The organism is Anoxybacillus sp. EFIL (assembly GCF_013096955.1).
Taxonomy (GTDB): Bacteria; Bacillota; Bacilli; order Bacillales; family Anoxybacillaceae; genus Anoxybacillus; species Anoxybacillus ayderensis.
In genome coordinates this window covers 1-461,373 of record NZ_SDLH01000001.1, presented here as the reverse complement: position 1 = coordinate 461,373, position 461,373 = coordinate 1, and the positions used below count along the sequence as shown (strand labels likewise).

Below are 461,373 nucleotides of genomic sequence, written 5' to 3'. Positions count from 1 at the left end.
TTGTACCTCTTTTCAATAACTTTCAAAGCTTCTTGAACAACTTTATTTTTCTCTTGCTCACTTATATTGTTATGGGCTAAAGTAGTAGAAAGAGGAAGAATGAAAAAGAAAAGCAAAACAGAGAGAGTTGAGATGAAAATATTTCTCATATAGAAACCTCCTTTTTTTCTGAAAAAAAATTTTATAAATCAAGAATAATTTTAACATGTAAGTAAAAATTATTTCAATAGGGATTATTTACCGTAATTATGGTAGTACGTCGTCTTATATGTGAGAGGAGACGAGATGTGAAAAACAATAGGGGAGGTGACAAAGTCTAAACCTCTCCTATTGTTCTGCAGAAAACATAAATTTTTGTGTGCGAGAACGGACGTTTAGGACGAGCCCAATCGCAAGCATGTATGTTGCGAGCGAGCTTCCACCGTAGCTGACGAACGGAAGCGGAAGTCCGGTAATTGGCAGCAATCCGATCGTCATGCCGACGTTTTGGAACACTTGGAACGTGATCATGCCGATGACGCCGGCGCATAAATAGCTTCCGAACGGATCATGGCACTCTAATGCGATTTGAATCATACGATAAATAAGCAAGAAAAAGAGGGAGACGACGAGGCTCGCTCCGATAAAGCCGAACTGTTCCCCGATAATGCTAAAAATGAAGTCGGTATGTGACTCAGGTAAGTACACGTCTAAGTTTTTATATCCTTTCCCATACAACTCTCCTGAGCCGATCGCAAGAAGCGATTTTATGAGCTGAAATCCTTGTTCGCTCGCATATTCATACGGATTAAGCCAACCGTAAAAACGGTTTAACTGGTATTGCTTGATTTTTAACACATCAGGGAAATATAAAAACGCTACGATAAAAGCTGTTGCCCCAAGTATAGCTACACCAGCAATTGACGCAATAATGCGCAAGCGAATACCTGAAACGAGAATGAGCGAGCCAGCAATCGCCATAAACACCATCGACATTCCCATATCTGGCTGACGGGCAAGCAAAAATAGCGGCGGCAGTAGCGCTAAGCCGATTTTTCCGAGCAACTTAAAGTCGTCTTGCACCGTTGGGTCGCTGTATTTTTCGCGATGGTTGACGATCATGCGGCTAATGACGATAATCATAAAAATTTTCATTAGCTCAGAAGGTTGGAAGTTACCTCCGGGAAGGCTGTACCAACTCGTTGCTCCTTTAATCGTTAATGTACCCGGAACGTTTAATTCTAATCCGAGCAAAAGGATGATGCCAAAGCCGTACAAATACCAAGCGATTTTAAACAACCGGTCATAATCGACAAGCATCGTCACCGCGATGACGACAGCACCGACGCCGTACCACATGAGCTGCTTTTGGGCGAAGTTAATATGTTGAAGTTTAGCAGGAAGCGTCTCTCGCGCACTTTCGATAGCGATGGCGCTCACGATCGCGATTAAAAATAAAATAAACAATAAGTGATAATCTATTTTCGTTTGTACTGTTTTTTCATTTTCCATTGCCGTTCCCCCTGTTTGGTGATGCATTATCATTTTACATGGTTGCTTGCAAGATGGCAAAGATTCACGCATAATAAAAAAAGCGACTTTTGTCGAAAGGAGGCGGGATCATATGGAACATATTGTACAAGCGTTGTACGATGAGCAGATGGAGTTATTTCGCCGACAGTTTTTAAAACTGCATCCGTACGATCGGGCTAAGTTTTACATTGAGCAAAGCCCGGAAGTAAGAAAGCGAATGTACGAATATTTATCGCCGGCTGAGATGGCAGAAATATTTGATCATCTTGACATTGAAGAAGAGGAATATAAAACGTATTTATCCGAAATGGATCCGCTTTTTGTTGCGCAAATGCTCGCGCACATGTACGCCGATAATGCTGCCGATATATTAAATGAACTTGATAAAAAAGAAGTCGCAAACTATTTAACGATTATGGACGATGAAGCAGCGAAAGATATTCAAGGGTTGCTTCATTATAAAGAATATACGGCCGGAAGCATTATGACAACGGAATATATCGCCATCCATGCGAATCAAACGGTGCGTTCGGCGATGCAAATTTTAAAAAAAGAAGCGGCGCATGCGGAAACGATTTATTACATTTATGTCGTCAATGAACAGCACCAGCTCGTCGGCGTGTTATCGTTGCGCGAATTGTTGACGTCTGACGACGATGCGATGATTGCCGACATGATGAACGATCGCGTCGTTTCGGTGTTCGTCGACGAAGACCAAGAGGAAGTTGCTAGAAAAATGCAAAATTACGACTTTTTAGCTCTTCCTGTCGTTGATGCAAACAATCATTTGCTCGGGATTATTACCGTTGATGATATCGTAGACGTCATTTCTGAGGAAGCGACAGACGACTATTCAAAGCTAGCAGGGGTTCCGGATGTCGACATTCAGTACAATCCGTTTGAAGCGGCGAAAAAGCGGTTGCCGTGGCTCATTATTTTATTGTTTTTAGGCATGATGACGGCCAATTTAATTAGCCGTTTTGAAGATACGTTGCAAAAAGTGGCGATTTTAGCTGTCTTTATTCCGCTCATTGCCGGTATGTCGGGAAATACAGGAACGCAGTCGTTAGCCGTTGCTGTGCGCCGCCTTGCGATGGGGGATTTAGAAAAAGAAGGAAAATGGAGTATGTTAGGGCGCGAAGCATTGACAGGTTTGTTGATCGGCTTATCGTGCGGCGTTGTGATTACCGTCGTCGTGTACGTATGGAAGCAACAGTTTTTTTTAGGGGTTCTCGTCGGATTAGCTTTATTTGCGACGTTAACGGTCGCGACAGTCGCCGGGGCGCTTATTCCGCTTTTTATGCATAAATTGCGCATCGATCCAGCGGTCGCTTCTGGGCCGTTTATTACGACGATTAACGATTTAATTAGCATTCTTATTTATTTCGGACTAGCGACAATGTTCATGGACTATTTATTATAAATTCCCTATTTCAAAGTAGGGAATTTTTTGTTATAATGATATTAATACTAGGTTCTAATAACAAATCACAAAAATAAGGGGATGAACGAATATGCAATTATCGTTACAAGGGAAAACGTACGTCGTCATGGGTGTCGCAAATAAACGAAGCATCGCTTGGGGCATTGCGCGTGCGCTTCATGCAGCCGGAGCGCGATTAATTTTTACATATGCAGGCGAGCGTTTTGAAAATGAAGTGAAAAAATTAGTCGCGACGTTAGAAGATGACAGAGCGCTTGTGCTACCGTGCGATGTGACGAAAGATGAAGAAATTGAAGCGTGCTTTGCGCAAATAAAAGAACAAGTAGGCGTCATTCACGGCGTTGCGCATTGTATCGCGTTTGCGAATAAAGAGCATTTAGAAGGCGAATATATGAACGTGGATCGCGAAGGATTTTTGCTGGCGCACAACATTAGCGCATATTCATTAACAGCTGTGGCGAAAGCGGCGAAAGAGTTAATGGCGGAAGGCGGAAGCATCGTCACGTTAACGTATTTAGGAGGCGAGCGCGTCGTACAAAACTATAACGTCATGGGTGTAGCGAAAGCGTCGCTGGAAGCGAGCGTCAAATATTTAGCAAACGACTTAGGCAAATACGGCATTCGCGTCAACGCCATTTCCGCCGGTCCGATTCGCACATTATCTGCCAAAGGCGTCGGCGACTTTAACTCGATTTTAAAAGAAATTGAAGAACGCGCACCGTTACGCCGTACAACGACACAAGAAGAAGTAGGCGATACTGCTCTATTTTTATTTAGCGACTTATCGCGCGGCGTCACAGGCGAAACGATTCACGTCGACTCAGGTTATCATATTTTAGCGCGGTAATGAAAAAGCTGTTTGGTCGATGCCAAACAGCTTTTTACGTATGATGGCATGCCCGTTTCTTTTTGCGCATATAGTAGTCGTAAAAAGGAGGGGTGTGGGAATGAAAAAGCATGTGGAAAATGCACCGTTGTTGTATATCGTTCAGCCGAATTTAGGGCCGAAAACGTGCTATATGCAACAGACGTTTCGGACAAAAAAAGAAAAGCCGTCGTATCCACCGCCATCGTTTGCGAACTTTCGCGACATGGATACGATCGAGCGCATTGAGTTTTTAGCGACGCTGCCAAATGAGCTTCGGCCGGTGACGTGCGAATTAAAAACGAAAAATCGAACGTATGAAGGAATCATTCAAAAATGTGATAGTAAAAAAGTGTTTTTTACATTCAGCGGGGAGGAAAAGACGATTACGATCCCGCTAGAACATATCGTATCCGTATCGCTTATTGGAAAATCTTAATATACACACGTTCTAGCTGCTCGGCTGTGTTAGCGAAGGAAAACATCGTTTCCGCCCGTTTTCGTCCTTCGTAAGCAAGTGCGAGCGCTTTTTCTTTATTCCCTAGCAATTCGCATATCGCATGGGCGAATGCTTTTGGTGACGCATAGTCGTCAATGACGAGACCATTTTTGTTATGTTCGATCACTTCGCGATTTCCACCGCGATTTGTCGTAATGATTGGCACGCCTGCTGCCATCGCTTCGTAATGCACGCGGGCGAGCGGCTCGTGCCATTGCGAACTGCAAACGAACACATCGCCTATCGTGAATACGTGTGGAATATGTTCAGACGGGATGTAGTTTGTAAATTGAATGCGATCTTTGTAAGGTTTGGCTAGTTGATGAAGAAAGCGCACGTAATCGTTTAAACGGTTGTCGCTAAACCATTTCCCGCCGACGATGACGAGCTTTGCGTTTCGATGTTTAGCTAATACGTGATTCATGCTTTCAATTAACACGTGTACCCCTTTTGTTTTGCTTAACCGCCCGATAAATAAAATAACGTCATCTTCTTCAACAAAAAACCGTTGGCGCATATCGGTGCGCATTTGTTTTCCTTCGTCTGTCCATGGCGGCATGTAGCGCGTTGCATCGACGCCGGAGTAGACGACTTGAACGAGATCGTCCGGCACATCGTATCGGTTCGTGACGGTGCGCTTCATGTACGCGCTGACGGTTGTGATGAGATCCACTTCAGCCAGCACGCGTTCAGCTACGTCACGTTTCATTTTTAGCGGCGAAAACATATCGTTATGCAAGCTTGTGACGAAGCGGCTTGCGTGAGCCACTTGTTTGTACTGTAAAACGTTTGCTGGGCGGTTAAACACATGAACGACGTCAAACGTTCGTTTGCTTAATTCGTTTGCGACATCGTGTTCGTACCGTTCGTTTGGCACGCGTACGTATTCGATGCCGTGACGCCGTTCGTATGTGGGAAGCGATGGGTCTGTAATCGAAAAAATAGTAAGATCATGTTTAGCGGCAAGAAATGGGGCGATGCCATCAATCATCAGTTGAATGGCTCCCCCTTTCACCGCTGGGGACGGTAGCTTTTCTGTACAAATGAATGCGATGCGCATTATGACCTCCCGTAAAGCGAGCGAATGTATTGGACTTCATGACGCAATCCTTCTTGCAATGGCGTCGCTGGATTGTATGAAAGCAGGCGTTCGGCTTTTGAAATGTCCGCCCACGTATGTTTCGGCTCGCCGATCGCTTTATTCATATATCGTTTGTTCGCTCGTTTTCCGATCATCTCTTCGAGCATAGCGATGACGTCGTTTAGCGAAGCTCGTTCTTTCCCGCCGATATTGAACGTTTCCCCGATCGCTTTTTCGTTGCCAAGCACAGCGAGCGTGCCGTTGACACAGTCGGAAATGTACGTAAAATCGCGCGTTTGCGTGCCATCGCCAAAAATAGTGATCGGCTCATCGAACAACATATGGCGAATGAAGCGATGAAAGGCCATATCTGGCCGTTGGCGCGGACCGTACACCGTAAAGTAGCGCAAAATGGTCGTCGGCACATGAAACTCCGAATGATATACGCGGCATAAATGTTCCCCAGCTAATTTCGTAATGCCGTATGGCGAAAGAGGGGTCGGGGGCATATGTTCGGCGACGCGCCCGTCTTTTTCACCGTAAACGGACGATGTGGACGTATAAATGAACTGTTTTGGTCGGTGTTGTTTGCACGCCTCAAGCAAACGTTGCGTCGCTACGATGTTGTTTGTCGTGTACAAATCAAACGTCGTTCCCCAGCTCGTGCGCACGCCTGGCATGCCAGCAAAATGATAAATGACATCGACTTGTTTTATGATGTCAACGAGCGGCAACGATAAAAGATCGCCTTCGATCCATGTAAAACGGTCGTGTTTGTTTAACGTGTCGATCGTTTTTTCTTTCCATTGTTTTGGCGTTGGACCGATGAACGAATCGACGCCGATGACGTGATGATGCGGCAGCAGCGCTTCGCATACGTGCGAGCCGATAAAGCCAGCCGCCCCTGTGACAAGTATATTCATCCGCGTCCCACCCCCACATAGTTCAGTCCTGCTTGAATAACATCGTTGCGCGGTAAGCTATTTCGCCCATCGACGACGACGTTTCCGCTCATCGTTTGTTTCACTTGTTTCCAGTTTAATTGTTTATACTCATCCCAATCGGTCGCGACGATGACCGCATCCGCTTGTTGGAGCGCTTCATCGATCGTTTTTGCTTGCTTCACGTCCATGCCGTTTGGGAGGACGGCTTTTGGGTCGTGCGCCACGACATGAGCGCCAAGGTTGTGCAATGCTTTGATGAGCGATACGGCAGGCGACTCGCGAATATCGTCTGTATTCGGTTTAAAGGCGATGCCAAGGACGGCTATACGTTTATTGGAAAGCGTGCCTAACGTCCGCTTTATTTTTTGAACGTACCAATAAAGCTGCGTGTCGTTAATCGTTTTTGTTGCTTCTATCATGTACGGGCGCACCGCTTTTTCATACGCCATTTGTTGCAGGGCGGCGACATCTTTCGGAAAACAAGATCCGCCATATCCGATGCCGGCTTGTAAAAAGTGAGGGCCGATTCGTCCATCAAGTCCGATGCCTTTCGCGACGTGAGCGACATCGACGCCGTACGCTTCGCAAAGGCGCGCCATTTCGTTTATGAACGAAATTTTCGTCGCTAAAAAGGCGTTGGCGGCGTATTTAATCATTTCCGCACCGCTTAAACTTGTCACGACGTATGGGGCATGAATACGTGCGTATAACGTCTGCATAACAGAAAGGGAACAATCATCATCGTCACGTAAACCGACGACGATCCGGTCGGGATAGAGGGAATCGAAAATGGCTGACCCTTCCCGTAAAAATTCGGGGTTAGAGACGACGCGTACGTTTTTTCCTTCTTTTGTTAGCCGCTCGTATATGCGTTCGTTCGTGCCGATCGGAACGGTGCTTTTTATGACGAGCGTTTGTTGGTCGCGTAAATGAGGAAGAAGCGCAGCGACGGCACGGTTGACGTATGACACGTCCGGTTTTCCGTTGTTGTCGGGCGGTGTGCCGACGCAAATAAATATGACATCGGCTTCGTGTATATATTTTTGTCCGTCACGATGAAAAAAAAGCCGACTTTTATGGTCGGTGAGCAGTTCGGCTAAACCAGGTTCATAAATAGGAACGTCTCCACGTGTTAAGGCGGCAATTTTTTGTTCATTTTCATCTACGCAATGGACGGTATGCCCAAGTTTGGCAAGCACTGCAGCTGTCGTTAGTCCAACATAGCCAGCGCCGATGATTAAGACGTTCATATGTTCACTTCCTTTATTCGTCTTCGTCGTCTATTTTCGTCGTTCCGATTGCTGTCGCCGTTTGTTCGCCCGCTGCGACGAGAGCATCGGAAGGAAACTCGATCGCTACAATATTGCGGCAATGAATCGTTATCGTTTCACCACCGTGTTCGTAAAAGCGGTCGATGTGGAGCGTCACTTCATTTGTCATTTTGTTTACTGCAGCGAGCTGGGCGTGATAATACGTTTGATTGTTCGTATGCACGTGCAGCTCTGTTCCTTCGGCAAGGGAAAGCAATGTCGAGCATATGTCGTTTATTTGTTTTCTTTTTGCTAAAAAGTCTTTGCTGAAAAAAATGCGATACATTCGTTCCACTCCTTTCTTCGTCTATCTCATTGCATTATATGTACGGAAAGGGAAAGGGGAATGGGCGGTTTGCCGACATTTTTTCATCGTATGTCACATACAGTAGAGCGAGGAGGCGAGAAAGATGGATGCGTTTCATTTTTTTCTTTTATGTATTGCTTCGTTTCGCTTGACGCGCCTCATTGTATATGACCGTATTACGTCGTTTTTGCGCGCGCCATTTCATGATGAAGTCGAACAAGATGGAGAAACGTATATCGTCATAAAAGGAATAGGAATACGGAAATGGATCGGAGAACTGTTAAGCTGTCATTGGTGTACAGGGGTATGGTGCGCAGCGGCGTTGTACGTTGGCGTGATGTTCGCCCCGTACATTGTCATGCCGTTTGTGTGGATATTAGCGATTGCGGGAGGTGCTTCGCTCATCGAAATCGTTGTCCAACAATGGAGCAAATAAAAAAGCGGGCAAATGCCTGCTTATTTATTGACAACGATATGATTGAAGGAGGCGATTCCTTGCTTGAGCTGCCGGAAATAAACGAACGCTTCTACAACGATCGTATGGAATATGCGCAATTCGAAAGAGGAAAAGCGCAGTTGTTCGTTCGGTAACAGCGTCGTTTGCTCGGTCGGTTTGAGCCAATATTGTCCGTCTTTCACTTTTTGCCGCCAATCGTCGATCGCAAACGTCCATCCGCCTTCTTCTTGCGTATGTCGAAAAGAAAATTTTCCGCTTAGTTGGGCGTGATCGGGAGGGCGGAGGCGAAGGCAAATGATCGGGTCATTTAGCGGCGTATTGCCGCTATTTTCGATGATGAGATCGCCGATCACCGTCACATGTTCGTCTTTTTCTTCAGGAATCATAGTGGCGTACGCAAAATAGGCATGGGCGAGCTCTTTCTTCTCCTCTTTTTTTCGCTTTTTCTCTTGCTCGAGCGCCACTTCGTAAAACAGAAGCTGTTGTTCGAGCTTTTCGATCGTTTGTTCACATTCATCCATTTGTTCAAGCTGTTTTTGCAAATAATGATTGCGCAGCTGCTCGCGCTTCAGCTCGGTTTCGACGCGCTGCAATAGTTGTTTATATTTCGCGACTTCTGAGCGATAATGAATCACTTTTTGTTGAAGTTGAATATGTTGGTCGTTCATCGCCTCCCTCCTATAAACGTTTTGAACATCCTTTCCATTCATTTGAAGTGATATGGGGCGGTTGAATCATAAAACATTCCACCTTTTTTTGATCGGTTCAATATTCATTTTATTTTGCAACATGTCATATATACCATAAAGAAAGGGAGAAGAACATAAAAAAGCAGGCTGTCTGTGAGCCTGCTTTAGTCATTAATGTGCTGGGAATACTTCAGGGCATTGCGGTGGGAATTTGTCTGTTGGGCAAAGCGTCGCTTCTAAAATTTCTTCGCGCGGCTGGCAGTAGCGTGCTTCGACTTCAAGTTTTACGTCGGCTTCCATTTGCACTTCTAAACATAATGTAATCGATACATCGAGCTGTGAGAAGTTGTCAGTGCAAATTAAGCTAGCGTCACATTCGAAAAATGAAATGTGGCAATCGAGCGTCGTTCCTTCTGGCGCACATAAAATAAACGTTTGCGCTGTCGCGAATGGAATTGGACTTGATTCACAAACAACGTGGCCGTTTGCGTTTACGACTTGCACAACGACGTGACCTTTCACAAGCACTTTCACTTTTTGCAATGTGACTGTATCGCCTGATGGAAGCGTGACGTGAACAGGTTGGCGTCCGTTTGGTTGCAAAATTTCTTGGCAAATAAGAGCATTGTTATCTACTGTTTGATCGATGCGGTTTCCTTCATCGTCTGTTAAGAAACAGCGAATCGAGAAATCGCCAGCGCTTAAGCCGTTAGATGCGAAGAAATCACAAACCGTTTGCCCATGGCGCGGACATTTGCTTTCTGGAAAGATCGCTTCCAAATCCCCATTTGAAAAACTACGCAACGGCACATCGATTTGACGAGTAACCCAGTCATACACTTTGCGTGTTTTAATACACACTTTTTCTTTACGCTCTTTATGATGCGTCATGCCTCGTTCCTCCTAATTTCAGTTTTTCCCGTCGCATGTATCGGGACTACTGTATAGTATGAGAAAGGTAGGTAAGTGTGCAGGGATAAGTGCGGAATTTTTTTTGTCATAAATAGGCGTGCGATTGAATTGTTATGTAATAGAGAGGGGGAGGCATATGCAAAACGAGTTAGACGTCTTGCGGGCGGAAAATGTGTTGTTAAAAGAATTGGCGGCGTTAAGTGAACAACGGTACGAGGAAGTGAAGCGGTTAAAAAAAGAGAATGAGGAGTTAAAAAAACAAATTGAGCAATTAACGAAACAGTTATTTCATCAACGGCCAGATTCGTGGTTCATGCATACGCTCCAACGGCAACAAGCGCTAAAACACGCCAAATTGCCGCTGTCGACTCCGTTTTCGTTTGCGGAAAAAGAGAAATAGGAAAAAGGCATAGTCACTCGCTCCATCTTTTTCATATGCTATTGTATCTTACATGTTGTGGAGGGTTACGAAATGGAAAAGAAAAAGACGATGGCGCTTCACGGAACACAGTCGGCAAAAGTATATACGTCTTCCCCAGCACCTGTCAAAAAAACGGGTGGCTGCGGATGTGGAAAAAAAATAAAAAAACAATAAGCATGGGGTGAGAAGAAGATGGAGCGCTTTAAAAACTATGGGCTATGGCTCGCGATCGGCGCTTTTATACCGCTTTTCTTGCAAACGTTTGGAGTCGATATTGATTTAGGAAAATATGAGCAATTATGGAACGCCTTTTTAAGTATTTTAGTCATGGCTGGAATCATCAATAACCCGTCGCTCGGAAACGGATTTCGCGATAAACGTTAGCTCCTTCGGGGGCTATTTTTTTGTATAACTTTACGAGATGTGCGCACGCTATGAGATGAAAAAGAAAAGGAGGTTTTTCAATATGACTGTCGCCAGTTCTGTGAAACAAACGTTAGCTGGATTAAAATCGGCGCAAGCAAGTTTTGAAATGTTCGCTCTGCAAACGGAAAATGAAAAGGCAAAACAATTGTATCAACAAGCGGCACAACAGACACAAGCGATCGTTGATTTGTTGTCCCCGCGCCTGCAAGAAATTGAACAAGAAGAGCCACAATATAAACAGTAAGTGAGTCGGGTGTCCAATCGGGGCGCCCTTTCGTTACATGAATAGAAAGGTGAATGTGATGAGACAATTGCTCGTAATGATCCTCTTTTTTTTCATCATAAGTTGTGCACATGAGCCAAAAGAACAAAAACAGTCGCTGCAAAACGGAAACATCACGAACGTAAGCCATGACGGGAGCGCAAGTCGAAGCGACCAACGGCACGCAAAAAAAGCGGTCGAGATGTTAAAAGCACGACGCGATGTGAAAGATGCGGTGGCGGTCGAAGCGAACGGACGGCTGCTTGTTGCGTATCAAGTGAAGCATATGCAACGATTTCGTATGAAAGCTATTGAAAAAAATATAGCGCGCACGTTAAACGATACGTTCGATAAACAAGTGATCGCTTCACACGATTTAAAAATTTTTTGGAAAACGAAAGCGTTAAAAGAAAAAATGGAAACGAAACGAATGAGTGAAAAAGAGATTGAAAAAGAGATGACGGTCATTCAGAAATTGAGCGAAGAACAGACGTAGCGAGGTGGGACGATGGCGAACGAAAAACGAAAAAATTTAACGCCTGTACAACAACAATATCATCAGTTTGAACAAGCGCGCGAAACGAAGCGTCCGGTGTTGAAAAATTGCGTGCGCGCCTTTTTTGTCGGCGGGCTCATTTGCGTCATCGGACAAGCCATTTCTTATTTTTACATGTACTTTTTCGATTTCACAGAAAAAACAGTCGGCAATCCGACCGTCGCAACGATGGTGTTTTTAGCGATGCTTTTGACCGGCTTTGGCGTATATGATCGATTGGCGCAGTTTGCCGGGGCGGGAAGCGCGGTGCCTGTCACCGGATTTGGAAACGCCGTCATTTCGGCTGCGATTGAGCATCGGACGGAAGGGTTTGTGCTCGGTGTCGGTGGAAATATGTTTAAGCTTGCCGGTTCAGTCATTTTGTTCGGCACGTTTTCTGCGTTCGTCGTGGCGCTCATTAAAACGATCGCGGTGAAATGGGGTGGTCTCGGATGATGAAAGGGCATCGCACGTGGGTGTTTGAAAACCGACCGGTCATCGTCGCCACCGCCACAGTCGGCGGACCGTTTGAAGCGAACGGAAACATCGCTAACGATTTTGACTTGCTGCATGAAGACCTTTGGCTCGGAGAAGATTCGTATGAAAAAGCGCATAAAGTGTTGTTTGAAGAAGCGTTTTTTCAAGCGATGAAAAAGGCGCGCATCGAAAAGGAACAAGTGCAGTTTATTATTTGTGGCGATTTAATTAATCAAATGACCCCTTCAAGCTTTGCGGCGCGCACGCTTAGCACCCCGTATCTCGGCGTATTTGGCGCATGTTCAACGTCGATGGAGGCACTCGCACTAAGCGCGTTTATCGTCAATTACGGCGGGGCGAAGTACATATTGACAGGAGCGGCAAGCCATAATGCAGCGGTCGAAAAACAGTTTCGCTATCCGACCGAATACGGAGGGCAAAAGCCGCCGACGGCACAATGGACGGTGACGGGCGCTGGTGTGGCGTTAGTTGGCAGCGAAGGTGATGGACCTCGCATTACGTCCGCAACGATCGGGCGCGTCGTCGATATGGGATTGACCGATCCGTTCAATATGGGGGGAGCGATGGCGCCAGCGGCTGTTGATACAATTGAGGCGCATTTGCGCGATATGCAAGTCGATGCGTCGCATTATGACTTAATCGTCACAGGTGATTTAGGAAAAATTGGCCGCACCGTCTCGCTCGATTTATTGCGGAAAAACGGAATGGAGCTGGAAGAAGAACGATATGAAGACTGCGGATTAATCATTTACCGCGAAGGACAGCCGGTGTTGTCAGGTGGAAGCGGGGCGGGATGTTCTGCGACGGTCGTCTATGGGCATTTATTTAACCGAATGAAGCGCGGGGAAATTCGGCGCATGCTCGTCGTTGCGACGGGCGCACTTTTGTCGCCGCTCACGTTTCAACAAGGGGAGACGATCCCGTGCATCGCACACGCGGTGGCGATTGAATATGGAGGCGATCATGGATGATGGCAATGTTTTTTTGGGCGTTTGTCGTCGGCGGGCTCATTTGTGTTATCGGGCAGTTAATGTTTGATGTATTCAAGCTTACCCCAGCCCATACGTTAAGCGCGCTCGTCGTCGCCGGAGCGATTTTAGACGGCTTCGGCTTATACGAGCCGCTCATTGATTTTGCCGGAGCGGGTGCGACCATTCCGATTACAAGCTTCGGTAACGCGCTCGTGCACGGGGCGATGCAAGAAGCGGAAAAGCATGGCATCGTCGGAGTGTTAACCGGCATGTTTGAAGTGACGAGCGCCGGCATTTCGGCGGCGATCGTGTTCGGTTTTATTGGCGCATTATTATTTAAACCGAAAGGATAGAGGAAGATGACCATTGGTTCACAAGTAAAGCAAAGTTTAGCGAACATGAAGGCCATTCATGCGACGTTGCAACAGTTGGCGCTCACTTCGACAAACGAGGAAGCGCAACGGGCGTTTCATGAAGCGATGCTTGAAACGGAACAAATGATTGCGGCGCTGAAAGGGCGAATATCGACGCTTGAACGCGAGGAGCCGCAATATAAGGGGATGTAAATATGCCAGCATGGTTAGAAGTTGCGATTCGCTCGATTTGCATTTTAATTGGACTGTTTGTCATTACAAAATTGTTAGGAAAAAAACAATTATCGAAGCTGTCGTTTTTTGAATATATCGCCGGCATTACGATCGGAGATATTGCCGGGTCGATGTCGATGGATTTAGACATTCGCTTAACGGAAGGGATAACGAGCATTTTAATTTGGTCGCTTTTTCCTGTCGCCATTTCGATCATTTCGCTGCGCAGTAAAAAATTTCGTGATTTCGTTGAAGGCAATTCCACCGTCTTTATTAAAAACGGCAAAATTTTAGAAGATAATTTGAAAAAAGAGAAATATACGGCGGACGAATTGCTTGAACAGTTGCGGAAAAAAGATGTGTTCCGCGTCGCCGATGTGGAATTTGCGACGCTTGAGGCGAACGGTGATTTAAGTATTTTATTAAAACGCGACAAACAGCCGTTGACGCTCGGAGACATCAAACCGTATGTGCCAGAAGAAAAAGAACCCCAAACGGTCATTATGGACGGCAAAATTTTAGACGAACCGCTCGCAACTGCGCGCTTAAACCGCGGCTGGTTAAAAAAACAGCTCGATCAAATGGGCGTCGCTATCGAAAACGTCTTTTTAGCGCAAGTCGATTCGTACGGCCAGCTTACTGTCGATCTATACGACGACCGCATTCAAGTACCAGCACCGCAACAAAAACAACTATTGCTTGCCTCGATGAAAAAAGCAGAAGCGGACTTTGAACTATTCGCCTTGCAAACGAATGACGATGACGCAAAGCAAATGTATGAACAACAAGCAAAACAAATGCAGCAGCTTATTCAAAAATTGCAGCCGTTTCTTATGTGAAAGATAAACACCGCTCTTATGTGAATAGGCATAGGGGCGGTATTTTTGTTTTTTAGGTAAACCCTCTCCATCTGGATTTTTTGCATACTCAAATATTGCAAAAAATATTTCTAAAATATACAATGTTAGACAAAGGAACAAAGAAAAAATTGGTTCTTCACCACAAGTTGTACTTGATCATTTAAGATAGGTGTGCATAGAGAAAATAGAGGGGACAAAAAATGCGAATTTTCCTGTATGGTAAAGGTGACCAAACCGAACTACTGGAGGAAAATTCGCATGTACTCTCAGTTTATCAAAGAACTCATCGATTTACCTACCAGATGTTTTGATTCAAAAGGTGCGAAAAGAAGGGAAACGTTGGATTTTCGAACTTTCTTTGCCCGAACAATACCCGTTATGTCCTGTCTGCTTGAAACGCACGATCAAAATGACAGGAAAAAAGAAGCAGTGGATGCATGGCTATGCTCAGCGAATCGGAATCTTTTGGATTGAACTTTCTGTCGAGCGCAGACGTTGTCGTACGTGTGGCGCGACGTTCAGCACGTCCTATCCAGGAATCCCTCCTCGAAGTGTGGCAACGAATGCTTTTCAGCGATGGGTCGCGCAATCTTGTATCGGGACATCTATACAGGCGGTAGCTCGTGCGCTCAAGCTTCCTTACACGACCGTGGAACGTTGGTTTTATACCCATGCCCCTTCCTTCCTATCGAATGATATCCAACCAAAGGCGGTTTGTGTCGATGAATTTGCGTTTCGAAAAGGGCATGACTACGGAGTGGCGATCATGGATGCCAAAACGGGGGAAGTGTATGCCATTGAAGCAGGAAAGAACGAGGAAGCCATTGGGCGTGCGTTGGCTCATGTGTCTCGTTCCGTTCAGTATGTCGTGAGTGATTTGGCACCAGCGATGAAAAAAGCGATTCAAGGGGCTTGCCCAGAAGCGACACATGTGGTGGATTATTTTCACGTCATTCAGCTGTTTACAGATGCTTTAGAGCGTTGCCGCAAATATTTAGACAAAGGAGGCAAGAAACACGGAAATGTTCGTTACGTTTGCCGTTTATTGAGCCAATGCCCAGAGAAATTAACGGAGGAAGAACGTCAAATCATACGAGAATGGTGTAATGAAAGCGATTACTTAAAGTCTGTTTACCAATCGCTTCAACATTTTCGCTATGTGTCCAAAAGCAAAAACGAGCAACAGGCGAAACGACGCCTGGAGGCTTGGATTCATCGGTATTTGTTTTGTCCTTGTTCCGCTGTTCGTGCCATCGCAAAATCACTCGTCAAGCGAACAGACGAAATGATATCGTGCATTTTATCCCATTATTCGAATGGGAAGATGGAGGGAACGAATAACAAGATCAAGCTGATCAAACGTCGAGGATACGGATACCGAAATATCCAGCGTTTTGCACTGCGGGTTCGGCTGGAAACAGCTAACATACTTTCATGACAGGTGCAAGTACATCTTTTGGTGATGAACCATTTTTATATTAACAACCCTAAGTTATGGTGATTAATAAAAAATAACATAATATAATAAATTCGGAATAAAAAAATTGGGGGGTAGCTCCGAAATGTTAAAAAAAATGAAGAAAAACTTGGGTAAAAAGTCGTTGTTAGTTGCAATGGCAGGTGCTTTAGGGTTAAATCTTGTCCCACTTTCAGCTGAAGCAGCACTAGAATATACAGTGTTAGGTGTTGGATCCTATGTCTCAAGTTCTTTAAGCGACTTAGATAATGGTGATGCTTATAAATTTCGTGATCGCTTAAGTGAAAAAAATTGGACAAGGACAGCTCAATGGTACGATTCAGCTGTTTATTATACTGATTTCACAAAGTATGGAAATGAATCCGATATTCTGTATTTTACAGGTCATGGAGGTTCTAGTGGAAATTTAGCGCTATCATACAGATATGTAGAGACTGGACTAAGGGACTTTGCTAATTGGTATCAAGTTGGTGGCGATATCAAAGGTACTGACCGCGCTTCAAATGAAGATGCAGAATGGATGATTTTTGCTGCTTGCGAAGCTTTGGATCAAGTATACTGGGGTAAACAACTTGCAAATGGTCTTCATCATATTTTTGGTTATCATGGTGTTTCAAACGATTATACAGATACCAAAATCATTGACAACTTTTTTAATAGAGCGCTTGGGGTAAATGGATATAGTGCATATACTTTATTTTCTGCTTGGATGCATGCAAATCGCACATATTCTGAATACGATTGGGCAATTATTGGCCACAACAATAACATATATGATTACTTGCATAATGTTGGAAGCGGAGCTACGGCAGATGTAACAGGTACAAGCGACGTTTACCGTTGGAAAGGAACTGGTCCTAACTCTATTATTGGTTATTACACAACAGAAAATATTAGTAGTTATTTAAAAACGGGCGATGAATTAACAACACCTACCACACAAGAGGAATTAGATGAACTAAATAATGAGTACAGAGTAAAATTTAAAGTGAAACCTGAAAAAATTAACTTAAAAATGATTCAATCAAATCTATTAGGTGAAAATTATACGGAATTTAATTATAAAGAAAATAAATCAAAAGTTTATAGTAGTCAAAGTGGCACACTTGAAGTATATAATGACAACTCATTTGTGTATAGTCGACAAATCGAATTCGATCCAATTACTAAATCAAGTGATGAAGTATTAAAAGATATAAATGCTTTTATCGAGAAAAACGGCGGTTTGCGTTCAGATCTCAAATTAAAGCATTTCCTACCAATGGTTGAACAAGATGATTTAGAAAATGATGTAATTGTAGGTTATACTGTTGTATTTGTTCAAAGTCTCAATGGAACATATTTAGATGGAGAAGCAGCAGAGGCAATCGTTGTTGGTTATGATAAAAATGGAGTTAACTTCTATAAACGGAACGTTAAAGAAGTTACACAAAAAATAAAAGTAAAGGACCTTTCAGTGAAAAAACTTGAAAAAGCTATGGAAACAGCAAAGGAAAAAGCGAATAGTCACTTTAAATTTGATGGAAATATTGATTTTACAAAGGCAGAAATTGTTTATTTTTCATCTCCAATTGGTTTAGGATTAGAAAAAGATGAATTAAGACCTGCATATAAGTTAAGTGTTAATGAAACGAATGCAATTTATATTGATGCACTCACAGGTGAACACTTAAATGGCGCAAAAATGCTAACAGAAAATGAAACATATATTGTTCCAGAAGAAGCATTTTCTCCTGAATATAAAGAAAAATATGAAAAGGAGCTAGAAAACCGAATCCAAGAGTCAATTAATGAGGAATAATAGGTCCAAAAGACAAGGGAAATTCTCCATTGTCTTTTGTTATAACAAGTTTATAATTGTATATAATTTTCGCAATTTACACCAATTAAATTCTAAATTGTATAATATTAAGATAGGTCAAAGGGGGATGGATTACATGAAAACGTTAAAAGTCGTTATTTGTTTATCATTTTTACTTTTATCTCTAGTAGGTTGCTCAGGACAACAAACAAACCCAAAGGAACAGGGAGCAAATCAAATGAATCAGTTTTATAAAGAAATGCAGGAAAAGGCTACAGAAATTTTAAGGGAAAACAAAAATGCTGATATACTTGCACATGGCGACTCTATTTATATGAATGCAAAGCACATAGAACAAATGGATAACTCCAATATAAAAACTGGGGAGAAGCTTTTTGATATTCACTTAACTTATAAAAAAGGAGAACCTTTTGAACAAGGAATGGCAACAAAGCTACCTGTTGGAACTGAAGTTTATCTTCCTGCCGAAAAGCAAGAACGTCCTATTTTAATAGCTGTTGTAAACGGAAAAGAAGAAGTATATTTCGAGATATTTAACCCGATAAACAACGATTCAAAATAATAATAAATGCTAAAACGTTTATGTTTGGCTTTAATTTTACCAATCGCTCCAACATGTTCGCTATGTGTTCAAAAGCAAAGATGAGCAACAGGCGAAACGACGCTTGAAGGCTTGGATTCATCGGTATTTGTTTTGTCCTTGTTCCGTTGTTCGTGCCATCGCAAAACCACCCGTCAAACGAACAGACGAAATGATATCGTGCATTTTATCCCATTATTCGAATGGGAAGATGGAGGGAACGAATAACAAGATCAAGCTGATGAAACGTCGGGGATATGGATACAGAAATATCCAGCGTTTTGCACTGCGGGTTTGGCTAGAAACAGCTAACATACTTTCATGACAGGTGCAAGTACATCTTTTGGTGATGAACCAAAAAATTTTATCAAAAAGTAAAGAATTGTAGTTAAACGTTTAGACAAGGGGAATCAAGTGGAAACTATGAAAAAATGTATTTTTTTTATCGCTATACTCATTTTGTTCGGTTGTCGTCAAGAAATGAACTTTCATTCTCCTTTGTATACAGGGAGTGAATTAAAGATCGGTGTTGTTGGAAAAGCACCAGATGTTCGAGAGACGAATGTGTCATTTACACCGTTATCTTTGGAAGATATTTTACAAAAAAAAATTCGGACAATTTGATGGCGTGCTTATTATGAAGGAACATTTGAAAGAGGCAGCTGAAAAACCGTATGCCGATATTTATTTACAATCTTCTGTTCCGTTTGTTTTTGTTGATTCCCAAAAAGTATATTTAGCGTTTGTGGATGGCAATCTCAGCTATGAGCATGCGCATGATATGAAATCGGGCGATTATCTTGTTGGATTTTACAAAGATACGTATGTTGGTTTTGGGCTATACAACAACATCAAAAATGAAAAAACGATTCAAGACTGTTATTCACGGTTGTCTACTGTATTAGAAAGAATAAAATATACAGGAAAAGTGGAGATTCGATAAAGAAGGGCTGACATCATTTGTCAGCCTTTAATCGTTTGCAGAAACTCCTCGACTTGTTCGCGTGTTTTTGCATTGGCGCTATGCAAGTGGGCGATTTTTTCGCCGTTTTGGAATACAAGTAAGCTCGGAATGCCCATAACGTTGTACGTTTCGGCGATGTCTGGCACATCGTCGCGATTGATGTCATACCATGTAAATTGTGGATAACTAGCGATCACTTCGCCGATAAATTGATCCATGCGCACGCAATCTGGGCACCATGTTGTAAAAAACTTTACGACAACGGGCGTGCTTGAGGCGATCGCTTGTTCAAATTGTTGTGCATCTTGTAGTCGTTCCATATGACACGTCCTTTCTTTTGATTTCGTCTTTTATTTTAGCACATTTTTACGTTCGTTACGTATGAAAAAGCAAGGGGGGGAAAGCGATGGATCGATTGGAAAAAGAACTGCAATCGTATACGCGCGCCAAACACCAAAAGCACGATGCATTAATGAAAGCGTTTGACACATGGGGAAAAGAGATGGAGATGACGCTAAGCAAACTTGAAAAAATAAATGGGGCGCTATTTCAACAGTTTCAAGCAAACATGAGCGATGCGGAAGCGTTTTTTGCGAAAAAAGAAAAGCAGTTTGCGCGCATGCGTCGTCAGTTTCGTGAATGAGGAGAAATTTGATGAGCGCCCATACCAAATCCATTTCGATGCATATGATGTAAGCGACAACGTTGAAGGAGGTGCAGTCTTATGGGTTACGGATATTGCGGATATGGTTACGGTGGCTACGGCTACGGCGGCGGATACGGTTCAACATTCGTGTTGATCGTTGTGTTGTTCATCTTGTTGATTATCGTTGGTGCAGCGTTCGTTCACTAAGAAGAGACGTTCCAAAGGGCATACCTTTGGAACGTTTTTTTATGTTTTTCATATGCTGAAAAAGAAAAGTGAAGGAGGTAGCGAAGATGGATCAACATTTTTTTAAAAACATTGAAAAGAAAACGGGTGTGAATATGCAAGATATTTTTGCGCTCGCCAATTCGTTGCAACATGCGAACTTTAAAGATGAAAAAACGGTGCGCGGCATCGTCAAGCGCGTCGCTCAAATTGCGAATCGTAACGTACCGAAAGAATTGGAAGATAAAATTGTGCAATCGATCGTCAATAACGGAAAACAGATCGATTTTAATACGATTGCGAATATGTTAAATAAAAAATAAGAAAAAAGCGAAAAGTCTTAGACGAGGCTTTTCGCTTTTGTTTGAAGAAAGGAAAGCAAGCGCGAGGCGTTTGCTTTTTTTAATCGGCGCATGGACGGAACGGAAATAAAAAGACGTTGTTTCGCGCGCGTGATCGCAACGTATAGAAGGCGACGTTCTTCTTCAAGCGGGGCGACATCGCCATTTCGGTACGCTTCAAGCGCATAGTCATGCGGCAATAGCCCGTCGACTGCCCCGATGATATAGACGATTGGAAATTCTAGCCCTTTTGAGCGATGAATCGTCATGAGTTGAACGCCGTCTGCGCACGTTTTGTTGGCGTATGCTTGAACGCGTTTGACGTGAGATAGAAACGCTTGAATCGTTTTAAATTTCCGCGCGACGACTTTCATATCGCGCACGTCGTCGGATCCTTTTTCAATCGCGTTGCCTTCGTTGCCGCGCTTTTTTAAAAATTCGCCTAGGCCCATCTCTTTTTCGATGAAATCGATCGCGTCAAACGGCTTCATTTCTTTCACTTTTGCAAATAGCGGAACGATCGTGCGCAATTTTTGTTGTTGAAACGGTGCGATACGATCGAGTTTAGCGAGCGCCTCCACGAGCGAACAGTCTTGTAAAATCGAGATCGCCTTTAAGTCGTTCATGACCGTTTGTTTTAAAAACAACACCGTCGCCACATCGGCAAGCGCTTGTTCGTTGTTCGGATCGATGCTTAATTGAAGAAAGCTTAACAAATAGCGCACGATGCGACGGGTGTAAAATGATTCTCCGTCCGTCGTCACCGGGAGGCGAAGTTGAGCGAGCCGTTCAAAGACGGCGCGCGACGCGGCGTTCGTTCGGCATAAAATGGCGATATCGCTCGGTTTCGCACCTTGTTTCATTCGCTCTTGTATGTCGCATACGATCATCGTCGCTTCTTCTTCCTCATCGTACGGAAAGAAACATATCGGCATATGTGCGCTATCCGTTTGGGCGTTCATTTGTTTCGGAATGCGCGTGCGACTTTTAGAAATAATGCTGTTGGCAAGCGATACGATCGGATGTGGCGAACGATAATTTTCCGTTAACTTTACGATTTTTGTATGTGGAAAATCTTGTTGAAATTGATGAATAAACGATGAATCAGAGCCGCGAAACGCATAAATGGCTTGATCGTCATCGCCGACGGCACATATATGGTGCGTATGTGACGCAAGCAACTTCATCGTTTCATATTGCACGTTGTTAATGTCTTGAAATTCATCGATGAGAAAATAATGAAACCGTTCGTGATATTGTTTCAGTCGCTTTTCATCTGTCCGCAACATGTCATAGCACGCATATAACATATCATCAAAATCAAATAAATCGTGTTGCCGCTTTTTTTCTTCATATTGCACGTACAACTGTACGACGCGCTCGTCCCATTCGTTTTCAATGGCGATATGATCGAGCGAGGTAAGCGTATTTTTCCAATACGAGATGCGTTGCATCGCTTCATCATACGGAAAATCGCGCTCATCGATGCCGAGTTCGCGCCCGATTTCTTTTATCATTCGCTCTTTTTGCCAATCGCGAATGAGCCGCTCATGCCGCCAGCGAAACGGATCGGCATGTTGCAACATGCGATAAAATAAGCTGTGAAACGTTCCGATAGTCGGCAACGCATCAAGGTTGTATGCATGAAGTCTTTCAGCGAGTTCTTTCGCGGCTTTTGTCGTAAAGGTGACGATCATCATGTTTGCCGCTTTGATGTGATAGTTAGTGATCATTGCAGCGGCGCGCGTCGTTAACGTGCGCGTCTTTCCGCTGCCAGCCCCCGCAAGCACAAGAAGGGGACCTTCAATGCGACGAACGGCTTCATACTGCTCGGCATCAAGCGACACGCCGCATACGGTCATTTGTTTTTTTTCTTTCGCTTGAAACGGTTGTTTTGGCGGAATGGCGATGATATTCGCTCGTTTTCGTTCTTCTCGGATACAAGGGTCGGAAACATGATAAAAGTGCGGGGCATGTTCAATCGCTAAATGAAAGCGAACGATTCCACCGCACATCGGACACGTCCATTTGTTTCGTAAACTTTGTTCATACACGAGCTCATATTTTTCTCGCGCTAACGTATGAATATCAAATAGCTTGCCGTTATATCGTGCTTTATTCATCGGTCAAACTCCTTCGTCTAACGTCAACGTCTATGTTAACAAATCATACAATAAGAGAAAAGGAGTTTTTTTATGGTTAGCGAATAAATAAAAAAAGGAGGCGACTTATATGCATATCCCACCGATTCGTCCAAACCCGCTTCATGTTCCCCGCGTGACAAACATACAACGAGCGACAAATGAGAAAAAAGAACAAACGGCACAAAAGAAAAAACGACCTCAAGATCGTTCAATGAAAAAACGTTAATATGCCTGCACGTGCATGCCTTTTCCGTCTTGCCATTCGGCGTATAAAATATCGTTATAGTTTTCAAAACCAGCGTGGCGAATATGTTTTTTTAACCATTGTTCGTCCCAACCGTTTTCTTGTAAATTGTCCCAAATGACTTCCCCGTCGATAATGACCGTCACAGGCAATGTCGCTTCAGATGCAGAAATGTTTTGATCTTGCCGCGTCGGCTGTTCGAACGGGGCTTTTTTCATGACGCTTACTGTGCCGTCTGTTTCTAAAATGGCGTATTCCACTTCACGTATGGAAAAGACGTTGCGCGCGCGCAGCAAATGTTGCAGTTGGTTTAAGTCAAGCTTCGTTTGTTTTAACGCTTCATACAAAATTTTTCCTTTCGAAATGACGATGATCGGTTTTCCTTCTAACAATTCGCGAAGTTCTTTTTTCTTTTGTGTAATCATTTCCGTTGTGTAAATAAGCAGTCCCCATAGCGCAATCGCAAACAATACTTTCGAGAGTCCGACTTCTGAATCGTATAAACCGTTGCCGACAAGTTCTCCAAGAACGAGGGCGGAAATAAAGTCAAACGGTGTAATTTGCGTAATTTGTGTCCGTCCAAGTATTTTTGCCATTATAAATAAGGCGATATAGCCGACAACTAATTCAATTGCGATTTGTCCAAATTCGCTCATAACGATATCCTTTCGTATGTAGCTTCTTTTGTTTAGTATGCCGAGTGAAAAAGAAAACATGCGACCGTTATGATCGCATGTTGATCGTTTTTATCATCGTTACATGTGGAATGCCTGCGTCCAAAAAGACGTCGGATACCGTTTCGTAGCCGAGCTGTTTGTAAAACGGTTCGGCATGCGTTTGGGCGTTTAGTTTCACCTTTGTGACGTACTGAGAAGCATATTGTTCGATCGCTTCCATGATGAGTTTGCCGATGCCGCGTCCGCGATATGCCGGAAGGACGCAAATGCGTTCCACTTTGCCAACGCCATCAATTGTGCGAAAACGTCCTGCGGCAATCGGTTTGTCGTCATCATATACAACGAAATGAACACATTGTTGTTCAAACGCGTCAATTTCTTCTTCTTCCGATACCCCTTGTTCGTCAATAAAGACGGCGCGGCGAACAAAAAGGGCATCGCGCCAAAGCGCTTCGTCTTGTCCTCGTTTGACGTACATGTTGTTATTCCTTTCCAAGATGAAATGTTTCGTACGCTGACCACGATCCGTTTTCAAGTTGATATAAAAGATGGAAGCGATCGACTTGTTCTTCAAAGTAGACGGACTGCATGTTGAAGCGGCCGAATACGTCCGAATATTCGTCGTTTGATAAGTCGCGTGCGATCGTAATGTGCGGCACGAACGCATAGTCCGTTTGCTCGACGAACGGTGGACGATGCAATTTTTCATGCAGCTGAGCGAGCGGCTCTGTTTTTTCCACTTTTAAATAAATGACGTTATTGACCGGATAAAACGAACTAAATTTTGTGACGCGCAACGGAAACGGTTCTGTTTCGCGCGCGACGTCGCGAAGCTGTTGAACGAGCTCATCAAGCTTGTCTTCCTCCACGTCAAACGCATATTTTAGCGTAATATGTGGCGGAATGAGGGCGTAATGAGAGTCGTACCGTTTCCGATACGAATTCGCAAAATCTTGAATTTTTTTTGATGGAAAAATCGCGATACCACATTTCATGCGACCTTCCTCCTTTCGTCATTATACCTATATATTATAACAAATTTTCGGAAAATACTGTTACATTTCAATCACTTTTTTTAATCCGATCGGCAAATTTGGTTGCCAGTATGTCCAAGAATGGTCGCCGTCAAACTCGTCATAATGATAGCGACTTTGTTTCGTTTGGAGAACGTGCGAAAGGGCGCGATTCGGCTCAATGAAGTTGCGCACCATTCCGTCTGTCGTTTTTACGTCCGTTTCTTGTTTGCCGACGGAATGATAAAGCGCAAGCAAATGCCAATCCGTAAATGATTGCACGTGCGCCATCACATCGTCGTTCACGTATGGCGACTGCATGACGACTTTGCCGAACGTATGTGGATATGTCATCGCAGTAAGAAGCGAAATAGTGCCTGCGAGCGAATCGCCAACGAGAATGCGCGTTGTCCCCATTTGATATGTCGAAAAATGTTCATCAACGAGCGGCGCCAGTTCGTTCGCAAGAAAGCGCATGTACGCTTCGCGTTTTTTTCCGTTCGGATGATATTTCTCATAGCGATCTGATACGTTGCGATACGGCACGCCGATGACGACCGCACGTATGCCAAGCTCGTCGATGACGCGTCCGATTTTTCCGAACATAAAATAATCTTGTCCATCTTGTGCGATAATGACGAGATGTTTATAAAGCGGTGTGATAGGTTTTGAGCAATATACAGGTAACGATAGCTCCTCGTCTAAATGTTGGCTGTGAAGTTTTAACTCTTGCATGTTCTCCCATCCTTTTTCGACGTTGTTCGTTCTTATCGTACCACATTTCTGCATTTTTTGTCGTTGCGTGATATAATGAGAGAACGAGAGGAGGATGAGGAATGAAGCGCGTATCTAGTCAAGAAGTATATGAAAGAACGTTGCAACTATTAACGGAACGTGGTGTGACGATTCCAGCGATTGCTGAGATTGTATATGAAATGCAAAGACCGTACAATAAACATTTAACGATGGCAGAATGTATTGAGAGCGTAGAAAAAGTGTTGCAAAAACGCGAAGTACAACATGCGATTTTAGTTGGGATTGAGCTTGATAAACTCGCAGAAAACGGCATGTTGTCAGAGCCGCTGCAAACGATTGTCGAAACGGATGAAGGGCTGTTTGGCGTCGATGAAACGTTGGCGTTAGGGGCGGTGCTCGGATACGGAAGCATCGCAGTGACAACGTTTGGACATTTGGACAAAAATAAAGTAGGAATCATTAAACAGCTTGATACAAAACGGGGCAAAGGTGTGCATACGTTTTTAGACGACTTAGTCGCAAGCGTTGCCGCAAGCGCCTCCGGTCGCCTTGCACACAACTTGCGCGATGAAGAAGAAGCCGCATTAAATGCGTAAAAAAAGCCGTAAATCCGTATGGGTTTACGGCTTTTTTAGGGAAGAGATGAGAACATCACATGCAGGAAAATGATCGATGTTGTCGAATAAAAACAGCGAGGTGAATGAAATGGAGACGAAAGAAAAAGAACAAGTGATGGAATTGATTATTTCGTATGAACAACAAGGAATGAAGCGCCTTGTACGAACGATGGCGAAAAAAGGGATGAGCGTAAAAGATATTGCGAACGTCACGGACCTTTCGGAAGAAGAAGTAAAGCAGTTCGTAGAGAAAGAATGAGTGGGAAGCCCCCAAAAAATTTTTGGGGCTATGTTGTTTCTTTTTGTTTTTTTAATAAATCGCGAATTTCTGTGAGCAGCTGTTGTTCTTTTGTGATCGTTGGTGCCGTTTCTTTCTTCTCTTCTTGTTTTTTGATTCGTTCGGATAAGTTGTTCAGCAGTTTGACGAATAGAAAGATAGAAAAGGCAATGACTAAAAAGTCAACGACGGTTTGAATAAAAGCCCCGTATTTTACTTCTGCTTCACCGACTTTCCAAGATAAACTGCTAAAATCAATACCCCCTAAAATGAGACCGACAAGCGGCATAATGATGTCATTGACGAGGGAAGAAACAATTTTTCCAAATGCTCCACCGATGATGACCCCGACAGCTAAGTCGATGACGTTGCCTCGCACAGCAAATTTCCTAAACTCGTTCCACATCGGCATTCCTCCCATTAAAATGATACAGCTAAAAGGCTTAAGTTTCCGTATTCGTATTCTCGGAATAAAACATGTGGCGAGCGATCGCCTGCTCCGTACGCAATCCAGTATGGTGCTAAATGTTCAGGTGTTGGAACGGCTTGTTTGGCATAAGGGGCTTTTTCTTCATAGTGAAACACGTCTTCACTATGGGCGGATGACTGGGCAAGCAACCAATCATCGAAGGCAACAGCCCAAGAATCTGCTTTCGTCTGTTCCTCCCAACGAAGCGCCATTAAATTATGCACTGTACCACCGCTACCGAGAATCATGACACCTTCGTCACGCAACGGACGTAATGCCTTACCAAGTTGAAAGAGCTGTTTTGGTGTCCGCCACGGAACGACGGATGCTTGGACAATGGGAATGTTTGCTTCTGGAAATAGTCGGCTTAACAATACCCATGAACCGTGGTCAAGTCCACGTGTCTCATCGATATGAACGATGGGGGAGACGTGTTTTAGATGTTGTTGAACGCGCTTTGCCCATTCGACTGAACCTTGTGCGGCATAGGTCACTTCATACAATTCACGTGGGAAGCCGGAAAAATCATAAATCATTTCATATGTTCCATCGATTGATGAAACGGTCGGTTGGCGTGTTGTCCAATGTGCCGTAAAGACGACGATTGCTTTTGGATGAATGTGTTTTCCGAACGTTGTTAAAAACGATGTATATGCGTTGTCTTCAATAGCTAACATGGGTGATCCGTGCGCAAGAAATAAAGCAGTCATCATATCCCTCCTTTTGTCCCCACTTTACCATATATCCGTTCTATTTGTCGATTTTTGCATGTGAGGCGCATAGCCGGGCAGTTGTGCATAACATGGCGATGAATATGAAAAAAGAGGTGAGAACATGTATTACTATCCGAATGTTGTGTATATGCCGATGTATCCATATCCGATCATGCCTTATCCGTTTCCACGAGAACATACGAAAGATTACGGACCGAACCCGTTTGTCGTACAAATCGAAGAAGCGACGAAACGAAACAACATGTTCCGTACGACGTTATGGACGGGACGTCATTTGCAAGTGACGCTGATGAGCCTTCGTGTCGGGGAGGATATCGGTTTAGAAATGCATCCGGGCGTGGATCAATTTTTACGTATTGAACAAGGAGAAGGAATTGTGCGGATGGGCAAAAAGAAAAACGAGCTGACGTTTGAAAGACGCGTGACGGATGGCTCTGCCATTTTTGTGCCTGCAGGAACGTGGCATAATGTGATCAACATAGGAAACGTTCCGCTTAAGCTGTACTCCATTTATGCGCCGCTACAACATCCAGCCGGCACCGTTCATCCGACAAAAGCGGATGCTCTTGCGGCGGAATGAAAGTTTGTTACAAGAAAATAAAAAATAGTTGAAATTTTTACGGAAATAAGGTACATTATTTAAAAATCAGAAAATTCAATATGCGTATGCATTCTTATCAAGAGAAGGGGAGGGACTGGCCCGATGAACCTTCAGCAACCAGCCGAAAGCGGTCAGGTGCTAAATCCAGCGAATTGGTGTTCAATTCGGAAGATAAGAAGAAGCGTTTGTCTATGGACAGAAAGCCTTCTTCTTAGAAGGCTTTTATTTTTTGAGAAAGGGAGAGAGCGAATGAGTCATGTGGAAACGGTATTAGCGCAAATCGGTAATCGAAGCGAGACGACGACAGGAACGGTGAATCCACCGGTATATTTTTCAACAGCGTATCGGCATGAAGGGATCGGACAGTCGACAGGGTACGATTACATTCGGACGGGAAACCCGACGAGACATATCGTCGAGGAGGCGATTGCGCAGTTAGAGGAAGGGGATCAAGGCTTCGCATGTAGTTCGGGCATGGCGGCAATTCAAACGGTGTTTGCGCTTTTTGAAAGCGGGGATCATTTTCTCGTTTCGGCCGATTTATATGGCGGAACGTATCGGCTGTTTGAAAAAGGGTGGAGAAAATACGGGCTGTCGTTTACATACGTCGATTTTCGCGACTTGGATGCAGTAAAAGCACATGTGACGGACAAAACGAAAGCGATTTTTTTAGAAACGCCGACAAATCCGCTTATGCAAGAAGCGGACATCGAAGCGGTTGCGGCGTTTGCGAAACAATATGAGCTGCTTCTTATTGTCGATAATACGTTTTACACCCCTGTGTTACAAAAGCCATTGACGAAAGGAGCCGACATCGTTATTCATAGCGCGACGAAATATTTAGGCGGACATAACGATGTGCTTGCCGGGCTCATTGTCGCCAAAGGAAAAGCGCTGTGCGAGCAATTGGCGATGTATCATAACGCGATCGGAGCGGTGTTGTCTCCGTTTGACTCATGGCTGTTAATTCGCGGCATGAAGACGCTTGCTCTTCGCATGCGCCAGCACGAACAAAACGCGAAAGCGATTTATGAATTTTTACGTGGACACGAAGACGTCACCGATGTGTTATATCCGGGGAGAGGAGGCATGTTGTCGTTTCGCGTGCGCGATGAAAAGTGGGTCAATCCGTTTTTGCGCAGTTTAACGCTCATTACGTTTGCGGAAAGTTTAGGCGGTGTCGAAAGTTTTATTACGTATCCAGCGACGCAAACGCATATGGATATTCCAGAGGATGTTCGCATCGCCAATGGCGTATGTAATCGACTGTTACGTTTTTCTGTCGGCATTGAACATCATGACGATTTAATTGCCGATTTAACACAAGCGTTTCAACGCATGAAAGAGGTGTAACAAATGGAGTGGCAAACGCAATTGCTTCACAATAAATGGCGAGTGGATGCACAAACAGGGGCAGTCAGCGTCCCGATTCATCATGCGTCGACGTTTCATCAGTTTGATTTTGATACGTTTGGAAAATATGATTATAGCCGCACAGGCAATCCGACGCGCGAGGCGCTTGAAGAAACGATCGCGGAGCTGGAAGGAGGAGTGAGCGGTTTTGCGTTCGCATCGGGCATGGCGGCCATTTCAACGGCGTTTTTGTTGTTGTCAAAAGGCGATCATGTGTTGATTACAGATGACGTATATGGCGGAACGTATCGCATTATCACGGATGTATTGAGCCGATTTGGCATTGAATATACGTTTGTCGATATGACCGATTTAGATGCGGTAGCGCGTCATATTCGCCCGAATACGAAAGTGATTTATATGGAAACGCCGTCAAATCCGCTGCTGAAAATTACGGACATTCGCGGAGTTGTGAAGCTTGCGAAAGCGCACGGTTGTTTGACGTTTCTAGACAATACGTTCGCAACACCTTTGTTGCAACGTCCGCTCGATCTCGGCGTCGATGTCGTGCTTCATAGCGCGACGAAATTTTTAGCCGGCCATAGCGATGTCGTCGCTGGACTTGCGGTTGTGAAAGATGAACGACTAGCGAAAGAGCTTCGGAAGTTGCAATATGCGTTCGGTGCGGTGCTCGGCGTGCAAGATGCGTGGCTTGTGCTGCGCGGGCTAAAAACGCTTCACGTTCGGCTCGATTACGCTTCTCGTTCAGCGATGCAGCTCGCGCAGTTTTTACATCGTCATCCGAAAGTAGCGCACGTGTATTATCCGGGGCTTTCGCATCACGAAGGACACGTCATTCATCGCGATCAAGCGCGTGGGTTTGGCGCGGTGTTGTCGTTTGAATTGGAAAATGAACAAGCGGTGCGGACGTTTGTCAAATATGCGCACATTCCGGTATTTGCGGTTAGTTTAGGAGCGGTAGAGTCGATTTTATCTTATCCGGCAAAAATGTCGCATGCGGCGATGCCGAAATCAGAACGCCTTCGTCGCGGCATTACGGACGGCTTGTTGCGCATAAGCGTCGGACTCGAAGCGATCGATGATTTAATCGCTGATTTTGAACAGGCGTTATCGTATGTATAGGCTAGGCATATCGCCTAGCCTTAGCTAATTTGATCGAGGGCATCGCGTTGTAGTTGTTGCTCGACCATGCGATCGAGTTGTTGAATTTTTTTCAAAGCGAGTTCGTCATCGATTTGGCGATAGTGATGTTTGCCACCTGGTTCTTCATCTGCTTCATCGGCAAGTTTAACGATCGTCTGAAGCGGTTTTCGTTTTAGCTCTCCTTCTGGAAGATACGAATCGGTATGAAGCAAAATGGCGAGGGCGATTTCTTTAGCATGTTGAGGATGTTCACCGAGTCGAATAAGCAATTTGTGCGCTCGCTCCGCCCCTTTAATCGCATGAATGTCGTTTTGTTTATATGTTTCATAGTCCCACGTTCCGTTTGAGTACCATTCATAATGCCCAATATCATGAAGCAGTGCCGCTTTTGTCGCTAAATCAACATTGACTCCATATTGCAGGGCAAGGCGATACGCATGGTATGCGGTAGCGATAGCGTGGGCGACGCCTGAACGTTTCAAATATTTTTGAGTAATGGGGTGAAGGAAGATGTCAGTTAATGTGACACGTCTCATCGTGCATGCCCCCTTTTTTGTTTTTCTAATTATCATACCATGTCTTATTTAAGGAAGGCAATACATATTTTTTCTTTTTTTCTTTCATACTAAGTGAAAAAAGTATGGAGGACGCGTATGTTTTTATCATTGTTATTATCGGTTATGACAGCGCTTTCGTTCAATGGACATGCTTGTACGAAAAAATTAGAGGAAGCAAACGTGCAACTATGCGGCAAAGAAGACGGAGATTGGGTGCGTCATTTTACGCTTCACGTCGGAAAAGCGACGTATGCTTTTCCAGAATGGGAACATATCAATGACCCGAAAGCGACTCCGCAATTGTATTCTGTTGATGTGACGGACGATGGAAAGGAAGATGTCGTCGTTTTTCTCGTGAAAGCACGCGGCAACGGCACGTATAAAAATGAAGTGCACGTATTTGCCCATCACGAAAACGGCATAGAAGAAATGATCGTCGAAGATCCGCGCGCCGTCGTTTTAAAAAGCATGAAAATGAAAGAGACGGACGAAGGAACAGAGCTAATCATTGATCACGTTCACGCTTTCATTCCGTACGCACGCGAAGGACAAAAAGGGGTAAAGACGACATTCGACCGCTTTTTAAAATACGCGCTCGATAAACAAAAGCTGAAAGCCGTTTTACTCCTCGAACGAAAAAAAGGCGAATACATCGGCAGCTTAATCGTCACATACGAATATAAAGACGGTTTTTTCCAAGGTACTCACATCGACTTTATCCGCCATTAGCCATTGCCTAGGCAATGGCTAAAAAATTTTTTAAAAAAGTATTTGACAATGTGAGAGGTGGTGAGTATAATAAAAAATGTGTTCGATAGGACAACATACGATTCCGTAGCTCAGCTGGGAGAGCGCCACCTTGACAGGGTGGAGGTCGCTGGTTCGAGCCCAGTCGGAATCATCACAACCCCGAGTTCTTTTAGAGAGCTCGGGGTTTTTCGTTGTATTTAACCTCTCCTCTCGACTGCCACAAATGTTTTCGTATGCAGGAAAATAGTCGATGTTGTCGAATAAAAACAGCGAAACGATTGTATGCGAGGTGAATGTATGTCCATTGACCACGATCGTCTGTTTAAAGAGTTGATCCAAACGTTTTTTGAGGAATTTATTGTTCTCTTTTTTCCTGCGATGCATGAGCATATCGACTTTCAACATTTGTCGTTTTTATCCGAGGAGCTGTTTACCGATGTGACGGCAGGGGAGAAGTACCGCGTTGATTTGCTTGTCGAAACGAAGTTAAAAGGGGAAGACGGGTTAGTGATTGTGCATATCGAAAATCAAAGCTATGTGCAACCATCGTTTCCTGAACGAATGTTTATTTATTTTAGCCGTTTGTTTGAAAAATACCGTAAAAACATTGTACCTATTGCTGTATTTAGCTACGATACGATCCGCGACGAACCATCGACATTTACCCTCCAATTTCCTTTTGGCCGCGTGCTTGATTTTCGTTTTTTCACTGTCGAATTGCGAAAACAAAACTGGCGGAATTACATTCGTCAAGACAATCCAATCGCTGCTGCACTGCTAAGCAAAATGGGATATACTGAAAGTGAACGGGTAGAACTGAAAAAACAATTTTTACGCATGCTTGTCCGATTGGAATTAGACGAAGCGAAACAACGATTACTGTTTGGCTTTTTTGAAACATATGTAAAATTATCTGATGAAGAAGAACGAAGACTACGAAGCGAGGTGAATGAAATGGAGACGAAAGAAAAGGACAAAGTGATGGAATTGATTATTTCGTATGAACAAAAGGCGTTAGAAAAAGGAAGAGAAGAAGGAATGAAGCAAGGAATAAAACAAGGAATGAAGCGCCTTGTACAAACGATGGCGAAAAAAGGGATGAGCGTAAAAGATATTGCGAACGTCACGGACCTTTCGGAAGAAGAAGTGGAGCGGTTGTTGGAGTAGGAGGGACTGTCGTCGGCCTTTTTGGCGACGGCAGTTTTTTGTTTTTACAATGAGTAAATACTATATTTGCTCGCTTGTTAAATGACAGTAGTTTACAATTGAAATTTTTGTTATGATTAAAGTTGTAAGAGATGAAAGAACAAGAAAAGACGGAGGCAGCACGATGAGCAAGTTAACGTTGCAGGAGCTTGAATCTCATTTATGGGAATCAGCAAACATATTGCGTGGTAGTATTGATTCTTCGGACTATAAGAACTATATTTTTGGCATGTTATTTTTGAAACGATTAAACGACGTGTTTGTGGAAACGGCTGAACGGATTGAAAGGGAAGAAGGGGAAGATTACGGTTGGTATGACCGTGATGAACATCAGTTTTTCGTTCCTGAAAAAGCACGTTGGAGCTATATTCAATCCCAATCCCAAGACGTTGGAGCAGTCATTAACAAAGCGTTTGAATTACTTGAAGATGAAAACCCTTCGCTCCAAGGGGTATTAGCGAACATTGATTTTAACGATAAAGAGAAGTTATCAGATAAAACGATTCTTCAATTAGTGCAGCACTTCTCGCAAATTGATTTACGTAACGAAAATTTATCAGAACCCGACATCCTTGGTCGTGCTTATGAGTACCTAATTAAGCAGTTTGCTGACGATGCAGGAAAAAAAGGTGGCGAGTTCTATACGCCAAGCCAAGTCGTTAAACTAATCGTCAAACTGATTAAACCTGAAGAAGGCATGCGTGTATGTGACCCAACCGCAGGGTCTGGAGGAATGCTCATTCAAGCGGTCGACTACATAAAAGAAAAAGGTGGCAACCCGCGCAACATTACATTGCACGGACAAGAGAAAAACTTAAATACGTGGGCAATTTGTAAAATGAACTTGTTGCTTCATGGTTTAAGCGACCATGAAATTAAAAAGGGCGATACGATTCGTGAACCAAAATTGTTAGACGAAAACGGCGAGCTTCTCTTATACGATCGTGTCATTGCGAATCCTCCGTTCAGCTTAAAAAACTGGGGACGTGAGGAGGCAGAAGCAGACGCCTTTCACCGTTTCCGCTTTGGTTTACCGCCAAAAAACGCAGGAGACTATGCGTTTATTCAGCATATGATCGCCACGCTCAATGATGAAGGAAAAGCGGGAGTCGTTATGCCGCATGGCGTTCTTTTCCGCGGCGGAGCAGAAGGGAAAATCCGTCAAGGCATTTTAGAAGAAGATTTAATCGAAGCGATTATCGGTTTACCAGCAAACCTTTTCTACGGAACAGGCATTCCAGCTTGTATTCTTATCATCAACAAAAACAAAGAAGAGCATAAAAAAGGAAAGGTTCTTTTCATTGACGCATCACACGATTATCAAGAAGGAAAAAATCAAAACGTTCTTCGTGATGAAGACATTGAAAAAATCGTCAGCACATACGATGCATGGAAAGATGTGGAGAAATACAGTCGTGTCGTGACACTTGAAGAAATAAAAGAAAACGACTACAACTTAAACATTGCCCGCTATATTGATACAATCGAAGAAGAAGAGGAAATTGATGTCGCAGAAGCACTTCGTCAACTCCGTCAACTTGAACAAGAACGGGATGAAATTGAAAAGGTGATGTATGGGTATTTAAGGGAGTTGGGGTATGGTGGGTGAATGGAAAAATTGCTTATTAGGTGAAGTTGTTGAATATGCTAATGGCTCATCTTTTCCAAACGAGTTTCAAGGAAAAAAGAACGGGAAATATGATTTTTATAAGGTAAGCGACATGAATAATCCTAAAAACTCTGTATTTATGATAGAAGCAGAAAATACGGTTGATGATGAAGCTGTTACAGAATTAAAAGCAAAAATTCATCCAAAGGACACTGTTATTTTTCCAAAAGTAGGGGCAGCACTTCTTACTAATAAGAGAAGAATTTTATCTAAACCTTCTCTTTTTGATAACAATATAATGGGACTAAAAGCAAAAAAAAGTATTCTACCAAAGTATCTATACTATTTCATGTATACTATTGACTTTGGAAAATTTGTTCAATCAGGGGCGGTTCCTTCCATTAATAAAACGATTGTAGACAATCTCTCAATCAAGTTACCACCTTTGTTCGAACAACGCAAAATCGCAGCCATTCTCTCATCCGTCGATGAAGCGATCGAGAAAACGGAAGCGATCATCGAGCAAACGGAGAAAGTGAAAAAGGGACTAATGCAACAGTTGTTTACGAAAGGAATCGGACATACGAAGTTCAAAAAGACAGAGATTGGGGAGATTCCTGAAGAGTGGGAAGTAAAGCAATTAGCTGAAGTATGTGTAGTCAATCCTACCTATCGAATTGAAAAGGGGACTATTTGTTCCTACGTAGAAATGGGTGCAGTTAATGAAAACTCCCCTCATATATCTTATTTTGGTAAAAGAGAAGCTGGACAAGGTGGCGGTTCGAGATTTAAAGAAAATGATGTGTTATTTGCGAGAATTACTCCTTGTACGGAAAATGGTAAAACTGCTTTGGTTCCAAAATTAGAGTCTGAAGTAGGACTTGGTTCAACAGAATTTATTGTATTATCTCCTTTAAAGCAAATTCTTGATCCAAAATTCTTATATTACTTTGTTAAGTCCGATAGAGTAAGAAATTACGCTATTAGTAGAATGACGGGAACAACAGGTCGCCAACGTGTTCCAAAAGAAGTATTTGAACAAGAGTTAATGATTGCTTTACCACCTATAGATGAACAAAAGAAAATAGGTGAAATTTTATACAATTATGATAAGAAGATTGACCACGAAAAAAAACGGAAGAATCAGCTTCAAACAATCAAAAAAGCCCTTATGCAAGTCCTATTAACAGGCAAAGTTCGTGTCAAAGTTGATAATGAGGTGATGTCACAGTGACCGCCGCAAGTGAATGGAATGAGTTAAATCTTGTAGAAAAACGTTTGATCGAGCAGCTTCAAGAGTTGGGCTATGAGCATGTCACAGGCTCAGCTCTTGAGTCTGAACGTGATTCATTAAGTGAAGTGATTTTAAAAGAACGGTTAAAGAAAGCGATTCAACGGTTAAATCCGTGGATCGATGAGAACAACCTTGCCCGCATCATTTACAACTTGACTCATATCGAAGCAACGGGGCTTATGCAAGCAAATGAAAAATTTCATGACATGCTTGTGAATTACATTTCCATCCAACAAGATGTAGGAAAAGGGAAAAAAAATCAAACGGTGAAACTCATTGATTTTGATAACCCTTATAACAATGAATTTCTTGTCGTTGACCAATTCCGCATTCAAGATGCAAGGGGTTCGATTCGTCCGGATGTTGTCATTTTTGTAAACGGATTGCCTTTGGTCGTCGTCGAATGTAAAAGCCCGACGCTACAAGAAGATGCGCAAATTTCAAAAGCGGTCAATCAACTGCGCCGCTATCAAGAGACGCATGAACAACTGTTTTACTATAACCAATTTATGATTGCGACAAGCAATTATCGGGCGAAAGCAGGGACGATTGGGGCGAAAGTGCAACATTACGGTGAATGGAAAGACCCATACCCAAGAACCGTTCCTGAACTTGGCGACTCGCCAATGAAACAAGATATTTTAGTGGCGGGGATGTTAGCGAAAGAAAACTTGCTTGATTTAATTCAAAACTTCATCGTTTTTGAGGTCGACGGCGGACGAGTAATAAAAAAAATTGCCCGTTATCAACAATTCCGTGCTGTCAATAAAGCGATTCAGCGCATTTTACATGCAAAAACACCAAAAGATCGCGGCGGGGTGATTTGGCATACACAAGGTTCAGGTAAATCGTTAACAATGTTATATTTAGCCGTCAAACTTCGCCGAGTGAAACAATTGCAAAACCCGACGATTGTCGTTGTGACCGACCGAAAAGACTTGGATGATCAAATTACAAAAACGTTCCGTAAGTGCGGCTTCCCGAATCCGCAACAAGCGGAAAGCGTTAAAGACCTTAAAAGGCTATTACAACAAGGTCCTGGTTCTACGATTATGACGCTTGTACAAAAATTCCAGCCAGATAAAGATCAAGACGAGTATCCAGAGCTTTCACGGTCGGAAAATATTTTCGTATTAGTCGACGAGTCGCACCGTACGCAATATAAAGGATTAGCGATGAACATGCGGAAAGGCTTACCGAATGCATGTTACCTTGGATTTACAGGAACACCGATCGATAAAGAAGATAAAAGTACAACACGAACGTTTGGCTCGTATATTGATAAATATACGATTGAACAGGCGGTCGATGATGGAGCTACTGTTCCAATTTTCTATGAAGCTCGAATGGTTAACCTTCATTTGCAAGGCGATTCACTTGATCGCTTATTTGATCGTAAATTTAGCGACTATAGCGAAGAAGACCGTGAGCGTATTAAAAAGAAATATGCAGATGAAGAAGCCATCTTAGCCGCTCCGAGCCGCATTAAGCAGATTGCTTTAGATATTGTAGAACACTTTGAAAATTATATCCTGCCAAACGGTTTTAAAGCGCAAGTGGTGGCGGTGAACCGTGAAGCGGCGGCGATTTATAAACGAAAGCTAGATGAACTCATTAATGGAAAATATGAAACAGCATTAATTATTTCAACAAGTCCCGAAGATAAAAACAATGAATTATTAAAAGACTACTCTCTATCCCGTGAGGAAGAAAAACAATTAATTGAGCGATTCAAAAAGCCGTTTGAAGAAGATAAACTAGCGATTTTAATTGTTTGTGATAAGCTTCTAACAGGTTTTGACGCACCAATCGAACAAGTGATGTACTTAGATAAACCGTTAAAAGAGCATAACCTACTTCAGGCCATTGCCCGTACAAATCGTACGTATGAGGGCAAAACGTATGGGCTTATTGTTGACTACTTTGGGGTATCCAAATTTTTAGAGAAGGCGCTCGCGATTTTCTCTAAACAAGATATTCAAGGAGCGTTGTTGCCGATTGAAAGCGAGTTGCCAAAGTTAAAACAAGCCCATCGAAAAGCGATGAGCTTTTTTGACTATATTAACCGAAGCGATGCCGATGCGTGCGTTCAAGTATTAGAGCCTGAAGATGTGCGTCATGAGTTTGAAAAAGCGTTTAAAGAGTTTTCCAAACGAATGGATATGATTTTACCGAATCCTGAAGCTTCTCCATATGTAGAAGACTTAACGTTTTTAGGAAAAGTTCGGCAAATGGCAAAAACGTTATATCGTGATGAACAAATGGATATTTCCGAGTGTGGCGAGAAGGTCAAACAATTAATTGCAGAGCATTTATATGCTGAGTCTGTCGAAGTCATCCATGAACCAATTGATATTTTGTCCAGTAAGTTTGATGAGCGGTTGGAAAAAGCCCCTTCAAAAGAAGCACAGGCGGCGGAAATGGAACATGCGATTCGTCATGAGATTAAAGTGAAGCTGGAAGAAAACCCTGTATACTACACGTCGTTAAGGGAAAAACTTGAACAATTAATCGAAGCAAGACGGAAAAAAATGATGGATATCGCTGAATTGGTAGAAAAGCTACGCAGCATGGTCAATGATATGCGTAATGTCAACCAACAAGCACAAAACCTCGGCTTTACACGGGAACAATATCCATTCTATCAATTGTTCCAACAGCTTCTTCCAGATGAACAACATCAAGATGCGATCGATGCGCTGACACATCTCGTAACAGACATGATTGCCGAGGAAAGTAAAGTCATTGATTGGGTAAACAAAGAAGATGTAAAACGAGAAATGCGGAAGAAAATTAAGAAGCAGTTGCGGGCAAGTGTTATCCCTAAAGATCAGATAGAAAACATCACACAACAAATTATGTCGTTAGCGATGGTTCATTATAAACGATAAACGTATGAAAGCCTCCTACCAATCTAGGGAGGCTTTCGTCATTTATAAAGTTAACGTTGGGCCATTTACACGCAACCATTCTTTTCTTTGTTCATAGTCCGACATCACAGATTTAACAAAATGCCAAAAATCATTGGAGTGATTCGGATATTTAATATGTGCTAATTCATGTACTAACAAATAATCGATAATCGGCACGGGTGCCATCATAATTCTCCAGTTTAAATATATGGCTCCTTCGTTTGTACATGTTCCCCAGCGCATTTTTTGTTCTTTTAATTTAATTTTAGTAGGGGTTACTCCCATTTTAGGGCAATAAATTTTTAAACGTTCTTGTAGTTTCATTTCTCCGTACAGAATATACCAATCTTTGAACGCTTGTTGAAAAAATGAGATTCTTTCTTCTTCTGTTAAATGCGGTGGCACCGTGGCAATAAATTTCCCTTGTTTAAACATAAGAACCGGCTTTGTAACTTCCTCGCTTTTATATACTTTTAATCGATAATTGCGCCCTAAATAAGCAAATTTCTCTCCGCTTACAAACTCTTTCGGAGCAGGGCAATCAGAAATTTGATTCAACGCCTGCCATTTATCAATAATCCATCCGGCTTTTTTATAAAGAATGGAATGTAATTGTGAATCCTCGATCCCCTCAGGAGCGACTACCTTCACTCCCTCGAACCACTCAACCGATATTGTCACATCCCGCTTTTCTGGCTTATACTCTATTGCATAATCTATCGTTGTTTTGCCGTATTGAAAGCTAGGCATACAATACATACTCCTTTAATCGTTTGATTGTCTCTCATTTTATCCTTGGGAAAGCAAAAGGTCAATCGTTGAGTTGTTCGTTTATGGGAAAGGGGTGACAAGACAAAATACTCATCAAGAATTATCAAAGAATGTTTGAGAGTTGATCAAGAAGCCATTTCAGCCGCATTTCGTATGCGTAATGGGTGCTTTTTAAATTTGGATGATGTGATGATTGAAAAGATTATATGTGGGGATGGAGGGGTTAATATTGTATGAAATAAATATTTTTTATGGTATAATCTCCTTAAAATAAGCATATAATAGCCTCTCAAGGAGGCGATTGTATGTGGCGGGAGGAGGAAAAGGAAATGGAAGCTGCTTTAAAGAAAAATTCATACAGAGGATTGTCATTAAAGTCTAAGAAAAATGTAATTAAGCCTAAAGTCAAAGACGGAAAACTATTGTTAGACAGAAAAAATCCTTTACACAGATATATTTTTAATGATGGGGAGAATTAATTAATTTATGGCTCATTTTGATTTTGGAGAGGTTTACTGGATTGAAAAATCTTTTGATGACGATCCTGAACAGTCTAAACTCAGACCTGCGATAATTGTTGGAAAAGAAAACGATGATTTAATTTTAGTTGCTACAACAACTCAAGGTCCAGAAGATCCTCCAAAACCATATGATCAATTTAAATTTCCTATTTTAAATTGGCGTAAAGCAGGTTTGACAGAGCCTTCATGGTGTTTATGTTTAGTGTTAATTGAATTACCAAAAGAAGCGTTACAGAAATGTATCGGGAAAATGGATGAAAGAGATTATGAGATATTGTTAGATTTTTTAGAAACTGTACATGGTTAGTTTGATCGATAAAAAATGAGATATATTTTTGATTAATCAGTCGTCATCAGATGACTTTTTATTTTTATATAACCCATGGTGCTAGTTGAGCGTTAGTACTCAACTAACACCACGAGTAAATTCTAATAAAAATAAAATAGAATGTGAAGTGGTTCCTCTTAAAAGTCGTCGAGCCACTTAGTGGAGGTCGCTGGTTCGAGCCCAGTCGGAATCATCACAACCCCTAGCGAACGGTGCCAGGCACTGTTGAGAAGCATCGTTTCCACACTGACGAAACACGAAAAAAACGTGTGGGATTCGTTATGTCTTCTGTTGGCAGGCGAAACGCTCGATCGTGTTCTTTCTACCACTTAGGGCATTTTCTATTACGGGGATGCCCTATTTGTGTTGCGCTTCTTTACATACTACTATCGGAGTGAATAGTTACAATAGAATTTTTTGATGTAGTTAATTAAATGAATCGCACGGTAAATATTGGGTTGATTTTTTTAAATTCCATTCTTTTTTTGTTTTTCATTCAAATAAATGTTTGAATAATAAAAGAAATGAGGTATAATATATTCAAACGGAAATTTGAATATGAAAGGGGGATAATGAATGAGTAAGAAAGATACATGTGAAATTTATTGTTATGACGAAGAAAAAGTCAATCGAATACATGGTGAATTGCAAAAAGAAGATATATCTAGTGTTGTCCAGTTGTTTAAAGCACTGGCAGATGAAAATAGGGCAAAAATTGCCTATTCACTTTGCCAAGACAAAGAGTTATGTGTATGTGATATTGCCAATATCATCGGGGCTTCTGTTGCAACCACTTCCCATCATTTACGCACCCTTTATAAACAAGGGATTGTAAAGTATCGAAAAGAAGGAAAGCTAGCATTTTATTCGCTGGATGATGACCATATTAAGCAGTTAATCATGATTGCGTTAGTACATGATAAACATGATAAAGAGGTGAAAGTCCGTGTCTGAACAACAAGCAAAATTATCTAAATCAGAAGCGAAAACCTACCGTGTTCAAGGATTTACTTGTGCAAACTGTGCGGCAAAGTTTGAAAATAATGTAAAATCATTGCCAGGTGTTCAAGATGCTAAAGTAAACTTTGGAGCGTCTAAAATTACCGTTTGGGGTACAACAACCATCGAAGAATTAGAAAAAGCAGGAGCTTTTGAAAACTTAAAGGTTCGGGAAGATAAAGAAAAATCAGTCAAGCGTGAACCTTTTTGGAAGCAAAAAGAGAACATTAAAGTGTATATTTCCGTCGTTTTGCTTGTGATTAGTTGGTTTTTAGGGAAGCAATACGGAGAAGAGCATATCTTTGCGGCAATTGGATATGCTGCAGCAATTTTAATCGGTGGATATTCGTTATTTATAAAAGGTTTCAAAAACCTAGTTCGATTGAATTTTGATATGAATACGCTGATGACAGTGGCGATTTTAGGAGCTGCAGCGATTGGTGAATGGGGAGAAGGTGCAACGGTTGTTATTCTATTCGCCATTAGTGAAGCCTTAGAGCGTTATTCCATGGATAAAGCTCGTCAATCCATTGAATCGTTGATGGATATTGCTCCAAAAGAAGCATTAATTCGTCGCGGAAATGAAGAAATGATGGTCCCTGTTGACGATATTCAAGTCGGAGATATTATGATCGTAAAGCCTGGTCAGAAATTAGCGATGGATGGAATCGTCATCAAGGGTACATCTACATTAAATCAGGCTGCCATTACGGGAGAAAGTGTTCCAGTAACCAAAACAGTCGGTGATGAAGTCTTTGCAGGAACATTGAATGAAGAAGGGTTATTGGAAGTAAAAGTGACAAAACGAGTGGAAGATACAACTCTTTCGAAAATCATCCATTTAGTGGAAGAAGCTCAGGCAGAACGAGCACCTTCTCAAGCGTTTGTAGATCGTTTTGCCAAATACTATACACCAGCCATTATCATTTTTGCTCTTTTACTAGCCGTTATTCCTCCATTATTTATGGGTGCTGATTGGAGCGAATGGATTTATCGAGGTCTAGCTGTATTAGTGGTTGGTTGTCCGTGTGCGTTGGTTATTTCCACGCCTGTTTCGATTGTAACTGCCATTGGAAATGCAGCGAAAAACGGTGTGTTAATTAAAGGTGGTATTTATTTAGAGGAAGCAGGATCTCTAAAAGTCATCGCTTTTGATAAAACAGGAACATTAACAAAAGGTGTTCCTTCCGTCACCGATGTGGTCACTTATAATGGCGATGAAAATGAACTAATGACCATTACAGCAGCCATTGAAAAAGGCTCACAACATCCACTTGCTTCCGCCATTATAAGAAAAGCAGAAGAAGATGGATTGAATTTTAATGATGTATCGGTTGAAGAATTCCAATCCATTACAGGTAAAGGGGTCAAAGCCAAAGTAAATAACGCAATGTATTATGTCGGAAGTCCAGGTCTTTTTGAAGAACTTCTTCCAAATGGCATCCAATCAGAAATAAAAGAACAAATTACAACCCTTCAAACACAAGGGAAAACGGTCATGGTATTAGGGACGGAAAAAGAAATTCTGGCGTTAATTGCCGTGGCAGACGAAATAAGAGAATCATCCAAAGAGGTTATTCGAAAACTTCATCAAGTCGGTATTGAAAAAACGGTAATGTTGACAGGGGATAACCAAAGAACAGCCGAAGCCATCGGAAAACAAGTCGGCGTTTCCGATATTAAAGCCGATTTACTTCCAGAAGATAAACTGAATTTCATCAAAGAGCTTCGTGACAAGCATCAAAGCGTGGCGATGGTTGGAGATGGTGTGAACGATGCACCAGCTCTTGCAGCTTCAACTGTTGGTGTGGCAATGGGTGGTGCTGGAACCGATACAGCCCTAGAAACAGCCGATATTGTCTTAATGTCTGATGATTTAAGCAAATTGCCATATACGATTAAATTGAGCCGCAAAGCTTTAGCGATTATTAAGCAAAACATTACTTTCTCTTTAGGGATTAAGGCATTGTCATTACTGTTAATTGTGCCTGGTTGGTTAACGCTATGGTTAGCGATATTTGCCGATATGGGAGCAACATTAATCGTAACATTAAACAGCATGCGATTGCTAAAAGTTAAAGAATAGGCTCTTCACCACAAGTTGTACTTGATCATTTAAGGTAGGTGTGCATAGAGGGTACAAAAAATGCGAATTTTCCTGTATGGTAAAGGTGACCAAACCAAACCATGGAGGGAAATTCGCATGTACTCTCAGTTTATCAAAGAACTCATCGATTTACCAGATGTTTTGATTCAAAAGGTGCGGAAAGAAGGGGAACGTTGGATTTTCGAACTTTCTCTACCCGAACAATGCCCGTTATGTCCTGTCTGCTTGAAGCGCACGATCAAAATGACAGACAAAAAGAAGCAATGGATGCATGGCTATGCTCAGCGAATCGGAATTTTTTGGATCGAACTTCCTGTCGAGCGCAGACGTTGTAGCACGTGTGGCGTGACGTTCAGCACGTCGTATCCAGCCATCTCTCCTCGAAGTGTGGCGACGGATGCGTTTCAGCGATGGGTCGCGCAATCTTGCATCGGAACATCCATTCAGGCGGTGGCTCGTATGCTCAAGCTTCCTTACACGACCGTTGAACGATGGTTTTATACCCATGCCCCTTCCTTCCTATCGAATGATATCCAACCAAAGGCGGTTTGTGTCGATGAGTTTGCGTTTCGAAAAGGGCACGACTATGGAGTGGCGATCATGGATGCCGAAACGGGAGAAGTGTATGCCATGGAAGCAGGAAAGAACGAGGAAGCCATTGGGCGTGCATTGGCTCATGTGTCTCGTTCCGTTCAGTATGTCGTGAGTGACTTGGCTCCAGCGATGAAAAAAGCGATTCAACGGGTTTGCCCAGAGGCGACACATGTCGTCGACTATTTCCATGTCATTCAGCTGTTTACCGATGCGTTAGAACGTTGTCACAAATATTTGGGCAAAGGAGGCAAGAAACACGGAAATGTTCGTTACGTTTGCCGTTTATTGAGCCAATGCCCAGAGAAATTGACGGAGGAAGAACGTCAAATCATACGAGAATGGTGTAATGAAAGCGATTACTTAAAGTCTGTTTACCAATCGCTCCAACATGTTCGCTATGTGTTCAAAAGCAAAGATGAGCAACAGGCGAAACGACGCTTGAAGGCTTGGATTCATCGGTATTTGTTTTGTCCTTGTTCCGTTGTTCGTGCCATCGCAAAATCACTCGTCAAACGAACAGACGAAATGATATCGTGCATTTTATCCCATTATTCGAATGGGAAGATGGAGGGAACGAATAACAAGATCAAGCTGATGAAACGTCGGGGATACGGATACCGAAATATCCAGCGTTTTGCACTGCGGGTTCGGCTGGAAACAGCTAACATACTTTCATGACAGGTGCAAGTACATCTTTTGGTGATGAACCAAATTTCCGATAATTTGGAAAAAAATAAAAAATGATTTGACATGTTTCTAGTAGTTTATGATATTATAGTGCTGTGACTTTTGAAATAGAAAAGAAGGGGTGGTTATGATGAGAAAGTTACGTAGTAGTATGTTGTTTGTCGTGTTGTTAGCGTTTACAATGATTGTCACGGCATGTAACGGGGGGAACGAGCAAGGAAGTAGCGGAGGAGAGAAAGAGAAAGTCAAAAGCATTAGCATTTTAACAGGTGGTACAGGTGGTACATATTATCCGCTCGGTGGAGCGATGGCGAGCATCATTCAAGAGGAGACAGGAATTAACGCGAACGCACAATCTTCAGGTGCTTCTGCGGAAAATATGAACACGTTAAAACAAGGAGAAGCGGAGGTGGCGTTTGCACAAACGGATATCGCCTCTTACGCATTGAATGGGGAATTAATGTTTGAAGGAAATAAAGTAGAAAACGTACAAGCGATCGGTACGCTTTATCCAGAAACAGTTCAAATCGTAACGACAAAAGACAGCGGCATCGAATCAGTTGAAGATTTAAAAGGAAAAACAGTATCCATCGGTGCGCCAGGTTCTGGAGTTAGCGCAAACGCACAACAAATTTTAGAAATTCACGGCATTTCTTTAAACGACATTAAAGTACAAAACTTATCTTTTGATGAGTCTGTCGACGGCATTCAATCAGGCAGCATCGATGCGGCGTTCGTTACAGCTGGTACGCCAACAGGTGCAGTTGAAGCGTTAGCTGCTCAAAAAGAAGTGAAGATTGTACCGATTTCTGCTGAGAAAGTGAAACAATTGATTGAAAAATATCCGTTCTACGCGGAAGATACAATTCCTGCTGGTACGTATGGAATTGATTCAGACGTTACAACTGTAGCAGTTAAAGCGATGCTTGTCGTTCGCAAAGACTTAGATGAAGAGACAGTATACAATATTACAAAAGCTATTTTTGAAAATACAGACAAAATTACGCATGCGAAAGGAAAGTTAATTAAAGCCGAAACAGCGCTCGATGGCATCGGCAACATTCCGTTGCATCCAGGAGCGGAAAAATACTTTGCTGAAAAAGGCGTAAAATAAAGAAATGTGATGATAGACCGACGTTGCTCGGTCTATCGTTTCGTTTTGTTTAAAGGTGAATGGTGATGTCTTTGCTGAAACGTTTCTTTTTTTTGCCCTTGTTCATCATCCTTGCTTGCTTGTTTTTCTTTCCTTATAAGCAAGTCGTGGCGTTTTATTTCGAAGATTCCGATCGTCTCATCGCATTTTTTCCGATCGCTGAATCGCAAACGTTTCAAATCGTTTATACACATTCGATTCATTTCACCGATGTTGTCGAAACATATACGATATTCGAAAAAGAACTCGTACTTACAGAGTTGATGTATGAGAACTTTGCGGTTGGAATGCCATCGAATGCGGAAGGAAATGAAGTGTTCGAACGAAAAAACGGGAAGTACGTCATTACAAATATGAACCGTCGCTTTCGAACGATTGATCTCCGCATCGGCCAAGTTCGGGCTAATCATCGCCTCATCTACAAAGAAAAAGAAGTTGTGCTCGGTGAGAAGATCGGTTATGGCAAGTGGGTGAGAATTGTTCCAACTCGAATCAGTTTATGGCAGCAGTTGAAAGGAGTGAACATCATTGACGAATGAAAAAGTTGACGTATTATCAGCTGAAGAACAACAAAAAATACTAGAAAAATACGATCCCGAATCGAATACGCGCAAATTGACAGGGGTTTTTCAAAAAGTTGTGTTTGTGGGATTGTTAGCTTTTTCATTGTTTCAGTTGTATACGGCTATTTTTGGCGTCTTTACTGCGCAAATTCAACGTTCCGTTCACTTAGGATTTGCGTTAGCCCTCATCTTTCTTTTATTTCCTGCTCGGCGCGGAAAAAGAAAGAGCGGAAAACTTCAAGTAGCATGGTACGACATCGTGCTCGCTTTATTAAGCATTTACGTCGGTTTATATTGGCCGCTTCATATTGATAAGATCGTCATGCGTGTCGGCATGCTATCTGATCAAGATTTTTACACAGGCGTTTTGGCAGTTTTGCTTGTGTTAGAGGCGACGCGTCGCGCGGTTGGTTTGCCGATTACCATTATCGCTATTTTATTTTTATCGTACGGTTACTTTGGCGAAATGATGCCGGGCTTTTTGCGTCATAGCGGTTTGAGCTTGCAACGTCTCGTACAAACGATGTTTTTTACGACGGAAGGAATTTTAGGAACGCCATTAGGTGTATCGTCGACATTTATTTTCCTCTTCTTATTGTTCGGTTCGTTTCTCGTGAAAACAGGTGTTGGGCAATATTTCAACGATTTAGCAGTGGCGATTGCCGGTCGAAGCACAGGAGGTCCGGCAAAAGTAGCCATCTTCTCTAGTGCGCTACAAGGAACGATTAGCGGAAGTTCTGTCGCAAACGTTGTGACGTCAGGATCTTTTACAATTCCGATGATGAAAAAGCTCGGCTATAAAAAAGAGTTTGCCGGAGCGGTCGAGGCTGCAGCGTCAACAGGTGGGCAGTTGATGCCGCCAATTATGGGAGCGGCAGCGTTTCTTATGGTCGAGTTTATCGGTGGCGGGCTCACTTATTGGGATATCGCAAAGGCAGCTGCGATTCCAGCCTTCTTATATTTCGCAGGCATTTGGATTATGACGCACTTTGAAGCGAAGCGCATCGGTTTAAGTGGACTGTCAAAAGAAGAAATGCCAAATCGAAAAGAAGTGTTTAAGAAAATTTATTTGCTTATTCCGATTATTGCGGTCATCGTCTTATTGACGGCTGGTGTGACTGTTACGCATGCGGCGTTATATTCCATCGCCATCGCCATCGTCGTCGGATTTATAAACCGCGACTCGAATATGAAACTTGTCGATATCGTTTATGCGCTTGTAGACGGAGCGCGGACAGCGTTAGGGGTCGCTGCCGCTACTGCAGCTGCCGGAATTATTGTCGGCATCGTGACGAAAACAGGATTAGGGTTAAAGCTCGCAAACGGATTGCTTGATATTGCAGGAGGGCATTTATTGCCAACGTTATTTTTAACGATGATTGCGGCGATCGTTTTAGGAATGGGATCGCCAACAACCGCGAACTACGTCATTACGTCAACGATTGCTGCGCCAGCCATTATTTTGCTTGGTGTTCCTGATTTATCGGCTCATTTATTCGTGTTTTACTTTGGGATTATTGCAGATATTACTCCTCCGGTGGCGCTCGCGGCTTTTGCCGCTGCTGGTGTATCAGGTGGGGAGCCGATTCGCACCGGAGTTCAATCGGCGAAGTTGGCGATTGCGGCGTTCATTATTCCGTACATGTTCGTCTTATCCCCACAGCTGCTTATGATTGATACAACTATAACGGAATTGCTTTGGGTCATCTTCACGGCCGTTACAGGAATGATTGCCATCGGTGCAGGGATGGTTGGATATTGGATGCGCAGTTTGCATTGGATTGAGCGAGTCGTTGCGGTTGGCGCCGGTGTGATGCTCATTAACCCGACTGTTTGGTCAGATGTCATCGGTCTTGGCAGTTTTGTAATTTTACTTGTTTTACAATTCGTTTGGAAACGAAAATAACTAGCTTACAACTGAAGAAAACAACAGAAAGTCAGCGTATGATACGCTGGCTTTTTCTATTGATTGGAAGTAACAAGAGTATATACATAAAATTCATTATTTTTAATCAAAAATATAATATATAACATAATAAAAATATCAATTATATGTTTCTTTTTATTTGATTTTTATTTCTTATTTAGTATAATTCTAAATGTATAATGATTTTCATTTTAAAGTGAATGGAGGAAAGGAACATGGAAAACAACAATCAAGCAAATGGAGGAAAATGTCCTTTTCATCACGGTGGAGCGACAAGTGTACAATCGAGTGGCACAGTAAATCAAAATTGGTGGCCCAATCAATTAAACTTAAATATTTTAAGACAGCATGATAAAAAGTCGAACCCGATGGGAGAGCAGTTCGACTATGCTGCGGAGTTTGAAAAATTAGACTATGAAGCTTTGAAACAAGATTTGCGCGACTTAATGAAAAACTCGCAAGATTGGTGGCCGGCAGATTACGGTCATTACGGCCCTTTGTTTATTCGTATGTCTTGGCATGCGGCAGGAACGTATCGCATTGGCGACGGCCGAGGCGGTGCTAATCGTGGCACGCAACGTTTTGCCCCTTTAAATAGTTGGCCTGACAATGCGAATTTAGATAAAGCGAGACGGCTACTATGGCCGATTAAGAAAAAATACGGGAATAAAATTTCTTGGGCGGACTTGCTCGTTTTAGCTGGTACAGTGGCGATTGAAGATATGGGTGGAAAAACGATTGGCTTTGGAGCTGGGCGCGAAGACGTTTGGCATCCTGAAGAAGATGTTTATTGGGGAAGCGAAAAAGAATGGCTAGGAGATGCACGCCATACGGATGATCGCCAGTTAGAAAATCCGCTTGCTGCCACGCAAATGGGGCTTATTTACGTCAATCCTGAAGGGCCAAACGGCAATCCGAATCCGCTCGCAAGCGCACGTGACATTCGTGAAACGTTTGCGCGCATGGGAATGAACGATGAAGAAACGGTCGCTCTCATCGCAGGCGGCCATACGTTCGGTAAAGCGCATGGAGCAGGGGATGCTTCTCATGTCGGTCCCGATCCAGAAGCGGCGCCGATTGAAGCGCAAGGATTAGGATGGCTTAGCACATATCGTTCTGGCAAAGGAAGCGACACGATTACGAGCGGGATAGAGGGGGCATGGACGCCTACACCGACGACATGGGATCATAGCTATTTTGATTTATTATTCGGGTACGAATGGGAGTTAACGAAAAGTCCTGCCGGGGCTTATCAGTGGAAGCCTGTGCAACCGAAAGAAGAACATCTTGCGCCCGATGCGGAAGATGCAACGAAAAAAGTGCCGACGATGATGACAACGGCCGATTTAGCTTTACGAATGGATCCAGCGTACGAAAAAATTGCTCGCCGTTTCCATCAACATCCTGAACAGTTTGCCGATGCTTTTGCGCGCGCTTGGTTTAAACTAACTCATCGCGACATGGGGCCAAAAACGAGATATTTAGGTCCAGAAGTGCCGGAAGAAGATTTTATTTGGCAAGATCCGATTCCTGCAGGAGATGTGGAATTGACGGAAGAAGAGATTGCACAATTAAAGGAAAACATTTTAAACTCGGGCTTAACTGTGAGCGAGCTCGTTGCGACAGCTTGGGCTTCAGCGAGCACGTTTCGCGTTACCGACTATCGGGGAGGAGCGAACGGAGCGCGCATCCGTCTTGCGCCACAAAAAGATTGGGAAGTGAACGAACCGGAGAAACTTCAAAACGTATTACGTGTATTCGAACGTATTCAAAGTCAGTTTCATAAACACGTGAGCCTCGCTGATCTGATCGTGCTTGGCGGCAGCGCAGCAGTAGAAAAAGCAGCCCGCGATGCCGGGTTTCATGTCACTGTTCCGTTTGCGCCAGGGCGCGGCGATGCGACGCAAGAACAAACTGATGTAGACAGCTTTGCGGTATTGGAGCCTATTGCTGATGGGTTCCGTAACTATCAAAAGAAACAATATCACGTCAGTCCAGAAGAGTTGCTAGTGGAAAAAGCATTTTTACTCGATTTAACAGCGCCTGAAATGACCGTATTAATTGGCGGGTTGCGCGTTCTCGGGGCGAATTATAGTAACGCGAAACATGGCGTATTTACTGATCGAGTAGGCGTGTTGACGAATGACTTTTTCGTCCATTTGCTTGATATGAACATCGAATGGAAGCGACAAGAAGGTGGCATTTATGAAGGGCGAGACCGAAAAACGGGCGAATTGCTTTACACAGCAACAAGAGTCGACCTTGTCTTTGGGGCAAATTCCATTTTACGTGCTATCGCAGAAGTGTATGCCCAAGATGACAATAAAGAAAAGTTCGTCAACGATTTTATTCAAGCTTGGGTCAAAGTGATGAACGCCGACCGCTTTGACTTAAAACGAAAAAAGCAAAACAAACAACAAACGATGTTTAAACGATCATGATATGTCAGCTGTCGTCGAAACAATCGGCGGCAGCTTTTTCTATGTGCCATATTCGGAAAGATGAAAATAATGAATACATTTTGATAAAATAAAAGATGAATAGAAGGTGGTAACGACTTGTAGAAAAAAGAAGGAGAAAGAAGGATGAGACAAACGTTTCTCGGTTCGTTGTATTTATCGCTCGCGGCTAGCATTTGGGGTGGGATGTATGTCGTGAGTAAATATGTGCTCGATTACGTTCCACCCTTTACGCTCGTATGGCTTCGTTATGCGATCGCTTTTTTTGTATTATGGATGATTTTACGGCTAAAGCGCATCCCGATGCCGAAAGGAAAGGACGATTGGAAGCAGATCATACGTATCGGCATCGTCGGATATGTTGTTTCAATTTCACTCCAGTTCGTCGGGACGAAATGGTCGGATGCGCACACCGCGTCGCTCATTACGTCAGCAACTCCTGCGTTTATCGTCATCTTCGCTCGTTGGCTGTTGAATGAAACGGTGACGCCGCGAAAACTAAGCGCCCTTTTACTAGCAACGATCGGGGTTGTTGTGATCGTTGGCTGGAGCGAGGGAGAGGCGACGTCGTTTTTCGGGAACGTGCTACTCGTCGGAGCTGCGGTGACGTGGGCGCTTTTGTCTGTGCTCGTCAAAATGGCATCTGCGCGCCTTTCCGTATTAGTGATGACGACATACGCGATTTTTGTCGCCCTCATTGGCACAACGCCGATGATGGTATGGGAATGGCTAGAACGGACGTCACAAACGTTTTCGTTTTCGGTCGTGCTCGGGATTTTTTATCTCGGGATCGTGTCGACGGCAGGAGCGTTTTTTCTTTGGAATAAAGGGATGGAAATGATGGATGCGGGCGTCGGTTCACTCTTTTTCTTTTTCCAGCCACTTGTCGGTTCTTTATTCGGTTGGCTTTTTTTACATGAACAATTGCGTCTATCTTTTTGGATTGGCGGGGTGTTCATTATCATTGGGGTCGTCATTGCTGTTTTCGAGAAAAAAGAAAGAAAAAGTCAGCGCCTCACACGCTGACTTTTTTTATGTCACACCATCGTATATACCGTTAGCACGAGGACGGATATTAAAACGACGCCCATGATGTTGACGCCGAGCCAAGAAGCAATGACAGCGCTGAAAAAGCCGAGAATGCCAAACAACCGATCGTCTTGGATAAAAAAAATGCCTGGGATAATTAATGCGCCGAGCGTGGCGTATGGAACGTTTCGCAATACACCGCGCCAAAACGGCGGCAATTCGATGCGATGAAATAGCGTCAATGGCAACATGCGCGGAATGTATGTCACAAGCCCCATGCCAAGAATGATGAGAAAAATGTTACTGTGCATATTCCGTCTCCTTTCCTTTTTCTACAACCCATTGAATACATATAGCGGAAATGATTGTAGAGATGACGATCGCCCATCCTTTCGGGACGTGAAGCCATAATAAAAGCACGCAGTTGATGGCACCGGCGCAAACGGCGAGCCATAGCGCTTTCCGTTCTGTTTTGACGGCAGGAACTAACAAGCCGATAAACATCGCATAAAGGGCAACGGATAAGCTTACTTGTACATTTTCGGGCAAGTGCGCGCCAACGATATGTCCGATTGCAGAATGGACGACCCAACTGCTGTAGGAAATGAAAATGAGTCCGAACATATACGAAGCAGAAACGGTACCTTGTTTCATCGAGGCGACCGAAAACGTTTCGTCCGTAATGCCGAATGCGTATAGCGCTTTTTTCCATAGCGAATCGTTTTCTGCTTTTTCATTGAGCGACGCCGACATTAAAAAATGCCGAATGTTTAAAATAAACGTCGTTAAAATGATTTCAAACGGACCGGTGCCAAGAGATAGTAAATTGAGCGAAATGTATTGCGCCGCCCCTGCAAATACAATCATGCTCATAAGCGTCGTGTCCATAAGCGACAGCCCTGTTGATTTCGCTAATAAACCGAACGTTAGCGCAACAGGCGCATATCCGATCGCAATAGCTACTCCTGATTTTATCCCATCTCGAAACATATGATCTCCCCCTTCTTATGTATTTTCTTAAAATTTTTTCTATTTCGCAAGGATATACTTTAAATATGAAACTTTTTTCTTATTTTTCCGTATAGTAAGCTATCCGTTATGAAGGGGATGATAACCATGCTGAAAAAATTGCTTGAGATGCTTTTACACAAAAATATGCACAAGCATCGTTACAGCAGCAGTGACCGTTATACGTACCGTCCGCATCGCCATCCGTCGCAATACGGCTATAAACATTATAAAAAGAAGCATCGTAGCCATAGCGTATTTTCTAGCTTTTTTGGCAGTTCATGATTTTTATTGAAAAGCCGTATCGGGAAGGAACGGTCGTAAACGGGCGATACACGATTGAAGCGCGGCTCGGTGAAGGAAGCTACGGGATAACATATGTGGCGCGCGATGAGGAGACGAACCAGCTTGTCGTTGTAAAGCAAATGAAGCGAACGAAAAAAAAGAAGCGAATCGCATCGTTTGAACGAGAAGCGCTCATGTTACGAAAGCTAAACCATCCGCAAATTCCAAAGCTATATGATATGTTCGATGCGCGCGGCATTCCGCATCTTGTCATGGAATATATTGAAGGGGATACGATAGAGACGCTTATTTTTGATAAAAATAAAACGTACGATGAAAAAGAAGCGTTTTCACTATTGGCCGATGTGTTGCGTGTCGTGCAATACATTCATGAGCACGGCATTGTACATCGCGACTTGCGCATCCCAAATATCGTTTTTCGCAACGGGATTGTATATGTGCTCGATTTTGGACTTGCGCGCTTTTTATACGAAAAAAATGAACGGTTGTTTACACTTGAACAGCGGCTTAGGCGAACGATTGATGTAAAAAGCGACATATATGCCCTCGGTCATTTTTTACTGTTTTTATTGTATTCTTCTTATGAGCCGACAGAGGACAAAGAGAAAAGTTGGGAAGACGAACTTTCCTTGTCAATAGAGGCGCGTTGCGTGTTGCGGCGCATGTTGCAGTTGGATCTGCCGTATGCATCTGTTGCGCAATTGGCGCGCGATGTTGCTGATGTGATTGGATAGGCGTTGCATGGCGCCTATTTTTTATTTTCGATGTCGCGTTTTGCGCGGATGAATGCGATGAGTTGAATGATTTCGTCTTCCGTCACGGCTTCACCGTCTACTGTCAGTCGAACCGTCGGGCGAGTGAGCTCAATCGACGGTTGTTCCTCGTCTGTTGCCCCGAGTAAGTAGTCTGTCGTTGTGCCAAACAACGTCGCCAGCTCCTTGACAGCTTCGAGCGACGGCTGGCGATAACCGGACTCATAGCCGGCGTATGTGCTTTTTGCGATATTGAGTTGATCGGCAATATATTGCAACGACCATTGCTTTCTCTTTCTTAATTCCGATAATCGTTTCGAAATCATCATGTTTCTCCCCCTTTTTTGCTGTTCGCGAAATGAATAAAAGCACTTGTTATTTTCTTTTTTTCTGAATATAATTGAAATGAAGGTACGCGAATCGCGAACGGATGTATTTATAGTTTACACTACATGACACAAAGAATACAATAGATGACTTAAAATCGCCATATTTGAGGTGACGATAATGAAAAACATTTTGTTGCTTGCGACAGGTGGTACGATTGCTTCCGTGCTGAGCGAAGAAGGGCTTACACCAAAGTTGACGGCACAGGAGCTGACGAGCTACATTACGATTGAAAATCAGCCGTATCATTTAGATAGCCAAATTTTAATGAACATCGACAGCACAAACATGCAGCCGGAGCATTGGCGTGACATTGCGGAGGCGATTTATGAGCAATACGATCGCTATGACGGCTTTGTCGTGACGCACGGAACGGATACGATGGCGTATACGGCAGCTGCGTTGTCATATATGCTTCAAAACGTGAATAAACCGATTGTATTGACCGGCTCTCAAGTGCCGATCGGCTTTCCGAAAACGGATGCGAAAAAAAATATACGCGATGCGCTTCGTTTTGCGTGCGAAGATGTGAGTGGGGTGTTCGTCGTTTTCGATGGGCGCGTTATTTTAGGTACGCGGGCAGTAAAAATGCGGACGAAAAGCTATGATGCGTTCGAAAGCATTAACCATCCGTACGTCGCTTACATTCATCACGATCGCATCGATTATCAATACGAACTGCCAAAGCCGATCGGCAAGTTGCAATTTGATCCGTCGCTTTGCCCGGACGTGTTTTTACTGAAGCTTCATCCGGGCACGAAGCCAGAAATATTTGATTACATTCGCCATTTATATCGCGGCGTCATTATCGAAAGTTTTGGAAGCGGCGGTGTGCCGTTTCAAGGGCGCAATTTGTTGCCGAAAATAAAGGAGCTAATTGATGATGGCATGGCCGTTGTCATTACGACGCAATGTTTAGAAGAAGGAGAAGATTTAACATTATATGAAGTTGGGCGAAAAGTGGCGCAAAATACCGTCATTTTATCAGGCGATATGAACACGGAAGCGATCGTGCCGAAGCTCATGTGGGCGTTAGGGAAAACGACGAATGTGCTTGACGTAAAAAAGATAATGGAAACGCCGATTGCCAATGACATGACAGAAAAAGAAGGGGAAAGTTGGGATGCATAAATGATGCAAACGAAAGCAGTACGAATCGAACGAGATTTGCTTGGTGAAAAAGAAATTCCGTACGATGCTTATTATGGTATTCAAACGATGCGTGCGGCCGAAAATTTTCCGATTACAGGGTATCGTCTTCACCGCGAGCTCATTCAAGCGATGGCGACCGTAAAAAAAGCGGCAGCGCTCGCGAATATGGAAACAGGTCAACTTCCGCGGCGCATCGGTGAAGCGATCGTGAAAGCAGCCGAGGAAGTGATCGACGGGCAATGGCACGATCAATTTATCGTCGACCCGATTCAAGGTGGCGCAGGAACGTCCATCAACATGAACACAAACGAAGTGATCGCGAATCGCGCACTTGAATGGCTGGGGGAGCGAAAAGGGAATTACGATGTCATTAGCCCAAACACGCACGTCAATATGTCGCAATCGACAAACGATGTGTTTCCGACTGCCATTCATATTGCGGTGTTGAAGATGATCGATCAACTGCTTCAAACGATGGAACATATGCATGACGTGTTCGCCGATCAGGCGAAACGGTTTGACCACATCATTAAAATGGGACGAACGCATTTACAAGATGCTGTTCCGATTCGGCTCGGGCAAGAGTTTGAAGCGTATCGCCGCGTCGTCGCTCGCGACATGAAGCGCATCGCTCAGTCGCGCCAACATTTGTATGAAGTGAATATCGGGGCGACGGCAGTCGGAACGGGCTTAAATGCTGATCCTGCCTATATTGAACGCGTCATTTTTCATCTCGTTCAGTTGACGCGCTTACCGCTCGTGCGTGCAGCACATCTCGTCGATGCGACGCAAAATACAGATGCTTATACGGAAGTATCAGCTGCGTTAAAAGTATGTATGATCAACATGTCGAAAATCGCGAACGATCTTCGTCTTATGGCGTCTGGCCCGCGCGCAGGGTTAGGGGAAATTACGTTGCCTGCCCGCCAGCCGGGGTCGTCCATTATGCCGGGGAAAGTGAATCCGGTCATGGCAGAAGTCGTCAATCAAGTGGCATTTCAAGTCATCGGAAACGATCATACAATTTGTTTAGCGTCAGAAGCTGGTCAGTTAGAATTAAACGTCATGGAGCCTGTGCTCGTCTTTAATTTGCTTCAGTCGCTTCATATGATGGACAACGTATTCCGCGTGTTTACAGACTACTGTTTAGCCGGCATTGAAGCGAATGAAGAACGGTTAAAACAACATGTCGAAAACAGCATCGGCGTCATTACGGCAGTCAATCCGTACATCGGTTATGAAGCGGCGTCGCGCGTGGCGAAAGAAGCGCTACAAACAGGGAAATCGGTGCGTGAATTATGTATCGAGTACGATTTGTTGAACGAAAAGCAATTAAATGATATTTTAGACCCGTATGCGATGACAAGTCCGGGTATCGCAGGTAAACATTGAAGAAAATGATGAAAAGGAAGGTAACGACATGGCAAGCGGAGCAAACATGCACATCACGGTTCGGTTACAATTTGCGAAAAACGTCGTCTCTTTTAGCGACATCGCCACGGCGATTGGACGAGCTGGCGGTGATATTGTCGGCATCGACGTCATTTCCTCCAGCAAAACGCATACAGTGCGCGATATTACAGTAAGCGTCCTCGACTCGAAACATGCGGATGTCGTCGTCGATACGTTGCGCAAAACGTCTGGCGTGAAAGTCATTCACGTTTCAGATCGGACGTTTTTAATGCATATCGGTGGAAAAATTGAAGTGAAATCGAAAATTCCGATTAAAACGCGCGATGATTTAGCGCGCGTGTACACGCCGGGGGTGGCGCGCATATGTACAGCGATCGCGGAAGATGCGACGAAAGCTTATTCATTGACGATTAAACGAAATACCGTTGCGGTCATTTCAGACGGCACGGCGGTGCTCGGTCTTGGGGATATTGGGCCGTATGCGGCGATGCCTGTCATGGAAGGAAAAGCGATGTTATTTAAACAGCTCGCCGGCGTTGATGCGTTCCCGATTTGTTTAGATACGAAAGATACGGATGAAATTGTTCAAATCGTAAAAGCGATTGCCCCAGCTTTTGGCGGCATTAATTTAGAAGATATCGCTGCGCCGCGTTGTTTTGAAATTGAGGAGCGGTTAAAACAAGAGTTAGATATTCCTGTATTTCATGATGACCAACACGGTACAGCCGTCGTCTTGCTTGCAGGTTTACTTAATGCGTTAAAAATTGTAGATAAAAAGATTGAGGATATTAAAGTCGTATTAACGGGCATCGGAGCAGCAGGAATCGCTTGCACGAAAATATTGTTGGCGGCCGGTGTGAAAAACATTATCGGCGTGGATCGACAAGGGGCGATTCATCGTGGCGTCCAATATGACAATCCGTATTGGAACGAATATGCGCACATGACGAATCCGGAAAATATAAGCGGCACGCTTTCAGACGTTATCGCCGGGGCGGACGTATTTATTGGCGTATCCGCACCAGGCATTTTAACGGTAGAAGATGTGAAAAAAATGGCGAAAGATCCGATCGTTTTTGCGATGGCCAACCCTGTTCCAGAAATTGATCCAGAAGTGGCGGAACCGTACGTTCGCGTCATGGCGACAGGTCGATCCGACTATCCAAACCAAATTAATAACGTTCTTTGCTTCCCGGGCATTTTCCGCGGGGCGCTAGATTGCCGCGCCATTGAAATCAATGAAGAAATGAAACTCGCTGCCGCTCAAGCGATCGCCTCGGTCGTCACAGACGAAGAACTAAGCGAAACATACATTATCCCGAGCGTGTTCAACAATAAAGTGGCAGAAAAAGTGCGCGAAGCCGTCATGAAAGCGGCATATCAAACAGGCGTTGCCCGCAAGGACGATATGATGTTCAAGTAAAACATGGCGTCATCACGCCATGTTTTTTACATTTTTTCACATCACATTCACATGTTTCAATCCGTTATACTTTGAATAGAATAGTGTAATTTCTCATTGCGTCTTGTCGCCGTTTGGCATAGAATGATGGGGTTAACTCAATTTATGTGATAGGTGAGTACATTTGATGAAACGATTATATGCGCTATACGCAACGTTCGTCGCTTTATCTGGATGCATGTTATTTTTGTATAGATGGCCTTTTGGGCATATCGAACAACAATGGTCGATGTTAGTTTTACTTTGTATCTCTGTCATTTTACTAAGCGTTTATATGATTCATCTTCCTCCGAAAGGAAACGGATTTTCGTTAGACTCTGCCGTCTATTTAGCAACCGTTTTTGTATATGGGTTAGAAATGGCGTTAATGGTTTTATTTTTAAGCATGCTTCCGACATATTTATTTCATGAGAAGAGCATGAAGTGGTGGAAGCATGTTTGTAATTTTGCTATGTATACGTGGATGATTGTCGGGGCTTACTATTCTTTTATTATGTTCGGAGGAGAAAGTGGTGCGTTTTCCATTTATTTTTTAGGGGCATATTTAGGCTCGCTTATTGTTTACTCTATGATAAATATACTATTGATGGCAGGTTTTTTCTCTCTTTCTTCCTCTTATCGTGTTAGCCATATTTTAATTAGCATGTTAAGTGAGTGGCTGTCTAGTTACGGTGTCACGTTGCTCGCATCGCTCGTGTTGGTCAGCCTTTTGACTTTACATGCACAATTTGGAATTATCCTTTTTACGTCTGTTATTTTGTTATTATCTTTTACACTTAGGAAGTACGGAACATTGTATGAGAAAGTGGCTCATGACAAAGCATATATTGAACAGTTATTGAATACGTTACCGATCGGAATTATTACGATGCATCATTCAAGTTCGCAACATTTTATTAACCATTCCGCAGTTACTTTGCTCGGTTTAGATAAAAAAGAAATAAAACAAATGATTGAACAAAAAAGGCAAAGTGAAACGAATGTTTCGTTTTGGGATCTTTTCGCTCGCCGTGATCCATTTCAACAAGTAAAAGTTTCATATGAACGTGCAGGGGAGAAAAAAATATTTTTAGTGTCACAATCGAATTTACTTAACTTGTACGGGGAGCATATTGGCCGTACAATTTTCTTTCTCGACATCACCGAAATCGAGGAGCTTACAAAACGCATTCATCAATCGGAAAAGTTGGCGGCAGTCGGGGAAATGGCGGCGAAAGCAGCGCATGAAATTCGCAATCCGCTTGCGGTCATTCATGGCTTTTTATCGTTTATGAATGAAAATATGGCACAAAGCGATCGCGAGCAATACCACATTCCGCTTTTATTAAAAGAAATTGACCGCATTAATGCGATTGTTGAAGATATGCTTTTGATCGCAAAACCGAGTGCGCCGATGTTGAAAGAGACGTATATGGAAACGATCGTTCAAGACTTGCTTTCGTTGTTGCAACATACGTTAGAGGCGAAACATATTCGCGTGCACGTCCGCCTTGACCGCGTTTTGTTGCGGCTTGATCCGAAACAAATGATGCAAGTGCTATACAATTTGTTTCATAACAGCATCGAATCGATCGAAGAAGACGGCACGATTTGCATATATTCCGATGTCGATGAGACGTACAATATGTACGTTTACGATTCTGGGAAAGGAATTCCACAAGACATGCAAGCGACGATGTTTGAACCGTTTATGACAACGAAACCGTCAGGGACAGGCTTAGGGTTAACGATCGTCAAACGAATCGTTGAAAACCATGGCGGAACTATTGCGCTTCATGACAGTTCGGAAAAAGGCACGACGTTTGTTATTAAGCTACCGATCGGATAATGATGAGAAAAGGAACGGATAAAACGACAAAAGGATAATCAATTTGTTCATCATTTCACAACTGTCGTCGACCTCCAATCTTGCAAAAAATCCGGGGGATCGACGACAGTTTAATTTTTGTCACTTTGTCAGACGTATCAAGCGACAAAGACCATTGACTGAATTTTCGGATGGATGTATAATGATGTTGTATAGCTTTTCCATGTGTTGATATATCAACACTTTTTTGGGGTTTGTATCGTACCTATGAGGAATTGAAACCCAGCAGTTTCTTCGACTGCTTCTGCGACATCAGACTCTGTTTGTATCGTACCTATGAGGAATTGAAACGCATATACAATCATCGCGATACCTGCCGAAAGAAGGTTTGTATCGTACCTATGAGGAATTGAAACAACAAATCAGAATAAAAAGCACCAAAAGAACAATTGTTTGTATCGTACCTACAAGAACCAGCATGTTAGAATCTGGATTTTTTTGTATATACCATTTTACTTTTTCTTCAACATTCGTTATTATATAGAGTAGAAACATCTTTCTTTCCGGCTATGGTGAAGTGAGATGTTTTTTTTCATGGAAATATTGATTTCACAAAGAAATGGAGGGATTTCTCGTGAAGAAATACGCCATTGTGTATTGTGAACATCAATTTGGTTCCATGGATGGAAAAACGGCGAATGGGCTTGTGCGTGATTCGGGGCTGTATGACATTGTTGCGGTCATTGATTCGACAAAAGCTGGTCAAGATGCTGGAGAAGTACTTGATCAAAAGAAAAATGGCATTCCGATTTGTAAAAACCTTCAAGATGCAATAGCCTCCGCAAAAGAAAAACCGAACTACTTCATCTTAGGAATTGCTCCAGCGAACGCTTTTCTCAAAAAAGAAGAACGTCAAGTGATTATCGAAGCAATGGAAGCAGGGATGCACATCGTGAATCCCCTTCAAGAGTTTTTAACAGAAGATGAAGAAATGATGACGATGGCGAAACGTTATGGCGTTACGATTCGCGACGTTCGCAAGCCGCGTCCGAAAAAAGAATGGACGTTGTTTACCGGACGCATTTTGCAAGTGAAAGCGCCGATTGTGGCGGTGCTTGGGACAGACGGTGCGTGCGGGAAGCGGACGACAGCGATGATTGTCGATCAAGCATTACAAAAGCGCGGCTATAAGACGGCATTTGTTGCCACAGGGCAAACGGGCTTAATTCAAGGAGCTTCATACGGCTTTGCGATGGATGCGTTTCCGCTTCAATACATGATTGGAGAGCTTGAACGAGAAGTTGTGCGCGCATATGAAACGGAGCAGCCGGATATCATCATCGTCGAAGGACAAGGGGCGCTTAGCCATCCAGCTTACGTCAGCTCGGCTGGCATTTTAAAAGGCGCGCGGCCGCAAGCCGTTATTTTACAACATCCACCGAAACGAAAAGTGCTCGGTGATTTCCCGTTTATCGACATGCCTACGGTCGAAAGCGAAATCGCATTAATTGAACATTTCGGAAAGACGAAAGTTGTAGCGATCACGTTAAACCATGAAGGAATGACAGATGACGAACTGAAGCGAACGATTGATGAATATGAACGAACATTCCATATGCCTGTAACAGACGTGCTGAAATATGGGGCAGATAAAGTTGTCGCACGCCTCATCGAATTTTTCCCATCGTTACAAAAGCGTGAGGTGGCGGTGTAATGACGGCGAAAGTCGAAATTGACTTACGGAAAATCCGTCATAATGCCGCAACATTGAAAAAATGGTGTGAGGAAAAAGGAATACAAGTGACAGCTGTCGTGAAAGGGATAAACGGTGATGTTGAAATTGCTCGCGCTCTTGTTGATAGCGGTATAACGAGTTTAGCTGATACGAAAGTGGAACGAATCGCAAAACTCAAATCGGCGCAAGTTCCAGCGACGTATATGCTCATTCGCACCCCGGCGTTGAGCGAAGTGAGTCAAGTCGTCCAACATGTCGATGTGAGCGTTCAATCGGAAATGGATGTCGTGCGTGCCATTTCGACAGAAGCGATGAAGCAAAACAAGACGCATGCGATTATCGTCATGGTCGAGATGGGCGATTTGCGCGAAGGTGTTATGCCGAGTGATTTGCCGTCATTTATTGAACAGGCGATGCAGTTGCCGAATATCGAAATTGTCGGCATTGGGGCGAACTTTGCCTGCTTTGGCGGCATTATTCCGACCGATCAAAAAATGCGTGAACTTTCCTCGCTCGTGAAGCATATTCAAAAACAATATTCGCTGTTTTTGCCGTACGTATCTGGTGGAAACTCCGCGAACTACTATTGGCTTAAACAGACGAAAGACGTCGGGTGTATTAACCATTTGCGATTAGGTGAGGCGATTTTTTTAGGACGGGAGACGATTCGTGGCGCTGCGATTCAAGGTTTATACGAAGATGCGTTTTGTTTCGTCGCAGAAGTGATTGAAGTAAAAACGAAGCCGTCTGTCCCATATGGTGTACAAAGCCGAAATGCATTTGGCGAAACGCCGATATTTCAAGAACGAGGCATGATGAAGCGCGCCATTGTCGGCATCGGTCGCCAAGATGTGTACGTCAACGGATTAACTCCTCTACAACCCGTTCAAATCATTGGCTCAAGCAGCGACCATATTATCGTTGACGCTACGTACACCGACATTCAAGTCGGTGACTTCATTCGCTTTGCGGTCGACTACGGCGCGATGATTTCCCTTATGACGTCTCCGCACGTTCAAAAAACATATGTACAAACAGATGAAAAAGACGGACGTTTCCCAACGAAAACATCAGCATAAAAAAGTCAGCGTGTTCAGAGCTGACTTCAGACTGTTGACAAAATGGTTGTAAGGCAACTGCCCCACAACCATTTTGTTCCATTTTGATATTTGTTTTCCTCGATGAACCGACGAAAATAACGACATACATAAGTGAAAAAGAGGGGAGATGCCCATTCTCCATAGGCAGTTTGCTAATTTCTTTAAATTCATCGCAGCACAAACAAGCATCGCCTGCATCTGGTTTCTTTCCAATCCACGGTAATTCGTCCAGCGCAGACCATGCCTCTCTTTCAAATCTGCAAAATTTCGTTCGATTGTCCCTTTTCTCCGCTCATACAATTCTCGATGCTCCGGCACATATCGTAAGTGCTCGTAATCTTGCCAAACATGGCGTGTGACCACTTTCGTGTGGCTTTTGCTTTCTGTGCATTTTTCTAGATAAGGACACGTCTTGCACACAGATGGATTGGATTTATATTCCCGATAGCCTTCCCGATTCGTTGTTGAATAAGATAACACTTGGTTATTGGGACAAAGGTAACAGTCAAAATGTTCGTCATATGCAAATTCAGATTTCCGAAAGAACCCCTCTTTTATAACCAAAAAGAAGGTTATATCTGTCCAAAATATTTTATATGTATATTTTCCATTTTTGCTACTTCAAACAATAATTTTTTATCAAACTCGTCTTCCAACGGTTTTTCAAGAAAGATAATATCGATTTCATTTAATGGGGAATTAAGTAATTCATAAAATTCATTTCTCTCGTTGAGATTATCTATAAATACTCCTTTTATAACATAGTTTGTTTCTAATTGTTGTATTAAGTTATTTATAAATTCAATTGCTTCTTCCGTCTTTTCTGTTTCTTTTGTTTGGTAATAAATTACGACGTTTGCCACTTGTATCAACCCTTTCTTTTAGGGTATTGTAAAAGGCAACTATGATATTTTATCATTTAAACGACCATTAAACAACAAAATTTGCTACAATTGAATTAGGACTAGTGTTCGAAGGAGGTGTCAAATTTGCTATATCGTTTTATTGATCTTTTTGCAGGAATTGGAGGTATGCGGCTTGCCTTCGAACCGTACGGTATTTGTGTGTTCTCATCTGAATGGGATGTAAAAGCACAGGAAACCTATATGGCTAACTTTGGTGAGAAACCACATGGTGATATTAGACAGATTGATGCTAAGGATATTCCCGATCATGATATTTTGCTCGCTGGCTTCCCATGTCAGCCATTTTCTATTGCAGGTGTAAGCAAAAAAAAATCTTTGGGAAGACCACATGGATTTCTCGACGAAACTCAAGGAACTTTATTCTTTGATATCGCTCGTATTTTAAAGGAAAAACAGCCACAGGCTTTCCTATTGGAAAATGTAAAAAACCTTAAAAGTCATGATAAAGGTAGAACATACAAAGTAATAAAAAATGTCTTGGAAAACGACTTAGGTTATACGGTTTACGATGCGATATTAAATGCAAAAGGGCTTGTTCCCCAAAATCGTGAGCGTATATATATTGTAGGCTTTAAAAAGCCCCTTAAATTTGAGTTTCCGAAAATACCTGAACAGGGACCACCACTAAGAAGCATCTTGGAAGAGAATGTAGATGATAAATACACATTAAGCGACAAACTTTGGGAATACCTACAAACATACAAAGAAAAACATGCTAAAAAAGGAAATGGTTTCGGTTATGGGTTAGCCAATTTAGATTCATATTCCCGTACTCTTTCTGCCAGATACTATAAGGACGGTTCAGAAATTCTGATCCCGCAAGAAGGGAAAAATCCGAGAAAATTAACTCCACGCGAATGTGCGCGCTTGCAAGGATTTCCAGATTCTTTTAAGATTGTAGTTAGTAACACTGCTGCATATAAGCAATTTGGCAACAGTGTTGCTGTTCCCGTTGTTAAATTGATAGCAGAAAAGATGATACAAGCCATAGAACGGGATGAAACAATTGAAGATAATCTGGAAGAGGGTCGGGCCGAGTATGCAACAAAATAATTCTGAAAAACTGACTAATGCTATTGAGGCGGCCAAGAAATTTGGTCGCTTTTATTGTAAGTTTATTTCTGCTAATGATGTTGATTTGACAGGAGCACATCAAGTAGGACTTTACATTGCAAAACAGGCTTGGAATATCTTTTTTGAGGAGAAAGGAGTAAAAGGGGAAAATAAAGATAAGTTTATAAAAGTACATATTGACGGTTATCATCCTTTTGAAAGCCGTGTGATTTATTATGGAAGAAGAACACGAAATGAATATCGAATTACTAGGTTTTGGAGTAATTCGCCTTTTGATAAAACAGAGCAGGTAGGAAACTTAATTATCTTTATTCCAATGGACATGGAGAATTATAAAGTTTATATCTTAGACACAGAAGAAGAGATTGAAATATTTATAGATACATTCTCTTTATCTCTTATGGATAATAATGCAGTATACAATGGAGGTAAAGTAAAAGATATTGACTTATCAGCAAAGTTGGAAAAAGAAATTGAAGATGTTGCTGCTCAATTTGATGATTTCCCTGAAACTATTCAACTTGCAGAAATAGCAAGAAGAATACATCAACATGTATACAAGAAAAAGCAATTTTCACCAGACAATATTATTTTAGAGTGGGTGAAAACAGAATATAGTGTATTTAGATCGATTGAAAGAAATGTTTATAAAGACTATCTAACAAAACCTTTGAATGATTTAGAGACATTAATTACTATTGCAAACAGTGTTATAAATAGAAGAAAAAGTCGTGCAGGAAAGTCTTTAGAACATCATGTTGATTTCTTGTTATCTTCATACAATATCCCATTTAGTCATCCCGGCAAATCTGAAGGAAATAAAAAACCAGATTTCTTGTTTCCTTCAAATGCTGCATATGCGGATATGTCATTTCCTGAAAACAATTTGATCTTTTTAGGAGTAAAGACCACCTGTAAGGACAGATGGAGACAGATACTTAATGAAGCAAACAGGATAAAAGAAAAGCACTTATTAACACTTCAACAAGGGATATCTCCAAACCAGTTGGATGAAATGGCTGAAGAAAAAGTTATTCTAGTTGTGCCAAAACCTTATCACTCATTGTATCCAGCAGAATATCAGGATAGATTATGGACCGTTGAAAAATTCATTCACTATGCAGAAGAAAAATATTCGTTGATATAAAAGACCTTTACGGGTCTCAGACTGTTGACAAAATGGTTGTAAGGCAACTGCCCCACAACCATTTTGTTCCATTTTGATATTTGTTTGGTTCATCACCACAAAATGTACTTGACAAGCAATACGGTTTCTTGTACAAAGATGTGCAAAAACCATTGATTTACTGATTTTTCCTCACAATCGTAAATAGGGTATGTTCAGAAAAAAATCAAGTACAACTTTTGGTGAAGAGCCATATTGTGTTTATTTTTACAATGTTAAGAATATAACCATATCTCTTCGCTGAACTCCGTTTCTTATTTGTGCATCATTTTTTTAAATATACTGTTAAAAAATGTTGTAAAACGCTTTCATTTTTGTGTATAATACTGCTAAACCGGTTTACTTACTAAATCGATTTAGTAAAGGAGAATGAATACGTTGCAGAAAGTGACGATGGCTGATGTAGCGAAGCTAGCAAACGTGTCGAAAAGTACAGTATCGCAATATTTAAACAAGAGATATGAGTACATGAGCGAGGAAACGAGAAGACGTATCGCGGAGGCAATTGAGCAACTACAATACCGCCCAAACGTCATTGCTCGAAGCTTAAAACAAAAATCAACAGCGACGATCGGCGTTATCGTTTTTAACATTTTACATATGTTGACGACACAAGTGTTGCGGGCGATTGAGGATATGTGTCAACAACATGATTTTCATGTCATCGTTTGTAATACAGATGACGATCCTGAAAAGGAAAAAAAATATATTGATATGCTATGGGCGAAGCAAGTGGATGGATTTATTATTTTTCCAACAGGAAAAAATGTCGATTTATATAAAAGAATGATTGAAGCAAGATTACCAGTTGTATTCGTTGACCGAACGGTTGAAGGAATCGATGTAGATGCTGTTTTATTAGATAACGAACGTGCTGTCCAATTAGGGGTGCATTATTTAATTGAGCAAGGATATAAACATATTGGACTCGTAGCACCACCATTTGCGCCACACGTCATTCCGCGCACAGAACGGATAAATGCATTTCGGTATGCGTTGCGTGAAGCAAATCTTCCAATCAAAGAAGAATGGATCATTACCGAGCAAGTAAAGCACATTTCGGGGCGACTAGATGCGCTTTTGCAACGGAACAAACTGCCTGAAGCGATATTCGCCATTAACGATTTAACATTGATGGAGGTGTTGACGTTTGTCAAAAGGCGTCAACTAACTATTCCACATGACATAGCACTTATCAGTATTGACGACGTTCCGTTTGCGTCCATTTATACTCCTTCACTAACAACAATTGCCCAACCAGCTTTTGAGATGGGGGAAAAAGCCACGGAACGGCTCTTTATGCAAATGGACGGCGAGATTTCTCCCCAAATGTTTCGGCTTGCTCCAAAGTTAATAGAAAGGGATTCAGCAAAGAAAAGAGGAGATAAAGGTGAATAGTAGCCAAGTCGTCATCGGAATAGATATTGGCACGACAAGTACAAAAGCGGTTATTTTCGAAGAGGATGGACGCATTCGAGCGATGCATGCGGTAGAATATCCGATGCTTCATCCCCAACCGGGATGGGCGGAACAAGACCCTCACGTCCTTTTTTCAGCGGTGATGCAAAGTATACAAGGGGCGATATACAAAGGGGGCGTTTCATCGGAACAAGTGAAGGCGGTCGGGCTGAGTGTAGCGATGCATTCGCTCATGCTAGTCGACGATCATCATCGCCCATTGACGAATTGTATCATTTGGACGGACAATCGCAGCAACAAGCAAGCTGAACAGTTGCGAGCAAGTGAAAAAGGGATGGACATATATAAAAAAACAGGAACACCTATTCATCCGATGTCGCCGCTTATGAAATTGATGTGGTTCAAAGAACATGAGCCACATGTATTCGAACGAGCCCATAAGTTTATTTCGATTAAAGAATATGTATTACATCAGTGGTTTCATCAGTATGTTGTCGATTATTCAATTGCCTCGGCAACCGGCCTATTTTCTTTACAGACGTTTGATTGGGACGAAGAAATTTTGCGACTGCTTCATATTGACCGCCAGCAACTATCTCAGCTTGTTCCGACGACATATACGTTACAAGGAATGGACAAAAAGTGGGCAGAACAGCTCAGTATTTCTACACATATCCCTGTCGTCATTGGAGCGAGTGATGGGGTGCTCGCAAATGTCGGGGTCGGCGCAGTTTTGCCGCATGAAGCTGCGATAACAATTGGCACAAGTGGAGCGGTACGAACAATTTCACCACTTCCAAAAACCGATGAACATGGGCGAACGTTTTGTTATGTGTTGACAGAAAATGAGTGGGTCATCGGAGGCCCGACAAACAATGGCGGCATTTTATTACGCTGGTTACGTGACGAATTTGGGGCACAAGAAAAAGAGGTGGCTAAACGACTAGGAATCGATCCATACGATTTACTGACACAATACGCTGCACGTGTTCCAGCAGGATCAGAGGGATTGTTATTTTTGCCGTTTTTATCTGGAGAGCGCGCACCGTATTGGGATGCACATGCGCGCGGCACATTTTTTGGGATTAGCTTGCAACATAGGCGCGAGCATTTTATTCGAGCCGTCATGGAAGGTGTTTGTATGAGCGTCTTTTCTGTTGCGCTCGCTGTTCGCGATGTGATCGGACCGTTATCAGAAATTCGAGTGTCTGGTGGATTTGCGAAGTCACCGTTTTGGCGCCAAATGTTGTGCGATATGATGGGGAAAGAATTGCTTGTCCCGGAGACGCATGAGGCCTCCGCGCTAGGGGCTGCAGCATTGGCTCTTTATGCGACGGGAGACATTGTTTCACTACAAGAAGTAAAGTCGTGGCTACGTATTTCATCACGTCATGAGCCAAATGGACAGCATACAGCGATTTATGCGGAACTATTTGATTTGTATATAAGATTGTATAGGCAACTAAAAGATGAATTTCAAATCATTTCTTCGTTTCAAAGTAAATATGTATAACGGAGGGGGTGATTCACTTCATTACTAAATCGGTTTAGTAAATGTAAGCGTTTGTTAAAATAAAAACAAGGGGGAGTGGGGAAGATGGCATCATCTTCGTTAATCGTTATTGTGATTGCTGGAATTAGCTTGTTGTTATTTCTTATTATTCGTTCGAAATTGCATGCGTTCGTTTCGTTATTGCTTGTTAGTTTACTTGTTGGAATTGCGGCAGGTATGCCACTAAAAAGTGTAATTGAGTCCATTCAAAACGGAATGGGAGGAACGCTTGGATTTGTAGCGGTTGTCGTTGGGTTAGGTGCAATGTTTGGTCAGATGCTTGAAGCATCAGGGGGAGCTGAACGTTTAGCACAGACGTTGATGAAGAAATTTGGGGAAAGTAAAGCGCAGTGGGCGCTTGGAATTACAGGATTTTTAGTCGCTATTCCTGTATTTTTTGACGTGGGATTTATTATTCTTGTACCGATTGTTTACGGTCTAGCGAAAAAGACAGGACGTTCTCTTTTATATTATGGTATTCCCCTTCTTGCCGGTCTGGCGGTAACGCATAGCTTTATTCCTCCGACGCCAGGCCCAATTGCAGTTGCCAATTTAATTGGTGCGGATTTAGGTTGGGTCATTTTATTTGGTTTTATTGCGGGTATTCCGGCGATGATTGTCGCTGGTCCGTTATTCGGAAAGTATATTTCAAAGAAAATTCACGCCTCTATTCCGACTTATATGGAATGGAAAGAACATGATAATGAACAAGATTTGCCGAGTTTCGGATTAATCGCAACGATCATTCTCATTCCTTTGTTGCTCATTTTAATGAATACGGTTTCAGGAGTTGTTTTGCCAGAGAAAAATATGCTTCGATCGCTGTTCACCTTTTTAGGTCATCCATTTGTCGCTTTAACGATTGCTACTTTACTCGCTTTTTACTTCTTAGGACGAAAGCGGGGACTTTCTAAACAACAAGTACAGGATATTGCAACGAAGGCACTAGAACCGGCAGGAATTATTATTCTTGTCACAGGTGCTGGCGGAGTATTTAAACAAATTTTAGTGGACTCAGGTGTTGGCAAGGTGCTTGCAGATATGATGTCGACATCATCGTTGCCGCCGATTGTTCTTGCATTTATTATTGCGGCGCTCGTTCGCGTTTCACAAGGTTCAGCTACAGTTGCGATGGTGACATCTGCAGGGTTAATGGCTCCATTTATAGAGACATTGCATCTGACAGGTCCAATATTGGGGCTAATTACTATTGCGATTGCGGCAGGAGCGACGATTCTTTCACATGTAAACGACTCAGGATTTTGGCTCGTGAATCGCTACTTTGGTTTAGAAGTGAAAGATACGTTGAAATCATGGACAGTAATGGAAACAATGATTGCGCTGGTCGGTTTTTCTGTTGTATTTGTAATTAGTTGGTTTATCTAACTGTACAAGAGATCGTCTGTTATTCAGCAAATATCGGCAGGGGTGAGACGAATAAAGCAGTACAGCCGATGCTTGAAGAGCTGTAAGAAGTATCGGGAGTTACTGAAGAAAAACTTACCTCTGGACTCGGCGAATGCTCTTAGGGAAATGGCTAAACATGTGAAAACAACATATTGCAGCAATAAAGGGGCGCCAAAAAGTCAGTTATTTTGACTTTCTGGACGCCCTGTTTGTTGTTAAAACTGTTTCGCTGCTTCTTTTGCTCGTTCGATCGCTTGTTGCTTAATGCTTTCTGCTTCGTTTGGAAAAGCGTTCATACCTTCGACCGCAATCGTTTGAACGTCTGTTATGCCGATAAAAGCGAGAACAGCTCTTAAATAGCGGTCACCAAACTCCATTTCTTTCGCCGGACCTTCAGAATATATACCTCCTCGCGCTTGAATGTGGAGCGCTTTTTTCCCTTTTAGTAGTCCAACAGACCCTTCTTCTGTATATTTAAACGTTTTTCCGGCGATACAAAGCGTATCGATATATGCCTTCAATTTTGGAGGGAAGCTAAAGTTCCACATCGGTGTGACGAATACATATTTGTCGGCTTCAATAAATTGGTCGCATAGTTCGTTGATACGTGCGATTTTTGCTTGCTCATCTCTGTTTAATTGGTCAAATGCTTGTCCTTGTTGAAGTTTGCCCCAACCGTTAAACACATCTCCATCAATATAAGGGATGTCCATGTCATATACGTGCAATTCAACGATTTCATCTTCGGGATGATGTTGTTTGTAGGCATTGACAAACGCGCGACCGACTGACAAGCTAAACGATTCATGTTCTTGTTTTGGATTTGCGGTAATATACAATACTTTTGCCATAACGGTTCCTCCTTGATACAAGTTGATACTTACTTATATTTTGCTTTGGTATAAAAAGCTATAACTATAATATAGTTTGTTACTTACTTTTGTAAAGTAAAAAGATTGCTGATTAGATGACAAACATCGAAAAAAAGGGTAAAATACGTATGTAGGTATAAAAACAAAAGGACGGATGATTCATGACAGGGCATGTATTTCATCATTCAAAAGCGGAGAAGCTGTTGAATCCAAAAAGAAGAGAGCTGATCGCTCCAGAAAAAGTGATTTCATTGCTGAACGTGAGCGAGCATGATATTGTCGCCGATTTAGGGGCGGGGAACGGATACTTTGCTGTGCCGATCGCCAAACGAGCAAAAACGGTGTACGCTGTTGATATGCAACAACAAATGCTCGATTTACTCCAACAACATGCTGAACGAGAAGGAGTAAAAAACATTTCTTACATCCTAAGCGATGTGGCAAAAACAACGATTTCACCGCAATCTGTCGATAAGGGACTGATGGCGTTTGTTTTGCATGAAGTGGACGATCGAGAAGCTGTTTTTGCAGAAATTGCTCGCATCATAAAGCCGAACGGTGCGTTTCTATTCATTGAGTGGGAGGCAGTAGAAAGTGAAATGGGTCCGCCGCTTCACGAACGCATTCCATCGCATCAGCTCATGGACGAGGCGAAAGCACATTTCACACATGTGGAGCTCGTTCATTTCCATCCGAGCGTGTATGGTGTGATTGTTAAACATGGTCATTAATGATGGCCATGTTGTTTGTTTTTAAGGAAGGTGAGTAAGATGGTGGTACGTTTAGGAATAAAGGAAAATACCGTTTCATTTTTATTATTAGTCGTCATTAACGTGTTTGTTGGGGCGATGGTCGGTTTAGAACGAACGATTTTGCCGATGATTGGTGAAAAGCAGTTTGGGCTTACATCGATGGGAGCGGCTATCTCGTTTATCGTTAGCTTCGGCTTGTCCAAAGCGGTTGTAAACTATTTTGCTGGTCAGCTTGCTGATCGGTTTGGTAGAAAAAACATATTGCTAGCAGGATGGGTAATCGGGCTATTCGTTCCAATATGTATGCTTACTGCACACGAATGGTCGGTTGTTGTGTTCGCGAACGTGCTGCTTGGAATTAACCAAGGATTGACGTGGTCGATGACTGTCAATATGAAAATTGACATCGCCAAGCCAACGGAACGAGGTACAGCGGTTGGTTTAAATGAGTTTGCTGGTTATTTTGGTGTCGCGATGATGGCGGCGTTATCGGGTTATCTCGCTTCGACATTTTCACTTGATCTTGAATTGTTTTACATTGGTATTGTGGTTGCACTTACTGGAATAGGCTTATCCATCGTCGTTAAAGATACGAAACATCATGTTCAACTGCATATGGAACGAAGAAAAAAGGAGCGAACAGAAACGTTATCCGCAAAAGATGTATTTCAGCAGACGACATGGAAAAATAAAACGCTATCTAGTTTTAGTTTGGCAGGACTTGTAACAAATTTGAAAGATGGTGTGGCATGGGGATTATTCCCTTTATATTTCACTTCCCTCGGGCTATCCGTCTCACAAACAGGGATGATCGTTGCGATTTACCCTGCTTCATGGGGGATATGTCAGCTTTTCACAGGTGCCATTAGCGATCGAGTCGACAGAAAAAGGATGATTGCATACGGCATGTGGCTACAGGCGTTGGCCATGTGGTTGATGCTTATCGTGGACGATGTCGTGTTATGGATGGTTGGCGCGATATTGTTAGGGCTCGGAACAGCGATGGTATATCCGACGTTGCAAGCGGCAATTAGCGATGTGACAGCGATATACTGGCGCGCTTCTGCGATGGGAGTATATCGATTTTGGCGCGATAGCGGCTATGCGATCGGTGCCGCGATGGCAGGGATCATTGCCGACTGGCTCGGATTCCGTTGGGCAATTGGGTTGACAGCGATATTGCCGGTACTTGCTGGATGGCGGGTATATACAAAAACGAAAAACTAGGGAACACGTCCCTAGTTTTTCTTGTAAATGAAAACGATCGGTTCGAACAAATAAAAAATAGGTACGAATCGCCACAACATATCATGCCGTAAAAGTTTGTATTTCATCATGGATCCTTTTTTACTTTAACAAGCGACAAGCCCTTGACACATACATTAATAAAAGAGCAAATGTGAAGGGGGCTGAGGGGTGAACATTTTAGTCATTTGGCGGTTGTTGACGGTTGGTGGGGTGAATGCCGGATGGCGCAATCGGGCGTTATATTTTAAAAAGCGTGGCATTACGACCGATTTTTTATATACGAAAGATTTGGGCGGCATGCATATGATGGAAGATGTCGCAAACGTGTATGTAGCGAAAAAGAAGCGAGATGTTCATGACATTTTACGAAAAGGGTATGATGCGATCATTGTTGTTGATACGAGCCAAGCGTACGAGTGGTTGAACGACGTTGGCTATGCAGGTCCGATTATTGTCGAGGCGCGCACGCCGGAGTTGTTGAAGTTAAAGCGGAACTTGCAAGGGGTTGAGACGATTTCCCCGCGTCAGTTTATCGTTCCGTCTTATTACCAAAAACGACTTCTTTCCGTCCTCGTTAACGATCAAGCGCCGATTACCGTCATTTATAACGGATTAGATGCGTCTTTTTTTCAGCCATCTGTATGCGATGATGTACCGAACAAAAAAATTATTGCTTATGTCGGACGGTTAGATGGAAGGAAAAATTGGCGGGCGTTTTTGCGCATCGTCTCGCTATTACAAAAAGAGCGGGATGATATCGAATGTTGGATGATCGGTGGGGCGCATAGTGTCGATAAACAAACGTTTGAAACGGAATGGAAAGAAAAAAAGCTCGACCCGTTCGTCAAATGGTTTCCCGTCGTTCCGTACCAACAAATGCCTCACATATACGCCCGCATTCGTCAATCAGGGGGATGCTTACTAGCGACAACGAAAGTCGAATCGTTCGGCAATACGTTTATTGAAGCGATGGCGTGTGGCGTGCCGGTCGTTGCCCCGCGCGTATCTGCCATGCCGGAAGTGATCGCTCACGGAAAAACAGGATACTTATTTCGCGAACATCATACGCGCGGTGCCGTTCGAGCGATTGAAGCGATCATCGACGATCAGGAGCGATATGAAGAGATGAGCGAAGCTGGCAGGGCGCGCGTGCTAGCGCAATTTACGATTGAACGTTGTGCCGAAACGTATGTCGATTTACTACAACATATTGTAGGTGAACAAACATGAACTATGAAATGACGTTCGCAAGCCATAAACATAACTCCCATCTCATCACGTTTCATGATGGGAAACGGTATGTCGTCAAATTTTATGACACGAAAAAGCCGAAAGCGCTCATTAACGAATGGCTCGCATACCAAATTGCGAAATATATGAACCTTCCGATTCCGCACGCCCGACTCGTTTCTTTACCCGACGCGCTCGTACCGATTCCAGATGACACAACGATTGTGAAAACGAAAACGCAGTTTGCTAGCGCGTATATTGACGGGAAAAACGCCCATGAAACGACGCTTTATCGCATCGCCAACGCCGATCAGCTTGCGGGGGTGATCGTTTTTGATTATTGGTTGTACAATTGCGACCGAACGAGAAAAAACGTGATTATCGAACAAAATGGTGAGCATCAGACGTTATGGATCATTGACCACGCTGACATATGCGGTTCATTTGCGTGGACGGTTGAACAGTTAAAACAGCTGCCGCAAACGCTTATCGAAAGCGCTACGCATCGCATGATGGCGTCGTTTGTGACCGTTCAACAATTGGAAGAAGCGATCGCCGTTATGCAAACGATGCCGACACTTTTACTTGAAGAAATGACGAAACATATGCCTGACGATTGGCCGATGACGGAAGAAGAACGAAAGCAACTCGTTCATACGCTCGTGTATCGACGTGATCATGTCGTTCCGCATCTCATCCGCAAATGTTGTAAACAGCTTTGGCCTGAGCTAGCATAGCTTAGGCTTTTTCCATGTGCGAGCGAAAGAAAAATAGATAAATAGGGAAAGGCCGTATCCTTTGTCCGAGATCATGTATATGTTATTAGCAGAGAAAAAATTTGTTAGAAAGGTGTGAGGATATGATGGTGAAAATTGTTTTAGATGCAGGGCATGGAGGGCGTGATCCGGGGGCGGTCGGAAACGGACTTCGTGAAAAAGATGTAACGTTAACGATTGTGACGAAAATAGGGGAGATGTTGAAAGAGTATGAACATGTCGATGTGCACTATACGCGGACAGACGACCAGTTTATTGAACTATCGGAACGGGCAGCGATGGCGAATCGGATCGGTGCGGACTTCTTTTTATCCGTTCATGTGAACGCAGGCGGTGGAACAGGATTTGAATCATATATATTCAATGGAAATGTGAGCAAAGAAACCGTTTCATATCAAAACATCATTCACGATGAAGTGATGAAAGCGATTGGAGATGTGCGCGATCGCGGAAAAAAACGTGCGAGCTATGCGGTGCTTCGTCAAACGAATATGCCAGCTTTATTGACGGAAAACTTATTTATCGACAACGCAGGCGATGCCGCGAAGCTGAAATCAGACGAATTTCTGTCGCAAATTGCCCGCGGTCATGTGGAAGGAATGGCGAAAGCGTTCGGATTGCAAAAGAAACCGCCTGCTCCACCGAAAGACGATGGAAAGTTATACCGCGTGCAAGTCGGAGCATTTCGCGATAAAAAAAATGCAGAACGTCTCGTCGAAGAGTTAAGAAAAAAAGGATACGATGCGATCATTGTTTAACCTCTGCGATTGGCAGGGGATTTTTTATGCATATTTTTCATTTGTTGTTAAAAAATAATAGCGAATGGAGGGGCGTTATGAGACTGTTCACATGTGGCATCATCATCGTTTGTTTACATGCCTTGCCGTATTTTTTACTTGGGGAAGATGCGCACATGCGCGTGCACGATAATTTAGACTCTAATATTGCTTGGTATCGCGTGCTCGTACAAAGTGGCGAGCTGTTCGGCTCCGTTCATGCGACAATTCCGCAAATCATCGGCGGCTTGCCGCGCAACGCGTACGGGACGGAGTTTAGCGGCATCGTTTGGCTTCATGCGCTCTTTCCGTCCGTTTACGCCTATGGATTGAGCCAGCTTCTTACGCGCCTGTTTGCGTTTATCGGCATGTATTTATTATTGAATACGCACGTATTAAAGGAAAAAGAAGCGGAGTGGATTCGCGTCGGGGTCGCGCTTGCGTTCGCCCTTACGCCGTTTTGGCCGTCAGGCATGCTTAGCACGCTCGGTATGCCGCTAGCGTTATGGGCGCTGTTAAACATTCGCGCCGGCGATCGCTCGTTGAAAAATTACGTCGTGCTGACGTTGTTGCCGTTCTACTCTAGCTTTGTGCTCGGCTTTTTCTTTTTTTTAAGCGCGATGTTTATATTTTGGGCGTTCGATGCGTGGCGACGCCGTCCGAACGTACCCCTTTTGTTGGCGCTCATATATATGACCGTTCTTTATTTAGCGATTGAATATCGGCTCGTTCATTCATTTTTATTTGCGACAGAGCCGACGAGCCGCGATGAATATGTGCATGCTCGCTTACCGTTATGGCGATCGCTTCGCCTGACGCTCAAAAACTATATGTTCGGTCATACGCATGTCATGACGATTCATACGCTCATTATTTTACCGATCACGTTGATCGCTTTATATATCGTATGGCGAAAAACATGGTGGCAACAAGAGCGGCTGTTTTGGCAGCTTCATATTGTGAACGTTGCGCTTTCCGCGTGGTATGCGTTTTGGTTTTACAAAGGATGGTTGCCTGCAACAGAAGCGTTTCCGTTTTTAGATCGGTTTAATTTTGCGCGCTATCATTTTTTGCGACCGATGGTCATTTATGTGCTGTTTGCGCTATCGCTTCGCATTATATGGCGCGCGTGGGATCGAGGAATCGTCTCGTTTGCGATTGCCTCTCAACTCGTTGTGGCGATGTTGTTTCATGAACAAATTGTATATCGCGACAAGCCGACGTTTCGCGCGTTTTATGCCGAAAAGCAGTTTGAACAAGTGAAGCGATACATCGGCAAGCCGCTTCATACGTATCGCGTCGTCAGCATCGGCATGCATCCGGCGATCGCGCAATATAACGGCTTTTATACGCTCGATACGTACAACAATTTTTATCCGCTGTCGTATAAGCATCAGTTTCGGAAAATTATTGCGAGTGAGCTTGCGAAAAATAAAAAACTAAAACAATATTTCGATGAATGGGGCGGTCGCTGTTACATATTTGTCGATGAGCTAGGAAAGCACTACATGTTTACGAAGCAATCGAACAAGCGCATACGCCATCTCAAGCTTCATACTGACGTATTGTACGACATGGGCGGACGATACGTGTTTTCCGCCTTGCCGATTGACAACGCAAAGGAAAACAACTTAAAGCTATTGCGCACGTTTGAACACGATGAATCCGCATGGAACATTTACTTATACGAAGTGGAAAGGGAGAAAACGACATGACCGTTTTAGCGATCGTTGTACCTTGTTATAACGAGCAAGATATATTGCCAGAAACGATTAAACAACTGCTTTCGTTAAGGCAGCAGCTCGTAGATGAACAACTTATTTCGAAAGAAAGCAAAATTGTATTTGTCGATGACGGAAGCCGCGATCAAACGTGGACGATCATTTATAAAGCATGTTTGCGACATGAAGAAGTGAAAGGAATAAAACTGGCAGGCAATGCAGGGCATCAAAACGCCCTTTTAGCAGGCATGTTTGCCGTCAAAGGCGCGGCGCATTGCATCGTAACGATGGATGCCGACTTGCAAGATGATATATATGTCGTGCGCGAGTTTGTACAAAAATTTCATGACGGATACGATATCGTTTATGGGGTGAGAAGAAAGCGCGACGTTGATTCGTACATGAAGCGGTGGACGGCCGAAACATTTTACCGCATGATGAATCGCATCGGGGTGAAGCTTATATACAATCATGCAGACTATCGTCTCATGAGCCGGCGCGCGGTAGAAGCGTTGCAGCAATTTCGCGAAGTAAACATGTTTTTGCGCGGAGTTGTCCCGCTCCTTGGTTTTCCTTCTACAACCGTATATTATGACCGAAAAGAGCGAAAAGCAGGCGTGACGAAATATCCGCTTATGAAAATGATACGCTTTGCATTCGATGGACTCACGTCATTCAGCATGATGCCCATTCGGTTCGTTTCCCTTCTCGGTTTTTGTTCATTTTTCATTAGCGTCTTGTTTGCGCTATACGTGCTTTTTTTAAAAATAACAGGACATACAGAAACGGGCTGGACGTCGCTCATCATGTCCATTTGGCTCGTCGGTGGGTTGCAGTTGATTGCGATCGGCTTAGTTGGCGAATACATCGGAAAAGTATATAAAGAAACGAAACAACGACCGCGCTACATCGTAGATATCGATTTGTTCAATTGGCCGGTCGTTGCCCGGCGCGATGAGGAACAAGTCATAAGCTAAGGCTCCGAACTAGACGGAGCCTTTTTGCATCATTGCTCGTTGAAACGACTGGAATAGGGCGAACGAAACGAACGTCAGCAATATGCCTGTCACATACGGCAAACTCGGTTTTAACGTAAATAGCCAACCTGCGATCGCCGGCCCGCCGATGCGCCCGAGCGAATCGAACGATGATAATACGCCTGTCGCGCTTCCTTGTCCGCCCGTTGTATATTTCGTAAGCAAGGACGATACACATGGGCGAATGACGCCGTTACCGATGCCGAAAATCGTTAAGTAAAGCGCCGCTGTCCAAAAATGATTGATGAACAAAATAAGAAAAAAGCCGAGCGCTGATAAAAATAAGCCGCCGCGAATGACCGTTCTTTCACCGAACGATGCGATCAGTTTTCCGAGCAGTCCTCCTTGAACGATCGCACCAGCAAGTCCCATCATCATGAAAATGTAGCCGAGCTCTTTTGACGTAAGACCTGCGCGTTTTGCGGCAAAATAAGCGAACGTCGCTTCAAGTCCAGCGAGGGAAAATGTGACGATCAGCTGCAACATATATAAGCGCGCCAAAGGTCCTTGAAGGGCGGAGGAAAGCGGCGGACGTTTCGCTTGTCCGACCGAACGTTTTTCTTTCGGAAGCGACTCATGTAAGAAAAAGAAAACGAACACGGCGGTCAAGAGCGATAAACAGCCGGCGATCCAAAACGGAACCGTTAAGCTTGTAGCGGAAAAGATGCCGCCGATCGCTGGTCCGAAAATAAATCCGAGTCCGACAGCCGCCCCGATCATACCCATTCCTTTTCCGCGGTTTTCTTCTGTCGTTACATCAGCCACATACGCCATCGCCGTTGGCATCGTCGCGGCAGATAGGAAGCCTCCAATGATGCGAGCTGCAAACAACATCCACAACTTCGTCGCCATGGCGAATAAGAAAAACGACAGCGCCAAGCCGGAAATACCGATAAGTATCATCGGTTTTCGCCCGTATCGGTCAGATAAGTTTCCCCACATCGGTGCGAATAAAAATTGCATAAAAGAGTACACGGCCATGAGCCAACCGAGCTCTGTTGGGGTTGCGCCGATGTTTTCAGCGAAAAACGGAAGGACGGGAATAATAATGCCAAACCCGACCATGACGAAAAACATCACAACAAATAAAAGCGGCAAGTAACGCCGTTCGTTCATTGTAACCATCTCCACTATGTAGTTTGCATTTTTATCATAATGGAAACGATACAATTTTTCAAAGATGTCGATGCGTTGACAATAGAAAAAATTTTAGCGAAACTGAACGTGTATGAATGACGGTGGGAGAGTTGAGAGATGACATATGTAAACGAGCACGTGTTAAACAATTTATTTTACATGCTAGTGAGCATTTTTTTCTTTTATTTTTTATACGATCACGTTCGGTTTTTCCAGCGAAAAAAGGCGCATCAACGATTGTTGCTTATCGCATGTTTAAGCGTTCCGATCATTTTATGTATGAAATATCCGATTTACATCGCCCCTGATTGCGTGCACGATTTGCGGCAAGTTCCGTTTTTACTTGGCACGTTTTACGGTGGATGGACGGTCAGTTTTCCCCTCTTGCTTATTTTGCTGCTCGCGCGCTGGGCGATGTACGGCTATCAATTCATTACCGTCGCTGTTTATGTCATGATGTTCGTTTTCGGCAGTTTGTTTTCTCCTATTTTCCAACGGTTGTCGAGAAAACAACGGTTATTCGCTTCGGCGGTGATGACGTTTATATTAGCGATTGTTGCTACGATTTTGGCGATCGTCATTTCTGATTTTCAAGTGACAGAGTCGTACGTCATTCACTTTATCCTTGTTCCTCCCTTTGCCGTATCGTTCGTTGTGCTCATCGTTGAAACGTTGCGTGAAGCGTTGCTCATTCGATCGAAAGCGATTAAGCTTGAAAAAATGGAAGTCGTCAGCCAGCTTGCCGCAAGCATTTCTCATGAAATACGCAATCCGTTAACCGTCGTCAAAGGATTTTTGCAGCTCATGAAATCAAAAGACATATTATCAGAAACGAGAGAGCAATATATCAATATCGCCCTTGAAGAATTAAACCGCGCCTGCGCCATTATTGACGATTATTTAACGTTTGCGAAGCCGTTTCCAGAAAAAATGGAGCCGCTTGACGTGCATCATGAGTTAACGAAAGTCATTGACATGTTGCGTCCGTTAGCGAACATGTCGGGGGTAGACATCGTGTCAACGCTCATGCCTGCGAAAGTAAGTGGCAACGCCCAATATTTTCGACAATGTTTTTTAAATATAATAAAAAATGGAATAGAAGCGATACAGCATGGCGGTGCGGTATATGTGCATATGCACGTCGATGAACGAACGGTGATGATCGTTGTACGCGATGAAGGAGCCGGCATGACGAAAGAGGAAATGGCGCGCTTCGGAGAACCGTATTTCAGCACGAAACAAAAAGGGACAGGTCTTGGGGCGATGGTGGCAGTTCGCATCATTGAAATGATGAACGGCACGTGGACGATAAAAAGCGAAGTCGGATCCGGAACGACGATGACGGTGACGCTTCCTTTGTTATTAGAAAAATAAAAATATTTCGAAATAATAAAAATGTATTGCCTTTAACGATTTTGGGCGTTAAAGTATAAAACAAGACGTTTATTTTTCAAAAGGGGAGTTTACAACGATGAGTTTGTTCAGGAAAAAGTCGATTGACGCGCTCATGAGCGAGTCAGGAAAAAGCGGCGCTGCACTAAAAAAAGAATTAGGCGCCTTTGATTTGACGATGCTTGGCATCGGAGCGATTATCGGGACGGGCATTTTCGTCTTGACGGGCGTAGCGGCGGCAGAGCATGCGGGACCAGCGCTTGTTCTTTCGTTTATTTTATCTGGATTAGCGTGCGTATTTGCGGCGCTTTGTTATGCGGAATTTGCATCGAGCGTGCCCGTATCGGGAAGCGCGTACACGTACAGCTATGCGACGTTTGGTGAGATCATCGCATGGATGCTTGGCTGGGATTTAATTTTAGAATACGGTGTGGCTGCATCGGCGGTAGCGGCCGGATGGTCGGGCTATTTCCAAGGGTTGCTTGCCGGTTTTGGCATTGAGCTTCCGCATGCGCTCACAAGCGCATACGATCCATCCAAAGGAACGTTTATTGATGTGCCAGCCATCGTTATTGTTTTACTTATTACGTTTTTATTGACGCAAGGTGTGAGAAAATCAGCGCGCTTTAATGCGGTGATGGTCGTCATTAAAGTGGCAGTCATTTTATTGTTTATCGCCGTTGGTGTATGGTATGTGAAGCCAGAAAACTGGACGCCGTTTATGCCGTTTGGCTTTTCTGGTGTTGCGGCAGGAGCGGCGACGGTGTTTTTCGCATATTTAGGGTTTGATGCGGTATCGACAGCGGCAGAGGAAGTGCGCAATCCGCAGCGCAACATGCCGATCGGTATTATCGCTTCGCTTGCTGTTTGTACGTTGTTGTATATTGCGGTGTCGCTCATTTTAACAGGAATTGTACCGTACGATCAATTAGGTGTGAAAAATCCAGTTGCTTTCGCGTTAAATTACATTAACCAAGATTGGGTTGCTGGATTTATTTCGCTTGGGGCGATTACAGGAATTACGACGGTGCTTCTCGTTATGCTTTATGCACAAACGCGCCTCTTTTATGCGATTAGTCGCGATGGCTTGCTTCCATCGTTATTTGCGAGAGTGAGCGAGCGCAAGCAAGTGCCGCTTGTGAACTCATGGGTAACAGGCATTGCCGTTTCCGTTTTTGCCGGTGTCATCCCGTTAAATAAATTGGCGCATTTAACGAATATCGGAACATTGTTTGCGTTTACGACTGTTGCGATCGGCATTTTAGTGTTGCGAAAAACGGAACCGAATTTAAAACGAAGCTTTATGGTGCCGTTTGTGCCGGTCATTCCGTTGCTTGCGGTAGCGTTTTGTACGTATTTAGCGCTTCAGCTTCCTGCGACGACATGGCTTAGCTTTGGCGGTTGGCTCGCGATCGGTCTCGTCATTTACTTCTTGTATGGTCGCAAGCATAGCAAGCTAAACGAGGCGCATGCGGAACAAAAACAAGTAAGTTGACGGGTTGACAAAATGCGTTCATGTTTTTATAATAAAATTACAGTTAAATTATAGTTTTCCTTTACAAAGGGGAGTAGCGTTCAGGCGTTCGCCTGAAAACAAAGTCGTCAATTCATGGCATCGTCCATCGGCTTTGTTGGCACAACATGTGTCTAGCGAGACCTTTGCCGTTCGGCAAAGGTCTTTTTTGCGTTTTTATAATTTTTGCCGACGGGCGAGGGAAAACTACATATTACAGGAGGGATCATTGATGGATGTATCATTGTTGTTAGAGTATGGTTGGGTGCTTCTCGTTTTAATCGGATTGGAGGGCATTTTAGCGGCCGATAACGCTGTCGTCATGGCGGTGATGGTCAAACATTTGCCGGAAAAACAACAAAAACGGGCGCTCTTCTACGGGCTTGCCGGGGCGTTTATTCTTCGCTTCGCTGCGCTTTTCGTCATTTCGTATTTAGTGAATATTTGGCAAATTCAAGCGCTCGGCGCGTTGTATTTAATGTTTATTGCCGTACATCATTTTATAAACAAAAATCGAGACGGTTCGCATAAAGAAGGGAAAAAGCAATCTGGTTTTTGGATGACTGTACTGAAAGTGGAGCTCGCTGACTTAGCGTTTGCGATCGATTCGATTTTAGCGGCGGTCGCTTTAGCGATGACGTTGCCAAATACGAACTTACCAACGATCGGAGGCATGGATGGCGGAAAGTTTTTAGTCATCTTCGCTGGTGGATTGATCGGTGTCATCATTATGCGTTTTGCGGCGAATGCGTTCGTCAAACTATTGCAAAAACGCCCAAGCCTAGAATCAGCTGCGTTTTTAATCGTCGGCTGGGTCGGTGTGAAGTTGGCAGTATATACGCTTGCGCATCCGAGCTTAGCTGTCGTTTCTGAACATTTCGCGCATTCGGCGTTATGGAAAGCGACGTTTTGGATTGTGTTGTTAGCGATTGCTGCTGGCGGCTGGTTTTTCTCCGGAAAAGAAACGAAACAACAAGAAGATGCGATTCAAACGTTGAAAAAAGCGCAAAACGAATAAGGGGAGGCACGTTCCTCCTCTTTTTGTTATAATAAAGAAAGAGAGGAGTGTTGATGTATGTTAAGTGAAAAATTGTTAAACGGACTGAACGATCAAATGAATTTTGAATTTTATTCTGCGCATGCGTACATGGCGATGGCTGCTTATTGCTCGGCGGAAGGATTGGACGGTTTTGCGAACTTCTTTTTAGTGCAAGCGGAAGAAGAACGTTTCCATGCGATGAAGTTTTACAACTTCATTAATGCGCTTGGCGAACGGGCGGTGATGGCCGGCTTTCCTTCGCCAAACAACGAATTTACGTCCGTTCGCGACTGCTTTGAAAAAGCGCTCGCCCATGAAAAAGAAGTGACGCGCCGCATTTATAAACTATCCGACTTAGCGTTAGACGAGCGCGAACATGCGACGATGAACTTTTTAAAATGGTTTATTGACGAACAAGTAGAAGAAGAGTCGATGTTTGATACGCTTATTCAAAAACTAAAACGCATCGAAGGCGACAGCAATTCGTTGTTTATGCTCGACAACGAACTTGCCCAGCGCACATTCACACCAGAACCATAAAGGGAATGCGAAGGCATTCTCTTTTTGTTTACCTCACATGAAAAAGGGCATAGTATATGTGTACAAATCATTTTTATAAATGTTATAATATTGGAAAAAGAATAGGGGGGATGGAAATGTCACAACAAACCCAAACGGTAACGTCTTCTCGAGTGAAAAAAAGTAAGCCAAATACTTCCCTTGTTGATTTTGGACAATTAAGAAAGAAGATTGCGAAACCTTCTCCTTTTGGAAGAAAGTTAGTGGATATGTATAAACAAGGAAGGTAGTAACGGATGCCCTTTGTGTTAACTTTTGAAGATGCGCAACATGAAAACTTCCAACAAGCGTCCATTTACATCGATGCTTGTTTTATTTTGGCTTACATGAACAGCGATGATCCACGTGGGGACAAGGTTTGTGAAATGTTGCAAAAATGGCAAAGAGAAGGTATCGCTCAATTAGGAATAAGCAGTCATGTATTTGGAGAAGTCATCCACCAGTTGTTTATTCAAGAAATATTGTTTCCGCTCGAAATATACCACAACATGCAGTTGCATCGAAAATTAAAATCCCGACCTGATGTTCAACTAGGACAGCTAGAAGAGCCTATTTCATTTCTTTATGACATATGGAAAAAAGAAATTTCACGTTTTTACAACAATAATATTGTTGTGAACGTATCTCGTCTTATTAAATCTGTGAAAAATCGTTATCCATCGCAAAGAAATAAGTTGCAAATTTTTTATAACCATGCGATTGATCGCTACAATGAGTTTATGGACGCATTGAGGAATGATTTTCACGTATCTTTTTTGGCAACAAACACCGATATTCAGCAGTTAACATTCGCTCAAATGAAATTATTACAACTAGAAGTGTACGATGCATTACATTATGCCATTGCTATGTATAACGGCTATGATTATTTCGCAACGCTCGATGGCGATTTTGCGCACCAGCTTTACTCTGAAAACAGTAAAACGAAAATTTTAAAGATTGCATAATGTCTACCCCTAACCAAATGTCGTGTATGAGGCGATAAATGGATATAGGGGGGATTGTGATGAAGAAGTGGTTAGTCGATGATGAGCCGTTGTTCGTTTTGCCGACGGTGGCGGTGAAGCTCGGATTGAACGAAAGTATTTTTTTACAGCAGCTTCATTATTGGCTCGGAAAAAGCACGCATACGCATGATGGACATGTATGGGTGTACAACACGTACGAAGGGTGGAAAAAGCAATTTCCGTTTTGGTCGGAAAGTACGATTCGACGCACGATCGTACGGCTTGAGAAAAAAGGGATCGTCGTCTCGCGCTATCGCTCACAGATGGATAAAACGAAATGGTATCGCATTGACTACGATGTGCTAGCGAACGTTATGAATGGCGAAGAAGAACGGCAACATGACGAAACGAGTGGGCAACATGACGTATCGCACATGTCCACTTGCCAAGACGCACATGGCTATATGAACAGACAAACAGAAATAGCAACAGATCATACATTACAACATATCATTTATTTTTATGAAAAAAACGGTTTCGGTACGATTAGTAGCTACGTTGCTGACCAGATGGCGCATTGGAGCAAGGAGACGTCAGAGGAATGGGTGATTGCAGCGCTGAACGTCGCCTTGCAGAACGGAGTGAGAACGTGGAAATATACAGAAGGCGTTTTACGAAACTGGAAGAAAAACGGATACGCGCGCTCGAAACGGCGGAAAGCGGTGCGGACGGAAAGTGTGCCGGAGTGGCTGCATATCGATTATTCCCGATATGAGCGAAAGGCGTGCAGTGAAGCGGAGCTCGAACAAAAACGGAACGAATTAGAAAAGCGTTTAAAAAAAAGGAAAAGGGCATGAACGTCCATACCCTTACCCTGTTTGTTCCACCGGCTCGTTTGCTTCTTTCGTCGCTTCTACCGCTTCTAAAAGCAGCTCGACAAGGTGAACGGCGCGCACGTTCGTCATTCCTTCTCGTTCAATGCCGAGCTTCATTTGCAGCAAACAGCCGGGATTGGCGGTTACAATTGTCGTCGCTTTCGTTTGTTTCACTTGTGCCATTTTGTAATCAAGCACTTGCATCGACATGTCTGGTTCGATGATGTTGTAAATGCCTGCTGAACCGCAGCACCGATCGGCATCTTTCATTTCGCGAAACTCGACGCCGGAAATGGATTGAAGCAACAGGCGCGGCTCGTTTGCTGTTTTCATGACGTTGCGTAAATGGCATGAATCTTGATACGTCACGATTTGCTCAGGCAAGCGCCATCCTTCGAGATGAAAGCCGAGTTCGACTAAAATGATGGAGACGTCTTTTATTTTGGCGACGAAAGATTTGGCGCGCTCCGCCCAAATCGGATCGTCTTTTAATAAATGGTCGTATTCGATTAAAAACGCCCCGCACCCGCCAGCGTTTGTGACGATATAGTCGACATCGAGCCGTTCAAACGCTTCAATGTTTTGTTTCGCGAGCGTTTTCGCGTCCGCTTTTTCGCCGCTATGCCCGTGAAGTGCACCGCAACACGTTTGGGTCGGTGGAATGACGATGTCGCAGCCGGCAAGCTGCAATAGTTTCATCGTCGCATCGTTCATGTCCATAAACATCGTATCCATTAAACAGCCGCTAAAAAAGGCGACCCGTTTTTTTCGTTTCGTTTCCGCTTCGATGTGCGTTGGTCGTTCGTTCATTTGTTTCCACGTCGGCACGTTCGGCAACACTTTTTCCATCATGGCTAAATGATTTGGCAACACGCGCAATAAGCCGAGTTTGCGAACGAGCGTCTGCAATCCGGAGCGTTGATACACGCCGATGAGGGCGGTCACCATTCGCATCCGCTTTGGATGAGGGAATAGTTGCTTAAATACGACGTGGCGAACGAGACGAACGAACCACGGATATCGTTTATGTTGCGCAATAATGTCGCGCGCTTCTTCTAGCAAATGGCCGTAGCGCACTCCAGAAGGGCAAACGGGCTCGCACGCTCGGCAGCCGAGGCACAATTGGAGCGAACGTTCGACGTCTTCATCCGGTTCAATGAGCCCGTCGACGACCGCTTTCATGAGCGCAATGCGTCCGCGCGGCGAGTGTGACTCTTGAAAGCCCGACTCAATATACGTCGGACATGTCGGCAAACAAAAGCCGCAGCGCATACAGTTTAATAGTTCGTCTTCGTTCATGCGCGCTTGAAATTGTTGTTGCATGATCTGTTCATTTTTCATCGCGTCACCACCACCCGTTTGCGCGTGCTTTTTGCGAACACTTTCCCCGGATTCATAATGTTGTTCGGATCGAGCGCTTGTTTAATCGCTTTCATAGCCGCGATTCCTTCTTTGCCGAGCTTCCATTCTAAATACGGCGCTTTCATGACGCCGACACCGTGTTCGCCTGTAATCGTGCCGCCAAGTTCAATTGCTTTCGCAAATATGTCTTCAAACGCTTGCTCGACGCGATGCAGTTCGTCTTTGTCGCGCACATCTGTCGGACATGTTGGGTGAAGGTTTCCATCTCCCGCATGGCCAAACGTGCAAATGGTGACGTTATATTTTTGCGCAATATCGTTAATCGCTTTCACCATATTGGCAATTTGCGAGCGCGGGACGGTCGCATCTTCTAAAATGGTCGTCGGCTTTAAGCGAGCGAGCGCCGATAAGGCAGAACGTCTTGCGGTGCGCAAATTGTTCGCTTCTTCTTCCGTTTTTGCGACTTGAACGGAAATGGCGCGTTGTTCGCGACAAATGCGCGCCATCGCTTCCATATCGCGGGCGACGACTTCTTTTGAACCGTCTTGTTCAATAAGCAATACCGCTTTTACGTCCGTCGGCAAGCCGATGTTGACGAACGATTCGACGACTTGCAGCGTCGGCTGATCTAAAAATTCAAGCGTCGTCGGAATGATTTTGTTGGCGATAATCGTTGAAACGGAACGGGCAGCCGCTTCTAAATCTTCATAAAGCGCGAGCATCGTTTGCTTCGTCTCCGGCATCGGAATGAGCTTTAACGTCGCTTCCGTAATGATTCCAAGCGTGCCTTCCGAGCCGACAAATAAACGGGTGAGGTCATAGCCGGCGACGTCTTTCGCAAGTTTTCCACCTGTGCGGATGATGTCGCCGCTAGCGAGCACAACTTCAAGCCCCATGACGTAATCGCGCGTCACCCCGTATTTTAAGCCGCGCAAACCGCCGGAGTTTTCGTTAATGTTGCCGCCGATCGTCGAAATTTTCATCGAGCTCGGATCCGGTGGGTAAAATAACCCTTTCGCTTCGACCGCTTGAATGAGGTCGAGCGTAATGACGCCCGGTTGAACAGTAACCGTTAAGTTTTCCTCATCGATTTCTAATATGCGATTCATATGTTTAAACAATAGGACGATGCCACCTTCTGTTGGGCACGTGCCAGCGCAAAGGTTCGTCCCTGAACCGCGCGGAACGATCGGAATGCGCTCTTCGTTACAAATTTTTACGATGTCGCTCACTTCTTTTGTGTTGCGCGGTGCGATGACCGCATCAGGAAGCGATTGAAAGTTTGGGGTTGCATCATATGAATAAACGAGCCGTCCGGCTTTCGAATCGTCGTAGTTTTCTGCACCAACAATGTCAATAAACTGTTGCTTCACTCGTTCAGTGATCATGTCATCCACCTTCTTTTTCAAAAGATAAGAAAGTATAAGATTTCAGATTTATGGAGCTGTCTAGCTCCAAGCGCCATCGGCTTGAGCCGCTCCGCCCCACACTGCGGCGGCGACAGCCTCCTCGGTGGGGCTTGTGCGCCCTTCGCCGATAGGCGGGCGCTTTTCGCTTTTCTTATTTGTACTATAAGCATAAAAAAAAGCGGGGAAACCCGCTATGGATGAACATATAAAAATAAAGCGTTTACAAGTTATTTTTTTGTTGTTTCATCTAAAAAACGAATGGCTAAATATAAAGTGATGACATGTTCCAGGTGGCGCACGTTTAAATTTGTATATTCTTGTATTTTTTTCAGTCGGTAATGAAGCGTATTAATATGAATGTGAAGCGCTTCGGCTGTTTGTTTGAGCGATAAGTCGTTAGCGAACAACGTCCGCAGCGTATGCAACAATTCTTCATCGTGTATGAGCGGTTCAATCGTTCGTTTAATCAGCTCTTGTTTTGTCGCAGGCGAAAGATCTTCGAAACACATCTCTAGCCGTAAATCCTCATCAAATACGATGTCGTTCGGTCGTTTGGCGACGCGAAGAGCGCGCTCCGCTTGTTGATAAGAACGATGCATATGTTGAGCATCGGTCATTTTGCCACAGCCGAAGCGAAACGTCATATTGTATTTTTGAGCGAGCATTCGCTGCAAGCGAGCGATTTGTGCAACGGTATGTTCTTTTTCTGTATTCGTTTGCAAAATAAGAAAGCGATCATCACCCCAACGAACGATGATGTCGTTTCGGTTTTCCCAACTTTCCTGAATGTATTTCCATAATTCAATCGTCATTGTCGCATGTTTTCCGGTGCGTTCTGCGATAATGACGCGCCGCGAGCAAGCGAGGTCGATATGAAACAGTTGGGCTCGTTCGTGCAAGGATGGCGACCATTCGCGCGCTTGCAGCCAATCGAAGACGAACGTTTCAAGCGCACGCGCTTCAAGTTGTAACTGTTCCGTATAGTAGTTTTCTTGAATGAGAAGCTCGGTCATTTTTTTTAATAGCTCGCCGTATGGTGATACGTTCGCTGGGTCTCCTGTAATGCCGATGACACCAATGACGTCACCGTGAAAAAAAACAGGTAAGTTGATGCCAGCTTTTACTCCTTTGAGCTTCCCTTCGTCTTCTTTCGTAATGATTCGTTTTTGTTTTTCTTGGCAAACGAGAAACGCGCCTTCATGAAATTGCCCGATGCGCGTCGGGTCGGTGCTGGCGATAATGATGCCATGCGTGTCGACGATAATGAGATCTTCATGAATGAGGCGGCGGACGTCCGACACAATTTTTTTCGCAAGGTGAGGGGAAAGCATGCGTCCACTTCCTTTCTGAGTGAATATAAACGAAGAAACCGTCCTTTTGATGATGCGAAAGGACGGTTATCTACTTGTTACATTTGAAAGCGTGCGACCGCCTGACGAAGTTGCTCCGCTGTGCTTGCGAGCTCTTGCGATGAAGCGAGCAGCTCTTGCATCGTTGCGTTTTGTTCTTCTGTCGTTGCGGCGACTTGTTCAATATTATGGGCGGATTGAGATGAAATATCAATAATTTGGTCAGCGAATGCCGTCATCGTTTTCACTTTTTCTTCTACGGAACGAATCGTATCGTGCACCGCATCGCTTTCAGCTTGGACGCGCGCCATATGAGTCGAAATCGAGCGGAAAATGTTTCCGACTTGTTCGACGAGCGAATGTCCAGCTTGGAACGATTCGCTGCTTTCATTCATCACTTTCACCGCATGGGCTGTTTGCGTTTGCGACTGTTCGGCAAGCGCGCGAATATTACCTGCAGCATGGGCCGTTTGTTCCGCGAGTTTGCGCACTTCTTCCGCAACGACGCCGAATCCTTTTCCGTGTTCTCCGGCGCGCGCCGCTTCAATGGCGGCGTTTAACGCAAGCAAATTCGTTTGATCGGAAATGTTTGTAATAAAGCCGACGATTTGATGAATTTCTTTCGATTTATCGTTTAGCGATTCAATAACTGTCGCAAGCCGTTCAATTTGTTCGCGAATGACTTTCATTTGTGCAACCGTTTGCTCTACTAAAGATGTTCCTTCGTTGACGCGCGCCGCCGCTTCTGTCGTTACTTTCGTTGTATTGGTTACTTTTTCTATTACGCTCGTTAATGCATTGGATACATCGTGCACCGCGTCGTTTGTTTTTTGTGAGACGTCAACTTGTTGTTCAGCACCTGAAGCGACTTGCAACATCGCTTGTGTAATTTGCTCGTTCGCTTCCGTCGTCGTTTCTGCATTCAATCGCAACGTTTGCGACATATCGTTTACATACTTCGCTGCCGCTTGAATTTGGGCGATAGATTGCGCTAGTCCGTCCATTAATTCATTCATCGCATGAGCGATTTGTCCGACTTCATCGTTGTTCGTATCCGTTAAACGCTCAACGCGCAAATTGCCGCGCGCAAGCTCATGGCAAATGTGCACGACTCGTTTTAACCGACTGCTTATTTTACGGCTAACGACGGTAAGGGAAACGATCGATAAGGCGATGGCGACAACGACCGTTATAACCATCATCAACACGTTTTTCGCGATCGCATTGTTCATTTGCGCGACGAGGTCATGCCGTTCGCGAATAATGAGCTGCTTTAATACGTCGAGCTTTTCAATGCTCATATCGCGAATCGTCGCCGCTTTATTTTGGAAGCTCATAATTTGAAAAATGTCTATAATTTCCCCACGGTCGCGGTATGATAAGACGGTCGGTTGGATCGTTTTATGAAGCAGTTCGTTCAGCTGGTTTTCGATAGAAATCGTTGATTGGTAAATCGTTTTCGCTTCTTCCGTTTGCATATACGGTTCGAGCTGCTTCATTTTATCGTTAAATTGCTTCGTTAAATCTTCATAGTTCCATAATGTTTCAGGGCGAGGATTTGTCATGTAGTCGGTGATGACAATATATTTTTGTTTAAATAAAGCGTTCAGATCGGTAATTAAAATAGCTTGGTCGCTTTTTTGCTCCACTTGTTTTACGACGTTCGTTAAGTTATGAACAAGCAAGGCGACAAAAATGAAAACGCTGACAAATAAAACGGTCGTAAAGCTAAAAACGATCCCGTACTTTCTCCCGATCGTCGTTTTGTTTTTCGGTTTTTTCTGAAAACTGAACTTTTTTCTAGCTGTTGTCGCGTTTTTCTGCTCATCTGTTTTCTGTTTTTTCTGAAAACGGCTCGTCCATCGACCTTTCATGAAGAAGCCTCCTTTACTTTTTGTATCATTATAGCACGACAGTTCGTGGGAAGGGGAGAACATTTTTGGACAAAATGCCACGAATTTTGTCACAAATTTTTTGTTGCAATCGGTTTCAAGTTCAGTTAAAATTCAAATCAACAAGGAATCCGAAACGTTTTGGAGGAAATGAAAGTGACGACAATTAAAGATATCGCAAAGGCGGCTGGCGTGTCTGTGACGACTGTTTCACGCGCGTTAAACGGCTATTCCGATGTAAGTGAAAAGACGCGGAAAAAAATTATGGACATCGCCAAGCAGCTCAATTACAGTCCGAATACGCTTGCGCGAAGCCTTGTCATGAACAAATCGAAAACGATTGGGTTGCTCGTTTCAGGCATGACGCGATCCGCGCTCAAAGACAATTTCACGTTTGAAGTGATGACGGGCGTCAACGACTACATTGCGAAAACGGACTATGACGTCATTTTGTTTAATACAAATTCGACGAAGCAAAGGGAAAAAACGTACTCGCAATTGTGCCGCGAACGGCGCGTGGACGGCGTCATTTTGCAAGGAATTAAAACGGACGATCCGTATTTAACGGAAGTTGTCGAAAGCGACATTCCGTGCGTCTTAATCGACATTCCGATTCAGTCTGATCGCGTCGGGTATGTGACGACCGATAACGTATACGGAGCGAAAAAAGCGGTGCAACATTTGCTTGAGCTCGGTCATCGGCGCATTGCGATGTTGAATGGACATGATTACGCTTTCGTCAGCAAACAACGTCTACAAGGGTTTTATGAGGCGATGGAAGAAGCGAACGTGCCGATTGAAAAAGAGTGGATTGTTAACGGCGACTTTTCCGAAGAGATGGCAGAAGCGAGAGCGTATGAATTGTTTGAGAAACATAACAACATTACCGCCATCTTTTGCGCAAGCGACTTAATGGCGCTCGGTGTCATGAAAGCGCTCAAACAGCTCGGTTTGCGCGTGCCTGAAGACGTATCGGTCATCGGATACGACGACATTTTATTAGCATCATACGTGTCTCCTGCGCTAACGACGATTGCGCAAAATAAATTTCAAATGGGATACGAAGCAGCTAGCATGCTCATTGATATGTTGGAAGGAAATGAAGCGAAAGTCGTGACGTTGCGAACGCAACTTGTCGTGCGCGAGTCAACAGCACCGGTGAAAAAAGGGTGACCTTTTTTCATACCTGAAATCCGAAACGTTTTGGAAAACGATATTCACACAAGGAAAGGAAGTTTACGATGCTGCAATACAACTTAGGAACAGGGGAGTATAAAAATTGGATCGTCTCCGAGGTCGCATTCAATCCGCATGCGCTCGGAAAATGCGAAGCGATTATGGCGCTTGGCAACGGATATATGGGGCTTCGTTCAGCGACGGAAGAATCGTACGTCGGGCAAGTGCGCAACTTGTTCGTTGCTGGAACGTTTAACAAGTTTGACGAATATGAAGTGACGGAACTGCCGAACGGACCAGATGTTGTTGAGTTAGACATTTGGTTAAACGGCGAAAAGTTTTCGCTCGAAAAAGGGAAAATCATTCATTACCGCCGCGATTTAAATATAAAAGATGCGGAACTTGTGCGCCACGTCGTATGGGAAAGCGCGCAAGGAGAGAAGTTTGAGCTGACGTTTCGTCGATTTGTATCGCTAAAAAACTTGCATTTGATCGGCATGAAAGTCGAGATCAAGCCGCTCGATGGCGATGCGCACATTCACATCACATCCGGCATTAACGGGCAAATGACAAATAGCGGTGCGCAACATTTTCATGAAGGTGAAAAGCGCATTTTCGATAAAACATATTTGCAGCTCATTCAAACGACAACGGAATCAAAAATTGATTTTGTCGTCAACGCTGTACATCGCTATATGATCGACGGAAAAGAAGTAGAAAAAGAGCCGCGCATGGCGATCGATCGCCGCAAAGTGTTCATTCAAGTGGCGTTTGATGTGAAACGAGGGGAGACGTTGACGTTTGAAAAGCTTGCTAACGTGTACACGAGCCGCGATCGAGCGTACGACCATGACGCATACAGTTTAGATGTCATGCGTGAAGATGCGCTAAACGACTTAAAAGAAGAAGCGAAGAAAGGGTATGATGCGCTCTTTTCCGAAAACGTTTCGGAATGGAAAAAACGTTGGGAGCAAATGAACATTACGATCGAAAGTGAAAATGAATTTGACCAGCTCGCCATCCGTTTTGCGCATTATCATTTAATCATTATGACGCCAGCACACGACGCACGTTTTGGTGTTGCGGCGAAAGGATTAACAGGGGAAGGATATAAAGGTCATTCGTTTTGGGATACGGAAATTTTCATTTTACCGTTTTTCACATACACGTTCCCGCATATTGCCCGCAGCTTGCTTGAATATCGTTACAACACGATTGAAGGGGCGCGTCGAAAAGCGAAAGAAAACGGATACGAAGGAGCGATGTATCCGTGGGAGTCGGCGTTTACAGGCGATGAAGAGACACCGGTATGGGGAGCGGTAGATATCGTTACAGGAAAAGCGACGAAAATTTGGTGCGGCTTTATTGAACAACATATTACGAGCGACATCGCATTTGCGGTATGGCAATATTACAAAATAACGGGCGATGAAGATTTTATGGAGCGCTACGGCTATGAAATGTTGTTTGATACGGCGACGTTTTGGGCGAGCCGGCTAGAGTGGAACGAAGAAAAGCAACAATATCATATTAACGACGTCATCGGCCCAGACGAATATAAAGAGCACGTCAACAACAACGCTTTTACGAACTATATGGCGCATTGGAATATCGAGACGGCCATTCGCTATTATGAAAGATTAAAAGAGACGAACCCGGCACTGCTTGATGCGCTAGCGGAAAAAATAAACGTTCATGAAGCGTATAAAAAATGGAAAGATAAAGTCGATCTCATTTACTTGCCGCAGCCGCGCGAAGAAGATCTCGTCATTCCGCAAGACGATACGTATTTATCGAAACAAATCATCGACTTAACGAAATATAAAAAGCAAACGCGCGTCGGTACGATTTTTGAAGACTACAATCTTGAACAAGTGAACAACATTCAAGTATCTAAACAAGCGGACATTATGGTGTTGTTTTACTTGCTAGAAAATAAGTTTCCGAACGAAGTGAAGCGAGCGAACTGGAATTACTATGAGCCAAAAACGTTGCACGATTCTTCGCTCAGCTTATCGACGCATTGCATTTTAGCGAGCGATATGGACGATCGTGAATTGGCGTATGCATTGTTTGAACAAGCGGCGCGCATCGACTTAGGACCAAATATGAAATCATCGGATCACGGCATGCATACCGCGTCGATCGGCGGCATATGGCAGTCCGTCGTATGCGGATTCGGCGGCGTGCGCATGCTTGATGGGAAATTGCGCATTCATCCAAAACTGCCGAAACAATGGAAAAAGTTATCGTTCCCGATATATTGGCGCGGCGATCGGTTAGAAGTAACGGTGACGCATGAGGAGCTTGTCGTGAAAAAAGTGACGAACGTTCACGATGTTGTGACGTTTGACGTGTTCGGGACACGATACGAAGTGAAAGACGAAGTAACGATTCCACTTGTATGAAAGGGTTTGACGAAATGAATAAAGAGTTGAAAGCAGTCATTTTTGATTTAGACGGCGTCATTACCGATACGGCAGAGCATCATTTTATCGCGTGGAAACAGCTCGCAGAAGAGTTAGGCATTGCGATTGACCGCACGTTTAACGAGCAATTAAAAGGGGTGAGCCGCATGGAGTCGCTCGAGCGCATTTTAGCGCTCGGCGGCCAAGCGGATCGCTACACGACCGAAGAAAAAGAAGCGCTTGCCTATAAAAAAAATGAACATTATAAACAGCTCATTGCGCGCATGACGCCAGACGATATACTTCCTGGAATTCTCGATTTGTTGCGCGAACTAAAGCGCAATCATATAAAAATCGGCTTAGCATCAGCAAGTAAAAACGCGTTTACCGTCATCGAACGATTACAAATTGGTGAGTATTTCGATACGATCGTCGATGCGGCGAACGTAAAACATAGCAAGCCGCACCCGGAAATTTTCTTGACGGCGGCCGAGCAGCTAAGTGTGCATCCGTCTATGTGCGTTGGGGTAGAAGATGCGCAAGCAGGGGTGGCGGCGATGAAAGCAGCACATATGTTTGCGATCGGCGTTGGCGATCGTGAAGCACTAAAAGAAGCAGATTATATCGTCGAAACGACAAAAGATTTAACATATGACGCCATCGTACGTGCATTTTATCGGGAATAAGGGAGCGCGTCTCCCTTCCATATATGAATCTAAATAAGAAAGGGGTCTTATGAATGAACAAAACATGGTTAACTGTCGGTATATCGACAATGCTTTTTGGAAGCGTTTTAGCGGGATGTGGCAACGACGAGAAAACAGCGAACAATGAAAACAAAGGAGAAACGAAAGAAGAACAAGTTGAAGTGACGCTCGCCGGCTGGGGCGGCAATCCGATGGAACAAAAATTGTTAAAGCAAACGTTAGATGAGTTTGAGAAAACATATCCGAATATTAAAGTAAAACATGAAGTGATTTCCGACCAATATATGGATGTCATTAAAACGCGGCTTATTGGTGGTGAAGGTCCAGACGTATTTTATTTAGATGCGTTTGAAGCGCCGGCGATGATTGAAACAGGCGTATTAGAGCCGCTCGATGACTATGTGACAGATGATTTTGATATCGATGACTTTGAAAAGCCGCTTCTTGATGCGTTCAAAGGCCCGGACGGCAAAATATACGGCTTCCCGAAAGACTATTCGACGTTAGCGCTTTTCTACAACAAAAAGATGTTTGAAGAAGCGGGGCTAGACGTACCGAAAACGTGGGATGAATTGCGCGAAGCGGCGAAAAAATTAACAAAGGGAACAGAAGTGTACGGTTTCGGGGTAGCACCGGAATTAGCGCGCCTATACTACATTGCGGAATCAAAAGGCGGCAAAGTCGTGACAGACAACAAAGCAAGCTTTGCCGATCCGAAAGTCGTTGAAGCGTTACAGCCAATCGTCGATATGCGCTTAAAAGATAAATCAGCAGCGCAACCAAATGAAGTTGGCGCCGGCTGGGGCGGCGAAATGTTCGGTCAACAAAAAGCAGCGATGGTCATTGAAGGAAACTGGGCGATTCCATTCCTACAAGAAACGTTCCCAAATACACCGTTCGGCACAGCAGAAGTGCCAACGATTGATGGCAAAAAAGGAACGATGGCTTATACAGTAGCGTACGTCATGAACAAAGATTCGCAAAAGAAAGAAGCGGCATGGAAACTTATTTCGTTTTTAACAGGAAAAGAAGGAATGAAAATTTGGACAAGTAAAGGATTTGCGTTGCCAACACGTAAATCGGTCGCATCTGAACTCGGATACGATAAAGATGAATTGCGCGCAGCGCTTGTTGCAGGAGCACCGTATGCGACCGTATGGCAAAACGGTACGAACTTGCCGATTATTATGAACAACTTTAACAACCAGTTTGTGAGCGCCTTTTTAGGTGAACAACCGCTTGCGGAAGCGCTCAAAAAAGCACAAGACATTGCGAATAAAGAAATTGAAGCGAAGTAACGGCTGAGGGGGATTCCCCCTCGCTGTTCCCTTCTTTCAAGTGAAGTGTTGCACAATCTTCACTTGAAAGAGGTGAATAGCAAGACAAAAGGAGATGAAAATATGTTTAGTCGTAAGCGATGGAAAGAAGCAGGAACGGCCTATACGTTATTGTCACCGACGTTATTTGTTCTTCTTTTATTCGTCATCGGTCCGATTTTATTTGCGATTTATTTATCGTTTCATAAAGTGCAGTTATTAGGAGGAGCAAGTTTTCAATTTGTCGGTTTCGACAACTTTACGCGCATATTAGACGATACGCGGGCAAAAATTGCGCTTTGGAATACGGCGAAATATGTGGCGATCGTCGTGCCGACGCAAACGATGTTGGCGCTCGTTTTAGCGGCAACGCTTAATGCGGGGTTAAAGGGAGAAAAGTTTTTCCGCATCGTTTACTTTTTGCCGACGTTAACATCATCGGCTGTTTTGACGCTTATTTTTATGTGGATGTACAACCAAAACGGTCTTGTCAACCACGTGCTTGCGTTTTTCGGCTTGCCGACGTACAACTGGCTTGGCGATCCGTCTGTCGCTTTAAACGCCATTATGATTATGAACATTTGGTCAACGGCACCGTTTTTTATGGTCATTTATTTAGCGGCATTGCAAGACATTCCCGATTCGTTATATGAAGCAGCGGAGCTAGACGGGGCGAACGCTTGGCATAAGTTTTGGTACGTCACTGTTCCGTATTTAAGACCTGTCACATCGTTCGTCGTCATTATGGGGTTAATCGGTACGTTCCAATTGTTCGACCAATCGTACATTTTCTCGGGCGGTTCAGGCGGACCGAACAATGCGACGTTAACGGTTGTTCTTCTTATTTATCAATATGCGTTTAAATCGCTCGGAACGATGGGATATGCGGCTGCGCTTGCGTTTGCGTTAGCGATCGTCATTTTACTTGCGACGTGGTTGCAGCGAAAATTTTCAAAAGAAGAGTCGCTTTACTAAAGGAGGGAAGGTCATGAGAATAGGCAAAGCATTGTTATATACAATTCTCGTCTTATATGCGATCGTGACGATGATTCCGTTTTTATGGGCGCTTTCGTCATCGTTTAAAACGCTTGAAGAAATTGTGAGCGGTTCGATTCGTTTTATTCCGGAAAATTTTACGCTTGATAACTATAAACAAATTTTTATCGAACAAGAGCTATTTCCTCGTTGGTTTATGAATAGCGTCATCATTGCGGTGACGGTGACGATCTTAAACTTAATGTTTAACTCGATGGCAGGCTATGCGCTCGCTCGCCTTCATTTCCGAGGAAAACAGACGATTTTTATGATCATTCTTGCCGTATTAATGATTCCAGCGCAAGTAACGATGATTCCGAACTATTTAATTTTAAAACAGCTCGGTTGGCTGAACTCGTATCAAGGAATGATTGTCCCAGCAATGATTAACGCGACATTCATTTTTATGATGCGTCAATTTTTCATTAACTTCCCGAAAGAGTTAGAAGAAGCCGCGGCGTTAGATGGGTTAAGCCGCATCGGCACATTTTTCCGCATCGTGTTGCCGCTCGCTCGCCCAGCGCTCGCCGCGCAAGCCATTTTCGTTTTTATGGGTTCGTGGAACGACTTTATGCGTCCGCTTATCATTTTATCCGATCCGAACTTGTTCACATTGCCGCTTGGGTTAAATAGCTTTAAAGGACAATACATTAGCTATTGGAACTACATTATGGCGGCATCGATGGTATTTACAATGCCTGTTTTACTCATTTATGCGTTTTTCAACCGTTACTTTATTAAAGGCATTTCATTTACAGGGGGAAAATAACCTCGTGCATGTCGCACGAGGTTATTTTAATCCGCCCCGTATCCGACATCTTTATCTGGATGGGTAAACGGCGCTTTTCCGCTTCGTTTTTCTTCTAATAAGGCGCGGTTTTCGGGCGTATTCCAACCGATGTCGTTCGTCGGATGCACCCATTCATCACCGGCCATGACGCTTGGATCGGTTTCATCGCTCCATTCATTGAGAGGGGAGTGTGGCGAATTGTATTTACTGTCGCCGATGACGACCCCATATTTGTTTATAAATGGCGGCTGCATGCGTATATTTGTCCCTTTAAACGACGGCGCATGAATTTGATGCGGTTGCGTCTCATCGAAAATGGGCGATTCGATTTCTTTATCCATTGTGATCACCTCAATTATTAATGTGGCTTAGTGACGTATAAAATATGTTGCTTTGCGCGACATTACTTGTGAGGGGGAATCAATATGCGCTTTCCAATTGCATCTTTAAATGAACGAGACATCGCCGAAGTGCAACAATTTGAGCGAAAGCTTCGTGAACAAACGGGCGAAGACATCATACTCATTGCGTACAAAAAAGAACAAACATATAGACGAGGTGAACGATCATGAAACGAAAAGTAACACATGATGCCGCGAAGACGAACAACCAAACACCGACGGAAAGCATGCCAAAAGACGAATTTGAAGCGCAATATGCCGGCGGAGAAGATATGAGTCGCGGCGCAAACCGAAATTCAAAAAAAGGACGGCAAGGAAAATGAAAAACAAACAAGCGGGCAAAACGGTTCCGATTCCAAGCGACATATTAAAGGAAGAATTCGGACACGAACAAGGTGACATCAATGCCTATAAAGTGATCGAGCTGTTAGAAGAAGCGAAAAAGGAAAAGAAAAATGGGTGAAGCTACGACATTTTTCCCTAGCTGTTGTACGACCTGTATGACTAAAAGCGCTAGCTCCTCATGCTAGCGCTTTTTTACATCATCTCTAAGCTATCGAATTCCGAACATTCGACAGCTATCTTCTCTAGCAAGGAACATCTCCGAATGATGTCCTTCTCACAACTTAAAGCTTCCTTATAGTTCAAATTATAAACTTCAATAAACGCTTTGTCAATTCGTGTCCATTTCCAAACTATACGTCTCCGCTTTCATTGTCGTTTGGTTAAAGTAAACGATCATCGCCATGTTGCATCGGCGAATACGTTTCGTTTGTAAATAATGCGGCAAGTCGAATGGGATCATTTCGACGACGGTATGTTTAAATAATTCTTTTTCGCTTAGCGAAAGAAGATGCGGTTGTTCGGACAGTTTTTCGTATACGCGCGCGCGTACATGTTTGTCCGTTTTTTCGTCCCACCACGGTTTGCGCGGTTTTTGTTTTTGATTGCGCAAATAGTCGTATTTCATTAACGCCTCGACGATCGGCAAGTCGTTCGTCTGTAACGTTTGTAAAAACGAATAAAGGCGGCGGAATAAATCTTCAAGTTGATGCCCGATGCGCGCCCAACCTTGTTCGTCCCAATACGTGCCGAACGATTGGAAAAAGTCAAACGGTGTATCAAACAAATGGGTGACGATATATTCAATCGTTTCGTCCATGCGATGATCGTTCCAATATTTTTCGAGCACATCTTCCACTTGTTTTAACCGAATGATGTCATCAAACGAAAGCACATTGTTGCGCAAAATTTCATACGGCGCGCGGTCCATAAAGACGTAGCCGTACTCATTTGCCTTGTGGCGAAGCCCTGTGCCGCGCAACATTTTTAAAAAGCCGAGCTGCAACTCTTCTGGGCGAAGTGCAAACACGTCGTTAAACGTTTTGCGAAACGATGTGTAATCTTCTTCTGGAAGCCCGGCAATTAAATCAAGATGTTGCGCAATTTTTCCGCCTTGTTTCACCATCGTGACGGTGCGCGTGAGCTTTTCAAAATTTTGCTTGCGCATGACGAGTTTGTTGACGTCATCGTTTGTCGATTGCACACCAATTTCAAACCGAAACAGCCCTGGGGGCGCTTCTTTATTTAAAAACTCAATGACTTCTGGCCGCATAATGTCAGCCGTAATTTCAAATTGAAACACGACGCCCGGCACATGTTCGTCAATTAAAAATTGAAACATATCCATCGCATAGCTGCGGCTAATGTTAAACGTGCGGTCGACAAATTTAATGACTTTTGCGCCTTGTTTCATTAAATAACGTAAATCTTCCTTTATTTTTTCACGGTCAAAATATCGAACGCCAACTTCAATCGACGATAAACAAAATTGGCAGCTAAACGGACAGCCGCGGCTCGTCTCGACATACGTCACGCGCTTCGACAAATGCGGAATATCTTCAGGAAAGCGAAACGGCGACGGTACGTTTGCTAAGTTGATTTTATTTCTTTGCGGGTTAATGATCGCTTTCCCGTCTCGATGAAACGCAAGCCCTGCGATGTTTGTCACATCTTCGCCACGTTCTAGTGCAGTAAGCAGCTGTTTAAACGTTTCTTCCCCTTCGCCGATGACGATATAATCAAACTCCGGCACGCGCTCAAGCCAATATGAAACATCGTATGACACCTCTGGTCCACCGACGACGATCGTGACGGTTGGATGCACTTTTTTCAACAGCTGAATGACTTCAATCGTCTGTTCGATGTTCCAAATGTAACAGCTAAACCCGACGACATCTGGTTTGCGACGATACAAATCGGTGACGATATTTAACACCGGGTCTTTAATCGTATATTCAACAAGCTCCACATGAAACTCTGGCTGGGCGTACGCTTTTAAATACCGAATCGCTAAGTTCGTATGAATATATTTTGCATTTAACGTTGTACAGATAATATGCACTGCAAACGACTCCTTTATATGTAGGTTGCAACGAACAATTATACCATATCCGAGGGGAAGGAAAAAGGGTGCCCTTTTTGTGAGGACACCCTTTGTATTATGCTGAAATTTGATTTTCCGCCCGTTTCGTTTTGCCGCGGTTCGATACCATAAAGAAAATGAATGCGACAACGACGACGGCATATAAGATGAACCAGATGTTGAAGCCGCCGACGATGAAGCCCATGCCGAGCATACCGGCCGCTAAAATGTAATATGTCATCGGAATGAGCGCTTTGCGAATTAAGCTTCCTTCTTGACCGACAAGACCGACTGTCGCGGAAGCCGCAACGACGTTATGAACACAAATCATATTTCCAGCTGCTCCACCAACAGCTTGCAACGCAACGACGACCGCAGCGCCTGAAGCAGATAAACCGATGCTTTCCGCTGTACCGAATTGGAAAAGCGAGAACATCATGTTGCTGAACGTGTTACTTCCAGCGATAAACGCTCCGAGCGCACCGATGAGCGGCGCAACGATCGGCCATGCGGAACCGACGATGTGCGACACGCCTTCCGCTAATACGAGCGGCATGCTTGCGAGTTCTTCTGTTTTTGAGTTAATAAAAATGTTGATCATCGGCACGGCGAAAATGAGCGCCGAACCTGCGCTTAATGCCGTTTTAAACGAATCGCTAAACGCTTTTTTGTAGCTTGCCGCATCCATTCGATGTAAAACGTATGTGACGAGCGAAACGATTAGGAAAATCGTACCCGGTAAATAAAGCGGTGTCGATTTAATCGCAATGCCGGAGTTAAACAAATTGTCGATTAAAATCGTGACGCTTTCCCCTGTTAAAAACGTTTTTACTTCCGTTACTGTGCGCGTAATGACGAGCAAAATCGCCACTAATACGTATGGGAACCATGCGTTTAAAAGCGAAATGCGCTTTTTCCCTTGCACAATGTTCGTTTGTTCGTTGTTTAAACGACCGATCCATTCTTGTTCCCAATTGTTGCGATGTTCGAAATCAAACGTATCTTTCGGCATAAATAACCCTGCTTTTGCCGCTGGCACGACGATGACGAGACCGATTAATGAACCGAGCAACGACGGAAACTCTGGACCGAGCACGTTCGCGATGATCGCATATGGAACCGTGAAAGCAAAGCCGGCGAGCATCGCAAACTTCCAGACGCGCAATCCTTCACGGAACGAACGGTTTTTGCCGAAAAAGCGCGTAAGCATTCCGACCATAATAAGCGGAATAAACGTTCCGACCATCGCATGAATAATGCCGACGTTTGCGGCAATTTGTAATAAGTAATCTGTAAACTCCATAACGCCAATTGCTTTCATGACTGCTTCTTGGTTCGCAAGACCGGTATTCACTCCGACGAGGATTGGTGTTCCAATCGCTCCGAAAGAAACAGGTGTACTTTGAATAATTAACGCAACTAACACAGCCGCCATCGCTGGAAAGCCGATCGCAACGAGAAGTGGTGCGGCGATCGCAGCTGGTGTACCGAATCCCGCAGCGCCTTCAATAAATGAACCGAACAACCAAGCGATAATGATCGCTTGAATGCGGCGGTCAGGTGAAATGTGAATAAACCCTTGGCGAATCGTTTCGATCGCGCCGCTTTCTTTCACCGTATTTAAAAGCAACACCGCTCCAAATACGATAAACATAATTTCAATCGCCGTTTTCATACCGTTGACGCTTGCGGCGGCGACAACGTTCATTTTCGTGCCCCAAACAAATAGGGCAATAGCGGCGGTGACGACGAGCGCAACAGGCATCGCGCGGCTCGCTGGCCATTTCAGCACGACGAGAAATAAGAAAACTGTTAAAATTGGCAATAGTGCGATAAATGATAACATACCGATACTCATATGCATCCCCCTTTGTTCAATATGATGATGTAATTCCTTATCCCCTTATCATAAGGTCATACAATCATCTGATGAGTATATCATAATGTAAGCGCAACCATTTTTCAATATGAATATTTAAAAATTTTTCACAGTTATTTTGTAGAAAAATATGGTTCTGTTTTTTTATTCAATCATAAAAATTTGATAAAATATATTTGAGATCCCACTTCTTTTGTGATTATCTTTACATCTTATTGCATGGCTCTCTGATGAACATATATAGTAAAAGAGAAAGCGAGGTGAACAACGATCATGATGGCGAATCGAGTGGAAAGGCATATGATTTGCGCCACTCATCCGTATTATCCGATGATCGACGAATATTGTTTTCGGTCAAAAAACTTGTACAACTTCGCCAACTATCAAGTCAGGCAAACGTTTTTCCAACACGGCACGTATCTTTCTTACAACAAGCTAGACAAGCTGCTGAAAACAGAAGGGATGGATACAGACTATCGAGCGATGCCAATGGCTCAATGTGCCAAACAAACGTTAAAGATGTTGCATCAAAATTGGAAGTCATTTTTTAAATCGATGAAAGATTGGGCAAAAAACAAAGACAAATATACAGGCAGACCGAAACCGCCCAAATATCTCAAAAAAGACGGACGGTATGTACTTGTGCTAACGAATCAATCATGCAAAGTCGTCGATGATCATATAACATTTCCTATCTGTTTTCAAGGATTTCGGTTAAAGACAAACATGAAAGGGAAGCTTCAACAAGTCCGATTCATTCCGAAACGCCGCCATATCATCATCGAAGTCGTTTACAAAATCCCTATTCCAGCGCAAAAACAAGATCACAACAGATACGTCAGTATTGATTTGGGTTTAGATAACTTCGCAACCATTGTGAATAACGTGGGCAAACAACCGATTGTCATCAATGGTAAAGGTCTAAAATCCGCCAATCAATACTATAACAAACAAATGAGCCACTACCGCAAAGTAGCGAAACAGATGAATGGACTTGATTGGACAAAACGAATGAGCAAAATGACAGAAAAACGAAACCGCATCGTAGAAAACTTTATGCACCAAGCGAGTGCCTTTGTCATCAAACATGCGTTGGCTTTAGACTGCGATACGATTGTGGTGGGGATAAATAAAGATTGGAAGCGTGAAGTCCATCTCGGAAAGCGCACGAATCAAGCGTTCGTTCACATTCCGTATCAAACGTTTCTTCATCAGTTGCAGTACAAAGCGGTACAGCATGGCATTCGCGTCGTCGTGACAGAAGAAAGCTATACATCCAAATGCAGTTTTTTAGACATGGAAGAAATGAAGAAACAAAAACAATACAAAGGAAAACGAATCAAGCGTGGGCTGTTTCAATCTGAAAACGGAACGCTCATCCACGCAGATGTCAATGGAGCATACAACATCATGAGAAAAGTATTCCCAAAGGCGTTCGCCAATGGGATAGTGGGTGTGGGGTTACACCCGATCCGAGTACATGTCGCTTAAACGACGTGGACGGATAAACAATTTTATTAAAATCTTTATCAGTATTCTATGATTTTAATAAAATTGATAACCTGATATGATATTCTATTCATGTGGGGGGAGCAAACAAGAAACAATGGGGTGGACAACGTGTACAAACAAATTAAACCGAAAAAAATATATGAAGAAGTAGCGGAAGCGATTTTACATATGATTCAAACGGGTCAGTTAAAGCCCGGCGATAAACTCGATTCCGTTCAACAGCTAGCAGAAAATTTCCAAGTTGGACGGGCGGCGATTCGCGAGGCGTTAACGGCGCTGCGGGCGATGGGGCTCATTGAAATGAAACAAGGGGAAGGCACATACGTGCGCGAGTTTGATCCAGCGATGTTATCGTTTCCGATTTCTGCTGCGGTGCTCATGAATAAAGAAGATGTCGCTCATTTATTAGAAGTAAGAAAGCTGCTTGAAGTTGGTGCCGCAGGCGTTGCAGCGAAACGAAGAACAGACGAAGATTTGCGCGCGATGCAAAGCGCCCTTACGCAAATGCGCGAAGCGATTGGCGACGAAGAGCTTGGCGAAAAAGCGGACTTTTTATTTCATATGGCAATTGCCTCAGCAACGAAAAATCCGCTATTAGTGAGTTTAATGAACAACGTCTCAGGCATGATGATGGAGACGATGCGCGAGACGCGCCGCATTTGGCTGTTTGCCAAACAAGCGACGACCGAACAGCTGCTTGAAGATCATATTGCTATTTTTGAGGCGATTCGCGAACAAAACGCCGAACTTGCCCAAGAGCGAATGAAAGACCATTTAGGGCATGTCGAAAAAGTGCTGTCCGACTATATTTCTTCATAACGGAGGGGCTTCCTCCGAACGTACTCATCAGATGACCGGTTGACTAATTTGGCAATTAGATGTAAAGTGAAAAAAAAGAAAACGTTTTCTTGGAGAGGGGATCGGGAATGAATGTTACATTATTTGTTACATGTTTAGTCGATTTGTTTCACGTCAACGTCGGAAAAGCGACAGTCGAGCTATTAGAGCGGCTTGGCTGTACGATTCATTTTCCCGAAGCGCAAACGTGCTGTGGACAGCCGGCGTACAATAGCGGCTATGTAAAAGAAGCGAAAGAAGCGATGAAACATATGATTCGCACGTTTGAACATGCCGAATATATCGTCACGCCATCTGGTTCGTGTGCGACGATGTTTAAAGAATATCCGCACATTTTTAAAGGCGACGGTGAATGGGAAGAGCGGGCGAAACGGGTGGCCGATAAAACGTATGAATTGACGCAATTTATCGTCGATGTGCTACAAGTGGAAGATGTCGGGGCGCGGTTAAAAGGAAAAGCGACGTATCATACGTCATGTCATATGACGCGCTTACTTGGCGTGAAAGATGCGCCGCTTGCGCTTTTGCAACATGTGAAAGACCTTGAAGTCGTGCCGCTTCCAAACGCGCACAATTGTTGCGGATTTGGCGGTACGTTTTCTGTCAAAATGGGACCGATTTCGGAACAAATGGTCGATGAAAAAATTCAATGTATCGAACAAGTGGAAGCGGATTATTTAATCGGGGCCGATTGTGGCTGTTTAATGAACATCGGCGGGCGCATCGAGCGAAAAGGCAAGCCGATTCGCGTCATGCACATCGCCGAAGTGTTAAATAGCCGATAAAGGGGGGATTCATATGGCGATGAAAATTAATACGGGACAATTTCACGAGCGAGTGGAAAAAGGCATTCATAATACGTTTATGCGCGGAGCGGTGGCAGGAGCGCAAGAGCGGCTGCGCACGCGCCGATTGGAAGCAGCAGCGGAGCTCGGCAATTGGGAACAATGGCGCGCGCTTGGGGAAGAAATTCGTCAACATACGCTCGAAAACTTAGATTATTATTTAATGCAATTAAGCGAAAATGTAAAAAAGCGCGGAGGGCATGTGTTTTTCGCGCAAACGGCAGAAGAAGCGAACGAATACATTTGCCGCGTCGTTGAAAGCAAGCAAGCGAAAAAAATTGTGAAATCAAAATCGATGGTGACCGAAGAAATTCATATGAACGCCGCCCTTGAAAAACTCGGCTGCGAAGTCATTGAAACGGACCTTGGCGAATACATTTTGCAAGTCGACGACCACGATCCACCATCGCACATCGTCGCGCCTGCGCTTCATAAAAATAAAGAACAAATTCGCGACGTATTTAAAGAAAAGCTGGCGTATACAAAAACAGAAAAGCCAGAAGAATTGGCGCTTCATGCGCGCCATATGCTTCGCCATGAATATATGACGGCAGATGTCGGCATTACCGGATGCAACTTTGCGGTTGCGGAAACAGGTTCGATCACGTTAGTCACGAACGAAGGAAACGCCGATTTAGTGACCGCTTTACCGAAAACACAAATTACGGTCATGGGAATGGAGCGCATCGTACCGACGTTTGAAGAAATGGAAGTGCTCGTCAGCTTGCTTACACGAAGCGCCGTCGGGCAAAAATTGACGAGCTACATTACGGTATTAACAGGTCCGCGCGATGAAGGGGAAGTAGACGGACCGAAAGAATTTCATCTCGTCATTGTCGATAACGGACGTTCCGATATTTTAGGAACGGAATTTCAACCGGTGTTGCAATGTATTCGTTGTGCGGCTTGCGTCAACGTTTGTCCGATATACCGTCATATCGGCGGTCATTCGTACGGTTCGATTTATTCCGGACCGATCGGCGCCGTCTTGTCGCCGCTTCTTGGTGGCTATGACGACTATAAAGAATTGCCGTATGCATCGACGTTATGTGCAGCTTGTACAGAAGCATGTCCGGTCAAAATTCCGCTCCATGAACTGTTGTTAAAACATCGGCAAACGATTGTTGAACGGGAAGGAAAAGCGCCGATTTCGGAAAAGTTAGCGATGAAAGCGTTCGGGCTTGGCGCGGCATCGTCCATGTTGTATAAACTTGGTTCAAAAATTGCACCGACGGCCGTCAATCCGTTTACAGTAAACGACCGCATTTCGAAAGGCCCAGGGCCGTTAAAAGCATGGACCGATATTCGCGAATTTCCAGCGCCAGAAAAAGAACGGTTCCGCGATTGGTTCAAACAAAGGGGGGAAGAGTAATGGAAGCTTTTTTACAACGTTTGTCTTCTCGTCTTGGACGTGATATGCCTGCATTTGTCGAACGTCCGCAATGGAAACATGCGCCGCAACAGACGGTATTTCAAGGGTATAGTCAAGACGAGTTACTTGATGAATTAAAAAAGCAATGTACCCGCATTCATACGACGCTCGTTGAAACGACAACAGATGGGCTCTATCACACGATCGAACAAGTCATTGACGCCCATGGCGGCGGACTGATCGTTGTCGCAAATGATGAGCGATATGAACAAGTCGGTTTATCTTCTTTTTTAAAAAGAGAAGATGTGCACGTATGGGACGTATCGCTCGGACGAGCAAACATTGAAGCAGCGGAAAAAGCGAACATCGGCATCACATTTAGCGACATGACGTTAGCGGAATCCGGAACGGTCGTGTTGCTTAATGATCGCAACCAAGGGCGGACGATTAGCTTTTTACCGAAAACGTACGTGGCGATCATTCCGAAAAGTACAATCGTTCCGCGCATGACGCAAGCGGCGCGCATCATTCGCGAACAAAAACATGTTCCGTCATGCATCAATTTCATTACAGGCCCAAGCAACTCGGCAGACATTGAAATGAATTTAGTCGTTGGGGTACACGGACCGATGAAAGCGACATATATCGTGATTACCGATTGTTGAGCAGCGAATGAGCTGCTCTTTTTTTAAAGATAAGAAAGTATAAAAATTCGGATTTAGGGAGCTGTCTAGCTCCAAGCGCCATCGGCTCGAGTCGCTCCGCCCCACACTGCGGCGGCGACAGCCTCCTCGGTGGGGCTTGTGCGCTCTTCGCCGATAGGCGGGCGCTTTGCGCTTTTCTTAATCCGATCAGATTAGTAAAATTTTCAGAATGTTAAGAAGGAATGAAAACAGATGTAGCGAATATACATGATAAATATGGAGAGGGAGTAACAAGGAGGGAAAGCGATTGAGTTCCAAAGAAAGCATAATGGAGGAATCCGTATTCGTTCAGCTTTCAAAACGAGAGAAAGAAGCGATCGATGAGCGAATGAGTCGGTATGATTTTATGTTGCAACAAGTGACAGATGCGATGATTATTGTGAAAGATGACGGGGCGTTCGTTGACGTCAACGATGCGGCGTGCCGTTTATTCCGTACGCCAAAAGAACAACTGTTGCGAAAAAAATTTCAAGAATATTTATACCTTGTCCCTGAACATATTTTTCAATTTCAAAAGCAAATGTTGCGCAAATTTGGGGCGTACGATGATGAACTCGTCATTCGTTTAGCCGATGGCGAATTGAAACATGTGCAACTATTTATGCGCCGCCATCAAAAGCAACAATTTGATTTATATATCATCCGCGACATTTCCTCGAAAAAAGCGCTTGAGCGTGAACGAACGATTAACGAAACGTTATTTAAAGATTTGTTTAATCGCGCCGGCGACGGCATCGTTATTTTTGATGGACAAGGTCGCTTCATTGACGCCAATCCTTCCTTTTGTGCAAGCGTCAACGTAAAAAAAGAAGATTTGTTCAAGCTTTCGATGCAAACATTTATTCCGATTGAATATCACGATTTATTTGAGCAACTGTTGCTGACGTTAAAACGAAACGGAACGGTATCAAGCGAGCTTCCGTTTATTTTAGGAGACGGCATGCAAAAGTTGTTTGAGGTGACGTTCACAGCAAACGTACATAGCGGCTTTTTTATGGCGATTATGCGCAACGTGACAGAAAAACGAAACATGGAAATGAACTTACAGCGAAGCGAAGAACGATTTCGCGCCATTTTTGAACAAGCGCACGAAGCGATTATTATTTGCGACGATTTCGGAAACATTTTGCGCGCCAATCCAGCCGCAAGCCGAACGTTTGAACTGCCGCTTCACGATCTCGTCCATGCGAACTTATTGCAGTTTATCGATGAAAAAAATAAAAAAGTGCGTCGCGTGTTGTGCCAATTTTTCCGCGACGGACAAATTCGTGATGAACTGACGTTTCATATGCCAAATGGCGAAACAAAACAGCTTGAATTTACATCGAAAAAAGGCGCCATTAACGGCTACCATTTAACGATTTTTCGCAACGTCAGCGAACGAAGAAAAATGGAGAAGCAGTTGCGCGAACAAGAACAAAAGTTTCGTAGCGTATTTAATCACGCGATGGACGGCATCGTGCTCATTGACGATAAACAGCGCATTTTTGATGCGAATCCTGCCGCCTGCCGCATTTTTGCCCTTCAAAAAGAACAGCTAATGAAAAAGAGCTTACATACGTTTATTGCAAGCAACGATTTAAATAAATTTCACATGTGGCTGAGAAATGAAGAAGAAGAAAAAGAGTTTGCGCTCATCGACGGAGAAGGAAAGAAAAAAATTGTGGAATTATCGTTTAAGCCAAACATTATTGAACATGTCGGGTTAATGATGGTGCGCGACATGACCGAGAAAAAAGAAATGGAAGAACAGTTGCGCAAATCAGATACGTTAAACGTCGTCGGGCAACTAGCAGCAGGCATCGCTCATGAAATTCGCAACCCGATGACAGCGTTAAAAGGATTTATTCAACTATTGCAAGGAAGCATCGGCAATGATTGCGAACAATATGATATGTACTTCCACGTCATTATGTCAGAATTAAAGCGCATTGAGTCAATTATTACTGAATTTCTCGTGTTGGCGAAACCGCAAGCCATTCATTATGAACGAGGCGACGTGGTGAAAATTATGCAAGAAACGGTCGATTTATTAAGCGTGCAGGCGACGATGCATAACATTCAAATTAAAGCGACGTATGAACAAGTGCCGCTTATTTATTGCGAACCGAAACAATTAAAACAAGTGTTTATTAACATATTAAAAAATGCGATTGAAGTGATGCCAAACGGCGGCACGATTACCGTTTCTGTTTCAAATATTGAAGAAGGCATACGCATCGCCATCCGCGATGAAGGAAGCGGCATTCCGAAAGAGAAAATAAAAAAATTAGGGGAGCCGTTTTATACGACGAAAGAGCGTGGAACGGGGCTCGGCTTAATGGTCAGCTATAAAATTATTGAAGAACATGACGGGCGCATTGATGTCGAGAGCGAAGTAGGCGTTGGCACGACGTTTTATATTACCTTGCCAATTACTAATGACATGCAGGAAAGAGATATAGTACAATAGACTTATATGTCAAGACAGCTAAAGAGGTGAATCGCATGTTATTTAAGCGCCTTCGTCCGTCATTAAACGAATTGCTTGAAAAAGGGACAGACTATTCGTTTCAAGGACGATTTATCGACACGTTATCATACAACCATTTTACGACAGAAGATTTCGCAAAGTTAAAACAAATTGATGAACTCATTGCACCGTACAAACAAGAGATGGTTCGTCTTTTTTATGAGGGACTGAAACAAGTGAAGCCAGAAGCGGCAAATGCGGTGACTGAAGCACGCATTGAAGCGTATATGAACGCCTTTTTTACGATGGAACGCAACCGCGCGTACGTCGATGAATCGCTTCGCTTTTTCCATTTGTTGCGCAAACAAAAAGTGAATGTCGGAAAATTGATCGTTGCCTTTAATCATTTGAATTTCTTTATTTTAACAACGTTGCTGTCGAAAACGGCGCTGGCGCCGAAACGTTGTTTAACATTGATGGAAACGTTGCAGCGGGCGATTAATATTGAGCAACAACTGCTCGTTGAAGTGTACACAGAAACGATGATGGAACAAATCGCAAGCGGAACAGAAATGTTGATGGAACAAAATGCGGAAATTATGTTTATTAAAGATTTACTACAAGCGCTCGACCAACAAAATAGCGATGTACAAATGGTGACGGCGGCGACGGAAGAAATGACGACGGCCGTTTCGGAAGTGGCGCACGCGGCGACCGTCATCGCCGAAAAAACGACGACATCCGTTGAACAGGCGGAAAAAGGGCAACAAATGATGACGGAAGCGTTTGAAGAAATTATGGAAACGTCCGAACAGTTTACGAACATGGTTGACCGTTTTGAACATTTACAACAACATTTAAGCGCGATTGAAAAAGTGATGCAGCTTGTCAACGGCATTGCGGATCAAACGAATTTACTTGCGTTAAACGCTTCGATTGAAGCGGCACGTGCAGGGGAATACGGAAAAGGATTTTCCGTCGTTGCGGAAGAAATTCGGAAGCTTGCCGATCATACAGTGCAATCGCTCGGCGAAGTGCAACGAAACGTCGGAGAGTTGCGGACGATTTCATCGGAAGTATCATCCGCGATTTACTCAACATCATCGACGATTCGCCAAGCGGTCCGTCAAGCGCAAGAAGCGATGCCTTTATTAAACGAAATCGTATCAGCGATGGGCGACATTCAAGATAGTACAAATACGAATGCTGCGGTTGCTGAACAGCAAGCGGCGGCTGTCGATGAAATCGCAAACCGAATGGCATCGATTGCAAAATTAACAGATGACATTCGCGAGCTTGGTGAAAAAACAGGAAAGACGGTTCATGCGTTAAGCAAAGCGATCGACCGTTTCCGCTTAAATTTAGTTAACGAAAACAATATTAAACTATCTGCGAAAGCGTTATTGCATTTAGCGAAAACGGATCACTTATTATGGAAATGGCGCATTTACAATATGATTGTCGGCTACGAGAACATTCGTCCGGAAGATGTCGCTTCTCACCATCAATGCCGATTAGGAAAATGGTACTTTGATGAACAAACGAAAAAACAACTGAAAGGCACGCCAGCGTATGAAAAGCTTGATGCCCCTCATGAACGTGTGCACGTCGCGGCGAAAAAAGCAGCGGAAGCGTACGCAAAAGGCGATATAAAAGGTGCCGAAGCGCAACTGCAAGAACTCGAACAAGCATCGACCGAAGTGATTCGTCTTATTGATGAACTAATGGAAAAAGTAGAAAAAGAACGGACGTTTGAAACCCACCTTGCGTAAGGTGGGTTACTTTTTTACAATATGGGACAACGCAAGTGCGAAAATTAAAATCGTTCCTTTTATGATATCTTGGGCGTAGTACGGGACGTTCATCATCGTCAGCCCGTTTAACAACACCCCGATTAAAATCGAACCAAGCAGCGTACCGATGACGTTCGGTTTACCTGCGCCAAAGACGGAAAAGCCGATAAAGGCAGCAGCGACGCCATCCATTAATAAGGAAGCCCCTGCCGATACTTGTCCGGTGCCGATGCGCGAAGCAAGAACAATGCCGCCTAAAGCAGCGAACAGTCCGCTAATCATATACGCAATCGTGCGGTAACGATCGACGGGAATGCCGGTGAGCCTTGCTGCTTCGCGATTTTCGCCCGTCATATAAAACAAGCGACCGAATTTCGTATACGTTAAAAAAAGATGAGCACAAACGACGACAAAAAGCATAAGCAACACAGAAAATGGGATGCCAAACAGCTCTCCTTGTCCGATAAATAAAAACGATGGAATAAATTTTCCTGGCGCCGTTCCGCCTTCTGGAAGCGGCATGTCGTTGTAAATCGAAAATCCTTTCGTATACGTCAATTGTACGCCGTTAATGATATACATGACCGCTAACGTCGCCAATAAATCGGGCAAGCGAAGGCGAATGATGAGAAAGGCGTTCAGCAATCCAACGAGCACGCCGAGAAGAAGTGGAACGATGAGCGCGACGAAAAGCTCTTGGCGATGTAAAACGAGCGCGGAGGCGCTTGCGATAGTCGCTAAACTGACGGTTGAGCCGACCGATAAATCAAATCCATCGACAATTAATGAAAACGTAATGCCGATCGCAACGAGCGTGACGATCGAAATCGAACGTAAAATGTCGCTAAAGTTCGCATACGTAAAAAACGAATCGAGCGTGATGCTGAAAAAACTAATGACGACAACGATGGCGATGATCGTTCCGTATTTGTATAAAAACTTCATCTCATGTCACCTCCTGTTGTATCATGGACGAGCTGTTCGTATGTCGCCTCTTGAGCGTCTATTTTTTTGATGAAACGACCGTCGACCATGACGTAAATCGTATGTGCAATGCGAAGCAACTCTTGAAACTCGCTCGTGAAATAAATGATCGCTTTTCCTTCTTCAGCAAGCGAGCGAATGATCGAAAATACTTCTTCTTTCGCGTGCACGTCAATGCCTTTTGTCGGCTCGTCAAAAAGAAATACGTCGCTATTCGTTTGTAGCCATTTGCCGATGACGACTTTTTGTTGATTGCCGCCGCTTAAGTTTTTCGCCAAGGCGGTCGGCGAGGATGGACGAATATGTAACGATGAAATGAGCGATGTCGCGATCGTGCGCTCGCGTCGTTTGTTTATCCATTGCCATTTCGAAATGTTCGACAATAGGCGCACCGTCAAATTTTTTTCTACTGTTTCGTTCATAAATAATCCTTGTTTTCGGCGCTCTTCTGGGATGAGGCAAACGCCTGCTTCGATCGCATCTTTTGGCGATGTCCACGTTTGTTTTTTCCCGCGCACGATGCGTTCCCCTATCGTGTTCACATGGGCGATGATGCTTTCTGCTAATTCCGTTTTTCCTGCGCCGACGATGCCGGCAATGCCGACAATTTCCCCGCGTCGTACAGCAAGGTCTACCGTCGTTTTCGTTTTTGGAATGTATAGTTGTTTCACTTCAAATATCGTTTCTTCACTTTTTTCCCGCGCAAAAGTGTTGCGCGTCTCCGGTTGCCGCCCGACCATATGGCGCACGATCTCCTCCGTCGGAAGCGATACATCACCTTCATATACAACTGTGCCGTCGCGCAAAATCGTCATCCGGTCGCAAATGCGTTTTACTTCGTGCAATTTATGCGAAATGTAAATAAACGACACGCCTTGTGCTTTTAATTGTTCAATCATCGCAAATAGCCGTTTCGTTTCTTCTTCGCTTAACGAGGCGGTCGGCTCGTCTAAAATAATGTAGCGAGCGGAAGAAGAAAGGACGCGAGCGAGTAAAATAAGCTGTTTTTCATGGAGCGAGCACGTTTGGACGGACGCATCAGGCGATACATGCGCCAAACCGACGCGCTCAAGAAGTTGTAACACAAACGCCCGCTTGTTCATTTTTGAAAACAACATGTTCGGTTGCTCGACAATTTGTTCAGCGAGCACATTTTCATATACGGATAGGGCAGGGAATAACGCTGCATCCACTTCTTGCACGACATGTCCGATGCCCGCTCGCTTCGCATCTCTTGGGGAAGAAAACGTATACGACCGTCCATCGATGTCAATCGCTCCGCTCGTTGCTTGCAGGTGACCAGCTAAAATGTTCATTAACGTGCTTTTTCCTGCGCCGTTCATACCTAAAAGGGCGTGAACTTCGCCCGGTTGGACATGGAAGTTCACGCCGTTTAATACGGTGACATCGCCAAACGAATGGACGATTTGTTTCATAGAAAGCCCGCTCATTGTTTTTTCACCTGTTGTTCGAGCGTTTTCATCCATGGAGAGACAGCGACATTTGATTGCCCCCAGCCCGAAATGTAGTTGTGCAGTTCGCCCATCGACACTTGTTGATCTGGTAAGTCAGAACGTTTCACTAAATGCGGTTCAAGTGAGTAAATGTTTGGCGTTTTTTCCCCTGCAATTTTTTGATACGCAAAGCGCACTTGCACGCGTCCGACTTCCGCTGGATCGGTTGCTGTCGTTGCGACCCATGGGCTATTCGGTTGTTGAATCATTTGTAAATCTTCATCGCTTAAGTCGATGCCGTACACTTTAATTTCTGTTCGACCTGCTTGTTGAATGGCGCGCGTTGCTCCTTTGGCAAACTCATCCCACGTCGCAAACACCGCATCAATATCGCCTTTGTTCGGATATTTTTTCAAAATCGCTTCCATTTGCGTTTGTGTATCTAAAGCGGTGTTTGCGCTCGCTGTGCCGAATTTGGCGACTTCTTTTATGTTCGGATATCGTTTTTGAAACGCTCCGTAAATGACGTGGCGCCGTTCCATCGGCGTAAAGCCGCCGACCCAAATCGTGACGATTTCGCCTTCACCATTTAAATCTTCCGCTAACGTTTTTAACGTTTTCCATGCTAAGCTGTAATCGTCTTGGTCAATGACAGTGACACCCGGAATGTTTAAATCGTTATCGAATGCGACGACGTGAATGCCTTTTGCTAGCGCTTTTTCCACAGGGGCTTTTAACGCATCCGCCCGTCCATGATCTAATAAAATCGCATCGACGTTTTGGTTAATCGCCGTTTCGACGTACGATGCCATTTTCGTTAAATCGTTATCCGCGTTATAAATTTGCACGTCGCCGCCAAATTTTGCGACTTGTTCTTTCACACCTGCGATATACTGCGATGAAAAGGTGCCGATCGACATTTGCATAATAGCGGCAATTTTAATCGGTTTGTTTAGTGCGGCTGGAATGTCCGCTCCTGTTGTTTCATTCGTTTGTTTCGTTTCTTCTTTCGGTTGTTGTGCCGGTTTAGAAACGGCATCTTGTTCGTTCGTGCATCCGGCTAATAGCACCAAAAGAAGCACGAAGGCAAGCCATAAATTTCTCATGCGAAAACCTCCCCAAATAATGTCAGTAGTTTTGTTTCGTAATCGCCAAAAATGATGCCTTTTTCGGTAATAATGCCGGTAATGAGTTCATGCGGTGTGACGTCAAAGGCAGGGTTGTAGACGTTCACATTCGGTGCGATACGCACGCCGCCGATATGCGTCACTTCTTCTTTAGCGCGTTCTTCAATCGGAATGTCGTCGCCTGTTTTCGTCTGTAAGTCGATCGTTGAGAGCGGGGCGGCGACGTAAAATGGGATGTTGAACGCTTTTGCTAAAATGGCTAGACCGAACGTGCCGATTTTGTTTGCTGTGTCGCCGTTTGCGGCGATGCGATCCGCGCCGACGATGACAGCGGAAATGCGTTTTGCTTTCATCGTTTGCGCGGCCATGTTGTCGGTAATAAGCGTCACATCGACGCCGGCTTGCGAAAGCTCCCAAGCGGTGAGCCGTGCCCCTTGCAAGACAGGCCGCGTTTCACACGCATACGCGTGAAGCGTCATTCCTTTTTCTTTCGCTAAATGAAACGGAGCAAGCGCCGTTCCGTAGCGCGCCGTCGCAATCGCCCCGGCATTGCAAATCGTCATGATGCGATCGCCGTCTTGAAAAAGGGAAAGGGCATGTTCGCCGATGCGGCGGCATACGTCTTCATCTTCTACTTGAATGCAAATCGCTTCATGAATGAGCGTCGTTTTCGCTTCGTTGACGGATTTTGCTTGCGCGACGCTTTTCATAAGCCGATCAAGCGCCCAAAATAAGTTGACAGCGGTCGGACGCGAGCTAGCTAAATAGTCGCGGTCGCGCTTTAACTCGGCGTGAAACTGCGCTAAGTCGTCCGTCTCATACGATTTTGCCGCAAGCGCTAAGCCGTAAGCGGCAGTCATGCCGATTGCCGGCGCCCCGCGCACTTTTAACGTCACGATCGCATCCCATACGTCTTTTATGTTTTTTAATTCTAAATATTCCGTCTTATGAGGCAACGCTTGTTGGTTTAAAATTGTGATATGTGTATCGTGCCATTGTACAGATTTCATTGTCTTCCTCCTAGCTGTTCACATGTACCGTTTGTTGCACAAGTTGTTTGATCGCCTGAATCGGCAATTGTTCACGCTGTACGATCAGCGCACGTCCGAGGCGAAGCGCGTGACGTTTCGCATCAAGTCGGCGCTCAAGCGGCAATTCGTCAACGTCTGCGACATGGGCTAAACCGATCGTTCGGCGAATGACTTCACAGCCAGCAAATCCAATCGCTTCGATCTTTGCATCGTGAAGCACGTCTTGAAGCACGCCAGAAATTTGCGCATACGGTTCATCGCTTTCACGCCAAAGTTCAGAAAATGTGCGAACAAACACGTTCCACGTTTTTTCGATATGATGAAAGAGCGGTTCGCGGTCACGTTCATCGCGAGCGAGAGCGTTTAACAGCAAATTAGCGAAAAATTGCCCGAGATCAAAGCCGATTGGACCGTAAAATGCAAATTCTGGGTCGATCACTTTCGTTTCATCGTCGCTTGCGAAAATGCTTCCTGTATGTAAATCGCCATGAAGCAAGACGTCCGCTTTCGTTAAAAAGCGCCGTTTCAATTTTGCGGTTTCGCGTTTTAATGCGTCATCTTGCCAAAGCTGCTCGACATCTGCGCGAAGTTCCGCTTCAAAGTTATTTGTGTCATGGTCAAAAAACGGGTCGGTAAATACGAGATCTTCTGTAATTTTACAAAGTTCAGGGTTTGTAAATTGTTGTGCGAGTTTCTTTTTTTGTTGTTGGTTCATGCCGAAATCAGACGTGTAAAACGCTGTTTTTGCGATAAATTCACCGATATGTTCCGAAAGTTTTGGAAACGTTTTTCCTTCGATCAGCCCGCGACGTGCAATTTGTAAATGCGATAAATCTTCCATCACTGTAATCGCTAAAGACTCATCAGAATAGTATACTTTCGGAACGTATTGAGGGACGTAGCTTGCGAAAGTGCGCAACGCTTGGCTTTCAATCGTCGCCCGTTTTAACGTGAGCGGCCAGCTTTCGCCGACGACTTTCGCATACGGTAACGCTTGTTTGATGATGATGCTGTCGTTTGTGCGCTCGTTGACGATACGAAACACGAGATTTAAGTTGCCATCGCCAATTTCTTTGCATGAAAGAAGCGCATCTTTTCCAAAAAGCCCCAACCGAACAGCAAGGGCGATCGCTTTTTGTTCTGTTAACGGTTCGTACATACAAATTCCTCCCTTGACATAAATAAAAAACCTCTTTCGCTGAACGAAAGAGGTTTGAAGTTTGCTTCGCACCTCTTATCTCTCAGCCTACTGCTGCAAGAATTAGCACCGTGCGTCATCGCCGGTTGCCGGGCTTCATCGGGCTCGTCCCTCCACCTGCTCTTGATAAGAGTGTTTATCGTTATTTGAATGTTTTTAACAGTGAAAAAGTTTCGTGAATTCGCTTGATTCGAATCATACATCGGTTCATGCTCGTTTGTCAATCCTTTTTTTCAAAAATTTTATACACGTCTGGGCGACGATCAGCAAAAATCGGGATGCGTCCGCGCACATGTTGCACTTCGTTTATGTCAATATTCGCCATAATGACCGTTTCTTGTTCGTCCCCTTCAGCGAGCACGTTTCCCCATGGATCGATGATCATCGAATGACCAGCAAATGTGTTGTTCGGGTCTTTTCCTGCGCGGTTGCAAGCGACGACGTAACATTGGTTTTCAATCGCTCTCGCCATTAATAACGTACGCCAATGATGAAGGCGAGCAAGCGGCCACTCCGCGACGACAAATAGCACTTCGGCTCCGTGAAGCGCATGAGTGCGAATCCATTCTGGAAAACGAATGTCATAACAAATGACGCCTGCGCACGTCGTGTGAGCGAGTTGAAAAACGTGTAACGTCTCCCCAGCTTGTAAATACATATGTTCATCCATCAATTTGAACAAATGAAGTTTACTATATTCGCTAACGACATGGCCGTTTCGGTCGACGACATACATCGTATTCGTCATTTGTTTGTCTGTTTTTTTCGCTACCGATCCGCCGACAATATGCACATCGTACGTGCGCGCAAGCGAGGAAAGAAACGTTTTTGTATCTTCGCCGTTTTCGTCGGCGATGTCTGTTAATCTCGTTAAATCGTATCCTGTCGTCCATAGTTCTGGCAATACGACGACGTCGACGTCACGCGCCATTTGTTCCATGTAGCGCACGATCGTTTGTTTATTTTTTTCAGGCGCTCCAAACGCAATGTCCATTTGTATACAAGCGATATTCATTTCATTCACCTCGAAAAATTTTCTTTACATTTTGATTTTTACGATATATGATACATGACTAGAATTTCAACCTTTTTGTGAAGTAGGTGTGCGAAAAATGAAAACATTTCCGCAATCGAACTTGTTACAGCAACTACCGAAGCAATTTTTTGCTTCGCTCGTTCAAAAAGTCAATACGGTCATTGCTGAAGGGCATGACGTCATTAATCTTGGGCAAGGAAATCCGGATCAGCCGACCCCTGCTCATATTGTAAACGCAATGCAACAGGCGGTAGCAAAGCCAGCGTACCATAAATATTCCCCGTTTCGCGGGTATTCGTTTTTGAAAGAAGCGGTAGCGACGTTTTACAAACGGGAGTATGGGGTAACCATTGATCCAGAAAAAGAAGTCGCCATTTTATTTGGCGGCAAAGCTGGGCTCGTTGAAATGCCGCTTTGTTTATTAAACCCCGGCGATGTCGTGCTCGTTCCCGATCCCGGTTATCCGGACTATTGGTCGGGCGTTGTGCTTGCGCGGGCGCGCATGGAAATGATGCCGCTGCGGGCGGAAAACGACTTTTTGCCCGATTATGAGGAGTTAAACAAAGACGTCGTTCGTCAAGCGAAATTGATGTTTTTAAACTATCCGAACAACCCGACAGGCGCGACAGCAACGGAATCGTTTTTTAAAAAAACCGTTTCGTTTGCTGAAACATACGGCATTGCTGTCGTGCACGATTTTGCGTATGGGGCGATCGGGTTTGACGGGAAAAAGCCGGTCAGCTTTTTACAAGTCGAAGGGGCGAAAGACGTTGGCATTGAAATTTATACGTTTTCAAAAACGTACAATATGGCAGGATGGCGCATCGGCTTTGCGGTCGGCAACGAAAGCATGATCGAAGCGATTAACGTTTTGCAAGATCATTTGTATGTGAGCATGTTCGGCGCCATTCAAGAAGCGGCAGCGGTTGCGCTTTTACAGTCGCAACAATGCGTCGATGAGCTTGTCGCCACGTATGAAGCAAGACGGAATACGTTTATTCGTGCATTAAACGACATCGGCTGGAACGTGCAAGCGCCAGCAGGTTCTTTTTTTGCGTGGCTTCCGGTGCCAAAAGGATATACGTCCGAAACGTTTGCCAATCTTTTACTTGAACAAGCACATGTCGCCGTTGCCCCAGGCATCGGCTTTGGAGAGCATGGGGAAGGATATGTGCGCACAGGGCTGTTGACAAGCGAAGAACGGCTGAAAGAAGCAGCAGAACGAATCGGACGATTGCAACTTTTTTAAAAAATCATTGACAAAATGAGAGACTGCTGTCATAATTCGAATTAAATTTATGAAAAACGAACCATTCAAAAAATTTCATACATTGCGAATTCTTATCAAGAGTAGGCGGAGGGACGAGCCCGATGAAGCCCGGCAACCGACTTAACGAACGTTAAGCACGGTGCTAATTCTCGCAGCAATCAGCTGAGAGATAAGAAGAGACGAACGATTAGCCTCTTCTTATGAAGAGGTTTTTTATTTGTAAAGGAGTGATACGATGATTACGGCAACATATTTGATTCATGATGACAAAGATTTGGCGAAAAAAGCGGAGGGGATTGCGCTTGGGCTTACGGTAGGATCGTGGACCGATTTGCCGCAACTTGAACAAGAACAGTTGAAAAAACATAAAGGGGTTGTAGAGTCGATTGAACAGCTTGAGGAAGATGAGCGGGTCAATACGTATTTCGGGAAGCGATTGAAACGGGCGCTCGTGCGCATTTCGTATCCGAGCGTCAATTTTAGTGCCGATTTTCCAGCGATTTTGACGACGACGTTTGGCAAATTGTCGCTTGATGGAACGATTAAACTTGTTGACCTGACGTTTTCTGACGAATTAAAACGAGCATTTCCTGGTCCGCGCTTTGGCATTGATGGCATTCGTGAAAAGCTTGGTGTTTTTGACCGTCCGCTTGTCATGAGCATTTTTAAAGCGGTGATCGGTCGCGATTTGCGATATGTGACCGAGCAATTAAAACTGCAAGCGCTCGGCGGTGTCGATCTCGTGAAAGACGATGAAATTTTGTTTGAAAACGACTTGACGCCGTTTGAAAAACGCATCGTCGCAGGAAAACAAGCGCTCAACGATGTGTACGAACAAACAGGGCATCGGACGTTATATGCGGTGAACTTAACAGGAAAAACGTTTGAACTAAAAGAAAAAGCAAAGCGCGCAGCGGAGTTAGGTGCGGACGTGTTGTTGTTTAACGTGTTTACATACGGGCTTGATGTATTGCAAGCGCTTCGCGAAGACGATGACATTCGTTTGCCGATCATGGCGCATCCGTCATTTAGCGGCGCGATCGCTTCATCGCACGTATATGGAGTGAGCTATGCGCTTCTTCTTGGCAAACTGTTGCGCATGGCAGGAGCGGACTTTTCGCTTTTCCCATCTCCGTACGGAAGCGTAGCGCTTGAAAAAGAACAGACGCTTGCGATTGCCGACGAACTGACGAAAGAAGAGCCGTTCGTCCGCGCGTTCCCTGTCCCATCGGCCGGCATTCATCCGGGACTTGTGCCGCTTTTAGTTCGCGATTTTGGCATCGATTCAGTCATTAACGCAGGCGGCGGGGTGCACGGTCATCCAGCCGGAGCGGTTGGCGGCGGGCAAGCGTTTCGAGCGGCAGTTGAAGCGGTGCTTTCAGGGCGTTCGCTTCATGAAGCGGCAAAAGAAAACGAACCGTTGCGACAAGCGCTTCATTTATGGGGGAGCGCATCATGAAGCCAGTCATTTTTTGCGACTTTGACGGGACGATTACGTTAAACGATAACATTATTGCGGTGATGAAACAGTTCGCCCCACCGGAGTGGGAAGCGATCAAAGACGATATACTTGCGCAAAGATGTTCCGTACAACAAGGCGTTGGGCGCATGTTTTCCCTTTTGCCGTCGTCATTGAAAGAAGAAATTGTGCAATTTTTGCTTGACACTGCCCGCATTCGCGACGGATTTTCCGAGTTTGTCGCATGGACGAAACAACAACATATGCCGCTTTATATCGTCAGCGGCGGCATCGATTTTTTCGTTTATCCGTTGTTAGACGGGTTCATTGAAAAAGAACGCATTTTTTGCAATCGCGCGGACTTTCGCGGCGAAACGATTCAAATTACATGGCCGTATGCATGCGATGAACATTGTCAAAATGAATGCGGCTGTTGCAAGCCGTCACTTCTTCGTAAACTTGCGCCAGAAGGGGCGAAAACGATCGTCATCGGCGATTCCATTACCGATTTAGCGGCAGCAAAACGAGCCGATCACGTCATCGCGCGCGACTTTTTGCTTGAAAAATGCCGTGAGCTTCACTTACCGCATACGCCGTTTACGACGTTTTATGATGTCATCGATGCGTTAAAAGAAAGCGAGGTGGTCGCATGAGGCAAAAAAAATGGGAAGAGCTCGCTGAGGTGAAACGGGAGCTAGCGGCGCGCGACTGGTTTATGGGAACAAGCGGCAATTTGTCGCTCAAAGTGAGCGATGAGCCGCTCACGTTTCTTGTGACCGCAAGCGGCAAAGATAAACGAAAAGAGACGGCAGAAGATTTTTTACTCGTCGGTGCGGACGGACAGCCAGCGGAAGCGACGTCTCTCAAACCGTCAGCGGAGACGCTTCTTCACGTCCGCATTTACAACAAAACGAACGCCGGCTGCGTCTTGCATGTGCATACCGTTGACAACAACGTCATTTCGGAATGGTACGGCGATGAAGGGGAAGTCGTTTTTACAAATCAAGAAATCATTAAAGCGTTCGGATTATGGGAAGAAGATGCGGTATTTCGCATTCCGATTATTCCGAATTTCGCACATATTCCGACGTTGGCGGATGAATTTGCGAAACATGTGCATGAAAGCACAGGGGCGGTACTTATTCGCAATCACGGCATTACCGTTTGGGGAAAAGATGCGTTTGAAGCGAAAAAATGGCTAGAAGCGTGCGAGTTTTTATGTCAGTACCACGTCAAATTATTACTTTTAAAACGATAAGGGGGAGTAAGTATGGCAGTGATTAAAGTGCGCAATACAGGAGAAGTGATTGAAGGAAAGGAAAACGTCGCTGCGTTTTTAAATAAGCAAGGTGTGTTGTACGAACATTGGGATGCAAGTAAACTTCCAACGCATCTTCAAAACAAATTTGTATTAACAGACGAAGAAAAAGCGGACATTTTAGCCGCGTTTCAATCGGAAATTGAACATTTAGCGAAGCGAAGAGGCTATCAAGCGTGGGACGTTGTCGCTCTCTGTGAGCAAACGCCAAATTTAGAAGAGCTATTGAAAAAATTTGAACAAGTGCATACGCACACGGAAGATGAAGTGCGTGCAATCGTCGCGGGGCACGGCATTTTCGTCATTAAAGGAGACGAAAACACAGGATATTTTGACGTACAACTCGAAGCAGGAGACGTCATTTCTGTGCCAGAAGGAAATCCGCATTTCTTTACATTAATGGACGATCGTCAAGTCGTTGCCGTTCGGTTATTTATCGATCCATCCGGTTGGGTTGCTCATCCATATGAAGAAAAAGAAGGGGAATAACGCCCCTTCTATTTTTTTGTAAACAATATGACGCCTGCAATGGTGACGAATGAACCGATCCATTGTGGTGGCGTTAACGTTTCTCCAAGAAGTATGTATGCAAACAAGGCAGTAAAAAGCGGATTAAAATTTAAAAACATGCCCGCTGTCGTCGCACCAACTCGTTTGACGCCGACGTTCCAAAGAAACATCGCGAGCACCGTCGCCCCAACGCTCGTATATAAAAGCGCAAGCGAAAAGGAGACGTTCACATCATGAACGGAAAAAGAAGAAAGAAACGGCAGCAATCCGATGACGCCAAATACGCCAGACCAAAACGTCGCCGCAAGCGGAGAGTACGATGTCATCACCGCTTTGGCGCAGGCTGAATAAACGCCCCAAATGATGACCGCTCCGATCATCCATACATCGCCGATGTTTACATCCGCTAGACGATGCAGTTGCCCGTGCGTCATGACGATGAGCACACCGATGAGCGAAACGATCATCGCCACCCATTGCCGAAGCGTCAGTTTGTCACGATAGACGACGTATGCAACGAGCGCAATCGCCATCGGGTTTAGCGTTGAAATTAAACCGACATGATCCGCTGATGTATAGCGAAGCGCTTGAAACATAAATACGTTAAACAACACGACGCCCGACATCCCCATCGCAATCAAAGGAACGATGCCGCGCGTTTGAAGACGGACGGATCGTTCTTTTTTTAACACGATCGGAAATAAAAAAAGGACGGCGATCGTCCAGCGAATAAACGTCAGCGTGAGCGGGGAGGCGTGGGCGACAAGCAATTTGCTTGCGACAAAGTTTCCTCCCCATAATGCGCTTGTCAATAAAAGAAGCATATAATATTTCGACATGTAGATCATCCTTTAAAATGTTTCAATTAAAAATACCATCACTAATAGTCCGATAATAAAAGAATACGTTGACGATTGTTCATTCCCATCGCCATGGCTTTCAGGAATTAATTCTTTATAAATAATAAACAACATCGCTCCAGCAGCAAACGCTAATCCGTACGGGACGAGCGCATCGACGATCGACGTTAAATAAAAGCCGATGACGGAAGCGACAAGTTCAATCAGTCCTGTCCCTGTTGCCATCAAAAACGCTTTTCCTTTTGAAATTTGTTGATTAAATAAAAAAAGCGCAACGAGCAATCCTTCAGGCGCGTTTTGGAAGCCGATCGCAAGCGCAATTAAATCACCCATATGGTTTTGTTCGCCGGAAGCGTAACTCACGCCGACAGATAGTCCTTCTGGGATGTTGTGAAGCGTAATCGCCGCAAGCACAAGCAACGCTTTTTGGTCAATTTTTATGCCGCTTTCGGTATGCGCTAAGTCGATGTGCGGCACCATTTTTTCAAGAAACGTTAACGCGAGCACACCGACGCACAATCCAACCGTTAAGGCAAGAAACGTTCCGGAAGAAAGCGCTTCTGGAATGAGTCCAAGCATGGATGCCGCCATCATAACACCAGCCGTAAAAGCGAGCAACATGTCGCGCCATTTGTGTGTTAACGAGCGCGACAAAAATAAAATCGGGACAGCGCCAGCTCCTGTGGCAAGTGCAGATAGCGTGCTTCCGATCAGCATGTCAACCATAATCACCCTCCTAACGGAAAACGAACGGTAATCGTCGTTCCTTTCTTTTCTATACTATGAATGTCAATCGTCCCTTCGTGCATGTCTATAATGCGTTTACATATGACGAGCCCAAGCCCTGTGCCTGTTTGTTTAGATGTGACAAACGGTTGGAATAGCTTGTCGCTCACATGTTTCGGAATGCCGCAACCTGTATCTTTGACGCGCAATATGCCGAAGCTTCCTTGTTTTTCAAGAGAAATCGTTAGCTCGCCACCGTGCGGCATCGCTTCTATCGCATTTTTTGCTAAATTTAAGACGACTTGTTTTAAATGGTCTTTCGAACAACGAATCGGAAGCGGTACATCGGCGCGTTGAAACGAATAAATAACATTATGTAAGTGTGCTTGCGACTCGATCATCGGGTGAATGCTTTGGACGATATGATTTAAATCGCACATTTCAAGCTTTTGTGCCGTCGGTTTGCCGAGAATTAAAAATTCATTGACGATATCGTTAATGCGTGTGATTTCGTTTTGAATGACCGAAAAATAAAGTTGCGATTCGTTATCTTTATGTTTTTCACTTAATAGTTGAATAAACCCTTTAATGCCCGCAAGCGGGTTGCGAATTTCGTGTGCCGTGCTTGCGGCTAGCGTACCGATTAACTCAAGCTTTTGCGCTTCCGTTTCCATTCGTTCGACGATCGTTTGCCGTTTTAATAGCGAATATTGAATGAACAACCAAATAATATGGATGATCACAATAAGCGACAAGATATAAGGAAGGGAAGCTTGTATATTTTGTTTCATATTTACGCGCGGCACGTTCGCTTCAATCGTCCACGGTGCGTGATTTAAATGGACGCTTACTTTTTGTTGTGATGCTTGACGTTTGTTTGTCGCAAGAAGAAGCGTTCCGTGTTCATCGTATAAGCGAAAGGATGCGTTTGGATCAATGATTTTCATGCGATGTTTCATGTACGCTGTGCGCAATTTTGCAACGAGAAAGCCAGCCGTTTGATTTGTTTGTTCATCGATAATTGGCGTGACGATCGTCGTCGTCTGATGGGTATCGATCATCGTTTGTTTCGTTATTTTTGCTATGTACATCGTTGAACTTGTCATGTCGGAAACGAACGAGATGCGTTCAAAGCGAACGTCTTGTTTTTGCATTTGTTGCAATATGTCGTTTATTTCTTCCTTTTTTAATGTCGCGATATGTTTGCTCAGGACGATCGCTAACGTTTCTAGCCGAGCCGTCGTCTCCGCAAGAAAACGGTCAAGGTCATTTTTATGTATATTCGCAAACGTTCGCGTTTCTTCAAGCAGTTGTTGTTGCTGCTGTTCGTCTTGCCAAAGCACAATCCATGCGCTCCCAACAAAGCACGGCAAAATAACAAGCGAGACGTACAACAACCACCGTCTCATTTTCTCTCTCCCCATATGTACTCCCTCGACAAAACGAAATTCAAGGAATATTATAACATAAACATGTGAAAAAAGGCTGAAAAAATCATTAGTGTAAGAAGGGGATTTTTGCTCGGGCAGGAAGGACGAAAACGAATGATGTCGAAATATGTTCTGTAAATGATAGAGGACGAAAAATAAAAAAGACCAAGGGAGTTACCTTAGTCATTAGTGTAAAAACAATTTGCAAAAAAAAAAATGATAAGATGGTTGAAAAGTTGAAAACAATAAGAAATTCTAGAGGTGAGCAAATTTGAGACGATTTACTTTTTTACTTATTATCATTTTATATTTAATCCCTAGTGTCAATGTTCATGCTTATGAACTGTTGGGAGGAAAATATAGAAGTCCAAACTCGTTAAAATATTGGATCGACTCATCGGTTATTCATGCCGGTTATGAAGCACGGGCAGCTTACGGATCAGAAGCGTTTGATAGTTCACCTTTAATTGGTACGACTAGGACATATGATGCTTCCCAAGCTAACTATAAATGGTGGGCTAGTACGAAAGATATGGGTTCCGTTGTCGCTGATTGTATTAACTATAACGTAAATTGGTTAGGACAAGTGACTGCTTGCTGGGATTGTACATATGATAAGTCTCAGTTAAGGATTTATTTGCCGGGTTTTCAAAAGTTATCTTGGGTACAAACGAGGGAAACGACAGCACATGAGATAGGTCATGCTCTGGGACTAGATCATGAGAATGATGTTCGTGCTATCATGCTTTCGGAAGGTTTCTTAAATGACGAGTACCCACAGAGTGATGATTGGAACGGAATAAATGCTATCTATTAGAGGGAAGGAAATGATCTAATGAAAAAAGATGTTCTTCTTTTTTTTACTATTTTGTTTTTAGCTGCTTGTAATCATACGACATCTGAACTAAGCAATGCACATACAAAATATGTTCATAGTGAATCAAAAATTATAGATCAGTATGATTATTTAGAAGAAATGGAGAATGATAGTGAAGTCATTTTAATCGGTACGAAGAAAAGTGGGGAGAGTCATTTTGATAAAGATGGCGATATGGTAACGGGCTTTTACACAATAAGTGACGTCGAGATCAAAAAAGTGTTCAAAAATGAAAAAGGATATAAGTTAGATAGGGGTAATGTTATCAAAGTTATGGAGAATGGAGCATTTGATAAAGAAACGAATACAATGTACGGTTCAGCAGGGTATCAATTGATGAAAAATGATAAGAGTTATCTTTTGTTTTTAAGAAAAAGCACTACACATGATGAGTATACAATCAAAGGGGTTTATTATGGGAAAGTTCCATTAGATAGTAATCAAATTGAGTATGATGGTCATTTGAACAGTAGCAAGCAAGCAAATAATAAACAGATCGAAAAATTAAATCAAATGTTTGAAAAAGCAAGAAAAAAATACAAAGAATAAAGATGAGAAAATGAGAAGATGTGTCCCCCGCCGAAATGACGGGGGATTTGTTATGCTGACTGTTTTTGTTTGTTCGTTTCGCCGTTTTGTTGTTTAACAACAAGTGGATAAAAAAGCAAGCTGCTTGCCAGCAAGGCGATGCCGAGTAAAAATGTTTTCATATCGGCCGTTCCTGCTTTCACAAGCCAAATGGAATAAATGGTCGCAAGCACGGCGATCGTTCCGTCTGTCATTCGTTCTTGCATCGTACGATACGTCTCTCCTGTCCAAACGAGCTTCAATTGGAAGACGGATGCGATGACGTACGGAACGAGATACGATAATGTCGCAATGTAAATGACGAAATCGAACGCTGCCGCCATCGAGTTTGAAATCGTTGAAAAAATGAATAGTTGCGCAATCATATTCGAGACGATTAAAGAAAAGCGCGGCATTCCGTTTTTATTTTCTTGCAAAAAGGTGCGCATAAACAATCCTTGTTTTGCAGCTTGGTACGGCACTTCTGCACTTAAAAAAATCCAGCCGAGCGTCGAACCGATTAAGCTAATTAAACCGAGCGCTGCAAGCAGTTGCGATCCGATCGGTCCTAACACTGTTCCGATCGCATCGACGAGCGGTTTTTCTGACTGCATGAGCACCTCTTGTTTTAACAATCCCATCACGAGCACGCTAATGCCGATGTAAATCGCTAAGGCGATAAATAAACCGACAATTGTCGCGCGTTTCACATCGCTTTGTTTGCGCGCGCGCGAAGCGAAGACGATCGCTGATTCAATGCCGATGAACGCCCAAAGCGTGCTTAATGCGACGTTGTTGATTTGTGAAAGAAGCCCGAGCGTATGACCTGCTTCATCGTAACGCGGAGCAACAAACGGTTGGATATAGCTTTTTTCAAAGGCGAACAGCCCGATGACGATAAATAAGAAAAAGCCAAGCACTTTCGTTGCGGTGGCAACAAAGTTTAATTTTCCAGCGTTTTCTGCTCCTTGTAAAATAATTGTATGCATCATCCATAAAAGCGCCGTACAAACGAGAAACGTCAGCAAATTGCCGAGCTTTAACGTCAATGAACCGGCGGAAAAGACGACATGTCCGCTCGTTAAAATAGGGAAAAACGTTGATAAGTAACTAGCAAACGTCGTAATAATGGCGACGTTTCCAGCGACGTTGCCGATCCAATATCCCCAAGATGACATAAAACCGGATAAGATCGACGCATTTGAACCTTTCGGAAACAGCTCTTTCGCATAAATTTGCGGTCCGCCGTTTAATTCTGGTTTTCGAATCGCTAAATTACCAAAAATAATCGCAATCATTAACACCCCAGCCCCCGTCAACAGCCATCCGAGCAATACGCCAGCCGGGCTTGCGGCTTCCGCAAGCGAACGAGGAAGCATAAAAATACCAGATCCGACCATGTTACCGACAACAAGCGCGGTCAATACCCAAAAGCCGAGTTTTTGTTGTTTCATGTTTTTCATCCTTTCGTTCATAAAATATACGGTGCGTACGGTAGAGCGCTGTTGTCGTGCACTTTTTTCAAATAAAAAAGTGCACCCTAAGTTTTCAACGGGTGCACAATATATGACACATCCGCATCAAACTTAAGATCGATAGCTCTCCACCGCATGTGCGATGACAGTCCTGCACCTATTCGGCAACAGGCCCAGCTTATAGCGCCAGAGCACGCTATAAACTTCGGCGACAAATCCTTTCATCTCACTTCAGCGACGTCTCTGCGTCTCCATGAAACTACTATTATTTGCCGCGACCTCTATCTCATCTTAGTTGACGAGAAAGATTTCATATGCAATTGACGTTACTATCGTACAAAAATCTTTTTATTTCGTCAATGAAAAATTTTGAAGCATGCATTTGAAAACGAATATGAACATGATGAGCAATTTGTGCGCGCCGTTTTTCAAAACCGATATGAATTTGTCAAAACGTATTTGCCCGCGATTCGTGTATTATGGCAAGAAATGGCGTTTCACGATGACATTAAAGCGCAGTTTCAAACGATTTTTATCAATCATGTGTACGAAAAGTTTAAACAAATTGTCGAGCATTTTCAACAAAAAGGGGAGCTTGCTCCACTTCCGCCAGAGACGATTATTCGTTTGACGATTACGACAATTGCGGGGTTTTTACTCACTCGCTTTCTCGTCATGCCCGACTATCCGTGGGATGATGAACGAGAGATAGAGCGGACGATTCAGTTTTTGATGAATGGGTTAAAGCGACCATGATAGGTTATCTTCCTATCATGTTTTTTTTTTATTTTTTTAAAAAAGGTCTTGAAAGTCAAAAAAGGTCAAATTATAATAAAGACAGAAAGGTCAAATATAGTCAAAGTCAAAAAGGAGGTTGGTGCCTATGATGTGCCAAGTATGTAAACAAAATGAAGCAAACATCTTTTTACATGTGCAAGTAAACAACGAAAAACAACAATTGCATCTTTGCGAGGCGTGCTATGCAAAACAAAAACAACAATTAAAAGTGCCAGCAGGATTCCACTTCGATCGTTTCGATCAATTGTTCTCCGACTTCTTCGCACCGCTTGCTGAACAAACTGTTTCCCACGCCCAACAACAAGAACAACAACCGAAACGAAACGGATTGCTTGACCAATTCGGTCGCAACTTAACGCAATTAGCGAAAGCAGGATTGATCGATCCTGTCATCGGACGCGATAAAGAAATTGAACGCGTCATTGAAATTTTAAATCGGCGCAATAAAAACAATCCGGTGTTAATCGGTGAACCGGGCGTTGGTAAAACGGCGATCGTCGAAGGATTAGCGCTTAAAATCGTCGAAGGATCTGTTCCAACAAAATTATTAAACAAAGAAGTGTACGTGCTCGATGTCGCTTCCTTAGTCGCAAACACAGGCATTCGCGGTCAATTTGAAGAGCGAATGAAACAACTCATTGCTGAATTACAGCAACGGAAAAATGTCATTTTATTCATCGATGAAATTCATTTACTTGTCGGTGCCGGATCGGCAGAAGGTTCGATGGACGCAAGCAACATATTAAAACCGACGCTTGCTCGCGGAGAATTGCAAATCATCGGCGCAACAACGTTAAAAGAATATCGTCAAATTGAAAAAGATGCAGCGCTTGAACGTCGCTTCCAACCGGTCATCGTTCATGAACCGACAATTGAACAAGCGATCGATATTTTAAAAGGCATTCAGCCAAAATACGAACAATTCCATCAAGTAAAATATACAGATGAAGCGATTCATGCATGCGTCACATTGTCGCATCGCTACATTCAAGATCGCTTCCTTCCTGATAAAGCGATTGACTTGTTAGACGAAGCGGGTTCAAAAGTAAGCTTAAAAGCGACACCGACAAATAAAGAAGCAATCGAACAACGTCTCGAACAATTAAGAAAAGAAAAAGAAAAAGCAGCGCAAGAAGAAAATTACGAACTCGCTGCCAAATTGCGCACAGAAGAATTGCAGCTTGAAAAACAATTAAAACAAAACGGACAAGCTGAGCCACCTGTTGTAGACGTCATGCACATTCAACAAATCATTGAAGAAAAAACAGGCATCCCAGTCGGCAAACTACAAGACGATGAACAAGCAAAAATGAAACATTTAGAAGAAAACTTAGCGAAAAAAGTCATCGGTCAAGAAGAAGCGGTGAAAAAAATCGCTAAAGCGATTCGCAGAAGTCGCGCCGGCTTAAAAGCGAAGAACCGTCCGATCGGTTCGTTCTTATTCGTCGGTCCGACTGGCGTCGGTAAAACAGAATTGTCGAAGACGCTCTCCGAACAATTGTTCGGTTCTAAAGATGCGATGATTCGCTTAGACATGAGCGAATATATGGAAAAACATGCAGTCGCCAAACTCATCGGTGCACCTCCTGGCTACGTTGGTCATGAAGAAGCCGGTCAATTAACGGAAAAAGTGCGCCGCAATCCTTACAGCATCATTTTGCTTGATGAAATGGAAAAAGCGCATCCGGACGTACAACATATGTTTTTGCAAATTTTAGAAGACGGTCGTTTAACAGATAGCCAAGGTCGTACCGTCAGCTTTAAAGATACAGTCATCATTATGACATCAAATGCAGGGACGAATGTCGAAGGCGACTTGCTCCAACGTCTCGGCCTATACTTTAAACCGGAATTTTTAAACCGTCTCGATGCGATCATCGAATTTAAACCGCTTGAAAAAGCGCACATGTTGCAAATTGTTGATCTCATGTTCGCTGAATTGCAACGCACGCTTTCTGAACAGCATGTAGCTGTTACAATGAGCGACAAAGCGAAAGAAAAATTAGCTGAACTTGGTTATCATCCGACATTTGGCGCCCGTCCACTCCGCCGCGTCATACAAGAACATGTCGAAGACCAAATTGCTGACGTGTTGCTTGATGAAGAACATGTACGTACGATCCACATTGATGTAGAAAACGATCGCATCGTTGTGAAACATGAAAGAGATGAATAAAACAAGAAGAAGGTGTCCCGAAAATCATGGGGACACCTTGTCTCTTATCAACTATGCACAAGCTTAGAATAAGTTTTGTTCATTCGTATATTGTTGAAGTAAAGCAGTCTTTGTTTTTTGAAATAAAAGTCAAGTAATCTTTCCTTTTAGTTGTATTGCCTTGCCTTTTTTCTTAGATGGATAAGTCCATTGAAAAGAAGTCCCCATCTGTCCTTCTACATTTTGTAATATATTCGCAATATAAACATCTATTTTTTCCATCTCAAGTGTTTTTGTATCATTTTTGAAGACAATGATATAATTTGCCCAGTGAATCTTTGGATCCCCGTATCCACCAATACCGGCATAAGCCCATTCTGCTAATTTTTTATTTAGAATAGGCAGTTCTTTCTCCATTACTTTATAAAGAGCATCATATCGTTTTTTCAGTTCGGTAAAGCCTCCGACTTCTTGTAACTTTAGGAAAGCTTCTTGTAATTTTTTATCTTTTATATCTAACACCTCTATAAAACTTTCTGCTGTGTACTCATGGATTGAAACATACTTCGCACTTGAGCGTTTGCAACTAAATGTGAACATTTCTTCCGAGCGTCTATCTGTCGTAATGGTAAGTAGAATATCTGTTTTTGGTTGTCCACCTGTTTCGAGTCTAGGAATTTTATCAGTTGCCTCTATTTTCAGTATTTTCTCATTTCTTGATAAGCCTATTAAACTCATGATTTGTTGAAATGTTGGATAAAAATAACCATCTTCTGTTGAACTTGATTGATTCCATTTTTTTATGTTTGAAGAGTGGTTTAGTATAGATACTAGTCGCTTTTCAAAATTTTTTCCTTCCGTTGCTTTTCTTTTTCCAATGTTTTCATTTTCCAAACTTTTTGATTCTAAGCATTGTTCAAGCTCACTTAAACTTAAAACATCATCAATAGCTGTATACATTTTTTTCTCTCTAATTTTTTTTTTGATAACTTAGCGCTTGATTTTTGTTGTAATGATCAAGCCCTTCAGGAAAAACTAAATATACTTTGCTCACATGTTGGTTAATTTTCTTAATATGGTAAGAATCCCATTGAATTTGTTTTGCACGATCTGTTCGAATGGTTGACGTAGTATGTATTCCCCAAACTTCGCCATCACGGAAGGTGATAAGATGGTCTAATTTAAATTGTTTTTCATCAAAATTGGGATAACCCGTTTTATAAGGTGATATATTTTCAGCAATATGTCCTTCCCGAGTGTATGTCTCGATTAGTGACTGAAGATTTTTTTTGTTTTTTTCACCATGTTCTTGTTTTCGGCGATTTTCTTGTGCCAAGTCTCGTCACTCCCCATACAGATTGTTCTGTATTTTACCTTACCACAAATTTACTTACAAAAAAAGAGCAGGAACTTGTCCTACTCTTTTAACATATATATTCAATATTGTTGTTTATTTGGTGATAGATCGTGTTTAACGTATTTACTACTTCTTGTCCTAATGCATAAGCTAGTAGCGGAGGAATAGCATCGCCGATCTGTTCGTATCGGTCTTGTTCCGGATCGGAATGAAACTTTACAAAAGGACCTTCGAAAATATACCAATCAGGAAAACTTTGAAGTCTTGCAGCTTCTCTCGGAGTTAATCCTCGATGCTGAACTGGGTGTATCATTTCATCTAAACAATGGGATGTGACTGTAAAACTTGGGGTATCTTCCCTTAATCTCCTGTTTCTCGCGCCATATAACTTGTTCGGAAAAAGTTCTCGTCGTAAGTCTTCTCTGTTTTCTGAAATTAAACGTTCAGCAGCAGTTCTCATATTTTCACCTTGGTGTATAAGCTCCATACGTTTAACCATTTTCTCACGATGATTTACTGCTTTGTGTGAAGTTAATGAGTTCTGATGAAATGCTAGGTGCTTTGGAACACTTAGTGTAACTCCACGCATTTTAAGTAAAAAATCACGTCTTTGCTCGCTAAGTGCGTGATCTGAAAAATTGAATGTATACTCTGTTACTTCTTCACCTGGACGAACTTCAGGTAAGTCTAATAAAGCATCTCCTACAGTAACATAAGGAAACATTCGATTAGGTCCGTGAGTTGGGAGTGGGTATCGAAAAGTTGCATTGTAGTTGCGATTAATCCCAACTAAAAAAATGCGTTCTCGATTTTGAGGGACACCGTAATGGCTTGCTGTTAGAAGAATTTGATGGGGATCACGGCTAGCTAAACAAAAGGACGTATCATAAGCAGTTGATTCAAATTCATCGCAAATATTTTTGAATACAGACTTACCATTTGAGCGTTTTGATAATAGTCCTTTTACATTCTCAAAAAGAACCATCTTACTTTTCACATGGCGAGCGATACGCAAAATGTTTAAAAACAAATCGTCTCGTTCATCTCCATCTTCCCTCTTCCCAGCCATAGAAAAACTTTCACACGGAGCCCCTCCTGTTACAATATCTACCGAATCCACACCAAAACGTTGTTTGAGAATTTTTGAAATAAGGTTATTGGAAACTTTATTAATGTCCCCATAGATGAGAAGGGTGCGTTCACTTTTTCTAAAAAACTTCTCTGGATTTTCCATTGTACCAGATAGGAAACTTTCTAAATCAAAAATTTCAGCATCGTGGGAAGCACTATACGTTTGAACTGTCCAATAACTCATTTCAACTGCAATTAAAGGTTTTATTCCACTCCACATAAAACCGGTTGCTAATCCGCCAGGTCCTGCAAATAAATCGATACTTGTATACATACAACCTCCTCCATTTATTAAAATTCTCATCAAATTCATTTTAACAAATATGACTGAAAAAATCTTTATTTTTTATTCGAAACGTTGAGCGATTGTATTATATGGCATGATAAATAAAAACTGCCGCAATGGGCAGTTATAAAAGTTTCGTCAATTTATCCGTAATTTTCACCATATGTTGTTGTACTTGATGAAGTTCGTCGATCGCTTCGGCGCTATCGTTTATTTTTTCCGCCACTTCTTGAAGCATATGAACCATCTCTAACACCGAGTTTGTAATATGATTCAGCTGTTCGGAAATATCTTCGGCGGAATGTTTGCTTTTTTCTGCCATTTTGCGTACTTCTTCTGCGACGATCGCAAAGCCACGTCCGTGTTCGCCAGCGCGAGCCGCTTCGATAGCGGCGTTTAATCCGAGCAAATTCGATTGCATCGCGATGTCTTTCACGAACGAAATGACGCCTTGAATTTCTTCTGTGCTTTTGCTTACTTTTTCCGCTTTTTCACTCAACTGTTTCACGTGATTGTTGATTAAGCGCGCCGTTTGTTGAATATCGCTCGTGCTCGCGTTCATTTCTTCAAGTAAACTAGCAAACTCTTCATTTAACGTCTGTTGCCGGTCGGTGACATCGGTGGCGATTTTAAAAACCGCTTGCAATTGCCCTTGTTCGTCTAACACCGGAGTATAGAGCGCTTCTAGCCATATATGTTTGCCGTGTCGGGTGACGCGTTGCACCGTGCCGTAAAACGGCTGTTTGTTTTTTAGGCGATTCCAAAATTGTGTATACTCGTAGCTGTTTGCGTATTCTGGAAGGCAAAATTGACGGTGGGATAAACCGAGCAATTGTTGCTCCGTGTAGCCCATCGCTTGAAGAAATACATCGTTTGCCCATAATACTGTTGTATCTGGGCGAAATAAAATCATCGCAAATGAGTGGCACATCGATTCAAATACGCGCTCTAAATCGAGCGGAATCGTATGTAACTTCATGTCATCCCTCCTAAACATATGATAGATCTATTGTACTATGATTCATCATATAACGGCAATTGAACGTACACAGTCGTTCCTTTTCCTTGTTCGCTTTCAAAGCGAATTGATCCGCCGTGTAGTTTTACAATTTGCTTGACGATCGCAATGCCGAGACCTGTGCCGCCATGTTCGCGCGAGCGGGAGCGGTCGGTTCGGAAAAATCGTTCGCCTAATCGTTCGATGTCTTGTTTCGACATTCCTTGTCCCGAATCGGAAATGACGAGCTCGCACATCGGATGTTTGTTTACGGTACATAACGATATGTTGCCGCCAGAAGGGGTGTAGCGCAACGCATTATCAAGCAAGTTTTGCAACACTTGTTCGATGCGATCGGGATCGCCATCGACGACTAAGTCATGATCGACATCGAGGGAAAGGTGAATGCGTTTTTCTTGTAAAAGCGGCTCGTATTTTTCAATCGTTTCTTCGATAAGCTGTGCGATTGAAAACGGAGTGCGCACGAGCGGATATGTGCCTTCTAGTTGCGCCAAATCGAGCAAATCGCGCACAAGACGTTGCATGCGGCTCGCTTCGCGGTGAATGAGTTTCATATATTTTTTTTGTTGTTGTTCGTCTTTTACCACGCCGTCTAATAACGCTTCGCTATATCCTTTCACATAGCTTAACGGCGTGCGCAATTCGTGGGAAACGTTCGCTAAAAATTCTTTTTTTCGTTCATCTTCTTTGGCGAGCGCATGCGCCATTTGATTGAACGCCTTCGCTAATTGTCCGATTTCATCTTCCGTTTCGACATTCACGTGGACAGAAAAATCGCCTTGTGAGACGCGATAGGCCGCTTGTTGCATATGTTGCAACGGTTTTGTGAAATGCATCGCAATTTTTCGTCCGACAAATACCGTAATGAATAAAAAAAGGCTGCCGCCGATCATGACGAACGTTTGAATGCGCTCGAGCACATCTTCAATAGATGCGAGCGGAACGTACAAATATAAAATGCCCATGAGGCGATGTTCGTCTAATAGCGGAATGATGATGCCGACAATTTGACGGTCAAACGTTTGTTCATATCCTTTTTTCGTCACTGTTTTCCCGGCAAGTAGTTGTTGCCGTTCCGCTTCGCTAATAATGGAGTGATGATCGACTTCAAACGGCAAGCATGCGCTTAATTCACGCGGATTGTTGACGAGCACAATTTCTGTATCGGATATGTCATTGATGAAGGAAACGGTGTCGCGAAACGAGTCTGTCAGCGCACCACCTTCATATTTTGCGGCGATGTTCATTCCTTCTTGCAATAAACGTTGTTCGACGTTTGAAATATAAATGTTTTCATATATATAAACGGCAACCGTATATAAAAGCAACACCGCCAGCACTAAAAAAGCGCTAATCGTCAGCCAAAGCTTTTGTTGTAGAGAAAGAGAATTAAACCGTTTCATCAAATTTATATCCCACTCCCCATACCGTTTGGATGAGTTGCCCTGCTTCGCCTAATTTAATGCGCAACGTTTTAATATGTGTATCGACCGTGCGCGTGCTGCCGACGTAATGAATGCCCCAGACGCGATCTAACAGCTGTTCACGCGTAAATACTTGACCGCGATGTTTTAAAAACAAGACGAGCAATTCGAATTCTTTTAACGTTAACAAAACAGGTTTTCCGTTGACCGTGACTTTTCGCGCTTTTTCATCGACAACGATCGGACCTGCTTCATATTGCGGAGTTGCATCAGCCCCTTTCGTTCGTCGAAGTACAGCATGAACGCGCGCCACGACTTCATTCGGGCTAAACGGTTTTACGATGTAGTCGTCTGCGCCAATTTTCAGCCCATATACACGATCCCATTCATCGCTTCGTGCCGTTAAAAAAATGATCGGCACTTGCGAACGTTCGCGCACGTGCATGCAAAAACGATAGCCGTCGAGTTTCGGCATCATAATATCAAGTAAAATTAAATCGACATGTCTTCGTCCGAATTGTGCAAGCCCTGCTTCGCCATCGTCCGCTTCGATGCACGTAAATCCTTCTGGCTCTAAATATAGGCGAAGTAGCTCGCGCATCTCTTTTTCATCGTCAATAATTAAAATCGTTGCCACGTTTATTCCCCCTTCGCATCACGGAAAAAGATGTAAAACGGTCCGTGTCCAACAGAAACAGTATTTGTTTGCTTGAATGTTTTTTCATCAACAAAAAGTAGTTCGTTGCTGTCGTAGCTTGCGATGACGAGATCGTTTTTCGCCTTTGTCATCGCAAACGGATTGGCGCCAATATTCAGCTCGCGAATCAATCGTTTTGTGTTCCGATCAAATGCGTATAACATGTTCGATCCGTGACAAAGAACGTATATTGCTTCGTTCGTTTGGGCGAATTGAATCGGCATCGTTTCTGCTTTTACACGTGTGATGAGACGCCCATCGACAAGCGAATGGACGTATGCTTCTTGTTGAATCGTTGCTCCGCTGCCATGCCCGCCGACCCATAGTTCATTCGTTTCAGGAACGACGAAGCCGCTGACGGCGGAATCGAGCGTATCGACCGTTCGTGTCACTCGTTTTGTCGTCTTGTCAATAAACGAAATCGCGCCATTTTTAAAATGAATAATAATCCATTGGTCATGCTTATCGTCTTCTATTACTGAAAAAGGGGACGGCGGAGTTGCGATCACATCTTTCACTTTTCCATCAAACGTCATGATTGACACCGTTCCTTTTTTTTCGTTGACGACGAGCAAGTCACGCTCAGTGACGAGCACATCCGTGACCCCTTTTTCAACGCTCCATCGCTTCGCTTCTCTTCCCGTCGATAACGTATAGGCGATCATTTCATCCATGTCTTGTCCGAATAAAACGATCGTATCGCCGTCCGGAAGAAGCGCTACTTTTGTGATCGGTTTTTTCACTTGCCATGTTGTTATGACTTGTTTCGTGTTATAATCAATAAATGACAAGCTTTGTTCTTTTATATTCACGACGCCGATGACCGCCTCGTCCCGTTTGATCGGGGGGTACGTTTGTGAGGTGCAGCTCGTTAATAACATGACGATCATTAGCCAAAGAAAGAAACGAACTTGCATTGTACGAGTCCTCCATCGCGTTTTAATACTATTGTAGCAAATAGTTGTGAATATTTTGTGAAACTATTGTAACATGGAAGGGGATAAACATGAAAAAATGGTTGTTGTTGTTTTCGTTCGTTTTGCTTGTTGTCGCCGGTTGTGCGAACAAGGCGGAAGAAGAAGAGTTGGCGTATTTAGACGTCAAAATGGCGGTCGAAGAAAAGCTTCCGGCTAATCAAGAAGTCGAGCTCGCATGTTTAGTAACATATGGCGATGAAAAAGTAACGGATGCATCAGAAGTGAAATTTGAAGTATGGAAACATGGCACAGAAGACCGACAAATGATTGAAGGAAAACATGTCGGCGACGGAAAATATGTCGCGCGCTATACGTTCGCAGCGAAAGGAACGTATTCCGTTGTGGCGCATGTGACGGCAAAAAATATGCATAATATGCCAAAAATCGATGTAGTTGTAGAATAAACGGCGGAAAATATTCGCCGTTTTTTTTCATATATATAGAAAAAATGGACGAGTGGGGGAGAGCGTATGTGGATGAGGGCGGTTCAAATTGCGTTTGTATATGTCGGAACGGTCGTTGGGGCTGGATTTGCGACCGGAAAAGAAATTGTGCAATTTTTTACGCAATACGGTGCGATTGGGTTTGTAACCATTGCAGCAAGCGGGGGGCTATTTATTTTTTTCGGGACGCGTTTAATGATGATGGCCGCTAGGCTTCATGCCCGTTCATATGAGCAGTTGAATAGTTATTTGTTTGGGAAATTCGGTTTTCTCGTCAATTTATTTATGTTTATTGTGTTATTTAGCGTGACATCGGTCATGTTGTCAGGGGCGGGGGCGGTGTTTGAAGAACAGCTTCATATGCCGGCATACGTCGGCCTTGTGCTCACGATCATCCTTGCGTTTGTGACGATGTTATTTGGCTTAAACGGCATTTTAAGCGTCAATATGATTGTCGTGCCGATGATGGTGATATTTAGTTTATGTATTGCGATAATGAACGGAAGCGACGTCGTATGGACGAAGCCGTCGCTTGCTGCTTTTTTTTCTCCGTTTTCGTATGTGGCGTTTAATTTAGCGATGGCGCAAGTCGTTCTCGTTCCGCTTGCAACGGAAATAAAAGATGAAAAAACGATTCGTCTCGGTGGTTGGCTCGGCGGCATGTTGCTTATGTTTATTTTATTTAGCAGTCATGTTGCCCTTTCGTTGTTGCCACAGTTGTCATCTTACAGCATTCCGATGGCGGAAGTGGTGAAACGTTCGCTTGCTTCGTTTTACGGGTTATACGTCGCGATCATTTATGGAGAAATTTTCACCTCGTTTATTGCAGGGGTATTCGGATTGCATCGAAAACTGGCGCTTTTTTTTCGCCAGCCTTTCTTTGTTCTCGTTGCGCTTTTGCTGGCGATGTATGCGTTTAGTTTAGTCGGATATGATGCGCTTCTTACTGTATTGTATCCTTTATTTGGATATATGAGCATCATTTTTATTTTCTTGCTATTCTATCGAAAAATGCCTAGCTAGAAAAAAAGAAGTGTAGTACATTGAATGTGGGGAGGTGAATTCATGCGGAAAACGGTCATCGCAATGTTCGTTTTACTTGTTTTCTTTACGCTTGAAACGTTCCATCTCATTCAATGGTACAATGCAAATGTATGGGCGCTTATTGTTTTTTCTTTTGGACTTATCGTTCATATATATGTGTTTAAGCGCGGTGTACGTGAGCATGACGCATTTCTTTTATTGCCAGCAGCCATTGCGTTATGGATGGGAGTTTTTTCATTATTTTTGCTTCATGGTGGAACGATGTACGTGTTGGCGTTTACGATCGGTTTATTTGAGTGGTGGCTATTTAGCAAGGAACAGTGGCTAGAAACACCGCTTCTCTTTTGTTTCGGATGTAGCGTTGTAGCTGGTTTAGAAGAAGGACATATGCTTTTGGTGCTTTTTGTTTCAACGATCGGTATGGGAGCATACGCATATCACACAAAAAGGGAGCGAGCCAATGCACATTAGGCTCGCTTTTTCATTTTATTCCAAATCGATGTAAAATTTGTTTTAGTTGATACACTTCCTCCGCCAATACCGCCGCTTCTTTTGCGAGTTGGTGGACGCTCATCGCTTGTTGTTCCAGTCCGCTTGCTGTTTCGTGAACGACTTTTGTAAAGTCGTTGGCGATCGTATAAATATCTGCAATCGCTTCGTGTAGTTCGTTTCCTTCTTTTGTCGTTTGTTGCATGAGCGTTCGGTTTCGTTGGCTTAGCGCGTTTAGCTCATGTGACATCGTTTGAAAATACGCAATACTGTCGGTCAGTTTTGTTAAGGAAGCGGTCGTTTCGTCGATCGTATTCGCTTGTTTCGTGACCGCATGTGCGACGTTTGATAGTTGATTGTACGTATTCGCAAGCGATGATAAAATTTCATGTGCGAAAGCGTTCGTATGTTCCGCAAGTTTCCGCACTTCTGAGGCGACGACAGCAAATCCTTTTCCAGCTTCTCCTGCTCGTGCCGCTTCAATGGAAGCGTTTAACGCCAACATGTTCGTTTGTTCTGCAATTGCCGTAATGGCGGACACTTTTTGGATGAGCGCATCCGCTTCTTTCGCGACCGTTTGAATTTGTTTGGCGGTGTCGTTCATTTGTTGTTTTGTGTCGTTCATTTGTTGTTCGATAGCTTGCATATGGGTATATCCTGTTTGGGCGGAGTGAAATGTCGTTTGCGCCCGTTCGACGACTTGTTCAATATCTGTTTGGACGGTACGCATGTAATCAAGCATCGTTTGAATGCGCTGTTTCGCTTCATCGACAAATGTCGTTTGTTTTTGCGCCCCTTCACGAAACGTTTCCATTGTTGCGGATACTTCATCGAACGCCTCGGCAATTCGTTTCGCTTCTTCTTTTTGTTCGTGGCTCACATGTTCAACGGAGTAGGTTGCCTTTGCGATTTGTTGTAAAATCATGCGCAAGCCGAGAATCACTTTGTTAATTTCATAGCCAATTTGATGAAAAGCGTTGCGCTTTCCGACCGTTTTCACTTCGGTATGAAGCTGTCCGGATGAGACGGCACGAGTGACATGATACCACGCGTGCAGGCGATTCATGATCGTGCGGTAAAATGAAAAAGAAACGAGAAAACCGATCAAACCGGTGACGCTCGTCAGAAGCAACGTTTGTTTGACAGGTAGATGCATTATAAACGCAACAATAAAAAGAGCGATAACGGGCAATAAGACGATCGTACTAAACCACATTTCTATATACGGCTGATGGATGAGACGTCCCATGCGCAAATTAAAGCGCTTTCCATTTTGTTCGAAAAGTGGACATGCCGCATCGATGAGCACTTCACCTGTATTTCGTTTATACAGTTGCAACAGTGGGGTAGTTGTTTTCGCAGATTTTTTTCCTACTTCGTCGTCAAATACCATCCCTTCGCGCAAACGGTTCGTATGCACAACACCTTTTCCGTCTTCATCGACGATGACGAAATATTCATCGCGTTCAAGATGGCGGTCTAATACGTCGCGCAACGAATCGAGTTGTTGAGCGAGCGGTTCATCTAATCGCATCGTTCGTTTTACTTCTTTCGCTACTCGTTGTACTTTTTGTAGTGCTTTTTTCGCTTGTTTCGATTGCAACAAAGTTCTCTCCCCCTTTTCCCCTTATTTCAAATATACACAATTTTCAGATGATGAAAAAGACATAAAAAAGGAAAATGAACAAATGATAAAAAGGGAGGTGAGACGAATGACCCAATCGAAAAGACAAAAAGAGCGACAATGGACCGTACGAAAGCAAGCGCAAAATGAACCGCACGGGAAAGTGAAGTCGTTTGAACAACTAGCAAAAGAGGAAAAATAAATGGAAAAGGCTGTCCAAAAGAAGTTTGTGACAGCCTTTTATCTCGAAAGATAAGAAAGTATAAAATTTGGAGTTGATGTCTAGCTCCAAGCGCCATCGGCTTGAGTCGCTCCGCCCCACACTGCGGCGGCAACAGCCTCCTCGGTGGGGCTTGTGCGCTCTTCGCCGATAGGCGGGCGCTTTGCGCTTTTCTTATTATCTCGCTTTTAACGCACGAATTTCGTTTTCATGTACAAGTGACCGAAGCGCAAGCGACTGAATAGCAAGTTCATGTCGCGCTTGGGTCGCGATGACATCATCTAGTTTTTGGGACATTTCAGCGAGGTTTTGCTTGATCGTTGATATTTCATTTACTGCTTCTAATGTTTCTAGCACGGCTTGTTTAATGAGAGGAATGTCTGGGACGTCATCTTTTGTAGCCATACGTTGTTCAATGCTAATGATGTCATCTTTCGTGGCCATGCGCTGTTCAATGCTTACGATATCATCTTTTGTCGCCATCGTTTGTTCGATGTGCTCGATGCGCTTATCCATGGCAGCGATATCGTCTTTTGTCGCCATCGTTTGCTCGATGTGTTCCATACGCTTGTCCATGGCAGCGATATCGTCTTTTGTGGCCATACGCTGTTCAATGCTTGCGATATCATCTTTCGTGGCCATGCGTTCACGCAACAATGCGAGCTCATCGAAAATACGTTTGAGCATATCATCCATATTTCCTCACCTCCCCCGACAAAATTATATCATCACATCAAAAAGAAATCGACAAAAAAAGGATGCCCCAAAACGATGGGAGGCACCCGAATGTTTAATAGTTTAAATCAATGCGAATTCCTTTGACGCTATATAAAATATTTTCAGCGATATTTGTCACATGGTCGCCAGCGCGCTCTAAGTTGCGCGTGATGAACGACAATTGTGTAATTTGGTTTGTAAACTCTGGCTTTTCGCTCATTAAATCAATTAATTCTTGAATAATTTTTCCTTGTAATTCGTCTACTCGATCGTCTTCAAGCGCAATGCGTTTCGCTTCTTCAACGTCGTCGTTATGGAACGCATGAAGCGCATGATCTAACATTTCGTTGACGATCGCCGCCATTTCAGGAATGTGGACGATTGGTTTTACATGCGGTTCTGTGCCGATAAATTTGACCGATTTTGCGATATTGACTGCAATGTCACCAATGCGCTCGACATCAGACGAAATTTTCAGCGCAACGATTAACCGACGTAAATCAGATGCGACCGGTTGTTGTTTTAAAATCGTCATAATCGCAAGCTCGTTAATTTCGCGCTCCAGTTCGTTAATTTTTTTATCGTTTTCGATAATGTCATCTGCTTTCGCGATATTTTGCGTTTTTAACGCTTCAATCGATTCATGTAGCGCTTGTTGCGAAGCAGATACCATCGTCATTAATTTTTCGCGCAGTTGTTGAAGCGCCGCATCAAAAGTTGAACGTTTTGTCATGTTGAATCACCTAACTTTTTTGTTGTTATTATATCCTGAAAACAGTTCACAAATAAAGCATAATTTTTTTATAGAATGAATATATGTTTTATGGTATATTGTTAGGCGTACAATTGAAGAAGAATTCTACGCTTTTTGCGTAGGAGAGGTTCTAGAACACCCTCTATAAAAAAACTAGGGATCGCTATGTCCTTAGGGGGTATAGCGTTTTTGTTTTAGAACGCTCTTTCTTCTCATTACGTAAGAAAGGGGAGCGAAAAATGAAAAAGGAAAAAGCAGTCGTCGTTTTTAGCGGCGGCCAAGACAGTACAACATGTTTATTTTGGGCGAAAAAACATTTTGCGGAAGTCGAAGCGGTGACGTTTGATTACAACCAACGCCATCGGCTCGAAATTGACGTCGCTGCATCGATCGCCAAAGAGCTTGACGTGCCACATACGGTGCTCGATATGTCGCTATTAAATCAGCTCGCACCAAATGCGCTGACAAGAAGCGATATAGCGATCGAACAAAAAGAAGGACAATTGCCGTCCACGTTTGTCGATGGGCGCAATTTATTGTTTTTATCGTTTGCGGCCGTGCTTGCGAAACAAAAAGGGGCACGTCATCTCGTGACGGGCGTATGTGAAACGGACTTTAGCGGTTATCCGGATTGCCGGGACGTATTTATTAAGTCGTTAAACGTGACGCTTAATTTAGCGATGGATTACGACTTTGTCATCCATACGCCGCTCATGTGGTTAAATAAAGCAGAAACGTGGAAGCTTGCTGATGAGTTGCATGCGCTTGAGTTCGTGCGCACGAAAACGCTCACGTGCTACAACGGCATCATCGCTGACGGTTGTGGCGAATGTCCAGCGTGCGTGTTGCGTAAACGAGGTCTTGATCAATATATGAGTGAAAAGAAAGGGGCGCATGTGCAATGATCCAACAAATTTATCCGCAAGTGATACACCCATTTCGCTATGAATTAAATAAAGATATGCAAATTGCGGCGGCGCACTTTATTCCGCATGAAGCAGCCGGGCAATGTGCGAACATGCACGGACATACGTATTTTATAAACATTACTGTTGCCGGTGACGAGCTAGATGATTCGGGCTTTTTAATTAACTTTCAACAGTTGAAAAAACTTGTGCACAACCGTTTTGATCATACGGTTATGAACGACCATAAAGACGTATTTAGCGATACAGCTGCTGAACATTTTCCGACGACAGAAGTGGTAGCGCGAAAAATTGCAGAAATTGTTCAAGAACATTTAGACACGTTGCCGAATAAACCGACATGCGTTCAAGTGTTTGTGCGGGAGTCCCCGACAAGCTACGTCGTATATCGTCCGAAAGCAGGGAAACAATAATGGAGCGCATTCCGGTCATTGAAATTTTCGGCCCGACGATTCAAGGTGAAGGTATGGTCATCGGGCAAAAAACGATGTTTGTCCGCACGGCAGGCTGCGACTATCGTTGCCGTTGGTGCGATTCGTCGTTTACGTGGGACGGTTCGGCGAAAGATGAAATAAAACAAATGACGGCTGAAGACATTTGGCAACAACTGAAACAGCTTGGCGGGGATCGTTTTAACCATGTGACCATTTCAGGCGGCAATCCTGCGCTGCTCAAAAGTTTGCATGCGCTCATTTCTTTACTGAAACAACATCGAATGCGCATCGGCTTAGAGACGCAAGGAAGCGTATGGCAAGACTGGTTTTACGATATCGACGATTTCACGATTTCACCAAAGCCGCCGAGCTCAAACATGGAAACAAACTTTGCGATGCTTGATACGATCATGGACCGATTAGCGAGCCATCGCGGACAAGTGAGTATAAAAGTCGTCGTATTTAACGATGAAGATTTTGCTTATGCCAAACATGTGCATCAACGCTACCCGACCGTTCCGTTTTACGTGCAAGTCGGCAATGATGATATACATGAAGGAGACGACGTCACGCTTCGCCTAAAGTTATTACAAAAACTTGAATGGCTCGTCGAACAAGTTGTGCAATCAAACGAGATGAACGACGTTCGCGTCTTGCCGCAACTACATACGTTATTATGGGGCAATCGTCGCGGCGTATAACTAAAGGAGGAGAAAGCGATGAGAAAAGATGAAGAACTACAAGGAGTCACGCTTCTTGGAAACCAAGGAACGAAATATGTATTCGAATACAGCCCAGACATTCTTGAAGTGTTTGATAACAAACATCCTGATCGCGACTACTTTGTAAAATTTAACTGTCCGGAGTTCACGAGCCTATGCCCTAAAACAAACCAACCAGATTTCGCCACAATTTACATTAGTTACATTCCTGATAAAAAATGTGTTGAAAGTAAGTCGTTGAAGTTATATTTATTTAGCTTCCGCAATCATGGCGATTTCCATGAAGATTGCGTCAATATTATTATGAACGATTTAATTCGCGTCATGGAGCCGCGTTACATTGAAGTTTGGGGAAAATTTACACCGCGTGGCGGCATTTCCATTGACCCGTATTGCAACTGGGGTCGCCCGGGAACGAAATATGAAAAAATGGCGGAATATCGCTTATTAAACCACGATTTATATCCGGAAAAAGTGGATAATCGCTAAAAAGGCTGGCTCATAAGTCAGCCTTAAAAAATTCATAAAAGAGAACTAGTTTTTTTTCGCAAACGGGTATATAATGACAAATTGTTACGAACCTTTTTTTGTTTGGGGGGTCTTCATTTGAGACAAAGAACAGCTCTTGTGATCGGAGCAAGCGGGTTAGTCGGAGGCGAGCTTCTCCAACGATTGCTTCGCTCAGAGCATTATGAACGAGTGACGGTGTTTGTTCGAAAGCAAATGACGTGCGAGCATGAAAAATTACAACAAGTTGTCGTTGATTTTGACAACATCGAACAATATGAACAATATTTTCATGTCGACGATGTATTTAGTTGTTTAGGGACGACGATGAAAAAAGCAAAAACAAAACAACAATTTATTAAAGTCGACTACGAATATACGTTGCGGGCGGCAAAACTAGCGGAAAAATGCCACGTCAAAACGTTTTTATTCGTTTCTGCGATCGGGGCGGATCCGCATTCGATGTTTTTTTACAATCGCGTCAAAGGGGAAACGGAAGAAGCGTTGCAGCGGCTTACGATTCGCTCGTTACACATTTTTCGCCCATCGTTATTAACAGGAGAGCGACAAGAATTTCGCCTCGGTGAAAAAACAGCGGAATGGCTTTCTCACGGTTTTTCGTTTGCGTTCGTCGGCAAATGGGAAAAATATAAGCCGATCGCTGCAAAACAAGTGGCGGAAGCGATGTATTATGCTGCGCTTTCCGAAAAACAAGGAGTATACATTTACGAATGTAGCGAAATAAAAGGTCAATGTGAACAACAAAGAGGGCTGTCTCATCAACAATAAGCAGCCCTCTTTTCGTTACTCTACAATTTTGTAGTTTTTATGGTTGACAACTGTTCGTTCTTGTAAGTCGAGTTCTTTGTAGTTATCCATGTACGTTAAGTCGACAATAACTGAATTTTCGTTTACTTTTTCAACGATTCCCCGCAGCCCATTTTTAAATTCAATGACATCGCCAATTTGCGCTTTTTTCATTGAAAATCCCCTTTACTTTTGAATTTTTAAACCTTTTTTCTATTTTGCATGATTTTTCCTCGTTCGTAAAGGGCATTTTCAACTATTTTTAACGCTGTGGCCCATACGGCATGTACGGCCACATTGGTGCCCCGAAACCGCCTGGCATCATTTGTTGCGGCATCATTTGCGGCATCATTTGTGGCATTGGCATTGGCTGCATTTGTTGTGGCATCATTTGTGGCATTCCTGGCCACATCGGTCCCATCGGCATCCCACAGCCACAATCCCCCGGCATCATTTGTGGCATCGGCATCGGCTGCATTTGTTGCGGCATCATTTGTGGCATTTGCTGGGGCATCATTTGTTGATCTAATCGGAAATCTTCATACATATTCCAGTCATTCATCGTTCATCTTCCTTTCTTTCATTTAGAATCCACCAACATTGTATGTGCATTTTTTATAGACGTGTGTCAATATAACAAAATTAGGCATTCACACATCGTATTGACATGTATCGTTCAGCGCGTTAAAACAAAGAGGGAGGGATGAACGTGACTGAACAAGAAGCAAAGCGACTAATTGAACAATTGCGCACGCGCGACGTTCCGCATGTGCTTGTAAAAAAAGAACATTTTTTAACGTTTCGTCATGTGCTCGTCCAGCAAGAAGATTTTAAACATTTTCGCGGCGTCGCCCAGCGCGGCGGCGATGTCGTGTATTACTATATGGATGAGCCGCGCAGTTAACGTAACGTTTTAGCTTTTTGACGGCGGATATGCGCCATTGTTTTACGGCATTTATACTTACTCCTTCTTCATCGGCAATTTGTTTTAACGTTTTTCCTTCGATCACATGACGAATAAGCCATATGCGCTCGCGCGGCGTTAAATATTGCAGCGCATCTTCCCATACGATGTTGGCAAAAAAATCGACATCTTCTTTTAGCACATATTCTTCTGGCAACGGAACATATACGTTTTTCGTTTCTTTGCGCAGCTGTGATACGATGCGCCACCGAATCATTTTAAATGCGAACGTACAAAAGGAGCCTTTCGTTTCGTCGTATCGCTCATATGCTTCCCAAAGCGCAATTAAACCGATTTGCATATATTCATCGACATGACGGCGAATATGCAACTTGCGAATCATATAAGAAATGAGCGGGCGATATTCGTCAACAATTTTTTCAAAAGACATATATATCCCTTTCTTGAAGGCGCGCCCTCAGTTATTCCGCGGTACATTTAGCCTAACAAAAACGCTTGTATGATGCGAAAGACAAAACGGAGAAAAATCGCCCATTTACGTCTCGCATATACACCATTTCCCTTAAGGAAATACAAAAAATCGGGGAGAAAACAGGCAGGAAATAAAGGATTTTCCGAAAAAAATGTTTTGAACAATGGAAAAATTTTGTGTTATGATAATAAAAAATGGAAAGGCATGAGCAAGATGAAAATTAGAAAAGCATGTATTGACCCACATTCTTCTCAACAAAACGTATACATTTACGAAAATAAAAAAGAACAATATATCGTTGTTGCGATTCCGTATTTGGAATGGTCCATTTATGTTAGCTATGATGATTTCGTTCATATCGAATCACGTTTACAACAATCGCTTGCGAACGTGTTAGAAGAAGAGCATGTTTCGCCGCTTGCGATGAAGCTTGCCCAATGGATGAGAGAAATGTAAGAAAGGTTTCGTTGCTAGATGAAATACGCTATTGTCATTTATGTAATTGTCAGCACCATTTGGATCGTATTGACTGATTTTTATGTAGAAAAGTTGCCGCTTCCGCAACAGATCGTCCCATATGTTCAAACGTTCAAAGGGTTTATGTTTGTCATTTTATCTGCCGTATTTATGTATATCGCTTTTAAAAAACATCGCGAATTAAAACAAATGAGCGAAAGCGAACAAGAGCTGTTGACGCTCATTCATGCGATGCCTGATTTCGTATCATTTAAAGATGGACAAGGACGTTGGCTCAGAGTAAACGAATTTGGCTTAAAGCTATACGGGCTTGAGCATGTCGATTATAAAGGAAAAACAGATGCCGAACTGGCGGAATATACTCCTCATTTTCGCGAAGCGTTACTTTATTGCATCGATTCGGACGAAGAAGCGTGGCGGGCAAAAACGGTGACGCGTGCGGAAGAATCGTTTCCGACGCCAAACGGTGAAGTGAAAACGTTTGACGTCATTAAAGTGCCGCTATTTTACGAAAACGGAAAACGAAAAGGGCTTGTCGTCATCGGGCGCGACATTACACAACAAAAAATTGCCGAGCAGCTATTGTTGAAAAAAGAAAAACTATCCGTTATCGGTGAGTTGGCAGCAGGCATCGCCCATGAAATTCGCAATCCGCTCACGTCCATTAAAGGCTTTTTGCAAATGATGAAAGAAACGAAAGAAGTAGATGAACGTTTCGTGCAAATTATGTTGGATGAAATTGAGCGCGTCAATCAAATCGTGAGCCAACTTCTCGTGCTTGCGAAACCGCAAATGAAATCGTATAAACCGTTCGCTTTACACGACGTTGTTGACTACGTGATCGGGCTGTTTACGTATGAAGCGATTTTACAAAATGTACAAATGAAATATGAACCGCGCACATCCGCAACCGTATATGGCGACAAAAGCGAGATCATTCAAGTGTTTGTCAACGTCATCAAAAACGCATTAGAAGCGATGCCAAAGGGAGGAACAATCACCATTTCTACGAAAGAAAAAGATGACCGCGTCCACGTCATCATCGAAGATACAGGAAAAGGGATTGAGCGAGAGCGTTTAAAACGAATTGGCGAACCGTTTTATACGTTAAAAGAAAAAGGAATGGGGCTTGGGTTAACGACAAGCATGAAAATCGTTCATGAACATAAAGGCACGATGCAAATTGAAAGCAAAGTTGGCAAAGGAACGCGGGTTGAAATCATCTTACCAACATATAAAAATGACCCGTCTTAAAACGGGTCATTTTTATTACTCTACCCATGTCGTGACTTCATCTACTGGTAAACGAAGAGAAGGATGGGCAGGTGCGCTCGCTTTACCGATTGTAATGAGCATCACCGGAATGTATCGGTCAGAAATGTGAAACTCTTTCATAAATGCTTGTGGGTCAAAGCCGCCGATCGCGCACGTATCAAACCCTTCAGCTTTTGCGACAAGCATGAGTTGCATCGCAGCTAACGAAGCGTTCGTTAACGCAGCATCGCGCGCATATTGTGCGTTTGTATACGCTCCTTCAATTTGTTTGGCGAGCGTTTCTTTCACTTCTTTTGTCATTTTTCCTTGTGCGACAAGCGGATCATATACGGCATCTATTTTTTTATTTGCTTGTAAATCGCCAAGTACCGCAACGACCGCCGATGCATCAACGATTTGTTGTTGGTTGTAAGCGATTGGAAGGAGTTTTTGTTGCGCTTCTTTTCCAGAGATGACGACGAAATGCCAATGTTGCAAATTCCAAGCAGAAGGCGCCTTCGTCGTTAATTGTAAAATTTTTGTTAGTTGTTCTTTCGAAATCGAAGCGTTCGGATCGTATTTCCGAACGGATTGTCGTTGTTCAATAATTGAAATCATATATATTTCCTCCTTAAATGTACAAAAATAAAATTACTTACTTTTTGTTAGTTACGATAATTATATTAATTTAGTTACAATAAGTTTGTCAAATTTCATGCATAGGGTGATGATTTATGGAACGTTCGCATGTTTGTCCGAAAATTGAAGCAGCGTTTCAACTGCTGGGAAAAAGATGGAATGGGTTAATTATTCACGTTTTATTTCGCGGACCGCTTCGTTTTAAAGATTTAGCGGAAAGCATCCCGGAAATTAGCCAAAAAATGTTAACAGAACGATTAAAAGAATTAGAAGAAGAACACATTGTCGTTCGCCACGTTTACCCTGAAAAGCCTGTGCGCATTGAATACGAATTAACGGAAAAAGGGAAAGATTTACACATTGTGATGGAAGCGGTGCAAGTGTGGGCAGAAAAATGGGTGTAGTCCCTAACCTTTCGCCATCGTCGTTGCGATAGTATAAGTGAAAGGAGGGGAAAGACATGCTTCAACGTTCACAACTTCGTTTAACGTTTGAAGTTGGCGTGACAGAAACGGGCAAACCGCTATACAAAAATAAAACGTATACGATCAAACCGAACGCAACGGAAAGCTCGCTCGTCTCTGTTGCCCAAGCGCTTGCATCTTTGCAAAGCGCGCCGCTCGTTCACGTATATCGCAATGATGTGCACGTATTAGGTGAATAGGAGGGATGAGAAATGAAAACGCTTGAATTGCAGTTTATGAATGAAGAAGGGAAGACGGTTCGTTTCAGCATCGATGCACCGCGTGAAGATGTGACAGAAGCGCAAATTAGTCAAGCGATGGATGTCATCATTGCCGCAAACGTCTTTCCATCGAGTGGAGGCGATCTCATCGCGAAAAAAGGAGCGCGCCTCATCGATACAACGGTGACACAATGGACGTTTGCATAAATGCTCAAGGTGTCCTGTGCGGCGGGACACCTTGTTATATATAAGCGAAAATCGAAGGGGTTGAGAAAGATGGAAGCGTATTTGTCGCTTCTTTCCGATGTCGGTTTTCCGATTGCGGTGACGTTTTATTTACTGCATCGGATCGAAGGCAAATTAGATGCGGTCATCGACTCGATTCGCATGTTAGGCGAACAATGGAAAGCACCCAACTAAATGGGTGTTTTCTTTTTGCATTCCTTTTGTTAACATAAACATGTAAGAAAGTTGGTTATGTGAGTTAAGGAGGGTTTTATTTTGTTTAAACGAAAACAAGAGGAGCGCGATTTACAGCTTGAAGCGATTTTACAAATGAAAGAAGAGCCGATTCGCCTCCATGAAGGAACGGTTGAACGACAGCTGGCGCTTATCGGGATGACAACGAAAGATATTGCGATTTTACAGCACGTCAAACCTTATATTGAAGCAAATATTGCTCGCATCGTTGACGCCTTTTATGGTGCGCTTCAAAAAGAAAGTCATTTGCTTTCAATCATTCAACAACATAGCACGATTGAGCGCTTAAAACAAACATTAACGACACATGTAAAAGAAATGTTTAACGGAAACATTGATGAAGCGTTTATTGAAAAAAGACGTCGCGTTGCTCAAGCACACGTCCGCATCGGTTTAGAGCCGAAATGGTACATCGCTTCGTTTCAACATTTGCTTGAGGAAATTTTAGCGGTCATGTTAGAACAATTACGTCAGCCATCGTATGTCATTGTCGTCATGAAATCCGTCTCTAAAATGTTAAATGTTGAACAACAGCTCGTGTTAGAACAATATGAACGAGAAAACGAAGAGCTTCGTTTACAAATGGAGACATTGAAACAACAAATGAAAGAACAAGTGAAAGCATCGATTCAACAGCTAAGTCATGCGTCCGATGAAGTAAGCGCTTCCGTCGCGGCGTTAAACGCGCAAACCGCTGGCATTTTGCAGGCGGCACAAGAAGCTTCTCATGTGGCTGTCGCAAGCGCTGAAAAATCAGCAAAAGGAAAACAACAATTGCAAGCGCAAGTGGAAAACATGCTACAAATGAATGAAAAAATGAAACAAATTGAAGCGAATATGGGCAAACTTCAACAAGCGATGAAAGAAATTGAACATATCGCTTCGCTTGTGACGTCTATTGCAGATCAGACGAATATGCTTTCACTGAACGCCTCGATTGAAGCGGCGCGCGCGGGAGAGCACGGAAAAGGCTTTGCTGTCGTTGCTGATGAAGTGCGCAAACTGGCGACGCAAACGAAACAATCGGTCGCTGATGTATCGCGCGTATTAAGCGATATTCATGATCATATTGTTGCGATGTCGCAATCGCTTGAACTTGCATCGCTTTCTGTGACCGAGAGTACAAATGGAATGGAAACGATTTATTCGTTTTTTGATGAATTTGCATCCGCGCTTGAACGCATTTGCCAATATAGCGTGCGCATTGACGACGAAATGAAAGCGTGCGCGGAAGCAGTAAGTGAAATTCATGAGGCGATGGAACATGTATCCGCATCTGCTGATGAATTAGAAGGGCTAGCGAGCGAATTGTAATCCGTCCTCTTTTTTCTCTACTTTTCGAATATATTGCCTCGGCTGAAACGGCTCACGATGCCTTTCGTTTACTGTCGAGTAAATGGAAGGCTCGATTTTTTTTCCTTCGACTTCATAGTCAGGAAAAAACATGGTAAACATAAGAAAAACAATCATAGACTTGCTCCTTTCTCGTTTTTACTATATATTTTGAAAAAAAGTGAAACTTTTTATACATATGATTCGTATAAAAAAGAGGATCGTTATGTCAGAAGGGGGTTGATTGTTTTGTCGACATTACATATCGCAATGTTCGCGCCGTTTTTGTTGGCGCTATTCGTTCCGTTGTTGTACAAATTCGTCCGCTCGCTGCACGTCGGGTGGTTTGTTTTACCGCTGCCGATTGCGTTATTTGTTTATTTTTTATCTTATGTGAACGACGTGCGCAACGATGAAGCGATTCGCGCAACGATGCCTTGGATTCCGTCGCTTCACATTTCTTTTGACGTATATGTCGATGGGTTAAGCTTATTGTTTGCATTGTTAATTACAGGGATCGGTACACTCGTTGTGCTATATTCCATTTATTATTTGCAAAAAGGAAAAGAACAGCTCGGTCATTTTTACGTATATTTGCTTTTATTTATGGGCGCTATGCTCGGTGTTGTCCTATCTGACCATCTCATTGCGCTATACGTCTTTTGGGAATTAACGTCTATTTCATCATTTTTATTAATCGCTTATTGGTATACGCGTGATCGTTCGCGCTATGGGGCACAAAAATCAATGCTTATTACGATGTTTGGCGGCTTGCTCATGCTTGGTGGGTTTGTTGCGCTTGCGATCGCAGGTGGAACGTATCACATTCGTGAACTCATCAGTACACCATTAACGGAACATCCGCTGTTTATCCCCGCTCTTTTCCTTATTTTGTTTGGTGCTTTTACGAAGTCAGCACAATTTCCGTTTTATATTTGGTTGCCTGATGCGATGGAAGCGCCAACGCCTGTTAGTGCGTATTTGCACTCCGCCACAATGGTGAAAGCAGGTATTTATTTAATCGCGCGCTTGACGCCGATTTTTGCCGTTTCGTCTTTTTGGGTGTGGACTGTGGCGCTCGTGGGGCTTGTGACGTTATGTTGGGCATCGTTTTTAGCGTCAAAACAGACGGATTTAAAGGCGATTTTAGCGTTCTCAACCGTCAGCCAGCTCGGTTTAATTACGTCGCTGTTAGGAGTCGGGGGATTGGCGTTTCATTACGATTGGATGGAAGAAAACATATTTATGGTTGCGGTGTTAGCTGCCATTTTCCATCTGTTTAACCATGCGACGTTTAAAGGAAGTTTATTTATGGTCGTCGGCATCGTTGACCATGAAACAGGAACGCGCGACATTCGCCGCCTCGGCGGTTTAATGACGGTGATGCCGATGACGTTTACGATCGCCCTCATTGGTTCGCTTTCGATGGCGGGACTGCCGCCGTTTAACGGTTTTTTAAGTAAAGAAATGTTTTTTACTGCGATGTTGCGCGCGAGAGAAGTGGCAGGATGGGCGGCTATTTTACCGATTGTTGCGTGGATTGCAAGCATATTTACGTTTTTATATAGCGCCCTTTTCGTGAGCCGCACGTTTTTTGGCACGTACAAGCCGCATTTATTGAAAAAAGAAGCGCATGAAGCTCCAATTGGTATGCTCATAGCGCCAATTGTGCTCGCGTTGCTCGTCATCTTCATCGGAATTGTGCCAAATGTATTGTCGGAATCTATATTAGCACCGGCCGTATATGCGGTGTTATACGGACTGTTTGCGCCAAATGAAGCGGTTGATGTGTATATTTCTCATTGGCATGGGTTTACGCCAGAATTGTTTATGACGATTGGCGTGTTATTGTTCGGTTTGTTGCTATACCGCACGTTTTCAAAATGGAAAAAGGTGTATGCTCGCCTTTCTGAACGGATGTCGTTAAACTTTTTGTACGATCAGTCGTTCGTTTGGATGGAAAGAGGGGCACGGGCGTTTACTTCACGCATCATGACAGGTTCGATGCGCACGTACTTGATGTACATTTTTGCCTCGCTTGTCGTCTTGCTTTTGTTTACGATCGGTTTAAGCGAGCAATGGAACATCAGTTTAAGCCACTTAGCGAGTGTTCGCGTGTATGAAGTTGTACTCGCTTTAGCTATGATCGCAGCGACGATCACGACGGTGATAGCGAAATCACGTTTAACAGCTATCGTTTCATTAGGGGCTGTCGGTTATTCGGTGGCGTTGTTTTTCGTGCTATTTCGCGCTCCGGATTTAGCGCTCACGCAACTTGTCATTGAAACGATTTCTGTGGCGCTCTTTTTGCTTTGTTTTTACCATTTGCCGAAATTTAGTCAAAAGCAAGAAAGCGTCGGTTTTAACGTAGGAAACGCGCTCATTTCTGTTGCGGTTGGCGTCACGGTGAGCGTCATTGCCTTTTTTGCGTATGCAGGAAAACATTTCGATTCCATTTCGCAATATTACGTAGACAATACGTATGAAAAAGCGGCTGGAAAAAATATGGTCAACGTCATTTTAGTCGATTTTCGCGGCTTTGATACGTTGTTTGAAATATGCGTGTTAGCGATTGCCGCCTTAGGCATTTATGCGATGGTGAAATTGCGGCTTGCGAAGGAGGAGGAACGATGAAGCGAAACGATGTCATTTTACGAACGACAACAGCGGTCGTCACGCCAATCATCGTGCTGTTTTCCGTTCAACTGTTTTTTGCAGGACATTATTATCCGGGTGGCGGTTTTATTGGCGGATTAATGACAGCTGGTGCGCTCGTTTTATTGCTTTTAGCGTTTGATATTGAAACGGTTCGCAACATGGTTCCGATCAATTATAAATGGCTTGTGGCGATTGGATTGCTGTTTGCGGTCGGAACAGGAATAAGCAGCCTATTTCTCGACCGACCGTTTTTAACGCATGCGTATCAATACGTTCATTTGCCGTTGCTTGACCATACGTCGCTTCATACCGCGGTGTTATTTGACTTAGGCGTTTATTTTGTCGTCGTCGGCGTGACGATGATTATTATTGAAACGATAGGGGAGAGCGACTAATGGAACTGCTTATGATTGTCGTCATCGGTTGTTTATTTACCGCCGCGACATATTTAATGCTAAGCAAAAGTTTGCTTCGCATCATTATCGGTACAGGTTTGCTTAGCCATGGCGCTCATTTGTTATTGTTGACAATGGGCGGATTAAAAGTAGGCGCCCCGCCGCTTTTAGGGGAAAAAGCGACGCGGTACGTCGATCCGCTGCCGCAAGCGCTCATTTTAACGGCGATTGTGATCAGTTTTGGGGTAACGGCATTTTTCTTAGTGTTAGCGTATCGTTCATATCAAGAAATTGGAACAGACCATATGGAAGGGATGGAAGGGAGATGAGTAACCTTCTACTTTTGCCGATTGTTATTCCGCTTGTGACGGCAATTATTCTTATTTTCTTTCCGAAGCACATCTTTTGGCAACGTGCCGTTTCAGCGGTAGCGACAAGTAGTTTAGTCGTCGCAAGTAGCGTGTTGCTTTATCGCGTCCATACAGACGGCATTCAAACGTTAAACGTCGGAAATTGGCCGGCGCCATTTGGCATTACGCTCGTATCCGATTCGTTATCTGCGCTTCTTGTGCTTACGGCAAGCATCATCGCGCTTGCCTGCTTAGTTTATTCGTTTTACGCCATTGGCGAAAAACGAGAAACGTTTTATTACTATTCGTTTTTTCAATTTTTGCTCGTCGGTGTGAACGGATCGTTTACGACAGGCGATTTATTTAACTTGTTCGTCTTTTTTGAAGTGATGCTTATGTCTTCATACGTGTTACTTGTGCTTGGCGGGACGAAAATGCAATTGCGTGAAACGATTAAATATACGCTTGTCAACGTCATTTCGTCCGCCTTATTCGTCGTTGCGGTGGCGTATTTATACGCGGTGACAGGAACGTTAAATATGGCGCATTTAGCTCAGCGCATTCATGACCTTGGTCCTTCTCCTATTTTAACGGTTATTGCGGTATTGTTTATCGTTGTATTCGGATTAAAAGGGGCGATTTTCCCGTTATACTTTTGGCTCCCGAGTGCGTATTATGCGCCGCCGACACCTGTGTTAGCGTTATTTGGAGGACTGCTGACAAAAGTAGGCGTATATGCGATATTGCGCACGTTTACGCTTTTATTTACGCATGATGTCGCCTACACGCATACGTTGCTCGCTTGGCTTGCGCTCGGTACGATCGCGATCGGCGTCATCGGAGCGGTGGCGTATCACGATATGCGTTACATCGTCATTTATAACATTATTGCCGCTGTTGGCGTCATGATCTTCGGCATTTCTATCATGACCCCAGAAAGTGTAGAAGGAACAATTTTTTACTTGTTGCAAGACATGGTCATGAAAACGACGCTCTTTTTGTTCGTTGGCATCATCTTTTCAATTACGCGTTCGAACGATATTCGTTCGTTTTCCGGGTTAATTGCGTCATACCCGCTTCTTGGTTGGTCGTTTTTTATCGCCGCGTTATCGCTTGCGGGCATTCCGCCATTTAGCGGATTTATCGGCAAGTTGCTCATTGTAAAAGCAAGCTTTGATGCACATCTCATATTTGAAGCGATCGTCATTTTATTGTCGAGTTTGCTTGTGTTATATTCCGTCATGAAAATATTTATGAACGGCTTTTGGGGGGAGAAAAAAGGATTTGAACAAAAGCGGCTTGATGGACGAATCGTTCCTGTGCTCGTGTTGCTTGTTTTATCCGTCGCATACGGCGTTGGCGTAGAATTTGTCCGCCCGTTCGTTGTGGATGCGGTGAACGTATTGACGGAACCGAATGTGTATATTCAAGCGGTGTTAAAGGAGTAGAAAGCGATGGCATTTCAAATTTTATTAAACGTCTGTTTAGCGTTCGTATGGATGTTTTTAACGGTTTCATTTAACGGAGCCTCGTTTGTTATCGGCTATATGATCGGGCTGTTTATTATTTTTATGTTGCGACGCTTTTTCCATTCGCGCTTTTATCTCTTTCCGGTGTTTGTCATTGTGAAGTTGCTGTTTATCTTTTTCAAAGAGCTCATTTTATCGAACATCGCAGTGGCAAAAGTCGTTATGAAACGTCCGTTAACGATTCAGCCTGCCATTTTCGCATTGCCGACAGAATTAAAAAAAGAGTGGGAAATTACGATTTTAGCGATGCTGATTACGCTCACACCGGGTACGCTCGTTTTAGACGTATCCGATGATGGAAGCACGTTGTATATTCATGCGTTAAATAGCCCAGATGTGCATGAAGCGATTGAAAGCATTAAACAATCGTTTGAAAAAACGATTATGGAGGTGAGCAAATGATTGCCAATATCGCCCTCGTCATTTTGTCATTAGCGATGATCGGTTTTTTATATCGCGTTGTGAAAGGGCCAAGTGTCGCTGATCGCATTATTGCGCTCGATGCGATGGGCATTACGCTCGCGGGGATGGTTGCGATCGTTTCGATGCTATTAAATACGAGCGCGTTTTTAGATGTCATTTTGCTCATCGGCATTTTAGCGTTTGTCGGGACGGCGGCGTTTGCGAAGTTTTTAGAGAAAGGGGTTGTCATCGAACGTGGGAACGATCGCTAATGTGATTGTCGCAATGCTTATTTTACTCGGGGCGGTGCTTACCCTTTTATCTGCTGTCGGCGCCATTCGTTTGCCGGATGTGTATACGCGTAGCCATGCGATTAGTAAAAGTACGACGCTCGGCATTATGTGCATTTTACTTGGGGCGTTTTTACATTTTTTGATTGAAAACAACCACTTTAACTCCCGTTTATTGCTTGGCATCGTTTTTATTTTTATGACATCTCCTGTGGCAGCGCATCTCATTAGCCGTGCGGCGTATTACGCGAACGTTGATCGGTGGGAAGGAACGGTCCGCGACGATTTAAAAGAAAAAGCTGGCGGAAAATAACCGTCAGCTTTTTTTACAAGATAAGAAAGTATAAAATTTCAGATTTGGGGAGCTGTCTAGCTCCAAGCGCCATCGGCTCGAGTCGCTCCGCCCCACACTGCGGCGGCGACAGCCTCCTCGGTGGGGCTTGTGCGCTCTTCGCCGATAGGCGGGCGCTTTGCGCTTTTCTTACGAAAAATATGAACGAATGATCAGATGGAGTTCAGCATCATGTTTTGTTGGAATTTGATGGCGTGCCCCATCGACATAGACGATGCGGACGTCGGGCGCATGTTGTTGAAATATACGCCCATACGCATGAACGTAATAGTCGCGCGCGCCGTATATAAGTAAAAGAGGACAGCGAAGCTCATGCAATCGGTCGGTAGAACGGTAATGAAGTCCTGACACGTACATTTCATACAATCGTTTTCGGTCGCTTAATCGAACGTAGTCAGCGATCATTTGTTGTTCTTCTTTCGTTATGCCGTGGGAACGACCGAGCACGTTTGCTAAAAAAGATAGTCCGTGCCATTTGACCGCATAAATGCCCATGAAAAATTCCCCATACAATAGCGGGGTACACACTTCCGAAAACCCACCAATTAATATAAGTGCTTTCACTTGATGTGGATATTGTAACGCAAAATGTTGTGCAATCGAGCCTCCGTTTGAATAGCCACAAACGATCGCCTCTTTGATTTGTAAATGATTAAACAGCTCATGTAAATCGCTCGCTAACATATCCATCGTGATCGGCTTATTTCCTTTTCCGCTTTTTCCATTTCCTCTTAAATCGTACGTGACGACTTGAAATGAAGAAGAAAGTTCGCGTTGCTGGCGATGAAACGTCACGCTTCCCATGCCGGGTGGATGAACGAATACAATCGGTGTCCCACTTCCTACCGTTTCATAGTACAAAGGAACGGAATGTTCGACAAATGTGTAAGCCATTTCGCATCTTCCTTTCGTTTTCATACGAATAGTATGCGAAAAAAGATCGATATTTTATGCTTGTTTCAATTTAATGGAAGAAAAGTTTAAAAGTATACGGTTAATAGAATTGTAGTTTCATGTTATCATATGAGCAGAGAAGCGCTTCAAAAAAAGAAAAAAGGAGTTTGGGACGATGAAAAAAACGATTGTAGCTGGAGCGGTATTATCGACGTTATTTTTAGGGGAAAAAGCGGTAGATGCCGCGCAATATACAGTCAAATCAGGCGATTCGTTATGGAAAATTGCCCAAACGTTCCGTACGTCAGTGACTGAATTAAAAACGTTAAATCAGCTAACGACAGATACGATTTTTATTGGACAAGTATTACAAGTGCCTGATGCACAAACAACTGTTCAAACAACTGCGCCAACAAATACAACGACAAATACAACGACAAATACAACAACTACGACATATACTATTCAAAGCGGCGATACGTTATCTACAATTGCGAGAAAATGGAATACAACCGTCACACGTCTTCTCGAACTGAATCCGACGATTACAGACGTGAATCGTATTTATGTTGGACAAGTATTACAAGTGCCGGCGGCAAGTACAACAAATACAACGACAAATCAATTGACGTCACCAACGCCAGCACCAACAACGATAACACCGCCAACAACGACAAATAGCGCAACAAAACGATATATCGTTCAACCGGGCGATACGTTATCTACGATTGCGAAAACATTTAATACAACAGTAAGCGATTTACTTGCGTTAAATCCAAGTATAACGAGCGCCGATTTCATTCGTGTCGGGCAAACAATTTACGTGCCGCTTTCTTGGGAAGAAAGAGCGAATGCAGTGATTGAAACAGGGAAAAAATATATCGGTGCAGCATATTTGTTCGGTGCACCGACGACGCGCACAGACGTGTTTGACTGCTCATCGTTTACGTATCGTGTATATAGCGAAAACGGCATCACGTTGCCGCGCACATCGCGCGAACAAGCGATGGTCGGAACTGAAGTGCCGCTTGCAAGCGTTCGAAAAGGCGACTTAATCTTTTTTGATACGACAGGAGACGGCGTCATTAACCACGTATCGATTGTCGTCGATAGTTCAACGTTGTTGCATGCCGCAACAAGCACGGGAGTCGCGTTTGCGAACATGAAACCGTATTGGGCACCGCGTGCAGTAAAAGCCGTTCGTCTTTTTTAATTGAAAGGAAGATGCCTCTTACGTTTGAGGCATCTTTTCGTTTATGCGAAGCACCGTTTCGATCGCCTCATGCACGGAGGAAACGACGTAGCGTGCTTCTTTTTTCACTTGCTCATGCGCGTGCGACATGACGAAACTATGCGGGGTGAGGCGAAACATCGGAATATCGTTGAACGAGTCGCCAAAGCAAGCGACTTGGTCCGGTTGAATGTGTAAATGATTCATTAACAGTTGAAGCGCTTCACCTTTGCTAATTCGTTTCGGCATAATGTCTAAACAACGCGGTTCAGAAATGAACGTATCGACATACGGTCCCCACGTTTCATTGACGACGTGTTCAAAATGGTTGACGACATGTTCTTCCGCAATGACCGTAATTTTTGACGGGTGGATGTCACGCCCGATCGCATGAAGCATCTCTCGCTTTTCAACAATATCGAAAAATAACCGAGCTCTCATTTGTTCGATTTGTTCCGTTTTCGTTTCGACAAAGCTCGTTTGTTCGTTACATACGAGCACGATCGCTTCCAGCGTGCGCGCTCGTTCATAAATGGAACGCGCAAGCGCGGGATCGAATGCGCGCTCATGAAGAAGGCGGTGATCGCTTGTGTACACAAATGCGCCGTTTTGGCTAATGCGATGCGCGTCATGACCGATTTCTTTTAACACTTCTAAAATTTCATTATCCATTCGCCCGGAAGCGACAGCAAACTGGATGCCGCTTGTTATGGCACGAACGACCGCTTCCCGATCTTCTTTTTTCACGCGTCGGTCGTAACCGAGCAATGTGCCGTCTAAATCGGTGACGATGAGTTGAATCATCATGGCAACTCCTTTCCATTTCGTGATGAACAAAAGTTTAATCGAACAAACGCATTTATGCAATTGAAATGGCTCATTGTAAAAAAACGTTCACAGCTGTCTTGACAAAAAACATCTCATTTCCATTGACGTTGCTTCGTTCGTTTCGTAACATTGAAAGTAATGTAAACGTTTTTAAAGGAGCGAACTAGACGTGGAACAATCGTTTCGCATTGAAAAAATATTAAACAACAACGTGCTCATTGCCTCGCATCCAACGTACGATGAAGTCGTGTTAATCGGGAAAGGCATTGGCTTTGGCAAAAAGAAAGGAGACGCCATTGAACAAAAACATGTTGAAAAATGGTTTATTTTAAAAAATGAGCGTGAACAAGAACAATATAAAAAGTTGTTGCCGCATGTCGATGAAGAATTTATCGGCTTAATGAACGACATCATTTACCACATCCGAAAACGAACGAACAGCCCATTAAACGAACATATTCACGTCGCATTAACGGACCATATTTTGTTCGCAATGAAGCGATTAGAACAAGGAATGGACATTAAAAATCCGTTTTTAGTGGAAACGAAAAGTTTATATCCGCTTGAATATGACGTCGCTACCGAAGTGGTAAACATGTTAAATGACCGATTGCACATTCAACTCCCTGAAGGAGAAATCGGCTTTATCGCTTTACACATTCATAGTGCGTTAACGAATCATCAATTATCGGAAGTGAATCAACATTCGCAACTCATTTCTCGCCTCGTTTCTGTCGTCGAAGAACAGCTCGACATTCGCATTGACCGCGAAAGCATTCATTATTTACGGTTTGTTCGTCATTTACGCTATGCGATTGAGCGAGTGAAAAAAGGAGAAAAAATTGAAGAGCCAAAAAAATTATCAAACATATTGAAAGAGACGTACCCACTATGCTATAATTTGTCGTGGAAGCTCATAAAAATTATGCAGCAAACGTTGCAGCTTCCGGTAGATGAAGCAGAAGCAGTATATTTAACGTTGCATTTGCAGCGGTTAACTGGAAAAAGTGAATAAATGGGCACTTATCTTTACGTGTTACTGATTCGATCAGGCATGAGTAAAGAAGGCAAGAAAAGTGGTGTAACGAAATATTCGTTACATAATACCCTTTTTCTGTCATTCTTTGCTCATGCCTTTTTGTTTTCTCTTATTTGCAAATGCTTACATTTGTTAGACGTCTAACGTTCCGCTTCATCTACTTTTCATGCATGAATATGCCGTTTGTTGCAAACGTTAACATGATGAAGGAGGGTTTTATATGAAAAAAGCGTTTGGTACGTTACAAAAAGTCGGTAAAGCGCTTATGCTTCCCGTTGCGATTTTACCGGCAGCAGGTATTTTGCTTGCGTTTGGTAACGCGTTACAAAACCCAGCTTTAATTGAAAAAATTCCAGCGTTAGAAACAGGCTGGGTCGAAATGGTTGCGAAAGTCATGGAGCAATCAGGTGGCATTGTATTTGCGAACTTGCCGCTTTTATTCGCCGTTGGGGTTGCCGTCGGATTAGCTGGCGGTGAAGGGGTTGCTGGTTTAGCAGCAATCATTGGCTACTTAGTCATGAATGTAACAATGAGCGTCATTTTAGGTGTCACATCCGATCAAATCGGCACAGACCCATCGTTTGCAAACGTCTTAGGTATTCCGACGTTGCAAACAGGGGTATTCGGCGGGATTATCGTCGGTATTTTAGCCGCGTATATGTACAACAAATACTTTAATATTGAATTGCCATCTTATTTAGGTTTCTTCGCAGGAAAGCGTTTCGTTCCGATTGTAACCGCTGCATCCGCGTTAATTCTCGGTATTGCGATGACGTGGTTATGGCCGCCTGTTCAACATGGCTTAAACGCATTTTCGCACAATATGATTGACGCAAACCGTACGTTAGCTGCATTTATTTTCGGTGTCATCGAGCGCGCATTAATTCCGTTCGGTTTACACCACATTTTCTACTCACCGTTCTGGTTTGAGTTCGGTCAATACGTAAACAAAGCAGGCGAGCTTGTACGCGGAGACCAACGCATTTTCTTCGAACAAATTAAAGACGGTGCCGAGCTAACAGCGGGTACGTTTATGACAGGAAAATTCCCGTTCATGATGTTCGGTTTACCAGCAGCGGCGCTTGCGATTTATCATGAAGCGCGTCCAGAAAATAAAAAAGTCGTTGCAGGGATTATGGCATCTGCCGCGTTAACATCGTTTTTAACAGGGATTACAGAACCGATTGAATTCTCATTCTTGTTCGTTGCGCCAGCATTGTTTGCGATTCATACGATTTTCGCAGGTTTATCATTTATGCTTATGCACATCTTAAACGTCAAAATCGGTATGACGTTCTCTGGTGGTGTGATCGACTACTTACTATTCGGTGTGTTGCCGGGCCGTACAGCATGGTGGCTCGTCATTCCAGTCGGTCTTGTGTTTGCGGTCATTTACTACTTCGGATTCCGTTTTGCGATTCGCAAATGGGATTTAGCAACACCAGGTCGTGAAAAAGAAACGACAGAAACGACAGCTTCAGCAGACGCAGGCGAACTTCCGCACGAAATTTTAGCGGCGCTTGGCGGAAAAGAAAATATCGCCCATTTAGATGCGTGCATCACGCGTTTACGTGTATCTGTCAACGACATTCAACATGTCGATAAAGATCGTTTAAAAGCGCTCGGCGCAGCAGGCGTATTAGAAGTCGGCAACAACATTCAAGCGATTTTCGGACCGAAATCAGACATTTTAAAAACACAAATTAAGGATATTATGGAAGGCCGCGTGCCGACAAAAGCAGTAGAAAAAGCAAAACCAGCGGTGCAAGCGACAGGAGAAACAGAACAAGTCGCATCGCCTTTAACAGGAAAAGTCGTTCCACTTTCTGAAGTGCCAGATCAAGTGTTTTCAACAAAAATGATGGGCGACGGTTTTGCGGTTGAGCCGACAGACGGGACAGTCGTATCGCCAGTAGACGGAACGATCGTGAACGTGTTCCCGACAAAACATGCGATCGGCATTCAATCAAACACAGGTCGTGAAGTGCTCATCCACTTCGGTATTGATACAGTGAAATTAAACGGTCAAGGATTTGAAGCGCTCGTATCAGAAGGTGCAGCAGTGAAAAAAGGACAACCAATTTTAAAAGTTGACCTTGCATACGTGAAACAACATGCTCCTTCTGTCGTCACGCCAATTATTTTCACGAACTTACAAGCAGGAGAAACAGTACAAATCGCGAAACAAGGAACAGTAACAAAAGGCGAAGACGTTGTCGTCGTTCAAAAATAATTTACTTGCAAAATGCGTCATTTTTCGGTAAAAAAACATAGAGGGTTTTCGCCCTCTATGTTTTCAAAATATAAAGTGAGGAGATGAGCAATATGCAAAAAACGTTTCAAGTAACAGCAGAATCTGGTATTCATGCCCGTCCAGCAACAATGTTAGTTCAAACAGCGAGCAAATTCGATAGCGACATTCAATTAGAGTACAACGGCAAAAAAGTGAACTTAAAATCGATTATGGGTGTTATGTCATTAGGCATTCCACAAGGTGCGCAAATTACAATTTCAGCTGAAGGTAGCGATGCAGCAGAAGCAATCAACGCATTAACAGAAACGTTAGCAAAAGAAGGATTAGCTCAATAATGAAAAAACTGCAAGGGATTGCTGCATCGAATGGCATTGCCATTGCGAAGGCGTACCGTTTAGAACATCCCGATTTAACGGTTGAAAAACAAACGATTGAAAACCCAGCTGAACAAGTAAGCCGTTTCCAACAAGCGCTCGCCAAAGCGAAAGAAGAGCTAAAAGCCATTCAAGCGCACGCATTAAAAGAGCTTGGCGAAGATAAAGCGGCTATTTTCTCCGCCCATTTACTCGTACTAAGCGACCCAGAACTCGTCCAAGCTGTTGAACAAAAAATTGAACAAGAACGCGTCAATGCAGAATTTGCTCTTCATGACGTCGCATCGATGTTTATTGCGATGTTTGAAGCGATGGACAACGAATATATGAAAGAGCGTGCTGCGGACATCCGCGATGTAACGAAACGCGTGCTTGCGCATTTATTAGGAGTAACGATTTCAAACCCAAGCATGGTTACCGAAGAAGTCGTCGTGATCGCTGAAGACTTAACGCCGTCCGATACAGCGCAATTAAACCGAAAATATGTGAAAGGTTTTACAACTGACATCGGCGGTCGCACATCTCACTCGGCGATTATGGCTCGTTCGATGGAAATTCCAGCTGTCGTCGGAACGAAAGAAGCGACAGCGACGATTCAAAACGGCGACATCGTCATTATTGACGGACTTGACGGTGAAGTCATCGTCAATCCGACAGGAGAAATCATCGCCCAATATGAACAAAAACGTGCCGCGTTTGCTGCGCAAAAAGCAGAATGGGCGAAGCTCGTTCACGAACAAACGACGACGAAAGACGGTCACCATGTCGAGCTTGCGGCAAACATCGGCACGCCAAACGATGTCGAAGGTGTGCTTGCGAATGGGGCAGAAGGCATCGGGCTATATCGTACAGAATTTTTATACATGGGACGCAACGAGTTGCCGACAGAAGAAGAACAGTTTGAAGCATATAAAACGGTATTAGAAAAAATGGAAGGAAAACCTGTTGTCGTTCGTACGCTCGATATTGGCGGCGACAAAGAATTGCCATATTTAGACCTTCCAAAAGAAATGAACCCGTTTTTAGGTTTTCGTGCTATTCGTCTTTGCTTAGATATGCAACAAATGTTCCGTACGCAACTTCGCGCGTTATTGCGCGCAAGCGTATACGGCAACTTAAAAGTGATGTTTCCGATGATTGCGACGTTAGACGAATTCCGTCAAGCGAAAGCGATTCTTTTAGAAGAAAAAGAAAAGCTCGTTGCGGAAGGCGTTCCGGTGTCTGATGAGATTGAAGTCGGCATGATGGTCGAAATCCCAGCTGCAGCCGTATTGGCGGATCAATTCGCAAAAGAAGTCGATTTCTTCAGCATCGGTACAAACGACTTGATTCAATATACGATGGCGTCCGACCGAATGAACGAGCGCGTCTCATATTTATACCAACCGTACAACCCAGCCATTTTGCGCCTCATTTATAACGTCATTGAAGCGGCGCATAAAGAAGGAAAATGGGTTGGCATGTGTGGAGAAATGGCAGGCGAGCAGCTTGCTGTGCCAATTTTACTAGCGTTTGGTTTAGATGAATTTAGCATGAGTGCCACATCAATTTTACGCGTTCGCTCACAATTAAAGAAATTGTCTAAACAAGAAGCAGAACAAGTGAAAAATCATATTTTATCGCTTGCTACAGCAGACGAAGTCGTTCGTTTCGTAAAAGAAACGTTTCACGTATAAGAACCGATTGCTTCGGTTCTTTTTTTATGGAAAAAAATCAGTACAAAACGGTCATAGACAGCGTGGCATGAACCTTTTATAATAAAACTACAACTGTGTTAATTTTTCGACAACGTTCGACACAACTAGGGGGGACTACTTTGTTTCGTTCATTAACGATGAAACTCACTGGTTTAATGGCCTTATTATTAGTCATTGCACTCGTTGCCTCGCAAACGGTCAACTACGTGCAAATGGCGTCTGTCATGAAAGATGATGCAAAAGTGCGTGCCGAGTCGCTCGTGACAGAGCTTGTTGACGATATCGAGCATAGCTTTGATAGCCAAGAAGATGCGTTAAAGCAATTTAGTGAAACGAAATCGTTTCAAACGTTTACAAAAACGGAAGACGCTACGTTATGGAATGAGATTAATCAACAATTTTCGACATTTTTAAACATTCATCAAAAAGTGCAACTTGCCTATATCGGTACGGCAAACGGCAACATGTACACGACACCATCTGTTGAGCTGCCGCCAGATTTTGATCCGACGACGCGCCCATGGTATAAAGCGGCTGTCGCTTCACCGGATAAAGTCATTTGGACGGAGTCGTACGTCGATGCGGTGACAAACGATTATATCGTCACGATCGCCAAAGCGATTGTTGAAAACGGACAAGTCATTGGTGTTATCGGCTTAGACGTATCTTTAAATACGCTCGCGGAAATGGTTGAGCAGTTTAAAGTTGGCTACAACGGATATCCGGTATTGTTCGATCAAAATAAATTTGCGATCGTTCATCCACAGTATAAAGGAAAAGATATGTCTGACCATCCGGTCGTCAAAACGATGTTTGCGAAAGAAAACGGTGCGTACGAATATGAGCAAGACGGCGAAAAGCGATTATTGTACTTTGCGACGATTCCAAAGTTAAATTGGAAAGTCGGAGCGGTATATAAAGAAAAAGATTTATTAGCGACGTTAACAGAGATCGGAAAAACGTCATGGACAGTTGTTGCCATCGCAACGATTCTCGCCTCGCTTCTTATTTATGCCGTATCGCGTTCGATCGTGAGACCAATTATTCAGCTCAATGAGCGTGTGCAACAAGTGGCGACAGGCGATTTAACGGTGCATGTCGAGCCGAAAGGAAACGATGAAATTGCTCAGCTAACAAGCCACTTTAACGATATGGTGTCGCATATGCGTTCATTAATTGGCGAAGTCGATCGCTCCGTTGCAGAACTTGGTAGCGCGGCAGACCATTTAAGCGCTGTCTCCGAAGAAACGATGGCAACGAGCGAGCAAGTGACAACGGCGGTAACAGATATCGCCAAAGGAGTATCCGAACAAGCGAGCAATTTAGATGCGATGAACGACCGCATGAACGACTTATCTGAAAAAATGGGTACGGTGACGCAATCGGCTGAACGAGTGAAACAACTTTCGGATGAAACGAAAGAAGCAAGCTATATGGGCATTGAAAAACTAAATGTGCTGCAAGCAAAATCGACGGAGTCGCAAAACGAATTGCGTTCAGTAGAAACGGTCATTACGGATTTAGGGGCGAAAATGCAGCAAATTGGCGCCATTATTCAAACGATTACTGACATTTCCGCCCAAACGAACTTGCTAGCGTTAAACGCTTCGATTGAAGCAGCAAGAGCAGGGGAGCACGGAAAAGGGTTTGCAGTCGTTGCCGAAGAAGTGCGTAAACTAGCAGAACAATCCGCGCAAGCGACAGAGCAAATTCGCCAAACGATTACGTCCATTCAACAACAAGCCGCACTGGCGACCGAAGCGGTTGACCATACAAAACAAATGAACGATCAACAACAAGTAGCGGTGAATGAAACAGCCGAATCGTTTATGCATATCGCAACGATGATGGAACAATTAACGTCAGCGATTGAACATATTTTTACGCAAATTCACGACGTCAACGAAAATAAAGAACAAATCGTTGCGGCGCTTCAAAACTTAGCGGCCATTTCCGAACAATCGGCTGCATCGGCTGAAGAAGTATCCGCTTCCTCAGAAGAACAATTAAAAGCGTTAAGCACGGTGACAGAAGCGGCAGAACGGCTAAACGATATGAGCCGCTCATTGCAACAACTCATTCACCGTTTCCACGTATAAAGCTAGGTATGATGCCTAGCTTTTTTTATATGTTTGTAACAATTTTTTTCCTTGATTTTTTTTTACATGAGAATTACGATAAATTTAGGAGAAAAGGCCTATATTTGTTTTTTTTGGAGGAGAGGGAGATGGATCAGTCGCTTATGGCGGCGTTAGAAAGTTTGCGCATTGCGCTTCATGTGACGCGCGTTGCTATTTTTCGCTTACATACAACCACTCAAACATATACGTTACAACGCATTCATCATATACAAACACCCTCTTCACGTCCTCTCATGCGTGATAACATCGTGCTTGCGACAGAACATGCCCATTGTTTTGCGCATTTGTATGACGGAAATGTGTTCGTTGGGCATACAGATGAATTAGAAGGTGATGTGCGCACCATTTTTGAAGAATGGGACATTCAATCGTTTATGATCGCTCCCATTTTTATTCACGATGAACGGTGGGGGTTTTTAAGCGTCGTCGATTGCGAACAAAAAAGGACGTTTCCCGCTCATGAACGCGCCATTTTTTTGGCGATCGCCCGCACGATTGGCGAGTCGATTAAACGGGAACAAACGTTACATGAACTGCAACGAATGAAACAAGAAATGGAACAAATGAATGCGACGTTGCAGCGAAAAGTAGAAGAAGAAGTGCGTAAAAACCGCGAAAAAGATTTTATGCTCATCGAGCAATCACGCTATGCGACGATGGGAGAAATGTTAAGAAACATCGCTCATCAATGGCGCCAACCGTTAAATGTGCTCGGCTTGCTTTTGCAAGATATACAAGAAGCGTATGCATATGGAGAACTAGACGAATTGTATTTGCGCACGTCCATTCAAAAATGTTTCATCCAAATTCAACATATGTCGCGAACGATTAACGACTTTCGCAACTTTTTTAAACCGCATAAAGAAGCGACATATTTTCGACCGATTCAAGCGATTCGCCAAGCGTTAAAAATTATTTCAGCGAGTTTAGATCATTACGGCGTTCACTTGCACGTCGAAAATCGCACGCGTGCGCATATGTACGGATTTCCGAACGAAATGAGCCAAGTGCTCATTAATTTGTTGACGAATGCGTGCGAGCAGTTTGTTGCGCGCGATATTGCACGACGAATCATTTGCGTGCGCACATATGCGGACGACTCGTTTATTTACATCCAAGTGAAAGATAATGCAGGCGGCATTGATGAAACAATACAAAAACATATGTTCGAACCGTATGTGACGACGAAAAAAGACGGAACAGGGCTCGGATTATATATGTCAAAAATGATTGTCACGAAAATGAACGGGGATGTATTCGTTTCATCATCGCAAAAAGGAGCGACGTTTACGATTCGCATGCCGCGATATGAAAGGGGAAGGGGATTATGATTACGGTACAAACAGATATTAAAGTATTGTATGTTGAAGATGAGCCGGGCGCGCGCGATATGTTAACGCGTTTATTAAAGCGGCGCATTCGCGATGTAAAAGTCGCGAAAAACGGTCAAGAAGCGCTCGAACTATTTATGACGTTTCGACCTGACATCGTCATTACAGATATTAAAATGCCTTTCTTGAATGGGTTAGAACTCATCCGCCATATTCGCACGATTGATGAGCATGTGCAAATTATTATTACGACTGCCTATGACGACAACGATTTTTTCATTCGCGCCATCGAATACGGGGTAAATCATTTTATTTTAAAGCCAATTGACCATGAAAAATTTTTGCAATCGTTGCAACATTCCATTTATCAACGTCAGCTCGAGCTTGAGCTTGAAAAACAAAAACAATATACGCGCACCATTATCGACTTTCAAGAAAACTTAATATGCATTTTAAACGATGAACGGTTGTTAGATTGCAATTTATCGTTTCAACGTTTTTTCGGGCAAGAACAAATGGAAAAACTTCGTGCCGGTCGGGCGCACGTATGCGATTATTTTCTTCATGAACCCGGCTATTTTTATATGAAAGGGGAAAGGCGTTGGATTCGTCCGCTTATTGACCGCACCATTCCGTTTTTAAAGGTAAAACTGATGTGTAAACAAGGGGAAGAGCACGTCTTTTTAGTGAAAGCGACGTCGTTTCCAGATGAATCGGAGTCGTATTTAGTCGTCTTTACCGACATTACCGCACTTGAAGAAGAAAGCAAGCGAAACGAGTTTTTAGCGACGAAAGACCCGCTCACAAAAACGTTTAACCGACTAAAATTTGATGAGTTTTTTACGCGTGAAATTCAGCGTGCAAAGCGATACAAACATACGTTTTCCATCATTTTATTTGACATTGATCATTTTAAAAAAGTGAACGATACGTATGGACATGACGTTGGTGATGCGGTGTTAGTGCGCATGTGTGAAGCCATTTCAAACCGTTTGCGCGATTGTGACATTTTGGCGCGTTGGGGTGGGGAAGAGTTTATTATTTTAGCCCCTGCAACATCGCGAACAGGCGCATATCGTTTAGCGGAATCGTTACGTCATTTAGTGGAAACCGTTCATTTCCCGAAAGTCGGGCATATTACGTGCAGCTTTGGCGTGTGCGAATATGAACAAGGAATGACGAAAGAGCAAATGGTGAAGCGAGCCGACGAAGCGCTATATGAAGCAAAGCGTGGAGGAAGGAATCGCGTCGTCGTTAGCGAATAGTATAGCGTGAGAGGAGGCGGATGAAATGAAAACAGCGATTGTTGCTGCGTCGAGCCAAGGGCTCGGTAAAGCGATTGCGACAAAACTCGTTTCGCAAGGCGTCCATGTCATGCTTGCGAGCCGCGATGAGCGAAAATTGCACGAAGTCGCTGAACAGTTAAATGCGCTCGGAAAAGGGAAGGCGGCATATACGGTGACGGATGTGACGAATCGAGAAATGATCGAGCAGCTAGTAGAAAAAACGGTGGAAACGTTCGGCGACATTCATTTGTTAGTCAATAACTCTGGGGGACCACCGACAGGGACGTTTGCGACGTTGACAGACGATGATTGGCAACGAGCGTTTGAGTTAAATGTGTTAAGCTACGTGCGTCTTATTCGCGCAGCGTTACCGCATTTGAAAAAGACGAAAGGAAAAATTGTAAATATCGCCTCATCGTCCATTAAAGAGCCGATTCCGGGACTGCTTCTTTCCAATACGTTTCGCCTCGGCATCGTCGGTTTGACGAAAACGCTCGCGCAAGAGCTTGCCCCGTATGGCATTTTAATTAATACCGTTGCACCGGGACGCATTGCGACAGAGCGTGTCGCCTATTTAGACGAACAAAATGCGAAAAAGCTCGGCATTCGCAAAGAAGAACTAGAAGCGCGCATGAAAGCGACGATTCCGCTCGGACGTTACGGCACGCCAGAAGAATTTGCGAACGTCGTCGCCTTTTTATTGTCCGATGAAAATACGTATATGACAGGACAGTCGCTTGTAGTGGATGGCGGCATGGTGAAAGCGATTTAAAATGAGGTGAAACATATGCAAACGATCGGTTTTATTGGGCTTGGTGTGATGGGAAAAAGCATGGCGCGAAATTTGCTTCGGGCAGGTTATTCGCTCGTCGTATATACGCGGACAAAAGAAAAAGCGGAAGATATATTGGCGGAAGGGGCAGTATGGAAAGATGCGGTAAAAGACGTCGCTAAAGCGGCAGACGTCGTCATGACGATGGTCGGCGAGCCGCACGATGTCGAGCACGTATACTTTGGCGATGACGGCATTCTTGCAAATGCAAAACGCGGGACGTATGTCATTGACTTTACGACGTCTAAGCCATCGCTTGCGGTACGCATTCACGAAGCGGCGAAAGAAAAAGGGATATTTGCCCTTGATGCCCCTGTATCGGGGGGGGATATTGGCGCGCGCGACGGCACGTTATCGATTATGGTTGGCGGCGATAAAGAGGCGTTTTCGGCATGCATGCCGCTTCTTTCTCATTTAGGAAAAAATATCGTTTGGCAAGGAGAAGCAGGGGCGGGACAACATACGAAAATGTGCAATCAAATTGCGATTGCGACAAATATGATTGGCGTATGTGAAGCGCTCGTGTATGCGGAAAAAGCAGGATTGGATCCGGAACGAGTGTTGCGCAGCATTTCACAAGGTGCAGCATCCAGCTGGTCGCTTTCCAACTTAGCCCCAAGAATGCTTGCGGGCGATTTTGCTCCCGGCTTTTATGTGAAACATTTTATTAAAGACATGGGCATTGCGCTTGCAGAAGCGGAAACGCTCGGCTTGTCGCTTCCGGGGTTAAAGCTTGCGAAACAGTTGTATGAATCGCTTGCTGAACGGGGAGAAGGACAGAGCGGGACGCAGGCGTTATATAAATGGTATAAAGAATGGTAAAAAGGTGCTTTTAGCGAGCACCTTTTTTTACGTATGACTCGATGCGATCGAGACCTTTTTGTAACGCATCGATCGAGCAAGCGTATGACAAGCGAATATATCCTTCGCCGTATGTAGAAAACGCACTTCCTGGCACGACCGCTACTTTCGCTTCTTTCGCAAGCTTGAGGGCGAACTCAAATGAGGAGTGATGAAACGTTGCGATCGATGGAAAAATGTAAAACGCTCCGTTCGGCTTTTGTACGTGAAAGCCTATGGTGCAAAGGCGGTCGTACACATATTCCATTCGTTCAGCATATTGCTTTTTCATCTCCTCGGCATCGTTTATTCCGACCGTTAACGCTTCTAGCGCTGCTTTTTGTGAAATGGACGTCGCGCATGAAACGTTATATTGATGCACTTTTAATATATGCTCAATGACCCATTGCCGCGCAAATAAAAGACCGATGCGAAATCCGGTCATCGCATGCGATTTGCTGACGCCGTTAATGACGATCGTTTGGTCAGGAAGCCATTTCGCAATCGATTCATGCGTCCCTGTAAACACAAGTTCACTATAAATTTCATCTGAAATGACCCAAATCGGTTTGTCTTTCACAAGTTGAGCGATTTGTTGCAATTCGTCGCTCGTTAACGTCATTCCTGTTGGATTGGACGGATACGGAAGCACGATACAGCGCGTTCGCTCAGTTATAAACGGCTCGATTTGTTCAGCTAACAGCTTAAAATTTGTCTGGCGCGTATCGACATAGACAGGCGTAGCACCACATAAACGAATAATCGGCTCGTACCCTGGATAAATCGGGGCAGGGAGAATGACTTCCGAGCCTTCTGTTAAAATGGTGCGAAACGCAATATCAAGCGCTTGGCTTGCTCCGACAGTGACGATTACTTCATCGGTTGTATAGCGCAGCCCGTATTTCGTTTCAACAAAACGGCAAGCCGCTTCCCGTAAAGGCAAGTATCCCGCATTATGCGTATAAGAAGTAAATTGCTCATCAAGCGCTCGCTTCGTTGCTTCTTTAATATGTTCCGGCGTCGGAAAATCAGGCTGTCCAATCGTTAACGAAATGATATCTTTTTCTTGTGCAACGAGATTAAAAAATTGGCGAATGCCAGATAACTGAATATGTTGCACACGTTCATTGATCGGAAGCATCATCGTTTTTCACCTTTCTTCATTTTCTTTTTATTAAACAATAAAAGGTGAACGTTTCGCAATGTGTTTTTGCGTCAAACGTTCACCTTATGTGCTGTTCTGTCGTTTCACAGTCGATCATGCGTGCACTTCCTCCAAATGACGATAGCGTTCTAGAAGCTCGTTGTATTGTTGTGCGAGGGTTAGAAACAACGCTTCATCCCGTTGCTCAAGCGCCTTGTCAATATCGCGCATGAGCCGATCTCTTTCGTAGCGAAACAACGCCTGTTCGATCACAAATTGTGCTGCTTGTTTGTAATCTGTGAGATCATACGGTTGAGATACGAGTGCCATATCATTGTACTTTTCAAACATGTTTCATTCCCCCTTAGAGAGAAGAATATTCTTCTCCTTTTCTACATTATAAAGAGTTTTTTGTAAATTGTAAATAAAATTTTGAAAAATGAAAACAAAAAAATAAAAGCTGACGAATGCCAGTTTTTTAAAAGATAAGAAAGTATAAAATTTCAGATTCATGTCTAGCTCCAAGCGCCATCGGCTCGAGTCGCTCCGTCCCACACTGCGGCGGCGACAGCCTCCTCGGTGGGACTCGTGCGCTCTTCGCCGATAGGCGGGCGCTTTTCGCTTTTCTTATATTAATAACCGTAATCCCAGTCGATTTCTTCATCATGCCAAAGAACCGCTTCTGTTTCTTCGTCTGCGACTTCTTCCAGTTGTTCTTTTTCTACATCTTCTAAAATCGTAACCGTATGATTTTCTTCAAAAAGAATGGCTAACCCTTTCATTTTGACACCTTCTCTTTTCGTGTTTTTCTTCACAAACATTGTAACGCCCTTCGCTTGTCCACGTCTATGATGTTCATAAAGATGTCAATGTTTTTGTTTTTTCTGAAAATACGAACACATTTATGTCCGTTAGCGAGTGTGCTACAATACAAAAGGAACAATGATCAGGAGGCATCACATGTTTAGCGCTGTGATTAAACCGCTCGTTGTCAATATTACTATTTTATTTTCACTCGTTTTTAATGCAAATTTATTTTTTCCATTTCGTCGAAAAATGGTGCTCACTTGGAAACAAAAAATGATGTACGGCGTTGCTGCATCGTTTACGGCTTTGTTATGTATGATGTATCCAATTCAGCCGTTAGCGAAAACGAACTTCGACTTTCGCATGATCGTCATTTTAGTGACGACATTATATATCGGAAAAACGGCTGGGCTGTTATGTACGTTCACCGTTGTTATCGCACGGTTCATCATTGGCGGTCCGTTCGCTTATGCAGGAGCGACCGTTTCTGTATTTGCATACGTTGTCGGCATATTGTTTCGCTCGTCTTTTTTTAACGTCAAAAGAAAAATGTTATATGGGCTTATGATCGTTTTCATTTATCTCATTTTATATATCGCAACGATTATATACGCCGTTCCGCCGCTTCCTTGGCGATTTTATGTCGTTTACTTCTCCTTTTTTATCGCCATGTTTTTAGCGCTTATTTACGTCATCGAGCGACTCATTCAATTTAACGAGCAGTTTGACGATATGATTTACCTCGATAAACTAGCGACGGTCAGCGAAATGGCGGCTTCATTTGCCCATGAAATTCGCAATCCGCTCACGACGGTGCGGGGCTTCGTCCAATTTTTAAGCAAAGATACGACCGATGAAAACGTAAAAAAGTTTGCCCCGATCATTTTAGAAGAATTAGACCGAACGAATGACATTATTACAGAATATTTAACGCTCGCTAAACCAGCATCCTTTCAACTGCAAAAAGTGAACATCGATGACATTTTACATACCTCTGTCCATTTATTAAGTCCGCTCGGTACGATGACGAACGTGTCGCTACATCTCTACACAGAAGGTAAAAGCGACGTGTATGGCGATGCGCATTATTTAAAACAAGCGCTCTTAAACGTGATGAAAAACGGGATTGAAGCGATTGAATACGGTGGGGCGGTGACGGTTCATAAAACGGTCGATGAAAAAGAAAAGGAAGTCATTATCACGATTCGCGATACAGGAAAAGGAATGACTGAAGATGAGCTGAAAAATATCGGCTTGCCGTACTATACGACAAAATCGAAAGGAACCGGGCTTGGAAGCATGATCGCCTCTCGGCTCATTCGCCAAATGGGAGGAACGATGGCGTACGAAAGCCGACTAAATGAAGGAACGACCGTTACGATTACATTACCGCTATATGAAGGGGATTAGTCCCCTTCTTTTTTCATATAGTCGATAAACATCGTGATCGTATCGATCGTAAAAGTCGACAGCGGTTCAGATAAGTGAGAAAACATCCATAGTTTTAATGCCCCAAAATATAGTTGAAGAGCGATTAACGAAAGCGTTTCGGAAGATCGTTTCGTTCGAATGTCTCCGCATCGTTTCCCTTCTTCAAATATGTTCGTCAACATATGAATAAAAGGAGTGAACGGAAGCGTCTCTTGTTGTTTTCCCGTATAAATATGTACCATGGATTTCGTCACTTCTTTTCCGAGTTTTTCGTGCATCGTTGTTAATTCATAAAACAACTGCTCGATTTGCTTATGCCACATTCGTTCCTCGCTTTCTTGCACCCTTTTACATATGCGTTCTACATGCGTGGAAAACACGCTTTGTAACACTTCTTCTTTCGTGCGAAAATAATTAAAAAACGTTCCTTTCGCGACACCCGCTTCATTTGTAATTTGTAAAACGGTCGTTTGCTCATACCCTTGTTTTTGAAATAATTGAAGGGCGGTTTGTTGGAGCAATATTCTCGTTTGCTTTTTTTGTCTCTCTCTTTTCATCATGAGTCCCCCATTATCATCGTCTACTTTTATTATAGTGATTTTTACCTAGGAATAAAGTAATATTTTAAAAGATGAAAGTTTTGTTTAGACATGTATCATTCGCATATATATGGAAAGAAACATGAAAAGGAGGAATGGACATGTGGGGTGTCGATTCAGCGGCAAAGGTGACGGAACCGTTGCTTGCGTGTGTAAGAAAAGAATACGGTTTTCCGCAATTTTGGGGAAGATATGTGACGACGGTGCCGAACGTATCGGATGGGTTGACGAAAGAAGAAATCGCGTTTATTCGTGGGCGCGGCATAAAAATCGCGCCGATTTACAATGCGTTTCGTGAGGCGACACAATACGAAAAAGGGAGAACGGCGGCGCGCAATGCGATTTTTCACGCGCGCAGATTAGGCATCCCGAAAAATAAAGTCATTTTTGCGAACATTGAAGATGAATTTCAAGTAGATGACGCATGGATTCAAGCATGGGTTGATACGTTTTATCCGAGCGGATATCGCCCAGGAATATACGCCAATCCGACGAAAGGGGCGTTTGGTGAAGCTTATTGTGAAGCGGTGAAAAACGATGAACGCATCGCCCAACAAACGATTATATGGAGCTCATACCCGCGCCCAGGGACGACGCCAGCGACCAAAGCGCCGACGTATCGACCGAACGTGCCGAATTGTCGCGCGAACGTTTGGATGTGGCAATATGGGCGCGATGCCGACCGTTGTGCGATCGATACGAACGTGGCAAACCGAAAAATAAGCGACTATTTATATTAAAAATTTTTTCTATGCCTATTAAAGAAGTATGATAAAATGAAGGTAAATGTTGTCGTAATGGAGGCTGTTTTATGGAAAATAAAAACGGAATTTTATTAGAAAGTGGGACGAATGAACTAGAAATTGTCGAATTTTTAATTGGTGAAAACCGATTTGCGATTAACGTCATTAAAGTAAAAGAAATTATTCATCCGATCACGCCGACAAAAGTGCCGCATGCGCATCCATACATCGAAGGCATTATTGAATTGCGCGGTGAGGTACTTCCGCTTATTGATTTAGCGAAAGCGCTCGGCTTTGGACCGTCAAATAACCCAGCGCAAGATAAATATATTGTTGCGGAGTTTAATCAACAAAAAGTTGTGTTTCACGTCCATAACGTTACACAAATTCATCGCATATCATGGAAGCAAATTGAAAAACCGTCGCAAATGTATCAAGGATTGGAAAGCCAAATTATTGGTGTTATAAAATTAAACGGAAATATGATTTTATTGCTTGACTTTGAAAAAATCGTCGTCGATATTAACCCGCAATCAGGCATTCACGTCGAGCGTGTGAAAAAACTTGGCAAACGTGAGCGGTCGAATAAAAAGCTGATCGTTGCGGAAGACTCACCGTTGTTACGTAAGCTCCTTCACGACACACTCGCAGAAGCCGGATACGTATATGTCGAGTTTTTTGAAAACGGCGAAGATGCGTTAAACTATTTACAATCGATCGTTGAAAAAGGAAAGCCAGTTGAAAGCGAAGTGCAGCTCGTTATTACCGATATTGAAATGCCGCAAATGGACGGCCATCATTTAACGAAACGCATTCGCGAAGATGAAACATTAAAACATTTACCTGTCATCATTTTCTCTTCTTTAATTACAGATGACCTTCGTCATAAAGGGGAGCGCGTTGGAGCGACGGCACAAGTAAGTAAACCGGAAATTGCCGAACTTGTGCAAATGATTGATCAACACATTTTGTAGTAGGGGATTGCTATGGACCGTTATGAAAAATATCGCCAACATTTTTTAAAAAATATTCGCAAACGGTTAGAAGAATGGGAAACGGTAGATGAAATTGCTCATCAAGACGTATATCGTCTGCTTCATTCCATTGCTGGTACAGCCGCGATGATCGGAATGACCGATATCGGAAATTATGCGCGTCAGTTAATGGAGCAATGGGGCGAAGATGAAGAAAAAACGTGGAAAGCGACAGATGTGAAAGAGCGGCTCGCCTCGCTTTTTCAACTTTGTTATGAACAACAAATTGGCGAAGTGACACAAGGGGAACAAGGAACGAAAAAGGGAGACGAACCGACCGTTTTACTTATTGATGATGATCCATCGTTTTTAATGTATGTGAAAGAGCATCTCGAACAAAGCGGATGGTACGTTGTCGCCATTGCCGATCCGATCAAAGCGGTCGCTTCGTTTTACGACGTTCGTCCGGATTGTGTCGTCATCGATATTCATATGGAAACGAAAACAGGGTTTGAAGTATTAACGTTTTTAAAACAAAAATTAAAACAACAATTCGTCCCGATGATTATGGTGAGCATTGATGATCGAAAAGAAACGCGCATGAAAAGTTACGAAATGGGCGCGGACGATTTTATTCCAAAACCGTTTGCGATCGATGAATTTATCGTGCGCATTCGTCGTCAGCTCCAAAGAAAGCAACTAATTGACGAACTGCTTCTTTTAGATGAATTGACGCACGTCTACAACCGGAAATATTTAAAACAAGCATATGAACAATTAAAAAGCGACTGGCATCGCACGCACGAACCGTTTTGTTTAGCGGTGCTCGATATTGACCATTTTAAACGAGTCAACGACCAATACGGACATTTAATGGGCGACGTCGTTTTAAAACAATTTGCGCAATTTTTAAAAACGAACGTCCGCGCACGCGATGTTGTCATTCGTTTCGGTGGAGAAGAATTTGTCGTGTTATTGCCGGCGACAGAAGCAACAGAAGCGTTTCTTGTGTTCGATCGTCTGCGCGAACAGTTTGAACAGATGACGTTTCAATGTGATGAAACGACGTTTTCATGCACGTTTTCGACAGGGATCGTTGAAGTGCTTGATCCAACGAAACCGATTGGTCATTGGATTGAGTTGGCTGATTCTGCCCTATATGAAGCGAAAAATACAGGAAGAAATTGCGTCGTGCTTGCGAAACAACAAGAAGCATCGTATCGCCGAACTATGAAAGTCGCGATTGTCGATGATGATGCGATTGTGCGCGCCATTGTGACAGACGTCGTGCAAAAAATGTTTACGAAAGAAAAAGTGACGCTCGATTTGCGGGCGTTTAAAGACGGCGAGCAGTTTATAGCGTCCGATTGGCATCGCGGAACAGAACCATGCCTCGTCATTTTAGACGGAGTCATGCCAAAAATGGATGGGCTTGAAGTGTTGCAGCAGTTGCGAAGCCAAAAAGATTCATCAAGATATAAAGTCATTATGTTAACAGCAAGAAAAAGCGAAAACGATATTGCTCGCGCGCTTGAGCTCGGTGCAGATGACTATATGACAAAACCGTTCAAGCTGCTTGAGCTTGAAGCAAGAATACGCCATATGTTAAAAAGGATGAATTAGTTGTGTCTAATCAACTTGTTTTGTTTACGGTCATCGTCATCACTTTATTCGCTGTTTTACTTGCGATTTTTCTTTATTTAGTTGTCCGAAAAAGAAAAGACGGCAAATGGAAGCGAGAAGTGGAAACGTATAAACAGTTGTATGAACCGGTGTTATTTCGCTATTTAGCCTACGGTGACGAACAAGTCCCTGCTCCGTCATCATCTGCGCAACATGTGGCGATGATGGAGCTACTCGATCATTTTATGCGCGTGCTTGCCAATGGGGACGTAAAAGAGAGGGCAACAGCGCTAGCAGAGATGTATTTTGTCGATTATTTACGAGCGCAACTTGTTCATCGTCGGCTCGGAAGAAGAATGAACGCCCTCTTTTTTATTGAAGATTTTTATCTTCGCTCGCTCGTCCATGAGTTAGAAGCGATGTACGAACAAAAACAGCTTACGACGATGGAAAAGCGCCAACTGTTAAAAATGTTTGCGCTTTTTCAGCATCCACACGTATATGAATATATGAAACAAACGGATGAATCGTTTACGCAATTTGATTATCGCCTCATTTTATCGCGCATGGACGATCGTATGTTTGCGAAAATGGTTGACCATTTTTTTGATTGGAATGAAAAAATACAATATGCGTTAATTGATATGATTGGCATTATGCAAAAGTTTGCGCACGTTTCATTTTTGCGTACATTGCTTCAACATGAGCAAAGCGAATATCGCATTCGCGCATTAAAAGCGTTAGCGGAAATTGCATTTCCGCTTGATTCCGAGCAACTTCTCATTCATTTACATTCACCTGTTTGGCCAGAGCGGCTCATGGCGCTTCGGCTATGTGCGCGTACACGTCAATATGAGCTCGTTGAGACGATGAAAGAGCTTGTCAAAGATCGGGTTTTCTCCGTGCGCTCGCAAGCGGCCGAAGCGTTGTTGCGTATGCCAAACGGCTTGGCGATTCTTGAACAAATCGCTCAAACATCAGATGACCGTTATGCGCGCGATATGGCGCTCGAATGGTTAGAAAGAGGGCGAGAAAATGATTAAACTTGCAACGATGCTCGTCTTTTTCTTTATGATTGCAATCATTTTATTTTATACGTTTTTACTCGTTGTTTCGCTTATTCAATTGCGCCGTATGTACGAATTAGACGAATGGGAGCCGTATGAAGAAATGCTCGATGTGAGTTATACGAAACCTGTTTCGATTTTAGTGCCTGCCTACAATGAAGAAGCTGGCATTTTTGCAACCGTTCGCTCGTTACTTAGCATCGAATACCCAGAGTATGAAATTGTCGTCATTAACGACGGTTCAACAGACGATACGCTTGCGCGGTTGAAGCGGGATTTCGATCTTATTCCGATGAAGCGCGTCATTCGTGAACAACTAAAAACGAAACGGGTGCGTGCCGTGTATCGTTCCCGCAAGTTCTCTCATTTATTTGTCATCGATAAAGAAAACGGTGGAAAAGCAGATGCATTAAATGCGGGCATTAATTTTTCAACGTATCCATACGTTTGTTCTATTGATGGCGACTCGGTCATTGAACGTCGCGCCTTTTTAAAAGTGATGAAGCCGATTGTGGACTCAGACGAAGACGTGATCGCCTCTGGCGGAAGCGTGCGCATCGCTAACGGTTGCGACATTGAAAAAGGGGAAGTGGTGCGCATTGGACTTTCCCGTCAACCGCTCGTCATTATGCAAGTCATTGAATATTTGCGCGCCTTTTTAATGGGACGTATCGGATTAAGCCGTCATAATTTATTATTAATTGTTTCAGGGGCTTTCGGTGTTTTTTCAAAACAATGGGTCATTCGTGCCGGCGGATATGCGCATACAGTTGGAGAAGATATGGAACTTGTCGTCCGACTTCATCGTCTCATTAAAGAAACGAACACAAATAAAAAAATTGTGTACGTGCCTGATCCGGTTTGTTGGACGGAAGCGCCAGAATCGATGACCGATTTGCGTAAACAGCGGCGGCGCTGGCATCGCGGATTGTTTGAAAGCCTTTGGCTTCATCGGCGCATGTGGTTTAACCCGCGTTACGGCTCCATCGGGCTCGTGTCGATGCCATATTTTTTACTCATTGAATTTTTAGGTCCTGTCGTTGAGCTGCTTGGTTATATCCTCATTATCGTTTCGCTCATATTAGGCGACATATATATTGAATTTGCGATTTTACTATTCCTCGTTTCCGTTTTGTACGGTTCACTTTTTTCAATGGCTGCCATATTGCTAGAAGAATGGACGGTGCGGAAATTTTCGAATGTTTCAGACGTTGTACGCCTCTTTTTTTATTCATTTACTGAAACGTTATGGTATCGTCCGTTGACGGTGTTATGGCGCTGTGAGGGAATTGTTGATGCGCTGTTAAAAAGAAAAGGATGGGGAGAAATGAAAAGAAAAGGTGTGTCGAAATGATGAACAAACAACGTTGGCTCGTTTTATATGTCGTCTTTATTTTTCTGATCATTTCTTCACCGTATTGGCTATGGAAAATGAAGCCATCCACCACGTTACACGTGTTGATTGTCAATAAAACGGTTCCAGATGATACGTATCGTGAACATGAAGGGCTCGTTTGGCTATTAAACCAACAAAAGTACGTGAAGCCAAACGGAGCGCGCTATGAGTTAAAAAAAGATTACGTTGGGTTTATCCCAACGACAAAAAAAGAGCGTCCATGGCCGACATCGTTACAATCGTACGATGTTATTTATGTGGCCGACACGTACGGTGTATATGAAAATGATTTGACGATAGAAAAGAAGAAAGGGAAGCGCTCTAAAAAAGTGTACGGTGGTCTGACAGAACAAGAAGTCGATCGGTTGCACGAGGCGATGTTTGAAGGAAACAAAACGCTCATCGCCGAGTTTAATTCGTTCGCAAGCCCGACCGATCCGTCTGTTCGCAACAAATTTTATGCTTTATTAAACGTCGAATGGACGGGCTGGATTGGCCGCTATTTCCCGAAGCTTGAAAATGACGAAGTGCCTGTTTGGGTAAAAGAAAATTACGAAAAACAATATAATGAACGATATGCATTTACCGGTCCGGGTTATGTGCTTGTTGATGAACACGATCGGCTCGTCATTTTAGATAAAAAAGAAATAGGAAAACGAGGGGTGCTTTTTACTCCGACGAAAAAAGGAGAAAAAAAGCTTGGGATCGACGGCTCTATTCCGTATTCGTATTGGTTTGATATCGTCAAGCCTATACATGTCGAGGAAGTGTTAGCGACATATACGCTGTCGTTATCGGAACGTGGAAAAGAAAAATTGCAAGCGCTCGGGCTGCCGATGACGTTTCCAGCCATCGTTCACCATCGAAATGCGCGGTATGAGGCGTATTACTTTTGTGGTGATTATGCGGATCAACCGGATGTGCCGGGCATATATCAAACGGTCGGCATCGACGTATGGCGCAAATGGACAGTGCGTCATGACCCGAATAGCACCGCATCGTTTTATTGGAAAGCATATGTTCCGATGATGAAAACGATTTTTCAATCTGTGCATCATGACGAAAAGCGTACGGTCGAACGAACGATTGCGAAAACAGAAGACGGTATTCAGCTCGCTGGACGCGTCGGAGAGCAATATATACAAATTTATAAAAACGGGAAATGGAAAAATGTGTTGTTAAAAGGGGTCAATATGGGAATCGCAAAACCGGGTCATTTCCCGGGTGAAACGGCGATTACGAAAGAAGAATATTTCCGTTGGTTTAAACAAATTGGGGCAATGCATGCGAATGCCGTTCGTGTGTATACGATTCACCCGCCTGCGTTTTATGAGGCGTTTTACGAATATAACGAAATCGCCGAGCAGCCTTTATATTTATTTCACGGGGTATGGGTGAATGAAGAAACGTTTTTGCGCACAAACGATGCATTTGCAAAAGAAAATACGGATGAATTTGTTGCGGAAATGAAACGAACGATCGATATCGTTCACGGGCGGGCAACGATCCCACCTCGCCCAGGGCATGCGAGCGGCATATATCGATATGACATTTCACCGTATGTGCTCGGCTGGATTTTCGGGGTCGAGTGGGAACCGACTGTCGTTCATGCGACAAATATGAAACATGCACGTTTACTAGATTACAAAGGGACGTATGTGTACACAAAAGGTGCGTCGCCGTTTGAAATTTGGCTTGCGCGCATAATGGATGAAGCGATTGCGTACGAAACGGAAACGTACGGCTGGCAACGTCCGGTCAGTTTCACAAACTGGGTGACGACCGATTTGTTAACACATCCGAGCGAACCGCTAGAAAAAGAAGATTTCGTATCGGTAAACCCGAACGTCATATATTCGACAAATAAAATGCATAGCGGCTTATTTGCGTCGTATCACATTTATCCATATTATCCGGACTTTTTAAACTATGAGCCGAAATATGTGAATTATATCGACCATCGTGGCGAGAAAAACAACTATGCAGGCTACTTACACGATATGAAACGCGTGCATCGCATGCCGATTGTCGTCGCTGAATTTGGCGTCCCGTCATCGCGCGGCATGACGCATCGCAACGTATACGGAATGAACCAAGGATTTCATTCCGAACAAGAACAAGGTGTAATCAACAAAAAATTGTTTGAAGACATCGTTCATGAACGCATGGCAGGCGGCTTTATTTTCACATGGCAAGATGAATGGTTTAAACGAACGTGGAACACGATGGATTACGACAACCCGGACCGCCGTCCGTTTTGGTCCAACGCGCAAACGAACGAACAACAATTCGGCTTACTCAGCTTTGATCCAGCAGAAAATGAAACGATGATGATCAAAGTCGATGGGCGAAAAGAAGATTGGGCATTCCAACAAATCGCTCCTGCCTTTCAACAAGACGGGCGCGCGCTCTATATGACGAGCGATGAACGGTACGTTTACATTCGTTACGACACAACCGTTAAGCAAGACAAAGACGTATATATATTGTTTGACACGATCCGAGATCAAGGGCAATCGACCGTTCTCGATGTGCCGAACGTACGAACAGAAGGCGTCGATTTCGTTCTCCATTTGCGCGGTGAAAAAGAAGGGCGATTATGGGTTGATAGTTATTACGATTCATTTTATTATCATTACGGACACGTCTTAAATATGATTGACCGTTTGCCGTATGCGAACAAAAAAAATAACGGCGTATATCATCCGATTCGTTTGACATTAAATAAAAAATTACAAATTAAAGGAAAAACGTATCCGTTCGATTTTTATGAAACAGGTGTTATGACGTTTGGTACCGCAAATCCGAACGATGAAGCATACAATTCTTTAACAGACGTAAGCGTCAGCAAACAAAAAGACGGGTATGAAATTCGCATCCCATGGGCGCTTTTAAATATGAAAGACCCGAGCATGCACGAAGCGATGGGAGATATGTGGCAAGGCGGATTAGCAAGCAGCCGAACGATGGACGGCATTCGCATCGGCGTGTATGAAAAAGGGTTTTCATATCCTGAACATTTAGATGCAAAACAATTTTATACGTACACATGGGACGGTTGGGAGAAACCGACATATCACGAACGGTTAAAACGTTCGTACACGATCGTGCAACAAATATATAAGAACGTTGAAGGAGAGAGAAAATAATGGCGAAAATTTTATTAGCGGAAGATGAAGAAGTGTTGCGTATGCTCGTTGTCGATACGTTAGAAGATGAAGGGCACGACATCGATGAAGCGTGCGATGGGGAAGAAGCGTTAGAGCTGATTAAACAAAATGACTACGATTTAATTTTACTTGATTATATGATGCCAATATATACCGGTTTAGAAGTCATTCAACAAGTGCGCCAAATGCCCGATAAAAAACATGTAAAGATTATGATGCTATCAGCAAAAAGTCAACAGGCGGATCAACAACGTGTATTAGATGCTGGCGCTGACTATTTTATGGCGAAACCGTACAGCCCGCTTGAATTAGTACAACGAATCGAGGCGATTTTACATGGAGAAGATGCGTAACTATTTTCGGCAAAGCTTAGCAAGACAATTTGTTGCGCTTGTCACGAGCTTTTTATTCATCTTTGTGATCGGCTCGGCATCCCTTTTTTCGTATCAATCGTCGTTAACGACGTCATTTGAACAAAAAAAGGAACAAATCGAAACAAAGATGAAATATGCGCAAGAAATTGAACGGGCGTTTAACCAAGCGTTTTCTGATGCGCGCGGTTATTTAGCATTTAATCGGAAAGAATTTAAACTAAGCATTTTTCGCGAACAAGAAAATGTGCAAACGGCGCTCGATGCGTTAGAGTTAGCTGCGACGACAAAAGACGATACGCAATATATTTTAAAGGCGCGCCAGTTTGCTAACTATTATTTCGGTACGCTCGTTCCGCAAGCGATTGAAGCGTTTGAAAACGGCAATATACAAAAAGTATTAAGCTTATCCGAAAACGGCGGAACGGCGTCAATTGAACAATTCCAATTTCAAATGAAAACGTACAAAAATACATTAAATGAACAGCTTGACTGGGAATTTCAACAGTTGCGCAATGATCAAACGACCGCGCAAACGGCGTTTATTTTATTCATTTTTACGATTTTGACGATTTTAATTACAATCGCGCGCATCATGATGCGAAAAATCGGCAAACCGCTCAATGAGCTTGCGAAAGTCGCTGAAAAAATTGCGAATGATGAACAAGTCGTCTATGACGTCCGTGGAGCGAAAAATCGCGAAGATGAAATTGGAAAATTGGCAAACGCCTTTAAAAAAATGTTAACGAGCATTCAAGAAAAAGAAGAAAGTTTAATGGCGCACAACGAAGAATTGATGGCGCAGCAAGATGAATTAGAGTTTCAACAAGCCGAGCTTGAACAAGCGTTGGAGACGATGCAAGCGCGCGAACAACAATTAAAACGGCGCAACGATTTCATTAACGGATTATCGAACTCACTTGATAAACAAGAAGTGTTAAATAGCATTGTAATGCATATGGCGCGTGTCATGGAAGCGGATCGCGGCATGATCGTTTTAATGAACGACGAAAAAACGCATGCCACATTCGGATTGTCGGAATACGGGGTTGAACAATTTTTAACATATATTTATAACGGCTTGCATCAACGACTGTTTGAGCAAAAAAAGCCGTTTATGTTAAAACGAGAAGTCGCAGCTTCTGAAAAAGGGTATCACGAAGAAACGATGTTCGTGCACGACGTCTTTTTGCCTGTCTTGTCAAACGAAAATGACGTGCAAGCCATTTTAGTATTTAGTCGCTTTGGCGGACCGTTTTCTGATGAAGATATTCAAGAATATGTCGGTTTAACGAAACAAATATCGATTTCACTACAAAAAATTGCGCTATACGAACAGTCAGAACGAGCGCGTGAAACGGTACAACATATTTTAAATACGGTGCAAGAAGGCATTCATTTCGTTGACCAGAATGGCAACAGCATGATCGTCAATAAACAAATGGTTGCACTGCTGCAAAAACAATCGATTGCTGAACTTGAAGGAGCAAGCTACGAACGATGGGTGCGCGACTTAGTTGAGCAATCAGACGCTGGCGAAAAGCTATGCGATTATTTACGCGCCATTATTTTTAACGGCGATGAAGAACGTGAGCCGTTTGTGTACCATTTACCGCAAAAACGAAAAGTCATTCAAGTGTACGCCAAGCCGTTATATCGCAATGGGGAGCGACAAGGAACGGTATTTGTTCATCGCGACATTACGAAAGAGTTTGAAGTCGACCAAATGAAATCAGAGTTTGTGAGCACCGTCAGCCACGAATTGCGCACGCCGTTATCGAGCGTACTCGGCTTTACGGAGCTCATGTTAACGAAAGAGTTGAAGCCAGAACGGCAGAAAAAATATTTAACGACGATTTACCAAGAAGCAAAACGATTAACGGCGTTGATTAACGACTTTTTAGATGTACAGCGAATGGAGTCTGGCAAACAAACGTACGACAAAAAATACGAAGATGTCGTTGCGATTATTGAAAGCGTCATTGAAACGCAAAAAGTAAATACAACGATCCATCAGTTTCATGTACAAAAAGAAACAAACAAAACGACGGTGCTCGGCGATCGCGATAAGCTCGCCCAAGTGTTTACAAACTTAATTAGCAACGCCATCAAATATTCACCAGAAGGCGGCAATATTACAGTGCGCATATACGAACGAGGCAATCGACTATGCGTCGATGTGCAAGACGAAGGGTTAGGCATTCCAGAAGAAGCGATCCCGAACTTATTTACGAAATTTTATCGCGTCGACAATTCCGACCGTCGCCGCATCGGTGGAACAGGGCTTGGACTAGCGATCGTAAAAGAAATTGTTAAAGCGCATGAAGGGGAAGTGAGCGTCACATCGGAATTGAAAAAAGGAAGTACGTTTACCGTCTCATTGCCGCTTGTCGTTATGGCGAATACGGGAGACGACGAACGCGAAACAGATGAAAAACAAGCGCATGCGCACGTTATTATTGTCGAAGATGATGAAAATTTAGCGGCGCTATTAGAAGCCGAACTAAAAGATAGCGGATTTCGCGTCAAACTCGTCAAAGAAGGGAAAGAAGCGATCGAGCTCATTCAAAAAGAAAAGCCGGATGCGGTCGTGTTAGACATTATGTTAGAAGAACATGACACGTCTGGTTGGGATGTATTAAAAGCGTTAAAGCAAAATGAAGAGCTCGCCCATATTCCTATTATCATTTCTTCGGCGTTAGAAGAACGGGAAAAAGGAATGGCGCTCGGCGCAAATAGTTATTTAGTGAAACCGTATCAACCGAGCCAACTATCAAAAACGATTTTGCAAATGTTGTTAAATAAAGAGCGACAAGGAGAAATTTTCGTCCCGCTGAACGAGGAAGCCAATTAAGGTTTCCTCTTTTTTTGTATAAAAAACGTTTGTCATTGCAAACTAGTAAAAAACGAAGCGGAAGAAAAAGGGGGCAAGATGATGTGGTTTTCGAAAAAAAATCGAGTTGACGAGGTTGTGAAACAGCTTGCCCATTCGCCAGATTTCATGTGCCGCCGCATCGAATGTAAAGGAAAAGCGGTATCCGTCCTTTTTTTAAGCAATTTAATTAATCACGCTCATCTTCAACAAAACGTCCTTGCCTTTATTCATGAACAAGAACATATATCCATTGAGCAATTAGCGCGCTGTTTGCCGCTTGGCGCAGTTCGTATATGTGAAACAGAACAAGAAATGGCGTCATATATACGCGACGGCTGGGCGGGCATTTATATTGAAAAAGAAAAGCGCGGTCTCGTCGTCAACATCGCAGAAAAAGTCGAACGGTCGCTTGAAAAAGCAGAAACGGAGTCACTCGTTCTCGGTCCGAAAATGTCATTTACCGAGTCGATTGATACAAATATTCGCATTTTGCGGCAAAATATTACCGATCAAAAATTAGTGACTGAAAAAATGACGATCGGGGTGCGCAACCCGCTCGATGTGCGCGTCGTATACATTGAAGACATTGCCGATCAAACAAACGTTCAAACGGTGAAGCAGCGGTTAGCGGAATTGCGTATTGATGAAGTGATCGATAGCTCCGTTTTAGCGCAACTATTAGACGACCATGCGTATACGATTTTTCCGCAATATTTATTGACGGAACTTCCTGACCGATTAGCGTATAGCTTAATGAAAGGGCGCATCGGCATTTTTGTTGATCGCAGCCCGACCGTCATCATTTGTCCGACGACGTTTTTCAGCTTTTTCGAAACGACGGAAGACATTTATTTACGCTGGACGATGAGCACTGTCTTACGCGCCATTCGCATGCTTGGCATTTTCGCGTCCATTTTTTTATCACCGTTATATGTTGCGGTTATTACATATCATTACGAAGTCATTCCGTCCGCTTTATTGTTAACGATTGGCGAATCACGTTCGCGCGTGCCATTTCCTCCTGTCATCGAAGCGTTATTTTTAGAATTTATGATCGAGCTATTGCGTGAAGCAGGGGCGCGCTTGCCGACAAAAGTCGGTCAAACGATGGGTATCGTTGGCGGTATCGTCCTCGGACAAGCGGCAGTGGATGCTGGATTTACGAGCAACGTCCTTATCATTATCGTCGCATTAAGCGCGCTCGGTTCGTTTACGGCGCCGAGTTATGAAATGGGGGCAACGATTCGCATTTTACGCTTCCCAATCATTTTACTCGCAGCGCTTTGGGGGCTCGTTGGCATATTTATTGGCGTCAGCCTATTGCTCATTCATTTATTGAAGCTGACATCGCTTGGTCGTCCGTATTTATCGCCAATATATCCGTTTCGTTTCACCGATATGAAATATGCGCTCATTCGCCTGCCGATCAAGTTTTATGACGAACGTCCGAAAACGAACCGCCCGCAAAACTCCCGCCGTTTTTCATGGCGCGAAGCGATGAAACGAAAGGATTTGGATGAATGATGAAAACGCCAAACGAACGGCTATCCGTGAATGCGTATCTCGTTTTTTTTCTCGTTCATACCGCGCAAATTGGGCTCGGCATCGTCGGCGTGCAGCGCGTCATTTTCGTTGAAGCGCGCCAAGATGCATGGATTGCCGTCCTCATTAGCGGTTTATGGATTCATCTCGTCGTTTTTGTCATTTGCCAAACGTTAAAATTGTCGGAACATGACAACATTTTTTCGCTTCATACGTTCGTGTATGGACGCGTGCTCGGTTGGATCGTAAATGCAGCGATTGTCGCTTATTTTTTAATGGCATATACGTCTATTTTACTCGGTTACGTGGAAATGGCGTTAACGTGGATGTACCCCGATTTTCCGCTTTGGGGCGGCGCGCTTATGTTAGTGCTTTTAACGGTATATGCCCTATATGGCGGCGGGTTTCGGCTCGTGGCTGGCGTTAGTTTTTTAACGTTTTTTATGACCATTTGGATCGTCGTTGTCGTTTTTCAACCGCTGAAATATGCGGAGTGGATTCATTTACTTCCGATACTGGAAGCGACGCCAAAACAAATGATGAACGGCGTATTAAAAACGTCTTACACGATGCTCGGCTTTGAAGTGTTATATATCATTTATCCGTTTGTAAAAGAAAAAGAGCGCGTCCATCGCTATGCGCAACTTGGCGTGTTATTGACGACGTTTCTCGTTGCCATAGTGACCGTCATTGCCATTGTCTTTTTTAGCCCGAAACAACTTGATGTCACCATTTGGGCGTCGTTATCGATGTTTACAATTGTGAAGTTTCCGTTCATTGAACGGTTTGAATATATCGTCATTCCGCTTTGGTTACTCGTTATTTTGCCGAATTTACTTCTGTTTATGTGGGCGATGACGCGCGGGGGAAAAGCGCTTTTTCATATAAAGCAAAAATACGGATTATTTATTTTCGCATGTTTATCTTTCTTCGTTGCGATGATGTTTGAAAAGCGAGGGACAATTAACGAGTTTATTGATCAAGTCGGATGGTATGGGTTTTGGTTGAGCTTCGTCTATCCGTTTTTCTTATATGTTTTTGTGCGCATGAAAACATGGGCAAAGGGGAGCGCAAAATGAAATGGTTTATCGTTGTCATGTTGTTGCTTAGCGGCTGTGTATCTCCGCGCGTATTAGAACGACAAGGCATTATTACAGCGGCGGGGTTTGATAAAAAAGGGAAGATGTACGAAGGGGGCTCCGTCATGTTGTCGTTTAAGAAGATGGGTTCATCGATGTCCGAAGTCATTGAAGCGACAAATAAAACGAGCAAAGGATTTCGTCAAGATTTAGAGGCGCAAACGAGTCATGATTTAGGTTCAGGACAAATTCGCGTCGTTGTATATGGAAAAGAATTAGCAGAGAAGGACGGGATTTTTGGGTTAACCGATACGTTACAACGCGATGCGAACATCGGCTCACTCGTTTATTTAGCTGTTGGGGAGCCGAGCGCAAAACAAGTCATAAAAAGTAAAAAACATGAAGATACGCCCGATATTGGCACGTATTTATATCGATTAATTGAAAAAAATTTGCGCAGTGAATCGCTATTAGCCGCGACGTTGCACGAGTTCATTCATAGTTATTACGACGTTGGAAAAGACGCTGTGTTACCTTGTTTATCAGTACGCGATGATAAACCGATTATCGAAAAAGTGGCGCTCTTTCGTGGGGATAAGTTTGTTGGAACAGTGCGGCTCGACGAAAGTTTTTACATTAAAATGTTATCCTCAGAGTATAACACCGGACTAAAAAATATGACCGTGTCGCGCGAAGATGTCGCGCCGTTGTTAATAAAGAAAAAGGGGAAAAAAGTAAATATAGTCATTAATGAAATTAAAACAAAACGAAAAATCAAGCTCATTAGCCAAAAGCCAACGCCCCATTTTCGCGTCACAGTAAACATGCAAACAGAAATTTTAGAAATATCTGATAAAACGAAACCGATTATGAAAGATAACGTCCATATACTTGAACGAGCCATTGAAAAGCAAATGAAAAAAGAAATCGATCAGTTATTGGTGAAATTAAAAAGGTATGAAACAGACCCGATCGGATTTGGACAAATATACGATCACTCGGTGCGCAAGTTACAGTTGACGGATAAACAATGGTTACAATTATACAAAGATGCGCGTATCGATGTCGATGTGAACGTATCGATTTTACGCACAGGAACAATTGACTAATTTTTGTTTCTTTATGAAAAATTATTTTCAATCGTTGTGCCATATGGTTTAATAAAAGAAGGAGGGACAATACAAAAAGCGAGGATTACAACATGAATGAACAGCAGTTTTTATTCCAACACCCTCCATTGATGAAATGGGAGGCCGTTGGGCAAAAGTTTGATCAATGTGCGATTTTTTTTGTTACGAACGAAGATGGCACAATTGTGTATATGGGCGAATCGTTTATGAGACAACTATCACGTCGCTATGGCGTCGTGCAACAACTCGTTGACCGTGCTCATGAAGCCATTTCTACATTACATACAAACAATATGTGGTGCGGACAAGCGATCGTCGATCATCGTCATGCATATGTGCACGTGTATTCGTTTCAATCGCATTTCATTTGGACCGGGTGCTTTTTGATAGACGATGACGATTCCGATACATTAACGGGCGTCTTGTCGTACGATTCGTTTCAACATATGCTTTGCGAGCGAATAAATCAAAACGAACCGTTTACGTTATTGTCGCTTAATTTAGACCGATTTAAGTTTATTAACGATTTAATTGGCTATGAACGTGGAAACGAATTGTTAAAACAAGTAGCGGAGCGATTGCGTCGCTATGAAAACGGCATCGTTGCACGACAACATCGCGATCAATTTTTTCTCGCTTTTTATACGATTGACCGAAATGAATTGCATCGTTTACTTGGCGAAATGATGCAATTATTTTCCGTCCCGTTTCAACTGACCGATCAAGAGTTGACGGTGACGCCAAGCATTGGAGTAAGCGTCTTTCCTCATGATGCAACCAATTGGACGACGCTCATGTCGTTTGCCGACTTGGCGCTTGAAATTGCGAAAGAAAACGGGGGAAATACGTACTGTTTTTATACGAACGAATTAAAAAAGACGAACGAAGAAAAATTGTACATTCAGCATAGCATTCGAAAAGCGTTAAAGCAAAATGAATTTATGCTCCATTATCAACCGATTGTCGATATTCAAACAGGCGATATTGTGGCGGTCGAAGCACTGTTGCGTTGGCATCATCCGAAACGCGGCTGGATTTCGCCGGCGACGTTTATTCCGATCGCGGAGGAAACGAATTTAATTCAAGCGATTGGCGATTGGGTGTTGCGACAAGTATGTGAACAAAGTAAAGTGTGGAGGAAAAAAGGGCTCCCACATGTGCAAATCGGCATTAACGTCTCGATTAAACAATTTTTGCAAGCGGATTTAGTGAAACATATTGAACACGTGTTGCGCACGTACGATTTAGATCCGTTTTGCTTAAAACTAGAAATTACAGAAAGTATGGCGATGCATCATATCGATTATGTGCTCGCTCAACTTCAATCGTTAAAAAGTTTAGGGCTTCAACTTGCCGTTGACGATTTTGGGACAGGCTATTCTTCGTTGAACTATTTAAAAAAGCTTCCGGTCGACATTATAAAAATTGACCGTTCGTTTGTGCAAGATATGGTGAAACATTCATACGACTTATCGATCGTTCGCGCCGTCATTGAAGTGGCGCACAGCTTACAAATGAAAGTCGTTGCCGAAGGGGTGGAAACGGAAGAGCAACTTGCGATTTTAAAACGAGAACGTTGCGACCGCGCCCAAGGCTACTATTTCAGCAAACCGCTCTCAGCTGAACAGTTTGAACAATTAGTCCAAAGTAAAAAAGGGCGATCTCATTAAGAGGCCGCCCTTTTGTGTAATATAATAAAGTATGATTGTTGAAGCTCGAAGCTTGTCCTTACCGAAATGTTTTCCCGAACCGATGCGGACGTGACCAGTCGTAACGTTTCGGCTTCGGTTGCACATCTTCTGGTGTGATGCCTGTATATGCTTGAAGTAAACGTTTCGCTTGAGACAACGGCATTTTAGCAACAGGGTTGCGATAAGAATCGTCCAACGTACCGAGATGAGGCAAATGCTTGAAGTCTTCTTTTGTTGGAGGTATGTGGAAGTAATATTGACCGATCGCCACAAGCACGTCCGACTTTTGTTGGCTGTACTTCGGATTTCGGGAAAAATGAAGCCCAACTTTTTTCGCTGTTCCTTCTTCGAGCATTTTTTCAATCGTTTTTTTCTTTAGCAAATACAAGTAAGAAGGATTTAACGCTGTTTTCGCATGACGGTTGACCGTAAACAGAGCGACCGATAAGTTTTCCACGGTGCATTCGACTGTTTCCATTGGCATTCCACTCCTTTTTGAAAGATAATATAAAATTTCAGATTTAGGGAGCTGTCTAGCTCCAAGCGCCATCGGCTCGAATCGCTCCGCCCCTTCTTTCGGCGGCGACACATTGAGACACTTCAGTGATGTTACCCACGCAGAACCGAGCGACCGCTTGGTTCGAGCTTTCCTCGGTGGGGCTTGTGCGCTCTTCGCCGATAAGCAGGCGCTTTTCGCTTTTCCTTTATACACTTTTATTATACACGATCGTCTATGTTTTTGGAAAATTTTTAATTCGTTTTTTACATAGAGGAGGGTAAACGTTGAAATACGGCATTATTGATATCGGCTCGAATACGATGCGCCTCGTCATTTACGAACGAAGCAAAAGCGGTCGGTTGCGCGAGCGGGAAAATGTAAAAATTGCAGCTCGCCTGCGCAACTATTTAACGGAAGACGGCTTTTTTACAGAGGAAGGATTGCACGTCCTTTTAGATGGACTACTCACATTTCAAGATGTGACGCGTTTTCATCACCTGCACGATGTCAAATGTGTGGCGACGGCAACGATTCGTCAAGCGCGCAATCGCGATGACATCGTTCGCTTTATTGCAGAAAAAACCGATTTTCGTATTCGTATTTTATCCGAATATGAAGAAGCATACTACGGCTTTTTAGCCGTCATTCAATCGACGTCATTTCATGAAGGGATTACGGTCGATATTGGCGGTGGAAGTACGGAAGTGACGTATTTTCATAACCGCGAACTTGTCGACTATCATAGCTTCCCGTTTGGGGCATTATCGCTAAAACGTCAGTTTGTCGCAGGCAACGTGCCGACAGATGAAGAACTACAAACGTTGCGTGCATACGTCGAAAAACAATTTCAATCGCTTCCGTGGCTAAAACAACGCCGTTTGCCGATCATTGCGATCGGAGGAAGCGCCCGAAACGTCGTGCAAGTGCATCAAATGTTACAAAACTATCCGATTGCGGGCATTCATCAATACGAAATGAAGCGGGACGACATTGTACAAGTAAAAAAATATTTGCGTTCGTTGACGTTTGAACAGCTGCAAAAAGTCGAATCATTATCGAAAGATCGAGCGGATTTAATTATTCCAGCGGTCGAAGTGTTTCAAACGTTATACGAAACAGTTGATGCGACGATGTTTATTTTAAGCCGAAAAGGATTGCGCGACGGCATTTTTTACGAACAGTTTGGGCCGATCGTCTTTCCCAGCGTATTAGATGAAAGTTTTTTTGAACTAGCCCAAGATTACGAAGTAAATACAAACCATGTACAACACGTATTAAAACTTGTCATTCAACTGTTTGAACAAATGCGCACGCTTTCGCTTTTTCCGCTAACGGGGGAAGATCTCGTCTTATTAAAGCGCGCCGCTCACGTGTTTTATTTAGGGCAATATGTCGATGAAGAAGCAAGCAGCCAACATACGTTTTATCTTTTAGCGAATCGAACGATTGACGGATTAAGCCATCGCGATCGTGTGCAGCTTGCGCTTGTCGCTTCGTTTAAAAATAAGACGTTGTTTAAACAATACATTCAGCCGTTTCATTCGTGGTTTACCCGCGCAGAACAAAAAAAGCTTCGTTTTCTCGGTGCGCTATTAAAATTTGCTTACAGCTTAAACGATACGAAGCGAAATATCGTTGAGCGGGTGCAGCTTGAGCTTCAAGGGGACACAGTCGTCATGTATCTTTTTTGCAGTCAATCGTTTAAAGCGGAAGAATATCAAGCGGAAAAACATAAAAAGCATGTCGAAAAAATGTTAAAACGCCCGATTCAATTACAGTTTCATTTGGAGGGATGAATATGGATTTAAGCCATCCGCGTTATTACAATAACCGCGAATTAAGTTGGCTAGCCTTTAACGAGCGCGTCTTGCAAGAAGCGATGGACGAACGCAATCCGTTATTAGAACGGCTGAAATTTTTAGCGATTTTTAGCTCGAATTTAGATGAGTTTTTTATGGTGCGCGTTGCAGGGTTAAAAGATCAAGTGAAAGCTGGATTTAATAAGCCGGAAAATAAAGCGGGATTAACGCCGAAAGAACAGTTGAAACAAATTGCGAAAAAAACGCATACGCTTGTAAAATGGCAGTACGACATGTACAACGAAACGCTGTTGCCGATGTTAAATAAAGAAGGGGTATATTTGCTTGCTCCAAACGAGTGGAGCGACGAACAGACGACATATTTACAGTCGTATTTTATGAAAAATATTTTTCCGGTGTTAACGCCGATGGCTGTCGATGCGTATCGTCCGTTTCCGATGTTGTTGAACAAAAGTTTAAATTTAGCGATCGTCCTTGACGATGAGGAAGATGAAGATGAACGGAAAAAATTAGCGATCGTGCAAGTGCCGGCGGTGTTAAATCGCTTCATTCCATTGCCAGCAAACAACGACATGCACGCTTATGCGCTGTTAGAAGATGTCATTACGACGTTTATTCATACGTTATTTAAAGGATACACCGTTTCGTCTGTGACGCAATTTCGCATTACGCGCAACGCCGATTTAACGATTCACGAAGAAGGGGCGCGCGATTTATTAAAAGAAATTGAAAAAGAGTTAAAAAAGAGAAAATGGGGCGCAGCTGTCCGGCTTGAAATGAGCAAAAAAGGGTTTGACGAATGGGTGCTCGATTATTTATTAGATGAGTTAGAAATTCATGAAAAAGATGTGTATCAAATTGACGGACCGATCGATTTAACGTTTTTCTTTTCGTTTTATTATGAAGTGGCGAAATATAAAGAACATCTCGTTTTTCAAACGCTCATTCCGCAACCCCCAAAAGATGTAGATGACGATGAAGATATATTTGAAAAAGCGAAAGAGCGCGATTTATTGTTTCATCACCCATATGAGTCGTTTGAGCCAGTCATTGATTTTATTTCCGATGCGGCAGACGATCCGGACGTGTTAGCGATCAAACAAACGCTGTATCGCGTCAGCGGAGATTCTCCGATCATTGAGGCGTTAAAACGAGCGGCGGAAAACGGCAAACAAGTGACCGTTCTCGTTGAATTGAAAGCGCGGTTTGATGAAGAAAATAACGTGCAGTGGGCGAAAGAGCTTGAAAAAGCAGGATGCCACGTCATTTATGGCATGACGCATTTAAAAACACATAGTAAAATTACGTTAATCGTTCGGCAAAAACATGGGAAAATTGAGCGGTTCGTTCATTTAGGAACAGGCAATTATAACGACGCGACCGCCAAAGTGTACACCGATTTTGGTTTGATTACGTCGAACGAACAATTTGGCGAAGATGCGACAAACTTTTTTAATTATTTAAGCGGCTATATGGAAAAACCGGAATTTCGCCATTTAGTCGTCGCCCCGTTTGATTTACGGCAACAATTTTTACAGCTCATCGACGAAGAAATTCGCTATCATAAACAATATGGCGATGGGCGCATCATCGCGAAAATGAACTCATTAACGGACAAACAGCTCATCATGAAGCTATACGAAGCGTCTCAAGCAGGGGTGCAAATTGATTTAATTGTGCGCGGCATTTGTTGTTTGCGCCCGCAAATGAAAGGGGTAAGCGAAAACATTCGCGTCCGCAGCATCGTCGGTCGCTTTTTAGAGCATAGCCGCGTATATTATTTTCATCACCATGGACAAGCGCGCGTCTTTTTATCATCTGCCGATTGGATGACGCGCAATATGGACCGCCGCATCGAAATTTTATTTCCGATTTTTAAAAACGAATTAAAACAGCGGCTTATTGACGTGTTGCACATTTTGCTTTCTGATAATGTAAAAGCGCGCGAGCAAAACGAACGAGGCGAATATCATTATGTAAAACGGGAAGAAGGAGAAGAAGAAATAGATAGCCAAATGGTTTTATTTCACATGGCATACGATGTCGCAGACGATGAAGAATAAGGAGATGATGATGTGAAAGAAAGCGGAGCGGTGGCCCTTGGCGGAGCGCTAGGGGCGCTATGTCGATACGGTGTAGCGATTGTATTCCCATTTCTCACATTTCCGTGGGGAACGTTGCTCGTTAATTATATCGGTTCGTTTTTACTTGGGGCACTTACGTCTTACGTCGGAAAGAAAAAAATGGCCGAATGGTTGCGTCTCGGCATCGGAACAGGATTTTGCGGCGGATTGACGACGATGTCGACGTTTAGTAAAGAGACGATCATGCTATGGCACGAACATGTTGGACTTGCGAATGCATATGTGCTCACATCTTTCGTTGGGGGCTTGCTTTTTTGTTATGCAGGCGTGTATGTGGGAGAGCGAATGGGTATGAAAAAAGTAGGTGAGGCGTCATGATTGCGGTCGCTCTTGGCGGAGCGTTTGGAGCGTGGTGCCGCTATCAGCTTGGCATATGGTTGTTGCGCTGGACGAGAAAATCACGTGTGCCGCTTTCCATTTTGTTCATTAATTGGCTCGGTTCGTTCGGGCTTGGCATCGTGCTTGCACACGACGTGCAAGCCGTCGGGATCACGGTTGGCTTTTTCGGAGCGTTTACGACGTTTTCGACATTTAGCGTTGAAGCGTTGCAACTATTATTAGGAAAGCGATATAAAGAAGCATCTCTTTACATCGTTGCCTCACTCATCGGAAGCATATGTATGTTTCAAGCCGGGTTTATGTTATGACCCGGCTTTTAATGTGAACAACGTTAATTCTGGTGGGGTTAAAAAGCGAAACGGCATGCGCGTCGTTCCAAGGCCGCGATTGACGTATAAGGTGAGTTGCTCGACGTCGTAAAACCCTTCGACATATTGTTTCGCTAGCGGAGGGGTGACGAGCGGTCCAATCCACGGCAGTTGAATTTGTCCCCCGTGGCTATGACCAGACAGCTGAAGATGAAACGGATAGACGCTCGCTTGTGTGACAAGATCAGGCTCATGAATAAGCGCAATCGTATACGTTTCCTTTGGCAACTGTTGCACCGTCTTTGCGAAATTTGGCTGACCGAGCATAAAATCGTCCAACCCCGCAATGACAATTTGTTCGTTCCCTTGACGAACACGTACCCATTCGTTCACGAGTAAACGAAACCCAGCGTTCTCCATCATGTCTTTGTATATATTTGTTCCGTATCCGCCGTGATCGTGGTTTCCATAAATACAATACTTCCCAAGCGGAGCATGAAGCGTTGTCAATAACGATGTAATCGCATCGACATGCTCATATTTGTTCGGTTCATCAAGCAAATCGCCTGTAAAACAAATGAGATGCGGATCGAGGTCGTTCATTCGTTTCACGACGCGTTGAAAATGGTCAACAGCATAATGATACCCTAAATGGACGTCGCTAAATTGAAGAAGCCGACAGCCATCAAAGCTTTTTGGAATAAGCGGATGCACGATCTCGTAACGCCGTACCGTCAACTGCCTCGGCTCAATATATTTGGCATACATATATCCCGCCGTGGAAAGCAACGCCCCTTTGACGAATAAAGAAAAAAACGTTTGTAAAAAATCTCGTCGTTTCATATTTTCAAACCTTACCACGCGAAAATGTTCTTCATTCATTATAAAAGAAAAAAGTTGATAAAAACAGCAAGAAAAATATTAAAAATTTTCTAAATATATAGTACAATAAAAATGAATGAACAACCATTCATAAAAGGGGATGAGAAGATGAAGGGGAAAGTTGTGATTGTGACAGGCGGTTCAAGCGGCATGGGAAAATATATGGCGAAGCGTTTTGCGGATGAAGGAGCGCATGTCGTCATTACCGGAAGAAGAAAGGAAGCGCTTGAAGAAGCGGCGAATGAGATCGGGGGAAGCGTGCTTCCGATCGTCATGGACGTCCGTCAACCAGAATTAGTCGCTGCGATGGTGAAAGAAACAGATGAACGGTTCGGAAAAATTGATGCGTTAATTAATAACGCCGCAGGCAACTTTATTTGTCCAGCAGAAAAGCTATCGATTAACGGTTGGAATAGCGTCATCGACATCGTTTTAAATGGAACGTTTTATTGCAGTCGAGAAGTCGGAAACTATTGGATTGAAAAAGAACAAAAAGGATCAATCATTAACATCGTTGCTACATATGCTTGGGGAGCGGGGGCAGGCGTCATTCATTCGGCATGCGCCAAAGCAGGCGTGCTAACGATGACGCGCACGTTAGCGGTCGAGTGGGGAAAAAAATACGGCTTTCGCGTCAACGCCATCGCTCCCGGTCCGATTGAGCGAACAGGTGGAGCAGAAAAGCTTATTTTATCAGAGGAGATGGAAAAGCGTGTGAAAGATAGCGTGCCGCTCGGTCGTTTCGGTACGCCAGAAGAAATTGCAGCAGTCGCCTCGTTTTTACTTTCTGATGCGGCCGCATACATTAATGGCGAGTGCATTACGGTCGACGGAGGGCAATGGCTCAATCAACATCCGTTTTAAAGCGACGTTTGCTGGCGTCGCTTTTCTTCTGTTTCCCGACAAGCACTTTTATTTTTCTTATGATATAATGAGTGAAAAAAACGGGGGAGGAAGCGTCGTTTTGGATGCGCTAGACATTTTAACACACATCGATCAAGTCGTTCCGTATTACCAACCGATTTTTAGCGCCGACGAGCAATGCATCGTCGGATATGAAGTGCTTGGGCGCTTTCAACAAGGAGATGAAGTAATGAGCCTCGGCCCATTTTTTCACGACGAAACGATTCCAGAGGAGTTTCGCATGGAAGTCGACTTGGCGGTAACGACAAAAGCGCTCGAACAGTTTGTTCACGAGCAGCCCGCATCGCTCATTTTCATTAATCGTGATGCGAACGTGTTAATGATCGATCGGGGAGAATCGTTTTTGCAACTTCTTCTTCAATATAAAGAAAAAGGACTGAAGTTAAACCAAGTCGTCCTTGAAATAACCGAGCATCATTTTAAAGGCGACATTCAACAGCTCGGGCACGTATTGACGTATTTGCGTACATACGGCATTCAAATTGCGGTTGATAATATTGGGAAAGAAAGCAGCAACTTAGATCGCATTCGGTTGTTAGCACCCGATTTATTAAAAATTGATTTGCGTGCGTTGCGCACGTCAGCGACAGCGGTATCGTACGATGATGTGCTTTATTCCATTTCGCTTTTAGCGCGGAAAATTGGGGCGACCCTTCTATATGAAGGGATAGAAAACGCCTTTCAACTTCAATATGCGTGGCGAAACGGCGGCCGATATTATCAAGGCTATTATTTGCACGAACCGTCACCGTCATTTCTTCCGCCACATTTATTAAAAGAAACGTTGCGCAATCAATTTCATACGTTCATTCAACATGAAAAAAAGAAACTGCAAACGTTATACGATATTTCCGAACAATTTCAAGCGCGCGTATCCGAGCTTGTAGCGAAACATAAAAAAGCTTCATCGTTTAACGAACTCATTTCCGCCCTAGCCAAACATTTAAGCGATTGTAGTTTTCGCATTTACGTATGCGATGAAGACGGATTTCAACAGTCCGCGAACATATTTAAACGAGGTGAAACGTGGGAGCTACAGCCGCAATACGAAATGAAAAATTGGAGCTGGCGTCCGTATTTTTTAGAAAATATTATTCGCATGCGCTCCCGCAAACGAGGCATTTTATCTGATTTGTACAGCGATATTGAAACAGGTGAAACGATTCGCACATACTCGTATCCGATTGATGAACATCATTATTTGTTTATCGATTTAACGTATGAATATTTATTTGAGCATAACGCCCATTTGTAATAAAATATCGTTCGCGGTGGAAAAGTAAGCATAAGGCGCAAACGTTGTGTCACGACAAGGCGATGTTTGCGCACCGTTTCCTAGAGAGGTGGGCGATGATGGATACATTTTCTTGGATGCTTTTACTTGTTGCTAGCGGGGTATTAGTGGGGGGACTTGTTTATACGTATCAAGTAGGAAAGCGACAAAAAGTGCAAGGTGAATACGATGCGCCCGTCAGCGAAAAAGTGGCTGCCCATCCGTATGTCCGCAATCCGATTTTTATTGCATACATCGTGTTTGTCGCTCTTTTGCTCGGGTATATCGCATACGTCGCCATTCAAACGTAAAAGCCCGCTTTTGTGGGCTTTCGTTTTTGTTTACTTTTTTCGTGAATCTTGGTACAGTAGTGAATAGTCGCTGAAATACGTATCGGAAAGGAATGAATGTCATGTCGCAATTATTAGGCATTATCCAACGGTTAATTAGCTTACAAGAACAAAAAACAGGAACGAACGAAGCGCCACAACGCAACTTTGAAATCAATGGTGAAAAAAAATGTAGCGTGACATATTATGAAAAAACGAACACGTTCGTATTAGAAGTGTACGAAAAAGGCGAGAAGCCGAAATCGTATCAATTCGACAACATTGATATGATCGCCATTGAAATCTTCGATTTGTTGAATTAAGTCTTCACATCGGTGAAGGCTTTTTTATTATACTTCTCGCTTTTCCATATCGAAACGAACATGATACAATGACAAATGGGGATTATATTGTGAAAGGCGGAATGACGATGCAACAACCATCGCTGACTGAACTGATGATTCCGTCCGATAAAGTGGCGCACGTGCAAGTGGGGAATCATTTACAACACGCGTTACTCGTCTTAACGCGCACAGGATACTCAGCTATCCCGGTATTAGATATGACGTATAAACTGCAAGGGCTCATTAGTATGACGATGATTATGGATGCCATTTTAGGTATTGAGCGCATCGAGTTCGAGCGGCTTGACACGATGAAAGTCGAACAAGTGATGCAGCGCAACATGCCGCGCCTACATATAAACGATTCATTTTTAAAGGCGTTGAAGTTGCTTATTGATTACCCATTTTTATGCGTAGAAAATGATGACGGTTATTTTGTAGGTATTGTGACGCGGCGTGAAATATTAAAGCGGTTTAATCGCTCGATGTACGAAAAGCGACGATAGGCTTGTCACCGTTTATTTCATTTGTTAAAGTAAAAAAATAAAACGATAAGGAGGAAGTTGCGATGATGATGGATGCAAATGAAATTATTTCCTTTATTCAAAACAGCAAAAAGAAAACACCTGTGAAAGTATACATAAAAGGGGACGTCGCTGACATCGATTTTGGCCCGAGCGCGAAAACATTTATTACAGGTCAGACAGGCGTCGTATTTGGCGAATGGGCAGACATTGAAGCAGCGCTTGAAGCGAACAAACATAAAATCGAAGACTACGTCGTGGAAAACGACCGTCGCAATTCTGCGATTCCACTTCTTGATTTAAAACATATAAAAGCGCGCATCGAGCCGGGAGCGATTATTCGCGATCAAGTGCAAATTGGCGACAATGCCGTCATTATGATGGGGGCGGTCATTAATATCGGCGCCGTTGTTGGTGAAGGAACGATGATCGACATGAACGCTGTGCTTGGCGGACGTGCGACAGTCGGGAAAAACTGCCACGTGGGTGCGGGAGCAGTACTTGCTGGTGTCATTGAGCCACCGTCAGCTAAACCGGTCATTGTAGAAGATGATGTGATGATCGGAGCAAACGCGGTCATTTTAGAAGGAGTAACGGTCGGAAAAGGTGCGGTCGTTGCCGCAGGTGCGATCGTGACAGAAGATGTGCCTCCATATACTGTTGTTGCAGGTGTTCCAGCGCGCGTCATTAAACAAATTGACGAAAAAACAAAAGCAAAAGTAGAAATTAAACAAGAACTTCGCCAACTATAAAGCGTGGAATGGATCCACGCTTTTTTCAAAAGGAGGATCGAAATGTTTATAAACATCCGCCGCGATTTGCATCAAATTCCTGAGCTCGGCTTTCAAGAGTGGAAAACACAACGATACATATTAGATTATTTAGCTCGTCTCCCACAAGAACGGTTGCAAATGAAAACGTGGCGCACAGGCATTTTCGTGCGTGTTCTCGGCATGGCACCGACGAAAACGATCGGCTATCGGGCGGATATGGACGGATTGCCGATTGACGAACAAACAGACGTGCCGTTTCGCTCGACGCATGAAGGACGCATGCATGCATGTGGGCACGATATGCATATGGCGATTGCGCTTGGTGTGCTTACTCATGTCGTCCATCATCCGATTGACGACGATATGCTTTTTATTTTTCAACCTGCGGAAGAAGGACCGGGCGGGGCGCTTCCGATGCTTGAAAGCGATGAAATGAAACAATGGATGCCCGATATGGTGATCGCTTTGCATATTGCTCCTGAATATCCGGTCGGAACGATTGCGACAAAAGAAGGGTTGTTGTTTGCGAATACGTCCGAGCTTTTTATTGATTTAATCGGCAAAGGAGGACATGCGGCGTTTCCGCATGAAACGAAAGATATGGTCGTTGCCGCCAGCGCCCTCATTATGCAGCTGCAAACGATCGTTTCGCGCAACGTCAATCCGCTAGATAGCGCGGTCATTACGATTGGCAAACTGACGAGCGGCACCGTACAAAACGTTGTCGCCGAGCGGGCAAGGCTAGAAGGGACGATTCGCACGTTATCTCCGGAAGCGATGGAAAAAGTAAAAGGGCGTATTGAAGCGATCGTGCGCGGCATCGAAGTCGCTTACGACTGCGAAGCGCATATTGATTACGGTTCGATGTATTACCAAGTGTATAACGATGAAGCGTTAACGAATGAATTTATGCAATTTGTGGAACAAAAAACAGATGTTCATCTCGTTCGTTGTCAAGAAGCGATGACGGGCGAAGATTTCGGCTACATGCTCGCGCGCATTCCCGGCTTTATGTTTTGGCTCGGCGTGCAATCTCCGTTCGGTTTGCATCATGCCAAATTAAATCCGAACGAAGAAGCGATCGGTGTCGCTATTGAACTTTTGACTCGCTATATCGCTTGGAAAGGAAATCATAAAGTAGAGGAAGAAGAATGATGAAATTACGAGAACCTATGCCATCATTAGACGGAGCAACAGTCGTACTAAACGAAAATGTCACTCGCGAACAGCTCATCGGCAAACCGACGCTCATTCATTTTTGGGCGGTGAGCTGCCATCTTTGTAAAGACGGAATGAAACAAGTGAACGTCTTTCGCGATCGTTATAAAGAGGAGTTACACGTCATTTCGATTCATATGCCGCGACGCGACGGTGATGAAAACGTTGAAGTCGTCAAACAGCTTGCGGAACAATATGGGATTACACATCCGCTTCTCATTGACAACGATCACCGGTTAAAAGAGGCGTTTGATAACCGGTGCGTACCGACGTATTACGTATTTGATGCCAACGGTATATTTCGCCATTACCAAGCAGGAAGCGGTGGAATGAATATGTTAGAAAAACGAATCATCCGCGTCATTGATGAATATCGAACAAGAGGGGATATGTCGTGAAGAAAAAAGAATTTGCTGTCATCGGTCTCGGGCGTTTTGGAGGTAGCGTATGTCGCACGTTAAGCGAGCAAGGAATGGAAGTGCTTGCGATTGATGTAGACGAAGAGAAAGTGAACGAATATGCATCGATTGCCTCACAAGCCGTCGTTGCCGATTCAACGGACGAAAACGTTTTGAAAAGTTTAGGCATTCGCAACTTTGACCACGTTATCGTTGCCATCGGTGACAACATTCAAGCGAGCATTTTAACAACGCTTATTTTAAAAGAGCTCGGCGTCGAAAAAATTACGGTAAAAGCGACGAACGATTATCATGAAAAAGTGTTGAAAAAAATTGGTGCCGACCATATCGTCCATCCTGAGCGAGATATGGGCGAAAGAATTGCGAACAATATGATTTCAAACAACGTGCTTGACTATTTAGAACTGTCCGATCGCCATAGCATCGTCGAAATTGTCGCAAACGAACGGCTCCATGGTCATTCGCTTCTTGAGTTAGACATTCGTGCCAAATACGGAATTAACATCGTTGCAATCAAACGAAACAACGACATTATCGTTTCACCGCTTGCCTCAGAAGTCATTTACGCAGGTGATATTTTAATCGTCATCGGTGCCGATCAAGACATTGACCGGTTCGAAAGCGAAGTCGTTGGAGAATAAAAAGAAGGTGTCCAAACGGGCACCTTCTTTTCAACAATCTGAAAGACAGAATATATTTCCGTCTTTTTCATTAGGTATGGTTATTTATGATATTTGTCCTTTCAAGAATTCTTTTTTCTTCTAGATATTTCAATTGGATTTCAAACACTTTTTCTCTTGGTACGTAATGAATGATTCCTTGTTTCAAAAGTGCATCCACTTTTTTTACTTTTTTCATTATTTCTCCCCGAAGCTTTGTGTTTTTAATTTCAAAAGGAACATCATTTAAAGTATATGGTTGGCCAATGAATTGTTTATGAATCACATACATATTTTGTATCAATAAATAACTATCATAACGATTTATTTTAATGGGGTGTATAAAATCTGGTCTTTTCATCGATAATGCTTTAATCTTTCCGTTTTTATCATCATCTTTTGTGATTGGAATACAAAAAAGCCCATCAGGGAATTCTTCTTTTTCAATGACTAAAATTAACGCAGGTCTTCTCTCTTTTATAGGTACTTTGTATTGTGTCCAATCGGTGATTGAAAAAAATTCTTCCTTGATGAAATAAATTTTAAAATGTTCAGACATATCATAATACCCCAATCCAAAAAAAGAAGCGGATACCCCGCTTCTTTTTCTGACAAGTTTTCGAGTCCGCCACTTATTAGTCGCCTGCGGATGAGCGACAAGTTTTCGAGTCCGCCACTTATTAGTCGCCTGCGGATGAGCGACAAGTTTTCAAATCATTTGTCCGATCTTTTGCCACCGCAATTTCTAATGGTGGCGAAAAGACAATCGTAGGTAACTAAAACACCCTACATTTATATTTTCATTATATTCAACGGAATTTATTCTGTCAATGAACATACTTGTTAAATTCCTTATTATACTAAACGAAGAACTTGTCTTTTTTCTCCTACAAACATTTCACTCATCCCAATAAAATATTTGAAAGTAAAGGAGAAAATGAAAGAAGGTGTCCAACCGGGCACCTTCTTTCCTATACTTCCATAATAATTGGTAAAATCATTGGCTTGCGTTTCGTTTTTTCGTATAAAAACGGTGCGAGCGTATCGGTAATTTCTGTTTTAATGTCCGACCATTGATTTGTTCCTTGTTCAAGCAGCTGTTGTAAATGTTTGGCGATCAGTTGTTGCGCATCGCTAATTAAGTTGCCGGATTCGCGCATATAAACGAATCCGCGCGAAATAATGTCTGGTCCGGAAGCGATTTTCATTTCTTTCATATTGATGCTTACAACGACGATCACTAATCCTTCTTCTGACAAAATGCGACGGTCGCGCAAGACGATGTTGCCGATATCACCAATGCCGCTTCCGTCGATATATACGGAACCGGACGGAATTTTGCCGACGATGCTTGCCCCTTCTTCACTAATGCCGAGCACATCCCCATTGTCCATAATAAAGCAGTTTTCTTCTGGGACACCGCAATCGACCGCAAGTTTCACATGCATTTTTTGCATGCGATATTCGCCATGAATCGGCATAAAATATTTCGGTTTCATTAAGCGAATCATTAATTTTTGTTCTTCTTGTCCGCCGTGACCAGACGTATGAATGTCGCTAAGCGGTCCGTGAATGACTTCCGCTCCTGCGCGCGCAAGCATATTAATAATGCGATTGACGCTTACGGTATTGCCCGGAATTGGCGAAGACGAAAAGACGACTGTATCGCCCGGCATAATTTGAATTTGACGATGCGACCCGTTAGCGATGCGCGACAACGCTGCCATCGGCTCGCCTTGACTTCCGGTACAAAGAATCGTGACGCGATGGGCAGGGAGGCGATTAATTTGCGCCGCATCGACAAACGTATCTTTCGGACATTTAATGTAGCCGAGCTGTTGGCCAATTTCAATAGCCGCTTCCATGCTTCGTCCGAATACGGCGATTTTTCGATTGTTTAATACAGCGGCTTCCGTCACTTGTTGCAAGCGGTGAATGTTCGAAGCGAACGTCGCAAAAATAATGCGTCCTTGCACTTTTCGGAAAATGTCGTGAATGCTTTCGCCGACGCGCCGTTCCGACATTGTAAAATGCGGGATTTCGCTATTTGTGCTATCAGACAATAAACAAAGGACGCCTTCTTTTCCGATTTCAGCCATTTTCGTTAAGTTCGCTGGCTCGCCAACAGGCGTAAAGTCGAATTTAAAATCGCCCGTATGCACGATTTGTCCGACCGGCGTTTTGACGACGATGCCGTAGCTATCTGGAATACTGTGCGTTGTACGGAAAAATGTAACCGCTGTTTTTCCGAACGAAAAGACGTCGTCTTCTTTTATTTCAATGAGCTTCGTTTGACGCAACAATCCGTGCTCTTCTAGTTTATTGCGAATGAGCCCAAGCGCCAATTTGCCGCCGTAAATTGGGACGTTCACTTGGCGAAGCAAATACGGAATGCCGCCAATATGGTCTTCATGTCCGTGCGTAATAAATAACCCTTTAATGTTTTCCGCATTTTTCACTAAATAGCTGTAATCAGGGATGACGTAATCAATGCCGAGCAATTCGTCTTCCGGAAATTTAATGCCGGCATCAATGATGATGATTTCATCTTCATATTGCACGCCATATGTATTTTTCCCAATTTCGCCTAGACCGCCGAGAGCGAAAACACCGACTTGCTTATTTTTTAACATGTTCATTGTTTAATCTCCAATACGTGAAAATGAGCGTTTTGTTGTTCGTACGCTAAATGCGCTCCCTCAAGCGGTTGAATGTATTCAATATTGATATGACGGTCTTGTAATTTTCGGCGCACATCTCGCTCGCTATCCGCTTCAATGTATAGCGTCTTCGTTTTTTCTCTTACAGGTACTTCATCGATCGTATCTTGGTAAAACACTTTAAAAATCAACGTTCATCTCTCCTTTTTGTCATTTGTTTAAAAATAAAGCGATATTTAGCTCCGGACGCTTTCCGCTTTTCTTATTATATATAAAAAGTGTGGAATGGGAAACAAAATTGAAAAGAAGCCCTTCAATAGAAGGGCTCGTACAACTACGCAATCGATTTTCTGCGCAAAAGTTCTTTCCATTGTTTGAGCAGCTTGCGTTTCAACTTTTTCAACATGACGCATCACTCCTCACTTTTATTGTATCCGATTTTGCAGGAAAGTAAATGTCTTCTCTATGATTTATTATAAGAAGATCATCGACAAATTTTGCATAGGAAAATATGCCATTGTTTAACCGATTCCGTTGACAAGGTGACGCAATTCCGTTACGGTAGGTTTGTGAACTTTTACACGAGGAGCGAGAAACATGGAGAGAAAGATCGTTTTTTTCGATATTGATGGAACGTTGTTAGATCATGAGAAACAGTTGCCGGCATCGACATATGAAGCGATACATGAATTAAAAAAGCAAGGGGTATATGTGGCGATTGCGACGGGGAGAGCGCCGTTTATGTTTGAATCGCTTCGGGAAAAGCTTGGCATCGAATCGTTTGTTAGCTTTAACGGACAATATGTCGTTTTTGAAAAAGAAGTGATTTACAATCAACCGCTTGATCGCGAAAGGCTTCACGCATTAAAACAAATGGCGCACGACAATGAACATCCGCTTATTTTCATGGACGCTGACACGATGCGTGCGAGTGTAGCTGATCATCCGTACATTCACGAAAGCATGGGAAGTTTAAAATTTGCCCATCCACCACACGATGAAACGTATTACGAACGAAACGACATTTATCAAGCGCTTTTGTTTTGTAAGCCGGAAGAAGAACAGCCGTACGTCACAGCGTTTCCGACGTTTCATTTTGTGCGCTGGCATGCGGTATCTACAGATATTTTACCGTATGGCGGCTCTAAAGCAGAAGGAATTAAAAAAATGATCGCGCAGCTCGGCATTGCGCGCGAAAACGTATATGCGTTCGGCGACGGGTTAAACGATACGGAAATGTTGAGCTTTGTCGGCACAGGGGTAGCGATGGGGAACGGACATGAAGAAGCGAAAAAAGTAGCCGATTTCGTTACAAAACCGGTCGATGAAGATGGCATTTTATTCGGTTTACGTCAGCTTGGGCTGTTGAAATAAAAGGTGTCCGCGATGGACACCTTTTTTGCGCTTTTCTTAACGTTCAATCGGAATGGCGCCAGCTGGCACGTCGTACGGATGTTGTTTATTTATATGATCATAAAACATAATGCCGTTTAAATGGTCAATTTCATGTTGAAACACGATGGCAGGCAATCCTTTTAAACGTAGCTTCAACGTTTCGCCTTCAAGCGTCGTCCCGGTGACGGTAATGCGCATATAGCGCGGAACGTAGCCGGGGATCGGCTCGTCGACGGATAAACATCCTTCTCCGCTCGTTAAATAACACATTTCAACGGAATGGCTTACAATTTTCGGATTAAATAACGCATAGCTATGTAACGTTCCTTTTTCGTCCGTCACATGCACCGCAATCATGCGCTTTGAAACGTTAATTTGCGGCGCAGCTAAGCCGATGCCCGGACGAAGTCCATACGTTTTCGCTAGCTCTGGATCTTGGCTCATTTTTACATATTCCAACAAGCTCGCTAAAATGCGGCGATCTTCTTCGGATGGGGGAAGCGGCACTTCTTCAGCTACTTTTCGTAACGTCGGATGACCGTCTTTAATAATATCTTTCATCGTAATCACGTTGTTTCACTCCCTACTCGCATTGTAAACCATTTTTATTATGAAGGATGGAATAAAAAAGTGCAATTGCGTGAGAAACATACATATCCACGTTGTAAAACAGAAATAATACAGATCGACAGAAAATAGTATAACAGATTCATAACACAGTTAAAATTTTCTAATTTTCATTTTTATATAGAACGTGGCAAGCAAACTGATTGACGAGCGTTGTCGAACGGTGTAAACTGAAAGATGTAAAAAAACAGTTGTATTAATCACACTTTCTTTTTTCATTAATACAGCTTTCAATACACAACGTGTGGTAAAAAGAAACCGTTTTTGGGCAAATTAAAAGGTGCATCATTTTACGTTTTGAAAAGAAAGGATGAGGTGAACAAAATGGGTAAAAAACCCCTATTTGATGTGAAAAAGCAGCTTGAAAAAGTCGCTGAGCAGTTCCCGACATTTCAAATTTTAAATGAAAAAGGCGAAGTCGTAAACGAAGCGGCGATGCCAAATTTAACAGATGAGCAATTGAAAGAATTAATGCGCCGCATGGTATACACGCGCGTGCTTGACCAACGTTGCATTTCATTAAACCGTCAAGGACGTCTCGGCTTCTATGCCCCAACAGCAGGACAAGAAGCGAGCCAATTAGCGAGCCATTTTGCGTTAGAAAAAGAAGATTTCATTTTACCGGGCTATCGTGACGTTCCACAAATGATTTGGCACGGTTTACCGCTTTACCAAGCATTTTTATTTTCACGCGGTCATTTCCACGGCAACCAAATTCCTGAAGGTGTCAACGTGTTGCCGCCACAAATCATTATCGGTGCCCAAATTATCCAAACAGCCGGCGTTGCGCTCGGTATGAAAAAACGTGGCAAAAAAGCGGTCGCAGTTACATATACAGGTGACGGCGGTGCATCGCAAGGGGACTTCTACGAAGGATTGAACTTTGCCGGTGCATTTAACGCGCCAGCGATCTTTATCGTTCAAAACAACCGTTTTGCGATTTCAACGCCAGTCGAAAAACAATCTGCCGCAAAAACAATCGCTCAAAAAGCGGTCGCTGCAGGTATTCCAGGTATTCAAGTAGACGGAATGGATCCGCTTGCGGTATATGTGGCGGTGCGTGACGCTCGCGAGCGCGCGATTAACGGCGAAGGTCCAACGTTAATTGAAACGCTTTGCTTCCGTTACGGTCCACATACGATGGCGGGAGACGACCCAACGCGCTATCGTTCAAAAGAGCTTGAAAACGAATGGGAGAAAAAAGATCCGCTCGTTCGCTTCCGCAAGTTTTTAGAAAATAAAGGATTATGGAGCGAAGAAGAAGAAAATCGCGTCATTGAACAAGCGAAAGAAGACATTAAAGAAGCGATTAAGAAAGCGGACGAAACACCAAAACAAAAAGTGACAGACTTAATGTCGATCATGTACGAAGAAATGCCAGCGTTCTTAAAAGAGCAATACGAAATTTATAAAGAAAAGGAGTCGAAGTAACCAATGGCGCAAATGACAATGATTCAAGCAATCACGGATGCGTTGCGCGTAGAAATGCGCAAAGACCCGAACGTTCTCGTGTTCGGTGAAGACGTCGGTGTAAACGGCGGGGTATTCCGCGCGACAGAAGGATTGCAAGCAGAGTTTGGCGAAGATCGCGTATTCGACACACCGCTTGCAGAATCAGGAATTGGCGGTTTAGCGATCGGTTTAGCATTACAAGGATTCCGCCCTGTGCCTGAAATTCAGTTTTTCGGATTCGTATATGAAGTGATGGACTCAATTTCTGGTCAAATGGCGCGCATGCGCTATCGTACTGGCGGTCGTTTCCATGCGCCAATTACTGTTCGTTCGCCATTTGGCGGTGGCGTACATACGCCAGAATTGCACGCAGATAGCTTAGAAGGGCTTGTCGCTCAACAACCGGGATTAAAAGTCGTCATCCCATCAACGCCATACGATGCGAAAGGATTATTAATTTCAGCGATTCGCGACAACGACCCTGTCATTTTCTTAGAGCATATGAAATTGTACCGCTCGTTCCGTCAAGAAGTGCCAGAAGGCGAATATACAATTCCGATCGGCAAGGCGGACATTAAACGTGAAGGAACAGACGTATCGGTCATCACATACGGTGCGATGGTACATGAATCGTTAAAAGCAGCATCGGAGCTTGAAAAAGAAGGCATCTCTGTTGAAGTCGTAGACTTGCGCACGGTTCAACCGTTAGATATTGAAACAATTATCGCATCGGTTGAAAAAACAGGCCGCGCAGTCGTTGTACAAGAAGCGCAAAAACAAGCAGGTATTGCGGCAAACGTTGTTGCAGAAATTAACGAACGTGCGATTCTTAGCCTTGAAGCGCCAGTATTGCGCGTAGCGGCACCTGATACAGTATATCCGTTCTCACAAGCAGAGCCAGTATGGTTACCGAACTTTAAAGATGTGATCGAAACAGTGAAAAAAGTCATGACGTTTTAATGGAGGGGAATGTCCCCTCCACATTTAAGAAATAGGAGGTTGAGATACATGGCATTTGAATTTAAATTACCGGACATCGGTGAAGGAATTCACGAAGGTGAAATTGTCAAATGGTTTGTAAAACCGGGCGATGAAGTAAACGAAGACGACGTACTTTGCGAAGTACAAAACGATAAAGCAGTTGTCGAAATTCCATCTCCAGTAAAAGGAAAAGTATTAGAAGTTTTAGTGAGCGAAGGAACAGTCGCAACCGTTGGTCAAACGTTAATTAAATTTGATGCGCCAGGATACGAAAACTTAAAGTTCAAAGGCGATCATGGCGATGAGCCAAAAGTAGAAGAAAAGAAAGAAGAAGTAAAACAAGAGCAAGCCGCGCCAGCACAGCCGAAAAAACGCGTCATCGCCATGCCATCTGTGCGCAAATATGCGCGTGAAAAAGGTGTCGACATTCGCCTCGTTCAAGGAACAGGAAAAAACGGTCGCGTGTTAAAACAAGATATTGATGCGTACTTAGCAGGCGGCACAGCGCCACAAACAGAAGCGAAAGCGCAAGCGGTAGAAGAAAAAGTTGAGCCAGCACAACAACAACAAAAAGCAGCACCAACAGCTCAACCAGTTGTATTAGAAGGCGAGTTCCCAGAAACACGCGAAAAAATGAGCGGCATTCGTCGCGCGATTGCAAAAGCGATGGTGAACTCGAAACATACAGCGCCGCACGTCACATTAATGGACGAAGTCGATGTGACAAAACTTGTTGCGCATCGTAAGAAATTTAAAGATGTGGCAGCGCAAAAAGGCATTAAGTTAACGTTCTTACCATATGTCGTTAAAGCGTTAACGTCTGCGCTTCGCGAATATCCAGCGCTTAACACATCCATTGACGATGCGACAGAAGAAATCGTTCATAAACATTACTACAACATCGGAATTGCGGCGGACACAGATAAAGGCTTGCTCGTTCCTGTTGTTAAACATGCGGACCGCAAATCAATTTTTGCGATCGCAAAAGAAATTAACGAACTCGCAACAAAAGCGCGTGAAGGTAAATTAATGCCAAACGAAATGAAAGGTGCCACATGCACAATTACAAACATCGGTTCCGCAGGCGGTCAATGGTTCACACCGGTCATTAACCATCCAGAAGTAGCGATTTTAGGCATCGGCCGCATTTCAGAAAAACCGATCGTGCGCGATGGTGAAATTGTCATCGCTCCAGTATTAGCGTTGTCGTTAAGCTTTGACCACCGTATGATCGACGGTGCAACAGCGCAAAACGCGTTAAATCACATGAAACGTTTATTAAACGATCCTGAATTATTATTAATGGAGGCGTAATGCGATGGTAGTAGGCGATTTCGCAATTGAAACAGAAACTCTCGTCGTCGGTGCAGGTCCTGGCGGTTACGTTGCAGCCATTCGTGCAGCGCAACTCGGTCAAAAAGTAACGATCGTTGAAAAAGGAAACCTCGGTGGAGTGTGCTTAAACGTCGGATGTATTCCATCCAAAGCGCTCATCTCTGCTGGTCACCGTTACGAAATTGCGACACATTCACAAGATATGGGTATTTTCGCAGAAAACGTAAAAGTTGACTTTGCGAAAGTGCAAGAGTGGAAAGCTGGTGTCGTGAAAAAATTAACGGGCGGTGTCGAAGGGTTATTGAAAGGAAATAAAGTTGAAATCGTGCGCGGAGAAGCGTATTTCGTGGATGAAAATACCGTTCGCGTCATGACAGAAAATAGCGCGCAAACGTACAAATTTAAAAACGCCATTATCGCAACAGGTTCTCGCCCAATCGAGTTGCCGACGTTTAAATTTTCGAAGCGCGTGCTTGATTCAACAGGTGCATTAAACTTATCTGACATTCCAAAATCGATGGTCGTCATCGGCGGCGGTTACATCGGTACAGAATTAGGAACAGCATACGCAAACTTTGGAACGAAAATTACGATTTTAGAAGGTGCGGATGAAATTTTATCTGGCTTTGAAAAGCAAATGAGCGCAGTCGTTCGTCGCCGCTTAAAGAAAAAAGGAGTAGACGTCTTTACAAACGCGCTTGCGAAAGGTGTCGAAGAGCGTGAAGACGGCGTAACGGTAACATTTGAAGTAAACGGCGAAACGAAAACGATTGACGCAGAATACGTGCTTGTCACAGTCGGTCGCCGTCCGAATACAGAAGAGATGGGACTTGAACAAATCGGCGTGAAAATGACAGAGCGCGGCTTAATTGAAATTGACAAACAATGCCGCACAAGCGTACCGAACATTTATGCGATCGGTGACGTCGTTGCAGGCCCACCGCTTGCGCATAAAGCATCATACGAAGGAAAAATTGCAGCTGAAGCGATCGCTGGTCATCCATCTGAAATTGACTACTTAGCCATTCCAGCTGTCGTCTTCTCTGACCCTGAATGCGCATCTGTCGGTTACTTTGAAAAACAAGCGATCGAAGAAGGAATTGACGTCATTACAGCGAAATTCCCGTTCGGCGCAAACGGCCGTGCCCTTGCGTTAAACGAAACAGACGGCTTCTTAAAGCTCGTCTTAACGAAAGACGATGGCGTCATTATCGGGGCGCAAATTGTCGGCCCGAACGCATCAGATATGATCGCCGAGCTCGGTTTAGCAATTGAAGCAGGCATGACAGCAGAAGACATTGCGATGACGATTCACGCGCATCCAACGCTTGGAGAAATTACAATGGAAGCAGCAGAAGTGGCGCTCGGCAGCCCAATTCATATTATTAACAAATAAAGAGGATGGCTTCGCCGTCCTCTTTTTCATGATTTTTTCAAGACGATCATATGATGTTCATAAGGGGTGTGTGAACATGTATATCGTCTTTTTACTTCAAATGATCATATGGAGTTTGTTTTCATTTATCGAATGGAGATCGGCGCACGATCATTTTATTTTCAAGGCGTTATTATTTGGCATATTCATATATATTGCTTTTTTGCTTGCGCTTCGGTTGCATTTAACGAAAAAGCGCGCATGTTGGACAACCTTATTGACGATTGCCGTCTATTTCGTTTGCCGCGAGCTTTTTTGGGTTTATCTTTTATAATAATACATGATGCGCCCGTTAAATAAATGCAGTTTTCCTGCCATTTGTTTGGCGAAAAATTTGCATAGTTCGTTCGCTTTTCCTTTATCGCCGTGCGTCGCTTGTTTTGGCAAGACGAACTGCACAGCACGGTCGTGCACGCAACATTCAATCATATGATAGCGATCATCTTTTCCGACTAACAAAATGCGGTCTTCTTTTGTGACGATATCATATGGAAAAGCGGATTGGGCATAGTCCCATGCGAGCTGTTCACCTGTTTTTTGCGCGATGTTTCGATATTGTTCAAGCAGTTGTTTGCATTGTTCTAACGTTACCGTCTCCCATGTTGATGCAGGGACAAGTTCAATGGTAGCTGTATGAGCCATTTTTTTCACCTCAAACGTTTTGAAATCACTTTCATTTTATCATGGATATATATGAAAAAACAAATAATTGCGAAAATATGAATAGTACGATATAATAAAGTTTAATACACAAGAAGGAGGGAACGATATGCACGTATTCGAAAAATTGTATGATGAGCATGAAAAAGTAAAAGTGAGGTTTGTCGGCTTTACGACAAAAGACGTCCGATACGACTTTGGCATCGTGTATACAAATATGTTTTTTGGTAAACCACTTGTCATCTGTATGCAAACAGGCCGCTCTGCTCTCCTCGACCCGAAAGACATCGAAGACCACGACTATTTACAACGAACGTTCCGCATTGACACGAAAGAACAAGCTGAAGATTTAGCGGAATTTTTCTCAGACATTTTACCATCGACACCTTATGCTGAACAATATGAGTAAGAGGCGTGAAATACGTCTCTTTTTTTGTTTAAATATGTCATATTAATTCCTATTGACAAAACAAATGTGACATATTATTATGAAATCAGTAAAACGTTTTCAAACATTCCAAAGGAAAAGGGGTTATCGGGGATGGGTACAATTGTATGCCAAACATGCAATGCGACAATCGATCATTTTGAGGACGAAAAAGTAACGGTATTGTACGGTCAATGTAGCGGTTGCGATTGTGAAGACGAGGAATAACATATAGAACGGAACAAACTTTGGGGGATGAGGAGATAATATAGAGAAGGGATCGGCATAGCCGGTCTCTTTTTGTTGACGAAAAAAGCGGAACTCGATGCGAGCCCCGCTTTTCTTATTTCTGATGCTCTTTAATAACGCGTAACGTTTGTAACGTGTCGTCTTCCGGACCTTGAACAGGCAAGCCGACTTCTATATTTTTGCGAATGTAGTTTAAATTTTCTTCCGTAATAATTTCACCCGGAATGAAAATGGGAATGCCAGGTGGATATACCATGACAAACTCAGCGATAATGCGCCCTGAAGATTCGTCAAACGGCACGACTTCCGTTTCCGAATAAAACGCATCGCGCGGCGTAAGCGCAAGGACAGGAATGTCTGGTAAAAGCACTTTCGGTTTTTTTCCGACTTCGGCTTGATGGCGAAATTCGTTTGATAAACGACGAAGCGCTTCGACTAATACGCCCGTCTCCCGTTCTGTATCGCCCGGTGTAATAATACATAAAATGTTGTATAAGTCGGACAACTCCACTTCAATGTTGTAATGTTCACGAAGCCATTTTTCCACTTCATAGCCCGTCAATCCGAGCTCTTTAACTGAAATGATAAGCTTCGTTGGGTCGTAGTCAAACGTCGCTTTTGTGCCGATAATTTCTTTTCCGACACAATATAAATAGTCGATGTCGTTAATTTGCTTGCGCGTTTCATTCGCGAGGCGAATCGCTTGTTCTGCTAGCTCATGTCCTTCTGTCGCAAGCCGTTTGCGCGCCACATCAAGCGAAGCAAGCAACAAGTAAGACGTCGATGTCGTCGTTAACATGCTTAAAATGGCCTGCACTCGTTTTGGCGACACAAGCCCTTCTTTCACGTTTAAAATCGAACTTTGCGTCATCGAACCGCCAAGTTTATGCACGCTCGTCGCCGACATATCCGCCCCTGCTTGCATCGCTGAAAGCGGCAAATCTTCATGAAAGTGAATGTGTACGCCATGCGCCTCATCGACAAGGACAGGGACGTTGTATGCGTGCGCAATGTCAACGATGCGTTTTAAATCGCCCGCAATGCCGAAATACGTCGGGTTAATGACGAGCACCCCTTTAGCGTCTGGATGTTGCTTTAACGCCGCTTCTACTGCTTCTGGTGTAATGCCGTGTGAAATACCAAGCTCTTTATCAATTTCAGGATGAACGAAAATCGGTGTCGCTCCCGAAAAGACAATCGCCGCCATGACCGATTTATGCACGTTTCGTGGGACGATAATTTTATCGCCAGGGCCTGCGACAGACATGACCATCGTCATAATGGCGCCGCTCGTTCCTTGCACGGAGAAAAACGTATAGTCCGCCCCGAACGCTTCCGCTGCTAACTGTTGGGCGCGTTTAATCATTCCTTTTGGCTGATGTAAATCATCAAGCGGACCGATATTAATTAAATCCATCGCTAACGCATTTTCTCCAATAAAGGAGCGAAACTGCTCGTCCATTCCTGCTCCTTTTTTATGACCAGGAATATGAAATTGAATCGGATTTTTCTTTATATGCTCTAACAGTCCGGTAAATAACGGTGTTTCATACTGTGACAATTTCGCTGTACACCTCTTTAACTTGGATTTACATAAAACAAAGTGAATTATAGCACTTCTTTATACGTTTGGAAAGATGATTTTTTTGCTTAAAAATCAAAACGATTGCATACTTCTTCATTTATTGTTTGTGAAGGACTTTTCTTTATAAGTGAAGAATGATAAAAAGTAAAGGGGGAATGATGTGTGAACTGGAACACGAGAGTAACCGAGCTGTTAGGCATTCGTTATCCGATTATTCAAGGTGGATTGGCGTATTTGGCGTATGCGGATTTAGCGGCGGCGGTATCGAATGCCGGGGGGCTAGGGCAAATTACGGCAATGTCGCTTGAGACGCCAGATGAGTTGCGAGAAGAAATTAAAAAAGTGCGCGAAAAAACGGACAAGCCGTTTGGAGTCAATTTTGCGATCGGACAACATGGACGCCCGTTTGCGCACATGCTCGATGTGGCAATTGAAGAAAACGTGCCGGTCATTTCGATGACGGGCGGAAATCCTGCGCCCATTTTTGAACAGTTAAAAGGAGTATCCGTGAAAAAGCTTGTGCTCGTGGCGGCAGTACGTCAAGCGGTGAAAGCGGAAGAGCTTGGGGCGGATGCGGTCATGGTTGTCGGTCAAGAAGGAGGCGGGCATCTCGGCAAACACGATATTGGGACGTTCGTATTAGTGCCGCGCGTCGTCGATTCCGTATCGATTCCTGTCATCGCTTCAGGGGGGATCGGAGATGGGCGCGGCTTGATGGCTGCGCTTGCGCTTGGAGCAGAAGGTATTGAAATGGGCACGCGCTTTATTGCGACAAAAGAATGCATTCATGCCCATCCCGTGTATAAACAAATGCTTGTGGAACGCACAGAAAGCGACACCGTCGTCATTAAACGTACGCTCGGTGCGCCTGCCCGCGCCTTGTTAAACGAATGGACGGAAAAAATTTTACAGTTTGAACAAGAAGGAAAAGGATACGAACAGTTAAAAGAGTACATTAGCGGAAAGGCGAACAAACGATTCATTTACGACGGTCGTACGGAAGAAGGATTTGCATGGGCGGGACAAGTGATCGGACTCATTCGTGACGTGCCGACAGTGAGTGAACTTTTTGCGCGCATGATTCAAGAGGCGGAACAAATTCGCGCACGTTGGGCAAACTAAAACAGACAGCGAAAAAGAAAGGTGAACATCATGAAATATGCATACCCGATTGATTACAGTTGGTCAACAGAAGAAATCATTGACGTCATTAAGTTTTACGAAGGCGTTGAACAAGCATACGAACGAGGCATTGAGCGAGAGCAGCTGATGAACTTATATCGTCGCTTTAAAGAAATTGTCCCAAGCAAAGCGGAAGAGCGAAAACTATGCGATGAATTTGAAAAAGTAAGCGGCTATTCACCGTACCAAACGATGAAAAAAGGAAAAGAGTTGTCCGCCGGAGATATTGTGAAAATGTAAAGTTGCATATCCCCTTTCCGTTACATAGTATGTAAAAAAGGAATTTTCAGAAAAAAGAATGTTTCAAACGGAAGGGGTGCACAATATGAAAAAAACAGCTGATGCATTTAAGAAAATGGACGGAGAACGACGAATAAAAGTATTAAAGCTTGAAGTCGATTACGAACTAGCCACCCTTTATGAAGCGATGTTAGAAAATAACGAAGCGAAAAAAAACGAATGCAAACGAAAATTAGAAAGACTACGCCAAGAACTTATTCGTCTGTCGAACTGAAAGGCGGCAAGCGCCGCCTTTTCTACATAAGTATATGCAGGAGGTCTTGTATGTGGAACGAAATTGATCAACATATGCAGCATTGGATTCGCGAAGCAGGGGAGCGCATACGCGATGCGTTTCAAACGAAACTAAAAATCGAAACGAAATCAAGCCCGTCCGACTTAGTGACAAACGTCGATCGGGAAATTGAGCAATTTTTTATTGAACGCATTCGCCAAACGTATCCGACGCATCGCATTTTAGGAGAAGAAGGATTTGGCGATACGCTTGAAGCGTTAGACGGCATCGTTTGGATCATTGACCCGATTGACGGAACGATGAATTTCGTTCATCAACAGCGTCATTTTGCGATTTCTGTCGGGGTGTTTCAAGATGGTGTCGGCATGCTTGGCTACATTTACGACGTCGCTTTTGATGAGCTATATTATGCCCAAAAAGGAAAAGGGGCGTTTGTAAACGGCACGCCGCTTCCCCCACTTGAAAAAACGTCGCTTGATTGTGCGATCATTTCACTAAACGCGACGTGGGTGACGGAAAATCGTCGCATCGACCCGAACGTTCTTGCCCCGCTTGTGAAAAAAGCGCGCGGCACTCGTTCATACGGCTCGGCTGCGTTAGAAATGGCATATATCGCTTCAGGCAAACTCGATGCGTATATCACGCTTCGTTTGTCGCCGTGGGATATTGCCGGCGGGATGGTTATCGTGCAAGAAGTAGGTGGGATGGTGACAAACTTGTACGGTGAGCCGCTCAATATGATTGAGAAAAGCTCCGTATTTGTCTCGAAGCCGGGGTTACATGAAGAAGTGCTTGCGATCATTCAGCGCTAACGAATCGTTAGCGCATTTTTTTCTTTCTTTTCAATGAAAATCCGACGCCCATGACGGCAAATAAAGCAACGACGGACGCGACGATCGCTGGAACATGTCGGTAAGCAATCGCAATGCCGATGCTAATCATCGCCGCCGTGGCAAGTAGTGCAATCATAAAAAAAAGCGGTTGAAATTTGTTCATTTTCTTCCTCCTCATCCTCTTTCCTTTTAGGTTACAACAAAACATTCCGCTTTTCTACTATGTTTATGCTATAATAGACGCGCAATGTTGAAAAATAGGAGTTGACATAAGTGAGAAACGATATTCGTAACATCGCGATTATTGCGCACGTTGACCACGGAAAAACGACGTTAGTCGACCAATTGCTTCGCCAATCTGGAACGTTTCGGGCGAACGAACAAGTGGAAGAACGCGCGCTTGATCGCAACGATTTAGAACGTGAACGAGGCATTACCATTTTAGCAAAAAATACAGCCATTCAATACAACGGCACGCGCATTAACATTTTAGATACGCCGGGCCACGCTGATTTTGGCGGGGAAGTGGAGCGCATTATGCGGCTTGTCGATGGCGTATTGCTCGTCGTCGATGCATATGAAGGATGCATGCCACAAACGCGCTTCGTCTTGAAAAAGGCGCTCGAGCAAAACTTAACGCCAATTGTCGTCGTCAATAAAATCGACCGTGAGTTTGCCCGTCCGCACGAAGTGGTCGATGAAGTGATCGATTTATTTATTGAGCTTGGCGCAACAGAAGATCAGCTTGAGTTTCCGGTCGTGTATGCTTCAGCGATTAACGGGACGGCAAGTTTAGATGCCGATAAACAAGATGATGATATGACAGCGCTATTTGAAACGATTATTGAACATATTCCTGCCCCGCCCGACAATAGCGATGAACCGCTGCAATTTCAAGTGGCGCTTCTCGATTATAACGACTACGTCGGTCGCATTGGGATTGGACGCATTTTCCGCGGGCGTATGCAAGTTGGACAACAAGTGGCGCTCATGAAGCTTGACGGCTCGGTGAAAACGTTTCGCGTGACAAAGCTGTTTGGCTTCCTCGGCTTAAAACGCATTGAAATTGAAGAAGCAAAAGCAGGCGATTTAGTTGCCGTTTCCGGTATGGAAGATATTAACGTTGGAGAAACGGTATGTCCGCTTGATGTGCAGGAACCGTTGCCGCCGCTTCGCATTGACGAACCGACGTTGCAAATGACGTTTCTCGTCAACAATAGCCCGTTTGCAGGACGGGAAGGAAAACATGTGACAGCGCGAAAAATTGAAGAGCGTCTTCGCTTACAGTTAGAAACAGACGTGTCGCTTCGCGTTGAGCCAACGGATTCGCCAGATGCATGGATCGTGTCAGGACGCGGAGAGCTTCATTTATCGATTTTAATTGAAAATATGCGCCGTGAAGGATTTGAGCTACAAGTATCCAAACCGGAAGTCATTATGAAAGAAATCGACGGCGTCATGTGCGAGCCTGTCGAGCGCGTGCAAATCGACATTCCTGAAGAATATACAGGAGCGATTATGGAGTCGCTTGGGGCGCGCAAAGGAGAAATGGTCGATATGATCAACAACGGAAACGGACAAGTCCGTCTTATTTTCCTCGTTCCTGCGCGCGGGTTAATTGGCTATCGGACAGAATTTATGTCGCTGACGCGCGGATACGGCATTTTAAACCATTCGTTCGACAGCTATCAACCAGCCATCCAAGGGCAAATTGGCGGCAGACATCAAGGTGTACTCATTTCGATGGAGACAGGAAAAGCGACTGCTTATGGCATTATGCAAGTCGAAGACCGCGGCGTCATTTTTATTGAACCGGGAACGGAAGTATATGAAGGGATGATCGTTGGCGAACATAGCCGCGACAACGATTTAGTCGTCAACGTATGCAAAATGAAACATGTGACAAATGTCCGCTCGTCAACGAAAGAACAAACGGTGACGATGAAAAAACCGCGCCTCATGACGTTAGAAGAAGCGCTCGAATATTTAAATGACGACGAATATTGCGAAGTGACGCCACAATCTATTCGCTTACGGAAAAAAATATTGGACAAAAACGAACGGGAAAAAATTGCGAAAAAGAAAAAACTTGCTGAGCAAAAGAAATAGGGGGAGTCGTCATGGATGTGATCGGTCGCCTGTCGTTTTTCGCTTCGCTATACAACGTGCATGAACAGCCGACGAAAGGGATGTGGCTGTTGTATGCGACGATTGTCGTCTTATCGATCATTGTGTATCGTCTTGGCTTTGCGCGCAAACTGCCGATGTTAAAAAACGTTATCATTTACTCGTTGCTTGTGCTCGGTTGTACTATTTTAACATTTTTCGCCGTCTTTTTACCTGTCGCAGAAGGATTGCTTGTTGCAGCGATCGTATTAATCATTTATAAATGGCGGCTTCGTCGTGAAGGAGAGAATACGGCATGAAACTACAAGATGCGGTGTACAATTGGTTGACGATTACGGTCGTTGCCCATGCGCGCCCAGATGATGCAGCAGCGCAAGAAACAGAACGATTTTTTGCCGATTTGTTGCGTGAAGATCATGCGGTTGAGCAAATCGCATATACAAAAGAAGACGACGTCTATACAGTTGCATTTACCGTAAACAACGAATCGCGCACGTTTCGCTTTCCAGCCGAGCTCGTCGAAACGATGCTCGATCAAATCAATCGCGAACCTGAAAAATATGTCAATTACGAATAAGCGCCCATGTTTTTTGCAGGGCGCTTTTTCATATGTTAACATTCTAACGTATGAAGGAAAAAAGATTTTTGTTGACGAATAAAGATGTCGAAAAAAGTATGCGAGGTGAATGTATGTCCATTGACCACGATCGTCTGTTTAAACAGTTGATTCAAACGTTTTTTGAGGAATTTATTGCTCTCTTTTTCCCGACAATGCACGAGCATATCGATTTTCGCCACGTCTCGTTTTTATCGGAGGAGCTGTTTACCGATGTGACGGCAGGGGAGAAGTACCGCGTCGATTTGCTTGTCGAAACGAAGCTGAAAGGGGAAGACGGGTTAGTGATTGTGCATATCGAAAATCAAAGCTATGTGCAACCATCATTTCCTGAACGAATGTTTATTTATTTTAGCCGCTTGTTAGAAAAGTACCGCAAACCCATCGTACCCATTGCTGTATTTAGCTACGATACGATCCGCAACGAACGATCTGCATTTACGCTCCAATTTCCGTTTGGCCACGTGCTTGACTTTCGCTTTTTCACTTTGGAACTTCGCAAACAAAACTGGCGAAATTACATTCGTCAAGACAATCCAATCGCTGCTGCACTGCTAAGCAAAATGGGATATACTGAAAGTGAACGGGTAGAACTGAAAAAACAATTTTTACGCATGCTTGTCCGAATGGAATTAGACGAAGCGAAACAACGATTACTGTTTGGCTTTTTTGAAACATATGTAAAACTATCAGACGAAGAAGAACAACAGTTGCGAAGAGAGGTGAGTGAGATGGAGACGAAAGAAAAAGAACAAGTGTTGGAACTCATTATTTCGTATGAACAAAGGGCGTTGGAGAGAGGGAGAGAGGAAGGAATGAAACAAGGGATGAAGCATATTGTACAAACGATGGCGCGAAAAGGGATGAGTATACAAAACATTGCGAGCATGACAGATCTTACGGAAGAAGAAGTGAAACAATTGCTGGAAAACAAATAAGTTGTTTGTTATGTCCCCTCCAATCGTGCAAGAGGGAGGGGACGATTACCATTCCGTTTCATGTTTGCTCGTGCGGAAAAAGCGAAACTTGCCGGTCGCTAGCCGCTCTTTCGTTTTTTGCGCAATGCGTTCATGGCACGTTTCACACATATATGTATGAATCGGGCGGTTGCGCAACCGTTTCGCAAGCAACGTTTCATCGTTTAACGTATCTATTTTTTCACAAAGAATGCATCGTACTCTCATCGTCTAACCTCGCATGTTTTTTTAAAAATTAGTATATCATATTGTTTGAAACTGTGTGAAAAAAAGGTATGATAAAAACAAGGAGGGATACATATGCCAAATGCGGTAGAACCGACATTAATTGAGCCGTTATTCCAAGCGCTACAAAAAGAACGATTTGTCGTCGTATGCACGATCGATCATGAAACAAGTGCACCAAATACAAGTGCGATTTCATGGGTGTACGCCCCGACGCCTGACCGATTGTATTTTGCCGTCGATCAACGTTCACGCATCGTCGCCAACGTGCAAGCTAATCCAGCGATTTCGATCGTTTTGATCGCCAACGAATCGACGTATTCCATTAGCGGAAAAGCGCATGTGAAAGTAGAAAAGCTAGAAAATGTTCCGCTAAAATTGGCTGCCATTCAAGTTGACATTGAAGAAGTGCGCGATGTCATGTTTTACGGTGCAAAAATTTCAGTCGAACCGAAATACGAAAAAACGTACGATGCGCAAGCTGCTGCCAAGCTCGATCAACAAGTGATGAGCGCATTAAAACAAGCATAAGCCGAGCGATACGCTCGGCTTATTTCATATGGTCGTTTGATTGCTTTTGTTGTTCGTTTTCTAACTGATTTTGCTCGTTTCGATTCAGCTGATCATCGTTTTGTCTTGTAGAGCGTGGATTTTTCGTTTGAATAAAATCGCTCGGAATTTCAGGCATAACCCGTCCGACAATGGCGGCGAGTTCATCCATAAATCCTTGAATCGGCTTTCCGTTTTCCACTTGTTTTTGAATCGCTTTCAGCCGCGCATTTAAATCCGCATCCGCAATGACAATTGCATTCGCCCCGTACGGATCTTTTTGCAAACTTTCTACAACGGAATATTTCACAGTCCCGACGCGCGACGGGTCAAGCTTGGCGTTCACATCGATGCCTACTAACGCATATTTCCCGACAACTAATACGGTCGCGTCGTTGACATTTGGGACGCTGCTAGCCAGATGCGCAAGATGGCGAGCAATTTGCTGACCGGATTTGTTCACGATTCGCTCATTTGTCGTATTTTTCACATGAACGAGCGAATCGCGATTATTCGGTTGCGCTTGTTGTCCGCAGGCGCTCATGAAAAGCAATATGAATACGATTATATATTTCAATTGTTCCACCCCTTTTCGTCTTTAACTTTATTTTGCAAAACTTCTTCTATCTTTATGCGTCCGTTCATATATATAAACAACAATCCCGTCCAACGACGGTCGTCAAGGGGGAAAAAGCGTGGGCAAAAAAATATACGTATTAGATACAAACGTGCTTTTACAAGATCCGTATTCTATTTTTTCATTTCAAGATAACGAAGTCGTCATTCCGGCTGTCGTATTAGAAGAAGTCGACTCAAAAAAACGGTATATGGACGAAGTAGGAAGAAATGCGCGCCAAGTGTCTAAAATTATCGATAACTTAAGACAAAGCGGAAAACTGCATGAAAAAATTCCGCTCGAAAACGGCGGCGTGTTGCGCATTGAATTAAACCACCGCTCGTTTCAACAACTGCAAGAAATTTTCGTTGAAAAAACGAACGACAACCGCATTTTAGCTGTGGCGAAAAATTTATTGCTTGAAGAACAAACGAAAGAAGACGGTCGCCCCGTCATTTTAGTTAGCAAAGATGCGCTCGTGCGCGTGAAGGCAGATGCGATTGGGCTAGAGGCAGAAGATTTTTTAAGCGATCGCGTCGTTGAAATTGATCATATTTACACCGGCTTTTTAGATTTGTACATAAGTCCAGAGCATTTAGGGCGCTTTTATGAAAAAGGTGAATTAGTGCTTTCGGAAATTACGAACCATCCGTTTTATCCGAATCAATTTATCGTCATGAAAGATGCGCTTGGCGGCTCTTCATCGGCGCTTGGCATCGTCGATCATACAGGAAAAAAAGTGCGCAAACTCGTCTTTCATTACGATCATATTTGGGGCATTCGTCCGCGCAACGTTCAGCAAACGATGGCGTTTGAATTGTTGCTGCGCACAGATATCCCGCTTGTGACGCTCATCGGAAAAGCAGGGACAGGAAAGACGTTGCTTGCGTTAGCGGCAGGGTTAATGCAGACGGAAGATTTGCGGCTATATAAAAAATTGCTCGTCGCCCGTCCGATTGTGCCGGTCGGAAAAGATATCGGCTATTTGCCGGGCGAGAAGCAAGAAAAATTGCGGCCGTGGATGCAACCAATTTTTGATAATTTACACTTTTTATTTGATACGAAAAAGCCGGGTGAGCTCGATGCGATTTTATCAGGCATGAGTTCGATTGAAGTGGAGGCGCTCACGTACATACGTGGTCGAAGCATTCCAGAGCAGTTTATTATTATTGACGAGGCGCAAAACTTAACGAAACATGAAGTGAAAACGATTTTAACGCGCGTCGGGGAACGAAGCAAAATTGTGTTAATGGGTGACCCAGCCCAAATCGATCACCCATATTTAGACGAATATAATAACGGGCTCACATACGTCGTTGAAAAATTTAAAGAACAAAAAGTCGCTGGGCATGTCCGATTAATTAAAGGAGAGCGATCATCGCTTGCGCAACTTGCCGCCGACCTTTTATAAAGAAAAGAGGCGAAAAGCCTCTTTTCACTCGACGATAAATGCCCGCACGTGCGTGATCGGATTGTCGCGATTTGAGCCGTCTCCGAAATAAATATGGACAGGCCCGTCTTCTTTTAGCGGTTTGCCGTCTTTTGCAAAACATAATAACAGCTCATAAGCTTCGGCAAGCGAAATGGTCGTATCGCCGTTTTCTGTGACGATGATGAAACGCTTGGCATCGTCGTTCGGTTCCGCGTTGCACAAAAACGGGGCAAACGGCATACCGAACGTACCAGATAATATTTTTTCTTTTTCAAACTGTTTTTCTGTTTGCAATGTTGGAGGAGACACCGCTCCTTCTTGAATTTCGCGATCCCAATACGCTGAAATTTTTTGAATGTCGTCTATGTCTTCTCGTTGTTCTGTTTGCACATGACGTGTAAAATAAGTATGTACATCTACTTTGCGATCGTCAAAAATCCATACGCTCGGATCGAGTGTAATCGTAAATTTAACGTTCCCTTTGATGACGATGACCATGTTCATTCCCCCTATCTGCCTTTCATTATATGATGAAAGCGCTTGTTTGTAAAATTGTTCGTCAAGACACGATGCTTGCATTTTTTTCGTATTCACGATAAGATGAAGAAACAGGAACGTACGGAACGGAGGGGTCAACGTGACGCCTGAAGTGGCGATAAATTTTCGAGAAAGAGCCTATTCGTTGTTGCAAGCGGATGCGGAAAAAATTGTGAAGCTGATCCAAGTGCAAATGGATCATTTAACGATGCCGCAATGCCCGCTATATGAAGAAGTGTTAGATACGCAAATGTTCGGTTTATCCCGTGAAATTGATTTTGCCGTCCGTTTAGGGCTTGTCGATGAAAAAGACGGCAAGGCGATTTTAGACCGACTAGAACGCGAACTTTCGGCATTGCATGAAGCGTGCACGAAAAAGAAGAAAAAATGACAAAAACTCAAACGAATTTCGTTTGGGTTTTTTCTGTTTTATAGTAAAATGCAAATAAGAAAGTGAAAAGGATGATGGAGCCGATGCGCTTGAAGACGTTCGTCAAATATCATGATTATCCATTAATCATCGCTGTCCTTTTATTATCGTTGTTCGGGCTTGTGATGGTATATAGCGCGAGCATGATTACAGCCGTTACTCGTTTTCATACGACGAGCGATTATTTTTTCCAAAAACAAAAATGGGCATGGATGATCGGTACAGTTGTTTTTGCATTTACGGCATTTGTTCCGTATAAACATTATGCGCGCAAAAAGTTTTTACAATTCGTTTTTTTCGCCATGCCTATGCCGCTCATTTACGTCCTTTTGTTTGGACATACCGTAAACAATGCGACAAGCTGGATTAAAGTCGGTCCGATTAACATTCAGCCAGCGGAGTTTGCGAAAATCGGCTTAATCGTATATTTAAGCGGAGTATTAGCAAACAAGCAAAAAAAATTACAAACATCGCCGCAAGACGTGCTGTTCCCAATCTACTATATGTTGTTTATTTGCTTATTAATTTTTCTTCAACCAGACGTCGGGACGATGTTAATTATCGGATTGATTTGTGCGGTCATCATCCTTTCTTCTGCCGCAAGCAAACGGTTATTGATGAAACAGTTGTTTCTGTTTGCTTTGATTTTCGGAGTTGTCGCGGCGATTTCCGGTCCGTTTATATACGATCGAGTATTTACGAAAGAGCGTTTATCGCGCATTGACGGTTTTTTGCATCCGTTTGAGCATGCGAAAGATGAAGGATACCAGCTCATTAACTCGTACATTGCGATCGGAAACGGGGGATTAAAAGGGCTCGGACTTGGACAAAGCATTCAAAAATACGGTTATTTGCCAGAAGCGCATACCGACTTTATTATGGCGGTCATCGCTGAAGAGCTCGGGCTATTTGGCGTTTCGTTCGTTCTCCTTTTGTTGTCGTTTATCGTCTTGCGCGGCTTTTTGATCGCAAGAAGGTGCCAAGATGCGTTCGGCAGTTTATTAGCGATCGGCATTTCAACGATGATCGGCATTCAATCGTTCGTCAATCTCGGTGGAATATCAGGACTCATCCCGCTAACAGGGGTCACATTGCCGTTTGTCAGCTACGGTGGTTCATCGCTCGTTTTACTTATGATGTGTGCCGGAGTGCTGACAAACATCGCAGCGGTAACAAATTACGAACAAAAACATAAAACAGAAAAACAAAGTAATATTCAAAAAAATCATATTTCTTTTTCGTAGGACTATTTACAAATACAGAAAATTCGTTATAGTTTTTATATGAAGGATAGGGGGAGGATGCATATGAGGCGTATTCAAAAAGTACTTGTCGCAAACCGTGGAGAAATTGCGATTCGCGTGTTCCGCGCCTGCAACGAACTAGGGATTCGCACCGTTGCCATTTATTCGCGCGAAGATGCAGGATCGTATCATCGCTACAAAGCGGATGAAGCATATTTAGTTGGAGAAGGAAAAAAACCGATTGAAGCATATTTAGACATTGAAGGCATTATCGAGATTGCGAAAATGCATGATGTCGATGCGATTCATCCGGGCTACGGCTTTTTATCGGAAAACATCGAATTTGCGAAACGATGTGAAGAAGAAGGCATTATTTTCATCGGACCGAAACAAGCGCATTTAGATATGTTTGGCGATAAAGTGAAAGCGCGCCACCAAGCGAAACGAGCGGGCATTCCGGTCATTCCGGGAAGCGACGGGCCTGTGCAAAGCTTGGAGGACGTCGTGCGCTTCGGCGAGACATACGGTTATCCGATGATCATTAAAGCGGCATTAGGCGGCGGGGGACGCGGAATGCGCATCGTTCGCTCGCAAGCGGAAGTGAAAGAAGCGTATGAGCGCGCGAAATCGGAAGCGAAAGCGGCATTTGGCAGCGATGAAGTATATGTCGAAAAATTAATCGAAAAACCAAAACATATTGAAGTGCAAATTTTAGGTGACGAATACGGCAACATCGTCCATTTATATGACCGAGATTGCTCGGTGCAGCGCCGCCATCAAAAAGTTGTCGAAGTGGCGCCAAGCGTATCGCTTTCAAAAGCGCTCCGCGAAGACATTTGCCAAGCGGCAGTGAAATTGATGAAAAACGTGCAATACGTGAACGCAGGAACGGTTGAGTTTCTCGTTTCTGGCGATGCGTTTTACTTCATCGAAGTGAACCCGCGCATTCAAGTCGAACATACGATTACAGAAATGATTACTGGCATTGATATCGTCCAATCGCAAATTTTAATTGCGGAAGGACATGCGCTACATAGCGAAAAAGTCGGCATTCCGAAACAAGAAGACATTCGCGTTCACGGATATGCGATTCAATCGCGCGTGACGACAGAAGATCCGCTAAACAACTTTATGCCAGATACAGGGAAAATTATGGCGTATCGTTCAGGCGGTGGCTTCGGCGTTCGTTTAGATGCAGGCAATAGCTTTCAAGGCGCCGTCATTACGCCGTACTACGATTCGTTGTTAGTAAAAGTGACGACGTGGGCGTTAACGTTTGAACAAGCGGCAGCGAAAATGTTGCGCAACTTGCGCGAGTTTCGTATTCGCGGCATTAAAACGAACATTCCGTTTTTAGAAAACGTCGTGCAACATCCGAAGTTTTTAACAGGCGAATACGATACGTCGTTTATTGATACGACGCCAGAGCTATTTGTGTTTCCGAAACGGAAAGACCGCGGGACGAAAATGTTATCGTATATCGGAACGGTTACTGTGAACGGTTTTCCGGGCATCGGGAAAAAGAAAAAGCCGGTATTTGACCCGCCGCGCATTCCGAAAGTGAATCATATTGAACCGATGCCAAAAGGGACGAAACAAATTTTAGATGAACGGGGGGCAGACGGACTCGTTCAATGGATAAAACAACAAAACCGCGTGTTGTTGACAGATACGACGTTTCGTGACGCCCATCAATCGCTTTTAGCGACACGCGTGCGCACAAACGACTTATTGCGCATTGCTGAGCCGACCGCGCGTTTATGGCCGCAACTATTTTCGATGGAAATGTGGGGCGGAGCGACGTTTGACGTAGCCTATCGCTTCTTAAAAGAAGATCCGTGGGATCGTTTAATTCAATTGCGAAAAAAAATTCCGAACGTTTTGTTTCAAATGTTGCTTCGTGCGTCGAATGCGGTCGGATATAAAAACTATCCAGATAACGTCATTCGGGAGTTTGTTGCGCAATCGGCGGAAGCAGGCATTGACGTATTCCGCATTTTCGATAGTTTAAACTGGGTAAAAGGAATGACGGTCGCCATTGATGCGGTACGTCAAACAGGAAAAGTGGCGGAAGCAACGATTTGTTATACGGGCGATATTTTCGACCCAACGCGCACAAAATACAATCTCAATTACTATAAACAGTTAGCAAAAGAGCTCGAGCAAACCGGTGCACACATTTTAGCGATTAAAGATATGGCGGGACTATTAAAGCCACAAGCGGCTTATACGTTTATTTCCGCTTTAAAAGAAGTCGTCGACATTCCGATTCATTTGCATACGCACGATACGAGCGGAAACGGCATTTATACGTACGCCAAAGCGATTGAAGCAGGAGTCGATATTGTTGACGTAGCGGTAAGCTCGATGGCCGGTTTAACGTCGCAACCGAGCGCAAACACGCTTTATTATGCGCTTGAAGGAACGGAACGTGCACCGGAAGTCGATATCGCATCGCTTGAAAAATTGTCGCGTTATTGGGAAGATGTGCGCAAATATTACGCCGACTTTGAAAGCGGCATGAACGCCCCGCATACGGAAATATATATGCACGAAATGCCGGGCGGACAATATAGCAATCTTCAACAACAAGCGAAAGCGGTCGGCTTAGGAGATCGTTGGGATGAAGTAAAAGAAATGTATCGTCGCGTCAACGATTTATTTGGCGACATCGTCAAAGTGACGCCATCATCGAAAGTCGTTGGCGATATGGCGCTATATATGGTGCAAAACAACTTAACCGAACAAGACATTTACGAGCGCGGTGAAACGCTTGATTTCCCAGATTCCGTCGTTGAACTGTTTGAAGGCTACCTCGGTCAGCCGCATGGCGGATTCCCAGAAACGTTGCAGCGCATCATTTTAAAAGGGCGTGAACCAATTACCGTTCGTCCGGGCGAACTGTTAGAGCCAGTCGACTTTGAGAAGTTGCGCGAAGAGTTATATCATATCGTCCAGCGTGAAGTGACCGACTATGATGTGTTAGCTTATGCGCTATATCCGAAAGTGTTTGTCGAATATGCTCGTACGGTCGAACAGTTCGGTGATTTATCTGTACTTGATACACCAACGTTTTTATACGGCATGCGTCTCGGTGAAGAAATTGAAATTGAAATCGAAAAAGGAAAAACGTTAATCGTCAAGCTCGTCTCGATCGGTCAGCCACAAGCGGACGGAACGAGAGTCGTATACTTTGAACTAAACGGTCAACCGCGTGAAATCGTCGTGAAAGACGAAAGCATTAAAACAACTGTCGTGGCGCGTGTGAAAGCGGATCGCAACAATCCGAACCATATTGCTGCGACGATGCCAGGGACAGTTGTCAAAGTGCTCGTTGAAAAAGGGGAAAAAGTGAAAAAAGGTGACCATTTAATGATTACCGAAGCGATGAAAATGGAAACGACCGTGCAAGCACCGTTTTCTGGTATTGTGAAAGACATTTACGTCAAAGGCGGCGACGCTATCCAAACGGGCGATTTATTGCTTGAATTAGCCGAAAAATAAAAAGAACGAGGGATTTCCTCGTTCTTTTTATTTTAATACGGCAGATGGAACGGCTTGATGCCCGACCTCTTTTTCTTTTTTGCTACGTGTCGCCAACAACACGAAGTAACTTAATACACCAAATAAACATGAAATAAAAAACGCGTGAGCTAAAGCGACGTATAAGTTTAATCCCGTAAAGACGACGAGCGCCCCCGTTGCGACTTGGCAGCTGACGAGAATGAGCGCAATGAGCCAGCCCCAATACATAATCGGCTGATGTTTATATCGTTTCATTGCATATATCGTTGCCCATAAAATCCAAAGAAACAATAATCCCGCTGCAAAACGGTGTCCCATTTGCACCCATTCATGTAGTTGTGTCGGGAATAAGCGTGTTTGTGCGCAAAACGGCCAACTTGGGCACGCTAAACTCGCTTGTTTATGGCGAACGAGCGCTCCAGTATAGACGACGATATAGCAATACACAATAATGCCGTAAATATGAAATGTCATCGTACGATCGAGCACAACGGATGCGGCATCAAATTTTTTATCTACTTCAAAAATAAACAACGTTAATAAAAAGACAGCCGCAAACGAAATGAGCGAGATACCAAAATGAAGCGCAAGCACGACGTCCGATTGCCCCCATACGACCGCAGCCGCCCCAATGAGCCCTTGCAAAACGAGAAACACGAACGAAACAATGGATAAAAATTTCGTTTCACGAATATGTCCGATCGCTTTCCATGACCAAATCGATAAAATGAGCACCATCAATCCGACGACGCCTGAGACGACGCGATGGCTTAATTCAATGAGCAACTCAGTTGTAATGTGAGATGGAATAAGTTGCCCGTGGCAGAGTGGCCACGAACGACCGCAGCCCATTCCTGATCCTGTTTTTGTCACAAGCGCCCCACCAATTAAAACGAAAAGCATGCCGATTGTCGTCGCTACCGCAAACCATTTTAAAAGCCGTTGCAATGTATTCACTTCCTTAACGCAAAATTTTATCTAGCAAATGCCTAGTAAAAACTGTATAATAAATGTGAAATACGTGTGAAGAAATGCTACTCTCATATTAGCGGAAAATGTCGAAAAGCGCAAAGTTTTATTATTTTACAATATAGCAAACGTTGTAAATATGGTTGAATATTTGTATAGAGTTTGCTAGAAATATAAGTGCAGTTATTTTTCAACTTTTTCATTGTCACAACATTGTTTTGACACAAATTCGACACAATTAAGACAAAAAAAGTTCACAATTTGACGGAGAAATGTGCTTTAATATACAGAGACGACATATCGTTATCGTGTATAGATTGGAAACGCCTTCAAAGGCATAAGAGAGGAGTGGCGGCAGATGGCGGATGTAGTCGAAGAGGTAAAAACGACAAAAATCCAATCAGGTGTACTAAAAGATGTATTAGCTGTCGTGAAAATCGGCATTGTCAATTCAAATTTAATTACGACGTTTACGGGACTTTGGTTAGCCCTTCATTTTACAGGAAAAGGATTTTTAAGTAATTTGCATACGGTTTTTTTCGCGCTTATCGGATCTGCGCTCGTCATTGCAGGTTCTTGCGCGTTAAATAATTTTATTGATCGCGATATTGATCATCTTATGGAGCGGACGAAAAGTCGCCCAACGGTGAGCGGAAGCGTAGAGCCGAAGCGCGTGCTTTGGTTCGGTGTACTTCTTGTCGCCATCGGTACGTTCAGTTTGCTTATGACAACGGTCACCGCCGCTATCACCGGACTTATCGGCATGGTGACGTACGTCTTTTTATATACGATGTGGTCTAAGCGGAGCAACACGCTCAATACGGTGATCGGCAGCATTTCTGGTGCCGTTCCACCGGTCATCGGTTGGACAGCGGTCGATGACGGATTTCATATCGTTCCAGTCATTTTGTTTTTGCTTATGTTTTTATGGCAACCGCCGCACTTTTTAGCGCTGGCGATGAAGCGATGTGAGGAGTATCGCGCAGCAGGCATTCCGATGCTTCCTGTCGTTCACGGATTTGCGATGACAAAACGGCAAATCGTCATTTGGATTGTGGCGCTTTTACCACTTCCGTTTTACTTATTTTCATTAGGCGTGCCGTTTTTAGTGATCGCGACGTTGTTGAACGTCGGTTGGTTAGCGCTCGGACTGGCGGGCTTTAAAATGAAAGACGATATGAAATGGGCGAAATGGATGTTCATTTATTCGCTCAACTATTTAACGATTTTATTTGTGACGATGGTAATTGTCACGATTGACTAATGAAGCGCCTGCAACGGCGCTTCGGAAAATAAAAAGGTTTACAATTCTTTCTTTTTGTAAAGAAAGAATGTATATATTTCACTTTATTTCATAATCGAAAGAGGGGTTTGATTAGGCTATGAAGAAGTGGCTACGAAATTGGCGCTTGGTTTCTCTTGTATCCGCCATGGCGCTTTTGCTAGCTGGTTGCGGTAAGCCGTTTTTATCGACGCTTCAACCAGCAGGAGAAGTAGCTGACATGCAGTACAAGCTTATGCTGCTCAGCACGGCCATTATGGTCATCGTCATTGCGGTTGTAACGATCATCTTCCTTTACGTTGTGACTCGCTTCCGTCGTCGTAAAGGGGAAGAAAACAAAATTCCAAAACAAGTCGAAGGAAGCCATACGCTTGAAATTATTTGGACAGTTATTCCGATTATTTTACTAATCATCTTAGCTGTTCCGACGGTTTTATACACGTTTAAATTGGCGGATGTAAAACCGATGAACAAAAAAGAACGCGACGTTGTTGTCGTCAACGTGCGCGCGAATTTGTACTGGTGGGAGTTTGAGTACCCAGATTACGGCATTATTACAAGCCAAGATTTAGTCGTTCCAACAAATGAACGCGTGTATTTTAACTTAAAAGCATCTGACGTAAAACACTCTTTCTGGATTCCTGCTGTTGGAGGAAAAATGGATACAAATACAGATAACACAAACCAATTTTTCCTCACATTTGATGACAAACGTGCCGAAGAAGCAGGACGTCTATTTTACGGAAAATGTGCGGAGCTTTGCGGTCCGTCACACGCATTAATGGACTTTAAAGTGAAGGCGCTTCCTCGTGCTGAATTTGATCAATGGGTAGAAAAAATGAAAAATGCAAAACCGGTTGCGGCAACAGACCCTGTTGTGAAGCGAGGAGAAGAAATTTTTAACAAAAGCTGTATTGGCTGTCACGCGGTCACACCGGTTGATGGTCGTCCAGAGCAAGCTCGCCTTGCGCCAAACTTAGCAGATTTTGCTGATCGCTCACGCATTGCCGGCATTTTAGAACATAACGAAGAAAACTTAAAAGCTTGGCTCAAAGATCCAGAGAAAATTAAGCCAGGCAACAAAATGACAGGTACTTATCCAGCATTATCTGATGAAGAACTTGAAGCATTAACAAAATACTTAATGACATTATCTGTTGAGTAAGGGGATTATCGATAAAGGGAGGTTAAACTGTGAGTACGTTAGCTCGGAAAAAAGGTGTCGGCGCAGTCATTTGGGACTACTTAACGACAGTAGACCATAAGAAGATTGCGATTTTGTATTTGATCGCCGGCGGATTTTTCTTCTTGCTTGGCGGTTTAGAAGCGATGATTATTCGCATTCAGCTCGCCGTGCCAAACAACGACTTCATTAGCGCTGGCTTTTACAATGAAGTGTTGACGATGCACGGAACGACGATGATTTTCCTTGCGGCGATGCCGCTCGTGTTTGCGATGATGAACGCCGTTGTACCGATTCAAATCGGTGCGCGCGACGTAGCGTTCCCGTTTTTAAACGCGCTTGGATTTTGGTTATTTTTCTTCGGTGGTGTATTTTTAAACTTATCGTGGTTTTTAGGTGGAGCACCTGATGCGGGTTGGACATCTTATGCATCATTATCACTTGCATCACCAACGCACGGCATTGACTTTTACGTGTTAGGTTTACAAATTTCTGGTTTCGGAACGTTAATTGGTGGAATTAACTTCCTCGTGACGATCATTAATATGCGCGCACCAGGAATGACATATATGCGCATGCCGATGTTTACATGGGCAACGTTTGTCACATCTGCGCTCATTTTATTCGCGTTCCCGCCATTAACAGTCGGTTTAATTTTCATGATGATGGATCGTTTGTTTGGTGGAAACTTTTTTGACCCAGCGCTTGGTGGAAATACGATCATTTGGGAGCACTTGTTCTGGATTTTCGGTCACCCAGAAGTATATATTCTCGTCTTACCAGCGTTCGGTATTTTCTCAGAAATTTTCGCGACATTCTCGCGTAAACGTTTATTCGGTTATTCATCGATGGTATTTGCGACGGTGTTAATCGGATTTTTAGGATTCATGGTATGGGCGCACCATATGTTTACGGTTGGTATGGGACCAATTGCAAACGCCATCTTTGCGGTTGCGACAATGGCGATTGCCGTTCCAACAGGAATTAAAATTTTCAACTGGTTATTTACGATGTGGGGCGGAAGCATTCGCTTCACGACGCCAATGATATATGCGGTAGCGTTCATTCCATCGTTCGTTATCGGTGGGGTTACAGGGGTAATGAACGCAACAGCTGCGGCAGACTATCAATATCACGATAGCTATTTCGTCGTTGCGCACTTCCACTACGTTATCGTCGGTGGGGTTGTATTCGCGCTACTTGCAGGGGCACATTATTGGTGGCCAAAAATGTTCGGTAAAATGTTAGATGAGAAATTAGGAAAAGTAACATTCTGGTTGTTCTTTATCGGTTTCCATTTAACGTTCTTTATTCAACATTTCCTTGGCTTAATGGGTATGCCGCGCCGCGTATTCACGTTCTTGCCTGGCCAAGGATTTGAAACAGGAAACATGATTAGTACAGTCGGTGCGTTTTTCATGGCAGCAGGTACAGTCGTATTATTAGCAAACGTTGTTATTACAACAGTAAAAGGAAAGCGCGTTGGCAACGACCCTTGGGAAGATGGACGCACATTGGAATGGGCAGTATCTTCGCCAGCGCCGGAGTACAACTTTGCGCAAACGCCACTTGTACGTGGTTTAGACGCGTATTGGATTGAAAAAATGGAAGGCAAAAAAGGATTAACACCAGCGGAGCCGCTTGGTGACATCCATATGCCGAATCCATCCATTTTACCGTTTGTTATTTCACTTGGCTTATTTGTAGCCGCATTCGGTTTCTTGTTCCATCAAGATTATGCATGGGGAACACCAGTTGGCGTAGTCGGTTTACTCATTACGCTCGGTGCGATGTTCTTCCGTTCAATTATTGATGACCACGGCTTCCATATTCATAAAGAAGAAGTGATGGAAGCGGAGAAGAAGGGGGCTGGGGCATAATGCATGTGGAAGAAAAATTAACGGCAGAGACGTTTCCGGCAGAGCCTGAAAAAGCGACCCTTGAAGGGAAAAATAAATTTTTAGGTTTCTGGTTTTTCCTCGGCGGAGAGACGGTGTTGTTCGCCTCTCTCTTCGCCACATATTTGGCGTTAAAAGATTCCGTTGCGGGCGGTCCGTCTGCGAAAGAATTATTCCAAATGCCAATCGTCTTTTTAGCGACGATGCTGTTACTAACGAGCAGCTTAACGAGCGTATATGCGATGCATCATATGCGCAACTTTGACTTCAAAAAAATGCAGCTTTGGCTTGGTATTACCGTTTTTCTTGGCGCAGCTTTCTTAGCGCTTGAAATTTACGAGTTTACAGAGTACGTACATGAAGGATTTAAATTTTCAACAAGCGCGTTTTCTTCAGCGTTTTACACGCTAGTTGGTACGCACGGTGGCCACGTGGCGTTCGGTTTACTTTGGATTTTAACGTTAATGATTCGCAACGCAAAACGTGGGTTAAACTTATATAACGCACCGAAGTTTTACGTCGCTAGCTTATATTGGCACTTTATCGACGTCGTGTGGGTGTTCATTTTCACGGTCGTATACTTAATGGGAATGGTGGGGTGATTGTATGGCAAATCATACACATGTACAAAACCCAAAAGTAGATGTACAATATCGCCGGAAAAAAAATGCAGAAGAAATGAAACATCAAATTGTTTCATTTACGTTAATGATTTTCTTAACGCTCATCGCCTTTTTTGCGGTTGGATATGAAGGATTTTCTGCTTGGTTTTCCGTACCGTTCATTTTATTGTTAGCGGTTGTGCAAGTTATTTTCCAACTGTATTACTTTATGCATATGAGCCATAAAGGACACGAATTGCCAGCACTTTTCCTCTATGGCGGTGCACTTGTTGCGTTCGTTACGATTTGGGCGTTTTTAACGATCGTTTGGATTTAAGAAGCTAGCGTTGGCTAGCTTCTTTTCTTTTCACGTTTGTTACGTTTGTAGTATAATAAAGTCGGAAAAAAAGCGAGGTGAATATGATGCCGTTAAGTATATTTGGTTTTGAAGCGATGTGGAGTCCGTACTTTTTCATTTTTTTAGTCGCTGTGACGATCGCTTATTTTTGGCTTGTTAACCGTGCAAAAGAACAAACGACGACAAAACAAAAAACGTTGTTTGTCACCGCGATCGTTTTACTTTACATTTGTAAAGGATCTCCAGTCGACTTGTTAGGGCATTTAATGTTTAGCGTCCATATGACGCAAATGGCTGTCCTTTATTTAATGGTGCCGCCGCTCCTTATTAAAGGCATTCCGTCATGGATGTTTGAAGCGCCTTTTCGCGTTCGCATCATCCGTTCGATGTTTACGTTTTTCACAAAACCGTTAATTGCGTTATTTTTGTTTAATGGTATTTTTTCGTTATACCACGTGCCTTTGATTTTTGATGTCGTGAAAACAAACATGTGGTTGCATGCGTTCATGACGATTGCTATTTTTATTGCAGCGATGATGATGTGGTGGCCGCTCGTCAATGAAGTGCGTGGTTTTCCGACACTATCTGGTTTAAAAAAAATGGGCTACATTTTTGCCGATGGGGTATTGCTGACACCCGCATGTGCGCTCATTATTTTCGCGGATACCCCACTATATGCGACGTATTACGATCCAGCTGCTTGGATAAACGCTTTAGCGCTTTGCGTCCCACAAACGACATTAGCGTCGCTTGAATTAAGCGGACCAGAAATGTTTAGCTCGATGTCGCTATTGCATGATCAGCAGCTTGGTGGCGTATTAATGAAAATCATTCAAGAAATTGTATATGGAGTCATGTTGTTTTTCATTTTTATTGAATGGTATCGAAAAGAACGAAATGAAGAACATGTCGCAGTTCAAACAACGAAATAAAGAGAGGGAGAAACGATGGTACCGATTTTACCTACAATTAGTACAAGCTTTATCGTCATTAGCGCCATTCTCGTTGCGGTTGGCTGGTATTTCATTCGTCAAAGGGAAATTGAGAAGCATGAAAAGACGATGTGGCTTGCGGCTGCTTTTGCGCTCGCGTTTTTCATCATTTACGTGTCGCGTACGATTTTTATCGGCAATACAAGCTTCGGTGGTCCAGACGATATAAAAATATATTATACGATCTTTTTGTTTTTCCACATTTTTTTAGCGACGGCTGGCGCCGTTTTCGGCATTGTCACGTTGCTTTCTGCTGTGAAAAAAAATTGGTTGCGCCATAAAAAAATTGGTCCGATCACGAGTATCGTATGGTTTTTTACCGCAACAACAGGAGTCGCTGTTTATTTATTGTTATATGTATTTTACCGTGGCGGGGAAACGACATCGGTTATTAAAGCGATTTTAGGATTTTAAAAAGAGGGTGAACATTCACCCTCTTTACAGTTTAAAGTTAAATTTAATAATTCCTGCCTCTTTCGCTGATTTGATCGCAATGAGTAAGAGCGGGAATAAAATGAGACCGAGTCCGCCCATCACTTTCACGCCTAAGTACATCGAAATGAGCGTCGCGAGCGGAGATAAACCGATATGCGCGCCCATCACTTTCGGCTCAATCGTTCGACGTAAAATTAACAAAATGACGCCGAGAATCGATAGTTTTGTCGCTAATACTGTATCGCCTGTGACGAAGTGGAAAATGGCCCAAGGCGCCATAATAACAATCGATCCGATAATCGGGATAAAGTCGATTACCCAAATAATAAATGCGGTAAATAACGCCACTTTCGGTGTAATGAGCAACAGTCCGACGAGGGATACCGCAAAAATAATTAAACTAACGAGAAATTGCGCTTTCCAAAAGCCAAACACGACATACGATAGACGCGACATCATAAAATGTACTTTTTCTTTCGTTTCCTCTGTTAAATGCGAAAAAATCGCTTCGCGTATTTTCGGTAAATCGTGCATAAATAAAAATAAAGTAATTAAATAAACGAGAAAGTTAATTAAAAACTTTGGAACGTTTGCGATAAGCGCGCTTACTTTATTAAAGCTTAATGAAGCGGTTAGTTGTGTTTTTAATTTTGTTAAAAACAAATCGACTTGGTGGCTTAATTCCGCGACAACAAACGGCGGCAATTTTTCTGTCTGCTTGTACCAGCGAGCGACAAGTTCATTCCAGCCTGCGATCATTTCATTCAAATATAGCGGCGAGTTTCTAAAAAAGTGAAACGCTTCCGTCACAATTTTTGTAATAATAAAGTAACCGCTTAAACACATAAATAGCGTAAATAAACTGAACACAAGAAGGGTAGCGGACTGTCGCTTAAACCCGAGCCGTTGCTGTGCTACTTTCACTGCTGGCTCTAAAAAAATGGCAGTAATTAATGCGAATAAAATCGGAACGGCAATAGGGGCGACCCAATATGTCAATAAGACGATTGCAAGTAAAATAACAATCATGTATATGGACCGCTTTGGAATTTTCTCAAACAACGAAACGACACCTGCTTTCATTTCATAAATCGTATGGAGGATGTATATGCATAAACCCATTATAACGATTGTTGCGATGAGTGTACAACCGTTTGATGATGTCATATTAGAAGATGTGAAAGTATACGAGCAACAAAAGCGACTGACGATTCATGTGACAGTTTCGTTCAAAATGAAACAAAATATGCTCGCTTTCTGTGAACATATTCAAAAACAAGTCATTGACGACATATACGAAATGACAGGAAAAGAAGTTTTTGCTGTGCATCTGTACGTTCGTCGGCTCGTTGACGGAAAAAACGCATGAGCGTGCTCATGCGTTTATGCTAGCAAGGCCTTCTTTTACTTTCGCTAAAATTGCTTCACATTGGCTCACTAATGACGAAGGGAAGCTTTCGCCCTCTCCATATTCTACACCATGTGGATAATAATGTTTGCCAAGTAGCGGCTTCATTAACTTAATGACTGCATGGCGACCGCCAACATCCCCTTCAATCGCATAGCCTTGCACACGTAAATAAAACACATCGCTTTTAATCTCGAATTTGCGGTCATATGTGACACGGTCGTAATCCCATTGACCTGCACGCACGAAGCCGAGGCTTTCCATGAGTTCGTCTAAACGTGTTAATGGCGCTGTTTGATTTTCAATACCTGTATTTTCAAAGCGCATCGTTCATATCCCCCTTATGTAAAATAAAACATTCCTCCATTAATAATAGTACGAAAGCGCATAACTTTCAATGACGAGCTTCATAATTGTTCCGATTTTGGTGAAACTAATGTGCGAAAGGAGAGATGCATATGCCAAAAGTAAAAGAGATGATGACGACAGAAGTCGAATGTTGCACGCCGCTCGACAATATGTACGAAGCAGCGGTCAAAATGCGCGATTATAACGTCGGTGCCATTCCAATTACAGATGGAAATCGGCTCATTGGTATTGTGACGGACCGCGATTTAGTCGTGCGCGGCATTGCCGAGAAAAAGCCCGGTTCAACAGCTGTCACAGAAGTGATGAGTGAACAGCTTGTGACGATTTCACCGGACGCTTCTGTCACCGAGGCGGCTCGTTTAATGGCGAAACATCAAATTCGCCGCTTACCTGTTGTCGAAGGGGATACGCTTGTCGGAATGATGTCGCTTGGTGATTTAGCGATCCATGAAGCAAGCGACGAACAAGCCGGCGAAGCATTAACAGAAATATCACAATACCATTAATAAGAAAAGCGCAAAGCGCCCCCATTTCGCCTAAAGGCAGCCCGCGTCCTGCGGGCAACGGCGAAATGTCGCCATCCTTGGCTCCACGAAGAGCGCATAAGCCCCACCGAGGAGAGCTCGAACCAAGCGATCGATTGGTTCTGCGTGGGTAACATCACTGAAGTATCTCAGTGTGTTGCCGCCGAAAGAAGGGGCGGAGCGACTCGAGCCGATGGCGCTTGGAGCTAGACAGCTGTCTGAATCCGAAACTTTACACTTCCTTAAATTATGCAAAAAAGAGGCTATGTTTTCGCATAGCCTTATTTTTTAGTGTTGCGACATAGGCAAGCTGTATATAATGGAAGTATATACAACAACTGAGGGAGAATGATGCATGCGTTGGATAGTGGCTCTTATATTTATTTTTATGATCATTTTTTATTTTTCACCAACAAACGAACAAGCCCCATTAAACGATACGTCGATCATGAGTGAACAAGCGAGCGAAAAAATCGTTTCAGAAGGGCTCGGTACATGGATTGGAAAAACAGAAGAAGAAGTAAAACAAACGTTCGGACAACCTGCTCGTATCGATCCGTCCGCTTACGGCTACGTCTGGTGGGTGTATAACGACCCGAAAACGTATATGCAAGTCGGTATACTTGATGGACGAGTCGTCACCATTTATGCGTGCGGACCTGAAGTAAACGTCGCTCCATTTCAATTAAATCGCTCCATTAACGACTTATTGCAAACGATGCCGCTCCACGATACAATTCATGTGCAACTTGACGATGGGGTATATCGCTTCCAACTCACTGAAGAAGATTTAATGATTCAACCGCTTCTTTCGTTTGGCGATGCATATGTACAGTTATATATTGACCGTTTTACCGGCCATTTATCAAGCGTTCGCTGGATCGATGGGGAGACGTTAGTGAAGCTTCACCCGTACGAATTGGAATATCGTGGACCGCTGCCGGAAGTAGCACTTGATGAAATGATGGAAAAACAAGTGGAACAAGCGAATGCGAAACAAATTTTTGATATAACGAACGTAATGCGTGCACGTCATGGTGTCCCCCCATTGACATGGGATGAGCGCGTGGCGCAAGTGGCATATGAACATAGTAAAGATATGGCAGAAAACAATTTTTTTGCGCACGAATCCCCAACAACCGGCGATTTACAAAAACGGCTTACAAAAGCAAACATTCCATTTGAAGTCGCAGGAGAAAACATTGCGGCAGAATATATTGATGCACCTGCTGTTGTCGAAGCGTGGTTAAATAGTCGAAGCCATCGCCAAACGTTGTTAAATGAAGAATTGACGCATTTAGGAGTAGGCGTGTATAAGCGGCATTATACACAAAACTTTATTCGTCCTTTTTTCCAACCAAAATAGGCGCACCTATTGGTCATTCGGTCGTAATATATGGTAGGCAAACAAACTAGAAAGGAGCGACCGATATGTCCATTGAACAATTTAAACAGTTTGTGAAAAAACATCCGAAACTCATTGAAGAGGTGCGCCAAGGAAAAAAAACGTGGAAAGAGCTATATAACGATTGGTACGTATTTGGAGAGGACGATGATATGTGGGATGAGTATCGGTTCACAGCGGAGAAAGATGAACAAGGAGCTCTCGTCCAAAAGTTAGCGAGCTATTTAAAACATCTTGACGTGAATGAGCTTCAAACGTACATTACAAACGTTCAACAAGCGATCGCGTCCATTCAAGAAGTCGTCCGTCAAATGCAACATACAAAAAAAGACCCGTTTTCGTTTCGAAAAGATTAAGGAGATCACGAATGAGAAAAGATGTGTACGAATATATTGCCGCAAAGCCGAAGCTTCATCAATTTTTGCGTGAACAGCCGTCATGGTATCGACGGCTAGCGAGACGACCGATGGATATAAAAGAAATGGAAAAAGAGGCACGCCAATATTATAAACAAACGTTGCCACATAAAGTCGAACAAGTCGTCCAAACGATTGAAATGGCAAAAATGATGATGGCGATGATGAAACTGATGAAGGACACTCATAATTAAACGAGAAACGCAAACACTATCACTACGAAAGGATGGTGAACGTGTTGCGCTTCTTTTTTTTATGTATCGCGCTATTGTTTTCCACGTATATGAACGATCATGATACCGTTTTTGCTGAACAAAAGCAAACGTTATTTGTCAAACATCATGTCAAAGGGAATAACGTATTTGTTGAATGTATCGTTGATCAATTTACGTTTACAAAAGGAACGCATCCGAAAAAAAGCGGACAAGGACGCATTCACATTTATGTGAATGGCAAAAGGGTGAGCGAAACGACAACGGCCGCGTTCGTTATTCGCGGTTTGCCTGTCGGGAAACATACGATTCGACTAGAACTTGTGCATAACGATGCAAGTAAGTACCACGTTTCGCACGAATTTACGGTAACGATTCCATAAGTCTGGGGCGACCAGACTTATTTGTTTTGTGGAGAAAATCGTGTTATGATACGGTTGTGGAGGTGTTGCTCGTGCTTGTAGCAACGATCGAACGATTGCAGTTGTTAGATGTTGCTGAACAACTTGGCAAAATGATTGTCGAATCAGACGTGGCGGAGGAATATCGTCGCTGTTTTTATCATATGCAACAAGATGAGAAAGCGCAGCAGCTCATTCATCGTTTCGTTCAATTAAAAGAACGATACGAAGACGTGCAGCGCTTTGGGAAATATCATCCAGACTACAAAGAAGTAACAAAACAAGTGCGCGAGGCAAAGCGTGAATTAGATGTATACGGTCCGATTGCCGCGTTTAAACGGGCGGAGAAAGAGATGCAGTCGCTTTTAGATGAAATTAGCACGATGATCGGTCGGGCGGTATCTGAAAACATTAAAGTGCCGACCGGAAATCCGTATTTTGACTCTTTATCTTGCGGTGGAGGATGCGGATCTGGCGGAGCGTGCGGCTGTCGGACGAAATGATAAAAGGGGGGATGGGCGCATGTTTCCAATGCGTCAAGGCATTATCGTTTGGCTTTATTCGTTAAAACATAGCAAACAATTACGAAAATACGGAAACGTTCATTACGTATCGAAACGATTAAAATATGCTGTTTTATATTGCAATATGGAAGAAGCGGAAGGCGTGATGAAAAAACTCGCTTCTTTACCGTTTGTGAAACGAGTGGAGCCGTCTTACCGCCCGTATGTCAAAGTCGAATTCGAATCGAAAGCAGATAAAGAAAAAGAATATGAATACGGAATATAAAAGGATGTCCACGCGTGACATCCTTTCGCTTTTCTTATTGTAGAGGCGGAATGAACCGATTCATGCGCATAATGCCGATTAAATGTTGATAGTACAATTGTAAGTCAGCAAAAAAAGTTGATGGCTTTACATCTAAATGAATAATTTCTTGATTCAATTCTTTCGCTAAATCGAGGAACAATTCATATCGTTTTGTCACTTTGACAGACGGATGTGGAATGCCTTCGCGGCAAATGTATAACGGTTGAAAATCACCTGGATCGGTCGGATGAAGCACAACGACGAACGATGTGAGCGCTTTCCCGTCTTTCATCGTATGAAAGGCGAACAAACCAGATAAGCGGTGACGGTTTGATTTCGCGATTTCGATGAGCTCATAAATATCAGAATATCCTTCTCCTAGTTCAATAAAACGTTGAATCATCTGTTCATTCCCTCACTTTATATGTATTCCATCATTACTTTATCACGTTCAACTTTTTTCGACAATTAGTGAAAACGGTGTATGACAACGGAATGAAATTTTGCTATTGTTATAATATAAACTGCTAATGAAGGAGCCATTGTATGTGGAGAATAGCTTTCATTTCAACGCTCCTTTTCCTTGGAGTTAGCGCAGGAGCTTTATATTATCAATGGGACGAATATCATACGGAAGCGACAAAACAATCGGTGCTCCAGCATGACATTGAAGCAAAATTTACCGGAAAAACGATTGAAGTCGTTCATCATATACGCGGGGCTGTCACGAACACATACGAAGTAACTGTGCCAAAAGAAGTGAAAAATGTTTCGTGTGTAAAACAAAAACAATGCGTGAAACAAAAAAACGGAAAGACGATCATCCATGTGCCAAATACACATACGATTTCCCTCACTTATCGTGTGACGGTTGCGCAAAAAGAGCCGCTTTTCATAAAAGAATGGCTCATTCGTTTTCATACGACACAACCGCAACAAATGAATATATCGCTCACCGATGTCGTTCATCCGAAAGGGATATGGGCGGCGGACGGAAAGCTCGTTGGCTACGTATATAAACCGTCTTTTTCGTTTTTTATGTGGGAGAAAAAAGGGGGACAAACCGTTCCCCTCTATTTTCAAACGAAGCCGTTGCGCACATCGTTTGATGAAAATGTTAGCATCTACACAACAAAGCCATTAAACGATGCCGAGCGATCATTTTGGAGGCAAAACGGTGTGCAGACGCTCGTCGTCACCCCATTTCGTCTTCAGTACATGACGCCGACGTTCGTCATTATATCGGAGACGTCTTCTTTTTCCGACGTGCAGCGCGCTTACGTTCGCGTGCAGCTAGAGCAACGGTTTCCAAATAGCGCTGTCCCCGAATGGATATGGGATTTGCTCGTTTCGTATATGACGAAAACAGAACCGGTCACAAAACAGGCAAAACGTGCGTCGCAACAATTGAAACAAACGTTAACGAAAGAAGAACAACAAACGTTTTGGACGCTCGTTCAAACGAGCGATGGTCAATCGTTAACGATGAAAAAGTTAGATGAATGGCTAGGAAAGGCGTATGGGGGGAATACGACGTTTTTCCAAAATGAGGAGCCGTACATGACATTTACGGAACGAAAAATGCTCGTCGTCAATGAAGTAAAATTGCCGACAGCTCATGTGTTATTAAAAGATGGTCAACAGCTGTTTCCGTTCGTTCCGATTATGCGCACGCTTGGCTATACTGTTCAACGTTCGGGAGAAGCCGTATTTATTGAAAAAGATGGAGCACGTTGGCGCTTTTTTATCAACGGCACGAAGACGGTCGTTCAACAGTGGAACGGAACGTTATACATGGAGCGAACTGAATTTCCAAAATGGTTTTCCGTCTACATTAGTGAAACGAGCGAAGAAATACGTGTGATTGGTCAATAAGGCAAAAAAAAATGCCCTGTGGCATATGCCGCAGGGACCCTTCCATTCTTTTTCGGACGAGCCGAAAAAGAGAAGGAAAAAAGGGAGAGGAGAAACCGGAGGAAGAACTTATGGGGAACGTAAGTCTTCTCCGTGGTTGGCAACAACATCATTAACGATGTTGTTACTATGAGTATAACCATTGTTTTGCATTGTATACGTAATTATCATATTTTTTCCTTCTATCGTTCATCTTTTGGACGGTTATGTTATGATCATAAAAGCGAGGTGAAAGATGATGCGAGTCATATCAGGGAAATGTAAAGGCAAACCGCTCCAAGCTGTGCCGGGGATGACGACGCGCCCGACGACAGATAAAGTAAAAGAAGCAATCTTTAATATGATCGGTCCGTATTTTTCAGGAGGGCTTGGGCTCGATTTATTCGGTGGAAGCGGTGGACTCGGTATTGAAGCGCTCAGTCGCGGTTTAGATCGCGTCATTTTCGTTGACCATGACGCGAAAGCCGTTCAAACGATAAAAAAGAACGTCACCGCTTGTCGCCTAACAGATCAAGCGGAAATTTATCGCAACGATGCTGAACGAGCATTAAAAGCAATCATAAAACGGGGCTTGACGTTTCATCTCATTTTTCTTGATCCACCTTATAAAAATAAGCAGCTTGAAGCGCTCATTGCGATCATCGATAGTCATCAACTGTTACAGAAAGATGGCTTTGTCGTCGCTGAGCACGGAGCGGAAGGACAACTCGCCAAACAAATTGGACGCTTAACGCAAGTAAAACATGAAACGTATGGCATCACCGCTGTATCGATTTACGCCTATGTCGATGAGGAAGGAGAATAAATATGGCAAGCATCGCAGTATGCCCAGGGAGTTTTGATCCTGTCACATACGGGCATTTAGATATTATTCGCCGCGGGGCAAAAGTGTTTGACAAAGTATATGTTGTCGTATTAAACAATTCATCGAAAAAACCGTTATTTTCCGCAGAAGAGCGGGTGCAACTGCTCAAGGAAGTGACGAAAGATTTACATAACGTCGTAGTCGACTCTTATCAAGGACTGCTTGTCGACTATGCGAAAAGTAAACAGGCGAGCGCGATTTTGCGCGGGTTGCGTGCCGTCTCCGATTTTGAATACGAAATGCAAATCACATCGATGAACCGCATCTTAAACGAACAAATCGAAACGTTTTTTATGATGACGAACAACCAATACTCTTTTTTAAGTTCAAGCATCGTAAAAGAAGTGGCGAAATATAACGGCAACATTTCCGAGCTCGTACCAAAAGTTGTGGAAGAAGCGCTTCGGAAAAAGTTTTCTGATGCAAAAAACCACCTTTAAGCAGGTGGTTTTTCACGTCGAAAAGCGATGGCGACATATAACAAACATGCTGTTGCGGTAATCATAAAGCCGTATTGCTCGATCCAATGTATGTATAATACAGGCCAATCGATCGTCGCTTTCGGAAGCCATACCGGTAACGTTTCTGCCGATTCAAGCGGCTGAACGTATAGCGGCTTCCAAAGCATTGAAGCGAAAAAAGCAGCAAATAACCCGTGAAATATGCGGGCGATGAAAAACGGTTGAAAGCGAATATTTGCTTCCGCTAAAATGCTCGCTACTTGTGCTTGTACCGAAAAACCGCCAAAAGCGAGAATAAAGCTTGTAATAATCACTTTTTCCAACAATGTCGCATTTGTTGCTTCGCTCGCCATTTGGCTGCCGAGCGTAATTTCAAACACCCCTGCGATGAATGGAACACTTAATTCGCGCGGCAAATGAAAAATGGCTAGCACGTATTGCACAACATGGGCAAGCATGTCGGTCATATTTGTCACATAAAGCAATCGATTGAAAACAGAAAATAAAATAATAAACCCGCCGATCATAAAAAGCGTTTGAATGGAAGAGCGGACGGCATCTCCGAGCAGTTTTCCGATCGCTTGGTTATTTTTTAAGCGCGTTTCATGCATCGCGCGGAACGCTTGACGGAAAATGCCCTTTTTTTGTTTTTGGACAACATATTCTTCGTCTTTTCCGTGAAAGCGCATGATCAATCCGACGCAAATGTTGCCAAGATAATGAGATAAAGCAAGAACGATACCGATGTTCGGATTATGAAAAAAACCGACCGAAATCGCACCAAAAATAAAGAGCGGATTAGACGAGTTTGTAAACGAAACGAGCCGTTCTGCTTCAATGGCGGAAAGTTGTTGTTGCTGTCTTAAGCGCGCGGTCAGCTTTGCGCCAGCAGGGTAGCCGGAAGCCATCCCCATCGCCCAAACGAACCCGCCGATGCCCGGCACTTTAAAAAGCGGACGCATGAATGGTTCAAGCAATACACCGAGAAAATGAACGACACCAAATCCAATTAAAATTTCTGATACAATAAAAAAAGGGAGAAGGGAAGGGAAGACGACATCCCACCACATATGCAATCCGCGCACTGCTGCTTCAAACGACTGTTGTGGATAGCGGAGCAATGCAATACATAAACAAATAATTATAGACGATAGCATCAACGTTTTCCATTTTTCTTTCATCGTTCGTTGGCCTCCTCATTCGCCGATCGTGCTCGTTTTAATATACGAGTATATGTGGACATTTTAGACCATAGTATTGAACAGGGAAGGGGGAACATGAATGAAAATCGGGTTAGCCTTAGGCTCCGGCGGGGCGCGCGGCTTTGCGCATGCGGGGGTCATTAAAGTGTTAGAAGAAGAAAATATCCCGATTCATATGATCGCAGGAAGCAGCATGGGCGCCCTCGTTGGAGCGTTATATGCATCGGGGATGTCAACGGAACGATTATATCGGTTAGCGACGGCTTTTCGACGCAACGATTATATTGATTGGACAGTGCCGAAAATGGGGTTAATTTCAGGGGCACATATTAAGCAGTTCATCGCTGTCGTGACAAAACAAATGCGAATCGAACATACTCGTATTCCGTTAGCGATTGTCGCAACGGATTTACAAAAAGGGGAAAAAGTTGTGTTTCGCGAAGGAAAAATAGCAGATGCGGTGCGGGCAAGCATTTCGATTCCCGGCATTTTTGTACCGGAGCGATGGAACGGACGGTTGCTCGTCGATGGCGGAGTGATCGACCGCGTGCCAGCCACCGTCGTTCGTGAAATGGGTGCTGACGTTGTCATCGCTGTCGATGTCGCTTCCGTCAAAAAGAACGATACGATTTCATCAATTTTCGATGTCATTTTACAAAGTTTAGACATTATTCAAGCTGAACTTGCTTCTCACCGCATCGCCCAAGCGGATATCGTCATTCGTCCGCAACTAGAACGTTATAGTTCGTATGCATTTACCCATGCAAAAGAAATGATTCAAATCGGTGAAGAAGCGGCGCGGCAACAGCTTCCAGCTATCCGTCAACTGCTTGCAGAGAAGGGGTTTGAGCAATGAAGAAAAAACGCTATATTGCAACGACAATCATGATCGCACTACTATTCGTTTTTGCTACGTTTTTCCACTTGCCGTATTACGTCACGATGCCTGGAACGGCTGAACCGTTGCGTCCGCTCGTTGAAGTCGAAGGCGGCTATAAAGAAAAAGGAAAATTTATGTTAACGACCGTTCGAATGGGGCAGGCAAACGTTTTTTCATTTGCGTTTGCGCACATCAGTAAATATAACGAACTATATCGGATGGATGAAGTGCGTCAAGAAGGGGAAAACGACGAAGAATATGCGCATCGGCAATTAAAAATGATGGAAAATTCAAAAGAAACGGCGATTGCTGTTGCATATAAAAAAGCAAATCGATCGTTTTCGTATCGAAATAAAGGAGTATACGTGCTTTACGTCGTTGACGGCATGCCCGCGGCAAACGTCTTGAAAAGCGGCGATCAATTAGTGGCCATTGACGGACAACGAATTGAAGAAGCCGATGCGTTTATTCAATACGTAAGCGGAAAGAAAAAAGGGGATCGCGTTCGTGTCACATATAAGCGAGCGGGGAAAGAAAAAACGGCGACATTGACGCTCGCACCGTTTCCGAAAGAAAAAAATCGCGTCGGTCTCGGTGTTTCGGTCATGACTGATCGCGATATTGTGACCGATCCACCTGTTCGCATTGAATCGGATGAAATTGGTGGACCGTCAGCTGGTTTGATGTTTGCGCTCGAAGTGTACAACCAACTCATTCCTGAAGATTTGACAAAAGGTTATCGCATTGCTGGGACAGGAACGATTAACATCGACGGAGAAGTCGGACCGATCGGCGGCATTTCTCAAAAAGTGATCGCAGCCCATAAAGCAGGCGCGGACATTTTTTTCGCTCCGAACGAACGCGGAGCGAAACATTCAAATTATAAAGAAGCGGTGAAAACGGCAAAAGACATCGGAACGAAGATGAAAATTGTCCCTGTCGATACGTTCGATGATGCTGTTCAATTTTTACAAAAGTTATCGTAACGGAGGTGTGGCGTATTCACGTTGCAACGCTTCCGTTCGAAGCGGCTCAGGCAATATACACATATATGCTTGCGCCGCTTTTTTTTCGATATGATATACAGCATCATTTTGTATATGTTTTACGTTTGTGACGATCGGCAATGTTGTTTGTTTTTTCACTTTTCGTACATACGCTCTCCCTATTTCATTCATCGCTAGTAGTCGAATGTACGTCGCACGCTTATTTTTATGCGCTTTTGCCATTTCTTTTTTCGTGACGTTCGTCAATATGTGCGTACATATGCGTTGCAACCGCGTCCACGTATATCGTTTCGTTTTGATCGCCGAAAGAAAACCGTGAAACGATGTCGCATGTGCAATCGCCTTTTGCAACCGATGTTCAATTCCTTCTTCGACTTCAGCGATGTAACGAATGTCATCTGGCTCCATCGTCAATAAACGATATTTGAGAAGCGGAAAATATGTTTCCCAATCGTGCCATGTCGTATATGTATGACGGTACGCTTGTAACGTGTCGTATGTCGTTTTAGGAACGTAGCGTGCGACATCGTCATGACCGGATTGTAAAAAACGGCGAATGCTTGTGGCGCTCGCAATGCTTTCATTTACAGGTAGCGTCTCATCGTGATAATGGGCTACCGTTCGTTGAATCGTCTCCGGTGTCATTTTGCTTTGTTGTTCGATAATTGCTTTGACGTAATGAAATCCTAAAATGTTGTTTGGTTGCGACATATCAAGTATATCGTGACCGATATCATTCAGCGCTAAAGCGCATGCTTTCGCATAGCTCATCCCTTGTTTCATATAATGTTTCACTTTTTCGTCATGTTGCTCTTTTTCATTTGTCAGCAATTGAGCGGTTTTGATAAACGCATCGATGTTTCCGTGTTCGCTCCCGAAACATACTTGTTCGCAAAAAAGCGCATCGAGAATCGAAATGGCACCATGAGCGAACGATTCGGCCGTTTGTACCGCAAACGGATAAGGAAGTTCGACGACGAGATCGACACCGCCTGCAAGCGCCATGCGAGCCCGTTCCCATTTTGGCACGATGGCTGGTTCTCCTCGTTGTGTAAACGAGCTGCTCATGACGGCGATGACGCAATCCGCCTTCGTTTTTTTTCGCGTTTGTTGCACATGATATAAATGCCCGTTATGAAACGGATTGTATTCTACCACGATGCCGACCGCTTTCATTTGTCGTCCACCTTTCTTTTTTGTTTAAAACGTGATACAGTGAGTATAAATCGATTATAATGGAAGTAGTGTAAAGAAAAAATATTGACAAAACGGGTGTTCAAACGTATAATTTTCTTTGTTGTCTTGAGGTGATTATCATTGAGATGGTCTATTCATCAACTTCATCAGTTGCAGCATAAAGGGCTGACGATTGACGAAATGGCCGATGTGTCCGAGTTAAAACAAGTGGACGCTTCCATTCGCGACATTTCTCCTGTTCATATTTCTGGACGGGCAGATATAAGCGCGAAAAAATTTACGTTCCACTTAACGATCGAGGGAACGATGAAGCTTCCTTGTTCCCGTACGCTCGTGGACGTATCGTATCCATTCGCGATCGAAAGCACAGAAACGTTTTTTCTAAACGACTATGACGCAACGGATGAAGAGTCGCACATTGTTCAAGGAGAAGCGATCGACTTAATGCCGATCATTAAAGAACTTATTCTTCTTGAAATTCCGATGCAAGTGTTTAGCGAGCAGCCGGATCATCCCGATGCCGTTCCGCAATCAGGAAAAGATTGGGCGGTCATTTCGGAAGAAGAACATGAAAATAAAATCGATCCGCGCCTTGCGAAGCTAGCGAAGTTTTTCGAAAACAAACACGAATCTTAAGGGAAGATCCGGAACTACACCGGCCTCCATATTCGCCTAAATCTCTTTAAGGAGGTGGAAATGATGGCAGTACCTTTTAGAAGAACATCGAAAATGAAAAAGAGACTACGTCGTACGCACTTCAAATTGCGCGTACCTGGTATGGTAGAATGCCCAAACTGCGGTGAAATGAAACTTGCTCATCGCGTATGTAAAGTTTGTGGAACATACAAAGGAAAAGACGTTGTAAACAAATAAGAGAAGCGTAAGGGTCGTTCCCTTGCGCTTTTCTTTTTTAAAAGGAAAAAAGCATAAAAAAGCGAATAAACATGATGTACATACAATAAAGGGGAGAGGGAAGATGATTGAAAAACAACATGGGATCGTTTGGTTTACGATTTGTCGTCCGACAAGACGAAATGCGATTGATTATGCGGTCATGGATGAACTTGAACAGGCGCTTCAGCTCGTCGAATGCGATGATGAAGCGAAAGTGCTCGTCATTACTGGCGAAGGGGAAGAAGCGTTTTGCGCTGGTGGGGACTTACAAGTATTTCATCAGCTGACGACAAAAGAGGAAGCGCATGCGATGCTATGGAAAATGGGAAACATTTTATATCGATTATTGACGTTACCGAAGCCAACGGTTGCGCTTATAAACGGTAAAGCGATCGGCGGAGGTTGTGAATTGGCGACAGCGTGTGATTTTCGCTTCGCCCGTGCCGGTGCCCGCCTTGGATTTGTCCAAGCGAATTTAGCCATTACAACAGGCTGGGGCGGCGCAGCAATGTTATTTGAAAAAATGGCGTACGACAAAGCGCTCGATTTATTGTTACATGCGCAAACGATCACAGCCGAGGAGGCAGAACGCATCGGTTTCGTTCACCGCATTTTTGCTGACTCGTTGCGCGAACGATGCGAAAAACAATTACGTTGTTATACGAATAAACCGACTGCGGTATTGCGCGCCTATAAAGAAGCAGCGGTCGGACGTTGGAAAACAGAGGAGTTTCGCCAACGCTTTTTCGCTGAAATTGAACGATGTGCGTATTTATGGGAAAGCGAAGAGCACGATCGAGCGGTGCAATCATTTTTAGCAAAACGAAACAAATAATCTTCTATCTTCTCTATTAGCTGCATACGCATATAGTAAATGCAGCGAGGAGGGATAGAAATGATGCGTCAAGATGCGTGGACAGAAGAAGAAGATATGTTGCTTGCAGAAACGGTGTTAGCTTTTGTGAGAGAAGGTGGCACACAATTACGAGCGTTTGAAGAAGTAGGGAAAAAACTATCGCGAACGGCAGCGGCTTGCGGATTTCGTTGGAACGCATACGTGCGCAAGCGATATGAAGAGGAACTAGAGCTTGCCAAACAGCAGCGGAAAAAGAAAAAAGAGCCGCAAACGCCCGAGCGCGATATGACGTTACAAGATGTCATTTCTTTTTTACAAACGTTGCAACAGCGTGGAGAAGGGCAACAAGAAATTGAACGATTGCGAGAGCAAGTATGGACGCTTCAAAAAGAAAAAGAAGCGCTTGAAAAACAACTGCAAGCGGTGCAACAAGAATATCAAGTCGTCATGCACATTTTAGAGCGCGCCCGCCAATTGTCTGTGTAGTAGCTGATAGACGACAGCTACTTTTTTTTATACAATAAAACATAGTAAGAAAAGAGGAGGACGTGCGGTGCGCATTGGAATTGTAGGGGGCGGAGCAGTTGGGTTGTTGACCGCAGCTTATTTTTGTGGCGACCATGACGTCACGATTTATACACGTCGAAATGAGCAAGCAGAAAAGCTATGCACCCATGGGCTGACGGTTATATGCGGAAACGAACGGACGACGCATCGCGTACATGCCGAACCGTTTGTTCGTGAAATCGAAGAAGAGATGTTGTTTATCGCAGTGAAACAATACGATTTAGCAAACATATTGCAAACGCGCATACATATGCTCCAAGCAAACGCGATCATGTTTTTACAAAACGGCATGGGACATGTGTCGTATTTGCCGCATGTGCCGCATCATCATATTGCGCTCGCTGTCGTCGAACATGGTGCCTTAAAAATCGATGATACGACCGTTTCTCATACCGGTGTCGGTCAAACGAAATGGAGCGTATGGCGTGGGGAAAAAGAAGCGTTTTCGTTTTTATCATCGACAAACAATCGCTTTCCGTTTCAATATGTCGACGATTGGGAAGCGATGTTGCTTGAAAAATTAATGGTAAACGTAGCGATTAATCCGCTCACCGCTTTATTGCGCGTCCCAAACGGCATGTTAGTGACACATGAGCCGTATCGACAAGCGATGAAGCAGTTGTTTCAAGAAGTGGCGTCCGTTTTTCAACTCGAACAACGAGAACGTATATGGAAACATATTGAAACGGTCTGTCGTCAAACAGCTGCCAATCGTTCATCGATGTTGCGTGACATCGAGTCAGGGCGAAAGACGGAATTAGATGCGATTTTACGTTATGTAATCGAGCGGGCGAACGAGCGAGGCGTCCCAGCGCCAATTAGTACATTTTTATATGCGCTTGTGAAAGGGAAACAATTAGAGGGGGAGAAGGAGAGATGAAAGATATACTCGCCTCTTTCATTGCGATCATGATTGTCATGCCGTTTTTTTCGTTTTTTTTTATATTTACGCTCGCAAAAACCGTGTTTAAGCGGAAAGGAAAGCGTGCGTTTCATCTCGCGGTGAACGGCTCGACCATTTTTTTTATTTTCGCTGTTCACGTCTTATTGCAAGCGATTTTTCAACGATCGTATATCGTTGAACTGCTTATTTTTTTTATCGTTACATTTATGATTGGGATCGTTTTATATTGGAAAAAAACTGGCGATGTATCGTTACAACGAACGTTTAAATTGTATTGGAAAATGCAATTTTTATTATTTACAACCGCTTATATTGGATTGTTCATATATGGGATTATTCATCGTGTCATGATCGCATTTTCATCATGAATGGGAAAGGAAGTTTACAATGGAAGTCATCGAGCTGTCGTTACCAGCAACAAACCGTTTAGCAACGGAATATATCGAGGGGAAGTCTCCAGTCAGCGAAGCGTTTCACTCTTATTCGTTTGAACAACGTTTGCGTGAATTGCAAAAACGAACGTATGCTCGTGAAGCGCTTGCGGATCATTTATTAACGTATCATCAAAAGTTTCAAGCAAGTCGTGAAACGATCGCAAACATTGAAAAACTACGTCAGCGAGAAAGTGTCGTTGTCATCGGCGGACAACAAGCAGGGCTTTTAACCGGACCGTTATATACGATATATAAAATCATTTCGATTATCGTATTAGCAAAGCAACAAGAGAAACAGCTTGGCGTTCCTGTCGTGCCAATATTTTGGGTGGCTTCTGAAGACCATGATATTTCAGAAATAAATTATGTACATATCGCTGAACATGGAAAAGTAAAAAAATATGTATATCCGCCATTAGCGAAAGAAAAGCGAATGGCTGCTCATATTGATATCGATGCGGATGCGTTGAAGCATTGGATTGACGATGTGTTAAAAACGTATGGCGAGACGGACGTGACAAACGAGTTGCGCGCATACATACATGAATGTATCACGCGATCCGATACGGTGACGGACTTTTTTGTGGCAATCATTTTAACGTTGTTTGCGAAAGAAGGCATCGTCGTCGTTGATGCCGCTCATCCGCAGCTTCGGGCGATCGAGCGCGAATGGTTTATGACGCTTGCTTATGAACATAAAGCGATTACAAACGCCCTTCAAACCCAACAACGACACCTTGCACAACTAGGCTATGCACGAGCCATTGATGTCTCGCCATTGTGCGCTCATTTGTTTTACGATGACGGTCAACGTCGGTTATTATATTACGACGATGACAAGCAACATTTTTACACGAAAGATGGGGCATATCGTTTTACGCCAGATGAATTAAGACAACGAATTGAAAGCGAACCGCAATCATTTAGCAACAACGTCGTCACACGACCGCTTATGCAAGAGTGGCTATTTCCGACGCTTGCTTTTATTGCTGGTCCGGGCGAAATCGCTTATTGGGCAGAGTTAAAACGCGTGTTTGAGCATTTTCATTGGCATATGCCGCCCATTGTACCGCGCCTTTCTTTCACGCTTGTTGAGCGCCATATTGCTACCGATTTAGCGGATGTGCGCATGACGGTAGAAGAGGCGTTAACAAAAGGGACGAAGGAGGCGCTAGACACATGGGTGCGCACAAATCAACCTGCCCCATTCGATGAAACGTTTGATGAAGCGAAAAAACAAATGGCGCACATTCATAAACAACTGCGTCAACTCGGCATGCAAATTGATCCTCACCTTGAGGGAGTGATGTTGAAAAATGCCGAACGGATCGAGACACAAATCGATTATCTTCAACAATTGATTACACGACGCATGTTGCAAAAACATAATGTGCACGTGCGCAAATATGAGCGCATTGAACTGTCGCTTCGCCCGAACAATATGCCACAAGAACGCGTCTGGAACATCACTTACTATATGAATCGCTATGGATTAGACTTTGTTTCCCGCCTTCTTCATGTCGATTATCGTTGGAACGGGATGCATAAAATTGTATATCTTTAACTATTTTCGTCGATAAAAAAATCCTGTCGCGCACAGGATTTTTTTTATGTACAATAGAATAGTTCGGAAGTAAGTAGTGAATTTAGTGAAATGATGGTACAATACAATTGTACTCATTTTCTTATAAAGCAAGTGGAATCGAGGTAGGTGACATCGTTGTTTCATCACGTAACGGTATTATTAAAAGAAACGGTTGACGGATTAAATATTAAAAAAGACGGTACATATGTAGATTGTACGCTCGGTGGAGCTGGACATAGCGAATATTTATTATCGCAATTATCGCCAGAAGGAAGATTGTTCGCCTTCGATCAAGACGATGTAGCGATCCGTCATGCACAACAAAAACTTGAACGATATAGCGGTCAGTTTACGATTATTAAAAGCAACTTTCGCTATATGAAACAACAGCTAGCCCTTTACGGTGTGCATGAAGTAGACGGCATTTTGTTTGATCTTGGCGTATCATCTCCGCAGTTAGATATGCCAGAGCGGGGATTTAGTTATCAACATGAAGCGCCGCTTGATATGCGCATGGACCGCGAGCAAACGTTAACGGCGTATGATGTCGTGAACACATGGCCGTATGAGCAGCTTGTAAAAATTTTTTTCCAATATGGCGAAGAAAAGTTTTCAAAAGCGATCGCTCGTAAAATTGAGCAAACGCGCAAGCAAAAGCCGATTGAAACGACGACCGAGCTCGCCGAAATCATTAAAGAAGCCATTCCGGCACCGGCGCGCCGAACGGGAGGACATCCGGCAAAACGGGTGTTTCAAGCGATTCGCATCGCGGTCAACGACGAGTTGCGCGCGTTTGAAGAAGCGATTGAACAAGCGATCGACTTACTCAAACCCGGAGGGCGAATTAGCGTCATTACGTTCCATTCGCTTGAAGACCGCATTTGTAAGGTTGCGTTTAAACAAGCAAGTGAAACGCCGCACTTGCCGCCGGGATTGCCGATCATTCCCGATGAATATAAGCCGAAATTAAAAATCATTACAAAAAAACCGATCGTCCCGTCAGAAGAAGAATTACAACATAATCATCGCGCACGATCTGCGAAGTTACGCATCGCTGAAAAACTGTAAAAAGGAGGAGAAAAAAGGATGGCTGCTGTTCGTATACAACAAAAAGTACAACAACGCGAACAACATGTGCAACGCGAGCCGAAGAAGAAAAAGGCACAGCGGGGCATACGTTGGACGTTCGGGGAAAAAATCGTGTTTGTTTCGTTTCTTGCCTTTGCGTTATATAGTAGCGTCACGATCATCTCTAACCAGTTCACGATTTATCATGTCAATAAAGAAGTGCAACAGTTGCAAGCGGACATTCAAGAGCAACAAAAACAAAACCGCGATTTATACGCACAAGTGCAAGAGTTAAGCACGTATGAGCGCATTTTAGCGAAAGCGAAAGAACTTGGTTTGACATTAAACGAAAACAACGTAAAAGTTGTGCAGGACTGATGCCAAATGAGAAAGCATAAACATACGCATAGAGGAGCAGCTATATGGTTCATTTTTTTTAGCTTGCTCTTTTTTACATTGTTTGGGCGTTTCGTTTATTTACAAGCAACAGGCGAAGTGGATGGAAGAGTGTTAGCTGATGAAGCGAAAAACCGTTATTTAAAAAAGCAAGCGCTTGAAGCGAAGCGAGGAACGATTTTTGATCGGCACGGTGAAGTGATCGCAGAAGACATTCCTTCTTACACGGTCGCTGCCGTTCTTGATCCGAACATGCCGCAACACGTGACCGACCCGGAAGAAACAGCCCGTAAACTAGCCCCGCTATTAAAGATGGATGTAGCAGATGTAGAGCGCATTTTGAAAAAAAAGGCGCATCAAGTCGAGTTCGGCCCGAACGGTCGCGGCATTAGCCAAACGCTTAAGCGGAAAATTGAGGCGTTGCAGCTTCCAGGCATTACGTTTGTACGCGATTCAAAACGATTTTATCCGAACGGTACGTTCGCATCATACGTTGTCGGTTATGCCCAAAAAGATGAGAAAAAGAAAGAAGTTGTCGGAAAAATGGGCATTGAAAAACAGTTCAATGAACAGTTAAAAGAAAAAGATGGCAAGGTCTATTATAAAGGTGACCAACAAGGGTTTAAGCTGCCTCATTCAGATGAAACCATCGTTCCACCGAAAAACGGAAAAGACGTATATTTGACGATTGATAAAAAAATCCAAACGTTTTTAGAAGATGCGATGAATGCGGTGGAAAAACAATATGCTCCGAAAAAAATGATCGCCATTGTGGCAGATGCGAAAACAGGGGCGATTTTGGCGATGAGCACTCGCCCAAGCTTTAATCCGAACAAACGAAATATTGAAAACTATTTAAACGATGCCATTGCATATCCGTACGAACCGGGATCGACAATGAAAATTTTTACGCTTGCTGCTGCGGTGAATGAAGGGGTGTTTCAAGCGAATGAGACGTATCAATCCGGTTCTTATCAAGTCGGAAGTCACCGCATTCGCGACCATAATAAAGTCGGTTGGGGGAAAATTACGTTTCTTGAAGGGGTGCAACGTTCATCAAACGTGGCATTCGCAAAAATTGTGCGCGAAAAACTAGGAGAAGATCGCTTTTTACAATATTTGCATCGCTTCCATTTTAACGAGCCGACAGGCATTGAATTGCCGGGCGAAAAAGTCGGAAACATTTTATATCGTTATCCGATTGAAAAAGTGACGACAGGTTTCGGCCAAGGAACATCGGTGACACCGATCCAACAAATTCAAGCGGCTACGGCGATCGCAAACGGCGGAAAAATGATGAAACCGTACGTTGTCGATCGCATCGTTGATCCAGACAGCGGGAAAACGGTTGTAAAACATGAACCGACCGTTGTCGATACACCGATTTCAAAAGAAACAGCGGAAAAAGTGTTAGATATTTTAGAAACGGTTGTCACATCTGAAAACGGAACAGGGCGCCCGTACCAAATTGAAGGATATCGCGTAGCAGGAAAAACAGGAACGGCGCAAATTCCAGATCCGAAAGGCGGATATTTAACAGGGCATCAAAACTATATCTTCTCGTTTTTAGGCATGGCACCGCGCGAAAATCCGCGTTTAATTATGTATGTCGCTGTGCAACAACCAAACATTTCATATACGGAAACGGGAGCGGCGCCCGTATCGATGATTTTTAATCCTGTCATGAAAAATAGTTTACAATATTTAAACATTCAACCGACTGTTCAGAAAAAGAGGGAGAAAAAAGATAAAAGCATCGCTCTTCCTTCGTATGTCGGTCAATCGGTTGAACAAGCGGCACAGTCGTTGAAAAAACAAGGATTCAATGTCACGATCATCGGCAAAGGAAAAGAAGTGCGTGCGCAGTTTCCGAAAGCAGGGGAACACGTCGTTGCGCCAGATCGCATTTTGTTGCAAACGGACGGACACGCTATGATGCCAGATGTGACTGGCTGGTCGTTGCGCGATGTCATGAAGCTAGCTGACTTGTTGCAGTTGAAGCCAAGCTTTATCGGAAGCGGCTACGTATTTCGCCAAAATATCGCTCCGGGAGCGGTTGTGAAACAACACGACTATATCATTGTCGAGCTTGCGAAGCCGTCACATATCGATGAAAAACAACAAGAAGACTCCGAACAACAAGTAGACGGTCCGGTCGATTAGTTCTATATAGAGCGGTACAAGCATATAGTGGAACGAGCTGAAACATAGTAAGGAGGTTCCGCTATATGCGTGCAGTGACCGTTCGAAAACGATTAACGGCCGTCTTGTTGATCGGATTTCTTATTTTTGCGATTATTGATATACGTCTCGGTTATGTGCAATTCGTTTTAGGAGATATGTTAACGGAACGAGCGAAAGATTTATGGAGCCGAAATATTCCGTTTGAGCCTGAGCGCGGAGAAATCGTCGATCGCAACGGGGTGCCGTTAGCGACAAACGTGAGCGCCCCGTCTGTGCTCGTCGTTCCAAGACAAATAGAAAATCCATCTGAAGTCGCGAATGAACTGGCACGCATATTAAATATGCCGGTCGAAAAAGCATATAAACATGTGACGAAAAAAACGTCCATTGAACGCATTCATCCAGAAGGGCGAAAAATTTCAAATGAGCAAGCCAAACAAATTCGCGATTTAGGGATGAAAGGGGTATACATTGCGGAAGACTCGAAACGTTACTATCCGTTTGGAAGCTATTTATCGCACGTACTCGGATTTGCAGGCATTGACAACCAAGGATTAATGGGTCTTGAACTATATTACGATAAACAACTAAGCGGCAAACCGGGGTCGGTCCAATTTTATTCCGATGCAAAAGGAAAGCGCATGCCGGGAATGGCGGATGCATACACGCCACCTGTGGACGGTCTCGATTTAAAATTAACGATCGATACGCGTGTCCAAACGATTTTAGAACGGGAGCTAAGCATCGCCGAAGCGACATATCGCCCAGATGGCATCATTGCGATTGCGATGAACCCGAACAACGGAGAAATTTTAGGGATGGCCAGCCGTCCGACGTTTGACCCTGCCGATTTTCAACACGTTCCTCCTGAAATTTTTAACCGCAATTTACCGATTTGGAGCACGTATGAACCGGGATCGACGTTTAAAATTATTACGCTTGCTGCGGCATTAGAAGAAAAAAAAGTTGATTTATTGAAAGAACATTTTTACGATCCGGGATATGTGAAAGTAGCTGGGGCGACGCTCCATTGTTGGAAGCGTGGTGGTCATGGCGATCAAACGTTTCTTGAAGTTGTGCAAAACTCGTGCAACCCGGGATTCGTTGAACTCGGCGATCGACTAGGCAAAGATAAACTATTTCAATATATTCGCGCGTTCGGTTTCGGTGAAAAAACAGGCATCGATTTGCAAGGAGAAGGGAAAGGCATTTTGTTTCCGCTCCATCGCGTCGGACCGGTCGAACAAGCGACGACAGCTTTCGGTCAAGGGGTAGCTGTTACACCGATTCAACAAGTGGCAGCGGTCGCAGCGGCAGTAAACGGTGGCATTTTATATCAACCGTACATTGCAAAAGAATGGCTCGATCCGGTCACAGGAGAGGTTGTGAGCCGTCAAACGCCGAAAGCAAAACGGAGAGTTATTTCCGAGGAAACGTCAAAGCAAATTCGTTATGCGCTCGAAAGCGTTGTCGCACAAGGAACAGGTAAGGGAGCGTTTGTCGATGGTTATCGCGTTGGCGGTAAAACAGGTACGGCACAAAAAGCGAAAGATGGTCAATATTTAAAAGATAACCATATCGTTTCATTTATCGGCTTTGCTCCGGCGGATGATCCGCAAATTGTTGTATATGTCGCTGTCGACAATCCGAAAGGAACGGTGCAGTTTGGGGGCGTCGTCGCCGCTCCGATTGTTGGAAATGTTATGGAAGATAGTTTACGTGCACTCGGGGTAAAACCGCGTAAACAACAAATTGAAAAAGAAACGACGTGGCTCGATGCGCGCTATGTCGAAGTGCCAAATTTAATCGGTTTAACAAAAAAAGATTTGCAACAACAGCTTTTTCACTTAAAATTAGATGGTAGTGGCGAAGGTGATACGGTCATTGAACAGGCGCCGAAGCCTGGAGTCAAAGTAAAAGAAGGAGCGACGATCCGGATTTATTTTGGAACGAAACGGTAAAGCCTAGAGGAAGTATCCTCATGGCTTCTTTTTCTGTTTATATAAGAAAAAAGAAAGGGACGATCGGCATGAAGTTACAAACGTTGCTTCAATATTTACATAACTTTACACCACGCGTAACAGAAAATCCAACGATTACATCCATTGAAATGGACTCAAGAGAAGTGCAACAAGGTTCGTTGTTTGTATGCATCAAAGGGTTTACCGTAGACGGTCACGATTTTGCTGAACAAGCCGTAGCGCGCGGAGCGGTGGCGATCATTGCGGAACGACCGCTCACATTGCCTGTGCCGGTCATTTATGTGAACGATAGCCGGCGAGCATTAGCGGTATTAGCCGATGCGTTTTACGATCAGCCGACACATCATCTGCATTTAATCGGTGTAACGGGAACGAACGGAAAAACGTCGACGACGTATTTCATTGAACGCATATGTCGTCACGCGGGAAAAAAAACCGGTCTCATTGGCACAATTCACATGAAAATAGGCGATGAAACGTATGATGTAAACAATACAACACCTGAATCGCTCGTTTTGCAAAAAATGTTTCGTAAAATGGTTGATGCCGATGTGGACGTCGCTGCGATGGAAGTCTCTTCACATGCGCTACATATGGGAAGGGTGCATGGTTGCGATTTTGATGTCGCTGTTTTCACCAATTTGACGCAAGACCATTTAGATTACCATCAAACGATGGACCATTATCGTTGGTCGAAAGGGCTATTGTTTGCACAACTCGGCAACCGTTTTGACCATCAACGGCCAAAATTTGCGATATTAAATGCAGACGATGCGGCTTCCGAAGAGTACAAAAAAAGTACGGCGGCCAATGTTGTTACGTACGGCATTCATCATGAAAGTGACATCATGGCGAAAAACATTGAAATAACAACGAGCGGCACGACGTTTCAGCTCGTTACACCAACCGAAACGGTGGAAGTAAAAACGAAACTCATCGGCATGTTTAACGTGTATAATATATTAGCGGCTGTGAGCGCTTGTCTCGTCTCGAACATTCCGCTTGCGACGATTGTTGAAGCGATCGCTCATATGGAAGGCGTTCCGGGCCGCTTTGAAGTCGTTGACGCTGGCCAGCCGTTTACGGTCATCGTCGATTACGCCCATACGCCAGATAGTTTAGAAAATGTGTTGCAAACGATTCGGCAGTTTGCGAAAAAGCGCGTATTTGTCGTCGTCGGCTGCGGCGGAGATCGCGATCGGACGAAGCGGCCATTGATGGCACAAATCGCCGTCCAATATAGCGATGTGCCGATTTTTACATCCGATAATCCGCGCTCAGAAGACCCGCTCGCCATTTTAAATGATATGAAACAAGGGGTAACAGAAGATGTCGTATGTATCGTAGATCGAAAAGAGGCGATTACATATGCGATTGAACAAGCTGAAGAAGGCGATGTCGTTTTAATTGCAGGAAAAGGACATGAAACGTATCAAATCATTGGCAAAGACGTGTTATATTTCGATGATCGTGTCGTCGCACGCGAAGCTATTCAACGAAGAAAAGAGAAATAGGAGATGAGGAAGGGGCAACGATCATGAACGAGAAAGTCATTTTGTTTACGGCAGGGCTTGCCTTTATCATTACCGTTGTGTTATCGCCCATTTTCATTCCGTTTTTAAGGCGATTAAAATTTGGGCAAAGCATTCGTGAAGAAGGGCCAAAATCACATCAAAAAAAATCAGGGACGCCAACGATGGGCGGACTAATGATTTTACTATCGCTTTCGATCACGACATTTGTCATGAGCGATCTATTTTTTGAACGGACAGCGCAAACGTACTTATTGTTGTTTGTGACGATAGGTTACGGATTGCTCGGCTTTGTTGACGATTTCATTAAAGTCGTTATGAAGCGCAACCTTGGTTTAACGAGCAAACAAAAACTAGCCGGACAATTATTCATTGCGCTCGTCTTTTACTTTTTCTTTCAACACTATAGCATTTCAACGGTCGTTTCGATTCCAGGTACAAACGTTTCGATCGATTTAGGCGCTGCGTATATTTTGCTTATTATTTTTATGCTCGTTGGCGGTTCAAACGCCGTCAATTTAACAGACGGCTTAGACGGCTTGCTTGCGGGAACAGCAGCGATCGCGTTTGGTGCATATGCTGTATTGGCGTGGAACCAAGGGCAGTACGATATCGCCATTTTTAGCGTTGCTGTCGTCGGTGCGGTGCTTGGATTTCTCGTATTTAACGCGCATCCTGCGAAAGTGTTTATGGGCGATACCGGCTCACTTGCGCTTGGCGGAGCCATTGTCACCGTTGCGATTTTAACGAAGCTTGAAATATTGTTAGTCATTATCGGCGGTGTATTTGTTATCGAAACGTTATCTGTTATTATTCAAGTCATTTCGTTTAAAACGACAGGAAAACGCGTCTTTCGTATGAGCCCGCTTCACCATCATTACGAATTAATCGGCTGGTCTGAATGGCGCGTCGTTGTGACGTTTTGGGCGGTTGGCTTACTGTTTGCCATCTTAGGAATTTATATTGAGGTGTGGGTATAATGTATAACGGAAAAAAAGTGTTCGTATTAGGTTTAGCAAAAAGCGGATGGGCAGCGGCAAAACGGCTTCGTGAGCTCGGTGCCGATGTCGTCGTCAATGATCGAAATGAACCGAGTGAACAACAAAAACGGGAGCTAGAAGCGCTTGGCATTCGTCTCGTATGCGGGGGACATCCGCTTGAACTGCTTGATGAGCCGTTTGATTTCGTTGTAAAAAATCCAGGTATTCCGTACACGAACGAGCTTGTACAAAAAGCGATTGACAAACATATCCCGATCATTACGGAAGTGGAAATTGCGTACGAAACGTCAGAAGCGCCGATTATCGGCATTACAGGTTCAAACGGAAAAACGACGACGACGACGCTCATTTTTCATATGTTGCAAGAAGCGAAACGGCGTCCTTTGATCGCCGGAAATATCGGAACGGTCGCGTGCGAAGTCGCGAAACAGGCGACAAAAGATGATGTGATCGTCATGGAATTATCTTCGTTTCAACTGCTTGGGACAATTCGTTTTCGTCCGCACATCGCGGTGTTGCTAAACATTTTCGATGCGCATTTAGACTACCATGGAACGAAAGAAGCGTATGCAGAAGCGAAAGGAAACATCTTTAAAAATCAAACAGAAACCGACTACGCCATCGTCAATGCCGATGATCCAATCGTTATGCAATTGGCGGAGAAAAGCCGCGCGCAAAAAGTGCCGTTTTCCGCTAAAACGCCATTATCATACGGGGCGACAGTGAAAGAAGGAGCCGTTTATTTTCACGACGAGCGCATCATCGATATCGCAGATGTGGCGTTGCGAGGAGCGCATAACATAGAAAATATATTAGCAGCTGTTGCGGCAGCAAAACTAGCAGGTGCAGACAACGACTCGATTCGCCGCGTATTGACGACGTTTACAGGCGTACCACATCGATTGCAATTCGTCGCTGAAATCAACGGGCGAAAATTTTATAACGACTCGAAAGCGACAAACATATTAGCGACACAAAAAGCGTTAAGCGCTTTTCATGAACCGGTCATTTTACTGGCGGGCGGCTTAGATCGCGGCAATGAATTTGATGAGCTATTGCCGTACTTAAACCATGTAAAAGCGGTCATTACGTTCGGACAGACGGCACCGAAAATTGAACGCGTTGCGCGCGAAGCAGGAATACAGCAAGTGAAACGTGTCGATAATGTGGAACAAGCAGCTTTTGCCGCATATGAATGGTCGTCACCGGGCGATGTCGTTTTACTCTCGCCAGCTTGTGCAAGTTGGGATCAATATAAAACTTTCGAACAGCGTGGGGACATGTTTGTACATGCGGTGCATAAGCTTAAATAAGACGAATTTTAAGTAAATTGAGGTGTTCCGCATTGCATGGAAAAAAGTCTGCACCTGATTTTTTGTTAATGATCATCACATTTTCGTTGTTGGCGATCGGGCTCATTATGGTGTATAGCGCAAGCGCCATTTGGGCGGACTACAAGTTTCACGATTCGTTTTTCTTTGCCAAGCGCCAGCTGTTGTTTGCAGGGGTTGGCATTGTAGCGATGTTTTTTTTCATGAACATCGACTATTGGACGTGGCGCACGTGGGCGAAAGTGTTGCTTATCGTTTGTTTCATTCTTCTCGTCCTCGTCTTAATTCCAGGCATCGGCATGGTGCGCAACGGTTCGCGAAGTTGGATCGGCGTCGGCGCGTTTTCCATTCAGCCATCTGAATTTATGAAAATGGCGATGATCGCGTTTTTAGCGAAATATTTATCTGAAAATCAAAAAAAAATCGCGTCGTTTAAACAAGGGTTACTCCCATCATTGACGCTCGTCTTTCTCGCTTTTGGCATGATTATGTTGCAGCCCGATTTAGGAACGGGAACGGTCATGGTCGGCACGTGTGTCGTCATGATTTTTGTCGCTGGCGCGCGCATGAGTCATTTTCTCGTTCTCGGTTTGCTTGGATTGGCAGGGTTTGCTGGTCTCGTGTTATCTGCTCCGTATCGCATCAAGCGCATTACGTCGTTTTTAAACCCGTGGGAAGATCCGTTAGGAAGTGGCTTCCAAATCATTCAATCGCTTTATGCGATCGGGCCGGGCGGGCTATTTGGACTCGGGCTAGGGCAAAGCCGACAAAAGTTTTTTTACTTACCTGAGCCCCAAACGGACTTTATTTTTGCTATTTTGGCGGAAGAACTCGGATTTATCGGCGGTTCGCTCGTTTTGCTTTTGTTTAGTTTATTGCTTTGGCGCGGCATTCGTATCGCTTTAGGGGCACCGGACTTGTACGGCAGTTTTTTAGCTGTCGGCATTATTGCGATGGTTGCGATCCAAGTGATGATTAATATCGGAGTGGTGACCGGATTAATGCCGGTGACAGGCATTACGTTGCCGTTTTTAAGCTATGGCGGATCGTCTTTGACGCTCATGCTTATGGCGATTGGCGTCTTGTTAAACATTAGTCGTTACGCGCGATATTAAAGGCTGACTTCCATGAAGTCAGCTTCTTCTGTTACTTTTGATGAGGGGGGAAAACAATGAAAATTGTAGTTAGTGGTGGCGGAACAGGCGGACATATTTATCCTGCTCTTTCATTCATTCATGAAGTAAAAAAACAACATCCAAACGTTGATGTATTATATATCGGAACGGAAAAAGGATTAGAAAGTACGATCGTTCCAAGAGAAAACATTCCGTTTTATGCGATTGACATTAGCGGATTCAAGCGTAGCTTATCTTTTGAAAACGTCAAAACAATCGCTCGCTTTATCAAAAGTGTACGCACGTGTCAAACACTGTTAAAACAATATAAGCCAGATGTTGTGCTCGGAACGGGCGGATACGTGTGCGGACCTGTCGTGTATGCGGCAGCTAAACTAGGTATCCCAACGATCATCCATGAACAAAATAGCATCCCGGGACTGACGAACAAATTTTTAAGCCGTTATGTTCATAAAGTTGCCATTTGCTTTGAAGAAACAAAACAATATTTTCCGCATGAAAAAGTCGTGTTAACTGGAAACCCGCGCGCTTCAGAAGTCGTAGGAAAAGATGGGCGAGAGGCGAAACGATCGCTCGGATTAGATGAGAAAAAAAAGACGGTGCTTATTGTTGGAGGCAGCCGTGGGGCGCGTCCAATAAACGAAGCATTTTTACAAGTGCTACAACAAGTCGAACAAAAACCGTACCAATTTTTATATGTTACAGGTGACGTTCATTATGATAAAGTAATAAAAGCGGTGAACGATGTCGGCAATCCTTCAAACGTCATCATTCGTCCGTTTATTCATAATATGCCACAAGTATTGGCCGGAGTCGATGTCATCGTCGCGCGCGCGGGCGCAACGACGCTAGCAGAAATTACGGCGCTCGGCATCCCGAGCATTTTAATTCCAAGCCCATATGTGACAAATAATCATCAAGAAAAAAATGCACGGGCGCTTGAAAAGAAAGGGGCAGCGATCGTCCGTTTAGAAAGTGAATTGACAGGTGTGCACTTACTGGAAGATATCGATCGCATTTTGCTAGACGAACAAACGTTGGCAAAGATGAAAGAAGCAGCATTTCAATTAGGCATTCGCGATGCGGCAGAACGTTTATATCGCGTCGTGGTGGAGATGATTTCATAAGTTGCATACGATATAGGAAAGAGGTAGAGGAGGTAGAACATTGGAAAAACTACGTGAAGAGCTGCTTGAAGCAAACGTTGGAACGGTGAAAGAGAACGAACGAATGGCAAATCATACGACAATGAAAATCGGCGGACCAGCTGACTTGTTTGTTGAGCCGAAAAATATAGATCGTTTAAAAAAGACGATGGAAATCGTGAAAAAATATAACGTCCGTTGGCGTGCGATCGGCCGCGGTTCGAACTTGCTCGTGCTAGACGAAGGCATTGAAGGCGTCGTCATTAAACTTGGCGAAGGATTAGACGACTTACAAATAAACGGGACAGAAGTGACGGTTGGCGGTGGCTATTCGCTTATTAAACTGGCGACAGTCATTAGTAAACAAGGATTGTCTGGACTTGAGTTTGCTGGCGGTATTCCGGGCTCGGTTGGCGGAGCGGTATATATGAATGCGGGCGCCCACGGTTCCGATATGTCGCGCATCGTCAAAAAAGCACAAATTTTATTTGAAGACGGGACGATCGAATGGTTGACGAATGAAGAAATGGAATTTTCGTATCGCACATCCGTTTTACAAACAAAGCGTAAAGGCATTTGTGTCGCAGCAACACTTGAAATGAAAAAAGGAAACCGCGACGAAATTGTCGCAGCGATGCAAAAAAATAAAGATTACCGCCGCGAAACACAACCGTGGAACTATCCGTGCGCCGGAAGCATTTTCCGCAATCCGCTCCCTCACTACGCCGGACAGTTAATTGAAAAAGCAGGATTAAAAGGCTATACGATCGGTGGAGCGAAAATTTCAGAACAACATGCGAATTTTATTGTAAATGCAGGCGGAGCGACGGCAAAAGATGTGCTCGAGCTCATCGATTACGTGAAAAAAACCATTTACGATTTATACGGTGTTTCGTTGCAAACAGAAGTTGAAATTGTTGGGCGGAAGTAATACATTTTCCCCATCCTAATTTTTTCTATATTATGCTATAATAAGTTTTGAAACAATGAACTAACGGTTGCTGACGTGCACCGTTAGTTTTCTTGTTATTTTGATTTGGTCCATCGACCGAGGTGGAGTGAATGGAAAAAGGAAAAGTTGTTGTTCTTGAAGAACGTGTACCGAAGTTGAAAGAGCAGCGAAGACAGCGCGCGAATCGCTTACTCATTGTATATATCGCTCTATTTTTTATGCTTTTGTTAGCTGTCATTTATGCCCAGTCGCCGCTTAGCAATGTCGCGGTCATCCACGTGGAAGGGAATCGGCATATCGCTTCTCAAGATGTCATTCAATTAAGCGGTGTGACGAAAAAAACAAGCTTTTGGAAAGTAAAAAAAGACGAAGTCGAACAGCGCATTCAACAACATCCAGAAGTGAAAGAAGTAAGCGTGAAAAAACGAATTCCGAATCGCATTGACATCGTGATCGTCGAACGAAAGCGCATCGCTTACATTTTGGACAAGCATTCGTTCCTGCCGATTTTAGAGAATGGAAAAGTGTTAACGGATGTCAAACGGGCGATTCCGAGCGATGCCCCCATCTTAATTGGATGGAAAGAAGGGGAGGCTATTCAAGACATGGCTGCCCAATTGGCACATACGCCAAGTTCGATTTTAAACCTCATTTCAGAAATTCATTACACCCCAAGCCCATCTGACCGAAGACATATTACCGTCTATATGAATGATGGCATAGAAGTGAGTGCGACGATTGATCGTTTTGCGGAAAAAATCGTTCACTATCCTTCGATTGTCAGCCAGTTGCAACCGGGGATAAAAGGTGTTCTTCATCTAGAGATGAGCACATATTTCAAGCCGTACGAAGCGGATGAAGGGAATGAAAAAGATGAAAATGAACGGTAACCACGTCGTTTTATCGTTCGTTTGCTTAGTTTTAGGCTTTATGTTAGTCCTCTCCTACCAAATGGCAAAAAAAGAAACAGCTAACCGTCAACTAGAACGCCAATGGAATAAAGAGTACGAATACCGCGAGCAGTTAATTGAGCAACAAGAACAAAATCGCAAACTGCAAGCGGAACTATTTAACAAACAACAACGCGTGCGTGAAATTGAAAAAGAGCTAGCAAACGAAGAACAATTGTATTTTAACCTCGTCGAAGATGCAGAACGATTGCGTATGTATCTCGGAAAAGTAAAGGTAAAAGGAAAAGGAGTGGAAGTGACGTTATCCGACGCGTCGTACATCCCTTCTGAAGCGAATGCGACAAACTATATTGTTCATGAGCAACACGTATTTCAAGTTGTAAACGAGCTATGGATTGCAGGGGCATCGGCGGTGGCGATTAACGGGCAGCGACTATCGCATCGTTCGTACATCGTTTGTAACGGTCCGGTCATTGAAATTGATGGGACACAGCATCCCGCTCCGTTTGTCATTCAAGCGATCGGCGATCCGAACGTGCTCATTCCAGCGTTAACGATTGCCGGTGGCGTCAAAGATCAATTGACGAGCGATCATATTGTTGTGGATATTGTAGAAAAGTCAGAAGTGACGATGGAACCGATGATGCAAAAATAAAAGGAGGGGCGCCGTTGACGCGAAAAACGATATGGCATTTTACGTTTGTTTCGCTTATTATCGGCTTTATGTTAGCGGTCCAATTTCAGACGAGCCAAGAGCCTGATGTGCGCGATACACGTGACATATGGGAAATACGACGAGATTTACAAAAAGAACAAGAGTTACATAAACAGCTGTTAAATGAAATTCGAAAATATGAAGAGACGTTAGAAAAATACGAACAGCAACGTTCAGAAAATAAAGGGGCTATTTTGCGCCAAACGGTAGAGGAGTTGAAAAAAGAAGCGGGACTGACAGAAGTTGTCGGTGAAGGGGTCGTGCTTTATATTGAGCAAATGTATGACGAATCATACGTCGGTCCGGTTAGCGATACGATATCCGCAGATTTACTGCGCCGGCTAATTAACGAATTAAATATGTACGGAGCTGAACATATATCGATTGCCGATCAACGCCTTGTTAACACAACGGTCATTCGCGACATTAACGGTGTGACGAAAGTTGATTCGTATCCGCTTCGTTCCTTTCCAATTGAAATAAAAGTGATTACCCCTGATGCTGAAAAAATGTACAACCGACTAAAAGCATCAACCATTGCCGATGACTTTGCGCTTGAAAATTTGCTCCTTACCGTTTCAGAGCCACAACAACGGGTCGTCATCTCTCCATACGATGGTGCGGTGCGTGTGAAACAAATGGAAGCGGTCGAAGAGGCTAGGAGGTGAAAAGGATGTGGCTTCCATTGCTCGGTTTACTGCTCGGCATACTGCTCGGATTGTTGACGGATTGGCGCATTCCGAGCGAATATTCGAGCTACTTATCTATCGCTGTGCTGGCGGCGTTCGATACGCTCATTGGCGGTATTCGTGCCCATTTACAAAATATTTACGATGAGCACGTATTTGTATCTGGATTTTTTTTTAATATTATTTTAGCAACAAGTTTAGCTTTTCTCGGTGTTCATCTTGGTGTAGACTTGTATTTAGCAGCTGTATTTGCGTTCGGTGTGCGCCTGTTTCAAAACATCGCTGTCATCCGCCGAATTTTGCTGACGAAATGGTTAGAAAACCGCCAAAAAAATCGCTTATAAAAAAGGGAATGCTGTTCGAATGTGGAATATAGTGTTGATATACATAGCAACGTTCATTTTGTAAAGGAGGTGCCACCAGAATGAACAGCAACGATTTTTATGTTAGTCTTGACATCGGTACATCTAGTGTAAAAGTGATCATTGGCGAAATGATCAATGATCAGTTAAACATTATCGGTGTCGGCAATGTGAAATCGCAAGGGCTGAAAAAAGGCTCTATTATTGATATAGATGAAACAGTACAATCAATTAAACGAGCGGTTGAACAAGCAGAACGGATGGTCGGCGTAACGATTAAAGGCGCGATTGTCGGAGTGAACGGCAATCATATTCAACTTCAGCCGTGCAACGGGATTGTTGCTGTATCAAGCGAAAATAAAGAAATTACAAATGAAGATGTGACGCGCGTCATTGAAGCGGCACAAGTCGTTTCCATTCCCCCAGAGCGCGAAATTATCGATGTCATTCCGAAACAGTTTATCGTCGATGGGCTTGACGGAATTAACGATCCGCGCGGCATGCTAGGCGTTCGCTTAGAAATGGAAGGCACGATGATTACCGCATCAAAAACGGCTTTACATAACGTGCTTCGTTGTGTAGAACGAGCGGGATTACAAGTGCTTGACGTATGTCTTCAACCGCTGGCGGCAGCGTCGATTGCGTTATCGAAAGATGAGAAAAATTTAGGTGTTGCGCTCGTTGATATCGGTGGCGGTTCGACGACAGTTGCCGTATTTGAACAAGGATTTTTACAGGCGACGACCGTGCTTCCGATCGGTGGCGAACATATTACAAAAGACTTATCGATCGGCATGCGCACGTCGACAGAAGATGCAGAACGCATTAAACTAAAACATGGACATGCGTTTTACGATCTCGCTTCTGATGAAGAAGTATTCAGCGTTCCGATTATCGGCACCGATCAACATCAACAATTTACTCAATTAGAAATTGCCGATATGATTGAGGCACGGGTAGAAGAAATTTTACAAATGGTACAAGCAGAAATTCGGAGACGCGGATTTCGCGACTTGCCTGGCGGATATGTGCTGACTGGTGGCACAGCAAATATGCCGGGCGTATTAGAACTTGCGGAAGCGATATTTAACCATACCGTTCGCGTGGCGATGCCAGATTATATTGGCGTGCGCGATCCGCAATATACAAACGGTGTCGGTTTAATTCAATTCTCTTATAAAAATGCGAAGTTGCAAGGAAGAGACGTCCCTGTTCTTTCTTCCGGAGCGGCAAACGATTTCCAAGCGGAAAAAAAGGTGCATAAAGCGCCAGCGAAACCGAAACAAAAAGAAGAACATTTAGGACAGAAAGTAAAGAAATTTTTCGGATACTTTTTTGAATGACAATTTGAATGGCTAGGAGGATTATGTCATGTTGGAGTTTGACACGACTGTTGATCAGTTAGCGACAATTAAAGTAATCGGTGTCGGCGGCGGCGGAAACAACGCTGTCAACCGCATGATTGAACATGGAGTACAAGGTGTTGAATTTATTGCGGTCAATACAGATGCCCAAGCGTTAAACTTATCCAAAGCGCCAATTAAACTGCAAATTGGAGCGAAATTGACGCGCGGATTAGGTGCGGGGGCAAATCCAGAAGTAGGAAAAAAAGCGGCGGAAGAAAGTAAAGAACAAATTGAAGAAGCGCTTAAAGGGGCCGATATGGTATTCGTTACAGCCGGCATGGGCGGAGGAACAGGAACAGGGGCGGCTCCAGTCATCGCTCAAATTGCGCGCGATTTAGGTGCGCTCACAGTCGGCGTCGTTACGCGGCCGTTTACGTTCGAAGGAAGAAAACGTGCGATGCAGGCGGCAAGCGGTATAGCAGCGATGAAAGAAGCGGTCGATACGCTCATCGTCATTCCGAACGATCGTTTATTAGAAATTGTTGATAAAAATACGCCGATGTTAGAAGCGTTCCGTGAAGCAGACAACGTGCTTCGTCAAGGCGTACAAGGCATCTCCGACTTAATTGCTGTGCCGGGATTAATTAACTTAGACTTCGCTGATGTGAAAACAATTATGTCAAATAAAGGTTCCGCTCTGATGGGAATCGGTGTCGCAACAGGGGAAAATCGCGCGGCAGAAGCTGCGAAAAAGGCGATTTCAAGCCCGCTATTAGAAACGTCGATCGACGGTGCGCAAGGGGTGTTAATGAACATTACGGGCGGCACGAATTTAAGCTTGTACGAAGTGCAAGAAGCAGCCGACATCGTCGCATCCGCTGCCGACCAAGATGTCAATATGATTTTCGGTTCTGTCATTAACGAAAACTTAAAAGACGAAATTATCGTTACTGTCATTGCGACAGGATTTAACGAAGAAGTTAACCAAGCAAAAGCAACGCGACAAGCCGTTGTCAAACCAACGGTTGGCGTCAAGCGCGAGAAAAAAGAAGAGCCAGTCGTCGACTATCCGCCAACGCGCGGTCAACAAGTAGAAGATCCGCTCGACATCCCGGCCTTTTTGCGCAACCGCAATCGTCGCCGTTAAAAAAACGCTCACGACTCGTGGGCGTTTTTTTTATTCATCATTTGACAAAATCTCTAAAGAAATGACGTCATCGTTTGACACACTTTTCTATTGGAAGTGCTATATACTAGTTTCAAGATGTTTCAAGATAAGGAGGGGATGCCGCTGATTTATGCCGATGTCGTATGGTTATTAAATTTTTGTTTCGATGCGATGTTGCTATGGCTTGCAGCGATCATGCTGAAGCGTCGCGTGCGCTTATGGCGACTTATGCTTTCTGCGTTGTTCGGTTCGCTGCTCGTCTTGCTCGTATTCACTCCTTTTGCTTATATGACATCTCATTTCGTAACGAAACTCGTCATCTCTTTTGTCATCGTTTGGATTTGTTTCGGTTTCCATCGCTTTCGTTTTTTTATCGAAAATGTGCTCGCTTTTTACTTTGCAACGTTTATGCTTGGCGGAGGGATGGTCGCCTTTCACTTTTTGCTAGAAAGTGAAATGACGCCTTATTCATCCGGATGGCTCACACATTCGACTTCTATTAGTTGGTTGTTTGTTATCATCATGTTTCCAATTTTATGGCTACTATCAAAAGTGCAAATGGGAACGATTCGGGAAAAAAAGTTGCGGTTTGAACATGTCATTCATGTGCGTGTGACATGTGTTGGACAAACGGTATCGTTAAAAGGATTAGTCGATAGCGGAAATCAATTGCGAGACCCGTTAACAAATACGCCGGTCATGATCGTTGAACTGCAACCGTTCGCACACATCTTCCCTCAAGCTGTTTTACAAATGATTCAACAACGGACGTACACAGATGACATCCCGAGCGAATGGGTGAGCCGAATACGTTTCGTCCCGTATCGTGCCGTTGGCGTCGAGCAACAGCTACTCGTAGCCATCAAGCCAGACGAAGTGCAATGGTCGGACGGAAAACAATGGACATCCGTCAAAAAAGCGCTCATTGGCTTTTCTCCGTCATCGCTGTCAGCGGACGGTGAGTACAACTGCATCGTTCATCCGCATATCGTGATGTCGCAAGCTTCGTAATTATTATGATTATACGGCCGATCGTGCTGAAATAGAAGGAGGTTTTTTATGAAGTTATTCAAATTACGTCTCACATATGTATGGTACAAACTATTAAAAAAATTAGGGCTGAAAGCGGACGAAATTTATTACATCGGTGGAAGTGAAGCGTTGCCGCCACCGCTTACAAAAGAGGAGGAAGAAATGTTGCTTCAAAAACTTCCTTCTGGAGATGAAACCGCGCGCTCGCTACTTATTGAACGAAACCTTCGTCTCGTCGTTTACATTGCACGAAAGTTTGAAAATACCGGCATTAACATTGAAGATTTAATTAGCATCGGTACGATCGGATTAATTAAAGCGGTCAATACGTTTAATCCGGAGAAAAAAATTAAACTCGCTACATATGCGTCGCGCTGTATTGAAAATGAAATTTTAATGTATTTACGGCGCAACAATAAAGTGCGCTCCGAAGTGTCATTTGACGAACCGTTAAACATTGACTGGGACGGCAACGAATTGTTGTTGTCGGACGTGTTAGGGACAGAAGATGACGTCATTACGAAAGATTTAGAAGCAAATATTGATCGTAACTTGTTATTTCGCGCACTCGATCAATTAAGTGACAGAGAAAAACAAATTATGGAACTTCGCTTCGGTTTAACTGGAGGAGAAGAAAAAACGCAAAAAGATGTCGCGGACTTATTAGGCATTTCCCAGTCATACATTTCCCGTTTAGAAAAGCGAATTATTAAACGATTGCGAAAAGAGTTTAACAAAATGATGTAATGCATATTTTTCCCTTCGAAGGAGATACTGAAAGCTGACAGCATCTCCTGCAAGGAGGGAAAGACATGGCAAGAAACAAAGTTGAAATTTGCGGCGTTGATACATCGAAACTTCCCGTGCTGAAAAATGAAGAAATGCGTGAATTATTCCGGCAAATGCAAGCCGGTGACATATCGGCACGCGAAAAATTAATTAATGGGAATTTGCGGCTCGTATTAAGCGTCATTCAGCGATTTAACAATCGTGGTGAATATGTCGACGATTTGTTTCAAGTAGGCTGTATCGGACTTATGAAATCAATTGATAACTTTGATTTAAGCCAAAACGTGAAATTTTCCACGTATGCCGTGCCGATGATTATCGGTGAAATACGCCGATATTTACGTGACAATAATCCGATTCGTGTGTCCCGCTCGCTGCGCGACATTGCGTATAAAGCGCTTCAAGTGCGCGAAAAAATCATGAGCGAAACAGCAAAAGAACCGACGGCAGAAGAAATTGCGAAAATACTAGACGTGCCTCATGAAGATGTTGTATTTGCGTTAGATGCGATTCAAGATCCTGTTTCGCTTTTTGAACCGATCTACAACGACGGCGGCGATCCGATTTATGTGATGGATCAGTTGAGCGACGAGAAAAATCGCGATACAAATTGGATTGAAGAAATTGCGTTGAAAGAAGGGCTTCGCCGTTTAAACGAGCGCGAAAAAATGATTATTCGCAAACGATTTTTTCAAGGAAAAACGCAAATGGAAGTGGCTGAAGAAATCGGCATTTCCCAAGCGCAAGTATCCCGTTTAGAAAAAGCCGCCATTAAACAAATGAATAAAAACATTCAATGGTAAACGACGCCTCCACCAAAAACGGTGGGGGCTTTTTATGTCCGTGACTACAACAACTCGCTCATGCATACATATAAGTACATAAAATGAAAAAGGAGCGGAGAAACATGGTGAAAATTTCTGAATTACAACAAAAAGATGTCGTCAATGTCGCAAACGGCAAGCGGCTTGGAAATATCGGAGACATCGATATTAACTTAACGACCGGTCAAATTGAAGCCATCATTATTATCGGGACGGGAAAAGTGCTCGGTTTATTTGGGCGGGCGGATGAAATGGTCATTCCGTGGCGCGATATTGTGAAAGTGGGCGCTGACGTCATTCTCGTTCGATTAGATAGCGATGAATAATTCACGTTTTCGGCAAGCTGTGATAAAATAGGAAAAAAAGTGATAAAATTGTACAAAGGATGTCGAATCATGAACGATATATTTCGCCAAGCGAGCGAATCGTTGCTTTTATTTGATCAATGGGAACATGTCGTCGTCGCCTTTACAACAAAACGAGGGGGAGTGAGCACCGGACCGTTTGCGACGTTAAACGTCGGCATGCACGTGCAAGATGATCCAACCGTCGTGTATCACAATCGACAAAAAGTAGCGGACGAACTGAACGTTTCGCTCGATCGCTGGGTATGTGCCGACCAAGTGCATGGCGTGCATATAGAAAAAGTGACAAAAGAGCATGCGGGAAAAGGCGTGCGCACGTACGACACCGCTTTGCCGCATACAGACGGGCTGTATACGAGCGAGCGAGACATCATGTTGGCGCTTTGTTTTGCGGATTGTGTTCCGCTTTACTTTTTTGCGCCAAGTAAAAAGCTAATTGGGGCAGCACACGCCGGCTGGAAAGGAACCGTTCACAACATCGCAGGAGAAATGGTGAAGCGATGGAACGAAGAAGGGGTAGATGCGCGCGATATTTACGTTGTCATCGGTCCGTCGATCGGCCGTTGTTGTTACGTCGTCGATGATCGCGTCATTGAATTCGTTCAAAAGGCGCTAGTCAACTCGCCTCAATCTCTTTATAATGAAACAAGTAAGGGACAATATGCGCTCGATTTAAAAGAAATGAATAAACAACTCCTGCAACAAGCAGGTGTTCCGAGCGAGCATATCGCGGTTTCATCGTATTGCACAAGCTGTGAGCAGTCATTATTTTTCTCTCACCGTCGCGACGGCGGAAAAACAGGAAGAATGATGGCGCTTATTGGCTGGAGGTGATCATATGACGGTTAAACAACGTTTACAAACGATTCAACAACATATTGCGGAAGCGTGTGAAAAAACAGGACGAAACGCATCAGACGTTCAAATTGTGGCAGTAACAAAATACGTAAGCATCGCACGGGCAAAAGAGGCGATCGAAGCGGGCATCGTTCATTTAGGGGAAAGCCGTGCCGACGGTTTTTTACACAAATACGAAGCGATCGGAAAAGAAGCAACGTGGCATTTCATCGGCACATTGCAATCGAGAAAAGTGAAACAAATCATTGATGACGTCGATTACATTCATTCGCTTGACCGTCTGTCGTTAGCGGAAGAAATCGACAAGCGAGCGAATCGGACGATCAAATGTTTCGTGCAAGTGAATGTTTCAGGCGAACAGTCAAAACACGGATTAGCGCCAGAAGACGTATTGCCGTTTATTGAAACATTATCTGCTTTTTCACGTATTCAAGTTGTCGGGTTGATGACGATGGCGCCGTATACGGATGATGAAGCGACGATTCGCCGTTGTTTTCGGACGCTACGTGAGCTAAAAGAACGCGTGCAAGAAAAACAACTACCGCACGCCCCTTGTACACAATTGTCAATGGGGATGTCGAACGATTATGTCATTGCGGTAGAAGAAGGAGCAACGTTTCTTCGACTCGGTACATGTCTTGTTGGTGAGGAGGAGGTGGAGTAAAATGGGATTTGTGAAAAAAATTCGCGACTTTTTTGATTTAGATGAAGAAAAATGGGAAGAAGATGAATATGAACAAGAAGAAGTCGCCCAGCAACCGAAAGTAGAACAAAAGCAAAACGTCGTCAGTTTACAAAGCGTGCAAAAATCGTCCAAGCTCGTTTTATTTGAACCGCGCGCTTATGCCGAAGTACAAGAAATTGCCGACCATTTAAAAAATCGGCGTGCCGTTGTTGTCAACGTTCATCGTGTCGATCGTGACCAAGCGCGGCGCATCGTTGACTTTTTAAGCGGAACGGTATATGCGATTGGCGGAGACATTCAACAAGTCGGATCTACGATTTTTTTATGCACGCCAGATAATGTCGATGTAAGCGGCTCGATTTCCGTTGTTTCTGACGATGAACCGACGATAAAGAGGTGGTAAATTTGTATACAATTGCAAACTTTTTAGCAACAGTCATTGAAGTATATTCGTATGCGATTATTATTTACATTTTAATGTCTTGGTTTCCGAATGCGCGCGAAACGAAAGTGGGACAATTTTTCGCCAATATTTGCGAGCCGTATTTAGAGCCGTTTCGCCGCTTTATTCCGCCGATTGGCATGATCGACATTTCTCCGATCGTCGCCTTGCTCGTTTTACGCTTTGCGACGGCAGGAGTTTATGGATTAGTAGATATGGTCAGTCGAGGGTTGTAATGGACATTTATCAACATTTTCGAAAGGAAGAGCATCATTTTATTGATCTCGTTTGCGAATGGAAGCGGCTCGTGACGGAACAATATGCTCCGAAACTCACAGATTTTTTAACTCCGCGTGAACAACAAATTGTCCGCTCGATTGTCGGCAATCACGATGAAGTGCACGTTGCTTTTTTTGGCGGTTCATCGTCTGTAGAGCGAAAGCGTGCACTACTATACCCGCCGTACTTGCAACCGAATGAAGATGATTTTCAATTATCGTTGTTTTCCGTTCGCTACCCGAAAAAGTTTGTGACGCTCGGGCATCGCGATGTGCTCGGTGCTCTGTTGTCGCTCGGTGTAAAGCGTGAAAAGTTTGGGGATATCGTCATCGTTGAAGGTGTCATTCAGTTTGTCATCGCCAAAGAAATTGCACCGTTTGTAAAAATGAACGTCACTTCGATCGGAAAAGCAAAAGTATCGTTAGAAGAACAACTGCTCTCTGAACTTCTTGATGTGAAAGAAGAATGGGAGGAAGAGACGTTGACCGTTTCGTCTTTGCGGCTGGACGCCATTTTAGCGCAATGTTTCCGCATATCGCGCCAAAAAGCACAAGCGCTTATTGAACAAAGCTTCGCGAAAGTCAATTGGAAAACGGTTGACCAAGCCCATATGGAATGCCGAGAAGGCGATTTATTGTCGCTGCGCGGGTACGGTCGTTGCCGACTACAAGCGATTGCTGGTCAAACAAAAAAAGAAAAATGGCGCATCGTTGTCGAAAAAGCAAAATAAAAGCAGGATTTTCGCAAAACATGTCGAATGACACATACGTACATAAGATGGAGGTGGGCCACATGCCGTTAACGCCGTTAGATATTCATAATAAAGAATTTAGCCGAGGCTTTCGCGGATATGATGAAGATGAAGTAAACGAGTTTTTAGATCAAGTCATTAAAGACTACGAAATGATTTTGCGTGAAAAAAAACAGCTTGAAGAAAAAGTGCGAGAGCTGACAGAAAGGCTCAACTATTTTACAAATATTGAAGAAACGTTAAATAAATCGATTTTAATCGCGCAAGAAACGGCGGAAGAAGTGAAGCGAAACGCCCAAAAAGAAGCGAAGCTCATCATTAAAGAAGCGGAGAAAAACGCGGATCGCATCATTAGCGAAGCGCTTGCAAAAACGCGAAAAATTGCGATGGAAGTGGAAGAATTAAAGCGTCAAGCGAAAGTGTTCCGCAATCGTTTTAAAATGTTAATTGAAGCACAGCTTGATATGCTAAACAACGGTGACTGGGATCATTTATTAGATTATAAGCTCGATGATGAAGAAATACAAGAAATAGCAGAGTCTTGACGAGCGGCGTTGTTATTGCCTATAATATCGATTACAGTTATATAAGAAAAACGATGAAGGGGACAGTAGTTCTTTCAACAGCTTATTTCAGCGAGTCGAGGGCGGTGGAAGCTCGGCATAAGCGAAGGAATGAAAATCACCCCGGAGTTCCGTGCCGAATGAGTAGTAGGACGCGGCGCGTCATTCCCGTTACGAATGTCGAGTGGACTATGGAAACATAGTCAATAAGGGTGGTACCGCGAGACCTTCTCGTCCCTTTTGGGCATGAGAAGGTTTTTTTATTTACATAAAAGGAGGTTTTCACATCATGGATTACAAAGATACGTTACTGATGCCAAAGACTGATTTCCCGATGCGTGGCAATCTTCCGCAACGCGAACCGCAAATACAAGCAAAATGGGAAGAGATGGACATTTACCGTAAAGTGCAAGAGCGCACGAAAGATCGTCCGTTGTTTGTGCTACATGACGGACCGCCGTATGCAAACGGTGACATTCATATGGGTCATGCGCTCAATAAAATTTTAAAAGATTTCATCGTTCGCTATAAATCGATGAGCGGCTATTGTGCACCGTACGTGCCGGGGTGGGATACGCACGGGCTGCCAATCGAAACGGCGCTTACGAAAAATAAAGGCGTCAATCGAAAAGAAATGAGCGTTGCTGAATTTCGGAAATTATGTGAGCAATATGCATATGAGCAAATTGACCGTCAGCGCGAGCAATTTAAACGACTTGGCGTGCGCGGCGACTGGGACAATCCTTACATTACGTTAACGCCAGAATACGAGGCACAACAAATTAAAGTGTTTGGCGAAATGGCGAAAAAAGGGTTAATTTACAAAGGGTTAAAACCGGTATATTGGTCTCCATCAAGCGAATCAGCGCTTGCGGAAGCAGAAATTGAGTATAAAGATAAACGGTCGCCGTCTATTTACGTTGCTTTTCCTGTCAAAGACGGAAAAGGTGTGCTAAATGGTGATGAACATATCGTCATTTGGACGACGACGCCATGGACGATTCCTGCGAACTTAGGCATTGCTGTTCATCCAGAGCTACAATATAGCGTCGTTGAAGCAGACGGTCGTAAATATGTTGTCGCATTCGAGTTGCTTTCATCGGTGCAAAAAGAAATTGGTTGGGAACATGTGACGGTATTAAAAACAGTCAAAGGAAGCGAGCTTGAGTACGTCGTGGCGAAACATCCGTTTTACGACCGCGATTCGCTCGTTATTTGTGGTGAACACGTCACAACGGACGCTGGAACAGGTTGCGTCCATACGGCCCCAGGACACGGGGAAGACGACTTTATTGTCGGCCAAAAATACGGCTTAGGTGTGCTTTGTCCAGTTGACGAGCGCGGCTATATGACAGAAGAAGCGCCAGGGTTTGCCGGCATGTTTTACGATGATGCGAACAAAGCGATTACGGAAAAACTACAAGAAGTCGGCGCCCTGTTAAAACTATCGTTTATTACTCACTCATATCCGCACGATTGGCGGACGAAGCAACCAACGATTTTCCGAGCGACTGCGCAATGGTTTGCATCCATCGATAAAATTCGCGAGCAACTGTTGCAAGCGGTTGAAGAAACGAAATGGGTGCCAGCATGGGGTGAAATTCGCATTCACAACATGATTCGCGATCGCGGTGACTGGTGCATTTCCCGCCAACGCGCATGGGGTGTGCCGATCCCTGTCTTTTATGCGGAAAATGGCGAGCCAATTATTACAGACGAAACGATTGAACATGTATCGAACTTATTCCGCCAATACGGTTCTAACGTTTGGTTTGAACGTGAAGCAAAAGATTTACTTCCAGAAGGGTTTACGCATCCAGGTAGCCCGAACGGACGCTTTACGAAAGAAACGGACATTATGGACGTATGGTTTGACTCCGGTTCTTCTCATCAAGCGGTGTTGGAAGAACGCGCGGATTTACAACGTCCAGCCGACCTTTACTTAGAAGGTTCCGACCAATATCGCGGTTGGTTTAACTCGTCGCTTTCTACAGCGGTTGCCGTGACGGGAAAAGCGCCGTATAAAGGCGTTTTAAGCCACGGATTCGTATTAGATGGCGAAGGACGGAAAATGAGCAAATCGCTCGGCAACGTCGTCGTGCCGGCAAAAGTGATGGAACAGCTCGGTGCGGACATTTTGCGCCTTTGGGTTGCTTCTGTCGATTATCAAGCAGACGTGCGCATTTCTGATAACATTTTAAAACAAGTCGCTGAAGTGTATCGAAAAATTCGCAATACGTTCCGCTTTATGCTCGGTAACTTATTCGATTTCAATCCGGCAGAACGCGTGGCGATCAATGAATTGCGCGAAGTCGATCGCTATATGCTCATTAAACTGAATCGTTTAATTGAAAAAGTAAAACAAGCGTATGAAACGTATGAGTTTGCGACCATTTACCATGAAGTGAACAACTTCTGTACCGTTGATTTAAGCGCGTTTTACTTCGACTTCTCGAAAGACGTATTGTACATTGAAGCGGCAAATAGCCATGAGCGTCGCTCCATTCAAACGGTGTTGTACGAAACGCTTGTTGCGTTAACGAAACTTGTTGCGCCAATTTTACCGCATACAGCAGATGAAGTATGGTCATACATTCCGTACGTAAAAGAAGAAAGTGTGCAACTTGTCGATATGCCAGAAGCGGTGCGTATGGATGATGAAGATCGCATCGTTAAAAAATGGGATGCATTTATGGAGTTGCGCGACGAAGTGTTAAAAGCGTTAGAAGTGGCGCGCAATGAAAAACTAATCGGTAAGTCGCTCACTGCGCACGTCATTTTATATCCGACAGACGAAACGAAAGCGCTCATCGATTCGATTGAAGAAGATATGAAACAACTATTAATCGTTTCAGCATTTTCGATCGGTGGAACGTTTGCGGACGCACCAAGCGAGGCGCAAACATTTACAAAAACAGCGATCGTCGTCAAACAAGCAGAAGGAAAAACGTGTGCGCGTTGCTGGGTTGTGACACCAACGGTCGGCGAAGATGCCAACCACCCAGAGCTATGTCCACGTTGTGCGGCAATTGTCAAGCAATAACCGACATCCCCCCTCTCTTTTAAGGGGGGATTGTTTATGATAAAATGAAAAAGAATTTCGCTTTGGAGGGGTATGATGTTATATTATTTGCTTGCTTTTGTCGTCATTATCATCGATCAATGGACGAAATGGCTCGTCGTTCGCTATATGGAATTAGGTGAAAGCATTCGTGTCATCGAAAACGTGTTGTACATTACGTCTCATCGCAATCGCGGAGCGGCATGGGGCATGTTGCAAGGGCAATTTTGGTTATTTTATCTCATTACGATTGTTGTCGTCATTGGGATTATCGTATATATTCAGCGCTTGAAGCCGACAGAGCGGTTATTTGGGATCTCTCTAGGGCTCATGCTTGGCGGGGCGATCGGCAACTTTATTGATCGCGTGTTTCGAAAAGAAGTCGTCGATTTTGTACATACGTATATTTTCGATTACAGCTTTCCGATTTTTAACGTCGCCGATGCCGCATTAACGGTTGGTGTGACGCTTTTGTTTATCCAAACATGGTTGGAAGAAAAAAAAACGAAAGGGAATGAGCGATGGAGCAAATTCAACTAACGATTGAAGAACAACATGATGGGGAACGCATTGATAAAATTATCGCTGGCTTAAATGAACAATGGTCGCGTTCTCAAGTGCAACAATGGCTAAAAGAAGGACACGTGCTCGTCAACGGGAAAGCGGTAAAGCCGAACTACAAATGCCACGTCGATGATGAAGTCGTCATTTCCATTCCAAACCCTGAGCCGTTAGATGTCGAGCCTGAGTCGATTCCGCTCGACATTTATTACGAAGATGCTGATGTATTAGTCGTCAACAAGCCGCGTGGCATGGTCGTTCATCCAGCGCCAGGTCATATGCGCGGAACGCTCGTCAATGCGTTACTTGCTTATTGTCAAGATCTTTCAGGAATTAACGGCGTATTGCGTCCGGGCATCGTTCATCGCATCGATAAAGATACGTCCGGCTTATTAATGGTTGCTAAAAACGATCTCGCCCACGAATCGCTCGTCAATCAGCTTGTTAATAAAACAGTGACGCGGAAATATCATGCGATCGTTCATGGCGTCATCCCTCACGATTACGGAACGATCGATGCGCCCATTGGACGCGACTCGCGCGACCGACAAAGCATGGCGGTTGTTGAAAACGGGAAAGAAGCGGTGACGCATTTTCGCGTCCTTGAACGGTTTGAACATTATACGTACGTCGAATGTCAGCTCGAAACAGGGCGAACGCATCAAATTCGCGTTCATATGAAATATATCGGCTACCCGCTTGCCGGAGATCCGAAATACGGTCCGCGCAAAACGTTGCCGATTGACGGACAAGCGCTTCATGCGGGCGTATTAGGATTCCATCACCCGCGGACAGGCGAATATTTGCAGTTTGAAGCCCCGCTTCCTCATGAATTTGAACGATTGCTCGATATGTTGCGAAATAATCGTTGACAAAACAAAAAAAGAAACGTAAAATGAGTTCAAGTGAACAAGACCTTTAAATTCAGTCCCGTGAGGCTGAGAAGGTGTCGGATTTAGTAGGTGACGTATGCCTACATGTACCCTCTCGCCAAACGGTGAGAGGGTTTTTTGTGATCAAGAAAGTATAAAATTTTCAGTTTGCAGAGCTGTCTAGCTCCAAGCGCCATCGGCTCGAGTTGCTCCGCCCCACACTGTGGCGGCGACACATTGAGACGCTTCAGTGATGTTACCCACGCAGAACCAAGCGACCGCTTGGTTCGAGCTCTCCTCGGTGGGGCTTGTGCACTCTTCGCCGATAGGCGGGCGCTTTGTGCTTTTCTGATATGGAGGTGAGACGATGCAAAAGGCAGTTGTCCTTGATGAACAAGCGATTCGACGCGCGTTAACGCGCATTGCTCACGAAATTATTGAGCGCAATAAAGGCATTGATGGCTGCGTGCTCGTCGGCATTAAAACGCGCGGCATTTACTTAGCGAAACGATTAGCCGAACGCATTGAACAAATTGAAGGAACATCCATTCCGGTCGGTGAGTTAGATATTACGTTATACCGTGACGATTTAACGGTAAAAACAGAAGATCGTGAACCGCTTGTGAAAGGAACGGACGTCCCGTTTTCCGTTACAAATCAAAAAGTCATTTTAGTCGATGATGTGTTATTTACAGGACGAACGGTGCGCGCAGCGATGGATGCCGTCATGGATCTCGGTCGCCCAGCGCAAATTCAACTAGCTGTTCTCGTTGACCGCGGTCATCGCGAACTACCGATTCGCGCCGATTTCGTCGGCAAAAACATTCCGACATCTAGCGCAGAAATGATCGTCGTCGAATTAAAAGAAGTGGATGACATCGATCAAGTGAGCATACATGAATAAAGCACCCTTTTTAAAGGCAGTCCAGCGAGGCTGACAAAGGGGATTCGTTTCCTATACCCTCTTTGTGCCTTCGTACGGACAAAGAGGGTTTTTTATTAAAAATAGAGAGGGAGAGAGAAAATGAACAAACCGGTTTTAGATGTGAAAGATGTTCCTTCTTTTGGACAGCTCATGACACTTAGTTTACAACATTTATTTGCGATGTTTGGTGCTACGATTTTAGTGCCATACTTAGTCGGATTAAGTCCAGCGATGGCGCTCATTTCAAGCGGACTTGGCACAATCGCCTTTTTAATCGTTACAAAATGGCAAGTTCCTGCTTACCTCGGTTCATCGTTTGCGTTCATTACGCCAATTATTGCAGCAAAAGCAACAGGCGGACCAGGAGCAGCGATGATCGGTAGCTTTTTAGCGGGGCTTGTATACGGCATCGTCGCTTTAGCGATTAAAAAAGCAGGTTATCGTTGGATTATGAATTTACTTCCGCCGATCGTCGTCGGTCCGGTCATTATCGTCATCGGATTAGGATTAGCAAACGTCGCTGTCAGCATGGCGATGAACGGTCCAGATGGAAAATATAGTTTAACGCACTTTTCTGTTGCTGTTGTCACGCTTGCCGCAACAATTATGTTTTCGATTTTATCAAGAGGAATGTTTAGCCTTGTGCCTGTACTCATGGGAATTATCGTCGGTTACGTATACGCGTTAGCCATTGGTGTGGTAGATTTATCCGGGGTTGCGAAAGCAAAATGGATTGAAATGCCAGATTTCTTATTGCCGTTCGTTCATTACGATGTGCGCGTGACGCTCGATATTGTGCTATTAATGGTCCCTGTCGCCATCGTCACGTTATCTGAACATATCGGTCATCAGCTAGTGTTAAGTAAAGTTGTCGGACGCGACTACATTAAAGAGCCGGGGTTACACCGCTCGATTCTCGGTGACGGATTAGCGACGATGATTTCAGCTCTCATCGGCGGTCCACCGAAGACGACATACGGAGAAAACATCGGTGTATTAGCGATTACGCGCGTATATAGCGTATATGTGTTAGCTGGTGCAGCTGTGCTCGCCATCGCCTTCGGATTTTTAGGAAAAGTGACGGCGCTCATTAGTTCGATTCCGACACCAGTCATGGGTGGCGTATCGATCTTACTGTTCGGCATTATCGCCTCTTCTGGTTTACGCATGCTTGTCGACAGCAACATCGACTTTGGCGACAAGCGAAACTTAGTGATCTCATCCGTCATTCTCGTCATTGGAATTGGCGATGCGGTCGTGAAAGTATCGGAACAATTTGAAGTGCACGGCATGGCGCTTGCCGCTATAACAGGCATCATCTTAAATCTCATCTTGCCGGGTCGTCCGAAAGTGAATGATAGCGTATTTGAACAAACACACGATGTTGCATAACACACCTTTTAAAAGAAGTCCAGCGAGGCTTACAAAGGTGTGAATGAGGAAATCCGTTTGCTCAAACGGTCTCTTTCCTCATGTTTTCAAACACCTTGCCTCGCTTGGCAAGGTGTTTTTTTACTAAAAAGGAGGAATGTTTCATGAACCATTTACTAACGTTAGCAGAGTTATCGGTTGATGATGTGCTTGCCATTTTGCATGAAGCGGAACGATTTGCGAACGGGGAAACATGGAAAGTGAATAAACAAACGTTTGTCGCCAACTTATTTTTTGAGCCGAGCACGCGGACGCGTTGCAGCTTTGAAATGGCGGAACGAAAACTCGGGCTTGAAGTCATTCCGTTTGATGCAGATATGTCGAGCGTCCAAAAAGGAGAAACGTTGTATGATACGATTCGGACGTTGCAAGCAATCGGCGTGGAAGCCGTTGTCATTCGCCACCCATCCGATCATTATTTTGAACCGCTCCGTCATGCGATTGACATTTCGATCATTAACGCAGGCGATGGGTGCGGTCATCATCCGACGCAATCGTTGCTCGACTTAATGACCATTCGTCAACAATTTGGCACATTTATTGGGCTTGATGTGGCGATCGTTGGTGACATTCGTCATAGCCGAGTGGCGCGTTCTAATGCTGAAATATTAACAAGGCTAGGTGCAAACGTCTTATTTTGCAGCCCGCCGGAATGGCAAGATACAGAAAACGGTTATGGCACATACGTCGATCTTGATACGGCAGTAAAAGAGGCGGATGTCGTGATGCTTCTTCGCATTCAACACGAGCGCCATGACGAAAAAATGGGTTGGACAAAAGAGCAATATCACGAGCAATATGGCTTAACGATCGAACGAGAAAAACAAATGAAGAAAACGAGCATCATTTTACATCCTGCCCCTGTGAATCGCGATGTAGAAATCGCAAGCGAACTCGTTGAATGCGAACGGTCTCGCATTTTTAAACAAATGGAAAACGGCGTATACGTGCGCATGGCTGTATTGAAACGCGCATTACAAAAAGGAGGGACACAAAATGGCTACCATATTCAAACGTGCGCGCTTGCTTAACGAACAAGGCGAGTTCATCTCGGCTGATATAAAAATCGATGAAGGTCGTATTACTCATATCGCTTCTCATATGGATGAGGACGATCATGATGAAGTGATTGACGTAAACGGACAGTTTGTCGCTCCGGGGTTTATTGACGTTCACGTTCATTTGCGCGAACCGGGGGGAGAACATAAAGAAACGATTGCGACAGGTACGCTCGCTGCGGCAAAAGGCGGATTTACAACGATTGCGGCGATGCCAAATACAAAACCTGTTCCAGATACGAAACAACAAATGGAATGGCTCGTCCATCGCATTCGCGAAACAGCGCACGTGCGCGTTTTGCCGTATGCGGCCATTACTGTACGCCAAGCCGGAAAACAGCTTGTCGATTTTGCCGCATTAAAAGAAGCAGGGGCATTTGCGTTTACAGACGATGGCGTTGGCGTACAAAGCGCACGCATGATGTATGAAGCGATGCAACAAGCCGCCGCTCTTGATATGCCGATCGTTGCGCACTGCGAAGATGAAACGTTGACGTATAAAGGGTGCGTGCACGATGGGGCATTTGCGAAACGACATGGGCTTTCTGGCATTCCTTCCGTTTGCGAAGCTGTACATATTGCGCGCGATGTGTTATTAGCGGAGGCAACGGGCTGTCATTATCACGTTTGCCATATCAGTACGAAACAGTCGGTACGCATCGTGCGCGAGGCGAAGCGGGCAGGCATTCGCGTCACTGCCGAAGTAACGCCGCACCATTTGTTGCTTTGTGAGGAACATATTCCTTCGCTCGATGCGAATTTTAAAATGAATCCGCCATTGCGAACGAAAGAAGATCAACAAGCGTTAATCGAAGGATTGCTTGATGGAACGATTGATTTCATTGCCACCGACCATGCACCGCATACGGAAGAAGAAAAAAGTGAAGGGATGGTGCTTGCCCCATTTGGAATTGTCGGATTAGAAACGGCCTTCCCGCTTTTATATACACATTTTGTTGAAAAAGGAGTATGTACGTTAAAACAGCTCATCGATTGGTTGTCGAAAAAACCAGCGGAGACGTTTCGTCTCGATGGCGGACAATTAAAAGTTGGCGCAAAAGCAGATTTCGTTGTCATCGATTTACATACAACACAAGTGATTGATCCGGCTACGTTTGTTTCGAAAGGAAAAAACACGCCATTTGCAGGCTGGACGTGTAAAGGATGGCCGACGATGACAGTCGTCGACGGAAACATTGTTTGGCAGAAAGGGAGAGAGTGATGAAACGACAACTCATTTTAGAAGATGGTACACGTTTTGTTGGAGAAGCGTTCGGAAGTAAAAGGCAAACAGTTGGTGAAGTCGTTTTTAACACAGGGATGACAGGATATCAAGAAATTTTAACTGATCCGTCGTATTGCGGACAAATTGTAACGATGACATATCCGTTGATCGGCAACTACGGCGTAAACCGCGACGATTTCGAATCGATCGAACCGCACGTGTTCGGGTTTGTTGCGAAAGAAGCGTGCCTATCTCCGTCCAATTGGCGAAGTGAAATGACGATTGACGAATATTTACGTATGAAAAACATTCCCGGATTAGCAGGAGTAGATACGCGCAAGCTGACGCGCATCATTCGTCAACACGGCACGTTAAAAGGGATGATTTGCGACATGGACGTTTCGGTGACAGAGGCGATCGCGTACTTAAAAGAAACAGAGCTTATACGCGATCAAGTGAAGCGCGTATCGACAAAAAGTGCGTACGCTAGTCCGGGGCGCGGTCATCGCGTCGTTTTAATCGACTTTGGCATGAAGCACGGTATTTTGCGCGAGTTAAATAAACGTCATTGCGACGTCATCGTGCTGCCATACAATGCAACGGCGGAAGAAGTGTTGCAGCTACATCCGGATGGAGTCATGTTATCGAACGGGCCGGGGGATCCGAAAGATGTACCAGAGGCGATTCATATGATTCAAGGCATACTCGGTCACGCTCCACTTTTTGGAATTTGTCTCGGTCATCAACTGTTTGCACTCGCTTGCGGGGCGAATACGGAAAAAATGAAGTTCGGTCATCGCGGCTCGAATCATCCGGTTCAACATATCGAAACAGGAAAAGTCGCCATTACTTCACAAAACCATGGCTACACCGTCACGGAGCAGTCGCTTGCACGCACGCGGTTACAAGTGACACATATCGCTTTAAACGACGGAACGATTGAAGGGCTTCGCCATCGCGACGTTCCGGCATTTACGGTGCAATACCACCCAGAAGCGTCACCGGGACCAGAAGATGCAAACGATTTATTTGATGATTTTATTGCGATGATTGAACAGTTTAAAAAAGAAAGAGGGGTCGTTCATGCCTAAACGCCAAGATATTGAAACGATTCTTGTCATCGGTTCAGGACCGATCGTCATCGGTCAGGCAGCAGAGTTTGATTACGCAGGGACGCAAGCATGTTTAGCATTAAAAGAAGAAGGATATAAAGTCATTCTCGTCAACTCCAATCCAGCAACGATTATGACCGATACAGAAATTGCTGACAAAGTGTATATGGAGCCGTTAACGCTTGAATTTGTCTCGCGCGTCATTCGGAAAGAGCGTCCGGATGCGATTTTGCCGACGCTTGGTGGGCAAACGGGGCTAAATTTAGCGGTCGAATTAGCGAAAGCAGGAGTGCTTGAGGAATGTGGCGTTGAAATTCTCGGCACGAAATTAGAAGCGATTGAAAAAGCAGAAGACCGCGAACAATTTCGCGCGCTCATGAACGAACTTGGCGAGCCGGTGCCGGAAAGCGCCATCGTTCATAGTTTACAAGAAGCGTATGCGTTCGTTGAACAAATTGGTTATCCGGTCATCGTCCGCCCAGCATTTACGCTCGGTGGAACAGGTGGGGGCATTTGTACGAACGAAGAAGAGCTTGTCGACATCGTTTCTAGCGGTTTAAAAATGAGTCCGGTTCATCAATGTTTATTAGAAAAAAGTATCGCAGGCTATAAAGAAATTGAGTACGAAGTTATGCGCGATGCAAAAGACAACGCGATCGTCGTTTGCAATATGGAAAATATTGATCCTGTCGGCATTCATACGGGCGATTCCATCGTCGTCGCTCCGAGCCAAACGTTAAGCGATCGCGAATATCAACTGTTGCGAAACGCCTCGCTTCACATTATTCGCGCGCTCGGTATCGAAGGGGGATGCAACGTCCAGCTCGCTCTTGATCCGCACAGTTTTCAATATTACGTCATTGAAGTAAACCCGCGCGTCAGTCGCTCATCGGCGCTTGCATCTAAAGCGACGGGGTATCCGATTGCCAAACTAGCAGCAAAAATTGCGGTTGGCTTAACGCTTGATGAAATGATGAATCCGGTCACAGGAAAAACGTACGCTTGCTTTGAGCCAACGCTCGATTACGTCGTTACAAAAATTCCGCGCTTTCCGTTCGATAAATTCGAATCAGCGAACCGCCATCTCGGCACGCAAATGAAAGCGACTGGGGAAGTGATGGCGATCGGGCGCACGTTTGAAGAGTCGCTATTAAAAGCGGTACGCTCGCTCGAAACGAACGTCTATCATCTCGAGTTAAAAGAACAAGTCGATGACGCCTTGCTGCAAAAACGCATTCGAAAAGCGGGCGATGAGCGTCTATTTTACATCGCCGAAGCGTTTCGCCGCGGCATAACGGTCGAACAAGTGCATGTATGGAGCCAAATCGACCCGTTCTTTTTAACGAAAATCGCCCGTATCGTCGCCTTCGAAACGGTTTTACGCGACCATGTTGGCGATATGACTGTTCTTCAACAAGCAAAAGAAATGGGCTTTTCTGATGTGGCGATCGCTAAACTTTGGCATATGGCTGAACGCGACGTATATGAGATGCGGAAACGCGCCAAAATCACACCTGTATATAAAATGGTCGATACGTGTGCGGCGGAATTTGAATCCGAAACGCCGTATTATTACAGCACGTACGAAGAAGAAAACGAATCGATCGTGACCGCGAGGGAAAGTGTCGTCGTTCTCGGCTCTGGTCCGATTCGGATCGGGCAAGGAATTGAGTTTGACTACGCGACCGTTCATTGTGTATGGGCGATTAAAGAAGCGGGATATGAAGCCATCATCATTAACAACAATCCAGAAACGGTGTCAACCGACTTTAGCATTTCCGATAAGTTGTACTTTGAACCGTTAACGATTGAAGATGTGATGCACGTCATCGATTTAGAACAGCCGATTGGTGTCATCGTCCAATTTGGTGGACAAACAGCGATCAACTTGGCGGCGGAATTAGCTGCGCGCGGCGTGCGCATTCTCGGCACATCGCTTGAAGATTTAGATCGTGCGGAAAACCGCGACAAATTTGAACGAACGCTTGCGCAACTCGGCATTCCGCAACCGAAAGGAAAAACAGCATGTTCCGTACAAGAAGCAGTCCATATTGCGAACGAAATCGGTTACCCTGTTCTCGTTCGACCATCGTACGTTCTTGGCGGTCGGGCGATGGAAATCGTGTATAAGGAAGAAGAATTGCTTCATTATATGGAACATGCGGTCAAAGTAAATCCGCAACATCCAGTACTCATCGACCGTTATTTAATCGGAAAAGAAATCGAAGTCGACGCGATTTCGGACGGAGAAGACGTGTTTATTCCAGGCATTATGGAACATATTGAGCGCGCGGGCGTCCATTCAGGCGATTCGATTGCCGTATATCCGCCACAAACGTTATCAAAAGACATTCAACAAAAAATTGTCGACTATACGATTGCACTCGCGAAAGGGTTGCGCATCGTCGGACTGTTGAACATTCAGTTTGTATTGTATGAAGGCGAGGTGTACGTACTAGAAGTGAATCCGCGTTCGAGCCGAACCGTTCCGTTTTTAAGTAAAATTACGAACGTGCCGATGGCCAACATAGCAACAAAAGTCATTTTAGGAGAAACGTTGCAAGCGCTTGGCTACAACACCGGATTAAAAGAAGAAAGCGACGGTGTATATGTGAAAGCCCCTGTCTTTTCGTTTGCGAAATTGCGCAACGTCGATATTTCGCTCGGACCAGAAATGAAATCGACAGGTGAAGTGATCGGAAAAGATGAAACGTTTGCGAAGGCGCTTTACAAAGGACTTGTCGCTTCCGGCATTCATATTCGTCCATACGGTGCTGTGTTGTTGACGATCGCCGACAAAGATAAAGAAGAAGCGATCGCCATCGCCCGCCGGTTTTACCATATCGGTTACCAGCTGCTTGCGACAAACGGCACAGCACAAACGTTACGGGAAGCGAACATTCCGGTAACCGTCGTCAATAAAATTCATACCGGTTCACCAAACATTCTTGATGTGATTCGTCAAGGCAAAGCGCAAGTCGTCATTAACACATTAACAAAAGGAAAAGAAACGGAAAGCGACGGCTTCCGCATTCGTCGCGAGGCAGTCGAAAACGGCATTCCGTGTTTAACGTCGCTCGATACGGCGAAAGCGATGCTTCTCGTTTTAGAAGCGATGACGTTTTCGACAATGGCGATGACGGAAAAGAAGGTGAATGTATGAAGGAGAATATGACGATCATCGCTAACCGCCAAATCGCAAAAGACATTTATGAATTGACGCTCGCTGGCTCGCTCGTTCAGCGCATGCGTACACCGGGACAGTTTGTGCATATGAAAGTGGCAAACAGCGGACCGCTACTTAGACGTCCGCTCAGCCTTTGCGACATCAATCAAGAAGCGAATGAATGTACGATCATTTACCGCGCGGAAGGGGCAGGAACGATGCTCCTTTCGCAAAAATTGCCCGGAGACACGGTCGATGTGCTCGGTCCGCTCGGAAACGGTTTTTCGGTTTCTGCGCTGTCAAGCGGACAACGCGCGCTTCTTGTCGGTGGGGGAATCGGTGTGCCACCGTTATATGAATTGGCAAAACAACTAGTGAACAAAGGAGTATTTGTGACGATTGTGCTCGGCTTTCAAACGAAAGATGTCGTATTTTACGAGGAGCGATTCGCATCGTTTGGCGAGACGTACGTTGCGACCGTAGACGGCTCGTACGGCATGAAAGGATTTGTCACCGACGTCATTCATCACCATCGCCTTTCGTTTCATGTGTTATACGCATGCGGACCGAAGCCGATGCTACGGGCGCTCGCAAACGAGTTTCCGCATCAAGACGTATATTTGTCGCTTGAAGAACGAATGGGATGCGGTGTCGGTGCTTGTTTTGCCTGCGTATGCCGCGTGCCGCATAGCGAAACGGCATATAAAAAAGTATGTAGCGACGGTCCGGTATTTCGGGCGGGGGAGGTCGTGTTATGAATCGATTAGCAGTGGAGTTGCCAGGACTTTCATTAAAAAATCCGATTATGCCTGCCTCCGGCTGTTTCGGATTTGGACGAGAATACGCGAAATTTTATGATTTAAGCGTGCTTGGGGCGATCATGATTAAAGCGACGACGCTTGAAGCGCGCTTCGGCAATCCGACGCCGCGCGTAGCGGAAACGCCAAGCGGCATGTTAAATGCGATCGGATTGCAAAATCCAGGTGTCGATGTGGTGCTCACTGAAGAATTGCCGTGGTTAGCGCAATATGACGTGCCGATTATCGCCAACGTGGCCGGCTCGACCGTAGAAGAATATGTAGAAGTTGCTCGGCGCATTTCAAAAGCGCCAAACGTTCATGCGCTCGAGTTGAACATTTCATGTCCGAACGTGAAAAAGGGTGGCATCGCATTCGGAACCGTTCCAGAAATCGCTGCGGAGCTGACGAGGGCGGTAAAAGAAGTGTCGGACGTGCCTGTTTATGTGAAACTATCCCCGAATGTCACAAACATTGTCGCGATGGCGAAAGCGGTTGAACAAGCAGGGGCGGACGGGCTGACGATGATTAATACGTTATTAGGCATGCGCATCGATGTGAAAACAGCGAAGCCGATTTTAGCGAACCGAACAGGCGGGTTATCTGGCCCAGCGATTAAGCCGATTGCGATTCGAATGATTTATGAAGTGAGCCAAGCGGTATCGATTCCGATTATCGGCATGGGCGGCATTGAAAGCGCGGAAGACGTCATCGAATTTTTTTATGCCGGTGCGAGCGCGGTCGCGATCGGTACAGCCAATTTCATCGACCCGTACGTTTGTCCAAACATTATTCGCGACTTGCCAAATGTTTTAGATGAACTTCGTATCGATCATATTTCACAATGTACGGGAAGGGGATGGAACAATGGACAAACCGTTTATTGTGGCACTTGATTTTGCATCCAAAGAAGAAGTACGGACGTTTTTACAACTATTTTCCGATACGTCGCTCTTTTTAAAAGTCGGGATGGAGCTATATTTTCAAGAAGGTCCAGCGATGATTGACGAACTGAAACAGAAAGGTCATCATATTTTTTTAGATTTAAAGCTTCATGATATTCCACATACAGTAAAACAAGCGATGAAAGGGTTGGCAAAACTAGGCGTTGATTTAGTAAACGTTCATGCTTCAGGAGGAAGTGCGATGATGCGTGCGGCGATCGAAGGATTAGAAGAAGGAACACCACACGGGATGAGCCGTCCACGTTGCATTGCCGTTACGCAATTGACGAGCACAAGCGAACGAGTTCTCCGTGATGAACTGCTCATCGATCGCCCGATGAAAGAAACGGTCGTTCATTATGCCACGCTCGCATACCGTAGCGGGCTTGACGGCGTTGTTTGTTCCGCCCAAGAAGTGCCGCTTCTTCGCGCATCGTTTGGCACATCGTTTATTACCGTCACGCCAGGCATTCGCTTTGCGGGCGACAACGCAGACGACCAAGTGCGCATCGTCACGCCGTATGAGGCGAAACAGCTTGGAACAAATTATATCGTCATCGGACGAAGCATTACAAAAGCATATGATCCATATGCCGCATATGAGCGTCTAAAACGAGAATGGGATGGTGGACAATAATGAAAAAAGAAATCGCAAAACAACTTCTTTCGATCGGTGCTGTATCGTTGCGTCCAAACGAACCGTTTACGTGGGCCTCAGGCATACAATCGCCGATTTATTGCGACAATCGCTTGACGTTAGCGTACCCCGCCGTTAGACAGGCCATTGCCGAAGAACTGACATCACTCATTCGCACGCATTTTCCGAATGTAGAAGTCATCGCTGGCACAGCGACGGCAGGCATTCCCCATGCCGCATGGGTGAGCGAGCGGTTGAATATGCCGATGTGTTACGTTCGCAGTCAAGCGAAAGGACACGGAAAAGGAAAGCAAATTGAAGGGAAAGTAGAACAAGGGCAACACGTCGTCGTCGTCGAAGATTTAATTTCAACAGGCGGCAGCTCATTGCATGCGGTGCGCGCCTTGCGTGAAGCGGGATGCAACGTGCTCGGTGTCGTTGCAATTTTTACATACGGATTAGAAAAAGGAAAGCGAGCATTTCAACAAGAACAAGTCCCATACTATACCGTCACCGACTACGATACGCTCATGGAAACAGCGGCGGAACTTGGCATCATCACCAAAGAAGAGCAAACAACGCTGCACCATTGGCGTGAACAGCTAGAAGCATAACAATAAGGGTGTCCAACGAAAGCCGGACACCCTTTATCATTATTTCGTGGAAATCGCGTTTGTTTTTAAATAGTGGATATCGTTTGCTTGTTGAATCGAACGGAGTGAAAGTGCTTGCAGGACAGTTTCTTGATGATCTAACTTTTCAAACCCTTCTTGCATTTGTTGCGACAACTGTTCGATTTGTTGTTTCATCATTGGAATTTCTTGTACGTGCAACTCAACAACAGTCATTCGTTCCATTAATTGTCCAACCATTTCACGAATCGCTGGCACAAGCGCCACATCCTCTTTCGTCGCCATACGCTGTTCGATGCTAGCGATATCGTCTTTTGTGGCCATCGTCTGTTCGATCTGTTCGATGCGCTTGTCCATAGCAACGATATCGTCTTTCGTGGCCATACGCTGCTCAATGCTAGCGATATCGTCTTTTGTGGCCATCGTTTGTTCGATCTGTTCGATGCGCTTGTCCATAGCAACGATATCCTCTTTCGTCGCCATACGCTGCTCAATGCTAGCGATATCGTCTTTTGTGGCCATCGTTTGTTCGATCTGTTCGATGCGCTTGTCCATAGCAACGATATCCTCTTTCGTCGCCATACGCTGTTCGATGCTGATGATGTCATCTTTTGTGGCCATGCGCTGTTCGATGCTGATGATATCATCTTTCGTCGCCATCGTCTGTTCGATCTGTTTGATGCGCTTGTCCATAGCAACGATATCCTCTTTCGTCGCCATACGCTGTTCGATGCTGATGATGTCATCTTTTGTGGCCATGCGCTGTTCGATGCTGATGATATCATCTTTCGTCGCCATCGTCTGTTCGATCTGTTTGATGCGCTTGTCCATAGCAGCAATATCGTCTTTCGTCGCCATACGTTGCTCGATGCTAGCGATATCATCTTTTGTCGCCATCGTCTGTTCAATATGGCTGACGCGACTTTCTAACGCTCGAATATCATCTTTTAACGCGGCGACATCATCTTTTGTTGCCATGTTCGCGCGCAAAAATGCCAACTCGTCAAAAATGCGTTGCAACAGCTGCTCCATCACGTTCACCTCCTTTTTTCCGATTCTATTATACCACCATTCGACAGAAAGAAGAGAGACGAAACAGAAAATATGACAAAAAATTTTTGAATTTTTTTCTTTAGGTACATATATTGTCCATGTAAAATAGTAATATATTGTTATAAAAAGTTTTTCATAACTTAAGTGTTTATTAATTGATAAAAAATAAAATGCTTGATAATATTCGAGGTAGGAGGTGGAAAAATGAGAAAATATATTCTTTTTATTTTTTGTATGTTTTTTGGGTTGGTTATAAGTTCGCAACATACAAGTGCACAAACAATAGTTTCAGATGAGCAACTTGAACAAGTCAGAGAGAATTTTTTACAGATGGGAATTGATGAAGAGACCGCGAGTAAGCTTGTAGAAAAAGTGAGGAATGGTGAACTTTTAGATAGTCAAAAGCCAGACGAACTTGATAAAAAAAGAGAAGACCTAGTTGTTAGTTTAACTGATGGAAAGAAATATATTGAGTTTAGTGATGGTTCAAGAATAGAGATTAGTGTGTCGAATTCAAGTCCTGTTGTGACTGCTTTTGACTATGCAACTGGTACAGTATCTTATAATTCTTGTCAATCTGGTTCAGGTTATAAAAATTGTACTATTAAAGTAAGGTACTACGACGGGATTTGGGACATATATTTTAATGCTAAAATCTCCTTAGTTCAGGATGGATATGATATGATTTCCTCAATTTATAACCAAGGAGTAGACGCGGTGTTGTACACTGTTGTGGAGAAAAGATTTGAAATTGTGCAGAAAGTTGAAACGAGTTCAGTAGCAGCTAAAGCTGATTATACAAATCAATTCACTCATAAGTCGGGTTTGTATACATTATCTAGAACATTGACACTTTGTGTGGAAAACGATAATGCCTATGCTCGTTTGAACTATTATTGAGCTCTTTTGACTTTTTAACTAGTTGAGCACCATTATGCAATTAGAATTTTAGTAGCGATTGATCGATTGTATTATTTATTATTTTCGGTAAAGTAAAATAGGGGGGATTTAATGGACTGGATTGTCGGGATAGCTTTAATTATCATCATTTTTTTTTCAACTAGTACAATAGAAAAAACTCTTAAAACAATAAAAAGACAAAATGATACAATTATCGAGTTATTAAAGGAGATAAAAAATAAAAAGGAATCGTAAATGCTTAGTGGCAGGTGCAAGTACATCTTTTGGTGATGAACCAAATAACAAAATATGTTGACGAAAATGAAAAACCCGCCTACCTAGACGGGTTTTTTCATCCTCACCACCATCTCCTCATCCGGCGTGACGTAAATCGTCTGCTGGTTTTCATAAATCACAAAGCCGGGTTTGGCGCCGCTCGGTTTTTTGACATAGCGAACGCGCGTGTAGTCGACCGGAACGGAGCTTGAGTGGCGCGCTTTGCTGAAGTAAGCGGCCAAGTGGGCAGCTTCGATGATCGTCTGTTCTGATGGATTTTTGCTTTTAATGACGACGTGTGAGCCTGGGATGTCTTTCGTATGAAGCCAAATGTCGTCTTTGCTTGCGAATTTGTTTGTTAAATAGTCGTTTTGTTTGTTGTTTTTGCCGACGAAAATGTCGGTGCCGTCGCTTGATACGTAGCGTTCGAGTTCGATTGTGCGCACCTTTTGTTTTTTCTGTTTTGTCGCTTTGGCGCGCAAATAGCCTTGTTCGATTAACTCGTCGCGAATGTCGTCAATGTCTTTCGGTGATGCCGTTTCAAGCTGTTGCAAAAGCGTATCGAAATATATGATTTCTTCTTCCGTCCGCCCAATTTGTTCCTGCACGATGGAAAGCGAATTTTTCGCTTTTTGGTATTTTTGAAAATAGCTTTGTGCATTTTCTGACGGCGATTTTTGTTGATCAAGCGGAATGGTGATTGTGACACCGTTTTCGTCATAATAGTTGACGACTTCGATTTCGCTCATTCCTCGCTTCATAGCATAAAGATTTGCGGTCAACAATTCCCCATATAGCCGATATTGTTCCGCCTGTTTTGCTTCTTCAAGCGTTTGTTGAAGTTTCAACAGCTTCTTTTCATTTTTCGCTTTTTCATTCGCGACAAATCGTTCTAAATCGTGCGCTTGTTGTTTCACGCGATCGCGTTCTGCTTTGCCGAAATAAAAACGGTCAAGCATCTCGCTTAACGTAGCAAAATGTTTTCCTTCCCCTTCGATATGGGTAAGCGGCAACGCATAAAATACGTCTTTTGTCCCGTTTGTATATATACATGGAGCAAATTTCTCGTTTCGCACATCTTCCATAAGCGTGATAAAACTTTTCGGCAACGTCGCTCGGTTAGCGAGCCCTGCGCGATAGATGACTTCGCGCGCAAAAAGCGGCGAAATGCCCGTAAATGTGGCAACGAGTTGATCGGCTAGTTTTCCTGCGAGAAAATCGATCTTTTTTAACACCGTCTCTTCCGTCGCGTGAAGCGGATTGATTTTGTCGTGCGATGGGGGCAATATGTAAGGCGCCCCAGGGAGCACCGTTCGATATCGGTTCACCGCAGGGGAGAGATGTTTGACGCTATCGATGATCGTATTCGTCTGTTCATCGACGAGAACGATGTTGCTGTGGCGGCCCATCAATTCAACGATGAGCTGTTTTGTACATACATCGCCGAGCTCATTTCTTCCTTTGACATGAATGATGATGATGCGATCAAAATCGACTTGCGTAATCGCTTCAATGACGCCTCCTTCAATATGTTTGCGCAGAAGCATACAAAACATCGGCGGCTCATGAGGATTATCGTACGTCTCGTTCGTCAAATGGACGCGCGCATACGTCGGATGAGCAGATAATAACAATTTATAATTGCTTCCGTGCGAACGAATATGAAGCACTAATTCGGATGGAAATGGCTGATAAATTTTTGAAATGCGCCCCCCGACAAGCGTGCGCTGTAATTCTTTTGTCATTGCATATGTAAATACTCCGTCAAACGACATCGAAAACACCTTTCTCTTTTTTCTTTTCATTATACCATATCATTTTTTTGTACATGCCTGAATAAGCTGTCATAGATAAGACAAGCGGAAGGGGGAGAGAAATGAGCTGGCACGGACTGCGTATCGAGCAGGTGGAACAACAAGTAAATACAAAAATTGGCTTTGGATTAACGGAAAAAGAAGCGAAAAGACGGCTAAAACAATTTGGAAAAAATGAGCTATCGGAAGAAAAAAAACCGTCTGCGCTAAAACAATTTTTTAGTCAGTTTCAAGATTTTATGGTGCTCGTTCTATTGGCGGCAACCGCGATTTCCGCTGTATTAGGCGAATACATTGATGTGGTCGCGATCGTGGCGATTGTCATCATCAATGCTTTTTTAGGATTTATACAAGAGCGCCGAGCGGAAAAGTCGCTAGAAGCATTAAAAAAATTGTCGGCACCAGAATCGCTCGTTTTGCGGGACGGCGAATGGGGAAAAGTGCCGTCTGCTCAGTTAGTCGTTGGCGATATTGTCAAATTCGCAAGCGGCGATCGCATCGGGGCGGACGTGCGCATCATTGAAGCGAAAGGGTTATATATTGAGGAGTCGTCGTTGACGGGCGAGTCGCTTCCCGTCGAAAAACAAACAGCGCCACTAATAGAAGATGTTTCATTAGGTGATCGTACAAATATGGCGTTTATGGGAACGCTCGTGACGAAAGGAAGCGGTGTAGGGATTGTCGTAGCGACAGGCATGCATACAGCGATGGGACAAATTGCCCATTTAATTCAGTCAGCGCCAACGATGACGACACCGTTGCAGCGGAAGCTCGAACAGCTCGGAAAAATTTTAATCGTCATCGCTTTAGCGCTCACAGCGCTCGTTGTCGTGCTTGGCGTATGGCAAGGACATGCGGTATACGACATGTTTTTAGCTGGTGTGTCGCTTGCGGTCGCCGCCATTCCAGAAGGGTTGCCAGCGATCGTCACCGTCGTATTGGCGCTCGGTGTCCAACGCATGATGAAGCGAAACGCCATCGTGCGCAAACTGCCGGCCGTTGAAACGCTCGGTTGTGCCTCTGTCATTTGTTCTGATAAAACAGGAACGATGACGGAAAATCAAATGACCGTCACGCACGTATGGGTGAATAACCGGTTATGGACAGTAAGCGGGACGGGCTATGAACCGAAAGGAACGTTTTTATATAACGGCAAACAAGAAAAGGTAGATGCTGCCTTACAGCAAATATTATTATTTGGGGCGTTATGCAATCATGCCGACATAAAGAAAAAAGGAAAAACATATATGATTGACGGCGATCCGACCGAAGGCGCCCTCGTTGTTGCGGCGGCGAAAGCAGGATGGACGAAAGAAAAAATTGCCGCTGAATTTACGATTGAACATGAATTTCCGTTTGATTCGACGCGAAAAATGATGACGGTCATCGTGAAAGATCGCGCGAATCGGCGCTTTATTGTCACAAAAGGTGCGCCAGATATGTTGCTAGAGCGTTGTCGTTTCATATATATCGAAGGTCAGGCGAAACTTATGCGCGACCAAGAGCGGAAACTGGTGCAACAAACGGTCAATACGCTCGCCTCCCAAGCGTTGCGAACGATTGCGATCGCTTATCGACCGCTTTCTTTGACGGAAACAATGAACGATGAAACGAAAGCGGAAAGCGACTTGACGTTCATCGGTTTACAAGGAATGATCGATCCGCCGCGGAAAGAAGTAAAACAAGCCATTGCGGAATGTAAAAAAGCAGGCATTAAAACAGTGATGATTACAGGAGATCATGTGTTAACAGCGAAAGCGATCGCCCAACAGCTGCACATGATGCCGCCAAACGGCAAAGTGATGGACGGCAAAACGTTAGCGACGTTATCTGTCGATGAATTAGAAGACGTTGTTGAAGATGTGTACGTTTTTGCGCGCGTATCGCCCGAACATAAATTAAAAATTGTGCAAGCGTTACAAAAAAGAGGGCATATTGTCGCGATGACAGGCGATGGCGTGAACGATGCTCCGGCCATTAAAACAGCAAACATCGGGATCGCGATGGGAGTGACAGGAACAGACGTATCAAAAGAAGCCGCATCGCTCGTTTTGTTAGATGATAACTTTGCGACGATTAAAGCGGCGATCGAAGAAGGGCGAAACATTTATGAAAACATTCGTAAATTTATTCGCTACTTACTTGCATCAAACGTCGGGGAAATTTTAGTCATGTTATTTGCGATGATATTGGCGCTCCCTCTCCCGCTTGTACCGATTCAAATTTTATGGGTGAATCTCGTCACAGACGGACTACCTGCCATGGCGCTCGGATTAGACCCAGCCGAAGAAAACGTCATGAAGCGGCCGCCGCGTCATCCGAAAGAAGGGGTTTTCGCCAGAGGGCTCGGCTGGAAAATCATTAGTCGCGGCTTTCTCATCGGCATGGTGACGTTAATTGCTTTTCTCGTCGTGCATACGCGACATCCGGAAAACTTAACGTATGCCCAGACGGTTGCCTTTGCGACGCTCGTGCTCGCTCAACTCATTCACGTATTTGATTGCCGAAGCGAACGGTCGGTGTTTGACCGAAATCCGTTTGAAAATATGTATTTAGTGCTCGCTGTTTTGTCGTCGCTTGTATTGTTGCTTGTCGTCATTTACTATCCGCCGCTACAACCGATTTTCCATACCGTTTCGTTGCCGCTTACGGATTGGTTGCTTATTATTGGCTTATCGTCTATTCCGACGTTTTTACTTGCTGGCTCGTTATTTACACGTCGTCGTTCATGAAATGTTTTCGCTATATAGCGATATGTGCTATAATGAGAGAAGGTAATGGAGTGAATCTATTACCTTCTTTTATTGTCGATAACACATAATGGATGTGAGAGTATGATCGTAAGTATGACAGGATTTGGTCGAGGAAAAAAAGAAGATGAAAACGTGAGCGTTACGGTGGAAATGAAATCAGTCAATCACCGTTTTTGTGAAATTTCGATCCGCATGCCTAGACAGTGGGTGATGTTTGAAGATAAAATAAAAAAAGTAATTACAGAACATATTGCCCGTGGACGTGTCGAAGTGTTTATTACAATTGAAGGAGAACAGCTCGTTGAACGAACGCTTCACGTCGATTGGCAGCTTGTTGATGCGTATTACCGGATGCTTACCGATGTGCGTCGTCGCTTTCATTTTGCCGATGATGTATCGCTTCGAGATGTTATACATATGCTATCGGATGCGGTTGAAATGACGGAACAGCCGATCGAAAACGATGCGCTTCTTTCTCTCCTTTTAGAAGCGACAAAAGAAGCGGTCGAGCAATTGAAACATATGCGCGAACAGGAAGGAAACGCGTTATTAGCAGACATGCTGATGCAGCTGGAGACGATTGAGAAAAGCGCACATCGCGTTGAACAACTGGCGCCAACGGTCGTCGCTTCTTATCGCGAACGCATACATAAACGAGTGAGTGAATTTGTACAGGGCGTCGTTGACGAACAACGGCTATTGACGGAAGTCGCTCTATTTGCGGAAAAAGTCGATATTCATGAAGAATTAAAACGCATATATAGCCATATTGAACAATTTCGTCGCATCGTTTCTGAAGGGGGAGCGGTCGGACGAAAGCTCGATTTTCTCGTTCAAGAGCTCAATCGTGAAATGAATACGATCGGTTCAAAAGCAAACGATCGCCACATTGCTTCTGAAGTTGTCGAAATGAAAAGCGCCCTTGAAAAAATTAAAGAACAAGTGCAAAATGTAGAGTAGTTTGTTTATGATAGAAAGGCAGGGATGAGCGTGAAAGAACGAGGGTTATTAATCGTTTTATCAGGACCGTCTGGCGTCGGTAAAGGGACGGTACGAAAAGCATTATTTTCACAGCCAGATATTCAATTGCAATATTCGATTTCTGTGACGACGCGCAAACCACGTGAAGGAGAAGTCGATGGCGTCGATTACTTTTTTAAAACGCGCGAGCAGTTTGAACAAATGATTCGCCAAAATGAGCTATTAGAGTGGGCAGAATATGTCGGGAACTACTACGGCACGCCAATTGATTATGTAGAAAAAACATTGCAAGAAGGAAAAGACGTGTTTTTAGAAATTGAAGTGCAAGGAGCGATGCAAGTTCGCAAAGTGTTCCCAGAGGCGCTCTTTATTTTCCTCGCTCCGCCAAGCTTAAGCGAATTGCGCAAACGAATTGAAATGCGCGGAACGGAATCAGAAGACTTAATTCGCGATCGTTTACAAGCGGCGAAAGAAGAATTAGAAATGATGGATGCATACGATTACGTTGTCGAAAACGATCAAGTAGAACTGGCATGCGAGCGCATTAAAGCGATTGTCATGGCGGAACATTGCCGACGTGAACGCGTGGCACAACGATATAAAAAGATGTTGGAGGTGGAGTAATATGTTATATCCTTCCATTGACTTACTTATTACAAAACTCGATTCAAAATATACACTCGTCACAGTTGCGGCGAAGCGCGCCCGCCAATTGCAAGTAAAAAATGACTTAACGATCGAAAAACCTGTGTCGAAAAAATTTGTCGGCAAAGCGTTAGAGGAAATTGCAGCGGGTCATATTGAAGTCGTTAGCGAAGAAGAAGCAGCGCAATAAACTATTTACGACAACCTAGTTTTTAGGTTGTTATTTTTTTACAAATACCGAACGAAAGGGGCAACGTCGATGCTTCAGCAAAAAAACATTTTATTATGTGTTACAGGGGGCATTGCTGTATATAAAGCAGCGGCACTCACAAGCAAACTTGTGCAAGCAGGGGCGAATGTCAAAGTCGTCATGACGGAAGCTGCTTGTCAATTCGTTACACCGCTTACGTTTCAAGCGTTATCAAAAAACGAAGTGTACGTCGATACATTCGATGAAAAAAACCCGAACGTCATTGCACATATTGACTTAGCTGATTGGGCACATATCGTACTCGTTGCCCCTGCGACCGCAAACACGATCGCAAAGCTCGCCTATGGTTTAGCTGATAACATGGTGACAACGATTTTACTTGCGACGAAAGCACCGGTTTGGCTTGCGCCTGCGATGAACGTCCATATGTACGAACATCCAGCGGTACAACAAAATATGCGCACGTTGCAGTCATATGGCTATCGCTTTATTGAGCCAGCGGAAGGGATGCTTGCGTGCGGTTACGTTGGAAAAGGGCGATTAGAAGAACCAGAAACGATCGTCGCTTTGCTTGAACAACATGTTGCATCAAACGAACTGTTAAAAGGAAAAAAAGTGTTAGTGACAGCCGGTCCGACGCGTGAAAAATTAGACCCTGTCCGCTTTTTCAGCAATCATTCGACAGGAAAAATGGGATATGCCATCGCAGAGGTGGCGCGCGATTTTGGAGCTGACGTCACCCTCATTTCCGGTCCGACGTCGCTTGTTCGTCCGGAAGGAATACAGACGATTCAAGTAGAAAGTGCGCAAGACATGTATGAAGCGGTGATGGAGCATTTTCAACATAGCGATATCGTCATTAAAACAGCGGCAGTAGCAGACTATCGTCCGAAATATGTGGCCGACAATAAAATAAAAAAGCAGCAAGGAGACTACACCGTCGTTCTTGAGCGAACGATCGACATTTTACAAACGCTCGGCGAACAAAAAACGCACCAATTTTTAGTTGGCTTTGCGGCAGAAACGAACGATGTGGAACGATATGCGAAAGAAAAGCTCGCGCGCAAAAATGCCGATATGATTGTCGCAAATAACGTCGTCCAAGAAGGAGCAGGGTTCGGCACAGATACAAATATCGTGACGATATTTAAACGAGACGGAACGGCAAAGCAACTTCCACTCTTGCCAAAATCGGAAGTGGCAAAACAAATTTTACGTGAAATTCATGATGAAATTGAGGGACGCCTATGACGGTTGCTTCTGTCATCGTTGATATTCCTACGAGTCAAACGGATCGCCCGTTTGATTACGCGATCCCACCTGAACTTGTCGGCGTTGTACAACCAGGCATGCGCGTTGTCGTGCCATTTGGCACACGTTTTTTACAAGGATTTGTGATTGAACTGAAAGAAACGACGGATATGCCGCTCGAACAATTAAAGCCCATTCATTCTCTTTTTGACGTTGTTCCTGTATTTAATGAAGAATTGTTGCGACTTGGAAAATGGCTAGCTGAAACGACGCTTTGTTTCATGGTATCGGCGTTTCAAGCGATGTTACCTGCCGCAATGAAAGCGAAATATGAAAAAGATATTCGGCTCATCGAACAACATATGCCGTTCATACACGAAAAAGTACGCGCGTTGTTTCGCGACCGTCTCGTCATTCCGTGGAGGGAAGTGGCACAAACGCCATACGTGCCACTGTTGCAAAAAGAAATCGCAAGAGGCCATATGGAAGTCGTTTACCGAGTTGAAGAAAAAGGAAAAATAAAAACAGAAAAGTGGGTCGAACGGTGCGCGAGTGATGACGATGTCACACATGCGCTTGTATCGCTCTCGCAGCGCGCCATAAAACAAAAACAAATGCTTGAGCGCCTGCTTACAGCCCGCTCTCTTCCTTTGAAACAATTGTTAAGTGAAACAAATAGCACGTTTGCTACTGTTCAAGCGCTCATGAAAAAACAGCTCGTCACTGTGACAGAAAAAGAAATATATCGCGATCCGTATGCTAACCGCTCGTTTACAAAAACAAAACCGCTCCCTTTAACAGACGAACAACGCCAAGCGTTACAGGCGATCGGACAAACGATTGACGAAGATGTGCATGACGTTTTTTTAATGTACGGCGTCACAGGAAGCGGAAAAACAGAAGTGTATATGCAAGCGATTGATCTCGTCTTAAAAAAGGGAAAAGAGGCGATTGTGCTCGTGCCTGAAATTTCGCTGACGCCTCAAATGGTGAAGCGGTTTAAAGAACGATTCGGTTCGAAAGTAGCCGTTCTTCATAGCGGCTTATCGCTCGGAGAAAAGTATGACGAGTGGCGAAAAATTCAACGAAAAGAAGTACAGCTCGTCGTTGGAGCTCGTTCCGCCATTTTTGCACCGTTTGAAAACATCGGCATCATCATTATTGATGAAGAACATGAAACGAGCTACAAACAAGAAGAAGCGCCCCGCTATCATGCGCGCGATGTGGCGATTTTCCGAGGTCGTTACCATCGTTGTCCTGTTGTGCTTGGCAGCGCTACGCCATCGCTTGAGTCGTTTGCGCGCGCTCAAAAAGGGGTATATAAACAAGTCACGTTAACGAAACGAATGAACGATCACGCGATGCCGCCTGTAGACATTGTTGATATGCGCGAAGAACTGCGCGCAGGAAACCGCTCGATGTTTTCCCGCCTTTTATTTGAAAAATTAACGGGGCGTTTACAAAAAGGAGAACAATCTGTTTTATTTTTAAATCGTCGTGGTTATTCTTCTTTCGTCATGTGTCGCGATTGCGGTCACGTCATTCAATGTCCACATTGCGATATTTCGCTCACGTATCATCGCGTCCAACAACAATTGAAATGTCATTATTGTGGGTACGAACAGCGAATGTCGTCGCATTGTCCTGCTTGTCAAAGCGAACATATTCGCTTTTTCGGAACGGGAACGCAAAAAGTAGAAGAAGAATTAACAAAGCTGCTTCCAGAAGCGCGCGTCATTCGGATGGACGTCGATACAACGAGCCGAAAAGGAGCACATGAACGACTGCTTCGGGAATTCGGAGAAGGAAAGGCTGACATTTTACTCGGCACGCAAATGATTGCCAAAGGGCTCGATTTTCCAAACGTCACGTTAGTTGGCGTATTAGCAGCAGATACGATGCTTCACGTCCCTGATTTTCGCGCAGCAGAAAAAACGTTCCAATTGCTGACGCAAGTAAGCGGTCGAGCGGGGCGGCATCATTTGCCGGGTGAGGTCGTCATTCAAACGTATACACCTGAACATTACAGCATTCAATTCGCAAGCAAACATCATTATGAGGCGTTTTATGAACGTGAAATGATGAACCGAAAAAAACACGGGTATCCACCGTTTTACTATTTAACGCTCATTACGGTGTCGCATGTCGATGCGCTGAAAGGAATAAGCATCGCTGAAAAAATTGCTGCACATGTGAAAAAACATTTGTCAGCTGAAGCGGTTGTACTCGGGCCTGTTGCTTCTCCGATTGCACGCATGAACGATAGATATCGTTACCAATGCATGATAAAATACAAGCGGGAAGCGAACTTAACGACAGCGCTCCGCACCATTATGGAACATTATCAGCGCGAGATGACGCGCGGTGATGTGACGATTACGATTGATTTAAATCCATATATGATGATGTAAATAAGGGAGGAACCGTTTTGGCTATTTTACCGATTGTAACATATCCTGCCCCGATTTTAGAAACCGTTTGCCAGCCGGTCACTGTTTTTGACCGCAAGCTGACGAAAATATTAAACGATATGTACGATACGATGATTGCGGCCGATGGGGTCGGATTAGCCGCCCCACAAGTCGGCATTGACCAACAAATTGCGATTGTTGATATTGGCGACCGCCACAGGCGCATCGAGTTAGTGAATCCCGTCATCGTTGCCCAAAGCGGTGAACAAATTGGGCCAGAAGGATGCTTAAGTTTTCCGGGGTTATTTGGAGAAGTGAAACGTTCTCAATATGTGAAAGTACGCGCGCAAAATCGTCGCGGTCGCCCGTTTGAAATCGAAGCGACAGGCTTTTTAGCTCGTGCGTTACAACATGAAATTGACCATTTACACGGCATATTATTTACGTCAAAAGTGATTCGTTATTATGAAGAAGGGGAGTTCGAACAATGAACATTGTATTTATGGGAACACCTGACTTTGCTGTTCCGATTTTAGAACAGTTGATCAAAGACGGATACAACGTCGTCGGCGTCGTGACACAACCGGACAAACCGAAAGGACGGAAACAACAATTAACCCCACCGCCAGTCAAAGTGACAGCACAATCGTACAACATCCCGGTATTGCAACCGACAAAAATTCGTGAAAAAGATCAATATGAACAAGTGATCGCCTTGCAACCAGATTTGATTGTGACAGCTGCGTTTGGACAAATTTTACCGAAACCGCTTCTTGAAGCGCCAACGTATGGGTGCATTAACGTGCACGCCTCGCTTTTGCCAGAGTTGCGCGGAGGAGCTCCTATTCATTACGCCATTTTGCAAGGAAAAGAAAAAACAGGCATTACAATGATGTACATGGTTGAAAAACTAGATGCAGGCGACATATTAACGCAAGTGGAAGTGCCGATTGATGAACGCGATACAGTCGGGACGTTGCACGACAAACTTAGCGAAGCGGGGGCGAAACTACTTTCTGAAACGCTTCCGAAACTGCTTCGTGGCGACATTACACCGATAAAGCAAGATGATGAACAAGCAACGTTTGCATACAACATTAAACCAGAACAAGAACGAATCGATTGGACAAAAACGGGAGAAGACATTTATAACCATATTCGCGGCATGAATCCGTGGCCTGTCGCCTATACGACGTATGGCGATGAACGTTGGAAAATTTGGTGGGGAGAAAAAGTACGAGCATCTTTCCAAGCGAAGCCAGGCACCATTGTCGCCGTTGAACGCGACGGCATTGTCGTTGCAACCGGCAACGAAACAGCGATCAAAATTACTGAATTGCAGCCAGCAGGAAAGCGGAAAATGAGCGCTACTGACTTTTTACGCGGTGCAACGATTGAAATCGGGACAGTATTAGGAGGAAAGAATGAGTAAAAAAAACGTCCGAAACTTAGCGTTAGATGTGTTAATCGATATCGAAAAAAAACGAGCATATAGCAATTTATCATTACATCATGTGATCGAAACGAACGAATTATCCGCCCAAGACGTTGCGCTTTTAACAGAGATAGTGTACGGCACGATCCAACGACGCGATACGCTTGATTACTATTTACAGCCGTTTGTGAAAGGAAAAATTGAGCCGTGGGTGCGCCTGTTGCTCCGAATGTCGCTTTATCAAATGGTATTTTTAGACCGGATTCCTGATCGCGCGGTGTTATTTGAAGCGGTAGAAATAGCAAAACGTCGCGGTCATCGCGGCATCGCCTCGCTCGTAAATGGGGTATTGCGCTCCATTCAGCGCCAAGGGTTGCGCTCGTTTGATGAAATAAAAGACGACATCGAACGTCTAGCCGTTGCGACAAGCCACCCGCTTTGGCTCGTGCGTCGATGGGTGGCGCAGTTTGGCTTAGAAGAAACAAAACGAATGTGTGAAGCAAACAACTTGCCGCCAGAACAAACGGCACGGGTAAACGCGATGCGTGTAACGGTTGAAGAAGCGATCGCCCGCTTAAAAGAAGAAGGGATTGAAGCTGTTCCTTCTTCTGTCGTGCCGGTTGGGATAAAAATGGTCAAGGGAAATGCAGCGAAAACGAGCGTGTTTCAAGAAGGGCTTGTGACGATTCAAGACGAAAGCTCGATGCTTGTTGCTTACGCTCTTTCTCCAACCGACACAGACGTTGTTTTAGATTGTTGCGCGGCACCAGGTGGAAAGACGACGCATATGGCTGAACGAATGAACAACAAAGGTCGTGTCGTTGCGTTAGATATTCACGATCATAAAGTAAAGCTGATTGAGCAGCAGGCCAAACGCCTAGGCTTGTCGAATATTGAAGCGAAACAACTCGATAGCCGTCAAGCACATACGCAATTTGCTGCTGAAACGTTTGATCGCATATTAGTTGATGCCCCGTGCTCAGGACTTGGCGTCATTCGGCGGAAGCCGGAAATTAAATATGCGAAAAACGAAAACGATATCGCACAACTTGCCGATATTCAACGAAATATTTTGCGGACGGTCGCCCCGCTTGTAAAACGAGGCGGAACGCTCGTATATAGCACATGTACGGTCGATCGGGAAGAAAACGAACAAGTGATTGCGACGTTTTTAGACGAACATCCACAATATGAGCTCGATGAGACGCTTGCTTCGCGCCTGCCATCATCGGTGGCGCCATACGTGCGTCACGGCATGTTGCAACTGCTTCCACATCACGTATATAGCGACGGATTTTTTATCGCAACATTGAAAAAGAAAGGTGAAATGATATGAAACCATCCATTTACTCGCTGCGTTTAGAAGACTTGCAAAGTTGGGTGGAACAGCAAGGGGAAAAGCCGTTTCGCGCCACACAAATTTTTGAATGGTTATATAAAAAACGGGTGACGTCATTTGAAGAGATGACAAATATTCCAAAAGCGTTGCGCGAACAGTTAGATGAACATTTCGTCATTACGACATTAAAAACGCTCGTACAACAAACGTCAAAAGACGGAACGATGAAGTTTTTATTTGAGCTTCATGACGGCTATTCGATTGAAACGGTGCTTATGCGCCATGACTACGGTAATTCGATTTGTGTGACGACACAAGTCGGCTGCCGAATCGGCTGTACGTTTTGTGCTTCGACGTTAGGCGGTTTAAAGCGCAACTTACAAGCAGGTGAAATTGTTGCCCAAGTCGTCAAAGTACAAAAAGCGCTCGATGAAACGAACGAACGAGTAAGCAGCATCGTCGTCATGGGAATTGGGGAACCGTTTGATAACTACGATGAGCTCATCAAATTTTTGAAAATCGTGAACCATCCAAAAGGGCTGCATATTGGCGCGCGTCACATCACCGTATCAACGAGCGGCATCATCCCAAAAATTTATCAATTTGCCGATGAAAATATGCAAATTAACTTCGCGATTTCGCTTCATGCGCCAAATACGGAATTGCGCTCGAAGTTAATGCCGATTAACCGCGCTTATAAATTGCCAGAGCTGATGGAAGCGGTGCGCTACTACATTGAAAAAACAGGGCGGCGCGTGACATTTGAATACGGCTTATTTGGCGGTGTGAACGATCAAATTGAACATGCCGAAGAGCTTGCTGAGCTGATTAAAGGATTAAAATGTCACGTCAATTTAATCCCGGTCAACTATGTGCCTGAACGCAACTACGTGCGCACGCCGCGCGAGCAAATTTTTGCGTTTGAGAAAACGTTGAAAAAACACGGCATTAACGTAACGATTCGCCGTGAACAAGGGCACGATATTGATGCAGCATGCGGTCAACTACGCGCGAAGGAGCGGAAAGAAGAAACGAAAGCGTAACGATGTGGACACACATATCGAAGTAAGGAAGGGATACGTATATGAAGGCGGTATTTCAGACGGATGTCGGGAAAATAAGGTCACATAACGAAGATAACGGTGGCGTTTTTATCAATCAAACAGGCGATTATTTAGCGGTTGTCGCTGATGGGATGGGTGGTCATCTTGCTGGTGATGTGGCAAGTGAAATGACGATGACGCAGTTAAAACAGTTTTGGGAAGAGACGGAAGAAATGACGTCCCCACAGCAAGCGGAGACGTGGTTAAAAGAACATATTATGAAAGTGAACGAATCGCTTTTTCAACACTCTCAAACGAACGATCATTGTCAAGGGATGGGCACGACGATCGTTGCCGCCATTTGTACAAAACAGTTTGCGACGATCGGCCACATCGGTGATAGCCGTTGTTATTTACTAAACGCAAACGGATTTCAACAAATGACAGAAGACCATTCCCTTGTCAATGAATTAGTGAAAAGCGGACAACTATCAAAAGAAGATGCGGAATATCATCCGCGTAAACATGTGCTATTGCGCGCGCTCGGAACAGAGCAAGTAATTGAACTCGATGTAAAAACGGTCGCTGTCGATGAAGGAGATATGTTATTGCTTTGCTCTGACGGCCTTTCGAATAAAGTGCCTGAACAGACGATGGTAGACGTATTAACGTCTGATCGCTCGCTTGAAGAAAAAGCGCAAGCGTTAATTGATGTGGCAAACGAGCACGGTGGGGAAGATAACATTACGTTAGCGATCGTACAATTTTTAGATGTGAGTGAAAGTAGGTGATCGCTCGTGCTCATCGGCAAACGATTAAACGGTCGCTATAAAATATTACAGCTCATTGGCGGCGGCGGAATGGCAAACGTTTACTTAGCTAGGGATATGATTTTAGACCGCGACGTTGCTGTAAAAGTGTTGCGTTTAGATTTTGTAAACGATGAATTATTTATTAAACGGTTTCGACGTGAAGCACAAGCCGCGACAAGTTTAAACCATGAAAATATTGTCACGATTTACGATGTTGGAGAGGACGACGGCATTTACTACATGGTCATGGAATATGTGCGTGGCTGCACGTTAAAACAATACATTCAACAACGTGCCCCGCTTCCTGTTCAAGAAGCGTTGCGCATGATGGATGAATTAACAGGAGCGATTGCTCACGCTCATCAAAACGGAGTCATTCATCGCGACATTAAGCCACAAAACATTTTAGTCGCAGAAGACGGAACGATTAAAATTACAGATTTCGGTATAGCTGTCGCGTTAAGCTCGACAACGATTACGCAAACGAATTCAGTTTTAGGATCTGTTCATTATTTATCGCCTGAACAAGCAAAAGGCGGAATGGCGACAGAAAAATCGGATATTTATTCGCTCGGTATCGTCATGTTTGAGTTGTTAACGGGACAATTGCCGTTTTCTGGTGAATCTGCCGTAGCGATTGTGTTAAAACATTTGCAAACGGAGACGCCGTCTGTGCGACGATGGAACCCGAACATTCCTCAAAGCGTAGAAAATATTGTGTTAAAAGCGACAGCAAAAAATCCGTTGCATCGTTACAATAGCGCATTAGATATGCAAAAACATATTCGCACCGCTCTTTTGCCTGAGCGCATAAACGAACAAAAATTTACGTTGCCGACCGAAGATGACGACGAAGAAACGAAAATTATCCCGATTGTGAAGCCGACCGCTTCTGCACCGTCAGAAAAGAAAGAGGACGTGCCTCCTCCAAAAGAAAAGCGTTCAAAAAAATGGCTCATTTTATGGGCGACATTTCTTTTCTTGCTCGTCGGCGCTGGGGTGAGCGCAGTCACATGGATTCCTGATTTATTTTTCCCAAAAGATGTGACGGTACCTGATGTGACAAACAAAAATTATACAGATGCGGTGACGGAATTAACGTCGTTAGGATTAAAAATCGAAAAAACGGTCGAAGAAGAACATGATGACATCGCAGAAGGATTTGTCATTCGTACGAATCCGCAAGCCGGAAAAGTCGTCAAAGCGGGTACGGCAGTGACGATTTATAAAAGTATAGGGAAGAAAAAAGTGGAGTTTCAAAATTATGTTGGCGAGCCAATCGATGACGTTGAGCGACAATTGCGATCGGCAAACTATTTACTCATCGATAAAAAACAAGTGTATAGTGACGAACCAGCAGGTACGATTATCGAACAATTCCCGCTTCCAGGCGAAAAAGTTGTACCGGAAGAAACAGAAGTGCGTTTTACCGTCAGCCTTGGACCAGAAAAAATTGTTTTAAAAGATTTAACAGGATACACGGAAAAAAGTGTGCGCGATTATGCTTCAGACCAACAACTGTACGTCATCGTCAAACAGCAATATTCAGATACGGTCGAAAAAGGGCTCGTCATTTCTCAAACGCCACAAGCGAACGCAAAATTAGAAAAAGGAGCAACTGTGACGGTCGTCATTTCCCTTGGAAAAGAACCGGTATTAACAAAGAAAGTCATCCAAGAAATTAGCATTCCGTACGAACCGCCTGTTGATGTAAACGAACCAGTCATGGCAGAATTATATATAGAAGACGAAAACTATTCGTTTGCCCAACCGTACAAACGTTATCGTTTAACAAGTGATGTGAAAGAGCGTGTAGAATTTGTCATTCAACAAGGAAAACAAGGGCGTTATCGCGTCGTCGTCAACGGCACGACGGTGCGTGAAGGCATCGTGCCATATCCAACAACACCTTAAAGGAGGGAAGGCATGGCGGAAGGAAAAATTATTAAAGCGTTAAGCGGTTTTTATTACGTGTTAAGCGACGGTCGAGTGTATCAATGTCGTGGTCGCGGGGTGTTTCGCAAGCGGAAAGTGACGCCGCTTGTTGGCGACTACGTTTCCTTTCAAGCGGAAAATGAACGAGAAGGGTATATATTAGACGTATTTGAGCGGAAAAATGAACTTGTTCGCCCGCCGATTGCAAATATCGACCAAGCGATTTTAGTGTTTTCAGCGGTAGAGCCAGATTTTAACCCAGCATTGCTCGATCGATTTCTCGTCTTAATTGAAGCAAAGCACATTCGCCCAATTATTGTTGTGAGTAAAATGGATTTAGTAGACGATGAAACAAAACCACGCATCGAACAATATATTCGCGATTATCGTCAAATCGGATATGATGTGTTAGAAGTGTCGACGAAAACGCGGGCAGGGGTTGAATCATTACTCCCTTACTTCGAAGGAAACGTGTCCGTCTTTGCAGGGCAGTCAGGTGTCGGAAAGTCTTCTTTATTAAATGCGTTACGTCCGGACTTACAGTTAAAAACGGGCGATATTTCCCACCATCTTGGACGAGGAAAACATACGACAAGACATGTTGAATTAATTGAAATCGGAGGCGGTTTCGTCGCAGATACGCCGGGCTTTAGTGCGCTAGAATTTGATGAAATCGAACTCGAACAATTGCCGCTTTGTTTTCCTGAGTTTGTTGCTAGAAGCGGCGGTTGTAAATTCCGCGGTTGTACGCATACAGCGGAGCCGAAATGCGCGGTGAAAGAGGCGTTCGCATCGGGAGACATTCCTTCTTACCGTTATGAACATTACGTGAGCTTTATCGAGGAAATAAAAGAACGAAAGCCGAGGTATTGAACATGATTAAAATTGCGCCATCGATTTTATCTGCAAATTTCGCCAAACTTGGCGAAGAAATTGTAGACGTAGAACGGGGAGGAGCGGATTACATTCATGTCGATGTGATGGACGGTCATTTCGTTCCGAACATTACCATCGGCCCACTAATCGTGGAAGCGATTCGTCCGGTGACGACACTCCCGCTTGACGTTCACTTAATGATTGAACAACCAGATCGTTATATTCCGACGTTTGCGAAAGCGGGGGCAGATTATTTGACGGTGCATGTCGAAGCTTGCCCGCATTTACACCGCACGATTCATTTAATAAAAGAACACGGTGTGAAAGCGGGGGTGGCGCTAAACCCACATACACCGATAGCGATGATTGAACACATCATAGAAGATATCGACTTAGTTTTATTTATGACGGTCAATCCAGGCTTTGGCGGACAATCGTTTATCCCAGCTGTGCTACCAAAAATTCGTGCGTTTTCGACACTCGTTCGCGAACGAGGACTTTCCGTTGAAATTGAAGTAGACGGTGGCATTCACGCTGAAACCGCAAAGCTTTGTGTACAAGCCGGAGCGAACGTTCTCGTGGCGGGATCAGCCATTTATAATCAAGCTGATCGCGCTCAAGCGATTCGCGCCATTCGTGAGGGTGTGTCATCTTGACACATCCTTCTTTTATAAAGGGGGGACATCCGTTGATTATTCATATTGTTGCAGGTGGTCCGACAAGCTTTTTGCCACATTTACAGGCGTATGATGGGGAGGACGTATATTGGGTAGGGGTAGATCGAGGGGTGCTCGCGTTGCTTCATGCCGGCATTATGCCAAAACGGGCGTTTGGAGATTTTGATTCCATCAACGAACAAGAGTTACAACAATTAAAAATGAAATTACCGCATATCGATATATGGCCGTCTGAAAAAGATCAAACGGATACAGACATTGCACTTGAGTGGGCGCTTGAACAAGAAGCGGAAAAAATTCGATTGTTTGGGGCGACAGGGGGACGGCTCGATCATCTATTCGGTAACGTTCAACTATTATTTAAGGGAGAAGACGGACAAATTGAGTTAATTGATCGTCAAAATATTGTTACGCTTCATCGCAGCGGGAAACATGTCGTTGCTAAAAAAGATGAATACCGGTATGTTTCATTTATTCCGTTGACCCCGATTCGCGCGTTGACGCTTCGTGGGTTTAAATACCCTCTCGATGCGCACGATGTGCCGCTCGGATCGACATTATGCGTCAGCAACGAACTTATCCATCATTTTGGTACTTTTTCATTTACTGAAGGCATATTAATGATGATAAGAAGCAAGGATGAAAAATAACGCTTCGAGGTACGATTTGTGCGGAGATGAATATAATGATGGAAGAGTGTGCACAGTAGGGGAGGGAATGATGATGAAATTTTATACGATTAAGTTGCCGAAGTTTTTAGGTGGGATTGTACGGGCGATGTTAAACTCGTTCAAAAAAGGATAAAAAGCACCAAATGATTGGTGCTTTTTTCTATTACACACGTTCTACTTTTCCGGATTTTAATGCGCGAGCAGAAACCCAAACGCGCTTTGGCTTTCCGTCAACTAAAATGCGAACTTTTTGAAGGTTTGCTTTCCATGTGCGGCGGCTCGCATTCATTGCGTGAGAACGAGCGTTTCCGAATGATTTTTTCTTACCAGTCACAAAGCATTTTGCCATTTTGTTTCCCTCCTCACTTGCCAAACTACGTGCTCAAAACACTACTATAATTTATCATACATAAAAACGGATTGCAATACTTCTGACATACTCTTTCAAGAAAATAACCTTGACATCTGTTTTCTGTTTCAGGTAAATATACTATGGGGAGAAGCTTTCAAAAATAAGCCGAGTATAGTACAATGGCGTTAGCTACCTAATCAGAAAGGGGACTTGAGCGATGTCCATTGAATTACAAACGAAATACGGTCGTGTTGAAATTAGTAACGATGTCATTGCAGCGATTGCTGGAGGAGCGGCAGTCGATTGTTATGGGATTGTCGGCATGGCATCAAAAAATCAATTAAAAGACGGCATTGCTGAAATTTTACGTCGTGAAAATTTCGCCAAAGGAATTGTTGTCCGTCAAGAGAACGATGAAGTGCACATTGATTTATACGTCATCGTTAGCTACGGTACGAAAATTTCTGAAGTGGCCCATAACGTACAAACGAAAGTGAAGTATACGTTAGATCAAACGTTAGGTTTATCTGTTCAGTCAATCAACATCTATGTTCAAGGGGTTCGTGTGACGAATCCGTAGTGAGGAGGAACAAGTCTGTGGGAGTGACAACATTAGATGGAAAGCGCTTTGCACAAATGATATTGCAAGGCGCGACACATTTAGCGAACAATGCAAAAACAGTAGACGCATTAAACGTCTTTCCTGTGCCAGATGGGGATACAGGGACAAACATGAACTTGTCGATGACGTCTGGTGCGAAAGAAGTGAAAAATCACGTATCTGACCATATTGGAAAAGTGGCGAGCGCATTAGCGAAAGGACTACTAATGGGAGCACGCGGAAACTCAGGCGTTATTTTATCGCAACTATTCCGCGGATTTGCGAAAGCGATTGAACAAAAAAATGAAATTAATAGCAAAGAGTTTGCTGCCGCGCTTGAAGCGGGCGTACAAACGGCATATAAAGCCGTGATGAAGCCCGTTGAAGGAACGATTTTAACCGTCGCCAAAGATGCGGCGAAACGCGCTGTTACTGTTGCGAAAAAAGAAACAGACATTATCGTCGTCATGACGGAAGTATTAAAAGAAGCGAAAGCATCGCTAAAGCGGACGCCAGATTTACTTCCTGTATTAAAAGAAGTAGGTGTTGTGGATAGCGGTGGACAAGGTCTTGTGTTTGTATACGAAGGATTTTTAGCGGCATTAAAAGGGGAAACGATTGCGGAATCGGAAGTGTTGTCGATGGAACAACTCGTCCGTACTGAACATCATCGCAACGTGCAAAGTCATTTGAGCGCAGATGACATTGAGTTTGGATATTGTACAGAATTTATGGTGAAATTTGAGCAAGAAAAAGTAGCGAAACATCCGTTTCAAGAAGAAACGTTTCGCCAAGATTTAAGCCGCTTCGGTGATTCACTTCTTGTCATCGCAGACGATGAATTAGTAAAAGTGCACATTCATGCAGAACAGCCGGGAGAAGTGCTCACATATGCGCAACGTTACGGAAGTTTAATTAACATTAAAATCGAAAACATGCGCGAACAGCATGCGAATATTGTCCATGAAAACATGCCGCAACCGAAAAAGCAAGAACGTCTCCCATACGGCATCGTTACGGTAGCGATGGGGGATGGCATTGCTGAATTGTTTAAAAGCATCGGCGCTCATGCGGTCATTGAAGGTGGACAAACGATGAATCCGAGCACGGAAGACATCGTGAAGGCGATTGAAGAAGTGAATGCCCAAACGGTATTTGTTTTGCCAAATAATAAAAATATTATTTTAGCAGCTCAACAAGCCGCTTCTGTCGCTTCGTGTGATGTTGTCGTCATTCCGTCCAAAACGGTGCCACAAGGAATGACTGCGTTGCTTTCATTTAATCCTTCCGCAACAAAAGAAGAAAACGAACAAGCGATGACAGAGGCGCTTCATCGTGTAAAAACGGGTCAAGTGACGTTTGCTGTTCGCGATACAAATATTGACGGTGTCGAAATTGCGAAAGACGATTATATGGGCATTGCGGACGGGAAAATTGTTGTCTCTCACAAAGAGCTCATGCATGTCATTGAAACGTTACTTTCCCATATCATTAGCGAAGAAGATGAAATCGTCACCATTCTTTCTGGTGAAGATGCGACGGATGAACAAACCGCACATGTCGTTCAATGGATTGAAAAGCAATTCCCGGACGTTGAAGTAGAAACACATCACGGCGGACAACCGTTATATCCGTTTATTTTTGCGATTGAATAAAGCGTATTGTTGTAATTCACATACGATAAAGAAGGGGAACGTTCCCCTTCTTTTTCATGAAGATGACAAGGGGGAGAACAAAGCGTGAAATATCGGAGTGTATTTGACATCATTGGCCCGATTATGATTGGCCCGTCGAGTTCGCATACAGCTGGGGCGGTGCGCATTGGCAAAGTCGCGCGCAACTTATTCGGAAGAAAGCCAGCATGGGCGGACATTTTCTTTTACGGTTCATTCGCTGAGACGTACAAAGGACACGGAACAGATGTCGCCATCGTCGGCGGGTTATTAAACTTTGATACGTTTGATGAACGAATGAAAACATCGTTACACATCGCCAAACAAGAAGGGATCCGCATTACGTTTCATGAAGAAGAAGCGATTCCGCCTCATCCAAATACGGCAAAAATTCGCATCGGCGATGAAAAAGGGGAGCTCGAGCTTGTCGGCATTTCTATTGGCGGTGGAAAAATTGAAATCATCGAGCTGAACGGCTTTGAGCTTAAGCTTTCTGGCCATCACCCTGCACTTTTAATTATGCATAACGATCGTTACGGGGCGATTGCAGGCGTTGCGAACGTATTAGCGAAATACGCCATCAATATCGGCCATATGGAAGTATCGCGGAAAGAAAAAGGAAAACAAGCGCTTATGACAATTGAAGTAGATCAAAATATTGATGATGCGATTGTGGAGCAATTAAAAACGTTGCCACATATTATTGACGTAACAAAAATTGTGGAGTAAAGCGGCGCAAAGGGGAGACAACGATGTTTCGAAATGTAGCAGAACTTGTGGAACGAGCAGAACGCGAACAAATAAAAATTGCAGAAGTGATGATTCGTCAAGAAATGGAAGTGACCGAGCGTAGCCGAGAGGATATTGTGGCGCAAATGGAGAAAAACTTACAAGTGATGGAACAAGCCGTTATGCGCGGATTAGCGGGCGTTCGCTCTCATTCTGGGTTAACAGGTGGCGATGCGACACGCTTACAACAATATATTGCGCGTGGGCAATTTTTATCAGGGGAAACGATTTTAGATGCCGTCAGCAAGGCGATGGCAACGAACGAAGTGAACGCGGCGATGGGGATGATTTGCGCGACACCAACAGCAGGATCAGCTGGTGTCGTCCCAGGCACATTATTTGCGGTGAAAGAAAAACTGCAACCGACGCGCGAACAAATGGTTGAATTTTTATTTACAGCTGGCGCATTCGGGTTTGTAGTCGCAAACAATGCCTCCATTTCTGGTGCGGCAGGCGGTTGCCAAGCAGAAGTTGGATCAGCGGCAGGCATGGCAGCAGCAGCGCTCGTCGAGATGGCTGGTGGCACGCCGAGACAAGCGGCGGAGGCGATGGCTATCGCTTTAAAAAATATGCTCGGACTCGTCTGTGATCCGGTCGCAGGTTTAGTTGAGGTACCGTGTGTAAAACGAAACGCGATCGGAGCGGCCAATGCGATGATTGCTGCCGATATGGCGCTTGCTGGCATACAAAGCCGCATTCCGTGCGATGAGGTCATTGAAGCGATGTTTCGCATCGGTCAAACAATGCCGATTGCATTAAAAGAAACAGCACAAGGAGGGTTAGCGGCCACGCCGACTGCGCGCAAATTAGAAGCGCGCATTTTCGGTAAGCCGAATGAGAAACGTGAGTGACGTATTACCACAACCAGTCACAGCGATTAAAGGAATTGGAGAAGAAACAGCCATAGCGCTTCATGACATGGGAATTGATACGATTGAACAACTGTTGTATCACTTCCCTTTTCGTTATGAAGATTATCGCATATGTGCATTAGAAGAAGCAAAGCATGATGAAAAAATAACGATTGTCGGCAAAGTGTACAGCGAGCCTACCGTTACGTATTATCAACGCAAAAAGTCGCGATTAACGTTTCGTGTGCTTGTGGATCGTTTTTTAGTGACGGCTATTTGCTTTAACCAACCTTATTTAAAAAAGAAACTAGCTTTGCACGAAACGGTGACGATGACAGGAAAGTGGGATAAACATCGTCAAACAATTACGGTGCAACAGCTTCATATCGGTGAAATAAAACAAAAAAAGGAAATTGAACCGGTCTATTCGACGCGAGGAGACTTAACGGTGAAAGGGATGCGCCGTTTTATAGCGCTCGCGTTACAACAATACGGCGATGCGATTGTCGACCCGTTGCCTTGCGAATTGTTGCAAACATATCGGCTCGTATCGAAACGTGACGCGATACGAGCGATTCATATGCCGCTTTCGCATGAGCAGCTGAAACAAGCGCGACGGCGGCTCGTTTATGAAGAATTTTTACTTTTTCAATTAAAAATGCAAGCGTTAAAAAAATATCGCCGTGAACAGTCACCGGGCATTGCACATCGCTTTTCAGATGAACAGCTTCAAACGTTTATTCAGTCGCTTCCATTTCCGCTCACGAACGCACAACAGCGGGTTGTCCGTGAAATTGTTCAAGATTTAAAGTCGCCATATCGGATGAATCGGCTATTACAAGGTGATGTCGGGTCAGGAAAAACCGTCGTTGCGGCTATTGTATTGTATGCAGTATATGTTTCCGGATATCAAGGGGCATTAATGGTGCCGACCGAAATTTTAGCCGAACAGCACGCCGAATCGCTCCGTGCGCTCCTTGAACCGATGGGCATTCGCGTCGAGCTATTGACGAGTTCTGTGAAAGGAAAAAGGCGAAAACAGTTACTTGAACAATTGGCAGCGGGAGACGTTCATGTTGTTGTTGGGACACATGCGCTCATTCAAGATGACGTCAATTTTGCTCAGCTTGGAGTAGTCATTACAGACGAGCAACATCGTTTCGGTGTCGAACAACGGCGCATTTTACGTGAAAAAGGGCAATCGCCCGATGTGTTGTTTATGACGGCAACACCGATTCCGCGCACTCTTGCGATTACTGCGTTTGGAGAAATGGACGTTTCCGTCATTGATGAGATGCCGAAAGGAAGAAAAAAAATCGAAACGTATTGGGTCAAGCACGACATGCTTGAGCGCGTCTTTCAGTTTATCGCCAAACAAGTTGAGGCAGGACATCAAGCATACGTGATTTGTCCGCTCATTGAAGAGTCGGAAAAGCTTGATGTTCAAAACGCAATCGACGTTCATGCGATGTTAACGCACTATTATAAAGGGCGGTATCGCATCGGATTGATGCACGGCCGTTTATCTTCAGAAGAAAAAGAAGAAGTGATGCGTGCATTTAGTGTAAATGATATTCATATTTTAGTATCTACAACTGTTGTGGAAGTTGGGGTAAACGTCCCGAACGCGACGGTCATGGTCATTTACGATGCTGATCGATTCGGCCTTGCCCAGCTCCATCAGTTGCGCGGGCGAGTGGGGCGCGGACAAGCTCAATCGTATTGTATTTTAGTTGCCGATCCAAAGTCGGAAACGGGAAAAGAGCGCATGCGCATTATGACGGAAACGAACGACGGATTTGTGTTGTCTGAAAAAGATTTAGAACTGCGCGGGCCGGGCGACTTTTTTGGCACGAAACAAAGCGGCATGCCTGAGTTTCGTCTCGGCGATCTCGTCCACGACTATCGCATTTTAGAAGTGGCACGACAAGATGCAGCCCGCCTCATCGATTCCCCTGCCTTTTGGCGGGAAGAAAAATACGCTCTTCTTCGTGAACATTTACAGCAATCAGGCATTTTAAGCGGTGAAAAATTAGATTAAAAGTGGTTGAAATGTCATCTTGGGTGTTATATACTACTATTAGTACCTAGTAATAATTCGGATGGTGGATCGAAAATGAGAAGAAATAAACGAGAACGGCAACGATTACTGCAAGCAACGATCGAAGAAAATCCATTTATTACAGACGAACAGCTTGCCGAAAAATTTTCAGTCAGCATTCAAACGATCCGCCTCGATCGCCTAGAACTGTCGATTCCGGAGTTGCGCGAGCGCATTAAACATGTAGCTGAGCGCACATTTGCTGACGAAGTAAAGTCGTTGCCTATTGAAGAAGTGATCGGAGAAATCATTGATATACAGTTAGATGAAAGTGCCATTTCAATTTTTGATGTAAAAAAAGAACATGTATTTCAACGAAATCAAATTGCGCGAGGACATCATTTATTCGCACAAGCCAATTCGCTTGCGGTAGCGGTCATTAACGATGAATTAGCTTTAACGGCAAAAGCACACATTCGTTTTATGCGTCCCGTCAAAGAAGGAGAACGGGTCGTCGCGAAAGCGAAAGTAACAAACTTAAATGAAAATGGGCGCACAGTCGTTGAAGTGAATAGCTACGTTGGTCAAGAGCTTGTCTTTCAAGGAGAATTTCACATGTATCGTTCAAATGTTGTCAAAAAGGATGGAGAAGAAAAATGAAAATCGCAATCGATGCCATGGGAGGCGATCACGCACCAAAAGAAGTCGTGATCGGTGCACAAAAGGCGATTGAGCATTTTCACGATATTGAAATTACGCTTGTCGGGAATGAGACGCTCATTCGCCCATACATCACAAACGATGAACGACTATCGATCATTCATACGGAACAAGTAATTGAAGCAACAGATGAACCCGTTCGTGCCGTTCGCCGTAAAAAAGAGGCGTCCATGGTATTAATGGCCAATGAAGTGAGCGAAGGGCGCGCTCATGCGTGCATTTCGGCAGGCAATACAGGAGCTTTAATGGCAGCAGGGCTGTTTATCGTCGGCCGCATAGACGGCATTGATCGTCCTGCCTTAGCTCCGACGTTGCCAACGATTGGTGGAAAAGGATTTGTGTTGTTAGACGTTGGCGCAAACGTTGATGCCCGCCCAGAACATATAATGCAATATGCGTTGATGGGTGCAGCATATGCAGAAAAAGTGCGCGGTGTTGCTCGCCCGCGCGTCGGCTTATTAAACGTAGGAACAGAAGATCAAAAAGGAAATGAATTAGCAAAAAAAGCGTTTCAACTGATCCAAGAGACCCCGCTAAACTTTATCGGCAACGTGGAAGCGCGCGATTTATTAGAAGGAGTAGCTGACGTCGTCGTCACTGACGGATTTACCGGCAACGTGGCGTTAAAAACAATCGAAGGAACGGCGATCGCTGTTTTTTCGATGTTAAAATCGGCGCTGACAAGCGGAGTAGTAAGTAAAATAGCGGCGCTTGCTTTAAAGCCGCAGCTCATGCAATTGAAGAAAAAGATGGATTACGCTGAATACGGTGGGGCAGCGCTGTTCGGTTTACGTGCACCTGTCATTAAAGCGCACGGTTCATCGGACGCCCACGCTATTTTTCATGCCGTACGCCAAGCGCGTGATATGGTCGCCAACGAAGTCGTACAAACGGTGAAACAATCGATCGCGGAAATTACAAAATAAGAGGTGCTGTGATGGGGAAAATCGCATTTATTTTTCCAGGACAAGGTTCACAAACAGTCGGGATGGGAAAAGAATGGGCGGAAAAAGATGAGAAGGTAGCATCGATTTTTCGCCAAGCAGATGAACGATTGCAAATGTCTTTGTCACAACTTATTTTTGAAGGACCACAAGACGTATTAACAAAAACAGAAAACGCTCAGCCAGCATTGCTCACGACAAGCATCGCATTTTTACAAAAAGTAAAAGAAGCGGGTATTCATCCGCATTATGTAGCAGGACATAGCCTCGGAGAATATAGCGCGCTCGTTGCAGCGTCTGTGCTTTCGTTCACTGATGGTGTATATGCGGTGCGCAAGCGCGGAGAATTGATGGAGCAGGCGGTGCCGTCAGGACAAGGAACGATGGCGGCGGTGCTCGGGATGGATGAAGCTTTATTGCAACAAGTTGTCGATGAAGCAGCAACGGAATCATCACCTGTCCAATTAGCGAACTTAAACTGTCCGGGACAAATTGTCATTTCAGGTGCGAAAGAGGCAGTTGAGCGTGCGGCGCAGCTCGCGAAAGAAAAAGGGGCTAAGCGGGTCATTCCGCTCGAAGTGAGCGGGCCGTTTCACTCCATTTTAATGAAACGAGCGGCAGAGCAGTTTTCGTCCGTGCTCGACACGTTGTCGTTCCAAGCAAGCGACGTACCAGTCATTTCAAACGTCACAGCCCAACCGATGACAGATCCAATAGAAATAAAACAGCGCCTTGTCGAACAGCTATATTCGCCTGTTCGTTGGGAACAATCGATTCAAACGATGATTGATCTCGGCATAAATACGTTTATCGAAATTGGTCCTGGAAAAGTGTTAAGCGGTCTTGTGAAAAAAATAAACCGTCATGTCAACGTCTATTCTATTTTTGATGAAGCATCGTTTACAGCGACGGTAGCTGCGGTGAAAGGGGAATGAAAATGGAAGGGAAAGTAGCGATTGTGACAGGGGCGTCACGTGGAATCGGACGTGAAATTGCTTTACATCTCGCTCGCCTCGGTGCAAAAGTAGCGGTCAATTATGCAGGGAGCGAAGCGAAAGCGAATGAAGTTGTTGCCCAAATTGTTGAACATGGTGGCGAAGCGTTTGCTGTGCAAGCCGATGTGGCAAATAGCGAAGCGGTCGAGCGCATGGTGAAAGAAGTGCTTGAACGCTGGGGGCGCGTTGACATTTTAGTAAACAACGCAGGCATTACGCGCGACAATTTGCTTATGCGCATGAAAGAAGAAGAATGGGATGCAGTCATTAACACAAACTTAAAAGGCGTCTTTTTATGTACGAAAGCTGTCACCCGTCCGATGATGAAACAACGGTACGGTCGCATTGTCAACGTCGCATCGATCGTTGGCGTGAGCGGCAACCCTGGTCAAGCAAACTACGTTGCAGCGAAAGCAGGCGTCATTGGACTGACGAAAACGGCAGCAAAAGAACTAGCGAGCCGAAACATTACGGTGAACGCTGTTGCGCCTGGATTTATTACGACAGATATGACAGACCAATTAAGCGAAGATGTGCGCCAAGCGATGTTGCAACAAATTCCGCTCGCGCGCTTCGGAAATCCAGAAGATATCGCCCATGTCGTCGCGTTTCTTGTTTCAGATGGGGCAAGCTATATGACAGGGCAAACGATTCACGTCGATGGCGGCATGGTCATGTAAAAATTCGTTTTATTTTCTGATATCGTTCTGTTTTTAAACTAAACCGTAAAAATATATGAAAGACTTCAATAAAATGTATTTAAAAACACCACTTCTTTTGTTATTATTTTTACATGTTATTGCAGGGTTCTCTGATGAACATGTATAGTAAAAGAGAAAGAATCAAGCGTGGACTGTTTCAATCTGAAAACGGAACGCTCATCCACGCAGATGTCAACGGAGCATATAACATCATGAGAAAAGTATTCCCAAAGGCGTTCGCCAATGGGATAGCGGGTGTGGGGTTACACCCAATCAGAGTACATGTCGCTTAAACGACGTGGACTGATAAACAATTTTATTAAAATTTATCATATATTTTATAGGTTTTAATAAAATTGATAACCTAATGGCTTGAGGGGAGGTGAATAAAATGGCAGACGTATTAGAGCGTGTAACGAAAATTATCGTAGATCGCCTTGGTGTCGAGGAGTCACAAGTGACGCTTGAATCTTCATTCAAAGAAGATTTAGGAGCAGATTCGCTTGATGTCGTTGAGCTTGTTATGGAGTTAGAAGACGAATTTGATATGGAAATTTCAGATGAAGAGGCGGAGAAAATTGTTACTGTCGGTGACGCAGTAAACTACATAAAAAGCCGTCTATCATAATAAGCAAAGTCCCGTTTTGTAAGCGGGGCTTTCTATGCTTTTTACGTTTATAGTTGGGGGTTCATATGCATGTCGAAGCAACGACCGTACATGAAGTTTAAACAGTTTCAAGAGCAAATCGGCATTTTTTTTCGCGATGAAAAATTGCTTATCCAAGCATTTACCCATTCATCATATGTGAATGAGCATCGAAAGCGGCTATACGAAGATAACGAGCGCCTTGAATTTTTAGGAGATGCCGTCCTTGAATTAACCGTTTCGCAATATTTATTTGAACAGTTTCCGCAAATGAGCGAAGGGGAATTAACAAAACTGCGGGCGGCGATCGTTTGCGAACCGTCGCTTGTTACGTTCGCTCATGCGCTATCGTTTGGCGATCTCGTTTTGCTTGGCAAAGGAGAAGAGCTAACGGGGGGACGAATGCGTCCATCGTTGTTAGCGGACGTGTTTGAAGCTTTTATTGGGGCGCTTTATTTAGATCAAGGGATCGAGGCAGTTGTACAATTTTTAGGGAAAACGATGTTCCCGAAAATTCGCGAAGGTGCTTTTTCTCATGTGATGGATTACAAAAGTCAACTACAAGAGCTCGTACAACGTGATGGCAATGGTGTTTTAGAATATAAAATTTTACAAGAACGAGGTCCTGCACATAATAAAGAGTTCGTATCGCGCGTATCGTTAAACGGGGAAGAGCTTGGCGTTGGCATTGGTCGCTCGAAAAAAGAGGCAGAACAACGCGCCGCACAAATGGCATTAGCTAAGCTAAAACAATCAAAACAAGGCTGATCCGGTGCGAGAGGACAGCCTTGCTTGTTGTTACATCTTTAAGATAAAGGGGGATACAAGTGTTCCTCAAACGATTAGAAGCTATCGGATTTAAATCTTTTGCAGATCGCATTTCAATCGATTTTGTTCCGGGGATGACGGCCATCGTCGGTCCGAACGGAAGCGGAAAAAGCAACATTACAGATGCGATTCGTTGGGTGCTTGGGGAGCAATCGGCGAAGTCGCTTCGCGGGGCAAAAATGGAAGACGTTATCTTTTCAGGGAGCGAATCGCGCAAGCCGTTAAACGTTGCGGAAGTGACATTAACGCTTGATAATAGCGATCAATTTTTGCCGCTTGAATACGAAGAAGTCAGTGTAACAAGACGTGTATATCGCTCTGGAGATAGCGAATTTTTTATTAATAAACAGCCGTGTCGCTTAAAAGATATCGTTGATTTATTTATGGATTCAGGCGTTGGTCGCGAAGCGTTTTCGATCATTAGCCAAGGAAAAGTCGAAGAAATTTTAAGCAGTAAACCGGAAGAGCGTCGCATGATTTTTGAAGATGCAGCCGGTGTGTTAAAATATAAAATGAGGAAAAAAAAGGCTGAACACAAGTTAAGCGAAACAGAAGATCATTTACAACGTGTGCAAGATATTTTACATGAGTTAAACCAACAACTAGAACCGTTGAAACAACAAGCGTCCATTGCGAAAGAATATATCGAGAAAAAAGAACAATTACAAACATACGAAGTCGGGCTAATCGTCTATGAAATTGAACAGCTACATGAAAAATGGGAAGCGTTAAAAGAACAGCTCGCTATACATGAACAAAACGAGATCGAATTAGCAACGACGCTACAAAAAGAAGAAGCGCACATCGCTGAATTGCGTCATGAACTGACGGCGCTCGATGAGTCGATTGACGGCTTACAACAAGTGTTATTGCTTGTGAGCGAAGAGCTAGAAAAAATGGAAGGAAAAAAACAAGTATTAAAAGAGCGAAAAAACAACGCCCATAAGCAACAACACCAAATGGAACAAACGGTGGCCCAATTGGCTGAGCGCGAACGTGTACTGGAAGCGACTATTGCAGAAAAAAAGAAGTTGCTTCAACAGCTTCAAACAAATGTGCAAGCGCTTCAAGCGGAATTAAAAGAAAAAAACAACGTGCTTTCTGCTTACGGTCCGAAAGCGGAGGCAGAAATTGAACGGCTCAAAAGTGAATATATCGATCTCGTCCATGAACAAGCGACGTTAAAAAACGAACGGACGCACACGGAAGCACAGTTGCAAAAAAACGAAGAGAAACAACGACAGCTGATCGCTGCAAACGACGAGCATATTCGGGCATACGAGCAAATCGTTCAACAATGGGAACAAAAGCAACAGCTTGTTCACAAATTACAACAGCGCATCGCCGAGCAAGAAGAAGCAATGAAAGCAAAAGAACAACAATTAACGGCGCAAAAAGAACAATATCGCAAAAAAGAAGCGACGTTATATGAAGCGTACCAATACGTGCAAAAAATGAAATCAAAAAAAGAAATGCTTGAAGCGATGCAACAAGAATACGCTGGATTTTTCCAAGGTGTAAAAGAAGTATTAAAAGCAAAAGATCGCCTTTCAGGCATTCATGGGGCTGTCGTTGAACTGATGACGGTGCCGTCTGAGCTAGAGACGGCGATCGAAGTGGCGCTTGGCGGAGCAGCGCAACATATCGTCGTAGAGAACGAACAAAGCGCACGCGAAGCGATTCAGTTTTTAAAGCGACATGCGTACGGACGAGCTACTTTTTTACCGCTCAACGTCATTCAAGGAAAATCGCTTCCTCCATCTGTTCGGGCGGATATGATGAAACATCCCGCTTACGTTGGCGTCGCTTCCGAATTAATTACGTATGAAGCAACGTACGCGCAAGTAATGACAAACATTCTTGGAACGGTCATTATTACGCGCGACTTAAAAGGAGCGAATGAGCTTGCGCGCCACCTGCAATATCGCTATCGTTTCGTCACGCTTGACGGAGATGTTGTGAATCCTGGTGGAGCGATGACGGGAGGAACGGTAAACAAACAGACGAGTTCATTATTAAGCCGCACACGTGAACTTGAAGAAGTGACAGCAAGTTTTCGCGAAATCGAACGAAAAACGATTGAACTCGAACAGCGCATCCAGCGTGAAAAAGAGACGATCGCCCAAGCAGAACAGCAACGAGAGCATCTTTATGCGGAACTAGAAGCAAACCGTATGGCGCTGCAAGAAGAAAAAAGCGCATGGACGGAACTAGATCTTCGGAAAAAACATATGGATGAGCGACTAGCTGTGTATCGCTATGAACGACAAACGCTCGAAGAAGAAAAACAACAGCTGACCGCTCGACTTCACGATGTCATACAACAGCTTGATGAGTTAGAGAAAAAAATCGCTCATATTGACGAGCAAGTACAGCAATGGACAGAAAAAAAACAGCTCGAACAACAATCAAAAGAACAAATGCAAGAACAGCTGACCGCTTTAAAAGTCGCGCTCGCAGAAAAGCAAGAACACGTAAGAAATGAAGAACAACATGTGCGTCGACTTGTCGAAGAATGGGAAGAAACGAAACGAACGCGCGCAAAAATGGAAGAGGAGCGGCATCAACTCATTCATCATATGAACGAGCAAACGGAAGATGAACAACAGCTCGAACGAATATGCCAAGAAAAAACGAAGCAAAAAGAAGAGACGATTCAACTGATCGCTAGCCGCCGTGAACAACGACTACAATACCAAACGAAGCTTGAACAGCTCGAAAAAGAAATAAAAGAGCTGAAACGTCAACATAAACAGTTAACAGATACGTTAAAAGACGAAGAAGTGAAGCTCGCTCGTTTTGATATGGAGTTAGATCACTTGTTAAATCGACTTCGTGAAGAATATAAACTATCGTTTGAAGCGGCGAAAGAAGCGTTTCCGCTTCACATCCCAGCGCAAGAAGCGTGGAAAAAAGTAAAGCTCATTCAATTGGCGATTGATGAGCTCGGGACGGTGAACCTTGGCGCGATTGAAGAATATGAACGCGTATTTGAGCGCCATCGCTTTTTAACGGAACAAAAAGAAGATTTACAACGCGCGAAAGATACACTTTATCAAGTGATTGACGAAATGGACGATGAAATGAAGCGAAGATTTGCGGTGACGTTTGAACAAATCCGTACGCAATTTGCGCGCGTGTTCGTCGAATTGTTTGGAGGAGGAAAAGCGGATTTAAAGCTGACCGATCCGAACGATTTACTTCATACAGGTGTCGATATCGTCGCACAGCCGCCGGGCAAAAAACTGCAACATTTAAGTTTATTATCAGGCGGTGAACGAGCCCTTACTGCGATTGCGCTTTTATTTGCTATTTTAAACGTTCGACCTGTTCCGTTTTGCGTGCTCGATGAAGTGGAAGCTGCACTAGATGAAGCAAACGTGCAACGATATGCAAAATATTTAAAGAAATTTAGCAACGAAACGCAATTTATCGTCATTACTCATCGAAAAGGAACGATGGAAGAAGCGGACGTATTGTACGGAGTAACGATGCAACAATCAGGCGTATCGAAACTTGTTTCTGTTCGATTGGAAGAAGCAGCTGGAAAGAAAGGATGAGAAACGGTGAGCTTTTTTAAAAAGTTAAAAGAAAAAATTGCAAAACAAGCGGATACAGTGACGGAAAAGTTTAAGCGCGGCTTAGAAAAAACGCGCGACTCTTTTGCAGGAAAAGTGAATGACTTAATTGCCCGCTATCGAAAAGTGGACGAAGAGTTTTTTGAAGAACTAGAAGAAATTTTAATTGCGTCAGACGTTGGTGTGGCAACGGTCATGGATTTTATTGATGAGTTGAAAATGGAAGTGAAGCGCCGCAACATTCAAGACCCGAAAGAAATGTATAGCGTCATTTCCGAAAAACTCATCGATATATATCAAGCGAGCGGCGATGAAACGACAGAATTAAACATTCAACCAAACGGTTTAACGGTCATTTTATTTGTCGGTGTCAACGGTGTCGGAAAAACGACGACGATCGGAAAGCTCGCGTATAAATTAAAAAACGAAGGAAAAAAAGTGATGCTTGCGGCAGGCGATACGTTCCGTGCTGGGGCGATTGAACAGTTAGAAGTATGGGGAGAGCGAGTAGGCGTCGAAGTGATTAAACAGTCAGCAGGCTCCGATCCGGCTGCGGTGATGTACGATGCGATTCAAGCGGCGAAATCGCGCAACGTCGATATTTTGCTGTGCGATACAGCTGGTCGCTTGCAAAATAAAGTAAACTTAATGAAAGAGCTTGAAAAAGTGAAACGCGTCATTGAACGAGAAGTACCAGGTGCACCGCATGAAGTGTTGCTCGTGTTAGATGCAACGACGGGACAAAATGCGATGAGCCAAGCGAAGACGTTTAAAGAAGCGACGAATGTGACCGGCATCGTGTTAACAAAGCTTGACGGAACAGCAAAAGGTGGCATCGTGTTAGCGATCCGCCACGAGCTAAACATCCCGGTGAAATTTGTCGGGTTAGGTGAGAAAATGGACGATTTAGAGCCGTTTCAAGCAGAACAATTCGTTTACGGACTATTTTCATCGTTTATGGAACGTGAAGAAGCGCAAGGAGAATAACTTGACAGCATCGGTTAAAACATATACACTAAAGTCATGTAAAGGCGTTTCACTTAACAGGGGGGAGTTTCATGCTAGAAAAAACAACGAGAATGAACTACTTATATGACTTTTACCAATCGTTGTTGACACCGAAGCAGCGGAACTATATGTCCCTTTATTACTTAGACGATTACTCCCTCGGTGAAATTGCCGAAGAGTACGAAGTGAGTCGTCAAGCTGTATACGATAACATTAAACGGACGGAAGCGATGCTAGAAGACTACGAGCAAAAACTATTGCTGTTTCAAAAGTTTCAACAGCGGCAAAAACTATTGCATTCGTTAAAAACGCATATTGCCGAACGCTATCCGAACGATGAAAAGCTGGTAAAGCTCGTTGCGGAGTTGGAGAAATTAGAGTAGGGGGCGGTAACGATGGCATTTGAAGGATTGGCCGACCGTCTGCAACATGTCATGAATAAAATTCGTGGCAAAGGCAAAGTCACGGAAGCCGATGTAAAAGAAATGATGCGCGAAGTGCGGCTAGCGTTATTAGAAGCTGACGTCAATTTTAAAGTCGTCAAAGACTTTGTGAAAAAAGTAAGCGAGCGAGCTGTCGGACAAGAAGTGTTAAAAAGTTTGACCCCGGGGCAGCAAGTCATTAAAGTCGTCAAAGAAGAATTGACGGAATTAATGGGAGGAGAAAATAGCAAAATTGCTGTCGCAAGCCGTCCGCCAACCGTCGTTATGATGGTCGGCTTGCAAGGGGCAGGAAAAACGACGACGACGGGGAAATTAGCGAACTTACTGCGCAAAAAACATAATCGCAAACCGTTGCTCGTGGCCGCTGACATTTATCGCCCAGCGGCGATCAAACAGCTTGAAACGCTAGGTAAACAATTGAACATCCCTGTGTTTTCGCTCGGTGATCAAGTAAGCCCAGTTGAAATCGCCAAGCAAGCGATCGCAAAAGCGAAAGAAGAACACCACGATTATGTGTTAATCGATACCGCAGGGCGACTGCACATCGACGAAGCGCTCATGGACGAATTAAAACAAATCAAAGAAGTGACGAAACCGGATGAAATTTTCCTCGTCGTCGATGCGATGACAGGACAAGATGCGGTAAACGTCGCGCAAAGCTTTAACGAACAGCTTGGCTTAACAGGCGTCATTTTGACGAAGCTCGATGGCGATACGCGCGGCGGAGCGGCGTTGTCGATTAAAGCGGTCACAAACACGCCAATTAAATTCGTCGGTATGGGCGAAAAGCTCGATGCGCTTGAACCGTTTCATCCCGAGCGGATGGCATCGCGCATTTTAGGCATGGGCGACGTACTGACGCTCATTGAAAAAGCGCAAGCCGCCGTCGATGAAGAAAAAGCAAAAGAGCTCGAACAAAAAATGCGCACAGCCTCATTTACCCTTGACGACTTTTTAGAACAGCTTGGACAAGTGCGCAAACTTGGCCCGCTTGATGAAATTTTAAAAATGTTGCCGGGCGCGAACAAAGTGAAAGGGCTCAACAACTTACAAATTGATGAAAAACAAATTAGCCGCGTCGAAGCGATTATTCGCTCAATGACAAAAGAAGAAAAAATGAACCCAGACATCATTAACTCAAGCCGCAAAAAGCGAATCGCCAAAGGAAGCGGAACGACGGTTCAAGACGTCAACCGCTTGTTGAAACAGTTTGACGAAATGAAAAAAATGATGAAAATGATGACAACTATGCCAAAAGGGAAAAAGAAAGGGTTCCGTTTCCCGTTCATGTAAACAAAATGATAGTGTTAAGAAAAAACACTTTACAAACAAAACGTTTATTGCTAATATACTATCTTGTGTGAAATATTTTCGGAGGTGCTACAATTATGGCAGTAAAAATTCGTTTAAAACGTATGGGTGCAAAAAAATCACCATTTTATCGTATCGTTGTTGCAGACTCTCGTTCTCCACGTGACGGTCGTTTCATCGAAACAATCGGCACATACAATCCGTTAACAGAGCCTGCAGAAATTAAAATTAACGAAGAACTTGCGTTAAAATGGTTGCAAAACGGTGCGAAACCATCTGATACGGTGCGCAACTTGCTTTCAAAACAAGGAATTTTAGAAAAATTCCACAACTTAAAGTACGGAAAGTAATGTATGAAAACGTTGCTTGAGACGATTGTTCGGTCACTTGTCGATCATCCGGAATGCGTCGTCGTTCGCGAAACGGAACAACAACAATCGATCACGTATTCGATTGCCCTTCATCAAGAAGATGTAGGGAAAGTGATCGGGAAGAACGGGCGAATCATTCAAGCGATTCGCACCGTAGTTCAAGCAGCTAACGAGTCGAAAAAGCGAATAGACGTACGCATCGAAGAGTAAGGGAGAGGGACATACCTCCCCTTTTTTCGTTCAGAAAGGCGGTGCGCCATGAAAATTATTCAAAAAGTGGAAGTGAGACAGCGATTAACTGAGAACAGTAAGCAGCAACTCATTCAACAATTTATGCAACAAAAACAACAACTGGAACAACAATGTGCGCAACTCATCTTTGAACAAAAGCGAATGGAAAAGCACACTTCGTTTTCACCAAAGCAAATAAAAGACAAGTTTGAACGCGAAATGAACGTTCGTCGTCAAAAAATAGAAGAGCTTGATTTCCTTCTTGAGCAATTGCGCATATTACCGATAGGAAGTGAAATAAAAGAAAGAGATGTCGAGGCGATCATCGACGTCCAAATAGGGATGCGATGGGAGTCTCCGAAAACGATTGTCATTGAAGATGGAATCGTTGTCGACATACGTGAGGGGTGATCGTTGTGAAATGGTTTCATGTCGGAAAAATTGTAAATACGCACGGCATTCGCGGTGAAGTGCGCGTCATTTCACGCACCGATTTTGCTGAAGAGCGATATAAAAAAGGAAATGTATTATACATTTTTATGGAAAACGAGCCGCCAGTCGAAGTAAAAGTGGCGAACCATCGTGTGCATAAGTCATTTGATTTGTTAACATTTGAAGGATATGACAACATTAACTTAGTTGAAAAGTTTAAAGGAGCAATCATTAAAGTGCCTGAAAGCCAGCTTCAACCACTTGCTGAAGGGGAGTATTATTTTCACGAAATTATCGGCTCTGTCGTTGTCACGGAAGATGGTGAAACGATTGGTGAAGTGAAAGAAATTTTAACGCCAGGGGCGAATGACGTATGGGTTGTTAAGCGGAAAAAAGGCAGCGATGTGCTCATTCCATATATTGAAGATGTTGTTAAACAAGTCGATGTGAAAAATAAGATGATTACGATTCATGTGATGGAAGGGTTGCTTGACGAATGAAAATCGATGTGCTCACTTTATTTCCAACGATGTTTACCGGCGTGCTGAACGAGTCCATTTTAAAGCGGGCGCAAGAGAAAGGAGCTGTCACGTTTCGGCTCGTCAACTTTCGCGAGTTTGCCGATAATAAACATCAAACAGTGGACGATTATCCTTATGGCGGTGGTGCAGGCATGGTATTGAAGCCGCAGCCGATTTTTGATGCGGTCGATCATTTAACAAAACAGAGCGAACATCGTCCGCGCATCATTTTACTTTGTCCACAAGGGGAACGATATACGCAAAAAAAAGCGGAAGAACTAGCGAAAGAACAACATATCATTTTCATTTGCGGACATTATGAAGGATATGACGAGCGCATTCGAGAGCATGTAGTAACGGACGAAATTTCTATTGGAGATTACGTCCTAACCGGTGGAGAACTCGCGGCGATGGTCGTTATCGATAGTGTTGTTCGCTTGCTTCCCGGCGTGCTCGGCAATGAACATTCGCCTGTACTTGACTCGTATAGCTCCGGTTTGCTCGAACATCCACATTATACGCGCCCTGCAAATTTCCGCGGCATGAAGGTGCCGGACGTTCTTCTTTCCGGCAATCATCGCTTAATTGAAGAATGGCGCCAAAAAGAGTCGTTGCGTCGCACATGGTTGCGCCGTCCAGATTTACTTGAGACGTATGAACTAACGGAACAACAAAAAAAATGGATCGAACAATGGGAAAAAAATGAGCGGTAACTCTTGCATCCGATACATCTTTATGCTAGTATAAACGTTGTGACTTACGTCGCATGAAAACGATGTTCCGCTGCTATGAACAAGAAGCATAAGCATGAGCATCTGTTGGAAGGAGATGAATATGATGCATCATTTAATTCAAGAAATTACAAAAGAACAACTACGTAACGATCTTCCTGAATTCCGCCCTGGTGACACTGTGCGCGTTCACGTTAAAGTTGTTGAAGGAAACCGTGAACGTATCCAAGTATTTGAGGGCGTTGTAATCAAGCGTCGTGGTGGTGGAATTAGCGAAACATTTACAGTTCGTAAAGTATCTTACGGTGTAGGTGTTGAGCGTACATTCCCATTACACACGCCGAAGATTGCAAAATTAGAAGTTGTTCGTCGCGGTAAAGTTCGTCGTGCGAAGTTGTACTACTTGCGTCAACTCCGCGGTAAAGCAGCACGCATCAAAGAAATCATCTAACAAAAGAAATGATTGCGAGGAGCTTGATCATCAAGCTCCTTTTTCAACATGTATCATATAGGTGGGAGAAGGATGGAAAAACAAAAAAACGAATGGTTTGAATGGGTGAAAGCAATTCTTATTGCAGTGGCGTTAGCAGGCGGCATTCGCTACTTCATTTTTGCCCCGATTATTGTCGAAGGGGAATCGATGATGCCGACGTTGCATCATCAAGATCGGATGATCGTCAATAAAGTTGCATATAAAATTGGTGAACCAGAACGGTTTGATATTATCGTTTTTCATGCGGAGGAAGGCAAAGATTATATTAAGCGCGTCATTGGGCTGCCGGGCGATCGCATTGAATATAAAAATGATACGCTATATGTGAACGGAAAGCCGTATAAAGAGCCTTATTTAGACGAAGAGAAAAAGCAAGTATTTGACGGCCCGCTAACAGAGTCGTTTACACTTGAAGAACTATGGGGACAAAAAACAGTTCCAGAAGGTCATTTATTCGTGCTCGGAGATAATCGTCGCTACAGCAAAGATAGCCGTCATATCGGCTTTATTCCAATGGATAAAGTTGTAGGCAAAACGTCGGTCGTCTATTGGCCCCTTTCTGATGCGCGAATTGTTGAATAACATCATACAAAGTAGGTGGCAGCAATGACGATTCAATGGTTTCCCGGCCATATGGCGAAGGCGAAACGAGAAGTAACAGAAAAATTAAAGCTCATTGATATCGTATTTGAACTTGTTGATGCGCGCATTCCGATGTCATCCCGCAATCCGTTAATTGATGAAATTGTCGCAAATAAGCCGCGCATCATGTTGTTAAATAAAGCGGATATGGCTGATCCAGACGTCACAAAGCAATGGATTGAATTTTTCGCCACGCAACAAATCGAAGCGATTGCGATCGACTCGCAAAGCGGAACGGGCGTGAAGCAAATTGTGACGGTCGCAAAAGAGAAGTTGCGCCCAAAGTTTGAAAAAATGATGGCTAAAGGAATTAAACGTCCTCGCGCCATGCGCGCGTTAATTGTCGGAATTCCAAACGTCGGAAAATCGACGCTCATTAACCGACTAGCAGGAAAACATATTGCCAAAACGGGCGATACACCAGGAGTGACGAAAGCACAACAATGGATTAAAGTCGGCAAAGAACTTGAACTGCTTGATACGCCAGGGATTTTATGGCCGAAGTTTGAAGACGAAGAAGTCGGATTGAAGCTTGCGACAACGGGGGCAATTAAAGATACGATTTTAAATTTACAAGACGTCGCTGTATATGCGTTGCGCTTTTTATCTGTTTATTATCCTGACCGTTTAAAAGAACGGTACGCGCTTTCAGATATTCCAGAAGACATCGTTGTATTGTTTGATGAAATCGGGAAAAGACGAGGCTGTTTAGCTGCTGGAGGGGTCGTGGATTACGATAAAGTAGCTGAGCTTGTGTTGCGCGATATTCGCACAGAAAAATTAGGACGGCTCAGTTTTGATCGCCTGTAAGGTTCGCATAAGCGGGCCTTTATTTTTTTGCCAATTTGCCGATATAACATGTAAGGAGTGATCGAGCGTGAATATGCAAGAGATCAAACAACGACTACAAACGATTCATGATGAAACAGATGAATGGTTTCAACAACTATTACATGATGAGCGAAAAGGCGTCCAACGCCTCGTTCAACAATGGTATAAACAAAAAGAAGCAGAAAAACGCGAAAGGGAACGTTTTTCGCATATGTTGCAATATGAACAGGCGCTATATGAAAAAGGAGTGCGCTACATCGCTGGCGTAGATGAAGTTGGACGCGGTCCGCTCGCTGGCCCAGTCGTTGCCGCTGCGGTCATTTTGCCGAAAGACGTGTTTTTACCTCATTTGGACGATTCGAAAAAACTATCGGAAACGAAGCGGGAGCAATTGTTTTCTATTATTCAACAAACGGCGCTCGCGATCGGCATCGGCATAGTGAGCGCCCGTGAAATTGATGAGTTAAACATTTACGAAGCGACGAAAAGAGCGATGGTGCAAGCCGTTCAAGCGCTTCCGATCGCTCCTGAACATTTGCTTATTGATGCGATGCACATTCCGCTATCTATTCCGCAAACATCCATCATTAAAGGAGATGCGCACAGTGCATCCATTGCGGCAAGCTCCATTATAGCAAAAGTGACGCGCGATCGGATGATGAAACAGCTAGGAGAGGAATATCCACAATATGGATTTGAGAAACATATGGGATACGGAACGAAAGCGCATATCCAAGCGATTGAACGATATGGTGTCATGGAAGAACATCGTCGTTCTTTTGCGCCAATTCGTGAGCGAATGAAACGAGGGGAATGAAATGAACGTCCAATGGCTGCGTACGTTAGTTGATGATCGGCAAGCGGTTCGCCTGCCGAAAGGGCCGACGTTTCAAGTTGGCGATATGATTTACGGGAAAATCGAAAAAATCAATGAAGATCAAACAGCGCTCGTTCGCATCGGAAGTTATACGCTGACAGCAGAATTGCATTCACCTGTCAAAGAAGGTAGAACATATACGTTTCAAGTGCAAAAGACGATGCCGCTTGAGCTGAACATATTGCCGCGTCCAGCAAAACTGACAGATGAAGAAAGCGTCATTCGCCATTTTCGTCTACCAGAGAATGAACAAACGAAAGCGCTCGTTCGTTGGATGATGAATGAATCATTTTCGTTTAAAAAGAACGACATGGCACTCATTCGGCAATGGTTGCGAACAGGCGGTGAAAAAGAGGTGCAAGCAATCAAATGGCTATTGATGCACGATTTGCCGCTTCATGACGATGTGTTTCGTGCGCTCGTCACTTTACAACATGATCAGCCGTTATATGAACAACGGCTTATGCTTGCGTCGCTCATTGATCGCGCTCATCCGAAAGGAACGTTAGCGACACTTTCTGCTCATTTGCGTCATATACCAACGCTTTCCTCTTTTTCGCCTGAACATATGCAACGATTGCTCGAAGAAACGATGAAACAACAAGATGAATGGCTCGTTTTATTGCAAACAGCAGCAGAAGAAGCAACAGGTGAGTTGAAAGCGGAGATCGCCTCATTACTTGATCGGATGAAAGCATATCAGTTGTTATCAACAAACAGCAATTCGCTCCAACATATATTTACGCAATTTCCATTACTCATCGGGACGCATGCAACAGATGTGACGATTCAATGGCGCGGAAAACAACGAGAAAACGGAAAAATGGATACAGACTATTGTCGCATTTTATTTTATTTGACGATGGCGACGTTAAAAGAAACGATTGTAGACGTTCACATTCAACAGCGCATCGTTCATATTTCGATCATCAACGACACGCCCCATGTAGAACTGTACGCATCCGCCCTTGAGCCGTCATTAAAGGAGAAGCTTGCTGAACATGGCTACACGCTTTCTGCCGTTTCCGTTAAACTGCCGATAAACAAGCGAAGCGAACGGTTACTTGTTGAACCATTTTCTTATAAAGGAGTCGATTATCGCGTATGAAACGAAAACGTGCCGTTGCTTTGTCGTACAACGAACAACATATTGCCCCCGTCGTTGTGGCAAAAGGGGAAGGAATGGTTGCCGAGCGCATCATTGAACGCGCGAAACAATACGACGTCCCGATTTACGAAGATCAAACGCTCGCGACAATGCTTAGTCAATTACAATTGAACGAAACGATTCCAGAGGAGCTGTACAAAGTCGTTGCTGAAGTATTTGCATTTATTTATCAAATAGAAAAGAAGGTAGAGGAGCGCTCGTGACCGTCGCTTCTTTTTCTTTTGTTAAAGAATTTTCTGTCTAAATGGTAGACAACTGACAAAGTATCATTATACAATGAAAGCGCTAGTACTTTTATTTTTATACATAGGAGGATGGGGTATGAATATTCATGAGTATCAAGGAAAAGAGATCCTCAGAAGCTACGGAGTGAGCGTACCGAACGGCCGTGTGGCGTTTACGGTTGAAGAAGCGGTCGAGGCAGCGAAAGCGCTTGGCAGTAGCGTTTGTGTCGTCAAGGCGCAAATTCATGCCGGCGGTCGCGGAAAAGCAGGGGGTGTAAAAGTCGCAAAAAGTTTAGAAGAAGTTCGTACATATGCGAGTGAGCTATTAGGAAAAGTGCTCGTTACGCACCAAACAGGTCCAGAAGGAAAAGAAGTGAAACGTCTTTTGATCGAAGAAGGATGCGACATTAAAAAAGAATATTACATCGGACTTGTTGTTGACCGTGCGACATCCCGCGTTGTTTTAATGGGATCTGAAGAAGGCGGAACAGAAATTGAAGAAGTAGCAGCAAAAACGCCAGAGAAAATTTTTAAAGAGTACATTGACCCAGCTGTCGGCTTACAAGCGTTTCAAGCGCGTCGCATGGCGTTTAACATCAACATTCCGAAAGAGCTTGTCAACCAAGCGGTCAAATTTATGTTAGGCTTATATCAAGTGTTCGTCGAAAAAGATTGCTCGATCGCTGAAATTAACCCGCTCGTTGTTACAGGAGACGGAAAAGTGATGGCGCTCGATGCGAAGTTAAACTTTGATTCTAACGCGTTATATCGCCATAAAGACATTTTAGAATATCGCGATTTAGACGAAGAAGATCCGAAAGAAATTGAAGCATCAAAATATGATTTAAACTACATTTCGCTTGACGGAAACATCGGCTGCATGGTTAATGGTGCAGGCTTAGCGATGGCGACAATGGACATTATTAAATATTATGGCGGCGAGCCAGCAAACTTTTTAGATGTTGGTGGCGGTGCGACGACAGAGAAAGTAACGGAAGCATTTAAAATCATTTTATCTGATCCGAAAGTAAAAGGCATTTTCGTGAACATTTTCGGGGGCATTATGAAATGCGACGTGATCGCAAACGGGATTGTTGAAGCGACAAAACAAGTCGGTTTAAACCTTCCGCTCGTCGTTCGTTTAGAAGGAACAAACGTCGAATTAGGGAAAAAGATTTTAGAACAGTCTGGACTAAACATTACAGCCGCTGAATCGATGGCAGACGGCGCGCAAAAAATCGTTTCGCTAGTAAGCTAATAGAAGGGATGGGAGAAACGTGAGCGTTTTTGTTAATAAAGATACGAAAGTAATCGTGCAAGGAATTACAGGTTCACAAGGATTGTTCCATACAAAACAAATGATCGAATACGGCACAAACATCGTTGGTGGTGTCACACCAGGAAAAGGTGGAACAGAAGTAGAAGGTGTGCCTGTATTTGATACGGTTTCCGAAGCGGTTGAAAAAACAGGAGCGAACGCTTCTGTCATCTATGTTCCGCCGGCATTTGCTGCGGATGCCATTATGGAAGCTGTCGATGCAGAAATCGACTTAGTTGTTTGTATTACAGAAGGCATTCCTGTATTGGATATGGTGAAAGTGAAGCGCTATATGGAAGGAAAGAAAACGCGTCTCATTGGTCCGAACTGCCCTGGCGTCATTACGCCGGAAGAATGTAAAATCGGCATTATGCCAGGTTACATTCATAAAAAAGGTCACGTCGGTATCGTTTCGCGTTCTGGTACGTTAACGTATGAAGCTGTTCACCAATTAACACAAGCAGGCATCGGTCAATCGACAGCGGTTGGCATTGGTGGTGACCCAGTGAACGGTACAAACTTTATCGACGTATTAAAGGCGTTTAACGAAGATGAAGACACATATGCGGTCATTATGATCGGTGAAATTGGTGGAACAGCAGAAGAAGAAGCGGCAGAATGGGTCAAAGCGAACATGACAAAACCGGTTGTCGGCTTTATTGGTGGACAAACAGCTCCTCCAGGAAAGCGCATGGGACATGCGGGTGCGATTATTTCTGGTGGCAAAGGAACAGCCGCAGAAAAAATTCAAACGATGACAGCATGCGGCATTAAAGTGGCTGAAACGCCATCTGTGATCGGCGAAACGCTCATCTCTGTATTAAAAGAACGCGGTTTATACGAGAAGTGTAAAACACATTAATCGTTCAATCGTCCTAAGGAGCAGACCTTAGGACGATTTTTATACAAAGGAGGAATACGATGTACGATACAGCTCGCGAAAGGCTTATTCATTTGCATCATTGTCGTGGGATCGGATGGAAAAGCATCGCGCGCTTGCTTGATGTTGATCCATCCCTTACCTCGATTTTTCATCTTTCTTCTCATCAACTTCAACGATTACTGGCCATCCCCGAAAAACATTTCGCTGTTTTTTTCCATGATTTGCATTGTCACAAATTGAAACGTATGATAAAAACATATGAGGAGCAAAACATTCATATTGTGACAATTAAGGACGATGAATACCCAGATTGGCTCAAACATATATACGATCCGCCTTGGGTACTATATGCGAAGGGAAACGTGCAATTGTTGAAGCGAAAAAAATTAATAAGCGTCGTCGGGACACGAACACCAACTCGTCAAGGAATGGCGGCGATGCACATCGTTCTTCCGCCGCTCATCCAACACGGGTGGGTCATTGTGAGCGGATTAGCGAAAGGCGTCGATGCCGAAGCGCATCGTTTATGTTTACGCCATAACGGTGAAACCATTGCGGTCATGGCGGGGGGATTGCGTTATATATATCCTCCTGAAAACGAATCATTATTTCGACAATTAGCGACAACACAACTCGTTATTTCTGAGTATCCGCCGTTTGTTCGCCCACAAACATGGCATTTTCCGATGCGCAACCGGATCATTAGCGGTTTGTCTGTTGGCACGCTTGTCGTGCAGGCGAAAGAGCGAAGCGGCTCGCTCATTACTGCTCATTTTGCGCTACAACAAGGAAGAGACGTGTTTGCGATCCCAGGTGACATCACGACAAAAGAAGCGCACGGGACGAACCGGTTAATCCAACAAGGAGCGAAATTAATCTTATCAAGCGACGATATCGAAGAGGAATTTCGACATCTTTTTACATGAGCGAAAGAAAAAATCGAAAAATGATGTTTGACAAATGAACGAATCATCATTAATAATAATGAAGATTTTATTTTACGAATTACCTCTTAAGGGAGGACAAAATGATGTCAGACTACTTAGTCATTGTAGAGTCGCCAGCAAAGGCGAAAACGATTGAAAGATACTTAGGAAAAAAGTATAAAGTAAAAGCATCGATGGGGCATGTGCGCGATTTGCCAAAAAGTCAAATGGGCGTTGATATACAAAACGACTATGAACCGAAGTATATTACGATTCGTGGCAAAGGTTCGGTCATTAAAGAGTTAAAAACAGCAGCGAAAAAGGCAAAAAAAGTATTTCTTGCCGCCGACCCGGATCGCGAAGGGGAAGCGATCGCTTGGCACTTAGCACATTTGCTTGATTTAAACACCGACTCCCCATGTCGCGTTGTATTTAACGAAATTACAAAAGATGCGATTAAACAGTCGTTTGAACAACCGCGCGCCATTAATATGCATTTAGTTCATGCACAACAAGCGCGGCGCGTGCTCGATCGCCTTGTCGGCTACAACATTAGCCCGTTGCTTTGGAAAAAAGTAAAAAAAGGGTTGAGCGCAGGGCGTGTGCAATCTGTTGCGCTTCGCTTAATTATTGATCGTGAAAAAGAAATTCAATCGTTTCAACCAGAAGAATATTGGACGATTCAAGGGACGTTTGTCAAAGGCAATGACACATTTGAAGCGCAATTTTATCGTCTAGACAATGAAACGTTCGATTTAAAAACAGAACAAGATGTACAACATGTGTTAAGCCATATGCAAGGCAATGAATTTGTCGTCACATCGGTAACGAAAAAAGAACGAAAGCGCAATCCGGTTGCACCATTCATTACATCGTCATTGCAACAAGAGGCGGCACGGAAGTTGAATTTTCGCACGAAAAAGACGATGATGGTCGCACAACAGCTATACGAAGGAATTGATCTAGGAAGTGAAGGAACTGTCGGTTTAATTACATATATGCGTACAGACTCGACGCGCGTATCCGAGAGCGCTCAACAAGAGGCGATTCAGTATATTGAACAGACGTTCGGTACATCATATGTAGCAACAGAAAAAAGAAAAGAAAAACAAAAGGCGAACGCGCAAGATGCGCACGAAGCGATTCGCCCAACGTCCGTCTGGCGTCATCCGAGCGCCATTAAGCCGCATGTGACACGCGATCAATATCAGCTGTACAAACTCATTTGGGAGCGCTTTATCGCCAGTCAAATGGCTCCAGCTTTGCTCGATACGGTCGCGGTCGAACTTTCAAACGGTTCAGTCGTCTTTCGTGCGACTGGCTCGACAGTCAAATTTCCAGGCTTTATGAAAGTATATGTGGAAGGAACAGACGATCCGAAAGATGAACAGCAACGATTATTGCCAGACTTTGTTGAAGGGGAGCGCGTATTTAGTAAAGATATTGAAGGAAAGCAACATTTTACACAGCCGCCACCGCGTTATACGGAAGCGCGCCTTGTCAAGACGTTAGAAGAGCTCGGCATCGGTCGTCCATCGACATATGCCCCGACGCTCGATACGATTCAAAAGCGCAATTATGTGACGCTTGAGAACAAACGATTCGTCCCAACAGAGCTTGGGGAAATTGTCCTTGATTTAATGATGCAATTTTTCCCGGAAATTTTAGACGTCGAGTTTACAGCAAAAATGGAAAAAAACTTAGACGACATCGAAGAAGGGAAAGTCGAATGGGTACGCATCATTGATGAATTTTATCGCGAGTTTGAAAAACGGTTAAAAGTGGCTGAAGTTGAAATGGAAAAAGTCGAAATAGCAGATGAATCAGCCGGTGTCGATTGCGATGTATGCGGAAGCCCAATGGTATATAAAATGGGGCGTTTCGGAAAGTTTATCGCTTGTTCAAATTTCCCACAATGCCGCAATACAAAAGCGATCGTCAAACATATTGGTGTGACATGTCCGCGCTGTCATGAAGGAAACATCGTCGAACGAAAAAGCAAAAAGAAGCGCATGTTTTATGGTTGCGATCGTTTCCCAACGTGCGATTTCGTTTCATGGGATAAACCGATCAATCGACCGTGTCCAAAATGCGGGGGCATGCTCGTTGAGAAAAAAGGGAAAAAGACCGTGCACGTTCAATGTACACAATGTGAATATAACGAACAACAGTAAGGTGAGGCGAATACCCTCACCCATTTTATCGAGGAGGGAATATGAATGGAAGTAACAGTCATTGGAGCAGGATTAGCAGGAAGTGAGGCGGCATGGCAACTCGCGAAGCGCGGCATTCGCGTCAAATTATATGAAATGCGCCCGGTGAAACAAACACCTGCGCATCATACGGACAAATTCGCAGAACTCGTATGCAGCAACTCCCTTCGCGCAAATACGTTAACGAATGCAGTCGGTGTATTAAAAGAAGAAATGCGTCGGTTAGATTCCGTCATTATGAAAGCAGCGGACTCTTGTTGCGTGCCAGCTGGTGGAGCTTTAGCTGTCGACCGTCACGAATTTGCAGCGAAAGTCACAGACATGGTAGCGAATCATCCGAATGTGACGGTTGTGCGCGAAGAAGTAACAACAATTCCAACAGGCCCAACGATTATTGCAACAGGTCCGTTAACATCGCAGCCGCTTTCGGAACAGCTTCAAGCGTTGACAGGGGAAGAATATTTATATTTTTACGATGCGGCTGCACCGATTGTTGAGAAAGAAAGCATTGATATGGAAAAAGTGTATATCAAGTCTCGCTACGACAAAGGGGAAGCAGCATACATTAACTGCCCGATGACAGAAGAGGAGTTTGACCGATTTTATGATGCGCTCATTTCTGCTGAAACAGTGCCTTTAAAAGAGTTTGAAAAAGAAATTTATTTTGAAGGATGTATGCCAATTGAAGTGATGGCGCGGCGCGGCAAAAAGACGTTGTTGTTTGGACCAATGAAACCTGTCGGCTTAGAAGATCCGCGTACAGGGAAACGCCCTTTTGCTGTCGTCCAACTTCGCCAAGATGATGCGGCAGGAACGTTGTACAATATTGTCGGGTTTCAAACGCATTTAAAATGGGGGGCGCAAAAAGAAGTCATTCGCTTGATCCCAGGGCTTGAGCAAGCAGAAATTGTACGATATGGTGTCATGCACCGCAATACGTTTATTAATTCGCCAAAGTTATTAAAACCGACATATCAATATAAAGAAAGAGAAGATTTATTTTTTGCAGGACAAATGACCGGGGTCGAAGGGTATGTTGAGTCAGCAGCATCAGGACTTGTGGCGGGAATTAATGCTGCGCACTATATGCTTGGGAAAGAACTTGTCGTATTTCCGCAAGAAACGGCCATTGGCAGCATGGCGCATTATATTACATCGGCGAATCCGAAACATTTCCAACCGATGAATGCGAATTTTGGCTTATTCGCACCGCTCGATGAACCGATTAAAGATAAAAAGAAAAAAAATGAACGATATGCACAACGGGCATTAGAAACGATTCAGAATTTTTTAAAAAAATGGTGAAATTCGTTGCAAGAGCTACTAAATTATGCTACTATTTAGTAGCTCTTGTGAGGTGATCGAATGGAAAATGTGAATTTTACGTTAAATTTGTTCATTGAATATTTACAAATAGAAAAAAATTATTCAGAATATACAATTGCGTGTTATAAGCATGATATTGGCGAATTTTTTGAATTTATGGAGCGCGAACAAATGAAACAGTTGCAACAAGTGTCTTATAGCGACGTTCGCCTGTTTTTAACAGAGCTTCATAAGCGTCAGCAATCAAGCCGTTCGATTGCCAGAAAAATGTCGAGCTTGCGCAGCTTTTATAAATTTTTAGTTCGGGAGAAAATCGTTTCTGAAAATCCGTTCGCGCTTGCATCGTTGCCGAAAAAAGAACAGAAAATTCCACATTTTTTGTATCCTGATGAATTAGAACAGCTGTTTGTTGTCAATGATTTGAATACAGCGATCGGTCAACGAAACCAAGCGGTCATTGAACTGTTGTACGCGACAGGCGTTCGTGTAAGTGAATGTTGTAACATTCGCTTATCGCACATTGATTTCTCTGTATGTACGATTTTAATTTACGGAAAGGGAAACAAGCAACGATATGTGCCGTTTGGCACGTATGCAAAAGAAGCGCTTGAACGATATATACAAGATGGACGTCAGCAACTTGTAAGTAAGGCGAAAGCGCCAACGGATGTGCTTTTTTTAAATGCGCGTGGTGGAGCATTAACGCCAAGAGGGGTACGTCACATTTTAAACGACATCGTTGAACAAGCTGCCCTTTCTTTGAAAGTCAGTCCCCATGTGTTTCGCCATACGTTTGCGACGCATTTATTAAATGAAGGTGCTGATTTACGTTCTGTGCAAGAATTGTTAGGTCATGCGCATCTTTCGTCGACACAAGTGTATACACATGTAACGAAAGATCATTTGCGCTACGTTTATTTACATTCTCACCCGCGTGCATAAAAAGGAGGATGGGTTATGAGTCAATTTCATGCGACGACGATTTTTGCCATTCGCCATCAAGGAAAAGGAGCGATGGCGGGCGACGGTCAAGTGACGTTCGGCAATGCCGTAGTGATGAAACATACAGCGCGGAAAATTCGTAAACTTTTTCATGGCAAAGTGTTAGCTGGTTTTGCAGGGGCGGTAGCTGATGCGTTTACGCTATTTGAAATGTTTGAAGGAAAGTTAGAAGAATACAACGGAAATTTACAACGGGCAGCGGTTGAGCTAGCAAAAGAGTGGCGGAGCGACAAAGTGTTGCGCCGATTAGAAGCGATGTTAATTGTCATGGATGAAACACATCTTTTGCTCATTTCTGGAACAGGCGAAGTCATTGAACCGGACGATGGCATGTTAGCGATTGGCTCCGGTGGTAACTATGCGTTAGCAGCTGGTCGGGCATTAAAGACGTATGCAGGTGAACATTTCACAGCGAAGCAAATTGCGGAAGCGGCATTAAAAGTAGCGAGCGATATTTGCGTGTACACAAACGATTCCATTATTGTTGAAGAGCTGTAGAGGAGGGAGCGGCATGTTAACGCCAAAACAAATTGTTGAAAAGCTTGATCAGTTTATCGTCGGTCAGCATGAAGCGAAAAAAGCGGTTGCGATCGCATTAAGAAATCGTTATCGCCGCAGTTTATTAGATGAAAAGTTGCGCGATGAAGTCGTGCCGAAAAACATTTTAATGATTGGACCGACTGGTGTTGGAAAAACAGAAATTGCACGGCGATTAGCGAAACTTGTTGGCGCTCCATTCGTAAAAGTAGAGGCAACGAAATTTACGGAAGTCGGTTATGTCGGTCGCGACGTAGAGTCGATGGTGCGCGATCTCGTGGAAACGTCTGTGCGCATCGTGAAAGAGAAAAAAATGAACGAAGTAAAAGAACAAGCGGAACAATTAGCGAACAAACGGCTTGTTGAACTGCTTGTACCTGGGAAAACGAAACAACCGATGAAAAATCCGTTTGAACTTTTGTTTGGCGGTGCAGCGGAACAACAAACGACAAACGGAAGCGACGATCAACAGCTTGCCGAAAGACGAAGACAAGTCGCTTGGCAATTGGCAAATGGGCAGTTAGAAAACGAAGTAGTGACGGTTGAAATCGAAGAGCAACAACCGATGATGTTTGACTTATTTCAAGGCGCTGGTTTGGAGCAAATGGGCGTAAATATGCAAGATATGTTAAGTAGCTTTATGCCGAAAAGGCGGAAAAAACGAAAATTAAAAGTAAAAGAAGCGCGCCACGTCCTTGCCAACGAAGAAGCGCAAAAGTTGATCGATATGGACGAAGTCACGCAAGAAGCGATTCGACTCGCAGAGCAATCGGGCATTATTTTTATTGACGAAATTGATAAAATTGCTCGAAAAGGGCAGGTCGGTTCATCAGCTGACGTTTCGCGTGAAGGGGTGCAACGCGACATTTTACCGATTGTGGAAGGTTCAACTGTCATGACGAAATACGGACCGGTCAAAACGGACTATATTTTATTTATTGCTGCTGGGGCGTTTCATATGGCGAAACCGTCCGACTTAATCCCAGAATTGCAAGGGCGTTTTCCGATTCGCGTTGAATTGACGAAACTGACAGTAGATGATTTCGTAAAAATATTAGTTGAACCGAACAATGCACTTTTAAAACAGTATATCGCTTTACTTGCTACAGAAGGTATACAACTGGAATTTTCTGACGATGCTATTCGTAAAATCGCAGAAGTCGCTTTTGAAGTGAATCAACAAACGGATAACATTGGTGCGCGCCGCCTTCATACGATTATGGAAAAATTGTTAGAAGATTTATTGTATGAAGCGCCAGACGTACATCTTGAAAAGGTAGTTATCACCCCACAATATGTGGAGCAAAAACTAGGGAACATTGTAAGAAATAAAGATTTAAGTCAGTTTATTTTATAAGGAGGATGCGATATGAATTTACTTGAAAAAACGAGAAAAATTAATGCGATGTTGCAAAACGCGGCTGGAAAGCCTGTGAACTTTAAAGAGATGGCAGAAACGCTTTGCGAAGTTATTGAAGCAAACATTTTCGTTGTAAGCCGTCGCGGAAAGTTGCTCGGCTTTGCGATTAAACAAACGATTGAAAATGAACGAATGAAAAAAATGTTAGCGGACCGTCAATTTCCAGAAGAGTATACGAAAAACTTATTTCATATTACAGAAACATCGCCAAATCTTGATATTAATAGCGAGTATACGGCATTTCCAATTGAAAATAAAGACTTATTTAAAAATGGCTTAACGACGATCGTGCCGATTATCGGTGGCGGGGAACGCCTTGGAACGCTCATTTTATCTCGATTAGATAAAGAGTTTCACGACGATGATTTAATTTTAGCTGAATACGGAGCGACAGTTGTTGGAATGGAAATTTTGCGTGAAAAAGCGGAAGAAATTGAAGAAGAAGCGCGCAGCAAGGCGGTCGTACAAATGGCGATCAGCTCTCTTTCATATAGTGAATTAGAAGCAATCGAGCATATTTTTGAAGAATTAGATGGGACAGAAGGCTTGCTCGTTGCGAGTAAAATTGCCGATCGTGTCGGCATTACGCGTTCCGTCATTGTCAACGCACTTCGTAAACTAGAAAGTGCCGGAGTCATCGAATCTCGCTCGCTCGGAATGAAAGGAACGTATATTAAAGTATTAAACGATAAGTTTTTAACGGAACTCGAGAAGTTAAAACATCATTAAAACAAAAAGGCATCTTTCTCGTGAAGATGCCTCTTTTGTTAAAGTATGTGAAAAATAGTCCAATGTTCCCTATATACATAACATAAATAATTTTTTACAATAGAGGTGTGTTGTCGAACGGTGTCTTTACAAGGAGGAATATGCCGTGAAATTGTTTTCAAATACATTCCAAATACTAGAACAAGGATTAAATTATTCATCATTGAAGCAAAAAGTGATCGCAAACAATATTGCGAATGTCGATACACCAAACTTTCAAGCGAAAGATGTTCAGTTTCGCACTGAATTTCAGCAAGCGTTGCAAGCGTATCGTACCGATCCGCGCCATTTTGAGTTTAAGGGAAGTACTAACAAATTTTTCGTGACAACTAAAAACGATCTCGTTTACAATCATAATAAGAATAATGTCGATCTAGATAAAGAAATGTCGGATTTAGCGCAAAACCAAATTTACTATAACGCGTTAGTTGAACGTTTAAACGGAAAGTTTAACTCCTTAAAAACGGTCATTAAGGGAGGAAAATAATACATGTTTCAAAGTTTCAATGTGTCTGCCTCTGCGTTAACTGCTCAACGGTTGCGTATGGATGTCATCTCAGCAAATATGGCGAACGTCGATACGACTCGCGCCAAAATGGTCGATGGAAAGTGGCAGCCATATCGTCGAAAAATGGTTGTCATGCAACCGAACGAATCGTTTTCTTCTTTTTTGAATCAAGCGATGAACGAGCGGTCAACAGGTGGGGTGAAAGTGACGAAAATTGTCGAAGATCAAACCCCATTTAAACTTGTGTACGATCCATCTCATCCCGATGCAGATGAAAACGGATATGTGCAGCTACCGAACGTCGATCCGTTAAAAGAAATGGTTGATTTAATGAGCGCTACGCGCTCGTATGAGGCGAATGTGACGGTGTTAAACGCGACGAAAGGAATGTTAATGAAGGCGCTAGAAATCGGGAAATAGGGGGATAAATGATGATTGATCGCATTCAACGTACATTACCATCAGCTGTACAGCAACAAACGATAAAGCCTGTGGAAGCACAACGGGCATTTTCACAATTTTTAAAAGAAGCGATAAATGAAGTAAATAAACAGCAAATCGAGTCAGATTTGCTCACGACAAAGTTAGCAAAAGGAGAAAACGTTGACTTACACAACGTGATGATCGCTTCGCAAAAAGCGAGCGTGTCGCTTCAATTAGCGATTGAAGTGCGCAATAAAGTCATTGAAGCATATCAAGAAGTGATGAGAATGCAAGTATAATGGACCTCAAGAGATAGCGGAGGAAGCGTATGAACGAGCGATTAAAACAAGCGATAGAACGATTTCAATTGTTTTGGAGCGAGAGAACAAAACAGCAAAAAATGATGGCAATAGGACTTGTCGGGCTGTTGGTCGTCGCTGTTGCGCTTACTGCTTTTTTTGCGACGCGAACGAATTTTGTTCCTCTCTACAGCAATTTATCGCCACAAGAAGCAGGACAAATTAAAGCGACGCTTGACCAGCGGGGAATTAAGTCGCAAATTACGGATAACGGCACGACGATTTTAGTGCCTGAACAGCTTGTGAATACATTAAAAGTGGAGCTAGCTGCAGAAGGCATTCCGGATAGCGGAAGTATTGATTATTCGTTTTTCGGAAAAAACTCTGGTTTCGGGATGACGGATAATGAATTTAACGTGTTGAAAATTGAGGCGATGCAAACAGAGCTCGCCAATCTAATAAAAAGTATCGACGGGGTAGAAGATGCAAAGGTGATGATTAATCTACCCCAGCCGACCATCTTTGTTGGTGACCAACAGGAAGAGGCATCTGCATCCATCGTTTTGAAAACGAAGGCAGGATATAAGTTTAATGAACAGCAAATTAAATCGCTATATCACCTTGTTTCCAAAAGCGTGCCGAACCTTCCTACTGAAAATATCGTCATTATGAATCAATATTTTGAGTACTTTGACTTAAAAAATGAAGAAAATTTTTCGTCAGGCAAAACGTTTGCTGAACAATACGAAGTGAAACAACAAATTGAGCGCGACATTCAACGTCGCGTTCAACAAATGTTAGGAACGATGATCGGACAAGATAAAGTTGTCGTTTCTGTTACAGCAGACGTTGATTTTACGCAAGAAAACCGTCAAGAAGAGCTTGTTGAGCCAGTCGATAAAGAAAATATGGAAGGCATCGCAGTAAGCGTCCAGCGCATTACTGAAACGTTTTCCGGCAAAGGAGCTCAAGCAGGTGGTACAGTAGGAACGGGTGAGAACGCTATACCAGGATATGAAGGTGCCAACGGCGAGACAACCGGGGATTATGAACGAATTGAAGAAACAATTAATAACGAGGTTAATAGAATAAAAAGAGAAATTGTAGCAAGTCCTTATAAAATAAAAGATTTAGGCATTCAAGTAATGGTTGAGCCACCGAAACGAAACGATCCAAATTCACTTCCTGCCCAAACGGTTGATGACATTACAAAAATTTTAGGTACGATTGTGCGGACGTCCGTTGATAAAGAGATCGCTGGACAATGGACAGATGCAGATTTGCAAAACCGCGTCGTCGTTTCAGTACAACCGTTTAACGGAAAAGTGCAGTTTGACGAACAAACATCAGCCATTCCGACGTGGGCATATATTGTTGGTGGCGGAGTCATCGTGTTGTTGCTTGCTTTGGTCGTCTTTTTATGGTTGCGCAAACGGAAGAAAGAAGAAATGGACGAACGACCATTGCAAGAAGAGCAAGTGGCCGTACAAATTCCAGATGTAAACGAAGAAGTAGAAACGGAGGCTACATTGCGACGGAAGCAGCTTGAAAAGCTCGCAAAAGAAAAGCCAGAAGAATTTGCGAAACTGTTAAGAACATGGCTTGCAGAGGAGTAAAGGAGGGGATTGTATGGCAAAACGCGATCCAAAAGAATTAACAGGAAAACAAAAAGCAGCCATTCTCCTCATTTCATTAGGACCAGACGTTTCAGCATCGGTATATAAACATTTATCGGAAGAAGAAATCGAAAAGCTCACACTTGAAATTTCTAACGTTCGTCAAGTTGATGGCGAGAAAAAAGAAATGATTTTAGAAGAGTTTCACCAAATCGCCTTAGCACAAGATTACATTTCACAAGGCGGTATTGCTTACGCGAAACAAGTGCTTGAAAAAGCGCTAGGGCCAGAGCAAGCGATGAACATTATTAATCGTCTAACGTCCGCGTTGCAAGTGCGCCCGTTTGATTTTGCACGCAAGGCGGATCCTGCGCAAATTTTAAACTTTTTGCAAAACGAACATCCACAAACGATTGCGCTCGTGCTGTCGTATTTAGACCCTGCGCAAGCGGGACAAATTTTGTCCGCGTTACCACAAGAAATGCAAGCGGATGTCGCGCGTCGCATCGCGTTAATGGATCGCACATCACCAGAAATGATTAATGAAGTTGAGCAAGTGCTCGAACGGAAACTATCGACGACAGTTGTGCAAGATTATACGCAAACGGGTGGTATTGAAGCGGTTGTCGAAGTGTTAAACGGTGTCGATCGCGCAACAGAACGAACAATTTTAGATGCGCTTGAAATTCAAGACCCAGAATTAGCAGAAGAAATTAAAAAGCGCATGTTTGTCTTTGAAGATATCGTTACGCTTGATAATCGCGCGATTCAACGTGTCATTCGCGAAGTGGACAATGCCGACTTGTTGCTTGCGTTGAAAGTGTCTAGCGATGAAGTGAAAGAAGTCGTGTTCCGCAACATGTCTTCACGCATGGCGGAAACGTTTAAAGAAGAAATGGAGTTTATGGGTCCTGTTCGCCTTCGCGACGTAGAGGAGGCGCAATCGCGTATTGTTGCGGTTATTCGTCGTCTCGAAGAAGCGGGTGAAATTGTCGTCGCTCGCGGTGGAGGAGATGATATTATTGTCTAAATTAATTAAAGCCCCATTTGCTAGAACGTGTACGGAACAACGAGCCGTCATTCAAGTAAAAAAAGTGTTGCCAGACGTGCAACAAGAAGAACACGAGCAACATGACGAAGCGATGACAGCACACGCACAAATGATCATTGAACAAGCAGAACAGGAAGCGGCAAACATTCGTCAAGAAGCGGATATGTATTACGCATCTGTTCAACAACAAATGGAAGAAGAGCGGAGACGATGGGAAGAAGAACGAGATCAATGGGTGAACGAAGCGCGTCAAGAAGGATATGCCATCGGCTTAGAACAAGGGCGCCAAGACGGATTTCAACAATACATGGAAACGATCCAAGAAGCGAAACAAATTGTGCAGTCAGCAAATGAACAATTTTATCACATGTTGCAGTCGGCTGATGAAACGATTTTGCTTATCGCGTGCAAAGTGGCGGAACGAATTATCGGTGAACGTCTCGCTGAAAATAAAGAACATTTTCTCGGTCTTGTGAAGCAAGTCATTAAAGAAGTTCGTGAACATGAAGAAGTGAAAATGTATGTTCACCCGACTTACTATGATGTCGTCATTCGCCAAAAAGATGAGCTGAAAGCGCTATTTAGTCAAGACGTTCATTTATTTATTTACCCAGATGACACATTGGCTGAAACAAGTTGTATTGTTGAATCGCCGTTTGGTCGTATTGATGCAAGCGTTGACACGCAACTTGAGCAATTGAAGTTACAATTGCTCGAGCGAATCGAGGGGGCAAGTGAATGAACTGGCAAGCACTTATTCATGAGATCGAACTGCTCGACCCGTATAAACGATTTGGTAAAGTGACGCGCGTCATCGGCTTAATGATTGAAGCGAAAGGACCGGAAAGTTCCATCGGAGATGTATGCTACATTCATATTGGTCATAAAAAAAAGAAAAAAATTCAAGCCGAAGTTGTCGGATTTCGTGACGAATATGTGCTTTTAATGCCGTACGCAACCGTGCAAGACATCGCCCCAGGGTGCATTGTTGAAGCAACGGGTGCCCCTCTTGAAATCAAAGTAGGTACTGCGCTTGTCGGACGTGTCATTGACGCGTTAGGTGCTCCGCTCGATGATCAGCCGCTTCCGAAAGGGCTGACGGCTGTTCCGATCGATCGTCAACCGCCAAATCCGATGACGCGTCCACCGATTGCGGAGCCTATTGAAGTCGGCGTGAAAATGATCGACAGTTTGCTTACGGTTGGAAAGGGGCAACGCGTTGGCATTTTTGCTGGGTCTGGCGTTGGAAAAAGTACGTTGATGGGAATGATTGCCCGCAACACAAACGCCGATTTAAACGTCATTGCTCTCATTGGAGAACGCGGAAGAGAAGTGCGCGAGTTTATTGAACGTGACCTTGGCTCAGAAGGATTGAAACGTTCCATTGTCGTTGTTGCGACGTCCGATCAACCAGCCCTTATGCGCATTAAAGGGGCGTATACAGCGACAGCTATTGCCGAATATTTTCGGGATCAAGGGTTGAACGTCATGTTTATGATGGATTCCGTCACGCGCGTAGCAATGGCGCAACGTGAAGTCGGATTAGCCGTCGGAGAACCACCGACGACGAAAGGGTATACGCCGTCTGTTTTTGCTATGTTACCAAAACTGCTTGAGCGGACGGGAACGAATGAACACGGAACGATTACTGCTTTTTATACGGTGCTCGTTGACGGCGATGATATGAACGAACCGATTGCCGATACAGTTCGTGGTATTTTAGACGGTCATTTCGTATTAGAACGACAACTAGCAAACAAAGGTCAATATCCGGCAATTAACGTATTAAAAAGCGTAAGCCGCGTCATGAACTACATCGTAACGCCAGAACATCGCAAAATGGCGGAAAAGTTGCGTGAGTTGTTAGCGACATACGTTCAGTCTGAAGATTTAATTCAAATTGGTGCATACAAACGAGGATCGTCGCGAGAAATCGACGAAGCGATTCGTTATTATCCAAAAATTATTTCGTTTTTAAAGCAAGATGTTCATGAATCGTACACAATAAACGAAAGCGTTCAACAGTTGTTTCAACTTATTGAACAAGGGTGAATAAACGATGACACCATTTAAATTAACAAAAATTTTAAACTTAAAAGAACATGAAAAACAAAAAGCGTTGCACGAATATGAAGAAGCGCGCAACCGATTTGAAGAAGTGGCGGAAAAACTATATCACTTTTTAAAGCAAAAAGAAGATTATGAAGAACAACATAAACAACAACTACAATTAGGGGTAGCGATTCAACATATTCGTTCGTTTCAACAATTTATGAGCAATTTGCAACGCGTTATCGACCATTATCAACATCTTGTCATGCAAGCCCGACAACAAATGGAGTTGAAACAACTGAAGTTAGTTGAATTGAATGTAGAAGTGAAAAAATACGAAAAAATAAAAGAAAAATATGACGATATGATTGCAACACAAATGCGAATCGCAGAACAAAAGCAGATGGACGATATTTCAATACAGCAATATTGCTATCGAGAGACAAGGTGAGCGTCAATGGAACAGTTTGAAAAAGAAGAAGAAACGAAAAAAACAAGTAAGTTTCAATGGTTTCTCTTTGTCGTTTTTATTCCACTTTTATTTACAATCTCGGTTGTTTTACTTATTTTAACATTCTCCGGTATTAACGTATTTGAACAAGGGAAAAAATATGCGAGTCAATTGCCGTTCGTATCACAATGGATTGAAGGAACGGAAGCAAACGAAAAAAAGAAACTACAAGAACAAATCGTTGAGCTAAAAGCAACGATTGTCGAAAAAGAGAAACAACTAACAAAAGCGAACGATGCGCTCAAAGAAAAAGAAGGGGAAATTGATGCGCTGAAACAAGAAATTGCGCGTCTGAAAGCAGAAAAAGAACAAGCTCAGGGGCCGACAACGCCACCAACAGAACAAACAAACACTTCACGTGTGGACGTTGTGAAAATGTATGAAACGATGTCTCCAAAAAAAGCAGCAGAAATTATTCCGCAAATGTCGGACCGCGAAGCTGTCGATTTGCTTTCGCAACTAAAAACAGATAAAGTGGCGGCCATTTTAGAAAAAATGGATGCAGCAAACGCCGCAAAATATACGAGCTTGCTTGCGAAAAAAGCGAACAATTGAAAGGAGGTGAAAACATGAATATCGCACCGATTTCCTCGTTGACTTCGTTTCGAGGGCAACAGGCACAAACAACGGTCCAAACGAATGATGGCAACGCATTTGCTCATTTGCTTTTGTCGCTACGGCAACAGTCGGCACTACAACCATCGCCTGAGCAACATATGGTGCAATCAATCGATTGGGAAGCATTGCAACAATGGTTGACGCAACTACCGGACGATGTCACGTATGCAGATGCCGACATGTTGTCAAACGAAATGATACAGTCGTTCCTTTCTTTTTTACCAGAAGAAGTAAGAGAGAAAATGGTCGATCGTTTTTCAACAAGTCAACCGTTTGAAACGATGTTTGCGTCAGAAAATGATCGAAACGAAGAAGATGAACTTGCGCTTATGATGGTATTGTTTCAACTCGAACAAAAGCAGCAGACGATTCCAGAGCCGATCATCGAACAAGTACGCACAAAGATGCGCACGATGTTTAGCATGGGTGATGAGCAAAGTAGCACGATGACAGCGATGTTGCAAAATTTAATAAAAGAAATGAACGAGAGTGACAAACGAGCGATTGCTACGTCTCACACGCCAGACGATCGCACGCTCGAAAATCTGTTGAAAGATGCGCCATTCACATCACGTTTGCAAGAACAAAGATTTGATTTAAAAGGCGCTGCATTATTACAAGGGGAACGAGTGGATTCCAAAGGCGTTGCACTATTACAAGGGCAACAAGTGGATTCCAAAGGCGTTGCACTATTACAAGGGCAACAAGTGGATTCCAAAGATGTTGGCTCATTAACGCAAGAGAAACAAGCTGTCCAAAAACAATTTACATCGTTATCACAAGCACAGCTACTTGCCCAAAAAGAACCTACATCATTATTACAAGATCGTAAACAACCGATTGCTCCCAAGTATGAACATATGTTACATGTCGGGCAAACAAATGAACATGCACCGATGGAACTCAAAACGATCGATACAACAAAAGATACGCCTTTTGTTACACAGTTTGAACGCATTTTGCGAACAAGTAAACTGACGCAATGGAAAAATGGCAATACACAAATGCTTATTCGTTTGCATCCGGAACATTTAGGGTATGTCACAATTAAGCTCATTCAACAAAAAGGAAAATTGACGGCAAAAATGATTACATCAACCGATGCGGCGAAACAGTTAGTTGAACAACATATTCATCAGCTGTCACATATTGTTGATCATATTACCGTTGAGAAGTTTCATGTATTTGATGAAGCAAAATTTCGCGACCATTCATTCCAACAACAAAAACAGCAGCACCAAGAACAACAAAAAGAACAAAAGAAACAACATGACGAATCTTTTGATGAGTGGTTGAAAGAATGGTTTGACTTTGAAAAGAGGTGATGAACGTGACAGCCATTGATCCGAGCTTATTTTTATCACAGCGTCAAACACAACAAAGAGCAACAGGAAAAAGCTCATTAGGAAAAGATGATTTTTTAAAAATTTTAATTGCCCAATTGCAGCATCAAGATCCGTTAAATCCGATGGAAGACCGTGAATTTATTTCGCAAATGGCGAATTTTTCATCGCTTGAACAAATGGTAAATATGTCAAATATGATGAGCAAATTTATCGAGACACAAACAGGTACATCAGAAAAACTTGTGACGACGCTAGATTTGTTAAAAAAGTCAATTCAACAACAATCGACGCCATCGCTTGCTCAATATAGCGAATGGATTGGCAAAACGGTCACATGGGATGAACAAAGCGGCGTTGTGAAAGCGGTCGTTCAAAAAGGAACGGAAGTATGGTTAGAGCTTGAACAAGGGGAAACTGTTTTAGCCTCTCGCGTCACAAAAGTGTCGCAATAAAGGAGGTGAGTGAATGAATCGCATTCAATTTTTCCCGCACACTCCGCTTATTCCGACAAAAAAACAAGCGGTCGTTTCAACAGAGCGACAATCGTTTCGGGATGAGCTTGCCAAAGCTGAACAAACGTTAAAAATAAGCAAACATGCTCAACAACGATTGCAAGAACGAAATATTCATATTAACGATGAACAATGGGAAATGATCGGACAAAAAATTGTCGAAGCGAAACAAAAAGGGGTGCGCGATTCGCTCGTCATTACAGATGAAGCGGCACTCATTGTCAGCGCTGTGAATCAAACGGTCATTACAGCAATGCATCGTGAAGAAGCGCAAACGCAACTGTTCACAAACATCAATGGTGCGATTATTATATAAGGCTGGACCTTCATTTGGAAGCCTTCGAGCGTGCGGAATGACAGAAGCCGCTCAAATGATGAAAAGGAGAGGATTATATGTTACGTTCCATGTTTACAGGCATTGGTGGTATTCGCAACTTTCAATATAAATTAGACGTGATTGGTAACAATATTTCTAACGTCAATACGTATGGCTATAAAAAAGCGCGCGTCACATTTAAAGATCTCGTTTCCCAACAAATTTCCGCGGCGACATCATCAACAGGAACGCGTGGAGGAATTAACGGCAAACAAATCGGACTAGGAAGCGGCCTCGGTTCAATTGAAACGATTCATACGCAAGGATCGACGCAAACAACATCGCGCCCACTTGACTTAGCGCTCGGTGGCGACGGATTTTTCGTCGTCGGTTCGATTAACGATGTAACGTTAATTAGTATGGATGGACCGGCTGGGAAATTAGGAACAAATAAAGTAAATACAGGTGTACCGATCGACCGTGTCTTTAACTTAAGCTTTACACGTGCTGGAAACTTTTATTTAGATGAGTATGGATATGTCGTAAATGCAGATGGACAGTATTTAATTGGTGAAGCAGCGATTAAAACATTGCCTTCTGCCACGAACCTTACTCAAGTGAACACTTTAAGAACTCAGCTCGATAGCTTTGTTAATGGATCTAGTGGATTAGTTAATTTTGTTCAAAATTGGAAAAATAACTTTGACCCTCCTTCGTTTTCTAACTTTAATACTTTTATCAATAACTTTAATACGCAAATAAACAATATGAATACAAATGTGGGCAACTTTAATAACAATGTTTCTCCAAAAGCAAGTATTAACAACATGACAACGATTCCGACGAGCGGATGGCCAAGTACGCTAGATCAAGCAGAAAAAATGATGGGTCCATACTTGGAAGGAATTAGTGGGGCTATTGAGAGCATTCAACAAGTGTTGCAAGATTATAGCGAGCCAAAATACGGCAACGTGACAAGTTTTGAACCAGGGCTAATTCAAATTCCGAAAACAGCGAAAAGCTTTGGAATTACAGCGGACGGAAAAGTGACATTTATTGATAGCAACGGACAATTAAAAATTGCTGGACAAATTTTGTTGGCGCAATTTCCAAACCCAACCGGTTTAGAAAAAATGGGCGGCAATACGTTTAAAGAAACAAACAACTCCGGTAAGCTTGACCGAAATGCGAACGGTTTGACGATTAATGAGTTATCGCGCCCTGGTTTAAACGGCGCGGGCGAAATTATTTCCGGCGCTTTAGAAATGTCGAACGTAGACTTATCCGAAGAATTTACGGAAATGATCGTCGCACAACGCGGATTCCAAGCAAATACGCGCATTATTACAACGTCGGACGAAATTTTACAAGAGCTTGTTAACTTGAAGAAATAATAAATAAAGGGGGGACGGGGGCGTTTGCCCCCGATACATAATGATTCAATTAACGCGGTTAAACGGCAAACCTTTTACGTTAAACGCCATTTACATAGAGCAAGTGGAAGCATTCCCAGATACGACAATTACGTTAACGAATGGTAAAAAGTTTGTCGTGCGGGAGTCTGTTGAAGATGTTATGTTATTAGTAGAAACGTTTTATCGTAACATTTCTGTTCTCGGATTAAGGAGAGATGCGGAGGGATCCGACGTTGAAGGACAATAAAATGTTAAAAATCATGCTTATTGTGATGGGGGTTATTACGCTCGTTAGTGTTGTCGCACTTGTCGTTGTCATGAAGTTTATGGGGAACGATGAGCCGAAAGAACCGACGGTCGATGAAATTGTTGCAAGCTCATTTGATGTACCGGAAATGATGACGAATTTAATGGACGGCAGCTTTATTAAAATTGCGTTTAAAATTCAAACAGATAGCGAAAAAGCAAAAGAAGAAGCAGAAAAACGCGATTTTCAAATTAAAAATATCATTATTGAAGAATTGTCAGAAATGACAGCCGAACAGTTTAAAGGAAAACAAGGAAAACTACTTTTAGAGAAAAAATTGCAAGAGCGTATCAATGAGGTCATGCAAGAAGGAAAAGTTGAGAAAATTTATATAACCTCCTTTATTCTCCAGTAAATAAAATGAATAGGAGTAGGAGGTGAGAACGGTGTCAGGAGAAGTTTTATCGCAAAGTGAAATAGATGCGTTGCTGGCGGCGCTATCTGCTGGAGAGATGAGTGCCGATGAATTGAAAAAGGAAGAAGCAGAGAAAAAAGTAAAAGTGTATGACTTTAAACGGGCATTGCGGTTTTCAAAAGACCAAATTCGCAGTTTAACGCGCATGCACGAAAACTTTGCCCGATTATTAACGACATTTTTTTCAGCGCAGTTGCGAACATATGTACAAATTTCTGTCGCATCGGCTGACCAATTGCCGTATGAGGAATTTATTCGTTCCATTCCGAAAATGACGATTTTAACAGTGTTTGAAGTCCCTCCACTTGATGGACGCGTGCTGTTAGAAGTGAACCCAAATATCGCTTATGCGATGCTTGATCGCGTATTAGGCGGCAGAGGGGTAAGTTTGAACAAAATTGAAAACTTAACAGAAATCGAAACAAAAATTATGTCAAATTTGTTTGAAAAAGCGTTTAGCAACTTGCGTGAAGCGTGGGAGTCGGTAGCGGATATCGATCCGATGTTAACTGATTTTGAAGTAAACCCGCAATTTTTACAAATGGTATCACCAAATGAGACGGTTGTTGTTATTTCGTTAAATACGCAAATTGGTGATACGAGTGGCATGATTAATATTTGTATTCCGCATGTTGTGTTAGAACCAATTATTCCGAAATTATCGGTTCATTATTGGATGCAAACGCAAAAAAAAGCGCGCGAACCAGAAGAAGTGGCGACGTTACAAAAGCGACTAAAACAAACGAAAGTGCCGATGATTGCAGAGCTTGGTACATCGACCATTTCTATCCAAGAATTTTTACAACTTTCCGTTGGCGATGTCATTCAACTAGATCAAACCGTGCGTGATCCGCTTGTGATTAAAGTAGGAGATGTGCCGAAGTTTATTGGACAGCCCGGAAAAATGAATAAACGATTAGCCGTACAAATTTTAGATGTGATAAAGGGGGAAGACGGCGATGATGAGTGACGATATGTTATCTCAAGACGAGATTGATGCGTTGTTGCGAGGAATTGACGAAGACCCGATGCCGTCTAGCACAATGTCGATCGATGAAGTGTTAACACCGATCGAACAAGATGCACTTGGTGAAATTGGAAACATTTCGTTTGGTAGTTCAGCGACAGCGCTCTCGATGTTATTAAATCAAAAAGTGGAAATTACAACACCGAGCGTTTCGCTCATTGAGCGTGCACGCGTGGCAGAGGAGTTTCCACATCCGTATGTGGCGATTCAAGTGAGCTATACGGAAGGATTTTTAGGAACGAATTTGCTTGTGATTAAGCAGTCTGACGCGGCCATTATTGCTGATTTGATGATGGGTGGAGACGGAACAAATCCGCCAGCATTCATGGATGAAATTCAGCTAAGTGCCGTGCAAGAAGCGATGAACCAAATGATGGGTTCCGCTGCCACATCGATGTCGACGATTTTTAGTAAAAAAGTCGATATTTCTCCGCCAAGTTTACATTTGCTTGATTTATCAGAAGGAGAAGGATTTGAATATTTACCGCCAGACGATGTGCTTGTAAAAGTATCGTTTCGTTTAAAAGTAGGCAACTTAATTGATTCGAACATTATGCAACTGTTGCCGATTCATTTTGCGAAAGAATTAGTCGAAAATTTATTAAATCCGTCTAGTACAAAGGCACAAACATCAGCTACAATAAATACGAATGAGCCACGTCAAACCGCGCCATCCGCACAAACACAACAAGCGCCTTCACCGGCTCAACAAACGCAAAAAGAAGCTCCTCAACATGTAGGAACCGGAGCTGTGCAGCAGCCTGTCAACGTTCAGCCTGTTGCTTTTGCAAGTTTTGAACCAGCGCCGTTGCCAGAGACGGAATCGCGCAATCTCGACATGTTGCTTGATATTCCGTTGCAAGTGACGGTAGAGCTTGGGCGAACGAAGCGCTCTGTTCAAGATATTTTAAGTTTATCGTCAGGGTCCATTATCGAACTCGATAAGCTGGCTGGTGAACCGGTTGACATTTTAGTAAACAATAAATTGATCGCCAAAGGTGAAGTCGTTGTCATTGATGAAAATTTTGGCGTGCGCGTGACAAGCATTATTAGCCAGAGCGATCGATTAAACAAATTACGATAATTTGGGAGGTTTTTGGAGAATGGCGAGAATTTTAATTGTTGATGATGCAGCATTTATGCGAATGATGATTAAAGATATTTTAACGAAAAACGGACATGAAGTCGTTGCTGAGGCAGCTGATGGAGCGCAAGCGGTAGAAAAATATAAAGAGTTTCGTCCAGACTTAGTTACGATGGACATTACGATGCCAGAAATGGACGGCATTACAGCGTTGAAAGAAATTAAAAAAATTGATAGCAACGCAAAAGTCATTATGTGTTCGGCCATGGGACAACAAGCGATGGTCATTGATGCGATTCAAGCAGGAGCAAAAGACTTTATCGTCAAACCGTTCCAAGCAGATCGCGTTATTGAAGCCATTAATAAAACGCTCGGTTAGAGGTGGAATTCATTGCGCTATATTCGCATCATGATGTTGTGCGCGTTCGTTGTTCTGCAAGCAGTTTCCCCTGCTTTTGCAGAACAAACGAATAGCGTCAAAGAATGTGTAGAGCATCCAGAAAAGTGTAAAGAACAACAAGTGAACGGGGCAACGAAAGCGGAAACGGTTGCCCAACCAGATCCGATTACGTTTTGGGATTTTGCGAAACTAATCGCTGCAACGGCTTTTGTTGTGTTTTTGTTATATACCCTTTTAAAATGGCTAAATAAACAAAACCGATTTTATGAGCGAAAAGGGCTCATTCAACATTTAGGTGGGACAAGTTTAGGAACGAATCGAACGATTCAAATTGTGAAAGTTGGTCGACGTGTGTTTGTCGTCGGTGTGGGGGAATCGATCCATTTATTGAAAGAAATTACGGACGAACAAGAAATTGAAGAGCTGCTTAAGCAACATGAAGCGCGGCTTGATTCATTGCTTGATACGAGCGTATGGAAATCGCTCCAATCGCTTTGGCAGCGAAAAGCGAGCGAACCTCGTTTTCGTCAGTTGTTTGATCGCGAGTTACAACGGTTAGCTGAAGAGCGAAAAAAAGCGATGAGAGCGCTAGAAAAAGAAAGGGATCCACATGAATGAAGTGATGCAGTTTTTTAACAATAGCGCCCCTGACAATGTAGCGACATCTGTGAAGCTGTTATTGTTGTTAACCGTGTTGTCGATTGCACCTGGCATTTTAATTATGGTGACATCGTTTACGCGCATCGTCATCGTCTTATCGTTTGTCAGAACAGCGCTCGGCACGCAACAAATGCCGCCAAACCAAGTGATCATCGGGCTATCGCTATTTTTAACATTTTTTATTATGGCACCGACATTTCAACAAATTAACCGTGACGCTTTACAACCGTTATTTGATGAAAAAATTAACTTAGAGCAAGCATATGAACGAGCCGAAGTGCCGTTGAAAGAGTTTATGAGCAAACATACGCGGCAAAAAGATTTAGCTTTATTTTTAAGCTATGCAGGAGCTGAACAGCCAAAAACGGTGCAAGATATTCCGATGTCAGCACTCGTCCCTGCATTTGCGATTAGCGAATTAAAAACGGCTTTTCAAATCGGCTTTATGCTATTCATCCCGTTTTTAGTGATTGATATGATTGTTGCAAGCGTGTTAATGTCGATGGGGATGATGATGTTGCCGCCGGTCATGATTTCGTTGCCGTTTAAAATTTTATTATTTGTTCTCGTGGACGGTTGGTATTTAGTTGTGAAATCGTTATTAGAAAGCTTTTAAAGTAGGTGGGAAAAATGAGTCCCGATTTTGTCATTCAAGTGGCAGAACGCGGCGTATATATGGTGCTTATCGTATGTGGACCGCTCATGTTGCTTGCGCTTGCGGTCGGATTATTTGTCAGCATTTTGCAGGCAACGACACAAATTCAAGAACAGACGTTAGCGTTCGTTCCAAAAATTGTCGCTGTTCTCATCGGTCTCGTTTTTTTCGGACCGTGGATGCTTTCGCGCATGATTTCGTATGCATACAATATTTTTAGTAACTTAAGTAAATTTGTAGGATGAAGCGTATGGAGTTATACACGTATGTACCAACGTTTTTGCTTATTTTTGCGCGCGTCGCTTCCTTTTTTGCGACGATGCCGCTTTTCTCTTATCGGAATGTGCCAAACGTTCATAAAATCGGTTTTGCCTTTTTCATTAGTTGGATCATGTTTTTTTCCCTTGATCCGAAACCGATCGATGTTGACGGAACGTATATGATGTTGCTAATTAAAGAAGTGCTTGTCGGGCTGTTGATTGGGCTTGTTGCGTTTATTATCATGTCAGCGATTCAAATTGCGGGCGGACTCATTGATTTTCAAATGGGCTTTGCGATCGCAAACGTCATCGATCCACAAACAGGCGCACAAAGCCCATTAATGGGACAATATTTGTATACGATCGCTTTGTTTTTTTTACTTGCCGTCAATGGACATCATTTGTTGTTAGACGGTATTTTTTATAGTTATCAGTTCATTCCGCTCGAGCGCCTCATTTCTTTCGGAAATGGACAAATCGCAGAACAAGTCGTTCGTTTATTTCAAGCGATGTTTGTCATTGCGTTACAAATGGCCATTCCCATTGTCGGCTGTTTATTTTTAGTGGATGTAGCGCTTGGCATTGTCGCACGCACCGTTCCTCAAATGAACATTTTTGTTATTGGATTGCCTGTAAAAATTATCGTTAGTTTTGTTTTGTTTGTCATTGTATTTTCAAGCATGTTTGTCGTAACAAAACAACTGTTTGAATTCACTTTTACGTCGATGCGCGGCATGATGAAGCTGTTAGGGGGCGCGTAACGTGAGCTGGCTGTCGGTTGATTTGCAGTTTTTCGCCGGAGAAAAAACAGAAAAAGCAACGCCGAGAAAACGGCAAGAAGTGCGCAAAAAAGGGCAAGTAGCGAAAAGTGCTGATGCGACTGCAGCTTTTTTAATGCTCGTCGTTTTTCTTACTCTTTCGTTTTCTTCGGGCGTGTGGGGAGATGCGATTGTACGACTGTTTCGTCAATCTTTTCAACATTATTTTTTCATGGATGTGACGGTTGATTCTGTGCAGCTGATTTTCGTTGACCTTCTTCGCCAGCTTGCGATGCTTGTTGGACCGATTTTTTTAGCCGCGATTGCCGCAGCGCTATTTGTTAATTTTGTGCAAGTTGGCTTTTTGTTTACGACAGAACCGTTGCAAATGAAACTAAGTAAACTCGATCCGATTCAAGGATTCAAGCGCATCTTTTCCCTTCGTTCACTTGTAGAATTGTTAAAGTCGATTTTAAAAGTGCTGTTTGTTGGCGTTGTGACATTTTCAGTTTTATGGTTGCACATGGGTGATATTTTATCGCTATCCCATAAATCAATTGGTGCTAGTGCGATCACGCTTGGACGTTTAACGATTCAAATGGGGATCGTCGCTTCTGTCGCTTTACTGTTTCTTTCGATATTCGATTATTTGTATCAACGGTACGATTTTGAAAAAAATATTCGTATGTCAAAGCAAGATATTAAAGATGAATATAAAAAGACGGAAGGAGACCCGCTCATTAAATCGCGCATTAAGCAAAAGCAGCGAGAAATGGCGATGCGCCGTATGATGCAAGAAGTGCCGAAAGCGGATGTTGTTATTACAAACCCGACGCATTTTGCCGTTGCGTTAAAGTATGATGAACAACAAGCGGATGCCCCGATCGTTGTTGCCAAAGGGGCAGACTATATGGCACAAAAAATAAAAGATATCGCTAAAAAAAACGATGTGATGATCGTTGAAAATCGTCCGCTTGCGCGCGCACTATACGATCAAACAGATATCGGTATGGTTATTCCGGAAGCTTTTTTTAAAGCGGTAGCAGAAATTTTAGCGTACGTTTATAAAACGAAAAATAAACTTTAATTTTTATGTATGTGAACAGGAGAGAACGTTTATGTCGGCAAGGGACTTATCTGTATTACTTATGGTTGTATTAATTGTAGCGATGCTCATCATCCCTCTACCATCATGGTTGCTTAGCATCCTCATTATTATGAATATTTCTCTTGCGTTGCTCGTTCTCTTAACATCGATGAATATGCGCGAACCGCTCCAATTTTCGATCTTCCCTTCGCTTCTCCTTTTGCTTACATTATTTCGCCTCGGTTTGAACGTTTCAACGACTCGCTCGATTTTGAGCAGAGGAGAAGCAGGAGGAGTCGTTGAAACGTTTGGAACGTTCGTCATCGGTGGAAATGTTGTTGTTGGTTTTGTTGTCTTTTTAATTTTAATTATTATTCAATTTGTCGTCATTACAAAAGGGGCGGAGCGCGTATCAGAAGTTGCGGCTCGTTTTACGCTCGATGCGATGCCGGGAAAACAAATGAGCATTGATGCCGATTTAAATGCTGGCATTATCTCCGAACAACAAGCGAGAGAACGACGTGAAAAAATTGCGCAAGAAGCGGATTTTTACGGTGCGATGGACGGAGCGAGTAAGTTCGTAAAAGGTGACGCGATCGCAGGAATTATTATTGTATTAATTAACATGTTATTTGGAATCGTCATCGGCATGGTGCAACAAGGGATGGACATCGGGGAAGCAGCAAGAAGATATACGCTATTGACCGTTGGGGACGGAATTGTTAGCCAAATTCCAGCGTTATTAATTTCAACGGCCACTGGTATTGTCGTCACCCGTGCAGCCTCTGATGATAATTTAGGTGCCGACATTATGCGGCAGCTGTTTGCGTATCCGAAAATGTTATACGTCACAGCGGGAACCATTTTTTTACTCGGGTTGTTCACTCCAATTAATGATTTGTTAACGATTCCGATTGCTTCTTTGCTTGCTTTCGGCGCATATCAATTGACAAAACAAGCTCGTGTGGCAGAAACGACAACAGAAGAGACAGAAGAGGAAATCGAAACCGATCAAATGAAAAGTCCAGAAAGTGTTGTTAGTTTATTAAGTGTCGACCCAATTGAATTTGAGTTTGGGTACGGACTCATTCCGCTTGCTGACGCTAATCAAGGCGGAGATTTATTAGATCGTATCGTCATGATTCGTCGCCAACTTGCTTTAGAGCTTGGTATCGTCATTCCTGTTGTTCGCATTCGTGATAACATTCAACTGCAGCCGAATGAGTATCGACTAAAAATTAAAGGAAATGAAGTGGCGCGTGGCGAGTTGTTGCTTGATCATTATTTAGCGATGAGCCCTGGCGTTGATGATGATTCCATTGAAGGAATCGATACGATTGAGCCGGCTTTCGGTTTGCCAGCAAAATGGATTTCCGAAGAAATGAAAGAGCGAGCTGAAATGTTTGGATATACGGTCGTTGATCCGCCATCTGTCGTATCGACGCATATCACTGAGCTGTTAAAAGCGCATGCGCATGAGTTGCTCGGTCGACAAGAAACGAAGCAGTTAATCGATCATGTCAAAGAATCGTATCCAATTTTAGTTGAAGAAGTGACGCCGAATCCACTATCGGTTGGCGACATTCAAAAAGTGCTTGCGAATTTATTACGTGAAAAAGTATCGATCCGCAATTTGCCGGTTATTTTTGAAACGCTTGCAGATTTTGGACGAATGACAACAGATCCAGATCTTTTAACAGAATATGTGCGTCAAGCGCTCGCGCGTCAAATTACGAGCCAGTATGTTGTTGAAGGTCAGCCGTTGCGTGTTATTACATTATCAGGAAAAGTTGAAAAAATGATTGCCGAAGGCGTGCAACAAACGGAACACGGCAATTACTTGGCGCTTGATCCCGTTGTTTCACAAGCGATTATTGAAGCGATTGCTATGCAAATTGAGCAATTTCCGTTTCAAGATCAATCACCGATTTTACTTTGCTCGCCGGCTGTGCGCATGTATGTTAGACAATTAACCGAACGATATTTCCGTCACGTTCCGGTCTTGTCGTATAATGAACTTGAAGCCAATGTGGAAGTTCAAAGTGTTGGGGTGGTGAATGTGGAATGAAAGTAAAAAAGTTTGTTGCTTCGTCTATGCCAGAAGCGATGAAAATGATTCGTGCGGAACTTGGAAATGATGCTGTTATTTTAAACTCGAAAGTCGTACAAAAAAAGGGCTTTCTTGGTCTATTTTCCCGAAAAAATATTGAAGTGATTGCTGCCGTTGATCCAAAGCCAACCACTCCGCCTGTTCAAAAAATGAAAGAAAAACGAAAAGAGCGCACAGAACCGTTGCGTGATGAACAGCTATTAAAAGAAATTCATGAATTAAAAGCGACGATCCGTCAGTTGTCACAAGGAGGGGGAGTTGAGCATTACCCCGCTCCGTTAAAAGCGATAGATGCCCATTTAATTGATCAAGAAGTAAGCGATGATGTGCGAGCGATGTTCATGTCTACTTTGTTGCAACGATGGTACACGTCGGGAGCGAACGGATCGTATGACGAAGTAAAGAAATGGCTTTATGAGGAAATTGTAAACACATTATCTTCTCTTTCGTTCGGCGGTATTTCTTTTCAAAAAAAATTCGTTAACGTTGTTGGACCAACAGGGGTTGGAAAAACGACGACACTGGCGAAAATGGCAGCCGATTGCGTCATTAAACATAGAAAAAAAGTAGCATTTATTACGACCGATACGTATCGCATCGCAGCGATTGATCAGCTAAAAACATATGCAAAAATTTTAAATGTGCCAATTGAAGTATGTTACAATCTTGACGATTTTCGCCAAGCAAAAGAGAAGCTTACATCGTACGATATTGTTTTTATTGATACGGCCGGAAGAAATTTTCGCAACGTCCAATATGTGAACGATTTAAAAGAAATGATCGATTTTAATGAAGAAATGGAAACATTTCTCGTCTTATCGTTAACAGCGAAATGGCGAGATATGAAAGAAATTTATACACAGTTTTCCCTCATTCCGATTCATAAATTTATTTTCACGAAAATGGACGAAACGAGTCGGCATGGGGCGATGTTAAATATGATGGTTCAATGCGGTATCGGTACAGCGTATATGACGCACGGGCAAAACGTGCCAGACGATATCGTTGAAGCTACTCCACAACTTGTGGCAAATATGATTACCGGGGTCGAGCAACAATGATGAGAGATCAAGCGGAAAGCTTACGTTTACGTGTGAAAAAAATGCAACACGGTTCAGAAACGAAAGCGATTGCTGTGTTAAGTGGAAAAGGTGGCGTTGGAAAGTCGAACGTTTCGCTAAACTTTTCATTAGCGCTACGTCAGCGGGGGAAACATGTATTGTTGTTTGATATGGATATCGGAATGGGAAATATCGACATTTTACTTGGACAAACGTCATCCCATACGATCATCGATATTTTTCGTCCAAATGTCACCATTCATGATATTATAAAGACAGGACCGAATGAGTTGGCGTTTATTGCAGGGGGAACGGGATTTACCGAAATTTTTCATATGGACGAACAACAAGTGGAATATTTTATTGAACAGTTACAACACGTTTCTGTGCAATATGATTACATCATTTTTGATATGGGAGCGGGGATGTCCGAAGATCGTCTTCAATTGTTAAAGGCGGTTGATGATATTTTCATCGTAACAACCCCTGAACCAACCGCTTTAACTGATGCATACGCAACGATGAAATACATTCATTTAGCGGACCCACACCTTCCGATTTATGTGCTAGTGAATCGTGTGCGTTCGGATAAAGAAGGAATCGAAACGTTACAACGTTTAAAACAAGTGGCGAAACGTTTTTTAGGAAAAGAGTTACATGCCTTAGGATATGTGCCAGAAGATCGAACAGTAAGCACAGCTGTTATTCGTCAAACGCCTTTTCTTTTGTTTGATCCGAGTGCGAAGGCGAGCAAGGCGGTAGTACAAATGACAGATCGCTATTTAGCAGATGAAGAGCATGAGGGGAAAGAGAAGCGCCCGTTTCACTTTTTTGCCAAGCTGCGTCAATACTTTTTAGAAAGGTAGGTTATCATCGCCGTGAAGAAAGCAAAAGTGCTTGTCGTTGATGACTCTGCTTTTATGCGAAAATTAATTAGCGACTTTTTGTCAGAACATCCCCGCTTGCACGTTGTCGGTACAGCACGTGATGGACAAGAAGCGCTACAAAAAATTGAGCAATTACAACCTGATGTTGTCACGTTAGATGTTGAGATGCCTGTCATGAACGGGCTTGAGACGCTAAAGCATATTATGCAGAAACGTCCGCTTCCTGTTGTCATGATTTCAAGCACGACGACAGAAGGAGCGGAAAATACAATTTTAGCGTTGCAATACGGTGCCGTTGATTTTATTGCTAAGCCCTCAGGTGCCATCTCGCTAGATTTATATAAAATTAAAGATAAAATGATCGAAAAGGTGCTTTTAGCGAGCGAAGCGAATTTGCGAACGGTAAAGACAAAGCAAAAAATGTCTATGTTGCCACAAAAGCAATATAGTAAAATAGAGGTAAGCGAACGACAACATGTGAGCGGAAACAAAAAAATCATCGCCATCGGCACATCGACGGGTGGACCGCGTGCGCTTCAGCACGTGTTAACGAAATTTCCAGCGACCATTGATGCACCTATTTTAGTTGTGCAACATATGCCAAAAGGATTTACAAAATCGTTAGCGAACCGCCTCGATTCGTTATGCGATATTCGGGTGAAAGAAGCAGAAGACGGTGAAGTTATTCAAAAAGGGACGGCATATATCGCACCGGGTGGAAAACATTTATATGTCAAACGTGTCGGTACATCGCTTGCCATTCATCTTGATGAAGCAGCACCGCGCAACGGACATCGCCCTTCGGTTGACGTCATGTTTGAGTCGTTAAGCGCTCTAACAGATTACGAAAAAATTGCCGTCGTTATGACGGGAATGGGTTCAGACGGCACAGCAGGATTAAAACAGTTAAAAATGTCTGGTAAAACGTTTGTTATTGCAGAATCTGCTGAATCTTCAGTCGTATTCGGCATGCCAAAATCGGCCATTGCTGCGAACGTCGTTGATGAAATTGTTCATGTTGATGATATTGCTGAAGCGGTAATGAAGCACGTACAAGTTTGAGGGGGATAGGAACAATGGACATGAATCAATACCTCGAAGTGTTTATTGATGAAAGTAAAGAACATTTACAAACGATTAACGAACAATTGTTAGAGCTTGAAAAAAATCCAGATGACGTGTCGATCGTCAATGAAATTTTCCGTTCTGCCCACACGTTAAAAGGGATGTCAGCGACGATGGGATTTGAGGACTTAGCGAATTTAACACACCAAATGGAAAATGTGCTTGATGGCATTCGCAATGGGAAAATTGCGGTGACACCTGAGTTGCTTGATGTCATTTTCCGTGCCGTTGACGATTTAGAAGCGATGGTTGTTTCCATTGCAGAAGGTGGGGATGGAAAGCGTGACGTTACAGCCGTTGTTGCGCAGTTAAAACAAATCGAAAAAGGAGAAGTCGTTGTCGCTCCACAAAAAAGCAATGCAATCCAAGAACAAACGTACGATGAATTTGAATACACCATTTTAAAACAGTCAGCTGAGCAAGGATTTCATAGCTACGAAGTGAGCGTAAAATTGCGTTCCGACTGCTTATTAAAGGCCGCTCGTGTATTTATGATTTTTGAAGTCATTGAACAAATTGGTGAAGTAATCAAATCTGTTCCGTCAGTAGAAATGCTTGAAGCGGAACAATTTGACGATCAATTTGTCGTGACAGTTGTGACAAAAGTATCACAAGATGAGTTACAAAAACGCATTATGAAAGTGTCCGAGGTAGAAGAAGTAAACGTTCAGCCGGTTGATTTACATAGATCTGAAAACACGGTCGAACAAAAAGAAGAGCAGAAAAAGGAACAAAAAGAAGAAACAAAAACGGTTGAACAAACAGTCGAGAAAAAACAAGAAGCACAAGAAGAAAAGCAAACGGGAAAGCAAGTGAGTAATAAAACGATTCGCGTAAATATTGAGCGGCTCGATATATTAATGAATTTGTTCGAAGAGCTCGTCATTGATCGCGGTCGATTGGAACAAATTTCACGCGAGCTAAACAACCCAGAATTACACGAAACGGTTGAACGTATGTCACGCATTTCAGGCGATTTGCAAAACATCATTTTAAATATGCGCATGGTCCCTGTTGAAACGGTATTTAACCGCTTCCCGCGCATGGTTCGTCAATTAGCTCGCGATTTAGGAAAGAAAATTAACCTTGAAATTATCGGAGCAGAAACGGAGCTTGATCGCACGGTGATTGATGAGATCGGCGATCCGCTCGTTCACTTATTGCGCAATGCAATCGACCACGGTATTGAAACGCCAGATGTGCGCCGTGCGAAAGGAAAGCCGGAAGAGGGGACAGTCAAGTTAAAAGCGTATCATAGCGGCAACCATGTATTTATTGAAATTGAAGATGACGGTGCAGGCATTAGCCGTGAAAAAGTGTTGAGAAAAGCGATTAGTAAAGGGATTATCTCCGAACAAAATGCGGCGAATTTAACGGATAAACAAGTATATGAGCTTATTTTTGCGTCAGGTTTTTCGACAGCAGATAAAGTATCTGATATTTCTGGGCGTGGTGTCGGCTTAGATGTTGTCAAAAGCACGATCGAATCGCTTGGTGGTTCGGTATCAATTGATTCAGAGGAAGGAGTCGGCTCCGTCTTTTCGATTCAACTACCGCTTACACTATCTATTATTTCTGTCATGTTAGTTGAAATTCAAAAGGAAAAATATGCAATTCCACTGTCATCTATTATCGAAACGGCTATTGTGAAGAAAGAAGATATTTTACATGCTCATAACCAAAAAGTCATTGATTTCCGTGGAAAAGTTGTTCCGCTTTTATTCTTAAAAGATATTTTTGAAGTGCCTGTCGTCAAGGAAGAAGACGATTTCTTATCGGTCGTCATGGTGCGGAAAGGTGAAAAAATGGCTGGACTTGTCGTCGATTCGTTTATTGGTCAACAAGAAGTGGTGTTAAAATCGCTTGGCAACTACTTAACGTCCGTGTTTGCGATTTCTGGAGCGACCATTTTAGGTGACGGACAAGTGGCGCTCATTATTGACTGCAATGCGCTCATTAAGTAGGGACAAGCGAGAGGGGGAATATAATGTGGCTGAGCTGAAAGTGATTGTATTTCAATTAAAAGACGAAGAATATGCCATTCCAGTTCAACAAGTACGTTCAATTGAAAAAATTCAACATATTACGCGCGTTCCTCGCGTTCCGAAGTATGTGAAAGGCGTCATTAATTTGCGCGGCGTTGTAACACCGATTATTGACTTGCGCATGCGTTTCGGTTTAGAGGAAGCCGAGTTTTCTGACCATACGCGCGTCATTATCGTTGCGCTCGATGATATGGAAGTCGGTTTAATTGTTGATGCGGCAAACGATGTCGTTGATATTTCAACAGAAGCGATTGAACCGCCACCAGAGGTAGTGGATACAACAACAGCGGAATATATTAACGGTGTCGTGAAAATTGGAAAACGACTATTCATTTTATTAAACTTAGAAAAAGTATTAAAAACAGAGAAAGGATAAATCGTCCATGTCATATTTTGAACGGATGGATGCCGTCCATATGGACATACTAAAAGAGATTGGAAATATTGGTGCGGGTCACGCAGCGACAGCGTTATCAAAGCTGTTAAATAAAAAAATTGAAATGACGATTCCGGATGTGCGCATCATTTCATTTGATGAAATGATGGATATTGTTGGAGGAGCTGACAATGTCGTCGCCGCTGTTTTCTTGCGCATTGAAGGAGATGCGCCAGGGAATATGTTTTTCGTATTATCTATTGAACAAGCGGAGCGGTTTATTCAGCAAATGATTGGCGATGAACAGTTTAAACTAGAGCAAGATTGTTCCGAATTGTCGCTATCTGCGTTGCAAGAGCTAGGCAACATTTTAGCCGGTTCGTATTTATCGTCTTTGTCAGATTTTACTCATTTAAATTTATATCCATCTGTTCCGGCGCTTAGCATTGATATGATTGGTGCGATTTTAAGCTATGGATTAATTGAAATGTCGCGCGTTGGCGATCATGTCATTGTCGTTGATACAGCCATTCATGAAGAACATCAGCCTGATGACCGTGTAAACGGACACTTTTTCCTACTCCCTGACCCTGAATCATTTCACATTATTTTTCGGGCTTTAGGTGTGGAACATGATGAGTGAAATTGTTCAAGTAGTAAAAGTAGGAATTGCTGACATGAATGTAGTAAAGGCACCACATGTCATTCGTACATGTGGACTTGGCTCTTGCGTCGGTGTCGTTGTGTATGATTTAGCAAAAGAAGTGGCAGGGATGGCGCATGTCATGCTCCCTGACTCATCGTTAGCAAAATCCGAAAACATGAATGTAGCAAAATATGCCGACACTGCGATTGAAGAGTTAGTGCGCCGAGTCATTGGGGCGGGGGGAAGAAATGGTCATTTGAAGGCAAAAATGGCTGGCGGTGCGCAAATGTTTCAGTTTCGTACAGGTACGACAGATATGATGCGCATCGGACCGCGCAACGTTGAGGCTGTTCGTGAGCAGCTTCAACGTTTTCGCATCCCAATCGTTGCTGAAGACGTCGGAGGGAGTAGTGGACGAACGATTGAATTTCATCCGAAAACAGGCATGTTGCTCATTCGAACAGTAAATCAAGGGGTACGGGAAATGTAATGGCTAGTACATGGAAATTTAACGTGATGTTTGCCTTATTTGGCTGTATCGTCGCTTTTTTTTCTTCATTATTGCAAAATAGTGTATCGACATCTATGATACGTGCGTTGATCGCATTTGTTATTTTCTTTGTTTTTGCATTTATCATTCGTTGGATGATGGCGTTTATTCAAAAAGATGTATCGACACAAAACATGTCGTTCACATCATCAGATGAAATCGAAGTGGAACAGATGATTGAAAATTTAAACGAAGAAGAGCAACAAAAAGTAGCAGAGTATATTCGGCAACTATTGAGGCAGGAAGAAAAGTAAATGAACGTTAACATTTAGGGGGGATGATATGATTGAGCAATGCTGGCAAAAGTGGATTGATGCTCGCGATCGCGAGGCTTGCGATCAACTGATTGAAAAATATATGCCACTTGTCGATTATCATGTGCAACGTATTGCTTCATCCCTTCCGAAAAGCGTGAAAAGAGAAGATTTAAAAAGTTTAGCGCTACTTGGCTTATATGATGCGCTAGAAAAGTTCGATCCTTCACGCGATTTAAAATTTGATACGTATGCTTCCTTTCGCATTCGTGGCGCGATTTTAGACGGATTGCGCAAAGAAGATTGGCTTCCGCGCAGCGTACGAGACAAGGCGAAAAAAATAGAAGCAACAATTGAGCAGTTGCAACAAACTTACATGCGTGATGTCAGCGCTAAAGAAGTGGCGGAAGCATTAAACATTTCAGAAGATGAAGTGTATGCGGTGATGAGCGAACAGTTTTTCGCCAATGTTTTATCTTTAGATGAGCGACCGTTTGATGATGACGACGATCAACCGTCATTTACGATTCGCGATGATCGATCTCTGTCGCCCGAAGAACATATGTTGCGTGAAGAACAAATTGCGCAATTAGCGAATATCATTCAACAGCTAAATGAAAAAGAACAGCTAGTCATTAGTTTATTTTACAAAGAAGAATTGACGTTTACAGAAATCGGACATATTATGGGACTGTCCACGTCACGAATTTCCCAAATTCACGCAAAAGCCTTATTTAAAATGCGCAAACTGATTGAGCAAGCGATATGACAGTCCTTCATCACTTTATGAAGGAAGTGAGAACATGAGTTTAAAATTAGTCGAGTTACAAGTGGCGTTGCCGAAAACGCATGAGCTCGGAAAATGGCAAGAACATATGCAACAATACGGACAGCTTGCTCAGCAACAGCTTGCAACAGAAATGAAAAAACAAGATGAGCGCATTCGGCAACAAGTGACGAGAGCGGAACAAAGCGAACGCGCGAAGTGGAAAAAACAGTCTGAGAAAAAAGAAAAAAGTAAACATCCTTACAAAGGAACACATATTGATTTTATTGGATAAGAGGGATGATATGACGACGTTTTTATGGTTGATCAGCTTCGTTCTGCATGGTGTCTCGCTTTTTCTCATTATTCTTTTATCATTAAAATGGGCAAAAATTAAAGAGACAGAAAGAGAGCAAGCGGAGCTAATTCGCGAAATGGAAACGATGATGACGACATATTTAATGCAGTTTAAAGAGGAAAACGAACGATTTGTTAAACAAATGACATCATCGGCCGTTCGTCAAAAGAAAAAAGAAGCCTCTCCCCTATTTCGAGACGAACAAGTGCGACTTCCAGTTGACGACGTTGTTGACCGAGTGGAATTATCAACAACTTCGCCGAAGGAAGAGCCGTCGCTCGAGTCGCTCATTTCAGAAGCGTTAAAACTTCAACAACAAGGAAAAACAATGGATGAAATCGCGAAAGCATTGAAGCGTGGGAAGACAGAAATAGAGCTTTTGCTTAAATTTCACCAAAAGTAGTTGAATGTGCTTTTTAATTATGATATAGTTCTATTTGGTGTGAATACACACGCTCATCGATTTAAGCAACGGTGCTGCTTTGCAGTCTTGCTTAAAAATGACGTGAGCGGAGGAAAAAAACCATCTAGGAGGATGAAAGATGTCTGTTATTTCAATGAAACAGTTGCTTGAAGCAGGGGTTCACTTCGGGCATCAAACACGTCGTTGGAACCCAAAAATGAAAAAATACATTTTCACTGAGCGCAATGGTATTTACATCATTGACTTGCAAAAAACAGTGAAAAAAGTAGAAGAAGCGTACAACTTCGTCAAAGAACTTGCGGCAAACGGCGGCAAAATTTTATTCGTTGGTACGAAAAAACAAGCGCAAGATTCTGTGAAAGAAGAAGCAGAACGTTCTGGCATGTTCTACGTAAACCAACGTTGGTTAGGTGGGACGTTAACAAACTTTGCAACGATCCAAAAACGTATTAAACGTTTAAAAGAGATCGAAAGAATGGCTGAAGACGGCACATTCGATGTATTGCCTAAAAAAGAAGTGGTAAAACTAAAGAAAGAATTAGAGCGTCTTGAAAAGTTTTTAGGCGGTATTAAAGAAATGAAAGAATTGCCAGATGCGTTATTTGTTATCGACCCACGCAAAGAGCGCATTGCCGTTGCAGAAGCTCGTAAATTAAACATTCCGATCATCGGAATCGTGGATACAAACTGCGATCCAGACGAAATCGACTACGTCATTCCTGCGAACGACGATGCGATTCGCGCTGTGAAGCTTCTTACAGCTAAAATTGCGGATGCGATTTTAGAAGCAAAACAAGGCGAAGAAGCGGTTGTCACAGCTGAGTAAACATGTGAAAGGTGATAAGAGGGGGAAGCCTTTTATCACCTTTTTTTAAGAAAATCGGGCATACTAAGCATACAAACCGTTTCGGTTTGTGTACATACGATTTCGCACATAAAAAAGGAGGATGTTTGACATGGCAATTACTGCTCAAATGGTAAAAGAATTGCGCGAAAAAACAGGTGCAGGAATGATGGACTGCAAAAAAGCATTAACAGAAACAAACGGTGATATGGAAAAAGCGATCGACTGGCTTCGTGAAAAAGGAATGGCGAAAGCAGCGAAGAAAGCAGATCGTATCGCAGCGGAAGGAACAACGTTAATCGAAGTAGATGAAAATACAGCAGTGATTTTAGAAGTAAACTCTGAAACAGACTTCGTTGCGAAAAACGAAGGGTTTAAAACATTAGTAAAAGAATTAGCTGACCATTTATTAAAACATAAACCTGCAACAGTCGAAGAAGCTTTACAACAAAAAATGGATAACGGTGCGACAGTAGAAGAACACATTAATGCAGCGATCGCTAAAATTGGTGAAAAAATTACATTACGTCGCTTTGCGGTTGTTGAAAAAGGAGACAACGCTGCATTCGGTGCGTACTTACACATGGGTGGTCGCATTGCTGTATTAACTGTATTAGAAGGTACAACAAATAGCGACGTTGCGAAAGATGTAGCGATGCACATCGCGGCAATTAATCCAAAATACGTTTCTCGCGATGAAGTATCTGCAGATGAAATCGCTCGCGAGCGCGAAGTGTTAAAACAACAAGCATTAAATGAAGGAAAGCCTGAAAATATCGTTGAAAAAATGGTTGAAGGCCGTTTAGGCAAATTCTTTGAAGACATTTGCTTACTTGAGCAAAGCTTCGTGAAAAATCCAGATGTGAAAGTGCGTCAATTTGTAGAGTCTAATGGTGCAACTGTGAAAAGCTTCATCCGTTACGAAGTAGGCGAAGGTATTGAAAAGCGCCAAGATAACTTTGCTGAAGAAGTTATGAGCCAAGTTCGTAAGTAATGAAGACAAATAGGGAACACATATGTGTTCCCTATTTTTAAAGAACGGTATGGAGGTTTACAATGGAAAGTCCAAAGTATAAACGTGTCGTTTTAAAACTAAGCGGTGAAGCGTTAGCGGGAGAGCAAGGATTTGGAATTAATCCGTCTGTCATTAAATCGATCGCTCAACAAGTAAAAGAAGTGGCAGAACTAGGAGTCGAAGTTGCCGTTGTCGTTGGGGGCGGAAACATTTGGCGTGGAAAAATTGGTAGCGAAATGGGGATGGACCGCGCCACAGCTGATTACATGGGAATGTTAGCAACGGTGATGAACTCGCTCGCGCTGCAAGATAGCTTAGAGCAGCTCGGTGTACAAACGCGTGTGCAAACGTCGATTGAAATGCGCCAAGTAGCCGAGCCGTACATTCGAAGAAGAGCGATTCGTCACTTAGAGAAAAAACGTGTCGTCATTTTTGCAGCAGGAACAGGAAACCCGTACTTTTCAACAGATACGACAGCCGCGCTTCGTGCTGCAGAAATTGAAGCGGATGTCATTTTAATGGCGAAAAACAACGTAGACGGTGTATATAGCGCCGATCCAAAAGTGGACAAAAACGCAGTCAAATATGATGAACTCTCTTATTTAGATGTCATTAAACAAGGATTAGGCGTCATGGACTCGACTGCTTCATCGCTATGTATGGATAACGATATTCCACTCATTGTTTTCTCCATTATGGAAGAAGGAAATATTAAACGTGCTGTATTAGGTGAAAATATCGGAACAATTGTAAGGGGGAAATAACATGCAAGTATTAACGAACGCGAAAGAAAAGATGGATAAAGCGGTTCAAGCTTTTTCACGTGAACTTGCAACGATTCGTGCAGGTCGTGCGAATCCTGCATTATTAGAAAAAATTACGGTCGATTACTACGGCATGCCAACGCCAATTATTCAATTAGCCGGCATTCAAGTGCCTGAAGCGCGCCTGCTTGTCATTCAACCGTATGACAAATCTGTATTGAAAGAAATCGAAAAGGCGATTTTAGCATCAGATTTAGGTTTAACACCTTCAAACGACGGTTCAGTCATTCGCATTGCGATTCCACCGCTTACTGAAGAGCGCCGCCGTGAACTCGTTAAGCTTGTGAAAAAATATGCTGAAGAAGCAAAAGTCGCTGTGCGCAACATTCGTCGCGATGCAAACGACGAGTTGAAAAAGCTAGAGAAAAACGGTGAAATTACTGAAGATGAATTGCGCGGTTATACAGAAGATATTCAAAAACTAACAGACGATCATATCGCAAAAATCGATGCGATTACGAAAGAAAAAGAGAAAGAAGTGATGGAAGTATAAGTCCCTCTATGTTTATAGAGGGTTTTTTGTTATAATTACGAAATAGGGCGCACAGCCTAATTACGATCGATCAAAGCTGGAGGACATGCGCTTATGTTTGAAAAGATGAAAAGATGGAAAAACAAAGAAGAAGCGTATTCAAAAGAAACCGTTTTACAAGGACCAATTCCTGCGCATGTGGCGATCATTATGGACGGAAACGGACGATGGGCGAAAAAACGTGCATTGCCACGGATGGCTGGACATTACGAAGGTATGCAAACGGTGCGAAAAATTACGCGCTTTGCCAACGAACTAGGTGTGAAAGTGTTAACGTTATATGCATTTTCAACAGAAAATTGGAAACGACCGAAAACAGAAGTCGATTATTTAATGCAGCTTCCTGAACAGTTTTTAACGACATTTTTGCCCGAGTTAATTGCAGAAAACGTACAAGTGCGCGTCATGGGACATAAAGACCAACTACCTTTACATACGTTACGTGCAGTCGATCAGGCGATCGAACAGACGAAACAAAATACCGGTTTAATTTTAAACTTTGCTTTAAACTACGGAAGCCGTGCAGAAATTGTACATGCGGTTCAAAAACTTGTTGACGATGTGCAAAACGGAGCGATTCAAGCAAACGATGTCGATGAACAGTTGTTTCATTCTTATTTAATGACAAACGATTTGCCTGATCCTGATTTGCTTATTCGCACAAGCGGGGAAATTCGTTTAAGTAACTTTATGCTTTGGCAATTAGCATATACAGAGTTTTGGTTTACAGATGTATTATGGCCAGACTTCACAGAACAACACTTTTTACAGGCGGTACATGAATTTCAGCAACGTAGCCGCCGATTTGGAGGCGTATAATTTCATATGAAACAAAGAATTGTGACAGCAATTATTGCAGCTTCAGTCTTTTTACCGATCGTCATATATGGCGGATGGCCATTTTTAGTCTTAACGTATATACTCGCTACGGTTGGTTTATTTGAACTTATTCGCATGAAAAAAATGTCGCTTTTTTCGTTTCCAAGCATCGTTAGTTTTCTTGTATTATGGCTCTTTTTATATCCGTATGAACATATGATAAACATATGGATCCTCATCATCGGACTCTTTTTGTTGCTCATTTATACGGTCATATCTAAAAATGCGTTTACGTTTGATGATGTTGGGTTTATGATTGCTTCTTTACTATATGTAGGCGTTGGGTTTTATTCGTTTTTTCACGTGCGCGAAGCAGGGTTGTCGTATATTTTTTATGCGCTCTTTTTAATTTGGGCAACGGATAGCGGAGCGTACTTTATTGGTCGAGCGCTTGGAAAACGAAAACTGTGGGAGCACATTAGCCCGAACAAAACAGTTGAAGGGGCTGTTGGAGGCATTTTATGTGCACTTTTTGTTGTCAGTGTTTATGAGTGGCTATCACCGTTTGCTCCATCTTTTCCGATGTTACTGATCGCGACAGTCGTTTTATCCGTTTTCGGCCAACTCGGTGACTTAGTGGAGTCGGCGTTTAAACGGCATTATGGAGTAAAAGATTCAGGTGCTATTTTGCCGGGGCATGGCGGCATTTTAGATCGCTTTGATAGTTTGTTGTTTATTTTACCAATTTTATATTTGTTTTACCTCATTGTTTAAAAAGGAGTGGACAGCTTGCGAGCAATTAGTTTATTAGGGGCGACGGGCTCGATTGGAATGCAAACGTTAGACGTCATTCGTGCTCATCGCGATGCGTTTCGTCTCGTTGCTTTTTCAGCTGGACGAAATATAGAACAGGCAAGAATGATCATTGAACAATTTTCACCAAAAGTTGTATGTGTTGCCCAAAAAGAAGATGCCGACATGTTGCAGAGCGAATATATTGGGCGAGTGCGCATCGTTTCAGGTGAAGATGGGCTCATTGAAGTGGCGACCGTTCAAGAAGCTGACATTGTCGTCAATGCGGTAGTAGGAAGCGTTGGACTAGTGCCTACGTTAAAAGCGATTGAGGCGAAAAAAACAATTGCGCTAGCTAATAAAGAAACGTTAGTTACCGCAGGCCATCTCGTTATGAAGCACGCGATCGATTACGGTGTGTCGATTTTGCCTGTGGACAGTGAACATTCCGCTATTTTCCAATGTTTACAAGGAGAACAACAAAAAAATATCGAATGTATTATTTTGACGGCATCCGGCGGCAGTTTTCGCGATCGTACGCGCGAGCAGCTAGAACATGTCACGGTGGAAGAAGCGCTAAAACATCCGAATTGGTCGATGGGAGCAAAAATTACGATCGACTCTGCAACGATGATGAATAAAGGGCTTGAAGTGATCGAAGCACATTGGTTGTTCCACCTACCGTACGAACAAATTGACGTTCTTTTACATAAAGAAAGCATCATTCATTCTATGGTGCAATTTCATGACGGAAGCGTAATTGCTCAGCTTGGAACGCCAGATATGCGCGTACCGATTCAATATGCGCTAACGTATCCGGATCGTTTTCCGCTACATATCGAACGACTGAACTTAGCACAAGTAGCCACGTTGCATTTTCAAAAAGTGGACATGAACCGGTTCCGTTGTTTACAATTTGCTTATGAGGCAGGAAACATAGGTGGAACGATGCCGACCGTATTAAATGCAGCGAATGAAGAAGCGGTGGCAGCCTTTTTAGCTGGACGAATATCGTTTTTAGCGATTGAACAATGCATTGAACAAGCGATGGAGCGGCACGTGCCGATTGCTCATCCAGATCTTGAGACGATTCGCGAAGTCGATCGTGAAACGAGACAATATGTAAAATCACTACACATGTAAAAGGTGGTTGAAACGTTGGAAACGGTTATTGCTTTTATTGTCATTTTTGGTGCGCTTGTGTTTTTTCATGAATTAGGGCACTTCATTTTCGCAAAGCGAGCAGGTATTTTATGTCGCGAATTTGCGATTGGATTCGGTCCGAAAGTGTTTTCGATGAAAAAAGGAGAAACGACATATACGATTCGTTTGCTCCCGCTTGGCGGTTTTGTGCGCATGGCCGGCGAAGATCCAGAAATGATTGACGTGAAGCGCGGTCAAGTTGTCGGCTTATTGTTTCATGAAGACGGGAAAGTGAAAAAAGTGATCGTCAATCATAAAGACGAATATCCCGATGCGAAAATCATTGAAGTAGAACGCGCTGATTTTGAACATGAGTTATATATTGAAGGATATGAAGGCGATGATGAGCGTTTACAACGCTTTGAATTAAGCGATCCTGCTTACATCGTCATCGATCGAGAAGAAGTGCAAATTGCGCCATACGATCGTCAATTTGGTTCTAAAACGCTCGGACAGCGCGCGATGGCCATTTTTGCTGGTCCGTTGATGAATTTTATTTTAGCGCTTGTCATTTTCATTCTTATCGGACTGTTGCAAGGTTATCCGGTTGATAAACCAGTGATTGGTGAATTGACAGAGGATGGTGCTGCACGTCAAGCTGGGCTACAACAAGGGGATGTCGTCATGTCGATTAATGGACAGCCGATGTCTTCTTGGACAGATGTTGTGACAATCATTCGAAAAAGCCCAGAAAAACCGCTTCAATTTCAAGTAAATCGCAACGGTCAAATCATTGATCTCACCGTCACACCAGAAAAGAAAACGATCGAAGGTGAAACGATCGGTCTCATCGGTGTGTATGGACCGATGGAAAAGTCGTTTGTCGGGGCGATAAAACAAGGAGCGTTAGAGACGTACTATTGGACAAAAGAAATCATCGTTGGATTAGGTCATTTGTTGACGGGGAAATTTTCTTTTGATATGTTGTCCGGACCTGTTGGCATTGCTGTTTCGACTCATAAAGTCGCTCAATCCGGTGTGTATTACTTAATGAAATGGGGAGCGATTTTAAGCATTAACTTAGGCATTATCAACTTGCTTCCACTTCCGGCGCTCGATGGAGGACGGTTAACGTTTTTTGCGATTGAAGCGTTGCGTGGAAAACCGATTGATCGTCAAAAAGAAGGCATTGTACACTTTATCGGTTTTGCCCTTCTTATGTTGCTTATGCTTGTTGTTACATGGAATGACATTCAAAAATTTTTCTTATAATTAAATGAAGTAAGAGGTGCTAAAAAAGATGAAACAAAGTATGTCGTTTATTCCTACATTACGTGAAGTGCCGGCAGATGCGGAAATTAAAAGCCATCAACTGCTGCTTCGTGCCGGCTTTATTCGCCAAAATGCAAGCGGAGTATATAGCTTTTTGCCACTTGGTAAGCGCGTGCTGCAAAAAATTGAAGCGATCATTCGCGAAGAAATGGAGCGTGCTGGTGCTATTGAACTGTTGATGCCAGCGCTTCAACAAGCGGAATTATGGCAAGAATCAGGTCGTTGGTATTCATACGGACCAGAATTAATGCGTTTAAAAGATCGTCACGATCGCGACTTTGCACTCGGTGCGACACATGAAGAAGTCATTACGGCGCTCGTTCGTGATGAAGTGAAATCGTATAAACGGTTACCGCTTACGCTTTATCAAATTCAAACGAAGTTTCGCGATGAAAAACGTCCGCGCTTCGGTTTGCTTCGCGGTCGCGAATTTATTATGAAAGATGCGTATTCATTCCACGCTTCACAAGAAAGTTTAGACGAAGTGTACAATAAAATGTACGAAGCATATGCGAACGTGTTCCGACGCTGCGGATTAAATTTCCGTGCCGTCATTGCGGACTCTGGTGCAATGGGTGGCAAAGATACGCATGAATTTATGGTTTTATCCGATGTTGGTGAAGACACGATCGCATATTCAGATTCGTCTGATTATGCGGCAAACATTGAAATGGCGCCGGTGATTACGACTTATGAGCGAAGTGATGAACCGCATGCACCGCTTGAGAAAGTGCATACACCAGAACAACGTTCGATTGAAGAAGTGAGCCAATTTCTTCAAGTACCAAAAGAAAAATGTATCAAGTCGCTATTATTTAAAGTAGACGATCGCTATGTCCTCGTTCTTGTGCGCGGTGATCATGAAGTCAATGATGTAAAAGTAAAAAATATATTAGAAGCAACTGTTGTAGAATTGGCAACGCCAGAAGAAACGAAGCAAGTGATGAACTGTGAGATTGGTTCACTTGGCCCGATTGGTGTTCGTGATGGTGTCCTCGTTTTAGCTGACCATGCGGTAAAAGCGGTTGTCAACGGTGTGTGTGGAGCGAATGAAGCGCACTACCATTATAAAGGGGTCAATCCAGATCGTGATTTTGCTGCGCAATATGCGGATGTGCGTTTCATTCAAGAAGGGGATCCGTCACCAGATGGAAAAGGGACGATTCGTTTTGCGCGCGGAATTGAAGTTGGACACGTATTTAAACTTGGGACTCGTTATAGCGAAGCGATGAATGCGACGTATTTAGATGAAAACGGACGTACGCAGCCGATGATTATGGGTTGTTATGGTATCGGTGTATCGCGTACGCTTGCGGCAATTGCTGAGCAATATAACGATGAGCATGGACTCATATGGCCAACTGCGGTGGCTCCTTTCCACATTCACTTAATTTCTGTAAATCCAAAAGTGGACGAGCAACGAGAGCTTGCTGATGAATGGTATGTACGTTTACAACAAGAAGGATTTGAAGTGCTGTATGACGATCGTGCCGAGCGTCCAGGAGTCAAATTTGCTGACAGCGATTTAATTGGGTTACCTGTGCGTGTGACGGTCGGAAAACGTGCAAATGAAGGAATCGTTGAAGTAAAAGTACGAAAAACAGGTGAAACAGAAGAAGTACACGTGTCGCAATTAGTCGAAACGTTGCGCCGTTACTTATAGGCAGAGAGGGGGGCCCCCCTCTTTCTGTCGTCTATCGCTCCCAAACGATGTATAAAAAAGAAAGGGAGGTGTACCGTTACATTTTTTGTAACGAACAACGATGAGAGAAGAACAAAAAGAACGATTTTCGATTTTACTACAACAGCTACAGCTTTCTTCACATATGGCAGATGACTTATTGCATGGACGGATTGAAAAAGTTGTTGTTGATAAACGAATGAAATGTTGGCACTTTTATTTTCGATTTCCTGCGATTTTACGAGCGCACGTATATGTCGAGTTTCGTAAACGACTAATCGAACAATTTCGCCATATTGCCGATGTGCAATGCACGATAGAAGTAGAAGATCAAACGTTTACTGCTGAAGATGTCGTGTCGTACTGGCCAATATTTGTTGACACGATTCAACAAACATCACCGCTTTTTTCACTACTTACACAGCAGCAACCGGAAGTAAAAGGGACGAAAGTCACTGTACAAGCGCGCAATGAAGCAGAAGCGATCGCGTTGAAAAAGCGATTTGCGGAAATGTTCGCTGCGACGTATGTTTCTTTCGGATTTCCGCACTTGCAGTTAGAAGCGAGTGTAAAACACGACGAGCAGCAGTTTGAACAATTTTTAGTGCAAAAACAAAAAGAAGATGAAGAACGAGCGTTAGCCGCGTTTATGGAAGCAATGCCGAAACAAGAAGATCCTACTGTAAGTGACACAAGCGGTCCGCTTGTGATCGGCTATCAAATTAAAGATGACGAACATATTCGTCCGCTCGATCAAATTGTAGAGGAAGAACGTCGCGTCGCTGTGCAAGGATACATTTTTGATGCTGAAGCAAAAGAACTAAAAAGCGGACGTACGTTATTGACGTTAAAAATAACGGACTATACAAATTCGATTCTTGTCAAAATGTTCTCGCGCGATAAAGAAGACGCCGAGCTTATGCAACGTGTAAAAAAAGGAATGTGGGTAAAAGTGCGCGGCAGCGTGCAAAATGACACATTCGTGCGAGATCTTGTGCTTATTGCGAACGATTTGAATGAAGTGAAACCGAATGAACGTCAAGATACAGCGGAAGAAAAACGGGTAGAATTGCACGTTCATACTCAAATGAGCCAAATGGATGCGGTCGCTTCCATTACAAAGCTTGTCGAACAAGCGAAAAAATGGGGGCATGAAGCAATTGCTGTCACGGATCATGCGGTCGTTCAATCGTTTCCGGAAGCATATAGTGCGGGAAAAAAATATGGTGTAAAAATTTTATATGGACTAGAAGCAAATATTGTCGATGACGGGGTACCAATCGCTTATAACGAGGCGCATCGACGGCTAATGGACGATACGTTTGTCGTATTTGACGTGGAAACGACAGGGCTTTCTGCTGTATATGATACAATTATTGAATTAGCAGCGGTCAAAGTAAAAAACGGGGAAATTATCGACCGTTTTGAGTCGTTTGCGAATCCGCATCACCCGCTTTCCGCAACGACAATCGAATTAACGAAAATTACAGATGACATGTTAAAAGATGCGCCAGATGTCGAAGAAGTGTTAGAAAAGTTTTATCATTGGATCGATGATTGTGTGCTCGTTGCTCATAATGCGACGTTTGACATCGGTTTTTTAAATGCAGGATTTAAAAAGATAAATCGAGGTAAAGTAACGAATCCGGTTATTGATACACTTGAACTTGCTCGCTATTTATATCCAGAGTTAAAAAACCATCGTTTAAATACGCTTTGTAAGAAATTTAATATTGAATTAACCCAGCACCATCGCGCGATTTATGACGCCGAGGCGACAGGATATTTACTTATTCATTTGGTGAAAGAACTTGATGAAAAAGGAATTCAATATCTCGACCAATTAAACGAAGCATCGAAAGAACAAGGGGCGTTCCAACGTTCCAGACCGTTTCATGCAACGTTGCTTGTACAAAATGAAGTCGGTTTAAAAAATTTATTTAAACTCGTATCGTTTTCACATGTGAACTATTTTTATCGCGTGCCACGCATCCCACGTTCCGTATTGCAACAACATCGCGAAGGCATTTTAGTTGGATCAGGTTGCGATAAAGGCGAGTTATTTGAAGCGATGATGCAAAAAGGAATTGAAGAAGCGGAGGCGATTGCACCGTTTTACGACTTTCTTGAAGTGCATCCGCCAGAAGTATATGCGCCGCTTATTGAGATGGAATACGTACGCGATGAAGCAGCACTCAAAGAAATTATTACAAACATTGTGCAACTTGGCGAACGGCTCGGCATTCCGGTTGTTGCGACTGGAAATGTGCATTACATCAATCGAGAAGATAAAATATATCGCAAAATTTTAATTCATTCACAATCTGGTGGAAATTCGTTAAATCGACACGAATTGCCAAACGTTCATTTTCGTACGACAAACGAAATGTTAGAAGCGTTTTCGTTTCTTGGTGAACAAAAAGCAAAAGAAATTGTTGTGACAAATACGAAAAAAATCGCTCATTTAATCGAAGAAGTGAAACCGATTAAAGATGAATTGTACACACCGAAAATTGAAGGAGCGGACGAAGAAATTCGTCGGATGAGCTATGAACGGGCGAAAAGTATTTATGGTGACCCGCTTCCAGACATCGTTGAAAAACGGCTAGAAAAAGAATTAAAAAGCATTATTGGTCACGGGTTTGCAGTCATTTATTTAATTTCTCATAAACTTGTAAAGAAATCGCTTGATGACGGATATCTTGTCGGTTCACGCGGCTCGGTTGGCTCATCGTTTGTCGCAACGATGACGGAGATTACGGAAGTGAACCCGCTTCCACCGCATTATGTTTGTCCGAACTGTAAACATTCCGAGTTTTTCGATGACGGTTCGGTCGGCTCAGGATTTGACCTACCGGATAAAAACTGCCCAAAATGTGGCGTGCGATACAATAAAGACGGTCACGATATTCCGTTCGAGACGTTTTTAGGGTTTAAAGGAGATAAAGTGCCAGATATCGATTTAAACTTTTCGGGTGAGTATCAACCGCAAGCGCATAACTATACGAAAGTGTTATTCGGTGAAGATAACGTATATCGTGCAGGAACGATCGGTACTGTCGCTGACAAAACGGCATACGGATTCGTCAAAGGGTATATAAACGATCACAACCTTCATGTGCGCGGGGCGGAAATTGATCGTTTAGCTGCAGGATGTACAGGAGTGAAACGAACGACAGGGCAACATCCAGGTGGGATTATTGTCGTGCCAGATTACATGGATATTTATGACTTTACACCAATTCAATATCCAGCCGACGATACGAGCGCGGAGTGGCGCACGACGCATTTTGACTTCCACTCTATTCATGATAACTTATTAAAACTTGATATTCTCGGACACGATGATCCAACGGTCATTCGGATGTTACAAGATTTAAGTGGCATTGATCCGAAGACGATACCGACAGACGATCCGGAAGTGATGAAAATTTTTAGTAGCACGGAATCGCTTGGTGTGACGCCGGAACAAATTATGTGTAACACCGGAACGCTTGGTATTCCAGAGTTCGGTACAAGATTTGTTCGTCAAATGTTAGAAGAAACAAAACCGAAAACATTTTCAGAACTTGTACAAATTTCCGGGTTATCGCACGGAACGGACGTTTGGCTCGGCAATGCACAAGAGCTCATTCAAAATGGGACATGTACGCTATCTGAAGTCATTGGATGTCGCGACGACATTATGGTGTATTTAATTTATCGTGGGTTAGAGCCGTCGTTAGCATTTAAAATTATGGAGTCCGTTCGAAAAGGAAAAGGATTAACGCCTGAGTTTGAAGAAGAAATGCGCAAACATGATGTGCCAGAATGGTACATTGAATCATGTAAAAAAATTAAATACATGTTCCCAAAAGCGCATGCTGCTGCTTACGTGCTCATGGCTGTTCGCATCGCGTACTTTAAAGTCCACCATCCGCTTCTTTATTACGCATCGTATTTTACTGTGCGTGCAGAAGATTTTGATTTAGATGCGATGATTCAAGGGTCTGCTGCGATTCGTAAACGAATTGAAGAAATTCAAGCAAAAGGGCTCGATGCGTCCCCGAAAGAAAAAAGCTTGTTGACTGTGCTTGAAATTGCCCTTGAAATGTGCGAACGAGGATTTTCGTTCAAAAATATTGATTTGTATCGTTCACAAGCAACAGAGTTTATTATTGACGGAAATTCGCTTATTCCGCCGTTTAATGCGATTCCTGGACTAGGGACAAACGTGGCTCAAAGCATTGTACGCGCACGTGAAGAAGGCGAGTTTTTATCGAAAGAAGATTTGCAACAACGCGGCAAAGTATCGAAAACGATTTTAGAATATCTCGAAAGCCGTGGGTGCTTACAGTCGCTACCGGATCACAATCAATTATCACTCTTTTGAATGAGTTGCAATTTTTTTGCCAATATGTTATAGTTCTAGTGGAAATGGTAAAGATAATGGACAAAAAGAGTGGGGAAACCCACTCTTTCGTATTGATTTGAGATTCCTTGCCAACCGCAAGGGATTTTCTTGCAGTTAGGAGGACCAACATGAAAAAAGTGACGCACATCGTTGAGGAGCTCGTTACCCCGATCGTGACAGATATGGGGTTAGAACTTGTCGACATTGAATATGTGAAAGAAGGAAAGAATTGGTTTTTGCGCGTCTTTATTGATTCACCAACTGGAATTGATATCGATCAATGCGGTGTCGTAAGCGAACGATTAAGTGAAAAGCTTGATGAAATCGATCCGATTCCGCACAATTATTTTTTAGAAGTATCGTCACCGGGAGCAGAACGTCCGCTTAAAAAGGCGAAAGATTTTGAACGCGCCGTTGGGAAAAACGTTTATGTGAAAACGTATGAGCCAATTGATGGTCAAAAAGAATTTGAAGGACTATTAACTGCATTTGATGGTCAAACGGTGACCGTAGAAGTAAAAGTCAAAACAAAGAAAAAAATGGTGACCATTCCATACGAAAAAGTAGCTAGTGCACGGCTAGCTGTCATTTTCTCTTAATTCACATTAAAGGGGGACGACCGGTTCATGAATACAGAGTTGTTGGATGCCCTAACGGCGCTCGAGCGCGATAAAGGCATTAGTAAAGAAGTGTTAATTGAAGCGATTGAGGCGGCTATTGTGTCCGCTTATAAACGCAATTTTAATCAGGCGCAAAACGTTCGCGTCGATTTTAATCAAGAGACAGGAACGATTCGCGTATTTGCTCGCAAAGAAGTAGTCGATGAAGTGTACGATTCACGCTTAGAAATTTCGCTTGATGAAGCGAAGCGAATCAATCCAAATTATCAAGTAGGCGATGTCGTTGAAATTGAAGTGACGCCGAAAAACTTCGGACGCATCGCTGCGCAAACAGCAAAGCAAGTCGTCACGCAACGCGTTCGCGAAGCAGAGCGCGGAGTCATTTATGCCGAATTTGTTGACCGAGAAGAAGATATTATGACAGGTATTGTTCAGCGGACGGATTCGAAATTTATTTACGTCAGCCTCGGCAAAATTGAGGCGTTGCTTCCGGTGAGCGAACAAATGCCGAATGAAACGTATAAGCCACATGATCGCATTAAAGTGTACATTACAAAAGTCGAAAAAACGACAAAAGGTCCACAAATTTACGTATCTCGCACGCATCCAGGTTTATTAAAGCGATTGTTTGAATTAGAAGTGCCAGAAATTTATGACGGTACGGTAGAAATTAAATCGGTCGCACGCGAAGCAGGAGATCGCTCGAAAATTTCTGTTCATTCCGATAACCCAGAAGTCGATCCGGTTGGTGCGTGTGTTGGACCTAAAGGACAACGGGTACAAGCGATCGTAAACGAGTTAAAAGGCGAAAAAATCGACATCGTTCGTTGGTCAGCGGATCCAGTTGAATTTGTCGCTAATGCGTTAAGTCCATCCAAAGTGCTTGACGTCATTGTCAACGAAGAAGAAAAGGCAACAACGGTCATCGTACCAGATTATCAACTTTCGCTTGCCATTGGGAAACGTGGGCAAAACGCTCGTTTAGCAGCGAAATTAACAAATTGGAAAATTGATATTAAAAGTCAGTCTGAAGCGGAGCAATTAGGTATTTACCCTCGTTCTTCATCATCGTTCCAAGTTGACGAAGAGGAGATTAGTGAGGTGGAATAATATGCCGAAAAAAATTCCGATGCGCAAATGTGTTGTCACAGGGGAAATGAAGCCGAAAAAAGAGCTTATTCGCATCGTTCGTTCAAAAGAAGGCGACGTATCAATTGACCCGACAGGAAAAAAGGCGGGACGCGGTGCATACATTACGCTAAGTAAAGAATGCATTTTGCTTGCGAAAAAGAAAAATACGCTTGCGCATCATTTGAAAGCGACTATTGATGATTCGATTTACGAACAGCTATTACAGCTCGCTGAGAAGGAGAATGGAGAAACAAATGAATCATAAACCGTGGGCTTCTTTTCTCGGATTAGCGAATCGGGCGCGCAAAGTTATTTCGGGAGAAGAGCTCGTTGTGAAAGAAATTCAGCGTCAGCGTGTGAAGCTTGTCATTTTATCGGAAGATGCGTCAGAAAATACGAGAAAAAAAATTTCCGATAAATGTACGTTTTATCGCGTTCCGCTTTGTTATGTAGACAATCGCTATGAATTAGGTGGAGCGATTGGCAAAGGAGCACGGGTCGTTGTAGCAATTACAGATGAAGGATTCGCACAAAAGCTAAAAACGATGCTCTAACATTTTGGGGGTGAATGTATGTCAAAAATGCGTGTATATGAATATGCCAAAAAACATAACGTGTCAAGTAAAGATGTCATCCATAAATTAAAAGAAATGAACATCGACGTATCGAACCATATGACGATGATTGAAGCGGATGTTGTCGAAAAGCTAGATCGTTCGTTCAAAAAAGAACAAAAACAAGAAACGAAAAAAGAAGAAAAGACGGTACCTGTGAAAAAACCTGTTTTAGAACAGTTTGAAGAAGATGAGGATGAAGTCATTCAAACGAAAGTGCCGATCAAAAAAGCAGTAGTAAAAAATCGCGAAGGGAAAAAACACGACTTGCAAATTCAACAAAAAGAAAAGAAAATTTTCAATAACAAAAAAAATAAAAAACAAAAACCTCAGCAAGCTCCACAACAAGAAGTGCAAAAGAAAAAAGAAAAAGAGCTTCCGAAAAAAATTACATTTGAAGGTTCTTTAACGGTCGCAGAGTTAGCAAAAAAATTAGGGAAGGAGCCTTCTGAAATTATTAAAAAGCTATTTATGCTCGGCATCATTGCAACAATTAACAAAGATTTGGACAAAGATGCGATCGAGCTCATTTGCTCTGACTACGGCGTAGAAGTAGAAGAAAAAGTGACGATTGACGAAACAGAATTTGAGACGATCGAAATTGTTGATCATCCAGAAGATTTAGTTGAACGTCCGCCTGTTGTGACGATTATGGGACACGTCGACCACGGAAAAACGACGTTGCTTGACTCAATTCGCCATACGAAAGTAACGGAACAAGAAGCTGGCGGTATTACACAGCATATCGGTGCGTATCAAGTTGTTGTAAACGGCAAAAAAATCACATTTTTAGATACACCTGGTCACGAAGCGTTTACAACGATGCGTGCACGCGGTGCGCAAGTGACAGATATCGTCATTCTCGTTGTCGCAGCAGATGACGGAGTGATGCCGCAAACGGTTGAAGCGATTAACCATGCGAAAGCGGCAAAGGTTCCAATTATTGTTGCGGTCAATAAAATCGATAAGCCAACAGCGAATCCAGATCGCGTCATGCAAGAGCTAATGGAATATGAGCTCGTTCCAGAAGAATGGGGCGGCGATACAATTTATTGTAAACTATCTGCGTTAACAGGCGAAGGGATTGACAATTTGCTTGAAATGATTTTGCTTGTGAGCGAAATGGAAGAGTTAAAAGCAAATCCAAACCGTCGTGCGACAGGAACGGTCATTGAAGCGAAGCTCGATAAAGGTCGCGGTCCGGTGGCAACTCTCCTTGTTCAATCAGGTACGTTGCGCGTTGGTGATCCGATCGTTGTCGGTTATACGTACGGACGCGTACGGGCGATGACGAATGACCTTGGGCGCCGTGTAAAAGAAGCGGGACCATCGACGCCAGTTGAAATTACTGGATTAAACGAAGTGCCGCAAGCAGGCGATCGTTTCATGGTGTTTGAAGACGAGAAAAAAGCACGTCAAATTGGCGAAGCTCGCGCACAAAAGCAAATCGTGCAACAACGAAGCGTAAAAGCGCGCGTTAGCCTAGACGACTTGTTTGAAAAAATTAAGCAAGGCGAAATGAAAGAATTAAATATTATTGTCAAAGCGGACGTACAAGGTTCCGTAGAAGCGCTCGTTGCGGCATTACAAAAAATCGAAGTCGAAGGAGTGCGCGTGAAAATTATTCACTCCGGTGTTGGTGCCGTGACGGAATACGACATTATGCTTGCATCCGCATCAAATGCGATTGTCATCGGCTTTAACGTTCGTCCAGATGCGAACGCAAAACGTGTCGCGGAAGCAGAAAAGGTCGATATTCGTCTCCATCGCATCATTTACAAAGTGATTGAAGAAATTGAAGCAGCGATGAAAGGGATGCTTGATCCAGAGTACGAAGAAAAAGTGATCGGTCAAGCGGAAGTGCGTCAAACATTTAAAGTATCAAAAGTCGGTACAATTGCAGGATGCTATGTGACAGATGGAAAAATTACGCGCGATAGTAGCGTCCGTCTCATTCGTCAAGGCATCGTCGTTTACGAAGGACAAATTGATACGTTAAAACGTTACAAAGACGATGTAAAAGAAGTCGCACAAGGGTACGAGTGTGGGATCACGATTAAAAACTTTAATGACATTAAAGAAGGCGACGTCATTGAAGCATATATGATGCAAGAAGTGGAGCGCAAATGATCGGATACGTCGAATGTGAATGCATCATTTACGACGTCCAATCATTGAAAGAAAAAAGAGCCGTGTTGCAACGCGTTGTCACACGGCTTAAACAAAAATATAATATATCAGTAGCCGAAGTAGATTATCAAAACGTATGGCAACGAACGAAGCTAGGGATTGTAGCGATTACAGCCGAGCGAACGGCGACGGAACAAGAGCTACATCGGGCGTTACAATTTATCGATTCGTTTCCAGAAATCGAACGAACGGTTACAACATTCGAGTGGTTTTAATCGAGGTGATGACAATGAGTTTGCGAGCCACACGTGTAGGCGAACAAATGAAAAAAGAATTAAGCGATATTATCGGACGCAAACTAAAAGACCCACGCATCGGTTTCGTTACCGTAACAGATGTTCGTGTAACGGGTGATTTACAACAAGCAAAAGTGTATATTTCTGTTCTTGGTGACGAAGAACAAAAGAAAAATACGCTAAAAGGGTTAGCGAAAGCAACGGGCTTTATCCGTTCAGAAATCGGTCAGCGTATTCGTTTGCGCAAGACGCCGGAAATTTACTTTGAAATTGATGAAACGATCGATTACGGTCAACGAATTGAAAGTTTAATTAAACAAATTTCCGAAGAAAAAGAACATAAAGAAGAATAATGGATAGACGTGCGTCTATCCATTTCCGCTATTTTAGAGGTGAAGCGATGGACGGAGTGTTATTGTTACATAAACCTGCAGGCATGACGTCACACGACTGCGTCATGCGCATTCGTAAGTTATTCCAAACGAAAAAAGTTGGTCATACAGGAACGCTTGATCCTGACGTAAGTGGTGTATTGCCCATTTGCATCGGCAAAGCAACAAAAATCGTTGAACTATTAACAGCGGAGAGAAAAACTTATGAAGGGGAAGTGACGTTAGGCATAGCGACGACAACAGAAGATGCATCAGGTGACATCGTTTCAGTAAAACCGATCGAACAGCCGATTTTCCGACATGACATTGAGCGAGTATTTGCTAATCTGACGGGGGACATTGAACAAGTTCCACCGATGTATTCCGCAGTAAAAGTAAATGGAAAAAAACTATATGAGTATGCACGCGCAGGTATTGACGTGGAACGGCCGAAACGAAACGTCCACATTTTTGAACTGCTCCTTCTTGATGATAGACAAGTATTTACAGGTGAAAGGATATCGTTTCGTTTTCGTGTGACATGTAGCAAAGGGACATACGTGCGTACACTCGCTGTTCAAATCGGCGAGCGACTTGGGTATCCGGCGCACATGTCATATCTTGTTCGCACAGCGTCAGGACCGTTTACGCTCGATCAATGCGTGTCGTTTGCTGATATCGAACAGCATGTCGCATCTGGTACAGCGCATACGTTACTTTTACCGATTGAACGAGCGTTAGTTCATTTCCCGGCGTATGTCATGAGTAAGGAAGAAGAGGAAAAAGTAAACCATGGAGCGCTTTTGCCTATTCTATCCTCTATGCCAGAGCGTCTGTTAATGGTTAATGAACAAGGTGAAGCGTTAGCGATTTATATGCCTCATCCGACAAAGCAAAGCTATATGAAACCTTTAAAAGTATTGTAGGTGAAAACGATGAAAACCATTTGGCTGTCCCATCCGTTCAACAAAAAAAATGATGAACCACTTGTTATGGCGCTCGGTTATTTTGACGGCGTTCATCTTGGACATCAAAAAGTCATTCAAACGGCAAAACAAATCGCTGATCAATATGGATACAAAAGCGCGGTCATGACGTTCCATCCGCATCCGTCGGTCGTGCTCGGACGCTCACAACAACATGTTCGATTTATTACACCATTAAAAGAAAAAGAAAAACAAATTGCAAAACTTGGCGTTGATTATTTATACGTTGTTGAATTTACGCCTGAATTTGCTTATTTGTTGCCGCAACAATTTGTTGACGAATACATCATTGGACTCGGTGTAAAGCATGTCGTGGCAGGCTTTGATTTTACGTACGGCCGCTTAGGAAAAGGGACGATGGAAACATTGCCGTTTCATTCTCGTGAACAATTTACGCAAACGGTCATTCCAAAACAGACGTTTGGGGAAGAAAAAATTAGCTCCACATATATTCGGCAGCGATTAGCTGAAGGGGACGTTGAACAGTTACCTCATTTACTCGGAAGATGGTATGAAGTAACAGGCACAGTCATTCATGGGGATAAACGGGGACGGACGATCGGATTTCCAACAGCAAACGTTGCGCTTGACGATGACTATATGATCCCGCGCATTGGTGTATATGCTGTCACGGTAACGATAGACGACAACACGTGGACGGGAGTATGCAACGTCGGGTATAAGCCGACATTCCACGCCCAACAACAAAAAGATCCGTCGATCGAAGTGCATTTGTTTGACTTTTCATCAGACATTTACGGTGCACATGTACGTATTCAATGGCATAAACGATTGCGTGATGAACGAGCATTTTCTTCCGTTGACGAGCTCGTTGAACAAATTCATCGTGATGCTCAAGCGGCGCGTGAATATTTTCAAAATCCCCTTGCATTTTATCGGAAAAACATGTATTCTATTTAATGTATGTTAACCATTGCTGGGCAAAACGAGTCACCGCCGTTTGCTTGGTAACTGGGGTTGAAAAAAGAGGAGGTGAACAAGGATGGCATTAACACAAGAGCGTAAAAACGAGATCATCAACCAGTTCAAAATTCACGAAACTGACACAGGTTCTCCAGAAGTACAAGTTGCTATCCTTACAGAGCAAATTAACAACTTGAACGAACATTTACGTGTTCATCGTAAAGACCATCATTCTCGTCGTGGTCTTTTGAAAATGGTTGGTCGTCGTCGTAACTTACTTACGTATTTACGTAACAAAGACATCAACCGTTATCGTGAATTGATTAACAAACTCGGATTACGTCGATAAGTAAAAAGCGGGAGCATTCCCGCTTTTTATTAGTATTTGCGCCGATATTTGCTTATACTAAAACAAATATGATTTTTTATTTGTACATAGAGAGGGGTACTCGGTTTATATGGAACAAGAAAAACATGTGTTTTCGATCGACTGGGCAGGTCGGCCGTTGACCGTTGAAATTGGCGAATTAGCCAAACAAGCAAACGGCGCTGTATTAGTGCGATACGGTGATACGGTCGTATTAAGTACAGCGACAGCATCGAAAGAACCAAAAAGCGTTGACTTTTTCCCACTAACAGTCAATTACGAAGAACGTTTATACGCTGTTGGTAAAATTCCAGGGGGATTCATTAAACGTGAAGGGCGTCCAAGTGAAAAAGCTATTTTAGCTAGTCGTCTCATCGACCGTCCGATTCGGCCATTATTTGCTGAAGGATTCCGAAACGAAGTGCAAGTTGTCAGCATGGTGATGAGTGTTGATCAAGACTGCTCACCAGAAATGGCGGCGATGTTTGGCTCTTCGCTTGCGTTAACGATTTCTGATATCCCATTTGAAGGGCCGATCGCAGGGGTAACAGTTGGCCGTGTGAACGGTGAATTTGTGATTAACCCGTCTGTCGCACAAATGGAACAAAGCGATATGCATCTTGTCGTTGCCGGAACGAAAGATGCGATTAATATGGTTGAAGCAGGGGCGAATGAAGTACCAGAAGAAGTTATGCTTGAAGCGATTATGTTTGGGCATGAAGAAATTAAGCGGCTTATCGCATTCCAAGAAGACATTGCCGCAAAAGTTGGTAAAGAGAAGATGGAAGTCGTTCTGTATGAACTCGATGCCCAGCTTGAAGCGGACATTCGTGCTCGCGTAGAAGGAGAAGTGAAACGTGCGGTTCAAGTCCCTGAAAAATTAGCGCGCGAAGCAGCAATTGAACAATTAAAAGCAGAAGTTGTAGCGGCGTACGAACAACAAGAAGCAGATGAAGAAACAATAAAGCAAGTAAAAGAAATTTTACATAAACTTGTTAAAGAAGAAGTGCGTCGCTTAATTACGGAAGAAAAAGTGCGTCCAGACGGACGAAAAGTAGATGAAATTCGTCCGCTTTCATCAGCGGTTGGACTTTTACCACGCACGCACGGATCAGGCTTGTTTACACGAGGACAAACACAAGCGCTTAGCGTATGCACACTCGGTGCACTTGGTGATGTACAAATTTTAGATGGACTTGGTATCGAAGAAACAAAACGGTTTATGCATCATTACAACTTCCCGCCATTTTCAGTCGGAGAAACGGGAGCGATGCGCGGACCAGGACGTCGCGAAATCGGTCACGGAGCGCTTGGCGAACGCGCGCTTGAACCGGTTATTCCATCTGAAAAAGAGTTTCCATATACGATTCGCCTCGTATCAGAAGTGTTAGAATCAAACGGTTCGACATCTCAAGCGAGCATTTGTGCGAGCACATTGGCGATGATGGATGCGGGTGTGCCGATTAAAGCGCCAGTGGCTGGTATTGCGATGGGGCTTGTGAAAAGCGGCGAAAACTATACAATTTTAACAGATATTCAAGGCATGGAAGATCATCTCGGTGATATGGACTTTAAAGTAGCGGGGACAGAAAAAGGAGTCACTGCTTTACAGATGGATATTAAAATTAAAGGTTTATCGCGTGAAATTTTAGAAGAAGCGTTGCAACAAGCGCGCAAAGGTCGCCTTGAAATTTTAAAACATATGATGCAAACGATTAGCGAACCGCGCAAAGAGCTATCTAAATATGCACCGAAAATTTTAACGATGCAAATTAATCCGGATAAAATTCGTGACGTCATCGGTCCGAGCGGAAAACAAATTAACAAAATTATTGAAGAAACTGGCGTAAAAATTGATATTGAACAAGACGGAACGATCTTCATTTCATCTGTAAACGAAGATATGAATCAAAAGGCGAAAAAGATCATTGAAGATATCGTTCGTGAAGTAGAAGTTGGACAAGTGTACTTAGGAAAAGTGAAACGAATTGAAAAATTTGGTGCATTTGTCGAATTGTTTAGCGGAAAAGACGGTCTCGTACACATTTCAGAATTGGCGGAGGAACGCGTCGGAAAAGTGGAAGATGTCGTTTCTATCGGCGATGAAATTTTAGTGAAAGTAACGGAAATCGATAAACAAGGCCGTGTAAATTTATCGCGAAAAGCGGTATTGCGCGATCAAAAAGAAGCCGAGCAATAAAAACGGAGCCTTGGGTTCACATCCCCTTGGCTTCTTTGCTGTGTGTAAATTTTTTTTGCGCCCGTTCTACCTTGTCCGTCTTGCACATACCCTCTTTATTAGAAAAGGAGGGGACGAAGCATGCGGCGAGCGCTCTTTTTAATTATCATCATATGTATGGCGGCGATCATCGTGCAAAATCCGTGGACGACGACGTATATCCACGAATTACGGCATATGACAGCAGCGAAACAAAGCGATCCGTTATACATTCAAATTATGGAACGGGCAAAACAATACAATATTCCTGCACAAAATGCAAAAGTCGATCGCGTTTGGAAGGCGATTCCTGGCTACAACGGATTAGAAGTAGACGTTGAGGCATCATATAAACAAATGAAACAGAACGGAACATTTTCCGAACAACAGCTTGTATACAAACAAGTATCACCGACCATTCACTTGCATGATTTGCCTCCGTCACCGATTTATCGGGGACATCCAGATAAACCGATAGTCTCTTTTTTAATTAATGTCGCATGGGGAAGCGAACATATCCCAAACATGTTACATATTCTTGAAAAATACAACGTTCGCGCGACATTTTTTTTAGAAGGTCGCTGGGTAAAACAACATCCCCAACTCGCGAAAATGATTGCAGACGCCGGTCATGAAATTGGCAATCATTCATACAATCACCCGGATTTAAAAATGATGAGTAAACAAGCGATTCGTGAACAAATTGTCAAAACAAACGATGCCATTGAAGCAGCGACGGGAGTGAAACCTCGCTTATTCGCTCCGCCAAGCGGTAGCTATCGCGACGATGTCGTATATATCGCTCATGAGCTCGGGATGTACACAATTTTATGGACGGTCGATACAATTGATTGGCAAAAACCGTCCCCGTCTGTTATAGTGGAACGAGTAACGTCTAAAGTTCATAATGGGGCGATGATTTTAATGCATCCAACCGTATCGACGGTACAGGCGTTAGAGCCGTTAATTCAATCATTACAAAAACGAGAATATGTCATTGACAATGTGTCTACATTATTAAGCGAGGAAAGAATTGTAAAAAGTAGGAGGAAGGGAATTGATTAAAACATATACATGTCAAAATGGGGTAAGAGTTGTACTTGAGCACATTCCAACTGTTCGATCTGTGGCGATCGGAATTTGGATCGGTACAGGATCACGCAATGAAAACGAACGAAATAACGGCATTTCACACTTCCTTGAGCATATGTTTTTCAAAGGAACAAAGACGCGTACAGCGCGGGAGATTGCAGAATCGTTTGATCGCATCGGCGGTCAAGTGAACGCGTTTACGTCGAAAGAGTATACGTGCTATTACGCAAAAGTATTAGATACGCATGCATCATTTGCGTTAGATATATTGGCGGACATGTTTTTCCATTCAACGTTTGTAGATGAGGAATTACAAAAAGAAAAAAATGTCGTATTTGAAGAAATTAAAATGTATGAAGATACACCCGATGATCTCGTTCATGACTTACTGAGCAAAGCAAGTTATGGCAATCATCCGCTCGGTTATCCGATTTTAGGAACGGAGGACACGTTAGCGACATTTACAGGTGAGACGTTGCGACAATATATGCATGAAACGTATACGCCAGATCGAGTTGTCATCTCAGTTGCGGGTAATGTTGACGATTCGTTTATTCAACAAGTAGAAGCTTATTTCGGATCATTTACAAGACAAAAAGGTGACGATGCGCATATCACACCAACGTTTTATTCAAATAAAATCGCGCGCAAAAAAGATACAGAGCAAGCGCACGTATGTATCGGATTTAACGGATTGCCAATTGGTCATGAAGATGTGTATAGCTTAATTATTTTAAACAACATTTTAGGCGGAAGCATGAGCAGTCGCCTTTTCCAAGAAGTACGTGAGCAACGTGGATTAGCTTATTCCATTTTCTCTTACCACTCTGCATATCGCGACGGAGGAATGGTAACGATTTACGGAGGCACAGGAAGCCAACAGCTCGATCTTCTATTCGATACGATTCAACAAACGATCGAACAATTAAAACAAGATGGCATTACTGAAAAAGAGCTAGAAAATAGCAAGGAACAAATGAAAGGGAACTTAATGTTAAGTTTAGAAAGCACAAATAGCCGCATGAGCCGAAACGGAAAAAATGAGTTGTTGTTAGGTCGTCATCGCTCGCTTGATGAAATCATTGAAAGCATCGATCGCGTGACGAAGGAAAGCGTTGATCGGATGGCGCAAACGATTTTTACAGACGACTTCTCCGTTGCCCTTATCAGTCCAGAAGGAACATTGCCAAAAAGCCTGCAGCAATAAACTTGCAGGCATTTTTTTATGCCTTGTTTTCTACAATGATAAAGAAAGGGGGGCAACATGTGCGACTAAGTGAACTGAGCGGAAAAGAAATTGTCGATATGAAAAGGGCAGAGCGGCTCGGCATTTTAGGACAGACCGATTTAGAAATTAATGAGCGAACAGGGCAAATTCAAGCGCTCCTTATTCCAACAACAAAATGGTTTGGCTTTCGGAAAGAAGGGACAGATATACGTGTACCGTGGAGCCGCGTAAAAAAAATTGGCTCTGATATGATTTTAATTGATATTGATGACTAGACACCTCAAGCGGGTGTCTTTTTTCATTTTACGCTCACCGTTTGATGACCGGCATCATAAGATGTGAAAGTAACGATGGGCAAAAAACTAGATGTATAAGAGGGTGAATGAACTCATGCTGACAGGAATGCACGTTGCGATCATCGGTGGGGACGCTCGGCAGCTTGAAGTCATTCGGAAATTGATGGAACTTGACGCGAAATTGTCACTCGTTGGCTTCGATCAATTAGACCATGGCTTTGCTGGAGTAACAAAAATGAAAATTCATGAAGTCGATTTCCATGATGTAGACGCCATTGTTTTACCTGTCCACGGAACGAACATGGACGGTGAAATTCAAACGGTGTTTTCAAATGAAAAAATGACATTTACAGAGGAGTTGCTTCGCCAAACACCAGCGCACTGCACCGTTTATTCAGGAATTACAAATGACTATTTAGATCGTGTCGTCAAGTCGGTTGGGCGAAAACATGTTCAACTATTTGAACGGGATGATGTGGCAATTTATAACTCGATTCCAACCGCAGAGGGAACGGTCATGATGGTGATTCAACATACAGATGTGACGATTCATGGATCGCGCATCGCTGTTTTAGGGTTAGGACGTGTAGGCATGACGGTAGCGCGGACGTTTGCGGCTTTAGGTGCCCGAGTAAAAGTAGGGGCTCGCCGCTCTGAACATTTAGCGCGTATTGCAGAGATGGCGCTAGAACCGTTTCATTTAAACGATTTAGAACAACACGTGAAAGATATTGATGTTTGCATTAATACGATTCCTCATCTCATTGTGACCGCCAGTGTCATTGCGAAAATGCCTGCCCACACGCTCATTATTGATTTAGCTTCAAAACCGGGTGGCACTGACTTTCGATATGCTGAAAAAAGAGGCATTCAAGCATTACTAGCGCCGGGGCTTCCTGGCATTGTCGCTCCAAAAACGGCGGGGCAAATTGTCGCGAACGTATTGTCGCAACTTCTTTCTGCAGATTTGAAAAAACGAAAGGAGAATAAAAAATGAACGTACAAGGAAAGCGCATTGGCTTCGGTTTAACAGGTTCACATTGCACATATGATGCGGTCATGCCGGAAATTGAAAAATTAATTGCCAAAGGGGCAGACGTCATACCGATCGTTTCGTATACGGTGCAATCGACAAATACGCGGTTTGGCAAAGGGGAAGAATGGGTAAAAAAGCTTGAAGAGATGACAGGCCATCAAGTCATTGATACAATTGTAAAGGCGGAGCCGTTAGGACCGAAATTGCCGCTTGATTGTATGGTTATTGCCCCGTTAACAGGAAATTCAATGAGCAAATTAGCGAATGCGATGACAGATTCCCCGGTATTAATGGCAGCGAAAGCGACGATGCGCAATCATCGTCCGGTTGTTGTCGGCATTTCGACAAACGACGCGCTCGGTTTAAATGGCGTGAATTTAATGCGATTAATGGCGGCAAAAAATATTTACTTTATTCCGTTCGGTCAAGACGACCCGTTTAAAAAGCCAAATTCGATGGTCGCTCATATGCCATTGTTGCTTGATACGGTAGAAGCCGCGCTAGAAGGTCGGCAAATTCAACCGGTCATCGTCGAATATCGCCGTTCATAAATAAACAGTTGAAAGAAAATTTATAAAAAACGTCTCTCCTTTATGAATGAATGTGCTAAAATAAATGATATTAAAATTGTCTATGAGTTGGAAGGAGAAGGAGAAATGGAGCAAAAAGGATTGCATGTCGCAGTTGTCGGTGCAACGGGAGCTGTCGGACAACAAATGATTCAAACGTTAGAAAAAAGAAATTTCCCAATTGCTAAACTATCTTTACTTTCATCGGAACGTTCAGCTGGGAAAAAAGTGATGTTTAAAGGTGAAGAAATTGAAGTGCAAGCAGCAAAGCCAGAAAGCTTTGAAGGGGTGCATATCGCGCTATTTAGCGCAGGGGGAGCAGTATCTAAACAGCTTGCTCCGGAAGCGGTGAAACGTGGAGCGATCGTTGTTGATAATACGAGCGCGTTTCGTATGGACGAAAACGTGCCGCTCGTTGTTCCTGAAGTGAATGAAGCCGATTTACATTGGCATAACGGAATTATCGCAAATCCAAACTGCTCAACGATTCAAATGGTCGTTGCGCTTGAACCGATTCGCCAAGCGTTCGGATTAAAGCGGGTCATCGTCTCAACATACCAAGCGGTGTCAGGAGCAGGAGCGCAAGCGGTAGAAGAGTTAAAAACACAAACAGCAAACATGTTGAATGGTGAGGAAGTCACACCGGAAATTTTACCGGTTAAATCGGATCGTAAACATTATCCGATCGCATTTAACGCCATTCCACAAATTGATAAGTTTCAAGATAACGGATTTACATTTGAAGAAATGAAAATGATTAATGAAACGAAAAAAATTATGCATATGCCTGAGTTAGAAGTAGCAGCAACGTGCGTGCGCATTCCAGTCATGACGGGACATTCCGAATCTGTGTATATTGAAATTGAACAAGAGGGCGTAACGGTTGATGAGTTGAAAGCATTATTAAAAGAAGCGCCTGGCGTTGTATTGCAAGACGACCCAAGTGAACAGTTGTATCCGATGCCGCTATATGCAACGGGACAAAACGACGTATTTGTCGGTCGTATTCGTAAAGATTTAAATTGCGACAAAGGGTTCCATTTATGGATCGTTTCTGATAACTTGTTAAAGGGCGCGGCGTGGAACTCTGTTCAAATCGCTGAAAGTCTTTTAAAATTAGGGCTTGTAAAAGCGTAAAATCATCATCGAGGTGTTGACGTTGAAAATAATCGTTCAAAAGTTTGGCGGCACGTCCGTTCGTGATGAACACGGCCGAAATTTAGCGCGCAAACATATTGAAAAAGCGCTGCAAGACGGTTATAAAGTGGTTGTCGTCGTTTCAGCCATGGGGCGAAAAGGAGATCCGTATGCAACGGATACGCTCCTTAGCCTCATTGATGGGGCGAATGCGCATGTGACAAACCGTGAAAAAGATTTATTGATGGCGTGTGGCGAAATCATTTCAAGTGTCGTGTTTACAAACATGTTAAATAAGTGTGGGGTAAAAGCGACAGCCTTTACCGGAGGGCAAGCAGGCTTTCGTACGAACAACGACCATACGAACGCGAAAATTATTGATATGCGTTGCGAGCGTTTGTTGCGTGCCTTAAAAGAGCACGATGTTGTCGTTGTCGCAGGTTTTCAAGGCGTTGCTGAAAACGGAGATGTGACAACAATTGGACGCGGAGGAAGCGACACGTCTGCGGCTGCACTTGGTGCCGCACTCGGTGCGGAATGGATCGACATTTTTACCGATGTGGAAGGCGTGATGACTGCAGACCCGCGCATTGTAGAAAACGCGCGACCGCTTGATGTCGTGACATATACAGAAATTTGCAATATGGCGTATCAAGGAGCGAAAGTGATCCATCCACGTGCAGTCGAGATTGCGATGCAAGCAAAAGTCCCACTCCGCATTCGCTCTACGTATTCCGATGCGCCAGGGACGCTTGTCACATCGATTGCGAAAAAAGGAAGCGATGTAAAAGAGCGGTTAGTGACAGGAATTGCCCATGTTTCAAATATTACACAAATTAAAGTGCCAGCAAAAGAGGGACATTACGATTTACAAGCGGAAGTATTTAAGGCGATGGCGAATGAAGGAATTAGTGTCGACTTCATTAACATTTCGCCAAATGGTGTCGTATATACCGTATCGAGCGACATGGCGGATCGAGCGATTGCTACGCTACAAAAGCTCGGTTATGAGCCAATCGTCACGCGCGGCTGCGCAAAAGTGTCGACTGTTGGTGCAGGGATCGCAGGTGTTCCGGGTGTGACAGCAAAAATTGTTACAGCATTATCGGAACGCGGCATTCAAATTTTGCAATCAGCTGATAGCCATACAACGATTTGGGTGCTAGTGAAGGAAGAACATTTAAAAGAAGCGGTCAATGCATTGCATGATGCGTTTCAACTTGCAGAACAGAAACAATACGACTTTAGTTAGGAGTGAAAAATTGTGGTTCAATTTGGTCAAATTGCCACAGCGATGGTCACCCCTTTTGACAATAAAGGGAATATCGATTTTGCGAAAACGACGCAATTAGTGAATTATTTAATTGAAAACGGCACGGATTCTCTTGTTGTCGCTGGAACGACTGGAGAATCTCCGACGTTAACGACGGAAGAAAAATTGGCGCTTTTTCGCCACGTGGTCGAAGTCGTTGACGGACGTGTACCAGTCATTGCTGGAACGGGAAGCAATAATACCCGCGCATCGATTGAATTGACGAAAAAGGCAGAAGAAATAGGTGTCGATGCAGTTATGATCGTCGCACCTTATTACAATAAGCCAAATCAAGAAGGAATTTATCAACATTATAAAGCCATTGCAGAGAGTACGTCGTTGCCTGTGATGGTGTATAACATTCCGGGACGGGCGGTTGTAAATATTTCTGTTGAAACGATTGTGCGTTTGTCACAAATTCCGAACGTTGTCGCTGTGAAAGATGCAAGCGGCAACTTAGATGCGATGACAGAAATTATCGCAAAAACGCGTGACGATTTTATGTTGTATAGCGGAGATGACGGATTGACACTTCCTGTATTAGCTATTGGAGGAAGCGGTGTCGTTTCCGTCGCCTCGCACATTATCGGAAACGAAATGAAAGAAATGATTCAAGCCTTTATGCGCGGAGACAATAAGGAAGCAGCAAAGTTGCATCAGCGTCTATTGCCGATCATGAAAGCATTATTTGCCGCCCCAAGCCCTGTCCCAGTAAAAACGGCTTTACAGATGAAAGGGTTAGATGTCGGTTCCGTCCGTCTTCCGCTTGTGCCACTAACTGAGCAAGAACGTTTGCAGCTCATGCATGTGTTACAAGGTTAAAAGAAAGGGAATTCATCCCTTTCTTTTTTATTGTTGAATCAGTTATAATGGATGTAAGTGACTTTGAGCGGGTGAGTTTGTTTGACTGTAGGAGGCTTTGAAGATGAAACAAGCAGAGAAAATTCGTGTATTTGCCCTCGGCGGCGTGGGAGAGGTAGGAAAAAATATGTATGTCGTCGAGGTGGACGAAGACATTTTTGTCTTAGATGCGGGACTCATGTTTCCAGAGGACGAAATGTTCGGCATTGATATGGTCATTCCTGATATTACGTATTTAGTGGAGCAACAAGAGCGCATTCGCGGCATTTTTTTAACGCACGGCCATGACGATCATATTGGAGCAATTGCGTATGTGTTACGAAAAATTACTGTACCTGTGTACGGAGCAAAATTGACGCTTGCGCTCGTGGAAGAAAAATTAAAAGAGCAAGGGATTACATCGAAAGCAAAGCGCATCGAAATAAACGCGAATAGTGAAATTGTATTTGATAAGGCGGTCGTATCGTTTTTTCAAACAAACCATAGCATTCCAGATTGTCTCGGTGTAAGCATTCATACGTCACAAGGTGCCATTGTATATACGAGTGATTTTAAATTTGATCAAACGCCTGTTGGCATATGTCGTACTGATTTTGGTAAAATGGCACAAATCGGAGCGCAAGGCGTGCTTTGCTTACTATCCGATAGCACGAATGCGGAAAAACCGGGATATACGGGTTCTGAAGCGGTTGTTGGACAAGAAATTTCCGATGTCATTTACAATGCAGATGGACGCATTATCGTTGCTTGCTTTGCATCAAACATTACGCGCATTCAACAAGTGTTAAATGCTGCACGCGATCATAGACGAAAAGTCGTTATTATGAGCCGTCATATGCATAAAGTGATTGATATTGCCGTGCGTCTAGGGTATTTGAAATTTGATGAAAATATGATCATTCCGATGAACGAAGTAGGTCGCTACAATGATCGCGATTTAGTCATTTTAACGACAGGCAACCAAGGAGAACCAATGGCGGCGCTTGCACGCATGGCGAAACAGGCGCACAAATACATCAATATTAAAGAAGGAGACACAGTGATTGTCGCTTCTTCTCCAATGCCGGGACATGAATTGTTTATTGCTCGAACGATTGATGCGTTATACCGTGCAGGAGCGAATGTCGTGTACGGTCAACGTCAAGTGCATGTGTCTGGACACGGATACCAAGAAGAATTAAAGTTAATGATTAATTTCATGAAGCCAAAATATTTTATTCCGGTACATGGAGAATTTCGCATGCAAAAGGCGCATGGGAAAATTGCCCAAGCGGTCGGCATTCGCCAAGATGCAATCTTCTTAATTGAAAAAGGAGAAGTGATTGAGTTCCGTAACGGTCACGCCCGTTTTGGTGGAAAAGTGCCGAGCGGTCAAATTTTAATTGACGGATTAGGTGTTGGCGATGTAGGAAATATCGTGTTGCGCGATCGCCGCTTACTTTCACAAGACGGAATTATGATTGTTGTTGTTACATTAAGTAAACAAGATAAGCGCGTTGTTGCCGGTCCGGAAATGATTTCTCGCGGTTTTGTATACGTGCGTGAATCAGAAACACTTTTTGAAGAATCTGTTAAAATTGTAAAAGAAATTGTTGAAAAAAGTATGGAAGATTATGTTGTTGAATGGTCTTCATTAAAAACAAACATTCGTGACGCATTGAGCCAATATTTATTTGAGAAAACAAAACGAAAACCAATGATTTTACCAATTATTATGGAAGTGTAAAACAACATGCTCAAAGTCAAGAAAACACCTGCATTTCGCAGGTGTTTTTTGTATGAACAAGACGATGTTCACGTATACTAACGACATCATGTAACAGAAAGGGGATTATGATGGAAGAACGAGATGTACCTCAAGAGGAAACAAAACCATCTCCGGCAGAAAACATTGTTCAGCTCGGTCAAACAAATGTCCCGCAGCTTTCTTCCGATTCAACGGTCCATTGTTTAACGATTGTCGGACAAATTGAAGGACATATTCAATTACCACCGCAAAACAAAACGACAAAATATGAACACATTATTCCGCAAATTGTAGCAATCGAACAAAATCCGAATATTGAAGGATTGCTTGTCGTATTGAATACAGTTGGAGGAGATGTTGAGGCGGGGCTAGCCATTGCAGAAATGTTAGCATCGATGTCCAAGCCGACTGTTTCTATTGTGCTTGGTGGAGGACATTCGATCGGAGTGCCAATTGCGGTATCGTGCGACTATTCGTTTATCGCAGAAACGGCGACGATGACGATTCACCCGATTCGTTTGACGGGTCTTGTCATCGGTGTCCCGCAAACGTTTGAGTATTTAGATAAAATGCAAGAGCGCGTTGTCAATTTTGTTGTGAAACATTCAAATATTAGTGAAGAAAAATTTAAAGAACTCATGTTTTCTAAAGGAAATTTAACACGCGATATCGGAACGAATGTGGTGGGAACAGATGCGGTAAAGTACGGTTTAATTGACGAGGTCGGAGGGCTATCGCAAGCGATGCGCAAATTGCGGGAATTCATTGATCATTCTAAGCAACAAGGGGCGATGTTACAATGATTTTACATACGATCGTTCCGGAATTTATCGTTTTTCAAACGAATGAGGCGGAGTATAAAAAACAACGCACGGTCCAATATAACGGGGTGTCTTTACTTGTGCAACAAACAGAAACGAATGAGTATGAAATTGTGCGGGTGCTAAGCAGCGATCCACAGCATTATTTAACGTATGAGCCGGGCACAAAACTTTGTGCGACATCGCTACAATTTATGGTATAATAAGAACAAGCAGCCACGCTTCTCCTGTTGGCTGCTTTTTCATCTTATATGTTGGAGTGGGCGAAATATGGGAAAGAAAAATAAACGTCGCACAAACAAACAAGAACAATGGAAAAAAACATTGCGTTTCGAACTCATCGGTTTAACGATGTTAGCATGCACGGTCATTGCGATGGCAAATGTCGGCGCTGTCGGACGTTCACTCGTTTTTACTACGCGCTTTTTTTTAGGGGAGTGGTACATTGTTGCGTTGTTAGGAGCGCTTATGACGTCGTTGTACATCATTTGGAAGCGAGCGTGGCCTCCGTTTTTTCAACGCGTGCTCGTCGGATTGTATTTAATCATTCTTTCATTATTACTATTTAGTCACGAAACGTTGTTCAACATTTTATCGCGGAATGGAAAATTAGTAAATCCGAGCATTATTCAGACGACATGGGAGTTATTTTGGAAAGATGTGCGTGGGGAAAACGGGTCTTTTTCTGATTTAGGCGGAGGTATGCTTGGCGCTTTATTGTACACAATTAGCTATTATTTATTTGATCAATTAGGAACAAAATGGATTGCTTCGCTGTTGATGATACTTGGCGTGTTGCTTTTGACAGGAAAAACGTTACGTGATACTGCTGGAAAAGGGATTGAATGGTTCATTTCATTTATGCGGACGCAAACGAAAGCAGTTCTTTCAGATGTTCGTTCGTTTTTGAGTCGTCCGAAAAAAGAAAAGCAACCTCAGCCACACATTGAAGTGGTGACGGCATTCGAAGAAAAAGAGGAAGATGAAGCGGAGGAAAAAGAAAGCGAAGGTCCTGTCATTTCTAATTTTAATGAAGCAGCGGAAGAAGAAAAGCCGATCGTATTTACGCAAACGCATGAAACAGATTATGCGTTGCCGCCCATTGATTTGCTTTCTCCTCCGAAGGCAGTTGATCAATCGCGGGAAAAAGAAAGTATTTATGAAAATGCCCGCAAGCTTGAAAAAACGTTTCAAAGCTTCGGTGTAAAGGCAAAGGTAACGAAAGTGCATATCGGTCCAGCTGTCACAAGATACGAAGTATATCCAGATGTCGGTGTGAAAGTAAGTAAAATCGTTAGTTTAAGTGACGATTTAGCGCTTGCTCTCGCCGCAAAAGACATTCGCATTGAAGCACCGATTCCCGGAAAATCAGCGATCGGCATTGAAGTGCCAAATGAAGAAATTGCGATGGTTTCTTTACGCGAAGTATTAGAAGCGAAAGAAGCCGATAAACGAGAGGCGAAACTGTTAATCGGACTTGGGCGCGATATATCGGGACAAGCGGTGCTTGCTGAACTAAATAAAATGCCTCATTTACTTGTTGCTGGTGCGACGGGAAGCGGGAAAAGTGTATGCATTAACGCCATTATCGTTAGCTTGCTTATGCGCACGAAACCGCATGAAGTGAAAATGATGATGATTGATCCGAAAATGGTTGAGCTAAGTGTATATAATGGCATTCCGCATTTGCTTTCCCCGGTCGTAACTGATCCGAAAAAAGCGTCCCAAGCATTAAAAAAAGTAGTGAGCGAAATGGAACGGCGATATGAGCTCTTTTCACATACGGGCACGCGCAATATTGAAGGATATAACGAATATATCGAGCGTCATAATGAAACAGCAGAAGTCAAGCAACCGCTTTTACCTTACATTGTCGTCATCGTTGACGAACTAGCCGATTTAATGATGGTTGCTTCAAGCGATGTAGAAGATTCTATCACTCGCCTTGCCCAAATGGCCCGCGCAGCAGGCATTCATTTAATTATTGCCACGCAGCGTCCATCTGTTGATGTCATTACGGGCGTCATTAAAGCAAACATCCCGTCTCGCATCGCATTTAGTGTATCATCACAGACGGACTCGCGAACGATTTTAGACATGGGTGGAGCTGAAAAATTGCTTGGGCGCGGTGATATGCTCTTTTTACCTGTCGGTGCGTCTAAACCTGTTCGTGTCCAAGGAGCTTTTGTGTCCGATCAAGAAGTAGAAAATGTCGTACAATATGTCATTTCACAGCAAAAAGCACAATACGAAGAAACGATGATCGCGCAAGATGATGAGCCGACAGAAGCGTTTGATGATGAGTTGTTTGATGAAGCGGTTCAGCTCGTCATTGATATGCAAAGCGCATCTGTTTCGATGTTGCAGCGGCGATTTCGTATCGGCTACAACCGAGCGGCACGTTTAATTGATGCGATGGAAGCTCGCGGCATTGTCGGACCTTATGAAGGAAGTAAACCGCGCGCTGTGCTTGTATCGTCAAACGATCAAGCAAAAACGTCATGAAAGAGGCTGAAAAACAAGCCTCTTTTTTGTATAAATGGGGCATAATAATGATATATTATTAAAATCGCTTACATATGATTTCATACGACTTTTTTCGACATTTTTTTTATTCGCTATTTATTTATGAACGAAAAAATGTTATATTATTAGTAAGAAATTTGTCTAACATCAGATGTCTGATATCTAAGGTGGGGGATGGTGAATGTCTGTTAAATCTGATCATCGACACTTATATTTACAAGTGATTGATCGTATTAAAAAAGATATTGAACAAGGGGTATATAAGGAAAAAGAAAAACTCCCTTCTGAGTTTGAATTGGCAAAACAATTAGGAGTAAGCCGAGCGACATTGCGGGAAGCATTACGAGTATTAGAAGAAGAAAATGTCATCATCCGCCGCCACGGTGTCGGGACGTTCGTTAGCTCTCGCCCGATGTTCACTTCAGGTATTGAACAACTAAGTAGCGTGACGGAGATGATTCGCCAAGCGGGGCGTAAACCAGGGACGATTTTTTTATCTTCTTCCATTCAGAAACCGACTGAAGATGATATAAAGCGCTTTCAATGTCATAAAGAGGAAGATTTACTCGTTGTTGAGCGGGTGCGAACAGCGAATAACGAACCGGTCGTATATTGTATTGATAAAGTGCCTTGTAAATATTTACCTAAAGGAATTGCTTATGAAAATGAGTCATTATTAGAAATATTACATAATGAAGCGAATCGGTATATCGCCTATGCTGTTACACACATTGAACCGCTCGGCTATCACGAAAAAGTGTCACCGATTTTACAATGCGAGCCGGAAACAGCGCTTTTAGTTTTAAAGCAAATGCATTTTGACGAAAACGACGAGCCGATTTTATATTCGATCGACTACTTCAAATCAGATAAGTTTAGTTTCCACGTGTTAAGAAAACGCGTGTAGCTTATTCAAGCGCTTATCCTGTTAAGGAGGTGACATGGGCGGGAGAAGGATATGTATACATCTCACATTTCACTTTTTTACTAATCCATACTTTAATTTAAGGGGGTAATGATTGATGAGGAAAAAGCGTTTTGGATTATCGATGTCTTTATTATTGACTGCCGGCATGCTTCTTGGCGGCTGCGGACAGGCGAAAGAAGAGCCGAAAAAAGAAGAAGGAAAAGCGTCTGAATTTAGCGTAGCGATGGTTACGGACGTTGGTGGAATTGACGATAAGTCGTTCAACCAATCAGCATGGGAAGGATTACAAAAATTCGGTGAAGAAAACGGATTGAAAAAAGGAAAAGGTGGCTATGACTATTTACAGTCACAAAGCGATGCGGATTACGCAACAAACTTAAATAAACTTGTACGTAACGACTTTGACCTCATCTACGGTATCGGTTTCTTAATGACAGATGCCATTACAGAAATTGCGGACCAAAAACCAGACAATAAGTTTGCGATCGTCGACAGCGTTGTTGAAAAACCGAATGTCGCAAGCATTACATTTAAAGAGCATGAAGGTTCATTCCTTGTCGGTGTTGTCGCTGGTTTAATGACAAAAACGAACAAAATCGGTTTCGTTGGCGGTATGGAAATTCCGTTAATTGAAAAATTCGAAAGCGGCTTCATTGCAGGGGTAAAAGCGGTAAACCCAAATGCGACAGTTGAAGTGCAATATGCAGGTGCGTTTGATAAAGCGGATAAAGGAAAAGCCATTGCTTCAAGCATGTACGCTTCTGGTATTGACGTGATTTATCATGCAGCTGGTGCGACAGGAAACGGTGTATTTTCTGAAGCGATCGACTTGAAAAAACAAGATCCGAACAAAGAAATTTGGGTCATCGGTGTTGACCGCGACCAATACGAAGAAGGAAAAGTGCCTGGAACAGATAAAAGCGTAACATTAACATCCATGGTAAAACGTGTTGACGTTGCGGTATACGACTTAGCGACAAAAACGAAAAACGGCAACTTCCCTGGCGGTCAAGCAGTTGAGTACGGCTTAAAAGAAGATGGTGTAGGCATTGCGCCGACATCGAAAAACAACGTCCCTGAAGACGTATTGAAACAAGTGGATGAGTGGAAACAAAAAATTATTAACGGTGAAGTGAAAGTACCTACAACTCGCGCTGAGTTGAAATAAATAAACGGCTGTTCTCCGAAGAACGTGTTTCTTCGGAGAACCACTAAATGAAGAGTTGCAACATGTTGCAGCTTTTCATTTAGTGATTTTAACAAGCTCACATAAGGAGTGGATCACGTTTGGAATACGTAATTGAAATGCTAAATATCCGCAAAGTTTTTGGGAATTTTGTGGCAAACGATAACATTACGTTGCAATTGAAAAAAGGGGAAATTCATGCGTTATTAGGTGAAAACGGCGCAGGAAAATCGACGTTAATGAACGTGCTATTCGGTTTATATCAGCCGGATGGTGGGGAAATTCGTGTAAAAGGAAAAAAAGTAAATATCGCCAATCCGAACGTCGCTAACGACTTAGGAATTGGAATGGTGCATCAACACTTTATGCTCGTTGATACATTTACAGTAACGGAAAACATTATTTTAGGAAGTGAACCGACAAAAGGCGGGCAAATCGATATTGAGCGTGCAGAAAAAGAAGTGCGCGAACTATCAGAGCGTTACGGTTTGGCGGTGGATCCGAAAGCAAAAATTGCAGACATTTCTGTCGGAATGCAACAACGTGTAGAAATTTTAAAAACGTTATATCGCGGGGCAGATATTTTAATTTTTGACGAACCGACGGCGGTCTTAACCCCACAAGAAATTCAAGAGCTTATCCAAATTATGAAAGCGCTTGTACGCGAAGGCAAATCGATTATTTTAATTACGCACAAATTAAAAGAAATTATGGAAGTGTGCGATCGCGTGACCGTCATTCGACGAGGAAAAGGCATCGGTACATTAAACGTATCAGAAACAAACCCGAACGAACTCGCTGCACTCATGGTTGGGCGTGAAGTGCATTTCAAAACGGAAAAACAACCTCCGAAAGTCGGAAAACCTGTCCTTGAAATTGAAGATTTAGTCGTGAAAGACTCACGTGGCATTACAGCAGTCGACCATCTCCATTTAACCGTCCATGCAGGAGAAATTGTCGGAATCGCAGGGGTAGACGGAAATGGACAGACAGAGTTAATTGAAGCGATTACTGGTTTAATGAAGTCGGAATCGGGTTCTATTCGTTTAAATGGAAAAGAGATTCGCAATTTGACACCTAGACAAATTACGGAAACGGGTGTAGGCCATATTCCACAAGATCGCCATAAACATGGTCTTATCCTTGACTTCCCAATCGGGGAGAACATGGTGCTGCAAACGTATTATAAAGAGCCATACTCGAAACGCGGCATTTTAAACTTTAAAGCGATTTACGATAAAGCACGTCAGCTTATTCAAGAATTTGACGTTCGTACGCCAGATGAATATACGAAAGCGCGGGCTTTATCTGGGGGGAACCAACAAAAAGCCATCATTGGCCGTGAGGTAGACCGTGACCCAGATTTACTCATCGCTGCGCAACCGACACGCGGACTTGATGTGGGAGCGATCGAATTCATTCATAAACGTCTTATTGAACAGCGTGATAAAGGGAAAGCGGTATTGCTCGTTTCATTCGAATTAGATGAAATTATGAACGTCAGCGATCGCATTGCCGTAATTTATGAAGGAAAAATTGTAGCTATTGTCGATCCGAAAGAAACGACAGAACAAGAGCTTGGCTTGTTGATGGCAGGAAGCAAACGGAAGGAAGCGGGTGTATCATCATGAGTGAAAATCGTTTAACGAACATTCTCGTCCCTGTTTTTGCAGTTATTCTTGGAATTATTGTGGGCGCAATTGTCATGATCGTGAGCGGTTATGACCCAGTGGCCGGATATTCTGCTTTATTGTACGGGGCTTTTGGTGATCGATATTATATTGGGGAAACGATTCGTCAAGTGACGCCATATATTTTAGCGGGGTTAGCGGTTGCCTTTGCGTTTCGTACAGGGCTATTTAACATCGGTGTAGAAGGGCAACTCATCGTCGGTTGGCTTGCAGCCGTTTGGGTCGGCGTTGCCTTTGAGCTTCCAAAAGTGATTCACTTGCCACTTGCAATTGTTGCGGCAGCACTTGCAGGTGCGCTTTGGGGATTTATTCCCGGGTTTTTAAAAGCGCGCTTCCGCGTTCATGAAGTTATCGTGACGATTATGATGAACTATATTGCGCTATACGTATCGAATGCGGTCATTCGTTCCGTTTTATCAGATCAAGGCTTTAAATCGGAAAAAATTCATCCGTCAGCATCATTACGTTCAGAGTTTTTACAGTCTTTAACTGATTACTCCACGCTTCATTACGGCATTATTATTTCATTAATTGCGGCTGTTGTCATGTGGTTCTTGCTTGAGAAAACGACGACAGGATATGAACTTCGTGCCGTCGGTTTTAACCAACATGCATCGCATTATGCAGGGATGAACGTCAACCGCAATATTATATTAGCGATGGTCATTTCAGGGGCATTTGCAGGTATTGCCGGAGCGATGGAAGGGCTAGGAACGTTTGAAAACGTCTCGGTCAAGGCTGGATTTACCGGAGTCGGATTCGATGGAATTGCGGTTGCCCTCCTTGGTGGAAATAACGCATTCGGAATTATTTTAGCAGCGATCTTATTTGGAGCGTTAAAAGTTGGAGCGCTTGAAATGCCATCAGCAGCCGACGTGCCAACAGAACTTGTTGACATCGTCATTGCGTTGATTATTTTCTTCGTTGCTTCAAGCTACTTAATTCGTCTTGTGCTTACGCGCTTCAAAAAGGAGGGAAAATAAATGTTACACATCCTTGAAATTATTATTCCTTCCGCGATTTTCTTTGCGGCACCTCTTATTTTTACGGCGCTTGGTGGCGTATTTAGTGAACGTTCCGGCGTTGTCAATATCGGATTAGAAGGATTGATGGTCATCGGTGCATTTACCGGTGTCGTGTTTAACTTAACGTTTGCCGATCAATTCGGTGAATGGACACCATGGCTTGCGATGCTTGTGGCGATGGTTGTTGCTTCGATTTTCTCGCTTATGCATGCGGTCGCGGCGATTTCGCTTCGCGCGGACCAAGTCGTTAGCGGGGTGGCGATCAACTTTTTAGCATTAGGATTATCGTTGTTCCTTGTGAAAATGTGGTATGGAAAAGGTCAAACAGACCAAGTGCAAGTTGGTTTTGATAAAATTGACATTCCAATTTTAAGCAAAATTCCGATTCTCGGTCCGATTTTATTTTCAAACGGATATATTCCATCTTACTTAGCGATTGTATTAGCATTTGTCGTATGGTATGTCATTTACAAAACGCCGTTTGGACTTCGTCTTCGCGCGGTTGGGGAACATCCGATGGCGGCAGATACGATGGGAATTAACGTGGCAAAGATGCGTTACATCGCAGTCATGTTAAGCGGTGCCCTTGCAGGAATTGGCGGTTCAGTTTATGCGACAATCATCTCGCGCGACTTTAGCCACGCGACAATTTCCGGGCAAGGATTTATGGCGCTTGCTGCAATGATTTTCGGAAAATGGCACCCGCTTGGCGCGATGGGAGCAGCGCTTTTCTTCGGATTTGCGCAAAGTTTAAGCATCGTCGGACAGGCGATTCCGTTTTTGAAAAACGTACCGACTGTTTATTTGCTTATTTTGCCGTATGCTTTAACGATTTTAGCGTTAACTGGATTTATCGGACGTGCGGATGCGCCAAAAGCGCTCGGTACGCCGTACGTAAAAGGAAAACGTTAATAGGGAAAAGACTTCGGGACAGCCCGAAGTCTTTTTTTCACGCTTTTGATCACGCATAATAAAAGCAAGGAGGGGATTTCATTGCATAAATTAGTTGATCAATTATTTTTTGAACTGCAACATCCCGTAACGATTGAATCGCGCGATTTTGAATTGCTTGCATATAGCGGTCATCACGATGAAACGGATGAAGTGCGCATGCGCACCATTTTAAGCAAGCGAGCATCCGCTCATGTGTTCCATTATTTACATGAACACGGATGGATGAAAAAAATTGAACAAGCAGACGGAGTCGTTAGCATTCCTCCACTCCCTGAGATTGATCTTGGTGCACGCGCTGTCGTTTGTTTAAAACATGCTGGGAAAGTGTACGGCTATCTTTGGGTGCAGGTAGCACTCCACGATTTGACAGACGAACAACGGAGACGGATCGAAGAAGTAGCAAAAGAGGCTGCTCAAATATTACACGAGCAAATGGGGAAAAGATACAAACGGCAAGAAGAAGTTCATGACCTTTTTTTGCGCTTTATTCAATATCGTGATATGAGCGAACGAGACGTTCAAATGGAACTACAGTTGCTTGGGGTAACGTTTCCTTCGCGATTTGCTGTTGTCGTTTTTCATGTCGAACATCATGAGAGCATAGATGACGTTCGCCAATATGTAACATGGGTGTCAAAAACGACACATGCCCCAATCTTTTTTATTCATCACCATCATCCGTTTTTGCTTATTGTTGGGGAAACATCGACGCAACGCCCGATCGATGTAGTGAATATGATGATCACAAAATTGCAACAAGATTTTCATTGTCGAATCGATCACGATGTTCTCGTTGGCATTGGCAATGAATATAACGGGCTGCAAAAACTGCGCGACAGTTATAAAGAGGCGATGGAAGTGATTCATTTGAAAAAGCATATGGATGAGCCGTTACCGCATGCTTATTGCGATTTAGGTATTTATCGCATCGTTCCATTCATATACGAACAATACAAACAACGTCGCTATAAAAACGAAGCGATTATGAAACTAAAAAAGCACGATGAACAACATGGAACCGATTTTTTACATACGCTTCGTACGTACATTCAACACGACTGCAATATGAAACAAACAGCCGAAAGTTTATACATTCATCCGAATACATTACATTATCGACTAAAGCGTATGCAGTCGATCACAACGCTTCCGCTGCACGATTTTGAACAACGAATGATGTTATATATCGATCTCCTTTTATACAAATATAAGGAAAGCGTTGTGGATGAACAACAAAAATAAGTAGAAATGATTATATATTGACGACAAACAATTTTCAGAAAGTATAAATTATAATGAATCGTAGAATATGTGACAAAATCGTGAAAGGATCGATGCATGTGACTGTACCATACAAACATGAACCGTTTACAAACTTTACAATTGAGCAAGAAGCAGCTGCGTTTCGTCAAGCGCTTGCTTATGTTGAAACACAACTAGGACAAGTGTATCCAATCATTATTGGAGGAAAACGAATCGTTACGGAAGAAAAAGTGGTGTCGACGAACCCTGCGAATAAACAGCAAGTGGTTGGGGTCGTCTCAAAAGCGACGAAAGCGCTCGCTGATAAAGCAATGCAAGCGGCACTTTCTGCATTTGAAACGTGGAAGCGCGTATCGCCAAAGGTGCGCGCCGATGTGTTGCTGCGCGCAGCAGCGATGTTAAGAAGAAGAAAACATGAATTTTCTGCATGGCTAGTGAAAGAAGTCGGTAAACCGTGGAAAGAAGCAGATGCTGATACAGCGGAAGCGATTGACTTTTTAGAATATTACGCGAGACAAATGATTTCTCTTGCGGAAGGTGTACCTGTGCTCAGCCGTTCCGGAGAGTCAAACCGATTTTTTTATGTGCCGCTTGGTGTCGGATTAATTATTTCACCGTTTAATTTCCCACTTGCGATTATGGCTGGAACGACGGTTGCTGCCATTGTGACAGGAAACACGGTCATTTTGCGACCATCCGATCGCGCCCCAATTGTTGCTGCAAAGTTTGTTGAGCTGATGGAAGAGGCCGGTCTCCCTCAAGGAGTATTAAACTATTTGCCGGGAGGAGAAGCAGAGGTCGGAGAATATATTGTCGAACATCCGCAAACGCGCTTCATTTCTTTTACAGGATCGCGTGCCGTTGGATGTCGCATTTATGAACGGGCAGCTATCGTTCAACCAGGACAAAAATGGTTGAAGCGTGTCATCGCAGAAATGGGTGGAAAAGATGCGATTATCATTGATCGGGATGCGGATCTTGAATTAGCAGCGCAATCGATCGTTGCTTCCGCATTCGGTTTTTCCGGGCAAAAATGCTCGGCATGCTCGCGTGCTATCGTTCTTGAAGATGTATATGACGAAGTGCTTGCGCGCGTCGTTGCGTTAACAAAGCAATTAAAGGTCGGCAATCCACAAGAGCAAAGCACGTTTATGGGACCTGTCATTGATCAAGTATCGTACGATAAAATTATGGGCTATATCGAAATTGGCAAGCAAGAAGGGAAGCTCATGACGGGGGGCGAAGGAGACGATACGACGGGATTTTTTATTCAGCCAACCATTTTTGCAGACGTCGCACCAACTGCGCGAATCATGCAAGAAGAAATTTTTGGTCCGGTCGTTGCGTTTACGAAAGTGCGTACGTTTGATGAAGCGCTTGAAGTGGCGAACAATACAGATTACGGATTAACAGGGGCAGTCATTTCAAACAATCGTGCTCATTTAGAAAAAGCGCGCGAACAGTTTCATGTTGGGAATTTATATTTTAATCGCGGTTGTACTGGAGCGATTGTCGGCTATCATCCGTTTGGTGGGTTTAACATGTCAGGAACAGATTCTAAAGCAGGTGGTCCAGACTATTTATTGCTCCATATGCAAGCAAAAACAGTCAGTGAAATGTTTTAAAAGGGGGAATGGCCATGCTTGCGCAACTATCGAAAAACATTTTTTTATACGCTTCACAAAGTAAAATGTTAAATCAAGCAGCGAAAAAATGGGGGCTCCGTTTCGGAGCTTCCCAAGTTGTTGCAGGGGAAACGATTGAAAGCGCTATCAAAAAAGTACGTGAACTAAATGAAAAAGGGCTCGTTTGTACGCTCGATCATTTAGGAGAGTTCGTTTCAAGTCGCGAAGAAGCTATTGAAGCGACACAATATAACATCCGCACATTAGAAGCTATCCATCGTGCAGGTGTTCAAAGCAACTTGTCCGTCAAATTGACGCAGCTTGGGCTTGATATTGACTTTGATTTTTGCTTAAACAACATGCGTCAAATTGTTGAAACGGCGAAAAGATATAACAACTTCGTGCGCATCGATATGGAAGATTCAGCGCATTGCCAAGCGACGCTCGATTTATTACACGAACTACGCCGCACGTACGACAACGTTGGAACTGTCATTCAAGCATATTTATATCGCGCTGAACAAGATGTAAAAGATTTAAAAGGAGTATCGCTTCGTTTAGTGAAAGGAGCGTATAAAGAGTCGCCAGAAGTGGCGTTTCAAGAGAAACAACAAATTGATGAAAACTACATGAATATTATTCGTCTTCACTTATTAAGCGGAAGTTATACAGCGATTGCCACACATGATCATCATATTATTGAAAAAGTAAAAAAGTTTGCGAAAGAAAATAATATTCCGCGTAATCAATTTGAGTTTCAAATGTTATATGGCTTTCGAACAGATATGCAACAACAGCTTGCAAAAGAAGGCTATACAATGCGCGTATACGTTCCATTCGGAAACGATTGGTTTGGCTATTTCATGCGCCGATTAGCAGAACGTCCACAAAACGTCGCGTTCGCATTAAAAGGCTTTTTTGGAAAATAATTTTTTGTACAAATTGTGAACATATTTTAGTATAATGATACGTACAAAGGGGTTTTTATAGACAACAAAGGAAGGGGAGATTGTTTTGGTTATTACATCTGTCGTTTTGTATATGGTAGGGATGTTATTCATCGGGTATTGGGCGTATAAACGGACATCGAACTTGTCTGATTATATGTTAGGCGGACGAACGCTCGGTCCAGCAGTGACCGCGTTAAGCGCCGGAGCATCGGATATGAGCGGTTGGTTGTTGCTTGGGTTGCCGGGAGCGATGTATGCGCAAGGGTTGAGCGCTTCATGGATTGTGATCGGATTAGCTCTTGGAGCGTATGCGAACTGGTTATACGTTGCTCCACGTTTACGAGTATATACGGAAGTAGCGAACGATTCGATTACGATTCCGTCGTTTTTAGAAAACCGTTTCGGTGATACATCGAAGTTACTGCGTCTCGTTTCCGGATTCGTCATTATGATTTTCTTTACGTTTTACGTTTCTTCTGGTCTCGTTTCTGGTGGGGTCATGTTTAAAAATTCGTTTGGTACAGATTATCATACAGGATTATGGATTGTAGCTGGTGTTGTTGTCGCGTACACATTATTCGGGGGATTTTTAGCGGTCAGTTGGACGGACTTTGTGCAAGGACTCATTATGTTTATTGCGCTTATTCTCGTGCCGGTTGTGACGCTTATGCACATTGGGGGAATTACGGAGACAACGACAACGATTCGCGATATAGATCCGAACTTGCTTGATTTGTTTAAAGGGACGAGCGTTGTCGGTATCATCTCGCTATTTGCATGGGGACTTGGCTATTTCGGCCAGCCGCACATTATTGTTCGTTTTATGGCGATTTCCTCGGTGAAAGAAATGAAACAAGCGCGCCGCATTGGAATGGGCTGGATGATCTTTTCGTCTGTCGGTGCGATGTTAACAGGTCTTTTTGGAATCGCTTACTTTAAACGAGCAGGCATGACGTTAGAAGATCCAGAAACAGTATTTATTAAACTCGGGGAAATTTTATTCCATCCGCTTATTACAGGATTTTTACTTGCAGCGATTTTAGCGGCAATTATGAGTACGATTTCATCTCAATTGCTAGTGACATCTAGTTCACTAACGGAAGATTTATATAAAATTTTATTCCGTCGCTCAGCGTCTGATAAAGAGCTTGTATTTGTCGGTCGCTTATCTGTCCTACTTGTATCGATTGTTGCCTTGTTGCTCGCATACGAGCAAAATAATACCATTTTAAATCTTGTCGGTTATGCATGGGCAGGATTTGGGGCTTCATTCGGTCCTGTGATTATATTAAGTTTATACTGGCGCCGTATGACAAAATGGGGAGCGCTTGCGGGGATGATTGCAGGGGCAACGACAGTCATCATCTGGGCGAATTCTTCATATGCAAGCGTCATGTACGAAATGGTGCCGGGCTTTATCGCTAGTTTTATTGCCGTAATTATCGTCAGCTTATTGACAGTTACACCTGAAAAACGCGTGACAGAGCAATTTGATACGTTTAAACGTACGATTTCATCATAAGAAAAAGGTGTCCGAACAGGGCACCTTTTTACGTTGAAAACTGTCGGATCGCTCGTTTCATTGCAAAAGAAATGATTCCGTCTATTGTTTTTTTATAAAACTATGTTCTAAATCATCAACAAACAAAGTAAAAAAGGATTTTTCGTCTATTTGTAGAAAAGAAATACATGAAAGGGGAGTGGGGAAGTGAGAAACATATATATTTTTGTATGTGTCTGTCTGTTTTTATTTGCCCAACCAGCTTGGGCACAAGGAGAAACGAGCATTACATTAAGCGCCGCTGGCGATGTGACGCTTGGTCGCGATGAAAACTATGGCTATACATATTCGTTTGATCATGAAGCGAAAAAAAATGGCCTTGCTTTTTTTACAAAATATATTGAACCGATTTTTAAGCAAGATGATTTTACAACCGTCAATTTGGAAACAACGTTAACAAACGCAACGCAAAAAGCGGAGAAAAAGTTTCGTTTTCGAGGCGATCCGTCGTATGTCAACGTTTTAACGCGCGCGAGCATTGAAGGGGTCAATCTTGCGAATAATCATACGTTAGACTATGGACAAAAAGGATATATAGATACGATTGCTACGTTAAAACGAGCGAATGTCGGATATTTTGGGAACGGAGTACAGCTTGTGAAGACCGTTAAAGGAGTAAAAATTGGTGCGCTCGGCTATAAAGGATGGAGCGATACGAAGGCGGTACGAAAGCAAATTGCAAACGACATAAATTCCCTACGAAAACAAGGAGTCCAAATCATTCTCGTTCATTTCCATTGGGGTGACGAGCGAAGCTATATGCCAAATAACCCGCAAAAAGCGTTAGGGAGATTTGCGATCGATAGCGGAGCAGATCTTGTCGTTGGTCATCATCCGCACGTCATTCAAGGAATAGAGCAATATAAAGGGAAAATGATCGTTTATAGCTTAGGTAATTTTATGTTTGGAGGCAATAAAAATCCGAGCGATAAAGATACGTTCGTTTATCAACAAACATTTTATTTTGTTAACGGCCAAAAACAGCCGAAAACAACGATTCGCATCATTCCATTTTGCATCTCATCTGTCACGACGCGAAACAACTATCAACCGATTCCACTTCAAGGAAAAGAAGCAAGTCGCGTAAAAGAAAAAATCGTCAATTTATCAGCAAAAATTAATAAACCAACATGGCTCGTATATGAAAAATAAAGTATAATGGAAAGAAAAGGAGTTGATTTTATGTACATCGGGGACATTGTATTTCAACTCGTGATGCTCGGTACGTTGCTTGGGGTTTTTGCTGTATTCGTTTTTGGTGCTGTATGGTTGACAAGGTCTATAAAGGGAAAAAGAGGGTAAAATTTATTTTAGATGATTAAAACCGAGCGATATGCTCGGTTTTATAATGCCTTTCCGCAAGATGGACAAAAGCGAAAATCTGTTTGTACGTTTGTTCCGCAGTATGGACAAAACTTCCCTTCTTCATGATGGGCGAAGCGAGCATTTAGCGGATCTTTTTCTTCATTTTCTTCAACGATATCGACGATGGACATCCGTTCTTTCCCTGTGGCGTTTTTATAATGATATACCGCCTGAAAAATACCGATGCCAATAACGATCAGTCCGAAAAAAGGAAAGAGTTGTGTTCCTGCAATTGGAGATTCTTTTGTAATGGAAAAAGTCATAAACGTCCAAAATATGCCGAATAAAATGGTGGCGATACTGCCAATAAATCCTTGTATGGACGGTCCACGGCCAGGTTTTATACTTTTCATGTGTATTCCTCCAATTTGTTTGATACATCCATTATATACAAGAAATAGAGGAAGTTCATGTTGTTTTTAAATAAAAGGAGTAGAATGTATGCTAGAATGAGTGTGGATGCCATAAAATATATGGTAAGCATCATGGAACAGGAGGAGGGTTTTATGATATGTCATTATCATCATTAAGGCGTGAAGCGAGGAAAGCATTGAAAGGAAAATGGGGGAGTGCGGTGCTTCTCATACTTGTTTATGCCCTTGTAACGATGGTTGTTCCTTTCAGTGTTGAGGTTGTGTTTAGTGGAGGATGGGAAGCGTGGCTTTATCAAGAAACTGTACCGACATCAGCCTCGATTGTAAGCATGTTCGTTTCGTTTGCACTTATCCCGCTTAGTGTCGTCTTGTATTGGTTGTTTTTAGATGCGTATCGCAATGAGCCTATTCGTATCGCTCCGCTATTTACTGTTTATCAAAACGGAAAATTAACTTTAAAGCTGATTGGTACTTCGCTTTTATTCGGGCTTTTCGTCTTTTTATGGAGTTTATTGCTCATCATCCCGGGAATTATTAAATCGTTATCTTACTCACAAACGTTCTTTCTCTTAAAAGATCATCCAGAGTACAGTGCACTTCAAGCGATTAGCGAAAGTAAAAAACGAATGAAAGGGTATAAAGGAAAGCTATTTTTACTATATTTGAGCTTTATCGGTTGGGGACTTCTCTCGATCCTCACGTTTGGTATCGGATTTTTATGGCTCGTCCCATACATCTACACATCGCTTGCTGCGTTTTACGATCAATTTATTCGTACGCAAGAAGCACCGGCTGAATAAAACGAACAAGGGCCCCCTTGTTCGTTTTATTTTTTTGAAATAAAACTAGTAAAATATCAAATTGTTTTGTAAAATCATTAAAGAAAGAATATTGTTTCTTTTTGTCGAACAGATAAAAGTGCAGAGTCTTTTTGATTTAACGATATAGCCACGTTTGTAAAATAAACAATAATAGTGACATACTATAATTGAAATGTGTTATAATAAATACGGAGAAGTTTTTGATCGAATTGATGGGATTTAGGGGGTCCAATGATGAAAACAGATGTCATTTTAATTGGTGCGGGGATTATGAGTGCGACTTTAGGGACGTTGTTAAAAGAATTGGCACCAGAGTGGGATATTGCGGTATTTGAAAGGTTAGACCAACCAGCAGATGAAAGTTCGAACGAATGGAACAATGCCGGAACCGGTCATGCCGCACTTTGTGAACTAAACTACACAGTAGAAAAAGCGGACGGATCAATTGACATAAGCAAAGCGATTAAAATTAACGAACAATTTCAAGAGTCGCTACAATTTTGGTCTTATCTTGTTCAAAATAAGCGCATTCGCGACCCGAAGGACTTTATTATGCCTATTCCACATATGAGTTTCGTACAAGGGGAAGAAAACGTCGCGTTTTTGAGAAAGCGCTTTGAACAGATGGCTAATCATCCGTTATTTAAAGGGATGGAGTTTTCTGACGATCCGCAAAAATTAGAAGAGTGGATTCCGCTGATGATGGAAGACCGCATCGTCACAGAACCGATTGCTGCCACGCGCATAGAGTCAGGAACCGATGTGAACTTTGGCGCTTTAACGCGCATGTTATTTGAACATTTAGAACATAAGCATGTCAATTTATATTATAAACATCACGTTGAAGATATGAAACGGACAAGCGACAATTTATGGGAAGTGAAGGTACGCAATCTCACAACCGGCGAAGTCGAAGTCCATACAGCGAAGTTCGTCTTTATCGGTGCAGGTGGTGGAAGCTTACATTTACTACAAAAATCCGACATCCCTGAAGGAAAAGGAATCGGTGGATTCCCGGTAAGCGGGCTATTTATGGTGTGCAACAATCCAGATATCATTGCCCAACATCATGCGAAAGTGTACGGAAAAGCGAAAGTTGGTGCACCGCCGATGTCTGTCCCGCATTTAGATACGAGATTCATAGGCAATGAGAAAATGTTATTATTTGGACCGTTCGCTGGGTTTTCACCAAAGTTTTTAAAGAACGGTTCGATATTCGACTTAATTACGTCTGTCAAACCGCACAACGTGCTGACAATGCTTGCGGCAGGGGCGAAAAACATGGCACTTACAAAATATTTAATCGAACAAGTCATGTTATCAAAAGAACAACGCATGGAAGAATTGCGCGAATTTATCCCGAATGCGAAAAGCGAAGATTGGGATGTTATTATCGCTGGTCAGCGCGTGCAAGTCATTAAAGATACAGAAGCAGGTGGCAAAGGAACACTTCAATTCGGTACGGAAGTTGTTGCTGCACATGACGGCTCCGTTGCCGCTTTACTCGGTGCATCGCCAGGCGCTTCAACGGCTGTTCATGTCATGCTTGAAGTCATTGAAAAATGCTTCCCAAATGAGATGAAACAATGGGAACCAAAAATTAAAGAAATGATTCCTTCATACGGCGTGTCGCTGATGAAAAACGAAACACTTTTACGCGACGTACAAACGCTCGCTGCTCAAACGCTTGGCCTAAAAGAAAACATGCCGCTCCAAATTGCATAAATACGAAAGGCAGAAGTCGGTGGACTTCTGTCTTTTTTCGTAGCGATCATGCATTTGTTGTAACGAGAAAAAAGGGGTTCTGTTTTTAGGTTTATCATCAAAATATGTACTTCTTTTTTAACAATATAAAAAAAGAGTAATGTGGAAGTAAAGTAGAGTTTTTCGTTTCCTGACCATGGTCGTTTTTACTTATCAAGTACAACTTATGGTGGAAATCCAAAAAATGTTGAAATAACAAAAAGATTGTAATAATATATTTTTATATAAAAATACATAATTTTCAGTTTATTCAATAGGAGGTGACTGCTTGTTGAAACGATCAGTGTTACAAATAGAAAGTTTGCGAGTTTCTTTCAGGATTCAAGATGAGTATTATGCAGCGGTGGATGATGTTTCGCTAACTGTTCACGAAAACGAGGTGCTTGCCATTGTCGGAGAGTCCGGATGTGGAAAAAGCGCGCTCGCTCTTTCGATTATCGGATTACATCCGCCGGAACGGACGAAATTAGAAGGGGCTGTAGTATTTAAAGGAAAAAATCTTTTAACACAATCGGTACAAGCATTAAATCAAATTCGCGGAAAAGATATCGGCATGATTTTTCAAGATCCGCTGACGGCGTTAAATCCGCTTATGACTGTTGGCAAACAAATTGAAGAAAGCATGGACTATCACACCACACTATCTACCGCTGAGAAACGAAATCGGACGCTAGAGTTGCTTGAGCACGTTGGCATTCCAAATCCGTCACAAACGTATGACCGTTATCCTCATGAATTATCAGGAGGAATGCGACAACGTATAGTCATTGCGATTGCGATTACTTGTAATCCAGCGCTACTCATTGCCGATGAACCGACGACGGCGTTAGATGTCACGATTCAAGCACAAATTATTCGCCTATTAAAAAACTTACAGCAACAACTCAACACAGGCATTCTTTTAATTACTCATGACTTAGGGGTAGTTGCCGAAATGGCAGATCGGGTCGCCGTCATGTATGCAGGCGAAATTGTCGAGCTTGCGGATGTACATACGCTATTTACCCGCCCGTTGCACCCGTATACCCGTTCGTTACTGCAGTCCATCCCTTCCTTGCAAACTCCAAAAGAAACGCTTCATGTGATTCAGGGGATTGTTCCACCATTGACGAAACTTCCGAGAACTGGCTGCAGATTTCGATCCAGAATTAGTTGGATTCATGAATCAAAACATGAGCCACATCCTATATTGCGCGAAGTCGAACCAAACCATTGGGTTCGTTGCACGTGTTACCAACATTTTTACTTTCCCGATGGGGGGGAAAAGGCATGACATTTCTCCGAGTCAATCAACTAAAAGTGCATTATCCGGTGCGCGGTGGGTTTTTTCGTAAGGTCATCGGGCATGTAAAAGCGGTCGATGGGATTAGCTTTGAATTGAAAAAAGGGGAAACGTACGGACTAGTCGGGGAGTCGGGATGCGGGAAAACGACAACGGGGCGAACAATTATTGGCCTAGTGAAAGCGACAGCAGGAGAAATTTTGTTTGATGGGAAAGATTTGACGAAACTAAGTCGCCGTGAATTTGTCCAATATCGAAAAGACATACAAATGATTTTCCAAGACCCGTACTCTTCGATTAACCCAAGAAAACGAGTATTAGATATTGTTGCGGAGCCGTTGCGTAATTTTGAAAAACTATCTCCGCAAGAAGAAAAACGAAAAGTACAAGGTCTCATTGAAAAAGTAGGGCTGCATTCGGACTCCGTCTATAAATATCCTCATGAATTTTCCGGCGGACAACGGCAGCGTATTGGCATTGCCCGTGCCCTCACGCTCAATCCAAAGCTAATCATTGCTGACGAACCGGTATCGGCGCTTGACGTGTCTGTTCAAGCGCAAGTATTGAATTTCATGAAAGATATTCAAAAAGAGTTTCAGCTGACGTATTTGTTCATCAGCCATGATTTAGGAATTATTCGCCATATGTGTGATCGCATTGGTATTATGTACCGCGGGCAATTTGTTGAAGAAGGGACGAAGGACGAAATATTTCACGATCCGAAACATATTTATACAAAAAGGTTATTGGCGTCTATTCCTAACGCCGACCCGTTAAGACGGCAAGAGCAGCAAAAACTACGACAACAAATCGAAAAAGACTATGAACAATTGTATTCTCGTTATTTTGATGCGGAAGGAAGAGTATATCCACTGAAACGCATTTCCGAAACTCATTCGGTTGCGATCCCGTAAGAGAGGAAGGAGAGAGGATGGTCAAATTTATATTGCGACGTATCATGATGATGATTCCACAACTATTTGTTTTAAGTGTGCTTATTTTTCTGCTTGCCAAAGCGATGCCTGGTGACGCTTTAACAGGCCAGCTAGCAAACAATCCAAAAATGGATGCGCAAACGTTAGCAGAGATGAGAGAAAAACTAGGGCTAAACGACCCTCTGTATGTTCAATATACGCGTTGGATAAAAAATTTACTCCATGGAGATTTAGGATTATCATATGTTCATCAACAGCCTGTGACAGACTTGTTAGCAGGGAGAATGTGGAATACGATTTTGCTTTCGTTGTGTATTTTAGTGCTAACATACGCCATTGCCGTCCCCCTAGGAGTAATTTCCGGTCGTTGGCAAGATTCGTGGGCGGATAAGTTGATTGTCGGATATAGCTATGTTAGCTTTGCCACCCCGTTATTTATTTTTGCGCTCATCATGCTTTTTTTGTTTGGGTTTAAGCTCGGATGGTTTCCAACGGGCGGTAGCGTTGATATTCAGCTAGAGGAAGGGACATTTGATTATTACATAAGTAAGCTTAATCATCTTTTATTGCCGTCTTTATCTGGTGCGTTAATTAGTACGGTCGGAATCATTCAATATTTGCGTAGTGAAATTATTGACACAAAAGTAAAAGATTTTGTCCGCACGGCACGGGCAAAAGGAGTGCCAGAAGCGAAAATTTATTCGCGTCATATTTTGCGTAACTCATTTTTACCGATTGCCGCTTTTTTAGGCTATGAAATTACCGGATTAATTGGCGGATCTGTTTTTTTAGAATCTATTTTTAGTTATCCAGGTATCGGTCAGCTTTTTCTTCAGTCGATTATGCAGCGGGATTATAGCGTCGTGACAGCACTTGTGATGATTTCAGGACTTGCAACATTAATCGGGACATTGTTATCGGACATCATTTTAAGTGTTGTTGATCCGCGGATAAGAATCGATTAGAGGAGGGGGAAAAATGAAAAAGACAGAATATTCACCCTTTTCTGTTCTGTGGCGGGAAGTAGTGAAAGATAAACTAGCGCTTAGCTCTCTTTTGCTTCTTTCACTCATTCTATTCATTGTATACGGGGCTTCCATTGTACTAGATCAAGAAGAAATCGTCAAAGTCGATCTTTTGTCCATCTACTCCCCGCCGTCTGCCGAGCATTGGCTAGGAACAGACTATGGTGGAAGGGATATTTTAGGACAACTCATTATTGGGGCGAGAAATTCTTTTACGATCGGTTTAGCCATTACGTTGCTGACAGGATTAATCGGATTAACAATCGGATTAATTGCAGGTTATTTTGGTGGAGTAATTGATAACATCATTATGCGTATTATTGATTTTATCCTTATTTTGCCTTTTTTAATGCTAGTTATTGTTTTCGTGGCAATCGTTCCGAAATATAACGTGTTTACGTTTATTTTGATTATGAGTGCCTTTCTATGGACAGGAAAAGCGCGGCTCATTCGGGCAAAGGTGTTGGCGGAACGAGAGTTGGACTATGTGAGCGCCTCAAAAACGCTCGGCACGCCCGATTGGAAAATTATCGTTCGGGAAATATTACCGAACTTAAGCTCGATCATTATCGTGAATTTAACATTGAATCTTGCAGGCAATATCGGAATTGAGTCAGGACTAAGCTATTTAGGATTTGGTCTCCCAGAAAGCACGCCAAGCTTAGGGACATTAGTCAGCTATGCGACAAATCCGGATGTATTGCAAAACAAATGGTGGGTTTGGTTACCAGCATCAGTACTTATTTTAGTAATGATGTTGTGTATAAATTTTATCGGCCAAGCGTTAAAACGTGCGGCTGATGCAAGACAACGATTAGGATAAAAGGGGGAGATGGAATTGAAAAAAAGGTATTGGAAGTTTTTTAGCGTGCTCGCTGGACTGGCACTCGTATTGTCCGCATGCACCGACTCGACAAGTAGCGATCCAAAAAAACCGACAGAGCAAACTGCACCAAAAGAAGACATCGGCAATTTTCCGATGACGGTCAAAAACGATGGGGAAATTGTCGACGGCGTACTTACTTATGGGTTAGTGTCAGATACACCATTTGAGGGAACGCTCAACTATGCATTTTACACAGGACATCCGGATGCGGAAATTTTGCAGTTTTTTGATGAAGCGCTATTTCGTACAAACGGAGACTATGAGATTACGAATGATGGGGCAGCCACGTACGAGCTTTCCGCAGACAAAAAAACGATGACAATTAAAATTAAAGACAACGTGAAGTGGCATGACGGGGAGCCAGTAAAGGCAGAAGATTTAGAGTATGCGTATTTAGTCATCGGACATAAAGATTATACAGGGGTGCGTTATGGCGATGCGCTTATACAAGGTATTGTCGGCATGGAGGAGTACCATAGCGGAAAAGCGTCAACGATTTCTGGCATTAAAGTAGTCGATGAAAAAACGCTTACGATTACGTGGAAACAGGCGAATCCATCCGTGTTAACCGGAATTTGGGCATATCCGCTGCCGAAACATTACTTGAAAGATATTCCAATTGACCAATTGGCTCAATCAGACAAAATTCGTAAAAATCCGATCGGTTTCGGACCGTTCAAAGTGAAGAAAATTGTCCCAGGAGAATCGGTGGAAATGGTGCGCAACGATGACTATTATGGCGGGAAGCCGAACTTAAAAGGGGTCATTGTAAAAGTCGTCAGCCCGAAAGTCGTTCTTCAGTCGTTGAAAAAAGGCGAAATTGACATTGCAGAATTTCCAACCGATCAGTATGTAGGTGCGAAAGGAACGAAAAATATTCAATTCGTTGGCAAAATCGACTTAGCTTACAACTATATCGGCTTCAAGCTCGGGCGTTGGGATGCGAAAAAGCAAGAAAACGTCATGGATAATCCAAAATTCCAAGACAAACGATTGCGCCAAGCGATGGCATATGCGATTGATAACAAGTCAGTCGGCGAGAAACTTTATCATGGGTTGCGCTTCCCTGCGACAACGCTCATTCCACCATCGTTCCCTGGCTACCATGATAAAGAGGCAAAAGGCTATTCGTATGACCCAGAGAAAGCGAAAAAGCTGTTAGATGAGGCAGGGTATAAAGATAAAGATGGCGATGGGCTTCGCGAAGATCCAAACGGAAAGAAATTTACGATTCATTTCCTTGCGATGAGCGGCTCCGATGTGGCCGAACCGTTAGCGAAATTTTATATGCAATGTTGGAAAGATGTCGGATTGGATGTACAATTAGTCGACGGACGCTTAGCGGAGTTTAACTCGTTCTATGATATGGTTGAAAAAGACGACCCGAAAGTCGATGTGTTTGCTGCTGCTTGGGGAACAGGAACAGATGTTGACCCATACGGACTGTATGGACGAAACGTCATGTTCAACTACTCGCGTTGGGTGAACGAGAAAAATGATGAGCTACTCGAAAAAGGGCATTCGGAACAAGCGTTTGATAAAGAATACCGGAAAAAGATTTACAACGAATGGCAAGCATTAATGAACGAGGAAGTCCCGGTAATTCCGACACTATACCGTTCAGCGCTTTATGCAGTAAACAATCGGGTGAAAAACTTCACGGTCGACCCAAGCTCGCAGTTGACGTGGAAAGATGTCGGTGTGACAGCAGAAAAACCAGAAGTAGAATAATAAATGAAGGGGCGGTTCGAGAAAAGAACCGCTCTGTTCATTTATCTAGCGTGTGACACTAGGTTATCAATTTTATTAAAATCATCAAATAACGATAAAGATTTTCATAAAATTGTTTATCAGTCCATGCCATTTATGCGACATGTCAAACGCCTTTGCGAATACTTTCTCATCATTTCGCAATATGATTAAGAACATATTGTCAAATCAAAAATAAAGGTGGTGTGTGTTGACATGTCGTGTTTTTGTTGTATAATTGTGCATAGAATAAACGCTGTCGTTCATATGGATGGCAGGTCAAGAAGGGAGCGGCATCGTGTCGCTCCTTTTGCTTTTTATGTGAGGAGGGATGTTTTTGTATTCACGAATCGCCTTATTTATCGATGGCGGGTATCTTGACAACGTATTGAAATGGCATGGAAAAGCAAAAATTGATTACGGTAAGCTTGCTACAGCTATGGCTAACGACCACTTGCTTCTGAGAACGTACTACTATCACTGTCTCCCTTATCAATCTCCAAATCCATCTTCAGAGGAAAAAGAGTATTTTTCCAATGCTCAAAGTTTTTTCAAAAGATTGAGTAGGCTAGAAAGCTTCACTGTTCGAGAAGGAAAACTTGCATTCCGCGGTATTGATGATCGCGGTTTCCCTGTGTTCGAGCAAAAGCGTGTTGATGTTATGCTAGCGACAGACTTAGTTATGCATAGTACGAAAAAACTGATTACGCATGCAGCCCTTTTAACAGGGGATAGCGACTTTTTACCAGCGTTGCAAATTGCACAATCAGAAGGAGTGCATATTACTCTGTATTATTCTGATGAAAGCGACGACATTCGCCCGCACGATGAACTGTTGGATATTGTAGATGATCGGAGGTTGATCAACAAGGACTTCATCCATAGTATTAAAAGAGGATCATGAGTAAGCCATTGCATACTGTCTGAATCAATGGGATAAGTTAGTGGCCTTTTTAGAGGATGGGCGACTGCAGATCGATAATAATCGCAGTGGGCGATCTATCAAACTTGTCGTGATAGGAAGGAAAAATTGGCTTTTCGCAAATACACCACAAGATGCTAGGGCGAGTGCCATCATTTACAGCGTGGTAGAGACAGCGATAGCGAATCGACTACATCCGTATTACTATCTTCGCTATCTTTTTGAGCAGCTTCCCAATATGGATGTATCAGACAGTCGTGCATTGGATCAAGTACTTCCTTGGTCTAAAACACTTCCTGCTTCATGTATTGCTTTTCATCAACTAACTCAATAATACCTTAAGCCTCGGCCTTTAAAAAGGTGGGGGCTATTTGACGTTTACGTTTTTTCTCGTATTTACGCACGTTTCCGACTAATTTCGACAGTTTTTGTCATCTTTATTTTGATACAATAAAACTATGTCGAAACGAATGGTAGTTATGACTAATAAAGGAGTTCGGATGTTACATGTCAAAAGGAATGATTGATAATAAACAGCGTGGTTTAGTGGGGGATGTGCTCAAAAAGCATATGCAAAAAGGGAGCAAACTTTCTGTTGCGGCAGCTCATTTTACGCTATATGCTTTTGTAGAGTTAAAAAGGGAGCTTTCACAAATTGAAGAATTTCGCTTTATTTTTACAGAACCGGCATTTGTAAAAGGAGACTATTTAGCGAAAGAGAAAATCGCAAAAAATGAAGCGTTATTGTATGGGGTGGAAGAAGAGCAAAAATATAAAGCCGAGCTGAACCAAGCATACATAGCAAAAGAATTTGCGAAATGGTTGAAGCAAAAAGCGAAAATAAAATCGGTTACTACGCGCAAAATTGAAGGCGGGCTATACCATGTCCAAAATAAAGATGGAAAGCAAATTGGATTGGTCGGTGGCGCTCCTTTTTCAAGCCCAGGACTAGGTTACAGCAACTCGTCCAACATGTATATTAACACGATTACAGATGATGAAAAAGAGAATATCGAATTATTACGTCAATTTGATGACATTTGGAAAAATGAGTATGCATTGCAAGATGTAAAGGAACAAATTTTGCGCCAATTAGAGGTACTGTATCGAGAGCATACGCCTGAATTTATTTATTTTGTTACACTTTACAATCTTTTTAAAGACTTTCTGCAAGAAACACGTGATTACAGCACGTTGCAAACGAAAACAGGGTTTGAAAATACGATTGTTTGGAACAAGCTCTACGATTTTCAACGCGACGGCGTGATCGGGGCAATCAATAAAATTGAAACGTACGGAGGGTGTATTATTGCCGATAGCGTCGGATTAGGAAAAACATTTGAAGCATTGGCGGTCATTAAATATTATGAATTACGGAATCATCGCGTTCTTGTGCTTGCGCCAAAAAAACTGCGGGAGAACTGGGAAATTTATCGCGCGAATGACAAACGAAATATTTTGCTAGAAGACCGCTTCTCTTATGATTTACTGAATCATACCGATTTATCGCGTAAAAGTGGATATAGCGGAAATATCAATTTAGAATACGTTAACTGGGGAAATTACGATTTAGTCGTCATTGACGAGTCGCACAATTTTCGTAACAATGACCCGCGGAAAAGCCATATTACCCGCTACTCACGTCTAATGAACGACATTATTAAATCGGGCGTGAAAACAAAAGTGCTCATGCTTTCCGCTACCCCTGTCAACAACAAACTTGACGATTTAAAAAACCAAATTGCTTTCATTACGGAAGGGAATGATAAAGCACTAGCAGAAAAAGCGAATATTAAAAGCATCAATCAAACGATTCGCCGTGCGCAGTCACAGTTCAAAAAATGGAGTAGCTTACCTGAAGAAGAACGGACGACAGAACGGTTATTAGATATGTTAAGCTGGGACTATTTTACGTTGCTTGATTCTTTAACGATTGCTCGCTCGCGCCGCCATATTGAAAAATATTATAATGTAAACGCGATCGGGAAATTCCCGCAACGCTTAAAACCGATCAATATAAAAGAAACGATTGATGCAAAACATGAATTTCCACCGCTTTCTGTCATCAATAATGACATTTTGCGTTTGCGGTTTGCGCTTTATTCGCCGATGAAATACATTTTGCCGCACAAGCAAGCGTTTTATCACGAAAAATACGACACAAAAGTCGCGAATGGACGTGTATTGAAACAAACAGACCGTGAAAACAATCTCGTCTATTTAATGAAAACAAACTTATTGAAGCGTTTAGAAAGTAGCGTCCACTCTTTCTCGCTAACATTACAAAGCATTATCGAACAAATCGATGCCTATTTGTCTAAAATTGAGAACGAGGCTACTAACATTGGCGATTTCGATAATATTGACATGGAAGATGATGAGATGGAAGAAGCATTTGTCGGGGCAAAAGTGAAAATTGCCCTGCGTGATATCGATCGTATCCGTTGGAAGCAAGATTTACTATATGATCGTACCATTCTACAAAAGTTATTGGATTATGCTAGCCAAGTTACACCGGAACGCGATCAAAAAATGTTGACGCTTAAAAAGATGATTCAACAGAAAATCGCACACCCAATCAATGGACAAAACAAAAAGATACTCATTTTTACGGCGTTTGCCGATACAGCAAAATACTTATATGAACATTTGCACCGCTGGATTCGGCAAGAGTTCCATCTTCACTGTGCAGTAGTGACAGGGAAAGATCGGCCGAAAACGACGTTTCCGATGCAAAAGACGGACTTTAATAACGTTTTAATGCATTTTTCTCCTATGTCGAAAGAGCGAGGGAAACTGATTCCTGATACGATCGGTGAAATTGACATTTTAATTGCCACAGATTGTATTTCGGAAGGGCAAAACTTGCAAGATTGCGATTATTTAATTAACTACGATATTCACTGGAATCCGGTGCGCATTATTCAACGGTTTGGCCGGATTGACCGAATTGGAAGTAAAAACGAGCAAATTCAGCTTGTGAACTTTTGGCCGCCAATGGAACTTGACGAGTACATCAACCTTGTTGGCAGAGTGAAAGACCGCATGGCAATTCTCGATATTTCATCGACCGGAGAAGAAGATGTCCTTTCTAGCAACAGCAATGAAATGAAAGACCTTGAGTATCGGAGAAAACAATTGGAAAAACTACAAAGCGAAGTGATCGATTTAGAAGATATTTCGGGAAACATTTCGTTAACTGACTTTACGATGGATGATTTTCGCATGGACTTATTGAATTTTATGAAACAAAACAAAGAAATGATCGAAACAGCACCTTTCGGACTGTTTAGTATTACAACCAATAAAAATGAAAAACTAAGAGAAGACATTCAACCAGGAGTTATTTTTTGTTTAAAGCAAATCAATCATTTTGCGACTACACATGAACAAAATGCACTTCATCCATACTACTTAGTGTATGTGAAAGAAGATGGAGAAGTATTATACAACCACGTCCATGTGAAAAAGATTTTGGACTTATATCGATCGTTATGTCACGGAAAAAGTGAAGTAGAAAGCGAATTATATGCGGCGTTTTACGAGGAAACGAAAAACGGAAAAGAGATGGGCGGGTATAAACTACTGCTTGAGCAAGCGGTGGAAGAGGTTGTCGGAAAAATCGATCAGCATGCAACGTTGAACATTTTCAGCTTAGGAAATTTAGATCAACTAATGACAACAGTTAATACAAATTTACAAGATTTTGAAATCGTTTCTTATCTTATTATCAAAGGGTGAGAATGATGGCTGGAGTTGCGTTTTATCAAGCGATTGGTTTGGATCCTCACGTTCGTCCGCTCCGCAAAAAATTAGATAAAAAGATGTTTTATGATTTTGCGGATTTAAACAAAAAAGAAAAAGACTATATCACGAAATATGTGGAGCGGATCGAATTAACGTATGTATTAACGCCAAGCAATATGAATATCCAGCCGTTCATCAATGACGAGTACTATTATGAAGGGGTTATGTTTATTACCATTCGGTTAAGAGAAGAAACAAAAGATTTTCACGTTTCAACGATTGGTGAGATCATTCAAGAAGCGCTTCCGAATCCGGTTGTCATCGTGTTTGAAAAGCACGGGAACATCCGAATGGGTACGTGTATAAAGCGGCGAAACAAAGTGGAACGGTCACAAACGGTTTTAGAACAACAAGCTTACACCCCTTGGTTTCAGCTCGATGAAACAAACGAAACCGTTCGACAGTTTATCGCGTCCGTACATATGAAAAACGTATCATTTGCGCATTTCTTTCAGTTTTATCAAGATATTCATCGTGCCGTCCAAGCGTTTCAACATATAAACGCTGTCGGTACGTTTTATATCGCAACAAATGAACAATCACAACAATTGATCGAGCAAATCAAGCAACTAGAAACAGAAATCGCTGCGTGGAAAGCGAAGCTAAAAAAAGAAACGCAATTCAATCGCAAAGTGGAAATGAACATGAAAATTCACGAATTAACAATGCAAATCGAACAATTAAAACAACGATTAAAATGAAGGGGGAAAACCGATGGAAAAGTTAGACGGAAAATCGTTGGATTTAGTGCAAACAAACATCGAAGCATTAAAGAAGCTATTCCCAGAAGTCGTGACGGAAGGAAAAATCGATTTTGAGAAACTAAAGCTTGTGCTTGGTGAAGAAATTGAAAAAAGAAACGAGCGATACGAATTTACATGGCACGGCAAGACACAAGCCATGAAACTTGCGCAAACGCCGTCCACCGGAACGCTCAGACCAGACAAACAATCAAGCAAAAACTGGGACACGACGGAAAACCTTTATATTGAAGGGGACAACCTCGAAGTATTGAAGCTATTGCAAAAATCATACTTTGGCAAAATTAAAATGGTCTACATCGACCCGCCATACAACACCGGAAAAGACTTTGTTTATAAAGACGACTTCCGCGATAACATTAAAAACTACAAAGAAATGACGCAGCAAACAACAAAAGCCAATACGGAAACAAACGGACGGTACCATACCGATTGGTTGAATATGATGTACCCGCGGTTAAAACTGGCGAGGAATTTGTTAAGGGAGGATGGGGTTATTTTTATTAGTATTGATGATAACGAGGTTCACAATTTGAGAAAACTTTGTGATGAAGTGTTTGGAGAGGAAAATTTCGTTTCTCAAATTACCGTTTTGTGTAATCCAAAGGGGCGCTCACAAGATAAGTATTTTGCAACTAATCATGAGTACATACTCGTATATTCAAAAGCAGTTTTAGAAAAAGGTTTTTTCTCTATTAAAAAGGATGACCATCAGATAATAAGTGACTATCCTTTAGAGGATGAAAGTGGGAGATATCGCCTCATTGAGCTAAGAAACACACATAGGGAGTTTGGAAGGCATAATCGTAAAAATCTCTTCTATCCTTTCTATGTGAATCCATCAACAAAAGAAATATCCCTCGAACAAAAGGAAGAATATAGCATAGTAGTTGAGCCAATTTGGGATGATGGATACGAAGGATGCTGGACATGGGATAAATCAAAATCTTTGAGAGAAATATCTTCATTAGTCGCACAAACGACTAGTAAGGGGAAATGGAAAATATATAGAAAAAATTATGCCGACGGTGCAAAAAAAATGTTAAAAACAATTTTTATAGATAAACTATTTTATACAGAAAAAGGACAAAATGCATTTTCGATTTTGTTTTCAACGAAAGAAAAATTATTTCCTTCCCCTAAGTCTGTAGATCTAATATCCCAGTTGCTAATGACTGTGACTCAGCAAGACGATATTATTCTCGACTTCTTCTCCGGCTCCGCGACTACCGCTCATGCGGTGATGCAACTGAATGCTGAAGATGGTGGAAATCGGAAGTTTATTATGGTACAGCTACCAGAGCCAACTGCTGAAAATTCAGAAGCACATAAAGCCGGTTATAAAAACATTTGCGAGATCGGGAAAGAACGCATTCGCCGTGCAGGGGAGAAGATTGTGCAAGAAACAGGGAAGGCAGATTTAGATATCGGGTTTAAAGTGTTTAAATTGGACTCTTCAAACGTAAAGCCATGGGATCCTGATTTTGAGAACTTCGAGAAAGACTTGGTAGAGCAACTAAATAATCTAAAAGAAGATCGGACAAAAGAGGACTTGTTATACGAGATTTTACTAAAAATAGGTCTGCCGCTCACGACGTCGATTGAAGAAATCGACTACAACGGCAAAACGATTTACAACGTCGGGTTCGGGGCGGTGCTACTATGTTTAGAAAATGACATTGATTTAGACATTGTCCATGAAATGATGAAATATAAGTCCGAGCATTTATCGCCGAAAGTCATTTTTAAAGAATCGGGCTTTATGAACGACTCGGTGAAAATAAACGCCATTCAAACATTGAAAAAGAACGGAATCAATGATGTAAGGAGCGTGTAGGAAATGAAGCTAAAGTTTCATGGAGATTTAACCTACCAAAAACAAGCGATTGATTCCGTCGTCCAGATTTTTAAGGGACAAGAGCTGAGCCAGTCAAATTTTACTGTTTCGTATGGGCCAAATGCCGGAATGATTCAAACGGCGCTCGGGATAGGAAATCGTTTAGACCTTACGCCCGATGAAATGTTAAAAAACGTTCAAGACGTTCAATTGAAAAACGGCTTGCCGCGCAGCGAGAAGTTAGACGGTATGAATTTTACGATCGAGATGGAAACAGGAACAGGGAAAACGTACGTTTATTTGCGAACAATTTATGAATTAAATAAACATTACGGTTTTACAAAGTTTGTCATCGTTGTCCCGTCTGTTGCCATCCGCGAAGGAGTTTATAAATCGCTGCAAATCACAAGAGAGCACTTTAATGAACTATATGACAACAAGCCGCTAGAATATTTTATTTACGATTCACAAAAATTGGATCGCGTCCGCAATTTTGCGACCGCTACGACGATTCAAGTGATGATTATTAATATTGATGCTTTTCGTAAAAGCTTTGAAGATCCAGAAAAAGAAGACAAAGCAAACGTCATTCATCGCCCGAACGACCGTTTAAATGGCTATCGACCGATTGATTTTATTCGCCAAACGAACCCGATTGTTATTATTGACGAACCGCAAAGTGTCGATACGACGCCAAAATCAAAAGAGGCGATTGCGTCACTCAGCCCATTATGTACATTGCGTTATTCGGCAACGCATGTCGATAAATACAATATGATTTACCGACTGGATGCGGTCGATGCTTACAACCAAAAACTTGTTAAGCGAATTGAAGTCATGTCCGTTCGCTCTGAACCGTCGTTTAATGTGCCTTATATCAAGCTAGTAGATGTGAAGGAACGAAAAGCAACGATTGAACTGGATGTCGAGACGCGTGGGAAAGTAAAGCGAACGACGAAAACGGTGAAATATGGCGATGACTTATATGACGTTTCTGGAGAACGTGACGTATATCGCGGCTATATTGTTGAGCAAATTGACTGGACGCCGGGGAACGAATCGATCGAAATTAACGGTCATTATTTACGAATCGGTGACGCCATAGGTGATATTGACGATGATACAATTAAACGTTATCAAATTCGTAAAACAATCGAAGAGCATTTAGATAAAGAATTGCGCTTACGCCATCGAGGCATTAAAGTGCTTAGTTTATTTTTCATCGACAAAGTCGCAAACTATCGCGACTACGATAAAGATGGCAATCCGATAAAAGGAAAATATGCCGTGATGTTCGAAGAAGAGTATCAAAAATTAATTCAGAAGCCAAAATATCGCACGCTATTTAACGACATTGACGTCGATATCCCGATTGAAAAAGTGCATAACGGCTATTTTGCGCAAGATAAAAAAGGGAGATTAAAAGATACGAAAGGGAATACGGAAGCGGATACGGATGTATATAACCTTATTATGAAAGACAAAGAACGGTTGTTAAGTTTGGATGAGCCGCTTCGCTTTATTTTTTCGCACTCCGCTCTGCGCGAAGGTTGGGACAACCCAAACGTATTTCAAATTTGTACATTAAAAGATTCATCGGGAACGTACGTATCACGCCGTCAAGAAATTGGTCGCGGGCTGCGCTTAGCAGTCAACCAAAACGGTGAACGAGTGCAAGATGACAGTGTGAACATATTAACAGTGATGGCAAATGAATCGTATGAAGAGTTTGTTGCTTCTTTGCAAAAAGAAATGGAAGAAGAAACAGGCGTGACTTTCGGCAAGATCGAAAAACACGTATTTGCCAAATTAACGTATATCGATCCAAATACAGAAGAACCGATGCAAATGGGCTACGATTTATCGGCTAAATTGTACGAAGAGCTGAAGCGTAATGGCTACATTGATGATAAAGGAAAAGCAAAGCCAGAGCTAAAAGAAGCGATAGATAATCATACATTGAATGTTGGCGAAGATTTTCAACCGTGGAAGCAAGCGATTTTGCACGAAATTAACCATTACTTGCAGCACTTGCCGATTAAAGATGCGACGAAAAAGAAAAGAGTACAATTAAATAAGCAAGTGTTTTTTGGTGAAGAGTTTCGTCAGCTTTGGGATCGAATTAAATATAAGACGGTCTACTCCGTTCAAATCGACAGCGATCAACTCATTCAAAAAAGTATAAAAAGCATTCAACACATGCCGCGTATTGAAAAAATTCGTATTATCAGCAGAAAAGATCAAGTGGCGATCGACCGCGTCGAAGGAGTACACTTGGAAACCGTCAGTGAGCGAGTAGAAGATTATGTTACAGCGCATCATACGTTGCCAGACATTATTACTGAACTGCAAAACCGCACGAATTTAACGCGAAAAACAATTGTTGAAATTTTAACCGGCTGCAACCGTCTTGATGACTTTAAAAACAATCCGCAAAAGTTTATGGAAGAAGTCGCAAAAGTCATTCAGCGCGAAATGAAGTTGCTTTTAAAAGACGGGGTAAAATATTACAAAATCGGCGACGATGCGTATTATGCCGTCGAGCTGTTTGAAAATGAAGAGCTGCTTGCGTATTTAAACAACAATGCGATTCGTAGTGAAAAATCGTTGTTCGATCATATCGTATATGATTCTACAATTGAGGCAGACTTTGCGGAACGATTCGAAAGAGACGAACATGTCAAAGTGTATGTCAAACTGCCAAATTGGTTCAAAATCGACACGCCAATCGGAGCTTACAATCCAGACTGGGCGCTTGTGATCGACAAAGATGGCGAAGAAAAGCTATACTTCGTTCTCGAAACAAAAGGAACCGACTGGGAAGGCGGGCTCCGTCCAGAAGAAGCGGCGAAAATCGACTTCGCCCGCAAACACTTCCAAGCGATTCATACAAACGTCGAATTCATCGGACCAGAGAGAGATGTGAATGAATTTATGCTTCGGGCAATGAGCCGATAGAACCGATTAGACAGGAGTTGATAAAACTTCTGTCTTTTTTTTATTTTGTGATGGGGTTTTATGGTACCTGTTATACCCAGAGATTCGATAGAGTCACAGACTTCTATCTTTTCGAGAATAGTTATGCCACAAATTGTGGACATATTTTTTCGAACGGTTCATATGTTCCTTATTAGGGGAGTCACTCGTGACAGAAAGGGGAATAGAGAGTTATGGCGAATTGGGAAGCCTTTAGGGTGTCAGATGTTGTGAAAAAAATTTCAAACGAAGAGTTTGTGTTACCTGTGATTCAAAGAAGGCTTGTTTGGAATGAAGAAAAAATGGAATTGCTATTCGATACTTTGCTTAAAGGGAATTCTTTCGGAGGGATTATTTGTATTGAAGAAGAAAAAGGATCTGAACCGCTTTTTGCGTTTCGACCTTTTTCTAAAGAAGGACATCCTCTTAGTTCGGTGCAGCGAGAATTTCTAAATAAAGGGCACATGCTTGTAATAGACGGTCAACAAAGGCTGCAAACTTTTTACATAGGTTTGCTTGGTAGTTACGAAGGAAAGCAAATGTACTTTGATTTGTTCAGTGATTTTGCTAATTTAGAATACTCCTTTAAATTTGAAAATGACGAATCTAAATTACCTAAATACGATCAAGAAAAAGAGGGTATTAAAGAACATATGTGGTATAGTGCAAAAGATCTCTTTAGAAGACTGAAAGAAACGCAAGATGAGGATCAAGTAGCAGACGAGATCATACGATTGAAGCATATAGTGAATGAGACGGAAAAGAACTATGTATTTCGAAATGTACGGGTATTTTATAAAAATATTTTTTCAGCTACAAATATCGGGGTGTCAAAAATCACGGTGAATAAATCTTTAAACTTGAACGAGAATCGGCAAAGAGTGGTTGAACTATTTAGAAGGCTCAATGATGGAGGAACGAAACTGTCTTCGTACGATTTAACGGCCTCTATTTTGAAAGGTTTCGATGGGAAAATTGAGTTGTTTTTAGATGTTATTTCAAAAGAAAACGACGACATCGGTTTATCACAAGATACGTTAATTAATTTACTTTTTGTTTTGCGTGATACGCCAATGAAGCAAATGACCGAAATTAATATAGAAGATGCTGAATTTGCGACAAAGCATTTTTCGAGAATACAAAAAACAATCAAGGTGTTAAAGAATTTTTTGAAGGCAGTGGGACTTTATAGTTATTACTTAAAAGAGAAAAACCGATCTTTTATTCCTTTGTATTTCATCGCTTATAATATTTTTTATAGAACACCACTCGAACAACCACTAGATGAAGAAATGTTCGATAATTTCGATACAAATAATAGTAATTTCCAAAAAATACGTGAGTGGTTATATAAGTCCTTATTAAATGGCGTATTTAGTAGAGGATGTGGGTGGATTCCTTATAAAACAGGAATTCGAAAAATATCTAGTATTGTTAAAGAGTATAAGCTGAAAGATTTTCCCACAGATGAGTTATTTAAGGTATACAGAAGCCATCCATTGCGTTTTTACGATATTCGTACTGCTTATTTAAACGAATTCGACAGAGAGATTGTATTTCAAATGATTTATGATGAAATACCGAGTATTCGTGAGAATGATATAGATCATATACATCCTGTAAATATTTTACGATCTCATGGATATGATGAATATGAGATCAATCGCATAGGAAATTATCAGTTGCTGGATAGTGTGACAAATAGATGGGTGAAAAATGGTAAATCTCTAGGTGAATGGATAAAAAGTAATGTGAGTGAAAAAGATACTTATTTGCGAAAACATTTAATACCTGCAGATGAAACTTTGTGGGAAGCATCTAGTTACAGGGATTTTCTAAAAGTTCGAGAAGAACTGATTGTATCTAAAATTAAGGAAAGGCTTTCCTTATAGGAGATGATTTTGCCTAACTTGTCACACTCAAAAAATTATCGAATTTTCACCAAAACAGAGAGCCACGCCTCTCTGTTTCCTCATTCCCAAGGCAGGAATCTCCTCGCTTTTATCGAAAATACACAACAAAACCGAAAGCGAGGTGCATATATGGCCATTGATCATGATCGGTTGTTTAAGGAGCTGATCACGACGTTTTTTGAAGAGTTTCTTCTTCTCTTTTTCCCTCATGTGCATGAGCATATCGACTTTCAGCACGTGTCGTTTTTGTCGGAGGAATTGTTCACCGATGTGACGGTGGGGGAGAAGTATCGCGTGGATTTGTTGGTTGAGACGAAGTTGAAAGGGGAGGATAGCCTTATTATCGTCCATATCGAAAATCAAAGCTACGTACAGCCATCGTTTCCAGAGCGGATGTTTATTTACTTTAGCCGTTTGTTTGAAAAATACCGAAAGCGCATGTTGCCGATTGCGGTATTTAGTTACGATTCTCTCCGACGTGAACCTTCATCGTTTACGCTCCAATTTCCTTTTTTCGATGTGCTTCATTTTCAATTTCTTACTGTTGAGTTACGCAAACAAAACTGGCGTGATTACATTCGCCACGACAACCCAATTGCCGCTGCGTTGTTAAGCAAAATGGGGTATACTGAAAGTGAACGGGTAGAACTAAAGAAGCAGTTTTTACGAATGATTGTGCGCATGGAATTAGACGAAGCAAAGCAGCGATTATTAATCGGCTTTTTTGAAACATATGTGAAGCTGTCGGATGAGGAAGAACAACAATTGCGAAACGAGGTGAATGAAATGGAAACGAAAGAAAAAGAACAAGTGCTGGAGTTAATCATTTCGTACGAGAAAAAAGCGTTAGAAAAAGGCTTAAAAGAAGGGGTGGAACGAGGTCGACAGCAAGGGCTACAACAAGGGCTACAGCAAGGATTACAACAAGGTCTGCAGCAAGAAAAGCGCCAGATCGCGAAAAAGATGTTGGCGAAAGGCTATGATATACAGGCGATCCACGAACTAACGGAGTTGCCTGTAGAAGAGATTGAGAAGCTGAAGTGATATGGTTCTGTTCCTCTTTATTAAACACTTATATAACAAAGGGAGTCATCCGGCTCCCTTTCGTTGTGTGTGCCAGTAAGAAGGAAAAATCCCTCCTCACGTAGCAATAAATGTTCAAAATTTACCCATCAGTTTCTACAATATTCGACAGTATTTTCGGTTTTCTTTCCGTATAATGGGAGTGGGATATTTGATTTTAGGGGGGATCAGAGTGACGACAATTTGCAAAGCGGATTATTATTATGGTGCACTTCTTTCTGTATTAGTGAATGGAGGATTGGCACCAGCATTGTTTGAAAAAGAAAATGAAAGTAGACAAATTTATACGGTTACAACAAATAAAGACAGTTACATCATTTATGCAAAATATCATACTACCCCATCTGGCTCCGAAGATTTTACATGGTCTTTCACATTTAGTGACAACGAAATACAAGAAATTATAAATGTCCATCAAAATCATTCAGATAAAACGCTAATTTTTGCTTTTATTTGTGGTCAGAAGCAAGTAAGTGACAATAACCAAATTATCGCTATTGTTCGCTGGGACGAATTCGTTGCATGTGTGGATGTAAATAAACAGCAATCTCGTGGAACACCTCGGTTATCAGTGAAGGTCATAAAAGGCTCTCCACGTTTTCGTATTTACGGAAGCAAGCGTGCTGATCTACTTGATGGTAAAGACAATACGATTAGAATTGAACGAAACCGATTAAGAGAGTTATAAGCACAATGATTGTCAACGAATCAATGCACGGATGACTATTCATCATAAGGGGTGATTGGTTAGATGAATCAATACTATATAACCGAGTGTATCGCAAACGAAAACGCAAGTAACATTCCACTTCATATTTATACCGTGTCTTTATTAAACCTGAACCAAAAATACTCGTTTGTCCATCACATTGTTTATGAGTTAAGAAAGAGGAATGCTAATGTGACCATTGCTGCTCACGGCCAATATATTGCATCGTTTCAAGAGATCACTCATTGGGGTGATCATGAATATATTAAACATGAGTACCGAGCAATAGAATGTTTCAATGCCGCAGAAAGAACGGTATTGGAAAGGTTATTGAAACAAGAGTTAATAGAACGATGCAAAAACGACTATAAAATTTACAAAGATTTGTTTTGTTTGAAAACCGAACAATCGATTGAAATGAACGAAATTATTGTTTACCCGGCTATTTACTTATCTTTTACAGTTGAAGAGAACGGAAATATATTGATCGGCTTTGAATATCAACATCGTTTTGAATATAAAAAAACATTAGAAGACTTACTTCGTGATCGATCTCCACTGATCAAAGAAGGGGTGGAAGTCGTTGATTCATACAATAAAAAATCGTACTACTATACTTTTGTTGAGGTGGCTCCGTATACAGCTGGAGAAAAAAGCCCGTATTTACAACAAAGTGTGATAGATTATTACATAACAAAAAATGAAACATGGAAATTAAAAGGTGTTCATAATAAGACACCTATTGTGCATGTCAGATCACAAACCGGTGATATTTTTCCATACTTGCCTCATTTATTACGTCTCACTTGTTCGTATGAACAATTGATGCCATCAACCGCGAAGCAAGTAAATCGTATCATTAAGTTGCCACCGAATGAGAAAATGCCGAAACTTTATCAAGAGATATTTCGTTTGTTGCAATATCAGAACATGTTGACTTTCAGAAAAGAAAACGTTCGGGCGGCAAATCTTAATTATGATA

At 43.4% G+C, this 461,373-nt stretch carries 468 protein-coding genes, 1 tRNA gene, 8 pseudogenes, 5 riboswitches and 1 other annotated feature (1 of these 483 only partly in view); of the genes and pseudogenes, 392 read left to right on the top strand and 85 right to left on the bottom strand.

Annotated elements, in window-relative coordinates; all coding sequences use genetic code 11:
• Together ES017_RS02365 and ES017_RS02360 are read right to left on the bottom strand one after the other, a co-directional pair.
• Positions 1-149, bottom strand: partial view of an amidase domain-containing protein gene (locus ES017_RS02365; protein WP_012575650.1) — the 5' portion only. 952 nt of this gene lie to the left of the window's left edge; only the first 149 of its 1,101 coding nucleotides appear in the window; the start codon lies at positions 147-149; its stop codon lies off the left edge, out of view.
• 178 nt (positions 150-327) lie between these two features.
• A complete protein-coding gene (locus ES017_RS02360; RefSeq protein ID WP_171334700.1) occupies positions 328-1,491 on the bottom strand; it encodes an FtsW/RodA/SpoVE family cell cycle protein in 1,164 nt (387 codons plus the stop codon).
• A 112-nt stretch (positions 1,492-1,603) separates the two neighbouring features.
• Between ES017_RS02360 and mgtE the strand changes: the two genes are divergently transcribed.
• The 3 genes from mgtE (at position 1,604) to ES017_RS02345 (ending at position 4,260) form a co-directional block, all read left to right on the top strand.
• On the top strand, positions 1,604-2,935 hold the full coding sequence (mgtE, locus tag ES017_RS02355) for a magnesium transporter (RefSeq protein ID WP_171334699.1): 1,332 nt from the start codon (positions 1,604-1,606) through the stop codon (positions 2,933-2,935).
• 91 nt (positions 2,936-3,026) lie between these two features.
• Positions 3,027-3,803: an enoyl-ACP reductase FabI gene (gene fabI, locus ES017_RS02350; RefSeq protein ID WP_171334698.1), complete on the top strand. Its 777-nt coding sequence runs from the start codon at positions 3,027-3,029 to the stop codon at positions 3,801-3,803.
• A 100-nt stretch (positions 3,804-3,903) separates the two neighbouring features.
• On the top strand, positions 3,904-4,260 hold the full coding sequence (locus ES017_RS02345) for a CotO family spore coat protein (protein WP_003395351.1): 357 nt from the start codon (positions 3,904-3,906) through the stop codon (positions 4,258-4,260).
• Here the strand turns inward: ES017_RS02345 and ES017_RS02340 are convergent.
• The 4 genes and pseudogenes from ES017_RS02340 to ES017_RS02325 form a co-directional block, all read right to left on the bottom strand.
• Entirely contained in the window at positions 4,244-5,380 is a 1,137-nt protein-coding gene (locus tag ES017_RS02340) for a glycosyltransferase family 4 protein (protein ID WP_171334697.1), read from the bottom strand. The two genes, ES017_RS02345 and ES017_RS02340, sit on opposite strands and share 17 nt — an antisense overlap.
• Positions 5,380-6,324: an NAD-dependent epimerase/dehydratase family protein gene (locus ES017_RS02335; protein ID WP_171334696.1), complete on the bottom strand. Its 945-nt coding sequence runs from the start codon at positions 6,322-6,324 to the stop codon at positions 5,380-5,382. Before ES017_RS02335 ends, ES017_RS02340 begins: the two co-directional genes overlap by 1 nt.
• Positions 6,321-7,598: pseudogene (locus tag ES017_RS02330) on the bottom strand (UDP-glucose dehydrogenase family protein); the annotation flags it as partial. The pseudogene ES017_RS02330 and the gene ES017_RS02335, both read right to left, overlap by 4 nt.
• Before the next feature lie 10 nt (positions 7,599-7,608).
• Positions 7,609-7,941: a hypothetical protein gene (locus tag ES017_RS02325; protein ID WP_171334694.1), complete on the bottom strand. Its 333-nt coding sequence runs from the start codon at positions 7,939-7,941 to the stop codon at positions 7,609-7,611.
• A 124-nt stretch (positions 7,942-8,065) separates the two neighbouring features.
• Here ES017_RS02325 and ES017_RS02320 point away from each other — a divergent pair, with 124 nt between their 5' ends.
• Entirely contained in the window at positions 8,066-8,398 is a 333-nt protein-coding gene (locus ES017_RS02320) for a DUF1360 domain-containing protein (RefSeq protein WP_042894276.1), read from the top strand.
• A 20-nt stretch (positions 8,399-8,418) separates the two neighbouring features.
• On the opposite strand, the gene ES017_RS02315 is transcribed toward ES017_RS02320, so the two are convergent.
• On the bottom strand, positions 8,419-9,087 hold the full coding sequence (locus ES017_RS02315) for a hypothetical protein (protein WP_003395344.1): 669 nt from the start codon (positions 9,085-9,087) through the stop codon (positions 8,419-8,421).
• A 192-nt stretch (positions 9,088-9,279) separates the two neighbouring features.
• Complete coding sequence (locus tag ES017_RS02310; RefSeq protein WP_003395343.1) at positions 9,280-9,999, bottom strand: BMQ_0737 family morphogenetic spore coat protein; 720 nt, start codon at positions 9,997-9,999, stop codon at positions 9,280-9,282.
• Between the two features lie 157 nt (positions 10,000-10,156).
• Between ES017_RS02310 and ES017_RS02305 the strand changes: the two genes are divergently transcribed.
• From ES017_RS02305 to ES017_RS15845, 16 genes and pseudogenes are all read left to right on the top strand, one after another.
• Entirely contained in the window at positions 10,157-10,420 is a 264-nt protein-coding gene (locus ES017_RS02305) for a hypothetical protein (protein ID WP_003395340.1), read from the top strand.
• A 72-nt stretch (positions 10,421-10,492) separates the two neighbouring features.
• Positions 10,493-10,615, top strand: a complete 123-nt coding sequence (locus ES017_RS16050) for a hypothetical protein (RefSeq protein ID WP_004891743.1) — start codon at positions 10,493-10,495, stop codon at positions 10,613-10,615.
• An 18-nt stretch (positions 10,616-10,633) separates the two neighbouring features.
• Positions 10,634-10,825 (top strand): phage holin family protein, encoded by a 192-nt coding sequence (locus ES017_RS02300; protein ID WP_003395339.1) that lies wholly within the window; start codon positions 10,634-10,636, stop codon positions 10,823-10,825.
• A gap of 82 nt (positions 10,826-10,907) precedes the next feature.
• Positions 10,908-11,111 carry a DUF1657 domain-containing protein gene (locus tag ES017_RS02295; protein WP_042894278.1) on the top strand — a complete coding sequence of 68 codons (204 nt, stop codon included), beginning with the start codon at positions 10,908-10,910 and terminating at the stop codon, positions 11,109-11,111.
• A 58-nt stretch (positions 11,112-11,169) separates the two neighbouring features.
• A complete protein-coding gene (locus ES017_RS02290) occupies positions 11,170-11,625 on the top strand; it encodes a YhcN/YlaJ family sporulation lipoprotein (RefSeq protein ID WP_171334693.1) in 456 nt (151 codons plus the stop codon).
• A gap of 12 nt (positions 11,626-11,637) precedes the next feature.
• Complete coding sequence (gene spoVAC, locus ES017_RS02285) at positions 11,638-12,120, top strand: stage V sporulation protein AC (protein ID WP_003395332.1); 483 nt, start codon at positions 11,638-11,640, stop codon at positions 12,118-12,120.
• On the top strand, positions 12,117-13,133 hold the full coding sequence (spoVAD, locus tag ES017_RS02280) for a stage V sporulation protein AD (protein ID WP_003395330.1): 1,017 nt from the start codon (positions 12,117-12,119) through the stop codon (positions 13,131-13,133). Before spoVAC ends, spoVAD begins: the two co-directional genes overlap by 4 nt.
• Entirely contained in the window at positions 13,130-13,486 is a 357-nt protein-coding gene (gene spoVAE / locus ES017_RS02275; RefSeq protein ID WP_035044797.1) for a stage V sporulation protein AE, read from the top strand. Before spoVAD ends, spoVAE begins: the two co-directional genes overlap by 4 nt.
• A gap of 6 nt (positions 13,487-13,492) precedes the next feature.
• A complete protein-coding gene (locus ES017_RS02270) occupies positions 13,493-13,699 on the top strand; it encodes a DUF1657 domain-containing protein (protein WP_003395328.1) in 207 nt (68 codons plus the stop codon).
• Positions 13,700-13,701: 2 nt separating this feature from the next.
• Positions 13,702-14,559 (top strand): DUF421 domain-containing protein, encoded by an 858-nt coding sequence (locus ES017_RS02265; RefSeq protein WP_077427590.1) that lies wholly within the window; start codon positions 13,702-13,704, stop codon positions 14,557-14,559.
• 279 nt (positions 14,560-14,838) lie between these two features.
• Positions 14,839-16,018, top strand: a pseudogene (locus ES017_RS02260) (ISL3 family transposase).
• Between the two features lie 124 nt (positions 16,019-16,142).
• Positions 16,143-17,858, top strand: coding sequence for a DUF6345 domain-containing protein (locus tag ES017_RS02255; RefSeq protein ID WP_075039685.1), 1,716 nt, complete (start codon positions 16,143-16,145; stop codon positions 17,856-17,858).
• A 136-nt stretch (positions 17,859-17,994) separates the two neighbouring features.
• Positions 17,995-18,441 (top strand): hypothetical protein, encoded by a 447-nt coding sequence (locus ES017_RS02250; protein WP_143249238.1) that lies wholly within the window; start codon positions 17,995-17,997, stop codon positions 18,439-18,441.
• 37 nt (positions 18,442-18,478) lie between these two features.
• Positions 18,479-18,784: pseudogene (locus tag ES017_RS02245) on the top strand (transposase); the annotation flags it as partial.
• A gap of 89 nt (positions 18,785-18,873) precedes the next feature.
• Positions 18,874-19,083: a hypothetical protein gene (locus ES017_RS15850; RefSeq protein WP_253263341.1), complete on the top strand. Its 210-nt coding sequence runs from the start codon at positions 18,874-18,876 to the stop codon at positions 19,081-19,083.
• Between the two features lie 13 nt (positions 19,084-19,096).
• Positions 19,097-19,402, top strand: a complete 306-nt coding sequence (locus tag ES017_RS15845; protein WP_253263340.1) for a hypothetical protein — start codon at positions 19,097-19,099, stop codon at positions 19,400-19,402.
• Positions 19,403-19,422: 20 nt separating this feature from the next.
• Here ES017_RS15845 and ES017_RS02235 read toward each other — a convergent pair whose 3' ends face one another.
• Positions 19,423-19,743 carry a thioredoxin family protein gene (locus ES017_RS02235; protein ID WP_075039683.1) on the bottom strand — a complete coding sequence of 107 codons (321 nt, stop codon included), beginning with the start codon at positions 19,741-19,743 and terminating at the stop codon, positions 19,423-19,425.
• A gap of 86 nt (positions 19,744-19,829) precedes the next feature.
• Here ES017_RS02235 and ES017_RS02230 point away from each other — a divergent pair, with 86 nt between their 5' ends.
• From ES017_RS02230 to spoVIF, 3 genes are all read left to right on the top strand, one after another.
• Positions 19,830-20,066: a hypothetical protein gene (locus tag ES017_RS02230; RefSeq protein WP_042895386.1), complete on the top strand. Its 237-nt coding sequence runs from the start codon at positions 19,830-19,832 to the stop codon at positions 20,064-20,066.
• An 81-nt stretch (positions 20,067-20,147) separates the two neighbouring features.
• Positions 20,148-20,276, top strand: coding sequence for a YjcZ family sporulation protein (locus tag ES017_RS02225; RefSeq protein WP_006322839.1), 129 nt, complete (start codon positions 20,148-20,150; stop codon positions 20,274-20,276).
• A gap of 86 nt (positions 20,277-20,362) precedes the next feature.
• Positions 20,363-20,617, top strand: a complete 255-nt coding sequence (spoVIF, locus tag ES017_RS02220) for a sporulation-specific transcription regulator SpoVIF (protein WP_006322845.1) — start codon at positions 20,363-20,365, stop codon at positions 20,615-20,617.
• Positions 20,618-20,634: 17 nt separating this feature from the next.
• Here spoVIF and ES017_RS02215 read toward each other — a convergent pair whose 3' ends face one another.
• Entirely contained in the window at positions 20,635-22,758 is a 2,124-nt protein-coding gene (locus ES017_RS02215; RefSeq protein WP_171334692.1) for an ATP-dependent helicase, read from the bottom strand.
• Between the two features lie 109 nt (positions 22,759-22,867).
• On the opposite strand from ES017_RS02215, the gene ES017_RS02210 reads away from it, so the two are divergent.
• Positions 22,868-23,005: a hypothetical protein gene (locus ES017_RS02210; RefSeq protein WP_171334691.1), complete on the top strand. Its 138-nt coding sequence runs from the start codon at positions 22,868-22,870 to the stop codon at positions 23,003-23,005.
• On the opposite strand, the gene ES017_RS02205 is transcribed toward ES017_RS02210, so the two are convergent.
• The 4 genes from ES017_RS02205 to ES017_RS02190 form a co-directional block, all read right to left on the bottom strand.
• Positions 23,002-23,679, bottom strand: a complete 678-nt coding sequence (locus tag ES017_RS02205; protein ID WP_171334690.1) for a DUF421 domain-containing protein — start codon at positions 23,677-23,679, stop codon at positions 23,002-23,004. The genes ES017_RS02210 and ES017_RS02205 overlap by 4 nt on opposite strands.
• Positions 23,680-23,746: 67 nt before the next feature.
• Entirely contained in the window at positions 23,747-24,178 is a 432-nt protein-coding gene (locus tag ES017_RS02200) for a GNAT family N-acetyltransferase (RefSeq protein WP_042888273.1), read from the bottom strand.
• Positions 24,179-24,182: 4 nt separating this feature from the next.
• Positions 24,183-24,695 (bottom strand): YjcG family protein, encoded by a 513-nt coding sequence (locus ES017_RS02195; protein WP_085789372.1) that lies wholly within the window; start codon positions 24,693-24,695, stop codon positions 24,183-24,185.
• Between the two features lie 60 nt (positions 24,696-24,755).
• Positions 24,756-25,448 (bottom strand): alpha/beta hydrolase, encoded by a 693-nt coding sequence (locus ES017_RS02190; RefSeq protein WP_171334689.1) that lies wholly within the window; start codon positions 25,446-25,448, stop codon positions 24,756-24,758.
• Between the two features lie 101 nt (positions 25,449-25,549).
• On the opposite strand from ES017_RS02190, the gene ES017_RS02185 reads away from it, so the two are divergent.
• Both ES017_RS02185 and ES017_RS02180 read left to right on the top strand, forming a co-directional pair.
• Positions 25,550-26,065: a phosphatidylglycerophosphatase A family protein gene (locus ES017_RS02185; protein ID WP_042888267.1), complete on the top strand. Its 516-nt coding sequence runs from the start codon at positions 25,550-25,552 to the stop codon at positions 26,063-26,065.
• Between the two features lie 109 nt (positions 26,066-26,174).
• The gene (locus ES017_RS02180; protein WP_081977288.1) at positions 26,175-26,345 is read left to right on the top strand and encodes a transposase; all 171 of its coding nucleotides are present in this window, start codon (positions 26,175-26,177) and stop codon (positions 26,343-26,345) included.
• A gap of 28 nt (positions 26,346-26,373) precedes the next feature.
• Here ES017_RS02180 and mscL read toward each other — a convergent pair whose 3' ends face one another.
• On the bottom strand, positions 26,374-26,769 hold the full coding sequence (mscL, locus tag ES017_RS02175) for a large conductance mechanosensitive channel protein MscL (protein ID WP_042895415.1): 396 nt from the start codon (positions 26,767-26,769) through the stop codon (positions 26,374-26,376).
• Between the two features lie 14 nt (positions 26,770-26,783).
• On the bottom strand, positions 26,784-27,545 hold the full coding sequence (locus ES017_RS02170; protein WP_171334688.1) for a DODA-type extradiol aromatic ring-opening family dioxygenase: 762 nt from the start codon (positions 27,543-27,545) through the stop codon (positions 26,784-26,786).
• A 121-nt stretch (positions 27,546-27,666) separates the two neighbouring features.
• On the opposite strand from ES017_RS02170, the gene ES017_RS02165 reads away from it, so the two are divergent.
• The 3 genes from ES017_RS02165 (at position 27,667) to metC (ending at position 30,663) form a co-directional block, all read left to right on the top strand.
• Positions 27,667-28,146, top strand: a complete 480-nt coding sequence (locus tag ES017_RS02165) for a cupin domain-containing protein (RefSeq protein ID WP_042895394.1) — start codon at positions 27,667-27,669, stop codon at positions 28,144-28,146.
• A 91-nt stretch (positions 28,147-28,237) separates the two neighbouring features.
• A riboswitch (SAM riboswitch) is annotated at positions 28,238-28,345 on the top strand.
• 71 nt (positions 28,346-28,416) lie between these two features.
• Entirely contained in the window at positions 28,417-29,520 is a 1,104-nt protein-coding gene (locus ES017_RS15735) for a methionine biosynthesis PLP-dependent protein (RefSeq protein ID WP_216367383.1), read from the top strand.
• Positions 29,521-29,523: 3 nt separating this feature from the next.
• Positions 29,524-30,663, top strand: coding sequence for a cystathionine beta-lyase (metC, locus tag ES017_RS15730; RefSeq protein WP_042895400.1), 1,140 nt, complete (start codon positions 29,524-29,526; stop codon positions 30,661-30,663).
• 20 nt (positions 30,664-30,683) lie between these two features.
• On the opposite strand, the gene ES017_RS02155 is transcribed toward metC, so the two are convergent.
• Positions 30,684-31,220: an HD domain-containing protein gene (locus ES017_RS02155; RefSeq protein WP_009362746.1), complete on the bottom strand. Its 537-nt coding sequence runs from the start codon at positions 31,218-31,220 to the stop codon at positions 30,684-30,686.
• A gap of 117 nt (positions 31,221-31,337) precedes the next feature.
• Between ES017_RS02155 and ES017_RS02150 the strand changes: the two genes are divergently transcribed.
• From ES017_RS02150 to ES017_RS02125, 6 genes are all read left to right on the top strand, one after another.
• Complete coding sequence (locus tag ES017_RS02150) at positions 31,338-31,970, top strand: hypothetical protein (protein WP_171334687.1); 633 nt, start codon at positions 31,338-31,340, stop codon at positions 31,968-31,970.
• Between the two features lie 99 nt (positions 31,971-32,069).
• Positions 32,070-32,142, top strand: a tRNA-Val gene (locus tag ES017_RS02145).
• 146 nt (positions 32,143-32,288) lie between these two features.
• Entirely contained in the window at positions 32,289-33,158 is an 870-nt protein-coding gene (locus ES017_RS02140; RefSeq protein ID WP_171334686.1) for an Rpn family recombination-promoting nuclease/putative transposase, read from the top strand.
• A 163-nt stretch (positions 33,159-33,321) separates the two neighbouring features.
• Positions 33,322-34,806, top strand: a complete 1,485-nt coding sequence (locus ES017_RS02135; protein ID WP_171334685.1) for a type I restriction-modification system subunit M — start codon at positions 33,322-33,324, stop codon at positions 34,804-34,806.
• Positions 34,796-36,040, top strand: a complete 1,245-nt coding sequence (locus tag ES017_RS02130; RefSeq protein ID WP_171334684.1) for a restriction endonuclease subunit S — start codon at positions 34,796-34,798, stop codon at positions 36,038-36,040. Before ES017_RS02135 ends, ES017_RS02130 begins: the two co-directional genes overlap by 11 nt.
• Complete coding sequence (locus ES017_RS02125) at positions 36,037-38,991, top strand: type I restriction endonuclease subunit R (protein WP_171334683.1); 2,955 nt, start codon at positions 36,037-36,039, stop codon at positions 38,989-38,991. The genes ES017_RS02130 and ES017_RS02125 overlap by 4 nt, the downstream gene beginning before the upstream one ends.
• 42 nt (positions 38,992-39,033) lie before the next feature.
• On the opposite strand, the gene ES017_RS02120 is transcribed toward ES017_RS02125, so the two are convergent.
• A complete protein-coding gene (locus tag ES017_RS02120) occupies positions 39,034-39,762 on the bottom strand; it encodes a M48 family metallopeptidase (protein WP_171334682.1) in 729 nt (242 codons plus the stop codon).
• Between the two features lie 326 nt (positions 39,763-40,088).
• Between ES017_RS02120 and ES017_RS02115 the strand changes: the two genes are divergently transcribed.
• The 10 genes from ES017_RS02115 to ES017_RS02070 all read left to right on the top strand — a co-directional run bounded on the left by ES017_RS02115 (position 40,089) and on the right by ES017_RS02070 (position 52,147).
• On the top strand, positions 40,089-40,262 hold the full coding sequence (locus ES017_RS02115) for a hypothetical protein (protein WP_167333732.1): 174 nt from the start codon (positions 40,089-40,091) through the stop codon (positions 40,260-40,262).
• A gap of 7 nt (positions 40,263-40,269) precedes the next feature.
• A complete protein-coding gene (locus ES017_RS02110) occupies positions 40,270-40,611 on the top strand; it encodes a type II toxin-antitoxin system PemK/MazF family toxin (protein ID WP_042535821.1) in 342 nt (113 codons plus the stop codon).
• 597 nt (positions 40,612-41,208) lie between these two features.
• Positions 41,209-41,586, top strand: coding sequence for an ArsR/SmtB family transcription factor (locus tag ES017_RS02105; protein WP_171334681.1), 378 nt, complete (start codon positions 41,209-41,211; stop codon positions 41,584-41,586).
• Entirely contained in the window at positions 41,579-43,717 is a 2,139-nt protein-coding gene (locus ES017_RS02100) for a heavy metal translocating P-type ATPase (RefSeq protein WP_171334680.1), read from the top strand. Before ES017_RS02105 ends, ES017_RS02100 begins: the two co-directional genes overlap by 8 nt.
• 117 nt (positions 43,718-43,834) lie before the next feature.
• Positions 43,835-45,010: an ISL3 family transposase gene (locus ES017_RS02095; protein ID WP_171334679.1), complete on the top strand. Its 1,176-nt coding sequence runs from the start codon at positions 43,835-43,837 to the stop codon at positions 45,008-45,010.
• 139 nt (positions 45,011-45,149) lie between these two features.
• On the top strand, positions 45,150-46,133 hold the full coding sequence (locus ES017_RS02090) for a TAXI family TRAP transporter solute-binding subunit (RefSeq protein WP_171334762.1): 984 nt from the start codon (positions 45,150-45,152) through the stop codon (positions 46,131-46,133).
• 65 nt (positions 46,134-46,198) lie between these two features.
• Positions 46,199-46,711 (top strand): DUF1850 domain-containing protein, encoded by a 513-nt coding sequence (locus ES017_RS02085; RefSeq protein ID WP_171334678.1) that lies wholly within the window; start codon positions 46,199-46,201, stop codon positions 46,709-46,711.
• Entirely contained in the window at positions 46,701-48,641 is a 1,941-nt protein-coding gene (locus tag ES017_RS02080; RefSeq protein ID WP_171334677.1) for a TRAP transporter permease, read from the top strand. The genes ES017_RS02085 and ES017_RS02080 overlap by 11 nt, the downstream gene beginning before the upstream one ends.
• A gap of 236 nt (positions 48,642-48,877) precedes the next feature.
• Positions 48,878-51,103 carry a catalase/peroxidase HPI gene (gene katG, locus ES017_RS02075; RefSeq protein WP_171334676.1) on the top strand — a complete coding sequence of 742 codons (2,226 nt, stop codon included), beginning with the start codon at positions 48,878-48,880 and terminating at the stop codon, positions 51,101-51,103.
• Positions 51,104-51,247: 144 nt separating this feature from the next.
• Positions 51,248-52,147, top strand: a complete 900-nt coding sequence (locus ES017_RS02070; protein WP_171334675.1) for a DMT family transporter — start codon at positions 51,248-51,250, stop codon at positions 52,145-52,147.
• 11 nt (positions 52,148-52,158) lie between these two features.
• On the opposite strand, the gene ES017_RS02065 is transcribed toward ES017_RS02070, so the two are convergent.
• Together ES017_RS02065 and ES017_RS02060 are read right to left on the bottom strand one after the other, a co-directional pair.
• Entirely contained in the window at positions 52,159-52,461 is a 303-nt protein-coding gene (locus ES017_RS02065; protein WP_003399258.1) for an AzlD domain-containing protein, read from the bottom strand.
• Entirely contained in the window at positions 52,451-53,140 is a 690-nt protein-coding gene (locus tag ES017_RS02060) for an AzlC family ABC transporter permease (RefSeq protein ID WP_003399257.1), read from the bottom strand. The genes ES017_RS02065 and ES017_RS02060 overlap by 11 nt, the downstream gene beginning before the upstream one ends.
• Before the next feature lie 126 nt (positions 53,141-53,266).
• On the opposite strand from ES017_RS02060, the gene ES017_RS02055 reads away from it, so the two are divergent.
• Complete coding sequence (locus ES017_RS02055; RefSeq protein ID WP_003399256.1) at positions 53,267-53,443, top strand: hypothetical protein; 177 nt, start codon at positions 53,267-53,269, stop codon at positions 53,441-53,443.
• A complete protein-coding gene (locus ES017_RS02050; RefSeq protein WP_171334674.1) occupies positions 53,440-54,198 on the top strand; it encodes a serine/threonine protein kinase in 759 nt (252 codons plus the stop codon). Before ES017_RS02055 ends, ES017_RS02050 begins: the two co-directional genes overlap by 4 nt.
• Before the next feature lie 14 nt (positions 54,199-54,212).
• Here ES017_RS02050 and ES017_RS02045 read toward each other — a convergent pair whose 3' ends face one another.
• The gene (locus ES017_RS02045) at positions 54,213-54,542 is read right to left on the bottom strand and encodes a helix-turn-helix domain-containing protein (protein WP_003399254.1); all 330 of its coding nucleotides are present in this window, start codon (positions 54,540-54,542) and stop codon (positions 54,213-54,215) included.
• A gap of 181 nt (positions 54,543-54,723) precedes the next feature.
• Here ES017_RS02045 and ES017_RS02040 point away from each other — a divergent pair, with 181 nt between their 5' ends.
• The 6 genes from ES017_RS02040 (at position 54,724) to ES017_RS02015 (ending at position 63,251) form a co-directional block, all read left to right on the top strand.
• Complete coding sequence (locus ES017_RS02040; protein ID WP_003399253.1) at positions 54,724-55,734, top strand: asparaginase; 1,011 nt, start codon at positions 54,724-54,726, stop codon at positions 55,732-55,734.
• Positions 55,735-57,147 (top strand): aspartate ammonia-lyase, encoded by a 1,413-nt coding sequence (gene aspA / locus ES017_RS02035; protein WP_171334673.1) that lies wholly within the window; start codon positions 55,735-55,737, stop codon positions 57,145-57,147.
• Positions 57,148-57,175: 28 nt separating this feature from the next.
• A complete protein-coding gene (locus tag ES017_RS02030; protein WP_171334672.1) occupies positions 57,176-58,591 on the top strand; it encodes an NAD-dependent malic enzyme in 1,416 nt (471 codons plus the stop codon).
• 166 nt (positions 58,592-58,757) lie between these two features.
• Positions 58,758-60,458: a two-component system sensor histidine kinase NtrB gene (locus ES017_RS02025; protein ID WP_171334671.1), complete on the top strand. Its 1,701-nt coding sequence runs from the start codon at positions 58,758-58,760 to the stop codon at positions 60,456-60,458.
• 613 nt (positions 60,459-61,071) lie between these two features.
• Entirely contained in the window at positions 61,072-62,151 is a 1,080-nt protein-coding gene (locus ES017_RS02020; protein WP_003399246.1) for an N-acetyltransferase DgcN family protein, read from the top strand.
• Positions 62,151-63,251: an alanine/ornithine racemase family PLP-dependent enzyme gene (locus ES017_RS02015; RefSeq protein ID WP_171334670.1), complete on the top strand. Its 1,101-nt coding sequence runs from the start codon at positions 62,151-62,153 to the stop codon at positions 63,249-63,251. Before ES017_RS02020 ends, ES017_RS02015 begins: the two co-directional genes overlap by 1 nt.
• Positions 63,252-63,392: 141 nt before the next feature.
• Here the strand turns inward: ES017_RS02015 and ES017_RS02010 are convergent.
• A pseudogene (locus ES017_RS02010) lies at positions 63,393-63,827 on the bottom strand (transposase); the annotation flags it as partial.
• A gap of 17 nt (positions 63,828-63,844) precedes the next feature.
• Positions 63,845-64,135 carry a hypothetical protein gene (locus ES017_RS02005; protein ID WP_128999959.1) on the bottom strand — a complete coding sequence of 97 codons (291 nt, stop codon included), beginning with the start codon at positions 64,133-64,135 and terminating at the stop codon, positions 63,845-63,847.
• A gap of 126 nt (positions 64,136-64,261) precedes the next feature.
• On the opposite strand from ES017_RS02005, the gene dcm reads away from it, so the two are divergent.
• The 5 genes from dcm to ES017_RS01980 all read left to right on the top strand — a co-directional run bounded on the left by dcm (position 64,262) and on the right by ES017_RS01980 (position 70,815).
• Entirely contained in the window at positions 64,262-65,251 is a 990-nt protein-coding gene (gene dcm, locus ES017_RS02000) for a DNA (cytosine-5-)-methyltransferase (RefSeq protein ID WP_253263339.1), read from the top strand.
• Positions 65,238-66,419, top strand: coding sequence for a type II restriction endonuclease (locus tag ES017_RS01995; RefSeq protein WP_171334669.1), 1,182 nt, complete (start codon positions 65,238-65,240; stop codon positions 66,417-66,419). Before dcm ends, ES017_RS01995 begins: the two co-directional genes overlap by 14 nt.
• 417 nt (positions 66,420-66,836) lie before the next feature.
• Positions 66,837-67,856 (top strand): LacI family DNA-binding transcriptional regulator, encoded by a 1,020-nt coding sequence (locus tag ES017_RS01990; protein ID WP_171334760.1) that lies wholly within the window; start codon positions 66,837-66,839, stop codon positions 67,854-67,856.
• A complete protein-coding gene (locus ES017_RS01985) occupies positions 67,849-69,390 on the top strand; it encodes a gluconokinase (RefSeq protein ID WP_171334668.1) in 1,542 nt (513 codons plus the stop codon). Before ES017_RS01990 ends, ES017_RS01985 begins: the two co-directional genes overlap by 8 nt.
• An 84-nt stretch (positions 69,391-69,474) precedes the next feature.
• Positions 69,475-70,815, top strand: a complete 1,341-nt coding sequence (locus ES017_RS01980) for a GntT/GntP/DsdX family permease (RefSeq protein WP_171334667.1) — start codon at positions 69,475-69,477, stop codon at positions 70,813-70,815.
• Between the two features lie 236 nt (positions 70,816-71,051).
• On the opposite strand, the gene ES017_RS01975 is transcribed toward ES017_RS01980, so the two are convergent.
• Complete coding sequence (locus ES017_RS01975; protein ID WP_163151078.1) at positions 71,052-71,687, bottom strand: FMN-dependent NADH-azoreductase; 636 nt, start codon at positions 71,685-71,687, stop codon at positions 71,052-71,054.
• Between the two features lie 182 nt (positions 71,688-71,869).
• Here ES017_RS01975 and ES017_RS01970 point away from each other — a divergent pair, with 182 nt between their 5' ends.
• From ES017_RS01970 to ES017_RS01940, 7 genes are all read left to right on the top strand, one after another.
• The gene (locus ES017_RS01970) at positions 71,870-72,439 is read left to right on the top strand and encodes a class I SAM-dependent methyltransferase (RefSeq protein ID WP_171334666.1); all 570 of its coding nucleotides are present in this window, start codon (positions 71,870-71,872) and stop codon (positions 72,437-72,439) included.
• A gap of 39 nt (positions 72,440-72,478) precedes the next feature.
• On the top strand, positions 72,479-73,687 hold the full coding sequence (locus tag ES017_RS01965) for an MFS transporter (protein WP_171334665.1): 1,209 nt from the start codon (positions 72,479-72,481) through the stop codon (positions 73,685-73,687).
• 189 nt (positions 73,688-73,876) lie between these two features.
• Complete coding sequence (locus ES017_RS01960) at positions 73,877-74,938, top strand: glycosyltransferase family 4 protein (protein ID WP_163151072.1); 1,062 nt, start codon at positions 73,877-73,879, stop codon at positions 74,936-74,938.
• A complete protein-coding gene (locus ES017_RS01955; protein WP_171334664.1) occupies positions 74,935-75,675 on the top strand; it encodes a HipA family kinase in 741 nt (246 codons plus the stop codon). The genes ES017_RS01960 and ES017_RS01955 overlap by 4 nt, the downstream gene beginning before the upstream one ends.
• A 125-nt stretch (positions 75,676-75,800) precedes the next feature.
• The gene (locus tag ES017_RS01950) at positions 75,801-76,472 is read left to right on the top strand and encodes an N-acetylmuramoyl-L-alanine amidase (protein ID WP_003396870.1); all 672 of its coding nucleotides are present in this window, start codon (positions 75,801-75,803) and stop codon (positions 76,470-76,472) included.
• A 26-nt stretch (positions 76,473-76,498) separates the two neighbouring features.
• Positions 76,499-78,205, top strand: a complete 1,707-nt coding sequence (locus ES017_RS01945) for a DUF6044 family protein (RefSeq protein ID WP_003396867.1) — start codon at positions 76,499-76,501, stop codon at positions 78,203-78,205.
• Complete coding sequence (locus ES017_RS01940) at positions 78,202-79,188, top strand: glycosyltransferase family 2 protein (RefSeq protein ID WP_163151066.1); 987 nt, start codon at positions 78,202-78,204, stop codon at positions 79,186-79,188. Before ES017_RS01945 ends, ES017_RS01940 begins: the two co-directional genes overlap by 4 nt.
• 9 nt (positions 79,189-79,197) lie before the next feature.
• Here ES017_RS01940 and ES017_RS01935 read toward each other — a convergent pair whose 3' ends face one another.
• Positions 79,198-80,364 carry an MFS transporter gene (locus ES017_RS01935; protein WP_253263338.1) on the bottom strand — a complete coding sequence of 389 codons (1,167 nt, stop codon included), beginning with the start codon at positions 80,362-80,364 and terminating at the stop codon, positions 79,198-79,200.
• Between the two features lie 138 nt (positions 80,365-80,502).
• On the opposite strand from ES017_RS01935, the gene ES017_RS01930 reads away from it, so the two are divergent.
• The 7 genes from ES017_RS01930 to ES017_RS01900 all read left to right on the top strand — a co-directional run bounded on the left by ES017_RS01930 (position 80,503) and on the right by ES017_RS01900 (position 86,712).
• Positions 80,503-81,759 (top strand): sensor histidine kinase, encoded by a 1,257-nt coding sequence (locus ES017_RS01930; RefSeq protein ID WP_171334662.1) that lies wholly within the window; start codon positions 80,503-80,505, stop codon positions 81,757-81,759.
• A 97-nt stretch (positions 81,760-81,856) separates the two neighbouring features.
• Complete coding sequence (gene bcaP / locus ES017_RS01925) at positions 81,857-83,272, top strand: branched-chain amino acid transporter BcaP (protein ID WP_171334661.1); 1,416 nt, start codon at positions 81,857-81,859, stop codon at positions 83,270-83,272.
• A 250-nt stretch (positions 83,273-83,522) separates the two neighbouring features.
• Positions 83,523-84,308 (top strand): TerC family protein, encoded by a 786-nt coding sequence (locus ES017_RS01920; RefSeq protein ID WP_003396856.1) that lies wholly within the window; start codon positions 83,523-83,525, stop codon positions 84,306-84,308.
• A 57-nt stretch (positions 84,309-84,365) separates the two neighbouring features.
• Positions 84,366-84,869, top strand: a complete 504-nt coding sequence (locus ES017_RS01915; RefSeq protein WP_003396854.1) for a ferritin — start codon at positions 84,366-84,368, stop codon at positions 84,867-84,869.
• 116 nt (positions 84,870-84,985) lie between these two features.
• Positions 84,986-85,138, top strand: coding sequence for a hypothetical protein (locus tag ES017_RS01910; RefSeq protein ID WP_171334586.1), 153 nt, complete (start codon positions 84,986-84,988; stop codon positions 85,136-85,138).
• A gap of 6 nt (positions 85,139-85,144) precedes the next feature.
• Positions 85,145-85,855 (top strand): hypothetical protein, encoded by a 711-nt coding sequence (locus ES017_RS01905; RefSeq protein ID WP_171334585.1) that lies wholly within the window; start codon positions 85,145-85,147, stop codon positions 85,853-85,855.
• Between the two features lie 59 nt (positions 85,856-85,914).
• Complete coding sequence (locus ES017_RS01900; protein WP_253263337.1) at positions 85,915-86,712, top strand: DnaD domain-containing protein; 798 nt, start codon at positions 85,915-85,917, stop codon at positions 86,710-86,712.
• Positions 86,713-86,724: 12 nt separating this feature from the next.
• On the opposite strand, the gene ES017_RS01895 is transcribed toward ES017_RS01900, so the two are convergent.
• The 4 genes from ES017_RS01895 to ES017_RS01880 all read right to left on the bottom strand — a co-directional run bounded on the left by ES017_RS01895 (position 86,725) and on the right by ES017_RS01880 (position 92,724).
• Positions 86,725-88,071, bottom strand: a complete 1,347-nt coding sequence (locus tag ES017_RS01895) for a (Fe-S)-binding protein (protein WP_171334659.1) — start codon at positions 88,069-88,071, stop codon at positions 86,725-86,727.
• Positions 88,068-89,480: a glycolate oxidase subunit GlcD gene (gene glcD / locus ES017_RS01890; protein ID WP_021094300.1), complete on the bottom strand. Its 1,413-nt coding sequence runs from the start codon at positions 89,478-89,480 to the stop codon at positions 88,068-88,070. Before glcD ends, ES017_RS01895 begins: the two co-directional genes overlap by 4 nt.
• Positions 89,481-89,728: 248 nt before the next feature.
• Positions 89,729-90,832: a CdaR family transcriptional regulator gene (locus tag ES017_RS01885; protein ID WP_171334658.1), complete on the bottom strand. Its 1,104-nt coding sequence runs from the start codon at positions 90,830-90,832 to the stop codon at positions 89,729-89,731.
• A 77-nt stretch (positions 90,833-90,909) separates the two neighbouring features.
• Entirely contained in the window at positions 90,910-92,724 is a 1,815-nt protein-coding gene (locus ES017_RS01880) for a methyl-accepting chemotaxis protein (RefSeq protein WP_171334657.1), read from the bottom strand.
• 174 nt (positions 92,725-92,898) lie between these two features.
• On the opposite strand from ES017_RS01880, the gene ES017_RS01875 reads away from it, so the two are divergent.
• The 6 genes from ES017_RS01875 (at position 92,899) to ES017_RS01850 (ending at position 100,153) form a co-directional block, all read left to right on the top strand.
• Positions 92,899-93,915, top strand: coding sequence for a LacI family DNA-binding transcriptional regulator (locus tag ES017_RS01875; protein ID WP_171334759.1), 1,017 nt, complete (start codon positions 92,899-92,901; stop codon positions 93,913-93,915).
• A gap of 68 nt (positions 93,916-93,983) precedes the next feature.
• The gene (locus ES017_RS01870) at positions 93,984-96,326 is read left to right on the top strand and encodes a glycoside hydrolase family 65 protein (RefSeq protein ID WP_003396838.1); all 2,343 of its coding nucleotides are present in this window, start codon (positions 93,984-93,986) and stop codon (positions 96,324-96,326) included.
• Positions 96,323-97,012, top strand: coding sequence for a beta-phosphoglucomutase (gene pgmB, locus ES017_RS01865; RefSeq protein ID WP_003396837.1), 690 nt, complete (start codon positions 96,323-96,325; stop codon positions 97,010-97,012). Before ES017_RS01870 ends, pgmB begins: the two co-directional genes overlap by 4 nt.
• Positions 97,013-97,065: 53 nt before the next feature.
• Positions 97,066-98,331: an ABC transporter substrate-binding protein gene (locus ES017_RS01860; protein ID WP_171334656.1), complete on the top strand. Its 1,266-nt coding sequence runs from the start codon at positions 97,066-97,068 to the stop codon at positions 98,329-98,331.
• 102 nt (positions 98,332-98,433) lie between these two features.
• On the top strand, positions 98,434-99,324 hold the full coding sequence (locus ES017_RS01855) for a carbohydrate ABC transporter permease (protein ID WP_021094293.1): 891 nt from the start codon (positions 98,434-98,436) through the stop codon (positions 99,322-99,324).
• Positions 99,325-99,337: 13 nt separating this feature from the next.
• Positions 99,338-100,153 (top strand): carbohydrate ABC transporter permease, encoded by an 816-nt coding sequence (locus ES017_RS01850; RefSeq protein ID WP_021094292.1) that lies wholly within the window; start codon positions 99,338-99,340, stop codon positions 100,151-100,153.
• A gap of 26 nt (positions 100,154-100,179) precedes the next feature.
• On the opposite strand, the gene ES017_RS01845 is transcribed toward ES017_RS01850, so the two are convergent.
• Positions 100,180-100,515 (bottom strand): DUF3905 domain-containing protein, encoded by a 336-nt coding sequence (locus tag ES017_RS01845; RefSeq protein WP_042536401.1) that lies wholly within the window; start codon positions 100,513-100,515, stop codon positions 100,180-100,182.
• A gap of 84 nt (positions 100,516-100,599) precedes the next feature.
• On the opposite strand from ES017_RS01845, the gene ES017_RS01840 reads away from it, so the two are divergent.
• From ES017_RS01840 to ES017_RS01830, 3 genes are read left to right on the top strand one after another with little or no spacing between them, the layout of a single operon-like run.
• A complete protein-coding gene (locus ES017_RS01840) occupies positions 100,600-100,746 on the top strand; it encodes a hypothetical protein (RefSeq protein WP_021094290.1) in 147 nt (48 codons plus the stop codon).
• Positions 100,743-100,898 carry a hypothetical protein gene (locus tag ES017_RS01835; RefSeq protein ID WP_006321568.1) on the top strand — a complete coding sequence of 52 codons (156 nt, stop codon included), beginning with the start codon at positions 100,743-100,745 and terminating at the stop codon, positions 100,896-100,898. The genes ES017_RS01840 and ES017_RS01835 overlap by 4 nt, the downstream gene beginning before the upstream one ends.
• Complete coding sequence (locus ES017_RS01830) at positions 100,895-101,038, top strand: hypothetical protein (RefSeq protein ID WP_021094289.1); 144 nt, start codon at positions 100,895-100,897, stop codon at positions 101,036-101,038. The genes ES017_RS01835 and ES017_RS01830 overlap by 4 nt, the downstream gene beginning before the upstream one ends.
• A 210-nt stretch (positions 101,039-101,248) precedes the next feature.
• On the opposite strand, the gene ES017_RS01825 is transcribed toward ES017_RS01830, so the two are convergent.
• The gene (locus tag ES017_RS01825; protein ID WP_042536400.1) at positions 101,249-102,979 is read right to left on the bottom strand and encodes a B12-binding domain-containing radical SAM protein; all 1,731 of its coding nucleotides are present in this window, start codon (positions 102,977-102,979) and stop codon (positions 101,249-101,251) included.
• A 97-nt stretch (positions 102,980-103,076) separates the two neighbouring features.
• Complete coding sequence (locus ES017_RS01820; protein ID WP_171334655.1) at positions 103,077-104,858, bottom strand: L-lactate permease; 1,782 nt, start codon at positions 104,856-104,858, stop codon at positions 103,077-103,079.
• A gap of 294 nt (positions 104,859-105,152) precedes the next feature.
• Between ES017_RS01820 and ES017_RS01815 the strand changes: the two genes are divergently transcribed.
• The 7 genes from ES017_RS01815 to ES017_RS01785 all read left to right on the top strand — a co-directional run bounded on the left by ES017_RS01815 (position 105,153) and on the right by ES017_RS01785 (position 114,394).
• On the top strand, positions 105,153-106,370 hold the full coding sequence (locus ES017_RS01815; RefSeq protein ID WP_171334654.1) for an RNA-guided endonuclease InsQ/TnpB family protein: 1,218 nt from the start codon (positions 105,153-105,155) through the stop codon (positions 106,368-106,370).
• A 90-nt stretch (positions 106,371-106,460) separates the two neighbouring features.
• Entirely contained in the window at positions 106,461-107,210 is a 750-nt protein-coding gene (locus ES017_RS01810; protein ID WP_171334653.1) for a FadR/GntR family transcriptional regulator, read from the top strand.
• 107 nt (positions 107,211-107,317) lie between these two features.
• The gene (locus ES017_RS01805) at positions 107,318-108,034 is read left to right on the top strand and encodes a (Fe-S)-binding protein (protein ID WP_021094285.1); all 717 of its coding nucleotides are present in this window, start codon (positions 107,318-107,320) and stop codon (positions 108,032-108,034) included.
• Positions 108,035-108,047: 13 nt separating this feature from the next.
• Positions 108,048-109,466 carry a LutB/LldF family L-lactate oxidation iron-sulfur protein gene (locus tag ES017_RS01800; RefSeq protein ID WP_171334652.1) on the top strand — a complete coding sequence of 473 codons (1,419 nt, stop codon included), beginning with the start codon at positions 108,048-108,050 and terminating at the stop codon, positions 109,464-109,466.
• Positions 109,466-110,131, top strand: a complete 666-nt coding sequence (locus tag ES017_RS01795) for a LutC/YkgG family protein (protein WP_021094283.1) — start codon at positions 109,466-109,468, stop codon at positions 110,129-110,131. Before ES017_RS01800 ends, ES017_RS01795 begins: the two co-directional genes overlap by 1 nt.
• Positions 110,132-110,438: 307 nt before the next feature.
• Complete coding sequence (locus tag ES017_RS01790) at positions 110,439-112,622, top strand: PAS domain-containing sensor histidine kinase (RefSeq protein ID WP_035063006.1); 2,184 nt, start codon at positions 110,439-110,441, stop codon at positions 112,620-112,622.
• Positions 112,623-112,657: 35 nt separating this feature from the next.
• A complete protein-coding gene (locus tag ES017_RS01785; RefSeq protein WP_021094281.1) occupies positions 112,658-114,394 on the top strand; it encodes a methyl-accepting chemotaxis protein in 1,737 nt (578 codons plus the stop codon).
• 6 nt (positions 114,395-114,400) lie between these two features.
• Here ES017_RS01785 and ES017_RS01780 read toward each other — a convergent pair whose 3' ends face one another.
• The 6 genes from ES017_RS01780 to ES017_RS01755 all read right to left on the bottom strand — a co-directional run bounded on the left by ES017_RS01780 (position 114,401) and on the right by ES017_RS01755 (position 121,224).
• On the bottom strand, positions 114,401-115,360 hold the full coding sequence (locus tag ES017_RS01780) for an ABC transporter permease (RefSeq protein ID WP_021094280.1): 960 nt from the start codon (positions 115,358-115,360) through the stop codon (positions 114,401-114,403).
• Entirely contained in the window at positions 115,357-116,850 is a 1,494-nt protein-coding gene (locus ES017_RS01775; RefSeq protein WP_171334651.1) for a sugar ABC transporter ATP-binding protein, read from the bottom strand. Before ES017_RS01775 ends, ES017_RS01780 begins: the two co-directional genes overlap by 4 nt.
• A complete protein-coding gene (locus tag ES017_RS01770; protein WP_171334650.1) occupies positions 116,847-117,959 on the bottom strand; it encodes a sugar ABC transporter substrate-binding protein in 1,113 nt (370 codons plus the stop codon). The genes ES017_RS01775 and ES017_RS01770 overlap by 4 nt, the downstream gene beginning before the upstream one ends.
• A complete protein-coding gene (gene mtnA, locus ES017_RS01765) occupies positions 117,956-118,990 on the bottom strand; it encodes an S-methyl-5-thioribose-1-phosphate isomerase (protein ID WP_021094277.1) in 1,035 nt (344 codons plus the stop codon). Before mtnA ends, ES017_RS01770 begins: the two co-directional genes overlap by 4 nt.
• Before the next feature lie 10 nt (positions 118,991-119,000).
• Complete coding sequence (mtnK, locus tag ES017_RS01760) at positions 119,001-120,170, bottom strand: S-methyl-5-thioribose kinase (protein ID WP_171334649.1); 1,170 nt, start codon at positions 120,168-120,170, stop codon at positions 119,001-119,003.
• A gap of 72 nt (positions 120,171-120,242) precedes the next feature.
• Positions 120,243-120,342, bottom strand: a riboswitch (SAM riboswitch).
• A gap of 87 nt (positions 120,343-120,429) precedes the next feature.
• Positions 120,430-121,224: a carbon-nitrogen family hydrolase gene (locus ES017_RS01755; protein WP_035064181.1), complete on the bottom strand. Its 795-nt coding sequence runs from the start codon at positions 121,222-121,224 to the stop codon at positions 120,430-120,432.
• Between the two features lie 97 nt (positions 121,225-121,321).
• On the opposite strand from ES017_RS01755, the gene ES017_RS01750 reads away from it, so the two are divergent.
• From ES017_RS01750 to ES017_RS01730, 5 genes are all read left to right on the top strand, one after another.
• Entirely contained in the window at positions 121,322-122,494 is a 1,173-nt protein-coding gene (locus tag ES017_RS01750) for a pyridoxal phosphate-dependent aminotransferase (protein ID WP_171334648.1), read from the top strand.
• A gap of 89 nt (positions 122,495-122,583) precedes the next feature.
• Positions 122,584-122,691, top strand: a riboswitch (SAM riboswitch).
• 59 nt (positions 122,692-122,750) lie between these two features.
• Complete coding sequence (gene mtnW / locus ES017_RS01745) at positions 122,751-123,974, top strand: 2,3-diketo-5-methylthiopentyl-1-phosphate enolase (protein WP_171334647.1); 1,224 nt, start codon at positions 122,751-122,753, stop codon at positions 123,972-123,974.
• Positions 123,971-124,627, top strand: coding sequence for a 2-hydroxy-3-keto-5-methylthiopentenyl-1-phosphate phosphatase (locus ES017_RS01740; protein WP_171334646.1), 657 nt, complete (start codon positions 123,971-123,973; stop codon positions 124,625-124,627). The genes mtnW and ES017_RS01740 overlap by 4 nt, the downstream gene beginning before the upstream one ends.
• Positions 124,624-125,232 carry a methylthioribulose 1-phosphate dehydratase gene (locus tag ES017_RS01735; RefSeq protein ID WP_021094923.1) on the top strand — a complete coding sequence of 203 codons (609 nt, stop codon included), beginning with the start codon at positions 124,624-124,626 and terminating at the stop codon, positions 125,230-125,232. Before ES017_RS01740 ends, ES017_RS01735 begins: the two co-directional genes overlap by 4 nt.
• 12 nt (positions 125,233-125,244) lie before the next feature.
• On the top strand, positions 125,245-125,781 hold the full coding sequence (locus ES017_RS01730; protein WP_042895561.1) for a 1,2-dihydroxy-3-keto-5-methylthiopentene dioxygenase: 537 nt from the start codon (positions 125,245-125,247) through the stop codon (positions 125,779-125,781).
• 8 nt (positions 125,782-125,789) lie between these two features.
• On the opposite strand, the gene ES017_RS01725 is transcribed toward ES017_RS01730, so the two are convergent.
• From ES017_RS01725 to ES017_RS01715, 3 genes are read right to left on the bottom strand one after another with little or no spacing between them, the layout of a single operon-like run.
• A complete protein-coding gene (locus tag ES017_RS01725; protein ID WP_021094921.1) occupies positions 125,790-126,641 on the bottom strand; it encodes a DMT family transporter in 852 nt (283 codons plus the stop codon).
• Between the two features lie 12 nt (positions 126,642-126,653).
• On the bottom strand, positions 126,654-127,388 hold the full coding sequence (locus ES017_RS01720; RefSeq protein ID WP_042895564.1) for a ZIP family metal transporter: 735 nt from the start codon (positions 127,386-127,388) through the stop codon (positions 126,654-126,656).
• A 2-nt stretch (positions 127,389-127,390) separates the two neighbouring features.
• Positions 127,391-128,812 carry an ATP-binding protein gene (locus ES017_RS01715; RefSeq protein ID WP_171334645.1) on the bottom strand — a complete coding sequence of 474 codons (1,422 nt, stop codon included), beginning with the start codon at positions 128,810-128,812 and terminating at the stop codon, positions 127,391-127,393.
• A gap of 277 nt (positions 128,813-129,089) precedes the next feature.
• Between ES017_RS01715 and ES017_RS01710 the strand changes: the two genes are divergently transcribed.
• Positions 129,090-129,635: a matrixin family metalloprotease gene (locus tag ES017_RS01710; RefSeq protein ID WP_021094918.1), complete on the top strand. Its 546-nt coding sequence runs from the start codon at positions 129,090-129,092 to the stop codon at positions 129,633-129,635.
• Positions 129,636-129,653: 18 nt separating this feature from the next.
• Positions 129,654-130,244: a hypothetical protein gene (locus ES017_RS01705; RefSeq protein WP_042536149.1), complete on the top strand. Its 591-nt coding sequence runs from the start codon at positions 129,654-129,656 to the stop codon at positions 130,242-130,244.
• A gap of 50 nt (positions 130,245-130,294) precedes the next feature.
• Here ES017_RS01705 and ES017_RS01700 read toward each other — a convergent pair whose 3' ends face one another.
• The gene (locus ES017_RS01700) at positions 130,295-131,716 is read right to left on the bottom strand and encodes an amino acid permease (protein ID WP_021094916.1); all 1,422 of its coding nucleotides are present in this window, start codon (positions 131,714-131,716) and stop codon (positions 130,295-130,297) included.
• A gap of 134 nt (positions 131,717-131,850) precedes the next feature.
• Positions 131,851-132,029: riboswitch (Lysine riboswitch) on the bottom strand.
• Between the two features lie 71 nt (positions 132,030-132,100).
• Here ES017_RS01700 and ES017_RS01695 point away from each other — a divergent pair.
• Together ES017_RS01695 and ES017_RS01690 are read left to right on the top strand one after the other, a co-directional pair.
• Positions 132,101-132,493: pseudogene (locus ES017_RS01695) on the top strand (TetR/AcrR family transcriptional regulator); the annotation flags it as partial.
• Between the two features lie 127 nt (positions 132,494-132,620).
• Positions 132,621-134,711, top strand: a complete 2,091-nt coding sequence (locus ES017_RS01690) for an ATP-dependent Clp protease ATP-binding subunit (RefSeq protein ID WP_021094913.1) — start codon at positions 132,621-132,623, stop codon at positions 134,709-134,711.
• Between the two features lie 129 nt (positions 134,712-134,840).
• On the opposite strand, the gene ES017_RS01685 is transcribed toward ES017_RS01690, so the two are convergent.
• The 7 genes from ES017_RS01685 to ES017_RS01655 form a co-directional block, all read right to left on the bottom strand.
• On the bottom strand, positions 134,841-135,650 hold the full coding sequence (locus ES017_RS01685; RefSeq protein ID WP_171334644.1) for an MspI family type II restriction endonuclease: 810 nt from the start codon (positions 135,648-135,650) through the stop codon (positions 134,841-134,843).
• 10 nt (positions 135,651-135,660) lie between these two features.
• Entirely contained in the window at positions 135,661-136,026 is a 366-nt protein-coding gene (locus ES017_RS01680; protein WP_171334643.1) for a hypothetical protein, read from the bottom strand.
• Positions 136,027-136,114: 88 nt separating this feature from the next.
• A complete protein-coding gene (locus tag ES017_RS01675) occupies positions 136,115-137,452 on the bottom strand; it encodes a DNA cytosine methyltransferase (protein ID WP_042536151.1) in 1,338 nt (445 codons plus the stop codon).
• A gap of 136 nt (positions 137,453-137,588) precedes the next feature.
• Positions 137,589-138,443, bottom strand: coding sequence for a methyl-accepting chemotaxis protein (locus tag ES017_RS01670; RefSeq protein WP_035064150.1), 855 nt, complete (start codon positions 138,441-138,443; stop codon positions 137,589-137,591).
• Positions 138,444-138,478: 35 nt separating this feature from the next.
• A complete protein-coding gene (locus tag ES017_RS01665; protein ID WP_171334642.1) occupies positions 138,479-139,885 on the bottom strand; it encodes a sensor histidine kinase in 1,407 nt (468 codons plus the stop codon).
• Entirely contained in the window at positions 139,872-140,543 is a 672-nt protein-coding gene (locus ES017_RS01660; RefSeq protein WP_021094908.1) for a response regulator transcription factor, read from the bottom strand. Before ES017_RS01660 ends, ES017_RS01665 begins: the two co-directional genes overlap by 14 nt.
• A gap of 2 nt (positions 140,544-140,545) precedes the next feature.
• Complete coding sequence (locus ES017_RS01655; RefSeq protein WP_171334641.1) at positions 140,546-141,520, bottom strand: YncE family protein; 975 nt, start codon at positions 141,518-141,520, stop codon at positions 140,546-140,548.
• Positions 141,521-141,609: 89 nt separating this feature from the next.
• Between ES017_RS01655 and ES017_RS01650 the strand changes: the two genes are divergently transcribed.
• The 3 genes from ES017_RS01650 to ES017_RS01640 all read left to right on the top strand — a co-directional run bounded on the left by ES017_RS01650 (position 141,610) and on the right by ES017_RS01640 (position 143,538).
• Positions 141,610-141,984, top strand: a complete 375-nt coding sequence (locus tag ES017_RS01650) for a FixH family protein (RefSeq protein ID WP_171334640.1) — start codon at positions 141,610-141,612, stop codon at positions 141,982-141,984.
• Positions 141,985-142,050: 66 nt separating this feature from the next.
• Positions 142,051-143,046, top strand: a complete 996-nt coding sequence (locus tag ES017_RS01645; protein ID WP_021094905.1) for a YkvI family membrane protein — start codon at positions 142,051-142,053, stop codon at positions 143,044-143,046.
• 42 nt (positions 143,047-143,088) lie between these two features.
• A complete protein-coding gene (locus ES017_RS01640; RefSeq protein WP_021094904.1) occupies positions 143,089-143,538 on the top strand; it encodes a hypothetical protein in 450 nt (149 codons plus the stop codon).
• 10 nt (positions 143,539-143,548) lie between these two features.
• Here the strand turns inward: ES017_RS01640 and ES017_RS01635 are convergent, their stop codons facing one another.
• The gene (locus ES017_RS01635) at positions 143,549-145,162 is read right to left on the bottom strand and encodes a methyl-accepting chemotaxis protein (RefSeq protein WP_171334639.1); all 1,614 of its coding nucleotides are present in this window, start codon (positions 145,160-145,162) and stop codon (positions 143,549-143,551) included.
• A 106-nt stretch (positions 145,163-145,268) separates the two neighbouring features.
• On the opposite strand from ES017_RS01635, the gene ES017_RS15840 reads away from it, so the two are divergent.
• The gene (locus ES017_RS15840; protein WP_003396753.1) at positions 145,269-145,382 is read left to right on the top strand and encodes a DUF6254 family protein; all 114 of its coding nucleotides are present in this window, start codon (positions 145,269-145,271) and stop codon (positions 145,380-145,382) included.
• A gap of 195 nt (positions 145,383-145,577) precedes the next feature.
• Here ES017_RS15840 and ES017_RS01630 read toward each other — a convergent pair whose 3' ends face one another.
• Positions 145,578-146,096: a hypothetical protein gene (locus ES017_RS01630; protein WP_171334638.1), complete on the bottom strand. Its 519-nt coding sequence runs from the start codon at positions 146,094-146,096 to the stop codon at positions 145,578-145,580.
• A 94-nt stretch (positions 146,097-146,190) separates the two neighbouring features.
• Positions 146,191-146,850 carry a phosphate signaling complex protein PhoU gene (gene phoU / locus ES017_RS01625; protein ID WP_009362724.1) on the bottom strand — a complete coding sequence of 220 codons (660 nt, stop codon included), beginning with the start codon at positions 146,848-146,850 and terminating at the stop codon, positions 146,191-146,193.
• Positions 146,851-146,989: 139 nt separating this feature from the next.
• A riboswitch (PreQ1 riboswitch) is annotated at positions 146,990-147,034 on the top strand.
• A 76-nt stretch (positions 147,035-147,110) separates the two neighbouring features.
• Here phoU and queC point away from each other — a divergent pair.
• The 5 genes from queC (at position 147,111) to ES017_RS01600 (ending at position 150,249) form a co-directional block, all read left to right on the top strand.
• Positions 147,111-147,776 (top strand): 7-cyano-7-deazaguanine synthase QueC, encoded by a 666-nt coding sequence (gene queC, locus ES017_RS01620; RefSeq protein ID WP_021095658.1) that lies wholly within the window; start codon positions 147,111-147,113, stop codon positions 147,774-147,776.
• Positions 147,773-148,210 (top strand): 6-carboxytetrahydropterin synthase QueD, encoded by a 438-nt coding sequence (gene queD / locus ES017_RS01615; protein ID WP_009362722.1) that lies wholly within the window; start codon positions 147,773-147,775, stop codon positions 148,208-148,210. The genes queC and queD overlap by 4 nt, the downstream gene beginning before the upstream one ends.
• Positions 148,210-148,932 carry a 7-carboxy-7-deazaguanine synthase QueE gene (gene queE, locus ES017_RS01610; protein ID WP_021095657.1) on the top strand — a complete coding sequence of 241 codons (723 nt, stop codon included), beginning with the start codon at positions 148,210-148,212 and terminating at the stop codon, positions 148,930-148,932. Before queD ends, queE begins: the two co-directional genes overlap by 1 nt.
• A gap of 18 nt (positions 148,933-148,950) precedes the next feature.
• Positions 148,951-149,442: a preQ(1) synthase gene (gene queF, locus ES017_RS01605; RefSeq protein ID WP_075039389.1), complete on the top strand. Its 492-nt coding sequence runs from the start codon at positions 148,951-148,953 to the stop codon at positions 149,440-149,442.
• A gap of 117 nt (positions 149,443-149,559) precedes the next feature.
• Positions 149,560-150,249: an oxidoreductase gene (locus tag ES017_RS01600; protein WP_042536162.1), complete on the top strand. Its 690-nt coding sequence runs from the start codon at positions 149,560-149,562 to the stop codon at positions 150,247-150,249.
• 15 nt (positions 150,250-150,264) lie between these two features.
• Here ES017_RS01600 and ES017_RS01595 read toward each other — a convergent pair whose 3' ends face one another.
• Positions 150,265-150,441 (bottom strand): YkvS family protein, encoded by a 177-nt coding sequence (locus ES017_RS01595; RefSeq protein ID WP_021095653.1) that lies wholly within the window; start codon positions 150,439-150,441, stop codon positions 150,265-150,267.
• Positions 150,442-150,529: 88 nt separating this feature from the next.
• The gene (locus tag ES017_RS01590; protein WP_042888335.1) at positions 150,530-150,829 is read right to left on the bottom strand and encodes a hypothetical protein; all 300 of its coding nucleotides are present in this window, start codon (positions 150,827-150,829) and stop codon (positions 150,530-150,532) included.
• Between the two features lie 147 nt (positions 150,830-150,976).
• Between ES017_RS01590 and ES017_RS01585 the strand changes: the two genes are divergently transcribed.
• The gene (locus ES017_RS01585; protein ID WP_483296334.1) at positions 150,977-151,171 is read left to right on the top strand and encodes a hypothetical protein; all 195 of its coding nucleotides are present in this window, start codon (positions 150,977-150,979) and stop codon (positions 151,169-151,171) included.
• On the opposite strand, the gene ES017_RS01580 is transcribed toward ES017_RS01585, so the two are convergent.
• Entirely contained in the window at positions 151,098-151,622 is a 525-nt protein-coding gene (locus tag ES017_RS01580) for a sigma-70 family RNA polymerase sigma factor (RefSeq protein WP_021095650.1), read from the bottom strand. The genes ES017_RS01585 and ES017_RS01580 overlap by 74 nt on opposite strands.
• A gap of 246 nt (positions 151,623-151,868) precedes the next feature.
• On the opposite strand from ES017_RS01580, the gene ES017_RS01575 reads away from it, so the two are divergent.
• Together ES017_RS01575 and ES017_RS01570 are read left to right on the top strand one after the other, a co-directional pair.
• Positions 151,869-152,120, top strand: coding sequence for a YueH family protein (locus ES017_RS01575; RefSeq protein ID WP_021095649.1), 252 nt, complete (start codon positions 151,869-151,871; stop codon positions 152,118-152,120).
• A gap of 18 nt (positions 152,121-152,138) precedes the next feature.
• Positions 152,139-153,395: an ATP-binding protein gene (locus ES017_RS01570; protein ID WP_021095648.1), complete on the top strand. Its 1,257-nt coding sequence runs from the start codon at positions 152,139-152,141 to the stop codon at positions 153,393-153,395.
• A 15-nt stretch (positions 153,396-153,410) separates the two neighbouring features.
• Here the strand turns inward: ES017_RS01570 and ES017_RS01565 are convergent, their stop codons facing one another.
• Positions 153,411-154,013: a nitroreductase family protein gene (locus ES017_RS01565; RefSeq protein ID WP_021095647.1), complete on the bottom strand. Its 603-nt coding sequence runs from the start codon at positions 154,011-154,013 to the stop codon at positions 153,411-153,413.
• A 116-nt stretch (positions 154,014-154,129) separates the two neighbouring features.
• Here ES017_RS01565 and ES017_RS01560 point away from each other — a divergent pair, with 116 nt between their 5' ends.
• From ES017_RS01560 to ES017_RS01540, 5 genes are all read left to right on the top strand, one after another.
• A complete protein-coding gene (locus tag ES017_RS01560; RefSeq protein WP_021095646.1) occupies positions 154,130-154,438 on the top strand; it encodes a winged helix-turn-helix transcriptional regulator in 309 nt (102 codons plus the stop codon).
• Between the two features lie 56 nt (positions 154,439-154,494).
• Positions 154,495-154,698 (top strand): DUF1659 domain-containing protein, encoded by a 204-nt coding sequence (locus tag ES017_RS01555; protein WP_004891408.1) that lies wholly within the window; start codon positions 154,495-154,497, stop codon positions 154,696-154,698.
• A gap of 12 nt (positions 154,699-154,710) precedes the next feature.
• Positions 154,711-154,926: a DUF2922 domain-containing protein gene (locus ES017_RS01550; RefSeq protein ID WP_021095645.1), complete on the top strand. Its 216-nt coding sequence runs from the start codon at positions 154,711-154,713 to the stop codon at positions 154,924-154,926.
• Between the two features lie 69 nt (positions 154,927-154,995).
• Positions 154,996-155,139, top strand: a complete 144-nt coding sequence (locus tag ES017_RS01545; protein ID WP_021095644.1) for a YvrJ family protein — start codon at positions 154,996-154,998, stop codon at positions 155,137-155,139.
• Between the two features lie 81 nt (positions 155,140-155,220).
• Complete coding sequence (locus ES017_RS01540; RefSeq protein WP_021095643.1) at positions 155,221-156,513, top strand: globin-coupled sensor protein; 1,293 nt, start codon at positions 155,221-155,223, stop codon at positions 156,511-156,513.
• Here the strand turns inward: ES017_RS01540 and ES017_RS01535 are convergent.
• The gene (locus tag ES017_RS01535) at positions 156,496-156,669 is read right to left on the bottom strand and encodes a hypothetical protein (protein WP_021095642.1); all 174 of its coding nucleotides are present in this window, start codon (positions 156,667-156,669) and stop codon (positions 156,496-156,498) included. The two genes, ES017_RS01540 and ES017_RS01535, sit on opposite strands and share 18 nt — an antisense overlap.
• Before the next feature lie 111 nt (positions 156,670-156,780).
• Between ES017_RS01535 and ES017_RS01530 the strand changes: the two genes are divergently transcribed.
• The 7 genes from ES017_RS01530 to mnhG are packed head-to-tail and all read left to right on the top strand — an operon-like array spanning position 156,781 to position 162,468.
• A complete protein-coding gene (locus tag ES017_RS01530) occupies positions 156,781-159,165 on the top strand; it encodes a Na+/H+ antiporter subunit A (RefSeq protein WP_171334636.1) in 2,385 nt (794 codons plus the stop codon).
• On the top strand, positions 159,162-159,584 hold the full coding sequence (locus tag ES017_RS01525; RefSeq protein ID WP_009361111.1) for a Na(+)/H(+) antiporter subunit B: 423 nt from the start codon (positions 159,162-159,164) through the stop codon (positions 159,582-159,584). The genes ES017_RS01530 and ES017_RS01525 overlap by 4 nt, the downstream gene beginning before the upstream one ends.
• Complete coding sequence (locus ES017_RS01520; RefSeq protein WP_042895829.1) at positions 159,584-159,913, top strand: Na(+)/H(+) antiporter subunit C; 330 nt, start codon at positions 159,584-159,586, stop codon at positions 159,911-159,913. Before ES017_RS01525 ends, ES017_RS01520 begins: the two co-directional genes overlap by 1 nt.
• The gene (locus tag ES017_RS01515; RefSeq protein ID WP_021095639.1) at positions 159,910-161,382 is read left to right on the top strand and encodes a Na+/H+ antiporter subunit D; all 1,473 of its coding nucleotides are present in this window, start codon (positions 159,910-159,912) and stop codon (positions 161,380-161,382) included. The genes ES017_RS01520 and ES017_RS01515 overlap by 4 nt, the downstream gene beginning before the upstream one ends.
• 6 nt (positions 161,383-161,388) lie before the next feature.
• Complete coding sequence (locus ES017_RS01510; RefSeq protein WP_042533673.1) at positions 161,389-161,865, top strand: Na+/H+ antiporter subunit E; 477 nt, start codon at positions 161,389-161,391, stop codon at positions 161,863-161,865.
• Entirely contained in the window at positions 161,862-162,137 is a 276-nt protein-coding gene (locus tag ES017_RS01505) for a Na(+)/H(+) antiporter subunit F1 (RefSeq protein ID WP_021095637.1), read from the top strand. Before ES017_RS01510 ends, ES017_RS01505 begins: the two co-directional genes overlap by 4 nt.
• A 13-nt stretch (positions 162,138-162,150) precedes the next feature.
• On the top strand, positions 162,151-162,468 hold the full coding sequence (gene mnhG / locus ES017_RS01500; RefSeq protein ID WP_035063472.1) for a monovalent cation/H(+) antiporter subunit G: 318 nt from the start codon (positions 162,151-162,153) through the stop codon (positions 162,466-162,468).
• 168 nt (positions 162,469-162,636) lie between these two features.
• Here the strand turns inward: mnhG and ES017_RS01495 are convergent, their stop codons facing one another.
• A complete protein-coding gene (locus ES017_RS01495; protein WP_021095635.1) occupies positions 162,637-163,401 on the bottom strand; it encodes an alpha/beta fold hydrolase in 765 nt (254 codons plus the stop codon).
• A 175-nt stretch (positions 163,402-163,576) separates the two neighbouring features.
• Between ES017_RS01495 and ES017_RS01490 the strand changes: the two genes are divergently transcribed.
• On the top strand, positions 163,577-164,614 hold the full coding sequence (locus ES017_RS01490) for a C40 family peptidase (protein WP_021095634.1): 1,038 nt from the start codon (positions 163,577-163,579) through the stop codon (positions 164,612-164,614).
• A gap of 18 nt (positions 164,615-164,632) precedes the next feature.
• On the opposite strand, the gene ES017_RS01485 is transcribed toward ES017_RS01490, so the two are convergent.
• The gene (locus ES017_RS01485; RefSeq protein WP_021095633.1) at positions 164,633-165,436 is read right to left on the bottom strand and encodes an HAD family hydrolase; all 804 of its coding nucleotides are present in this window, start codon (positions 165,434-165,436) and stop codon (positions 164,633-164,635) included.
• Between the two features lie 193 nt (positions 165,437-165,629).
• On the opposite strand from ES017_RS01485, the gene glcT reads away from it, so the two are divergent.
• From glcT to ES017_RS01440, 9 genes are all read left to right on the top strand, one after another.
• Positions 165,630-166,475 (top strand): glucose PTS transporter transcription antiterminator GlcT, encoded by an 846-nt coding sequence (glcT, locus tag ES017_RS01480; protein WP_171334635.1) that lies wholly within the window; start codon positions 165,630-165,632, stop codon positions 166,473-166,475.
• 244 nt (positions 166,476-166,719) lie between these two features.
• Entirely contained in the window at positions 166,720-168,732 is a 2,013-nt protein-coding gene (ptsG, locus tag ES017_RS01475) for a glucose-specific PTS transporter subunit IIBC (protein ID WP_021094503.1), read from the top strand.
• An 83-nt stretch (positions 168,733-168,815) separates the two neighbouring features.
• Positions 168,816-169,088: a phosphocarrier protein HPr gene (locus ES017_RS01470; RefSeq protein WP_275451378.1), complete on the top strand. Its 273-nt coding sequence runs from the start codon at positions 168,816-168,818 to the stop codon at positions 169,086-169,088.
• Positions 169,088-170,803 (top strand): phosphoenolpyruvate--protein phosphotransferase, encoded by a 1,716-nt coding sequence (gene ptsP / locus ES017_RS01465; RefSeq protein ID WP_171334634.1) that lies wholly within the window; start codon positions 169,088-169,090, stop codon positions 170,801-170,803. Before ES017_RS01470 ends, ptsP begins: the two co-directional genes overlap by 1 nt.
• A 140-nt stretch (positions 170,804-170,943) precedes the next feature.
• Positions 170,944-172,923 (top strand): methyl-accepting chemotaxis protein, encoded by a 1,980-nt coding sequence (locus ES017_RS01460; protein WP_171334633.1) that lies wholly within the window; start codon positions 170,944-170,946, stop codon positions 172,921-172,923.
• Positions 172,924-173,051: 128 nt separating this feature from the next.
• Complete coding sequence (locus tag ES017_RS01455; protein WP_042533682.1) at positions 173,052-174,296, top strand: GAF domain-containing sensor histidine kinase; 1,245 nt, start codon at positions 173,052-173,054, stop codon at positions 174,294-174,296.
• Positions 174,293-175,561: a GGDEF domain-containing response regulator gene (locus tag ES017_RS01450; protein ID WP_021094498.1), complete on the top strand. Its 1,269-nt coding sequence runs from the start codon at positions 174,293-174,295 to the stop codon at positions 175,559-175,561. The genes ES017_RS01455 and ES017_RS01450 overlap by 4 nt, the downstream gene beginning before the upstream one ends.
• Before the next feature lie 25 nt (positions 175,562-175,586).
• On the top strand, positions 175,587-176,354 hold the full coding sequence (locus ES017_RS01445) for an SDR family oxidoreductase (RefSeq protein WP_042533684.1): 768 nt from the start codon (positions 175,587-175,589) through the stop codon (positions 176,352-176,354).
• Between the two features lie 15 nt (positions 176,355-176,369).
• A complete protein-coding gene (locus tag ES017_RS01440) occupies positions 176,370-177,236 on the top strand; it encodes an NAD(P)-dependent oxidoreductase (RefSeq protein WP_171334632.1) in 867 nt (288 codons plus the stop codon).
• Between the two features lie 10 nt (positions 177,237-177,246).
• On the opposite strand, the gene ES017_RS01435 is transcribed toward ES017_RS01440, so the two are convergent.
• The 3 genes from ES017_RS01435 to ES017_RS01425 form a co-directional block, all read right to left on the bottom strand.
• Positions 177,247-178,398: an aminotransferase A gene (locus ES017_RS01435; RefSeq protein ID WP_171334631.1), complete on the bottom strand. Its 1,152-nt coding sequence runs from the start codon at positions 178,396-178,398 to the stop codon at positions 177,247-177,249.
• A gap of 114 nt (positions 178,399-178,512) precedes the next feature.
• Positions 178,513-178,749 (bottom strand): IDEAL domain-containing protein, encoded by a 237-nt coding sequence (locus tag ES017_RS01430; RefSeq protein WP_171334630.1) that lies wholly within the window; start codon positions 178,747-178,749, stop codon positions 178,513-178,515.
• A gap of 281 nt (positions 178,750-179,030) precedes the next feature.
• Positions 179,031-179,180 (bottom strand): hypothetical protein, encoded by a 150-nt coding sequence (locus ES017_RS01425; protein ID WP_009362570.1) that lies wholly within the window; start codon positions 179,178-179,180, stop codon positions 179,031-179,033.
• Between the two features lie 178 nt (positions 179,181-179,358).
• Here ES017_RS01425 and ES017_RS01420 point away from each other — a divergent pair, with 178 nt between their 5' ends.
• Positions 179,359-180,615 (top strand): ATP-binding protein, encoded by a 1,257-nt coding sequence (locus tag ES017_RS01420; RefSeq protein ID WP_171334629.1) that lies wholly within the window; start codon positions 179,359-179,361, stop codon positions 180,613-180,615.
• Here ES017_RS01420 and ES017_RS01415 read toward each other — a convergent pair.
• Positions 180,612-181,196, bottom strand: coding sequence for a TetR/AcrR family transcriptional regulator (locus ES017_RS01415; protein ID WP_244463781.1), 585 nt, complete (start codon positions 181,194-181,196; stop codon positions 180,612-180,614). The two genes, ES017_RS01420 and ES017_RS01415, sit on opposite strands and share 4 nt — an antisense overlap.
• A gap of 140 nt (positions 181,197-181,336) precedes the next feature.
• Between ES017_RS01415 and ES017_RS01410 the strand changes: the two genes are divergently transcribed.
• The 12 genes from ES017_RS01410 (at position 181,337) to ES017_RS01355 (ending at position 198,875) form a co-directional block, all read left to right on the top strand.
• A complete protein-coding gene (locus ES017_RS01410; protein WP_042533695.1) occupies positions 181,337-181,975 on the top strand; it encodes a glycoside hydrolase domain-containing protein in 639 nt (212 codons plus the stop codon).
• A gap of 71 nt (positions 181,976-182,046) precedes the next feature.
• Positions 182,047-182,952, top strand: coding sequence for a chemotaxis protein (locus ES017_RS01405; RefSeq protein ID WP_171334628.1), 906 nt, complete (start codon positions 182,047-182,049; stop codon positions 182,950-182,952).
• Positions 182,953-182,964: 12 nt separating this feature from the next.
• A complete protein-coding gene (locus tag ES017_RS01400; protein ID WP_042533700.1) occupies positions 182,965-184,575 on the top strand; it encodes a diguanylate cyclase in 1,611 nt (536 codons plus the stop codon).
• A gap of 2 nt (positions 184,576-184,577) precedes the next feature.
• A complete protein-coding gene (locus tag ES017_RS01395) occupies positions 184,578-185,618 on the top strand; it encodes a HEAT repeat domain-containing protein (RefSeq protein ID WP_171334627.1) in 1,041 nt (346 codons plus the stop codon).
• Entirely contained in the window at positions 185,611-186,996 is a 1,386-nt protein-coding gene (locus ES017_RS01390; RefSeq protein WP_171334626.1) for a glycosyltransferase family 2 protein, read from the top strand. The genes ES017_RS01395 and ES017_RS01390 overlap by 8 nt, the downstream gene beginning before the upstream one ends.
• Positions 186,993-190,187 (top strand): hypothetical protein, encoded by a 3,195-nt coding sequence (locus ES017_RS01385; RefSeq protein WP_171334625.1) that lies wholly within the window; start codon positions 186,993-186,995, stop codon positions 190,185-190,187. The genes ES017_RS01390 and ES017_RS01385 overlap by 4 nt, the downstream gene beginning before the upstream one ends.
• Positions 190,187-190,561, top strand: a complete 375-nt coding sequence (locus ES017_RS01380) for a response regulator transcription factor (protein ID WP_021094484.1) — start codon at positions 190,187-190,189, stop codon at positions 190,559-190,561. The genes ES017_RS01385 and ES017_RS01380 overlap by 1 nt, the downstream gene beginning before the upstream one ends.
• Positions 190,545-193,433 (top strand): ATP-binding protein, encoded by a 2,889-nt coding sequence (locus ES017_RS01375; RefSeq protein WP_171334624.1) that lies wholly within the window; start codon positions 190,545-190,547, stop codon positions 193,431-193,433. The genes ES017_RS01380 and ES017_RS01375 overlap by 17 nt, the downstream gene beginning before the upstream one ends.
• 78 nt (positions 193,434-193,511) lie before the next feature.
• Entirely contained in the window at positions 193,512-194,978 is a 1,467-nt protein-coding gene (locus ES017_RS01370) for a spore germination protein (protein WP_035063066.1), read from the top strand.
• Positions 194,975-196,075 carry a GerAB/ArcD/ProY family transporter gene (locus ES017_RS01365; protein WP_171334623.1) on the top strand — a complete coding sequence of 367 codons (1,101 nt, stop codon included), beginning with the start codon at positions 194,975-194,977 and terminating at the stop codon, positions 196,073-196,075. The genes ES017_RS01370 and ES017_RS01365 overlap by 4 nt, the downstream gene beginning before the upstream one ends.
• A complete protein-coding gene (locus ES017_RS01360; protein WP_021094480.1) occupies positions 196,072-197,184 on the top strand; it encodes a Ger(x)C family spore germination protein in 1,113 nt (370 codons plus the stop codon). The genes ES017_RS01365 and ES017_RS01360 overlap by 4 nt, the downstream gene beginning before the upstream one ends.
• A gap of 92 nt (positions 197,185-197,276) precedes the next feature.
• Positions 197,277-198,875: a putative bifunctional diguanylate cyclase/phosphodiesterase gene (locus ES017_RS01355; protein WP_021094479.1), complete on the top strand. Its 1,599-nt coding sequence runs from the start codon at positions 197,277-197,279 to the stop codon at positions 198,873-198,875.
• 58 nt (positions 198,876-198,933) lie between these two features.
• Here the strand turns inward: ES017_RS01355 and ES017_RS01350 are convergent, their stop codons facing one another.
• Positions 198,934-199,374: a YkyB family protein gene (locus ES017_RS01350; protein WP_021094478.1), complete on the bottom strand. Its 441-nt coding sequence runs from the start codon at positions 199,372-199,374 to the stop codon at positions 198,934-198,936.
• A 305-nt stretch (positions 199,375-199,679) separates the two neighbouring features.
• On the opposite strand from ES017_RS01350, the gene ES017_RS01345 reads away from it, so the two are divergent.
• The 4 genes from ES017_RS01345 to crcB are packed head-to-tail and all read left to right on the top strand — an operon-like array spanning position 199,680 to position 204,006.
• A complete protein-coding gene (locus ES017_RS01345) occupies positions 199,680-201,191 on the top strand; it encodes a Ppx/GppA family phosphatase (RefSeq protein ID WP_075039478.1) in 1,512 nt (503 codons plus the stop codon).
• A 2-nt stretch (positions 201,192-201,193) separates the two neighbouring features.
• Complete coding sequence (locus ES017_RS01340; protein ID WP_021094476.1) at positions 201,194-203,278, top strand: RNA degradosome polyphosphate kinase; 2,085 nt, start codon at positions 201,194-201,196, stop codon at positions 203,276-203,278.
• 12 nt (positions 203,279-203,290) lie between these two features.
• On the top strand, positions 203,291-203,677 hold the full coding sequence (locus ES017_RS01335) for a fluoride efflux transporter FluC (protein WP_021094475.1): 387 nt from the start codon (positions 203,291-203,293) through the stop codon (positions 203,675-203,677).
• Complete coding sequence (gene crcB / locus ES017_RS01330) at positions 203,674-204,006, top strand: fluoride efflux transporter CrcB (protein WP_021094474.1); 333 nt, start codon at positions 203,674-203,676, stop codon at positions 204,004-204,006. The genes ES017_RS01335 and crcB overlap by 4 nt, the downstream gene beginning before the upstream one ends.
• On the opposite strand, the gene ES017_RS01325 is transcribed toward crcB, so the two are convergent.
• Positions 204,001-204,849, bottom strand: a complete 849-nt coding sequence (locus tag ES017_RS01325; RefSeq protein ID WP_021094473.1) for a metallophosphoesterase — start codon at positions 204,847-204,849, stop codon at positions 204,001-204,003. The two genes, crcB and ES017_RS01325, sit on opposite strands and share 6 nt — an antisense overlap.
• Before the next feature lie 147 nt (positions 204,850-204,996).
• On the opposite strand from ES017_RS01325, the gene fadH reads away from it, so the two are divergent.
• From fadH to ES017_RS01280, 9 genes are all read left to right on the top strand, one after another.
• Complete coding sequence (fadH, locus tag ES017_RS01320; RefSeq protein WP_021094472.1) at positions 204,997-205,752, top strand: 2,4-dienoyl-CoA reductase; 756 nt, start codon at positions 204,997-204,999, stop codon at positions 205,750-205,752.
• A 100-nt stretch (positions 205,753-205,852) separates the two neighbouring features.
• Positions 205,853-207,067, top strand: a complete 1,215-nt coding sequence (locus ES017_RS01315) for an EAL domain-containing protein (protein WP_021094471.1) — start codon at positions 205,853-205,855, stop codon at positions 207,065-207,067.
• Positions 207,068-207,162: 95 nt separating this feature from the next.
• Positions 207,163-207,396: a hypothetical protein gene (locus ES017_RS01310; RefSeq protein ID WP_052025515.1), complete on the top strand. Its 234-nt coding sequence runs from the start codon at positions 207,163-207,165 to the stop codon at positions 207,394-207,396.
• Between the two features lie 101 nt (positions 207,397-207,497).
• Positions 207,498-207,737, top strand: coding sequence for a YkuJ family protein (locus ES017_RS01305; protein WP_021094469.1), 240 nt, complete (start codon positions 207,498-207,500; stop codon positions 207,735-207,737).
• A 68-nt stretch (positions 207,738-207,805) separates the two neighbouring features.
• The gene (gene cbpB, locus ES017_RS01300; protein ID WP_052135687.1) at positions 207,806-208,264 is read left to right on the top strand and encodes a cyclic-di-AMP-binding protein CbpB; all 459 of its coding nucleotides are present in this window, start codon (positions 207,806-207,808) and stop codon (positions 208,262-208,264) included.
• Positions 208,265-208,326: 62 nt separating this feature from the next.
• Complete coding sequence (dapD, locus tag ES017_RS01295; protein ID WP_009362595.1) at positions 208,327-209,034, top strand: 2,3,4,5-tetrahydropyridine-2,6-dicarboxylate N-acetyltransferase; 708 nt, start codon at positions 208,327-208,329, stop codon at positions 209,032-209,034.
• 42 nt (positions 209,035-209,076) lie between these two features.
• Complete coding sequence (locus tag ES017_RS01290) at positions 209,077-210,210, top strand: N-acetyldiaminopimelate deacetylase (protein ID WP_075039476.1); 1,134 nt, start codon at positions 209,077-209,079, stop codon at positions 210,208-210,210.
• Complete coding sequence (locus ES017_RS01285; protein ID WP_042533732.1) at positions 210,210-210,671, top strand: TlpA disulfide reductase family protein; 462 nt, start codon at positions 210,210-210,212, stop codon at positions 210,669-210,671. Before ES017_RS01290 ends, ES017_RS01285 begins: the two co-directional genes overlap by 1 nt.
• A complete protein-coding gene (locus ES017_RS01280; protein WP_021094464.1) occupies positions 210,668-211,333 on the top strand; it encodes a potassium channel family protein in 666 nt (221 codons plus the stop codon). Before ES017_RS01285 ends, ES017_RS01280 begins: the two co-directional genes overlap by 4 nt.
• Positions 211,334-211,403: 70 nt before the next feature.
• On the opposite strand, the gene ES017_RS01275 is transcribed toward ES017_RS01280, so the two are convergent.
• The 3 genes from ES017_RS01275 to ES017_RS01265 form a co-directional block, all read right to left on the bottom strand.
• Positions 211,404-211,910, bottom strand: a complete 507-nt coding sequence (locus ES017_RS01275) for a hypothetical protein (protein ID WP_042533734.1) — start codon at positions 211,908-211,910, stop codon at positions 211,404-211,406.
• A gap of 412 nt (positions 211,911-212,322) precedes the next feature.
• Positions 212,323-213,990, bottom strand: coding sequence for a ribonuclease J1 (gene rnjA / locus ES017_RS01270; RefSeq protein WP_021094463.1), 1,668 nt, complete (start codon positions 213,988-213,990; stop codon positions 212,323-212,325).
• Positions 213,987-214,202, bottom strand: a complete 216-nt coding sequence (locus ES017_RS01265) for a DNA-dependent RNA polymerase subunit epsilon (RefSeq protein ID WP_021094462.1) — start codon at positions 214,200-214,202, stop codon at positions 213,987-213,989. Before ES017_RS01265 ends, rnjA begins: the two co-directional genes overlap by 4 nt.
• A gap of 406 nt (positions 214,203-214,608) precedes the next feature.
• Between ES017_RS01265 and ES017_RS01260 the strand changes: the two genes are divergently transcribed.
• Entirely contained in the window at positions 214,609-215,385 is a 777-nt protein-coding gene (locus ES017_RS01260; RefSeq protein ID WP_021094461.1) for a Cof-type HAD-IIB family hydrolase, read from the top strand.
• Positions 215,386-215,421: 36 nt separating this feature from the next.
• Here the strand turns inward: ES017_RS01260 and def (ES017_RS01255) are convergent, their stop codons facing one another.
• Positions 215,422-215,976, bottom strand: coding sequence for a peptide deformylase (gene def / locus ES017_RS01255; protein ID WP_171334622.1), 555 nt, complete (start codon positions 215,974-215,976; stop codon positions 215,422-215,424).
• Between the two features lie 381 nt (positions 215,977-216,357).
• On the opposite strand from def (ES017_RS01255), the gene pdhA reads away from it, so the two are divergent.
• The 5 genes from pdhA to ES017_RS01230 all read left to right on the top strand — a co-directional run bounded on the left by pdhA (position 216,358) and on the right by ES017_RS01230 (position 221,510).
• Positions 216,358-217,464 carry a pyruvate dehydrogenase (acetyl-transferring) E1 component subunit alpha gene (pdhA, locus tag ES017_RS01250; RefSeq protein ID WP_021094459.1) on the top strand — a complete coding sequence of 369 codons (1,107 nt, stop codon included), beginning with the start codon at positions 216,358-216,360 and terminating at the stop codon, positions 217,462-217,464.
• A 3-nt stretch (positions 217,465-217,467) separates the two neighbouring features.
• Positions 217,468-218,445, top strand: a complete 978-nt coding sequence (locus ES017_RS01245; protein ID WP_042533741.1) for an alpha-ketoacid dehydrogenase subunit beta — start codon at positions 217,468-217,470, stop codon at positions 218,443-218,445.
• A gap of 48 nt (positions 218,446-218,493) precedes the next feature.
• Positions 218,494-219,780: a dihydrolipoamide acetyltransferase family protein gene (locus tag ES017_RS01240; RefSeq protein WP_042533743.1), complete on the top strand. Its 1,287-nt coding sequence runs from the start codon at positions 218,494-218,496 to the stop codon at positions 219,778-219,780.
• A 4-nt stretch (positions 219,781-219,784) separates the two neighbouring features.
• Positions 219,785-221,197, top strand: a complete 1,413-nt coding sequence (gene lpdA, locus ES017_RS01235) for a dihydrolipoyl dehydrogenase (RefSeq protein ID WP_042533745.1) — start codon at positions 219,785-219,787, stop codon at positions 221,195-221,197.
• 76 nt (positions 221,198-221,273) lie between these two features.
• A complete protein-coding gene (locus ES017_RS01230) occupies positions 221,274-221,510 on the top strand; it encodes a hypothetical protein (RefSeq protein WP_042533747.1) in 237 nt (78 codons plus the stop codon).
• On the opposite strand, the gene ES017_RS01225 is transcribed toward ES017_RS01230, so the two are convergent.
• On the bottom strand, positions 221,498-221,878 hold the full coding sequence (locus ES017_RS01225; protein ID WP_021094456.1) for a DUF1885 family protein: 381 nt from the start codon (positions 221,876-221,878) through the stop codon (positions 221,498-221,500). The two genes, ES017_RS01230 and ES017_RS01225, sit on opposite strands and share 13 nt — an antisense overlap.
• 127 nt (positions 221,879-222,005) lie before the next feature.
• On the opposite strand from ES017_RS01225, the gene ES017_RS01220 reads away from it, so the two are divergent.
• Both ES017_RS01220 and ES017_RS01215 read left to right on the top strand, forming a co-directional pair.
• Entirely contained in the window at positions 222,006-222,305 is a 300-nt protein-coding gene (locus ES017_RS01220; protein ID WP_021094455.1) for a DUF3055 domain-containing protein, read from the top strand.
• Between the two features lie 132 nt (positions 222,306-222,437).
• The gene (locus tag ES017_RS01215) at positions 222,438-222,551 is read left to right on the top strand and encodes a GapA-binding peptide SR1P (protein ID WP_019417972.1); all 114 of its coding nucleotides are present in this window, start codon (positions 222,438-222,440) and stop codon (positions 222,549-222,551) included.
• Positions 222,552-222,666: 115 nt separating this feature from the next.
• On the opposite strand, the gene ES017_RS01210 is transcribed toward ES017_RS01215, so the two are convergent.
• Complete coding sequence (locus ES017_RS01210; protein ID WP_042533750.1) at positions 222,667-224,133, bottom strand: aminotransferase class I/II-fold pyridoxal phosphate-dependent enzyme; 1,467 nt, start codon at positions 224,131-224,133, stop codon at positions 222,667-222,669.
• Positions 224,134-224,319: 186 nt separating this feature from the next.
• Between ES017_RS01210 and ES017_RS01205 the strand changes: the two genes are divergently transcribed.
• From ES017_RS01205 to ES017_RS01190, 4 genes are all read left to right on the top strand, one after another.
• A complete protein-coding gene (locus ES017_RS01205) occupies positions 224,320-225,279 on the top strand; it encodes an NAD(P)H-dependent flavin oxidoreductase (RefSeq protein WP_042533754.1) in 960 nt (319 codons plus the stop codon).
• A gap of 30 nt (positions 225,280-225,309) precedes the next feature.
• Complete coding sequence (locus ES017_RS01200) at positions 225,310-225,579, top strand: UPF0223 family protein (RefSeq protein WP_042533757.1); 270 nt, start codon at positions 225,310-225,312, stop codon at positions 225,577-225,579.
• An 85-nt stretch (positions 225,580-225,664) separates the two neighbouring features.
• Entirely contained in the window at positions 225,665-225,853 is a 189-nt protein-coding gene (locus tag ES017_RS01195) for a hypothetical protein (RefSeq protein WP_042533759.1), read from the top strand.
• A 50-nt stretch (positions 225,854-225,903) separates the two neighbouring features.
• The gene (locus tag ES017_RS01190; RefSeq protein ID WP_042533761.1) at positions 225,904-226,686 is read left to right on the top strand and encodes an inositol monophosphatase family protein; all 783 of its coding nucleotides are present in this window, start codon (positions 225,904-225,906) and stop codon (positions 226,684-226,686) included.
• A 7-nt stretch (positions 226,687-226,693) separates the two neighbouring features.
• On the opposite strand, the gene ES017_RS01185 is transcribed toward ES017_RS01190, so the two are convergent.
• Complete coding sequence (locus ES017_RS01185; protein WP_160289320.1) at positions 226,694-226,870, bottom strand: DUF5325 family protein; 177 nt, start codon at positions 226,868-226,870, stop codon at positions 226,694-226,696.
• Positions 226,871-226,980: 110 nt separating this feature from the next.
• On the opposite strand from ES017_RS01185, the gene typA reads away from it, so the two are divergent.
• The 4 genes from typA to ES017_RS01165 all read left to right on the top strand — a co-directional run bounded on the left by typA (position 226,981) and on the right by ES017_RS01165 (position 230,388).
• Positions 226,981-228,816, top strand: a complete 1,836-nt coding sequence (gene typA, locus ES017_RS01180) for a translational GTPase TypA (protein WP_042533763.1) — start codon at positions 226,981-226,983, stop codon at positions 228,814-228,816.
• An 11-nt stretch (positions 228,817-228,827) separates the two neighbouring features.
• On the top strand, positions 228,828-229,133 hold the full coding sequence (locus tag ES017_RS01175) for a YlaH-like family protein (RefSeq protein WP_042533765.1): 306 nt from the start codon (positions 228,828-228,830) through the stop codon (positions 229,131-229,133).
• Complete coding sequence (locus ES017_RS01170; protein WP_042533767.1) at positions 229,130-229,411, top strand: hypothetical protein; 282 nt, start codon at positions 229,130-229,132, stop codon at positions 229,409-229,411. Before ES017_RS01175 ends, ES017_RS01170 begins: the two co-directional genes overlap by 4 nt.
• A gap of 113 nt (positions 229,412-229,524) precedes the next feature.
• Positions 229,525-230,388, top strand: a complete 864-nt coding sequence (locus ES017_RS01165) for an Rpn family recombination-promoting nuclease/putative transposase (protein ID WP_042534012.1) — start codon at positions 229,525-229,527, stop codon at positions 230,386-230,388.
• A gap of 45 nt (positions 230,389-230,433) precedes the next feature.
• Here the strand turns inward: ES017_RS01165 and ES017_RS01160 are convergent, their stop codons facing one another.
• A complete protein-coding gene (locus tag ES017_RS01160; RefSeq protein ID WP_004891284.1) occupies positions 230,434-230,634 on the bottom strand; it encodes a YlaI family protein in 201 nt (66 codons plus the stop codon).
• Between the two features lie 93 nt (positions 230,635-230,727).
• Between ES017_RS01160 and ES017_RS01155 the strand changes: the two genes are divergently transcribed.
• A complete protein-coding gene (locus ES017_RS01155) occupies positions 230,728-231,183 on the top strand; it encodes a pyridoxamine 5'-phosphate oxidase family protein (RefSeq protein ID WP_042533769.1) in 456 nt (151 codons plus the stop codon).
• Between the two features lie 19 nt (positions 231,184-231,202).
• Here the strand turns inward: ES017_RS01155 and ES017_RS01150 are convergent, their stop codons facing one another.
• A complete protein-coding gene (locus ES017_RS01150) occupies positions 231,203-231,787 on the bottom strand; it encodes a YhcN/YlaJ family sporulation lipoprotein (RefSeq protein ID WP_035063058.1) in 585 nt (194 codons plus the stop codon).
• Positions 231,788-231,896: 109 nt separating this feature from the next.
• Here ES017_RS01150 and ES017_RS01145 point away from each other — a divergent pair, with 109 nt between their 5' ends.
• Positions 231,897-233,228: a PhoH family protein gene (locus ES017_RS01145; RefSeq protein WP_042533771.1), complete on the top strand. Its 1,332-nt coding sequence runs from the start codon at positions 231,897-231,899 to the stop codon at positions 233,226-233,228.
• Between the two features lie 24 nt (positions 233,229-233,252).
• Here the strand turns inward: ES017_RS01145 and ES017_RS01140 are convergent, their stop codons facing one another.
• Entirely contained in the window at positions 233,253-233,747 is a 495-nt protein-coding gene (locus ES017_RS01140) for a hypothetical protein (protein ID WP_021094439.1), read from the bottom strand.
• Positions 233,748-233,886: 139 nt separating this feature from the next.
• Between ES017_RS01140 and ES017_RS01135 the strand changes: the two genes are divergently transcribed.
• The 3 genes from ES017_RS01135 (at position 233,887) to pyc (ending at position 238,964) form a co-directional block, all read left to right on the top strand.
• Entirely contained in the window at positions 233,887-234,177 is a 291-nt protein-coding gene (locus tag ES017_RS01135; protein WP_004891276.1) for an Fpa/YlaN family protein, read from the top strand.
• A gap of 74 nt (positions 234,178-234,251) precedes the next feature.
• Entirely contained in the window at positions 234,252-235,460 is a 1,209-nt protein-coding gene (gene ftsW, locus ES017_RS01130) for a putative lipid II flippase FtsW (protein WP_042534014.1), read from the top strand.
• 57 nt (positions 235,461-235,517) lie between these two features.
• Complete coding sequence (pyc, locus tag ES017_RS01125) at positions 235,518-238,964, top strand: pyruvate carboxylase (protein ID WP_035063053.1); 3,447 nt, start codon at positions 235,518-235,520, stop codon at positions 238,962-238,964.
• A gap of 27 nt (positions 238,965-238,991) precedes the next feature.
• Here the strand turns inward: pyc and ES017_RS01120 are convergent, their stop codons facing one another.
• Positions 238,992-239,933, bottom strand: a complete 942-nt coding sequence (locus ES017_RS01120) for a COX15/CtaA family protein (RefSeq protein WP_167333723.1) — start codon at positions 239,931-239,933, stop codon at positions 238,992-238,994.
• A 433-nt stretch (positions 239,934-240,366) separates the two neighbouring features.
• Here ES017_RS01120 and cyoE point away from each other — a divergent pair.
• The 7 genes and pseudogenes from cyoE to ES017_RS01085 all read left to right on the top strand — a co-directional run.
• Positions 240,367-241,218 (top strand): annotated as a pseudogene (gene cyoE / locus ES017_RS01115) (heme o synthase); the annotation flags it as partial.
• A gap of 118 nt (positions 241,219-241,336) precedes the next feature.
• A complete protein-coding gene (gene coxB / locus ES017_RS01110; RefSeq protein WP_042533775.1) occupies positions 241,337-242,401 on the top strand; it encodes a cytochrome c oxidase subunit II in 1,065 nt (354 codons plus the stop codon).
• Between the two features lie 29 nt (positions 242,402-242,430).
• Entirely contained in the window at positions 242,431-244,299 is a 1,869-nt protein-coding gene (gene ctaD, locus ES017_RS01105; RefSeq protein ID WP_021094432.1) for a cytochrome c oxidase subunit I, read from the top strand.
• Positions 244,299-244,919: a cytochrome (ubi)quinol oxidase subunit III gene (locus tag ES017_RS01100; protein WP_021094431.1), complete on the top strand. Its 621-nt coding sequence runs from the start codon at positions 244,299-244,301 to the stop codon at positions 244,917-244,919. Before ctaD ends, ES017_RS01100 begins: the two co-directional genes overlap by 1 nt.
• 4 nt (positions 244,920-244,923) lie before the next feature.
• Entirely contained in the window at positions 244,924-245,256 is a 333-nt protein-coding gene (gene ctaF / locus ES017_RS01095) for a cytochrome c oxidase subunit IVB (protein ID WP_021094430.1), read from the top strand.
• Between the two features lie 83 nt (positions 245,257-245,339).
• Complete coding sequence (gene ctaG, locus ES017_RS01090) at positions 245,340-246,209, top strand: cytochrome c oxidase assembly factor CtaG (RefSeq protein ID WP_021094429.1); 870 nt, start codon at positions 245,340-245,342, stop codon at positions 246,207-246,209.
• Positions 246,210-246,224: 15 nt separating this feature from the next.
• On the top strand, positions 246,225-246,683 hold the full coding sequence (locus tag ES017_RS01085) for a DUF420 domain-containing protein (protein WP_042533778.1): 459 nt from the start codon (positions 246,225-246,227) through the stop codon (positions 246,681-246,683).
• A gap of 24 nt (positions 246,684-246,707) precedes the next feature.
• Here the strand turns inward: ES017_RS01085 and ytvI are convergent, their stop codons facing one another.
• Positions 246,708-247,826: a sporulation integral membrane protein YtvI gene (gene ytvI, locus ES017_RS01080; protein WP_171334620.1), complete on the bottom strand. Its 1,119-nt coding sequence runs from the start codon at positions 247,824-247,826 to the stop codon at positions 246,708-246,710.
• Here ytvI and ES017_RS01075 point away from each other — a divergent pair.
• Positions 247,813-248,073, top strand: a complete 261-nt coding sequence (locus tag ES017_RS01075; protein WP_021094426.1) for a hypothetical protein — start codon at positions 247,813-247,815, stop codon at positions 248,071-248,073. The genes ytvI and ES017_RS01075 overlap by 14 nt on opposite strands.
• Before the next feature lie 6 nt (positions 248,074-248,079).
• Here the strand turns inward: ES017_RS01075 and ES017_RS01070 are convergent, their stop codons facing one another.
• Positions 248,080-248,439 carry a YugN family protein gene (locus ES017_RS01070; protein ID WP_042533782.1) on the bottom strand — a complete coding sequence of 120 codons (360 nt, stop codon included), beginning with the start codon at positions 248,437-248,439 and terminating at the stop codon, positions 248,080-248,082.
• A 131-nt stretch (positions 248,440-248,570) separates the two neighbouring features.
• On the opposite strand from ES017_RS01070, the gene ES017_RS01065 reads away from it, so the two are divergent.
• From ES017_RS01065 to ES017_RS01035, 7 genes are all read left to right on the top strand, one after another.
• The gene (locus ES017_RS01065) at positions 248,571-248,987 is read left to right on the top strand and encodes a CBS domain-containing protein (RefSeq protein ID WP_009373488.1); all 417 of its coding nucleotides are present in this window, start codon (positions 248,571-248,573) and stop codon (positions 248,985-248,987) included.
• Between the two features lie 373 nt (positions 248,988-249,360).
• Positions 249,361-250,371, top strand: a complete 1,011-nt coding sequence (locus tag ES017_RS01060; protein ID WP_021096018.1) for a CAP domain-containing protein — start codon at positions 249,361-249,363, stop codon at positions 250,369-250,371.
• A 65-nt stretch (positions 250,372-250,436) separates the two neighbouring features.
• Positions 250,437-250,766 (top strand): YlbD family protein, encoded by a 330-nt coding sequence (locus ES017_RS01055; RefSeq protein ID WP_042533785.1) that lies wholly within the window; start codon positions 250,437-250,439, stop codon positions 250,764-250,766.
• An 11-nt stretch (positions 250,767-250,777) separates the two neighbouring features.
• Positions 250,778-251,020, top strand: coding sequence for a YlbE-like family protein (locus ES017_RS01050; RefSeq protein WP_042533787.1), 243 nt, complete (start codon positions 250,778-250,780; stop codon positions 251,018-251,020).
• Between the two features lie 32 nt (positions 251,021-251,052).
• Positions 251,053-251,421 (top strand): hypothetical protein, encoded by a 369-nt coding sequence (locus ES017_RS01045; protein ID WP_216367379.1) that lies wholly within the window; start codon positions 251,053-251,055, stop codon positions 251,419-251,421.
• A gap of 71 nt (positions 251,422-251,492) precedes the next feature.
• Positions 251,493-251,942, top strand: coding sequence for a YlbF/YmcA family competence regulator (locus ES017_RS01040; RefSeq protein ID WP_042533790.1), 450 nt, complete (start codon positions 251,493-251,495; stop codon positions 251,940-251,942).
• A gap of 19 nt (positions 251,943-251,961) precedes the next feature.
• Positions 251,962-252,228 (top strand): YlbG family protein, encoded by a 267-nt coding sequence (locus ES017_RS01035; RefSeq protein WP_042533792.1) that lies wholly within the window; start codon positions 251,962-251,964, stop codon positions 252,226-252,228.
• 34 nt (positions 252,229-252,262) lie between these two features.
• Here ES017_RS01035 and ES017_RS01030 read toward each other — a convergent pair whose 3' ends face one another.
• Positions 252,263-252,652: a DUF7147 family protein gene (locus ES017_RS01030; RefSeq protein WP_009373497.1), complete on the bottom strand. Its 390-nt coding sequence runs from the start codon at positions 252,650-252,652 to the stop codon at positions 252,263-252,265.
• Positions 252,653-252,795: 143 nt separating this feature from the next.
• On the opposite strand from ES017_RS01030, the gene ES017_RS01025 reads away from it, so the two are divergent.
• The 3 genes from ES017_RS01025 (at position 252,796) to coaD (ending at position 255,468) form a co-directional block, all read left to right on the top strand.
• Positions 252,796-254,124, top strand: coding sequence for a hypothetical protein (locus tag ES017_RS01025; RefSeq protein WP_042533794.1), 1,329 nt, complete (start codon positions 252,796-252,798; stop codon positions 254,122-254,124).
• Between the two features lie 277 nt (positions 254,125-254,401).
• A complete protein-coding gene (rsmD, locus tag ES017_RS01020; RefSeq protein WP_021094855.1) occupies positions 254,402-254,968 on the top strand; it encodes a 16S rRNA (guanine(966)-N(2))-methyltransferase RsmD in 567 nt (188 codons plus the stop codon).
• A gap of 2 nt (positions 254,969-254,970) precedes the next feature.
• A complete protein-coding gene (gene coaD / locus ES017_RS01015) occupies positions 254,971-255,468 on the top strand; it encodes a pantetheine-phosphate adenylyltransferase (protein WP_021094856.1) in 498 nt (165 codons plus the stop codon).
• On the opposite strand, the gene ylbJ is transcribed toward coaD, so the two are convergent.
• Positions 255,465-256,670 carry a sporulation integral membrane protein YlbJ gene (ylbJ, locus tag ES017_RS01010; protein ID WP_021094857.1) on the bottom strand — a complete coding sequence of 402 codons (1,206 nt, stop codon included), beginning with the start codon at positions 256,668-256,670 and terminating at the stop codon, positions 255,465-255,467. The two genes, coaD and ylbJ, sit on opposite strands and share 4 nt — an antisense overlap.
• Positions 256,671-256,770: 100 nt before the next feature.
• Between ylbJ and ES017_RS01005 the strand changes: the two genes are divergently transcribed.
• Together ES017_RS01005 and ES017_RS01000 are read left to right on the top strand one after the other, a co-directional pair.
• Positions 256,771-257,547, top strand: a complete 777-nt coding sequence (locus ES017_RS01005; RefSeq protein ID WP_021094858.1) for a patatin-like phospholipase family protein — start codon at positions 256,771-256,773, stop codon at positions 257,545-257,547.
• Positions 257,544-258,557, top strand: a complete 1,014-nt coding sequence (locus ES017_RS01000; protein ID WP_021094859.1) for a SepM family pheromone-processing serine protease — start codon at positions 257,544-257,546, stop codon at positions 258,555-258,557. Before ES017_RS01005 ends, ES017_RS01000 begins: the two co-directional genes overlap by 4 nt.
• Here the strand turns inward: ES017_RS01000 and ES017_RS00995 are convergent.
• Positions 258,549-259,754 (bottom strand): nucleotidyltransferase, encoded by a 1,206-nt coding sequence (locus ES017_RS00995; RefSeq protein WP_021094860.1) that lies wholly within the window; start codon positions 259,752-259,754, stop codon positions 258,549-258,551. The genes ES017_RS01000 and ES017_RS00995 overlap by 9 nt on opposite strands.
• 141 nt (positions 259,755-259,895) lie before the next feature.
• Between ES017_RS00995 and ES017_RS00990 the strand changes: the two genes are divergently transcribed.
• From ES017_RS00990 to pyrE, 46 genes are all read left to right on the top strand, one after another.
• Positions 259,896-260,411: a YceD family protein gene (locus ES017_RS00990; RefSeq protein WP_021094861.1), complete on the top strand. Its 516-nt coding sequence runs from the start codon at positions 259,896-259,898 to the stop codon at positions 260,409-260,411.
• Between the two features lie 63 nt (positions 260,412-260,474).
• The gene (rpmF, locus tag ES017_RS00985) at positions 260,475-260,648 is read left to right on the top strand and encodes a 50S ribosomal protein L32 (protein WP_003395111.1); all 174 of its coding nucleotides are present in this window, start codon (positions 260,475-260,477) and stop codon (positions 260,646-260,648) included.
• Positions 260,649-260,751: 103 nt separating this feature from the next.
• Positions 260,752-261,504: an enoyl-CoA hydratase/isomerase family protein gene (locus tag ES017_RS00980; protein ID WP_021094862.1), complete on the top strand. Its 753-nt coding sequence runs from the start codon at positions 260,752-260,754 to the stop codon at positions 261,502-261,504.
• 60 nt (positions 261,505-261,564) lie between these two features.
• Positions 261,565-262,011: an RsfA family transcriptional regulator gene (locus ES017_RS00975; protein WP_216367377.1), complete on the top strand. Its 447-nt coding sequence runs from the start codon at positions 261,565-261,567 to the stop codon at positions 262,009-262,011.
• Between the two features lie 67 nt (positions 262,012-262,078).
• Positions 262,079-262,972 carry a 2-dehydropantoate 2-reductase gene (locus ES017_RS00970; RefSeq protein WP_021094864.1) on the top strand — a complete coding sequence of 298 codons (894 nt, stop codon included), beginning with the start codon at positions 262,079-262,081 and terminating at the stop codon, positions 262,970-262,972.
• Positions 262,969-263,364 carry a DUF3397 domain-containing protein gene (locus tag ES017_RS00965; RefSeq protein ID WP_021094865.1) on the top strand — a complete coding sequence of 132 codons (396 nt, stop codon included), beginning with the start codon at positions 262,969-262,971 and terminating at the stop codon, positions 263,362-263,364. Before ES017_RS00970 ends, ES017_RS00965 begins: the two co-directional genes overlap by 4 nt.
• Positions 263,365-263,383: 19 nt before the next feature.
• Complete coding sequence (gene bshC, locus ES017_RS00960; RefSeq protein WP_171334618.1) at positions 263,384-264,994, top strand: bacillithiol biosynthesis cysteine-adding enzyme BshC; 1,611 nt, start codon at positions 263,384-263,386, stop codon at positions 264,992-264,994.
• A gap of 156 nt (positions 264,995-265,150) precedes the next feature.
• A complete protein-coding gene (gene rsmH / locus ES017_RS00955) occupies positions 265,151-266,083 on the top strand; it encodes a 16S rRNA (cytosine(1402)-N(4))-methyltransferase RsmH (RefSeq protein ID WP_035065988.1) in 933 nt (310 codons plus the stop codon).
• Between the two features lie 18 nt (positions 266,084-266,101).
• Positions 266,102-266,461 (top strand): cell division protein FtsL, encoded by a 360-nt coding sequence (gene ftsL, locus ES017_RS00950; protein ID WP_171334617.1) that lies wholly within the window; start codon positions 266,102-266,104, stop codon positions 266,459-266,461.
• A gap of 6 nt (positions 266,462-266,467) precedes the next feature.
• The gene (locus ES017_RS00945) at positions 266,468-268,642 is read left to right on the top strand and encodes a penicillin-binding protein (RefSeq protein WP_171334616.1); all 2,175 of its coding nucleotides are present in this window, start codon (positions 266,468-266,470) and stop codon (positions 268,640-268,642) included.
• Between the two features lie 65 nt (positions 268,643-268,707).
• A complete protein-coding gene (locus tag ES017_RS00940) occupies positions 268,708-270,624 on the top strand; it encodes a stage V sporulation protein D (protein ID WP_171334615.1) in 1,917 nt (638 codons plus the stop codon).
• Between the two features lie 68 nt (positions 270,625-270,692).
• Complete coding sequence (locus ES017_RS00935) at positions 270,693-272,159, top strand: UDP-N-acetylmuramoyl-L-alanyl-D-glutamate--2,6-diaminopimelate ligase (protein WP_171334757.1); 1,467 nt, start codon at positions 270,693-270,695, stop codon at positions 272,157-272,159.
• 23 nt (positions 272,160-272,182) lie between these two features.
• Entirely contained in the window at positions 272,183-273,157 is a 975-nt protein-coding gene (mraY, locus tag ES017_RS00930) for a phospho-N-acetylmuramoyl-pentapeptide-transferase (protein WP_009373526.1), read from the top strand.
• Entirely contained in the window at positions 273,157-274,491 is a 1,335-nt protein-coding gene (gene murD, locus ES017_RS00925) for a UDP-N-acetylmuramoyl-L-alanine--D-glutamate ligase (protein ID WP_171334614.1), read from the top strand. The genes mraY and murD overlap by 1 nt, the downstream gene beginning before the upstream one ends.
• A gap of 32 nt (positions 274,492-274,523) precedes the next feature.
• Positions 274,524-275,624 (top strand): stage V sporulation protein E, encoded by a 1,101-nt coding sequence (spoVE, locus tag ES017_RS00920; protein WP_009373528.1) that lies wholly within the window; start codon positions 274,524-274,526, stop codon positions 275,622-275,624.
• A gap of 56 nt (positions 275,625-275,680) precedes the next feature.
• The gene (gene murG / locus ES017_RS00915; protein WP_171334613.1) at positions 275,681-276,772 is read left to right on the top strand and encodes an undecaprenyldiphospho-muramoylpentapeptide beta-N-acetylglucosaminyltransferase; all 1,092 of its coding nucleotides are present in this window, start codon (positions 275,681-275,683) and stop codon (positions 276,770-276,772) included.
• Between the two features lie 40 nt (positions 276,773-276,812).
• Positions 276,813-277,721 carry a UDP-N-acetylmuramate dehydrogenase gene (gene murB / locus ES017_RS00910; protein ID WP_042533800.1) on the top strand — a complete coding sequence of 303 codons (909 nt, stop codon included), beginning with the start codon at positions 276,813-276,815 and terminating at the stop codon, positions 277,719-277,721.
• Between the two features lie 131 nt (positions 277,722-277,852).
• Positions 277,853-278,632, top strand: coding sequence for a cell division protein FtsQ/DivIB (locus ES017_RS00905; protein ID WP_042533802.1), 780 nt, complete (start codon positions 277,853-277,855; stop codon positions 278,630-278,632).
• The gene (locus tag ES017_RS00900; protein WP_021094876.1) at positions 278,616-279,308 is read left to right on the top strand and encodes a DUF881 domain-containing protein; all 693 of its coding nucleotides are present in this window, start codon (positions 278,616-278,618) and stop codon (positions 279,306-279,308) included. The genes ES017_RS00905 and ES017_RS00900 overlap by 17 nt, the downstream gene beginning before the upstream one ends.
• A 68-nt stretch (positions 279,309-279,376) precedes the next feature.
• On the top strand, positions 279,377-280,036 hold the full coding sequence (locus ES017_RS00895; protein ID WP_042534023.1) for a DUF881 domain-containing protein: 660 nt from the start codon (positions 279,377-279,379) through the stop codon (positions 280,034-280,036).
• A gap of 5 nt (positions 280,037-280,041) precedes the next feature.
• Positions 280,042-280,401: a small basic family protein gene (locus tag ES017_RS00890; protein WP_021094878.1), complete on the top strand. Its 360-nt coding sequence runs from the start codon at positions 280,042-280,044 to the stop codon at positions 280,399-280,401.
• Between the two features lie 80 nt (positions 280,402-280,481).
• Entirely contained in the window at positions 280,482-281,762 is a 1,281-nt protein-coding gene (gene ftsA / locus ES017_RS00885) for a cell division protein FtsA (RefSeq protein WP_021094879.1), read from the top strand.
• Between the two features lie 28 nt (positions 281,763-281,790).
• A complete protein-coding gene (gene ftsZ, locus ES017_RS00880) occupies positions 281,791-282,912 on the top strand; it encodes a cell division protein FtsZ (protein WP_021094880.1) in 1,122 nt (373 codons plus the stop codon).
• 138 nt (positions 282,913-283,050) lie between these two features.
• Complete coding sequence (spoIIGA, locus tag ES017_RS00875; RefSeq protein ID WP_042533805.1) at positions 283,051-283,944, top strand: sigma-E processing peptidase SpoIIGA; 894 nt, start codon at positions 283,051-283,053, stop codon at positions 283,942-283,944.
• Positions 283,945-283,992: 48 nt separating this feature from the next.
• Entirely contained in the window at positions 283,993-284,712 is a 720-nt protein-coding gene (gene sigE / locus ES017_RS00870; protein ID WP_009373545.1) for an RNA polymerase sporulation sigma factor SigE, read from the top strand.
• Positions 284,713-284,777: 65 nt separating this feature from the next.
• On the top strand, positions 284,778-285,557 hold the full coding sequence (gene sigG / locus ES017_RS00865) for an RNA polymerase sporulation sigma factor SigG (RefSeq protein ID WP_021094882.1): 780 nt from the start codon (positions 284,778-284,780) through the stop codon (positions 285,555-285,557).
• A gap of 104 nt (positions 285,558-285,661) precedes the next feature.
• Entirely contained in the window at positions 285,662-285,904 is a 243-nt protein-coding gene (locus ES017_RS00860) for a YlmC/YmxH family sporulation protein (RefSeq protein ID WP_021094883.1), read from the top strand.
• 69 nt (positions 285,905-285,973) lie between these two features.
• Complete coding sequence (gene pgeF / locus ES017_RS00855; protein ID WP_171334612.1) at positions 285,974-286,777, top strand: peptidoglycan editing factor PgeF; 804 nt, start codon at positions 285,974-285,976, stop codon at positions 286,775-286,777.
• A gap of 4 nt (positions 286,778-286,781) precedes the next feature.
• Positions 286,782-287,465 (top strand): YggS family pyridoxal phosphate-dependent enzyme, encoded by a 684-nt coding sequence (locus tag ES017_RS00850; RefSeq protein WP_021094885.1) that lies wholly within the window; start codon positions 286,782-286,784, stop codon positions 287,463-287,465.
• 1 nt (position 287,466) lies between these two features.
• On the top strand, positions 287,467-287,889 hold the full coding sequence (locus tag ES017_RS00845) for a cell division protein SepF (protein ID WP_021094886.1): 423 nt from the start codon (positions 287,467-287,469) through the stop codon (positions 287,887-287,889).
• A gap of 2 nt (positions 287,890-287,891) precedes the next feature.
• The gene (locus ES017_RS00840) at positions 287,892-288,164 is read left to right on the top strand and encodes a YggT family protein (RefSeq protein WP_026011805.1); all 273 of its coding nucleotides are present in this window, start codon (positions 287,892-287,894) and stop codon (positions 288,162-288,164) included.
• Positions 288,164-288,937 carry a YlmH family RNA-binding protein gene (locus ES017_RS00835; protein ID WP_042533807.1) on the top strand — a complete coding sequence of 258 codons (774 nt, stop codon included), beginning with the start codon at positions 288,164-288,166 and terminating at the stop codon, positions 288,935-288,937. Before ES017_RS00840 ends, ES017_RS00835 begins: the two co-directional genes overlap by 1 nt.
• Before the next feature lie 62 nt (positions 288,938-288,999).
• Complete coding sequence (locus ES017_RS00830) at positions 289,000-289,503, top strand: DivIVA domain-containing protein (protein WP_009373553.1); 504 nt, start codon at positions 289,000-289,002, stop codon at positions 289,501-289,503.
• Positions 289,504-289,547: 44 nt separating this feature from the next.
• Positions 289,548-289,763: a binding site (T-box leader), on the top strand.
• A gap of 47 nt (positions 289,764-289,810) precedes the next feature.
• Positions 289,811-292,564, top strand: coding sequence for an isoleucine--tRNA ligase (gene ileS / locus ES017_RS00825; RefSeq protein WP_171334611.1), 2,754 nt, complete (start codon positions 289,811-289,813; stop codon positions 292,562-292,564).
• A 75-nt stretch (positions 292,565-292,639) separates the two neighbouring features.
• Entirely contained in the window at positions 292,640-293,122 is a 483-nt protein-coding gene (gene lspA / locus ES017_RS00820) for a signal peptidase II (protein WP_171334756.1), read from the top strand.
• Complete coding sequence (locus tag ES017_RS00815) at positions 293,104-294,015, top strand: RluA family pseudouridine synthase (protein ID WP_171334610.1); 912 nt, start codon at positions 293,104-293,106, stop codon at positions 294,013-294,015. The genes lspA and ES017_RS00815 overlap by 19 nt, the downstream gene beginning before the upstream one ends.
• A gap of 367 nt (positions 294,016-294,382) precedes the next feature.
• On the top strand, positions 294,383-294,919 hold the full coding sequence (gene pyrR, locus ES017_RS00810; RefSeq protein WP_021094892.1) for a bifunctional pyr operon transcriptional regulator/uracil phosphoribosyltransferase PyrR: 537 nt from the start codon (positions 294,383-294,385) through the stop codon (positions 294,917-294,919).
• 120 nt (positions 294,920-295,039) lie between these two features.
• Positions 295,040-296,332, top strand: a complete 1,293-nt coding sequence (locus ES017_RS00805; protein WP_009373558.1) for a solute carrier family 23 protein — start codon at positions 295,040-295,042, stop codon at positions 296,330-296,332.
• A 143-nt stretch (positions 296,333-296,475) separates the two neighbouring features.
• Positions 296,476-297,402, top strand: coding sequence for an aspartate carbamoyltransferase catalytic subunit (locus ES017_RS00800; RefSeq protein WP_009373559.1), 927 nt, complete (start codon positions 296,476-296,478; stop codon positions 297,400-297,402).
• Entirely contained in the window at positions 297,368-298,651 is a 1,284-nt protein-coding gene (locus ES017_RS00795) for a dihydroorotase (RefSeq protein WP_019418363.1), read from the top strand. The genes ES017_RS00800 and ES017_RS00795 overlap by 35 nt, the downstream gene beginning before the upstream one ends.
• The gene (locus tag ES017_RS00790; RefSeq protein ID WP_171334609.1) at positions 298,651-299,745 is read left to right on the top strand and encodes a carbamoyl phosphate synthase small subunit; all 1,095 of its coding nucleotides are present in this window, start codon (positions 298,651-298,653) and stop codon (positions 299,743-299,745) included. The genes ES017_RS00795 and ES017_RS00790 overlap by 1 nt, the downstream gene beginning before the upstream one ends.
• On the top strand, positions 299,738-302,929 hold the full coding sequence (gene carB / locus ES017_RS00785; RefSeq protein WP_171334608.1) for a carbamoyl-phosphate synthase large subunit: 3,192 nt from the start codon (positions 299,738-299,740) through the stop codon (positions 302,927-302,929). The genes ES017_RS00790 and carB overlap by 8 nt, the downstream gene beginning before the upstream one ends.
• A complete protein-coding gene (locus ES017_RS00780) occupies positions 302,926-303,690 on the top strand; it encodes a dihydroorotate dehydrogenase electron transfer subunit (RefSeq protein WP_021094898.1) in 765 nt (254 codons plus the stop codon). The genes carB and ES017_RS00780 overlap by 4 nt, the downstream gene beginning before the upstream one ends.
• Entirely contained in the window at positions 303,687-304,625 is a 939-nt protein-coding gene (locus ES017_RS00775; protein ID WP_021094899.1) for a dihydroorotate dehydrogenase, read from the top strand. Before ES017_RS00780 ends, ES017_RS00775 begins: the two co-directional genes overlap by 4 nt.
• Positions 304,597-305,310: an orotidine-5'-phosphate decarboxylase gene (pyrF, locus tag ES017_RS00770; RefSeq protein WP_021094900.1), complete on the top strand. Its 714-nt coding sequence runs from the start codon at positions 304,597-304,599 to the stop codon at positions 305,308-305,310. Before ES017_RS00775 ends, pyrF begins: the two co-directional genes overlap by 29 nt.
• A complete protein-coding gene (gene pyrE, locus ES017_RS00765; RefSeq protein WP_021094901.1) occupies positions 305,310-305,924 on the top strand; it encodes an orotate phosphoribosyltransferase in 615 nt (204 codons plus the stop codon). Before pyrF ends, pyrE begins: the two co-directional genes overlap by 1 nt.
• A gap of 39 nt (positions 305,925-305,963) precedes the next feature.
• Here the strand turns inward: pyrE and ES017_RS00760 are convergent, their stop codons facing one another.
• The gene (locus tag ES017_RS00760; protein WP_171334607.1) at positions 305,964-306,974 is read right to left on the bottom strand and encodes a hypothetical protein; all 1,011 of its coding nucleotides are present in this window, start codon (positions 306,972-306,974) and stop codon (positions 305,964-305,966) included.
• Positions 306,975-307,199: 225 nt separating this feature from the next.
• Here ES017_RS00760 and ES017_RS00755 point away from each other — a divergent pair, with 225 nt between their 5' ends.
• Together ES017_RS00755 and ES017_RS00750 are read left to right on the top strand one after the other, a co-directional pair.
• Positions 307,200-307,895 carry a hypothetical protein gene (locus ES017_RS00755; protein WP_042533821.1) on the top strand — a complete coding sequence of 232 codons (696 nt, stop codon included), beginning with the start codon at positions 307,200-307,202 and terminating at the stop codon, positions 307,893-307,895.
• A gap of 111 nt (positions 307,896-308,006) precedes the next feature.
• Positions 308,007-308,150, top strand: a complete 144-nt coding sequence (locus tag ES017_RS00750) for a hypothetical protein (RefSeq protein WP_021094265.1) — start codon at positions 308,007-308,009, stop codon at positions 308,148-308,150.
• Between the two features lie 83 nt (positions 308,151-308,233).
• Here the strand turns inward: ES017_RS00750 and ES017_RS00745 are convergent, their stop codons facing one another.
• Positions 308,234-309,946: an Rqc2 family fibronectin-binding protein gene (locus ES017_RS00745; protein ID WP_021094264.1), complete on the bottom strand. Its 1,713-nt coding sequence runs from the start codon at positions 309,944-309,946 to the stop codon at positions 308,234-308,236.
• A 101-nt stretch (positions 309,947-310,047) separates the two neighbouring features.
• Here ES017_RS00745 and ES017_RS00740 point away from each other — a divergent pair, with 101 nt between their 5' ends.
• From ES017_RS00740 to spoVM, 16 genes are all read left to right on the top strand, one after another.
• Positions 310,048-312,717, top strand: coding sequence for a calcium-transporting P-type ATPase, PMR1-type (locus ES017_RS00740; protein WP_021094263.1), 2,670 nt, complete (start codon positions 310,048-310,050; stop codon positions 312,715-312,717).
• Between the two features lie 102 nt (positions 312,718-312,819).
• On the top strand, positions 312,820-313,698 hold the full coding sequence (locus ES017_RS00735; protein ID WP_021094262.1) for a YicC/YloC family endoribonuclease: 879 nt from the start codon (positions 312,820-312,822) through the stop codon (positions 313,696-313,698).
• A gap of 24 nt (positions 313,699-313,722) precedes the next feature.
• On the top strand, positions 313,723-314,343 hold the full coding sequence (gene gmk / locus ES017_RS00730; RefSeq protein WP_171334606.1) for a guanylate kinase: 621 nt from the start codon (positions 313,723-313,725) through the stop codon (positions 314,341-314,343).
• Between the two features lies 1 nt (position 314,344).
• Entirely contained in the window at positions 314,345-314,554 is a 210-nt protein-coding gene (gene rpoZ / locus ES017_RS00725) for a DNA-directed RNA polymerase subunit omega (protein WP_021094260.1), read from the top strand.
• A 69-nt stretch (positions 314,555-314,623) separates the two neighbouring features.
• A complete protein-coding gene (coaBC, locus tag ES017_RS00720; RefSeq protein ID WP_021094259.1) occupies positions 314,624-315,826 on the top strand; it encodes a bifunctional phosphopantothenoylcysteine decarboxylase/phosphopantothenate--cysteine ligase CoaBC in 1,203 nt (400 codons plus the stop codon).
• Positions 315,823-318,237, top strand: coding sequence for a primosomal protein N' (priA, locus tag ES017_RS00715; protein WP_042533824.1), 2,415 nt, complete (start codon positions 315,823-315,825; stop codon positions 318,235-318,237). Before coaBC ends, priA begins: the two co-directional genes overlap by 4 nt.
• A gap of 17 nt (positions 318,238-318,254) precedes the next feature.
• On the top strand, positions 318,255-318,728 hold the full coding sequence (gene def, locus ES017_RS00710) for a peptide deformylase (protein WP_021094257.1): 474 nt from the start codon (positions 318,255-318,257) through the stop codon (positions 318,726-318,728).
• Positions 318,725-319,669: a methionyl-tRNA formyltransferase gene (gene fmt / locus ES017_RS00705; RefSeq protein WP_021094256.1), complete on the top strand. Its 945-nt coding sequence runs from the start codon at positions 318,725-318,727 to the stop codon at positions 319,667-319,669. The genes def (ES017_RS00710) and fmt overlap by 4 nt, the downstream gene beginning before the upstream one ends.
• Positions 319,662-321,008: a 16S rRNA (cytosine(967)-C(5))-methyltransferase RsmB gene (gene rsmB / locus ES017_RS00700; RefSeq protein ID WP_021094255.1), complete on the top strand. Its 1,347-nt coding sequence runs from the start codon at positions 319,662-319,664 to the stop codon at positions 321,006-321,008. The genes fmt and rsmB overlap by 8 nt, the downstream gene beginning before the upstream one ends.
• Positions 321,005-322,054, top strand: a complete 1,050-nt coding sequence (gene rlmN / locus ES017_RS00695) for a dual-specificity RNA methyltransferase RlmN (RefSeq protein WP_021094254.1) — start codon at positions 321,005-321,007, stop codon at positions 322,052-322,054. Before rsmB ends, rlmN begins: the two co-directional genes overlap by 4 nt.
• A 41-nt stretch (positions 322,055-322,095) precedes the next feature.
• The gene (locus tag ES017_RS00690; RefSeq protein WP_042533826.1) at positions 322,096-322,845 is read left to right on the top strand and encodes a Stp1/IreP family PP2C-type Ser/Thr phosphatase; all 750 of its coding nucleotides are present in this window, start codon (positions 322,096-322,098) and stop codon (positions 322,843-322,845) included.
• Positions 322,846-322,851: 6 nt separating this feature from the next.
• A complete protein-coding gene (gene pknB, locus ES017_RS00685; protein WP_042533828.1) occupies positions 322,852-324,780 on the top strand; it encodes a Stk1 family PASTA domain-containing Ser/Thr kinase in 1,929 nt (642 codons plus the stop codon).
• A 12-nt stretch (positions 324,781-324,792) separates the two neighbouring features.
• Positions 324,793-325,674 carry a ribosome small subunit-dependent GTPase A gene (gene rsgA / locus ES017_RS00680; RefSeq protein WP_021094251.1) on the top strand — a complete coding sequence of 294 codons (882 nt, stop codon included), beginning with the start codon at positions 324,793-324,795 and terminating at the stop codon, positions 325,672-325,674.
• 2 nt (positions 325,675-325,676) lie between these two features.
• Entirely contained in the window at positions 325,677-326,333 is a 657-nt protein-coding gene (gene rpe, locus ES017_RS00675) for a ribulose-phosphate 3-epimerase (RefSeq protein ID WP_042533830.1), read from the top strand.
• A 32-nt stretch (positions 326,334-326,365) separates the two neighbouring features.
• Positions 326,366-327,004, top strand: coding sequence for a thiamine diphosphokinase (locus ES017_RS00670; protein WP_171334605.1), 639 nt, complete (start codon positions 326,366-326,368; stop codon positions 327,002-327,004).
• A 73-nt stretch (positions 327,005-327,077) separates the two neighbouring features.
• The gene (gene spoVM, locus ES017_RS00665) at positions 327,078-327,158 is read left to right on the top strand and encodes a stage V sporulation protein SpoVM (protein WP_003394991.1); all 81 of its coding nucleotides are present in this window, start codon (positions 327,078-327,080) and stop codon (positions 327,156-327,158) included.
• 30 nt (positions 327,159-327,188) lie between these two features.
• On the opposite strand, the gene rpmB is transcribed toward spoVM, so the two are convergent.
• Complete coding sequence (gene rpmB, locus ES017_RS00660) at positions 327,189-327,374, bottom strand: 50S ribosomal protein L28 (RefSeq protein WP_003394988.1); 186 nt, start codon at positions 327,372-327,374, stop codon at positions 327,189-327,191.
• A gap of 220 nt (positions 327,375-327,594) precedes the next feature.
• Here rpmB and ES017_RS00655 point away from each other — a divergent pair, with 220 nt between their 5' ends.
• The 113 genes from ES017_RS00655 (at position 327,595) to ES017_RS00095 (ending at position 437,334) form a co-directional block, all read left to right on the top strand.
• A complete protein-coding gene (locus tag ES017_RS00655; protein WP_006323120.1) occupies positions 327,595-327,957 on the top strand; it encodes an Asp23/Gls24 family envelope stress response protein in 363 nt (120 codons plus the stop codon).
• Between the two features lie 17 nt (positions 327,958-327,974).
• Positions 327,975-329,633 (top strand): DAK2 domain-containing protein, encoded by a 1,659-nt coding sequence (locus ES017_RS00650; protein WP_042533834.1) that lies wholly within the window; start codon positions 327,975-327,977, stop codon positions 329,631-329,633.
• 84 nt (positions 329,634-329,717) lie between these two features.
• A complete protein-coding gene (gene sdaAB, locus ES017_RS00645; protein ID WP_042533836.1) occupies positions 329,718-330,380 on the top strand; it encodes an L-serine ammonia-lyase, iron-sulfur-dependent subunit beta in 663 nt (220 codons plus the stop codon).
• Between the two features lie 23 nt (positions 330,381-330,403).
• Entirely contained in the window at positions 330,404-331,291 is an 888-nt protein-coding gene (gene sdaAA, locus ES017_RS00640; protein ID WP_042533838.1) for an L-serine ammonia-lyase, iron-sulfur-dependent, subunit alpha, read from the top strand.
• Positions 331,275-333,332, top strand: a complete 2,058-nt coding sequence (gene recG / locus ES017_RS00635) for an ATP-dependent DNA helicase RecG (RefSeq protein WP_216367376.1) — start codon at positions 331,275-331,277, stop codon at positions 333,330-333,332. Before sdaAA ends, recG begins: the two co-directional genes overlap by 17 nt.
• A gap of 75 nt (positions 333,333-333,407) precedes the next feature.
• A complete protein-coding gene (gene fapR / locus ES017_RS00630) occupies positions 333,408-333,992 on the top strand; it encodes a transcription factor FapR (RefSeq protein ID WP_042533842.1) in 585 nt (194 codons plus the stop codon).
• Positions 333,989-334,978: a phosphate acyltransferase PlsX gene (gene plsX, locus ES017_RS00625; RefSeq protein WP_075039026.1), complete on the top strand. Its 990-nt coding sequence runs from the start codon at positions 333,989-333,991 to the stop codon at positions 334,976-334,978. Before fapR ends, plsX begins: the two co-directional genes overlap by 4 nt.
• A gap of 11 nt (positions 334,979-334,989) precedes the next feature.
• Complete coding sequence (gene fabD, locus ES017_RS00620; protein ID WP_171334604.1) at positions 334,990-335,931, top strand: ACP S-malonyltransferase; 942 nt, start codon at positions 334,990-334,992, stop codon at positions 335,929-335,931.
• Positions 335,928-336,671: a 3-oxoacyl-[acyl-carrier-protein] reductase gene (fabG, locus tag ES017_RS00615; RefSeq protein ID WP_042533849.1), complete on the top strand. Its 744-nt coding sequence runs from the start codon at positions 335,928-335,930 to the stop codon at positions 336,669-336,671. The genes fabD and fabG overlap by 4 nt, the downstream gene beginning before the upstream one ends.
• Positions 336,672-337,083: 412 nt before the next feature.
• Entirely contained in the window at positions 337,084-337,320 is a 237-nt protein-coding gene (acpP, locus tag ES017_RS00610) for an acyl carrier protein (protein WP_003394967.1), read from the top strand.
• A 69-nt stretch (positions 337,321-337,389) separates the two neighbouring features.
• Complete coding sequence (gene rnc / locus ES017_RS00605) at positions 337,390-338,106, top strand: ribonuclease III (RefSeq protein ID WP_042533851.1); 717 nt, start codon at positions 337,390-337,392, stop codon at positions 338,104-338,106.
• A 59-nt stretch (positions 338,107-338,165) separates the two neighbouring features.
• Positions 338,166-341,726, top strand: a complete 3,561-nt coding sequence (gene smc / locus ES017_RS00600; protein ID WP_171334603.1) for a chromosome segregation protein SMC — start codon at positions 338,166-338,168, stop codon at positions 341,724-341,726.
• A gap of 6 nt (positions 341,727-341,732) precedes the next feature.
• Positions 341,733-342,731 carry a signal recognition particle-docking protein FtsY gene (ftsY, locus tag ES017_RS00595; protein ID WP_021094236.1) on the top strand — a complete coding sequence of 333 codons (999 nt, stop codon included), beginning with the start codon at positions 341,733-341,735 and terminating at the stop codon, positions 342,729-342,731.
• A 71-nt stretch (positions 342,732-342,802) separates the two neighbouring features.
• Positions 342,803-343,135 carry a putative DNA-binding protein gene (locus tag ES017_RS00590; protein WP_021094235.1) on the top strand — a complete coding sequence of 111 codons (333 nt, stop codon included), beginning with the start codon at positions 342,803-342,805 and terminating at the stop codon, positions 343,133-343,135.
• A 12-nt stretch (positions 343,136-343,147) separates the two neighbouring features.
• Positions 343,148-344,488 carry a signal recognition particle protein gene (gene ffh / locus ES017_RS00585; protein WP_021094234.1) on the top strand — a complete coding sequence of 447 codons (1,341 nt, stop codon included), beginning with the start codon at positions 343,148-343,150 and terminating at the stop codon, positions 344,486-344,488.
• Positions 344,489-344,583: 95 nt separating this feature from the next.
• The gene (gene rpsP, locus ES017_RS00580) at positions 344,584-344,856 is read left to right on the top strand and encodes a 30S ribosomal protein S16 (RefSeq protein ID WP_004891099.1); all 273 of its coding nucleotides are present in this window, start codon (positions 344,584-344,586) and stop codon (positions 344,854-344,856) included.
• 3 nt (positions 344,857-344,859) lie between these two features.
• Positions 344,860-345,087, top strand: coding sequence for a KH domain-containing protein (locus ES017_RS00575; protein ID WP_003394952.1), 228 nt, complete (start codon positions 344,860-344,862; stop codon positions 345,085-345,087).
• A 48-nt stretch (positions 345,088-345,135) separates the two neighbouring features.
• A complete protein-coding gene (locus ES017_RS00570; protein ID WP_003394950.1) occupies positions 345,136-345,519 on the top strand; it encodes a YlqD family protein in 384 nt (127 codons plus the stop codon).
• A complete protein-coding gene (gene rimM / locus ES017_RS00565; protein ID WP_338390254.1) occupies positions 345,519-346,040 on the top strand; it encodes a ribosome maturation factor RimM in 522 nt (173 codons plus the stop codon). Before ES017_RS00570 ends, rimM begins: the two co-directional genes overlap by 1 nt.
• Positions 346,037-346,774, top strand: a complete 738-nt coding sequence (gene trmD, locus ES017_RS00560) for a tRNA (guanosine(37)-N1)-methyltransferase TrmD (protein ID WP_003394945.1) — start codon at positions 346,037-346,039, stop codon at positions 346,772-346,774. Before rimM ends, trmD begins: the two co-directional genes overlap by 4 nt.
• Positions 346,775-346,898: 124 nt before the next feature.
• A complete protein-coding gene (gene rplS, locus ES017_RS00555) occupies positions 346,899-347,243 on the top strand; it encodes a 50S ribosomal protein L19 (protein WP_003394943.1) in 345 nt (114 codons plus the stop codon).
• A 72-nt stretch (positions 347,244-347,315) separates the two neighbouring features.
• Positions 347,316-347,867: a signal peptidase I gene (gene lepB, locus ES017_RS00550; RefSeq protein WP_171334602.1), complete on the top strand. Its 552-nt coding sequence runs from the start codon at positions 347,316-347,318 to the stop codon at positions 347,865-347,867.
• 15 nt (positions 347,868-347,882) lie between these two features.
• Positions 347,883-348,737, top strand: coding sequence for a ribosome biogenesis GTPase YlqF (gene ylqF / locus ES017_RS00545; protein ID WP_171334601.1), 855 nt, complete (start codon positions 347,883-347,885; stop codon positions 348,735-348,737).
• A gap of 73 nt (positions 348,738-348,810) precedes the next feature.
• On the top strand, positions 348,811-349,575 hold the full coding sequence (locus ES017_RS00540) for a ribonuclease HII (protein ID WP_171334755.1): 765 nt from the start codon (positions 348,811-348,813) through the stop codon (positions 349,573-349,575).
• A gap of 1 nt (position 349,576) precedes the next feature.
• The gene (locus ES017_RS00535; RefSeq protein WP_171334600.1) at positions 349,577-350,743 is read left to right on the top strand and encodes a hypothetical protein; all 1,167 of its coding nucleotides are present in this window, start codon (positions 349,577-349,579) and stop codon (positions 350,741-350,743) included.
• Positions 350,740-351,006 carry an EscU/YscU/HrcU family type III secretion system export apparatus switch protein gene (locus ES017_RS00530; protein WP_042894093.1) on the top strand — a complete coding sequence of 89 codons (267 nt, stop codon included), beginning with the start codon at positions 350,740-350,742 and terminating at the stop codon, positions 351,004-351,006. Before ES017_RS00535 ends, ES017_RS00530 begins: the two co-directional genes overlap by 4 nt.
• A 118-nt stretch (positions 351,007-351,124) precedes the next feature.
• Positions 351,125-352,285: an ADP-forming succinate--CoA ligase subunit beta gene (sucC, locus tag ES017_RS00525; RefSeq protein WP_021094224.1), complete on the top strand. Its 1,161-nt coding sequence runs from the start codon at positions 351,125-351,127 to the stop codon at positions 352,283-352,285.
• A gap of 19 nt (positions 352,286-352,304) precedes the next feature.
• Positions 352,305-353,207, top strand: coding sequence for a succinate--CoA ligase subunit alpha (sucD, locus tag ES017_RS00520; RefSeq protein ID WP_009732873.1), 903 nt, complete (start codon positions 352,305-352,307; stop codon positions 353,205-353,207).
• Between the two features lie 59 nt (positions 353,208-353,266).
• Entirely contained in the window at positions 353,267-354,154 is an 888-nt protein-coding gene (gene dprA / locus ES017_RS00515; protein ID WP_171334599.1) for a DNA-processing protein DprA, read from the top strand.
• A 104-nt stretch (positions 354,155-354,258) separates the two neighbouring features.
• Positions 354,259-356,328 (top strand): type I DNA topoisomerase, encoded by a 2,070-nt coding sequence (topA, locus tag ES017_RS00510; RefSeq protein WP_021094222.1) that lies wholly within the window; start codon positions 354,259-354,261, stop codon positions 356,326-356,328.
• 45 nt (positions 356,329-356,373) lie between these two features.
• Entirely contained in the window at positions 356,374-357,672 is a 1,299-nt protein-coding gene (gene trmFO / locus ES017_RS00505; protein WP_171334598.1) for an FADH(2)-oxidizing methylenetetrahydrofolate--tRNA-(uracil(54)-C(5))-methyltransferase TrmFO, read from the top strand.
• 60 nt (positions 357,673-357,732) lie between these two features.
• Entirely contained in the window at positions 357,733-358,635 is a 903-nt protein-coding gene (gene xerC / locus ES017_RS00500; RefSeq protein ID WP_021094220.1) for a tyrosine recombinase XerC, read from the top strand.
• Positions 358,636-358,650: 15 nt separating this feature from the next.
• Positions 358,651-359,193, top strand: coding sequence for an ATP-dependent protease subunit HslV (gene hslV / locus ES017_RS00495; RefSeq protein WP_021094219.1), 543 nt, complete (start codon positions 358,651-358,653; stop codon positions 359,191-359,193).
• A gap of 13 nt (positions 359,194-359,206) precedes the next feature.
• Positions 359,207-360,589, top strand: a complete 1,383-nt coding sequence (hslU, locus tag ES017_RS00490) for an ATP-dependent protease ATPase subunit HslU (protein ID WP_171334597.1) — start codon at positions 359,207-359,209, stop codon at positions 360,587-360,589.
• A 12-nt stretch (positions 360,590-360,601) separates the two neighbouring features.
• Positions 360,602-361,381, top strand: coding sequence for a GTP-sensing pleiotropic transcriptional regulator CodY (codY, locus tag ES017_RS00485; protein WP_021094217.1), 780 nt, complete (start codon positions 360,602-360,604; stop codon positions 361,379-361,381).
• Between the two features lie 145 nt (positions 361,382-361,526).
• The gene (gene flgB, locus ES017_RS00480) at positions 361,527-361,907 is read left to right on the top strand and encodes a flagellar basal body rod protein FlgB (protein WP_009732881.1); all 381 of its coding nucleotides are present in this window, start codon (positions 361,527-361,529) and stop codon (positions 361,905-361,907) included.
• 3 nt (positions 361,908-361,910) lie between these two features.
• Complete coding sequence (flgC, locus tag ES017_RS00475) at positions 361,911-362,348, top strand: flagellar basal body rod protein FlgC (RefSeq protein WP_009732882.1); 438 nt, start codon at positions 361,911-361,913, stop codon at positions 362,346-362,348.
• Between the two features lie 11 nt (positions 362,349-362,359).
• Positions 362,360-362,650 (top strand): flagellar hook-basal body complex protein FliE, encoded by a 291-nt coding sequence (fliE, locus tag ES017_RS00470; RefSeq protein ID WP_021094216.1) that lies wholly within the window; start codon positions 362,360-362,362, stop codon positions 362,648-362,650.
• A 29-nt stretch (positions 362,651-362,679) separates the two neighbouring features.
• Positions 362,680-364,266: a flagellar basal-body MS-ring/collar protein FliF gene (fliF, locus tag ES017_RS00465; RefSeq protein ID WP_075039037.1), complete on the top strand. Its 1,587-nt coding sequence runs from the start codon at positions 362,680-362,682 to the stop codon at positions 364,264-364,266.
• Between the two features lie 13 nt (positions 364,267-364,279).
• On the top strand, positions 364,280-365,296 hold the full coding sequence (fliG, locus tag ES017_RS00460; RefSeq protein ID WP_009732885.1) for a flagellar motor switch protein FliG: 1,017 nt from the start codon (positions 364,280-364,282) through the stop codon (positions 365,294-365,296).
• Positions 365,280-366,059 carry a flagellar assembly protein FliH gene (gene fliH, locus ES017_RS00455; RefSeq protein ID WP_042533867.1) on the top strand — a complete coding sequence of 260 codons (780 nt, stop codon included), beginning with the start codon at positions 365,280-365,282 and terminating at the stop codon, positions 366,057-366,059. Before fliG ends, fliH begins: the two co-directional genes overlap by 17 nt.
• Positions 366,056-367,369: a flagellar protein export ATPase FliI gene (fliI, locus tag ES017_RS00450; protein WP_075039038.1), complete on the top strand. Its 1,314-nt coding sequence runs from the start codon at positions 366,056-366,058 to the stop codon at positions 367,367-367,369. Before fliH ends, fliI begins: the two co-directional genes overlap by 4 nt.
• Before the next feature lie 7 nt (positions 367,370-367,376).
• The gene (gene fliJ / locus ES017_RS00445) at positions 367,377-367,820 is read left to right on the top strand and encodes a flagellar export protein FliJ (protein WP_021094212.1); all 444 of its coding nucleotides are present in this window, start codon (positions 367,377-367,379) and stop codon (positions 367,818-367,820) included.
• A 6-nt stretch (positions 367,821-367,826) separates the two neighbouring features.
• On the top strand, positions 367,827-368,435 hold the full coding sequence (locus ES017_RS00440; protein WP_021094211.1) for a MotE family protein: 609 nt from the start codon (positions 367,827-367,829) through the stop codon (positions 368,433-368,435).
• Positions 368,436-368,449: 14 nt separating this feature from the next.
• Positions 368,450-369,823, top strand: a complete 1,374-nt coding sequence (locus tag ES017_RS00435; RefSeq protein ID WP_021094210.1) for a flagellar hook-length control protein FliK — start codon at positions 368,450-368,452, stop codon at positions 369,821-369,823.
• A gap of 5 nt (positions 369,824-369,828) precedes the next feature.
• Positions 369,829-370,296 carry a FlgD family protein gene (locus tag ES017_RS00430; protein ID WP_021094209.1) on the top strand — a complete coding sequence of 156 codons (468 nt, stop codon included), beginning with the start codon at positions 369,829-369,831 and terminating at the stop codon, positions 370,294-370,296.
• Positions 370,297-370,309: 13 nt separating this feature from the next.
• Positions 370,310-370,672 carry a TIGR02530 family flagellar biosynthesis protein gene (locus ES017_RS00425; protein ID WP_021094208.1) on the top strand — a complete coding sequence of 121 codons (363 nt, stop codon included), beginning with the start codon at positions 370,310-370,312 and terminating at the stop codon, positions 370,670-370,672.
• Positions 370,673-370,749: 77 nt separating this feature from the next.
• On the top strand, positions 370,750-372,066 hold the full coding sequence (locus tag ES017_RS00420) for a flagellar hook-basal body complex protein (protein WP_021094207.1): 1,317 nt from the start codon (positions 370,750-370,752) through the stop codon (positions 372,064-372,066).
• 40 nt (positions 372,067-372,106) lie between these two features.
• On the top strand, positions 372,107-372,334 hold the full coding sequence (locus ES017_RS00415; RefSeq protein ID WP_021094206.1) for a flagellar FlbD family protein: 228 nt from the start codon (positions 372,107-372,109) through the stop codon (positions 372,332-372,334).
• 1 nt (position 372,335) lies between these two features.
• A complete protein-coding gene (gene fliL, locus ES017_RS00410) occupies positions 372,336-372,749 on the top strand; it encodes a flagellar basal body-associated protein FliL (RefSeq protein WP_081977235.1) in 414 nt (137 codons plus the stop codon).
• Between the two features lie 31 nt (positions 372,750-372,780).
• Entirely contained in the window at positions 372,781-373,779 is a 999-nt protein-coding gene (fliM, locus tag ES017_RS00405; RefSeq protein WP_021094204.1) for a flagellar motor switch protein FliM, read from the top strand.
• Entirely contained in the window at positions 373,769-374,920 is a 1,152-nt protein-coding gene (fliY, locus tag ES017_RS00400; protein WP_009732897.1) for a flagellar motor switch phosphatase FliY, read from the top strand. The genes fliM and fliY overlap by 11 nt, the downstream gene beginning before the upstream one ends.
• A gap of 19 nt (positions 374,921-374,939) precedes the next feature.
• Entirely contained in the window at positions 374,940-375,299 is a 360-nt protein-coding gene (locus tag ES017_RS00395; RefSeq protein WP_003394872.1) for a chemotaxis protein CheY, read from the top strand.
• Between the two features lie 12 nt (positions 375,300-375,311).
• On the top strand, positions 375,312-375,938 hold the full coding sequence (gene fliZ, locus ES017_RS00390; RefSeq protein WP_021094203.1) for a flagella biosynthesis regulatory protein FliZ: 627 nt from the start codon (positions 375,312-375,314) through the stop codon (positions 375,936-375,938).
• Positions 375,931-376,596 (top strand): flagellar type III secretion system pore protein FliP, encoded by a 666-nt coding sequence (gene fliP, locus ES017_RS00385; protein WP_021094202.1) that lies wholly within the window; start codon positions 375,931-375,933, stop codon positions 376,594-376,596. Before fliZ ends, fliP begins: the two co-directional genes overlap by 8 nt.
• A 14-nt stretch (positions 376,597-376,610) precedes the next feature.
• Positions 376,611-376,880, top strand: coding sequence for a flagellar biosynthesis protein FliQ (fliQ, locus tag ES017_RS00380; protein WP_021094201.1), 270 nt, complete (start codon positions 376,611-376,613; stop codon positions 376,878-376,880).
• Positions 376,877-377,656 carry a flagellar biosynthetic protein FliR gene (gene fliR / locus ES017_RS00375; protein ID WP_081977232.1) on the top strand — a complete coding sequence of 260 codons (780 nt, stop codon included), beginning with the start codon at positions 376,877-376,879 and terminating at the stop codon, positions 377,654-377,656. Before fliQ ends, fliR begins: the two co-directional genes overlap by 4 nt.
• A 1-nt stretch (position 377,657) precedes the next feature.
• On the top strand, positions 377,658-378,740 hold the full coding sequence (flhB, locus tag ES017_RS00370; protein ID WP_021094199.1) for a flagellar biosynthesis protein FlhB: 1,083 nt from the start codon (positions 377,658-377,660) through the stop codon (positions 378,738-378,740).
• Positions 378,741-378,771: 31 nt separating this feature from the next.
• Positions 378,772-380,808, top strand: a complete 2,037-nt coding sequence (gene flhA, locus ES017_RS00365; protein WP_021094198.1) for a flagellar biosynthesis protein FlhA — start codon at positions 378,772-378,774, stop codon at positions 380,806-380,808.
• A complete protein-coding gene (gene flhF, locus ES017_RS00360) occupies positions 380,805-381,911 on the top strand; it encodes a flagellar biosynthesis GTPase FlhF (RefSeq protein WP_021094197.1) in 1,107 nt (368 codons plus the stop codon). Before flhA ends, flhF begins: the two co-directional genes overlap by 4 nt.
• Positions 381,908-382,777, top strand: coding sequence for a MinD/ParA family protein (locus ES017_RS00355; protein ID WP_021094196.1), 870 nt, complete (start codon positions 381,908-381,910; stop codon positions 382,775-382,777). Before flhF ends, ES017_RS00355 begins: the two co-directional genes overlap by 4 nt.
• Before the next feature lie 12 nt (positions 382,778-382,789).
• The gene (locus tag ES017_RS00350; protein WP_085788787.1) at positions 382,790-383,860 is read left to right on the top strand and encodes a protein-glutamate methylesterase/protein-glutamine glutaminase; all 1,071 of its coding nucleotides are present in this window, start codon (positions 382,790-382,792) and stop codon (positions 383,858-383,860) included.
• A gap of 14 nt (positions 383,861-383,874) precedes the next feature.
• Positions 383,875-385,887, top strand: coding sequence for a chemotaxis protein CheA (locus tag ES017_RS00345; protein WP_042894100.1), 2,013 nt, complete (start codon positions 383,875-383,877; stop codon positions 385,885-385,887).
• A 25-nt stretch (positions 385,888-385,912) separates the two neighbouring features.
• A complete protein-coding gene (locus tag ES017_RS00340) occupies positions 385,913-386,344 on the top strand; it encodes a chemotaxis protein CheW (RefSeq protein ID WP_085789629.1) in 432 nt (143 codons plus the stop codon).
• Positions 386,345-386,351: 7 nt separating this feature from the next.
• Positions 386,352-386,987, top strand: a complete 636-nt coding sequence (locus ES017_RS00335) for a chemotaxis protein CheC (protein ID WP_042894103.1) — start codon at positions 386,352-386,354, stop codon at positions 386,985-386,987.
• Positions 386,980-387,480 (top strand): chemotaxis protein CheD, encoded by a 501-nt coding sequence (locus ES017_RS00330; protein ID WP_035062979.1) that lies wholly within the window; start codon positions 386,980-386,982, stop codon positions 387,478-387,480. Before ES017_RS00335 ends, ES017_RS00330 begins: the two co-directional genes overlap by 8 nt.
• Complete coding sequence (locus tag ES017_RS00325; RefSeq protein ID WP_021094190.1) at positions 387,480-387,794, top strand: hypothetical protein; 315 nt, start codon at positions 387,480-387,482, stop codon at positions 387,792-387,794. The genes ES017_RS00330 and ES017_RS00325 overlap by 1 nt, the downstream gene beginning before the upstream one ends.
• A gap of 28 nt (positions 387,795-387,822) precedes the next feature.
• A complete protein-coding gene (locus ES017_RS00320) occupies positions 387,823-388,563 on the top strand; it encodes a FliA/WhiG family RNA polymerase sigma factor (RefSeq protein ID WP_042533880.1) in 741 nt (246 codons plus the stop codon).
• Positions 388,564-388,597: 34 nt separating this feature from the next.
• The gene (locus ES017_RS00315; protein ID WP_021094188.1) at positions 388,598-388,855 is read left to right on the top strand and encodes a hypothetical protein; all 258 of its coding nucleotides are present in this window, start codon (positions 388,598-388,600) and stop codon (positions 388,853-388,855) included.
• Positions 388,856-388,865: 10 nt separating this feature from the next.
• Positions 388,866-389,321: a hypothetical protein gene (locus ES017_RS00310; RefSeq protein ID WP_021094187.1), complete on the top strand. Its 456-nt coding sequence runs from the start codon at positions 388,866-388,868 to the stop codon at positions 389,319-389,321.
• Positions 389,322-389,460: 139 nt separating this feature from the next.
• The gene (gene rpsB, locus ES017_RS00305; protein ID WP_021094186.1) at positions 389,461-390,168 is read left to right on the top strand and encodes a 30S ribosomal protein S2; all 708 of its coding nucleotides are present in this window, start codon (positions 389,461-389,463) and stop codon (positions 390,166-390,168) included.
• 130 nt (positions 390,169-390,298) lie between these two features.
• Positions 390,299-391,180: a translation elongation factor Ts gene (gene tsf, locus ES017_RS00300; RefSeq protein ID WP_021094185.1), complete on the top strand. Its 882-nt coding sequence runs from the start codon at positions 390,299-390,301 to the stop codon at positions 391,178-391,180.
• A gap of 62 nt (positions 391,181-391,242) precedes the next feature.
• Positions 391,243-391,965 carry a UMP kinase gene (gene pyrH / locus ES017_RS00295; RefSeq protein WP_021094184.1) on the top strand — a complete coding sequence of 241 codons (723 nt, stop codon included), beginning with the start codon at positions 391,243-391,245 and terminating at the stop codon, positions 391,963-391,965.
• Position 391,966: 1 nt separating this feature from the next.
• Entirely contained in the window at positions 391,967-392,518 is a 552-nt protein-coding gene (gene frr / locus ES017_RS00290; protein ID WP_009732918.1) for a ribosome recycling factor, read from the top strand.
• Positions 392,519-392,611: 93 nt separating this feature from the next.
• Positions 392,612-393,376, top strand: coding sequence for an undecaprenyl pyrophosphate synthase (locus ES017_RS00285; RefSeq protein WP_042533883.1), 765 nt, complete (start codon positions 392,612-392,614; stop codon positions 393,374-393,376).
• Between the two features lie 6 nt (positions 393,377-393,382).
• The gene (locus tag ES017_RS00280; protein WP_042533885.1) at positions 393,383-394,150 is read left to right on the top strand and encodes a phosphatidate cytidylyltransferase; all 768 of its coding nucleotides are present in this window, start codon (positions 393,383-393,385) and stop codon (positions 394,148-394,150) included.
• Positions 394,151-394,165: 15 nt separating this feature from the next.
• Positions 394,166-395,311 (top strand): 1-deoxy-D-xylulose-5-phosphate reductoisomerase, encoded by a 1,146-nt coding sequence (gene dxr, locus ES017_RS00275; RefSeq protein ID WP_171334596.1) that lies wholly within the window; start codon positions 394,166-394,168, stop codon positions 395,309-395,311.
• Positions 395,312-395,326: 15 nt separating this feature from the next.
• Positions 395,327-396,583: an RIP metalloprotease RseP gene (gene rseP, locus ES017_RS00270; protein ID WP_042533887.1), complete on the top strand. Its 1,257-nt coding sequence runs from the start codon at positions 395,327-395,329 to the stop codon at positions 396,581-396,583.
• A gap of 28 nt (positions 396,584-396,611) precedes the next feature.
• Positions 396,612-398,306 carry a proline--tRNA ligase gene (locus ES017_RS00265; RefSeq protein WP_042533889.1) on the top strand — a complete coding sequence of 565 codons (1,695 nt, stop codon included), beginning with the start codon at positions 396,612-396,614 and terminating at the stop codon, positions 398,304-398,306.
• A gap of 100 nt (positions 398,307-398,406) precedes the next feature.
• Positions 398,407-402,696, top strand: a complete 4,290-nt coding sequence (locus ES017_RS00260) for a PolC-type DNA polymerase III (RefSeq protein WP_042533891.1) — start codon at positions 398,407-398,409, stop codon at positions 402,694-402,696.
• 149 nt (positions 402,697-402,845) lie between these two features.
• Positions 402,846-403,316 (top strand): ribosome maturation factor RimP, encoded by a 471-nt coding sequence (gene rimP, locus ES017_RS00255; protein ID WP_021094177.1) that lies wholly within the window; start codon positions 402,846-402,848, stop codon positions 403,314-403,316.
• A gap of 27 nt (positions 403,317-403,343) precedes the next feature.
• On the top strand, positions 403,344-404,447 hold the full coding sequence (gene nusA / locus ES017_RS00250) for a transcription termination factor NusA (RefSeq protein ID WP_006322329.1): 1,104 nt from the start codon (positions 403,344-403,346) through the stop codon (positions 404,445-404,447).
• 1 nt (position 404,448) lies between these two features.
• The gene (gene rnpM, locus ES017_RS00245; RefSeq protein ID WP_009732926.1) at positions 404,449-404,733 is read left to right on the top strand and encodes an RNase P modulator RnpM; all 285 of its coding nucleotides are present in this window, start codon (positions 404,449-404,451) and stop codon (positions 404,731-404,733) included.
• The gene (locus ES017_RS00240) at positions 404,723-405,022 is read left to right on the top strand and encodes a YlxQ family RNA-binding protein (protein ID WP_021094175.1); all 300 of its coding nucleotides are present in this window, start codon (positions 404,723-404,725) and stop codon (positions 405,020-405,022) included. Before rnpM ends, ES017_RS00240 begins: the two co-directional genes overlap by 11 nt.
• An 18-nt stretch (positions 405,023-405,040) precedes the next feature.
• Positions 405,041-407,212 (top strand): translation initiation factor IF-2, encoded by a 2,172-nt coding sequence (gene infB, locus ES017_RS00235; RefSeq protein WP_021094174.1) that lies wholly within the window; start codon positions 405,041-405,043, stop codon positions 407,210-407,212.
• The gene (locus ES017_RS00230; protein ID WP_003394815.1) at positions 407,209-407,487 is read left to right on the top strand and encodes a DUF503 domain-containing protein; all 279 of its coding nucleotides are present in this window, start codon (positions 407,209-407,211) and stop codon (positions 407,485-407,487) included. The genes infB and ES017_RS00230 overlap by 4 nt, the downstream gene beginning before the upstream one ends.
• A 14-nt stretch (positions 407,488-407,501) precedes the next feature.
• Positions 407,502-407,861 carry a 30S ribosome-binding factor RbfA gene (gene rbfA / locus ES017_RS00225; protein ID WP_003394813.1) on the top strand — a complete coding sequence of 120 codons (360 nt, stop codon included), beginning with the start codon at positions 407,502-407,504 and terminating at the stop codon, positions 407,859-407,861.
• A 47-nt stretch (positions 407,862-407,908) separates the two neighbouring features.
• Positions 407,909-408,805 (top strand): tRNA pseudouridine(55) synthase TruB, encoded by an 897-nt coding sequence (gene truB / locus ES017_RS00220; RefSeq protein WP_035062977.1) that lies wholly within the window; start codon positions 407,909-407,911, stop codon positions 408,803-408,805.
• Positions 408,806-408,814: 9 nt separating this feature from the next.
• Positions 408,815-409,786 (top strand): bifunctional riboflavin kinase/FAD synthetase, encoded by a 972-nt coding sequence (gene ribF / locus ES017_RS00215; protein ID WP_021094172.1) that lies wholly within the window; start codon positions 408,815-408,817, stop codon positions 409,784-409,786.
• 82 nt (positions 409,787-409,868) lie between these two features.
• Positions 409,869-410,138 carry a 30S ribosomal protein S15 gene (gene rpsO / locus ES017_RS00210; protein ID WP_003394805.1) on the top strand — a complete coding sequence of 90 codons (270 nt, stop codon included), beginning with the start codon at positions 409,869-409,871 and terminating at the stop codon, positions 410,136-410,138.
• A 109-nt stretch (positions 410,139-410,247) separates the two neighbouring features.
• Complete coding sequence (gene pnp / locus ES017_RS00205) at positions 410,248-412,356, top strand: polyribonucleotide nucleotidyltransferase (RefSeq protein WP_042533899.1); 2,109 nt, start codon at positions 410,248-410,250, stop codon at positions 412,354-412,356.
• Between the two features lie 120 nt (positions 412,357-412,476).
• The gene (locus ES017_RS00200) at positions 412,477-413,439 is read left to right on the top strand and encodes a polysaccharide deacetylase family protein (RefSeq protein WP_021094170.1); all 963 of its coding nucleotides are present in this window, start codon (positions 412,477-412,479) and stop codon (positions 413,437-413,439) included.
• The gene (locus ES017_RS00195; RefSeq protein WP_171334595.1) at positions 413,432-414,673 is read left to right on the top strand and encodes a M16 family metallopeptidase; all 1,242 of its coding nucleotides are present in this window, start codon (positions 413,432-413,434) and stop codon (positions 414,671-414,673) included. The genes ES017_RS00200 and ES017_RS00195 overlap by 8 nt, the downstream gene beginning before the upstream one ends.
• Positions 414,674-414,732: 59 nt before the next feature.
• Entirely contained in the window at positions 414,733-414,969 is a 237-nt protein-coding gene (locus tag ES017_RS00190) for a YlmC/YmxH family sporulation protein (protein ID WP_042533903.1), read from the top strand.
• A gap of 115 nt (positions 414,970-415,084) precedes the next feature.
• Positions 415,085-415,987: a dipicolinic acid synthetase subunit A gene (gene dpaA, locus ES017_RS00185; RefSeq protein ID WP_223249792.1), complete on the top strand. Its 903-nt coding sequence runs from the start codon at positions 415,085-415,087 to the stop codon at positions 415,985-415,987.
• Positions 415,984-416,577, top strand: a complete 594-nt coding sequence (gene dpaB / locus ES017_RS00180; RefSeq protein ID WP_042533907.1) for a dipicolinate synthase subunit B — start codon at positions 415,984-415,986, stop codon at positions 416,575-416,577. The genes dpaA and dpaB overlap by 4 nt, the downstream gene beginning before the upstream one ends.
• Positions 416,578-416,682: 105 nt before the next feature.
• Positions 416,683-417,732 (top strand): aspartate-semialdehyde dehydrogenase, encoded by a 1,050-nt coding sequence (asd, locus tag ES017_RS00175; RefSeq protein ID WP_042533909.1) that lies wholly within the window; start codon positions 416,683-416,685, stop codon positions 417,730-417,732.
• A gap of 22 nt (positions 417,733-417,754) precedes the next feature.
• Positions 417,755-418,984, top strand: a complete 1,230-nt coding sequence (gene dapG / locus ES017_RS00170) for an aspartate kinase (protein ID WP_021095418.1) — start codon at positions 417,755-417,757, stop codon at positions 418,982-418,984.
• A 12-nt stretch (positions 418,985-418,996) separates the two neighbouring features.
• On the top strand, positions 418,997-419,866 hold the full coding sequence (dapA, locus tag ES017_RS00165) for a 4-hydroxy-tetrahydrodipicolinate synthase (protein WP_085788896.1): 870 nt from the start codon (positions 418,997-418,999) through the stop codon (positions 419,864-419,866).
• 97 nt (positions 419,867-419,963) lie between these two features.
• Complete coding sequence (locus tag ES017_RS00160) at positions 419,964-421,631, top strand: ribonuclease J (protein ID WP_042533911.1); 1,668 nt, start codon at positions 419,964-419,966, stop codon at positions 421,629-421,631.
• Positions 421,632-421,741: 110 nt separating this feature from the next.
• On the top strand, positions 421,742-422,455 hold the full coding sequence (locus ES017_RS00155; RefSeq protein ID WP_035063372.1) for a ClpP family protease: 714 nt from the start codon (positions 421,742-421,744) through the stop codon (positions 422,453-422,455).
• Entirely contained in the window at positions 422,452-422,676 is a 225-nt protein-coding gene (locus ES017_RS00150) for a YlzJ-like family protein (RefSeq protein ID WP_171334594.1), read from the top strand. The genes ES017_RS00155 and ES017_RS00150 overlap by 4 nt, the downstream gene beginning before the upstream one ends.
• Positions 422,677-422,743: 67 nt before the next feature.
• The gene (locus tag ES017_RS00145; RefSeq protein ID WP_171334593.1) at positions 422,744-424,978 is read left to right on the top strand and encodes a DNA translocase FtsK; all 2,235 of its coding nucleotides are present in this window, start codon (positions 422,744-422,746) and stop codon (positions 424,976-424,978) included.
• 202 nt (positions 424,979-425,180) lie between these two features.
• On the top strand, positions 425,181-425,906 hold the full coding sequence (locus ES017_RS00140; RefSeq protein ID WP_009362538.1) for a GntR family transcriptional regulator: 726 nt from the start codon (positions 425,181-425,183) through the stop codon (positions 425,904-425,906).
• Positions 425,907-426,021: 115 nt separating this feature from the next.
• Entirely contained in the window at positions 426,022-427,095 is a 1,074-nt protein-coding gene (locus ES017_RS00135; protein ID WP_171334592.1) for a BMP family lipoprotein, read from the top strand.
• 119 nt (positions 427,096-427,214) lie between these two features.
• Positions 427,215-428,744, top strand: a complete 1,530-nt coding sequence (locus ES017_RS00130) for an ABC transporter ATP-binding protein (RefSeq protein ID WP_019418463.1) — start codon at positions 427,215-427,217, stop codon at positions 428,742-428,744.
• A complete protein-coding gene (locus ES017_RS00125) occupies positions 428,741-429,787 on the top strand; it encodes an ABC transporter permease (RefSeq protein ID WP_009362541.1) in 1,047 nt (348 codons plus the stop codon). The genes ES017_RS00130 and ES017_RS00125 overlap by 4 nt, the downstream gene beginning before the upstream one ends.
• Positions 429,788-430,741: an ABC transporter permease gene (locus tag ES017_RS00120; RefSeq protein WP_019418464.1), complete on the top strand. Its 954-nt coding sequence runs from the start codon at positions 429,788-429,790 to the stop codon at positions 430,739-430,741.
• Positions 430,742-430,822: 81 nt separating this feature from the next.
• Complete coding sequence (locus ES017_RS00115; protein ID WP_171334591.1) at positions 430,823-432,025, top strand: PucR family transcriptional regulator; 1,203 nt, start codon at positions 430,823-430,825, stop codon at positions 432,023-432,025.
• A gap of 98 nt (positions 432,026-432,123) precedes the next feature.
• Complete coding sequence (pruA, locus tag ES017_RS00110) at positions 432,124-433,671, top strand: L-glutamate gamma-semialdehyde dehydrogenase (RefSeq protein WP_171334754.1); 1,548 nt, start codon at positions 432,124-432,126, stop codon at positions 433,669-433,671.
• Between the two features lie 14 nt (positions 433,672-433,685).
• Positions 433,686-434,600: a proline dehydrogenase family protein gene (locus ES017_RS00105; RefSeq protein ID WP_021095405.1), complete on the top strand. Its 915-nt coding sequence runs from the start codon at positions 433,686-433,688 to the stop codon at positions 434,598-434,600.
• Between the two features lie 85 nt (positions 434,601-434,685).
• Complete coding sequence (putP, locus tag ES017_RS00100) at positions 434,686-436,143, top strand: sodium/proline symporter PutP (RefSeq protein ID WP_021095404.1); 1,458 nt, start codon at positions 434,686-434,688, stop codon at positions 436,141-436,143.
• Positions 436,144-436,338: 195 nt separating this feature from the next.
• A complete protein-coding gene (locus ES017_RS00095; RefSeq protein ID WP_412093550.1) occupies positions 436,339-437,334 on the top strand; it encodes a CapA family protein in 996 nt (331 codons plus the stop codon).
• Between the two features lie 191 nt (positions 437,335-437,525).
• Here ES017_RS00095 and ES017_RS00090 read toward each other — a convergent pair whose 3' ends face one another.
• Positions 437,526-437,900: a zinc ribbon domain-containing protein gene (locus ES017_RS00090; RefSeq protein ID WP_021095401.1), complete on the bottom strand. Its 375-nt coding sequence runs from the start codon at positions 437,898-437,900 to the stop codon at positions 437,526-437,528.
• A gap of 158 nt (positions 437,901-438,058) precedes the next feature.
• Here ES017_RS00090 and ES017_RS00085 point away from each other — a divergent pair, with 158 nt between their 5' ends.
• The 17 genes and pseudogenes from ES017_RS00085 to ES017_RS00005 form a co-directional block, all read left to right on the top strand.
• Positions 438,059-438,721 (top strand): DUF975 family protein, encoded by a 663-nt coding sequence (locus ES017_RS00085; RefSeq protein WP_021095400.1) that lies wholly within the window; start codon positions 438,059-438,061, stop codon positions 438,719-438,721.
• A 255-nt stretch (positions 438,722-438,976) separates the two neighbouring features.
• Positions 438,977-440,467 carry a malate dehydrogenase (quinone) gene (gene mqo / locus ES017_RS00080; RefSeq protein ID WP_021095399.1) on the top strand — a complete coding sequence of 497 codons (1,491 nt, stop codon included), beginning with the start codon at positions 438,977-438,979 and terminating at the stop codon, positions 440,465-440,467.
• 307 nt (positions 440,468-440,774) lie between these two features.
• Complete coding sequence (locus ES017_RS00075) at positions 440,775-441,779, top strand: ABC transporter ATP-binding protein (protein WP_035063370.1); 1,005 nt, start codon at positions 440,775-440,777, stop codon at positions 441,777-441,779.
• Positions 441,776-442,702: an ABC transporter ATP-binding protein gene (locus ES017_RS00070; RefSeq protein ID WP_171334590.1), complete on the top strand. Its 927-nt coding sequence runs from the start codon at positions 441,776-441,778 to the stop codon at positions 442,700-442,702. The genes ES017_RS00075 and ES017_RS00070 overlap by 4 nt, the downstream gene beginning before the upstream one ends.
• A gap of 17 nt (positions 442,703-442,719) precedes the next feature.
• On the top strand, positions 442,720-443,688 hold the full coding sequence (gene opp4B, locus ES017_RS00065) for an oligopeptide ABC transporter permease (protein ID WP_021095396.1): 969 nt from the start codon (positions 442,720-442,722) through the stop codon (positions 443,686-443,688).
• Between the two features lie 13 nt (positions 443,689-443,701).
• Positions 443,702-444,571 carry an ABC transporter permease gene (locus tag ES017_RS00060; RefSeq protein WP_021095395.1) on the top strand — a complete coding sequence of 290 codons (870 nt, stop codon included), beginning with the start codon at positions 443,702-443,704 and terminating at the stop codon, positions 444,569-444,571.
• A gap of 9 nt (positions 444,572-444,580) precedes the next feature.
• Positions 444,581-446,365, top strand: a complete 1,785-nt coding sequence (gene opp4A / locus ES017_RS00055) for an oligopeptide ABC transporter substrate-binding protein (protein WP_035063368.1) — start codon at positions 444,581-444,583, stop codon at positions 446,363-446,365.
• Between the two features lie 355 nt (positions 446,366-446,720).
• Complete coding sequence (locus ES017_RS00050) at positions 446,721-447,287, top strand: NYN domain-containing protein (RefSeq protein WP_244463782.1); 567 nt, start codon at positions 446,721-446,723, stop codon at positions 447,285-447,287.
• Between the two features lie 4 nt (positions 447,288-447,291).
• Positions 447,292-447,639, top strand: a pseudogene (locus ES017_RS00045) (IS66 family transposase); the annotation flags it as partial.
• A 173-nt stretch (positions 447,640-447,812) separates the two neighbouring features.
• Positions 447,813-451,046, top strand: a complete 3,234-nt coding sequence (locus ES017_RS00040; protein WP_021095392.1) for a helicase-related protein — start codon at positions 447,813-447,815, stop codon at positions 451,044-451,046.
• 2 nt (positions 451,047-451,048) lie between these two features.
• Positions 451,049-451,813 carry a DUF4391 domain-containing protein gene (locus tag ES017_RS00035; RefSeq protein ID WP_021095391.1) on the top strand — a complete coding sequence of 255 codons (765 nt, stop codon included), beginning with the start codon at positions 451,049-451,051 and terminating at the stop codon, positions 451,811-451,813.
• Between the two features lie 13 nt (positions 451,814-451,826).
• Positions 451,827-453,710, top strand: a complete 1,884-nt coding sequence (locus ES017_RS00030) for a site-specific DNA-methyltransferase (RefSeq protein ID WP_171334589.1) — start codon at positions 451,827-451,829, stop codon at positions 453,708-453,710.
• Between the two features lie 3 nt (positions 453,711-453,713).
• Complete coding sequence (locus ES017_RS00025) at positions 453,714-456,668, top strand: type III restriction-modification system endonuclease (protein ID WP_171334588.1); 2,955 nt, start codon at positions 453,714-453,716, stop codon at positions 456,666-456,668.
• A 212-nt stretch (positions 456,669-456,880) separates the two neighbouring features.
• Complete coding sequence (locus tag ES017_RS00020; RefSeq protein ID WP_021095388.1) at positions 456,881-458,578, top strand: DUF262 domain-containing protein; 1,698 nt, start codon at positions 456,881-456,883, stop codon at positions 458,576-458,578.
• A gap of 150 nt (positions 458,579-458,728) precedes the next feature.
• A complete protein-coding gene (locus tag ES017_RS00015) occupies positions 458,729-459,643 on the top strand; it encodes an RpnC/YadD family protein (protein WP_171334587.1) in 915 nt (304 codons plus the stop codon).
• Between the two features lie 211 nt (positions 459,644-459,854).
• Positions 459,855-460,370 carry a hypothetical protein gene (locus ES017_RS00010; RefSeq protein ID WP_042533924.1) on the top strand — a complete coding sequence of 172 codons (516 nt, stop codon included), beginning with the start codon at positions 459,855-459,857 and terminating at the stop codon, positions 460,368-460,370.
• A gap of 63 nt (positions 460,371-460,433) precedes the next feature.
• Positions 460,434-461,373, top strand: a pseudogene (locus tag ES017_RS00005) (Piwi domain-containing protein); the annotation flags it as partial.

Excerpts from the sequence above, each read along its gene's own strand:
- opp4A (WP_035063368.1), top strand. The coding sequence starts at position 444,581 with ATGGAATTGAAAAAAAGGTATTGGAAGTTTTTTAGCGTGCTCGCTGGA.
- ES017_RS01425 (WP_009362570.1), bottom strand. The coding sequence starts at position 179,180 with ATGAAAGGGTTAGCCATTCTTTTTGAAGAAAATCATACGGTTACGATT.
- ES017_RS01000 (WP_021094859.1), top strand. The coding sequence starts at position 257,544 with ATGAAGAAAAAACGCTATATTGCAACGACAATCATGATCGCACTACTA.
- ES017_RS00345 (WP_042894100.1), top strand. The coding sequence starts at position 383,875 with ATGGACATGAATCAATACCTCGAAGTGTTTATTGATGAAAGTAAAGAA.
- ES017_RS02180 (WP_081977288.1), top strand. The coding sequence starts at position 26,175 with ATGGAGACGAAAGAAAAAGAACAAGTGATGGAATTGATTATTTCGTAT.
- ES017_RS02360 (WP_171334700.1), bottom strand. The coding sequence starts at position 1,491 with ATGGAAAATGAAAAAACAGTACAAACGAAAATAGATTATCACTTATTG.
- ES017_RS00590 (WP_021094235.1), top strand. The coding sequence starts at position 342,803 with ATGCTAGAAAAAACAACGAGAATGAACTACTTATATGACTTTTACCAA.
- ES017_RS01070 (WP_042533782.1), bottom strand. The coding sequence starts at position 248,439 with ATGCGCTTTGAAAATACAGGTATTGAAAATCAAACAGCGCCATTAACA.
- ES017_RS00995 (WP_021094860.1), bottom strand. The coding sequence starts at position 259,754 with ATGAAAGCGGTCGGCATCGTGGTAGAATACAATCCGTTTCATAACGGG.
- ES017_RS00020 (WP_021095388.1), top strand. The coding sequence starts at position 456,881 with ATGGCGAATTGGGAAGCCTTTAGGGTGTCAGATGTTGTGAAAAAAATT.
- dprA (WP_171334599.1), top strand. The coding sequence starts at position 353,267 with ATGTACGATACAGCTCGCGAAAGGCTTATTCATTTGCATCATTGTCGT.
- ES017_RS01200 (WP_042533757.1), top strand. The coding sequence starts at position 225,310 with ATGAAATATGCATACCCGATTGATTACAGTTGGTCAACAGAAGAAATC.
- ES017_RS02045 (WP_003399254.1), bottom strand. The coding sequence starts at position 54,542 with ATGATTTCGAAACGATTATCGGAATTAAGAAAGAGAAAGCAATGGTCG.
- ES017_RS01370 (WP_035063066.1), top strand. The coding sequence starts at position 193,512 with ATGATGTGGTTTTCGAAAAAAAATCGAGTTGACGAGGTTGTGAAACAG.
- lspA (WP_171334756.1), top strand. The coding sequence starts at position 292,640 with ATGTTATATTATTTGCTTGCTTTTGTCGTCATTATCATCGATCAATGG.
- ES017_RS01520 (WP_042895829.1), top strand. The coding sequence starts at position 159,584 with ATGGAACTGCTTATGATTGTCGTCATCGGTTGTTTATTTACCGCCGCG.
- lepB (WP_171334602.1), top strand. The coding sequence starts at position 347,316 with ATGGAAAAACAAAAAAACGAATGGTTTGAATGGGTGAAAGCAATTCTT.
- ES017_RS01275 (WP_042533734.1), bottom strand. The coding sequence starts at position 211,910 with ATGTCTGAACATTTTAAAATTTATTTCATCAAGGAAGAATTTTTTTCA.
- ES017_RS01025 (WP_042533794.1), top strand. The coding sequence starts at position 252,796 with ATGTGGAGAATAGCTTTCATTTCAACGCTCCTTTTCCTTGGAGTTAGC.
- ES017_RS01510 (WP_042533673.1), top strand. The coding sequence starts at position 161,389 with ATGGCATTTCAAATTTTATTAAACGTCTGTTTAGCGTTCGTATGGATG.
- priA (WP_042533824.1), top strand. The coding sequence starts at position 315,823 with ATGACGGTTGCTTCTGTCATCGTTGATATTCCTACGAGTCAAACGGAT.
- ES017_RS02195 (WP_085789372.1), bottom strand. The coding sequence starts at position 24,695 with ATGAAATGTGGTATCGCGATTTTTCCATCAAAAAAAATTCAAGATTTT.
- ES017_RS01430 (WP_171334630.1), bottom strand. The coding sequence starts at position 178,749 with ATGTTTGAAAAGTACAATGATATGGCACTCGTATCTCAACCGTATGAT.
- rpsP (WP_004891099.1), top strand. The coding sequence starts at position 344,584 with ATGGCAGTAAAAATTCGTTTAAAACGTATGGGTGCAAAAAAATCACCA.
- ES017_RS01670 (WP_035064150.1), bottom strand. The coding sequence starts at position 138,443 with ATGAAGTTACATACGATTCCGCTCGATTTAGAGCGCGTATTTGAATCG.
- ES017_RS00900 (WP_021094876.1), top strand. The coding sequence starts at position 278,616 with ATGAAAATGAACGGTAACCACGTCGTTTTATCGTTCGTTTGCTTAGTT.
- ES017_RS02295 (WP_042894278.1), top strand. The coding sequence starts at position 10,908 with ATGACTGTCGCCAGTTCTGTGAAACAAACGTTAGCTGGATTAAAATCG.
- ES017_RS01690 (WP_021094913.1), top strand. The coding sequence starts at position 132,621 with ATGATGTGCCAAGTATGTAAACAAAATGAAGCAAACATCTTTTTACAT.
- ES017_RS01545 (WP_021095644.1), top strand. The coding sequence starts at position 154,996 with ATGGAAGCGTATTTGTCGCTTCTTTCCGATGTCGGTTTTCCGATTGCG.
- ES017_RS00155 (WP_035063372.1), top strand. The coding sequence starts at position 421,742 with ATGGAAGAACGAGATGTACCTCAAGAGGAAACAAAACCATCTCCGGCA.
- ES017_RS01785 (WP_021094281.1), top strand. The coding sequence starts at position 112,658 with ATGTTATTTAAGCGCCTTCGTCCGTCATTAAACGAATTGCTTGAAAAA.
- ES017_RS00395 (WP_003394872.1), top strand. The coding sequence starts at position 374,940 with ATGGCGAGAATTTTAATTGTTGATGATGCAGCATTTATGCGAATGATG.
- ES017_RS01290 (WP_075039476.1), top strand. The coding sequence starts at position 209,077 with ATGTTTATAAACATCCGCCGCGATTTGCATCAAATTCCTGAGCTCGGC.
- ES017_RS01560 (WP_021095646.1), top strand. The coding sequence starts at position 154,130 with ATGGAACGTTCGCATGTTTGTCCGAAAATTGAAGCAGCGTTTCAACTG.
- ES017_RS02140 (WP_171334686.1), top strand. The coding sequence starts at position 32,289 with ATGTCCATTGACCACGATCGTCTGTTTAAAGAGTTGATCCAAACGTTT.
- spoVAE (WP_035044797.1), top strand. The coding sequence starts at position 13,130 with ATGATGGCAATGTTTTTTTGGGCGTTTGTCGTCGGCGGGCTCATTTGT.
- ES017_RS01770 (WP_171334650.1), bottom strand. The coding sequence starts at position 117,959 with ATGAGAAATTTATGGCTTGCCTTCGTGCTTCTTTTGGTGCTATTAGCC.
- ES017_RS01050 (WP_042533787.1), top strand. The coding sequence starts at position 250,778 with ATGAGAAAAGATGTGTACGAATATATTGCCGCAAAGCCGAAGCTTCAT.
- opp4B (WP_021095396.1), top strand. The coding sequence starts at position 442,720 with ATGGTCAAATTTATATTGCGACGTATCATGATGATGATTCCACAACTA.
- acpP (WP_003394967.1), top strand. The coding sequence starts at position 337,084 with ATGGCAGACGTATTAGAGCGTGTAACGAAAATTATCGTAGATCGCCTT.
- ES017_RS01885 (WP_171334658.1), bottom strand. The coding sequence starts at position 90,832 with ATGCTTTCCCCTCACCTTGCGAAAAAAATTGTGTCGGACGTCCGCCGC.
- fliI (WP_075039038.1), top strand. The coding sequence starts at position 366,056 with ATGAACTGGCAAGCACTTATTCATGAGATCGAACTGCTCGACCCGTAT.
- ES017_RS02090 (WP_171334762.1), top strand. The coding sequence starts at position 45,150 with ATGAGAAAGTTACGTAGTAGTATGTTGTTTGTCGTGTTGTTAGCGTTT.
- ES017_RS02130 (WP_171334684.1), top strand. The coding sequence starts at position 34,796 with ATGGTGGGTGAATGGAAAAATTGCTTATTAGGTGAAGTTGTTGAATAT.
- ES017_RS01155 (WP_042533769.1), top strand. The coding sequence starts at position 230,728 with ATGCCAAATGCGGTAGAACCGACATTAATTGAGCCGTTATTCCAAGCG.
- ES017_RS01570 (WP_021095648.1), top strand. The coding sequence starts at position 152,139 with ATGAAATACGCTATTGTCATTTATGTAATTGTCAGCACCATTTGGATC.
- ES017_RS00145 (WP_171334593.1), top strand. The coding sequence starts at position 422,744 with ATGGGAAAGAAAAATAAACGTCGCACAAACAAACAAGAACAATGGAAA.
- phoU (WP_009362724.1), bottom strand. The coding sequence starts at position 146,850 with ATGACAAAACGTTCAACTTTTGATGCGGCGCTTCAACAACTGCGCGAA.
- ES017_RS00790 (WP_171334609.1), top strand. The coding sequence starts at position 298,651 with ATGAAACGACAACTCATTTTAGAAGATGGTACACGTTTTGTTGGAGAA.
- pnp (WP_042533899.1), top strand. The coding sequence starts at position 410,248 with ATGGAACAAGAAAAACATGTGTTTTCGATCGACTGGGCAGGTCGGCCG.
- ES017_RS02030 (WP_171334672.1), top strand. The coding sequence starts at position 57,176 with ATGGCAAGCGGAGCAAACATGCACATCACGGTTCGGTTACAATTTGCG.
- ES017_RS01850 (WP_021094292.1), top strand. The coding sequence starts at position 99,338 with ATGAGAATAGGCAAAGCATTGTTATATACAATTCTCGTCTTATATGCG.
- ES017_RS01340 (WP_021094476.1), top strand. The coding sequence starts at position 201,194 with ATGGATTTAAGCCATCCGCGTTATTACAATAACCGCGAATTAAGTTGG.
- ES017_RS00335 (WP_042894103.1), top strand. The coding sequence starts at position 386,352 with ATGTCATATTTTGAACGGATGGATGCCGTCCATATGGACATACTAAAA.
- rsmD (WP_021094855.1), top strand. The coding sequence starts at position 254,402 with ATGCGAGTCATATCAGGGAAATGTAAAGGCAAACCGCTCCAAGCTGTG.
- ES017_RS00575 (WP_003394952.1), top strand. The coding sequence starts at position 344,860 with ATGAAAACGTTGCTTGAGACGATTGTTCGGTCACTTGTCGATCATCCG.
- ES017_RS01075 (WP_021094426.1), top strand. The coding sequence starts at position 247,813 with ATGCATAAACCCATTATAACGATTGTTGCGATGAGTGTACAACCGTTT.
- ES017_RS01525 (WP_009361111.1), top strand. The coding sequence starts at position 159,162 with ATGAAGCGAAACGATGTCATTTTACGAACGACAACAGCGGTCGTCACG.
- ES017_RS01215 (WP_019417972.1), top strand. The coding sequence starts at position 222,438 with ATGGGTACAATTGTATGCCAAACATGCAATGCGACAATCGATCATTTT.
- tsf (WP_021094185.1), top strand. The coding sequence starts at position 390,299 with ATGGCAATTACTGCTCAAATGGTAAAAGAATTGCGCGAAAAAACAGGT.
- ES017_RS02265 (WP_077427590.1), top strand. The coding sequence starts at position 13,702 with ATGCCAGCATGGTTAGAAGTTGCGATTCGCTCGATTTGCATTTTAATT.
- ES017_RS01380 (WP_021094484.1), top strand. The coding sequence starts at position 190,187 with ATGGCGAAAATTTTATTAGCGGAAGATGAAGAAGTGTTGCGTATGCTC.
- lpdA (WP_042533745.1), top strand. The coding sequence starts at position 219,785 with ATGGTAGTAGGCGATTTCGCAATTGAAACAGAAACTCTCGTCGTCGGT.
- ES017_RS01870 (WP_003396838.1), top strand. The coding sequence starts at position 93,984 with ATGCTGCAATACAACTTAGGAACAGGGGAGTATAAAAATTGGATCGTC.
- nusA (WP_006322329.1), top strand. The coding sequence starts at position 403,344 with ATGAATACAGAGTTGTTGGATGCCCTAACGGCGCTCGAGCGCGATAAA.
- infB (WP_021094174.1), top strand. The coding sequence starts at position 405,041 with ATGTCAAAAATGCGTGTATATGAATATGCCAAAAAACATAACGTGTCA.
- ES017_RS00105 (WP_021095405.1), top strand. The coding sequence starts at position 433,686 with ATGCTTGCGCAACTATCGAAAAACATTTTTTTATACGCTTCACAAAGT.
- ES017_RS02095 (WP_171334679.1), top strand. The coding sequence starts at position 43,835 with ATGTACTCTCAGTTTATCAAAGAACTCATCGATTTACCAGATGTTTTG.
- ES017_RS01185 (WP_160289320.1), bottom strand. The coding sequence starts at position 226,870 with ATGAACAAATTTCAACCGCTTTTTTTTATGATTGCACTACTTGCCACG.
- ES017_RS01350 (WP_021094478.1), bottom strand. The coding sequence starts at position 199,374 with ATGGAAACAGTCGAATGCACCGTGGAAAACTTATCGGTCGCTCTGTTT.
- mtnK (WP_171334649.1), bottom strand. The coding sequence starts at position 120,170 with ATGTACGAACCGTTAACAGAACAAAAAGCGATCGCCCTTGCTGTTCGG.
- ES017_RS02340 (WP_171334697.1), bottom strand. The coding sequence starts at position 5,380 with ATGCGCATCGCATTCATTTGTACAGAAAAGCTACCGTCCCCAGCGGTG.
- spoIIGA (WP_042533805.1), top strand. The coding sequence starts at position 283,051 with ATGCCGCTGATTTATGCCGATGTCGTATGGTTATTAAATTTTTGTTTC.
- ES017_RS01535 (WP_021095642.1), bottom strand. The coding sequence starts at position 156,669 with ATGATTGTTTTTCTTATGTTTACCATGTTTTTTCCTGACTATGAAGTC.
- ES017_RS01675 (WP_042536151.1), bottom strand. The coding sequence starts at position 137,452 with ATGTATACAAGTATCGATTTATTTGCAGGACCTGGCGGATTAGCAACC.
- ES017_RS00325 (WP_021094190.1), top strand. The coding sequence starts at position 387,480 with ATGGCTAGTACATGGAAATTTAACGTGATGTTTGCCTTATTTGGCTGT.
- rimP (WP_021094177.1), top strand. The coding sequence starts at position 402,846 with ATGAAAAAAGTGACGCACATCGTTGAGGAGCTCGTTACCCCGATCGTG.
- queC (WP_021095658.1), top strand. The coding sequence starts at position 147,111 with ATGAAAAAGGAAAAAGCAGTCGTCGTTTTTAGCGGCGGCCAAGACAGT.
- ES017_RS00035 (WP_021095391.1), top strand. The coding sequence starts at position 451,049 with ATGATGGCTGGAGTTGCGTTTTATCAAGCGATTGGTTTGGATCCTCAC.
- ES017_RS02025 (WP_171334671.1), top strand. The coding sequence starts at position 58,758 with ATGAAACGATTATATGCGCTATACGCAACGTTCGTCGCTTTATCTGGA.
- ES017_RS01495 (WP_021095635.1), bottom strand. The coding sequence starts at position 163,401 with ATGGCTTACACATTTGTCGAACATTCCGTTCCTTTGTACTATGAAACG.
- fabI (WP_171334698.1), top strand. The coding sequence starts at position 3,027 with ATGCAATTATCGTTACAAGGGAAAACGTACGTCGTCATGGGTGTCGCA.
- fliG (WP_009732885.1), top strand. The coding sequence starts at position 364,280 with ATGGCAAAACGCGATCCAAAAGAATTAACAGGAAAACAAAAAGCAGCC.
- mscL (WP_042895415.1), bottom strand. The coding sequence starts at position 26,769 with ATGTGGAACGAGTTTAGGAAATTTGCTGTGCGAGGCAACGTCATCGAC.
- ES017_RS00845 (WP_021094886.1), top strand. The coding sequence starts at position 287,467 with ATGGGATTTGTGAAAAAAATTCGCGACTTTTTTGATTTAGATGAAGAA.
- ES017_RS00040 (WP_021095392.1), top strand. The coding sequence starts at position 447,813 with ATGTCAAAAGGAATGATTGATAATAAACAGCGTGGTTTAGTGGGGGAT.
- ES017_RS01230 (WP_042533747.1), top strand. The coding sequence starts at position 221,274 with ATGTATATCGTCTTTTTACTTCAAATGATCATATGGAGTTTGTTTTCA.
- ES017_RS02325 (WP_171334694.1), bottom strand. The coding sequence starts at position 7,941 with ATGTATCGCATTTTTTTCAGCAAAGACTTTTTAGCAAAAAGAAAACAA.
- ES017_RS01935 (WP_253263338.1), bottom strand. The coding sequence starts at position 80,364 with ATGAACGAACGGCGTTACTTGCCGCTTTTATTTGTTGTGATGTTTTTC.
- ES017_RS01415 (WP_244463781.1), bottom strand. The coding sequence starts at position 181,196 with ATGATGAAAAGAGAGAGACAAAAAAAGCAAACGAGAATATTGCTCCAA.
- ES017_RS01400 (WP_042533700.1), top strand. The coding sequence starts at position 182,965 with ATGGACCGTTATGAAAAATATCGCCAACATTTTTTAAAAAATATTCGC.
- flgC (WP_009732882.1), top strand. The coding sequence starts at position 361,911 with ATGTTTCAAAGTTTCAATGTGTCTGCCTCTGCGTTAACTGCTCAACGG.
- ES017_RS01950 (WP_003396870.1), top strand. The coding sequence starts at position 75,801 with ATGGTGAAAATTGTTTTAGATGCAGGGCATGGAGGGCGTGATCCGGGG.
- ES017_RS02300 (WP_003395339.1), top strand. The coding sequence starts at position 10,634 with ATGGAGCGCTTTAAAAACTATGGGCTATGGCTCGCGATCGGCGCTTTT.
- ES017_RS01685 (WP_171334644.1), bottom strand. The coding sequence starts at position 135,650 with ATGTATACAGCTATTGATGATGTTTTAAGTTTAAGTGAGCTTGAACAA.
- ES017_RS01630 (WP_171334638.1), bottom strand. The coding sequence starts at position 146,096 with ATGGATGATATGCTCAAACGTATTTTCGATGAGCTCGCATTGTTGCGT.
- ES017_RS00805 (WP_009373558.1), top strand. The coding sequence starts at position 295,040 with ATGAACAAACCGGTTTTAGATGTGAAAGATGTTCCTTCTTTTGGACAG.
- ES017_RS01725 (WP_021094921.1), bottom strand. The coding sequence starts at position 126,641 with ATGTCGAAATATTATATGCTTCTTTTATTGACAAGCGCATTATGGGGA.
- ES017_RS01810 (WP_171334653.1), top strand. The coding sequence starts at position 106,461 with ATGTGGGGGGAGCAAACAAGAAACAATGGGGTGGACAACGTGTACAAA.
- ES017_RS00980 (WP_021094862.1), top strand. The coding sequence starts at position 260,752 with ATGATTGAAAAACAACATGGGATCGTTTGGTTTACGATTTGTCGTCCG.
- ftsZ (WP_021094880.1), top strand. The coding sequence starts at position 281,791 with ATGTTGGAGTTTGACACGACTGTTGATCAGTTAGCGACAATTAAAGTA.
- ES017_RS00965 (WP_021094865.1), top strand. The coding sequence starts at position 262,969 with ATGAAAGATATACTCGCCTCTTTCATTGCGATCATGATTGTCATGCCG.
- rnpM (WP_009732926.1), top strand. The coding sequence starts at position 404,449 with ATGCCGAAAAAAATTCCGATGCGCAAATGTGTTGTCACAGGGGAAATG.
- ES017_RS00315 (WP_021094188.1), top strand. The coding sequence starts at position 388,598 with ATGAGTTTAAAATTAGTCGAGTTACAAGTGGCGTTGCCGAAAACGCAT.
- ES017_RS00320 (WP_042533880.1), top strand. The coding sequence starts at position 387,823 with ATGATTGAGCAATGCTGGCAAAAGTGGATTGATGCTCGCGATCGCGAG.
- ES017_RS00735 (WP_021094262.1), top strand. The coding sequence starts at position 312,820 with ATGATCGTAAGTATGACAGGATTTGGTCGAGGAAAAAAAGAAGATGAA.
- ES017_RS00330 (WP_035062979.1), top strand. The coding sequence starts at position 386,980 with ATGAGTGAAATTGTTCAAGTAGTAAAAGTAGGAATTGCTGACATGAAT.
- ES017_RS15845 (WP_253263340.1), top strand. The coding sequence starts at position 19,097 with ATGAAGGAACATTTGAAAGAGGCAGCTGAAAAACCGTATGCCGATATT.
- flhA (WP_021094198.1), top strand. The coding sequence starts at position 378,772 with ATGTCGGCAAGGGACTTATCTGTATTACTTATGGTTGTATTAATTGTA.
- ES017_RS01505 (WP_021095637.1), top strand. The coding sequence starts at position 161,862 with ATGATTGCCAATATCGCCCTCGTCATTTTGTCATTAGCGATGATCGGT.
- ES017_RS00935 (WP_171334757.1), top strand. The coding sequence starts at position 270,693 with ATGAAGTTACAAACGTTGCTTCAATATTTACATAACTTTACACCACGC.
- ES017_RS01590 (WP_042888335.1), bottom strand. The coding sequence starts at position 150,829 with ATGAATGACTGGAATATGTATGAAGATTTCCGATTAGATCAACAAATG.
- fliQ (WP_021094201.1), top strand. The coding sequence starts at position 376,611 with ATGAGTCCCGATTTTGTCATTCAAGTGGCAGAACGCGGCGTATATATG.
- ES017_RS02305 (WP_003395340.1), top strand. The coding sequence starts at position 10,157 with ATGCAAAACGAGTTAGACGTCTTGCGGGCGGAAAATGTGTTGTTAAAA.
- pdhA (WP_021094459.1), top strand. The coding sequence starts at position 216,358 with ATGGGTAAAAAACCCCTATTTGATGTGAAAAAGCAGCTTGAAAAAGTC.
- ES017_RS00415 (WP_021094206.1), top strand. The coding sequence starts at position 372,107 with ATGATTCAATTAACGCGGTTAAACGGCAAACCTTTTACGTTAAACGCC.
- ES017_RS02250 (WP_143249238.1), top strand. The coding sequence starts at position 17,995 with ATGAAAACGTTAAAAGTCGTTATTTGTTTATCATTTTTACTTTTATCT.
- ES017_RS16050 (WP_004891743.1), top strand. The coding sequence starts at position 10,493 with ATGGAAAAGAAAAAGACGATGGCGCTTCACGGAACACAGTCGGCAAAA.
- fabD (WP_171334604.1), top strand. The coding sequence starts at position 334,990 with ATGGGGAAAATCGCATTTATTTTTCCAGGACAAGGTTCACAAACAGTC.
- ES017_RS01820 (WP_171334655.1), bottom strand. The coding sequence starts at position 104,858 with ATGAGTATCGGTATGTTATCATTTATCGCACTATTGCCAATTTTAACA.
- aspA (WP_171334673.1), top strand. The coding sequence starts at position 55,735 with ATGATGCAAACGAAAGCAGTACGAATCGAACGAGATTTGCTTGGTGAA.
- ES017_RS02055 (WP_003399256.1), top strand. The coding sequence starts at position 53,267 with ATGCTGAAAAAATTGCTTGAGATGCTTTTACACAAAAATATGCACAAG.
- ctaF (WP_021094430.1), top strand. The coding sequence starts at position 244,924 with ATGGCAAATCATACACATGTACAAAACCCAAAAGTAGATGTACAATAT.
- crcB (WP_021094474.1), top strand. The coding sequence starts at position 203,674 with ATGATTGCGGTCGCTCTTGGCGGAGCGTTTGGAGCGTGGTGCCGCTAT.
- fapR (WP_042533842.1), top strand. The coding sequence starts at position 333,408 with ATGAGAAGAAATAAACGAGAACGGCAACGATTACTGCAAGCAACGATC.
- ES017_RS02105 (WP_171334681.1), top strand. The coding sequence starts at position 41,209 with ATGAGTAAGAAAGATACATGTGAAATTTATTGTTATGACGAAGAAAAA.
- ES017_RS01175 (WP_042533765.1), top strand. The coding sequence starts at position 228,828 with ATGGATGTGATCGGTCGCCTGTCGTTTTTCGCTTCGCTATACAACGTG.
- dapD (WP_009362595.1), top strand. The coding sequence starts at position 208,327 with ATGATGATGGATGCAAATGAAATTATTTCCTTTATTCAAAACAGCAAA.
- ftsW (WP_042534014.1), top strand. The coding sequence starts at position 234,252 with ATGGAGCCGATGCGCTTGAAGACGTTCGTCAAATATCATGATTATCCA.
- ES017_RS00905 (WP_042533802.1), top strand. The coding sequence starts at position 277,853 with ATGGAAAAAGGAAAAGTTGTTGTTCTTGAAGAACGTGTACCGAAGTTG.
- ES017_RS00860 (WP_021094883.1), top strand. The coding sequence starts at position 285,662 with ATGGTGAAAATTTCTGAATTACAACAAAAAGATGTCGTCAATGTCGCA.
- ES017_RS00150 (WP_171334594.1), top strand. The coding sequence starts at position 422,452 with ATGATTTTACATACGATCGTTCCGGAATTTATCGTTTTTCAAACGAAT.
- fliY (WP_009732897.1), top strand. The coding sequence starts at position 373,769 with ATGATGAGTGACGATATGTTATCTCAAGACGAGATTGATGCGTTGTTG.
- ES017_RS01035 (WP_042533792.1), top strand. The coding sequence starts at position 251,962 with ATGTTTCCAATGCGTCAAGGCATTATCGTTTGGCTTTATTCGTTAAAA.
- glcD (WP_021094300.1), bottom strand. The coding sequence starts at position 89,480 with ATGATCACTGAACGAGTGAAGCAACAGTTTATTGACATTGTTGGTGCA.
- ES017_RS01795 (WP_021094283.1), top strand. The coding sequence starts at position 109,466 with ATGGAAGCTTTTTTACAACGTTTGTCTTCTCGTCTTGGACGTGATATG.
- ES017_RS01720 (WP_042895564.1), bottom strand. The coding sequence starts at position 127,388 with ATGGTTGACATGCTGATCGGAAGCACGCTATCTGCACTTGCCACAGGA.
- ES017_RS00760 (WP_171334607.1), bottom strand. The coding sequence starts at position 306,974 with ATGGAGCAGCTGTTGCAACGCATTTTTGACGAGTTGGCATTTTTGCGC.
- ES017_RS00090 (WP_021095401.1), bottom strand. The coding sequence starts at position 437,900 with ATGAAAAGTATAAAACCTGGCCGTGGACCGTCCATACAAGGATTTATT.
- ES017_RS01045 (WP_216367379.1), top strand. The coding sequence starts at position 251,053 with ATGGTGAACGTGTTGCGCTTCTTTTTTTTATGTATCGCGCTATTGTTT.
- xerC (WP_021094220.1), top strand. The coding sequence starts at position 357,733 with ATGGAAAATGTGAATTTTACGTTAAATTTGTTCATTGAATATTTACAA.
- ES017_RS01325 (WP_021094473.1), bottom strand. The coding sequence starts at position 204,849 with ATGAAACGACGAGATTTTTTACAAACGTTTTTTTCTTTATTCGTCAAA.
- coaD (WP_021094856.1), top strand. The coding sequence starts at position 254,971 with ATGGCAAGCATCGCAGTATGCCCAGGGAGTTTTGATCCTGTCACATAC.
- fliJ (WP_021094212.1), top strand. The coding sequence starts at position 367,377 with ATGACACCATTTAAATTAACAAAAATTTTAAACTTAAAAGAACATGAA.
- rpmB (WP_003394988.1), bottom strand. The coding sequence starts at position 327,374 with ATGGCAAAATGCTTTGTGACTGGTAAGAAAAAATCATTCGGAAACGCT.
- ES017_RS01855 (WP_021094293.1), top strand. The coding sequence starts at position 98,434 with ATGTTTAGTCGTAAGCGATGGAAAGAAGCAGGAACGGCCTATACGTTA.
- ES017_RS01940 (WP_163151066.1), top strand. The coding sequence starts at position 78,202 with ATGACCGTTTTAGCGATCGTTGTACCTTGTTATAACGAGCAAGATATA.
- trmD (WP_003394945.1), top strand. The coding sequence starts at position 346,037 with ATGAAAATCGATGTGCTCACTTTATTTCCAACGATGTTTACCGGCGTG.
- ES017_RS01655 (WP_171334641.1), bottom strand. The coding sequence starts at position 141,520 with ATGCAAGTTCGTTTCTTTCTTTGGCTAATGATCGTCATGTTATTAACG.
- ES017_RS01060 (WP_021096018.1), top strand. The coding sequence starts at position 249,361 with ATGCGTTGGATAGTGGCTCTTATATTTATTTTTATGATCATTTTTTAT.
- ES017_RS02165 (WP_042895394.1), top strand. The coding sequence starts at position 27,667 with ATGTATTACTATCCGAATGTTGTGTATATGCCGATGTATCCATATCCG.
- ES017_RS01920 (WP_003396856.1), top strand. The coding sequence starts at position 83,523 with ATGGATGTATCATTGTTGTTAGAGTATGGTTGGGTGCTTCTCGTTTTA.
- queF (WP_075039389.1), top strand. The coding sequence starts at position 148,951 with ATGAGAAAAGATGAAGAACTACAAGGAGTCACGCTTCTTGGAAACCAA.
- spoVAC (WP_003395332.1), top strand. The coding sequence starts at position 11,638 with ATGGCGAACGAAAAACGAAAAAATTTAACGCCTGTACAACAACAATAT.
- ES017_RS00240 (WP_021094175.1), top strand. The coding sequence starts at position 404,723 with ATGAATCATAAACCGTGGGCTTCTTTTCTCGGATTAGCGAATCGGGCG.
- ES017_RS00140 (WP_009362538.1), top strand. The coding sequence starts at position 425,181 with ATGTCTGTTAAATCTGATCATCGACACTTATATTTACAAGTGATTGAT.
- truB (WP_035062977.1), top strand. The coding sequence starts at position 407,909 with ATGGACGGAGTGTTATTGTTACATAAACCTGCAGGCATGACGTCACAC.
- ES017_RS01835 (WP_006321568.1), top strand. The coding sequence starts at position 100,743 with ATGAAACGAAAAGTAACACATGATGCCGCGAAGACGAACAACCAAACA.
- asd (WP_042533909.1), top strand. The coding sequence starts at position 416,683 with ATGGAGCAAAAAGGATTGCATGTCGCAGTTGTCGGTGCAACGGGAGCT.
- plsX (WP_075039026.1), top strand. The coding sequence starts at position 333,989 with ATGAAAATCGCAATCGATGCCATGGGAGGCGATCACGCACCAAAAGAA.
- mgtE (WP_171334699.1), top strand. The coding sequence starts at position 1,604 with ATGGAACATATTGTACAAGCGTTGTACGATGAGCAGATGGAGTTATTT.
- ES017_RS02315 (WP_003395344.1), bottom strand. The coding sequence starts at position 9,087 with ATGAACGACCAACATATTCAACTTCAACAAAAAGTGATTCATTATCGC.
- ES017_RS00800 (WP_009373559.1), top strand. The coding sequence starts at position 296,476 with ATGAACCATTTACTAACGTTAGCAGAGTTATCGGTTGATGATGTGCTT.
- ES017_RS01910 (WP_171334586.1), top strand. The coding sequence starts at position 84,986 with ATGTCACAACAAACCCAAACGGTAACGTCTTCTCGAGTGAAAAAAAGT.
- pyrR (WP_021094892.1), top strand. The coding sequence starts at position 294,383 with ATGCAAAAGGCAGTTGTCCTTGATGAACAAGCGATTCGACGCGCGTTA.
- fliR (WP_081977232.1), top strand. The coding sequence starts at position 376,877 with ATGAAGCGTATGGAGTTATACACGTATGTACCAACGTTTTTGCTTATT.
- ES017_RS02320 (WP_042894276.1), top strand. The coding sequence starts at position 8,066 with ATGGATGCGTTTCATTTTTTTCTTTTATGTATTGCTTCGTTTCGCTTG.
- ES017_RS01860 (WP_171334656.1), top strand. The coding sequence starts at position 97,066 with ATGAACAAAACATGGTTAACTGTCGGTATATCGACAATGCTTTTTGGA.
- ES017_RS00355 (WP_021094196.1), top strand. The coding sequence starts at position 381,908 with ATGATGAGAGATCAAGCGGAAAGCTTACGTTTACGTGTGAAAAAAATG.
- ES017_RS02120 (WP_171334682.1), bottom strand. The coding sequence starts at position 39,762 with ATGCCTAGCTTTCAATACGGCAAAACAACGATAGATTATGCAATAGAG.
- ES017_RS15735 (WP_216367383.1), top strand. The coding sequence starts at position 28,417 with ATGAGTCATGTGGAAACGGTATTAGCGCAAATCGGTAATCGAAGCGAG.
- ES017_RS02135 (WP_171334685.1), top strand. The coding sequence starts at position 33,322 with ATGAGCAAGTTAACGTTGCAGGAGCTTGAATCTCATTTATGGGAATCA.
- ES017_RS00780 (WP_021094898.1), top strand. The coding sequence starts at position 302,926 with ATGAAGGAGAATATGACGATCATCGCTAACCGCCAAATCGCAAAAGAC.
- ES017_RS00830 (WP_009373553.1), top strand. The coding sequence starts at position 289,000 with ATGCCGTTAACGCCGTTAGATATTCATAATAAAGAATTTAGCCGAGGC.
- ES017_RS01580 (WP_021095650.1), bottom strand. The coding sequence starts at position 151,622 with ATGTCTTTTGAAAAAATTGTTGACGAATATCGCCCGCTCATTTCTTAT.
- ES017_RS02225 (WP_006322839.1), top strand. The coding sequence starts at position 20,148 with ATGGGTTACGGATATTGCGGATATGGTTACGGTGGCTACGGCTACGGC.
- ES017_RS01485 (WP_021095633.1), bottom strand. The coding sequence starts at position 165,436 with ATGATTCAACTCATCGTCACCGATTTAGACGGCACATTGCTCGGTTAC.
- ES017_RS00835 (WP_042533807.1), top strand. The coding sequence starts at position 288,164 with ATGGACATTTATCAACATTTTCGAAAGGAAGAGCATCATTTTATTGAT.
- ES017_RS01310 (WP_052025515.1), top strand. The coding sequence starts at position 207,163 with ATGATGGATACATTTTCTTGGATGCTTTTACTTGTTGCTAGCGGGGTA.
- ES017_RS01170 (WP_042533767.1), top strand. The coding sequence starts at position 229,130 with ATGAAACTACAAGATGCGGTGTACAATTGGTTGACGATTACGGTCGTT.
- ES017_RS00025 (WP_171334588.1), top strand. The coding sequence starts at position 453,714 with ATGAAGCTAAAGTTTCATGGAGATTTAACCTACCAAAAACAAGCGATT.
- ES017_RS00125 (WP_009362541.1), top strand. The coding sequence starts at position 428,741 with ATGAGTGAAAATCGTTTAACGAACATTCTCGTCCCTGTTTTTGCAGTT.
- bshC (WP_171334618.1), top strand. The coding sequence starts at position 263,384 with ATGGAAGTCATCGAGCTGTCGTTACCAGCAACAAACCGTTTAGCAACG.
- ES017_RS01780 (WP_021094280.1), bottom strand. The coding sequence starts at position 115,360 with ATGAAGTTTTTATACAAATACGGAACGATCATCGCCATCGTTGTCGTC.
- rnc (WP_042533851.1), top strand. The coding sequence starts at position 337,390 with ATGTCGAAGCAACGACCGTACATGAAGTTTAAACAGTTTCAAGAGCAA.
- ES017_RS02335 (WP_171334696.1), bottom strand. The coding sequence starts at position 6,324 with ATGAATATACTTGTCACAGGGGCGGCTGGCTTTATCGGCTCGCACGTA.
- ftsA (WP_021094879.1), top strand. The coding sequence starts at position 280,482 with ATGAACAGCAACGATTTTTATGTTAGTCTTGACATCGGTACATCTAGT.
- frr (WP_009732918.1), top strand. The coding sequence starts at position 391,967 with ATGCAAGTATTAACGAACGCGAAAGAAAAGATGGATAAAGCGGTTCAA.
- katG (WP_171334676.1), top strand. The coding sequence starts at position 48,878 with ATGGAAAACAACAATCAAGCAAATGGAGGAAAATGTCCTTTTCATCAC.
- fabG (WP_042533849.1), top strand. The coding sequence starts at position 335,928 with ATGAAAATGGAAGGGAAAGTAGCGATTGTGACAGGGGCGTCACGTGGA.
- ES017_RS00940 (WP_171334615.1), top strand. The coding sequence starts at position 268,708 with ATGCGTGCAGTGACCGTTCGAAAACGATTAACGGCCGTCTTGTTGATC.
- rpmF (WP_003395111.1), top strand. The coding sequence starts at position 260,475 with ATGGCAGTACCTTTTAGAAGAACATCGAAAATGAAAAAGAGACTACGT.
- ES017_RS01575 (WP_021095649.1), top strand. The coding sequence starts at position 151,869 with ATGAGCAAGATGAAAATTAGAAAAGCATGTATTGACCCACATTCTTCT.
- ES017_RS02070 (WP_171334675.1), top strand. The coding sequence starts at position 51,248 with ATGAGACAAACGTTTCTCGGTTCGTTGTATTTATCGCTCGCGGCTAGC.
- ES017_RS00120 (WP_019418464.1), top strand. The coding sequence starts at position 429,788 with ATGTTACACATCCTTGAAATTATTATTCCTTCCGCGATTTTCTTTGCG.
- ES017_RS01195 (WP_042533759.1), top strand. The coding sequence starts at position 225,665 with ATGAAAAAAACAGCTGATGCATTTAAGAAAATGGACGGAGAACGACGA.
- pyrF (WP_021094900.1), top strand. The coding sequence starts at position 304,597 with ATGGACAAACCGTTTATTGTGGCACTTGATTTTGCATCCAAAGAAGAA.
- ileS (WP_171334611.1), top strand. The coding sequence starts at position 289,811 with ATGGATTACAAAGATACGTTACTGATGCCAAAGACTGATTTCCCGATG.
- ES017_RS00655 (WP_006323120.1), top strand. The coding sequence starts at position 327,595 with ATGTCCATTGAATTACAAACGAAATACGGTCGTGTTGAAATTAGTAAC.
- ES017_RS02205 (WP_171334690.1), bottom strand. The coding sequence starts at position 23,679 with ATGAGCGAATTTGGACAAATCGCAATTGAATTAGTTGTCGGCTATATC.
- ES017_RS02050 (WP_171334674.1), top strand. The coding sequence starts at position 53,440 with ATGATTTTTATTGAAAAGCCGTATCGGGAAGGAACGGTCGTAAACGGG.
- ES017_RS00895 (WP_042534023.1), top strand. The coding sequence starts at position 279,377 with ATGTTAGCGGTCCAATTTCAGACGAGCCAAGAGCCTGATGTGCGCGAT.
- ES017_RS02210 (WP_171334691.1), top strand. The coding sequence starts at position 22,868 with ATGCATATCCCACCGATTCGTCCAAACCCGCTTCATGTTCCCCGCGTG.
- ES017_RS01930 (WP_171334662.1), top strand. The coding sequence starts at position 80,503 with ATGACATATGTAAACGAGCACGTGTTAAACAATTTATTTTACATGCTA.
- ES017_RS02040 (WP_003399253.1), top strand. The coding sequence starts at position 54,724 with ATGAAAAACATTTTGTTGCTTGCGACAGGTGGTACGATTGCTTCCGTG.
- ES017_RS01840 (WP_021094290.1), top strand. The coding sequence starts at position 100,600 with ATGCGCTTTCCAATTGCATCTTTAAATGAACGAGACATCGCCGAAGTG.
- ES017_RS01165 (WP_042534012.1), top strand. The coding sequence starts at position 229,525 with ATGTCCATTGACCACGATCGTCTGTTTAAACAGTTGATTCAAACGTTT.
- rnjA (WP_021094463.1), bottom strand. The coding sequence starts at position 213,990 with ATGAACATGTTAAAAAATAAGCAAGTCGGTGTTTTCGCTCTCGGCGGT.
- pgmB (WP_003396837.1), top strand. The coding sequence starts at position 96,323 with ATGAAAGGGTTTGACGAAATGAATAAAGAGTTGAAAGCAGTCATTTTT.
- bcaP (WP_171334661.1), top strand. The coding sequence starts at position 81,857 with ATGAGTTTGTTCAGGAAAAAGTCGATTGACGCGCTCATGAGCGAGTCA.
- ES017_RS01830 (WP_021094289.1), top strand. The coding sequence starts at position 100,895 with ATGAAAAACAAACAAGCGGGCAAAACGGTTCCGATTCCAAGCGACATA.
- ES017_RS01055 (WP_042533785.1), top strand. The coding sequence starts at position 250,437 with ATGTCCATTGAACAATTTAAACAGTTTGTGAAAAAACATCCGAAACTC.
- ES017_RS02110 (WP_042535821.1), top strand. The coding sequence starts at position 40,270 with ATGGCTCATTTTGATTTTGGAGAGGTTTACTGGATTGAAAAATCTTTT.
- ES017_RS00285 (WP_042533883.1), top strand. The coding sequence starts at position 392,612 with ATGTTTGAAAAGATGAAAAGATGGAAAAACAAAGAAGAAGCGTATTCA.
- ES017_RS01975 (WP_163151078.1), bottom strand. The coding sequence starts at position 71,687 with ATGGCAAAAGTATTGTATATTACCGCAAATCCAAAACAAGAACATGAA.
- ftsL (WP_171334617.1), top strand. The coding sequence starts at position 266,102 with ATGGCTGCTGTTCGTATACAACAAAAAGTACAACAACGCGAACAACAT.
- ES017_RS00440 (WP_021094211.1), top strand. The coding sequence starts at position 367,827 with ATGGAACAGTTTGAAAAAGAAGAAGAAACGAAAAAAACAAGTAAGTTT.
- ES017_RS01700 (WP_021094916.1), bottom strand. The coding sequence starts at position 131,716 with ATGAAACAACAAAAACTCGGCTTTTGGGTATTGACCGCGCTTGTTGTC.
- ES017_RS02290 (WP_171334693.1), top strand. The coding sequence starts at position 11,170 with ATGAGACAATTGCTCGTAATGATCCTCTTTTTTTTCATCATAAGTTGT.
- ES017_RS15840 (WP_003396753.1), top strand. The coding sequence starts at position 145,269 with ATGACCCAATCGAAAAGACAAAAAGAGCGACAATGGACCGTACGAAAG.
- ES017_RS01790 (WP_035063006.1), top strand. The coding sequence starts at position 110,439 with ATGGAGGAATCCGTATTCGTTCAGCTTTCAAAACGAGAGAAAGAAGCG.
- fliF (WP_075039037.1), top strand. The coding sequence starts at position 362,680 with ATGAACGAGCGATTAAAACAAGCGATAGAACGATTTCAATTGTTTTGG.
- ES017_RS01085 (WP_042533778.1), top strand. The coding sequence starts at position 246,225 with ATGGTACCGATTTTACCTACAATTAGTACAAGCTTTATCGTCATTAGC.
- ES017_RS01900 (WP_253263337.1), top strand. The coding sequence starts at position 85,915 with ATGAAGAAGTGGTTAGTCGATGATGAGCCGTTGTTCGTTTTGCCGACG.
- ES017_RS01005 (WP_021094858.1), top strand. The coding sequence starts at position 256,771 with ATGAAAATCGGGTTAGCCTTAGGCTCCGGCGGGGCGCGCGGCTTTGCG.
- ES017_RS00795 (WP_019418363.1), top strand. The coding sequence starts at position 297,368 with ATGGCTACCATATTCAAACGTGCGCGCTTGCTTAACGAACAAGGCGAG.
- coxB (WP_042533775.1), top strand. The coding sequence starts at position 241,337 with ATGAAGAAGTGGCTACGAAATTGGCGCTTGGTTTCTCTTGTATCCGCC.
- ES017_RS01980 (WP_171334667.1), top strand. The coding sequence starts at position 69,475 with ATGGCATCATCTTCGTTAATCGTTATTGTGATTGCTGGAATTAGCTTG.
- ES017_RS00265 (WP_042533889.1), top strand. The coding sequence starts at position 396,612 with ATGAAACAAAGTATGTCGTTTATTCCTACATTACGTGAAGTGCCGGCA.
- ES017_RS01705 (WP_042536149.1), top strand. The coding sequence starts at position 129,654 with ATGAAAAAAGATGTTCTTCTTTTTTTTACTATTTTGTTTTTAGCTGCT.
- ES017_RS00015 (WP_171334587.1), top strand. The coding sequence starts at position 458,729 with ATGGCCATTGATCATGATCGGTTGTTTAAGGAGCTGATCACGACGTTT.
- sigG (WP_021094882.1), top strand. The coding sequence starts at position 284,778 with ATGGCAAGAAACAAAGTTGAAATTTGCGGCGTTGATACATCGAAACTT.
- ylbJ (WP_021094857.1), bottom strand. The coding sequence starts at position 256,670 with ATGAAAGAAAAATGGAAAACGTTGATGCTATCGTCTATAATTATTTGT.
- ES017_RS01775 (WP_171334651.1), bottom strand. The coding sequence starts at position 116,850 with ATGAGCGGGCTTTCTATGAAACAAATCGTCCATTCGTTTGGCGATGTC.
- ES017_RS00975 (WP_216367377.1), top strand. The coding sequence starts at position 261,565 with ATGATGCGTCAAGATGCGTGGACAGAAGAAGAAGATATGTTGCTTGCA.
- fliL (WP_081977235.1), top strand. The coding sequence starts at position 372,336 with ATGTTAAAAATCATGCTTATTGTGATGGGGGTTATTACGCTCGTTAGT.
- ES017_RS01445 (WP_042533684.1), top strand. The coding sequence starts at position 175,587 with ATGAAAACAGCGATTGTTGCTGCGTCGAGCCAAGGGCTCGGTAAAGCG.
- ES017_RS01555 (WP_004891408.1), top strand. The coding sequence starts at position 154,495 with ATGCTTCAACGTTCACAACTTCGTTTAACGTTTGAAGTTGGCGTGACA.
- ES017_RS00740 (WP_021094263.1), top strand. The coding sequence starts at position 310,048 with ATGAGCTGGCACGGACTGCGTATCGAGCAGGTGGAACAACAAGTAAAT.
- ES017_RS01225 (WP_021094456.1), bottom strand. The coding sequence starts at position 221,878 with ATGGCTCATACAGCTACCATTGAACTTGTCCCTGCATCAACATGGGAG.
- ES017_RS01245 (WP_042533741.1), top strand. The coding sequence starts at position 217,468 with ATGGCGCAAATGACAATGATTCAAGCAATCACGGATGCGTTGCGCGTA.
- ES017_RS02150 (WP_171334687.1), top strand. The coding sequence starts at position 31,338 with ATGTTTTTATCATTGTTATTATCGGTTATGACAGCGCTTTCGTTCAAT.
- spoVM (WP_003394991.1), top strand. The coding sequence starts at position 327,078 with ATGAAATTTTATACGATTAAGTTGCCGAAGTTTTTAGGTGGGATTGTA.
- ES017_RS00425 (WP_021094208.1), top strand. The coding sequence starts at position 370,310 with ATGAATCGCATTCAATTTTTCCCGCACACTCCGCTTATTCCGACAAAA.
- ES017_RS01405 (WP_171334628.1), top strand. The coding sequence starts at position 182,047 with ATGGAAAATAAAAACGGAATTTTATTAGAAAGTGGGACGAATGAACTA.
- sucC (WP_021094224.1), top strand. The coding sequence starts at position 351,125 with ATGAATATTCATGAGTATCAAGGAAAAGAGATCCTCAGAAGCTACGGA.
- ES017_RS00775 (WP_021094899.1), top strand. The coding sequence starts at position 303,687 with ATGAATCGATTAGCAGTGGAGTTGCCAGGACTTTCATTAAAAAATCCG.
- ES017_RS00815 (WP_171334610.1), top strand. The coding sequence starts at position 293,104 with ATGGAGCAAATTCAACTAACGATTGAAGAACAACATGATGGGGAACGC.
- ES017_RS02215 (WP_171334692.1), bottom strand. The coding sequence starts at position 22,758 with ATGAATAAAGCACGATATAACGGCAAGCTATTTGATATTCATACGTTA.
- ptsG (WP_021094503.1), top strand. The coding sequence starts at position 166,720 with ATGAAAAAAGCGTTTGGTACGTTACAAAAAGTCGGTAAAGCGCTTATG.
- queD (WP_009362722.1), top strand. The coding sequence starts at position 147,773 with ATGATCCAACAAATTTATCCGCAAGTGATACACCCATTTCGCTATGAA.
- ES017_RS00420 (WP_021094207.1), top strand. The coding sequence starts at position 370,750 with ATGTTACGTTCCATGTTTACAGGCATTGGTGGTATTCGCAACTTTCAA.
- metC (WP_042895400.1), top strand. The coding sequence starts at position 29,524 with ATGGAGTGGCAAACGCAATTGCTTCACAATAAATGGCGAGTGGATGCA.
- sdaAA (WP_042533838.1), top strand. The coding sequence starts at position 330,404 with ATGTTTCGAAATGTAGCAGAACTTGTGGAACGAGCAGAACGCGAACAA.
- cbpB (WP_052135687.1), top strand. The coding sequence starts at position 207,806 with ATGACAAATGGGGATTATATTGTGAAAGGCGGAATGACGATGCAACAA.
- ytvI (WP_171334620.1), bottom strand. The coding sequence starts at position 247,826 with ATGGGTTTATGCATATACATCCTCCATACGATTTATGAAATGAAAGCA.
- queE (WP_021095657.1), top strand. The coding sequence starts at position 148,210 with ATGGAGCGCATTCCGGTCATTGAAATTTTCGGCCCGACGATTCAAGGT.
- ES017_RS01355 (WP_021094479.1), top strand. The coding sequence starts at position 197,277 with ATGAATGAACAGCAGTTTTTATTCCAACACCCTCCATTGATGAAATGG.
- ES017_RS01440 (WP_171334632.1), top strand. The coding sequence starts at position 176,370 with ATGCAAACGATCGGTTTTATTGGGCTTGGTGTGATGGGAAAAAGCATG.
- ES017_RS00310 (WP_021094187.1), top strand. The coding sequence starts at position 388,866 with ATGACGACGTTTTTATGGTTGATCAGCTTCGTTCTGCATGGTGTCTCG.
- ES017_RS01450 (WP_021094498.1), top strand. The coding sequence starts at position 174,293 with ATGATTACGGTACAAACAGATATTAAAGTATTGTATGTTGAAGATGAG.
- ES017_RS01995 (WP_171334669.1), top strand. The coding sequence starts at position 65,238 with ATGCAACAAAATAATTCTGAAAAACTGACTAATGCTATTGAGGCGGCC.
- ES017_RS01470 (WP_275451378.1), top strand. The coding sequence starts at position 168,816 with ATGAGCAATATGCAAAAAACGTTTCAAGTAACAGCAGAATCTGGTATT.
- ES017_RS00755 (WP_042533821.1), top strand. The coding sequence starts at position 307,200 with ATGAGAAAATATATTCTTTTTATTTTTTGTATGTTTTTTGGGTTGGTT.
- ES017_RS01100 (WP_021094431.1), top strand. The coding sequence starts at position 244,299 with ATGCATGTGGAAGAAAAATTAACGGCAGAGACGTTTCCGGCAGAGCCT.
- ES017_RS02170 (WP_171334688.1), bottom strand. The coding sequence starts at position 27,545 with ATGATGACTGCTTTATTTCTTGCGCACGGATCACCCATGTTAGCTATT.
- ES017_RS00060 (WP_021095395.1), top strand. The coding sequence starts at position 443,702 with ATGAAAAAGACAGAATATTCACCCTTTTCTGTTCTGTGGCGGGAAGTA.
- ES017_RS01905 (WP_171334585.1), top strand. The coding sequence starts at position 85,145 with ATGCCCTTTGTGTTAACTTTTGAAGATGCGCAACATGAAAACTTCCAA.
- pyrE (WP_021094901.1), top strand. The coding sequence starts at position 305,310 with ATGAAAAAAGAAATCGCAAAACAACTTCTTTCGATCGGTGCTGTATCG.
- ES017_RS00070 (WP_171334590.1), top strand. The coding sequence starts at position 441,776 with ATGACATTTCTCCGAGTCAATCAACTAAAAGTGCATTATCCGGTGCGC.
- ES017_RS00570 (WP_003394950.1), top strand. The coding sequence starts at position 345,136 with ATGAAAATTATTCAAAAAGTGGAAGTGAGACAGCGATTAACTGAGAAC.
- ES017_RS02200 (WP_042888273.1), bottom strand. The coding sequence starts at position 24,178 with ATGTACGTCAAACGAGGACAAGACGAAGCGCTTTGGCGCGATGCCCTT.
- fadH (WP_021094472.1), top strand. The coding sequence starts at position 204,997 with ATGAAGGGGAAAGTTGTGATTGTGACAGGCGGTTCAAGCGGCATGGGA.
- ES017_RS01365 (WP_171334623.1), top strand. The coding sequence starts at position 194,975 with ATGATGAAAACGCCAAACGAACGGCTATCCGTGAATGCGTATCTCGTT.
- ES017_RS01755 (WP_035064181.1), bottom strand. The coding sequence starts at position 121,224 with ATGAATATCGCTTGTATACAAATGGACATTGCGTTTGGAGCGCCTGAA.
- ES017_RS01220 (WP_021094455.1), top strand. The coding sequence starts at position 222,006 with ATGCACGTATTCGAAAAATTGTATGATGAGCATGAAAAAGTAAAAGTG.
- ES017_RS01740 (WP_171334646.1), top strand. The coding sequence starts at position 123,971 with ATGAAGCCAGTCATTTTTTGCGACTTTGACGGGACGATTACGTTAAAC.
- ES017_RS01845 (WP_042536401.1), bottom strand. The coding sequence starts at position 100,515 with ATGGATAAAGAAATCGAATCGCCCATTTTCGATGAGACGCAACCGCAT.
- ES017_RS02185 (WP_042888267.1), top strand. The coding sequence starts at position 25,550 with ATGAAGCGCGTATCTAGTCAAGAAGTATATGAAAGAACGTTGCAACTA.
- ES017_RS02085 (WP_171334678.1), top strand. The coding sequence starts at position 46,199 with ATGTCTTTGCTGAAACGTTTCTTTTTTTTGCCCTTGTTCATCATCCTT.
- ES017_RS01915 (WP_003396854.1), top strand. The coding sequence starts at position 84,366 with ATGTTAAGTGAAAAATTGTTAAACGGACTGAACGATCAAATGAATTTT.
- ES017_RS02065 (WP_003399258.1), bottom strand. The coding sequence starts at position 52,461 with ATGCACAGTAACATTTTTCTCATCATTCTTGGCATGGGGCTTGTGACA.
- ES017_RS01640 (WP_021094904.1), top strand. The coding sequence starts at position 143,089 with ATGCGGAAAACGGTCATCGCAATGTTCGTTTTACTTGTTTTCTTTACG.
- hslU (WP_171334597.1), top strand. The coding sequence starts at position 359,207 with ATGTTAACGCCAAAACAAATTGTTGAAAAGCTTGATCAGTTTATCGTC.
- carB (WP_171334608.1), top strand. The coding sequence starts at position 299,738 with ATGCCTAAACGCCAAGATATTGAAACGATTCTTGTCATCGGTTCAGGA.
- ES017_RS01735 (WP_021094923.1), top strand. The coding sequence starts at position 124,624 with ATGAGGCAAAAAAAATGGGAAGAGCTCGCTGAGGTGAAACGGGAGCTA.
- ES017_RS00745 (WP_021094264.1), bottom strand. The coding sequence starts at position 309,946 with ATGTCGTTTGACGGAGTATTTACATATGCAATGACAAAAGAATTACAG.
- coaBC (WP_021094259.1), top strand. The coding sequence starts at position 314,624 with ATGCTTCAGCAAAAAAACATTTTATTATGTGTTACAGGGGGCATTGCT.
- rpsB (WP_021094186.1), top strand. The coding sequence starts at position 389,461 with ATGTCTGTTATTTCAATGAAACAGTTGCTTGAAGCAGGGGTTCACTTC.
- rpsO (WP_003394805.1), top strand. The coding sequence starts at position 409,869 with ATGGCATTAACACAAGAGCGTAAAAACGAGATCATCAACCAGTTCAAA.
- ES017_RS00540 (WP_171334755.1), top strand. The coding sequence starts at position 348,811 with ATGCAAGAGATCAAACAACGACTACAAACGATTCATGATGAAACAGAT.
- fliE (WP_021094216.1), top strand. The coding sequence starts at position 362,360 with ATGATTGATCGCATTCAACGTACATTACCATCAGCTGTACAGCAACAA.
- mtnW (WP_171334647.1), top strand. The coding sequence starts at position 122,751 with ATGATTACGGCAACATATTTGATTCATGATGACAAAGATTTGGCGAAA.
- ES017_RS00850 (WP_021094885.1), top strand. The coding sequence starts at position 286,782 with ATGACGGTTAAACAACGTTTACAAACGATTCAACAACATATTGCGGAA.
- ES017_RS01815 (WP_171334654.1), top strand. The coding sequence starts at position 105,153 with ATGATGGCGAATCGAGTGGAAAGGCATATGATTTGCGCCACTCATCCG.
- mraY (WP_009373526.1), top strand. The coding sequence starts at position 272,183 with ATGAACGAGAAAGTCATTTTGTTTACGGCAGGGCTTGCCTTTATCATT.
- mqo (WP_021095399.1), top strand. The coding sequence starts at position 438,977 with ATGAAAACAGATGTCATTTTAATTGGTGCGGGGATTATGAGTGCGACT.
- ES017_RS02255 (WP_075039685.1), top strand. The coding sequence starts at position 16,143 with ATGTTAAAAAAAATGAAGAAAAACTTGGGTAAAAAGTCGTTGTTAGTT.
- ES017_RS01375 (WP_171334624.1), top strand. The coding sequence starts at position 190,545 with ATGGAGAAGATGCGTAACTATTTTCGGCAAAGCTTAGCAAGACAATTT.
- ES017_RS01285 (WP_042533732.1), top strand. The coding sequence starts at position 210,210 with ATGAAATTACGAGAACCTATGCCATCATTAGACGGAGCAACAGTCGTA.
- ES017_RS02190 (WP_171334689.1), bottom strand. The coding sequence starts at position 25,448 with ATGCAAGAGTTAAAACTTCACAGCCAACATTTAGACGAGGAGCTATCG.
- ES017_RS01385 (WP_171334625.1), top strand. The coding sequence starts at position 186,993 with ATGATGAACAAACAACGTTGGCTCGTTTTATATGTCGTCTTTATTTTT.
- ES017_RS00535 (WP_171334600.1), top strand. The coding sequence starts at position 349,577 with ATGAACGTCCAATGGCTGCGTACGTTAGTTGATGATCGGCAAGCGGTT.
- ES017_RS01160 (WP_004891284.1), bottom strand. The coding sequence starts at position 230,634 with ATGAGAGTACGATGCATTCTTTGTGAAAAAATAGATACGTTAAACGAT.
- ES017_RS01955 (WP_171334664.1), top strand. The coding sequence starts at position 74,935 with ATGAACTATGAAATGACGTTCGCAAGCCATAAACATAACTCCCATCTC.
- ES017_RS01360 (WP_021094480.1), top strand. The coding sequence starts at position 196,072 with ATGAAATGGTTTATCGTTGTCATGTTGTTGCTTAGCGGCTGTGTATCT.
- trmFO (WP_171334598.1), top strand. The coding sequence starts at position 356,374 with ATGGAAGTAACAGTCATTGGAGCAGGATTAGCAGGAAGTGAGGCGGCA.
- spoVIF (WP_006322845.1), top strand. The coding sequence starts at position 20,363 with ATGGATCAACATTTTTTTAAAAACATTGAAAAGAAAACGGGTGTGAAT.
- ES017_RS01140 (WP_021094439.1), bottom strand. The coding sequence starts at position 233,747 with ATGGTCATCGTCATCAAAGGGAACGTTAAATTTACGATTACACTCGAT.
- ES017_RS01880 (WP_171334657.1), bottom strand. The coding sequence starts at position 92,724 with ATGAAAGGTCGATGGACGAGCCGTTTTCAGAAAAAACAGAAAACAGAT.
- ES017_RS00030 (WP_171334589.1), top strand. The coding sequence starts at position 451,827 with ATGGAAAAGTTAGACGGAAAATCGTTGGATTTAGTGCAAACAAACATC.
- ES017_RS00530 (WP_042894093.1), top strand. The coding sequence starts at position 350,740 with ATGAAACGAAAACGTGCCGTTGCTTTGTCGTACAACGAACAACATATT.
- recG (WP_216367376.1), top strand. The coding sequence starts at position 331,275 with ATGAGAAACGTGAGTGACGTATTACCACAACCAGTCACAGCGATTAAA.
- mnhG (WP_035063472.1), top strand. The coding sequence starts at position 162,151 with ATGCTTATTTTACTCGGGGCGGTGCTTACCCTTTTATCTGCTGTCGGC.
- ES017_RS02235 (WP_075039683.1), bottom strand. The coding sequence starts at position 19,743 with ATGGAACGACTACAAGATGCACAACAATTTGAACAAGCGATCGCCTCA.
- ES017_RS00690 (WP_042533826.1), top strand. The coding sequence starts at position 322,096 with ATGAAGGCGGTATTTCAGACGGATGTCGGGAAAATAAGGTCACATAAC.
- ES017_RS01030 (WP_009373497.1), bottom strand. The coding sequence starts at position 252,652 with ATGATTCAACGTTTTATTGAACTAGGAGAAGGATATTCTGATATTTAT.
- rsmB (WP_021094255.1), top strand. The coding sequence starts at position 319,662 with ATGAGTAAAAAAAACGTCCGAAACTTAGCGTTAGATGTGTTAATCGAT.
- ES017_RS01455 (WP_042533682.1), top strand. The coding sequence starts at position 173,052 with ATGGATCAGTCGCTTATGGCGGCGTTAGAAAGTTTGCGCATTGCGCTT.
- ES017_RS01730 (WP_042895561.1), top strand. The coding sequence starts at position 125,245 with ATGGCAGTGATTAAAGTGCGCAATACAGGAGAAGTGATTGAAGGAAAG.
- ES017_RS01595 (WP_021095653.1), bottom strand. The coding sequence starts at position 150,441 with ATGAAAAAAGCGCAAATTGGCGATGTCATTGAATTTAAAAATGGGCTG.
- ribF (WP_021094172.1), top strand. The coding sequence starts at position 408,815 with ATGAAAACCATTTGGCTGTCCCATCCGTTCAACAAAAAAAATGATGAA.
- ES017_RS01260 (WP_021094461.1), top strand. The coding sequence starts at position 214,609 with ATGGAGAGAAAGATCGTTTTTTTCGATATTGATGGAACGTTGTTAGAT.
- ES017_RS01550 (WP_021095645.1), top strand. The coding sequence starts at position 154,711 with ATGAAAACGCTTGAATTGCAGTTTATGAATGAAGAAGGGAAGACGGTT.
- ES017_RS01665 (WP_171334642.1), bottom strand. The coding sequence starts at position 139,885 with ATGAAACGGTTTAATTCTCTTTCTCTACAACAAAAGCTTTGGCTGACG.
- ES017_RS00230 (WP_003394815.1), top strand. The coding sequence starts at position 407,209 with ATGATCGGATACGTCGAATGTGAATGCATCATTTACGACGTCCAATCA.
- murD (WP_171334614.1), top strand. The coding sequence starts at position 273,157 with ATGTATAACGGAAAAAAAGTGTTCGTATTAGGTTTAGCAAAAAGCGGA.
- ffh (WP_021094234.1), top strand. The coding sequence starts at position 343,148 with ATGGCATTTGAAGGATTGGCCGACCGTCTGCAACATGTCATGAATAAA.
- ES017_RS00135 (WP_171334592.1), top strand. The coding sequence starts at position 426,022 with ATGAGGAAAAAGCGTTTTGGATTATCGATGTCTTTATTATTGACTGCC.
- ES017_RS00085 (WP_021095400.1), top strand. The coding sequence starts at position 438,059 with ATGTCATTATCATCATTAAGGCGTGAAGCGAGGAAAGCATTGAAAGGA.
- dpaB (WP_042533907.1), top strand. The coding sequence starts at position 415,984 with ATGAACGTACAAGGAAAGCGCATTGGCTTCGGTTTAACAGGTTCACAT.
- ES017_RS01420 (WP_171334629.1), top strand. The coding sequence starts at position 179,359 with ATGTTTAGCGCTGTGATTAAACCGCTCGTTGTCAATATTACTATTTTA.
- codY (WP_021094217.1), top strand. The coding sequence starts at position 360,602 with ATGAATTTACTTGAAAAAACGAGAAAAATTAATGCGATGTTGCAAAAC.
- ES017_RS01490 (WP_021095634.1), top strand. The coding sequence starts at position 163,577 with ATGAAAAAAACGATTGTAGCTGGAGCGGTATTATCGACGTTATTTTTA.
- rbfA (WP_003394813.1), top strand. The coding sequence starts at position 407,502 with ATGAGTTTGCGAGCCACACGTGTAGGCGAACAAATGAAAAAAGAATTA.
- ES017_RS02310 (WP_003395343.1), bottom strand. The coding sequence starts at position 9,999 with ATGACGCATCATAAAGAGCGTAAAGAAAAAGTGTGTATTAAAACACGC.
- ES017_RS02345 (WP_003395351.1), top strand. The coding sequence starts at position 3,904 with ATGAAAAAGCATGTGGAAAATGCACCGTTGTTGTATATCGTTCAGCCG.
- ES017_RS00750 (WP_021094265.1), top strand. The coding sequence starts at position 308,007 with ATGGACTGGATTGTCGGGATAGCTTTAATTATCATCATTTTTTTTTCA.
- ES017_RS01945 (WP_003396867.1), top strand. The coding sequence starts at position 76,499 with ATGCATATTTTTCATTTGTTGTTAAAAAATAATAGCGAATGGAGGGGC.
- ES017_RS00200 (WP_021094170.1), top strand. The coding sequence starts at position 412,477 with ATGCGGCGAGCGCTCTTTTTAATTATCATCATATGTATGGCGGCGATC.
- rplS (WP_003394943.1), top strand. The coding sequence starts at position 346,899 with ATGCATCATTTAATTCAAGAAATTACAAAAGAACAACTACGTAACGAT.
- ES017_RS02015 (WP_171334670.1), top strand. The coding sequence starts at position 62,151 with ATGACGGCGAAAGTCGAAATTGACTTACGGAAAATCCGTCATAATGCC.
- ES017_RS01565 (WP_021095647.1), bottom strand. The coding sequence starts at position 154,013 with ATGATTTCAATTATTGAACAACGACAATCCGTTCGGAAATACGATCCG.
- ES017_RS01390 (WP_171334626.1), top strand. The coding sequence starts at position 185,611 with ATGATTAAACTTGCAACGATGCTCGTCTTTTTCTTTATGATTGCAATC.
- ES017_RS01715 (WP_171334645.1), bottom strand. The coding sequence starts at position 128,812 with ATGGGGAGAGAGAAAATGAGACGGTGGTTGTTGTACGTCTCGCTTGTT.
- ES017_RS01750 (WP_171334648.1), top strand. The coding sequence starts at position 121,322 with ATGAAAACATTTCCGCAATCGAACTTGTTACAGCAACTACCGAAGCAA.
- ES017_RS00890 (WP_021094878.1), top strand. The coding sequence starts at position 280,042 with ATGTGGCTTCCATTGCTCGGTTTACTGCTCGGCATACTGCTCGGATTG.
- ES017_RS01805 (WP_021094285.1), top strand. The coding sequence starts at position 107,318 with ATGAATGTTACATTATTTGTTACATGTTTAGTCGATTTGTTTCACGTC.
- sigE (WP_009373545.1), top strand. The coding sequence starts at position 283,993 with ATGAAGTTATTCAAATTACGTCTCACATATGTATGGTACAAACTATTA.
- ES017_RS01645 (WP_021094905.1), top strand. The coding sequence starts at position 142,051 with ATGTGGATGAGGGCGGTTCAAATTGCGTTTGTATATGTCGGAACGGTC.
- ES017_RS01650 (WP_171334640.1), top strand. The coding sequence starts at position 141,610 with ATGAAAAAATGGTTGTTGTTGTTTTCGTTCGTTTTGCTTGTTGTCGCC.
- ES017_RS01435 (WP_171334631.1), bottom strand. The coding sequence starts at position 178,398 with ATGATGCTTCCGATCAATGAACGTGTGCAACATATTCAGTTATCTGGC.
- rpe (WP_042533830.1), top strand. The coding sequence starts at position 325,677 with ATGATTAAAATTGCGCCATCGATTTTATCTGCAAATTTCGCCAAACTT.
- dpaA (WP_223249792.1), top strand. The coding sequence starts at position 415,085 with ATGCTGACAGGAATGCACGTTGCGATCATCGGTGGGGACGCTCGGCAG.
- ES017_RS02270 (WP_003395328.1), top strand. The coding sequence starts at position 13,493 with ATGACCATTGGTTCACAAGTAAAGCAAAGTTTAGCGAACATGAAGGCC.
- fliH (WP_042533867.1), top strand. The coding sequence starts at position 365,280 with ATGATATTATTGTCTAAATTAATTAAAGCCCCATTTGCTAGAACGTGT.
- ES017_RS01515 (WP_021095639.1), top strand. The coding sequence starts at position 159,910 with ATGAGTAACCTTCTACTTTTGCCGATTGTTATTCCGCTTGTGACGGCA.
- ptsP (WP_171334634.1), top strand. The coding sequence starts at position 169,088 with ATGAAAAAACTGCAAGGGATTGCTGCATCGAATGGCATTGCCATTGCG.
- ES017_RS01065 (WP_009373488.1), top strand. The coding sequence starts at position 248,571 with ATGCCAAAAGTAAAAGAGATGATGACGACAGAAGTCGAATGTTGCACG.
- murG (WP_171334613.1), top strand. The coding sequence starts at position 275,681 with ATGAAAATTGTAGTTAGTGGTGGCGGAACAGGCGGACATATTTATCCT.
- ES017_RS01410 (WP_042533695.1), top strand. The coding sequence starts at position 181,337 with ATGTGGGGTGTCGATTCAGCGGCAAAGGTGACGGAACCGTTGCTTGCG.
- ES017_RS00260 (WP_042533891.1), top strand. The coding sequence starts at position 398,407 with ATGAGAGAAGAACAAAAAGAACGATTTTCGATTTTACTACAACAGCTA.
- ES017_RS01240 (WP_042533743.1), top strand. The coding sequence starts at position 218,494 with ATGGCATTTGAATTTAAATTACCGGACATCGGTGAAGGAATTCACGAA.
- ES017_RS00945 (WP_171334616.1), top strand. The coding sequence starts at position 266,468 with ATGAGAAAGCATAAACATACGCATAGAGGAGCAGCTATATGGTTCATT.
- rpoZ (WP_021094260.1), top strand. The coding sequence starts at position 314,345 with ATGTTATATCCTTCCATTGACTTACTTATTACAAAACTCGATTCAAAA.
- ES017_RS02115 (WP_167333732.1), top strand. The coding sequence starts at position 40,089 with ATGTGGCGGGAGGAGGAAAAGGAAATGGAAGCTGCTTTAAAGAAAAAT.
- spoVAD (WP_003395330.1), top strand. The coding sequence starts at position 12,117 with ATGATGAAAGGGCATCGCACGTGGGTGTTTGAAAACCGACCGGTCATC.
- flhF (WP_021094197.1), top strand. The coding sequence starts at position 380,805 with ATGAAAGTAAAAAAGTTTGTTGCTTCGTCTATGCCAGAAGCGATGAAA.
- pyc (WP_035063053.1), top strand. The coding sequence starts at position 235,518 with ATGCATATGAGGCGTATTCAAAAAGTACTTGTCGCAAACCGTGGAGAA.
- hslV (WP_021094219.1), top strand. The coding sequence starts at position 358,651 with ATGAGTCAATTTCATGCGACGACGATTTTTGCCATTCGCCATCAAGGA.
- ES017_RS01895 (WP_171334659.1), bottom strand. The coding sequence starts at position 88,071 with ATGAAAAATGAACAGATCATGCAACAACAATTTCAAGCGCGCATGAAC.
- pyrH (WP_021094184.1), top strand. The coding sequence starts at position 391,243 with ATGGAAAGTCCAAAGTATAAACGTGTCGTTTTAAAACTAAGCGGTGAA.
- ES017_RS02060 (WP_003399257.1), bottom strand. The coding sequence starts at position 53,140 with ATGTTTCGAGATGGGATAAAATCAGGAGTAGCTATTGCGATCGGATAT.
- rsgA (WP_021094251.1), top strand. The coding sequence starts at position 324,793 with ATGGCGGAAGGAAAAATTATTAAAGCGTTAAGCGGTTTTTATTACGTG.
- ES017_RS00435 (WP_021094210.1), top strand. The coding sequence starts at position 368,450 with ATGAATATCGCACCGATTTCCTCGTTGACTTCGTTTCGAGGGCAACAG.
- mtnA (WP_021094277.1), bottom strand. The coding sequence starts at position 118,990 with ATGAAATCTGTACAATGGCACGATACACATATCACAATTTTAAACCAA.
- ES017_RS02155 (WP_009362746.1), bottom strand. The coding sequence starts at position 31,220 with ATGAGACGTGTCACATTAACTGACATCTTCCTTCACCCCATTACTCAA.
- ctaG (WP_021094429.1), top strand. The coding sequence starts at position 245,340 with ATGATGCCGTTAAGTATATTTGGTTTTGAAGCGATGTGGAGTCCGTAC.
- topA (WP_021094222.1), top strand. The coding sequence starts at position 354,259 with ATGTCAGACTACTTAGTCATTGTAGAGTCGCCAGCAAAGGCGAAAACG.
- pgeF (WP_171334612.1), top strand. The coding sequence starts at position 285,974 with ATGAACGATATATTTCGCCAAGCGAGCGAATCGTTGCTTTTATTTGAT.
- ES017_RS02230 (WP_042895386.1), top strand. The coding sequence starts at position 19,830 with ATGGATCGATTGGAAAAAGAACTGCAATCGTATACGCGCGCCAAACAC.
- fmt (WP_021094256.1), top strand. The coding sequence starts at position 318,725 with ATGAACATTGTATTTATGGGAACACCTGACTTTGCTGTTCCGATTTTA.
- rlmN (WP_021094254.1), top strand. The coding sequence starts at position 321,005 with ATGAAACCATCCATTTACTCGCTGCGTTTAGAAGACTTGCAAAGTTGG.
- fliP (WP_021094202.1), top strand. The coding sequence starts at position 375,931 with ATGAATGAAGTGATGCAGTTTTTTAACAATAGCGCCCCTGACAATGTA.
- ES017_RS01305 (WP_021094469.1), top strand. The coding sequence starts at position 207,498 with ATGTCGCAATTATTAGGCATTATCCAACGGTTAATTAGCTTACAAGAA.
- ES017_RS00280 (WP_042533885.1), top strand. The coding sequence starts at position 393,383 with ATGAAACAAAGAATTGTGACAGCAATTATTGCAGCTTCAGTCTTTTTA.
- gmk (WP_171334606.1), top strand. The coding sequence starts at position 313,723 with ATGAGCGTGAAAGAACGAGGGTTATTAATCGTTTTATCAGGACCGTCT.
- ES017_RS01800 (WP_171334652.1), top strand. The coding sequence starts at position 108,048 with ATGGCGATGAAAATTAATACGGGACAATTTCACGAGCGAGTGGAAAAA.
- ES017_RS01965 (WP_171334665.1), top strand. The coding sequence starts at position 72,479 with ATGGTGGTACGTTTAGGAATAAAGGAAAATACCGTTTCATTTTTATTA.
- ES017_RS01190 (WP_042533761.1), top strand. The coding sequence starts at position 225,904 with ATGTGGAACGAAATTGATCAACATATGCAGCATTGGATTCGCGAAGCA.
- ES017_RS01970 (WP_171334666.1), top strand. The coding sequence starts at position 71,870 with ATGACAGGGCATGTATTTCATCATTCAAAAGCGGAGAAGCTGTTGAAT.